425 protein-coding genes, 1 pseudogene and 1 riboswitch (1 of these 427 running past the window's edge) are annotated in these 458,709 nt (G+C 37.2%); of the genes and pseudogenes, 318 read left to right on the top strand and 108 right to left on the bottom strand.

Annotation, left to right across the window (positions count from 1 at the left end; genetic code table 11):
• Nucleotides 1-286, top strand: a 286-nt coding sequence (locus tag IEX29_RS03115; protein ID WP_188733020.1) for a GW dipeptide domain-containing protein, incomplete at its 5' end; no start/stop codon positions are given.
• A gap of 52 nt (nucleotides 287-338) precedes the next feature.
• Here IEX29_RS03115 and IEX29_RS03110 read toward each other — a convergent pair.
• On the bottom strand, nucleotides 339-1,889 hold the full coding sequence (locus IEX29_RS03110) for a glycosyltransferase (protein WP_188733019.1): 1,551 nt from the start codon (nucleotides 1,887-1,889) through the stop codon (nucleotides 339-341).
• A 110-nt stretch (nucleotides 1,890-1,999) separates the two neighbouring features.
• On the bottom strand, nucleotides 2,000-2,983 hold the full coding sequence (gene galE, locus IEX29_RS03105) for a UDP-glucose 4-epimerase GalE (RefSeq protein ID WP_188733018.1): 984 nt from the start codon (nucleotides 2,981-2,983) through the stop codon (nucleotides 2,000-2,002).
• 369 nt (nucleotides 2,984-3,352) lie between these two features.
• Here galE and galU point away from each other — a divergent pair, with 369 nt between their 5' ends.
• The 6 genes from galU (at nucleotide 3,353) to tagH (ending at nucleotide 11,987) form a co-directional block, all read left to right on the top strand.
• Nucleotides 3,353-4,252, top strand: a complete 900-nt coding sequence (gene galU / locus IEX29_RS03100) for a UTP--glucose-1-phosphate uridylyltransferase GalU (protein ID WP_188733017.1) — start codon at nucleotides 3,353-3,355, stop codon at nucleotides 4,250-4,252.
• A 268-nt stretch (nucleotides 4,253-4,520) separates the two neighbouring features.
• A complete protein-coding gene (locus tag IEX29_RS03095) occupies nucleotides 4,521-7,127 on the top strand; it encodes a CDP-glycerol glycerophosphotransferase family protein (protein WP_229720064.1) in 2,607 nt (868 codons plus the stop codon).
• Between the two features lie 5 nt (nucleotides 7,128-7,132).
• A complete protein-coding gene (locus IEX29_RS03090; RefSeq protein ID WP_229720063.1) occupies nucleotides 7,133-8,335 on the top strand; it encodes a CDP-glycerol glycerophosphotransferase family protein in 1,203 nt (400 codons plus the stop codon).
• Between the two features lie 95 nt (nucleotides 8,336-8,430).
• On the top strand, nucleotides 8,431-9,987 hold the full coding sequence (locus tag IEX29_RS03085; RefSeq protein ID WP_188733014.1) for a polysaccharide pyruvyl transferase family protein: 1,557 nt from the start codon (nucleotides 8,431-8,433) through the stop codon (nucleotides 9,985-9,987).
• A gap of 324 nt (nucleotides 9,988-10,311) precedes the next feature.
• The gene (locus IEX29_RS03080; protein ID WP_188733013.1) at nucleotides 10,312-11,133 is read left to right on the top strand and encodes an ABC transporter permease; all 822 of its coding nucleotides are present in this window, start codon (nucleotides 10,312-10,314) and stop codon (nucleotides 11,131-11,133) included.
• A gap of 17 nt (nucleotides 11,134-11,150) precedes the next feature.
• Nucleotides 11,151-11,987: a teichoic acids export ABC transporter ATP-binding subunit TagH gene (tagH, locus tag IEX29_RS03075; protein ID WP_188733012.1), complete on the top strand. Its 837-nt coding sequence runs from the start codon at nucleotides 11,151-11,153 to the stop codon at nucleotides 11,985-11,987.
• Nucleotides 11,988-12,226: 239 nt separating this feature from the next.
• Here tagH and IEX29_RS03070 read toward each other — a convergent pair whose 3' ends face one another.
• Complete coding sequence (locus IEX29_RS03070; protein ID WP_188733011.1) at nucleotides 12,227-12,946, bottom strand: glycerophosphodiester phosphodiesterase; 720 nt, start codon at nucleotides 12,944-12,946, stop codon at nucleotides 12,227-12,229.
• A 218-nt stretch (nucleotides 12,947-13,164) separates the two neighbouring features.
• On the opposite strand from IEX29_RS03070, the gene IEX29_RS03065 reads away from it, so the two are divergent.
• Nucleotides 13,165-14,232: a glycosyltransferase family 4 protein gene (locus IEX29_RS03065; RefSeq protein WP_188733010.1), complete on the top strand. Its 1,068-nt coding sequence runs from the start codon at nucleotides 13,165-13,167 to the stop codon at nucleotides 14,230-14,232.
• Between the two features lie 65 nt (nucleotides 14,233-14,297).
• Complete coding sequence (locus tag IEX29_RS03060) at nucleotides 14,298-15,044, top strand: WecB/TagA/CpsF family glycosyltransferase (protein ID WP_188733009.1); 747 nt, start codon at nucleotides 14,298-14,300, stop codon at nucleotides 15,042-15,044.
• Nucleotides 15,045-15,129: 85 nt separating this feature from the next.
• Here the strand turns inward: IEX29_RS03060 and IEX29_RS03055 are convergent, their stop codons facing one another.
• The 3 genes from IEX29_RS03055 to IEX29_RS03045 form a co-directional block, all read right to left on the bottom strand.
• Entirely contained in the window at nucleotides 15,130-15,264 is a 135-nt protein-coding gene (locus IEX29_RS03055; protein WP_188733008.1) for a YvrJ family protein, read from the bottom strand.
• A gap of 122 nt (nucleotides 15,265-15,386) precedes the next feature.
• Entirely contained in the window at nucleotides 15,387-15,620 is a 234-nt protein-coding gene (locus IEX29_RS03050; protein ID WP_188733007.1) for a DUF2922 domain-containing protein, read from the bottom strand.
• 33 nt (nucleotides 15,621-15,653) lie between these two features.
• Nucleotides 15,654-15,884: a DUF1659 domain-containing protein gene (locus IEX29_RS03045; protein ID WP_188733006.1), complete on the bottom strand. Its 231-nt coding sequence runs from the start codon at nucleotides 15,882-15,884 to the stop codon at nucleotides 15,654-15,656.
• 369 nt (nucleotides 15,885-16,253) lie between these two features.
• On the opposite strand from IEX29_RS03045, the gene IEX29_RS03040 reads away from it, so the two are divergent.
• The 3 genes from IEX29_RS03040 (at nucleotide 16,254) to wecB (ending at nucleotide 18,064) form a co-directional block, all read left to right on the top strand.
• Nucleotides 16,254-16,520: a sigma factor gene (locus tag IEX29_RS03040; protein WP_188733005.1), complete on the top strand. Its 267-nt coding sequence runs from the start codon at nucleotides 16,254-16,256 to the stop codon at nucleotides 16,518-16,520.
• 30 nt (nucleotides 16,521-16,550) lie between these two features.
• Entirely contained in the window at nucleotides 16,551-16,811 is a 261-nt protein-coding gene (locus tag IEX29_RS03035) for an RNA polymerase sigma factor (RefSeq protein ID WP_188733004.1), read from the top strand.
• 137 nt (nucleotides 16,812-16,948) lie between these two features.
• Nucleotides 16,949-18,064: a non-hydrolyzing UDP-N-acetylglucosamine 2-epimerase gene (wecB, locus tag IEX29_RS03030; RefSeq protein WP_308423615.1), complete on the top strand. Its 1,116-nt coding sequence runs from the start codon at nucleotides 16,949-16,951 to the stop codon at nucleotides 18,062-18,064.
• Between the two features lie 73 nt (nucleotides 18,065-18,137).
• Here wecB and IEX29_RS03025 read toward each other — a convergent pair whose 3' ends face one another.
• Together IEX29_RS03025 and IEX29_RS03020 are read right to left on the bottom strand one after the other, a co-directional pair.
• Nucleotides 18,138-19,400, bottom strand: coding sequence for an LCP family protein (locus tag IEX29_RS03025; protein WP_188733002.1), 1,263 nt, complete (start codon nucleotides 19,398-19,400; stop codon nucleotides 18,138-18,140).
• 762 nt (nucleotides 19,401-20,162) lie between these two features.
• On the bottom strand, nucleotides 20,163-21,272 hold the full coding sequence (locus IEX29_RS03020; RefSeq protein WP_188733001.1) for a C40 family peptidase: 1,110 nt from the start codon (nucleotides 21,270-21,272) through the stop codon (nucleotides 20,163-20,165).
• An 897-nt stretch (nucleotides 21,273-22,169) separates the two neighbouring features.
• On the opposite strand from IEX29_RS03020, the gene IEX29_RS03015 reads away from it, so the two are divergent.
• Both IEX29_RS03015 and nagA read left to right on the top strand, forming a co-directional pair.
• Nucleotides 22,170-22,787, top strand: a complete 618-nt coding sequence (locus IEX29_RS03015; protein ID WP_188733000.1) for a DUF5067 domain-containing protein — start codon at nucleotides 22,170-22,172, stop codon at nucleotides 22,785-22,787.
• Between the two features lie 363 nt (nucleotides 22,788-23,150).
• Entirely contained in the window at nucleotides 23,151-24,335 is a 1,185-nt protein-coding gene (nagA, locus tag IEX29_RS03010) for an N-acetylglucosamine-6-phosphate deacetylase (protein ID WP_188732999.1), read from the top strand.
• A gap of 363 nt (nucleotides 24,336-24,698) precedes the next feature.
• Here nagA and IEX29_RS03005 read toward each other — a convergent pair whose 3' ends face one another.
• The 3 genes from IEX29_RS03005 to IEX29_RS02995 all read right to left on the bottom strand — a co-directional run bounded on the left by IEX29_RS03005 (nucleotide 24,699) and on the right by IEX29_RS02995 (nucleotide 27,257).
• Nucleotides 24,699-25,370 carry a DUF4352 domain-containing protein gene (locus IEX29_RS03005; protein ID WP_188732998.1) on the bottom strand — a complete coding sequence of 224 codons (672 nt, stop codon included), beginning with the start codon at nucleotides 25,368-25,370 and terminating at the stop codon, nucleotides 24,699-24,701.
• Nucleotides 25,371-26,398: 1,028 nt separating this feature from the next.
• Nucleotides 26,399-26,872, bottom strand: a complete 474-nt coding sequence (locus IEX29_RS03000) for an ImmA/IrrE family metallo-endopeptidase (protein ID WP_188732997.1) — start codon at nucleotides 26,870-26,872, stop codon at nucleotides 26,399-26,401.
• 1 nt (nucleotide 26,873) lies between these two features.
• Nucleotides 26,874-27,257 carry a helix-turn-helix domain-containing protein gene (locus IEX29_RS02995; RefSeq protein WP_188732996.1) on the bottom strand — a complete coding sequence of 128 codons (384 nt, stop codon included), beginning with the start codon at nucleotides 27,255-27,257 and terminating at the stop codon, nucleotides 26,874-26,876.
• Between the two features lie 298 nt (nucleotides 27,258-27,555).
• Between IEX29_RS02995 and IEX29_RS02990 the strand changes: the two genes are divergently transcribed.
• From IEX29_RS02990 to IEX29_RS02905, 18 genes are all read left to right on the top strand, one after another.
• Complete coding sequence (locus tag IEX29_RS02990; protein ID WP_188732995.1) at nucleotides 27,556-27,774, top strand: DUF739 family protein; 219 nt, start codon at nucleotides 27,556-27,558, stop codon at nucleotides 27,772-27,774.
• A 52-nt stretch (nucleotides 27,775-27,826) separates the two neighbouring features.
• Complete coding sequence (locus tag IEX29_RS02985; protein ID WP_188732994.1) at nucleotides 27,827-28,066, top strand: hypothetical protein; 240 nt, start codon at nucleotides 27,827-27,829, stop codon at nucleotides 28,064-28,066.
• Between the two features lie 78 nt (nucleotides 28,067-28,144).
• Entirely contained in the window at nucleotides 28,145-28,669 is a 525-nt protein-coding gene (locus tag IEX29_RS02980; protein ID WP_188732993.1) for a hypothetical protein, read from the top strand.
• An 830-nt stretch (nucleotides 28,670-29,499) separates the two neighbouring features.
• Nucleotides 29,500-29,904 carry a phage tail terminator protein gene (locus IEX29_RS02975; RefSeq protein WP_188732992.1) on the top strand — a complete coding sequence of 135 codons (405 nt, stop codon included), beginning with the start codon at nucleotides 29,500-29,502 and terminating at the stop codon, nucleotides 29,902-29,904.
• Nucleotides 29,901-30,377, top strand: a complete 477-nt coding sequence (locus tag IEX29_RS02970; RefSeq protein ID WP_188732991.1) for a phage tail tube protein — start codon at nucleotides 29,901-29,903, stop codon at nucleotides 30,375-30,377. Before IEX29_RS02975 ends, IEX29_RS02970 begins: the two co-directional genes overlap by 4 nt.
• A complete protein-coding gene (locus IEX29_RS02965; protein ID WP_188733063.1) occupies nucleotides 30,313-30,480 on the top strand; it encodes a hypothetical protein in 168 nt (55 codons plus the stop codon). The genes IEX29_RS02970 and IEX29_RS02965 overlap by 65 nt, the downstream gene beginning before the upstream one ends.
• A gap of 104 nt (nucleotides 30,481-30,584) precedes the next feature.
• Nucleotides 30,585-30,986, top strand: a complete 402-nt coding sequence (locus IEX29_RS02960; protein ID WP_188732990.1) for a DUF6673 family protein — start codon at nucleotides 30,585-30,587, stop codon at nucleotides 30,984-30,986.
• Nucleotides 30,987-30,995: 9 nt separating this feature from the next.
• Nucleotides 30,996-31,565: a Gp15 family bacteriophage protein gene (locus IEX29_RS02955; RefSeq protein ID WP_188732989.1), complete on the top strand. Its 570-nt coding sequence runs from the start codon at nucleotides 30,996-30,998 to the stop codon at nucleotides 31,563-31,565.
• Nucleotides 31,565-31,705 carry a Com family DNA-binding transcriptional regulator gene (locus tag IEX29_RS02950; protein WP_188732988.1) on the top strand — a complete coding sequence of 47 codons (141 nt, stop codon included), beginning with the start codon at nucleotides 31,565-31,567 and terminating at the stop codon, nucleotides 31,703-31,705. Before IEX29_RS02955 ends, IEX29_RS02950 begins: the two co-directional genes overlap by 1 nt.
• Nucleotides 31,706-31,760: 55 nt before the next feature.
• Nucleotides 31,761-35,138: a tape measure protein gene (locus IEX29_RS02945; RefSeq protein WP_188732987.1), complete on the top strand. Its 3,378-nt coding sequence runs from the start codon at nucleotides 31,761-31,763 to the stop codon at nucleotides 35,136-35,138.
• Nucleotides 35,139-35,141: 3 nt separating this feature from the next.
• Nucleotides 35,142-35,999 (top strand): phage tail family protein, encoded by an 858-nt coding sequence (locus IEX29_RS02940; RefSeq protein ID WP_188732986.1) that lies wholly within the window; start codon nucleotides 35,142-35,144, stop codon nucleotides 35,997-35,999.
• A gap of 71 nt (nucleotides 36,000-36,070) precedes the next feature.
• On the top strand, nucleotides 36,071-37,048 hold the full coding sequence (locus IEX29_RS02935; RefSeq protein ID WP_188732985.1) for a hypothetical protein: 978 nt from the start codon (nucleotides 36,071-36,073) through the stop codon (nucleotides 37,046-37,048).
• A 12-nt stretch (nucleotides 37,049-37,060) separates the two neighbouring features.
• Nucleotides 37,061-40,582: a Gp37-like protein gene (locus tag IEX29_RS02930; protein ID WP_188732984.1), complete on the top strand. Its 3,522-nt coding sequence runs from the start codon at nucleotides 37,061-37,063 to the stop codon at nucleotides 40,580-40,582.
• Nucleotides 40,583-40,885, top strand: a complete 303-nt coding sequence (locus IEX29_RS02925; RefSeq protein ID WP_229720062.1) for a hypothetical protein — start codon at nucleotides 40,583-40,585, stop codon at nucleotides 40,883-40,885. It begins immediately after the preceding gene.
• Nucleotides 40,872-41,018 carry a CD1375 family protein gene (locus tag IEX29_RS02920; protein ID WP_188733062.1) on the top strand — a complete coding sequence of 49 codons (147 nt, stop codon included), beginning with the start codon at nucleotides 40,872-40,874 and terminating at the stop codon, nucleotides 41,016-41,018. Before IEX29_RS02925 ends, IEX29_RS02920 begins: the two co-directional genes overlap by 14 nt.
• A 328-nt stretch (nucleotides 41,019-41,346) precedes the next feature.
• Nucleotides 41,347-41,772 (top strand): phage holin family protein, encoded by a 426-nt coding sequence (locus tag IEX29_RS02915; RefSeq protein ID WP_188732982.1) that lies wholly within the window; start codon nucleotides 41,347-41,349, stop codon nucleotides 41,770-41,772.
• A gap of 50 nt (nucleotides 41,773-41,822) precedes the next feature.
• Nucleotides 41,823-42,587: an N-acetylmuramoyl-L-alanine amidase gene (locus tag IEX29_RS02910; RefSeq protein ID WP_188732981.1), complete on the top strand. Its 765-nt coding sequence runs from the start codon at nucleotides 41,823-41,825 to the stop codon at nucleotides 42,585-42,587.
• Between the two features lie 275 nt (nucleotides 42,588-42,862).
• Complete coding sequence (locus IEX29_RS02905; RefSeq protein WP_188732980.1) at nucleotides 42,863-45,052, top strand: glycoside hydrolase domain-containing protein; 2,190 nt, start codon at nucleotides 42,863-42,865, stop codon at nucleotides 45,050-45,052.
• 42 nt (nucleotides 45,053-45,094) lie between these two features.
• Here IEX29_RS02905 and IEX29_RS02900 read toward each other — a convergent pair whose 3' ends face one another.
• Together IEX29_RS02900 and IEX29_RS02895 are read right to left on the bottom strand one after the other, a co-directional pair.
• Entirely contained in the window at nucleotides 45,095-45,604 is a 510-nt protein-coding gene (locus tag IEX29_RS02900; protein WP_188732979.1) for a YcxB family protein, read from the bottom strand.
• Between the two features lie 1,244 nt (nucleotides 45,605-46,848).
• Entirely contained in the window at nucleotides 46,849-47,733 is an 885-nt protein-coding gene (locus IEX29_RS02895; protein WP_188732978.1) for a LysR family transcriptional regulator, read from the bottom strand.
• A 123-nt stretch (nucleotides 47,734-47,856) separates the two neighbouring features.
• Between IEX29_RS02895 and purB the strand changes: the two genes are divergently transcribed.
• From purB to IEX29_RS02860, 7 genes are all read left to right on the top strand, one after another.
• Nucleotides 47,857-49,221, top strand: coding sequence for an adenylosuccinate lyase (gene purB, locus IEX29_RS02890; protein ID WP_188732977.1), 1,365 nt, complete (start codon nucleotides 47,857-47,859; stop codon nucleotides 49,219-49,221).
• Nucleotides 49,214-50,614, top strand: a complete 1,401-nt coding sequence (locus IEX29_RS02885) for an MmgE/PrpD family protein (protein WP_188732976.1) — start codon at nucleotides 49,214-49,216, stop codon at nucleotides 50,612-50,614. The genes purB and IEX29_RS02885 overlap by 8 nt, the downstream gene beginning before the upstream one ends.
• Nucleotides 50,611-51,633 (top strand): D-cysteine desulfhydrase family protein, encoded by a 1,023-nt coding sequence (locus IEX29_RS02880; protein ID WP_188732975.1) that lies wholly within the window; start codon nucleotides 50,611-50,613, stop codon nucleotides 51,631-51,633. The genes IEX29_RS02885 and IEX29_RS02880 overlap by 4 nt, the downstream gene beginning before the upstream one ends.
• 17 nt (nucleotides 51,634-51,650) lie before the next feature.
• Entirely contained in the window at nucleotides 51,651-52,616 is a 966-nt protein-coding gene (locus IEX29_RS02875) for a Bug family tripartite tricarboxylate transporter substrate binding protein (protein ID WP_188732974.1), read from the top strand.
• A gap of 66 nt (nucleotides 52,617-52,682) precedes the next feature.
• A complete protein-coding gene (locus IEX29_RS02870) occupies nucleotides 52,683-53,117 on the top strand; it encodes a tripartite tricarboxylate transporter TctB family protein (RefSeq protein ID WP_188732973.1) in 435 nt (144 codons plus the stop codon).
• Between the two features lie 21 nt (nucleotides 53,118-53,138).
• A complete protein-coding gene (locus tag IEX29_RS02865) occupies nucleotides 53,139-54,641 on the top strand; it encodes a tripartite tricarboxylate transporter permease (RefSeq protein WP_188732972.1) in 1,503 nt (500 codons plus the stop codon).
• A 178-nt stretch (nucleotides 54,642-54,819) separates the two neighbouring features.
• The gene (locus IEX29_RS02860; RefSeq protein WP_188732971.1) at nucleotides 54,820-55,710 is read left to right on the top strand and encodes a dihydrodipicolinate synthase family protein; all 891 of its coding nucleotides are present in this window, start codon (nucleotides 54,820-54,822) and stop codon (nucleotides 55,708-55,710) included.
• 530 nt (nucleotides 55,711-56,240) lie between these two features.
• On the opposite strand, the gene IEX29_RS02855 is transcribed toward IEX29_RS02860, so the two are convergent.
• Nucleotides 56,241-57,011, bottom strand: a complete 771-nt coding sequence (locus IEX29_RS02855; RefSeq protein ID WP_188732970.1) for a DeoR/GlpR family DNA-binding transcription regulator — start codon at nucleotides 57,009-57,011, stop codon at nucleotides 56,241-56,243.
• Nucleotides 57,012-57,378: 367 nt separating this feature from the next.
• Here IEX29_RS02855 and IEX29_RS02850 point away from each other — a divergent pair, with 367 nt between their 5' ends.
• From IEX29_RS02850 to IEX29_RS02815, 8 genes are all read left to right on the top strand, one after another.
• A complete protein-coding gene (locus IEX29_RS02850) occupies nucleotides 57,379-57,891 on the top strand; it encodes an ureidoglycolate lyase (RefSeq protein WP_188732969.1) in 513 nt (170 codons plus the stop codon).
• An 86-nt stretch (nucleotides 57,892-57,977) separates the two neighbouring features.
• Nucleotides 57,978-58,565, top strand: coding sequence for a hypothetical protein (locus tag IEX29_RS02845; RefSeq protein WP_188732968.1), 588 nt, complete (start codon nucleotides 57,978-57,980; stop codon nucleotides 58,563-58,565).
• Between the two features lie 22 nt (nucleotides 58,566-58,587).
• A complete protein-coding gene (locus IEX29_RS02840) occupies nucleotides 58,588-59,376 on the top strand; it encodes an energy-coupling factor transporter transmembrane component T (RefSeq protein ID WP_188732967.1) in 789 nt (262 codons plus the stop codon).
• Nucleotides 59,373-60,233 carry an energy-coupling factor ABC transporter ATP-binding protein gene (locus tag IEX29_RS02835; RefSeq protein WP_188732966.1) on the top strand — a complete coding sequence of 287 codons (861 nt, stop codon included), beginning with the start codon at nucleotides 59,373-59,375 and terminating at the stop codon, nucleotides 60,231-60,233. The genes IEX29_RS02840 and IEX29_RS02835 overlap by 4 nt, the downstream gene beginning before the upstream one ends.
• Nucleotides 60,224-61,024, top strand: a complete 801-nt coding sequence (locus IEX29_RS02830) for an energy-coupling factor ABC transporter ATP-binding protein (RefSeq protein ID WP_188732965.1) — start codon at nucleotides 60,224-60,226, stop codon at nucleotides 61,022-61,024. The genes IEX29_RS02835 and IEX29_RS02830 overlap by 10 nt, the downstream gene beginning before the upstream one ends.
• Before the next feature lie 52 nt (nucleotides 61,025-61,076).
• A complete protein-coding gene (locus IEX29_RS02825; protein ID WP_229720061.1) occupies nucleotides 61,077-62,045 on the top strand; it encodes a ribokinase in 969 nt (322 codons plus the stop codon).
• Between the two features lie 129 nt (nucleotides 62,046-62,174).
• On the top strand, nucleotides 62,175-63,155 hold the full coding sequence (locus IEX29_RS02820) for an IF-2B domain-containing protein (protein ID WP_188732963.1): 981 nt from the start codon (nucleotides 62,175-62,177) through the stop codon (nucleotides 63,153-63,155).
• Between the two features lie 3 nt (nucleotides 63,156-63,158).
• Nucleotides 63,159-63,962 carry a BtpA/SgcQ family protein gene (locus tag IEX29_RS02815; protein ID WP_229720060.1) on the top strand — a complete coding sequence of 268 codons (804 nt, stop codon included), beginning with the start codon at nucleotides 63,159-63,161 and terminating at the stop codon, nucleotides 63,960-63,962.
• Between the two features lie 200 nt (nucleotides 63,963-64,162).
• Here the strand turns inward: IEX29_RS02815 and IEX29_RS02810 are convergent, their stop codons facing one another.
• Both IEX29_RS02810 and IEX29_RS02805 read right to left on the bottom strand, forming a co-directional pair.
• Nucleotides 64,163-67,498, bottom strand: coding sequence for a GH36-type glycosyl hydrolase domain-containing protein (locus tag IEX29_RS02810; protein ID WP_188732962.1), 3,336 nt, complete (start codon nucleotides 67,496-67,498; stop codon nucleotides 64,163-64,165).
• 19 nt (nucleotides 67,499-67,517) lie between these two features.
• Nucleotides 67,518-69,704, bottom strand: coding sequence for a glycoside hydrolase family 3 N-terminal domain-containing protein (locus tag IEX29_RS02805; RefSeq protein ID WP_188732961.1), 2,187 nt, complete (start codon nucleotides 69,702-69,704; stop codon nucleotides 67,518-67,520).
• A gap of 258 nt (nucleotides 69,705-69,962) precedes the next feature.
• On the opposite strand from IEX29_RS02805, the gene IEX29_RS02800 reads away from it, so the two are divergent.
• From IEX29_RS02800 to IEX29_RS02785, 4 genes are all read left to right on the top strand, one after another.
• Nucleotides 69,963-71,201: a sugar ABC transporter substrate-binding protein gene (locus IEX29_RS02800; protein ID WP_188732960.1), complete on the top strand. Its 1,239-nt coding sequence runs from the start codon at nucleotides 69,963-69,965 to the stop codon at nucleotides 71,199-71,201.
• 100 nt (nucleotides 71,202-71,301) lie between these two features.
• Entirely contained in the window at nucleotides 71,302-72,189 is an 888-nt protein-coding gene (locus tag IEX29_RS02795; RefSeq protein ID WP_188733059.1) for a carbohydrate ABC transporter permease, read from the top strand.
• A gap of 62 nt (nucleotides 72,190-72,251) precedes the next feature.
• Complete coding sequence (locus tag IEX29_RS02790; RefSeq protein WP_188733058.1) at nucleotides 72,252-73,040, top strand: carbohydrate ABC transporter permease; 789 nt, start codon at nucleotides 72,252-72,254, stop codon at nucleotides 73,038-73,040.
• Nucleotides 73,041-73,119: 79 nt separating this feature from the next.
• Nucleotides 73,120-74,100: a LacI family DNA-binding transcriptional regulator gene (locus IEX29_RS02785; protein WP_188732959.1), complete on the top strand. Its 981-nt coding sequence runs from the start codon at nucleotides 73,120-73,122 to the stop codon at nucleotides 74,098-74,100.
• A gap of 472 nt (nucleotides 74,101-74,572) precedes the next feature.
• On the opposite strand, the gene IEX29_RS02780 is transcribed toward IEX29_RS02785, so the two are convergent.
• Entirely contained in the window at nucleotides 74,573-75,286 is a 714-nt protein-coding gene (locus IEX29_RS02780; protein WP_188732958.1) for a GntR family transcriptional regulator, read from the bottom strand.
• A gap of 168 nt (nucleotides 75,287-75,454) precedes the next feature.
• Between IEX29_RS02780 and IEX29_RS02775 the strand changes: the two genes are divergently transcribed.
• From IEX29_RS02775 to IEX29_RS02760, 4 genes are all read left to right on the top strand, one after another.
• Nucleotides 75,455-76,867, top strand: a complete 1,413-nt coding sequence (locus IEX29_RS02775) for a glycoside hydrolase family 1 protein (protein ID WP_188732957.1) — start codon at nucleotides 75,455-75,457, stop codon at nucleotides 76,865-76,867.
• A gap of 28 nt (nucleotides 76,868-76,895) precedes the next feature.
• Entirely contained in the window at nucleotides 76,896-78,227 is a 1,332-nt protein-coding gene (locus IEX29_RS02770; protein WP_188732956.1) for a PTS sugar transporter subunit IIC, read from the top strand.
• A gap of 60 nt (nucleotides 78,228-78,287) precedes the next feature.
• Entirely contained in the window at nucleotides 78,288-78,596 is a 309-nt protein-coding gene (locus tag IEX29_RS02765; protein ID WP_188732955.1) for a PTS sugar transporter subunit IIB, read from the top strand.
• Nucleotides 78,597-78,686: 90 nt separating this feature from the next.
• Nucleotides 78,687-79,010: a PTS sugar transporter subunit IIA gene (locus IEX29_RS02760; RefSeq protein WP_188732954.1), complete on the top strand. Its 324-nt coding sequence runs from the start codon at nucleotides 78,687-78,689 to the stop codon at nucleotides 79,008-79,010.
• A 190-nt stretch (nucleotides 79,011-79,200) separates the two neighbouring features.
• On the opposite strand, the gene IEX29_RS02755 is transcribed toward IEX29_RS02760, so the two are convergent.
• From IEX29_RS02755 to IEX29_RS02745, 3 genes are all read right to left on the bottom strand, one after another.
• A complete protein-coding gene (locus IEX29_RS02755; RefSeq protein WP_188732953.1) occupies nucleotides 79,201-79,854 on the bottom strand; it encodes a carboxymuconolactone decarboxylase family protein in 654 nt (217 codons plus the stop codon).
• Between the two features lie 210 nt (nucleotides 79,855-80,064).
• Entirely contained in the window at nucleotides 80,065-80,310 is a 246-nt protein-coding gene (locus IEX29_RS02750; RefSeq protein ID WP_268239010.1) for a hypothetical protein, read from the bottom strand.
• Nucleotides 80,311-80,380: 70 nt separating this feature from the next.
• Nucleotides 80,381-81,187 (bottom strand): helix-turn-helix domain-containing protein, encoded by an 807-nt coding sequence (locus tag IEX29_RS02745; RefSeq protein WP_188732951.1) that lies wholly within the window; start codon nucleotides 81,185-81,187, stop codon nucleotides 80,381-80,383.
• Between the two features lie 142 nt (nucleotides 81,188-81,329).
• Between IEX29_RS02745 and IEX29_RS02740 the strand changes: the two genes are divergently transcribed.
• The 3 genes from IEX29_RS02740 (at nucleotide 81,330) to IEX29_RS02730 (ending at nucleotide 85,267) form a co-directional block, all read left to right on the top strand.
• Complete coding sequence (locus IEX29_RS02740; RefSeq protein WP_188732950.1) at nucleotides 81,330-83,462, top strand: glycoside hydrolase family 3 N-terminal domain-containing protein; 2,133 nt, start codon at nucleotides 81,330-81,332, stop codon at nucleotides 83,460-83,462.
• A 1-nt stretch (nucleotide 83,463) separates the two neighbouring features.
• Nucleotides 83,464-84,870 (top strand): PTS transporter subunit EIIC, encoded by a 1,407-nt coding sequence (locus IEX29_RS02735; RefSeq protein ID WP_188732949.1) that lies wholly within the window; start codon nucleotides 83,464-83,466, stop codon nucleotides 84,868-84,870.
• A gap of 130 nt (nucleotides 84,871-85,000) precedes the next feature.
• Entirely contained in the window at nucleotides 85,001-85,267 is a 267-nt protein-coding gene (locus tag IEX29_RS02730) for a PTS sugar transporter subunit IIA domain-containing protein (protein ID WP_229720059.1), read from the top strand.
• 717 nt (nucleotides 85,268-85,984) lie between these two features.
• Here the strand turns inward: IEX29_RS02730 and IEX29_RS02725 are convergent.
• The 4 genes from IEX29_RS02725 to IEX29_RS02710 all read right to left on the bottom strand — a co-directional run bounded on the left by IEX29_RS02725 (nucleotide 85,985) and on the right by IEX29_RS02710 (nucleotide 91,224).
• Nucleotides 85,985-86,719: a glucosamine-6-phosphate deaminase gene (locus tag IEX29_RS02725; RefSeq protein ID WP_188732947.1), complete on the bottom strand. Its 735-nt coding sequence runs from the start codon at nucleotides 86,717-86,719 to the stop codon at nucleotides 85,985-85,987.
• A gap of 51 nt (nucleotides 86,720-86,770) precedes the next feature.
• On the bottom strand, nucleotides 86,771-88,642 hold the full coding sequence (locus IEX29_RS02720) for a beta-glucoside-specific PTS transporter subunit IIABC (protein ID WP_188732946.1): 1,872 nt from the start codon (nucleotides 88,640-88,642) through the stop codon (nucleotides 86,771-86,773).
• A 181-nt stretch (nucleotides 88,643-88,823) separates the two neighbouring features.
• The gene (locus tag IEX29_RS02715) at nucleotides 88,824-89,726 is read right to left on the bottom strand and encodes a LysR family transcriptional regulator (RefSeq protein WP_188732945.1); all 903 of its coding nucleotides are present in this window, start codon (nucleotides 89,724-89,726) and stop codon (nucleotides 88,824-88,826) included.
• A gap of 43 nt (nucleotides 89,727-89,769) precedes the next feature.
• Nucleotides 89,770-91,224: a M81 family metallopeptidase gene (locus IEX29_RS02710; RefSeq protein ID WP_188732944.1), complete on the bottom strand. Its 1,455-nt coding sequence runs from the start codon at nucleotides 91,222-91,224 to the stop codon at nucleotides 89,770-89,772.
• Between the two features lie 970 nt (nucleotides 91,225-92,194).
• On the opposite strand from IEX29_RS02710, the gene IEX29_RS02705 reads away from it, so the two are divergent.
• From IEX29_RS02705 to IEX29_RS02670, 8 genes are all read left to right on the top strand, one after another.
• Nucleotides 92,195-92,656: an Lrp/AsnC family transcriptional regulator gene (locus tag IEX29_RS02705; protein WP_188732943.1), complete on the top strand. Its 462-nt coding sequence runs from the start codon at nucleotides 92,195-92,197 to the stop codon at nucleotides 92,654-92,656.
• Nucleotides 92,657-93,031: 375 nt separating this feature from the next.
• On the top strand, nucleotides 93,032-94,027 hold the full coding sequence (locus IEX29_RS02700) for an ABC transporter ATP-binding protein (RefSeq protein ID WP_188733057.1): 996 nt from the start codon (nucleotides 93,032-93,034) through the stop codon (nucleotides 94,025-94,027).
• Nucleotides 94,020-95,051 (top strand): ABC transporter ATP-binding protein, encoded by a 1,032-nt coding sequence (locus tag IEX29_RS02695; RefSeq protein WP_188732942.1) that lies wholly within the window; start codon nucleotides 94,020-94,022, stop codon nucleotides 95,049-95,051. The genes IEX29_RS02700 and IEX29_RS02695 overlap by 8 nt, the downstream gene beginning before the upstream one ends.
• A 21-nt stretch (nucleotides 95,052-95,072) precedes the next feature.
• Nucleotides 95,073-96,704, top strand: coding sequence for a peptide-binding protein (locus IEX29_RS02690; protein ID WP_188732941.1), 1,632 nt, complete (start codon nucleotides 95,073-95,075; stop codon nucleotides 96,702-96,704).
• 146 nt (nucleotides 96,705-96,850) lie between these two features.
• The gene (locus IEX29_RS02685) at nucleotides 96,851-97,801 is read left to right on the top strand and encodes an ABC transporter permease (RefSeq protein ID WP_188732940.1); all 951 of its coding nucleotides are present in this window, start codon (nucleotides 96,851-96,853) and stop codon (nucleotides 97,799-97,801) included.
• 29 nt (nucleotides 97,802-97,830) lie between these two features.
• A complete protein-coding gene (opp4C, locus tag IEX29_RS02680; RefSeq protein ID WP_188733056.1) occupies nucleotides 97,831-98,727 on the top strand; it encodes an oligopeptide ABC transporter permease in 897 nt (298 codons plus the stop codon).
• 100 nt (nucleotides 98,728-98,827) lie between these two features.
• A complete protein-coding gene (locus IEX29_RS02675; protein WP_188732939.1) occupies nucleotides 98,828-99,505 on the top strand; it encodes a metallophosphoesterase family protein in 678 nt (225 codons plus the stop codon).
• Nucleotides 99,506-99,650: 145 nt separating this feature from the next.
• Nucleotides 99,651-100,130, top strand: coding sequence for an MgtC/SapB family protein (locus IEX29_RS02670; protein WP_188732938.1), 480 nt, complete (start codon nucleotides 99,651-99,653; stop codon nucleotides 100,128-100,130).
• A 660-nt stretch (nucleotides 100,131-100,790) separates the two neighbouring features.
• Here IEX29_RS02670 and IEX29_RS02665 read toward each other — a convergent pair.
• Nucleotides 100,791-102,719 (bottom strand): BglG family transcription antiterminator, encoded by a 1,929-nt coding sequence (locus IEX29_RS02665; RefSeq protein ID WP_188732937.1) that lies wholly within the window; start codon nucleotides 102,717-102,719, stop codon nucleotides 100,791-100,793.
• A 190-nt stretch (nucleotides 102,720-102,909) separates the two neighbouring features.
• Between IEX29_RS02665 and IEX29_RS02660 the strand changes: the two genes are divergently transcribed.
• The 27 genes from IEX29_RS02660 to IEX29_RS02535 all read left to right on the top strand — a co-directional run bounded on the left by IEX29_RS02660 (nucleotide 102,910) and on the right by IEX29_RS02535 (nucleotide 135,031).
• Complete coding sequence (locus tag IEX29_RS02660; protein ID WP_188732936.1) at nucleotides 102,910-105,567, top strand: glycoside hydrolase family 38 N-terminal domain-containing protein; 2,658 nt, start codon at nucleotides 102,910-102,912, stop codon at nucleotides 105,565-105,567.
• A gap of 1 nt (nucleotide 105,568) precedes the next feature.
• A complete protein-coding gene (locus IEX29_RS02655; protein WP_188732935.1) occupies nucleotides 105,569-105,886 on the top strand; it encodes a PTS fructose transporter subunit IIB in 318 nt (105 codons plus the stop codon).
• Nucleotides 105,887-105,898: 12 nt separating this feature from the next.
• A complete protein-coding gene (locus IEX29_RS02650) occupies nucleotides 105,899-106,954 on the top strand; it encodes a PTS fructose transporter subunit IIC (protein ID WP_188732934.1) in 1,056 nt (351 codons plus the stop codon).
• Between the two features lie 5 nt (nucleotides 106,955-106,959).
• A complete protein-coding gene (locus IEX29_RS02645) occupies nucleotides 106,960-107,406 on the top strand; it encodes a PTS sugar transporter subunit IIA (RefSeq protein WP_188732933.1) in 447 nt (148 codons plus the stop codon).
• Between the two features lie 24 nt (nucleotides 107,407-107,430).
• Nucleotides 107,431-109,143, top strand: a complete 1,713-nt coding sequence (locus IEX29_RS02640) for a class I mannose-6-phosphate isomerase (RefSeq protein ID WP_188732932.1) — start codon at nucleotides 107,431-107,433, stop codon at nucleotides 109,141-109,143.
• Between the two features lie 659 nt (nucleotides 109,144-109,802).
• Nucleotides 109,803-110,987 (top strand): MFS transporter, encoded by a 1,185-nt coding sequence (locus IEX29_RS02635; RefSeq protein WP_188732931.1) that lies wholly within the window; start codon nucleotides 109,803-109,805, stop codon nucleotides 110,985-110,987.
• Between the two features lie 355 nt (nucleotides 110,988-111,342).
• The gene (locus IEX29_RS02630; RefSeq protein ID WP_188732930.1) at nucleotides 111,343-111,834 is read left to right on the top strand and encodes a PTS sugar transporter subunit IIA; all 492 of its coding nucleotides are present in this window, start codon (nucleotides 111,343-111,345) and stop codon (nucleotides 111,832-111,834) included.
• A gap of 29 nt (nucleotides 111,835-111,863) precedes the next feature.
• Nucleotides 111,864-112,682 (top strand): PRD domain-containing protein, encoded by an 819-nt coding sequence (locus tag IEX29_RS02625; protein WP_188732929.1) that lies wholly within the window; start codon nucleotides 111,864-111,866, stop codon nucleotides 112,680-112,682.
• A 134-nt stretch (nucleotides 112,683-112,816) separates the two neighbouring features.
• Nucleotides 112,817-114,217: a PTS transporter subunit EIIC gene (locus tag IEX29_RS02620; RefSeq protein ID WP_188732928.1), complete on the top strand. Its 1,401-nt coding sequence runs from the start codon at nucleotides 112,817-112,819 to the stop codon at nucleotides 114,215-114,217.
• Nucleotides 114,218-114,240: 23 nt separating this feature from the next.
• Nucleotides 114,241-115,764, top strand: coding sequence for a polysaccharide deacetylase family protein (locus IEX29_RS02615; protein ID WP_188732927.1), 1,524 nt, complete (start codon nucleotides 114,241-114,243; stop codon nucleotides 115,762-115,764).
• An 84-nt stretch (nucleotides 115,765-115,848) separates the two neighbouring features.
• Nucleotides 115,849-116,631: a BtpA/SgcQ family protein gene (locus IEX29_RS02610; protein WP_188732926.1), complete on the top strand. Its 783-nt coding sequence runs from the start codon at nucleotides 115,849-115,851 to the stop codon at nucleotides 116,629-116,631.
• Nucleotides 116,632-116,727: 96 nt separating this feature from the next.
• Nucleotides 116,728-117,774, top strand: coding sequence for an ADP-ribosylglycohydrolase family protein (locus tag IEX29_RS02605; protein ID WP_188732925.1), 1,047 nt, complete (start codon nucleotides 116,728-116,730; stop codon nucleotides 117,772-117,774).
• A 615-nt stretch (nucleotides 117,775-118,389) separates the two neighbouring features.
• Nucleotides 118,390-120,021 (top strand): peptide ABC transporter substrate-binding protein, encoded by a 1,632-nt coding sequence (locus tag IEX29_RS02600; protein WP_229720070.1) that lies wholly within the window; start codon nucleotides 118,390-118,392, stop codon nucleotides 120,019-120,021.
• An 82-nt stretch (nucleotides 120,022-120,103) separates the two neighbouring features.
• Nucleotides 120,104-121,030 (top strand): ABC transporter permease, encoded by a 927-nt coding sequence (locus tag IEX29_RS02595; RefSeq protein ID WP_188732923.1) that lies wholly within the window; start codon nucleotides 120,104-120,106, stop codon nucleotides 121,028-121,030.
• Nucleotides 121,031-121,033: 3 nt separating this feature from the next.
• The gene (locus tag IEX29_RS02590; RefSeq protein WP_188732922.1) at nucleotides 121,034-121,948 is read left to right on the top strand and encodes an ABC transporter permease; all 915 of its coding nucleotides are present in this window, start codon (nucleotides 121,034-121,036) and stop codon (nucleotides 121,946-121,948) included.
• 12 nt (nucleotides 121,949-121,960) lie between these two features.
• On the top strand, nucleotides 121,961-123,031 hold the full coding sequence (locus IEX29_RS02585; RefSeq protein WP_188732921.1) for an ABC transporter ATP-binding protein: 1,071 nt from the start codon (nucleotides 121,961-121,963) through the stop codon (nucleotides 123,029-123,031).
• Nucleotides 123,006-123,959: an ABC transporter ATP-binding protein gene (locus IEX29_RS02580; RefSeq protein WP_188732920.1), complete on the top strand. Its 954-nt coding sequence runs from the start codon at nucleotides 123,006-123,008 to the stop codon at nucleotides 123,957-123,959. Before IEX29_RS02585 ends, IEX29_RS02580 begins: the two co-directional genes overlap by 26 nt.
• Before the next feature lie 39 nt (nucleotides 123,960-123,998).
• Nucleotides 123,999-125,189, top strand: coding sequence for a M24 family metallopeptidase (locus tag IEX29_RS02575; protein WP_188732919.1), 1,191 nt, complete (start codon nucleotides 123,999-124,001; stop codon nucleotides 125,187-125,189).
• Nucleotides 125,190-125,219: 30 nt separating this feature from the next.
• Entirely contained in the window at nucleotides 125,220-126,575 is a 1,356-nt protein-coding gene (locus IEX29_RS02570; RefSeq protein ID WP_188732918.1) for a Sapep family Mn(2+)-dependent dipeptidase, read from the top strand.
• Nucleotides 126,576-126,585: 10 nt separating this feature from the next.
• Nucleotides 126,586-127,821: an aminopeptidase P family protein gene (locus IEX29_RS02565; protein WP_188732917.1), complete on the top strand. Its 1,236-nt coding sequence runs from the start codon at nucleotides 126,586-126,588 to the stop codon at nucleotides 127,819-127,821.
• Entirely contained in the window at nucleotides 127,814-129,079 is a 1,266-nt protein-coding gene (locus IEX29_RS02560; protein WP_188732916.1) for a M24 family metallopeptidase, read from the top strand. The genes IEX29_RS02565 and IEX29_RS02560 overlap by 8 nt, the downstream gene beginning before the upstream one ends.
• Nucleotides 129,080-129,103: 24 nt before the next feature.
• Nucleotides 129,104-129,649, top strand: a complete 546-nt coding sequence (locus IEX29_RS02555; RefSeq protein ID WP_188732915.1) for a helix-turn-helix domain-containing protein — start codon at nucleotides 129,104-129,106, stop codon at nucleotides 129,647-129,649.
• A gap of 88 nt (nucleotides 129,650-129,737) precedes the next feature.
• On the top strand, nucleotides 129,738-130,655 hold the full coding sequence (locus tag IEX29_RS02550; protein ID WP_188732914.1) for a dihydrodipicolinate synthase family protein: 918 nt from the start codon (nucleotides 129,738-129,740) through the stop codon (nucleotides 130,653-130,655).
• A gap of 12 nt (nucleotides 130,656-130,667) precedes the next feature.
• Nucleotides 130,668-131,849, top strand: coding sequence for an NAD(P)/FAD-dependent oxidoreductase (locus IEX29_RS02545; RefSeq protein ID WP_188732913.1), 1,182 nt, complete (start codon nucleotides 130,668-130,670; stop codon nucleotides 131,847-131,849).
• Between the two features lie 24 nt (nucleotides 131,850-131,873).
• Nucleotides 131,874-133,607 (top strand): FAD-dependent oxidoreductase, encoded by a 1,734-nt coding sequence (locus tag IEX29_RS02540; protein ID WP_188732912.1) that lies wholly within the window; start codon nucleotides 131,874-131,876, stop codon nucleotides 133,605-133,607.
• Nucleotides 133,608-133,931: 324 nt separating this feature from the next.
• Nucleotides 133,932-134,123 carry a hypothetical protein gene (locus IEX29_RS26490; RefSeq protein WP_229720058.1) on the top strand — a complete coding sequence of 64 codons (192 nt, stop codon included), beginning with the start codon at nucleotides 133,932-133,934 and terminating at the stop codon, nucleotides 134,121-134,123.
• Between the two features lie 272 nt (nucleotides 134,124-134,395).
• Nucleotides 134,396-135,031, top strand: coding sequence for a hypothetical protein (locus IEX29_RS02535; protein ID WP_188732911.1), 636 nt, complete (start codon nucleotides 134,396-134,398; stop codon nucleotides 135,029-135,031).
• 41 nt (nucleotides 135,032-135,072) lie between these two features.
• Here IEX29_RS02535 and IEX29_RS02530 read toward each other — a convergent pair whose 3' ends face one another.
• The 6 genes from IEX29_RS02530 to murQ (IEX29_RS02505) all read right to left on the bottom strand — a co-directional run bounded on the left by IEX29_RS02530 (nucleotide 135,073) and on the right by murQ (IEX29_RS02505) (nucleotide 140,056).
• On the bottom strand, nucleotides 135,073-135,924 hold the full coding sequence (locus IEX29_RS02530) for a MurR/RpiR family transcriptional regulator (RefSeq protein ID WP_188732910.1): 852 nt from the start codon (nucleotides 135,922-135,924) through the stop codon (nucleotides 135,073-135,075).
• Nucleotides 135,925-135,936: 12 nt separating this feature from the next.
• Entirely contained in the window at nucleotides 135,937-136,644 is a 708-nt protein-coding gene (locus IEX29_RS02525; protein WP_188732909.1) for an N-acetylmannosamine-6-phosphate 2-epimerase, read from the bottom strand.
• Nucleotides 136,645-136,659: 15 nt separating this feature from the next.
• Nucleotides 136,660-138,237, bottom strand: coding sequence for a PTS system mannose/fructose/sorbose family transporter subunit IID (locus IEX29_RS02520; protein WP_188732908.1), 1,578 nt, complete (start codon nucleotides 138,235-138,237; stop codon nucleotides 136,660-136,662).
• 17 nt (nucleotides 138,238-138,254) lie between these two features.
• Nucleotides 138,255-138,722 carry a PTS sugar transporter subunit IIB gene (locus IEX29_RS02515; RefSeq protein ID WP_188732907.1) on the bottom strand — a complete coding sequence of 156 codons (468 nt, stop codon included), beginning with the start codon at nucleotides 138,720-138,722 and terminating at the stop codon, nucleotides 138,255-138,257.
• Between the two features lie 66 nt (nucleotides 138,723-138,788).
• A complete protein-coding gene (locus IEX29_RS02510) occupies nucleotides 138,789-139,166 on the bottom strand; it encodes a PTS sugar transporter subunit IIA (protein ID WP_188732906.1) in 378 nt (125 codons plus the stop codon).
• A gap of 2 nt (nucleotides 139,167-139,168) precedes the next feature.
• Nucleotides 139,169-140,056, bottom strand: coding sequence for an N-acetylmuramic acid 6-phosphate etherase (gene murQ, locus IEX29_RS02505; protein WP_188732905.1), 888 nt, complete (start codon nucleotides 140,054-140,056; stop codon nucleotides 139,169-139,171).
• A gap of 185 nt (nucleotides 140,057-140,241) precedes the next feature.
• Here murQ (IEX29_RS02505) and IEX29_RS02500 point away from each other — a divergent pair, with 185 nt between their 5' ends.
• Complete coding sequence (locus IEX29_RS02500) at nucleotides 140,242-141,546, top strand: acetamidase/formamidase family protein (protein ID WP_188732904.1); 1,305 nt, start codon at nucleotides 140,242-140,244, stop codon at nucleotides 141,544-141,546.
• Between the two features lie 88 nt (nucleotides 141,547-141,634).
• On the opposite strand, the gene IEX29_RS02495 is transcribed toward IEX29_RS02500, so the two are convergent.
• The 7 genes from IEX29_RS02495 to IEX29_RS02465 all read right to left on the bottom strand — a co-directional run bounded on the left by IEX29_RS02495 (nucleotide 141,635) and on the right by IEX29_RS02465 (nucleotide 149,077).
• Nucleotides 141,635-142,816: a MalY/PatB family protein gene (locus tag IEX29_RS02495; RefSeq protein ID WP_188732903.1), complete on the bottom strand. Its 1,182-nt coding sequence runs from the start codon at nucleotides 142,814-142,816 to the stop codon at nucleotides 141,635-141,637.
• 19 nt (nucleotides 142,817-142,835) lie between these two features.
• On the bottom strand, nucleotides 142,836-143,846 hold the full coding sequence (locus IEX29_RS02490; RefSeq protein WP_188732902.1) for a PTS fructose transporter subunit IIC: 1,011 nt from the start codon (nucleotides 143,844-143,846) through the stop codon (nucleotides 142,836-142,838).
• A 21-nt stretch (nucleotides 143,847-143,867) separates the two neighbouring features.
• Nucleotides 143,868-144,173: a PTS fructose transporter subunit IIB gene (locus tag IEX29_RS02485; RefSeq protein ID WP_188732901.1), complete on the bottom strand. Its 306-nt coding sequence runs from the start codon at nucleotides 144,171-144,173 to the stop codon at nucleotides 143,868-143,870.
• Between the two features lie 2 nt (nucleotides 144,174-144,175).
• A complete protein-coding gene (locus IEX29_RS02480; RefSeq protein WP_188732900.1) occupies nucleotides 144,176-144,649 on the bottom strand; it encodes a PTS sugar transporter subunit IIA in 474 nt (157 codons plus the stop codon).
• Between the two features lie 15 nt (nucleotides 144,650-144,664).
• Nucleotides 144,665-146,635 (bottom strand): BglG family transcription antiterminator, encoded by a 1,971-nt coding sequence (locus IEX29_RS02475; RefSeq protein ID WP_188732899.1) that lies wholly within the window; start codon nucleotides 146,633-146,635, stop codon nucleotides 144,665-144,667.
• A 189-nt stretch (nucleotides 146,636-146,824) separates the two neighbouring features.
• On the bottom strand, nucleotides 146,825-147,856 hold the full coding sequence (locus tag IEX29_RS02470) for an aldose epimerase family protein (protein ID WP_229720057.1): 1,032 nt from the start codon (nucleotides 147,854-147,856) through the stop codon (nucleotides 146,825-146,827).
• Between the two features lie 24 nt (nucleotides 147,857-147,880).
• The gene (locus IEX29_RS02465) at nucleotides 147,881-149,077 is read right to left on the bottom strand and encodes an ROK family transcriptional regulator (protein WP_188732898.1); all 1,197 of its coding nucleotides are present in this window, start codon (nucleotides 149,075-149,077) and stop codon (nucleotides 147,881-147,883) included.
• A 147-nt stretch (nucleotides 149,078-149,224) separates the two neighbouring features.
• On the opposite strand from IEX29_RS02465, the gene xylA reads away from it, so the two are divergent.
• The 5 genes from xylA to IEX29_RS27170 all read left to right on the top strand — a co-directional run bounded on the left by xylA (nucleotide 149,225) and on the right by IEX29_RS27170 (nucleotide 154,895).
• Entirely contained in the window at nucleotides 149,225-150,547 is a 1,323-nt protein-coding gene (gene xylA, locus IEX29_RS02460; RefSeq protein WP_188732897.1) for a xylose isomerase, read from the top strand.
• A 34-nt stretch (nucleotides 150,548-150,581) separates the two neighbouring features.
• On the top strand, nucleotides 150,582-152,078 hold the full coding sequence (gene xylB / locus IEX29_RS02455) for a xylulokinase (RefSeq protein WP_188732896.1): 1,497 nt from the start codon (nucleotides 150,582-150,584) through the stop codon (nucleotides 152,076-152,078).
• A gap of 41 nt (nucleotides 152,079-152,119) precedes the next feature.
• Nucleotides 152,120-153,289, top strand: a complete 1,170-nt coding sequence (locus tag IEX29_RS02450; protein WP_188732895.1) for a MalY/PatB family protein — start codon at nucleotides 152,120-152,122, stop codon at nucleotides 153,287-153,289.
• On the top strand, nucleotides 153,289-154,722 hold the full coding sequence (nhaC, locus tag IEX29_RS02445; protein WP_188732894.1) for a Na+/H+ antiporter NhaC: 1,434 nt from the start codon (nucleotides 153,289-153,291) through the stop codon (nucleotides 154,720-154,722). Before IEX29_RS02450 ends, nhaC begins: the two co-directional genes overlap by 1 nt.
• 65 nt (nucleotides 154,723-154,787) lie before the next feature.
• A complete protein-coding gene (locus IEX29_RS27170; protein ID WP_188733054.1) occupies nucleotides 154,788-154,895 on the top strand; it encodes an SDR family oxidoreductase in 108 nt (35 codons plus the stop codon).
• Between the two features lie 218 nt (nucleotides 154,896-155,113).
• Here the strand turns inward: IEX29_RS27170 and IEX29_RS02435 are convergent, their stop codons facing one another.
• Entirely contained in the window at nucleotides 155,114-155,851 is a 738-nt protein-coding gene (locus IEX29_RS02435) for a sunset domain-containing protein (protein WP_188732893.1), read from the bottom strand.
• A 736-nt stretch (nucleotides 155,852-156,587) separates the two neighbouring features.
• Here IEX29_RS02435 and IEX29_RS02430 point away from each other — a divergent pair.
• The 26 genes from IEX29_RS02430 to IEX29_RS02305 all read left to right on the top strand — a co-directional run bounded on the left by IEX29_RS02430 (nucleotide 156,588) and on the right by IEX29_RS02305 (nucleotide 187,106).
• Nucleotides 156,588-158,000, top strand: coding sequence for a M24 family metallopeptidase (locus IEX29_RS02430; RefSeq protein ID WP_188732892.1), 1,413 nt, complete (start codon nucleotides 156,588-156,590; stop codon nucleotides 157,998-158,000).
• Between the two features lie 278 nt (nucleotides 158,001-158,278).
• The gene (locus tag IEX29_RS02425) at nucleotides 158,279-161,059 is read left to right on the top strand and encodes a sigma-54-dependent transcriptional regulator (protein WP_188732891.1); all 2,781 of its coding nucleotides are present in this window, start codon (nucleotides 158,279-158,281) and stop codon (nucleotides 161,057-161,059) included.
• 203 nt (nucleotides 161,060-161,262) lie between these two features.
• Entirely contained in the window at nucleotides 161,263-162,207 is a 945-nt protein-coding gene (locus IEX29_RS02420) for a class I mannose-6-phosphate isomerase (RefSeq protein ID WP_188732890.1), read from the top strand.
• A 115-nt stretch (nucleotides 162,208-162,322) separates the two neighbouring features.
• On the top strand, nucleotides 162,323-162,766 hold the full coding sequence (locus IEX29_RS02415) for a PTS sugar transporter subunit IIA (protein ID WP_188732889.1): 444 nt from the start codon (nucleotides 162,323-162,325) through the stop codon (nucleotides 162,764-162,766).
• A 29-nt stretch (nucleotides 162,767-162,795) separates the two neighbouring features.
• Nucleotides 162,796-163,293: a PTS sugar transporter subunit IIB gene (locus IEX29_RS02410; RefSeq protein ID WP_188732888.1), complete on the top strand. Its 498-nt coding sequence runs from the start codon at nucleotides 162,796-162,798 to the stop codon at nucleotides 163,291-163,293.
• Between the two features lie 121 nt (nucleotides 163,294-163,414).
• Entirely contained in the window at nucleotides 163,415-164,218 is an 804-nt protein-coding gene (locus IEX29_RS02405; protein ID WP_188732887.1) for a PTS sugar transporter subunit IIC, read from the top strand.
• The gene (locus IEX29_RS02400; RefSeq protein WP_188732886.1) at nucleotides 164,215-165,045 is read left to right on the top strand and encodes a PTS system mannose/fructose/sorbose family transporter subunit IID; all 831 of its coding nucleotides are present in this window, start codon (nucleotides 164,215-164,217) and stop codon (nucleotides 165,043-165,045) included. Before IEX29_RS02405 ends, IEX29_RS02400 begins: the two co-directional genes overlap by 4 nt.
• A 92-nt stretch (nucleotides 165,046-165,137) precedes the next feature.
• A complete protein-coding gene (locus IEX29_RS02395) occupies nucleotides 165,138-166,364 on the top strand; it encodes a mannitol dehydrogenase family protein (protein ID WP_188732885.1) in 1,227 nt (408 codons plus the stop codon).
• Between the two features lie 303 nt (nucleotides 166,365-166,667).
• A complete protein-coding gene (locus IEX29_RS02390) occupies nucleotides 166,668-167,519 on the top strand; it encodes a PRD domain-containing protein (RefSeq protein ID WP_229720056.1) in 852 nt (283 codons plus the stop codon).
• A 33-nt stretch (nucleotides 167,520-167,552) separates the two neighbouring features.
• The gene (locus tag IEX29_RS02385; RefSeq protein WP_188732883.1) at nucleotides 167,553-168,980 is read left to right on the top strand and encodes a PTS transporter subunit EIIC; all 1,428 of its coding nucleotides are present in this window, start codon (nucleotides 167,553-167,555) and stop codon (nucleotides 168,978-168,980) included.
• Nucleotides 168,981-169,035: 55 nt separating this feature from the next.
• Nucleotides 169,036-170,451: a glycoside hydrolase family 1 protein gene (locus IEX29_RS02380; RefSeq protein WP_188732882.1), complete on the top strand. Its 1,416-nt coding sequence runs from the start codon at nucleotides 169,036-169,038 to the stop codon at nucleotides 170,449-170,451.
• Nucleotides 170,452-171,130: 679 nt separating this feature from the next.
• A complete protein-coding gene (locus IEX29_RS02375) occupies nucleotides 171,131-171,757 on the top strand; it encodes a helix-turn-helix transcriptional regulator (protein WP_188732881.1) in 627 nt (208 codons plus the stop codon).
• 204 nt (nucleotides 171,758-171,961) lie between these two features.
• Nucleotides 171,962-173,338, top strand: coding sequence for a tryptophanase (locus IEX29_RS02370; protein WP_229720055.1), 1,377 nt, complete (start codon nucleotides 171,962-171,964; stop codon nucleotides 173,336-173,338).
• A 59-nt stretch (nucleotides 173,339-173,397) separates the two neighbouring features.
• The gene (locus IEX29_RS02365) at nucleotides 173,398-174,117 is read left to right on the top strand and encodes a ribulose-phosphate 3-epimerase (RefSeq protein WP_188732879.1); all 720 of its coding nucleotides are present in this window, start codon (nucleotides 173,398-173,400) and stop codon (nucleotides 174,115-174,117) included.
• Nucleotides 174,118-174,137: 20 nt separating this feature from the next.
• Entirely contained in the window at nucleotides 174,138-175,298 is a 1,161-nt protein-coding gene (locus IEX29_RS02360; protein ID WP_188732878.1) for an iron-containing alcohol dehydrogenase, read from the top strand.
• Between the two features lie 56 nt (nucleotides 175,299-175,354).
• Nucleotides 175,355-176,014 (top strand): transaldolase family protein, encoded by a 660-nt coding sequence (locus tag IEX29_RS02355; protein WP_188732877.1) that lies wholly within the window; start codon nucleotides 175,355-175,357, stop codon nucleotides 176,012-176,014.
• Nucleotides 176,007-177,413 (top strand): Sapep family Mn(2+)-dependent dipeptidase, encoded by a 1,407-nt coding sequence (locus IEX29_RS02350; protein WP_188732876.1) that lies wholly within the window; start codon nucleotides 176,007-176,009, stop codon nucleotides 177,411-177,413. Before IEX29_RS02355 ends, IEX29_RS02350 begins: the two co-directional genes overlap by 8 nt.
• 258 nt (nucleotides 177,414-177,671) lie before the next feature.
• Entirely contained in the window at nucleotides 177,672-179,300 is a 1,629-nt protein-coding gene (locus tag IEX29_RS02345; protein WP_188732875.1) for a PTS transporter subunit EIIC, read from the top strand.
• A gap of 415 nt (nucleotides 179,301-179,715) precedes the next feature.
• Nucleotides 179,716-180,690 (top strand): LacI family DNA-binding transcriptional regulator, encoded by a 975-nt coding sequence (locus tag IEX29_RS02340; protein ID WP_188732874.1) that lies wholly within the window; start codon nucleotides 179,716-179,718, stop codon nucleotides 180,688-180,690.
• Nucleotides 180,691-180,747: 57 nt separating this feature from the next.
• A complete protein-coding gene (locus IEX29_RS02335; RefSeq protein WP_188732873.1) occupies nucleotides 180,748-181,503 on the top strand; it encodes an energy-coupling factor transporter transmembrane component T in 756 nt (251 codons plus the stop codon).
• Complete coding sequence (locus tag IEX29_RS02330; protein ID WP_188732872.1) at nucleotides 181,494-182,345, top strand: energy-coupling factor ABC transporter ATP-binding protein; 852 nt, start codon at nucleotides 181,494-181,496, stop codon at nucleotides 182,343-182,345. Before IEX29_RS02335 ends, IEX29_RS02330 begins: the two co-directional genes overlap by 10 nt.
• A gap of 14 nt (nucleotides 182,346-182,359) precedes the next feature.
• Complete coding sequence (locus IEX29_RS02325) at nucleotides 182,360-183,184, top strand: energy-coupling factor ABC transporter ATP-binding protein (protein WP_188732871.1); 825 nt, start codon at nucleotides 182,360-182,362, stop codon at nucleotides 183,182-183,184.
• The gene (rbsK, locus tag IEX29_RS02320) at nucleotides 183,181-184,116 is read left to right on the top strand and encodes a ribokinase (protein WP_188732870.1); all 936 of its coding nucleotides are present in this window, start codon (nucleotides 183,181-183,183) and stop codon (nucleotides 184,114-184,116) included. The genes IEX29_RS02325 and rbsK overlap by 4 nt, the downstream gene beginning before the upstream one ends.
• A 44-nt stretch (nucleotides 184,117-184,160) precedes the next feature.
• Nucleotides 184,161-184,793 (top strand): ECF transporter S component, encoded by a 633-nt coding sequence (locus tag IEX29_RS02315; protein WP_188732869.1) that lies wholly within the window; start codon nucleotides 184,161-184,163, stop codon nucleotides 184,791-184,793.
• An 18-nt stretch (nucleotides 184,794-184,811) separates the two neighbouring features.
• Entirely contained in the window at nucleotides 184,812-185,765 is a 954-nt protein-coding gene (locus IEX29_RS02310; protein ID WP_188732868.1) for a nucleoside hydrolase, read from the top strand.
• Between the two features lie 3 nt (nucleotides 185,766-185,768).
• Entirely contained in the window at nucleotides 185,769-187,106 is a 1,338-nt protein-coding gene (locus IEX29_RS02305; RefSeq protein WP_188732867.1) for an amidohydrolase family protein, read from the top strand.
• 272 nt (nucleotides 187,107-187,378) lie between these two features.
• On the opposite strand, the gene IEX29_RS02300 is transcribed toward IEX29_RS02305, so the two are convergent.
• The 3 genes from IEX29_RS02300 to IEX29_RS02290 are packed head-to-tail and all read right to left on the bottom strand — an operon-like array spanning nucleotide 187,379 to nucleotide 190,693.
• Nucleotides 187,379-188,377 (bottom strand): Gfo/Idh/MocA family protein, encoded by a 999-nt coding sequence (locus IEX29_RS02300; protein ID WP_188732866.1) that lies wholly within the window; start codon nucleotides 188,375-188,377, stop codon nucleotides 187,379-187,381.
• A 26-nt stretch (nucleotides 188,378-188,403) separates the two neighbouring features.
• Nucleotides 188,404-189,540 carry a Gfo/Idh/MocA family protein gene (locus IEX29_RS02295; RefSeq protein WP_229720054.1) on the bottom strand — a complete coding sequence of 379 codons (1,137 nt, stop codon included), beginning with the start codon at nucleotides 189,538-189,540 and terminating at the stop codon, nucleotides 188,404-188,406.
• A gap of 49 nt (nucleotides 189,541-189,589) precedes the next feature.
• Nucleotides 189,590-190,693 (bottom strand): Gfo/Idh/MocA family protein, encoded by a 1,104-nt coding sequence (locus IEX29_RS02290; protein ID WP_188732865.1) that lies wholly within the window; start codon nucleotides 190,691-190,693, stop codon nucleotides 189,590-189,592.
• Between the two features lie 216 nt (nucleotides 190,694-190,909).
• Between IEX29_RS02290 and IEX29_RS02285 the strand changes: the two genes are divergently transcribed.
• From IEX29_RS02285 to IEX29_RS02250, 8 genes are all read left to right on the top strand, one after another.
• Nucleotides 190,910-191,950: an ABC transporter ATP-binding protein gene (locus IEX29_RS02285; protein ID WP_188732864.1), complete on the top strand. Its 1,041-nt coding sequence runs from the start codon at nucleotides 190,910-190,912 to the stop codon at nucleotides 191,948-191,950.
• The gene (locus IEX29_RS02280; protein WP_188732863.1) at nucleotides 191,928-192,854 is read left to right on the top strand and encodes an ABC transporter ATP-binding protein; all 927 of its coding nucleotides are present in this window, start codon (nucleotides 191,928-191,930) and stop codon (nucleotides 192,852-192,854) included. The genes IEX29_RS02285 and IEX29_RS02280 overlap by 23 nt, the downstream gene beginning before the upstream one ends.
• A gap of 12 nt (nucleotides 192,855-192,866) precedes the next feature.
• Nucleotides 192,867-193,832: an oligopeptide ABC transporter permease gene (opp4B, locus tag IEX29_RS02275; RefSeq protein ID WP_077601638.1), complete on the top strand. Its 966-nt coding sequence runs from the start codon at nucleotides 192,867-192,869 to the stop codon at nucleotides 193,830-193,832.
• Between the two features lie 14 nt (nucleotides 193,833-193,846).
• Nucleotides 193,847-194,746 (top strand): ABC transporter permease, encoded by a 900-nt coding sequence (locus tag IEX29_RS02270; protein ID WP_303046890.1) that lies wholly within the window; start codon nucleotides 193,847-193,849, stop codon nucleotides 194,744-194,746.
• 13 nt (nucleotides 194,747-194,759) lie between these two features.
• Nucleotides 194,760-196,532 carry an oligopeptide ABC transporter substrate-binding protein gene (gene opp4A, locus IEX29_RS02265; RefSeq protein WP_077601639.1) on the top strand — a complete coding sequence of 591 codons (1,773 nt, stop codon included), beginning with the start codon at nucleotides 194,760-194,762 and terminating at the stop codon, nucleotides 196,530-196,532.
• A gap of 565 nt (nucleotides 196,533-197,097) precedes the next feature.
• Entirely contained in the window at nucleotides 197,098-198,231 is a 1,134-nt protein-coding gene (locus IEX29_RS02260) for a GntR family transcriptional regulator (RefSeq protein ID WP_229720068.1), read from the top strand.
• Between the two features lie 299 nt (nucleotides 198,232-198,530).
• Nucleotides 198,531-198,612, top strand: a riboswitch (cyclic di-GMP riboswitch).
• 28 nt (nucleotides 198,613-198,640) lie between these two features.
• On the top strand, nucleotides 198,641-198,757 hold the full coding sequence (locus IEX29_RS02255; protein ID WP_077601641.1) for an anti-repressor SinI family protein: 117 nt from the start codon (nucleotides 198,641-198,643) through the stop codon (nucleotides 198,755-198,757).
• A gap of 289 nt (nucleotides 198,758-199,046) precedes the next feature.
• Nucleotides 199,047-199,610 (top strand): HAD family hydrolase, encoded by a 564-nt coding sequence (locus tag IEX29_RS02250; RefSeq protein WP_077601642.1) that lies wholly within the window; start codon nucleotides 199,047-199,049, stop codon nucleotides 199,608-199,610.
• A gap of 69 nt (nucleotides 199,611-199,679) precedes the next feature.
• Here IEX29_RS02250 and IEX29_RS02245 read toward each other — a convergent pair.
• Nucleotides 199,680-199,841: pseudogene (locus tag IEX29_RS02245) on the bottom strand (transposase); the annotation flags it as partial.
• A gap of 58 nt (nucleotides 199,842-199,899) precedes the next feature.
• On the opposite strand from IEX29_RS02245, the gene IEX29_RS02240 reads away from it, so the two are divergent.
• The gene (locus tag IEX29_RS02240) at nucleotides 199,900-201,255 is read left to right on the top strand and encodes an RNA-guided endonuclease TnpB family protein (RefSeq protein WP_077601643.1); all 1,356 of its coding nucleotides are present in this window, start codon (nucleotides 199,900-199,902) and stop codon (nucleotides 201,253-201,255) included.
• Nucleotides 201,256-201,502: 247 nt separating this feature from the next.
• On the opposite strand, the gene IEX29_RS02235 is transcribed toward IEX29_RS02240, so the two are convergent.
• Both IEX29_RS02235 and IEX29_RS26955 read right to left on the bottom strand, forming a co-directional pair.
• On the bottom strand, nucleotides 201,503-202,960 hold the full coding sequence (locus IEX29_RS02235; protein WP_188733052.1) for an APC family permease: 1,458 nt from the start codon (nucleotides 202,958-202,960) through the stop codon (nucleotides 201,503-201,505).
• Between the two features lie 223 nt (nucleotides 202,961-203,183).
• Nucleotides 203,184-203,318 carry a hypothetical protein gene (locus IEX29_RS26955; RefSeq protein ID WP_268239007.1) on the bottom strand — a complete coding sequence of 45 codons (135 nt, stop codon included), beginning with the start codon at nucleotides 203,316-203,318 and terminating at the stop codon, nucleotides 203,184-203,186.
• A 636-nt stretch (nucleotides 203,319-203,954) separates the two neighbouring features.
• Between IEX29_RS26955 and IEX29_RS02230 the strand changes: the two genes are divergently transcribed.
• The 8 genes from IEX29_RS02230 to IEX29_RS02195 all read left to right on the top strand — a co-directional run bounded on the left by IEX29_RS02230 (nucleotide 203,955) and on the right by IEX29_RS02195 (nucleotide 215,973).
• Nucleotides 203,955-204,665, top strand: a complete 711-nt coding sequence (locus IEX29_RS02230) for a LytR/AlgR family response regulator transcription factor (RefSeq protein ID WP_077601644.1) — start codon at nucleotides 203,955-203,957, stop codon at nucleotides 204,663-204,665.
• On the top strand, nucleotides 204,662-205,981 hold the full coding sequence (locus IEX29_RS02225; protein ID WP_077601645.1) for a sensor histidine kinase: 1,320 nt from the start codon (nucleotides 204,662-204,664) through the stop codon (nucleotides 205,979-205,981). Before IEX29_RS02230 ends, IEX29_RS02225 begins: the two co-directional genes overlap by 4 nt.
• Nucleotides 205,982-206,350: 369 nt before the next feature.
• Nucleotides 206,351-208,774: a beta-glucosidase gene (locus IEX29_RS02220; RefSeq protein WP_077601646.1), complete on the top strand. Its 2,424-nt coding sequence runs from the start codon at nucleotides 206,351-206,353 to the stop codon at nucleotides 208,772-208,774.
• Nucleotides 208,775-208,804: 30 nt separating this feature from the next.
• Nucleotides 208,805-209,449 carry a hypothetical protein gene (locus tag IEX29_RS02215; RefSeq protein ID WP_229720053.1) on the top strand — a complete coding sequence of 215 codons (645 nt, stop codon included), beginning with the start codon at nucleotides 208,805-208,807 and terminating at the stop codon, nucleotides 209,447-209,449.
• Nucleotides 209,450-209,463: 14 nt separating this feature from the next.
• Nucleotides 209,464-210,480, top strand: coding sequence for a glycosyltransferase family 2 protein (locus IEX29_RS02210; protein ID WP_077601647.1), 1,017 nt, complete (start codon nucleotides 209,464-209,466; stop codon nucleotides 210,478-210,480).
• Between the two features lie 155 nt (nucleotides 210,481-210,635).
• A complete protein-coding gene (gene glf, locus IEX29_RS02205) occupies nucleotides 210,636-211,739 on the top strand; it encodes a UDP-galactopyranose mutase (protein ID WP_188732862.1) in 1,104 nt (367 codons plus the stop codon).
• A gap of 408 nt (nucleotides 211,740-212,147) precedes the next feature.
• Nucleotides 212,148-215,084 (top strand): beta-glucosidase, encoded by a 2,937-nt coding sequence (locus IEX29_RS02200; protein WP_229720052.1) that lies wholly within the window; start codon nucleotides 212,148-212,150, stop codon nucleotides 215,082-215,084.
• Nucleotides 215,085-215,316: 232 nt separating this feature from the next.
• Nucleotides 215,317-215,973, top strand: coding sequence for a PTS sugar transporter subunit IIC (locus IEX29_RS02195; RefSeq protein WP_077601650.1), 657 nt, complete (start codon nucleotides 215,317-215,319; stop codon nucleotides 215,971-215,973).
• 44 nt (nucleotides 215,974-216,017) lie between these two features.
• On the opposite strand, the gene IEX29_RS02190 is transcribed toward IEX29_RS02195, so the two are convergent.
• From IEX29_RS02190 to IEX29_RS02180, 3 genes are all read right to left on the bottom strand, one after another.
• Complete coding sequence (locus IEX29_RS02190) at nucleotides 216,018-216,218, bottom strand: hypothetical protein (RefSeq protein WP_077601651.1); 201 nt, start codon at nucleotides 216,216-216,218, stop codon at nucleotides 216,018-216,020.
• Between the two features lie 248 nt (nucleotides 216,219-216,466).
• Nucleotides 216,467-217,828: an SGNH/GDSL hydrolase family protein gene (locus tag IEX29_RS02185; protein ID WP_077601652.1), complete on the bottom strand. Its 1,362-nt coding sequence runs from the start codon at nucleotides 217,826-217,828 to the stop codon at nucleotides 216,467-216,469.
• Between the two features lie 353 nt (nucleotides 217,829-218,181).
• On the bottom strand, nucleotides 218,182-218,928 hold the full coding sequence (locus IEX29_RS02180) for a Cof-type HAD-IIB family hydrolase (RefSeq protein ID WP_077601653.1): 747 nt from the start codon (nucleotides 218,926-218,928) through the stop codon (nucleotides 218,182-218,184).
• Between the two features lie 299 nt (nucleotides 218,929-219,227).
• On the opposite strand from IEX29_RS02180, the gene IEX29_RS02175 reads away from it, so the two are divergent.
• Nucleotides 219,228-220,778, top strand: coding sequence for a PTS transporter subunit EIIC (locus IEX29_RS02175; RefSeq protein WP_077601654.1), 1,551 nt, complete (start codon nucleotides 219,228-219,230; stop codon nucleotides 220,776-220,778).
• A 22-nt stretch (nucleotides 220,779-220,800) separates the two neighbouring features.
• On the top strand, nucleotides 220,801-222,174 hold the full coding sequence (locus tag IEX29_RS02170) for a class-II fumarase/aspartase family protein (RefSeq protein ID WP_188732861.1): 1,374 nt from the start codon (nucleotides 220,801-220,803) through the stop codon (nucleotides 222,172-222,174).
• An 87-nt stretch (nucleotides 222,175-222,261) separates the two neighbouring features.
• On the opposite strand, the gene IEX29_RS02165 is transcribed toward IEX29_RS02170, so the two are convergent.
• From IEX29_RS02165 to IEX29_RS02135, 7 genes are all read right to left on the bottom strand, one after another.
• The gene (locus IEX29_RS02165; protein WP_077601658.1) at nucleotides 222,262-222,999 is read right to left on the bottom strand and encodes a MurR/RpiR family transcriptional regulator; all 738 of its coding nucleotides are present in this window, start codon (nucleotides 222,997-222,999) and stop codon (nucleotides 222,262-222,264) included.
• 137 nt (nucleotides 223,000-223,136) lie between these two features.
• The gene (locus tag IEX29_RS02160; RefSeq protein WP_077601659.1) at nucleotides 223,137-223,928 is read right to left on the bottom strand and encodes a response regulator transcription factor; all 792 of its coding nucleotides are present in this window, start codon (nucleotides 223,926-223,928) and stop codon (nucleotides 223,137-223,139) included.
• The gene (locus tag IEX29_RS02155) at nucleotides 223,921-225,618 is read right to left on the bottom strand and encodes a sensor histidine kinase (protein WP_188732860.1); all 1,698 of its coding nucleotides are present in this window, start codon (nucleotides 225,616-225,618) and stop codon (nucleotides 223,921-223,923) included. The genes IEX29_RS02160 and IEX29_RS02155 overlap by 8 nt, the downstream gene beginning before the upstream one ends.
• 54 nt (nucleotides 225,619-225,672) lie before the next feature.
• Nucleotides 225,673-227,325 carry an ABC transporter permease gene (locus IEX29_RS02150; RefSeq protein WP_229720051.1) on the bottom strand — a complete coding sequence of 551 codons (1,653 nt, stop codon included), beginning with the start codon at nucleotides 227,323-227,325 and terminating at the stop codon, nucleotides 225,673-225,675.
• On the bottom strand, nucleotides 227,315-228,412 hold the full coding sequence (locus IEX29_RS02145; RefSeq protein ID WP_077601661.1) for an ABC transporter ATP-binding protein: 1,098 nt from the start codon (nucleotides 228,410-228,412) through the stop codon (nucleotides 227,315-227,317). The genes IEX29_RS02150 and IEX29_RS02145 overlap by 11 nt, the downstream gene beginning before the upstream one ends.
• Nucleotides 228,413-228,451: 39 nt before the next feature.
• Nucleotides 228,452-229,465, bottom strand: a complete 1,014-nt coding sequence (locus IEX29_RS02140) for an extracellular solute-binding protein (protein ID WP_077601662.1) — start codon at nucleotides 229,463-229,465, stop codon at nucleotides 228,452-228,454.
• Between the two features lie 248 nt (nucleotides 229,466-229,713).
• Nucleotides 229,714-230,004 carry a helix-turn-helix domain-containing protein gene (locus tag IEX29_RS02135; RefSeq protein WP_077601663.1) on the bottom strand — a complete coding sequence of 97 codons (291 nt, stop codon included), beginning with the start codon at nucleotides 230,002-230,004 and terminating at the stop codon, nucleotides 229,714-229,716.
• A gap of 368 nt (nucleotides 230,005-230,372) precedes the next feature.
• Here IEX29_RS02135 and IEX29_RS02130 point away from each other — a divergent pair, with 368 nt between their 5' ends.
• Together IEX29_RS02130 and IEX29_RS02125 are read left to right on the top strand one after the other, a co-directional pair.
• Nucleotides 230,373-230,621, top strand: a complete 249-nt coding sequence (locus IEX29_RS02130) for a hypothetical protein (RefSeq protein WP_077601664.1) — start codon at nucleotides 230,373-230,375, stop codon at nucleotides 230,619-230,621.
• Nucleotides 230,618-230,995, top strand: a complete 378-nt coding sequence (locus IEX29_RS02125; RefSeq protein ID WP_077601665.1) for a retropepsin-like aspartic protease — start codon at nucleotides 230,618-230,620, stop codon at nucleotides 230,993-230,995. Before IEX29_RS02130 ends, IEX29_RS02125 begins: the two co-directional genes overlap by 4 nt.
• Nucleotides 230,996-231,277: 282 nt before the next feature.
• Here the strand turns inward: IEX29_RS02125 and IEX29_RS02120 are convergent, their stop codons facing one another.
• Complete coding sequence (locus IEX29_RS02120; RefSeq protein ID WP_077601666.1) at nucleotides 231,278-231,757, bottom strand: GyrI-like domain-containing protein; 480 nt, start codon at nucleotides 231,755-231,757, stop codon at nucleotides 231,278-231,280.
• A gap of 110 nt (nucleotides 231,758-231,867) precedes the next feature.
• Here IEX29_RS02120 and IEX29_RS02115 point away from each other — a divergent pair, with 110 nt between their 5' ends.
• The 8 genes from IEX29_RS02115 (at nucleotide 231,868) to IEX29_RS02080 (ending at nucleotide 240,115) form a co-directional block, all read left to right on the top strand.
• Nucleotides 231,868-232,824 carry a helix-turn-helix transcriptional regulator gene (locus IEX29_RS02115; RefSeq protein ID WP_077601667.1) on the top strand — a complete coding sequence of 319 codons (957 nt, stop codon included), beginning with the start codon at nucleotides 231,868-231,870 and terminating at the stop codon, nucleotides 232,822-232,824.
• A 444-nt stretch (nucleotides 232,825-233,268) separates the two neighbouring features.
• The gene (locus tag IEX29_RS02110) at nucleotides 233,269-233,625 is read left to right on the top strand and encodes a DUF2620 domain-containing protein (protein ID WP_077601668.1); all 357 of its coding nucleotides are present in this window, start codon (nucleotides 233,269-233,271) and stop codon (nucleotides 233,623-233,625) included.
• A gap of 49 nt (nucleotides 233,626-233,674) precedes the next feature.
• Nucleotides 233,675-234,955 carry a YhfT family protein gene (locus IEX29_RS02105; RefSeq protein WP_077601669.1) on the top strand — a complete coding sequence of 427 codons (1,281 nt, stop codon included), beginning with the start codon at nucleotides 233,675-233,677 and terminating at the stop codon, nucleotides 234,953-234,955.
• A 217-nt stretch (nucleotides 234,956-235,172) separates the two neighbouring features.
• Nucleotides 235,173-236,099 (top strand): GntR family transcriptional regulator YhfZ, encoded by a 927-nt coding sequence (yhfZ, locus tag IEX29_RS02100; RefSeq protein WP_077601670.1) that lies wholly within the window; start codon nucleotides 235,173-235,175, stop codon nucleotides 236,097-236,099.
• A 53-nt stretch (nucleotides 236,100-236,152) separates the two neighbouring features.
• Nucleotides 236,153-236,518, top strand: a complete 366-nt coding sequence (locus IEX29_RS02095) for a PRD domain-containing protein (RefSeq protein ID WP_077601671.1) — start codon at nucleotides 236,153-236,155, stop codon at nucleotides 236,516-236,518.
• 11 nt (nucleotides 236,519-236,529) lie between these two features.
• On the top strand, nucleotides 236,530-237,726 hold the full coding sequence (locus IEX29_RS02090; RefSeq protein WP_077601672.1) for a phosphopentomutase: 1,197 nt from the start codon (nucleotides 236,530-236,532) through the stop codon (nucleotides 237,724-237,726).
• A gap of 26 nt (nucleotides 237,727-237,752) precedes the next feature.
• Complete coding sequence (locus IEX29_RS02085) at nucleotides 237,753-238,928, top strand: YhfX family PLP-dependent enzyme (RefSeq protein WP_077601673.1); 1,176 nt, start codon at nucleotides 237,753-237,755, stop codon at nucleotides 238,926-238,928.
• A gap of 68 nt (nucleotides 238,929-238,996) precedes the next feature.
• Nucleotides 238,997-240,115 carry an aminotransferase class V-fold PLP-dependent enzyme gene (locus IEX29_RS02080; RefSeq protein WP_077601674.1) on the top strand — a complete coding sequence of 373 codons (1,119 nt, stop codon included), beginning with the start codon at nucleotides 238,997-238,999 and terminating at the stop codon, nucleotides 240,113-240,115.
• A gap of 113 nt (nucleotides 240,116-240,228) precedes the next feature.
• Here IEX29_RS02080 and IEX29_RS02075 read toward each other — a convergent pair whose 3' ends face one another.
• Genes IEX29_RS02075 through IEX29_RS02045 form a run of 7 tightly spaced genes read right to left on the bottom strand, consistent with a single transcriptional unit; the run spans nucleotide 240,229 to nucleotide 245,263 of the window.
• Nucleotides 240,229-240,960, bottom strand: coding sequence for a creatininase family protein (locus tag IEX29_RS02075; protein WP_077601675.1), 732 nt, complete (start codon nucleotides 240,958-240,960; stop codon nucleotides 240,229-240,231).
• A 2-nt stretch (nucleotides 240,961-240,962) separates the two neighbouring features.
• Nucleotides 240,963-241,568: a bifunctional 4-hydroxy-2-oxoglutarate aldolase/2-dehydro-3-deoxy-phosphogluconate aldolase gene (locus tag IEX29_RS02070; RefSeq protein ID WP_077601676.1), complete on the bottom strand. Its 606-nt coding sequence runs from the start codon at nucleotides 241,566-241,568 to the stop codon at nucleotides 240,963-240,965.
• A 12-nt stretch (nucleotides 241,569-241,580) separates the two neighbouring features.
• Complete coding sequence (locus IEX29_RS02065) at nucleotides 241,581-242,498, bottom strand: phosphotriesterase family protein (RefSeq protein ID WP_077601677.1); 918 nt, start codon at nucleotides 242,496-242,498, stop codon at nucleotides 241,581-241,583.
• A gap of 19 nt (nucleotides 242,499-242,517) precedes the next feature.
• Nucleotides 242,518-243,786, bottom strand: coding sequence for a PTS ascorbate transporter subunit IIC (gene ulaA / locus IEX29_RS02060; RefSeq protein WP_077601678.1), 1,269 nt, complete (start codon nucleotides 243,784-243,786; stop codon nucleotides 242,518-242,520).
• 3 nt (nucleotides 243,787-243,789) lie between these two features.
• The gene (locus IEX29_RS02055; protein ID WP_077601679.1) at nucleotides 243,790-244,074 is read right to left on the bottom strand and encodes a PTS sugar transporter subunit IIB; all 285 of its coding nucleotides are present in this window, start codon (nucleotides 244,072-244,074) and stop codon (nucleotides 243,790-243,792) included.
• 11 nt (nucleotides 244,075-244,085) lie between these two features.
• Nucleotides 244,086-244,520: a PTS sugar transporter subunit IIA gene (locus IEX29_RS02050; RefSeq protein WP_077601680.1), complete on the bottom strand. Its 435-nt coding sequence runs from the start codon at nucleotides 244,518-244,520 to the stop codon at nucleotides 244,086-244,088.
• 11 nt (nucleotides 244,521-244,531) lie between these two features.
• Complete coding sequence (locus IEX29_RS02045; protein WP_229720050.1) at nucleotides 244,532-245,263, bottom strand: GntR family transcriptional regulator; 732 nt, start codon at nucleotides 245,261-245,263, stop codon at nucleotides 244,532-244,534.
• 525 nt (nucleotides 245,264-245,788) lie between these two features.
• On the opposite strand from IEX29_RS02045, the gene IEX29_RS02040 reads away from it, so the two are divergent.
• The 9 genes from IEX29_RS02040 to IEX29_RS02000 all read left to right on the top strand — a co-directional run bounded on the left by IEX29_RS02040 (nucleotide 245,789) and on the right by IEX29_RS02000 (nucleotide 254,611).
• Nucleotides 245,789-245,983, top strand: a complete 195-nt coding sequence (locus IEX29_RS02040; RefSeq protein ID WP_373290620.1) for a CsbD family protein — start codon at nucleotides 245,789-245,791, stop codon at nucleotides 245,981-245,983.
• A 303-nt stretch (nucleotides 245,984-246,286) separates the two neighbouring features.
• Nucleotides 246,287-248,413, top strand: a complete 2,127-nt coding sequence (locus IEX29_RS02035; protein ID WP_188732859.1) for a BglG family transcription antiterminator — start codon at nucleotides 246,287-246,289, stop codon at nucleotides 248,411-248,413.
• Nucleotides 248,414-248,434: 21 nt separating this feature from the next.
• Nucleotides 248,435-248,875: a PTS sugar transporter subunit IIA gene (locus IEX29_RS02030; RefSeq protein ID WP_077601684.1), complete on the top strand. Its 441-nt coding sequence runs from the start codon at nucleotides 248,435-248,437 to the stop codon at nucleotides 248,873-248,875.
• Nucleotides 248,876-248,881: 6 nt separating this feature from the next.
• Nucleotides 248,882-249,151 carry a PTS sugar transporter subunit IIB gene (locus IEX29_RS02025; RefSeq protein WP_077602189.1) on the top strand — a complete coding sequence of 90 codons (270 nt, stop codon included), beginning with the start codon at nucleotides 248,882-248,884 and terminating at the stop codon, nucleotides 249,149-249,151.
• A gap of 20 nt (nucleotides 249,152-249,171) precedes the next feature.
• Nucleotides 249,172-250,467 (top strand): PTS ascorbate transporter subunit IIC, encoded by a 1,296-nt coding sequence (ulaA, locus tag IEX29_RS02020; protein WP_077601685.1) that lies wholly within the window; start codon nucleotides 249,172-249,174, stop codon nucleotides 250,465-250,467.
• A gap of 48 nt (nucleotides 250,468-250,515) precedes the next feature.
• Nucleotides 250,516-251,508, top strand: coding sequence for a phosphotriesterase family protein (locus tag IEX29_RS02015; protein WP_188732858.1), 993 nt, complete (start codon nucleotides 250,516-250,518; stop codon nucleotides 251,506-251,508).
• A 57-nt stretch (nucleotides 251,509-251,565) separates the two neighbouring features.
• Nucleotides 251,566-252,312 (top strand): creatininase family protein, encoded by a 747-nt coding sequence (locus tag IEX29_RS02010; protein ID WP_188732857.1) that lies wholly within the window; start codon nucleotides 251,566-251,568, stop codon nucleotides 252,310-252,312.
• Complete coding sequence (locus IEX29_RS02005) at nucleotides 252,309-253,037, top strand: SIS domain-containing protein (RefSeq protein WP_188732856.1); 729 nt, start codon at nucleotides 252,309-252,311, stop codon at nucleotides 253,035-253,037. Before IEX29_RS02010 ends, IEX29_RS02005 begins: the two co-directional genes overlap by 4 nt.
• 179 nt (nucleotides 253,038-253,216) lie before the next feature.
• Nucleotides 253,217-254,611 (top strand): serine hydrolase domain-containing protein, encoded by a 1,395-nt coding sequence (locus tag IEX29_RS02000; protein ID WP_188732855.1) that lies wholly within the window; start codon nucleotides 253,217-253,219, stop codon nucleotides 254,609-254,611.
• Nucleotides 254,612-254,902: 291 nt separating this feature from the next.
• On the opposite strand, the gene IEX29_RS01995 is transcribed toward IEX29_RS02000, so the two are convergent.
• The 3 genes from IEX29_RS01995 to licT form a co-directional block, all read right to left on the bottom strand.
• Nucleotides 254,903-255,910 carry an ADP-ribosylglycohydrolase family protein gene (locus tag IEX29_RS01995; RefSeq protein ID WP_229720049.1) on the bottom strand — a complete coding sequence of 336 codons (1,008 nt, stop codon included), beginning with the start codon at nucleotides 255,908-255,910 and terminating at the stop codon, nucleotides 254,903-254,905.
• The gene (locus IEX29_RS01990) at nucleotides 255,907-257,859 is read right to left on the bottom strand and encodes a beta-glucoside-specific PTS transporter subunit IIABC (protein WP_188732854.1); all 1,953 of its coding nucleotides are present in this window, start codon (nucleotides 257,857-257,859) and stop codon (nucleotides 255,907-255,909) included. The genes IEX29_RS01995 and IEX29_RS01990 overlap by 4 nt, the downstream gene beginning before the upstream one ends.
• A 108-nt stretch (nucleotides 257,860-257,967) precedes the next feature.
• Complete coding sequence (gene licT, locus IEX29_RS01985; RefSeq protein WP_188732853.1) at nucleotides 257,968-258,798, bottom strand: BglG family transcription antiterminator LicT; 831 nt, start codon at nucleotides 258,796-258,798, stop codon at nucleotides 257,968-257,970.
• Nucleotides 258,799-259,129: 331 nt separating this feature from the next.
• On the opposite strand from licT, the gene IEX29_RS01980 reads away from it, so the two are divergent.
• The 19 genes from IEX29_RS01980 to IEX29_RS01890 all read left to right on the top strand — a co-directional run bounded on the left by IEX29_RS01980 (nucleotide 259,130) and on the right by IEX29_RS01890 (nucleotide 277,435).
• A complete protein-coding gene (locus tag IEX29_RS01980) occupies nucleotides 259,130-259,273 on the top strand; it encodes a lmo0937 family membrane protein (protein ID WP_139344732.1) in 144 nt (47 codons plus the stop codon).
• A 596-nt stretch (nucleotides 259,274-259,869) separates the two neighbouring features.
• Nucleotides 259,870-260,760, top strand: a complete 891-nt coding sequence (gene murQ / locus IEX29_RS01975) for an N-acetylmuramic acid 6-phosphate etherase (protein ID WP_188732852.1) — start codon at nucleotides 259,870-259,872, stop codon at nucleotides 260,758-260,760.
• A 30-nt stretch (nucleotides 260,761-260,790) separates the two neighbouring features.
• On the top strand, nucleotides 260,791-262,059 hold the full coding sequence (locus IEX29_RS01970; RefSeq protein ID WP_077602191.1) for a PTS sugar transporter subunit IIC: 1,269 nt from the start codon (nucleotides 260,791-260,793) through the stop codon (nucleotides 262,057-262,059).
• 23 nt (nucleotides 262,060-262,082) lie between these two features.
• On the top strand, nucleotides 262,083-263,036 hold the full coding sequence (locus tag IEX29_RS01965) for a GNAT family N-acetyltransferase (protein WP_188732851.1): 954 nt from the start codon (nucleotides 262,083-262,085) through the stop codon (nucleotides 263,034-263,036).
• Between the two features lie 80 nt (nucleotides 263,037-263,116).
• Nucleotides 263,117-263,812 carry a PIG-L deacetylase family protein gene (locus tag IEX29_RS01960; RefSeq protein WP_188732850.1) on the top strand — a complete coding sequence of 232 codons (696 nt, stop codon included), beginning with the start codon at nucleotides 263,117-263,119 and terminating at the stop codon, nucleotides 263,810-263,812.
• 18 nt (nucleotides 263,813-263,830) lie between these two features.
• Nucleotides 263,831-264,904: a DUF871 domain-containing protein gene (locus tag IEX29_RS01955; RefSeq protein ID WP_188732849.1), complete on the top strand. Its 1,074-nt coding sequence runs from the start codon at nucleotides 263,831-263,833 to the stop codon at nucleotides 264,902-264,904.
• Nucleotides 264,905-264,936: 32 nt separating this feature from the next.
• Nucleotides 264,937-265,245 (top strand): PTS sugar transporter subunit IIB, encoded by a 309-nt coding sequence (locus IEX29_RS01950; RefSeq protein WP_077601696.1) that lies wholly within the window; start codon nucleotides 264,937-264,939, stop codon nucleotides 265,243-265,245.
• 9 nt (nucleotides 265,246-265,254) lie between these two features.
• The gene (locus IEX29_RS01945; protein ID WP_077601697.1) at nucleotides 265,255-265,575 is read left to right on the top strand and encodes a PTS sugar transporter subunit IIA; all 321 of its coding nucleotides are present in this window, start codon (nucleotides 265,255-265,257) and stop codon (nucleotides 265,573-265,575) included.
• Nucleotides 265,576-265,758: 183 nt separating this feature from the next.
• On the top strand, nucleotides 265,759-267,378 hold the full coding sequence (gene nagZ, locus IEX29_RS01940; protein WP_229720048.1) for a beta-N-acetylhexosaminidase: 1,620 nt from the start codon (nucleotides 265,759-265,761) through the stop codon (nucleotides 267,376-267,378).
• A 198-nt stretch (nucleotides 267,379-267,576) separates the two neighbouring features.
• On the top strand, nucleotides 267,577-268,566 hold the full coding sequence (locus IEX29_RS01935) for a MurR/RpiR family transcriptional regulator (protein WP_505761314.1): 990 nt from the start codon (nucleotides 267,577-267,579) through the stop codon (nucleotides 268,564-268,566).
• Between the two features lie 445 nt (nucleotides 268,567-269,011).
• Nucleotides 269,012-269,800, top strand: coding sequence for an SDR family oxidoreductase (locus IEX29_RS01930; RefSeq protein ID WP_188732847.1), 789 nt, complete (start codon nucleotides 269,012-269,014; stop codon nucleotides 269,798-269,800).
• Nucleotides 269,801-270,024: 224 nt separating this feature from the next.
• The gene (locus IEX29_RS01925; RefSeq protein WP_077601701.1) at nucleotides 270,025-270,684 is read left to right on the top strand and encodes a helix-turn-helix transcriptional regulator; all 660 of its coding nucleotides are present in this window, start codon (nucleotides 270,025-270,027) and stop codon (nucleotides 270,682-270,684) included.
• Between the two features lie 48 nt (nucleotides 270,685-270,732).
• Nucleotides 270,733-271,101 carry a RidA family protein gene (locus tag IEX29_RS01920; protein ID WP_139344734.1) on the top strand — a complete coding sequence of 123 codons (369 nt, stop codon included), beginning with the start codon at nucleotides 270,733-270,735 and terminating at the stop codon, nucleotides 271,099-271,101.
• A gap of 21 nt (nucleotides 271,102-271,122) precedes the next feature.
• On the top strand, nucleotides 271,123-271,881 hold the full coding sequence (locus tag IEX29_RS01915; protein WP_077601703.1) for an SDR family NAD(P)-dependent oxidoreductase: 759 nt from the start codon (nucleotides 271,123-271,125) through the stop codon (nucleotides 271,879-271,881).
• A 50-nt stretch (nucleotides 271,882-271,931) separates the two neighbouring features.
• Complete coding sequence (locus tag IEX29_RS01910; RefSeq protein ID WP_175637074.1) at nucleotides 271,932-273,395, top strand: NCS1 family nucleobase:cation symporter-1; 1,464 nt, start codon at nucleotides 271,932-271,934, stop codon at nucleotides 273,393-273,395.
• 40 nt (nucleotides 273,396-273,435) lie between these two features.
• Nucleotides 273,436-274,665, top strand: a complete 1,230-nt coding sequence (locus IEX29_RS01905) for a M20 family metallo-hydrolase (RefSeq protein ID WP_188732846.1) — start codon at nucleotides 273,436-273,438, stop codon at nucleotides 274,663-274,665.
• A 16-nt stretch (nucleotides 274,666-274,681) separates the two neighbouring features.
• Nucleotides 274,682-276,052 (top strand): dihydropyrimidinase, encoded by a 1,371-nt coding sequence (hydA, locus tag IEX29_RS01900; protein ID WP_188732845.1) that lies wholly within the window; start codon nucleotides 274,682-274,684, stop codon nucleotides 276,050-276,052.
• 18 nt (nucleotides 276,053-276,070) lie between these two features.
• Entirely contained in the window at nucleotides 276,071-276,979 is a 909-nt protein-coding gene (locus IEX29_RS01895; RefSeq protein WP_188732844.1) for an NAD-dependent epimerase/dehydratase family protein, read from the top strand.
• 156 nt (nucleotides 276,980-277,135) lie between these two features.
• Nucleotides 277,136-277,435 (top strand): helix-turn-helix transcriptional regulator, encoded by a 300-nt coding sequence (locus IEX29_RS01890; protein ID WP_229720047.1) that lies wholly within the window; start codon nucleotides 277,136-277,138, stop codon nucleotides 277,433-277,435.
• 203 nt (nucleotides 277,436-277,638) lie between these two features.
• Here the strand turns inward: IEX29_RS01890 and IEX29_RS01885 are convergent, their stop codons facing one another.
• Both IEX29_RS01885 and IEX29_RS01880 read right to left on the bottom strand, forming a co-directional pair.
• On the bottom strand, nucleotides 277,639-278,385 hold the full coding sequence (locus IEX29_RS01885; RefSeq protein WP_077601708.1) for an SDR family NAD(P)-dependent oxidoreductase: 747 nt from the start codon (nucleotides 278,383-278,385) through the stop codon (nucleotides 277,639-277,641).
• Between the two features lie 183 nt (nucleotides 278,386-278,568).
• Nucleotides 278,569-278,940: a nuclear transport factor 2 family protein gene (locus tag IEX29_RS01880; RefSeq protein WP_077601709.1), complete on the bottom strand. Its 372-nt coding sequence runs from the start codon at nucleotides 278,938-278,940 to the stop codon at nucleotides 278,569-278,571.
• A 564-nt stretch (nucleotides 278,941-279,504) separates the two neighbouring features.
• Between IEX29_RS01880 and IEX29_RS01875 the strand changes: the two genes are divergently transcribed.
• From IEX29_RS01875 to IEX29_RS01845, 7 genes are all read left to right on the top strand, one after another.
• Nucleotides 279,505-279,933: a PTS sugar transporter subunit IIA gene (locus IEX29_RS01875; protein WP_077601710.1), complete on the top strand. Its 429-nt coding sequence runs from the start codon at nucleotides 279,505-279,507 to the stop codon at nucleotides 279,931-279,933.
• Nucleotides 279,920-280,387 (top strand): PTS sugar transporter subunit IIB, encoded by a 468-nt coding sequence (locus IEX29_RS01870; RefSeq protein WP_077601711.1) that lies wholly within the window; start codon nucleotides 279,920-279,922, stop codon nucleotides 280,385-280,387. The genes IEX29_RS01875 and IEX29_RS01870 overlap by 14 nt, the downstream gene beginning before the upstream one ends.
• Nucleotides 280,388-281,176 carry a PTS mannose/fructose/sorbose/N-acetylgalactosamine transporter subunit IIC gene (locus IEX29_RS01865; RefSeq protein ID WP_077601712.1) on the top strand — a complete coding sequence of 263 codons (789 nt, stop codon included), beginning with the start codon at nucleotides 280,388-280,390 and terminating at the stop codon, nucleotides 281,174-281,176.
• The gene (locus IEX29_RS01860; protein WP_077601713.1) at nucleotides 281,173-281,994 is read left to right on the top strand and encodes a PTS system mannose/fructose/sorbose family transporter subunit IID; all 822 of its coding nucleotides are present in this window, start codon (nucleotides 281,173-281,175) and stop codon (nucleotides 281,992-281,994) included. Before IEX29_RS01865 ends, IEX29_RS01860 begins: the two co-directional genes overlap by 4 nt.
• 4 nt (nucleotides 281,995-281,998) lie before the next feature.
• The gene (locus IEX29_RS01855; RefSeq protein ID WP_188732843.1) at nucleotides 281,999-283,042 is read left to right on the top strand and encodes a tyrosine-protein phosphatase; all 1,044 of its coding nucleotides are present in this window, start codon (nucleotides 281,999-282,001) and stop codon (nucleotides 283,040-283,042) included.
• 31 nt (nucleotides 283,043-283,073) lie between these two features.
• Nucleotides 283,074-285,014, top strand: a complete 1,941-nt coding sequence (locus IEX29_RS01850) for a BglG family transcription antiterminator (RefSeq protein ID WP_188732842.1) — start codon at nucleotides 283,074-283,076, stop codon at nucleotides 285,012-285,014.
• Nucleotides 285,015-285,250: 236 nt separating this feature from the next.
• Nucleotides 285,251-285,469, top strand: coding sequence for a hypothetical protein (locus tag IEX29_RS01845; RefSeq protein ID WP_077601716.1), 219 nt, complete (start codon nucleotides 285,251-285,253; stop codon nucleotides 285,467-285,469).
• Nucleotides 285,470-285,596: 127 nt separating this feature from the next.
• Here the strand turns inward: IEX29_RS01845 and IEX29_RS01840 are convergent, their stop codons facing one another.
• A complete protein-coding gene (locus tag IEX29_RS01840; RefSeq protein WP_077601717.1) occupies nucleotides 285,597-286,151 on the bottom strand; it encodes a competence protein ComK in 555 nt (184 codons plus the stop codon).
• Nucleotides 286,152-286,507: 356 nt separating this feature from the next.
• Nucleotides 286,508-286,741, bottom strand: a complete 234-nt coding sequence (locus IEX29_RS01835; RefSeq protein ID WP_188732841.1) for a hypothetical protein — start codon at nucleotides 286,739-286,741, stop codon at nucleotides 286,508-286,510.
• A 239-nt stretch (nucleotides 286,742-286,980) separates the two neighbouring features.
• On the opposite strand from IEX29_RS01835, the gene IEX29_RS01830 reads away from it, so the two are divergent.
• The 7 genes from IEX29_RS01830 to IEX29_RS01800 all read left to right on the top strand — a co-directional run bounded on the left by IEX29_RS01830 (nucleotide 286,981) and on the right by IEX29_RS01800 (nucleotide 293,929).
• The gene (locus IEX29_RS01830) at nucleotides 286,981-287,817 is read left to right on the top strand and encodes a transketolase (RefSeq protein WP_188732840.1); all 837 of its coding nucleotides are present in this window, start codon (nucleotides 286,981-286,983) and stop codon (nucleotides 287,815-287,817) included.
• Nucleotides 287,814-288,761: a transketolase family protein gene (locus tag IEX29_RS01825; RefSeq protein ID WP_188732839.1), complete on the top strand. Its 948-nt coding sequence runs from the start codon at nucleotides 287,814-287,816 to the stop codon at nucleotides 288,759-288,761. The genes IEX29_RS01830 and IEX29_RS01825 overlap by 4 nt, the downstream gene beginning before the upstream one ends.
• Before the next feature lie 222 nt (nucleotides 288,762-288,983).
• Nucleotides 288,984-289,982, top strand: coding sequence for a TRAP transporter substrate-binding protein (locus IEX29_RS01820; RefSeq protein WP_188732838.1), 999 nt, complete (start codon nucleotides 288,984-288,986; stop codon nucleotides 289,980-289,982).
• A 15-nt stretch (nucleotides 289,983-289,997) separates the two neighbouring features.
• On the top strand, nucleotides 289,998-290,537 hold the full coding sequence (locus tag IEX29_RS01815; protein WP_188732837.1) for a TRAP transporter small permease: 540 nt from the start codon (nucleotides 289,998-290,000) through the stop codon (nucleotides 290,535-290,537).
• Complete coding sequence (locus tag IEX29_RS01810; RefSeq protein ID WP_188732836.1) at nucleotides 290,534-291,802, top strand: TRAP transporter large permease; 1,269 nt, start codon at nucleotides 290,534-290,536, stop codon at nucleotides 291,800-291,802. The genes IEX29_RS01815 and IEX29_RS01810 overlap by 4 nt, the downstream gene beginning before the upstream one ends.
• 70 nt (nucleotides 291,803-291,872) lie before the next feature.
• On the top strand, nucleotides 291,873-292,631 hold the full coding sequence (locus IEX29_RS01805) for an SDR family NAD(P)-dependent oxidoreductase (protein ID WP_188732835.1): 759 nt from the start codon (nucleotides 291,873-291,875) through the stop codon (nucleotides 292,629-292,631).
• Between the two features lie 170 nt (nucleotides 292,632-292,801).
• A complete protein-coding gene (locus tag IEX29_RS01800) occupies nucleotides 292,802-293,929 on the top strand; it encodes an NAD(P)/FAD-dependent oxidoreductase (RefSeq protein ID WP_188732834.1) in 1,128 nt (375 codons plus the stop codon).
• 125 nt (nucleotides 293,930-294,054) lie between these two features.
• On the opposite strand, the gene IEX29_RS01795 is transcribed toward IEX29_RS01800, so the two are convergent.
• A complete protein-coding gene (locus IEX29_RS01795) occupies nucleotides 294,055-294,765 on the bottom strand; it encodes a DUF6612 family protein (protein ID WP_188732833.1) in 711 nt (236 codons plus the stop codon).
• A 178-nt stretch (nucleotides 294,766-294,943) separates the two neighbouring features.
• On the bottom strand, nucleotides 294,944-295,822 hold the full coding sequence (locus tag IEX29_RS01790; RefSeq protein WP_188732832.1) for a TetR/AcrR family transcriptional regulator: 879 nt from the start codon (nucleotides 295,820-295,822) through the stop codon (nucleotides 294,944-294,946).
• Between the two features lie 352 nt (nucleotides 295,823-296,174).
• On the opposite strand from IEX29_RS01790, the gene IEX29_RS01785 reads away from it, so the two are divergent.
• From IEX29_RS01785 to IEX29_RS01670, 24 genes are all read left to right on the top strand, one after another.
• Complete coding sequence (locus tag IEX29_RS01785; protein ID WP_188732831.1) at nucleotides 296,175-297,677, top strand: DHA2 family efflux MFS transporter permease subunit; 1,503 nt, start codon at nucleotides 296,175-296,177, stop codon at nucleotides 297,675-297,677.
• 128 nt (nucleotides 297,678-297,805) lie between these two features.
• Nucleotides 297,806-298,699, top strand: a complete 894-nt coding sequence (locus IEX29_RS01780; protein WP_229720046.1) for a protein phosphatase 2C domain-containing protein — start codon at nucleotides 297,806-297,808, stop codon at nucleotides 298,697-298,699.
• A 293-nt stretch (nucleotides 298,700-298,992) separates the two neighbouring features.
• Nucleotides 298,993-300,411 carry an alkaline phosphatase gene (locus tag IEX29_RS01775; protein ID WP_188732829.1) on the top strand — a complete coding sequence of 473 codons (1,419 nt, stop codon included), beginning with the start codon at nucleotides 298,993-298,995 and terminating at the stop codon, nucleotides 300,409-300,411.
• Nucleotides 300,412-300,486: 75 nt separating this feature from the next.
• A complete protein-coding gene (locus tag IEX29_RS01770) occupies nucleotides 300,487-301,134 on the top strand; it encodes a DUF4352 domain-containing protein (protein WP_188732828.1) in 648 nt (215 codons plus the stop codon).
• A gap of 283 nt (nucleotides 301,135-301,417) precedes the next feature.
• The gene (locus tag IEX29_RS01765) at nucleotides 301,418-302,476 is read left to right on the top strand and encodes an SIS domain-containing protein (protein ID WP_188732827.1); all 1,059 of its coding nucleotides are present in this window, start codon (nucleotides 301,418-301,420) and stop codon (nucleotides 302,474-302,476) included.
• A 16-nt stretch (nucleotides 302,477-302,492) separates the two neighbouring features.
• Nucleotides 302,493-302,921 (top strand): PTS sugar transporter subunit IIA, encoded by a 429-nt coding sequence (locus IEX29_RS01760; protein WP_188732826.1) that lies wholly within the window; start codon nucleotides 302,493-302,495, stop codon nucleotides 302,919-302,921.
• A 22-nt stretch (nucleotides 302,922-302,943) separates the two neighbouring features.
• A complete protein-coding gene (locus IEX29_RS01755; RefSeq protein WP_188732825.1) occupies nucleotides 302,944-303,429 on the top strand; it encodes a PTS sugar transporter subunit IIB in 486 nt (161 codons plus the stop codon).
• A 20-nt stretch (nucleotides 303,430-303,449) separates the two neighbouring features.
• Nucleotides 303,450-304,229 (top strand): PTS mannose/fructose/sorbose/N-acetylgalactosamine transporter subunit IIC, encoded by a 780-nt coding sequence (locus IEX29_RS01750; RefSeq protein ID WP_188732824.1) that lies wholly within the window; start codon nucleotides 303,450-303,452, stop codon nucleotides 304,227-304,229.
• Nucleotides 304,222-305,040, top strand: coding sequence for a PTS system mannose/fructose/sorbose family transporter subunit IID (locus tag IEX29_RS01745; RefSeq protein WP_188732823.1), 819 nt, complete (start codon nucleotides 304,222-304,224; stop codon nucleotides 305,038-305,040). The genes IEX29_RS01750 and IEX29_RS01745 overlap by 8 nt, the downstream gene beginning before the upstream one ends.
• A gap of 166 nt (nucleotides 305,041-305,206) precedes the next feature.
• Nucleotides 305,207-307,153 (top strand): BglG family transcription antiterminator, encoded by a 1,947-nt coding sequence (locus IEX29_RS01740; RefSeq protein WP_188732822.1) that lies wholly within the window; start codon nucleotides 305,207-305,209, stop codon nucleotides 307,151-307,153.
• A 1-nt stretch (nucleotide 307,154) separates the two neighbouring features.
• Nucleotides 307,155-307,997 carry a YitT family protein gene (locus IEX29_RS01735; RefSeq protein ID WP_188732821.1) on the top strand — a complete coding sequence of 281 codons (843 nt, stop codon included), beginning with the start codon at nucleotides 307,155-307,157 and terminating at the stop codon, nucleotides 307,995-307,997.
• A gap of 156 nt (nucleotides 307,998-308,153) precedes the next feature.
• Nucleotides 308,154-308,870 carry a GntR family transcriptional regulator gene (locus IEX29_RS01730; RefSeq protein ID WP_229720045.1) on the top strand — a complete coding sequence of 239 codons (717 nt, stop codon included), beginning with the start codon at nucleotides 308,154-308,156 and terminating at the stop codon, nucleotides 308,868-308,870.
• Between the two features lie 85 nt (nucleotides 308,871-308,955).
• A complete protein-coding gene (locus IEX29_RS01725; RefSeq protein ID WP_188732819.1) occupies nucleotides 308,956-310,143 on the top strand; it encodes an SIS domain-containing protein in 1,188 nt (395 codons plus the stop codon).
• A gap of 14 nt (nucleotides 310,144-310,157) precedes the next feature.
• Nucleotides 310,158-311,015, top strand: coding sequence for a tagatose-bisphosphate aldolase subunit GatY (gene gatY / locus IEX29_RS01720; RefSeq protein ID WP_188732818.1), 858 nt, complete (start codon nucleotides 310,158-310,160; stop codon nucleotides 311,013-311,015).
• A gap of 27 nt (nucleotides 311,016-311,042) precedes the next feature.
• A complete protein-coding gene (locus IEX29_RS01715; RefSeq protein WP_229720044.1) occupies nucleotides 311,043-311,981 on the top strand; it encodes a 1-phosphofructokinase family hexose kinase in 939 nt (312 codons plus the stop codon).
• A 229-nt stretch (nucleotides 311,982-312,210) separates the two neighbouring features.
• Nucleotides 312,211-313,122 (top strand): ROK family protein, encoded by a 912-nt coding sequence (locus IEX29_RS01710; protein WP_229720067.1) that lies wholly within the window; start codon nucleotides 312,211-312,213, stop codon nucleotides 313,120-313,122.
• A 115-nt stretch (nucleotides 313,123-313,237) separates the two neighbouring features.
• The gene (locus tag IEX29_RS01705; RefSeq protein ID WP_188732815.1) at nucleotides 313,238-314,851 is read left to right on the top strand and encodes an extracellular solute-binding protein; all 1,614 of its coding nucleotides are present in this window, start codon (nucleotides 313,238-313,240) and stop codon (nucleotides 314,849-314,851) included.
• Between the two features lie 188 nt (nucleotides 314,852-315,039).
• On the top strand, nucleotides 315,040-315,984 hold the full coding sequence (locus IEX29_RS01700) for an ABC transporter permease (protein WP_188732814.1): 945 nt from the start codon (nucleotides 315,040-315,042) through the stop codon (nucleotides 315,982-315,984).
• Between the two features lie 12 nt (nucleotides 315,985-315,996).
• Complete coding sequence (locus tag IEX29_RS01695; protein WP_188732813.1) at nucleotides 315,997-316,896, top strand: carbohydrate ABC transporter permease; 900 nt, start codon at nucleotides 315,997-315,999, stop codon at nucleotides 316,894-316,896.
• A 71-nt stretch (nucleotides 316,897-316,967) separates the two neighbouring features.
• On the top strand, nucleotides 316,968-317,585 hold the full coding sequence (locus IEX29_RS01690; protein WP_188732812.1) for a YesL family protein: 618 nt from the start codon (nucleotides 316,968-316,970) through the stop codon (nucleotides 317,583-317,585).
• Between the two features lie 20 nt (nucleotides 317,586-317,605).
• Nucleotides 317,606-318,877: a Gfo/Idh/MocA family protein gene (locus IEX29_RS01685; protein ID WP_188732811.1), complete on the top strand. Its 1,272-nt coding sequence runs from the start codon at nucleotides 317,606-317,608 to the stop codon at nucleotides 318,875-318,877.
• Nucleotides 318,878-319,009: 132 nt separating this feature from the next.
• Complete coding sequence (locus IEX29_RS01680) at nucleotides 319,010-319,999, top strand: LacI family DNA-binding transcriptional regulator (protein WP_188732810.1); 990 nt, start codon at nucleotides 319,010-319,012, stop codon at nucleotides 319,997-319,999.
• Nucleotides 320,000-320,082: 83 nt separating this feature from the next.
• Entirely contained in the window at nucleotides 320,083-320,916 is an 834-nt protein-coding gene (locus tag IEX29_RS01675) for a DMT family transporter (protein ID WP_188733048.1), read from the top strand.
• A gap of 19 nt (nucleotides 320,917-320,935) precedes the next feature.
• Entirely contained in the window at nucleotides 320,936-321,760 is an 825-nt protein-coding gene (locus IEX29_RS01670; RefSeq protein ID WP_188732809.1) for an MBL fold metallo-hydrolase, read from the top strand.
• A gap of 32 nt (nucleotides 321,761-321,792) precedes the next feature.
• Here the strand turns inward: IEX29_RS01670 and IEX29_RS01665 are convergent, their stop codons facing one another.
• From IEX29_RS01665 to IEX29_RS01655, 3 genes are all read right to left on the bottom strand, one after another.
• On the bottom strand, nucleotides 321,793-323,157 hold the full coding sequence (locus IEX29_RS01665; RefSeq protein WP_188732808.1) for a PTS transporter subunit EIIC: 1,365 nt from the start codon (nucleotides 323,155-323,157) through the stop codon (nucleotides 321,793-321,795).
• Nucleotides 323,158-323,462: 305 nt separating this feature from the next.
• A complete protein-coding gene (locus IEX29_RS01660) occupies nucleotides 323,463-324,665 on the bottom strand; it encodes an enolase C-terminal domain-like protein (RefSeq protein WP_188732807.1) in 1,203 nt (400 codons plus the stop codon).
• 462 nt (nucleotides 324,666-325,127) lie between these two features.
• Nucleotides 325,128-325,886 carry a MurR/RpiR family transcriptional regulator gene (locus tag IEX29_RS01655; RefSeq protein WP_188732806.1) on the bottom strand — a complete coding sequence of 253 codons (759 nt, stop codon included), beginning with the start codon at nucleotides 325,884-325,886 and terminating at the stop codon, nucleotides 325,128-325,130.
• A gap of 385 nt (nucleotides 325,887-326,271) precedes the next feature.
• On the opposite strand from IEX29_RS01655, the gene IEX29_RS01650 reads away from it, so the two are divergent.
• Nucleotides 326,272-326,844 carry a GNAT family N-acetyltransferase gene (locus IEX29_RS01650; RefSeq protein ID WP_188732805.1) on the top strand — a complete coding sequence of 191 codons (573 nt, stop codon included), beginning with the start codon at nucleotides 326,272-326,274 and terminating at the stop codon, nucleotides 326,842-326,844.
• A gap of 156 nt (nucleotides 326,845-327,000) precedes the next feature.
• On the opposite strand, the gene IEX29_RS01645 is transcribed toward IEX29_RS01650, so the two are convergent.
• From IEX29_RS01645 to IEX29_RS01615, 7 genes are all read right to left on the bottom strand, one after another.
• Nucleotides 327,001-328,044, bottom strand: a complete 1,044-nt coding sequence (locus IEX29_RS01645) for a galactitol-1-phosphate 5-dehydrogenase (protein WP_188732804.1) — start codon at nucleotides 328,042-328,044, stop codon at nucleotides 327,001-327,003.
• 14 nt (nucleotides 328,045-328,058) lie between these two features.
• Nucleotides 328,059-328,211, bottom strand: coding sequence for a hypothetical protein (locus IEX29_RS01640; RefSeq protein ID WP_188732803.1), 153 nt, complete (start codon nucleotides 328,209-328,211; stop codon nucleotides 328,059-328,061).
• Nucleotides 328,212-328,237: 26 nt separating this feature from the next.
• Entirely contained in the window at nucleotides 328,238-329,281 is a 1,044-nt protein-coding gene (locus IEX29_RS01635; RefSeq protein ID WP_188732802.1) for a zinc-binding dehydrogenase, read from the bottom strand.
• Between the two features lie 206 nt (nucleotides 329,282-329,487).
• Entirely contained in the window at nucleotides 329,488-330,714 is a 1,227-nt protein-coding gene (locus IEX29_RS01630) for a PTS galactitol transporter subunit IIC (protein WP_188732801.1), read from the bottom strand.
• Between the two features lie 74 nt (nucleotides 330,715-330,788).
• A complete protein-coding gene (locus IEX29_RS01625; protein ID WP_147210697.1) occupies nucleotides 330,789-331,067 on the bottom strand; it encodes a PTS sugar transporter subunit IIB in 279 nt (92 codons plus the stop codon).
• On the bottom strand, nucleotides 331,064-331,555 hold the full coding sequence (locus IEX29_RS01620) for a PTS sugar transporter subunit IIA (protein ID WP_188732800.1): 492 nt from the start codon (nucleotides 331,553-331,555) through the stop codon (nucleotides 331,064-331,066). The genes IEX29_RS01625 and IEX29_RS01620 overlap by 4 nt, the downstream gene beginning before the upstream one ends.
• 81 nt (nucleotides 331,556-331,636) lie before the next feature.
• The gene (locus tag IEX29_RS01615) at nucleotides 331,637-333,697 is read right to left on the bottom strand and encodes a BglG family transcription antiterminator (protein ID WP_188732799.1); all 2,061 of its coding nucleotides are present in this window, start codon (nucleotides 333,695-333,697) and stop codon (nucleotides 331,637-331,639) included.
• A 367-nt stretch (nucleotides 333,698-334,064) separates the two neighbouring features.
• On the opposite strand from IEX29_RS01615, the gene IEX29_RS01610 reads away from it, so the two are divergent.
• The 3 genes from IEX29_RS01610 (at nucleotide 334,065) to IEX29_RS01600 (ending at nucleotide 336,863) form a co-directional block, all read left to right on the top strand.
• Nucleotides 334,065-334,508 (top strand): hypothetical protein, encoded by a 444-nt coding sequence (locus IEX29_RS01610; RefSeq protein WP_188732798.1) that lies wholly within the window; start codon nucleotides 334,065-334,067, stop codon nucleotides 334,506-334,508.
• 22 nt (nucleotides 334,509-334,530) lie between these two features.
• Entirely contained in the window at nucleotides 334,531-335,886 is a 1,356-nt protein-coding gene (locus IEX29_RS01605) for a tripartite tricarboxylate transporter permease (protein WP_188732797.1), read from the top strand.
• Nucleotides 335,887-336,008: 122 nt separating this feature from the next.
• On the top strand, nucleotides 336,009-336,863 hold the full coding sequence (locus IEX29_RS01600; protein WP_229720043.1) for a Cof-type HAD-IIB family hydrolase: 855 nt from the start codon (nucleotides 336,009-336,011) through the stop codon (nucleotides 336,861-336,863).
• 125 nt (nucleotides 336,864-336,988) lie between these two features.
• On the opposite strand, the gene ytvI is transcribed toward IEX29_RS01600, so the two are convergent.
• The 3 genes from ytvI to IEX29_RS01585 all read right to left on the bottom strand — a co-directional run bounded on the left by ytvI (nucleotide 336,989) and on the right by IEX29_RS01585 (nucleotide 340,091).
• Nucleotides 336,989-338,080 (bottom strand): sporulation integral membrane protein YtvI, encoded by a 1,092-nt coding sequence (gene ytvI / locus IEX29_RS01595; protein WP_188732796.1) that lies wholly within the window; start codon nucleotides 338,078-338,080, stop codon nucleotides 336,989-336,991.
• A 181-nt stretch (nucleotides 338,081-338,261) separates the two neighbouring features.
• On the bottom strand, nucleotides 338,262-338,747 hold the full coding sequence (locus tag IEX29_RS01590) for a DUF3887 domain-containing protein (protein ID WP_188732795.1): 486 nt from the start codon (nucleotides 338,745-338,747) through the stop codon (nucleotides 338,262-338,264).
• A gap of 18 nt (nucleotides 338,748-338,765) precedes the next feature.
• Nucleotides 338,766-340,091, bottom strand: a complete 1,326-nt coding sequence (locus IEX29_RS01585; protein WP_204799012.1) for an alpha/beta hydrolase — start codon at nucleotides 340,089-340,091, stop codon at nucleotides 338,766-338,768.
• Between the two features lie 182 nt (nucleotides 340,092-340,273).
• Between IEX29_RS01585 and IEX29_RS01580 the strand changes: the two genes are divergently transcribed.
• Complete coding sequence (locus IEX29_RS01580) at nucleotides 340,274-340,681, top strand: secondary thiamine-phosphate synthase enzyme YjbQ (RefSeq protein ID WP_188732794.1); 408 nt, start codon at nucleotides 340,274-340,276, stop codon at nucleotides 340,679-340,681.
• A gap of 28 nt (nucleotides 340,682-340,709) precedes the next feature.
• Nucleotides 340,710-341,450: a tyrosine-protein phosphatase gene (locus IEX29_RS01575; RefSeq protein WP_188732793.1), complete on the top strand. Its 741-nt coding sequence runs from the start codon at nucleotides 340,710-340,712 to the stop codon at nucleotides 341,448-341,450.
• 59 nt (nucleotides 341,451-341,509) lie between these two features.
• Here the strand turns inward: IEX29_RS01575 and IEX29_RS27165 are convergent, their stop codons facing one another.
• Together IEX29_RS27165 and IEX29_RS01565 are read right to left on the bottom strand one after the other, a co-directional pair.
• A complete protein-coding gene (locus tag IEX29_RS27165; protein ID WP_373290617.1) occupies nucleotides 341,510-341,878 on the bottom strand; it encodes a hypothetical protein in 369 nt (122 codons plus the stop codon).
• An 87-nt stretch (nucleotides 341,879-341,965) separates the two neighbouring features.
• Nucleotides 341,966-342,217, bottom strand: a complete 252-nt coding sequence (locus IEX29_RS01565; protein WP_188732792.1) for a GlsB/YeaQ/YmgE family stress response membrane protein — start codon at nucleotides 342,215-342,217, stop codon at nucleotides 341,966-341,968.
• Nucleotides 342,218-343,566: 1,349 nt separating this feature from the next.
• Here IEX29_RS01565 and IEX29_RS01560 point away from each other — a divergent pair.
• The 3 genes from IEX29_RS01560 (at nucleotide 343,567) to IEX29_RS01550 (ending at nucleotide 350,318) form a co-directional block, all read left to right on the top strand.
• Nucleotides 343,567-345,537: a methyl-accepting chemotaxis protein gene (locus IEX29_RS01560; RefSeq protein ID WP_188732791.1), complete on the top strand. Its 1,971-nt coding sequence runs from the start codon at nucleotides 343,567-343,569 to the stop codon at nucleotides 345,535-345,537.
• A 421-nt stretch (nucleotides 345,538-345,958) separates the two neighbouring features.
• Complete coding sequence (locus tag IEX29_RS01555; protein ID WP_188732790.1) at nucleotides 345,959-347,929, top strand: methyl-accepting chemotaxis protein; 1,971 nt, start codon at nucleotides 345,959-345,961, stop codon at nucleotides 347,927-347,929.
• Nucleotides 347,930-348,344: 415 nt separating this feature from the next.
• The gene (locus IEX29_RS01550; protein WP_229720042.1) at nucleotides 348,345-350,318 is read left to right on the top strand and encodes a methyl-accepting chemotaxis protein; all 1,974 of its coding nucleotides are present in this window, start codon (nucleotides 348,345-348,347) and stop codon (nucleotides 350,316-350,318) included.
• A gap of 289 nt (nucleotides 350,319-350,607) precedes the next feature.
• Here IEX29_RS01550 and IEX29_RS01545 read toward each other — a convergent pair whose 3' ends face one another.
• Entirely contained in the window at nucleotides 350,608-350,766 is a 159-nt protein-coding gene (locus tag IEX29_RS01545) for an aspartyl-phosphate phosphatase Spo0E family protein (protein WP_229720041.1), read from the bottom strand.
• A 479-nt stretch (nucleotides 350,767-351,245) separates the two neighbouring features.
• Between IEX29_RS01545 and IEX29_RS01540 the strand changes: the two genes are divergently transcribed.
• Together IEX29_RS01540 and IEX29_RS01535 are read left to right on the top strand one after the other, a co-directional pair.
• Complete coding sequence (locus IEX29_RS01540) at nucleotides 351,246-352,292, top strand: flagellin N-terminal helical domain-containing protein (protein ID WP_188732788.1); 1,047 nt, start codon at nucleotides 351,246-351,248, stop codon at nucleotides 352,290-352,292.
• Between the two features lie 644 nt (nucleotides 352,293-352,936).
• On the top strand, nucleotides 352,937-353,176 hold the full coding sequence (locus IEX29_RS01535; RefSeq protein WP_188732787.1) for a hypothetical protein: 240 nt from the start codon (nucleotides 352,937-352,939) through the stop codon (nucleotides 353,174-353,176).
• A gap of 292 nt (nucleotides 353,177-353,468) precedes the next feature.
• Here IEX29_RS01535 and IEX29_RS01530 read toward each other — a convergent pair whose 3' ends face one another.
• The gene (locus IEX29_RS01530; RefSeq protein WP_188732786.1) at nucleotides 353,469-354,515 is read right to left on the bottom strand and encodes an endonuclease; all 1,047 of its coding nucleotides are present in this window, start codon (nucleotides 354,513-354,515) and stop codon (nucleotides 353,469-353,471) included.
• Nucleotides 354,516-354,938: 423 nt separating this feature from the next.
• On the opposite strand from IEX29_RS01530, the gene IEX29_RS01525 reads away from it, so the two are divergent.
• The 7 genes from IEX29_RS01525 (at nucleotide 354,939) to IEX29_RS01495 (ending at nucleotide 364,372) form a co-directional block, all read left to right on the top strand.
• Nucleotides 354,939-356,426 carry a helix-turn-helix domain-containing protein gene (locus IEX29_RS01525; protein ID WP_373290631.1) on the top strand — a complete coding sequence of 496 codons (1,488 nt, stop codon included), beginning with the start codon at nucleotides 354,939-354,941 and terminating at the stop codon, nucleotides 356,424-356,426.
• A 191-nt stretch (nucleotides 356,427-356,617) separates the two neighbouring features.
• The gene (gene hutU, locus IEX29_RS01520) at nucleotides 356,618-358,285 is read left to right on the top strand and encodes a urocanate hydratase (protein ID WP_188732784.1); all 1,668 of its coding nucleotides are present in this window, start codon (nucleotides 356,618-356,620) and stop codon (nucleotides 358,283-358,285) included.
• 113 nt (nucleotides 358,286-358,398) lie between these two features.
• Entirely contained in the window at nucleotides 358,399-359,661 is a 1,263-nt protein-coding gene (gene hutI, locus IEX29_RS01515; RefSeq protein ID WP_373290629.1) for an imidazolonepropionase, read from the top strand.
• Between the two features lie 203 nt (nucleotides 359,662-359,864).
• Nucleotides 359,865-361,145 carry a YjiH family protein gene (locus IEX29_RS01510; RefSeq protein WP_229720066.1) on the top strand — a complete coding sequence of 427 codons (1,281 nt, stop codon included), beginning with the start codon at nucleotides 359,865-359,867 and terminating at the stop codon, nucleotides 361,143-361,145.
• A 121-nt stretch (nucleotides 361,146-361,266) separates the two neighbouring features.
• Nucleotides 361,267-361,704, top strand: a complete 438-nt coding sequence (gene hutP / locus IEX29_RS01505; RefSeq protein ID WP_188732783.1) for a histidine utilization transcription antiterminator HutP — start codon at nucleotides 361,267-361,269, stop codon at nucleotides 361,702-361,704.
• 125 nt (nucleotides 361,705-361,829) lie between these two features.
• Nucleotides 361,830-363,353: a histidine ammonia-lyase gene (gene hutH / locus IEX29_RS01500; protein ID WP_188732782.1), complete on the top strand. Its 1,524-nt coding sequence runs from the start codon at nucleotides 361,830-361,832 to the stop codon at nucleotides 363,351-363,353.
• A 203-nt stretch (nucleotides 363,354-363,556) separates the two neighbouring features.
• A complete protein-coding gene (locus IEX29_RS01495; RefSeq protein ID WP_188732781.1) occupies nucleotides 363,557-364,372 on the top strand; it encodes a flagellin N-terminal helical domain-containing protein in 816 nt (271 codons plus the stop codon).
• Nucleotides 364,373-364,444: 72 nt separating this feature from the next.
• On the opposite strand, the gene IEX29_RS01490 is transcribed toward IEX29_RS01495, so the two are convergent.
• The 5 genes from IEX29_RS01490 to IEX29_RS01470 form a co-directional block, all read right to left on the bottom strand.
• Complete coding sequence (locus IEX29_RS01490; protein ID WP_373290627.1) at nucleotides 364,445-365,545, bottom strand: nitric oxide synthase oxygenase; 1,101 nt, start codon at nucleotides 365,543-365,545, stop codon at nucleotides 364,445-364,447.
• A gap of 163 nt (nucleotides 365,546-365,708) precedes the next feature.
• Nucleotides 365,709-366,593 carry a LysR family transcriptional regulator gene (locus IEX29_RS01485; RefSeq protein ID WP_188732779.1) on the bottom strand — a complete coding sequence of 295 codons (885 nt, stop codon included), beginning with the start codon at nucleotides 366,591-366,593 and terminating at the stop codon, nucleotides 365,709-365,711.
• 120 nt (nucleotides 366,594-366,713) lie between these two features.
• Nucleotides 366,714-367,904: a site-specific integrase gene (locus IEX29_RS01480; RefSeq protein ID WP_188732778.1), complete on the bottom strand. Its 1,191-nt coding sequence runs from the start codon at nucleotides 367,902-367,904 to the stop codon at nucleotides 366,714-366,716.
• 95 nt (nucleotides 367,905-367,999) lie between these two features.
• Nucleotides 368,000-368,476: an ImmA/IrrE family metallo-endopeptidase gene (locus tag IEX29_RS01475; protein WP_188732777.1), complete on the bottom strand. Its 477-nt coding sequence runs from the start codon at nucleotides 368,474-368,476 to the stop codon at nucleotides 368,000-368,002.
• Nucleotide 368,477: 1 nt separating this feature from the next.
• On the bottom strand, nucleotides 368,478-368,816 hold the full coding sequence (locus IEX29_RS01470; RefSeq protein ID WP_229720039.1) for a helix-turn-helix domain-containing protein: 339 nt from the start codon (nucleotides 368,814-368,816) through the stop codon (nucleotides 368,478-368,480).
• 120 nt (nucleotides 368,817-368,936) lie between these two features.
• Here IEX29_RS01470 and IEX29_RS01465 point away from each other — a divergent pair, with 120 nt between their 5' ends.
• The 48 genes from IEX29_RS01465 (at nucleotide 368,937) to IEX29_RS01230 (ending at nucleotide 404,374) form a co-directional block, all read left to right on the top strand.
• A complete protein-coding gene (locus IEX29_RS01465; protein WP_188732775.1) occupies nucleotides 368,937-369,170 on the top strand; it encodes a helix-turn-helix transcriptional regulator in 234 nt (77 codons plus the stop codon).
• Between the two features lie 105 nt (nucleotides 369,171-369,275).
• Nucleotides 369,276-369,548, top strand: a complete 273-nt coding sequence (locus IEX29_RS01460) for a hypothetical protein (RefSeq protein ID WP_188732774.1) — start codon at nucleotides 369,276-369,278, stop codon at nucleotides 369,546-369,548.
• A 51-nt stretch (nucleotides 369,549-369,599) separates the two neighbouring features.
• Nucleotides 369,600-369,839, top strand: coding sequence for a hypothetical protein (locus IEX29_RS01455; RefSeq protein WP_188732773.1), 240 nt, complete (start codon nucleotides 369,600-369,602; stop codon nucleotides 369,837-369,839).
• A 96-nt stretch (nucleotides 369,840-369,935) separates the two neighbouring features.
• On the top strand, nucleotides 369,936-370,202 hold the full coding sequence (locus tag IEX29_RS01450; protein WP_188732772.1) for a hypothetical protein: 267 nt from the start codon (nucleotides 369,936-369,938) through the stop codon (nucleotides 370,200-370,202).
• Nucleotides 370,203-370,204: 2 nt separating this feature from the next.
• A complete protein-coding gene (locus tag IEX29_RS01445) occupies nucleotides 370,205-370,447 on the top strand; it encodes a hypothetical protein (protein WP_188732771.1) in 243 nt (80 codons plus the stop codon).
• A gap of 120 nt (nucleotides 370,448-370,567) precedes the next feature.
• Nucleotides 370,568-370,966, top strand: coding sequence for a hypothetical protein (locus tag IEX29_RS01440; protein WP_188732770.1), 399 nt, complete (start codon nucleotides 370,568-370,570; stop codon nucleotides 370,964-370,966).
• Nucleotides 370,967-370,977: 11 nt separating this feature from the next.
• Nucleotides 370,978-372,156, top strand: a complete 1,179-nt coding sequence (locus tag IEX29_RS01435) for a DUF2800 domain-containing protein (protein WP_204799011.1) — start codon at nucleotides 370,978-370,980, stop codon at nucleotides 372,154-372,156.
• Nucleotides 372,153-372,317, top strand: coding sequence for a hypothetical protein (locus IEX29_RS01430; protein ID WP_188732769.1), 165 nt, complete (start codon nucleotides 372,153-372,155; stop codon nucleotides 372,315-372,317). Before IEX29_RS01435 ends, IEX29_RS01430 begins: the two co-directional genes overlap by 4 nt.
• A gap of 123 nt (nucleotides 372,318-372,440) precedes the next feature.
• Nucleotides 372,441-373,568, top strand: coding sequence for a DUF2815 family protein (locus tag IEX29_RS01425; protein WP_204799010.1), 1,128 nt, complete (start codon nucleotides 372,441-372,443; stop codon nucleotides 373,566-373,568).
• Nucleotides 373,568-375,550 carry a DNA polymerase gene (locus IEX29_RS01420; RefSeq protein WP_188733040.1) on the top strand — a complete coding sequence of 661 codons (1,983 nt, stop codon included), beginning with the start codon at nucleotides 373,568-373,570 and terminating at the stop codon, nucleotides 375,548-375,550. The genes IEX29_RS01425 and IEX29_RS01420 overlap by 1 nt, the downstream gene beginning before the upstream one ends.
• Before the next feature lie 9 nt (nucleotides 375,551-375,559).
• Nucleotides 375,560-375,787, top strand: coding sequence for a hypothetical protein (locus IEX29_RS01415; protein WP_188732768.1), 228 nt, complete (start codon nucleotides 375,560-375,562; stop codon nucleotides 375,785-375,787).
• Nucleotides 375,787-375,972: a hypothetical protein gene (locus tag IEX29_RS01410; protein ID WP_188732767.1), complete on the top strand. Its 186-nt coding sequence runs from the start codon at nucleotides 375,787-375,789 to the stop codon at nucleotides 375,970-375,972. Before IEX29_RS01415 ends, IEX29_RS01410 begins: the two co-directional genes overlap by 1 nt.
• Before the next feature lie 104 nt (nucleotides 375,973-376,076).
• Complete coding sequence (locus IEX29_RS01405; RefSeq protein WP_188732766.1) at nucleotides 376,077-376,796, top strand: TetR family transcriptional regulator; 720 nt, start codon at nucleotides 376,077-376,079, stop codon at nucleotides 376,794-376,796.
• 4 nt (nucleotides 376,797-376,800) lie between these two features.
• Nucleotides 376,801-377,229, top strand: a complete 429-nt coding sequence (locus IEX29_RS01400; protein WP_188732765.1) for a hypothetical protein — start codon at nucleotides 376,801-376,803, stop codon at nucleotides 377,227-377,229.
• Nucleotides 377,226-377,516 (top strand): hypothetical protein, encoded by a 291-nt coding sequence (locus IEX29_RS01395; RefSeq protein ID WP_188732764.1) that lies wholly within the window; start codon nucleotides 377,226-377,228, stop codon nucleotides 377,514-377,516. Before IEX29_RS01400 ends, IEX29_RS01395 begins: the two co-directional genes overlap by 4 nt.
• Nucleotides 377,517-377,619: 103 nt before the next feature.
• Nucleotides 377,620-377,931, top strand: coding sequence for a MazG-like family protein (locus IEX29_RS01390; protein ID WP_188732763.1), 312 nt, complete (start codon nucleotides 377,620-377,622; stop codon nucleotides 377,929-377,931).
• Nucleotides 377,928-378,533, top strand: a complete 606-nt coding sequence (locus IEX29_RS01385; protein WP_188732762.1) for a beta clamp domain-containing protein — start codon at nucleotides 377,928-377,930, stop codon at nucleotides 378,531-378,533. Before IEX29_RS01390 ends, IEX29_RS01385 begins: the two co-directional genes overlap by 4 nt.
• 3 nt (nucleotides 378,534-378,536) lie before the next feature.
• Nucleotides 378,537-378,935 carry a hypothetical protein gene (locus tag IEX29_RS01380; protein WP_188732761.1) on the top strand — a complete coding sequence of 133 codons (399 nt, stop codon included), beginning with the start codon at nucleotides 378,537-378,539 and terminating at the stop codon, nucleotides 378,933-378,935.
• Entirely contained in the window at nucleotides 378,916-379,053 is a 138-nt protein-coding gene (locus tag IEX29_RS01375; RefSeq protein ID WP_188732760.1) for a hypothetical protein, read from the top strand. The genes IEX29_RS01380 and IEX29_RS01375 overlap by 20 nt, the downstream gene beginning before the upstream one ends.
• A gap of 4 nt (nucleotides 379,054-379,057) precedes the next feature.
• Entirely contained in the window at nucleotides 379,058-381,469 is a 2,412-nt protein-coding gene (locus tag IEX29_RS01370; RefSeq protein ID WP_188732759.1) for a virulence-associated E family protein, read from the top strand.
• Nucleotides 381,470-381,792: 323 nt separating this feature from the next.
• Entirely contained in the window at nucleotides 381,793-382,080 is a 288-nt protein-coding gene (locus IEX29_RS01365) for a PDDEXK family nuclease (protein WP_188732758.1), read from the top strand.
• 14 nt (nucleotides 382,081-382,094) lie between these two features.
• A complete protein-coding gene (locus IEX29_RS01360; protein ID WP_188732757.1) occupies nucleotides 382,095-383,468 on the top strand; it encodes a DEAD/DEAH box helicase family protein in 1,374 nt (457 codons plus the stop codon).
• Between the two features lie 2 nt (nucleotides 383,469-383,470).
• Complete coding sequence (locus tag IEX29_RS01355) at nucleotides 383,471-383,995, top strand: hypothetical protein (RefSeq protein ID WP_204799009.1); 525 nt, start codon at nucleotides 383,471-383,473, stop codon at nucleotides 383,993-383,995.
• Between the two features lie 242 nt (nucleotides 383,996-384,237).
• Entirely contained in the window at nucleotides 384,238-384,594 is a 357-nt protein-coding gene (locus tag IEX29_RS01350; RefSeq protein ID WP_188732756.1) for a PH domain-containing protein, read from the top strand.
• A gap of 50 nt (nucleotides 384,595-384,644) precedes the next feature.
• Nucleotides 384,645-385,034, top strand: coding sequence for a phBC6A51 family helix-turn-helix protein (locus tag IEX29_RS01345; protein WP_188732755.1), 390 nt, complete (start codon nucleotides 384,645-384,647; stop codon nucleotides 385,032-385,034).
• A complete protein-coding gene (locus IEX29_RS01340) occupies nucleotides 385,031-386,299 on the top strand; it encodes a terminase large subunit domain-containing protein (RefSeq protein ID WP_188732754.1) in 1,269 nt (422 codons plus the stop codon). Before IEX29_RS01345 ends, IEX29_RS01340 begins: the two co-directional genes overlap by 4 nt.
• Nucleotides 386,300-387,658 carry a phage portal protein gene (locus tag IEX29_RS01335; protein ID WP_188732753.1) on the top strand — a complete coding sequence of 453 codons (1,359 nt, stop codon included), beginning with the start codon at nucleotides 386,300-386,302 and terminating at the stop codon, nucleotides 387,656-387,658.
• Nucleotides 387,645-388,559, top strand: coding sequence for a minor capsid protein (locus IEX29_RS01330; protein ID WP_188732752.1), 915 nt, complete (start codon nucleotides 387,645-387,647; stop codon nucleotides 388,557-388,559). The genes IEX29_RS01335 and IEX29_RS01330 overlap by 14 nt, the downstream gene beginning before the upstream one ends.
• 17 nt (nucleotides 388,560-388,576) lie before the next feature.
• Nucleotides 388,577-388,798: a hypothetical protein gene (locus IEX29_RS01325; RefSeq protein WP_188732751.1), complete on the top strand. Its 222-nt coding sequence runs from the start codon at nucleotides 388,577-388,579 to the stop codon at nucleotides 388,796-388,798.
• Nucleotide 388,799: 1 nt separating this feature from the next.
• Nucleotides 388,800-389,177 carry a WDGH domain-containing protein gene (locus IEX29_RS01320; protein WP_204799015.1) on the top strand — a complete coding sequence of 126 codons (378 nt, stop codon included), beginning with the start codon at nucleotides 388,800-388,802 and terminating at the stop codon, nucleotides 389,175-389,177.
• 116 nt (nucleotides 389,178-389,293) lie between these two features.
• Nucleotides 389,294-389,920 (top strand): DUF4355 domain-containing protein, encoded by a 627-nt coding sequence (locus IEX29_RS01315; RefSeq protein WP_188732750.1) that lies wholly within the window; start codon nucleotides 389,294-389,296, stop codon nucleotides 389,918-389,920.
• Between the two features lie 14 nt (nucleotides 389,921-389,934).
• Complete coding sequence (locus IEX29_RS01310; protein WP_188732749.1) at nucleotides 389,935-390,894, top strand: hypothetical protein; 960 nt, start codon at nucleotides 389,935-389,937, stop codon at nucleotides 390,892-390,894.
• A complete protein-coding gene (locus tag IEX29_RS01305) occupies nucleotides 390,894-391,523 on the top strand; it encodes a hypothetical protein (protein WP_188733061.1) in 630 nt (209 codons plus the stop codon). The genes IEX29_RS01310 and IEX29_RS01305 overlap by 1 nt, the downstream gene beginning before the upstream one ends.
• A gap of 1 nt (nucleotide 391,524) precedes the next feature.
• A complete protein-coding gene (locus tag IEX29_RS01300) occupies nucleotides 391,525-391,857 on the top strand; it encodes a phage head-tail connector protein (protein ID WP_188732748.1) in 333 nt (110 codons plus the stop codon).
• Nucleotides 391,854-392,153: a hypothetical protein gene (locus tag IEX29_RS01295; RefSeq protein ID WP_188732747.1), complete on the top strand. Its 300-nt coding sequence runs from the start codon at nucleotides 391,854-391,856 to the stop codon at nucleotides 392,151-392,153. The genes IEX29_RS01300 and IEX29_RS01295 overlap by 4 nt, the downstream gene beginning before the upstream one ends.
• A gap of 6 nt (nucleotides 392,154-392,159) precedes the next feature.
• Nucleotides 392,160-392,516 (top strand): hypothetical protein, encoded by a 357-nt coding sequence (locus tag IEX29_RS01290; RefSeq protein ID WP_204799008.1) that lies wholly within the window; start codon nucleotides 392,160-392,162, stop codon nucleotides 392,514-392,516.
• Entirely contained in the window at nucleotides 392,516-392,929 is a 414-nt protein-coding gene (locus IEX29_RS01285; RefSeq protein ID WP_188732746.1) for a DUF5072 family protein, read from the top strand. The genes IEX29_RS01290 and IEX29_RS01285 overlap by 1 nt, the downstream gene beginning before the upstream one ends.
• A 12-nt stretch (nucleotides 392,930-392,941) precedes the next feature.
• Nucleotides 392,942-393,454, top strand: a complete 513-nt coding sequence (locus IEX29_RS01280; protein WP_188732745.1) for a phage major tail protein, TP901-1 family — start codon at nucleotides 392,942-392,944, stop codon at nucleotides 393,452-393,454.
• 19 nt (nucleotides 393,455-393,473) lie between these two features.
• Nucleotides 393,474-393,776, top strand: a complete 303-nt coding sequence (locus IEX29_RS01275; protein ID WP_188732744.1) for a segregation and condensation protein B — start codon at nucleotides 393,474-393,476, stop codon at nucleotides 393,774-393,776.
• Nucleotides 393,777-393,910: 134 nt separating this feature from the next.
• The gene (locus tag IEX29_RS01270) at nucleotides 393,911-394,225 is read left to right on the top strand and encodes a phenylalanine racemase (RefSeq protein ID WP_229720065.1); all 315 of its coding nucleotides are present in this window, start codon (nucleotides 393,911-393,913) and stop codon (nucleotides 394,223-394,225) included.
• On the top strand, nucleotides 394,226-397,033 hold the full coding sequence (locus tag IEX29_RS01265) for a tape measure protein (protein WP_188732743.1): 2,808 nt from the start codon (nucleotides 394,226-394,228) through the stop codon (nucleotides 397,031-397,033). It abuts the gene before it with no gap.
• Complete coding sequence (locus IEX29_RS01260; RefSeq protein WP_188732742.1) at nucleotides 397,026-397,724, top strand: phage tail domain-containing protein; 699 nt, start codon at nucleotides 397,026-397,028, stop codon at nucleotides 397,722-397,724. The genes IEX29_RS01265 and IEX29_RS01260 overlap by 8 nt, the downstream gene beginning before the upstream one ends.
• A 44-nt stretch (nucleotides 397,725-397,768) precedes the next feature.
• A complete protein-coding gene (locus IEX29_RS01255; RefSeq protein ID WP_188732741.1) occupies nucleotides 397,769-401,719 on the top strand; it encodes a phage tail spike protein in 3,951 nt (1,316 codons plus the stop codon).
• Between the two features lie 20 nt (nucleotides 401,720-401,739).
• On the top strand, nucleotides 401,740-402,144 hold the full coding sequence (locus tag IEX29_RS01250) for a hypothetical protein (protein ID WP_188732739.1): 405 nt from the start codon (nucleotides 401,740-401,742) through the stop codon (nucleotides 402,142-402,144).
• Between the two features lie 135 nt (nucleotides 402,145-402,279).
• The gene (locus IEX29_RS01245) at nucleotides 402,280-402,444 is read left to right on the top strand and encodes a hypothetical protein (RefSeq protein ID WP_188732737.1); all 165 of its coding nucleotides are present in this window, start codon (nucleotides 402,280-402,282) and stop codon (nucleotides 402,442-402,444) included.
• Nucleotides 402,441-402,707, top strand: coding sequence for a hypothetical protein (locus IEX29_RS01240; RefSeq protein WP_188732736.1), 267 nt, complete (start codon nucleotides 402,441-402,443; stop codon nucleotides 402,705-402,707). The genes IEX29_RS01245 and IEX29_RS01240 overlap by 4 nt, the downstream gene beginning before the upstream one ends.
• Before the next feature lie 73 nt (nucleotides 402,708-402,780).
• Nucleotides 402,781-403,206 carry a phage holin family protein gene (locus IEX29_RS01235; RefSeq protein WP_188732734.1) on the top strand — a complete coding sequence of 142 codons (426 nt, stop codon included), beginning with the start codon at nucleotides 402,781-402,783 and terminating at the stop codon, nucleotides 403,204-403,206.
• Between the two features lie 40 nt (nucleotides 403,207-403,246).
• The gene (locus IEX29_RS01230; protein WP_188732733.1) at nucleotides 403,247-404,374 is read left to right on the top strand and encodes a LysM peptidoglycan-binding domain-containing protein; all 1,128 of its coding nucleotides are present in this window, start codon (nucleotides 403,247-403,249) and stop codon (nucleotides 404,372-404,374) included.
• Nucleotides 404,375-404,418: 44 nt separating this feature from the next.
• Here IEX29_RS01230 and IEX29_RS01225 read toward each other — a convergent pair whose 3' ends face one another.
• Complete coding sequence (locus tag IEX29_RS01225; RefSeq protein WP_188732731.1) at nucleotides 404,419-404,817, bottom strand: hypothetical protein; 399 nt, start codon at nucleotides 404,815-404,817, stop codon at nucleotides 404,419-404,421.
• Nucleotides 404,818-404,823: 6 nt separating this feature from the next.
• A complete protein-coding gene (locus IEX29_RS01220) occupies nucleotides 404,824-405,159 on the bottom strand; it encodes a hypothetical protein (RefSeq protein WP_188732730.1) in 336 nt (111 codons plus the stop codon).
• Between the two features lie 333 nt (nucleotides 405,160-405,492).
• On the opposite strand from IEX29_RS01220, the gene hutG reads away from it, so the two are divergent.
• From hutG to IEX29_RS01205, 3 genes are all read left to right on the top strand, one after another.
• On the top strand, nucleotides 405,493-406,437 hold the full coding sequence (hutG, locus tag IEX29_RS01215) for a formimidoylglutamase (protein ID WP_188732728.1): 945 nt from the start codon (nucleotides 405,493-405,495) through the stop codon (nucleotides 406,435-406,437).
• Nucleotides 406,438-406,475: 38 nt separating this feature from the next.
• On the top strand, nucleotides 406,476-407,675 hold the full coding sequence (gene gltS, locus IEX29_RS01210) for a sodium/glutamate symporter (RefSeq protein WP_188733035.1): 1,200 nt from the start codon (nucleotides 406,476-406,478) through the stop codon (nucleotides 407,673-407,675).
• A 1,012-nt stretch (nucleotides 407,676-408,687) separates the two neighbouring features.
• Nucleotides 408,688-410,697, top strand: coding sequence for a putative bifunctional diguanylate cyclase/phosphodiesterase (locus tag IEX29_RS01205; RefSeq protein WP_188732726.1), 2,010 nt, complete (start codon nucleotides 408,688-408,690; stop codon nucleotides 410,695-410,697).
• A 79-nt stretch (nucleotides 410,698-410,776) separates the two neighbouring features.
• On the opposite strand, the gene IEX29_RS01200 is transcribed toward IEX29_RS01205, so the two are convergent.
• The gene (locus tag IEX29_RS01200) at nucleotides 410,777-411,913 is read right to left on the bottom strand and encodes a GGDEF domain-containing protein (RefSeq protein WP_188732725.1); all 1,137 of its coding nucleotides are present in this window, start codon (nucleotides 411,911-411,913) and stop codon (nucleotides 410,777-410,779) included.
• A 533-nt stretch (nucleotides 411,914-412,446) separates the two neighbouring features.
• On the opposite strand from IEX29_RS01200, the gene IEX29_RS01195 reads away from it, so the two are divergent.
• The 3 genes from IEX29_RS01195 (at nucleotide 412,447) to IEX29_RS01185 (ending at nucleotide 417,563) form a co-directional block, all read left to right on the top strand.
• Nucleotides 412,447-412,623: a YjfB family protein gene (locus IEX29_RS01195; RefSeq protein WP_077601790.1), complete on the top strand. Its 177-nt coding sequence runs from the start codon at nucleotides 412,447-412,449 to the stop codon at nucleotides 412,621-412,623.
• 286 nt (nucleotides 412,624-412,909) lie between these two features.
• A complete protein-coding gene (locus tag IEX29_RS01190) occupies nucleotides 412,910-416,506 on the top strand; it encodes a hypothetical protein (RefSeq protein WP_188732724.1) in 3,597 nt (1,198 codons plus the stop codon).
• A gap of 163 nt (nucleotides 416,507-416,669) precedes the next feature.
• Entirely contained in the window at nucleotides 416,670-417,563 is an 894-nt protein-coding gene (locus tag IEX29_RS01185; protein WP_188732722.1) for a 3-hydroxyacyl-CoA dehydrogenase, read from the top strand.
• Nucleotides 417,564-417,611: 48 nt separating this feature from the next.
• Here the strand turns inward: IEX29_RS01185 and IEX29_RS01180 are convergent, their stop codons facing one another.
• Nucleotides 417,612-418,337, bottom strand: coding sequence for a DUF3784 domain-containing protein (locus IEX29_RS01180; RefSeq protein ID WP_188732721.1), 726 nt, complete (start codon nucleotides 418,335-418,337; stop codon nucleotides 417,612-417,614).
• A 201-nt stretch (nucleotides 418,338-418,538) separates the two neighbouring features.
• Here IEX29_RS01180 and crcB (IEX29_RS01175) point away from each other — a divergent pair, with 201 nt between their 5' ends.
• The 3 genes from crcB (IEX29_RS01175) (at nucleotide 418,539) to IEX29_RS01165 (ending at nucleotide 420,178) form a co-directional block, all read left to right on the top strand.
• Nucleotides 418,539-418,931 carry a fluoride efflux transporter CrcB gene (crcB, locus tag IEX29_RS01175; protein ID WP_188732719.1) on the top strand — a complete coding sequence of 131 codons (393 nt, stop codon included), beginning with the start codon at nucleotides 418,539-418,541 and terminating at the stop codon, nucleotides 418,929-418,931.
• Nucleotides 418,932-418,946: 15 nt separating this feature from the next.
• Nucleotides 418,947-419,309: a fluoride efflux transporter CrcB gene (crcB, locus tag IEX29_RS01170; protein ID WP_188732717.1), complete on the top strand. Its 363-nt coding sequence runs from the start codon at nucleotides 418,947-418,949 to the stop codon at nucleotides 419,307-419,309.
• Nucleotides 419,310-419,413: 104 nt separating this feature from the next.
• Nucleotides 419,414-420,178 (top strand): SDR family NAD(P)-dependent oxidoreductase, encoded by a 765-nt coding sequence (locus IEX29_RS01165; RefSeq protein WP_188732715.1) that lies wholly within the window; start codon nucleotides 419,414-419,416, stop codon nucleotides 420,176-420,178.
• Between the two features lie 73 nt (nucleotides 420,179-420,251).
• Here the strand turns inward: IEX29_RS01165 and IEX29_RS01160 are convergent, their stop codons facing one another.
• Together IEX29_RS01160 and menC are read right to left on the bottom strand one after the other, a co-directional pair.
• Nucleotides 420,252-421,646, bottom strand: coding sequence for an L-cystine transporter (locus tag IEX29_RS01160; protein ID WP_188732714.1), 1,395 nt, complete (start codon nucleotides 421,644-421,646; stop codon nucleotides 420,252-420,254).
• 1,227 nt (nucleotides 421,647-422,873) lie between these two features.
• A complete protein-coding gene (menC, locus tag IEX29_RS01155) occupies nucleotides 422,874-423,983 on the bottom strand; it encodes an o-succinylbenzoate synthase (protein WP_188732712.1) in 1,110 nt (369 codons plus the stop codon).
• Nucleotides 423,984-424,150: 167 nt separating this feature from the next.
• On the opposite strand from menC, the gene IEX29_RS01150 reads away from it, so the two are divergent.
• Nucleotides 424,151-424,954, top strand: coding sequence for a MurR/RpiR family transcriptional regulator (locus IEX29_RS01150; protein ID WP_188732711.1), 804 nt, complete (start codon nucleotides 424,151-424,153; stop codon nucleotides 424,952-424,954).
• 171 nt (nucleotides 424,955-425,125) lie between these two features.
• On the opposite strand, the gene IEX29_RS01145 is transcribed toward IEX29_RS01150, so the two are convergent.
• The gene (locus IEX29_RS01145) at nucleotides 425,126-427,213 is read right to left on the bottom strand and encodes an RNA degradosome polyphosphate kinase (RefSeq protein WP_188732709.1); all 2,088 of its coding nucleotides are present in this window, start codon (nucleotides 427,211-427,213) and stop codon (nucleotides 425,126-425,128) included.
• 155 nt (nucleotides 427,214-427,368) lie between these two features.
• A complete protein-coding gene (locus IEX29_RS01140; RefSeq protein ID WP_188732707.1) occupies nucleotides 427,369-428,895 on the bottom strand; it encodes a Ppx/GppA family phosphatase in 1,527 nt (508 codons plus the stop codon).
• 170 nt (nucleotides 428,896-429,065) lie between these two features.
• On the opposite strand from IEX29_RS01140, the gene ymaG reads away from it, so the two are divergent.
• The 6 genes from ymaG to IEX29_RS01110 all read left to right on the top strand — a co-directional run bounded on the left by ymaG (nucleotide 429,066) and on the right by IEX29_RS01110 (nucleotide 433,987).
• On the top strand, nucleotides 429,066-429,350 hold the full coding sequence (ymaG, locus tag IEX29_RS01135; protein WP_229720037.1) for an inner spore coat protein YmaG: 285 nt from the start codon (nucleotides 429,066-429,068) through the stop codon (nucleotides 429,348-429,350).
• A gap of 277 nt (nucleotides 429,351-429,627) precedes the next feature.
• On the top strand, nucleotides 429,628-429,939 hold the full coding sequence (locus tag IEX29_RS01130) for a hypothetical protein (RefSeq protein WP_188732705.1): 312 nt from the start codon (nucleotides 429,628-429,630) through the stop codon (nucleotides 429,937-429,939).
• Nucleotides 429,940-430,192: 253 nt separating this feature from the next.
• A complete protein-coding gene (locus tag IEX29_RS01125) occupies nucleotides 430,193-431,197 on the top strand; it encodes a LacI family DNA-binding transcriptional regulator (RefSeq protein WP_188732703.1) in 1,005 nt (334 codons plus the stop codon).
• 52 nt (nucleotides 431,198-431,249) lie between these two features.
• Nucleotides 431,250-431,876, top strand: coding sequence for a bifunctional 4-hydroxy-2-oxoglutarate aldolase/2-dehydro-3-deoxy-phosphogluconate aldolase (locus IEX29_RS01120; RefSeq protein ID WP_188732702.1), 627 nt, complete (start codon nucleotides 431,250-431,252; stop codon nucleotides 431,874-431,876).
• 9 nt (nucleotides 431,877-431,885) lie between these two features.
• Nucleotides 431,886-432,881 carry a sugar kinase gene (locus tag IEX29_RS01115; RefSeq protein ID WP_373290616.1) on the top strand — a complete coding sequence of 332 codons (996 nt, stop codon included), beginning with the start codon at nucleotides 431,886-431,888 and terminating at the stop codon, nucleotides 432,879-432,881.
• A gap of 143 nt (nucleotides 432,882-433,024) precedes the next feature.
• Complete coding sequence (locus IEX29_RS01110; protein ID WP_188732699.1) at nucleotides 433,025-433,987, top strand: Gfo/Idh/MocA family protein; 963 nt, start codon at nucleotides 433,025-433,027, stop codon at nucleotides 433,985-433,987.
• Between the two features lie 222 nt (nucleotides 433,988-434,209).
• Here IEX29_RS01110 and IEX29_RS01105 read toward each other — a convergent pair whose 3' ends face one another.
• Nucleotides 434,210-434,680, bottom strand: a complete 471-nt coding sequence (locus IEX29_RS01105; protein ID WP_188732698.1) for an Hsp20/alpha crystallin family protein — start codon at nucleotides 434,678-434,680, stop codon at nucleotides 434,210-434,212.
• 189 nt (nucleotides 434,681-434,869) lie between these two features.
• On the opposite strand from IEX29_RS01105, the gene IEX29_RS01100 reads away from it, so the two are divergent.
• On the top strand, nucleotides 434,870-436,390 hold the full coding sequence (locus IEX29_RS01100; RefSeq protein WP_188732697.1) for a zinc ribbon domain-containing protein: 1,521 nt from the start codon (nucleotides 434,870-434,872) through the stop codon (nucleotides 436,388-436,390).
• Nucleotides 436,391-436,642: 252 nt separating this feature from the next.
• Nucleotides 436,643-437,542: a formyltetrahydrofolate deformylase gene (purU, locus tag IEX29_RS01095; RefSeq protein ID WP_373290615.1), complete on the top strand. Its 900-nt coding sequence runs from the start codon at nucleotides 436,643-436,645 to the stop codon at nucleotides 437,540-437,542.
• 51 nt (nucleotides 437,543-437,593) lie between these two features.
• On the opposite strand, the gene IEX29_RS01090 is transcribed toward purU, so the two are convergent.
• Both IEX29_RS01090 and pdxR read right to left on the bottom strand, forming a co-directional pair.
• Entirely contained in the window at nucleotides 437,594-439,009 is a 1,416-nt protein-coding gene (locus tag IEX29_RS01090) for an alanine/glycine:cation symporter family protein (RefSeq protein WP_188732695.1), read from the bottom strand.
• A gap of 424 nt (nucleotides 439,010-439,433) precedes the next feature.
• Nucleotides 439,434-440,843 (bottom strand): MocR-like pyridoxine biosynthesis transcription factor PdxR, encoded by a 1,410-nt coding sequence (pdxR, locus tag IEX29_RS01085; protein WP_188732693.1) that lies wholly within the window; start codon nucleotides 440,841-440,843, stop codon nucleotides 439,434-439,436.
• 114 nt (nucleotides 440,844-440,957) lie between these two features.
• On the opposite strand from pdxR, the gene pdxS reads away from it, so the two are divergent.
• Both pdxS and pdxT read left to right on the top strand, forming a co-directional pair.
• Nucleotides 440,958-441,848: a pyridoxal 5'-phosphate synthase lyase subunit PdxS gene (gene pdxS, locus IEX29_RS01080; protein WP_188732691.1), complete on the top strand. Its 891-nt coding sequence runs from the start codon at nucleotides 440,958-440,960 to the stop codon at nucleotides 441,846-441,848.
• Between the two features lie 30 nt (nucleotides 441,849-441,878).
• Nucleotides 441,879-442,481: a pyridoxal 5'-phosphate synthase glutaminase subunit PdxT gene (pdxT, locus tag IEX29_RS01075; protein WP_188732689.1), complete on the top strand. Its 603-nt coding sequence runs from the start codon at nucleotides 441,879-441,881 to the stop codon at nucleotides 442,479-442,481.
• Nucleotides 442,482-442,610: 129 nt separating this feature from the next.
• Here the strand turns inward: pdxT and IEX29_RS01070 are convergent, their stop codons facing one another.
• The 3 genes from IEX29_RS01070 to coaW are packed head-to-tail and all read right to left on the bottom strand — an operon-like array spanning nucleotide 442,611 to nucleotide 444,869.
• Nucleotides 442,611-442,877, bottom strand: a complete 267-nt coding sequence (locus tag IEX29_RS01070; protein ID WP_188732688.1) for a DUF3006 domain-containing protein — start codon at nucleotides 442,875-442,877, stop codon at nucleotides 442,611-442,613.
• 15 nt (nucleotides 442,878-442,892) lie between these two features.
• The gene (locus IEX29_RS01065; RefSeq protein ID WP_229720036.1) at nucleotides 442,893-444,047 is read right to left on the bottom strand and encodes an MBL fold metallo-hydrolase; all 1,155 of its coding nucleotides are present in this window, start codon (nucleotides 444,045-444,047) and stop codon (nucleotides 442,893-442,895) included.
• Nucleotides 444,048-444,077: 30 nt separating this feature from the next.
• The gene (gene coaW / locus IEX29_RS01060) at nucleotides 444,078-444,869 is read right to left on the bottom strand and encodes a type II pantothenate kinase (RefSeq protein ID WP_188732686.1); all 792 of its coding nucleotides are present in this window, start codon (nucleotides 444,867-444,869) and stop codon (nucleotides 444,078-444,080) included.
• A gap of 962 nt (nucleotides 444,870-445,831) precedes the next feature.
• On the opposite strand from coaW, the gene IEX29_RS01055 reads away from it, so the two are divergent.
• The 12 genes from IEX29_RS01055 to IEX29_RS01000 form a co-directional block, all read left to right on the top strand.
• Nucleotides 445,832-446,455: a 5-bromo-4-chloroindolyl phosphate hydrolysis family protein gene (locus IEX29_RS01055; RefSeq protein WP_188732684.1), complete on the top strand. Its 624-nt coding sequence runs from the start codon at nucleotides 445,832-445,834 to the stop codon at nucleotides 446,453-446,455.
• Between the two features lie 13 nt (nucleotides 446,456-446,468).
• A complete protein-coding gene (locus IEX29_RS01050; RefSeq protein ID WP_188732683.1) occupies nucleotides 446,469-447,632 on the top strand; it encodes a toxic anion resistance protein in 1,164 nt (387 codons plus the stop codon).
• Between the two features lie 603 nt (nucleotides 447,633-448,235).
• Complete coding sequence (locus tag IEX29_RS01045) at nucleotides 448,236-449,054, top strand: purine-nucleoside phosphorylase (protein ID WP_188732682.1); 819 nt, start codon at nucleotides 448,236-448,238, stop codon at nucleotides 449,052-449,054.
• A gap of 302 nt (nucleotides 449,055-449,356) precedes the next feature.
• Nucleotides 449,357-450,088: a 5-oxoprolinase subunit PxpB gene (pxpB, locus tag IEX29_RS01040; RefSeq protein ID WP_188732681.1), complete on the top strand. Its 732-nt coding sequence runs from the start codon at nucleotides 449,357-449,359 to the stop codon at nucleotides 450,086-450,088.
• Entirely contained in the window at nucleotides 450,085-450,855 is a 771-nt protein-coding gene (locus IEX29_RS01035; RefSeq protein WP_188732680.1) for a LamB/YcsF family protein, read from the top strand. The genes pxpB and IEX29_RS01035 overlap by 4 nt, the downstream gene beginning before the upstream one ends.
• Nucleotides 450,852-451,811, top strand: a complete 960-nt coding sequence (locus IEX29_RS01030) for a 5-oxoprolinase subunit C family protein (protein ID WP_188732679.1) — start codon at nucleotides 450,852-450,854, stop codon at nucleotides 451,809-451,811. The genes IEX29_RS01035 and IEX29_RS01030 overlap by 4 nt, the downstream gene beginning before the upstream one ends.
• Before the next feature lie 117 nt (nucleotides 451,812-451,928).
• Nucleotides 451,929-453,347, top strand: a complete 1,419-nt coding sequence (locus IEX29_RS01025; RefSeq protein WP_188732678.1) for a hypothetical protein — start codon at nucleotides 451,929-451,931, stop codon at nucleotides 453,345-453,347.
• A gap of 430 nt (nucleotides 453,348-453,777) precedes the next feature.
• Nucleotides 453,778-454,935 carry a thiolase family protein gene (locus IEX29_RS01020; protein WP_188732676.1) on the top strand — a complete coding sequence of 386 codons (1,158 nt, stop codon included), beginning with the start codon at nucleotides 453,778-453,780 and terminating at the stop codon, nucleotides 454,933-454,935.
• 14 nt (nucleotides 454,936-454,949) lie between these two features.
• The gene (locus IEX29_RS01015) at nucleotides 454,950-456,569 is read left to right on the top strand and encodes a long-chain fatty acid--CoA ligase (protein ID WP_188732674.1); all 1,620 of its coding nucleotides are present in this window, start codon (nucleotides 454,950-454,952) and stop codon (nucleotides 456,567-456,569) included.
• Between the two features lie 138 nt (nucleotides 456,570-456,707).
• The gene (locus tag IEX29_RS01010) at nucleotides 456,708-457,664 is read left to right on the top strand and encodes an NAD(P)H-dependent flavin oxidoreductase (RefSeq protein ID WP_188732673.1); all 957 of its coding nucleotides are present in this window, start codon (nucleotides 456,708-456,710) and stop codon (nucleotides 457,662-457,664) included.
• 38 nt (nucleotides 457,665-457,702) lie between these two features.
• The gene (locus IEX29_RS01005; protein WP_229720035.1) at nucleotides 457,703-458,482 is read left to right on the top strand and encodes an enoyl-CoA hydratase/isomerase family protein; all 780 of its coding nucleotides are present in this window, start codon (nucleotides 457,703-457,705) and stop codon (nucleotides 458,480-458,482) included.
• Nucleotides 458,483-458,521: 39 nt separating this feature from the next.
• Nucleotides 458,522-458,709 carry the start of an MBL fold metallo-hydrolase gene (locus IEX29_RS01000; protein ID WP_188732672.1) on the top strand. The gene runs 751 nt beyond the window's last position, so the window shows 188 of its 939 coding nt (coding positions 1-188); it begins with the start codon at nucleotides 458,522-458,524; its stop codon lies beyond the right edge, outside the window.

The following is a 458,709-nucleotide window of genomic DNA, read 5'->3' as shown; positions in this document are numbered from 1 at the left end:
ACAAGCGAGTGCAACGAGTGGAACGATAGGATGGATAAAATCGGGTGATATAAATACTCACAAGCATACGGGGATAGATTCTCAGGAAAAAACATTAATCGTAAGCGGCCAAGGAAGCGCCTACAGCAAAGCTTGGGGAGGATCGGAAGACTTAGTTTATGGTCTGGGTGACTATGCGGGAGAAGAATTCAAAGTGAACAAAACAGAAAAAGTAGGAAGTAATATATGGTACCGAGGCACACTGGATGGTAGGCAAGTATTTATCCACGAGGCCCATGTGAAGTAAATAAAATGAAAGAGGAGCAAAATTTTATTTAGGGTTTGCTCCTCTTTCATTTTTAGAAAGATTCTCGATTGAATTTTTTTGTTGCCTCCTCAATAACTTCCAGCCACTTTTCTTTATAGCTTTCATAACTAAAGGAAACGTTCATATCTTTACACGCCTGTTTCCCCATTTGTTTAGCAACCTTTGGATTTTCAAAAAGATAAATCATCTTTTTGGCTAAAGTATTAATATCGTTAGCTTCAATAAGAAATCCGTTCTTGTTATTTTTTATCATATCTGCAGGACCATATTTTATGTCGTAGCTTATTACTGGGCAGCCGTTCGCTAAACTTTCCAAACATGAAAGTCCGAAACCTTCTCGAACAGATGTGAATGCAGAAAATAGACCTTTTTGATATATTTCATCAGGATCTGTAGTATATCCTTTAACAGCTATATTGTTTTGTAAATTCAATTTAGTTATTAAGTTTAAGTAATTCGCTTTCTCTTCACCAGTTCCCCAAATCTCTAATCTAGCTTCAGGTACCTCTCGAACTACTTCTTTAAAAGCTTTTATTGTATGATCAATACGTTTTAAACTGCTAAATCGTGTTACGACAACGGCAAGCTTTTCATCTTTTTTTATTTGTTTGGAGAAATTTAATGTTGTTTTCGTAGGATTATGATAATGTGGAATAACTTTATATTTTGTTTGTTCCCCTACGTCTTTAATTACATCTTCTTTTTGTTCTTCTGTTAGAAATAAAGCCAAATCAAAATTTTTCATATTCTCATAACCTGGGCGTACTCTATCTAGTAATTTGGATGGGTCGGTAGCAGAAAAATGACCGCTATGTAACCTCCAAATTTTAAATGTTTTTTTATGATTTAATTTAGCTAGAATAATATCAGTACTTCGATTATCTGAAATAACTATAGAAGGTTCTGTAATTAAAGAATTAATCCAATCAACTTTAATATTTAAGTTGTTATCCTCTACATACTCTTTTTTTACATCTTTACCACCAAATAGAAGAGTTCTAGTTATTTTATTATTTTTTGGATTTTGCCAAATAGTGATATATGCTTGACCATCAAAAGTATAATAAATACTTTGTCTAGCTTTATTTAGCGTGTAATCCATAAAAATAATTCGACGCAAATTTCCTTCTGCATCATAGATTTCTCTTTTTGTACGATACCTATTTTCATTAAAATAATCAATAAAATCTAATGAGTTATCAATTCGAAAGGAAACATATTTTGTGTATGAACCATTTTCGTAAATTCGATAAGCGTTATGGCCTTCTCGTTTACTATACGGGTGTTCATTTGCAATTTCGTTAATATGGAATGTTTTAATATTTTCTGGTAGTTTTGAAATAATTTCAGTATCTCCAGATAATTCTTCATGTAGATTGATAATTTTCACATTTTTATGGAGTTTTCCTGAATCTATTAATTGCTGTCGAATAAAAGGGTATTGCGGATTAAAATCTACTGTAAAAATAGATGTATCATAGCCTTCGTCTGCAAATGTTGCTGCTTGTTTAAAACAAGCTTGAGTAATCCCACCTCTTTTAACATCAATTGAATTCATTAACAGAAACACTTTGGGCTTCATATAAAGCACACCTTTCTCACTACTTTATAAATAATTATAACAAAGCTTAAGAGGAAAAAATAATCTGAGCTTCAGAAAAGCAGAAAGATATGAATAAGAAAGATTGCTTCTTATTCATATCCTTCTTCATGAGTGGAATGCCAATTCCAAGCATGCTGCACTATTGTCTCCAATGAATCATATTGTGGTTTCCAACCTAATTTATTATGTGCTTTTTCCGCTGATGCAATCAATTGTGCCGGGTCTCCACCTCTTCTTGGAGAAACTTCTGCTTTAATTTCTTTTTGAGTTACTTTTCTGCAAGTGTCAATGACTTCTTTCACAGAAAATCCTTGACCGTTTCCTAAATTAAATACATCACATCCGCCATCACTAATTAACTTTTGAACTGCGAGATAATGAGCTTGAGCCAAATCAAAGACATGAATATAATCTCGAATACACGTACCGTCTAGAGTTGGGTAATCATCGCCAAAAATTTTCACTCCATCTCTTTGCCCAAGTGCAGCTTCGAGTACGATGGGAATAAGATGAGTTTCCGGCGTATGATCTTCGCCAATTCTTCCTTCAGGATCTGCACCAGCAGCATTGAAATAACGTAAGCAAATAGAATTTAGTCCATATGCTTCATGAGACCATTTCAACATTTTTTCAATTGCCAATTTTGTTTCACCGTAAGGGTTTGTTGGTATGGTGGGATCTGTTTCAAGAATGGGTATATTTTTTGGCTCTCCGTATGTTGCTGCAGTCGAAGAGAATACAATATTATTTACATTATATTCTACTGCTTTTTTTACGAGGTGAAAGGTTCCTAAAACATTATTTTCATAATAGTCGAGGGGTTTTTCCATACTTTCTCCTACTAATGAACTCGCTGCAAAATGAATAATGGCATTTATTTTATTTTCTTGAAATACTTTATCCAATAATGCTGTATTTGTTAAGTCCCCTTCATAAAATTTCAAATTGCATAATGCACCGCGATGCCCTTTAGATAAGTTATCTAATACAATTACATCTTCATTTTGCTGTTGAAGATATAATACAGTGTGGCTGCCAATATACCCTGCTCCGCCTGATACTAGTATAGTCATAAGTTCCGCTCCTTACAAAATTAATTTTTTTAGTTGTAAATTGTAATTTATTAAAGATATAGTAGGTTATATTATTTATGAAAATTTTTCATTTGAATTTTCATAAGTTTGATGTATTACAACAACTTATATTATAATCGATAATATAAGTTGTGAAAAGCTATAAACATAATTATAAAGTTAAAGTAATATATACATTTAAGTTAATGAATTGTTTACTTGAAACAGTGTTAGAAACTGCCTTTGTATGTAATGAATTATATGTTACTATAATGTAGTACTTAGAATTATTTTGAAAGAAAAGCTCAATAAATAATTAAATCAATTTTGTAAATGTAATAATGAAATCATTTTACAGGAGGAATATCCATGAAAAAAGTAAGAAAAGCCATTATCCCGGCAGCAGGGTTAGGAACTCGTTTCTTACCTGCAACAAAAGCTATGCCGAAAGAAATGCTGCCAATTGTAGATCGCCCGACTATTGAATATATTGTCGAAGAAGCAGTTCGTTCAGGAATCGAAGATATTATTATAGTAACTGGAAAAGGAAAAAGAGCAATTGAGGATCATTTTGATTATTCTCTAGAGCTTGAAGAGAATCTCTTGCAAAAAGAAAAGTATGACTTGTTAGAAAGAATTAAAGAATCAGCTAAGGTAGAAATTCACTATATCCGCCAAAAAGAACCAAGAGGATTAGGGCATGCAGTTTGGTGTGCACGAAAATTTATTGGAGATGAACCATTTGCTGTACTGCTTGGTGACGATATTATCCGCTCGAATGAAGAGCCGGGCCTACAGCAATTAATTAATGAATATAATGAAGTACAATCGTCTGTAATTGCAGTAAAAGAAGTTCCTTCGAGTGAAACACATCGCTATGGTGTAATTGATTATACAAAAAAAGAAGGAAAAAGATACCTTGTGAAAGATTTTGTAGAAAAACCTGCGCAGGGAACTGCACCATCGAATATGGCGATTATCGGGCGTTATGTCCTTACCCCAGAAATTTTCAAATTTTTAGATGAACAAAAGATTGGAGCTGGCGGTGAAATTCAATTAACCGATGCTATCCAAGCATTAAATAAAGAACAAAGTGTTTATTCCTATGAGGTTGATGGGGATCGTTACGATGTTGGAGAGAAGCTAGGTTTTATTGAAACGACATTGGAAATGGCACTAGATCGTAAAGATTTACAGGGGCCGCTTACAAAGTATTTAATCCAATTAGCGGAGAAATTAAAAGAGCAGAATCAAAACTTAAATATTTAATGTAGTTCGCTGTTTGTTATCATCTTGTAATTTAAAATAACGATAAAAGTCACATGAATTGTTCGTGTGACTTTTTTTGCTCTATATAAAAATTTAAAATTTAGAATATTTAACGATAAATAAATACCGTCATAAATAATGAAAGTTTGTCCAATCCTATATATTATTGGAATATATCTAAATAATTTTATTAGGAGTGCTGATAGAAGTGTTGAATATCAAAAAGCTAATAAAAAAATGTAAAAGTTATTTAGTAAAAAAAGCCATCGTGGTTCAATCGAGAGCAGTAGCTGAGAAAAGTATAGAAATAGACGTAAGTTTAAAAAATTTCATATCTTATGCTGGAATTAGTGCTGTACTAACTAACGGGATGGAAACGATTGATCTACCATATCAACGTGTCAAAAAGAAATTGACGATTGCGATTCTAATCAGTCACCTATCAGATGATGTTAATAACTATATAGTGTTATCAAATGCTAAACAAAAGTTTTGGTTAAAATTAGATGAGCATATAAAAGAAAAAGTACTCTATCATGTTGTAGGAAATAAGTTATTTAGGTTATCCGTTAATAAAAAGGTATTGGTTAAAAATCTATTACCAGAGTTCAGCTTCTCAAATGAATTGAAAATAATTAAAAATCTTTATACCTCATATAGTGAACTAACTGCTGTATTGGAAAATATGGATTTGAATATAGATAGTCATGAGAAAATGTTCGCATTAAAGCATGGGGAAATGAAGCCGTTAGAAATAGCAATGAACAAGGAAACTTCCACCTTTGAGGTTTTAGATTTTAATCAACTATCTCAGGGAGATTGGCGTTTAATTATTGCAATTGGCGATACAGCTTATTTTTTAGAATCAAAAACGCAAGAAGAGATTTCGCTGCTAACATCCAATCATCAAGGAGTTTTGAAATATATTAATAAAAACTTCTATTTATCTTTGGATAATTATTATTTAGAGATAGAAGCAATGAAACTGAAGGTAAATGAGGATACTATTCAATTAGAAGTTGCTACAGATATTCAACCAGATAAGTTTCAATATACATTCCTAATACAAGATACAAAATTGAACAAAGAATTCGTGCGTCCGGTTGAACGCACGAATAATGGATTTAAAACGGAAATATTATTAGAGAATATACTGGAAGGATCTACAATTAAACGCTTTTTCCTCTTGAAGGAGGATAGTGAAGGAAAACACTTTAAATATCAATTCTTTATTGAAACTGCAAAAATTTTTAAAAGAAGAAGCTTTAAGGTTATTTATAATTCGCAGGAATATGTATTGAGAGTTTACCGTAGAAAAGATAAATCAATGGGAAGTATCATTGTTCGTAAACCCAAATTAAGACGGTTGATGAAGTCTGTAAAAGACTTTCGTCTTTCAGGATTTATAGGAAATTTACATGTCTTCAAAGATTGCACCTTTTATTTAGCAGTGGAAGATCGCAATACACTTGATATAGTGGAATATCCATTGACAGAAGAAAACTTCGAGGTTTCAATTGCAGCAGAAGATTTAATTAAGGTTAAAGGAAAAGAGAAAAGTATTCTTGATTTTTTTATAACTGTCAAAGACGCAGAAGGCAACACAATCCGTAAAGACAAAATAAAATATGAATTAGCTGATTATCGTAAAGATAATTATTATGAATCAATAAAAGAAAAAGATGAATATGGAAATAAGCATTATTTTCTGGTTACGACAACACCTTTTGACAATATGAAAATAGAAACTTTTACTATTCCAAAAGGTGTTAATATGCTAAGTAATACTGCTGGAAAAGATCCTAATGTTTGGCTAATTGGGGAACGCTATAATACTGCCCAAGATAATGGAATTGCTTTATTCCGCTGGTTAAGAAAAAATACCACTATTGATGCTTATTATGTTATTGAAGAGGATGCAGAAGATTACCGGGTACTGAAGGATATGGAGTATGTACTTTGCTTTGGCAGTAAAGAACATTTTGAAATAGCGAGCCGGGCAAAAGTTCTGCTGGGGACGCATGATTTGGAGAATCTATTGCCATATAAACCGGCTCAAGGCTTCTTTAATTATGAAGATACGATTAAAGTGTTTCTACAGCATGGGGTTTTAGGACGTAAGCCAGTAGAATATGACAAGAAGAATTATGAACTTCCTTTTGATTTATTTATTGTTAGCAGTGAACCGGAGAAGTATGATGTCGTCATGAATAAAATGGGTTATAATGAAGAAGAAGTGGCAGTTACAGGTTTAGCCAGGTTTGATAATTTACCGAAAGAAAATCATTCTAAGGATATTCTATTAATGCCGACTTGGAGAGACTGGATTCATACAGATGAACAGTTTCTTAAAAGTCAATACTATAATTACTACAATAATTTAATTAATAACGAACGTTTACAGGGAATTTTAGAAGAATACAATGTTAATTTAAACTTTTATCCACATTATAGAGCACAGAACTTCTTTGCACAGGATATTAATGAAGAGAACAGCCGGATTCACTTTATTCGCTTAGGTTCAAAAACTGTACAACAGTTATTAATTGACCATGCTTTACTTATCACGGATTTCAGCAGTGTTAGTTTTGATTTCACATTAATGAATAAGCCTGTTATTTATTATCATTTTGATGTAAATCGATTTTTCAAAAGAGGAATTCTAAGGCCAGTAGAAGAAACCTTCTTAGGGAAGATAGCTCAGAATGAAACAGATCTCGTTGATATGATTGAGGAAAGTATAGAAAACAATTTCAAGAGTTTTGATATTGAGCTTGATAACATTATTAAATATCAAGACCGTCACAATTGCCAGCGAATTTATCAAACGGTATTATCTAAGTTGAATAAGGAAAATGAAAAGAATGAAGGATGAATAAATTGAAACAATTAATTGTTAATCTAAGAAGAAGCAAGCTTGTGCAGAAAATATATCGAGCTGCTTTTTCTGTTACTTCCAAACTACCTAAAAACAATAACCTTATTATTTTCGAAAGCTTTCATGGTAAGCAGTATAGCGATAGTCCTCGAGCGATTTTTGAATACATCAAAGAAAATTATCCTGAATATCAGCTCTATTGGGCAGCAGATCGTCGTCATCTTTCTTTATTTGAAGAGAGAGGCCTGCCACATGTAAAACGGTTATCTTTAAAATGGATATTCCTAATGGCGCGCGCAAAATATTGGGTGATCAATGCCAGATTACCGCTGTGGATTAAAAAGCCTAAAAGAACAGTCTATTTACAAACATGGCACGGTACACCTTTAAAAAAGCTTGGTGTAGATATTGAAGATGTACAAATGCCAGGAACTGATACTGAAAAGTATAAGCAAAATTTCGTTTTTGAAGCGGGAAAATGGGATTATCTGGTTTCACCAAATAGATATTCCACAGATATATTTAAACGAGCTTTTCAGTTTAAAAAAGAAGTCTTGGAAACAGGCTACCCTCGAAATGATTATTTAATTAATAATAATAATCCAGAAGAAATTCATCGTTTGAAGCAGAATTTTGGAATCCCGGTGGATAAAAAAGTGATTTTATACGCTCCGACATGGCGGGATAATCAATTTTATGAGAAGGGAAATTACAAGTTTAACTTGGAATTAGATTTTCAACTTCTTAAGGAGGCTTTTGGAGATACCCATGTGATTCTGTTACGCATGCACTATTTGGTTGCAGAGAATCTCGATCTTAATGGCTATACAGATTTTGTTATGGATTTTTCAAAGCACGAGGATATTCGTGAGCTTTATCTTATTTCTGATATGCTTGTTACGGATTATTCTTCTGTGTACTTTGACTATGCCAATCTGAAGCGTCCAATTTTATTTTTTGTATATGATTTAGAAGATTATAGGGATAATTTGAGAGGTTTTTATTTAGATTTTGAAAATGAAGCCCCAGGCCCATTAGTTAGGACTACGGAAGAGATTGTAAAGGAAATTAAAATTGTCGAAGAAAGTGGATTCCAGCCGAGTCATACGTTTAATGAATTTTATGAGAAATTTTGCTATCTTGAGGATGGCAATGCTACGCGGCTTGTTGTTGACCAGGTTTTTATAAATAGTAATAATTTTTAGTAAAACGTTTTAAATAAATATAAATGAAATTTAACTTTTTAGCTATTCAGAGTTATGATACAATATGTTTGACAAAATTTATGGGAGAATTAATTATGAAGAAAATACTTGTACGTTCTGGAATGTCGCCGTTAGACGCATTTAGCGCAGAAGAAATTATTCAAAAAAATATCATAGGTAATAATGTAGGTAATTTCATGTATCCATACAGTATATTTAGAAATATGAATACTGAAAATGTACAATTAGTTTCTGATTATTATCAATTTAATCCTGCAGATGCAGACAATATAAATGAAACTTATGATGCCTATGTAATTCCGTTAGCCAATGCAATTAGACCAAGCTTTATGCCCGCTATGAGGAAATATACGGAATTAATTGAGAGGTTAAAAATACCTGTTTATGTTATTGGAATAGGAATGGCTTTTCCTTATGAACCAGACATTGGTACGAAGAAGCCATTTGATGATGATGTAAAAAGGTTTGTTAGCGCAGTGTTAGAAAAATCAAGTATGCTAGGCTTAAGAGGTCAAATTACTTCTGATTATCTATCTTATTTAGGATTTAAAGAAGGGAGAGATCATCAAGTGATTGGGTGTCCGTCAATGTATACATATGGAGAAAACATTAAGATTCGAGATTTAGTATTAAATAGTGATTCATCTATCTGTGTAAATATGACTCCAAAAGCTAATCAAGAGGTGCGAAAGTTTTTAAATGGACTAAATAAACAATATGAAAATATAGATTTTATTCCGCAAGATTTAGATGAAATGGTTTTAACTTATTCTGGGACTCCACTTTTAGGTGGTGCTGTTAATACTAAGTTAGATAACTATCCCAACAGTCTTAATTCAAGTTACTATGAAAATAATCAAGTTAAATTTTTCTTGTCTGCACCTTCATGGATCGAACACATGCGAAATATAAATTTGAGTGTAGGGACAAGAATGCATGGAAATGTTGCACCCACTCTTGCGGGGACTCCTAGTATAACAGTTCCAATTGATGCAAGAATGAGGGAATTATCCGAATACCATAATTTTCCTAGAGTTTTACCAAGAGAAATAAATGATGAAACTCGTTTAGAAGATTTGATTGAAAAATTAGATTTAAAATCGGTTGAAAAGAGCCATAAAAAAAATTATGATAACTTCATCCACTTCTTGGAAAATAATGAAATCGAACATGCTTATGACTATAATTCTCAAAACAAAAAATTGCCTTTTGAATCAGAGTTAGATAAGATCACTCTTCAGAAACCTATTACTCCAATAACATCTTGTAGTAATAAAGAAATGAAAGAAAGATTACAAAAAGGCTTTAAGATTATGGTATCTAAACAAGAAAGAATAAATAATAATTTCACGAGAAAAATTAAAGAAAAAAATACTAATTTTACAGGAAAAATTAAAGAAAGAAATAATACTATTTATGATTTAAAAGAACAAGTTGGCACAAAAGATAAGATAATTAAAGAAGATAAAGAAACTCTTTCTAAGTTAAAATCAAGTGTAGAAAAGAAAGAATTAGAGTTAAAGAAAAGGAGTAAACAAATAAAAAAATTAGAGCAGAAAATCTACAATATAGAGAATTCAAAATCTTGGAAGATAACGAGACCATTGCGTATGATTAGACAAAGAAGGTAATGAATAAGCACTATATATTTATAGTGAAGCCGTATGAATTTAAATAAATTAATTCGTACGGCTTTATAATGAAGCCATTTGTTAGGATAGTGCAATAAAAATCATTTATATGTTTTTAAGATGAAAATAAATTAATAAAATATTATTTCGAAATACAATTTAGTATAATCTTTAAGAGATATCTTTATTATGAAGCATAGGAATTTATTCCATAAGTTTAATATCAATTTTCTATGTTAATTACTTATGATTGTTTTTTATAAATAGAACTTGTATAATTTAATAGCATGAGAAAGTGTAATTTTTTTGTGAAAGGAAAAGATAATGAAATCCGCATGGAAAGTTATTAAAGAACAAATTGATCATTTTTATCTTATTAGAAGATTGTCTTTATATGAATTAAAAAATAAAAATAAAAATAATTACCTTGGGATGGCTTGGGAATTAATAAGCCCGTCTATTCAAATTATGATATATTGGTTTGTTTTCGGGTTACTATTATCTCGTGAAGACGTCACAATGGGGGGAGAACCGGTTCCATTTATTTTATGGCTGATTGGGGGATTCTTTGTATGGACATTTTTTTATCAATCAATCATACAAGGTTCTAAATCCATATATTCTCGTTTACGGATGCTCTCTAAAATGAACTTTCCTATGAGTATCATTCCTAGTTACGTTATTTTTTCACAATTTTATGTGCACTTAGCAATGATTAGTATAGCGATTATTATTTATCAGGTTATGGGGTACTATATTAACATCTATTATTTACAGTTAATCTACTGTATATTTGCAACGTTCTGTCTCTTATTTGCTATTTCTTTAATAACATCGACCATTTCAACAATTGTTCGAGATTTTCACATGCTATTAAGCTCAACATTACGGATGTTTCTTTATATTTCCGGTGTGCTGTGGCCGTTAAGTAAGTTAGAAGAATTTCCATGGCTGTTAAATATTATGCAGTTAAATCCTCTATATTATTTAATCCAAGGCTATCGAGCTGCATTTTTTGGAACAGAATGGTTTTTCATAACAAATTGGCATCTTACAATTTATTTCTGGATTGTTATTATCGTGTTACTTATAATTGGTGCAAACATGCACGTTCGATTTAGAAAGCATTTTATCGACTTTTTATAAAAAGGTATGTGTTGACAATGGAGAAAGCAATAAAAGTAAAAAATGTATCAAAAAAGTATAAATTATATAGTGGCAATAAAGAAAGATTTCTGGATTTAGTTACCCCTAAAAGTTATGGAAAAGACTTTTATGCACTCACTAATGTGAATTTTGAAGCTGAGAAAGGCGATATTGTTGGTTTTATTGGAATCAATGGATCTGGAAAATCGACATTATCCAATATTATTGCTGGCATTTTACCGGAAACGACCGGTTTTGTAAAATTAAATGGAGAAGCAGCACTCATTGCCGTTGCCTCTGGACTGAAGGGCGATTTAACGGGAAGAGATAATATTGAATTAAAGTTATTGATGCTTGGGTTTAATAAAAATGAAATTAAACAGCTTGAGCCAGAAATTATTGAATTTGCCGAGTTGGAGACTTTTATTGATCAACCGGTTAAATCTTATTCGAGCGGAATGAAATCACGTTTAGGTTTTGCTATTTCGGTAAATATTAACCCGGATATTTTAATTATTGACGAAGCTTTATCTGTAGGAGACAAAGCGTTTGCCGAAAAGAGCTTAGAAAAAATGCGCGAATTTAAAAAGCGTGGAAAAACAATGATCTTTGTCAGCCACTCCCTTGGACAGATGAAGGAGTTCTGTGAAAAAATTCTTTGGTTAGAATATGGGGTAGTCAAAGATTATGGTACAACAGATGAAGTTTTACCGAAGTATGAACAATTCTTAAAACAATGGAAAAAGATGAGTAATAAAGAGCGAAAAAAGTATCGTAACGACAAAATTACAGAGAATATGAAGCAATTTCAAAGCAGAGCTTTTATTTATGGTCAGAGGAGAAGAAAATGGTGAAAATGAACAGAAAAGATCATTTTGAGTAAAACTTGACTATTATTCAAAATGATCTTTCAATATAAAGGCTTTGCTCTAGGCATTAAAGTTATGAAATTTTTAAAAATGAAATGATTTACATTTGATTATTACTTACTTTTTTGTTTGCATTAAGAATCTATACGTCTAGAAAATAACTATTAAAGAAATTAATATCAAAATACTTAATAACATTTTTTATATTTTTTTAATAAAAGCTTTTACTTATTTTGAAATATCTCCGACCGATTGCTAAACACCCCATCAACCCCATAAGAAACAAGCTCTTCATAACGCTTCCAATCATTTACCGTATAAGGAAAAACACCATATCCCGCATGTTTACACGTTTGGACAAACGTTTGATCAACATAAACATGATTGGGATGAATGCTATAGACAGGCAGGCCGCTGTCCTTAACATATTTCCAAGTATCTAAAAGACGATAATGAAAAAGCATTCCTAATCGTAATGTTGGGTGAAGCTGATAAATGTTTTGCAGAGCTACATGATCGAATGAAGAAATGATGACGTTATCCAGTCGATTATATGCCTCCAGACAATCTAACAGCTTTTTCTCTATCCCTGGATAAATAACAGGAATATTTTTTATTTCTACATTCAAAAGAACATCAGCAGGTGTGATAGAAAGAACATCCTCCAGACGTGTCAGGTGTAACCCCTTATATTCCTTGCTAAAACTGGAACCAACATCAATCTGTTGAATTTCTTCCCAGGTAAGTTTTTTAATAAAGGTAGTGCTTTCTTTATTAAATCGGGTTAATTTTGCATCATGACAAATAACTAATACGTCGTCCTTGGTTAATTGTACATCTAATTCCATTCCTTTTGGCTGGTAAGTTAATGCTTTTTCAAAAGCAGGCAGCGTGTTTTCAGGTGCCTCTGTTAAAGAACCTCTATGCGCGAAATTTATTACCAAAGAGAATTCCTCCCCTGTCTTGAGTGAAAATATATATCTTATCTTTATGTTTTCTCTTCGTGTTTATCGTATCATAATGAACTAAAGAGACATAACAGGTCAATTAAGTTTGTTAACATTGTATTATTAAAATTTACATTTTCTTAACATGAATCGACATGAGAGAAGTATAGCTGTATAATATAAATACATAATAAGGGGAGATAGGGGTGTAGCAAATGGTGCAGATTGTTCTGTTGTCAATGGTCAGTTTAATTGCTGGATTGATTGTGACGCCAATTGTCATCAAGTATTCCAAAAAACTGCATATTACTGACAAACCAAATGCACGAAAAATTCACCAGGAACCTATCCCAACCCTTGGCGGGATAGCGATTGCAATCAGTTTTATTGTTGGATTGATTATCCTTCAGCCAACAAGTGAATTTCATTTATCCATTCTTTGTGGAGCAACAGTTATATTGCTCCTGGGAATTTTTGACGATATATATGATTTATCTGCAAAGTTTAAGTTTGTGATCCAAGTTTTGGTTGCCTGCATGGTAGTCTACTGGGGAGGACTTGAAGTAGAATTTATTAACCTGCCGTTTGGCGGTGAATTAGAGTTTGGTTTATTTAGTGAATTGTTTACAATTCTTTGGATTGTTGGAATTACAAATGCGATTAATCTGATTGATGGATTGGATGGTCTTGCAGCAGGTGTATCTGGTATTGCGTTGATTCCTATTACTGGCATGGCTATGATGATGGGAGACACATATGTTACGACGATGGCATTAATATTGTTATTTAGTGTACTCGGATTTTTAAAATATAACTTTTATCCGGCCAAGATTTTTATGGGAGATACAGGAGCTCTATTTCTCGGATTTATGATCTCTGTATTATCTTTACTTGGTTTTAAGAATGTTACCGTTGTATCTTTTATTATTCCAATCTTTATCCTGGGTGTTCCTATATCAGATACGTTAATTGCGATGATACGGAGAAAATTAAACAATCGCCCGATGTCCAGTCCGGATAGTGCCCATCTCCATCATCGATTGATGCAGTTCGGTTTTTCACATAAACAGACGGTGCTTTTTATTTACATGTTAAGTGCATTATTCAGTGTATCGGCGATTCTGTTTACAATGACAACCTTATGGGGCTCTATACTAATTTTAACTGTTATCCTGTTCGTGTTGCTGATATTGATCGATACCTTAGAAATGATTAATAGTAAATTTAAGCCGTTAAGTACTTTTTTTAAACGGACATCACATTATAAATATTGGAAAAAATGACAAGAGCATGATAGAGAAAAACTTTATAAATAAGAAATGAATCGTGGGGAAAGGACATAAAGAACATGCAGAAAGACCGTCGAAGTGTAACCGTAATGGATATTGACTTTGTTAATAGAACACAATATCAATTTTTAGTAGAGGATATTTTCCCTGCCTTACAGCATAAAGAAAAAAAGTTTATCGTGACGGCTAATCCGGAGATAGTGATGAAAGCGCAGGAAGACGATGCCTTTAAAAAAGTGATTTACGAAGCGGATTATACGGTACCAGATGGTATCGGTATTATCCTGGCTGCTAAACTTCTTGAAACGCCATTAGAGGAGAGGATTGCCGGTTTTGATTTGGCATTGGATTTATTAAATTATGCTGATGAACATGGACTAAGCTGTTATTTTTTAGGAGCGAAAGAGGAAGTTAATGAAAAAGCTGTTAAAAGAGTGCAAGCAGATTATCCTAATATTCATATCGCTGGTAGACATAATGGCTATTTTGATATTGGGGATCGCGATCTTGCGGAAGAAATTGCAGCGACAGCTCCCGATATTGTTTTAGTAGCCGCAGGATTTCCAAAGCAGGAAAAATGGATTGCTGCCTATAAGGATTTATTTGATCATGGAGTGTTTATGGGAGTTGGAGGAACATTTGATATACTTGCCGGAGAAGCTAAGCGCGCCCCTGAGATATGGGTTAAATTAAACCTGGAATGGTTTTATCGCCTGCTGCAGCAGCCAAAGGTAAGATTCAAACGTACACTGAAACTTTTTGGATTTATGCGGGATATTATAAAGAATAAAAAAAGGTACAAGTAAAGCTTCTATACAGGATAGCATGTATCTCAATAAATAACAGAAGAGAGGAATTTCCCAAATGAAATAAAATGGGAAAATCCTCTCTTTAGTTTATTTTCTTTGGAATCGAATAGATGGACTCAATTAACTGATTCAGTTTTCCTTCGATCCGGTGTAATAAGTAGAAGGTTACCGCAGCAGGGAAACCAATATCGGTTAAAAGAGAAATCCATGCTTCCATACAATCCACCGCCTTTTTTTTAGCATTATCAAGAGCAACCTTGTACACGATGCGATGAAGGTGTTCAGTTTTTCTATAAAAGACAATGCCGTGAGGAGAGCTTCCTCACGGGCAAAAGTCTTTTAAATTAAACGTAAGAAGGATTGTAATTCAATCTCTTCTACAGTACGTTCAACAATGCGGGCACTGTGTATTTCAGTCAGATCTCCGCCTGTGGAGTAAAAAGCGTTTTCACGAAGGATTGTATCCATGGCCTCCTGGATGGTTTCCGGATTAGCCGGTTCTGCCGGATGATCTATTGAATAAGTTACAACCTTTCCCTCTGCATTTAAAAACTTCAATTCGAGTTTTCTCATGTGTTTTCACCTCCTTCCCTGGAATTTTAGAGCTTAGGCTTCATCCTCGTGAATCTCAGAAACATCACGGCGGCTAACACCATAAAGCTCATGCTGCTGAACAGATACGAATGCGTTTGCTGTTTCGAAAAGCTGTTCAGCAGTAGCCTCTGGTTTTACATTATTGAATCGTTTTTGCTTCAGGATAAACTCACCGGAAATGGTATCAATCCCCTCATTCAGCGTAAGCTGCAAAACAGATTCAGTCAGTTGAGCAACTGCCATATTTATCACCTCCTTTCACCCCTATAGTCGTTTCCCATGCGAAAAAAGGGGCATATTTGTAAAAAGAATTTTATTTTTATTAAACCATTTGAAAAAATAAGGAAAAATGCCTGCAAAACAGTGATGCCAAAGGGTTCTGAATACAAAACAAATAAGAAAGTCGAAAATTGTCGATTAAAATATTGAAAAATAGTCAATTTGATGTTTTGAGACAAAAAAAGTATAAAAAAGAGGTTTTTTAAGAGCAAAAAGTCATTTTCCCCCGTGCAAAATGCCGTTTTGTACTGGAGAACAAGCTAAAAGGGTAATATGACAAAATATGTGCTTCCTGCTAGATTAAAAATATCTTAAAAGAAGGGGGAATAAACAATGACAAAGAAAAACTGTGAGCTGGAAGATTTTATTGAACAAAATCAGCGCAGAGTATACTATCAGATGGCGAGGCTGCAAATTGGTGAAAGGGAGGGAGATTACTTTCAAGAAGGGCTTGTAGCAATGTGGAAAGCTTATGAAAACTATAATCCGGATAAAGGACCTTTAGCTACATACATGAATTTCCAAATTCGTAACCGCTTAGTTGATGTGCTCCGTCAATCCATTGTGGAAAGAAAATACTTTGAACAGCTTGGTATTTAATTTAAAGGTGAAACGCAATCTGGAAACTATATGGATGGAAAGAAAATACCTTCTCAAAAGGAAGATGAATCAAATCCGCAGGCAATTATAGCTCAAACAAATGAAAAAGATTTCTCTAAATTGACAGCTATACTGACTGAGAAACAAAAGATTTGGTTCAGCTATTCCATTGTAGAAGGTCTATCCAATCAGGAAATTGCTGAGAAAGAGCAGGTAAGCTTGGAAGCAGTGAAAAGCTGGGCGAAAAGTGCAAAACGTAAACTTCGTAATATGGATTGGGACAAACAGTGAATATAAATGGATTATGGATGTGTTGTAAAGCTGGAGTTTTTATAATCAATAAAAGATTGCTATAATGATTTTAGAAATAGTAATGAGAAGGATAGCTATTCTTAAAAATTATAATGTATGTACTTGGAGTGATAGCTTTGACAAAGCGTATTAAAGTAATGACTATTTTTGGGACAAGACCTGAAGCAATTAAAATGGCACCGCTTGTGCTTGAATTAAACAAACGTACGGAAGAATTTGAATCTATTGTAACAGTGACGGCTCAACATAGAGAGATGTTAGACCAGGTGATGAAGATATTTGGAATAACTCCAGACTTCGATTTAAATATTATGAAGAAGCAGCAATCTCTTGCACAAATTACAACACGTGCATTAGAAGGACTGGATGAAGTAATGAAGAAGGTGAAGCCGGATGTTGTACTAGTTCATGGCGATACCACTACCACCTTTGCAGCTTCTGTTGCAGCTTACTATAATCAGATTGCCGTAGGTCATGTAGAAGCGGGGCTGCGTACATGGAATAAATATTCTCCATTTCCGGAAGAGATGAACCGGCAGTTGACTGGTATCATAGCAGATTTACACTTTGCTCCTACAGAAAAGGCTAAACAAAATTTGATGGATGAGAATAAACCTGCTGAACAAATATTTGTAACAGGAAATACGGCAATTGATGCATTAAAAACGACGGTTAATAAAACGTATTCCAGTAAGATTCTTGAGGAACTGGGTGATAAACGTCTTGTGTTAATGACGGCACACCGCAGAGAAAATCTGGGGAATAATATGAAGCAGATGTTCAGAGCGATTAGACGGTTAGTAGAGGAGCATAAAGATATTCAAGTTATCTATCCTGTACATTTAAATCCGGCTGTTCAGGAAACAGCAAACGCAATCCTGGGAAATAATAAACGTATTAAATTGATTTCTCCACTTGATGTGGTTGATTTTCATAATTTTGCAGCGCATGCACATTTAATACTGACTGATTCTGGCGGTGTCCAGGAAGAAGCTCCATCATTAGGTGTTCCTGTACTGGTATTGAGAGATACAACAGAGCGTCCGGAGGGAATTGAAGCAGGAACATTAAAATTAGCCGGGACAGATGAAGAGAATATATTTAATATGGCGAATGAATTATTAAGTGATCAGCATAAATATGAGCAGATGGCAAAAGCTTCGAATCCTTATGGAGATGGGGAAGCCTCACGGAGAATAGCAGATTCAATTCTGCATTATTTCAAAAATTGAATGATGAAATGACAAGTATTTATATTCCATAAAAAAATTCCTTTCCAGCTGTCTCTGGAAAGGAATTTTTTTATTAATAAGGACTTCCATCTGAATTATATTCGTCTGTATCTTCATAAGTTTCTTCTTCCTGATAGGTTTCACCCTGTTCTTGATCAGTGCCATCTTCCTGGTACGTCTCACCCTGGTCCTGATAAGAATCATCCTCTTGATAAGAACCATCCTCTTGATAGGTTCCCTCTTCCGTATTTGATTCTCCATAAGGATCCTGGTTTGTTTCACCTTCTCCTTGATAAGGATCTTCCTGTTGTCCTTCAGCTTCGTTAGATGTTTGATCTTCATCTTCAGCAACAGAACTAGAAATCTCCAAATGATCTTGAAGCATCGCTCTTGTCTCTTCCAATGCGACATCATCAAGCAGCCAATAGTAGGTAGAACCCGGCTGATAATCACTGCCTTCCAGGGTAAAGCTTTCAATGTCCAGACCGCCGGTGCCGAAAGTGATAAAGGTCATCATTTCTTTGAAGGACATATTTGTATTCATATTGCTGCCAACTGCCGCAATCAGATCATCAAAATTTAAAACAGATCCGACAGAGGTTGCTTTATCCGCTACAGCATTGACAACTTCCATTTGCCGTTTCCCACGTTCAATATCATTATCCAATTTACGGGTTCGTGCAAACGCTAATGCTTCCTCACCATCAAGCTCCTGTTCTCCGGGATAAAGATGAATAGCTCCTGCTTTATCCGAAGAATCCTGCTCTGTAAACTCAAACGGCACATCGACATCTATGCCACCAATTGCATCTACGACATCCACAAAAGCATGGAAATTAACACGTACATAGTAATCAACTGGAATATTCATTAAATTTTCAACAGTCTCTATCGTTGCTTTTGGACCGCCATAAGCATGGGCATGTGTAATTTTATCCTCACGGCCCACTTCTGGTACATATACATACGTATCACGAGGGATACTAACTAATTTAACGCTTTTCTCATCCTTGTTAAAGGTTGCTAACATAAGGGTATCCGAACGGGAGGTGTCTGCATTATTACGCTTTTCATTTTCGTCAACACCAATAATAAGAATAGAAACATTATCAATATTCGGGTCAACCTCAAATTCCCTTAAATCAGATTTATCACGTCCGTCATCTTCAAAAGAATCACTGACAGCATTATTTGCTTTAACATATAAATAACTTCCATATCCAATAACTGCAAGCAAAGCTAAGGCGACGACAACTAAAGGAATTAAAATCCCTTTTCTAAGTTTACGCTTTTTTCGCATAACTCTGCGACTCTGCACCTTTTTATGTTTTGACATTACAAATCTCCTTTTTTTACAAGAAATATGGACTCATTTCTTGATAAACCACATTTAATTTTACTATGAAATAATTGATTAGTAAATTTACAATTACGTTACATGTCTTTATTTGTCGATATATCCAGCTGTCATCTTTTAAACTTTCTGATAGTCGTGGAGAGGATACCGTCTGTTGATGTCTGTTTAGGAAGATTGGCAACCTCACAGAAAAAACGCAGTTTATCAAATTATTCTTTTTAAGCAACTCTCATAACAAACATATCTATTCAAAAATAAATGTCTCGAGTATTATAGGAATGAAAAGATTACTAATATTTAAGTATATTAAAATAATCAGTAGATAATTCTGCAGTAGGATTGTCACTCATTTTTCGGGGATTTTTAATAAATCCACATGGCCTATATATAATAAACCACGTACCATATCCACCTCCTAAAAGCCTATTAAAATAATAGTAACATAGGGAAGATTAAAAGAATAAATGAGAACGACAAAAAATATGTTTTTTAACCAATATAAAATTTCAGTCTTGCATTATATATTTATATTGTATGTATTGTGTGCAATATCTTTTTCTTAATAAAAAAGTAAGCATACAAGAGGATTAATCCGACTAGCATTACCTTTTTATATTGAGGAGGAACTGACCATAAAGCCTGCAAGTTTCACTGGCAGGACCATATTTTATGCATCAAAAAAGTCTGTATCTGCTTTTTTAAACGGCAAATACAGACTTTTTATTCTATTAATATATGAGATTAATAAAAGCGTTTATAGCTGTCGAAATGTGAACTCCAGTAAGAGTTATCCAAAGATGTTACTGTAACACCAGTAGAAGTTCCTGCATGAATGAACTGATTATTACCAACATAAAAGCCCATATGAGAAGGACCAGATTTATATGTTCCAGAGAAGAACACTAAATCCCCTACTTGAGGACTGCTGACTGTATAGGAGTTGTTGTAGTACCCCTCAACATTTGTCCGTCCCATGCTTTTACCAGCCTGATTAATAACATAATGGATAAACCCGCTGCAATCAAAGCCGCTGCTTGGAGATTGTCCACCCCATACATAAGGCTTTCCCTTTTGAGCTTGTGCAGTAGAAATAAGTTTATCTACATCATAAACAGCACTGGAAGAGGATGTGTTAGAACTACTGCTTTTTGAACCAGAGCTGCTGTTTGAGCTGGTATTAGAGCTTGAGCCGCCTGAGCCACTCACTTTTAACTTCTGACCGACAATAATTAAATCAGATGATAAATTATTGAGAGATTTCAACTTTGATACAGTAGTACCCTGCTGACTGGCAATTTTAGAAAGGCTGTCACCAGATTTTACAGTATAAGTGCTGGATGAAGAACTTGAGCTAGAGCTGGAAGAATTAGATCCAGAACTTGAATTTGAACTGGAGCTTGAGCCAGAACTGCTTGAACCTCCGCTGCTGACACTTAATTTATTTCCAGGGTAAATTAAGGTAGTAGATAAATTATTCCACTTCATTAAGTTGTTTAAAGAAATACCATGTTTATGTGCAATGCCGCTTAATGTATCACCAGATTTTACAGTGTATGTACTTCCACCAGAATTGCTTGAACCGGAATTAGAGCTTGAGCTTGATTTAGAACTTGAACCAGAGCTCGAAGATCCGGTTGTTTTTAAAACCTGATTCGGGAAAATAAGATCCGAAGAAAGGTTGTTAAGAGATTTTAATTTGGAAACGGTTGTTCCCTGGTTTTGTGCAATCTTCCATAGATTGTCGCCGCTTTTTACCTTGTAAGATGCCGCATCAGCACTGTCTGTAGCTACAAAAGCAGATGCAATTGCTGCAGACGCAGTAACAGATAAGAGTAGTTTCTTGTTTGCCATTTTGTGCAATTCCTCCTTAGATTTTTAGTATTTGGGGTGTTGTGAGATGTGTGCTGAATATGATTATTTGTATGGAAACCAAAGAGGAATGCCTTAAAGAAAATAATAATGGTTATATTACTATCCTCTCAAAGCTTTGTCCGTACGATTATAATGAAGAAGAACATCTTTAAATACATACGAAACAATCTTGGTACAGGAACAAATTGCATATTCGACATAGGACAACAAGATGTATTTTACCCACAGATGCATATCAATTGTAATTTTAGAGTGTGGTTTAATAGTTTTATAATGAGGTATTACTAGTTTATTTAATTACAAACATAATACAAAAAGCGACTTGCTTATAAAAAAATAATTCCAATAAATACATCTTTATAAAAGTATATCGTTTTATAGATAATTATGGTAGATGATATGTGAATTTGTAACATGTTTGTAATGTTATTGAATAAGGTCTAAGGAACTATTTTATTAATGGGTTTACAAAAAATAATTAGTTCGATAGGTTGAATATCCCTCGGGGATGTGATGGTAATGGTAAAATAGTAATGATCAGGAAGTTGTTTTTTAACATTGAAACGTTTTAAGTGTTCTAATAAAAAGGTATAAATTTGTTTTATTTTGTAGGAAGTGCGGATCCAGTTCCTGGCGAAAGGGAGTGTAATAAAAATTACGTTGTTATTACTATTTATGTGTTAATGTGGTAGTAAAATGAAGAATAACCTATATTCATGTATATCAACCTATTATTAATTTTTAAAATATATGATACGAAAGTACAAAACCGAGAAATGGTTTTATTTTGTTTATATTATTAATAGGCCTACTACCATTTTAATTTTAGATGTGGTAAAATATTCTTATGAAATTACATAGAATGGGGAGATTAGAGTGAAAAAGTTATTATTTTTGTTATTTGCAAGTGTTTTAGTGCTAGTAGGGTGCAGTGAGAACGAAGAAGGATCAGAATCGAATAATGAAACTGCATCTGCAGAGGAAGCAAATGATAATGAAAGCACTGAAACAGAGGAAACAGATAGTGAAGAGACAGAAAGTGAAGAAGCAGAAAGCGAAGAATCAAATGAAGGAGAGAACGACGTATACTTTGAAGACAATGTGCTCCAAACTGATAAATTTAAGATTGAGATTACTGATACTAAAGTAATTCCAGTAGGTGAAAAAGGTAATGAATATGGAGAAAATCCTGTGTTCGCTATTTGGTATAATACAACTAATTTAACTGATGAAGATTTAGACCCTTCCACAGCTTGGATGTTTACGTTTACTGCAATACAAGATAATGATCCGAACATAGAGAATGAGCTTTCAGTAGGAATGCTCCCTGATGATGCGCATCTAGACACTCAGATGGCGAATATTAAAAAAGATGGAACGGTAGAAAACTCTGTCTCCTATGAATTGACTGATACAGAAACACCAGTTACTTTGGTGGCAATCAAAGATTTGATTGGTGATGAAATAGGCAGAGCAGATTACGAGATAGAATAATTAAAATAAAGCTCAACCAAAATTTAGGCATCCTAATTAAGGATGTCTTTTTAATTATCTACCAAGCAATAACAAATTTTTTTGCTCTATGTCGAATTCCTAAGTTTTATCTTATAATAAAGAGGGAGCGAGAGCTTATTTTTTGACAAATACGTAAAGCAAAATTTAAGAAAAAAATGAAAATTTCTTTTCAGCTCATTAAAAGTTCACTATACTTACCTGTATATAAGAGTGATGTTATCTATATTTCGATAAATCATGTCATTTCCCGGGAAATAACAACAAAAAATTTATTTATTCAAGTAATAGCGTTATAATAGAACCAAAAATAAATCATAGAAAAAATAATGGAGGGAATAGGTAGTGGGAAATTCAAGATTACTTATAAAGAATGTGAAGGAAGCCTATCTATATCAAGAAGTTGTACAAAATGTATCCATAATTACAGAGAATGGAAAAATAGCACAAATTCTTAAACAAGAAGAGTTAAATGATCTTGCTTTTGATGGTGAAGTTATTGATGCTAAGAACAATTTAAAAATGCTTCCGGGCTTTATTGATGGACATATCCACGGAGGTTATGGTGTCGATATCATGGACGCTACACCAGAAACTTTACAAACTCTTGCAGATAAATTACCTTCAGAAGGAACTACAAGTTATCTTGCAACAACAATCACACAATCAGATGAAGAAATATCAGATGCTTTAAAAAATGTTTCTGCATGGATAAATGATCACCAAAAGCAAGGTGCAGATTTAGTTGGAATTCATCTGGAAGGCCCATTTGTAGAGGTATCCAAAGCAGGAGCACAACCAAAGCAATATATTGTAGAACCGGATTTAAATAAATTTTTGGCATGGCAAGAAGATGCAAGCGGACAAATTCGGACAATTACAATGGCTCCAGAGCATGATAAAACTGGCGAATTTATAAAAACATTATATAAATCAGGTATTAATGTTTCTGCTGGTCACACTGATGCTTCTTTTTGGCAGATTAAAGATGCTGTTTCATTAGGTGTTAGACAACTGACGCATTTATGTAACGCTATGAACGGCATTCATCATCGTGATATTGGAGCAGTGGGAGCAGCATTTCAATTGGAGGATTTACATGCAGAATTGATTTCAGATGGTATCCATGTTGTGCCAGAGATGCTGCAGCTGATCTTTGATAATATTGGGTCTGATCGAATCATTATGATTACAGATTCTATGCGGGCAAAAGGGCTGGAAGATGGAAATTATGAGCTTGGAGGGCAGCCAGTTCAAGTGAAGAATGGTCAAGCGACATTGGAAAATGGCTCTTTAGCAGGGAGTATTCTGAAAATGATTGATGCAGTTAAAATAATGCTTAAGTTAGACGGTGTTGAACTTGAGGATATAGTAAAGATGACTGCGGAGAACCCGGCTAAACAGGTAGGTATCTTTGATAGAAAAGGCAGCATCGAAGCTGGTAAGGATGCGGACTTTGTATTAATAAATGATGAGATGGATATTGTGTATACTATTTGTAGAGGAAAAATCGCTTATCAAGGAGGATAATTAGAGATTGTTCAAACGTTTGATTTATCTAAGAATAGCTATATTTTGAAGGAAACCTGGTTGGTGATAATAGAGGAATTCTTAATGTAAAAGGTATTTATATTTATTTTGCATATATTGGATATCTAATGTAGAAGCATCTGATTATACTTTTTAAATTTATAGTAGAAAATAGATTTAGTTAGAGGTAGTACATGTTCAATGCCATATTAAATAACAGAATGTGTGTTTTATTAATTTAGCTTAATTTCGTACTTTATTGTAATAGTTTATTTAAGAAAAGAGTAGTATCTGCTATTTATGACAGATGCTACTCTTTTTACTGGATTATATCCCAATCATTATTGAAATATAATTTAACTCCTATTTATTTAAATCAATTTCAACATCTATATCTTCACCTATAGTTTCATAATTTTCATCATTTGTACCACTGAAGATTAGGCGTACCGATTCAACATCTTCGGCTTTGGAATTCTCAAGCACATAATATGAAGATCCAGATTTATTAACATTACCGAAAAACTCACCATCAATATGGTCACTCATAAGAAAATCTGGTTCTAATTGTTCTCCTGTGGAAGTTGTTAAAATAGCTTGTGAAGCATAGAAATCTACGTTATCATCAGATGTGTTTTCCACTTCCATATCAACTTGTATATATTCCAATTGATCTGTTCCGAAAGTATCCACATAATCTTCGCTTACAGACATAGAAACTCCATTAACCTTATTTATAGTCAATTCAATCGGTCCAGATTCAAATGTACCAATTTCATCTATTTTGCTGACTAATGTCGATTCTCCACCTTCATTTGTTACAACGTCTCCAACTTGGGGTTCAGTATTTTCTTCATCTTCTTCTGTTGCTGGTTCTTCACTTTCCCCACTATCTTCCTCATTATTGCTTTCTTCGCTTGCTTCTGTTGTGCCTTCATCTTCAGTAGAAGTTTCAGCTGAAGAATCGTTGTTGTCATCCCCGCAAGCTGCTAAGAATAACATCATACCTACTAATAAAAATAATAATTTCTTCAAAAAATCGACCCCTTATAATTTATTTCTATATTAAAGCCAGACTGGTTGTTGGCTATTAAACATTTAGCCTATTATAGACTTAAAAATTGCTTTTTCTTAGCTTGGAACTTTTCTTCCGTAATTACCTCTGTATCGAACAGCTTTTTATACTGAATAATTTCGTCGTCAGTATCATTAGATTTTCTAACAGGTTGCTTTATAACAATCTTTTGATTTTAAATTTCATGATTAATTGCTTCTACTAAAGGATTTAAAGTATCTTTATCCCATATTGTTTAGGAATATTTATTTCTTAAAATCTATCTAAGATTTCTCGGTAATTCATTTTCTATACCCCTATTAATTATATTTTTTATTTAAGAAGATTACTTTCCATCTATGTAATAAAAAATATTCCTAATCGTTATTCATATAGTATCATGAACGTTTGTTCTTTATTAATTCTATATACCTAATTTATTTTCAAAAATTTTTGTGATAAATCACTTCCTCTGAACCCTGTATGTATTTCTAATTTTCCTAAAAGTCATGCAAATATTTTTACGTTTAGCAATTTATAATCCATATGCTATCTATTTTACACTATTTATCCAATTAATAAATATAATTATACCATATAGATGAAAAAATAATTTAACTCATTTAAAAATTAACTATTATCCCGTCAAACAAGGTGATGTGCGATTTGTTGCTTGTTTATTATAGATGATACTCGATAGAAAAAAGAGCGTTTTTACTAAAAAGATGTCAGGAGTGTATAATTATTTCTCTTATTCGAACGGGAAAACATTTGGTTATATTGAATTATGACCGATATTTATTCAGCAAAGAATATTTTATATCGAGTTTTTTTGTTTTGCTTTCGAAAATTTTACTGAGAGAAGAAAGGGATACCCTTTAAGATTGAGAGAGTGAAACTTTATTATTTTATTGATGAACTTAATGTGGATAAAAATAAATGAACACATCCCAAATGAATACTAAATATTTGGGGCGTGTTTGGGTTAGGCAGCTATTTAGCTTTTAATTTAATAATCCCTATAATCAAACCACTCAATAACCCCCAAAGGATCAAAACAAACAGTATAATTATCATAATAAACGGACAGCCCGTACTTCTCCTTATACCTCTGCAAAGCAGCTTCTAAAAACGCCTCAGTAACCTCCAGGTAATTAGCTAATTCATATTTATTTCTCAAATTTAACCGATGTGCTTCTATAATTTTTGATACAGGAATCGTCTTTTCATAAGCCCAGGCTCTGGCGCGCAGCTCCTGTTTACGATTAGCAATCTTAGACTGATCTATTATATCCCCGACAGTAGTATGGTAGTGGCCTAATTCTTCTGCTAAAACGGAGGCTTTGTCTGCAGAGGTTTTTAAATAATTTTTATTTATCCATATGATATTATCTGCATATAATCCTTTTACATTCTTAACCATGGACTTCTCGTAGACCTCTACATTATATTTACTGGCGTGACTTAATAATTTTTCATACATACTATTCCTCATTTCTTTTAGAACGTATATAAGCTTTAAACCGCTCAATTTCTTCTAATTCTTCTTCGGTCCAATCTTCTCCATCATGATGTGCGGCAATAGTATCGATTTGATCTTCATCTACTTCTCTTCTATCAGCAGGAATGCGTTCTTTATGTGTATCATAGCCCATCAGCCAGGCCTCGTTTACATTTAAGGCTTCGGCCAGTATATATAATTTATCCTGTCTGGGCTCTGTTTTACCATTCACATATTGACTGAGATCTGTTTTGGATATTTTGACATTATCATGAGTGTATTTTTTAGTTGAGTTAAGTATGTCTACTTGTTTTAAATTTCTTTCTTTCATGATTTGCCTTAACCGATCTCCTGTACTTAATCTCATAAATAAAATCTCCCTTATAAATTTTTCCTTTTATGGCTGCTATAGTTATCACCGTATTCTATTTAAAGTGCTCAGAGAAGCTGCATTATGAGTATGTAAAATAATATATATTTATAAGTCATACAAACTTATAGAAAGAAAAAATGATTTGGTAGAATAATTTAAGTATATACAATGTAAATACATTATTCAATAAAAGATTCAACTATTTTGAACTTTTTATGTTGACGAACAGTATTGTAAATGGTATTATTTACTAAAGTTCAATAAAATTGAACAAATGGAAGAGGATGATACGATGAATTTTAATTACTCCAGTTTATATAATAAAATTGTTGAAAAGTATGGAAGTAAACATAATTTTGCAAAAGCAGCAGGGCTGTCAGAGAAATCAATTACACTAAAATTAGATGGGAAAGATGAATGGAAACAGGATGAAATTGCGAATACTATTGAGCTTCTCGAAATTGATAGCAGCGAGATACCGCAATATTTTTTTAATTATAAAGTTCAATAAAATTGAACGATTAATTTCTATATACATATTTATGTTGAGGGGGGATTAAAAAATGCTTAAAGATCATTTTTTGGAAGAGGATTATGATGATGTCATGGAAGAAGTCAATCGTATCATCAGCATCAATGAAAAAGCTTTAAAAGTTACAGTATGTGGTCAATGGGAGCTAAAGAATACTATTTTAGAGCAGCTTAATAATGCATTTGAAAATCTCAGAATGCTCAACCAAAAGAAAATTAATCAGCAAAGAGCACCAGCTATAAATGAAGATATAAGACGGCATATGTTTTAAAAGGATAATCAGAAGTCAGGTTTTTCTATTCCTAATACTTCTATCAAATATAATTAATCAGCTAAGGGGGAAATAGATATGAATTTAACAGATGAGCAATTAAAATTTATCACTGAAGTTGTTTCCGAGCAAGCAATTAGAACATATAAAGAAGATATGGAGAAACGTGAAATCTCCAAGCAGGATTATCGATTGCATAATATTAAGCTGCTTTTAAAAAATTATAGAGCTCTGGTTCTCCACTGCGAAGAGCTGATGGACGAATTAGAAGAGTTTAACGACACGTCCATTCAAGAATTAGATATAGAAACAATTAGCCTGGAGTCTATCGAATCTATTAAACAAAGTAAAAGAAAATCAATTTCTATGGTTTACTTTATTCAGGGGAAGATGGAAGCTTACCGGCGTTCCTGTAACGAGAATGAATTAAAATATTATCAAGTGCTGGAAAAAAGATATCTATCAAAGCAGAAATATACTATCTCACAAATTGCGGAATTAGAGAATATTGATGAACGCACAGTACACCGTTATTTAAAAAAGGCGATTGAAGATTTACCGGTTATCTTTTTCGGGGTCTCAGCTATAAGCTTTGCAAACTGATACTGTCGTAAAGCTGTCTTGATAGTGTCATTATGAAGATGCTAATATGATAGTATAGAAAAATGTACAATATAATTAGATTTCATTGGGAACCACAGAAGTACTGCGAAAATAGCTGCTTCCGTGGTTTTTTAATGGAGGAGTGTGGCTTCTGATTAAAAAACTGGACCGATATTAAATTTGGATTGGTGCAGTAATTGGCCAAGGTTATTTTTGTGCAGGTTTTAAACACTAAGTTGTGTTTAGCAGCCATAAGCTCCAAAAAATAATCTTGTCGTAAAGTTGTCTTGATAGTGTCATTATAAAGGTGCTAGTATGCTAGTATAGAAAAATCTATAAACAATTAATCAGATAAGTTCAGATTTTATTGCAAAACCACAAGGATGCTGTAAGGACAGTTATTTCTGTGATTTTTTTGATTTACAGCTCAAGAAAATGAACCTGTCGTAAAGCTGTCTTGATAATGTCATTAGAAGGGTGCTAATATGCTAGTATAGAAAAGTTTATAAAAAACCAGCGTTATTATTTTGACATGAGCTGGTGAACATGAGGCATCCATTAATGGGTGTCTTTTTTTATTATCTTTTATTGTCTATAATCCAGATACTTTGAAGGAGGTGATGCCGCTTTTGATAAAATACGAAACATATTTTTGGAAAGGAGGATTGATATAGTTGCATCTATACGCAATTGAGCTGCAGGCAAGTAACTTATAAGAAGCAGCGCCTAATTATATTAAAGATTAGTATTATGCAGTAGGTGTTGAATATTACTGCATAATTGATTTACAACGGAGGCAAAGAATAAATCACTAAAAGGACGATGAGCTGATGAAAGCAGACTTTATGCAGCAATTAAACCGTCGGATCAATAGTTTGAATCTGTTTAGCCGAAGTGTTATTGGAGTAATCGATGATGAATGCTCTATAGCAATTACTTCTATACCTGGTGCCGATGAAACAGTTTATTTTGATGGTACAAGAGATAAAAATTTCAACATACAAGTTACAGCTAAAAGTAAAGATCGACAAGAGTGCTTGGAGAGCTTAACCAGTATTTATAAGGAATTGGAAGGCTTAGATGATCTGCCAAGTGAAAATGATAGTTATAAATTTCAAAGTATCCATATAAAGGATTTCCCTGCATTAGTTCTATATGATGAGCAGGGATTTTTTATTTATGAATTATCTATTACTGCAAAAATTACAATCAAAAAAGGGGTTAATATATTATGAGCGAATTACTAAAATTAAATATTCAATTTTTTGGACGTGAAAAGAACGCGAAAACGGAATACTATGTAGGTGCTATTCCAGAGGATGGTACAGAAGAAGTGGAATGGCTGCGTCTGGCAAAATGGATTTCCAGCGTAACAGATGATACGGAAGAAGAAGTAGAGGATATGGCTTTTTACGATGGTGATGGTACACCTGAGGATGATGTTATCAGTGTGAAGAAAACATATGCTTTTGAAGGTATGTATGATGATGAGATTGAAGCAATGAAGTTTATTGCCGGATTGGAATTTGAGACTGGATCAGGTCGTAAAATCATGTTTAAACAAGTCCGTACTAATGGAGATGAACTTGCCGGAGTTGCTACAGTGAAGGATCCTAAAGTAACCGGTGGGGAAGCATCAGAGTATGCGGTATTTGAATGCTCTATCAGCTGGGACCGCCGTCCTGAAAAGACCACAGCTACTCCCTGAGGATCCCCCGAATAACGGCGGGGGAGAAGAACCGAATGAGCCCGAGCCTGAAGATCCAGAAGAATCGGATGGTCCGGAAGAAGAGGAAGAGAGCGACGAATAAATCGCTCTCTTATTTTATCTTTGCAGAGAAATTAACCTATGAATCTATTAAAAGATGAACTGATTCATAGGTTATCTTATAAATTAGAAAGGTGATGAACTGTAATGGCAATTAAGATTCAAACGGAAAAACCTGTCATACCTATTGAGATTGGAGAATTAAATTTTGAATTTCCTGTGGATGATGAGGCTATTAAAAAATTTCGGGATCAAATTCCGAAGTTAAAGGAAGAATTAGAAAAACTCGCACCCGAAAATAATGAAGAGGATCAGGAATTAGTCAAGGAAGCATTAAGCAAAGGATATGACGTTATTTTAGGAGAAGGGTCCTTTGATAAAATTTATAAAGTAACACCATCGCTTGTTTACTGCATGCACTACTATTCACAGTTAGCTGAAGGCCTCGAAGATGAATTAAAAGAAAGAGGCTTCTCTGGTTCTACACAGGAAAAAGCGCAGAAATATTTACAACAAAATAAGAAACAACCAGTCAAAAAGAAAAAGTAGTGGTGGATTATGCTGAATCTGGCCTATCCCATTATTGATACAGTCGTTATTGATGATGCAAGGTATGAAATCAATCTCGCCTATGATAATGTATTACGCTTGTTTGATATGCTTAATGATAATGAATTAACAGATGTCGAACAAATTGAAATAGGAATAGAAATGCTTCTAGGCGAACCGCTTGATGTAGATTTGGGAAAACAGGAAGAAGTCTTCTATGAAATATTTAAGAGTACAATAAGCAAGGAATCTGAAGATAATGCTGCTGTTGATATTGATGGTAATCCAATGCCGGTAATAAATAAAGAGAAGGACAATAAGAGGGTTTATTCCATTAAACAGGATGCAGAATACATTTACGCATCTTTTTATCAAGATTATGGAATTGATTTATTTGAAGCTCAAGGGACACTGCATTGGTATAAATTTCAAGCCTTATTAGCGGGGCTGCGCCAAGATACGAAGTTTAAGGAAGTAATCGAAATCCGTACGATGGAATTACCATCGGGTAAAGGAGCGGCAAAACATCGTAAACAAGTGGAAGAAGCAAAAAAAGCTTATAAGTTAAACCCTGAATAATGCCTTCTAAAGGCGGTGTGGAATTGAAGCTAAAAGAAATAAGATGTAAAAAATGTAATAAATTAATTGGGAAAATAAAGGGCATTGCTGAAATAAAATGCCCGAGATGCGCAACGGTTAATACAGTAAATGACCGTTAGAGAGCCCTTGAGCCCCTGTGCTGAAAAATTTAAAGCATGGGGGTGAAGTATGTAAATGGCTGATGGTGAAGGAAAAGTAGTTATAAATATTATATTAAATGATGGGCAGGCTGTTCATGGTTTAGACAATATCAATAATAAAATGGGTGAATTAGATAAAAGCGGGGAGAAGGCAAATCTCAGCATAGGTAAAATCGCTAAATCTGTTTCTGACATTGCTAAAAAAACAGGCGTATTTGATATGCTGAAGGATTCAGTGAATACAGCTTTTGATGAAATAGCCACGATGGAGCAATTTGAACGAACGATCACAGCCATAACTGGAAGTGCTGAGAAGGCTAATACTGCATTAGATAGCACGAAAAAAATTGTTAGTGGTACAACATATGGGATTGACACTGCTACAAATGCCGTACAGGGATTTGTAATGTCAAATATGGATGTAGGTAAAGCGACAGAATCGATTGCTGCCTGGGGAGATGCAGTCAGTCACTATGGTGACGGATCCAATGAAGCATTTACTGCCGTTACTGAATCCTTGGCCCAAATGGTTGACGGTGGAAAAGTGCAGATGGAGACCATGAACCAGCTTACGGAAGCAGGGATTCCTGCTATGCGCATTTATGCAGATGCGACAGGACAATCTGTGGAAGAGGTTGCCAATCAAATGCAGCAGGGTGAAATCTCTGCAGATAGTTTTATGGATGTTATGAATAGCGCATTAAAGGATGGAACCGAAAGTTTCGGAGCGATTGATGGAGCTGCAAAAGACGCAGGATCTTCATGGACTAATTCAATTGATAACATGAAATCAGCAACTGTACGTGGTATTACTGCGATTATCGGATCTATAGATTCGATGCTGGAAAGTGCTGGGCTTCCCAAAATGCAGGAGTTGATTACCGCTTTTGGACCTTTGGCGGTAACTGTATTCCAGCAAGTAGCTGCAAGCTCATTAACCTTAGAAGGTACTTTAAATACACTTAAAAAAGGAATGGAAGGATTGGGGAATGCTGTAAAGTCTGTTTGGGGCGTTATCGCTAGTCATCCAATCATCGCAATTATCAGTGCTGTTGTTGCTTTAGCAGCGGTTATCATTTATTTATGGAAAACCAATGAGAATTTCCGTAACTTCTTTATAAATGCCTGGGAATCAATCAAAAATGCTGTAATGAACTTTGGTCCAGGTCTGAAAATGCTTGGCAGCCAAATCGTTGATGTTTCTAAAAAAATGTATGATGCATCATTAGATGCTTTTAGTACATCTGTTCAATGGCTTGGAAGTGTAGCAGAAACAACGGGAGAAACATTTTCTAATCTGGCGGGCAGGACGCAGGAATTAATAGCTGGTATGGCAGCTGGATCAATAGATGGTTTTAATGCTGCTATGGAGTGGTTAGGTAACACAGCAAGAACTGTCGGGGAGTTTTTTACAGAATTAAGAGAGCGAATCAATATTGGAGCTGTGCTTGCTGCTGTTATTGGTCCATTAACGACTATTGCAACTGCATTTTTTGGATTGGCAAGTCCAATTGGATGGGTGATTAAAGGGTTTGCGTTGTTAGCTGCACAAACATCTCTTTTTTCAGATATCCTCGCAGTTTTTAAAGGTGATATGTCAATTGGGGAAATGGTAAATAATTTTGCAGCAGATCTCTCTAATTTGATAACTAATCTGGCTGAAAACGCAGTTATCTTTATAGAAAAAGGTACTGAAATGATTGTGGGATTCATTGATGCCCTTGCCACAAATCTTCCTGAATTAATCAATACCGGTGTGGAAGTCATTACAAATTTAATAACCGGTCTAGTATCAGCATTACCTTTATTAATAGAGACCTGGCTGCAGCTTTTTACAACATTGTTAGAGGTAGTCGTCACGATAATACCGTTGATTTTGGAAATAGGTATTACAATTATAACTACATTAATAGAAGCAATCGTTGTAGCACTGCCTTTACTGATAGAAACTTGGCTGCAGCTTTTCACAACATTACTAGAGGTAGTTGTCACGGTAATACCATTGATTTTGGAAATGGGTATTACGATTATAACCACATTAATAGAAGCAATCGTTACCGCATTACCAATGTTAATAGAAACATATTTAACAATTATTATGACTTTAATCGATACGATTACAACTGTGCTGCCGCTGGTTATAGAGGTCTTTCTTCTTTTATTAATGACTATTGTAACGACTTTAATTGAAAATCTGCCACTAATTATCGAAGCCGGTATACAAATATTGACGGCCTTAATAGATGGAATAATCATCTTGATACCAGCTTTAATTGAAGCAGCAATAACCATAATCATGGCTTTAGTAGAAGCTGTTATTACGAATTTACCAGTAATTCTAGACGCAGGTATGCAGATTTTAACAGCCTTAATTAATGGCATAATCCAGGTTCTTCCGCAGTTAATAGAAGCAGGGCTAAATATTATCCTGGCATTAGTTCAGGCAATTATTGGTCTTTTACCTGAACTATTAAATGCTGGAATTCAAATTCTATTTGCTTTAATAGATGGAATAATAAGCATTGTTCCTCAGTTGATAGATGCTGGTATCCAGTTACTGTTAGAGCTGGTAAGTGCATTCATTGGCTTGCTTCCAGAGTTAATAAATGCTGGTATACAAATATTAATGGCCTTAATACAAGGAATTATCTCCATTGTTCCACAATTGTTAAGTGCCGGTATGCAATTGATACTTCAGTTAGCTGGAGCTATTATTCAATTACTCCCACAGCTGTTAAATGCAGGTGTTCAGTTAATCACAGCATTAATAGGTGGAATTACACAAATGATTAGTAATGTTGTATCCGCTGGCTGGGGACTGGTAACAGATTTAGCAGGCGGCATTATTGATAAAGGGAAGGATATTTATAATGCTGCCAAAAATATTATTGGAGAAGGAATTAATGGTGTTAAGGAAAAAGCAACTGATTTCTTTAATGCTGGAAAAAATATTGTTGGCAGTATAGCCGACGGTATTAAGGAGAATGTTGAAAAAGTAAAGAGTGCTATTGGAAATGTAGTACAAAAAATACGTGATTTCCTTCCATTCTCACCTGCAAAAGAGGGACCTTTAAAGGATATTATGTATCCTGGTATTACCAATTCGCTTGCTAAAAATATTAAGCGGGGAAGCGGTAAGCCTTTAAAAGAAATGCGTTCTTTAACAGAGGACTTGGCTGATGAAATGAATCCTGAGATTACTAACCGGTTGAGGGGAACGTCTATGTCTCTAGGAAGAGTAAGTACACAATTAAATACGACATCTGGTGCTTTAGGCAACGAAAATAATAATACTAGAACCTATTCTCCGAATATAAATAACTATTTCACACCAGCCGAGTCTACACCAAGTGAATCGGCTAGAAAGCAAAGACAGCAGCAACAAAGATTAGCCATGGAAATGGGGTTTTAAAAGATGTTTAAACTAATGTTTACTAATGCAATCGATCAAACAGTAGAATTATTCGATCGTCCTTATAGACTGATAAGAGTTGAAGGTATTGGCGATACAGAGGCAATTACACAAATGCAAAAAGTCCCCTTCCAAGATGGCGCTAGTTATATCGGTTCAATTTTAGAAGATAAACCGATTGAAATAGAACTGAAAATAACAGGAGACAGTGAACAAGACCTAAATGCGAAACGCCGTTATTTTGCTTCGGTTTTTAATCCTAAATTAGGTGTAGGCACTTTAAGGTATATTAGTGGTGGTGATGTAAAGGAAATTGACGCAGTAGCTGAATCTGTCCCAAATTTCCCAGATGGACAAACTAATAGAAAACCGTTATTTCAAAAAGCTCTTTTATATATTAGGGCACCTTATCCTTATTGGAGAGATCCGAATCAAACAAGTCAACCTTTACAAGCTTATTCTGGTAATCTTACCATGCCAAATACCTTCCCAATTGAAATGGGAAGGTCGGGATCACACACAACACTTTATAACAATGGTGATATTCTTGCTCCAGTAAGGATTGATATACAGGGGCCAGTGACTAATCCACAAATAATTAACCGTACAAACGGTGATTGGATAAGAGTTAATCGCTCTATTGCTGCAGATGAGATATTGCATATTGATACTACTAATGGCAAAAAAAGAGTAGAAGTCTATCGGAATGGCAGAGTGTTTAATGTATTTGGTTATTTAGACCATGATTCTGATTGGCTTCAATTGGACGTAGGAGAAAATTTAATTGAGCATATTGCAGATTCTGGAGATACATCGGGTATGATTGCGGTAACCTGGAATAATCAGTATGTTGGAATATAAAAATCTATGAAATTACTAAAGCATCTCTTATAGAGGTGCTTTTTTACTTTTGTAAAAGGATGTGAATTAATTTGGAACGAATGTATTTTTTCGACAGTACCACAGATGACAAACGTATCTATCAAGCAGCTGATTGGGCTAGATTTCATAATCAAATTATTGGTAATGGTGTATCAAATACTCCTAATCTGCCAGATTTAGAAGTTACAGCTAGAACAAATATGAATGTTGCTTTAGGCGCCGGTTACATGTTTGCGAATGGTTATATGTATCAAAATGACAGTACGATGACGCTGTCACATAGTATTGCTGATCCAAATAATAATCGTATAGATCGGGTTGTAATTTGTTTTGATAATAATCCTATGGAAAGGCGTATCTATGCGTATATTAAAAAAGGGGTACCTGCAAATAACCCAACACCACCTAATTTGCAACGTGATAATTATGTTTATGAAATGAGCGTTGCACAGGTTACTATTATTGCAGGTAAGTCTTATGTTGAGCAAACTGAGATTCGGGATGAGAGAGCAAATGATAATGTTTGTGGATATATTCCCTTGCATAACATTTATAGAGGTATGGACATTAATGAGTACGGTATGGTTACTATGCCTAATCAATCCTATGTGGAAATGAATGATAGTAGCGATTTAACATTAAATGGTGAGTCTTCATCTACTTACATTTCTAATAAAATACCAATTATTCCTTTGATTGATAGGCAAAATGAAATATCTTCTGGAATCTTCAATGTTAAGGCGGATGGGGATTATTTGTTTTATTTCCACTTAGCATTAAGCACCAGCAATGGGCTGCAGACTAATCAGAAGATAGAAATATATTTGGTGATTAATAATAACACTTCTATTGATGAAAGGGTTTATTTATTTAATAGACCAGGTTTTGGCTTTTCAGATTACCACTTTATTGGAAGTGGAGTTAAAAGTCTTTCAAAAGGAGACAAAGTTCAGGTAATTATTGCAACTAGAAATACTGGGGATATAAATTCGAGGTATCGTCGTATGTCCATAGCAAAAATTAGTTAGAGGTGAAATAAATTGAAAATATCTATTAGAATATATAATAGATTCCTTGACTTAAAAGGCGAATTAGACAGTTATCAATCTCTGCAATTTGGGCGTGATTATCATAGTATAGCAACATTTGAGTTGCATGTTAATCGTTATTTACATGAGGCGCAAAAGTTAAATAAAGGTGACATCATAGCTTTAAATAAGCTGTCAAATAAAGTTGCTATCGTTCTCACAAAGGAAATTGCGCTTGATGAAAATGGGAAAGAATCTGAAAATTTTAAGCTATCCGGTTATACACTAGATGGATTAATGAGCAGACGGATAACTGTACCACCTTCTGGTACTTCTCATGACCGCGTAAGTGGTTCAGCAGAAGAAGTTATGAAGCACTTTGTTAATAAAAACTTTGTTAATCCAGATGATAACAGACGTATATTGCCACACCTAGAAATTGCGCCAAACCAAAATAGAGGAACACATGTAAGTTCGGAATCTCGTTTTAAAAATGTAGCAGAGGAATTAGAAAATATCTCTATCCAATCTGGCTTAGGCTGGGGGATATTTGCAGATTTCCATACTAAAAAATTAATATTTGATGTCTTTGAGGCAGATGATTTAACTCAGGAAAATTTAGATGGAAATAATCCAGTGTTTTTTAGTCCGGAATTTGAAACAATCCAGTCGCAATCATTTGTAGATAGCGATACGGAGTTGCGTAACGTTGGCTATGTTGGTGGACAAGGTGAAGGTGTTGGGCGAAAGGTTATCCAGGTTGGAAAAGATATAGGTTGGCAGCGTATAGAAACCTTTGTTGACGTTCGTGATTTAGGAACCAAAACTGAGGAAGACTTAACAGATGCTGAAGTGGAGGAATTACTTGAGAAGCGTGGGGAAGAGAAAATGCGTGACATGGAGACACTCCAATCATTGGAAGCAACAATTCTTACGCCTACGCAAGGTACTATTTTTAAGTATGAAAAAGATTATGATCTAGGCGATAAAGTGGACGTGGTTAATAAATCTTGGGGAATTCTTATGTCTGCACCTATTATTGAGTTTTTAGAGATTTATGAGGCAGATGGATTGCGATTAGAAGCGACATTCGGGCGATCACGTCCAACTTTTCTTACTAAAATAAAACGTAAATTTAATGAATTAGAAGGCGTGGATCAACAAGAATTACCTGCATTGATTGGTATAGAGACGCGGAAATATACGGATAGAGAATTATTGAAGGAAGAGCAAGAAAGAATCCGGCAAGCATTGGAAAACTTGGAAGCTTCCAAGGAATTTACGAAAGACTATGCCGAAAAAAAGCGTGTTGAATTACCAACAGAGCCAGAGGATAAATCAGTAGTTTGGGTAGATATATCTGATCTGGATAATATCATTTGGAAAATATACAGTGAAGAAAAAGGTAAATGGATTGCAGCTGCGCGTGGTCCGCAAGGTTTACCTGGCCCTGCTGGAAAAGACGGTCAAGCGTTATATACTTGGCTGAAATATGCAGATGATGAGAAAGGAAACGGTATAGCTGATACACCTAAAGGTAAAAAGTATATGGGGCTTGCATACAACAAAGAAACTTCTGTAGAGAGCACCAATCCAGGGGACTATGAATGGTCTAAAATTGAAGGAGACAAAGGTGCACCAGGGCCAGAAGGAAAAGACGGTCAACCACGTTACACTTGGGTGAAATATGCAGACGACGACCAAGGGCGTGGAATGTCTGACAGTCCCAAAGGCAAAGAATATATTGGTCTTGCTTATAACAAATTAATTGTCAATGAATCTGATAGTCCAAATGATTACGCTTGGTCGCTTATTAAAGGAACGAAAGGAGAGAAGGGGGACAAAGGTGCAAAAGGTGATCAAGGTATTCAGGGACCAAGAGGGTCTAATGGTCAACCTACTTATACTTGGATAAGATATGCAGACAATGCTAATGGGGATGAGATGAGCAGTTCTCCTACAAATAAAGAATATATTGGTATAGCACCAAATAAAACTATTCAAACACCTTCAAATAATGCTAATGATTACGAGTGGGCAAAATTAAAAGGGGAACCGGGAGCCAAAGGGCAGCAGGGTATCCAAGGTCCAAAAGGCTCAGACGGTCAGCCTAGATATACCTGGGTACGTTATGCTGATAATGCTAATGGTGGTGGAATAAGTAACTTCCCTGATGGAAAAGAATATATAGGATTTGCTTACAATAAAACTACTGCAACAGAGAGCAAAAATGCATCTGATTATACTTGGTCAAAGATTAAGGGGAACCCAGGCAGTAAAGGTGATAAAGGCGAGCCTGGTTCACAAGGCCCCGTTGGTCCACGCGGTCCAAATATTGTTGATACAAACACAAGTTTTGGCGTTAACTGGCTTATAGCTGATTATATTAAATCTCTTAACGGTTTAAATATTAATGAACAATTTAAAGTTAGTAATAATGGTGATGTTTCTATCGGAAATGATCGTATACAGATGATTGCTGGAGGCAAGCAAGCAGGTATTAATATAAAAAATGGTGCTTTTACGTTAGAAGATGATATTTCATCGGAGAAGTATAATATCACACCAAAGGCTAATTTATTACTGGACCACTCATTTGAACTTTTGCCTGATGATGGACCGTACGACAGTAGTAATAATTGGAGAGAAATTGTGACTTCTCCTATTGTTACTGGTTCAAGGTGGCAGACTGTAAAGGACCCTAAGGTAACAGGACAATGGTATCCTGTAAGACAAGAAGCTTTAGCTATGTTTGGTAAAAAAGCAGCTGTTGTAAAAAATGCAAATTATTTTAGACAATATGTGTATGAGAATATAGGAATAGGTGTAACGTATACTGTTAGTGCTTATTTTAAACGGCATTTGGGCTCTGGTACAGGAGGGATACCTTTAATTGAAGTTTGGCATGTCAAAGAGGGGACAGGAAGGCATGCAAAAATATTCACAGATACGTTTGCCCCCGTTCCAGATGATTATAGTCAAGTACGACATGCTTCAACCTTTAGTACGCCTTCTGATTTCAAACATGGCGATGCATTAGAGATTATATTTTCAGGGGGAACTCGTAATCCCAACTGGATACAGGTTGATGGTACACAATTAGTTGAGCTTGACATGTCAACAGTTTATCAATCGGAAGATTCACTTTGGAATATGGCAGATGGAACATATAGCATTGTTAATAGTATGCAGAAATTATGGAGTGGAACTATATATCCTACAGAATCTCAATCAGCAACACCAAATAAGATGTTAAGACATTGTAGGAATGGGTGGGCGCTGGAATGGAGAGGGTATAATATAGGGGAAGGTTTTAAAAATTCTAATTATCAATACACTTATGTTCCTAAATCTGTTTTAAATAGTCCACCTAATAATAAAAGAGGTTACGGTTGTAGTTTAAGGCGATTTTCCCAAGATATGTATAAGTACATATATATCAATGGGAATGATGGAGAAAGTTTGTCGGGGTATGCAGATAATAATGTAGGTAACGCCAATCGTCTTGCTTTAAATGCAATTTATGAATGGTAGGTGTTTAAATTGGTAATATATTTTAATGTTGTCAAAGGATACCTTGATGGGTGGTCTTCTACCTCAGAGGGGTTTGAGTATAAATTAGAAGTTGAAAATACTCATGAAGTATTAATAAATCCTTTTATTTTTAAATTTGAAAACGGTGAATTAATAAAAGATGAAGAATATCAAAAACAACTTATCGGGCAAGAAGAAATAAGAAAAAGTATTCCAAATTCAGAAGAAATTAATGCTATAGCTATTTTAGAACTTGCTGAAATGGTATTTATGACGAAAAGGTCTACAAATGAAAAGAGGTGAGGATGTGTTGGCTATGTTATTTGCAACACAAATTATTGAAGGAAGATGGACATTTGAACGTGTACCAAGCATCTGGCAAGAAGATGTTCGAACACTATTAAAAGCAGAAAATAGAGATGATTTAATAAAATAAAATCCATTTAAAATTATTAATGTTGGTTTCTTCTCTTTGTTAAATTAAGTTTAGTTAAATAAAAAAGGTTAGAAATGTTAAATGTTTACGTAGAGTAGTACCCTTTAGAAGATAACAGTTATGTTATTGATTTGTTTTTATTAATTCAAAAATTTGAACTGAAAGGCATCTCAATCGAGATGTCATTTTTCATTCCTTTAAGGTTGTGATATACATTTACAAAAAACAATTAAGCTCATTTTTTACGACGTTAGCATATGGCATTCTATTTTAAACATCTAAATAGAAAATAAAAAGGAACAATGAAATATGGTAAGAAGCTGAAATTATGGGGGGTGTTAATTTGGAATATTTAGAAGCAACGCATATGTATTTATTCGGTGAAGTGAAATTTCTCCACCTGCTTTTATTATTGATGGCTTTAGATATCTTAACAGGATTATTCAAAGCATGGAAAAATGATAATTTGTGGAGCCGTAAAAGTTTATTTGGGTACGCTAGAAAAGTGCTTATATTAGTCGTTATCGTATTGGCTAATGTTGTTGACCAGATACTTGGATTGAATGGCGCTGTGGCATATGCTACGGTGCTTTTTTATATTGTCAACGAAGGTATCAGCATTACTGAAAATTTAGCTGATGTAGGCGTGCTTGTACCACCAGGGTTAGCCGAAAAATTGCATAGCATTGATAATTCAAATAATTCGATTGAAAAAGAAATTAAAGAAGAATTTACTAGCAAGAATAAAGAGTAGCTGCAGCTGCTCTTTTTCTATATAAAAATTATTCTAGGAGGAATTTTATTATGGCAAAAATTTATTTAGATCCAGGGCATGGCGGAACAGATCCAGGTGCAGCGGCAAACGGATTACAGGAGAAAAATGTAACTTTATCTCTTGCACTAAAAACACGGGATATCCTAAATCGTGATTACGAAGGTCACACCATTCGTATGAGTAGGACAAGCGACACAACCCGAAGCCTTGCACAACGTACAAATGATGCAAACAGCTGGGGTGCGGATTACTTTGTATCTATTCACATCAATGCTGGCGGCGGTACTGGTTATGAAGATTATATCTTTAATGGAAGTGTGTCGAATAACACGGTAACTTATCGTGATAAACTTCATGCAGAAATTGTGAAGCAGGTGGACTTTAACAACCGTGGGAAAAAACGGGCCAATTTTCATGTTTTACGTGAATCAAGTATGCCAGCAGTTTTAACAGAGAATGGCTTCATTGATACGGTAGCAGATGCAAACAAACTAAAATCAGATGCTTATCTAAATCGTATTGCTTTAGGACATGCGAATGGTATTGCTCAGGCTCTGGGGTTAAGCCGGAAATCTGGTGGTGGAAGCGGTCAGGGTTATGTGGAAGTTATTACACCATCCTTGTGGACTTACAACACTCCTGATTGGGATGATCGTGCTGTTATTGTGAGCCAAGGAGAAGTCTTTACAGTGGCTAGGGATAGGTTCCAGGTTGGTAATGGTTATATGTATCAGCTGAAGAGTGGATTGTATATTACTGCTAGTACGCAGTATGTGAGGTATTTTACTCGATAGTGGAAATTAAAATCTATTTTTGGCTGATAAATGGTTTGGACATGCTATCGTGAGCACATTAGAAAATAGTATGGAACTGCCAGGAGCAGTGTGTTAAGTCCAGTATTAATGGTAGTCAGGAAGTTAACTTTTCCACTTGAAATATATCTGTGTTTCAAGTGGAAAAGTAACCTAAGCGTGTATGTTCAAAAAATAGTCGGGTTAGAAAGCAAGGAAATCAAGGCAATGTGACTTTTCCAAATAGAATCAACTTATTATATCGAGGAGGCTGCAGCATGGCAGATGAAATGGTAAGAGGAGTTCAGAAGTGGTTGAATGAGGAATACAGGGGGAGAAAAGGGTATACAGTGATATCCGAAGATGGTGCCACTGGCGGCACTACGGTAGGTGCATTAATTGTTGCTTTACAGATAGAACTTGGTATCCCAAGCCCTGTACCGACATTTGGTCCGGCAACAGAAAGGGCGTTTCCTGGTTTAACGATACAAGCGGAGGACGCAGAGCCAAATAATTTAAATAAAATTTTACAGGCTGCTTTTTATTGTAAAGGTTATAACCCAGGTGGGCTATCTGGAAAATTCTATATAGCAACAGCAGCGGCTGTTAATAAGTTTGAACGTGATGTTGGGCTGGAGCCGACAACACTTGTCGATTCGAAATTAATGAAGGCAATTTTGAACACAGATGGGTTTGTAAAACATAGAGATGGTCGCTCTAATGTAAGAACAATCCAGCAAACGTTGAATGCGGAATACAGTAACTACTTCGACTATATTCCAACGAACGGAATTTACGAAAGAAAGACAAATCAAGCGATTATATATGCGCTTCAGCATGAAGAAGGGATTGGCCATATTGCTAATGGTAACTTCGGTCCATCAACGGTTGCTAATTGTCCTACGCTGCATCCAGGTAATGGGGCGACAAAATTAAATCGAATTTTGCAGTGGGCGCTTGCGTGTAATAGTGACCTCTTCGATACAAGTCCATATAATGGAAATTATAATGCTAATGTAGAAATCGCTGTGCGGGCGTACCAGAATTTTATGACACTTCCAGATAACGGTGTCGCAGATATGCCAACTATTAAGCAATTATTGACAAGTAATGGCTATGAGGGACGGTCAGCTATAGCATGCGATGCATCAACCGTTATCAACTCGATGACAGCATCGCTTCTGAAAAACCATGGTTATCAGGTAATTGGTCGCTATTTAACCGGAAATGTTGGTGGGGATGGAGGGCTTCGATCAAAAGCAATGACGCATGAAGAGCTAGCTATTCTTCAGGAAAATGGAATACGTGTTTTTCCTATCTATCAAGATGGCGGTTATTATTCTGATTATTTTGTACCGGGAAAAGGAACAGATGATGCCTGGAAAGCAGTTCGAGCAGCTTACAAGCTTGGCTTCCCAACCGGTACAACCATTTATTTTGCGGTTGATTTCGATGCGTATGATTTTGAAGTGACGAATAAAATTCTCCCTTATTTAGCAGAAGTACGTTCCGTATTAAATACGGTTAAGTCAAGCCCGTTACCAGACTACAAACTGGGCGTTTATGGGTCTCGTAATACGTGTATAAGAGCACAAGGAGCCTCTAACGTAGAAGCAGATTATAGTTTTGTTGGAAATATGTCTACTGGATTTAGTGGTAACTTAGGGTTCCCAATGCCTGGAAACTGGGCATTTAGTCAATTTGTTGAGGTGAATATCGGAGTAGGCGGGGATATAGTACTCGGTATCGATAAAAATGATTATTCAGGTCTGGATCAAGGGGTTGCTGCAGTAAATCCTCCGGATAATCCAAGAGATACCGAACTCTATGAAGCGTTACACGCTGCATTTGTACGAATGGGGCAAAATATGCCCGGTCTACAGCACTTTGCACCGGAATTATTCGTAACCAGTTTTGATATGAGTAAAAGCTATGAGCTCTTTAGAATTTCAGGTATTTTTACCGGGTCCGTAGAATTTAGCTCTTCACTTGAACTTCCAAGTGAAGGTGAAAAGGTTGCTACGATTTCCATATCCCCCGAAGGTATTAGCGGCAGCTTGGAAAGTATTCTTGGTGAAAGTTATGGAAAGCTTTCAGATAGAATTTTTGACTATGAGAATATGATTGATGACATGTCAGCGTCTATCAGTGCTGGTGCAATTCAATTCTCCATCAAAGGCTCTGGGGCAAATGCAGAACTCCGTATAACTTGCTTTAACGAAGACATTCCATTAGAAAGTGGAGGAAATGTTTCGCTGGGTGTTACCATGGTTTTTAAAACAGAAACAAACCTTAATGCTTCTTGGAATGAATTTAGCACACCGGAAGCACAATCGGCAGCTGCCTTGCTAGGTATTTTATTTATTGTTGGATTAATTGCATTGTATGGGGTCCCTGCATTCGCAGCGGCAGCCACGGTTACTGCTATAATTGCATTAATAAAAGGGGATCAAAATGATATAACCTAATACTAAGAATAACTCCACCATGTGGTGGAGTTATTCCATTTTTTATTTGTTAATATTTGCCTTGTTCTTTATAAATGCTTGATATTCTAACATTTCTTTCTCATTCATGTTGTCTGGTTTTTTTTTGATTGTAATGGCGATTAGGTCCGTTAGATATAAATAATAACGTTCACTATCTTCTTGGAACATATTTATTTCATCCCAACGAAATTTTTCAGTTAAATTTTGAGATTTTTTGACGAACTCATTATCAGATAATGTTAAGGTGAATACTCCCATACCATTTTTACGTTGTTTGATTACTCGTTTATTCCGAATTAAGAAAATATATTTATATACTTGCCACGCTATAGGAGAAATAATTAAAAGTAATATAATAGAAAATATAATCGTATCCATGGAAAACCCAGCAAATATTAATACAAAGAAATATAGTATATAGACTAAAAGCATAGTCATCACTAAAGCTCGCTTATAGTATTTTGTATTGTTTATAGCATTTTTTTGTTGAGCAATTAAGTCTTCATCAGTAATTTTAAATTCTGCAATCAAAAAGCTTCCCCCTTATTTCTTATCTTCGCTTATACTAATTTGAATATGAACGTATTGATAATCCTTCATTCATTTTATGTTATACCTATTATAAAACCTATACAACATACGTTATTTTATCATAAAAATACGGAATATAATAAAAAATTCCAATGAAATACAAAAAATAATCGGTTGAGAATAAATGTTCTTATTAATAAACCGGAACGATTCGTAACCAGTTATGATATGAGTAAAAGGTATAATCTTTTTAGAGTGTCAAGATTATTTTTGCATCTGTGGAAATTCAGCTCCTCACTTGAACTTCTAAGCGAATGTGAAAGGGTCACTGCGATTTCAAAATCACCAGATGGTGTAAGCTATGGAATGCTTACAGCCGATAGAATTTTTGGCTATAAGAAAAAATCGATAACATGACCGCATCTATCAGTCCTGGTGTAATTCAATTCTCTCTAAAAGGATCAGGGACAACTGCAGAACTTTGAGTGACTTGCTTTAACGAAGATATCCCAATGGAAATTGGGGAAGCGTTTCGCTTGCTGTCACAATAGTGTCTAAGGTAGAAGCTAATCTTAAACAAATAGAGGTATTTTTTGATAGAGAGACAGCTACACAGGCCGCCATTGTATGGGGTATGGATTAGGTATTTTATTAACTGTAGTTATTATTATAGAAGTCGGATCTTTAGTTGCAGTCGATTGAGCTGTTTAGGCTCTCATAGCATTTTTAATCGGAGAAAGAGACGTGATTGAAGTCGCAGATGAGGATAGTTAGAATGATGATGAAGCTAAAAAAACTCCAGAATTGGGTGGAGTTTTCTTCTTAATGATTTACTTTTCTTTTTATAAATTCCTGGTATTCCAATGTTTTTATTTCATTCAAGTTATCAGGGGATTTCTTAATTGTGATGGCGATTGCGTCTGTTAAGTATAAAAAAATACCGTTCACGATCTTCTTGGAACATATTTATTTCATTCCAACGAACTTTTTCATTCAAATGTGAAGATTTTTTATTAATTCGTCTTCTGATAATTTTAAAGTGAATATATCTATCCTATTTTTACGCTGCTTGAGTATTCTTTTTGTACCTCTTAAAATAGCATATCCAAAAGCTATCCAAGCTACAAGAATAATTATTATAGCTATAAATATATAATCTAACAAACCAGACTACACTTTGGCTTGAATATGGGAATTCCATGAAAACCAGTAAGGGACAAAGAGCCCCTTACTGGTTAAAAATTTTATATTTGAATAGCAGCAATATGTTTATATATAAAATTTTTAAATTCATTGACTACTTTAGGTATAAAAATATCCTTTTTCCATGCAAGATTAATATTTCTAAAACACACAGGATTCGATACGGGTATACATTGAATATCAAATTCACTTATTCCTCTGTTCTTTGGCACCAAACTAACTCCCAAACCTGCAGAGACAAAACCGTTTACGGTTCCAACTTGTTGACCCTCGAAAGTAATATTTGGTGAAAACCCAGCTTTTAAGCATAACTTATCAGCAACTGCTCTTAGCCCTATTCCTTCTTTAAAACCAATAAAAGGTTCATCTTTTATTAGATTTAAAGGAAGGCTCTTTTTTGAAGCTAGTGGATGATTTTTAGGAACAATGACAAATAATTCTTCATTTTTAACAGTTTCATAAATAATATCTTCTGAGAAATTTGCTTCCATTAAAATACCAAAATCTACTTTCCCAGACTCAATATGCTCGATGACTGCTCCAGCATCTCCCTGATATAATTGAAAATTAACATGTTTATAAATTTTTTGAAATTTTGAGATTAATTCAGGTACTAAATTATTTCCTAAAGTATGTATAAAAGAAATCCGAATAGTTCCCGTAAAAGGATCTACCAATTCTTTTAATAATGTTTTTCCTTCTTCAAGAGCGCTAATAGATTCTTCCACTTTTTCCAGGAATATTTCGCCGTAATGGTTTAGCTTCAAAATTCTCCCTTTTCTTTCAAACAAGGGCACACCAAGCTCATTTTCTAGAAATTTAATAGAACGGCTTAAAGCAGGCTGAGAAATAAATAATTGCTCTGCTGCTTTCGTAAAGCTCTCTGTTTCTGCAACTTTACGAAAATATTCTAATTGTTTATTCACTATTTAAGCACCACCTTTTTATTTAGTATAACAAAAATGCATAAGAAGTATGAAAAACAAGTATTAGTAATTATTAGAATTTTGGGATAGGATAAACTTATTAAAATATTGGAGGTTAAAAATTTGAGTGCAGCAATTTATGATTCCGTTTTATTCAAAGATTTATTTGGTACAGAAGAAATGAGAGAGATATTTTCAGATAGCTATTTAGTACAAAAATGGTTAGATGTAGAAGCAGCTCTTGCTCGAGCAGAAGCTCATTTGAATATTATTCCAGATGAAGCAGCAAAGGAAATTGACGCAAAAGCAAAAGTAGAAAATATGGATTTAAATAATTTGGGTGTTGAAATTAAAAGAACAAGTCATCCAATTGTTCCCCTGATCAGACAATTGTCTGATGTATGTGAAGATGGGTATGGACAATATGTACATTGGGGCGCAACGACGCAAGACATTATGGATTCAGCAAATGTTTTACAACTTAAAGAGGTTGTTAAAATAATAGAGCGTGAAATAAAAAATCTTCAACTTGGGCTCATTCATTTAATTGAAGAAAATAAAGAAGTTGTTTTGGCAGGAAGAACCCATGGACAGCAGGCACTCCCTATTACATTTGGATATAAAGCAGCTGTTTGGTTATCGGAAATTAATAGATCCAGTGAACGATTGGCAGAACTGAAGCCAAGACTGTTAGTCGGTCAATTTTCAGGAGCTGTAGGTACCTTAGCATCTGTTACAAGTAAAGGATTAGAATTACAAAAGGAAATTATGAAAGAGCTAGGTGTTGGAAAGCCAGATATTTCTTGGCATGCAGCACGAGATACATTTGCTGAATTTGCATCATTTCTTGGGGTTCTCAGTGGAACACTCGGAAAAATAGCGAACGAAGTAGTGCAATTACAAAAGACGGAATTTGGAGAGTTGGAGGAACCGTTCCAAAAAGGAAAAGTAGGAAGTAGTACAATGCCTCATAAAAGAAATCCGTCTAAAACTGAAAACATTGTCACATTAGCTAGAATTCTTAAATCAAATGTTCCATTATTTATTGAGTGTTTGATCAGTGAGCATGAACGTGACATGATTTCCTGGCAAGTAGAATGGGAAACATTACCTGAAGTTTGTTTACTCATTTCCAATATCCTGCGCAGTTCCAATGATGTTATAAAGGGCTTGCAAGTGAATAAAGATCGTATGGAAAAGAATTTATTAGAATTAACCAATGGTTTAATTGTATCTGAATCAATTATGATTAAAATTGGTGAAAAAATAGGCCGGCAAAAGGCACATGATATTGTGTACGATGCTTGTATGGAAGCATATGAAAATAATATTGCTTTGGAGAAGTTATTGTTAGAGAATAGCGAAATTATGGACAACCTGTCAAAAGAGGAATTGGATGAGTTATTTAATATCTCGAATTATACCGGTTATTCCAACGATTATGCTGATACGGTAGTTCAAAAAACAAAGGAAAAGTTAAATGGATAAAAAAGATAACCCAAATACTTATATGAATGCAATTGTTGATTTTATCCGGAATACAACCTATAAGGATATCCCGGATGGTGTAAGAGAAGTTGTTAAATATGCTTTTAAAGATACGATTGGTGTAACTTTAGCCGCTGTGGATACAGTAGAAACGCAAATTGTTAAAGAAATCATCATGGAAGCAAATGAACAAACGGAAGATGTCCCAGCAATCGAACTGGCTTTGGGTGGAAAAGGAATGGAAAGAGCATTACTGTTTGGAACTATGTCACATGTATTGGATTTTGACGATGTGAACTTCACATTTCAGGGACATCCTTCTGTAACATTAATTCCAATTATTTTAACGATAGCGAAGGAAAGGAATTTAACAGGCAAAGAAATGATGCGTGCATATGCAATCGGATTTGAAGTAGAAGCGCGGATAGGGGAAAGTATAGGCGGAAAGCAGTACGGCCAAGGCTACCATACTACCTCCACCGTAGGAATTTTTGGTGCAACAGCAGCTGTCAGTGCTTTAATGGACTTCGATGCGAAACAAATTAAACAAGCATTTGGATTAGCAAGTTCCTTAGCCGCAGGAAGCAGAAAAAACTTTGGAACAATGACGAAACCGCTTCATATCGGCTATTTAAACCAAAATGTCTATTTACTCTCACAATTAATTAAAAAAGGACTGACGGCAACAACTGATATTTTCTCAGATCCGATTTCGATTGATACATTAACGACGGGAGAAAAGCTGGATTTGTCTAATATCGATAAAATTGGACAGATATGGGAGCTGGAAGAATTCGGGATTATCTTAAAAAAATATCCTTGTTGTGCTTATACACACCGTTCCATTGATGGAGTATTAGAACTTGTGAATAAATATGATATTTCTGCAGATGAGGTAGAAAATATTGAAGTTATCGTACATTATCAAGTACCTAAGGTTCTCATTTATCCCAATGCTAAAACGTCGTTAGAAGGAAAATTCAGTATGCAATACTGCCTGGCAGCAGCGTTATTTGATAGAGAAATAACTCTTCAGACATTTACAGATGAAAATGTGAACAGGGAGAAAATACAAGATTTAATGAGTAAGGTTGTGATGACTGTAGATAAAGAGCAAGAAGAAGGCTCCGGGTCAAAAGAAAAAGTAGCGACAGTCAAGATTAATACCAAATCGAAAACACTTGAAAAGAAAGTAGAATATCCGATTGGCCATCCGGCTAACCCTTTTACAGAAAAAGATATGCATCAAAAATTTACAATGTGCTTAAAAAACAATTATGAAAGCGCTGTTATTGAATCGTTGTATGGTAAATTAACTTCTTTAGAACAACAACAATATAACAGTATTTTAAAAGATATGCTTTACCATAACAAACAGGAGGCTCATTTATGAATTGGAAAGATATTCCTAGATATAGATTAGCTAATTTACCCACGCAAATTGAACACTTGAAAAATCTTTCAGATAAATTAAATGGTCCAAATATTTATTTGAAAAGAGATGACGAAACAGGGCTGGCTTTTGGCGGGAATAAAGTTAGAAAACTTGAATTCATCGTTGCGGATGCTTTAGAAAAGAAAGCGGATGTAATGATTACGTCAGGCGGTATACAAACAAACCATGGAAGATTAACAGTTGCGGCCGCTGTTAAGGCAGGAATAAAACCTGTCCTTGTTATTACAAACGATGCTCCTGAAGCATATGAAGGAAATTTATTATTAGACAAGCTTTTAGGGGCAGAAATCCATTTCGCTTATCCTGATGATGAACAGTTAACACAACAGGAAAAACATAACAGAGCAAGGATACTAGGTGAAGAAAAAGTAGAAGAAATAAAAAAGAAATATGAAAATGAAGGTAAAAACGTTTATATTGTCCCAAGAGGAGGCAGAAGTATACCTGGAACATTAGGATACTGTCTAGCCAGTTTGGAAATATATCAACAAATGATTGAAAGTAAAAATCATATGGACTATATAGTAACTTCTGTTGGAAGCTCCAGCACGATAGGCGGTTTACTTATTGGTAAAAAACTATTTAATATAGACACTAAAATTATCGGTATTAGTGTTTCCAGACCAGCATCAGAGATAAAAAAATTAGTGTTGGAACAAGCGGAAAGTTTTATCAATCATTATAACTTAGACATTCACGTGTCAGAGGATGATATTACTGTATTTGACTCTTATATAGGCGAAGGATATGCGATCCCGACTGAAAAGGGAGTACAAGCTATAAAAACCTTAAGTGAAACGGAAAGTGTGTTCATGGATCATATTTATACAGGTAAAGGGATGTCCGGTTTAATTGATTTGATTGAGAAAGACTACTTTAAAGATACAGATAATGTCATGTTTATTCATACAGGCGGAAGTCCGGCATTATTTTCTTTAGATTCCATTAAAATCTAATAAAAGAGGGGATAGATATGAAATTAATAAGTAAATATTCCATTATCTTTATTGCTGTTTTTTTACTATTAACAGCTTGTAGTAATGAAAATGGAAAAGCAGAGGAATCAAACTTTCCTGAAAAGGATATAACGCTTATTGTTCCATTTGGTCCTGGTGGTGCAGTTGATACAATTAGTAGAATGATTGCACAAAATGCAGATGAGTACATGAATGGTCAAAATATTGTTGTTGAAAATAGAGAAGGTGGAGGGGCAGTAATCGGGCAAACTTTTGTTGCCAATGCTGAACCAGATGGATATACATTACTAGCTTTTACTTCCAGTGTTGTAAGTAATCCATTAACGACAGACACATCTTATACGCATGAAGATTTTGCACCAATTGCTCTATATTCTTTTGAACCAGAGCTATTAGTTGTGCCTGGTGAGTCAGAGTTAGAATCCTATGAAAAAGTAGCTGATCAAGCTGTAAATGGAAAGATTAATTTAGTTACGCCAGGGCACTCTACATCACATCACAGTGCAGGTATTTTATTAAATGAAAATCATGGTTGGAATTTAGAATTTGTTCATACAGAAAGTGCAGGAGAACAAATTCAACAGCTACTAGGGGGGCATGTAGACGCAGCTCTAGTAACCTATGCTGAAGTTGCTAGCCAAATTGAAGAAGGAACAATTAGACCGATAGCTATTATGGATGAAGAACGTTCAGAAGAATTACCTGATACGCCAACATTCCAAGAAGAAGGAATTGATTTGGTTTATGGACCATTCCGTGGTTTAGCAGCACCAGCAGATACTCCAGAAGAAACAATGGCTGAATTGGAAGAAATTTTTACAAATATTATAAATGATAAAGGTTTTATAGAGGATATGGAAAGCTATGGATTTGAAGTAGTACCGGGTGATGCAGCAGAACTAAATAGTAGAATAGAAACGGAAGAGGAATTTATCCAGCAAGTATTGCCATTCTTGGAATAAGTCTAGCAGAGTATGGATGTCGTCATTCATACTCTTCTTTCTTATATGTTTGTGAGGAGGGAACAGATGTTATTAAAAAATAGTGATTTTTATTTATCTATTTTCTTTATTGGATTAAGTATATTTATATTTATACAAAGTCTTCAGATGCCGGAGCAGGCACAGCAATTTCCAGTGATCATTTCAATTCCCTTATTTATTTTTTCCTGTGCGTTACTAGTGAAAACGGCGATAAGAAAAAAAAGTGATGTCATTTTTGATATAGCGAACATTAGGAAAGTTAGTATCCTTTTATTTTTAATGATTATTTATGTCTCTCTTTTACCAATATTGGGCTACTTTATTTCTTCTCTCTTACTTTTTATAAGCACATTTATTATTATGGGTTACAGAAAAATAATATTCGGCTCGATAACGGCAATTGTAGTAGTAACAATCATCTTTTTTCTTTTTGATACACTTCTCAACATACCATTGCCGCAAAATACGTTTATTGGATAGGACAGTTAGGAGGCAATTCTCATGGATGGATTTTTAATTGGATTACAAGAATTAGCTCAACTATCAAGTATCCTTTTCCTATTATTGGGTGTTATTATAGGATTAATAGTAGGAACATTACCAGGTATGAATGACAACATCACAATAGCTGTATTAATACCGGTTACTTTTGGTATGGATCCTCAGCAAGCGATTATGTTACTTGTAGGTATTTATTGTGCCACATGTTTTGGAGGATCATTCCCAGCAATTTTATTAAAAATTCCTGGAACGGCTTCTTCCGTTGTAACAACAATTGATGGATACCCAATGAGCAAGAAAGGACTAGCTGGTCAAGCTTTAGGAATATCAACAGTTAGTTCTACAATTGGAGGAGTTATAAGTGGTATTGTGCTAATAACGTTATCGCCATTTCTAGCTGCACAAGCTTTAAAATTTGGTCCTCCGGAGTACTTTTCATTAATTATTTTAGGATTGTGTACAGTAATTGGAATGGCTAGAGGAAATGTTATAAAAAGTATGATAGCTGTTTTAACAGGATTGTTTATAGCTACAATAGGGATGAGCCCACAAACAGGTTTCGCCCGATTTACTTTTCAACAGGCTGACTTACTAGACGGTGTTCCTCTTGTTCCTTTAATGATAGGGCTATTTGGCGTTACTGCTGTATTAGAATTATTTGAAGTGCCTAAAGTAAAAGATGTTGAAAATAAAACAGAGAAAGTAAAAGTTGGAAAAATATTGCCTGATAAAAAAATGTTTAAAAGGCTGACTCCAACGATGTTATATTCTGGAGGTTTAGGAACAATTATCGGGATACTTCCAGGCGCTGGAATGATTATGGCTGTATATATGGCCTATGATCACACCGTGCGCAGGTTGAAAAAGAAAGTAAAGAACTTTGGAGATGGCGCCCCGGAAGGAGTGGCTGCCCCTGAAGCCGCAAATAATGCTGTAGTTGCCAGTTCGATGGTTCCTTTAGTTTCTTTAGGTGTCCCGGGAAATTCAGTATCTGCATTATTTATAGGGGCGTTAATGATTCATGGTTTACAGCCAGGACCTTCTCTTTTTAATAACAACCCTGAAGTTGCTTATTTATTAATTATCGGTTTTTTAGCAGCATATATATTTATTTTCCCTTTAGGCTTATTAATGGCAAAGTTCTTAACAGCTACGATATTAAAAGTACCAAAAGAATTATTGGCAGCAAGTATTGTTATTCTTTGTTTTACGGGTGCTTTTGCGTTTAAAAACAGTCTGTTCGATTTATGGGTCATCATTGCTTTTGGAATCGTTGGCTATCTGTTTAACAAATTTAATATTCCTTTTTCTGCTTTGATTTTATCAGTAGTTTTAGGTGCTCTATTAGAAAGCAGTTATCAACAAAGCATGGTATTATCTAATGATTCATTCAATATATTCTTTACACAGCCGATAAGCTTAGGCTTGTTAATTGCAGCGGCATTATTTGTTTTTTACCCTGTGTTTTCTGCAATATTCCGAAGAAGAAAGAATGTGGAATAAAATGGCTTATGAAGGATGCAGCTATTAGCTGAAAAGTTGTGTTCTTCCCTTATTGCCTTTCCTATTCTAAGAAAAGAGATTTCTATTTTCTTAGAGTTAAATAATATATTGTAATATTAAAGTGAATGATTAAAGTAAAAATAAAAAGTATTATAAAATCAAAAGGGAGCATGATGTAATGTCACATAAAGATTTTCATGGAATTATTCCTTACTTAATAAGTCCAATAGATCAGGATACCGGGAAGGTTAAAACGGATGTTTTAACTACACTTACAAAAGATTTAATAGCTAAGGGTGTACATGGATTAAGTCCGCTTGGAAGTACTGGAGAAGTACATTATCTTTCCTGGGAGCAAAAAATAGAAGTCGTTCAGACAGTAATTGATGCAGCTCAAGGTCAAGTACCAGTTATACCAGGTGTATCCGCATACACCACAAATGATGCGATACACCAAATGAAACATTTTGAAAAGATGGGTGCAGATGGGGGCGTCCTCATCCTAAACACATATTATAAACTTTCTAAATCGGAAATTCTTGATTTCTTCAGAACGATTGCTAATGCTGCATCATGTCCAATTGTTCTATACAATAATCCTAATTTTAGTGGTGTAGATCTAACATCTGAAATTGTCATTAATCTTGCTTCAGAACCTAATATTAAATATTTTAAAGATGCTACTGGAAACACAGGCAGATTGCTTACTATTATGAATAAAGTTGAAGATAACTTAAAAATATTTAGCGCATCTGCACATATTCCTTATTCTGTCCTGGAAATGGGTGGAGTAGGCTGGATGGCTGGACCCGCATGTATCTTTCCAAAAGAATCTATCTATTTATATGACTTAATATGCTCTAAAAAATGGGAAGAAGCACTTGAGGTTCAAAGAGAGCTATGGAAAGTTAACGAGATTTTTCAAAAGTATGGTCTGGCTGCGTGTGTTAAAGCTGCATTAGAAATTCAAGGTTATGATGTAGGAGAACCGATTCTTCCATTAAAACCATTAGCGGAGGATGAGAAATCTGTTATTAGAAATGTGATAACCCAGTTGAAGATTAATTAAGTTTATATTTTTAGTGGGATTTTGAACATTCTGGATAATATAATTAAAGGATAAATTGTTCAAATTAATCTTAAATAGTTATGGTGAATTTGTTACGGATTATAAACTCTACTGAAACATCTAAACTGCTTTTAAAAAAGGTAATCTGATAACAATAAGCCAACAATTGACTGAGTTTTGTGAGGGAAATCAAAGAAATATTGACAATAAGGTTCAAAATAAACCATGTCTCAGTCTAGGCATGGTTTATTTTGAACTTATGAGTAAATATGTCAACAAGTGTTATACTTGAATTTAAACACTTTGGGTTACAAATAGAATGATTACAAGTAATGATGAAAATAGGATATCGGGAAAAATATATATCCTGAGGATAGATTTAGTATCTTTACGTGTAGAGTATCCTAATTCATTGATAAAGATACAATATTTCCAAAGCTTGTAAAGCAATAACAGTAAGCGTAAATCCATTTTAGAGGTAAATGGATATTAAAAGAGTTAAACTAAACTAGAGGTGTTCATCCCGACCTTCACACATCTGTCAATATAACCTCTACTCCCTCTTCCTCACAAGTCTGTAAAAATCCTTCATCAATACCTTTATTGGTAATAATCGTATCAATCTTACTTATATGACATAACTCTAAAAAGTCCGGTTCACCAATTTTTGAACTATCTACTAACACTATAACCTTTTTAGCTTTTTTAATGACCGCTTTTTTAGTCATTAGCTCATCAATACTGGAGGTAGTGAGTATGCCTTCTGGGGTTATTTTTGGAACGCCTATAAAAGCTATGTCAAAATTCATAGAGTTAATCATTAATTCAGCGAAATACCCTTTGCTGGAACCAGTTTCCTTTTCTAAATCACCGCCAATAAATACGACTTGCAAGTTAGGACGATTGTTTAATTCAACTGCTGTTGATAAGGTTCCGGTAACAATTAACAGTCTTTTTTCATTAGGAATGGATTGAGCAAGGCAATATCCCGTAGTACTGGAATCAATAAATATCTTATCCCCGTCATTGATAAAAGAGAGACCTGCTTCAGCGATCTTTTCCTTTTCTTCTCTGTTCATTAAAATTCTTAACTCATAAGGCCGTTCAGCTAGTAACCTATCAGAATGAATGATTGCTCCCCCATGTGATCGAACAGCTATTTGCTGAGTAGCCAGTTCATCTAAATCTCTTCGCACAGTCATTTCAGTGACATTAAATATTCTTGATAAATTACCTACTTCCACGCGTCCTTTTTCACGTAATATTCTTTCTATTTCATTTAGTCTCTCTTCTCGTAACATTAAGTTTCCTCCTAGAATGCTATCGTTAAGATCATTATAGCTATTTATATGGTTATTAACAACAATTATGTTTGTTTATGTTATATAATGTTTATTTAAAAAATAAAATATTGACATAAACGATAATGTAATATACTATATTGATTATTAAATAGATATAATTTTTTGAAAAGGAGGCTGGATTTATAGATATTCTTATCAATGGTTAAATAACCTTTAGCACGATACAACGTATTATAGGAATTCATTACAATTATGCTAGAAAGTACTGCTGGAAAAATAATCTAGCTTTGTTTTTGAAATTTAAAGAAAGCGTTTTAATTATTAGATATAAGTAAAAGAATATTATTTTTAAGGAGTGACAAACATGTCTAAGTACACAACAGTGAAAGATATTAATGCTGCTGAATTTGAAAAATTCGGCAAGGTAATTGAGATTCCCAATACACCGCCTCCGAAAGTAGGAGAGGGCTGGGATTGTTGGAATTACATTGCTATGTTAGATGTCTCAGAGCCGATAGGAATGGGATTAGTAAATACAAAACAAAGAGAGCTTATAGTAGATGCAATGGAACGTCATGTCAGCAGAGAAGAGTTGTTAATCGCTTTAGATAAAGAAATCATTCAGCCTGTAGCACTTTGTGGTGATATAGATGATCCGGATGAACAGCCGGATATCTTGACTGTGCAATGTTTTCGGATTAAACCTGGCCAGGGCATAGTAATCAATAGAGGGGTTTGGCATAGTCCTGCTTATCCGGTTAATGAAGATTCTACGTATCTTTTTGCAATTGAAAAGAAACCAGATAAATTTGGTGATGAAATGGTGAATCCTTGGGTGCCTTTTATTGATGGGGAAAAAGTTGAAATGAAATTTTAAAGAGAAGATGAAGGGACTCTCTCGTCCGTTTTTATCATGTTGAATGTTGATAGAAAAAATTTGTTATTAAAGGAGAAATAAGGGTTATGAAAAATAGAAACATGGGTCTATTAATCTTTTTAATACCTATTGGTGTTGCGGTTAATTTTGTTGGTGGTCAAATTGCTGTTTTATTGAAGTTGCCTTTATTTTTAGATACTATCGGGACATTTACTATTGGAGCAATTGCCGGTCCATTTGCAGGTATCCTTGTTGGGTTGCTTACCTGTTTAAGTATTTCGATTACAAATCCCCAATCGCTATTCTATGTCATTAATTTCATGCTGATGGGATTATTAGCGGGATACTTGGCTAAAAAAGGATTTTTTACTACTGTTCCAAAAACAATTGGAGCCGGTGCAATTATGGGGCTGATTGTCGGGATATCAGGAAGTCTGATTTCTTACTTCCTATTTAATGGATTTGGTGTTAGTGGAACAGGAGTACTGGGCGGAATATTAATGGGATCTGGAGTGCCGGTATGGGCTAGCGCATTTATATCTAATATGTCAGTAGATATTATCGATAAGGTTCCGACAGCATTGGTGGCTTACTTAATTATTAGAAATATACCGCAAAAAACATTTGTTAAGCTGCCAAATGGTAATGTCTTTTTGAACGCATATAAAAAATAAACGGATTGTTCAGGAGGGGTGCATGATGGACGAGACATTTATAAATTCTTATCGTAGTCCACAATTAAGTAAGAATTGGCTTTTAAATTTGAATCCTTTGAACAAAATTAATATCTATATAGCTTTAGGATTAATTACGTTATTCTTTCAGCATTGGCAAGTGAACGTTGTGATAACCTTGGTATTTATTTTGTTAGCGGTTGCAGCCGGCCGTTTCAAAAGTTTTATCAGTCCATTTCTGAAACTTGGTTTGGTTATTGGTCCTTTCTTTTTCATTGTACGTGCTATCTTTTGGCCGGGTGAAAATATGATATTTAATTATGGGATTATTAATATCACACAGGAAGGAATTGACTTAGGTATTCAATACGCGACGATAATGTTAGTCGTTTGTGGAATTCTTGTTCTTTGTACAGTGACGATAAAAGCAGAGGATTTAACCTATTCCTTAGAAAAAATTGGAGTGCCGCACAATATTAGTTTCATGATTTTATCATCGTTACAGTTGATTATTGATTTAAAGGATAAAACAAACGTCATTATGGATTCACAAAGGTCCAGAGGAATCGAGACAGAGGGGAATGTGTTTGTCCGAATCAAAGCATTTGTCCCTGTTCTAAGTCCACTATTCTTGGGAGCAATCTCTGGGGCGGAGGAAAAAACAATTGCCATGGATGCTAGAGCATTCTCATCTGCCAATCCTAATACGCATTTGCGTTTCCTTCGTCCTACACCAGCTTTGGAAAAAATATTGGTGATACTAGTGGACATTCTTATTTTGGGTCTGATTATTTTGGGGGTTGTATTATGAGTTATATTGAATTGAAAAATGTATCTTATAGATATCCACTGGCTGAAACAGACGCTTTGAAAAATATTAATTATGCTTTTGAAGAAGGTAAACTTTATGGCATTATCGGTGAAAATGGCGGAGGAAAGACTACCTTTTGCGATTTAATAAAAGGTCTGATTCCCAGTTTTTATGGAGGGGATTTGACTGGAGAGGTTTTTATTAAAGGAAAAGAGATCCGTGAGTGGGAAAGCAGTGCATTAGCTTCAACGATTGGATATATATTTCAGAATCCTTTCACCCAAATCAGCGGCATCAAAGAGACGGTTTTTGAAGAAATTGCATTAGGATTAGAGAACTTAGGTGTGGAAAGAGAAGAAATTATTGATAGAGTGACTAGTGTTGTTAGACAACTAAAAATAGAACATTTAATTAAAAACAATCCAAATAAACTTTCTGGCGGGCAGCGGCAACGAGTTGCTTTTGCCTCCATTATTGCGATGGAAACAGACATTCTTGTGATCGATGAACCAACTTCACAGTTAGATCCGAAGGGTACATCCGATATATTTGAGATTATTCATTTATTAAAAGAACAGGGCAAAACGATTCTCCTTGTGGAACATAAAATTGATTTAATAGCTGAATATGCGGATGAGGTTTTAGTTATTAAACAAGGAGAGTTAATTACGAATGGAAAAACCAGTGACGTATTTTCCAACGTGAATTTATTAAATGAAGGTGTGAATATACCACAAATTGCCTTGCTGAGTAATGATATGAAGGAACAAGGCAAACCTTTCGACACCTTTGCTATTACAAGATCTCAAGCAAGAGAGCAAATTCTGAAAAAAGGTAGTGAAAAGATATGTCATTAGAAGTTAAAGATGTCTCTTTTGCTTATCCGAATGGCTATGTAGCAAATGAAAACCTTCATTTTACTATTGAAAAAGGTGAACGGGTTGCGATTGTCGGGCAAAATGGCGCCGGCAAAACAACAGCGGTAAAGTTATTGAATGGATTGCATAAGCCTACCAAGGGAGATGTATTAGTAGACGGTATAAATACTAAAGATAAAACTGTTGCTCAAATTTCCCAATATGTAGGCTATGTGTTTCAGAATCCGGACGATCAAATTTTTAACAATACAGTGAAGGCTGAACTGGAGTATTCTTTTAAACATTCTAAACTGACCGATGAGGAAATTAATAGACGGGTAGAACGGGCGGCTGAACTGACAGGTATTCAGCAATATATGGATATGAAACCTTTCGATATTCCTTACTCGATTAGAAAATTTGTTACTATTGCTGTTTTTGTTGCACTGGATACTCCTTACTTGATTTTAGACGAACCAACCGCCGGACAAGATATTAATGGGATTAATCGGCTTGCCGAATTGATGGATATCTTACAGGGGGAAGGCAGGAGCGTTATCACCATTACTCATGATATGGAATTTGTTGCAGACAATTTTTCAAGAGTGATTGCAATGGCCAATAAACGTATTATTGCGGATGATTCTGCAAGAAATATATTTTGGAATAATGATATTGTAGCAGAATCAAATATTAGCAAACCGCAAATAGGAGAATTAGCAGAAGATATAGGGAGCGATAATAAGATTTTATTTAGACATGAGTTACTGGAATATCTTACTCGATTATAGCGGGTTTCTCTAATGAATGCAGAATGATAGCAAAAAACTATATTCAAAGGGAATGAAAAAAGTGGAAAATAAATATGACTTGATTGTTTTTGGCAGCTTAAATATGGATTATGTTGGTTATGTAGATAAATTGCCGGAGCCTGGTGAGACTGTTGCTTCTAATTCTTTTAATATAGGACCTGGTGGGAAAGCAGCAAATCAGGTAATTACAGCAGCTAAATTAACTGCAACAACAGCAATGGTTGGCCGCGTTGGTGATGATCATATTGGAACAGTGATGAAAAATGAATTAGCTCAGGCTGGCGTTGATGATGAGAATGTATTGATTTCACCAGGGATTCAAACCGGTATTGCGATGGTGAGTGTGGATCAATCTGGTAATAATTCAATTGTTACTTATAAAGGTGCGAATGCTATTTTAACAGAAGAGGACGTTACGCATTCGTTAGATAAAATGAAGCGGGCGGAAGGAGTAGTTCTTCAACTGGAGATGGATAAACAAGTGGGAGAATACACGATTCAAATGGCCTCTGATTTAGGTAAAAAAATCATCTTAAATTTAGCTCCAATTGTAGATATTGATTCAGAAGTTTTGAAATTAGTTGATTTATTAATTGTTAATGAACCCGAGTCCTCGTTTTTATCAGGTATGGATGTAAATTCTGTTGATTCAGCTAAAGAGGCAGTAGAAATCATTTCTAAAATAGGTATCGATAATATTGTCATCACTTTGGGCGGGGAAGGAGCAGTCTTTAAGACGGGAGATATAATTAAACATTATCCTGCCTCTAAAGTAAATGTGGTAGACACAACAGGAGCTGGAGATTGTTTTGTAGGCGCTGTATCTTTTTTCTGGATTAGAAGTGGTGATTTGGATATATCGGTAAAAAATGCAGTAAATGTTGCAGCGCTTTCCGTTACAAAACAAGGAGCTATTACATCCTTACCTTCTTTAGCAGAGTATGAGCAATTTATTGATAAAGAAGAGTTTGATTTTCATCAACTAAATATTTCTAAATAAAAAGTTGTCACTTAAAAAAAGACAGTGAAAAAGCAGTTATGATATCGGAAACAACGATAAGAGAAATAGGTACAAAATTATTGTATGATACTTTGTATTTGAACCGAAGCGAAAGGAATGGGTGTAAATATGATAGAAGTAGAAGAGGCCAGACAAACATTAGATGATGAACAAAGTATACAAGCATTTGATGATATCGTTTATCAAAGGGTGTTAGGAGCCAGCAAGCATATTAGTATGATAGGAGATATGATTGAATCTATTGCATTAATCGGAGAAAAGAATCATTCTTCCATACATAGTGTAGTAGATAAAATCAAAACCCTTTCCCAATACTTCATTGAAACAAGAGGTGCAGCCAGTCAGGCAATTAGTAATGCCATTAATATTATGATAAAAAATATTGATGAAGTAAGAAACTTAGATGTGGAAGAAGCGTCGAAAGTTATCATCCAAAAAAAGAATAATTATCTGATTCAATCAGAGAAAGCAATAAATAAAGTAGTGAAGTATGGGGTTGAAGCTGCTTCATCAATGAAAACGATCATGGTTTTTGATTACTCTAGTACGGTAAATAAATGGCTTCAAAACTTAAAAAATGAAAATAAAAATTATACTATCGTTATACCGGAAAGCAGAATAATTAATGGTGGTTATCCCTTTATAGAAGCTTGCCGAGAAGCTGGTCATCAGATTAAATTTATCCCGGATGCAGCTATTATGTACTATTTAAAGGAATGTGATGGTGCGTTTTTCGGTGCGGAAACTTTTTATCCAGATGGTACAACCTTTAATACAACGGGTTCAGATATCGTTGGATTAGTATGTAAAGAATTCAATATTCCACTATATGTGCTCACACCAATGATAAAAGTTGATATAAGGGCGATATACGGCTATAAAAAACAGTTGAAAATAAATGATTTAACAGAGGAATTAGCCTCTAATTGGGATTCAAGTGTAAAAAGCAAGATCGATTTTAATTGTCCGGAATTGCTTGGTGTTGAGTCAAAATATATAACCGCAATAATTACTGAAGAAGGAATCATTCCTGCTAATCAATTATTTAATAATAGTAAAAAATTTCATGATAGCTTGAAGGGGGAATAACTAGTGAGTAAGATAAATACAAAAGGTCTAGCGTTGTCCATGGTTCAGCCTGATCCATTACCGGGGAGCTATAGACATACTAATAAAAAAATAACGGAGATTATCGATCATTCCTTAAAAGAAACAGAAATGGTGCTGGAGAATGGTTTTGACGGAATCGTCCTCCAAAATATGAATGATATGCCAATTAAACAAATTGCTTCGCCGGAAGCTATTGCTTATATGACTCAAATAGGAGATGCGATAAAAAGAGAGTTCCCTGATCAGATATTAGGTGTGCTGATGAACTGGGATGGAGTAGCAGGCTTATCAGTAGCAGACGCAATTGGCGCAGATTTTGTAAGAGTGGAACACCTGTTTACCGGTGTAGAAGTAACAAGTGCAGGATTACTGGAAGCGCAATGTGTAGAAATAAACGAGCTTAGAAAAAGAATAAAAAGCGATGTCCCAGTATTTGCAGATGTATATGAGGTGCATGGTGTACCTTTAGGAGCAAAGCCAATTCAAGATGCAGCATGGGAATCTGTGCATGAGGCATTTGCGGATGGTTTATTTATTGCAGGAAAAAATCCAAGTGAGAGTTTAGAGTTAGTAAAAAAGGCAAGGACAAAAGTGAAAGACACACCCATATTCTTAGGCGGAGGCGCAACAGGAGAAAATGTCTATGAACTGCTGCAGCATTATGATGGTGTATGTGTTGCTACCTGGATTAAGAATGGGGATATGAAGAATCCAATAGACCCTAAGCGTGCAAAGATTTTTATGGATGAGGTAAAGCGGGCTAAAGGCGCGGTAAGTGGAGTTTAAGCAGTCTACGAATTGGTATGCGGAGTGTTATGGGGTAAATAATTAAGTATAACAATTTTATAGCATGTACCATAAGGCGGAGAAATGGTTAGGCAAACTACTAGTAAACTAAAATCATGGTATCATTCATCGATGTTTGATAAAGATACCATGATTTTTAATTTGATTTCTGGTTTTGAATCTACAAAACGGATAGCTTTTTATAAGTGAATATCAATTATATTATTCTTCTCTGTTAATTGTTCTTTCAAAATATGGTGCTTAACAATAAATCCACTATTTCGATAAGGATTAATAATTCCAGCTGAATCAACTCTATTTCCGTTAATAGAAATATGTTTTTCCTTCTGATTTAGATGATATATAAATGTTACTTTTTTGTCCATAACCATAAAGTTAAAGTGCAAGCCATCCATATCAGAAGATATAATAGGATCTATAATTAAATCTTGATTGTTTTGGCGGATTCCTAATGCATTGGATATTAATTGGTTTAAATAAATTCCAGGGCCGCTAGAATAAATACGCCAGCCTCCCTTGACTGGAACTAATCCACTTTTTAATGCGGCAAAGTTTTCTTGTGCTTCATATCGTGTTTTGAATTTACCGTCAGAACTACTAAAGTAGGTATTGCTTTGACGAATTTCTGCATTAGGGACAACATTGTTTATTTGAATAGGATTAATAACAGCTAAACTATTCCATACTTCATCAGCGTTACCCAATTTTGCCATAGCCTCGATAAAACGTATATGGGCGTGAACATATTGGAGACCAATTTCTCGACCAAAGTTAGATGCTTGTTCTGCTCGTTGGAAATTGGTACTTACCCCGCCTGTATAGGTGGCAGGTCGGTCCATTAATCGTACGCCATCTGGAAATTGTAAATGCTCTTTAATAATTTCATAATGATGCTGCGCCTGTTCTAAATCGAATAATTCAGCAATAATACTTTCTTGCATTGGCAGCAAACGATAATGGATACCGGTTTTTTTGTCTGTAGGATGTAACATGTATTCAACATGATCTGAATTTTCCATATAGACGAAACCTGGAATAACATCATCTTTTAATATATATTTGTTAAAGTCCCGGCGGATGCTGCAAGCTAATTGTTGTATTGACTCCGCTTCTTTTGGGAGAACTTTTACTAAAACCTCTGAGAATGTCTTAAAGGTTTGATAAGTTAAGGCAACTGTCCAGCTGCTTGACATATATTTCTTTAATTGATTACTTGCTGGTTGCAGTGTATCATCCCAATCCCCACCACCATAAGCAGATAAGTGTGTATCATGTAAGAAATGATCTTTTATATATGAAATTTCCTTTTGAATATGTTCTAGAATGGTCGCAGTATTTTTTGTGAATTCAAATGTCTTACGGCTGGTATAAGGTACTTTTTCCTCTAGTATTTGGTAATCTCCTGAGATATTGATATAATCTGCAATTAACTTTAGTGGCCAAACGATGATGTCACCATGGCTGTCTTCTTGTTGTATACTTTCATATTTATCAAACATAAACCATTGTGGCCAGTTTCCTGTATCCTCATATTGATGGGAATATACTGTTCTTATGATTTGCTGAACAGTTTGAAAATGCTGGGTTGCTAAAAAGTACTCGGAAGGACCTTGGCAAACATCTCTTGTCCCCCAGGCAGCTCCACTGTATTGTTCCAAACCATGTGGAACAGAGAAATGGACGAGCATGTTATGCGTATACCAATATGCTAGTGCGTTAAAGTTATCAAGTTTTTTTTCGCCTGATAATGATAAGTTAAAGCCGCGTAATAGTTTGTTATAATAATGGCGATAGCGTTTCACTTCTTCCTCGAAATGAAGGTCAGGCAACGAATCCATCTCACCTTTTAAGGATCCTTGAATTCTCATTTCAAACGTATTGGTAGCAGAAATATCCAATACAACGAGAGATGCTGAACCCGGGCTAATATTATTAGCTAATTTTTGCTCGTTACTAACCTCGAAATCTGCACCATTAACTTCAATTTGATAGGCTAAATTAGGATATGTCTTGGCACTGTCGGATTTTTCATCAGCTGTAAAACGGACAGTGCTATTTTCAGTCACATGATAATGAAAAGGAACTTCATATTCATTATTTTGCATTGTGATTTGGTTGGTAACTAAAAATTTATATGATTTTTCTTTCTTTGAGACGACACTTGTATTGATTATTGGTGAATCTACAACCGTATAATTCGTTACAATGATCACATCGTCATTTGTTTTGTAATACCAGCGTGCATAATTAAATCCTAATTCATAAATCGATGGAAGTGCCAGTAAATGATACTTCTTATCGATTTCAATATAGATGCGCTGGCCAGATGTTTTTATGACATTTAAACTATTCCTAACGTTGGTCATCATTTTATTCATATTTGTATTGCCAATAGCTACCTGAGCATTGAAAATGCCATACATATACGAAGTGGATGCAATTGTATCATCCTTTATTTGATGATTTTGTCCACTCATTACAATGTGACCATGTGGACGCTCCATAAGCTTTTCTTTTTCTTTTAAAATAATATGTTCATAGTGTTCAGTGAAAAAGGATAACAGACCATTCTCATTTGTCTCTTCTAAGATTCGTTTAGGATAAAGTTCATCTAATTCTTGTTCAGTAAAATTAAAAGCCTTAAGTGTTGAATCAAGTTTTTCAGACAAAACCACTTTATCAATAGATTGAGTCGATTTTATTTCTGTATTTTTTACTTGTTTCCATGCTTGGTGAATGTCTTCGTTAAATTCAAGTTTGTTGACTGCGCCCTGGTGATTAGCTTTGAATAATCCATAAAACACAATTTGGCTTTTCCCATTTAGTAATATCTTTTCTGATTGGAGGGCAGTATAAGCAAATTCATATTGATAAATTTCATTAGGAAGAGATTCTTCCTGTAGAGCTTTTATTTTATTGGTTGCTTTATAATCAAGCCCAAAAAATTGGAATCCATCTGTAGCATAGCCAATCGTTTTATTCAGAGACCCTTGTTGGATATAAGGATTGCCTGAGCTCTGGAGCTGATTTTGTCTCGAACAGATAATAAATCCTTTTTCTTCATCCTGAAAGACTTTGTGGTCAATGTATTGTGACATATAAGCTTCATTGGAACGAACGCCGCCTTTATCACCCAGCCCCAAATCTTGTCCGTAAATAATGTCAACCTCTTGATCGTGTCCTTCCAGTTTTACGTCCCAGAACCAAATTCCTTTTTCATTCAATGTAAAGATAACCTGATATTGGATTCCTTTAATTTCGCCAATCCATTTTATTTGAGATTCATGAACAAAAACTTTACTGCTCGAATGGATTCCGAGTAGTGGATAGTATTGTATATAATCCGGGTTATGAATGCGTAAATAAATATTATTTAATGCGCCATCAATTGGATTGGACATCCATTGATTGATTAATGTATCTCCATGTGTGATTTCATAAATATCTCCGCTTTGATGAAAGGTGAAATGGAGATCATTTGCTTTTATTGTGATTAATGTATCTTTCCATGTCATTCATGCTCACCTGCTTTTGTTATTTTGTTAATGTGAAAGAAAGCGTGTGTACTTCTTTGCTGTTTGGTCCAACGTAAACTTCAAATTTGCCATTATCACTGTCATAATTTAGGTCAGAATGGTAATAACGTAATTGCTTTTCCGTTAATTCAAAAGTGACATCCATTTCTTCTTGTGGTTTGAGATGAATTTTTTTAAACCCTTTTAATTCTTTTAATGGCCGGACAACTTCGCCAACCATATCACGAACGTATAATTGAACTGTTTCATCGCCAGCAATTTTTCCTGTGTTTTTAACAGTGATTTTTACTTGTAGCGTATCGTCAGGTGTGATACCAGGTGCGGAAAGTCTCATATTTTGATAAGAAAATGTTGTATAGCTTAAACCATATCCAAAAGGAAATAAAGGCTCGTTTGGTATATCTAAAAATTGTGATACATACCGTACTTGCGCATCTGATGCTCCCTGCGGCCGCCCGGTATTATAATGATTATAGTAAACTGGGACTTGGCCAACGGAATAAGGGAAGGACATCGATAATTTTCCAGATGGATTCACATCACCATATAAAATTTCAGTTATAGCTGTTCCGCCCTCTGTCCCAGGGAACCATGCTTCTAATACTGCATCTGTTTTATCAAATACACCATGTAAATCAAGCGGCCTGCCATTAAATAAAACAGCAACAGTTGGTTTGCCTAATTGATAAATTTCATCAACTAATTGCAGCTGAGCATCTGGTAATTTAATATTCGAACGTGAACCAGCCTCACCACTCATATCAGAATGTTCACCTAATGCTAATACGATAATATCAGATTGTTCAGCAGCTGAAATTGCATTTTGTAGCTGTTCTTTTGTAATAGATTCTATTTCAGAGCCTTTTGCCACAATGAATTGATTTTTGTTATTTAATCTTTTTTCTATTCCCTTCGTTAAGGTGACAGCTATATCCTTATTTCCTTTCCAAGACCAAGGGCCAAGAATGTCATTATTTTCAGCGAAAGGGCCAATTAATGCAACTTTTTGTGAAGTGTTAATTGGCAAGGTATTATTGTTGTTTTGTAATAATACGCATGATTTTGCCGCAAGTTCTTTTGCAACTTTACGATGTTCCTCATTTAAAATAACTTTTTCTTCATTTTCCTCGCTTAAACCACGATATGGATTTTCAAATAAACCTAATTCATTTTTTAATTGTAAGATTCGGCGCACTGCATCATTAAGAAGTTCTTCTTCGACTTCCTTGTTTTCGATAAGATTTTTCAAGTGATCAGGATAACAGGTTGTCATCATTTCAATATCTACACCCGCTTGAATTGCTTTATATGCAGCTTCACTTTCATCCTCTGCAACCCCATGGGGGATGAGTTCTTTAAGTGCGCCCCAGTCAGTAATGGTTACTCCATCAAAGCCCCATTCATCACGTAGAATATCACGCATCAGTTTTTTATTACCTGTTGCGGGAATTCCATCAACTGTATTAAAGGAGGTCATTACAAGTTTACTGCCAGCATCTAAAGCAGCTTGAAATGCTGGTAAATAAATTTCTCTTAATTGCCGTTCAGACATGTTCACTGTATTATAATCTCTTCCAGCTTCAGCAGCTCCATATGCAGCAAAATGTTTCACACATGCAGCTAAGCGATGAAGATCCTTCGTTAAATCTTCTCCTTGAAAGCCTCTAACCTGAGCTTTAGCAAATTCGCTATTTAAATAAGAATCTTCCCCTGTAGATTCCATTACACGCCCCCAGCGTGGATCTCTAACTAAATCGACCATCGGAGCAAATGTCACATGAATACCCGAAACTGCGCTTTCTTTTGCTGCAATTTCTGCACTTTTTTCTGCTAATTCTATATCCCATGATGACCCTATTCCTAGAGGGACGGGGAAAATTGTTTCGTAACCATGGATGATATCGGACATAAACAATAAAGGAATACTTAATCGATGATCCTTTAAATGTTGTTCCTGGATATTTCGAATTTCCTTTGCTCCAGAAGCACCTAGTACAGAACCAGTGTTTTTTACTAAGTCATCAGAAATATTCAGTTGTTCTAATGGACCAGTTATTTTACCGCTTTCAGTAGAACCTTTAAAAAAAGGAGTAGCGAGTTGTGATAGTTGACCGATTTTTTCATCGATCGTCATTTGTTTTAATAAGTCTTCCAAATGCTGCTTTTTCAAAAAAACACTCCTCATATTATAAATTTATTCCCTAAATAAATTATTTAGTTTAAGGCCTGAATCGAAACGTTTCAAAACAATTCAACACTCATTATAATTTCCTGAATGTATGAAGTCAAATAATAATTGGCTATATAATGTACTATATTACGTGTTTTGAAGAAAAAGTGAATTATTTTAAAAATATCTTGAAAACGAATTCATTATATAATAAAATGTGTATAGTGAAACGTTTCGATAATTAATTCACAATAAAAAATAGGAGTGAATACGATGAAAAAGTTTTTTGGAGGATTTTTAATCGTTATATTATTGATTGCCTTCCTTAGTGCTTGCGGCAATGATGATAAGGGAGAAGGCTCTGGTGGCAACAGTGATACAATTACTGTCTGGGCGATGGGGGAAGAAGGTAAATTATTAAAAGAAATGGCAAAAGGATTTGAGGAAGAAAATGAAGGATTAACTGTTGAGGTACAAGCATTACCTTGGGAAAACGCACACGATAAACTCCTCACAGCTGTTGCTTCGGGAAATGGTCCAGATGTTTTGCAGCTAGGCGCAACCTGGATCCCGGAATTTGCAGAAGCAGGTGCATTACTTGATTTACGTGATTATGTAAAAGATAACCCAGAATTTGCAAAAGAAAATTACTTTGACGGAGCTCAAACCTTAATGGAATATAATGACGAGGTTGTTGGTATTCCGTGGTATGTAGATACACGTGTTCTGTATTATCGAACAGATATATTGGCTGAAATTAGTTACGATGAAGCACCAAAAAATTGGGAAGAGCTAGAAGATGCAGCTCAAAAGCTGGCTGATCGCGGTGATGGGCAATGGGGTTTAGATATTGACCAAAAAGACCAAATTACTCCGTTTATCTTTGCATGGCAGAACGGATATCAAGCTGATATTGAAAATAATGATTTAAATTTAGATTCTCCAGAATTCTTAGGTGCAATGGAATATTATACAAGCTTTTTTGAAAACGGATATAGTCAGCAAAATGAAGGGCTTGATATTATACAAGCTTTTGCAAATGGTTCTAAAGCAATGTTCTTTAGCGGCCCGTGGATGATTAATCAATTAAATGATCAAGTACCCGATATCGAAGGAGACTGGTCGGTTGCAACGATGCCAGGTAATACGTCAAATACATCAAGCTTAGGCGGATCAGTATTTTCTGTCTTCCATACTTCAGATAATGTGGACAATGCAATGAAATTTGTTTCTTATATGAATGAAACCGAAACACAGATTGAATGGATGGAAATGTCAAATGCACTTCCTGCACGAGTTGAGGCTTGGGAAGATCCTAAATTAAGTGAGGATGAAAAGTATAGTGTGTTTGGTGAACAGTTAAATGACGCTATTCCTGGAATTCAGGTAGAAGAGTTTGAACGGATAGCACAAGAATTGTTAAATTCACTAGAAAGAGTAAATGTTGGTGGTGCTGATTTAGAAGATGAAATGGAAAAGTTTAATCAAACAGCACAACAATTATTAGAATAATAAAGTTATGCGTAGGGTAAATAAGCAGCTTCAGCGTATATTTACCCTGCCTTCTATTATGAATATACCTCATTGATAGGTGGTTAAAAAAATGAGTTTTATGAAAAAAATATTAAATAATCGGCATCCATATATGTTTATTGCGCCGTCACTTATCCTTTTAATACTATTTAGCATCATTCCAATTACAATTGCTTTTTTTATTAGTTTTACTAATCTTGATTTAAAAGGATTAGTGGATTTTTCTAGTGTAAGCTTTATAGGTTTAGAAAATTATAAAGCATTATTAACGGATGACCGATTTATCAAAGCGATATTTAATACTGTTTTCTATGTTTTAATTGGGGTACCTCTAGTTGTAATTTTATCATTAAGTATTGCACTTTTACTTAATTACGGTACTAGTAAACTTTTTACTTTTTTTAGATCAGTTTATTATATGCCATCGATTACTAATATAGTGGCAATTGCTGTAATTTGGGGCTTTTTATACAATACAGAGTACGGTTTAATTAACTATATTCTTTCTTTTCTATCTGTAGATAATATTCCATGGTTGAATGAACCTACTTTAGCAAAGATTTCTTTAATTATAGTTGCAGTTTGGAAGAGCCTTGGTTTAAATATGATTATCTTTTTAGCTGCATTACAAGGAATTCCAAAAGATTATTATGAAGCAGCAGAAATAGATGGAGCAAATGGTTTTCAAAAAATGCTGTACATTACATTGCCTCTCTTGCGATTTGCTACCTTCTTTGTGACTGTGACTACATTGATTGGCTGGATTCAGTTTTTCGAAGAACCGTTTGTTATGACGCAAGGGGGACCTTTAGATGGAACATTGTCTATAGCGTTATTTATATATCAGGAAGGTTTTCAATTCAATGAATTTGGCTATGCAGCTGCTGGGTCATTTATTCTATTTATAATAATTATTATTGCTACGTTAATTCAATTTAAACTAAGAAAATCTGATACGGAATATTAATAAGTTTGGGGTGAAATTTTGTGTTAACAACTGCTAAGCGTAAGAAAACGGAAAAAATAGTGATGACTATAATCATGATGATAGGTGGAATATTAGTTTCTATTCCGTTTCTGTGGATGATTTCAAGTGCATTTAAGCCAGAGAATGAAATATTGGCAATTCCTCCTACAATATTTCCGGAGAATCCTACATTTGATAATTTTATAAAGTTATTTACAGAAATGAATTTCTTAGTATATCTGAAAAACACACTCATTATTGTAGCAGTTTCATCTGTCGGCTTATTATTTAATGGAATGGCAGGGTACGGATTTGCTAAGTTTGAATTTAAAGGAAAAGAAAAACTCTTTTACTTAGTATTGGCGACTATGATGATTCCAGGCCAAGTGACGATGATTCCAGTGTATCTCTTATTAAATGAGATGGGATTAACTAATACAATGAGCGGTATTATATTACCAGGATTGGTAGCTGCGTTTAATATATTTTTATTTAGACAGTTCATGGCAACCATTCCAACGAGTTTAATTGAAGCAGCTCGTCTAGACGGTGCAGGGGAGTTTTATATTTTCTTTCGTTTAATTATTCCAGTTGCAAAACCAATATTTGCTGTTCAGGCTGTTTTGATGTTTATTGCAGCATGGAACAGCTTCCTATGGCCATTAATTATTGCAAATGATGAAAGTCTGTATACTTTATCTGTTGGTTTATCCTTATTAAAAGGTCAATATGCCAATAATTTTGCATTGCAAATGGCTGGTGCAGCATTTATGGTTGTTCCGATTATGATTATTTTTGGTTTTTTCCAAAAATATATTGTAGAAGGTTTTACAATGTCAGGAATAAAGTGATAATTATAATTGAATGAGCTATAATTGTTATAGCGTAGGAAACGAGATATTTTATTGATTAGATTCATGGGGGAGTATTATGGCGACAATAAAAGATGTAGCTAAATTAGCAGGTGTAGCGGTATCAACGGCTTCCTATGCTCTAAATAACAGTAACAAAGTTAGCGATCATACTCGTATTAAAGTATTAAATGCTGCAAAGGAACTAAACTACCAGAAGAATGGTATCGCAGCAGATTTGAAAATGGCAAAAACAAATACAATTGCTTTGATTTTGGGAGATTTATCAGGACCATATTATTCTGAGCTTATCCAAGGCGTCCAAAATGGCTGTTCTGCTAACAATTATGGGTTAATCGCTTGTAGTGCAATTGGCGGCTCTCAATCTACAGCGGTAAAGTTTTTAAGAGAGAAAAGGGTAGATGGAGCTATTATTCTTGCGCAAAATATTAGTGATGATGTCATTTTAGAAGCGGCTAGAGATGGGTTTCCACTTGTAGTCCTGGATAGAGAAATGAAACATACAAATATACAAAGTGTATTAGTAGACAATGTCCATGGAGGGTATCTGGCTACAGAGTATTTGATAAATCAGGGGCATAAAGAAATTATCTTTGTTAGCGGCCCTAACAACTCACTTGATAATCAGTTAAGATTTGAAGGATATTTAAAAGCTTTAAAAGAATATCAGATAAATTTTCAGCCTGTTTGGAAAGTTCCAGGTAATTTCACACGTGAAAGTGGTTATAAAGCCACCAAGACAATTCTTGCGCAAAATAATTTACCAGATTCTATTTTTTATGCAAATGATGAGATGGCGATTGGTGGTCTACAGGCTTTTAATGAAAATGGTATAAAGGTTCCGGGAGATGTTTCTATTATAGGTTATGATGATATTGAGATATCAGAATATGTGAATCCGCCTTTAACAACGATCAAACAACCTAAATATGAAACAGGTTCATTAGCCATACAATTAATCTTCCAGTTGCTTAGAGGGGAAAAGATTAATCATTTATATAAATTAAATACAGAATTAGTTGTACGAAGTTCTGTTTAGAAGTATTAGATATATAAAAGTAACCTATCAAGGCTGTTGCCAACGTTTACTGACAACCTTAAAAAATCGTTAGTTGTAGATAATAAGAAGAAATTTCTGCTACAGGATTTGCAGGTGCAGAAGAAGGTAGTTGGAATTGTTACGGGAACAATCGGGTTTTCCTTCATAAAAAAACTACATCCTATTACTTGGATTTAACAAGTAATAGGATGTAGTTTTTTTATAATAGAATGCGGTCTATTATTTCCCGCTTGCATAGAAATAATTAATTTTCCGAAGTTGATTTTATAATCCATTTAGCAAATAAATTTTTTTACTGTGCAGTAAATATGTTATTTCAAGAGGAGATATGAAATAACATACTTATTAAATTCTCTTTAACAATCCTATATCATTCTTGCAAAAATTCAACAACTTCCTCGTCTGGTAACAAAACTAATCCAATCAGATATCTTACAAAAACCATTCCAACTCAATTCTGAACAAATACAGTTTCAAAAACAAAATTTTCATAAAGATGCCTTGTGATAGAGTATTCAAAAATACTGCCGTTTTCTAAGGTAGCTAATTTTTCTACCTCCATCATAAAGCTGTCTTTATCTATATTTAATAAAGAGCAATCTTCGTCATTTGCTTTGTCACCTTTAATCCTTACGTGAGCACTGTGCATTTTTAACTTTAGATCATCACGAATATAGTTGTAAATGGAATCCTCTAAATGCTTTGGCTCCAGGCCTTTAATGATAGATAAAGGCATAAAGGTGTGTTCAATAGAATATGGTTCCTTGTTTAGATGGCGCACCCTTATAATTTTATAGATATATTCGTTTTCAATTTCTAATTTATCTGCTATTTCCTGACTTGGTTTTTCAATGGAAAAAAGGATTATTTTAGAAGTGATTTTTTGTTTTCCGATGGTTTTTACTAATCCTGCTGTTGGACCTAAAGCGATTGCTTCCCCATTTGTTGAAACTCCTTTCACGAAAGTACCAGAGCCTCTCCGCCGTACGATCATTCCTTCTTGTACCAGGATATCTAATGCTTTTTTGACAGTAAGTTTACTGCATTCATAATAAGCTGCAAGCGTCTCACCATCAGGGAGTTTTTCATTCAGTTTATATTCGCCCTTATTAATTTTATCCCTGATATCCGTATAAATGCCTTTATATTTTAATGATTCGCCCATATTATTCCTCCATCAATTTCAGCTAAAATTCCAAGCAATATTATTAAAAGTATACCATCAATACTAAATTATGTATACTATTTATTAAAGGTATATTCTTTTATATAAACATATTTACTTTTATAATTTCAGGTGTTATTATTTGGAATAAGAGGAAGGGGAATAAGAATGAATAAAATGTTAGCGTTTCCGAAAGATTTTTGGTGGGGATCTGCCTGGTCTGCAGAACAAGCAGAAGGGCGGGGCGAAACTGGAAAAGCCGAAACAAACTGGGAACATTGGTTTAAAACAGAACCAAATCGCTTTTATGAAGGCGTAGGCCCAGAAATTACAACAGATCATATTCATCGTTATAAGGAAGATATTCAGCTTCTAAAAGAAACTGGACATAATTCATTTCGTATCTCGATATCATGGGCGAGAATGTTTCCGAATGGGGGAGTAGGAGAAGTAAACGATAAAGCTATATCTTTTTATAGAGATGTCTTAACAGAATTGAATAAAAACGATATAAAACCATTTGTAAACTTATTTCATTTTGATATGCCGTATGCTTTAGAGGAAAAAGGCGGCTGGACTTCTCGTGAGGTTGTAGAGGCTTACGTGACGTTTGCGAGAACTTGTTTTCATGAATTTGGAGATTTGGTTTATCACTGGTTTACATTCAATGAACCGTTAGGACCTATCCTGGGTGGATATCTTGAAAATTTTCATTATCCAAATGTAGTTGATTTTAAAAAGGGCGCCCAAGCAGCTTTTAATACAATATTGGCTCATGCCAAAGCAATTAAAGCATTTAAAGAGCTGAATTTAACCTCAAAAATTGGCGTGATATTGAATTTGAGCCCAACGTATCCCAGAAGCCAGAATAAACAGGATCTGGAAGCTGCAAGTATAGCGGATGCATTTTATGTAAGAAGTTTCCTGGATCCAATGGTAAAAGGAACATTTCCTAAAAAGCTGGTAGATATTTTAAAGAATTATAATCAGATGCCTTCCTATGAAGAAGTTGATTTAAAAATAATTGCCGAAAACACATCACAAATTTTAGGACTGAATTATTATGAACCACGAAGAGTCCAAGCACGTTTAACAAAAATAAATGAACAAGGCCCTTTTTTGCCTGAATGGTTCTTTGAACTGCATGATATGCCCGGAAAACGCATGAATATTTATCGAGGTTGGGAAATTTATGAAAAAGGGATTTATGATTTATGCATTGATATTCGGGATAATTATGACAATATTGAAGCATTTATTTCGGAGAATGGCATGGGAGTAGCAAATGAAACACGTTTTATGAATAATGACAATCAAGTTAATGACAGTTATCGGATTGATTTTATAAAGGATCATCTTGCATATGTACACAAGGCGATTCAAGAAGGATGTCGTATCAAAGGCTACCATTTATGGACCTTTATTGACTGCTGGTCATGGATTAATGCGTATAAAAACCGATATGGGTTGGTCTCATTGGATTTAAAAAGCCAAGAAAGAACAATCAAAAAAAGTGGAGAGTTTTATAAGAAAATGAGTTTAGCTAATGGATTTGAATACGACACAGATAAATTAGTTTAAAATAAATATAAGAGAAGGTGCATAGCACATGAGCAGTTTTTCAAAAACACGAATAGTCGATCGTTTTGCAGCTGTGGCACAGAAATTAGGAGGGCAGATTCATCTGCGGACCTTACGGGATGCTTTCGCTTCTATTATGCCTTTTATCATTTTGGCAGGATTCATTACTCTCATTAATTCTGTTATTTTGGAACCAACCGGATTCATGGGGAAGATAATTAACCCGGATACATTGACAACCTGGCAGTCTATCGGTGAATCTATTACAAACGGAACACTAAATATCATGACACTTTTGATAGCGGTTGCGATCGCTTATCATATGTGTGTAAATCGAGGATATAAAAATGTGATTGCTCCAATCCTTGTGGTTCTCTCAACGATGATTGTCGTTACACCGTTAACGACAACTTTTACACCAGAAGGAGCAGCAGAAAGTTTTCTTGTTTCAGATGTTATTCCTATTAGTTACACCAGTGCTACAGGTATGTTTGTTGGTATCGTTGTTGGACTGCTGGCTACAGAGCTTTTTATAAAATTATCATCCAGCAGCAGGTTACAAATCCATATTAGTGGTAACATTCCGCCGGCAGTTATTAAATCTTTTAATGTATTAATTCCTATTATGATAAATGTAATCATTTTTGCCTTTGCTTCCTTCTTACTTAATCTGTTATTCAGCATGGATTTTAATACGTTAATTACTTCCATGATTACGAAACCGCTTAGTTATATTACTACCAGTCTCCCGGGTTTTTTAATCATTACATCTATTGCTAATTTATTTTTTGGATTTGGTATTCACCAGGCGGTTATTTCAGGACCTATATTAGATCCATTCTTATTGCAGAACATGCAGGATAATATGATTGCTTTCGCTAATCATCAAGAAATTCCGCATATTATTAATATGGCTTTTAAGGATACTTTTGCTGTAATGGGAGGATCAGGTAATACTATTTCATTACTGATTGCCATATTTATCTTTAGCAGGCGAAAGGATTATAAGGATATATCAAAAATGACGATAACACCAGCTGCCTTTAATATCAGCGAACCTATTATTTTTGGATTGCCGATTGTGTTCAATCCAATGTTAATTATTCCGTTTGTATTGGCACCAATCTTCTCTTTAACAGTTGCGTATTATGCAACAGCATTGGGTTTAATTAATCATGTCGTTGTTCAAACACCGTGGACAACTCCTCCTGTTATTTCAGGATTTCTTGCAACTGGCGGTGATTGGAGGGCAGCATTATTACAAATTATAATTATAGCTGCAACCGTATTTATTTATCTGCCTTTCCTTAAGGTCGATGAAAGAGTAAACGCAATGCAGATGGCTAAAAAATCAGAATAACACATGCTTCACTTTTTTACAGAATCAAAGAGTAACTAAATCATTTTAGGAGATGACAATATGTATAATATCTTACTTGTATGTAATCAAGGAATGTCAACCAGCTTTTTAGTAGAAAAAATGAAACAGGCTGCTCAGGAAAAAGAGAAAGATGTAACGATATGGGCTGTCTCCGATGCCGAATTAAATGAAAACTGGGAAAAAGCGGATATTGTTTTACTAGGACCACAGGTTAGTTATTTGAAATCCACTGCAGAAAAAGCTGTTGGGAATAGTATTCCTATTGAGGTTATTGACTTCTTGGATTATGGACGTGTAAATGGAGAAGCTGTTCTGGATAAAGCCTTGAAATCAATAAACAAGGACTAATGTACATGAATAAGAGAGGGTTAACAGCCTGAAAAATGGTTCCTTTTCACTCTCATCCTTTACGCATATTTACAGAGAAGGGGAAAGTCAATGAATGAAAATGAATTGATTGCTTTTGAAATAATCAGCAACGTAGGTACGGCAAAATCAAAATTTATGGAAGCTTTAGCTTATGCAAAAAACAAGGATTTTAAAACTGCCCAAGAAACTATCGAGATAGGGAATACCTTTCTTTTGGAGGGGCACAAGGTGCATAGCAAATTAATTCAACAAGAAGCCGCCGGGGAAAAAACGGATATTACCCTTTTGCTTATGCATGCAGAGGATCAGTTTATGAGTGCAGAAACTATAAAATTATTAATTATTGAAATGATTGAAATGCGGCAGGACTTTTCAAGAAAGTGTGGTAGTTAATTGTGGCAATGAAGTTATTGGAATCTATTTTAATATTTACAGGCTCGTAAGCTTTAAAATATAAACCATTTAAGTGTTTTTAGTCGCATCCAAAGCGTATAAAAAATACGCATAATAGCCCTAATGGAGTCTTTTTAGGAAAAGGTTCTTTTAGGGCTATTTGCTATGGCGTTATATTATTTCTTCCAAATCATTCAGTAAATGCATTCAGTGCATTTACTGAATGAGCAAAAGCAGAACCAGCTTTTAAAGCTGTTGCTACAAAAATACTTTCAGCTAGCTCTTCCAATGTCACTCCCAATTTTTTTGCGTTTTTTGTATGAGTTTCGATACAATATGGGCATCCTGTCACGTGAGCAACTGCTACAGCTATTAATTCTTTTTCTTTGCTGCTTAATAACCCGGATTTCATCGCTGCTTTATCAAATTCCCCAAACTTACTAAAGGCTTCGGGACTTAAGTCTTTAAATTCCTTTAGCCGTGCACGATATGAACTTTTGTAAAGCTCGTCATCTTCTATATTATCAAAAGCATTTAAAGCATTGATTCCATGAGCCATGGAAGATCCAGCCTTTAGGGCGGTTGCTAACATGATAGATTCTGAAATCTCTTCCTTGGAAGCTTCGAGTTTTTTTGCATTTCCTACATGAGATTCAATACAATATGGGCAACCGGTGACATGGGCAACTGCAACGGCAATAAGTTCCTTTAATTTTTTTGAAAGAACACCTTCTGCTAATGCAGCTTGATCAAATTGATTAAAAGCTTGGAACGTTTCTGGAGCAAGTTTTGATAGTTCTTTCAATCGTTTTAAATTAGACTTTTTGTAAAGAATGTCACTCATAATAAAAAATCCTCCTCTTGTTCATTCCTATTTTTAGAAAAAGTTGCTTTTGACAAAGTACTCTACGTTTGTGTTCGTAATTCTTTTTTGGAGTGCTTGCTACGATAACCGTATTCTGTAATTAAATGTAAGAAACGGTAATTGGTACAATGATATCTTACAATTATTGAAAAAGTCAATTAATTCAAAGCTGAATATTTTATTTATTTGTTAATATCCAACCCATCCAATAGAGGCTAAATAGTAGAGGATAATTGCTCCTACAATTGTCCATATTACAAATAAAGGCATCATAAATTTTATCCATGAGCTGAAGTTTGCTTTTGCTAATGCTATTGAACCGACTGTAACTCCTAAAGTAGGTGTTATTAAATTACCTAAACCTCCGCCAAATCCAATAGCTGTGATTAATACTTGTTGAGTCATCCCTAATACATCAGCTATAGGCTGTAGGATAGGTAAATATCAACATAGATACATCTCCTCAGTTGCCAGGAGCGTTAAAGGTCATAATCACTTTTTAATCTTACTTAATCATATTAGTATATTGACTACGAAATTTTTTGGGTGAAATGCCCGTATGCTTGGAAAAATAATTAGTAAAATAACTCGAACTTTTAAATCCACTATTAAAAGCAATATCTGTTAATGTGTCATTAGTAAAAATCAATAATTTTTTAATATGATGAACCCTTGTTTCATCAATATATTCAAGAATTGTTTTGCTAGTTTCCTGTTTGAAAAGCTTCATCAGATAAGGCTTACTTACCCCAATTCTAATTACTAAATCGTCGATGTTTACTGTACTCCAATTTGTTTGTATATAAGAAATACTCTCGGAAACGTAAAGATTACGGATATTTTGTTCTGAATAAGCTTTTTTGGAATTTGGGTGAAATGTCTGTAATAAAAGATATGTTAATTTTATTAATTGGAATTGAATAAAATATTCCGATAATAAATTTTTATTTATACTTTCATTAAAGATACCTTCAACAATTGGTATAATTTGTTTTACCGTTTTACGATTAAAGATCGGAGCAATACTTTCTTGGGTAAGTTCTTTCAACAGAGGATCGGTCGTTTGAAAACGAATAGTGTAACAAGAATATGGTAATATGCCTTGAGTACTTTGCCCAGGATATCGAAAAACGACATCTCCTTTTTCAATACTGTAATAGTTGTCATCAATAAACATTCCTCCTTTACTTTCTGTGATTAATTCTATTTCATAACAATCTACAGTTCTTCTATCTAGTTTTTCTCTATCATAGTTTTCTATTGATCTGCTAAAAAAATAAGTTGCGATTAATTTTATAGGTTCTAAACTCATATAAACTTCCTTTCGTTAGTTTGCTATTTCGAAATAAAAGTTGATGATTTTAAAAGTAACCGTTAACAAAAGCTGTTAATATAATTATATCATCTAGATGAATACGTTGCTATATTACAAAAAGTGCAGGTGTGAATATATAATGAATAAAACAAATAAATTTATTGACGGCCTACTATTAGAGATGTCAATCGACGAAAAAATTGGACAAATTAATCAAATAGGAACATCGATTTACGGAGGGAAAGAAGAGCATTATGAACAAATGGTTCGTGAATCAAAAGTAGGCTCGTTTTTGTCTATAAAGAATATTGAAAAGTGCAATCATTTACAAAATATTGCTGTAAGTGAAACAAGATTAGGAATTCCATTGATTTTTGCAGAAGATGTTGTCCATGGGTTTCAAACAGTATTTCCAATTCCATTGGCAGAATCTTGCTCATGGGATACTGCTTTAATGGAAAAGACTGCGGAACTTGCTGCAAAAGAAGCATCGGCAGCAGGTATTCATTGGACTTTTGCTCCTATGGTAGATGCTAGTCGTGATCCTCGTTGGGGAAGGATTGCTGAATCTTTTGGAGAAGATACCTTTTTAACTTCAATATTTGGAGCAGCTAAAGTCAAAGGATTCCAAGGAGATATCTCAAATAATAGAATAGAAACGGATCGAATTATTGCTTGCGCCAAACATTTTGCTGGTTATTCTGAGTCTGAGGCAGGTAGAGACTACAATACTGTAGATATTTCTTGGTACAAGTTATCAAACATTTTTTTACCTCCATTTAAACATTTACTTGATGAAGGTGTTCTTACTGTAATGAGTGCTTTTAACGCTTTAAACGGTATACCATCTACTGTGAATAAAAGTCTTTTAATTGATACGTTAAGGAAGAAAATGAATTTTTCTGGTTTACTAGTTTCTGACTGGAATGCTCTAGCAGAAACACTTGCTCATGGTTATTGCAAAGATGAACAACAGGCGGTTAGCATGGCAATGAACTGTCAATTAGATGTGGATATGTCATCACAATTATATATTACTCATCTAAAAGAAATGATTAACAAAGGTATCGTGGCAGAAGAAGCTCTTGATAGAGCAGTCTATCGCATACTATCTTTAAAACAGATGTTAGGGCTATTTGAAAATCCTTTTCGTTCAGACAAAAAAACATGGCAAACAAGTACATTCCAACATGTATTTCATAGGGATATTGCTAGGAAATCTGCTGAGGAATCAATAGTTCTATTAAAAAATGATGATGCTATGTTACCTCTTGAAGAGGACGAGCGTGTTCTTTTCCTTGGCCCTTTTGTATCTGATAAGCAAGCAATGCTCGATACTTGGTCTTGTTGTGGAAAATCAGAGGAAATAGTTACAATTAAGGATAGCATAATAAATATTGATAACTATGAATGTTTAGAAGAAGAATTTGCTTGGTTTAAACATCGTGGAACACTCACTTTAAAAGGAAAACAAAAAATACAAAACATGGATAAAATTATTCTGTTTCTTGGAGAGCAGGCGATAGAATCTGGAGAAGCAAAATCTAAAGCAGTTCTATCTATTGATGAAATACAAGTAGCATTTTTAAATTCGGTTTCTCAGCTAAATTCAAATGTAATAGTTGTCTTAATGAATGGTCGTCCAATGATTTTGAATAAACTAGTAACTAAAAGCAAAGCTGTTGTCGAAGCGTGGCATCTTGGCTCAGAATCAGGAAATGCTATTTTGAACGTTTTGATGGGGGATGTGAATCCTTCTGGCAAGCTCACTGTAACTTTTCCTAAACATGAGGGGCAAATACCTATTTATTACAATCATTTCAATACGGGTCGTCCTTATCGTGAGGATAAATTCAATACATCAAAATATATCGATATCACTAATGAGCCAGAGTTTTCATTTGGGTTTGGTTTGAGTTATACAGAGTTTCAAATAGCTCCTATTAAAATATCAAAAATTTCTATTCATCAATGGTTAGTTTCTACATCTGTAACAAATATTGGGAGTAGGGGAGGCAGTGAAGTTATTCAACTTTATATTGGTGCGCAATATGGGCAATATATACGCCCTGTCCAGGAATTAAAAGACTTTGAAAAAGTATGGATAGAACCTGGTGAAACAGTCCAAGTAGCCTTCACGATAAATAAAGAAACCCTAACCTACTTTGATGAAAATTTTAATAAATTATTTGATAATGGAGAATATTTAGTTATGGTAGGGAATAGTTCAAAAAGTTCGTGGGATAACATGGAAAGAATCGAGGTTAAATAATATGAATTACCAAGAAGAAGCTAAAGAAATTATTCAAGGTGTAGGAGGAAAAGAAAATATTGCTGCACTGACTCATTGTGTCACAAGATTACGTTTTGTTTTACATGATAATGAAAAAATTGATAAAGATGTTTTGGAAACATTACCAGATGTAAAAGGAACATTTGTAACAAATGGGCAATTTCAAGTTATCATTGGTTCGAAGGTTGAATCTGTTTATAAGGAAGTAATGAGTCAAACAGACTTAGAATCATTGACAAAAGAAGAAGTAAAAGAAGTTGCATCGGAAGTAGGCCTAAATCCTTTCCAACGTGGTGTAAAGATTTTAGGAGATGTTTTTATTCCAATTCTTCCGGCAATAGTTACTGCTGGATTGTTAATGGGATTAAATAATCTTTTAACTAATCCGGGAATTTTTCTTGAACAATCATTAGTTGATGCATATCCAAATATTGAAGATTTAGCAAGTATTATTAATATGATCGCGAATACTGCATTCCAATTTTTACCGGCATTAATTACTTGGTCAACGGTTAAATATTTTAAAGGGAATCCTTTATTGGGAATTGTTTTAGGGCTTGTCTTTGTTCATCCAGATTTAATGAATGCTTGGGATTATGGTGAAGCGGTAACATCTGGAGATATTCCTCAATGGACAATTTTTGGAATGACTATCTCTAAAATGGGCTTACAAGCTCAAGTATTGCCAGCACTTGTTTCTGGATACGTTTTAGCAAAGACCGAATTATTTTTGAAGAAAAGAATACCAGAAACTATTCAACTGCTAGTTGTTGCACCAGTGGCTATTTTATTTACTAGTTTATTAACTTTTATTGTAATTGCACCTATAACAATCGCAATTGGTAATACACTTGTGGCGGGGATTGTTTGGTTATTTACACGTATTCCATTTTTAGGCGGTATTGCTTATGGACTTGGTTTAGCACCATTAATTGTTACAGGGATGCATCATGCGTTTTTACCAATTCATATTCAGTTAATGGCAAATGGTGGAGACTATATATGGCCGATTGGTGTTATGTCGAGCATCGCTCAAGGTTCAGCAGCAATAGCTATGAATGTCTTAATCAAAGATAAAAAGCTTAAAGGCGTGGGTTTAGCAGCTGGATTGTCGGCATATATGGGGATTACAGAGCCAGCAATGTTTGGAGTAAACTTGAAATATAAATTTCCATTTGTATTTGCCATTTTCACTTCAGGTTTAGTGGGCGGTTTCATGGCTACGCAACATATAATAGCTACATCAGTTGGAATTAGCGGGTTACCGGGTTTTCTCTCCATTCCATTTGAATTTTGGCCAACATTTTTTGTTTGTATGTTCTTAAGTTTTGTACTTTCTTTCTGTGGCACATATTTTTATGGTAAGTTTAAAATCACAAATATATAAAGCCTCTTAATAGCATACTAAATATTGCATTCAATTTGAACCAGCCTTGTAATCTCTAAATCATTAGGAGCGGAAAGTTTTACTTTCTTTTGCGAAAGGCTTTACCAGTTCAACACCTCCTGTATACTTAATGGATATGACAATCAACATGACATTAGGAATACAGGGGTTTTTTGTTTCAATTTCTATACTTTTCTCATTTTTAGATGTTTTATCCGTAATAGTTGGAGTATTGCTTTTTTACGATATTGATAGTGCCAAAATGAATGCAGAGATAGAAATAGAGATGTCGAAGTCGAATGGTAAGCTGATAGATGGTTCATTGGTTGAGAGTTCTTACATTGCAGCAGTAGAAGCAGGGGTGGGAAAAATCTACAGGAAGTTTATGATGCAGTGATGAAAGTATTTTAAGAAGAGAATAATTGAAAGCTTTGGGAAGGGGATGCTTCTCAGAGCTTTTTTTATCTATTATAAAGCGATTCAACCTAAAAAAGTGGTAATTCAAAATAAAGAGATTTAATCCGGACGTTTTTGGTGTTCATTTTTAATAGGTTAAAAAGGCTGTTGTATTCTGAGTTAAATATGAAACACTCATCAAAAGCAAAATCATGAACATATAATACTTACTTAGACAATGATAATCCTAATGAAGGAATTGATATAAAAGAAATTGATGGATTAATTCATTCAATAATAATATAAAACTATTAGTATTATTTGGAACTGGTTCATATATGATGATCCCTTGATTGATTACTGGTATTTCATAAAGTAATTTGGATTGATATCTTTCTGGGAACAGTTGAAGATACATCACTTGGTACGCTAAGCTTAATTTAACCACACGATGAAATATGTCACTGACAGAGCTTATCTCCGCCCAATTGCCCGATATTCGAGAATTATCTTAGCTGGAATTTTTCTGGTCATAAAAATGGCCTCCTTTCCGCTATAAATTGAAAGTAGTTACTTTCAATTTATATATGCCAAAAAGAGGCTATGAAGTAGACTTCAAATGCGAATTTAATTTTAGGTCAAGTGGACTTGACATAAATAGTGGTGGCTCTGTTTATGCGAAATAATTAATCGATCTCTCTTAAATTAACAAAACTCATTAATAATTTTTAGTCAATAAAGATGCAGCTTCTTCGTCCATAATGAAAGTAACATTTGGGTGTTTTCTTAATATAGATGCTGGACAGTCTTCACTTACTGGTCCTTCTAGTACACCTTTTACTGCTTGAGCTTTTCTTGTTCCAGAAGAAGCAACTAAAATCTGTTCTGATTCCATAATATCAGCTAGCCCCATTGTTAACATTTGTGTCGGTGCTTCATTACGAGATAGGTTATGGTATTTCATAGTACTTTGAATTGTTGATTCATCACTATCAGCAAGAAAAAGCCGAGAATCGAAACTGGTTCCAGGTTCATTAGCAGCTAAGTGAGCGTTAGTTCCCAACCCAACAATTTGCAAGTCTCTAGGGTGTTTATTTAATACTTTATTATAACGGTCTATCTCTTGCTGAATATCATTTACACTACCATCCATAAGACCAATATACTTAGGTCTAGATTTAATTAAGTCATAAAAATTTTGATGCATATACGTATAGACTGTAAATTTTTTATTTCTTTCTGCAATATATTCATCTAAGTTAGTAAAAATAGAATGATCTATCTGTAAGTTTTCTTTATTAATTGCTTCCACTAACAATTCAAAAGTGCCATCATAACTGGCTCCGGTTGTTGTATTAATACTAGGGTTATTATAATTCATTAATGTGTTTTTTATAACTCGAAATGATTCCTTTGACAGCTCTGAATAATTTTTGGTTTTTATGATTTTCATTAAACAAACTCCTCGTTATATATATTTTAGTGTATAAGATATTTAAAACCACTAGATTTCAATTTGTAATAATATTTCTTTATTGCTGATTGATTTTTGCTTGTTAACTTCTATCTTTTTGTAGTCTGAAGTATTAGTTATAATAACTGGGGTTATTACATCATAGCCCTCTTTTTGAATGGCCTCCATGTCAAATTCAATTAATCTATCGCCTTTGTGTATTTTATCTCCATTTTCTACATATGACGTAAAGTATTTACCTTCAAGATTTACGGTGTCTATACCAATATGAATGAGTATTTCAATACCTTTATTGCTGATTAAACCAATAGCATGCCTTGATGATAAAATCGAAATGACTTCACCATCTATCGGAGAATATACTACGCCTTCACTTGGTAAAATAGCAGCACCTTTGCCTATCATTTCACTGGAGAAAGTAGGATCACTTATTTCTTTCATATCCTTTATGCTACCAGAAATAGGGCTGAATATTTCAGCAATTTTGCTATCAAATGTGTTACTGTTTTTCTTAAGATTTTTTGATCCTTTTTTAGTTTTATTATCTTCTAGTGTGGTATCTATCCCCATAAAATAAGTTAATGCAAATGTGGCAAAAAGTGCTATTGCAAATCCTATCAATCCATAAATGAATGTTTCACCTATAAGCATTGGTATACCCTGAAGTCCACTTTTTACATAAATATAAGCTTTGACATCAAACCACATCATAAATCCGCCAGCTAAACCATTACCAATTATTGCTGCAATAAATGGCTTTTTAAATCTTAAATTAACTCCATATACCGCTGGTTCAATAACTCCCAGTATTCCAGTTATTCCCGTACTCATTGCTGTAGACTTTAATACTTTATCTTTCACAAGGAAGAATACTGCTATAGCAGCAGCTCCTTGTGAAATGTTATTAGTAGCAAAAATTGGGAGCATATGATCTCCTCTTCCACTAGCAATTTCATTTAGTAAAATTGGTACTAAAGCATGTTGAGTACCGGTTATAACTAAAAAAGGCATTAACATACCGAATATTAGACCAGCTAAAGCACCACCATTTTCAAATAAGAAACTAATTCCAATAGCTATACCATCACCCAAAATAGTACCTAATGGACCTATAGCTACTAAAAAAAGTGGTACTGAAATTAACAATACTATAGTTGGCACAAGAATTATTGTTAACGATTTTGGTGTAATCTTCCTTACAACATGTTCAATATGTGATGCAATCCATATAATAAAGAATACAGGTATTATTTGGGAAGCATAGCTTGCCGGGGTTATTGGTAACCCCATAAAAGAAAGCACTGTATTCTGCTCACCTGCATCAGATAGGATACTGGTCAAATCAGGATGTAAAACTGCTGCTGCAATTGCTACACCTACAAATGGATTTAATCCAAATTTATTGGAGGCACTTACTGCAACTAAAATTGGTAAGAAGTAAAAAGAACCATCACTAATTGCTAAAAAAATCTGATACGTATCGCTTTCAGTAGACACCCATTGTAAAATTTCAAGTACAGAAAGTAATCCTTTTAGCATCCCTGCTGCAATAATTGCCGGTAATATAGGGACGAAAACATCAGATAATAGATTTACTATACGCGTTATTACGTTTTTATTTCCAATTTTATTTGATTGTTTATTATTGCTGGTTTTAGACGTTCCGGTTAGTTTAACTATTTCCTCGTAAAATGAAGGAACATCAGTGCCTATTATCACTTGAAACTGTTGGCCATCAAATCTAGTCCCCATTACTTCGTCTAGTGCTTCTATTTTTTCTCTATTTACCTTACTATTATCTTTAAGGTCAAACCGTAATCTTGTCATACAATGGCGAATGAAATCTATATTTTCTTTCCCGCCTACTAATTGCAGTATCTCTTCTGCTGCTTTTTTAGCCATTATGTAGCCCCCCTTTATAAAATATGGATTCTTATTTATTTCTAAGCTTAATAGATAATTGTAACTTCTTAAGTGAAACCTATAAGTGGAAAATAACAAGATGATTAAAAATTTAAAATATTGTTAAAAAAATTATACCAAATCCATTTGTTTTTGTATTCCGCTATTTAAATTCATACACTCAATTATATTCTCTTGTAAAAGCATCAATAAAAATTGACTTTGCTTCGGTTAAAGGTATGGATTGATTATATGCAAGTCCAAAACTGTCATATAACTGTGGAGTATCGATAGGAAGCTCTATTAATGTTCCGTCATCAAGTTGTTCTTGAACAAAGTTTTTAATTACATAACCAATTCCCATGCCCATTTTAGAAAATTCAATAAGCAAATCCATATTTGAGACTTCAAGTGTATGCTCTACATTAAAGCCTCTCTCATAGAAATTCTGATCCATAGTAAGTCTATGAGGATGTACTCTATGGAGTAACATTAACTTACCTTCAGGAAAATATTTAAAAACATTTCCAGCTTGGCGTTGCTTTAAATTTTCTATATAGGAAGGTGTAGCTACAAATGCAAATTCACATTTCATAAATGGTTCATACTCAACAGTCGTCCTTTTCATAGGAGCTGTTACTATTCCAATATCAAGTTCATATTCCTCAATCATGTCATATGTTTTATAAGATGATTGATTCACAATTGAAATATCAATGTATGGATATTTTTCAATGAATTTTTTAAAAAAAGGTCTAATAACAAAATGACCCATGATCGTACTCATCCCTATAGATAACCTTTCTCTTTTTTGTTCCTCATTTTTCCGTAATTCATATTCGCCCTTTTCTAAAATTGCAAACGCTGATTTCACATGTTTATAGAGAGCGCTTCCATTTTCGGTGAGTTTAACCCCTCTACTTTTCCGAATAAAAAGCTGTACTCCTAAATTTTTTTCTAAATTGGTGATCGCACTACTTACAGCTGGTTGACTAATATAAAGGTTTTTTGCAGCATTTGTAATATTTCCTAGTCTGGCTACCTCATTAAAAATGCGATATATTTGCAGACTATTTTCATTCATATTGTTCACATCCCTATCAATCATTTCTACTTAGAGATACTATCTATTTAAAAGCATCTTTATCAAGCGGATAAATAGGTCTGATAAGATTCTTAAACTCTAAATCTTCTATTTTTTTATATGTTATTCCGGGGGTTAACGCCATAATATCTTTGTCAGACAACTCTAATAAATCTGTATAAAGATAGCCCTGTTTTACAACAATAATGTCATAATCTTTATAGTCTAAACCTGCTTTTTCAAACTGTTGAACTTCCCTAAATGCGGTTAGATGATTAGCAACAACGATATATATATCTGTATCATCTATCTTTACAGTGACAGTATCACCAATCTTGTGAGGAAAGGCATAGAATGTATTTAAGTCGCCCATTGCAGTAATGTTGCCATTAATTATTACTTGTTGAGATTCATCGTCAATTGCTACTCCAAGGGAAAAACTAACATAGTCACCTATTTCATGATTCATTAATTTGTTGCAAGCTGCTGGATCATGAACGGAAGCAAATAACACTTTTTTGTTATTTAAATCAGATCTTTCTAGAAACATTCTTAACAGTAAAGTGTTATACCCAAATGAACCTCCAGTTGCATCATCACCTGAATCGGTTATAAAAACTGTTTTTTTAGTTGTTGTTATTGCCTCTTCTACAGCTTTATCCGGCTCTACCGTGTAGTTAGTAAAATGAAAAGCTTCTTTATTATCCATTGCAAACTTAGCAATTTCTTTTGCTTTTTGAGAAGCTAAACTTTGATAACTGTCATTTTCAGGTACAACAACAACTCCTGCTGCACAAAGAGGACTATCTGCGTGACTATAACCAATATGATACGAAGCACTCATAATCCCTTCTAGTGTTTCTGCTTTATCTAGTAAATTATTAATTGAATTCATTGGTTCATCAGCTGAAACACTTCTAGAGCCGCCTACAAGAATTGGTACACGTTCGTACTCTGGTTTAATATTTTTGGGATTCTTTAGTAATTTCACAAATAATTCTGCTACATCACGATGAGTTTGCTCTCTATCCCAGTGTGGAGATTGCCGATAACATCTTATTATATTAGCTAGTTCTGTATAGCTTTCTGTTACATTGCCATGTGGGTCCATCGTAATTGCAATCGGTATGTCCTTCCCAACGATTTCCCGAACTTTTTTTAGTATATAAAGTTCTCCCGCATCCTCATCTAAATCTAAAACATGACTAGCACCATGAAGAAACATGAGAACACCGTCAATTTCATTCTTTTTCTCAATTGCTTTATCAATAATCTTATCTGCAATAAACATAAATGAACTTTTTTCGATATATCCGTTAGCGCCTCCATTTGCATATATTGTAGGGATTGCCTCTATCCCATTTTCTTTAAAAATGTCCTCACAAAACATATTTTTTCCTACGACATCATCATAACCGATATTGAACTGTTCTAATTTATGGTTAAATGGATTCCATGAATTAGATTCAGCTGTAAAAGAACCAACTAAGACTTTCATATTTTTTCCTCCTCATCGTATTATGTTTAGCTTACATTATTAATGAATAGAATTTTAAAACTATTCACAATTAAATACTAGCAACACATTAGGTATAAAACAAATACATGTTATTTATCTAAGGCATAACCTGTAGTTATTTCTAATAAAAAAATAATCTAATTTCTCACCTAAACTTCTAGAATATTAATTATCCTTGCTTCTAGTCTTATCTATTTCTAATCGAAAAAGATGTAATCATACATAGGGAGTATAGATATTATTTATTTACATTTTATTGTAATATACAGATGAAATACAATGCAGTATGTTTTCTTTATATGTCTCTCCCATGAACAAAATCATAGTTCTTTCAAGCAACAATAATGTTAAGAAATATTATACAGCCGATTGATAGAGAGTTATAAAAGGTCAGAATATAGATTTGGAGATGAAACTACAGTTCTGTAGTTACTAAGAGAAAAACCCTGTTAGGATATAAAAAAGAGTTAAAGATAATAGCTATAAAATTCCAGTATTCATTGATATTAAATAGTCTTTTAGCATGACTGAATAGATGCAATTTTTGTTCATCAGTTTAAAGATAAAGCAATTCTTGTGTTGATAAAACAAACGACAAGTAGTGAGGAGGGGATATACAAAAGTTTATTAAAAAGAGAACGTAGCAAGTATCAATATAAAAGGGGGTATTGTGCGGGTTGAAAAATGGATTAAGTGTACTGTACTCTCAAAGAAAATATTAAGCTACATAACTTCGCTAGACTTGTTCGAATAGTTTGGTGGTATTTTGACCTGGGTCAATCAGCTTACTGATTATGTTAAATTCTTATATAGCCTTATTACAAATCATACTGCATTTACTGTTACAGTTTGTGAAGAAAAATGAATGGAAATTTAAATAAAAAAAGCAGTTGACATTCGAAATCAAAGTGATATACTTTTTATAATTTCAAAACTAAGGAGATTGCACATGAAAACAATGGATATAAAGATTATGTCTATGTTAATGTTAAATGCTCGTGCTTCATGGTCTCAGCTAGCTGCTAAAGTTGGTATGTCAGGTCCAGCTATTGCAGATCGTGTACATAGATTGGAAGAAAAAGGAGTTATTAAGGGGTATACAACACTTATAGACCCTAAAAGTGTAGGTTATGAAATGACAGCTTTTATTACGTTGTCAGTGAATAAGAATATTCACCGGGCAGAATTTTTAGCACATGTTGAAAAGTTACCAGAAATTCAAGAATGTCATCATATTGCTGGGGAAGATGATTACATGCTAAAAGTTCGATGTAAAGATACTAGAGATTTAGATAGAATGATAAGTCAGGAATTACGTGAGTTACCAGGTATTGATAAAACACGGACAATGATCGTGCTTAATTCACATAAAGATACACCAATTATTCCGATGCCTGCTGAAGAAGAGTAGAAGTAAATGGTAGTCATTTGTTATTCATATTGAAGTTTTTAAATTAAATAAAGTAGTTCCATTATATAAAAAGTGGGATACTTTATTTTATGCAAAATTAATTGAATATTTCATTTAGTCATTTAAAAATAAATATACTGAATAATCTTTTTGTTTGAAGATATATTGTTTTAACAAGAGAAGTATAAATTAAGATTTAATTAGGGTTATTAGCATTTTATAGTCTCATAAATAGCAATTTTAAATATCTGAAAATTAATACTAATAATTATATTTTAATGTTTCAGTCCTTGTTTAATATTAAGTATTTTATGAAATTAATCAATAGATGATAGGTACAGATGTACCTAAATTTAATATGTGAGGAGAAAAATGATGAGTGATTTATTAACAATTGAAAATCTTAAGACTTACTTTTTCAAGAAAAAGAAAGTGATTCCGGCGGTAGATGGTGTGGATTTAAAAATAAAAAAAGGAGAAACGATTGCACTTGTTGGCGAATCAGGATGTGGAAAAAGTTTGACCTCTTTATCTATTATGAGGCTGGTACCAAAACCAGGAGGTGAAATTGTTGAAGGAAAAGTTAATTTAGATGGTGTAGATTTAACAAAGCTAACAGAAAATGAGATGTGTAAAGTACGCGGGCGTGATGTATCAATGATTTTTCAAGAGCCCATGACTTCGCTCAACCCTGTTTTAACAATTGGTGAACAGTTAATTGAGGTAATTATTAATCATCAAAAAGTGTCAAGACCCAAAGCTAGAGAGAAATCTATTGAACTGTTAAAGATAGTCGGTTTTTCACGTGCAGAAGAAATCATGAAAGATTTTCCACATCGGCTTTCTGGAGGGATGAGACAAAGAGTTATGATTGCAATTGCGTTAAGCTGTAATCCTAAACTGCTTATTGCAGATGAACCAACTACAGCACTTGATGTAACTATTCAAGCACAAATTTTGGAACTGATGAAAGGTTTAACAAAAGAATTTGATACCTCTATTCTATTAATTACTCATGATTTAGGAGTTGTTTCAGAATTAGCTGAGAGAGTTGTTGTAATGTATGGAGGACAAGTTGTTGAGGAAGCTCCAATTGATAGTATCTTGAATAATCCGTATCATCCATATACTGACGGACTTATTCAATCAGTCCCTTCATTGACAGGAGAAATTAAAGAATTACATACCATAAAAGGAAATGTCCCGTCACCAGATCAATTTCCAAAAGGATGTAGATTTGCACCACGGTGTCATAAGGCATTTGATCGCTGTTTTAATGAACATCCAGATTTGAAAGCGATTTCAGATTCGTGTTCAGTACGTTGTTTTCTGTATGAAGATAAGCAAGAGGAGGAGGAATATAATGTCTAAAGTTTTAGAAAAAGAAATTTTAGAAAAAGAAAGTGCCGGTGAACCAAAACAAGAGATTTTAAGAGTAACAGATCTTAAAAAATATTTTCCGATAAAATCGGGGGTATTGCAGAAAACAGTAGGACATATCAAGGCAGTTGATGGTATATCTTTTAGTATTAATAAGGGAGAAACATTAGGAATTGTAGGAGAATCTGGTTGTGGTAAATCAACAGCTGGAAGGACGATTATTCGATTGGAAGAACCGACTGAAGGAAAAATACTTTTTAAAGGAAAAGATATTTCCCATATGAAAGAGAAAGAACTAAGAAAACAAGTACGTAGAGAAATTCAAATGATTTTTCAAGATCCATATGCTTCATTGAATCCTAGAAAAACATTAGGAAGCACAATTGTAGAACCTTTAAATGAATATAATCTATATGGTAATCAAAAGCAAAGATTAGAAAGAGTTGGTGAACTTTTAGAAACTGTTGGATTAGATTCCTCTTATTCCAATCGATATCCTCATGAATTTTCTGGGGGCCAGCGTCAACGGATCGGAATTGCCCGTACACTTGCGCTTGATCCAGAAGTAATTATCGCAGATGAAGCTGTATCAGCATTGGATGTATCAATTCAAGCTCAAGTTATTAATTTGATGCAAAGGCTGCAAGAAGAATTTGAATTAACATATATGTTTATTTCACATGATTTAAGTGTTGTCCGACATATTTCGGATAAAGTAGCAGTAATGTATTTAGGGAAAATAATGGAAATTGCAGACAAAAATAGTTTATATGAAGAACCAATGCATCCATACACCCAAGCTTTATTGTCAGCAGTTCCAGTTCCGAAAAAACATGGAGCCACACAAAGAGAAAGAATTACACTAAAAGGGGATATTCCAAACCCGGCAAATCCCCCAAAAGGATGTGTGTTCTGTACAAGATGTCCAGCAGCAATGGATATATGCAGGGAGGTGCAGCCTATATTAAAAACTAAAAAAGAAAACCATTCTGTTGCTTGTCATCTATTTGAATAAAATTAAAAGGGGATTAAAATAATGAAAAAAGGGAAAAAGTTTTGGTTAAACGTATTTATTTTTATACTAACATTATTTTTAGTTGCTTGTAATGATGGGAGTTTTGATTCTACTGCTTCTGATGCTAGTGCTACCGATGGTGAACCTGCTGAAGGAGGGGACTTAATTGTGGGCGGTCTTTCAGGACCAACTGTTTTCAATAGCTTATATTCAACTAGTTCGACTGATTCAACAATTCAGGATTTCATGTTTAATGGGTTAGTTGAAATGGATGAAAATGTAGAACCACAACCTGATTTAGCTGAAAATTGGGAACAATCAGAAGATGGGCTTGCATGGACTTTTAATCTAAGAGATGATGTCACATGGCATGATGGAGAATCGTTTACAGCTGATGATGTTGTTTTTACTTATAGTTTACCAATTGATGAAGATTATATCGGTCCCAGAGGATCATCTTTTGAAAAATTTGAAGAAGTGGTTAAAATTGACGACTATACAGTAGAGATACATCTAAGTGATCCGGCACCAGATATGTTGGCTGATGCCATGGGTTATCATGTTTTGCCAGAACATATACTAGGTGACCTTCCTGTAGAGGAAGTAGGAACACATGAATTCAATACAAAAGAACCTATTGGTACAGGACCGTATAAATTTGATGAATGGAAACAAGGGCAATATGTAAGAGTGGTTGCAAATGAAGATTATTTTGAAGGACGTCCTTATATAGATTCAATTACGTATAAAATCGTGCCTGATAAAAACTCGTTATTAGCACAATTTACAGCAGGTGACTTAGATCACTTGTCATTGACAACCGAAGATATCCCTTCTGGTGAAGGGTTAGTGGAAGATGGTGCAGCTATAATGGAATCAATTGAAAGCGCCAGCTATAGCTTTATGTTATATAACTTGGAGCACCCGGCTTTAAAAGAAAAAGAAGTTCGGCATGCTTTAGCACATGGACTTGATAGAAATACTGTTATTGATACTGTTTTAGATGGAAATGGAAATGTACTTGATATTCCAGCTGTACCGTTTATGCCAGCATATAATGAAGACCCTCCAGTATTTGAGTATGATCCAGAAAAAGCAAAAGAAATTTTAGATGAAGCAGGATGGGAAGTTGGCGCAGATGGAGTACGGGAGAAAAATGGAGAGAGATTATCTTTCTCAATTATTTCTAATCAAGGAAACAGTGTACGTGAAAAAATCATGTTAATTGCTAAACAACAATGGGAGGAAGAACTTGGAGCAGAGGTTTCAACGGAAATTATTGAAAGCAGTGCATTTTCAGATCAAGTACACCGTCATGAATTTGATATAGCAATGAGAGGATGGTCTATATCACTAGACCCAGGTATTTCAAGTGCCTTTGCTACAGAGCAAATAGAAAATGGTACGAACTATGGTTTTTATTCCAATCCAGAGGTTGATAGATTACGTGAAGAAAGTGACTTAGAGCCTGATCCGGAAAAACGTTATGAATTAATTGAAGAAGCACAAGCTATTATAGCTGAAGACCAACCGTATCTATTTTTATATAACTCGGACGCCTATACATTATATAATCCAAAGCTTCAAGGACATATTATGCATCCAAAAGCAGAATTCTACAGGGTCCATGAATGGTGGTTTGCACAGGATTGATGATTTATTTATAAAGGGAGAGGTGAGGTCCTCTCCCTTTGATTAAAAAAAGGGCTAATTCAACTACAGCCTTTTAATGACTGTAATTAGGTTAATAATACTTCCACCATAAGTTATTTACTTTATTTTTATAGGAGAGGTGTCGCATGATTACATACATCATAAGAAGATGTTTACTGACTATCCCTGTTTTAGTCGGTATATCAATGGTCTCTTTCGGGATAGTCCAATTAGCACCTGGAGAACCGACTGCATTATTTATAGATCCAGAAATAAGTGCGGAGGATAGGGAAGCATATTTAGAACATTATGGATTGAATGATCCTATTCCCGTTCAATATGTAAAATGGATGGGCCAAATTCTGCAGGGGAATCTAGGGTATTCATTAATTAATCAAGGTATGACTGTACAGGAAATGATTCTTGCACGGCTGCCCAACACCTTATTATTAATGATAGTTTCAGCTATTATTGCGTTTGCTATAGCAATCCCAATCGGCGTATATTCCGCAACTAAACCGTACACCCTTAAAGATTATACTTTTACTACCTTTTCATTCTTGGGTGTAGCAACACCAAATTTCTGGATTGGTCTGCTGGCCGTAACTTTTTTGTCAGTCCAATTTGGATGGTTTCCTACTGGTGGTGTAGCGACATTGAATGAGCCGTTTAGCATATTCGATAGACTTCATCATCTTATACTACCAGCTGTTGTTCTTGGAACGTCTGATATGGCTTCACTTACAAGGTACTCTCGAACGAGTATGCTCGATGTTCTTGATCAGGATTATATTCGTACAGCCAGGGCTAAAGGCTTTAAGCAAGGGAAGGTCGTATATAAACATGGTTTGCGTAATGGGTTGATTCCAGTTATTACAATGACAGGTTTAATGTTACCAAACTTTATTGGAGGCTCAGTAATTATAGAAAAGGTATTCAATTGGCCAGGTATTGGATTACTATTTATTGATGCTACCTTTCAAAGGGATTATCCATTAATTATGGGACTGGTCATGGTATCTGCCTTGCTGGTAGTAGTTGGTAATTTGCTTGCAGATATACTTTACGCAATTTTCGACCCAAGGATTGAATATTAAAGGGAGAGATTAACTTGAATGCAAAAGAAATAACCGTAAATCAACAAGACCCTGAAAAAGTAAATAACATAACCAATAAACCGGAATCATTATTAAAAATAGGTGTAGAAAAATTTTTTAAAAATAAATTATCAGTTCTGGGTGGCATTACTATTATTATTGTTGTGGGAATGGCTGTATTCGCACCATGGATTGCTCCTTTCGATCCTGCAAAGCAAGATTTACTCAACACATTAGCACCTCCTAGTATGGAGCACTTTTTAGGAACGGATGAACTGGGTAGAGATGTATTTAGTCGATTATTATATGGGGCAAGAGTTTCCCTTTTAGTAAGTTTTACGGCAGTAATTGGTATGAAAACAATTGGAGTCGTGATAGGTGCAAGTGCTGGCTATTTTGGTAAAGTAGTAGATTCTATTTTAATGAGATTTGTTGATGTTATTATCTCCTTCCCGCAGATTTTCTTATTGATTACTATGCTTGCTGTATTAGAACCGGGATTGAAGACACTTATTATAGTATTTATTCTTTTTAGTTGGACTGGCACAGCAAGATTAGTAAGAGGGGAATTTTTAAGCCTTCGAAATAGAGAGTTTGTATTGGCTGCGAGAACAATGGGCCTTAAAACAAGTAGAATTATGTTTAGGCATATTTTGCCCAATGCTATGGGCCCGATAATTGTATCTGCAACATTGAGTGTAGGAGGAGTTATTTTATCAGAGGCAGGGCTGAGTTTCTTAGGATTGGGTATTCAACCGCCAACACCGAGCTGGGGAAACATGTTACAAGCTGCACAGGATTTTAATATTATGGTGAATGCATGGTGGTATCCGATATTCCCTGGACTTATGATTTTAATTACAGTATTAGCTTTTAATTTCGTAGGGGATGGTTTAAGAGATGCGTTCGATCCAAGGGATAAATAATGCGTAATTAAAGCATTCCAATTAAGGGTATTTATAAGAACTTGTTTAAGTCCAAAGAATATTTTTGAGATTTATAGCATTAAGATATGGAGAGGGTTATATGAATAGAGTTTTAGTCATAAGTGATATTCATGGTGAGCTTGAGAAATTTGAATGCTTGCTGGAAAAAGTAAATTATAATGCAGAGAAAGACCAGCTGATTTTATTAGGTGATTATGTGGACCGTGGTCCGAATGCAAGAGGGGTTTTGGATAAAGTAATAGAATTAAAAAATCAAGGGGCTATTGTATTAAGAGGGAATCATGATGATATGATGGTTGCTGCTGCAGAAGATGAGGAAAATGCATGGAAAAGATGGGAGAAGAACGGAGCCATTTTCACTTTGAAAAGCTATGATTCAGAAATAAATGAAATGAGAATACCGGACAGTGAAGATTTTCAAAGACACGTTGCATTTATTAAAACACTTGATTACTATTACAAAACAGACCAATATATTTTTGTCCATGCGGGTGTTGATCCAGACACTCCAATTGAAAAAACAGATCCTTATATTCTAGTTTGGATCAGAGATAAATTCCACAATGGATATAAAGATAAAAAAACGGTGATATTCGGTCATACCAACACAGCAAACTTACATGGCAAGAAGGATAACCATGGTGTTTATTTTGGAGAAAATAATATCATAGGAATCGACGGCGGAGCTGTTTACGGAGGCAGTTTAAACTGTTTAGATATTACGAATAATAAGGTATATCATGTGGAAAATAGATAGCCGATAATAGAATGTTAAATTAAACTTATTCATTTCAAAAACGGGTTTCATGAGTCAATTTGAAGCTCGTTTTTAGATTATTATGTGGGCGATAAAATAAGTGTAGATATTTAGAAATGGAGAAACAAAGTTTGGAGTGAAATGAATGCAAGAAATAGTTGCAAATACTGAAATGTATTTTCGAATTATTCTCAGTGGAATTTTGGGATTTATCATAGGCTGGGATCGTTCCGCAAAGAGTAAACCTGCTGGACTGAAAACATATACTTATGTAGCAATCTCATGTGCATTAATTACCATTGTTTCCATAGAAAGTGTGGTAACGTTTAATGGCTCTCTTATTGGAATTCGGATGGATCCAATGAGATTGACCGCGCAAATTGTTTCAGGACTTGGCTTTTTAGGTGCAGGTGTAATTTTAAAAAATGGTTTACAGGTAAAGGGTCTAACCTCAGCTGCAATGATATTTTTTGTTGGTGGTGTTGGTATAGGGATAGGCGCAGGCTTTTATGGAATTGTTATCTGTGCAACTATTGTTGCTTTTATATTTTCTAGGTTAGGTAATTACTTTGAAAATAAAGAATTTATCCTTAAACCAAATGTAAGACGAAAAGAAAAAATATAGATAAGTGGGAGATGTTTTTTTACGATTTAATTTGTTTTGAATTTATTATTAATGTAATTTTAGGACCAGTGAGAAACGTAATCTAATTTCCAGTAAAGCTCTTTCCTGTTGGAGTATAAGGATTGGATAGATATTAACATGGATCTCCCCAGAAAAGCACTCATTCTTATCAAACAATAATGTTCCACTTTAGTTTAGCAGTTAATGCTAACCCATATTATAGAAAAGTATTCCAAGGAGTATGTGTTACAAAGCTAAAAAATATAATCGAATTATAAATAGAGAATAGTGAATCAATTCAACAAATTTAACGTGTTCATGCAAAAATTAAACAGTTGCGAGAGGAGTATGAATATGTCGTGTAATAGGTAAGTTAACCCAAAAACAGAATGAACTTTATCAAAAGGTTGGTGTCCATCCTCCCTCGTTATAAATTTCGAGAATCCGAGTACAAAAGTTATTAAGAATTAGTAGAGGATAAGATTAGATCCATATCTACCAAGAAGAACGTTACCAGTTAAATTAAACAGCCTGACAACAAGACATTGAATCAGGCTGTTGCATAGATTAACTTTTGATTTGCACTGTCTGCTTGAAAGAGTGTAGTTTAATATCAGCATTGCATTCAACTATTATTCTTCTAAAACTCTTTCAATACATTCACTTAACTTCCTCTAATAATTTAAAGAGATCATGATTATTTTCACAAGAATGTAATTTATTAGCTAAGCCATCAGAGGAGGCAATCCGCATAATTTGCCGGAGTAAATGAACAAATAGGTTTGAGTTATCTATTTTTGTGACAATAAAAATGATTGTTTTAACATTGTATCCTTCCCATGTTATACTCTCCGTTAAATTAACTATCATCACAATATCCTCTAAAACTTCTTCTTTTGATCCGTGTATTACTGCAATGTTTCTGGCAACGTATGTTGAACTCTTTTTCAATCGTTCAACCACTGTATCAATAAAAGACTCAGTCACGTACCCATTTTGGAAAAGGTAGTTACAATTGTTATAGATAAATTCTTGTTGAGAGCTGTATTTTTTTCTGACAGTAGTTAGATATTTAAATAAATCATCTTTTTCATATTGTTTTTTTGTTTGATTAAAGGTAATATAATGTTTTATTTTTATATAATCATCTTCAGAAAAGATGGATGATATTGACACTTCGTTAGGGGAATTCATTTTAGAGTGTGTGCTATTGATAATTAAATCATATTTTGTCAGCTCAAAATCTTTGAAACTATCTGTTCTATGAATATTTATAATTTCAATTTCTTTAAAAGAAGCTTCTATTTTATTTTTAAGATAAATCTCGATAGATAAACCTTCTTCACAAATTAACGTAGTTTTAATAGAATTTATATTTTTAGGCCTATTGATAGCAGCTATAATATGCAAACAAATATACCCGATTTCATTAGAGTCAAAATATATATTCTCGTTTTTTTCAATATCTTCAATTGTCGTTAGTACAAATAGATAGACTTCAGTATATTCATTCTTAATATGGTTAAGTAATGGATTACTAAACGGAATACCCTGCTTCATCCGATTAATCGCAGGTCTAAGGTGAGTTTGTAAGTTTTTATTTAATTCTTCATCCATTGTCAAATCAATATTTAGCCCAGTACTGATTGTTTGAATAAAGCTATCTATAACATCATTTTCATTGTTTTCGTTAATGACATTCATCTGTTTTCTTGCAGACATTAGTATCTTGGCTAAATAAATAAGTTCACTTGATGGCACTTCTATATTAAACTTATTTTCTATATGGAATTTCAACATGATGGCATATTGATATTCCATGCTGCTTTCCATATCATTAATATTATTTTCCTTGGATATATTTCCTCCTTTTAATCTCACAATGACTATCATTAAGTAAAGTAATATAAGGTTAAAATCATTTTCGCATACTCTTGATTGCATTGCTTTTTCATAATACTCAACTAAATCAAGTAAATCCTTTTTCTCTTTTTGGTTAAAGAAAGTATCAATGATTAATTCTGTTCTTTGAGAGAGCCGGCCTTTTTGATCTCCGTTAGAACTAAAGCTAATATAATTGGTTATAACGAATAAAAACAAACTGCGAATATCATTCTCTGACCCTAAAATTTTTAAGCCTTTATTTTTAAAATAGATTATTTCACAAGAAAATTTTGATGAAAAATCATTTATATCATTGACGATATTTTGGAGGCTTGAAGAAGAGATATAAAGATTTTCTTTGATGTATGATAAAGCTAAATAATGTTTCATCATAAATAAATGTATCATAATAAAGGCAAAATCATCATAATTATATTTGCTGATTGGAGCAAAAGAGACATTCTGTAATTTAGCTTGTACTTCCAGCTTTCTTTTTTTATTTAAGCTAAGTTTAACACCTAGGTTTGGCCGTCTTTCTATTTCTGCTTTTGAGATGATAGATGAAAATTCCATGGAGTTTAAATAATTATGAATCGTTCTGGGAGATACATTGACCGCTTCTGATAATTCTTCTACTGTAATATAATCATTGGTTGATAGTAACTCACTTATTAACGCATGAATTTTTTTAATTTTATTTGTCATAGCGGCTGTCCTCCTTCTATTGTAATCTTACTTTTATTATAACAATCTCGTTTTATATATCCATTACATAAAGTTGCAGCATTGAAATAGAATGTTGCAGATTTTCATATTTTTAAAGCCTTTATTGCTGAAAATGTTAAATGCTATGATGTAACCGAATAAAATAGAATCGAGGAAAGGAGTAAGAGTTTTGAAGAAACGTGCTCATTCAATTCATCACACACATTGGGATTTGATTTGGTATTTTACTGTTCAAGATGCAGATGTACAGTTTTCGTATAATATGAAGGAGATATTAGACGCATTTGATAATAAAGAAATAAATAATTTTTATATGGATGGCCAAACAGCTCCAATAGACGATTTCATAAACATGTTTCCACAGGAAGAAAAAAGGATACAAAAATACGTTAAATCAGGGAAGTTAGTTGTAGGCCCATTCAATTCTCAATTAGACAGTTTTATAACGAGTGGAGAATCAGTCATTAACAATCTAAGGTTGGGAATAAAGACGTCAAAAAGATTAGGTAAGACATCTAAAATAGCTTATTTACCTGATTCATTTGGACATTCGGTAGACTTTCCTAAAATATTTAACCAATTTGGAATTGAAGATTTTGTTATTACCCGGGGAGTAGGAGATGAATATAATCTCGACTCAGAATTTTATTTAGAATCAAATGATGGTTCTAAATTGTTAGTGTATACCATGATAGCGGGCTATGGATATGGATGTTATGGGTTTAAAGAAGGGACTTTGTTTTCTGATAAAGCTGTTGATTATAATAAAATAAATGTTCATCAGTTGATTAACCGCTTATTAGATTATTCAACGCTTGAGAATGAATTTGTTTTTCCTCTGGGATTTGATCAAAATCCAATGGTTCGTCATATTGATGAGAGAATAAAAGAATACAATGAACAACAAAAGGACATTGAATTTGTTGAAACCACCTGGGGAAAATTCCTCAACCGAGTTAGAGAAAGAGGAAAAAATCTTCAAACGCACAAGCATGAGCTGATTTCTACACAATATCACAGAGTTCATCGTTCCATTTACTCTGCAAGAGCTGATGTTAAAGCAATGCAGGATAAATGTGAAAGAGTCTTAACCTATGAATTGCAGCCAATCATGACAATTTTAGACAGCTTAGGCATTGAGTACAGTCATGGATTATTAGACAAAACCTGGGAAACTTTAGTGCTGTGTCAAACACATTCTTCTGCTAATTTAACCGAAGAAACGAATGATTATATAGAAAGAGAAACAAAAAATGCACTTAACTTAGCTTATTCTCACAAACAATATTTATTGAAACTTCTTTCTCTATCATTAGCTAAACAAAATAAAGAAGCCCCTTTAATTGTGTTCAATACAATGCCGTATAAAAGAAATAGTTTAGTTAAAGCTAAAGTTTTTACAAAATCAGAATCATTTTCAATTTGTTTAGCAAATAAAAGAGTTGATTATACAGTAATTCAATCGATTCAAAAAAACCATGGAGTTTTAAGGAATGATGCAAGCAAGATAGATTCGGATAAATTTCATTATGAAACAGATGTGATTTTTGAAGCGAAGGATTTGAAAGGGTTATCATACCAGACGTATTTTATAAAAGAAGAAAAATCGGAAAAAACTTTTGAAGTGAATAATAATCACTTTATTGAAAATGAAAAATATAAAATCTATCAAGGCAAAGGAGGTATTAGTGTTTTAGATAAAGAAACGGATACGCTTCACAACCAATCAGTGTATATTGAAGATACCGGAGATGAAGGAGACAGTTTTGATTATTCTTATCCCGATAAAGATTTGAAGATAGTGGATTACATGGGTTTTGCAAATGTTAACTATAAAGTATCTCCATTATTAAGTACGATGGAATTAGAAGGAGAAATGATGATACCTAAAGATTTAGAGGAGCGAAAAAATAAAGTTACTACCTCCAAATTAAAATATAAAATAACTCTAAAGCTTGAAAAAGGATCATCTATTATAAAAGTATCAGGACATTTTAATAATGATGCTGAACAGCATCGAGTAAGATTAATTTTTTCAGGGAAAGAAAAAAATAAATTTTCTTACCCTGGCACTCAATATAGTATCATCAAAAGAAAGACTTATAGTGATGAAGAAAAATACTGGAGAGAAAAACAGTATTTTGAAGAACCGAGTCCAATCTATCCATTATTAAACCATGTAACAGCTGTAAACAGAAAAAATGTGTTAACAATTTATACTAGAAGCAGCAAAGAATACGAGTTTGTAAGTGAAGGGTATAAAGACATTGGAGTAACTATTTTTAGATCCTACGGAGCGTTAGGTTATCCAGATTTAAACAGACGCCCCGGTCGTCCAAGTGGTCTAGATTATATGGTATTTGAAACACCAGGCTGTCAAATGAAAAAGAAAAATTATTTTGAAATCGCATTTGGTTATCAATCAGACTATAATGAAAATCAAATTTTCAAAAAATATGTCGACTACGCAACTGATTCGACAGTCTACCAATTACAAGACTACGATAAATCAATTAATCCGATAGATTATTTCCCTACTAATCCGCTGAATAAGAAGTTACCATTAAGTCATTCACTTTTGGAAGTAAAGCACTCGGAAGGTGTTTATGGAACTATTGTAAAATCAGATAGTTCAAAGGATTATGTATTAAGATTATTTAATAGCAGAAACACAGAAGTTGAAGCGGGAAAAATAAATAGCATGTTCAAAAACGATATTATCGTTTCTAATTTAGAAGAGAAAAATGAAATGAAGTGGCAAGAGAAACATAATAAACTTAAACCTGGTGAACTCAGAATGATAAAAATAAATAAAGGAGAAAAATAATATGACAAATATAATTGGAGTTTGTGCTTGTCCAGCGGGTATTGCGCACACATATATGGCAGCTGAGAGTATAGAAAATTTAGCGAAGCAAAGAGGATATGGAGTTAAAGTAGAAACAAACGGATCAGCAGGTGTCGAGAATCGATTAGAAGAGGCCGATATAGAAAAAGCTGATTATGTCATTATTGCAGCAGATACAAAGGTGGAAATGGAACGTTTTAGAGGAAAAAAAGTCATTGAAGTAGCTGTGTCAGATGCTATTCGAAAAGGCGAAGAAATATTTAAAAAAATTGATAGTAATGAACTGGAAATATACTAGGAGGTAAGAAAAATGAATGGGAAAAAAATATATCAACATTTAATGACTGGTGTTTCCCACTTTCTCCCTTTCGTAATTGGTGGAGGTATTTTAACTGCCTTGGCCTTCCTGTTGGATATGGGTAATGCTGCAGAAGCAACATTTGGAGCATCTACCCCATTAACTGCATGGTTATTGAATATTGGTGGTTTAGCGATGGATTTAATGTTACCGATACTTGCAGGGTATATCGCTTATTCTATTGCAGATCGACCAGCATTGTTACCGGGGATTGTAGGTGGATTACTGGCGCTTGAAGGAGAGTCAGGATTTTTAGGGGCTATTGCAGCAGGTTTTATTGCGGGTTATATCATCATTTTACTTAAAAAAGTGACAAAAAAATTACCTCGTACGTTAGAAGGTATTAAAACATTGTTAATTTTCCCAATTGGAGGACTTTTATTAGCTGCCCTGGCTATGCTATTAGTTAATATGGTAGTAACCCCGATTAATATAGGATTAACAAGTATGTTGACAGCTTTAAGTAACACAAGTGCAATCGTAATTGGTGCAATTATAGGGATTATGCTTGCTTCAGATATGGGCGGTCCGATAAATAAAACAGCCTATTTATTTGCTGTTGCTACTTTAACAGATGCTGCAGGAAATCCTGTTCCAAGTATTATCATGGCAGCTGCCGGCAGTAGTGCGATGGTAGTCAGTACGTCGTGTGCTGTTGCAGCGACTCTATTACCCCGGAAATTTAGTCCCAATTTGAGGGCTGCAAAAGTTGGAGCGTATATTATGGGGCTTGCTTTTTTTGTAGAAGGAGCGATACCTTATGTTATTGCAAAGCCTAAGAAAATTCTTCCAGCCTTATGTATCGGTGCAGGAGTGACAGGGGCAATAACAGCTGGGCTGGGCATCACTTTATCAGCGCCCATTGGAGGACTTGAAACATTGCCTTTAGTAAGTAATATACCATTATATTTTTTATCATTTATTATTGGAACAGCTGTTGCAGTTTTCATTATATATATATTAACGCGTAATGATGAAGAGTATACACTTGAAAAAGATGAGGCGTAGTTTATATGGAAATTATTAGAGAAGAATTTATAAAATTGGATATTAATTTAGAGAATAAAAAAGAAGTTATTGATTATATTGCGAACCTATTAATAAACTCTAACAGGGTTAGGGATAAAGGTTTGCTTTTAAAAGATGTTTATTTAAGAGAAGAAGAAGCATCCACTTCGATGGGTCTTGGGATAGCCATTCCTCATGCTAAATCTTTATCTGTAAAAGAACCGACAGTAGTTTTTTTAAGATTAAATGAAAGTATTAAATGGAATGAAGATAAAGATATTAAAATGATCTTTGGAATTTTTGTACCTGCAGAGAATGTAGATAATCAACATTTAAAAATACTGTCAAGTCTTTCTAGAAAACTAACTGATGAACAATACAGAGAAGCGTTACTGAAAGTAAAAAGCATTAAGGATAGCGAACGATTATTACAAGGATTAAATGCTAGTTAATCTATTAAGTAAAGGAGAATCATATTGTATCGTTTACGACCAGCGTTAAATGTAAAAGAAAAAATCAAAATCTATTCAGGTTTTGAAGAAGTGATTAAAGAATTAAGCTATTACCATTCTAATAATCACAATCGTTCAGTAGCAATTGAGGTTCATCCAAGTTTACCGATTCATGTATTTGCAGAACAAGTAAAAAAAGCATTTCCTCAGTCGCTTATTACAATGACTGATTCTTTATATCAATCACCTGAATTTATCCATTCGAAACTTTATCCTTTTTTAACAGATGATGAAGTGTTTGGAAGATTTTCACCGTATAATTTTGTAGATTTCCTATGTTTAGAAAAAATAACGTCTTATTATAAAAAACTTGCAAAGCATGATAATCTTCATTTCTTAATTGGTGTAGGAGCTTCAAAAATCATCGATTATGATAGCTTGATTTATGTTGATACAACGAGATGGGAAATTCAAAATATTTATAAAAGTGGTTTGTCAAATTGGCAAGGGTTTAAAGATTCGCATTTCAATGAAAAATTAAAGAGAGCTTACTATTTTGAATGGCCTGCTTCTACAGATCTGAAAAATGATATTCTTTTCGGTTTAGATTTTTATATCGATTTGTCTGATAGGGATGATCCATCAATGGTATCAGGTAATGATTTTAAATACGTTATGAAACAATTTACTATCCAACCATTTCGACTGGTACCTTTTTTTGAGCAAGGGGTTTGGGGCGGTAAATGGTTACAAGAAAAATTTAAAGTTGAAAAAGATAAAATTAATTTAGCATGGTGTTTTGATGGGGTTCCTGAAGAGAATAGTGTATTGATCACATGCAATGAAAAAGAAATTGAAATTCCTGCTCAAAACTTAGTCCTTCTTTATCCCAAGGAAATTTTAGGTGAAAAAGTTTTCGGCAGGTATGGAAAAGATTTTCCAATCAGGTTTAATTTTTTAGATACAATAGAAGGACAGAATTTAAGCTTGCAAGTCCATCCGACTCTGGATTATGCTTATCGAAGATTTGGGGCAAAATATACTCAAGACGAAAGTTATTACGTAATGGAAGCAAAAGATGATGCAAAAGTATATTTAGGATTAAAGGATGGTGTAAAGGTATCAGAATTTGTAACTGCTTGTGAAGAAGCTCAACAAACTGGGGAATTTAATGACAAAAAATTTGTCCATTCGCTAGCCGTTAAAAAACATGATCATCTTCTTATACCAGGTGGAACGATTCACTCTAGTGGAGAGGGGAATGTTGTGCTTGAAATCAGCTCTACTCCTAATCGTTTTACTTTCAAATTATGGGATTGGGGACGGGTAGATTTAGACGGGGAACCAAGACCAATATCAATTCATCATGGCAAACATGTTATCAATGACACCTTTAAAGAATCGTACGTCAATAAAGAGTTTTATAATAATATTGTTGTTTTAAAAGAGAAAGTAGGACACAAAGAGGAAATAACAGGGTTACATGAATTAGAAAGTATTGGGACAAAGCGCTTAACTTTTACCAAAGCAATAAAACAAAGCACTGAAAATAGTGTAAACATGTTAAACTTAGTTGAAGGAAAACAGATAAAAGTGAAGATAGATCATTCTGAAGTAGAAACATTTGATGTTTATTATGGTGAAACATTTATTATTCCTGAAAAGGTAAAAGACTATACATTAATACCAGTTGCAAATGAGCAAGAAGTAAAAGTTATGAAAGCTTATATTCGTTAACTAATATGCCTCTTTACAGATTACTTGATTATCTGTGAAGAGGATTTTTTTTGAAGTGATTTTAATCTCAATTGTTGATGCTAATTAATACAAGGCTTTGGAGACTTTTCTACACCACCTGTTGTACTCAAGAAAAATTTGATAACAGCAATTTGGGAAAGTCATAGAACAAAATAATGTTTATGTCTTAAATATCCATTCTTAGGGTATTATGGATTCAGGCGTAGCATTTTCCTATTACTAAAATTAAATACTCCAATATAGTTCATCAATCTGCAAAGCGATGCCCGCAAAAACTCCCCTACATCCATACTATCATCAGTCATTTCATACCAATGCTTCATACTTTTCCTAATCAGATAGGCAAATAATTATTTCACTATACGAACCCGTTGAAGTTATGATTAATTATGTAGAGAATAGATATAGAAATGCCATTACATGAGTTTAAATAAAAAATAAAAAGCAGTTCCATTTAGATTAAATCAGCATAACGGCAATGCTTCTATTCATCCAATGGAAGCGATTTCTTTAACGGAGTCTGGAAATTTGAAAGAAGCAAGAGAACACTTTGATAATAAAACGTCAGCCATGAACCAATAGACAGTACAATGGCTGACAATAAAATGGATTGGGATTTATGAGGAAAGGTGCAGTTTATGGATAAACGTATATATATTTTAATGATGGTCTCATTTGTAGTGGGATTAGTGGAGCTTATTATTGGTGGGATAATAGATTTAATTGCAGTAGATTTACACGTTAGTCTTGGAAAAGTCGGCTTTTTGATAACGATTTATTCATTGATATTGGGACTTTTAGGTCCTGTTCTGCTGGTCTTAACTGCAAAAATGGAACGGAAGAAATTGACGTTATTATTTTTAATTCTGTTTTTGGTAGGAAATATTGTGACTGCCATTTCTACCTCCTATATGATTCTTCTTGCGGGAAGAATTATATCGGCAGTCAGCGCGTCACTGCTTATTAATTTGTGTCTGGTGCTTGCGCCAAGCATTGTAGAGGTTAAATACCGTGGCAGAGCATTGGGAATTGTCTCCATGGGAATCAGCGGTTCCATCGTTTTAGGGCTGCCTATCGGACTGTTATTGGGTAATACTTTCAGCTGGAGAGCACCATTTATCCTGATTATCATTCTGACGGTACTATCGTTGGCCGGAGTATACTTTTTTATGAAGAAGGTAGAGCCAAAGCCATTTCTTCCGCTTGGAGAACAATTGAAAACATTAAAGAATAGAAAGATATTCTTTGCCCAGGCAACAACATTTCTGTTCTTGGGCGGGCATACCGTATTATATGCTTACTTTACGCCATTTTTAAAGGATGTTGCAGGATTCGGGGAATCCATGGTAAGTGTTGCTTACCTGATATTTGGAATCGCAGCTGTTGCAGGCGGAGGGTTAGGCGGAATAATGGGGGATTGGATTGGAACAAGAAAAAGCATTTTTATTGTAGCAATTGTATTTAGTTGTGCAATATTCAGCATCCCCTATACGACATTCTCCTTCATTTTATTTGCAGCTGTTATGGTGATCTGGGGAGCGATGAGTTGGGCCATGTCCCCATCTATGCAAAGTTATCTGATTGAGACAGCTCCAGAATCGTCGGATATTCAGCAGAGTATAAATAATTCTGCACTTCATTTTGGAATTGCATTTGGATCATTTGTTGGCGGGATTGTTATTGAACAATCGACTGTTAACTACAATGCAATCGTTGCGGGAATTATTGTATTGTTTTCGATTGGCACTGCTTATATTTCTATGCGTGGAGGAGCTTCCGGGAAGAGCAGGAGAGAAGAGGAGAGAGCTCAGAGGCAAGGTTGATAAAAGGTCTCCATCAAAAAATTTTGGGCACGATAGTGAGTATGGAATGCGAGCAATGAAGACCCATTTTGATTGGCGATATTGCATTTGTTAAACCCTATCGCAGCAGTACTGAACTTAGGTTAAGGGATAATATCCAAAAAAATAAAGCCCTTTCATGTTGACCGGCATCTGGAACTATGCTATTATACGAATACATTCAAATATTGATCACATGTTACTGACTAGATTAGGCATGGTGGTATTACAAAAGGGACAAATGTCCCCCGTATACCCCCATGCCTTTTTTGATGCATTTATTTCATCATGTGGGATATAAAAGGCCAAATAATAACACAGGAAAGGATGGCCCTCCATGTTAAAAAATATTTTTGGGAAAAAGCAAAGAACAATGCTCCATGCTCCCGTAAGCGGGAAAGTGGTTCCATTAGAGGAGGTTCCCGACCCCGTATTCAGTGAAAAAATGATGGGTGAAGGAATTGCAATTACACCAACAGATGGGAATATTATTGCGCCATTTGATGGGGAAATCGTCCAATTGCCGGAAACGAAACACGCAATCGGCTTGATGGACAAAGATGGCAACGAAGTCCTGATTCATATAGGGCTGGACACTGTTGAATTAAAAGGAGAAGGATTCACCGCGAAAGTCAAAGCTGGTGATGCAGTCTCCGCTGGTCAGCCGCTGATGGAGCTCGATTTGGAATATCTTCAAGAAAACGCCAAAAGCATTGTGACTCCAATCGTTATCACTAACAGCGCAAATAGCGGAAAGGAGATTCAATTAACAGAGGAAAAAGAAGCAAGTGCAGGTGTAACCGTTTTACTTACCATTACCGGTAAATAACACCAGTATTCAAAAGGTGGGGTTTGACGATGAAAGCAACGAAGATTCTTAACAATAATGCCGTCATTATCGACGATCAAGGACAGGAAAAAATAGCAATTGGCGGCGGTGTAGCCTTTAACAAAGCAAAAAACGATGTCATTAATCCAGCCAAAATAGAAAAGCTGTTCGTGCTGGAAGGCAATGAAAAACTCGAACAATTACTTATCCGAATCCCGGAGGAGCATTTTATCCTGTCGGAAGAAATCATTGCTTATGCTGAAGAACAATTGCAGACCAAGATGAATAGTCATATTCTTTTGGGCCTAACCGATCATTTATCCTTTGCAATTGAGCGGGAAGAGCAAGGAATCCATTTAAAAAATAAGCTGATTCACGAAATCAAGATTTTATACCGCGAGGAATTCAAGGTGGGTTTATGGGCAGTCGAGCACATTAAGGACAAGCTTGATCTCGAAATGCCGATAGATGAAGCAGCCTTTATTGCCGTGCATCTCCACACGATGAAAACGCAAGGAGGTGATTTGCACGAAACCATACGAGAAACAAAAATCATCCAAAATATGGTAGATGTCATCAAAACGACATTGGACATTTCCATCAAAGAAGATGACCTGGCCTATGAACGATTGATTACGCATTTGCGATTCGCTTTAAACCGATCCAAAAATTACGACGTGCATGCAATGGATAGTGAAATGCTAACCATGATTCAACGCAAATTCAAAACAGCTTATCATTGTGCAGAACTTGTGAATAAGCATTTGAGTGATGTACAAGGGTTTCAATTACCTGAGGAAGAGGTAGGTTATATTGCGCTTCATATCGAAAGGCTCCGCAATTATTAGCTAGACCTAATCATTGGTCTGGCAGCGGATTTAGATAAAATACTCTTACAGGAAGGGTGAGTATTAAATTCAGCCAGACTGCTAGAGTATTCGTGTTTACATTTTATAATACTTTCAAAAAAGAAGGTGCGTTTATGGACACAACAGAGCAATTAGCAAAGCAATTACTTTCCTTAATGGGAGGTGATGAAAATATAAGTTACGTAACACATTGTGCCACACGACTGCGAGTCACTTTAAGGGATCGTACCCTTGCCAGCAAGGAGGAGATTGAGTCCCTGGAGGATGTTCCGGGCGTTGTTGAGAGGGATGGCACATTACAAATAGTTATTGGGACCAATGTTGGAGATGTTTACGATGCTTTCATGAAAATATGGAAGAAACCAGAGAATACTGAAGATGGAGAAGGAAGTTTCTCGCAAAAAAGTGAAGAAAAACGCAATCTGTTTAATCAATTTATTGGGTTAGTTGTTAGTATTTTTTCACCACTATTGCCATTATTAGCTGGAGCCGGTCTTTTACGGGGATTTACAATCTTGGCAAATCAGCTGGGGTGGCTATCGACTGAGAGCACAACAAATTTAATTCTGGAGAATGCAGCAACAGCAGTTTTCTATTTCCTGCCGCTTCTAGTTGCTATGACTTCAGCTAAACGATTTAATACAAGCCCTTACATTGCTGTTGCCATTCTTGGTGCATTGATTATGCCGTCATTTATGGATTTGGTACAAAGTGACGAAGGTGGTAACATGATTAAATTTATGGGTATACCAATGCCAGTCTTTGATTATACCAGCCAGGTAATCCCGGCGATTATAATTGTCTGGATACAATCATTGATGGAGCATTTCATGAAAAGAAAGCTGCCGCACAGTTTGCACATGATTGTAATTCCAACTGTCTTATTGTTTATACTGGTTCCGGTTACTATCGGCATAGTAGGACCAATAGGAAACTATATAAGTATTGGAATTGCTAATGCTGTAGGCTGGTTAACAGGTATTAATCAAATTATTACTGGCGCCTTCATAGGTGGAATATGGAATATTTTAATCATGTTTGGTGTGCATTGGGCTCCAAACACAATGGTGATTATACCTGAAATTGCTGAGACGGGAACCTCTGCACTCATTGCTTATGGAGCAACCGCGAACCTTGGCATGGCGGGCGCGGCATTCGCTATATTTTTACGCACTCGTAATATGGAATTGAAAGGGTTATCAGGAACCTCGATGATCTCTGTATTCTTATCAGGAATTGTGGAACCTGCTATTTATGGTTTGGGAATCAGATTTAAAAGTCCATTAGTAGCAGGGTGCTTAGGTGCTGCTCTTGGTGGAGCATTTATGGGAGCGTTTAATGTTGTTGGGAATGCTTTCGTTTTTGGAGGACTGACAACTATACCTGCGTTTGCAGGACCAACTTTATGGGCCTATATAGTCGGTCTGGCAATAGCCTTTTTCGGAGGTATGGTATTGACATTACTGTTTGGAGTTAAGGATCCAGAAGCAGAAATGTCCAAAAAAAATAAATAAGATTATAAGCGAGGTGATTGTATATGTATGAAAAGCTAAAAAGCTTAAGCATTCAACCTGGTGGAAGAGAGATAGCTGGATGGGAACAGATATTGCTTCAAGAAAAAATACCCTATGAATTGTCTGATAACACAAATTTTAATATTAAAATTTTTCCAAAAGAAGTTAAACGCAACGATATGCTGGATTATGTTGCTAATGGCGGGATAGGGATCATAGAAAAGCCCGGGGACATTGAGGAATTAAATCTTTGGAAATCTGGAGAGGCCTTCGTTTCCACATTACATTTTCCAGAAATTAATGTTAATCATGTCGTGTCGCCAACTATAGTTGATATATATAACACAAAGGGAATCGGATATTTTAATGTACATGAACAAAGGTTAATTAAATACGAAATGGAGATCGGATACCATCCTGTCATTATAAAAATTCCGCATGGCAAAGGATTTTTATTAGTAGTCTCTTGTGAACTTTCAAAGCTATTAGGATTTTATGGAGATACCCTGCGTTCGTATTCCAGTTATACAAAGGTAACTGAACGTGTTTCTGCTATTGATAAAAGAAGTATCTCTAACGTTTTGGTGTATGTATTAAAATTGGCTCATCAATTAGCAGGAATTCCTTATATCGGCTTATGGTATTACCCCGAGAAGGAAAAGACACTATTTATGTTTCGGGTGGATGTTGATGGGGCAGAAGGATACAATACGGAGAAAATGTCTGATATAAGCAAAAATTATGGTGTGGAAGCAACGTTTTATGTAAATAAAGACTTATGCATCAATGATATAAATGCCTTACAAGCGATTGATTCTTTTCATACTATTGGGAATCACGGGGACATACACAATGTGTTTGACTCATTTCAGGACAATGAAACAAATATTCTCAGCTGTCAAGAATGGCTGCTGAACAATTTAGGGGCGGAAACAAATCTGTATGTTTCACCTAGAGGGCTTTGGAATGAAAGCTTGGCACTTGCCCTTGAAAAATTGGACTTTAAATGTTCATCTGATTTTGGTTATCACATTGATGGATTTCCTTATCACCCTGTTGTTAACGGAAAGCGATTAAATCTGCTGCAAATTCCAGTTCATCCACACAATGTAGGAAGAGCACAAGTGTATGCCAATGAAAGTGGAAATTTTGAAGAGGTGGAGCCTGAAAATATAACGGAATATTATAAGAGAATAATTGATGAAAAAGCAGAAAAAAATGAGCCGATTATGCTATTTGGCCATCCTCATGGGCTAGGATACCAAGATGAGGTATTAAACAACGTATTTTCTTATATTAAAGAACAAGGTATTCAATCAATATCCATCTCTAAATTTGCTGATTGGTGGTTAAAAAGATCAAAAACAGATATTCAAGTCAATATAGATAAAAACACAAACACCTATGCGATAGAGACCTCTGATAAAGATGTAAGTATATATTGTCAAGGAGAAGGGGACAAAGTGATTTTACCAAATAATAAGGAAATATGTATACACGGTTCTCAAATAATTGCTTCTGCCACACCGATTTCACAATTTGTTTAATAGGTATCGTGAATGCTGGGGTAAGAAAGAGCCTTTAGTAGTTGCTATTTAGAAATACGAAATAATTATAAGCAGGTGGATAATATGAATATTACCGATGTTTTTGGAAAGAAAAAATCAGTAATTGGCATGATTCATCTTAAAAAACTGCCCGTTGGAAGTAAATCTGAATTTTTGAATGAAGTTTACGAGGCAGCAAAAAATGATTTGCTGACATTAGAGAGCGGGAATGCGGATGCTGCCATTGTAGAAAATTTCTTTAATCAGCCATATTCTGATAAGGTTGAAAGAACAACGCTTATAGCATATGTTAATATATTAACAAAATTAATGGAGATATCGAATATACCATTAGGAGTGAATTTGCAGTATACAAGTGATACAGAGGAAATTGAAGTAGCAAACATTTGTAATGCATCATTTATTAGAAGTGAAACATTTGTCGAAACCAGGGGAGGCAGCTATGGTATTTTGTATCCGCAGGCGCCAAAAGTGATGAATTACAAAAATCAGAGTCAATCAGATGTTCTGGTCTTTGCGGATATAAACGTAAAGCATACTTTTCCTGTATTTGATCAGCCTGTCGAATATAGTATTAATGAAGCCATTCAGGCAGGAGCGGATGCGTTAATACTAACAGGGGTGGAGACCGGGAAAAGTCCAACGGTAGAAGATGCCAAAAGCTTTAAAGAAATTGCAGGTGATCAACCTGTTTATATAGGAAGCGGTGTGCAGGAATCAAATATAAACGACTTTCTAAAGGTCGCCGATGGTGTCATCGTTGGAAGTTCTATCAAGGAAGATGGTCAGATAGATAAACCAATTGATAAAGAGAAAGTAAAAAAGCTGGTTTCTAGTATACGGTAGTTTGAATAAAACAAGGATTTTCCTATAAAAATAAGATTCTATGGAATAAAGTTTTCATTTTATGAGTGAGAACTAAATAAAAAAGGAGCTGATTGGATGAGTTTGAATACAAAAATACAAGGAGTCTTAGGGATGGCAGCGATAGGTGATGCCATGGGAGCGGCCACTGAAAATTTGTCGTTCGATCAAATACGGACCCATTTTGGAGGTCCAGTGAGTAAATTTATAAAACCTGGGGAGACGGCATTTGCACTAGGAAACGAAGCTGGACAAGTAACGGATGATTTTTCTCAAATCTATTTTCTTAGCAAGGCAATCTTGGAAAATGAAGGTGTTTTAGACAAGGAAACGGTTAAAAAAGCAATTTTAGACTGGTCTAATGTTCCGTGGTATTTTGATCGTTTCGCTGGCCCTACAACCCGAGGAGCTATAGCGATGTATAAGAGCTCAAAAGAGCAGGAGCCTGCACCTTTACCTGGTGCTGTAACAGTGGACTATGCTTCAAAAGCAACGAATGGTTCAGCAATGAAAATTGCTCCAGCAGGGATTTTGAATCCTGGTGATTTGGAGGGAGCCATTGATGATGCCATTATAATTACACAAGTGACGCATGATAATTCTCTGGCAATTTCAGGAGCATGTGCGGTATCTGCGGCAATAAGCGCTGCTTTAGCACCTCATGCTACAGTAGACGAAGCATTGAGTGCAGGATTTTACGGAGCTATTCGTGGTGAAACAAAAGCGAAAATAGTTTCTCGGGAGGTGGCAGGACCAAGTGTTGTAGAGCGAATCAAGCTGGCCTGTGATATAGCCAATGGACAAGGTACAAAAGAAGAGAAACTACGGAAGCTGTCACAGGTGGTCGGGAGTGGTTTACACATCTCAGAGGCCGTCCCGAGCGCATTTGGAATTATTGTTTTGAACAAGGAAAATCCGCTGCAGGCAGTAATTGATGCGGTGAACATTGGATATGATACGGATACGATTGCAGCGATTGTAGGATCTATGGTTGGGGCATTCGTGGATTTGGACAATGAAGAATTTGCAGCTTTATATGAGGCTGTGCAAAAAGCAAATGATTTTGATATTGTCGAGCTGGCTAATCTATTAACTAGTGTGGTGGAGGAGTCAGAGAACAAATAAATTTAATAGTTTCCTGTAAATTTATAGGATGTAATATTATAGCATATCAGTGTTCTTTATGTGGGGCGCTGATATGTTTTTTAATGAGGTTTTTATCTGAATTTTTTTGAGACTACAATACTAATATTACAGGTTCAAAGACTATTATTATTGTCTCAGAGGAATCGGAAGAAAATAAAATAGAAGGTGCACAGTTTTAATAAATACGATTATGGGCGGTGTATCGATTTATTAACAAGTAATTATATTTTGAAGTGTCTCTTAATTATTTGGAAGAAGTATAAGCATAATTATGCTATAAGTCTAATTTAAGTATCCCCTAATGACCCTCCTTCTTTACTTCTTTTATTTAAAAATAACCAATGACTAATACTGGAAATGCCGATATAACAATGTTTTTGAATGGTTATTTTATATGAATCATTTGGAAATATAGTGAAAAATCGAACTAATAAAAACATCTTGACTATTTAAAATTTAACTGATATCATAACAGAAATCAAGTGACACTTAAATTTTGAAATGTGTTTCCGGAAACACTTGTCACTTATTTTCAAAATTTTCTTACGGGAGTTGAGGGGGATGGTTTTGTTTAGAAAGTCAAGTTGGTTGCTGATGCTATTGCTCGTTGTCAGCTTTATGCTGGCAGCTTGCACAGCGGAATCTGGTGATACGGATGATGGGAAAAAAGAAGGCATAGCCGATGACGGAGAAACAGAACAGGTATTGAGAATGGCAATGGAATCTGAACCGGAAGTGTTGGATCCACAGGTGAGTACGGATACATACTCCATCATTGTAAATAACGCAATTCTTGAAGGTTTGGTAAGGTTCCACGATGGCGAAATTATTCCAGGCATCGCGGAAGAATGGGACATCTCAGAAGATGGGCTCACTTATACTTTCCATTTGCGTGAAACAACTTGGAGTGATGGTAAAGATTTGACGGCGGAGGATTTTAAGGATTCCTTTATACGTCTTTTGGACCCTGAAACAGCATCTGCATATGCCTATATCGGATACTATGTTAAAAATGCTGCTGCATTTAACCAGGGGGAAATAACTGATCCGGATGAAGTAGGTGTTAAGGCAATCGATCCTTACACACTTGAATTTACGCTGGAAAATCCGACAAAGCAATTCCTTTCTTTGACCAGTTTTATTTCTTACCTTCCATCGGATGCAGAAAAGATAGAAGAATTCGGTCAAAGTTATTCATCAAGTCCTGAATCCATGAACTATAACGGTCCCTTTGTAATAGATTCCTGGGATCATCAAGAATCAATTGTTCTGAAAAAAAATCCAAACTATTGGAATAAGGATGAAATAAAGTTAGATGAAGTGGAAATCAACATTGTTGCCGATAATAGCACAGCAGTGGGCATGTACGAAACGGGTGACATCGATATGGTTACTTTAGGACGTGAATTTATTGAAAAATATGAACAATCTGGTGATGCTGAGTTCTACAATGCTGGAACTACTGCCTTCCTGCAATACAGCTATAATGGTGAGGTCGGGGAAATATTGAAGAACAGCAATTTTAGAAATGCTCTATCCTACGCTATTAATCGTCAGGGGCTTGTAGAAGGTGTGTTGAAGAACGGGTCGACTCCGGCAGAACGTTATATCATGCCGGATACACTTGGTAAGGAAGGTTTGTTTGCAGAGGAATATCCGTTGAGTGTTTTTCCAACAGAAAATGATAATGAAAAGGCACAGGAATATTTGGATAAAGCCTTGGACGAGCTTGGAATGACAAAGGATGAGCTTCCGGCGTTCGAACTTCTTGCAAGTGACCGTCCAGATGACCGGATTATTTCTGAAGCGTTGCAGGATATGTTCGATCAAACGCTTGGAATTAAAACGGAAATAACTATTCTGCCGCATGATCAGCGATTGCAAAGATTGATGGATGGCGAGTTTGAATTAATGTGGGCTGGCTGGGGTCCGGATTACAACGACCCAATGACCTATTTGGAGATTTTTACTGCATCGAGTACGTATAACACAACTGGATTTGAAAGCGATACGTATGACGATCTGATTAATTCAGCGAGTGTGGAAGCAGATGTGGACAAACGAGGCGACCTGTTGTTTGAAGCAGAACAATATTTAATTGAAGAAGGGCCTATGACTCCCGTTTATTTTGAAAGCGGTGCCTGGGCCAAGTCCGGCAGTTTGCAAAATGTAAACAGGAGTCCATTTGGAGCAGAAGTTGATTTTGTATTTGGTTATTTTGAATAAACGTTCGTGAAAAATAGAGAAGCTGATAACTTCTTGTTAGCTTCTCTCTATTTCTTATTCGAGGTTAAAGGAAGGTGTTTATGTGCTTAAATACTTCTTTCAGCGCTTCTTAATTGCATGTGTAACGATTCTTATCTTGATCACAGTAACCTTCTTCTTAATCCAATTACTGCCTGGTGATCCTTTCCTGGATCCAAAACTGCCTGTGGAAGTTAAAGAAAATATGATGGAATACTATGGGTTAAACGATCCTCTCTATATGCAATATTTTAATTATCTTGGCAACTTGTTTCAGGGTGATTTGGGATATTCGCTCAAATATAAAAATCTGACTGTTAATGAAGTTATCATGGATGCTTTCCCGAAATCAGTTGAACTTGGTTTGTATGCTTTGTTGATCTCCATTTTATTTGGACTGACTCTCGGAATTATTGCAGCTTTGGAGCATAATAAAAAACTCGACTTTTTAAGCATGTTTATTGCGTTGATTGGGATATCGGTACCTGCTTTTATTATAGGGGGACTGTTTCAATACTTTTTTGCTGTTAAACTGCATCTCTTTCCTGTTGCGCAATGGCAAGGTTTTTCGTACACCGTTCTTCCTTCTTTTGCTTTGGCGCTGGGAAGCGTGGCGCTCATTGCAAGACTGATGCGGGCAAGTATGCTTGAAATTGTATCAACAGATTATGTAAAGACAGCCGATGCAAAGGGTTTATCGAGAGGACAGATTATCCTGAGGCACCAGATCAGAAATGCGGTGCTTCCTGTGTTGACCATATTAGGTCCATTGCTTGCCAATCTTGTTACAGGAACTTTTGTGATAGAAAAAATATTCGCAGTTCCGGGATTGGGAAAATATTACGTGGAAAGCATGCAAACACTGGATTATACGATGATTCTTGGATTGACAATTTTCTTCGGTTCCTTTCTGGTGGTTGTCAATCTGCTTATAGATTTTTGCTACGGCATCATTGATCCCCGTATTCGCACGAAAAAGGCAGGTGGGTAAGCGTTGGATATTGCGAAAGAAAAATTCAGGCATGTCGGCAAGGATAATGAGAAAGGTGAGCTCATCACACGAAAGAGTGACAGTTTTTGGAAAGATGTATGGCGCAGGCTGTCCGGAAATAAGGCAGCAATGTTTTCTCTGGTATTTCTGGTACTGCTTTTAATTATGGCAATTGTAGGTCCAATGATGACGCCGCAATCCTATAACGTGAATGATTTAATGAATACAAATCAATCTCCTGGCAAGGAGCATTGGTTTGGTACAGACTCTTTGGGCAGAGAATTGTGGGACCGGGTTTGGATAGGAGCCCGGGTATCGATTGCAATTGGATTTATGGCAGCGATTTTCCAAACGATTATTGGACTGATTATCGGCGGAATTGCCGGATTTTATGGCGGTAGACTTGATATGTTTATTATGCGCTTTATTGACGTGATGATTTCTATCCCGTATTTAATTTTTGTTATCTTAATTATGGTCATCATGGGCTCGGGAATTGTTCCGATTGTTATTGCAATTGCACTCACTGGATGGCTTGAAATGGCAAGGCTCGTACGGGGCCAGATTATGCAGCTGAAAAATGAGGAGTTTATTATTTCTGCTGTTTCCCTTGGTGCTGGTTCATTAAGGCTGATATTTAAACATTTAATACCAAATACACTTGGTGTTGTCATCGTTTCCTTGACAGTTGCTATTCCTAACGCCATTTTTGCAGAAGCATTTCTAAGTTTTATCGGAATAGGTATCAAGCCGCCGATGACAAGCTGGGGACAATTGGCAGACATTGGGATGCAAGTTATGCAGGTATACCCATATCAATTGCTGATTCCTGCTGTTTTTATCAGTCTTACCATGCTTGCATTGCAGCTTTTCGGAGATGGACTGCGGGATGCTCTCGATCCAAAATTAAGAAAGTAAAGGGTGAGACGAGTGGAAAACGAAAACAAAAAAGTACTGGAAGTAGAAGACCTCCGCATTTCGTTTGATACATACGCGGGGGAAGTACAAGCAATTAGAGGAATATCATTTGATGTAAAAGAAGGAGAAGTCGTAGCGATTGTAGGTGAATCAGGAAGTGGTAAAAGTGTAACATCACAAGGAATCATGAAGCTGCTCCCAACGCCTCCTGCAAGGTACAAGAGTGGGGCAATTCGTCTGGAGGGCAAGGATATTACAGGTTACAACCGTAAACAAATGGAGAAATTAAAAGGCTCAAAAATGGCGATGATTTTTCAAGATCCTATGACATCACTTAATCCCACCATGAAAGTTGGCCGGCAAATTGCAGAAGGGTTGAAGAAACACACTAATCTGTCCAAGGACAAAATACATTCCCGCGTGATTGAACTGTTAACAATGGTAGGTATACCAGATCCTGACGATAGAGCCAATCGCTATCCGCATGAATTCAGTGGCGGAATGCGTCAGAGGGTTATGATTGCAATTGCGCTGGCGTGTGAACCGAAGCTGCTGATTGCTGATGAACCAACAACGGCGTTAGATGTGACCATACAGGCGCAAATTTTGAAACTGATGGATAAGTTGAATGAAGAGACAGGAACGTCGATTATTCTAATTACGCATGACCTGGGTGTTGTTGCCAAAATGGCTGATAGAATCATTGTCATGTATGCAGGAAAGCCTGTGGAAACCGGCAATAAGCATGACATATTCTACAACCCTAAACATCCGTATACATGGGGCCTTCTTGGTGCTCTGCCAAGGGTTGATACGGATAAGAAGGAACCGCTGAAGTCTATTAGCGGTACACCGCCGGATCTGATTTCTCCTCCAAAAGGTTGTGCTTTTGCAAACAGATGCGAACATGCTATGGAAGTATGTCTGGAGCATGATCCGGCGATGCAGGAATACGGTGAGGGACATACGGCGGCATGCTGGCTGCATCATCCTAATGCAAAGGAATATCTCGATCAGATTATGGAAAAGCATTCATTCGGGGTAGGAGGAGAAAAGTATGCGAACCAAAATGCTGGAGGTTGAAGGGCTTAAGAAGCATTTCCATTTGAGTGGCGGTGGTGTACTAAAGGCAGTCGATGACGTCAGTTTTTATGTGTATGAAGGTGAGACGCTCGGGATTGTCGGAGAGTCCGGATGTGGAAAATCTACTACAGGGCGGGCAGTAAAGGGAATCTATGGTATTACTGAGGGAAAAGTCACTTTTAATGGTAAGAATATAACCTCCATGAACAAGAGAGAACGAAAACAGTTCGCAAGGGATGCACAAATGATTTTTCAGGATCCTTACAGCTCTCTGAATCCACGAATGACTGTTGGAGAATTGATTGGTGAGGGGATTGATATACATGGCTTGATGCGAGGCAAAAAAAAGGTAAAGCGAATCTATGAATTACTGGATCTTGTCGGGCTGAACAAGGAACATATCAACCGTTTCCCTCATGAATTCAGCGGGGGACAGCGGCAGCGGATCGGGATTGCCCGCGCACTTGCTGTTGATCCGAAATTCATTGTTTGTGATGAACCCATTTCCGCACTTGATGTTTCCATTCAGGCACAGGTTATTAATCTATTGGAAGATCTGCAAAGGGAGTTTCAGCTGACTTATTTGTTTATTGCCCATGACTTATCAATGGTACGCCATATTTCCGATCGGGTGGGTGTGATGTATCTTGGTAAGTTGATAGAAATGGCATCTACGGAAGAATTATTTACTAATCCAATGCACCCATATACCAAGGCGCTGATATCAGCTATCCCTGTACCAGATCCGATTCAGGAAGAAAAAAGGGAGACGATTTATTTGAAAGGAGATCTTCCAAGTCCAATGAATGTTCCTTCCGGCTGTCCTTTCCGAAACCGATGCCCGATTGCTACGAAGGAATGTGCTGAAGAAGTGCCAGCGTTTGAAGAAAAGACAGATGGCCATCGGGTGGCTTGTATACATGTATAATAAATCATTTTGAACATATTTTGAGGGAGGATTGATAAGATGAATCAGTATTCCATACAAAAAGAGAAGCATTTTCAAACAAAACAATTGCTAAAAGATATGAACGTTGATTGGTGGATAACAGTAGGGAGAGAAACAAGCATGAATAACGATCCTGTTCTTCCGCTTATTTCTTCTATTGATTTTACAGCGCTGGCAGCGGTCATTATGACTTCGGAAAAGTCAACTGCATTGGTTGGCCATAATGATGCAGAGGGATTACGGCAAACAGGGGTGTTTGATGAAATTATCGGCTATGATACAAGTTTTGAACAGGAATTGACTGCATTACTTCATCGGGACATTCCAAAGACAATTGCGATTAATTATTCTCTGGATGATGTCGCAGCAGACGGTCTGTCTCATGGTTTGTATTTAAAATTGATGAATATTTTTGAAAAAGCGGAGTATCAAGGAGCTGTGCATTCATCCCAAGAAATTATTTCACGGGTGCGCGGCTGCAAATCGCATACCGAAATACAGCGAATTCAGGGCGCGATTCAATTAACGGAAATCATTTACGAGGATGCCCGGAAATTCATAAAAGAAGGTGTAACGGAAAAAGATATCTACCAATTTTTCCATGAACGAATGAAGGTAAACGGTGTTATCCCATCGTGGCAGGCATCACAATGCCCCGGGGTAATGGTTGGCCCGGAAACAGTTACAGGCCACAATGGACCAACGGATATTGTAGCGGAAAAAGGATATGTGATGGATCTTGACTTTGGTGTCGTTTTAAATGGTTATTGCTCCGATTTACAGCGAGCTTATTATGTCCTGGATGACGGTGAGGAACAGGCATGCGACGAAGTACAAACTGCTTTCGATGTTGTACAGGAAGCTATCGGAAGAGCCTTGAAGGAAATGAAGCCTGGTAAAACAGGAAATGAAATTGACAAGATTGCCCGTGATTATATTGTGTCCCAAGGCTACCCTGAATGGACGCATGGTCTGGGGCATCAGGTTGGCAGGCTTGTCCATGACGGAGGAGTTTCACTTGGTCCCAGCAAATGGGAAAGGTACACTGATAAAGAAGTAAATCAGCCGGTCGAGGAAGGCATGGTATTTACTCTTGAACCTGGTATTCGGACTTCCAGGGGATATGTCGGCCAGGAAGAAGTCGCTGTTGTAACCAAAGACGGTGGAAGATTATTAAGTAACCCGCAAAAAGGCATTTTTCTTGTCTAGAAAGTATGGACGGCCAAGGAGGCGGAAATCTTGAAATTTGACGTGAAGCAAGCCCTGTTTGAACAATGTATTACATCACTCCAGGAGCTGATCCAAATTCCCAGTATTAAAGAGGGGCCTTCAGAAGGAGCTCCTTTTGGAAAACCTATCAGACAGGCGCTTGATTTTTTTCTGAACGAGGCAGTTCGATTGAATCTGCCCGTCAAGAATCTCGATGGATATGCTGGAATTGTGGAAATAGGTGAAGGGAACGAAGAACTCGGTATACTCGTGCACTTGGATGTTGTACCTGAGGGGAACCGGGCTCAATGGACCGTAGATCCGTTTGCCGGGACTATCAAAGAGGGACGGATATGGGGACGGGGAACTCTGGATGATAAAGGGCCTGCAATGGCAGTATTGTATGCAATAAAACTGATACAGGATTTATCCATGCCATGGAAACGGCGCATTCGTATGATTATTGGAACGGACGAGGAGAGCACCTGGGAGGATATCGATTATTATAAACAAACAGAAAAGCCCCCGGCTATTGCTTTTACTCCAGATGGGTATTTTCCAGTCACCAACAGTGAGAAGGGGATATTGACCCTTTGCTATAAAAAAAGAATAGAGCAGGGTTCTATAGTTCGAAAAGTGGAGGCTGGAAAGGTATATAATGTTACTCCAGGTACAGCAAAAGCATGGATTGAGTCAGGAAACAGGCCTATAAACTCTGATGCCATAACAGTTCAGGAACTGTCATCGGATTCATGGATTGTCACAGCAACAGGAGCTGATGGCCGTACGAGCAGCCCGGCAGCAGAAAATAATGCTATTGATATTTTACTGCGTTACCTGCAAACCATTCTGCCGGAGGACGATGGTTTTTGGGAAGCTGTCGATTTTTATGATAAATATCTTGCAGATCCTAAAGGAAGCGGGCATGACTTAGTCATTAGTGATGCGGCTTCGGGAGAATTAACCCTTGCTCCGTGCATATTATCACTGGATGATCAAGAAGTTGTGTTCTATAGTAATATCAGGTATCCTTCTACATTTTCACTTCAGGAAGTGGCAAACAGGTACCAATACGTATTAGATCAATCAACATTTTTGTGGGATGTTGTGAATCATAAAGCTCCGATACATATGGATGCTGACATACCTTTTATACAATGTCTGATGAAGGTCTACAATACCTATTTCAATCGGGACGATTCACCGCTTTCGATTTCAGGAGGCACATACGCACGGGCTTTTCCAAATACAGTTGCTTTTGGCGCATTGCTTCCGGAAAAACCGCTAAACGCGCATGAAGCGAATGAAAATGTGGAACTGGATGTCATACGTGATTGGATCAACATTTACGCAACAGCCATTTATGAACTGGCCGTGAAGAAATGAGGAATGGGTAATGGAACAATCATTTTTTAAAAAGAATAGGGAGTTAATCGCAGATGACGTTAAAAATGGTATCATTTTACTCTATTCGGGGCCGGTTAAGAAAATATCATCACAAGAGAGTTATGAGTTTCGAGTCAATAAAATGTTTTATTATTTAACAGGCATTAACCAGCCTAATGTCATATTGCTGTTATACGTGAAAAATGCACTGATGGATGAGACGCTATTTATACCAAAACCGGACCCCGGTGCAAAAAACTGGGATGGAGAACAATTTGAAGAAACACATGCAGCAGAGCGATCAGGAATTTCTAACATTTACTATCTTGATAAATTGAAACCTTTGACAGATGCTATGATAGAGAATAACAAGGACGATACGATATGGGTGAATATGGTTGACCGCCAGCACAGTGATTTGCGAAAAGAATATGACTTATCATTGACTGATGGCCGTATGAAATGTATCCATAAATTATTGTCTATTCGCAGAAATCAAAAAAAGGCCCTTGAAATAGATAAAATCAAAGAGGCGGGCCGGTTTGCTGCCGCCGGTATGAGAGAGATGATGCGGTACGCAGTACCTGGTATCAGAGAATACCAGCTGGAAGCAATCCATGATTATACAATGAAATCAAAGGGACTCAAGTCCGGTCAATATAAAACAATTCTTGCATCGGGTAAAAACGCAACGATTTTACATTACTTGGACAATGATTGTAATGTGGAAGCAGGCGATCTTGTTCTGGTGGACATGGACGTTGAGGTGGATTATTATCATAGCGATATCACAAGGGTATTCCCTGCAAGCAGAACATTTACCAATCGGCAGCGGGAGGTTTATATGGAAGTGCTGTATGCTCAAAAAGAATTGATAAAGGCATTGAAGCCCGGTATGACATATGGCGAATGGAATCAACTGGCGAAAATACTGCTGACCTCGTCATGTGAGCGATTAAGTCTGCCAAAACCTCTGGGTTATTATTACTTTCACCGTGCAGGGCATCCGATTGGACTGGACACACATGATGTTGGTCAATGGAATGATAAGACAGTATTTGTGGAAGGTATGGTCATGACCGTTGAACCAGGATTGTATATTCCTGAGGAAAACATCGGTATCCGTATTGAAGATATGGTTGCTATTACCAGTGATGGGGCTATCAATCTGACAGACCATTTGGAAAAAGAAATTGATGATATTGAGCAGCTGATGACAGAAGGAGGAGATGAATTTCATGTTTAATGTGAACGAAGCAAGCCGTGAACGAGGTATTTTAGCTTTAAAGAAGCGTGAAGAAATTAGAGATGGATGGTTGGATGATCGCCTTGATACCATATTGCCTGAGGCAATGGAGAAGGCGGGGATTCCATTTTGGATTGTTGCAGCAAAAGAATACAATGAAGATCCGGTTATTCATTCACTGACCCCAAGTGGACATGACAGTTCGGGAAGGATTTCTATCTTCGTGTTTGTACTTAATGGGAGCCGTGTGGAAAAATATTTGATTGGAGCACCGCATCCGGTATTATCCAAGCATTATAAGTTTATCTGGAACCGGACGAAGGAAACGCAATGGGAATGTTTGAAAAGATTGGTCGAAGAAAAAGCACCATTACAAATAGGCATCAACCAATCAGAACATATTGCAGTTGCTGATGGACTTACACATAGTATGTATGAAAGATTATCATCCGAATTGGGGCACGAATGGTCGAGTAAATTTGTTTCTGCGGAACACCTGGTTATTCATTGGTTTTTGAAGCGGAGCAAGGATGAAATGACTGCTTATCCGATCATTGCAGATTTGACGAATAATCTGGCAAAAACAGCCATATCAAATGAAGTAATTTATCCTGGAATTACAACAACAACGGATGTAGTAGACTGGATTCGGCAAAAGGTACTGGACCTTGGATTAAAAACATCCTTTTATCCTACCATAGATGTGCAGCGGAAAGACTCCAAGATAGATAGATTGTTTGAAACAATCATTATGCCTGGAGATATTGTTCACTTGGATTTTGGCATTGAATATCTTGGGCTTTCGACAGATACCCAGCAACTGGCCTATGTATTGAAGCAAGGAGAGAATAAAGCGCCTAAAGGGTTGGAGGATGCCTTTAATCAGGCCTTGCTGATGGAAGATATCGTCATGGACGAAATGAAACCCGGTAAAACAGGTAATGAAGTTTTCAAAGCAAGTATAGCAAAGGCAAAGGAAAATAATTTGGATGCTATGCTTTATTCACATCCTGTCGGTGTACATTGCCATGAAGCAGGTCCAAGCATTGGCATGTTTGACCAGCAAAAAGAAATTCCTTTTAGGGGCGAGTTAGACATTGTTGAAGATTCTGCTTATGCATTGGAGTTTAATATAAGGGCGCATATTCCGGAATGGGATCATAAAACATTTATTTATCTGGAACAGCCTATCGCCGTGTACAAGGAGAGCGCAGACTATTTGACGCCAAGGCAGGAGTGTTTCTATTTAATTCGTTAACTGGAAAGGAGAAGTGAGGATCTAATGGAAGAGCTGGGTAAAAGATTGCGGGAATTAAGGAAGAAAAACAAGCAGACATTAAAACAGATTGCAGAGAAGACGGATTTATCGATTAGTTTCCTGTCTCAGGTGGAACATGGAAGGTCTTCAGTCACACTGGAATCACTTATGCGTATTTCTGAGTGTCTGAATGTCAACCCAAGTTACTTTTTTGCTGACCAGGACGAATTGGATGCAAAGAAACAGATTGCGGTGAATAAAAAAGAAACGATGGATGAAGACACTTTTGTGTCCAATTTTATCTACAAGGATTTATCGGGAAAATTTTCAAATCAGTCTTTTCTTCCGACTTTGGTGACACTGCAGCCAAGAAAAAATGGCGTTCGTCCACTTGCACACACTGGACAGGAATTTATTTACGTCCTGGAGGGTACGTTGTCAATTATATTTGAAAACGAAGAAATTGATTTACATGCCGGTGAGAGTATTCATATGGAATCTACCATTCCACACAATTGGCTGAACCGGACGGAGCAAACAATTAAATTGTTATATGTAAGCTCTAATTAAATGCTGAAAGGCAATTTAAAAATCCTTTTAGCATGAACAATTCATAAAAAATACATAACGCCTTGCAAGCATAATGGGAGATGATGTTTTGGATAAGTATACAGTGGATTGGAAAGGATATATTCCGGCTATTTCGATTCCGTTTTTCAAAAATGGTGAGATTGATTGGAAAGGTTGGTCTACATTACTTAACTGGCTGGTTGATGAAGGGATGCATGGTCTTCTTGTAAATGGGACTACAGGAGAGTGGTTCAGTCAATCGCTGGAGGAAATGGACGCTATTTTTCAAGCTGCTTCGAAAACTGTCAATAACCGGATTCCGTTGATCGGAGGCTGTACTGCGTATACAGCAGAGCAAGTAGTAGAACGGGCGAAGCTGGTTGAAAAAGCAAATTTTGACGGCATTCTTGTTGCCCCGCCACCGTATATAGTATTGACAGATGAAGAGTTAGTCGCTTATTACCAATATATTAGTGACCATGTTGAATTGCCTATCTGCATTTACAATTGGCCGCGCGGCACCAATGTAGACTTAGATAAGGAGCTGGTGGCGCGATTGGCTGATTTGGAAAAAATTGTGGCAATCAAAAATTCAACTGGTAATCTGCAAAATTTTGTATCTACCTTCTTTGCAATCAAGGACAAATTACGGGTTTTTGGTTTTCCAATGAACGAGCTGGGCATATCCTTGATGAAGGATTATGGCGGGGAGGGTATGATGGGAGCGGGGGCTGTTTTAGGCTCTGATCATCCTAATTTCTTTCATAGCTTGTGGGAAGGGAATATTGAAAAAGCATTATATTATGGAAAGAAGGATCAATTTTTATTTAAATCTTGGTACAATGACGATTTCTCAGCAAAATACGGATCGCCGCAGGCCATTATTAAAACAGCTTTGAATTTAAAGGGCTTGCCTGGAGGATATCCACGTCTGCCTATTATACCGCTGACAAAAGAACAAGAATTAAAAGTGAAGGAATCGCTTGAAGAGGTTGAACGTCTGTAGGAGGTTGCCTGTATGAAAAGTAAAACGGATGTCTTGATTATAGGCGGAGGGCTGGTCGGTTGTGCCACAGCATACTATTTGGCAAAAAAAGGAGTGCCCGTCACCCTTGTTGAAAAAGGTCAGCTCAACCGTCAGGCTTCAGGGCAAAATGCTGGAAGCTTACATTTTCAGCTGGAGTTTAGAATGGTGCACTTTTGGAAGGAACTTGAAAAGGAAATGAGCGAGTTGATTCCATTATCCATTGAGTCTGAAAAAGTATGGGCCACTCTGGAACAAGAGCTCCAAGCTGACATGGAAGTACTGCAGCACGGCGGTTTTATGGTGGCGGAGACAAAGGAAGAACTGGAACTCCTGAAAAAGAAACAGGATCTGGAAAATCGGTGGAAGCTAAATACGGTTCTGTTGACTGGTGATGAAGCCAGAAAGATAGCTCCATACTTATCAAAAAATATTATTGCTGCTGCTTATTGTCCAATCGAAGGTCATGCAAATCCCCGTTTGGTTGCTCCTCAATTTGCAAAACGTGCAGCAGAATATGGAGCATGTATACGAACAGATTCCGGTGTAACAGACATTTCTCGCAACAATGGAAAATGGGAAGTAACTATCAAAAATTCAGATGTTTACGAGACGGAACATATTGTTTTCGCTGCCGGAGCCTGGATAGAAGATTTGGCAAAAATGATTGGTCTGCATGTTCCGGTTTATCCAGTCCCTTTAACAATGAATGTGACAGAACCGGTTATGCCTTTTATGGAGCATATGGTTCAGCATGCAGGCAAACGGATTACAATGAAACAGGTACGCGATGGAAATGTATTGATCGGGGGTGGCTGGTCATCCCGATTTGTGAAGAAAAACGGAAAAATTGATTTTAATCAGCTGCCTATGATTTTGCCTGATGTTGTCCGGGAAAACTGCACGATCGCATCCGAACTGGTTCCAAATGTCAGTTATTTGCGTCTGCTCCGGAGCTGGCCCGGTGTAACGGGAATTACGCATGATCAGCTTCCTTTGCTGGGAGAGTTTTCGGAACGAAAGGGAATATGGGTTGCCGCTGGCGGCTCTGGGTTTACTTTTGGTCCACTGTATGGCTCCATTTTATCTGATTTGATTACGAAAGGGTCAACAGATTTTGAAATTGAGGCATTTCGGCCGGGAAAATTAGCACATTTAAATTTATTTATGTCTTAAATTTTTTAACGGAGATGGGATATAATGACGGATGAAGTGAAACAAAATAAAACGATATCCATTGAAATAGATGGAGAGGAATATCAGATTCCTAAAGGATATACACTTGCTGCCGCTGTTACTTATGCTAAGAGCCTTGCTTACCGAAAAACCAGATTTGGAGATGTACGGGGACCAGTATGCAATATGGGGGTATGTATGGAATGCTCCGTGTTTTTACAAGGAAGGGGCAGCGTGCGCGCTTGTATGATCCGGGTGAAAGATGGTATGCGCGTGTGGACGGCCCCGGATTTTACCCGTCACCTTGATGATGGAAACGCGCAAGTGGAGCCGATATCAGAAAGTAATCCTGAGAATAATGAATATGACGTTGTCGTTATAGGAGCGGGACCTGCGGGGATGGCAGCTGCAGAGGAATTGTCCGGTAATGGGCTTCATATCGCACTCATTGATGAACAGGAAAATATCGGAGGGCAGATCTACCGCCACATTCCGAATTCGATAAAAAAAGTGCTCCCTAATGACTTAGTGAAACGTTCAAGCAAGCTGGCTGATGTGCAATTTATCAGCGGGAACGCTGTTTGGTCTGTCGTGGCTACAAACAAAGAAGGAAAGGAAGATATGCTGTTGCACAAACAAGCAAAGTATGAGATTCATCTGGATCATCACCAATCCATCTTTGCCAAATACATCATCATAGCATCAGGAGCCTATGATAAAATGATTCCCTTCAAAGGATGGACAAAACCCGGAGTGATGAGTGCAGGAGGCTTGCAGGTATTTGCAAAAACACAGCATTTTATACCTGGTGAATCGATTCTGCTTGCGGGAAGTCACCCATTTTTGTTGATAGTAGCAAAGCAAATTCTGGAACAGGGCGGAAGCATCACAGGAATTGCCTTTTCACAGTCATTCCCTCGTATCCATGAACTGCTTCCAATGGGGGTAAGTGGTTTAAAGCGATGGAAGAAAAGTCTGGAACTGATTGATGCATTACAGACAGTAAGGAAGGCAGGCGTTCCAATTTGGTTCCATACAGTCCCTTTGGAAGCGAAAGGAACGGATCGTGTCCAGAGTGTTGTACTTAACGACCTCGGGAAGACCGGGAAGATGGAAAGTAATTCATGGGAGGTTGAATGTGATTTAGCCGGGATATGTTACGGGTTCCACGCTTCGAGTGAAATCCCCAGGCAGCTTTCCTGTCAGATGAAATATAATGCCCTGGCCGGCGGCTGGCTTGCAGAAGTGAACGAAAACATGCAAAGCAGCCTAAAAGGAATTTATGCTGCCGGTGAATTGACTGGAGTTGGGGGAGCCGAACTGTCGGAAATAGAAGGCCGCATTGCGGGCAATTCCATTTTAGAAAATATTTTTAATGGTGATGTAGACAGACGGAAGCTGGACCGTTTGAAAAAAGAACGGGAATCATGGATGAGCTTTGCGGAGCTATTGGGGAAAATGACAAGAATGACGTTTGATTCGATGCAATTGTTGAAAAAACATCCCGATACGTTTGTTTGCCGATGTGAAGAAGTAACTTATGAAGCGATTGATGAAATATTACAAGCTCACCCTCATCTTTCCACCATGAATGCTGTTAAATTAATGACACGATGCGGCATGGGATTATGTCAGGGACGGTACTGTGAAACCACGCTGCGTGATATGCTGAAGCAAACTGGTATAAGTGAGGAAGCTGATGCTTTTTCTGCACGTTTTCCTGTTAAACCAACGGTGATTGGCAGTATGAAGGATTGAAATAGCAGAGTTTTGTAAAGACGGTGTTTTTGATATAAGAGAAGAGAAATATCGTATATACCACCATAAAAGTAAATAAGTATGCCTGATGTATTGTTCATGGGCATGCTTATTTATTATGAGCTTGAATAGAGAGACAAAAGATATGGTCTTGTTTTTGAATTGCAGGAGGTTTAAAAATAACAATGATTGCGGGAATCTCTTAATAGTAAGTATCTTTTTTATAAGGAGAAGGCATTTGATAATATTATAAAACTAATATATGTTGCTTTTGCTCCTAAAAACCGGAGTTATTTTTTAAGTCTTCTTGCATACCTGTGGCGAATGGCGATTTGCTTTTACACTCAGCTTCTCATCACAGCGATGCTTACTGGCGGGGAAACGTTTGAAGTGCTTTCTTCACTTGCTTTCGGATTTACATTGTTTATATTTATGAGCTATCTTTTTTACGTGTGGGGGAAGGATACTTTGCGGATGAAGGTTCAGCATTTTGGGAAACAGGATGTCTATATGTAAGTTTGCTGTTTATCACTTATTGGAATTGTATTCCAGATTAAATAGAGATAACGAATTAGATTTTTAGTAGAAACATAGTTTATAAGGATTAGCGGGTAGGGTCATTAATGGATGGGTTTTACCTGCTTTTTTCGAATTCTCATTTTTGAGGGTTGTCTCATTAAAATTGGCTGTAAGACGCTCACTGAAGGAAGTTTTACTTTATGTTATTATAAAATCAAAATCACTATATCTTTCGCTTTCAAAGTGACGTGAGGCAAGGAGGTTTTATTATGGACGTGTGGTATGTGAGCTATGGATCCAACATTAGCAAAAATCGTTTTTTCTGTTATATCAAGGGTGGTATTCCTGAAGGTTCGGAAAAAGAGGAAAGAGGCTGTAAAAATACTACACTGCCAAAGAAAACAAAGAAAGCCGTACTCCCTTATCCTCTCTATTTTATGAAGGAAGAAAGTAAATGGGGCAAGGGCGGTGTTGCTTTTATCGGTCATGAACCAAATAAAGAAATAAAGACATATGCAAGAAAATACCTGATCACAGATGAGCAATTTGGAGAGGTCGTTGAACAGGAAAATAATGCTGCTGCTTTACATATCAATGTACAGGATATTATGGATAAAGGCTATGTTGACCTGAAAGAAGGCTGGTATGGAAGTATTATTTACCTGGGAAAAGAGGACGGGGCGCCAATGTTTACATTTACAAGTCCAGATGTCATGGGAACGCATGAGTTTACTACTCCGCCCAAATCCTATTTATCTATGATTTCTCGTGGTTTAAAAGAGGTTGGACTATCAGAGGAAGAAATTGTGGAATATTTTTTAACGAAACCTGGAATTGAAGGAGAGTTTACAAAGGAGTCACTTTTTCGGTATATTTTTCGTTATAAGCCGAATAACAATATATAAAAAAGGCAACCACATCGAATAACGAAATGATTGCCAGTCTATTAACGTCGAAAACGATTAACAGAATCTCTCAGTTCATAGAATCGATCAATTATCTGATCTCCCAGTTCTTCATAAAGACTCATATATAATGTATCGACAACTACAAGCTGAGAAATTCGTGTCGCCATATTGGCAACACGAAAATATTCTTCCAGCATCGGTGTATAGAGTGGAATCAGAGCTTTACGAGCTAATGTTGATTTCTGCAATGTGGTAACAGCAACAATAATTGCTCCCTTTTCTTTTGCCAGTTCAACAAGTTCAAGAATTTCCTGCGTTTCGCCAGTAGTGGAAATGGCGATAAATACATCTCCAGGCTGCATGTTTAAAACTAAAGAGAGCATATAATGGAAATCCCGATTAAAAAAAACTTTAATTCCAAGCTTAGTAAACTTATGCGTTAAATCCTCTGCAACCATCGCAGATGCACCGGCACCATAAGTAACAACTGTATGGCTCTTCAAGATGGCAGCAACTGTGGACTCGACATTCTTTAGATCCAGTGTATTAAGCAACTGCTCAACTGCCTGTCTATCTAATTCCAGCGTATTAAAGAAAATGTCACGCATAGATAACTTATCAGCATGTTCTTTTTGAACAATATTAAAACCAATTTTATTTTCTTTTAGAGTCAGCTCCTGATTAAGCTCTAACTTAAAATCACGAAACCCTTTAATTCCCAGCTGCTTACAAAAGCGGACAACACTTGCTTCACTAACTTTAGCAGCAATGGCGTATTCTTTTATAGTCATTCTGGAAATCTTGCCTAAATTATTCAGGGTATAATTTGCAATTTTCATTTCAATCTTTGTAAAATTCTCTTGAGATTTTAAGCTTTCAATCAAGGACACACTGGCTCCCTCCTATATGGTGTTCTTTTTTAATTGTTCAAGGTTATCAACAAATCTTTTTGTAATAATCTCCGGTCTGGTAATAGCAGAACCTATAACTACGGAATCGGCTCCACTTTTATATGCTGACACCAATTCCTCAGGTGTAGAAATATGACCCTCGGCTATAATTGGAACTTTCACGTGATTTTTTAACGTACTAACGAATTCATAGTTAAAACTATTTTGATCCTTTGTTTCTTCAGTATACCCCGATAGAGTTGTAGAAACAATATCTGTCCCACATTCTTCTGCATATAATGCACTCTCTAAATTATCACAATCAGACATGACTAAAACATCGTGATAATTATCATGAATACGTGCAATAATTTCTTTTAATTTCTCTCCGTTTGGTCTGCTTCGTTTTGTTCCATCCAAGGCAACTATTTCTGCGCCTGCTTCGATAACAGCAGCCGCACTTTCATACGTAGGAGTAATATAGACATCAAAGCCTTCAAACCATTGTTTGTAAATCCCGATAATAGGTAAATCCACAGCTTTTTTTATAGCAGAGATATTTTGAGGCTCCGTTGCGCGAATTCCTACAGCTCCTCCTTGTTTTGCTGCTTTAGCAAAAGCAACCATGATGTCTGTTCCGTACATTGGCCATCCTTGGCGTGCCTGGCAGGAAACTACCAGGCCGCCTCTGATAGCATTTAATAGCTCTTCTTTCTCCATAAACCAATTCCTCCATTATATAATGTTTAAAAGTCTTCCTATTAAACCAATCGCAAAGCAAATTAGCATCAGCCAATAAATTGCTTTCTTATTTTTAATTAGGGCGAAATAAAATAGTAATGTAATCACCAGTGGAAGAAGGCTCGGAAAAATTTGATCAAGCAGTTCCTGAAGCATAATTTCTTTCCCGGCACTCGTCCATTCCGCGGTTAATTCAATTTTTACAAAGTTCACAACCATGGCTCCGGTAACCATCATTCCAACGATTGTTGCTCCTTGAACAAATTTCTGAATGACATCAGAACTTTTCATTTTAGCAATGAGCTGGACACCGAATTTATATCCCCAAAAAACGCCAAAATAACGTGTTAAGACATTTAATAATACATTGGGGACAATGAAAATAATTGGACCTAGTATATTTCCGTTAAGTGCTAATCCAGCACCTATTGCTGCAAAAATTGTCATAAATGTTGCTTTAAATACGGAATCACCAATACCAGATAAGGGTCCCATTAAAGCCGTTTTCGTAGATGCAATTGTTTCGTCGGTAATAACACCCTGTTGGGCTTTCTGTTCTTCCAATGCTGCAGCAACACCTAATACAACGTTTGCAGTATACGGGTGACAATTAAAAAATTCATTATGCCTTTTTAAAGCTGACTTATATTCTCCCTCATCAGAATATAAGCGTTTGAGAGCCGGAACCATCGCATAGCCAAAGCCTAAGCTAATATATCTTTCATAATTGATACTTGCCATACTAAAAAATGATCTTACAAAAACACGCCATAGATCTTTTTTCTTCAATAGACTTTGCTCATTTTGCGAGGTTGAATCTTCAGCTGTAAAGGTTTCTGTATTTTCTTTTGATTTACTGATCACTGATATACCTGCTGCTATCCCTAAACCTAATAAAGATACAGCTAGAACATTCAGCTCTAAGTAAACAGATAATATAAAACCAATTAAAAAGAACGGCCAAAACTTTTTAAGATCCATCATTTTCAATAGCATAGCCATCCCAATTGCCGGGAGCAGACCTGCGGCAATTTCAAGGCCTCCGGAAACCCAGCCAGGCAATGCGTCATTTATACGACTAACGAAATCGCTGCCAAAGTAAATTGCAAGAAAAGAGGATACGAAAAATACACTAAAGAAAACGAGTATCCCGGACAGGTGGAGGAGTTCCATCTTCCTGGTGTTCCCATCGACAATTGCTTTATCTGATTTATGGACTAAATAAATGTTTAAATTCCAAGCTAACATGATTAAAAATTGTGCTAAGATTCCAATCGGCAGAGCAAGAGTAATACCTAGAGCGGTGGAGTCAGCTTGAATAGCATAAATTGTCCCGATAATTCCTGCAATTTGTGCATTCGGGGGAACAGATCCACCAATAGGGAGCACCCCCATAAACATTAACTCGACACTTGCACCGACGATTAAGCCAGTTTGCAAATCTCCAAGTATTAATCCAATTAATGGACCAGCAAAAATCGGGCGGCTAATCATCCAATAACCATAACCGTAATTTTCTGTAATGAGAAGGGCTACTAAAACACTCAACAATAGAGCTGCTATCAATGTCATTTAAACTTCTCCTTCCATTAAATTCTGCTTATTAAGTCAATTGACTTATCGCTGGGAGCTGTACGCACATCTAAATAAATATTCTTCGAAGCTAAATCCCGAAAAATCATTTTTTCTTCTTCATTCAGATAGACCGTTTTCGTGATTTCTATCTTATCTTCTTTAAAATACATTCCGCCTACATTAATTTCCTCAAAATGAACCCCTTGATTTACTAAATCCAAGATAGTCTGAGGCCCTTTCACTACTAAGAATGTATTTAATTTATTTTCTGATTTAAAATAATTACTTGCTTCTTCTACAGAAAGTAATTGAAACTTCTTTCCCTCTGGAACAGCCATTTCTAATAACATTCTTTGCATTTCATCATGGACCAGTACATCATCTACTACGACAATTTCATCTACTTGATACGCAACTGACCATGAATAGGCTACTTGTCCGTGGATTAATCTCTCATCTATTCTAGTTAATGCAATACTCATTTGTACTCCTCCTTAGTTCTATAGACGCTCAAGAAGTAGGGAAATAGATTTTTTGAACATCTTTTATTAAATTATTTTCTTTATCATTTTATTAGTTTCTTCTATTAAGTTGTTAGCGGTAATATGACTATCTGTGCACGCTGTAATAATCATAGCCAAATGATAACCTGAAATCACAGTAATATTTTTCTCTTTTTTCCCAATCAGAGTTGCTACGTTTCCTGGAGTGCCTCCTTTAATATCTGTTAATATCCAAAGTTCATCATTGCCATTCTTTCTACTTTTATCTATCAGTGAATGAAGCCGTTTATGATAATCTTGTGCACTTTCAGATGAGCTCAGGCTTACAGCATATAAATGAGTTTGTTCTCCTAAAATCATTTCTGTGGATTGTTTCATGCCTAAACAACCATCACCATGTCCAGCTAAAATAATCTGTCTCATATTTAATCCTCCAATGCTGCTCTAAGAAATCCATTTTTAGAAGCCAGTAACTGCTTTGCTTCTTTCATTTCCAAGTTTTTCTTAACCATAAGGATAGCCAGCTTCAACTGATAATCTGTTCTTGATAAGATTTGCTGTGCTTCTTCCAGGGAGATTTCTCCAACTGTGCTCAAAATACGTTCAGCTCTTCTTTTTAATTTTTTATTGGTTGCTTTTACATCTACCATCAAGTTTTCATATACTTTTCCAATACGAATCATTGAAATGGTAGACAGCATATTTAAAACTTTTTTCTGAGCTGTTCCTGATTTCAATCTTGTAGAACCAGAAAGTACTTCCGGCCCAACATCCAACTCAATTTTCAGTTGAGCACACTTGCCTATTTCCGAGTCTTTATTACATGCTAATGCTACAGTTTGCGCATTCTTTTCTTTCGCATAATTTAGAGCTCCTAAAACATAAGGTGTGCGTCCGCTTGCAGCAATTCCTACAACAATATCATTGCTGGATATTTTAAGCGCTTCCAAATCAGAGCTTCCTTGATTAAAGTCATCTTCAACTCCTTCTATTGCTTCAACAAATGCTTTATTTCCTCCAGCTAAAACGCCAATTACCTGATTCTTAGATACACCAAAGGTTGGGATACATTCCGCCGCGTCTAAGACGCCAAGACGGCCGCTCGTTCCAGCGCCTACATAAATTAATCTGCCTTTTTGCTCAAGGCATTTTGTAATTTCAGTAATTACAGCTTCGATATTCTTTTCTTGGTTCTCAATGGCAAGATCGACTGTTTTTTCTTCTTCATTCATTAATTGAATAATTTCAATCGTGCTGCATTGGTCGAGATTTTTGGTTCGGTTATTACGACTTTCTGTTAAAAGCTGTTCCAATTTTTCTCCTCCTTATTGGATTTTTATTAATAATAGAATAGCACTTATGAAATTTAATTTCAATATTTATTTTATTTTTTATGAAACTTTATGCAATTTGGTTTGTGATGTAATATAAAAGAGAGTTTTTTCCTTTGTGCAAGCCAATGAAAGAGCTTACAATATAATTAAGGAGGAGATCAAAAATGAAAAATGAGCCAGCAAAGCAGATTGTCTATGTGAATACTTTTACGGATGGAATCCTGGATCCAGAAAAAGCAATGCTTGGACCGGTGAAAGACGGAGGATATATTATTGCTAATACAGCACCGGGATGCTGGGGACCGATGATTACACCATCTCTTCAAGGCGGGCATGAAGTGACACAGCCGGTTTATGTTGAAGGAGCGGAGGTCGGGGACGCGGTAGCTATTCATATTTCTTCCATTCAAGTAACATCTATGGTTACTGCTTCCGGTAACGACCGTACCGTAGAAGGTCATTTTATTTCTGATCCTTTTGTAGACGCGAAATGTCCTGAATGTGGAATCGTCAATCCAGATACGGTTATAGCAGATGTCGGGTCAGAAGCAGTCCGGTGTTCAAATTGCGGAGCAGCAGTTAATCCTTTTCAGTTCACGAACGGATACACCATTGCCTTTGATGATGATAAAACAATAGGAGTTACGCTGCCAAAAGAAGCAGCCGAAGCCGTGGGAAAAGAAGGGCGTAAAAATATGTGCACACCTGAGCACTCTGTTCAAAATCCAATCGTATCTGTGGCTCCTCATGACATTGTAGGTATGGTCGCCAGAGTTCGGCCTTTTTTAGGACAAATCGGGACAACGCCTGCCAGAGCTATGCCGGATTCTCATAATGCAGGAGACTTTGGACAGTTCTTGCTGGACGCTCCCCACGATTACGGTATAACGAAAGAACAGCTGGAAGAACGTACAGATGGGCACATGGATATTAATCGGGTTCGGGAAGGAGCAATTTTAATTTGCCCTGTGAAAACAGATGGTGGCGGCATTTATCTTGGAGATATGCACGCGATGCAGGGAAATGGTGAAATTGCCGGGCATACAACGGATGTTTCTGGAATTGCTACGTTAAAGGTAAGCGTGCTAAAAGGTATTAAAATTGATGGGCCTATTTTACTCCCGGTTGAGGAGGACCTTCCATATAATGGGAAGCCGTTATCTGAACGGGAAAAGTCTGAAGCCTTAAAGGTTGCTAAAGCATATGGTTTTGAAAAAATCGAGGAGACTGCTCCTGTCTCATTTATCGGAACGGGAGCAGATTTAAATGAAGCGACGGATAATGGTTTAAATCGCGCAGCTTCTGTACTTGGAATGAGTGTGCCAGAAGTCATGAACCGCGCGACTGTTACGGGTTCTGTTGATATCGGACGTAATCCAGGGGTTGTGACAGTTACATTTTTAGCACCATTATCTGCACTGGAAGATGCCGGACTGGGGGAGATTGCGGTAAAGCATTATTGTTTATAGAATATTTAATTAGAAAAAACCGATGTAATAGAACTTCATCAAATAGTACTATTACATCGGGTACTTTTGGTCTTATAACTTTTACAACCTACTCAATCGCTTTTATCGATTTCTCCAATCTTTCCAAACCATACACCAATTTGCTGCGCGGACACCCAACGTTCATCCTCAAAAACTTTCCTTTGTTTACATGATAAACACTGCCGGACATAATTCCTACATCCCCGGTATTTACTAAAGCATGTTGAATTTCATCATCGGATGGTTGCAGGTTAGAGCAGTCAATCCATGCAAGGTATGTGGATTCCGGGATCTTAAAGGTTATCTCCGGAAGCTGGCTTTGGATAAAAGAAGATACAAGCTTCATATTTTCAGACAGGTAGTCCACTAGACTATCAACCCAATATGCAGAATGATTATATCCTTTGATAACAGAAAGCAGGCCGAATATAGATGCGCTTGATAAGCCGTCGCGCTGCTTCATGATAGTCAAAAATTGATCTCTTACTTTTTCATCCGGGATAAATGTATAGGATCCGCCTAAGCTTGGTGTATTAAATGTCTTACTGGCAGAGGTACAGATAAATACATTGTCTGGATTACCCGTTATACTAGTGATAGGTGTATAACTGTGATTTTGATAAACAATATCCATATGAATATCATCGGAAATAATTTTTACCTGATGCTTTTCACATAGCTTGATAATATGCTGCAATTCAATACGATTCCAGACTCTCCCTGTAGGGTTATGCGGATTACAGAAAAGCAGCACTTTTGCATTGGGATTGGAGAGCTGCTTTTCCAATAAATCAAAATCAATGGCATACGAGCCTTCTTTATAGAGCAGGGGATTCATGACCATTTCTCGGCCAGATGCGGATAACTGTTTAAAAAAAGCATCGTATCCCGGAGTTTGCAGGATGATTTGATCGTCTTCCTCTGTTAGAATTTCGATTAATTTGGAAATTGAATAAATAACACTTGGACTATAAACAATCCAATCAGCAGGCATATTGGCAGTAAAACGAGATTTGTACCAATAGGTGATGGCTGATTTATACGCATTGTGATTCCACCTCGTATAGCCAAATATCCCGTGTGCTGCATATTCTTCCATCGCCTGCAAAATCTCAGGCGGACTTTGAAAATCCATATCTGATATGGAAAAAGGGAGCACATCACTTTTACCGAAACGGTCTTTAGTGAAATCCCATTGTGTGCTATACGTTCCTTTTCGATTAATGACTCTATCAAATGGAATAGTCAAAAAAGCACCTCCTGGAAAATTAAAACGATAGCCCTGTATCTTCTGATTCTTCTACGTCGCTTTCCTTGCGCCAAAATCCTACTGTGAATGCGATAATGATTACGGCAGTGATAAGACCAATTAATAACATGAATGGACCGTTTACAAATGGCAGTCCCCAGATACCGATTGCCGCAGGGATTGGAGATTGCGCACCGAGCATTAATGCAATACCCCCGCCAATACCTGAACCAATCGTGATGGTTGGAATTACTTTTAAAGGTGTAGCTACTGCGTAGGGAATAGCGCCTTCCGTAATTCCTAATGTCCCCATCAATGCAGCTGGAATTGCGTTAGTCTTCTCAGATTTTGAGAATTTTTTAGGGAAGATCAGTGTCGCTAAAGACAGTCCCAGCGGTGCCCCCATAATACCGATCCAGCAAGCTGCCATAGGAGCATAAATTCCTTCAGCCAATGTAGCATAACAGAATGCCAAAGCGATTTTATTAACGGGTCCGCCCATATCAAATGCCATCATTGCTGCAATAATAAATCCTAAGATTAATAGATTGTTGCCCTCCATAGAATTTAGCCAGTTTTCCAACCCTGTCATTGCCGGGGCTAGTGGCATGGAAATTAACGACATGAAAATGGCGGAAGCACCAATACCAAGTACTGGGATGATCATAATCGGCTTAATTACTGCTATGTTGGGATGCATCGGTATTTTTTTCAACTGGTTGGTGATCCAGCCTGCGAAGAAACCGACCAAAATACCGCCGATATATCCAGTACCAAGTTCAGATGCAAACACACCGCTTGCTAAACCAACTGCAATTCCTGGCCTGTCAGCAATGGAATAAGAAATATAACCTGAAATCATTGGAACCATCAAACCTAAAGCCCATACTCCATAGTTAGATAACTGTTCGCCTAGAGCTGTATCTTCACCAATGATTACTCCTAATGAAAGTAATATACCGCCAGCGACGACAATAGGAATCATATAAGAAACCCCGGTCATCAGATGTTTTTTAGCTGCGTTCCACATAGGTCTCACTCCTGTTTTTTTTTATAGTTTTGCTATTGCATCCTCAATGACCTTCGCAGCATTCTTAACTGCGGCTGCAACAGGGACTTCGTGAATAGTTTTACCATCAAACCTGTTTGCTTTTTCGATCTTTGTATCAATTGCCCAAATGACTAAATCAGCTTTTTCCAAGTCTGTTGCTTTGATTTCATTTTCGATTCCCATAGAGCCTTGCGTTTCTACTTTTATTTTGTGTCCCATCTTTTTTGCTGCTTTTTCTAACCCTTTTTTTGCCATATACGTATGCGCTACCCCGGCTGGACATGCAGTTACTGCTAAAATATTCATGATTAAATCTCTCCTTTGTCTGTGAAAATATCAGTAATAGTTGTAAGAATTTCATGTTTCGTACTTGCTGAAAGTAATGAATGGATGAAATGTTCTTCCATCAGGTTCTCTGATAACGTTGCTAATAATTTCAAGTGAAAGTTTCCTTCATGTTCGGTCGGAACAGCTAATGCGATCAATAACTGCACCGGTTTATCATCCATTGCTTTCCAATCGACAGCATCTTTTAGTGTTATTACGCAGATAGCGGGCTTAAGCACTTCTTTCATTTTTGCATGGGGGATTGCAATTCCGCTGCCAAACCCGGTTGTTGCGTTTTTTTCTCGTTCCATCATTCCATGGTAATAAGCTTCTGCACTTTTTACGCATCCGGCTTTCAAAACAAGATCAGCAATTTTTCTCAATGCTTCTTCTTTTGATCGTGCTTCGACATTAAGCTCAACTAAACTGTCATTTATTAATTCTGATTTATTCATAGATGATTCTCCTAACTAAATAGACTCAATAATGTCTAAGAATGCGTCATAATTTTTAGACAAACATAGTTTTTTTACATTTTCAGGTGACTGAATAATTTCGTACAAAGATTCGAATATCTCCTGAAATTTTGTCTGCAGTCTTTTTTCCAAAACGATGATTATCACTAATTGGACTTCCTCTGCGTCTGACCATTTTAATGGTTTCTCCAATATAGCAGTGCAGATAAAGGATTGACTGGAGAGCATATGCAGCGGGTGGGGAATGGCAACCATGTTTCCAATGGAGGTAGGAGATATTCGTTCACGTTCCATAATAGAATCCCGGATTTCTTTTTCTATAAAACCCTGTTGAATCATCGCTTTTGTCATCGTTTCCAGCATCTCCGTTTTTGTTTCCGGTTTTAAATTCTGGAAAAACAATTCTCTGCGGAAAAATGGTTGGATGATTTTATTTTTGTTATGTATTTTCTTTAATGTATTCTGAATTGTTACGATATCCTTATCATCCAAAATAGACGGCACATGTACGACCGGTATTTCCAGATGCCTTTCAATTGGAACAGTCGTCAAAATAAAGTCGGGTTTTTGTTTTAAAAGTTCATCCAGCTGATGCAGAGCATATACGCCAATAAGGTTATAGCTGTTACCCAGTACGTGAGACAGCTTTGTTAGAAGCAGCTCTGACGTTGCCATTCCTGAAGCACATACCAATGCAATTTTCTTCTTCGATACGTATTTTATCCGTTGTCTTTCAATAGCTGCGCCCAAATGTAAAGCTAAAAATCCGATTTCATTTTGATTTACCTGAAAACCTGTAGCTTTTTCCACACAATGTGCTGCAATAACACCTGTTTCAAATGCAAGTGGATATTTAATTTTTATTTCATCAATCATCGGATTTCGGATATTCATATTGAAGGTGAGTCTTGTTACTAATTGTTTCAAGTGCAGGCCGAGACTATAAAATAATTCTTCATCCTCATCAATATGCAGGCCCTTCAAGCCGATTTTAGTTTGTTCCATAATCTCCATCGTTAATTGAAAGATGTCTTTGCCTAAATATAATTTCAGATTTGGAAAAGATATTTCTCCTTTTTTACCTAATCTGTTGCCAACTAAATGTAAAGCAACATACTCAATTTCCTGTTCAGGATTCTGGATATCATAAAGTGTTTCAATAGATTTATTAATCTTTTCAGCTATTCTGTATTCATTCTCCTTTTTGAGAAACTCGATATGGTTGATAGAGCTGATATGCTGGCCGCTTTTAATTCTGCCGATGGCAATCATGATATGAATGACGATTTTATTTAAGGTATCATCCATGACTTCCATATCATTTCTACTTAATTCATCGAGGATTATTTTTTTAATTTTATTTATATCATCCTCAAAGAAGTAATAACCAAAGCTGTTGACAAGTTTAAGAATCAAACGGCTATCAAATTCTTCACTGTGTATAAAGTAATCAGAAATGCAGAATCGTTTATTAACTTCATTTCCATCTGCTCTAATTCCCTGATGGTCTTTAACTATTTTAATGTTATAGCTATTTAGAATCTGCTTTATTCTCTTCAAGTCATTCTTAATCGTGGATTCACTTACGTACAACTCATTCATAAATGCTTCAATTTTTATGCTCTTATTAGCATATAAGAGTCTTTTAATGATGAATTGTACTCTATCTTCAGGTGTGACAGTGACGGACGGATTATCAAGCAGATAATTTTCTGCTTCCACTTTATAAAGCAATTTTTTTAGCTGGTCTTCAGATTCTGCAGTTATTTTATAGCCTTTACTCTTTTTGGATACAATTTCTGTGTTGAATTCTTTCATTTTATAATTTATTGTTTTGATATCTTCACGTATCGTTCTTGATGTCACCCCCAATTTCAATGCGAGTTTATCACTTGTGATAAATTCATTTGTTGAAGAAAGTATCTTCATTATTTCTGACATTCTTAAGGTTAAATATAAGGACATTTTATATCCCCCTAATTTTATTTTAGTTAATGAATCTAAAGGTGCACAGGGAGTCTTTTTCCGTTAGGTAGAGGAAATGGGTTACTTAAAGCGAATGGGGGAGGAGGGGATAAAGAGGGAACCCAATCTGGGTTTATCATTCGCAGAGAAATCAGTATGTTTCCTCTGCGAATGATAAAAAATGAGCGACTAGGTACTAAATGTAAATACCGTTTCCTTATGATAAATTTCATCTGGTTCCAGTAATATTTTAGGCAAACCAGCGTGATGTAACGACGCAGATGGCGCTTGGGTTTCAAAACAAACTCCCAGATATGGTTCGGACATGCTTCCTTTTAATGAGATACCATAAGGTAAGCTATTTGCCGTATACATGACCATACCCGGCTGGTCTGTTTTAACTTGCATTATCCGGCCAGAGTTTTCATCAAATACAGTCACATTGGATTGATCTGAGTGGTCAAATTGGAAGAAATGGTCGTACCCGCCGCCAACGATTTGGTTTTGGTCATGTTGAGAAAGAAGACCATCACGCAATTTGCGTCCTTTCCGGAAGTCGAAGGGGGTCCCTTTAGCGTTCCATATCTCTCCTGTCGGAATGAGCGCAGAATCTAGTGGTAACACCTTCCTGCTATCCATGGTTACGAGATGATTTTCTACAGTATGCTTTGCATTTCCAGCAAGGTTAAAATAGGTATGGTTCGTCAAGCTGAGAGGTGTCGTTTTATCGGTAGTTGCTCTATACTTGATCCGAAATTGATTATCAGCGTGTAAGGAATAGGTCACTTCCACATCAACCGTTCCTGGGTAACCGCCTTCCTCATTGACACTTCGATGTGTTAATTTTAATCCTGCTATTTCATCTTTCAGAAAAGGTTCTACGTTCCAAATTACTTGATGAAATCCAAAGCCCCCGGAATGCAGATGATGGTTACCTTCATTCTTTTCTAATCGATAGTTGTTATCATTGATAGAAAAAAGGCTGTCTTGAATTCTTCCGGCAACGCGGCCTATAATCGCGCCGAAGTAGAATGGGTCTGTTTCATAGTCTTCTAGTTTAGGATAGCCAAGAACGATGTTTTCCATTGCCCCTTCTCGGTCAGGGACAATGATATCGGTAATAACCCCTCCATAATTCAATACATTAACTATCATCCCGGAATTATTTGTTAAAGAATAAGTTTTAATGTTATTTGTCATTTGATTTTCGATGATGTTCAACGGTTGTCAGCTCCTTTTGGTGCTTTATATTTTAGTTACTTTCTGAAGATGATTTTTCAAAAAAATCTCTACAGAGAATGCAGCTACACCCAAAGCTGTAGAATGAGTAGTTAATTCAGCAAAATCGATTTGTAAGTCCTTTTGGCTAAACCATAATGAATGTTCTTCGATCCATTTCGTTAATGTTGGCTGCAGCCATGGTTGTGCCTTTGCAATTCGGTTACCAATAATGACTTGTTCTGGATTAAAAATATTAATCATATTATTTATGCCTATTCCTAAATATTTCCCTACCGATTCTATTATTTCTATAATTTGTTGGTCATCCTGTTCTGCCAAAGTGATAATATGTTCCAAAGAAAATTCAGTATGCATTAAATCTTCTCTTTCTAAACCTTCAATTCCTCTTAGTAATGCTTTCTCCGAGGCATATAGTTCCCAACATCCTACATTGCCGCAGCTGCATTTTTCACCGCTTGTTTCAATTGTCATATGGCCGAATTCTCCAGAGAACCCATTGTTGCCGACGTATAGTTCATCTTGAATAATGATACCTACACCGATACCAATACCAACACTGATATATAAAATATTATGGTAACCTTTTCCGATACCAAATCTTCTTTCCGCGTGAGCTCCGGCGTTGGCTTCATTCTCGATAGTTACTGGGACACTATATCTGTTTTCTAAAATCATTTTCAAATCAACATTTTCCCATTTCAGATTTGGAGCAAGAAGAATTTTCTTTGATTTATCTACAATACCAGGTACACCTACGCCAATTCCGATAAGCCCATAGGGACTTTCTTGGGTATGAGCTATCAGTGTGTCGATCATCTGATATAATTCTTCCAGGGTTTCTTCGTATGTAAGATGATGAATGGAGGAATGTTTTTCAAATAAGATATTTCCGTTTAGATCGGTTACCATACCTAAAATATAATTTACGCCTAAGTCCACGCCAATAGAATATCCAGCATGATGATTAAAGGATAGGATAAGTGGTTTTCTGCCACCACTCGATTCACCTGGTCCAAATTCATTAATCAATTTTTCTTCCAATAATTCGTTGACAAGGGAAGAGACAGTACCTTTGTTTAACCCTGTTCTGTTTGCGATTTCAGCTCTGGAGATAGTGGAATTAGCCCTTACCATGTCCAGGACGAGCATTTTATTTTCTTGCTTAACGACATACTGGTTCCAAGTTTTATTCGCTTTCATTCGATTCCTGCCCCTTTTTCTATTTTTCTCTATTTTAGCATACAAAAAAATAAAAATAAAACTTAGTTCAGACAATAGACAAACTAAGATTAGAATGATACACTCTTAGTGAAAGCAGTTACATTTTTACAATTGGAGGAAAATAAAATGACATATTTTAAAACGGTAAATAAAGTAAATTATGAGGGAGCAGCATCCACTAATCCATATGCATTCAAATTTTATAATCCGGAAGAGGTTGTTGGCGGTAAAACGATGGAGGAGATTCTCCGTTTTGGTGTGGCATACTGGCATACTTTCACCGAAGATCTTTCTGATCCATTTGGAACAGGTACTGCCATTCGGCCTTGGAATCAATATAAAGGTTTGGATTTAGCAAAAGCACGTGTAGAGGCGGCGTTTGAGTTCTTTGAGAAATTAAATGTACCTTATTTTTGTTTCCATGATGTCGATATTGCTCCTGAGGGAGATACATTAAAAGAAACAAATGCAAACTTGGATACGATTGTAGCCATGATCAAAAATTATATGAAAGACAGTAAGGTAAAACTATTATGGAATACAGCAAATAATTTTAGTCATCCGCGTTTTGTTCATGGTGCTGCTTCTTCCAACCATGCTGATGTATTCGCATACGCGGCTGCTAAGGTGAAGAAAGGTTTGGAAGTTGGAAAAGAACTAGGAGCAGAAAGTTATGTTTTCTGGGGTGGACGCGAGGGGTACGAAACCCTGTTAAATACAGATATGAAATTAGAGATGGATAATCTTGGCCGTTTCTTCCATATGGCAGTAGACTATTCAAAAGAGATTGGATTTGATGCCCAATTCTTAATTGAGCCAAAACCAAAAGAACCAACGACACATCAATATGACTTTGATGTGGCAAGTGGCTATGCATTCCTGCAACGCTATGGTTTACAAGATGATTTTAAGTTCAATATTGAAGCAAATCATGCGACATTGGCTGGCCATACGTTTGAACACGAGCTTCGTTACGCCAGAATTCATGGAATGTTAGGCTCCGTTGATGCGAACCAGGGACATCCACTGCTTGGGTGGGATACAGACGAATTTCCGACAGATATTTATTCGAACGTTCTTGCTATGTATGAGATTCTCAAAAACAATGGATTAGGAAACGGCGGGTTGAACTTTGATGCGAAAGTGCGCCGGGGCTCCTTTACTCCAGAAGATTTATTCCGTGCCCATATCGCAGGAATGGATGGTTTTGCTGTTGGTTTGAAAGTTGCTCAGCGATTGATTGATGATAAGGTACTTGAAAATATCGTGGATGATCGTTATGAAAGCTATCGCAGTGGTATTGGGTTAGATATTGTAGAAGGAAAGACTGATTTTCATCAGTTGGAAAAACATGCGTTAGAATTAACAGATATTACAAATAAATCTGGTAAACTCGAACAAATAAAAGCAACTATTAACCAATACTTGTTAACAACATTTGTGAAATAATAAGAATGTTTCTGGAAAAAGGAAGTGAGCAGCAGTGAAATACGTTATTGGTGTTGATTTAGGTACAAGCGCCGTCAAGCTTCTTTTGGTAAATCAGAATGGAAAAGTGGTTGAGGAAGTTTCAAAGCCCTGCCAGCTGTTTCAAGAAAAAGCGGGATATAGCGAGCAGGACCCGGAAGATTGGGTGAAACAAACTATAGCTGGCTTGACAGAGTTACTTGAGGCTTTCAACGGTGATGCCCAAGATATTGAAGGAATAAGTTTCTCTGGGCAAATGCATGGTCTGGTTCTTTTAAATAAGAAAGGTCACGTATTACGCAGAGCCATTCTCTGGAATGATACAAGAACAACCAAAGAATGTGAAGAAATAGAAACGCGTATCGGTCGAGAGCGCTTATTAGAAATTACTAAAAATCTAGCATTGGAAGGGTTTACCCTTCCGAAACTGCTTTGGGTAAAAAATCATGAACCGGATATTTTTCAACAAGCAGTCCGCTTTGTTTTACCAAAAGACTATGTCCGTTACCGGTTAACTGGCAAATTACAGATGGAATACTCTGACGCAGCAGGTACGTTACTGCTTGATATAACTAAAAAAGCCTGGAGTGAGGATATTTGTAATGCATTGGATATCGATCCGGATATTTGCCCGCCATTAATCGATTCTCATACGGAGATCGGCACGATTACCAATGAAATAGCTCAGGTTACAGGACTTCATCCCGCTACAAGTGTTTTTGCAGGTGGTGCTGATAATGCATGTGGCGCCATTGGAGCAGGCGTTTTAACAGAAGGGAAAACCCTTGCAAGTATTGGAACGTCTGGTGTTGTTCTTTCCTATGAAACGAGCGATGATTCAGATTTCGGCGGGAAAGTCCATTACTTTAACCATGCTGCACCAGATGGTTTTTATGCCATGGGAGTTACCCTTGCAGCTGGATACAGTTTATCGTGGTTTAAAGATGTGTTCGCTAAAGATATGGATTACGAAACCTTGTTGCAAGATGTAGGCAGCGTTCCGATTGGCTCGAATGGGTTATTGTTTACTCCTTATATTGTTGGTGAAAGAAGCCCGCATGTAGATGCAACTATTCGCGGAAGCTTTATTGGAATGGATGCCCTCCATGAACGGAAACATTTTACACGGTCGGTATTGGAAGGGATTACTTTTTCTCTTAATGAGTCCATTGAAATCTTCCGCAGCCAAGGGAAAAAAATTGGACAAATCGTATCTATTGGAGGCGGTGCCAAAAATGAATATTGGCTGCAGATGCAAGCTGACATTTTTAACGCTGATATAATCAAATTACAAAGTGAACAAGGACCCGGCATGGGAGCTGCTATGCTTGCAGCGTATGGTTGTGGCTGGTTTGACTCATTGCAATCATGTGCGGATACATTTTTGAAGGAAGATAAAGTGTATAAACCGATAGAAGAAAATGTGCAAAAATATAAAGAATTATTTACGTTGTATCGCAGTGTTTATCCAGCTACAAAGGATGTATGTAAAGGACTATTAAAGCTGCGATAGTTTCCTTTTGGTTAATGAAAAATGGGAAGGCGGGAATATAAATGTTTGATGAATTGATAGATAGAAGAAAAACGAATTCAGCTAAGTGGGAAGAAGCTATTCGTGATACACAATCAGAAGATGTTATTCCCCTTTCCGTAGCTGATATGGATTTTCCTACAACAAACGAAGTCATTGAGGCTATGGAGAAGGCTGCAAATCATGGAATCTATGGGTATACGAATCTCTCCGAACGATATTTCCAAGCTGTACAGGAATGGATGAATAAAAGATATGCTTGGGAGGTTAATCGGAGTTGGATTGTGTTCTGTCCAAGAATTATACAAGCGGTTTCTTTGATTATCCAGAATTTCACGAATGTTGGAGATAGGATTGTTGTGCAAACGCCATTATATCAACCATTGCAAAACGCTGTTGAATTAAATGACCGGACACTCGTAACAAATCCGCTGCGTTATAAAAACGAGAGCTATGAGATGGATTTTGAAGATTTGGAGAGGAAATTTGCTTCGGGTGCAAAGGTATTTATTCTCTGTTCCCCGCATAACCCGGTAGGCAGGGTATGGAATGAAGAAGAATTGATTCATTTGAGTAATTTATGTGTAAAATATGATGTCCTTCTTATTTCGGATGAAGTACATGCGGATTTTACATGGGACAAGCCATATATTCCTATTGGTAAAGTGAAGGGGATAGAAGACAAATTTATTGTATGTACGTCGCCAGCTAAGACATTTAATATACCAGGCTTAGAGGTTTCGAATATTATTATACCGAATCAACAGCTTCGTGAAAAATTCCAGCATGTTTTAAAACAAACTGGATTTCATAACCCTGTATATTTTTCTGCTTTGGCGCTAGAACAAGCTTATTTATATGGAGAAGATTGGATAGCTGATGTTAAAAGCTATATTTATGAGAATTATGAATTTATAAGAAATTATATAGCTGCGCATTTTCCTGAACTGCATATTGTTCATTGGGAAGGCACATACATGCTATGGATTGATTATAGTAGTACAGGCTTAAATGAAAAGGCTATTAGAAAGTGGCTGTTTAATGAATCAAAAGTTGCGGTATCTCTAGGTTCTTCATTTAGTACAGATGGTGAAGGATTTTTTAGAATAAATATTGCAACCCAAAGAGCAAGATTGCAAGAAGCTTTACACAGAATGAAAGTACATTATCCAAAAATTAGAGTGAGGGATTAATGATGAAAAAACAGCCTAGTTTATTCTTAGCTTTGATACCTGTTTTGAGTATGCTTATCTTACTAAGTGTTGGGATAGGAATGTATGATTTGCCACCAGAGCCGTTGATTATTGTTTCTGCGATTATTGCTGGTATTATTGCGATTTATCTTGGCTACAGTTATGATGAAATTCTTACATCTGTATCTGAAAAAATTGGAAAGATTATGCCAGCTATTTTAATCTTGATTACGGTTGGTTTTATGATTGGTTCCTGGATGATAGGTGGAACTATCCCTATGCTTATTTATTATGGGTTAGAGATTATTAGCCCTAAATTTTTACTTGTTACTGCCTTTCTCGTTACGGCTATTGTATCTATTTTTACGGGTACCTCATGGGGCTCCGCGGGCAGTATTGGTGTAGCTTTTATGGGCGTAGCGATTGGCATGGATACGAACTTAGCAGCAGTTGCTGGAGCGGTTGTCTCCGGAGCATATTTCGGCGATAAATTATCTCCGCTATCAGATACAACAAATTTGGCATCTCTTTCAACAGGGGTGGATCTCTATGAACATATTAAACATTTGATATGGACAACAGGACCAGGTTTTATTGTTGCTGGCGTGGTTTATTTAATAGCCGGATATATTATCTCGGGTGGTACAGGAAGTATACCAGATAATGTTTACTTGATTATGGATACATTAAGGGAAACATTCCACTGGAATCTATTGTACTTACTCCCTTTGGCTATCGTGTTAGCTGGTGCGATTATGAAAAAACCGACGATCCCTGTCATGCTTATCGCTTCATTTATAGCTTTAATAAATGCGATGGTTTTTGAAGGAGCATCCATCAGCCAAGTAGTTATAGCTACAGTAAATGGATTTGATATTTCTATGGTTGGATTAGAACCGTCTCAAGTGGTAGAAGATATCCCGAATTTGTTGGATCGTGGCGGAATGATGTCGATGATGAATACATTATTAATTGCAATCTGCGCAATCACCTTTGCTGCAACGATGATGGTCTCTGATTCCTTAAATGTTATTATCCGAAATCTATTGAAATTAGTTAAAGGAACTGGAGGTTTGATTCTAACTACTGTTATTACTGGATTAACTACAATTGGTGTAACAAGTAATGGACAAGTTTCGATTATAATACCTGGGGAATCACTGAAAGATGCCTATGTGAAAAGAGGTTTACATCCGAAGAATTTATCCAGAACAATTGAAGATTCGGTAACGGTTATTGAACCGATATTACCTTGGACAGCTGCAGGAGCGTATATGGCTGGTACGTTAGGCGTGGCAACGTTATCTTACTTGCCTTGGGCTGTATTATGTTACACAGGAGTTATCTTCGCTCTTATTTGGGGATATACCGGAATAGGTATTGCGAAATTAGATGACGAGCAAGAGGAAGGGAAAAAGGCTTCGAATGAATAGAGGTTTGAAGCAGATGGTTGACCTGTATTTTATTTTTGGTTAGTTACGTAAGCGGATAATAATAAATTGCTGCTGATGATGTAGCAAAATCCTGCGTATTCTTTTGTTCGGATTATGCAAAAAATGTTACAGGGAAGAATTTATATGTGGATGCGGGATATGTGTTGAATTGATGGTGTATTGTTACTTGTTACTGATGGGAAAAGTTTAGATGCTGATTGGTTTTAGTGTAGACTATCATTTGTCTCAGCATAATAAAAGACACCTCTGCTAATTTGGTGGTCATTCCAGACAAATCATCTGTACCAAAAAAGAGAGGTGTTTTTTACTTGATGTGAAATTTAAATCAATTACTTAGAAATTCTTATATTGAAGGTTTTCCTTATTAAATTTATCTTTTTGGTGCTCTGTATCCAGCATCTTGAGCTTCTGCTTCCGAACAAAACCAGTCAACAACATTTGTCGTTCGATCATAATAGGTGCTGCCGGGAGTATGATAGATTCCCGATGTACTTCCTTTAATGTTACAATCACTTTCAGCTGGTTGTGATGTACTGGTATCAGCAGAGTCTTCTTCAGAGGTATCTGAAGCGTCTGCAGTGGAGTTACTGGAACTGTCAGCTTCTTGGCTTGCTTCCAGCTGCTGTTGTAATTCACTATTACTTTCTTTTAATGTAGTAATTTCCTCGGACAGTGATTCATTTTCTTCCTTAATTGACTCATAATCTTCTAACTTTTCGTTTTCTTCTTTTAATGCAGTAATTTCCTCAGACAGCGATTCATTTTCTTCCTTAATTGACTCATAATCTTCTAATTTCTCATTTTCCTCTTTTAATTCATCAACCTGACTTTGTAATTCATCATATTCTTCTTGAAGGGTGGAATTAGCATTTTCTAATTCTTCGATTTCAGCAGTTAATTCTTCATTCTTTTCTATTTCTTTATCTAAGTCCGCAGTATTATCAGCACCTTCAGTTCCACACCCGCTTAAAATAGTGAGAAGCATAGCTAACGCTAATACGGGGAGATATTTTTTCTTCATTTTCCCTTTGGGTGGTAGATGCGATAAAGTATAGATGGCTAAGCCTGATAATACAAGAATCATTGATAATACGATTAGAGTATCCATTGTTATACCTCCATTAAAAGTCCAATATATTTAATATGTAATGTTATGACCAATAGCAAATGGTTTACAGAGTAGCAGTATTTGTCAATTAATTTATACTTGTAAGTGCAGCTGTGCTTATATACTAATCAAAAACAGATGTAGCTTGATATGTTATTTAGCATATAAAAAGGGGATATCGTTTCTTTCAGAGCAGCTATGGTAAAAATCAATAGCGTTTTACCAAAATAAAAGGAACAAAAAACAGCTGGCGTTAAGCGCTTTCTTTTCACTTCCTCTCTGTAAGTATGTAATTGAAAAAACTTAGCTATAAAGTGATACGCACTTTATAATATTTTCTATCAAATAGTAACCACTATAAATAATGTAACATATTAGTAATGTTTTTGTAAAATTTTCTTAATTTTATAGAACAATGGACTGCCATGGTATTAGAAAGTTAATGATTCTTAGCTGATTTGTCATTCTTCAAAGATAAACGAATCACAAAGACCATAAATACTCAGAAAAAGTAATGGCTGGAACTGTGGGGGAGGAAGAGGGTTGTTGCAGTTCGTTGTTTTGATAACACTACTTGTTTCAGGTACATGTGATGCCATCCTATATAATATTTAGGGAAAAAAGATGCTAAGATAGAAAATAATCTTCATTTTTAAAAGGTTAATAGAATAAGTGTCTATTTCTTCAATTATCAAGTAGAATAATTGGAAACACATATAAATTGGAGGTAAGGAATATGACGCAGCAATATAATTATAAAAACGCGCAATTGATAGAATTGGATGCTCCCGCTCCTGATTGCACAGAAACACCGATAATGATAGATGATAAAACCATGCAGCAGCGAAGAGAAAAGGTTTTACAAGAGATGCGGCGGGATGAATTGGATGCACTACTGATTTATGCGGATGTGGAACATGGAGGGAATTTTGAATATTTAGTTGGTTTTATTCCCAGATTTGAAGAGGCTTTATTAGTCCTTCATTCTAACGGAGATGCTTTCCTGGTTTTGGGAAATGAAAACTATAATAAAGTACAATATTCAAGAATTTCTGCGCAGGGAATTCACTGTCCGCACTTTTCACTGCCTAATCAGCCAATGGAACCTCACCATACCATTTCAAGCGTTCTTCAGGAAGCTGGAATGAAGAAGGCAATGAAAATTGGAATGGCAGGGTGGAAGCATTTTACCAGCAGCGTCGAGGATAACCAAAATCTATTTGATATTCCTTCTTTTATTGTAGATGCAGTACGGGAAATTATTGAAAAGGAAGGCTCCATCACTAATAAAACAGATATCTTCATTGCCGGGGAACGTGGCGTACGAAGAGTGAATAGTGCTAATGAAATTGCGCATTATGAATTTGGAGCATCACTGGCCTCAGATTGTGTTTTACGAACAATGGACAAACTGGAGCTTGGTATTTCTGAGATGCAATTAGGAAATGAGCTCAATGCTTACGGCCAAAGAAATAACGTAGTGACAATCGCATCAACGGGTAAAAGATTCGAAAAAGGTAATTTATACCCAACTCAAGAAAAGGTAAAGTTAGGAGATGCAATCTCTTTAACCGTAGGATACAAAGGCGGATTATCGAGCAGATCTGGATATGCTGTAATGAATCGCTCTGAACTTCTACATAGCAAAAAAGATTATGTGGAAGATTTGGCAGCACCATACTATACCGCAATTACAGCCTGGCTTGAGAATATTCAAGTCGGGATGACAGGTGGAGATATGTATAATTTAGTTAATCATGTTTTGCCACAGGAGGAATATCATTGGGGATTATGCCCAGGGCATTTAACAGCAGATGAAGAATGGTTATCATCACCAATCTATGAGAATTCAGATGAATTAATCAAAAGCGGAATGATTTTTCAGACGGATATTATCCCTCGTGTTGCTGGATATGACGGGGTTTCTGTCGAAAGTACAGTAGCTATTGCAGATGGGGATTTAAAGCAGAAGATTAGAGAAGAATATCCAGCACTTTGGGAAAGAATCATTAAAAGACAAAAATATATAAAAGATATGCTTGGAATCAATTTAAGTGAAAATGTTTTACCGTTATGCAGTACGGTTGCTTATCTGCGCCCGTATCTTTTGAATAAAAGGCTTGTATTTCATTATGACCATAGTGGGTGACTTTAAGCAATCATGATGAATAGTTTTAAAAGCTTGGATTTTCTGTAAATACATGTGTATTAAGATTAGCAGGAAAAGTTATTGACGGATGACTTTTCCTGCTATTTTTTGATTTTATTAGACTAATCAAGACTTCTTTATCTATTCATTTCTTAAATTAATAATTTCTCTAATATTGTGGAGGATATGGAAAAAGATAAACATTTCATTATCTTAAAAAAAGTCTTATAATGTATAGCAATATTGTAAGAATCCACTAACAACAAAGGGTGATATAAATGTTGAAAGATGATATACTTCATTTTCTCGAGGAGAAGACGCCTTTACTCAATATAGATAAACTATCAGACGAGTTCACAGCAAATAAAATTGCGGAGCTTTTTAATGTAAAGCGCAATACAATAAGTCATTACCTTAACCAGATGGTAGAAGAAGAAAATGTGATTAAAATTAATACACGTCCGGTTTATTTCTTGCATCGGAACGTGTTTGAAAATATTTTTTCTCCTGTTCAAGCTTGTGTTTTTGACAGTTTGGAATCACTTAAACATCAAATTGAGAGCGCAAACAATAAAGCTGATATTTTGAATCAATTGGTTGGGGCGGATGGGAGCATGAAAAAAGCAATTGACCAAATAAAGTCCTCCGTACTGTACCCGGGTGGCGGTCTGCCCCTTATTTTATGTGGACCGACCGGTGTTGGAAAAAGCTATACTGCCAACCTTATTTATCAGTTTAGTATTGAAAAAGGGGTTTTATCGAAAGGCGCCCCTTTTATCAGTTTCAATTGTGCTCAATATGCAAATAATCCTGAACTTCTTTCCAGCAACCTGTTTGGTTATGTGAAGGGGGCTTTTACTGGGGCTGATCAGGCTTCCAAAGGTATGTTGGAGGCTGCTGATGGCGGGATCCTATTTTTGGATGAGGTTCACCGGTTGAATGAAGAAGGGCAGGAGAAATTATTTACATTCCTTGATCAAGGTGTTTACCGGAGGATGGGAGAAACGGAAGGCTGGCATCAGGCGAATGTAAGAATAATTTTTGCAACAACGTTTGATTTGGAAGGCAATTTCCTTAAAACGTTTTTACGCCGAATTCCTATACGAATTACAATTCCGAGTCTTGAACAACGGGATGTTAAAGAAAAACAGGAGTTTGTGTATATGTTTATGATTGATGAAGCAAAAAAGCTTCAATTACCGATTCATATTTCGAATAGAGCTCTGGATACACTAATAAGTCATCATTATCAAGGGAACTTAGGTGATTTGAAAAATACGGTTAGATATCTAGTTGCTTCATCTTTTGCAAAGGATACGCATTCAGAATGTATATCTATTACATTACAAGATTTGCCTGATAATATTTTGCGGGAAACAGTACAATTAGCAAATCAGAAATTGAAGAAAAAAAATAATATTATTATTAATCCTGACACAACGTTGCATCAGCTTTTTGCATCAAATTTCTCAAGTACAGATGATATTAAGAAAACATACCATACCATCCTGCATTTATTTAGGGATAAATACAGGAAGGATTCGGACAATAAGCATCTGGAACTGCATATTTTTAATGAAATTCTCGCTTTATTTGATAGATTCATTTTTTTTAATACGGAAAAAAGTACTGGCGCTCTAATGGAAGTAATTACTGTAAATGTACAGGAAGTGCTCAGATACATGGAAAGTACGAATAACGTAAAATTCAATGGAAACAGTGTATTTGCCATGGCGCATTTTCTTTACTTTAGAGGAACTAACCCAATAGAATACACAGCTGAGCAAAAAAGAATCATTAAACAAATGGATGATTTTATTACGGAAAATTATCAAGCAGAACTTTTATTAGTAACACAGCTGGTAGAAATGTTAAATAATAAACTTGATGTACACATTAGCAAGATGGATGAATGGCTTCTTACTTTTTATTTGAGGAGCCAGTCGATTGAGCCGGCCAATGATCAGCGTATGAAAGCAATTATTTTGGCACATGGCTATGCAACAGCGAGCAGTATTGCTAATGTTGCAAACCGTTTGCTTAATGAAAACATATTTGAGGCTTTTGATATGCCGTTGGATACATCAATAGATGATATTGTAAAAAGCGTCCTGCATTATGTTGAACGCAGGGATGTTTCTAATGGTTTAGTCATTTTAGTAGATATGGGTTCATTAAAGGATATCTATCCCCGGTTTACAAAATATATTGATGGACCAATTGCAATTATTAATAATGTTTCTACACAAACAGCCTTATTAGTTGGAGAAATGCTGGGAAAAGGATTTTATTTAACGGATATGATTAAAAAGCTAAAGATTGCCAATGAAACGGAATACAGTATTATCTACCCGGAGAAGAAAAAAGAAAAGGTGATTATCACCTCCTGTTTTACGGGAATGGGGACAGCTTTACAGATTCAGAAATTATTAGAGAAAAGCATTCCCCAGAGTTTGGATATGAAAATCATAGCTCATGATTTTCATCGATTGGAGGAGTCGGGTTATACGGATGCTATATTTCAACTGTATGATGTTTTAGGAATAGTCGGAACGGCAGACCCAGGAATCAGTGAGATAGATTATATTTCTATTGAAGATTTAATTTCTGGACAGGGAGAAGAAAAGTTCGAAAAAATATTACAGCCTGTTATCAGTAATGACCAAATTGAAGATATAAATAATAATCTCTTACGAAACTTTTCACTTGAACGGGTAATTGCCACTGTTACCATTCTTGATACTGAAAAAATTATATCTTATGTTGAAGAGTTTTTAAATCGACTGGAAATGTTATTAAACCAGAAGATTCCAAATGATAAAAAGATAGGCCTGTATGTTCATACAAGCTGTTTAATAGAGCGCTTGATCAGGCATGAACCAATAGAAATATATCAGAACATCGATGAATTGATGAAGTGTCAAAGAAATGAAATAGAAATAATAAAAGAAGCATTTAGTGTCATTGCATCCGTATATAGTGTCGAAATAAATATTGCCGAGATTGGATATATTTACGATTATATTTCATCAGCATCTGCTTCGGAAAGCGTTTTCTAGTTTGTGTATAGCTATTATATTTAAAGCGTGCCACTAACTTGGCACGCTTTTTGCTTATGAATAAGTGAAAAGGAGAATCAAGAGAAAGGAGGGCGGGGACTGATAGAAATGAAACGATTCTTGAGATTAAGTAAGCAGGAAGAAGATGTTCAATAAAGGTAAAGATAAGTGCAATTTTTTTATAAATAACTGGAGGGATTATTTTGGAAAAGAAACTTTATTATATAGAACCCGTTTTTGAATCAAAGCTATGGGGAGGCAATACATTAAAAAAATATTTTAATTTTAATACCGATTTGGAAAACATTGCTTTAGCTTATCATGTTATTGCACTTCCTAATCACCTTGACTGTAACGTAAAAGATTTAAATATACCTTTATCAGAGTTTTATCAGCGTAATAAAAATGAATTATTTAAATGTGATAGAGAAGCGTTGCCTGTAAGAACTGATTCATCAAATGCTGTTGATAAACTTTCAATTCAGCTTCATCCTAATGATGAATATGGTCTTAAGCATGATAATATGGCCGGAAAAGTGGAAAGTACTATTGTTCTTACTCATGATGAGAACGGTAAGAAATTGATGGGCCATCATGCAAAAACGAGAGAAGAATTCAAGCAGCTGGTAGAGAAGAAAGATTGGGATACGCTTTTCAGAATTGTAGATTATAAAAAAGGGCAATTTACACACCTGCCTACGGGTACGCTTCATGGTTCATTAGAGGTTCCTGAAAATAAAGAAAGTATTCATTTTACTTTTGAAACGAATAGTGATTTAACATATAGATTATATGATTTTGACAGAAATGATCCAAACCGTCCGCTTCATGTTGAAAAAATTATTGATACTGTAAATGTACCTGATAATGAAATTAACCCTTTAGACCCTGTTATTGAATCCAGAGAGGGATACCGGCTGATAAAGTATGTGGATGAAAAGGGGATTTTCACAAGCTTCCAGTTAGAGGTCTCCAGTGGAGGTATATACAATATGGATGAATTTGTGTTTTTAACTTGTGTCAACGGTGAAGGAAGAATTAATGACTATGATATTAAACTGGGTGAAACTATTTTTGTACCCGCTAAATTCGGGGATTTAAAACTTTCAGGGAAGATGAAATTATGTGGCATTTCATATAAAGGCTAGGAAAATAGCAAATAATATTTTTTGGTTACTTGAGAAGCAGGTTTAAAAAAGTAGAGTGGCTGCTATAAATTGGCCGCTGTAAAATCGTTGAAATCATAAATAAAGAGGGATTGCTGTGGCAGTACATTATATTATTGCATCACATGGAAATATGGCAAAGGGAATTTATCATACTTACAACTATATCACGCAATGCGAGCCGGAAAACCTTTACATTATTAATGCTTACACCGAAAATGATTCTCCCGCAATACAAATCGATAGATGTTTGTCTGGAATACCAGAGGAGGATAAGATACTGGTTTTTACGGATATACGTCAGGGCAGCATTAATCAGTTATTCTATACCCGTCTTGCACAATATGATTTTTTCCTGGTGACAGGGATGAATCTATCCTTACTTTTAGAATTAATGACTATTAAGGAAGAAGAGCTTAATGAAAGAAAAATACAACAGGTAGTGGAGGAAGCAAGAAGGGAGATAGAATTTATGAATATTAGATTTAAGGCCGGACAGCTGGAAAATGATGATTCACAGGAAAATGATTTTATGATGTAGTTTAAATTTTGATTGGAGGATGAGGGAAGATGATAGTCGAGATAAGGCTTGATGAACGGCTGGTTCATGGACAAACGATGACCAATTGGATGTCTTTTTTTGGAGCAACTCATGTATTGGTAGTAAATGAAGCAACTGCTAATGACCCGTTACAAGTGACAGCTTTAAAAATGGCTGTTACCGGAAATTATAAGTTATTAGTTACGAATACAGAAAAAGCTGCTGATATTCTTAACGATGAAAGGTCCAAAAACTTTAAAATTTATGTATTGTGTAAAACACCACAGGATGTCTTAGAACTGACAAAGTTAGTTCCAGGAATAAAAGAAGTAAATCTGGCATCTTATGGTCGTATTGAGAAAGCAAACGTTCCCAATCGTAAAGAGTTGGTTAGTGGACAACTTATCGTAGACGATGAAGACTTACAAACTTTACGTGAAATAGAATCTTCTGGAATTAAGTGTGTTATGCATGTACTGCCGGCAACCCAAAGGACGAAGCTTAATATTGGCTCTTTAAAGTACTAAAATTAAATCGCAATATTTTGAAAGCGTTTCCTGTTTGCTTTTTTAAACAGTAAACAATTGGTAGATCGGTGATTTGTATCTAGTTTATCAGCTTGATTTTAAGTAAAGGGAGGGAAATACGATGTTTTGGACCGCGATGATGTCTGCCCTTGTTTATGAAGTCGCTTTTCTCATGAACAATTTGTTACCAAATACGCTAGCTTATCGTCCTATTGTAGTCGGGCCTGTTATGGGGCTGTTACTGGGAGATCTCACAACAGGGATTATTCTTGGAGCAGCACTGGAAGTCATTTTTCTGGGGATTGTTAATGTAGGGAATGCACAAGGTGCTGATTTTACGGGTGCGACTATTATAGCTGTTGCATTTGTGATTTTAAACGGAGTAACGCATGAAGAGGCGATTGCGCTGGCACTTCCAATAGCAGCAGTAATTGAGGTGTTTCGCAGTTTTGATGGGATGATTGGAGATTTACTTAACCCTCTCCCGGATAAAGCATTGAAAAAAGGGAATCAGTTTCAGTATGGTCTGGTAACCTTTATCAGCACATGTATACGTTTACTGCCTGGAGCCATCGCTACTTTTTTTGCTATTTACTTTGGTGGAGAATTTGTTAGAAGCTTTATGGATGCTATGCCGGATTTCGTGATAAGTGGAGTTCAAGCATTTGGTGCTATCATGCCTGCCCTTGGGATGGCTATGATGCTGAACCTATTATGGAATAAAAAAATGGCTATTTTCTTTGTGCTAGGATTCTTTGTGACTATTTATACAAATCTGGATGTCCTGTTTTTAACGATTATAGCAGTTACTATAGCGGTATTAGATTATTTCTGGTTTGGAGATGGTCCTAAATCTAATAATAATAATAATAATATGGATGAAACCAACGGCGGGTTTAATGAGGAGGAGAACTTTCTATCATGAGTAAACTTACAGAAGGCATACCTAAAGAAGAGCTGAAGTTATTACGCAGAATATACTGGCGGTCACAAAGCTATGCATTGCATTTCTGCTATAGCCGCTGGTGTGGGAATGCTACTCCGTGGATCATCTGGCCATATTTAAACTGGCTATACCCGAATCCTGAAGATAAACCAAAGAAAATTAAAGCTCTGAAGCGAGAACAAGGTCTGATGAATATTAATCCACAGATGGCTCCTATAATGTATTCGTTGTTTTGCAGATTGGAAAAGGAGGCCCGGGATAACTCCAATTTTGACACTAAATCAATAGATGCTATCCGGGCCGGCTTGCAGGGGCCTTTGTCAGGAGTCGGAGATGCGATATGGTGGGTAACCTGGCGATTACTTGCTACTGGATTAGCCTTACCTTTTTCTAATCAGGGAAGCCTGATTGGACCGATTATTTTCTTTTTCGGTCTCAATATTCCAAGTTATATGTTTCGTTATGTTGTGTTATATACTTCCTACAAAATGGGTTCTGAGATAATTACCAAAGCACAGGAATCCGGAATATTCGATAAACTGATCCGGGGAGCATCTATTGTCGGTCTGATCATGATTGGATACATGGTTGCAAGCTATGTTTCTGTGCCATTAGACTTATCATTCCATATTTTGGATGAGGATTATAATATATTAGAAATGATTAACGATATTGTTCCGGGAATTTTATCTCTGGGTGTATTGGCGCTGATGATGAAACTGTTAAGAAAAAATGTAAGAATCATGACCATTATTTTTGGGCTAATGGCTATATGTATCTTATTTGCCTTTATTGGTATTTTTTAATAGAGAATTATCACTTTAAACACATTGATATAAAAGAATTTAAAACATGAAAACGGCCCGACTATTGATGTCAGGCCAAGGCGGAGGTTATTATGAATAAAAAAGTAGTTATAATTGGTGCTGGCAGTTCAGGGCGCGGATATTTAGGTGAGCTTTTATATTTAGATGGATGGAATGTTGTTTATGCAGATATTGATAAAGCATTGACGGATCAATTGAAAGCAAAAAAGGAGTTCCATGTTTTTAAATACAGTGAGAGTGGAGAAGAAAGTGTCGTTACAGTAAAAAACTTCGAAGCAGTAAATACCATTGAGGATCATTCAGAGTATATCGGACATTTGGCAGATGCAGATTTGGTAATGACAGCACTGTTTCCAGATGCTTTTGAACAAGCTGCCAAAGATTTGGCTGAAGCTATTCATATAAAGAGAAAAAAGGACAAAAAGAATTGGTTTACTGTTTTGCTGGGAGCAAACTATGTCGGCCTTAAAACAGACTATGATGCATTGATGAAGCAAGAGCTGTCTGATACGGATATGTCTTATTATTCGCAACATGTTAACATGGTTGAATCCATTATCCGGCGCATTAATTCAATGCCTACAGAAGAACAATATACCATCGATCCTTTAAGTGTACAGGGAGAAGATTTATCTACTTTACAAGTAAATGACGATGTGTTGTTATCCATATCAGAGGAGTCACTTCCTTCCTTCATTATTTTGGAAAACGATACGGATAAGTGCATGAAAACAAAAATATGGCAGGGTAATACCCTTCACTGTACCCTAGCATTCATGGGGCTTGCTGCCAATAAAACATTTTTATATGAATCCGCCCGTGATGAATATATTAGAGAGTGCGCCGATAAAGCATTCAGAGAGGCCAATCTGGCTCTGACAAAGTTGTATGGTGATGAAATTCAGATAACAGAAGAAAAAATGAAGAATACCTGGAAGGAATTCACAGATGATTCTGTTAAGGACTGGCTTATACGTGTAGGGCGTAACCCGATGCGAAAGCTTGCCAAAAATGATCGTTTTATTGGCCCGGCTTTATTATGTGTACAAAATGGAATTATGCCATATTTCATATGTAAAGGTGCGGCGCATGGATTTTTATATGAAAACGCTAATGCTAATGCTACATCTGACCAAGATATAGCACGATTGGTAAAGGATATTGGCATAGAAGCTAGTATTTCTCAAATTTGTGGATTGGATATTACGAAACCTGATGAGAAAATTGTATATGACCTTATTTTAAAATCTTATCAGGATATCGTGATGGAGAACAATAGAATCCTAAGTTATTCATAGAAAATATGGAATTAAATAGCGTATCCATTAATGATTATTGGTGGATACACTAAATACCTTGTTGACATAAAATATCCAATATGATAGAGTATGATTAATTTAAAAAATGTAAGCCCTTTAAAAAAATAAGTTTGGCTTGTTACTGAATGGCTATGTATCTATTTCAGGCAAAACCGTTATCCTATCAAAAATAGGATTGGTTTTGCCTGTTTTTTATTGGTTTAATTTTGAAACGAAGATTTAGACTCTGTCTGTGAAATATATACGAAAGGGAGTGCGGTCAAATTGTTGAAAAGTTCAAGAATGAAGATTAAGCAAATCTTAAATAACAATGCTGTTTTAACGACAGATGCAAATCGAAAAGAGGCTATTGTCATTGGTAAGGGGCTTGGGTTCAAATATCATACTAACGATATTCTTAATGAAACAGATGTAACAAGAATTTATGTTCCAATGAAAAATGGTTATCGTGAGAAGATAATAGAGCTTTTAGAAGAAATTCCATTTGAGTGTATAACACTAACAGAAAAAATAATAAATCACGCTGAAAAAACATTAAATGTAGAACTCAATCAGAATCTAATATTTAATCTGGCAGATCATATCAATTTTTCACTTCGCAGATTTAAAGAAGGAATGGACCTCTCCAATATATTTACAGAGGATATAAAAAGGTTTTACACAGATGTTTATAATGTAGGAGTTCATTCGGTGGAAATGATTAATAGTTTTTATCAAGTGAATATGGATGGTGATGAAGCAGCTTCTATTGCCTTTCATATTATCGATGCAATGAGTAATCACACAACGGAAGATACATTGAATATTATTCAGGGCGTTAATAACATTGTTGATATTATTGAACGTTATTTTGATATTACCTTTGACGAGAATTCATTAGATTATTCTCGTTTTATCATTCATTTACAATTCTTTATGAAGAAAATATATATGGAAGAAAACAAAGACAAGCCTGACAATAGTAGTTTTACTTTTCTGCAGTTCAACAAACAAAAGTATGCAGATATAGATGATTGTATCAATAAAATTAATGATTATACTTCGAAACAGCATAGCTATCATTTATCGGATGATGATCGTCTATACTTGAAAATTCATATCATCAGACTTGTTAAGCACAGCTTTCTACCCTGAATTTAAAATCATAATAAAGAATGGGGGATTACGATGGCAATTGATTTTGATCAACTGGCAGCTACAATTATTGAAAAGGTTGGCGGGGAAGAAAATATTTCATCTGTCACCCACTGTGTGACCAGGCTGCGCTTTTATTTAAAAGACAAAGAAAAGGCAGATACAGAAGCTTTGGAAAAAACGCCGGGAGTACTCGGCGTAACCTATGGTATGAAACAATATCAGATCATTCTTGGAAAAAATGTGTTTACTGTTTTTAATAAAATTGTAAAGGATTACAATGTGGACGCGGACGATAACCCCAAACAAAATAATTCTGAGGCTTCAGAGGGAAGAACAGATAAAAAGGGAATAAAAAATACATTTCAAAATATCCTGGCATTCATTATAGGGTCGGTTACGCCTTTTATCACCGTTGTCTATGGTGCTGGAATGATAAGGGTTATGTTGACAATTATTTCTTCTATATGGCCTTCCGTCGAAGAAACGTCGACTTTTATGATGTTTAACTTTTTGGCACTGGCTGCATTTTATTTTATGCCGATTTTAATTGCTTATGGTGCTGCCAGGCAGCTGAAGTCAAATCCGGCATTCGCCATAACAGTCGTATCCATGCTTCTTTACCCGGACTTTATGGCCCTGGTGGAAGGACAAATAGATGTATCGATGTTTAGTATCCCTGTTGTATTGGCGGATTACTCCCAGACATTGCTTCCAGCATTATTATCGGCATATCTGGTTTCCAAATTGGAGAAGTTCTTTTACAAAGTGATTCCAGGTGTACTAAGAACAGTATTTGCACCAATGTTAATTTTAGGGGCGGCCATGCCGATTGTAGTTCTATTCCTTGCACCAATCGGATCTATAGCCGGAGAGTGGGTTGTTCAATTATTTGTATGGATTTACGGCATTACAGGAGGGCTGACGGTTGGCATCCTAGCAGCAGTATTCCCGTTTATCATTATGTCGGGAATGAATATGATGTTTGCACCTGTTATGGTACAAAGTATTGCTTCTATTGGATTTGATGCACTCTTCCGTCCAGCCCTTCTCCTGCATAATATGGCTGAAGGTGGAGCCTGTCTTGGGGTGGCAATGAGAACAAAAAACAAAGAACTAAGAACGGAGGCGATTGGTTGTGCGATTGGCTGTATTGTATCCGGTGTGACAGAGCCTGCACTTTATGGGATTAATTTAAGACTAAAAAAACCCCTGTTTGCAGTGATGATCAGCGGGGGGATTGGTGGAGCGCTGGCAGGATTTTTAGGGGCAAAAGCATTTGAAATGGGGTATTCAAGTATTCTTGCACTTCCAATATTTGAAGGGACGATCATCGCTATAACAATAGCTGTTGCTGTAACAATTATTTTATCAGCTATTATCACAGTTATCTTAGGATTTAACGACGAGCCTTCAATAAGCACGATGAATAAAATGGAAGTACAATCAGCAAATAAATAAATATGTGCTGTTACAGATAAAGGGAAAGCTTAGCCGAATAAAGGAGGAAGAAACAATGAATAAAAAACAAAACAGACTTCAATTTCCAAAGGATTTTTACTGGGGAGGTGCCATTGCAGCAAATCAAGCAGAAGGAGCTTATTTAGAAGATGGAAAGCAGCTTTCAACAGCAGATATTAAATCAAGAGGATTTTTTGGCGGGCTAAGGAGAGATGCGGATTTTTATCCGACACATAAAGCAATTGATTTTTATCATAGGTATAAAGACGATTTGAAGCTTTTTCAGGAAGCAAATTTTAACATTTTTCGAACTTCAATTAATTGGACCAGAATTTATCCGACAGGGGAAGAAGATAAGCCAAATGAAGCCGGATTAAAGTACTACGAAGATTTATTTAAAGAAGCTCGAAAAAATGGTATAACAATGATGATTACTATTTCACATTATGAAACTCCGCTGGCTCTTGTAGATAAATATGGCGGTTGGGATAATCGGAAATTTATTGATTTCTACCTTAAGTTTGTCGAAACAATTGTCAGCCGATTTAAAGGGCTTGTGAAATTCTGGCTCACATTTAATGAGATAGGCAATGCGTCGGTTGTACCAATCTGCTGGGATGCTGCCTGCATTGACCCTGAAAGCGATAATTTACAACAGAGGATGTATCAAGCGGCGCATCACCAGTTTGTGGCCAGCTCTCTTGCTACGAAAATGATTCATGAAATTGATGCTGATGCGGAAGTTGGTGCCATGATAGCTTACAAAACTGTTTATCCGTATACATGTAAAGTAGAAGATGTTAAAGCAGCTGAAGCAAGTAAACGGAAAGAATACTTTTTCTCAGATGTACAAGCAAGAGGCTGCTACCCAGGTTATATATGGAGATTTTTTGAAGAAAATAATATACATGTGAAGATAGAAACTGGTGATGAGGAAATTATTAGGCAACATACTGTAGACTTTCTAACATTTAGTTATTATCGTTCCAGAGTTGTATCTGCGGAATATGAAGAACCGGCAGAAAAGACAACAGATTCGCTTGAAGGTTTAGATAATCCATATTTGCCGAAAACAGACTGGGGATGGACCATTGATCCAGATGGATTAAGATTAGCATTGAATGAATTATATGACCGTTATCAGCTCCCGCTTTTCGTTGTGGAAAATGGTTTGGGAGCGAAGGATAAAGTAGAAGAAGATGGATCTATTAAGGATGATTATCGTATTGATTATTTGGCGAATCATATTAGAGCGATGAAGGAATCAATTGCAGATGGTGTAGACTTGAGAGGCTATACAATGTGGGGGCCGATTGACATTGTTAGCAACGGTACCGGTCAAATGTCCAAACGTTATGGTATTATTTATGTAGATTTTGATGACTATGGGAACGGTACTGGGAAACGAATGAAGAAAAAATCTTTTGGATGGTATACAAATGTTATTAAAAGCAATGGTGAAATGCTTTAAATATTTATTTTAATTCAATGATATGATAAAGCTTTAAGTTCTATTTTATACACTACAATTGATGAATAAATCCTGGTTGTGTTTGTAGACCGACCATAATAGAATTAGATTTTGATTATATTGGTGGAAAATTACATGAGTCTGTAAGTTATTATTATTCAAGTATAAAAGTTACCCGGTATTCAGATAACTATAGTTTATTTGAATGCCGGATATTTTTTGAACAACGAATTCTCATCGTAGATTTTATTAAAGCAGCTATTTTTTACTTTCTCGTTAGAACTTTGATTGGATGCTCTGCTCAATATAAATTATTAAGTTATTATCGGGAAAGACCTCTTACTTCTTAAAATCGTGAGAATATTGTGTCTGTTTCAGGTCATATGCAGTAGCTGTTCCTGATTTTTTAGTAAAATTGGCTGGTTATGCAATAGTCAGAGGAAGCTTATACTTTGATCCCAGGGCTTGAATGCCCCTTTTGGCTTTTCTATCAAGAGAATGGTACGTCCAATTAGGGTCTCTTAATCTAAAACACACCTCCAGCTTATTCTAATTCATGTAAACAACGCTTACAAAATGATATAATTAAATTCACAATTGTAATAAAATAACAAAGAGTAAATATACCGTAAAGCAAACTACATATCAATCCAATTGTATAAGCTAGGAGGGGTCTCAAATGTCCATATTAAATACATACATACCATTCATCGAATTTATGGGAAAATCGCTTGGTTCTGATGCGGAGATAATTCTATATGATGCACAAAAAAGCCAGGTGGCGTATGTTTATAATGCAAGAAATGAAAATGTCAGCGTTGGAAGTCCAATGCCAAGTATCGAAAAAAGGTTTTTAGAACAGGGAATCTACGAAAAAGAATCTGCTATTATTAATTATCGTGCTTTTTCTGCAGATCACAGTAAGCTGCGCTCATCCACCTATTTTATTAAAGGTAATGATGGAGAGCTGGCTGGTATTGTTACTATCAACTTTAAGGTTGATGAGCTTATCGAGCTTCGTTCATTGATAAACCGTTTAATTAATGGGACTGAAACAACGGAGCATGCAGAAGATTATTATGAAAGTTTTGATTTATCCTTTGAAGATTTAATGCATAAAACTATCCAGGAGGTTATGAATAAAACAGAAGTTCCTCCTGAAAGAATGTCTACCGAAGAGAAAATTGAGTTGATTCGTGCTTTGGATGAAAAAGGACTCTTTCTATTAAAAGGTTCTGTAGCAGAGCTTTCTAAAGTAATGAACGCATCGGAAACCTCCATTTACCGCTATATTAGTAAATTATAGAAACGCCATGTGATGAAGAATAATGCCGAACGTTGCCTTTCCAGTACGCTACTTACTTGTACTGGAAGGTTTTTTTATTGGTTAAAATCATAAAATTCATAAAAATAAATAAAACATATTGTAAACGCTTTAACATGATGATAAAATATTCTCAAGGTGATAAATTATTATCAATTAAAGAGAGGCAGATGTGATATGGATTTTATGACAGCAGAACCATTTCGAATCAAGATGGTAGAAAGAGTTAAAAAAACAACAAAAGCTGAAAGACAGCAATGGTTAAAAGAGGCTGGCTATAATGCATTTAAGATAAAAGCGGAAAATGTTTATATTGATTGTTTAACAGATAGCGGAACTTCTGCTATGAGCAGTGAACAATGGTCTGCTTTAATGCTTGGGGATGAGTCTTATGCAGGCTCTAAAAGCTTCTTCAAGTTAGAAAAATCCGTTCAGGATGTATTTGGTATGCCATACCTGCAGCCGACACATCAAGGCAGAGCAGCTGATTATATCATGGCAAAGCTCTATGCCGAAGAAGGAAAATATGCTATTGGAAATATGCATTTTGATACGTTTAGAGGAAATGCAGAAATTCTTGGAGCATTGGCAGTGGACTATGTAGTAGATGCGGGAAAAGATACAGCCAGTCCTGCGCAGCCTTTTAAGGGAAATATTGATTTAGGTAAAATGCAGCAGCTGATTGATGAAAACGGGGCGGAGCAGATTTCTGTCGTGATTATTACTATAACCTGTAATAACAATGGAGGCCAGCCGGTTTCTATGCAAAATATCCGTGAGGTCAGTGAACTGGCAAAACAATATGATATCCCGGTAGTGATTGATGCAGCAAGGTTAGCTGAGAACGCTTATTTTATCAAGACCCGTGAGGAGGGATACCAGGATAAATCCATTAAAGAAATTACGAGAGAAATGTTTTCTTATTGTGAAACTGCCACAATGAGCTCTAAAAAGGATGGTATGGTAAATATCGGCGGCTTATTTGTAACCAGGAATAAAGATATTTTAGAGAAAGCACAGCAGCTGGCAATTGTACATGAAGGATTTATCACCTATGGCGGATTGGCAGGACGGGATTTGGAAGCGTTAGCGGTAGGACTTCAGGAAGGCTGTGATGAGCAGTATCTGGAATACCGGATAAAACAGGCTGAATATCTGGGAGATCGTTTACTAGAAAAAGGTGTTCCGATTATTGAACCGACTGGAGGGCATGGGGTCTATGTCGACGGAAGAAGATTTTTTCCGCATATACCACAGTGTGAATTTCCATCTCAGAGACTGGTTGTCGCTCTTTATGAAGAAGCGGGTGTCCGGGCAGTAGAAATTGGAGCTTGTGCATTTGGCTCAAAGGACCCGGAAACTGGAGAAGACATATTCCCGGATATAGAGACAATGCGGATTGCTATTTCAAGGCGGGTTTATACAAACAGCCATATGGATGTGATTGCAAATGCACTTGGAGAGATATACAAAAATCGGGAACAATATAAAGGAATGAAGCTGGTATACGAAGGTTCAGTAACATCATTAAGACATTTTACAGCAGGATTTGAACTCCTATAAAAACAGCAGATTAGGCTTATTCGGATTAAAATAATTCATAACAGCAGGAGGAAAAGAAAATGAAAAAGTATATTAAAATTGCAGCGGGGCTTGCACATGTAGACTATGGACATATTGCAGATATTGTGAAGGAGGCATCTGATGCCGGAGCAGATTATATTCATTCCGATGCAGCCGATATGCATGATTTGAAAAATATGCAGCTGATGGGCGGCCATCAGATTATTGAAGGAATCCGGCCTGTGACAGATAAACCGATTGAATGTCATATATATACGCGTGAATGTGATCGCTTATTTATTGAAAAAATTGCTGCCGCTGGAGCGGAGATGCTGATTATTCCAGCTGAACATTTTATTGGTGCACCGCTTGCCTATATTATCAATTATTGCCGCGAATTTAATATGAAGATTGGTTTGACAATTGGATGTTATACACCATTATCCTTCGTAGAGGAATCGATTTATGATATTGACCGGCTGCATATCGTCACGCATGGCGTAGATGAAACTGACGGGAAGGATAACTGGGGCTGGAGAAGATCGTCAATCGATTTGGTTAAAAGAGCAAGAGCACTTATTAATGAAAAAAATCCTTCCTGTGAATTGGCAGTAGATGGCGGTTTAAGGGATGATAATTTATCAGAGATGGTAGCAGCAGAGCCGGATGTGATTATTTTATCTTCAGGTATTTTTAAATATAAAGACGGTATTACAGCAGGGGTAAAGGCTTGTCGTGAAGCGATTGATACAGCAAGTATCGAGCATTTTGGAGAATAAACCTTGAGAGGAGGGAAAGCGTGGAATTTTACTTTTACTCACCAACCAAGATTTATTTTGGTAAAGGTGTGCGAAGAAAGACGGGAAAAGCTGCAGCGTCCATAGGGAAAAAATGTCTTATCGTTCGAACTCCTTTTAAAGATAAAGGAAGAGAATATTATTTTGAAGAAATAACGGCAAGCTTAACAGAAAACAATATTCAATATGCTATTTTTGATCAGGTGAAACCGAATCCAACAACAGCTATTGTGAACAGCGGTGTGGAAATAGCCAGAAAAGAGAATGTTGATTTTATTCTTGGATACGGAGGAGGTTCTTCTCTTGATACAGCTAAGACTATTGCCTTATTCACAAAGAATACAGTGCTGGGCTGGGAAGCATGCTTTCAAAGATTCTCGGATCCTTTTGCTGCTAATGCTGAAGCTGTTGCAGCACTTCCAGTTATGGCGATTACGACGACTTCTGGTACAGGGTCGCAGGTGACGCAGGCAGCTGTTATCACAGATTCTGAATCTAAAGATAAGATGACTATTTTTCATCCGGATTTGATACCTGCAATCGGACTGATTGATCCAGAGCTAATGCTGACAGTTCCCAAAAAAGTAACGGCAATTACAGGGTTTGATGCATTAAGCCATGCGATGGAAAGCTATTTAAATCCCAGAGCATCTGTTTTAACAAAATATCTGTCACTTCAAGCAATAGAGATGGTTGTGAATGCCTTACCTGAGCTTCTTCATGATCTTCATAATATGGAGCTGCGGGAGAAGTTGGCATATGCAGATACTATAGCGGGCATTTGTTTGTCTAACGCAGGTGCCGAGGCCCCGCACCCAATAGGGGAAATGATAAATGGCTACTATCCTGAATTGGCGCATGGAGAAACCTTGGCATTTGTATACCCGGCTTATTTTGATTATGTAAGCGGGATTGTTCCGGAAAAAATGAGTGAGCTCCTTCTTATTTTTAAAAGCTATGTTCCAAAGGATTCAGATTGGTTGGGTGAAAAAGCAGTAGGTACACTGAAGAATTTTCTGAAAGCAATTGAACTGAATGTCTCTTTACGCACATTGGAGGTGCCTGAGACGGTTGCAGAAGAAATTGAGAAGAAGCTGGTTTTTAATCTGCCGCTGACAAATGCAGAGAACTTACAAAAGATATTTAATAAAAGCTTGCAATAGATTTAAAAGAATTCCCCAGCTTTGACGGGGGAGTGGCAGGAATGGGGTGAAAAAAGGTGAAATACTTCATCGATACCGGCAATCAGCAGGAAATTGACGAAGCATTGGAATGGGGGGCAGCAGGAATCACTGCGAATCCCTCCATGTACCTTAAAGAAAATGTTAACTTCTACGATTTTTTAGAACGAAACAGTAATAAGGGCAAATTGCTGACGGCAGAGGTCGTAGGGGAGCATCTGCCCGATATGATAGAAGAAACAAATAAAATTAATGTGATATCCAAAGATATTATAATTAAGCTGAATTATTCTCCCGCAGCTTTGAAAATGGTTCACCATTTACGAAAACAAAATATCCAGACCGCTATGACATTAGTTTTCGATATAAACCAGGCAATGATGGCAATAAATGCAGGTGTGGATTATTTATTCTTATTTGTTGCCAGAAATGAAGAAATTGGAGTAGATGGCATCACCTTTGTGAAGGAGACTGCTGATATTATCCGTTCTAAAAACTATCAGACTAAACTGGTTGCTGCAAGTATCCGGAATAAATTTCAGTTGAGTCGTGCTGCTCTTTACTGTGATTATATTGCCGCGCCGTATCATTTAATGAAAGAAAGCTTTCAGCATCCTTCTACCCAGTCAGGCATAGAGCAGTTTGAAGAGGAAATGAAGAAAGTACTGGTGCTGGCAGAGGGATTATCAAATGAATAATTATATTCGATTATATCAGGAGAAGCTGCAGTTTTATGAGGAACAGCTGATGGAGGATTTGGCAGATCTGGTAGCGATTCGTTCTGTAAGGGATGAGGAAACAAAGCAGCCAGGTGCACCATTTGGGAAGGATATCCGAAATATCTTTGACAGGATGGCAGCAATTTCTGAAAGAGATGATTTCAAAAGCAGTGATTTCGACGGCTATGCTATGCATGTTGAACATGGGGATGGTAAGGAAATAATTGGAATTCTGGCGCATTTGGATATTGTTCCGGAAGGGGAGAAAAAGGACTGGCTCTTTGATCCATTTACTTTAACGAGACATGGGGAGTATCTATATGGAAGAGGCGTAAATGATGATAAAGCTCCTGCACTTGCTGCATATTACGCTTTAAAAATATTACGTGATTTGGATTTTGAATTTAATAGAAAGGTCCGTATAATCCTGGGCGGTGCAGAAGAGACAACATGGGAATGTATGGACCATTATTTTAAACACAATACTCAGCCGATGATGGCATTCTCTCCCGATGGTGACTTTCCAATTGTTCATGGAGAAAAGGGTGTACTCCAAGGGACATTCTTTCAGCAAATAGATTCCGCTGCGGCAGCATATCCGCATAATCTGATAGAAATAGAGAGTGAGAAGCAGCGGGGATTTATTTGTGAAAGGTTAAGAGTGATCTTTGAGAGCACCTACCCGATGGAATTAAAAGACTTATTGGAAAGTGCAGAGGAAACAGTTATTGCAGGCAGCTATGTCATTGCTTTTTATAAAGGTGATAAAGCATTATCGAGGAATCCGCATAAAGGAGAAAATGCATTATTCAGGTTTTCGAAAGATCTGATAGCAATGGAAAATGCAAATGGAAGTCTGCTCAAGCTAAGGAAGCTTCTTATGAATTATTTTTTTAATGATATTCATGGGAAAAAATTAGGATTATTTTCGGAAGATTCGGAAATGGGAGTAACGACATTTAGCATACCCTACTTATTATTTCAAAATAATAAGCTCGAAATTGGTTTTGACTATCGCTATCCCAAAGGACAGACAATGGAAAAAGCTAAGAAAAAGCTGGATATTTTTTGTGAAAAAAATAAATTAAACTTTACGATTTATAAAGCATTTAATCCTTTGTACATTCAACAGGAATCACAATTAATTCAAACCTTGCAGCGTGCTTATAAGAATATCACTGGAAATACGCCGGAATGTATTACAAAGGGAGGAATCTCTTATTCGAGAGCATTACAAAATTGCGTCGCTTTCGGTCCAACATTTCCGGGAGACATCCCGAATACGCATAAGCCAAATGAACGAATTAAGCTGCAGACGCTTCATAAGGCTATTATGATTTATTGTGAAACAGTTCGTTTACTGGCAACAAAATCTTAAAATATAATACAAAATTGATAAAGCCTTTTCAGTAACTGAAGGGCTCTTATAATAGAATGACATTTACCAATATAAGTAAATTTATTAAGTGTTAATAATTATTTATAACATGGGTTTTCTTGAATATAACATAAGAATTATGGGTTCACGAAAAAAATATTATTACTATTTAACTAGCAGATTAATTTTTACCGAAATTCATGTCAACCATATCAGTATGGAGTTTACCTTAAGTTAAATAAGAGGGAGTGAATAAAGATGAAAGAACGAATTCAGGCATTTGCCGGTTCTATGATGATTCCCGTAATTTTATTAGTAGTTGCAGGGATTTTTATTGGAATAGGGTCCGCTTTTGCCAATATGGAAAATGTGGAAGCGCTTCATTTAGGCTGGCTGATTCAAGAAGGGAATTTTCTTCATGGTTTCTTTGTAATTATTAATGATTTAGGTTTTATGGTAATGCGTTTCCTTCCTGTATTTTTTGCAGTCGGTCTTTCGTATGGTTTGGCGAGAAAAGAAAAAGGCTGGGCAGCCTTTGCAGGACTGGTAATCTTCTTAGGCTTAAATACAGTAATTAATTCAATGCTTGCGATTCACCAGCTTACTCCTGAAACAACAACTGTAGAGGCTTTAGTAGAATCAGGATATTCTATGCTGGAAGCTCAAAATTATAATTCTTTATTTGGTACGGTTTTAGGTATCTTTACGTATGATATGAGTATTTTTTCTGGTCTGATTGCCGGTATAGTAACCAGTATGATTCATAATAGATATTGTGAGAAGCAGCTTCCGAATGCTTTGTCATTTTTCTCGGGCCCAAGATATGTTATTATCCTTGTTTCCATTGTAGCTGTTCCTGTAGGAATAGTTCTTTACTATATATGGCCATATATTGGAGCAGGACTGGCAAGTCTTAGTAACTTTATTACAACGAGCGGGCTGATAGGAACTTTTGTATTCGGTGCAGCAGACCGTGCGTTATTACCAATTGGTATCCATCATTTAATTGCTTTTCCAATTGAATATACCCGCGTGGGCGGAGAAATGCTGATTGATGGTACGGTGTTTGAAGGAGTGCGAAATATTATGCTTGCGCAGATGGGATCGCCGGATGCAAGTGAGTATATTGTCCGCAACTTTACCACTGGGCGAATTCTGTTTCACTTTGGAGGACTTCCTGGAGCAGCATTGGCAATGTATTTAGTAGCAAAAAAGGAAAACCGCAAAAAGGTAGCAAGTATTATGATTCCTGCAATTTTAACAGCGGTTTTAATTGGTGTAACGGAGCCGATTGAATATACATTTTTATTTGTTCAACCATTATTATATTTCTTGATTCATGTACCTTTATCCGGATTGTCCTATGTGTTAACTGAAATGTTAAATGTTTCGATTATTGGTACAGCGGTACGGGATATGTTTCCGAATCTGCTGCAGCCTGATAAAGTGCATGCGATGTCATTACTCATCTTAATTCCTGCATATTTCGCAGCATACTTTTTCTTATTCCGGTGGGCTATTCTTAAATTTAATATTAAAACACCAGGCCGTGAAGAAGGAGAAGGGATTATTAAATTATTCTCGAAAAAAGATTATAAAGACCAGCAGGATAATGAGGAGAGCAAAAATCCAGATAAAAAGAATGATCAAATTGATGGGATTATCGCAGCGCTGGGCGGAAAAAGTAATATTATAGATATTACAAACTGTGCAACGAGGTTGAGAGTGAAAGTAAAGGATGGCAGCGTAGTCCAAAATAATAATACATGGGTACAATCATTGGGGGCTAAGGGAGTAGTCAGAAATGATAATGCTCTCCAAATTATTTTTGGTACGCATGTTATTACATTAGCTGCACAGGTTAAAGAAAGATTGGGAATGGAATAAAAAACGTTCATTGTTTGAGCTATTTATATTAACTAAAGAATATATTTGTAGAATAGGAAATTTGTTCAATATAGCGGAGAATACGTCTTATTGGTGTGTAGAGAGAGCTTATCTAATAATGAAGAAAAAATGTACTAATAAGCCGTAAATTTTAATAAAAAGTTACAAAAAAGAACCGTCAAAACCAAAAAGTGACTTTCTCCATGTTAGAAAGTCACTTTTATAATTAAGGAACTTTAAAAGGACTACAAAGAATATATTCTGAAGCCTTTTAAAGTACTTATTTAGATTTATTATATGGTGAAAATATCATATAATTCAAATAAATATTTAATATTTGATAAAAATATATTGACTATTTCAAATTGTTCTGTTAAATTTCTTTGTAACCGGTTACAAAGAAAGGAGGACGGAAATGGCAACAATTAGAGATGTTTCTAAGTATTCTGGAGTGTCTGTTGCGACCGTTTCCAGGGTTCTAAATAATTCAAGTAAAGTTAAATCAACAACGAAAAAAAAGGTTTTACAAGCAATTAAAGAATTAAATTATAAACCTAATGCAGTTGCTAAGACGCTTTTTAAGAAACAATCATATAGTATCGGGCTAATTATCCCTGATATCAGTAACCCGTTTTTTCCTGAGGTAGCAAGAGCTGTAGAAGATACAGCCAGACATTACGGATATAGAGTTATTCTTTGTAATTCTGACGGAAATAGGGAGAAAGAAAAAGACTATATTGAAGCTTTATCCCAAAATCACGTAGACGGATTGCTAGTTACTTCTATATCAGAAAATAGTGATAATTTCAAAGGGCTTCATATGCCTGTTGTTGCATTAGATAGAAGTAAGGGTAAGGAGATACCTTGTGTTTATGTCGATAATTATGAAGGAGGGAAATTGGCGGCCCGAACTCTTTTTGAAAATGGAGGTAAGGTATTCGCTGAAATTAGTGGGCCATACAATCTTATTACTGCTAAAGAAAGATCTAGAGGATTTCATGATTTCTTAAAAAAGAAAGAAAAGACCGCTCTAACATATGAAGGCGAATTTGATTTTAAACATTCTATTGTAGTTGCTGGTAAACTTTTGGATGAAAACCCTGAGGTCGATTCTGTATTTGTTGGAAATGATCAGATTGGGATTGCTTTGATAAAAGAAGCAATGTTAAGAGGTTTGCGCATTCCAAATGACTTGCAAATAATTGGTTTTGATGGAATCGAAATTGGAGGGTTAATAACTCCTTCTTTAAGTACGATACAGCAACCAATATATGATTTAGGTAAAGAGGCCACAAAACTATTATTAGATTTAGCTAATAAGAAACATGTTGAGCAAACGTCTATATGTATGCCAATAAATTATGTGAAAAGAAGTACAACTACTGGTTAATTATTCTTATGATTCACAAAATGTAACCCGTTACAAATTGTAAAGGAGGGAACTATCTTGCCGAATAAAGGAAATTTTATTCTTAATTTATATCCATCAACAAAATTTATGCTACCCCTATTTGTAACTATTTCGATCTTTTTAGTACCCAGTTATCTATTTGCTTATATGATGTTACCTTTATGTATTGCGATTGCTTTAATAGCAGGAGTAGCGAAGCAATTTCTCAATTTAATAGTTAAGGGATTATTACTGCTCGTTTTATTTATCTTTATAATACAATCGGTTATTGCCCCAGGTGAAGAAATAATTTGGAGTTGGGGGATTATTTCAATTAAAGAGGAAGGCGTTATGCTCAGCCTTACTTTAACTTCTAGAATCGTAGCCATTGCATCTGCTTTTCTTTTATTTTTTAGAATAACTTCTATCCGGGATATCAGCCAGGCTCTTGAAAAGGTAGGGATGTCTCCTAAATTTTCATATGCTATTCTTGCTACTTTTCAATTTATACCTGAAATAAGTAAGCGGTCTAAAGTTATTATGGATGCTCAAAAGGCAAGAGGGGTAGAAACAGAAGGCTCTCTTTTAACTAGAACAAAAGCCTTTGTACCCGTCTTAGGTCCACTTGTGTTAAGTTCTATTGCTAATACAGAAGAAAGAGCAATTACCTTAGAAACTAGAGCATTTTCAACAAAAGGCAAGAAAACGAGTCTTCATAAACTTCATAAAACAAAAACAGATATGTCGATTCAAATCTTAGTAATTATATTCATCATTTTTCTAGCTGTAGGGAGGGTAATGATTTGGAATTGATACGTGCCAAAAATATTAATTACAAATATCCAATCAATGACGGTCAATCTACTCTAAAAAATGTTAATTTTTCTATTCAGAAAGGTGAACTTTATTCCATTATAGGAAAAAATGGAGCCGGAAAAACTACTTTATGTAATGTTATTCGCGGATTTATTCCTCATTTCCATAGGGGTGAACTAGGTGGAGAACTTCTAATTGAAGGAAAAGATATCCGAGAATGGGATATGAGTGATTTAGCTAGTAAAATTGGATTTATTTTTCAAAATCCATTCACGCAAATTAGTGGAGTGAAAGATACTGTCTTTGATGAAATTGCATATGGTTTAGAAAACCTTGGAGTAGAAATTGATGACATAAAAAAAAGAGTAGAACAGATTATCGATTTATTAGGAATAGGGGATCTAGCTGACAAAAATCCATATGAACTGTCAGGCGGGCAAAAGCAAAGAGTTGCCTTTGCTGCTGTTATTGTAATGGATCCGGATATTTTAGTAATTGATGAACCTACTTCCCAACTTGATCCAAAGGGAACAAAAGATATTTTTGAAATCATTAAATTTTTAAAAGAAAAAGGGAAAACTATTATTCTGGTGGAGCATAAGCTTGAATTAATTGCTGAGCATTCAGACTATGTTTTTGTTATGGATGATGGGGAGATTATGTTAGATGGAAAAGTTGATGAAGTTCTGTCGATGCCCAAAGTGCTGGACTATGATGCGGGTCTCCCACAATACGCTCTATTAGGTATAGAAATGAATAGAAAAGATCCAGATTTTAATCAGATTCCTATAAATAAATCACAGGCAGAGTTGGAGATTAATAAATGGTTACAGAGATAGGAGGCGTGTAGACGATGAGTTTTATACAAATAAAGGATGTTAGTTTTGTCTATCCCAATGAATTTACGGCTGTTCACAAAATATCTGCATCGATAGAAAAAGGAGAAAAATTGGCTATTGTCGGTCAAAATGGAGCCGGGAAAACTACTACCGTTAAGATGATGAATGGCTTATTAAAACCGACAAAAGGAGATATCGAGATAGATGGATTAAACACGAAAGATTATACGACTGCCCAGATATCTCGACATGTCGGCTATGTTTTTCAGAACCCGGATGATCAGATTTTTCATAGCGATGTATATAGTGAGATTGCTTACGGGCCTAAGACAATTGGTCTTTCTGACGATGAGATTTCAAGCAGAGTCTACAGTGTTGCGGAATTAGTTGGTATTGATGGGTTTCTCGATGAAAATCCTTATAATCTGCCATTCTCAACACGAAAATTTGTAACCATTGCCTGTGTCTTAGTGATGGATGTAGATGTTGTGATTTTGGATGAGCCAACTGCTGGGCAAGATCATGTCGGTATGGTACAGATTTCTAAATTAATTGATTACCTGCAAAAAAAGAACAAAACGGTTATTACAATTACCCATGATATGGAGTTTGTCGTTAATAATTTTGAGCGGGTTATTGTAATGGCAAACAAGCAAATTATTGCAGATAAAAATAAAAGAGAGATTTTTTGGGATAATAATGTAATAGAAGAGTCCAATATTAAACAACCTTATATTAGTGAATTAGCAAATGATATGAATATGGGAAATAGGATCTTATCCATTGATGAATTTGTTGAACATGTGTTTAGTAATAAAAAAGAAGGGGCTACTGTATGAGAAAAATTTTGATAGTAGGAAGTTTGAATATAGACTTTATTTCCAATGTTTTTGATTTTCCTAAAGTTGGCGAAACTATACGAGCAACAGATTTTCGTATATCTCCTGGAGGGAAAGGAGCGAATCAGGCTGTTGCTGCTGCCAAATTGGGTGGGCAGGTTGAGATAGTCGGCAAAGTTGGGGAGGACAAATATGGTGATGTACTTATTGAGAGTTTAACAAGAGAAGGTGTTAGAACGCAAAATATAAAAAAAGAAGGTGATACTGGCAGAACTTTTATCAATGTAGACAATAAAGGAGATAATACGATAACTTATGTACCTGGAGCAAATGAGAAAATAACAAAAAAGGATATTAATGCCTGGCTTCCTAATTTGAGAGAAAGTTCCTATCTACTATTACAGCAAGAAATTCAAGAAGAAATTGTAGAATATGTAATAGATTTAGCCTCAGATTTAAATGGATGCGAAGTCATCTTAAATGCTGCTCCGGCAAGGTTTATTAATGACAAAATAATAAAGGGAGTTCATACACTTATTGTAAATGAGGTTGAATTAGAATACCTAAGTAAAGATTACGTTCGAAAAGAACAACGTTTGATTAGCCAGGTTAATTATTTGCTTGATAAAGGAATAAAAAAGATTATTATAACGCTAGGAGATAAAGGGGCAGTTTTTGCCAATGGTTCCGAATATAAACATATACCCGCTTTAACAGTTTCTGCAACTGACACAACTGGCGCCGGGGATACATTTATTGGAGCGTACGCTGTTGCGAAATCAGAGGGTTTAAATGATATAGAAGCGATTAAATTTGCAGTAAAGGCATCTGCTATAGCAGTAACAAAACATGGTGCACAGTCAGCTATCCCTACCAGAAAAGAACTTGAGGAATTTACCAAGGAAATAGAAATAAGCAGCTTGAATAGATAACAGAAATATAATGCACAAAAAAATAAAATAGGGAGGTACAAGTTATGAAAAGAGGTTTAATGCATGATTTTACGTTATTAGCTATTTTATTAATTCCAGTAGGTGTTGCGCTTAACTTTGTAAGCAGTCAGGTAGTGCAGTTATTAAAATTACCAATTCACTTTGATGTGATTGGAACAGTCGTAGTATCAATGATTGCTGGTCCGTGGGTGGGAGCTACAACTGGTTTGGCGACAAACTTGATAACTTCGCTGACAAATCCTACAAGTCTATTTTTTGCTCCGGTATCGATTTCGGTTGGATTATTGATCGGATACTTGTCCAAATTTGGAATGTTTAAGAGATTATGGACAACCATTGTTTCTGGTATCGCGATTACGATAGCGGCCGTGGTTATTGGATCTCCTATTTCAGTAATGGTTTTCGGAGGTGCAACAGGTAAATCAATTGATACAGTTACTGGGGTTTTCTTGGCTTCGACGCAGGATATTTGGACTTCTGTTTTCTCTAGTTCTATTTTAATAAATAGTGTTGATAAAATTTTATCTGTATTGATTGCTTATTTTATCGTTAAGAAAATGTCTGATCGATATTTATCTAAAATGAACTATGGGGACAGTTTTATACAGGAAAAAAGAAATAAGTATGCAGTTAATAAAAAGCAAATTGCCAAATAAGATGCTGGGGGTGATTGGATGAAGAAAGTTATTTTAGATGTCGATACTGGAATTGATGATGCTTTAGCTATATCGTATGCTGTTGCACAACCTGATGTTGAACTTTTGGGGATTACAACTTCTTATGGTATGGCTCCAGTAGAATATACATGTAGAAATACGAAGCATATATTAAACGTCTTAAATAAAGATGTACCAGTTTATGGAGGGGCTGCTACTCCGAGAAAACGAACTAGAGTTTATAATGGAAGAATTCATGGGAAAGATGGGCTTGGAAATACATTAGGGGCTGTTAATGAAAATGATAAATGTAAATTAGATGCCGTTGATTTTATTATTGAAAGTACTAAAAAATATAATCATGACTTAACAATTATTACTACTGGCCCATTGACTAACTTGGCCAGAGCAATCAATTGTGCACCTGAAGTAATGCATTCTGTAGGAAGGATAGTTACGATGGGCGGGGCAGTTGCTACGCCCGGAAATGCCAGTAAATTTGCAGAGGCAAATATATTAATCGACCCTGAATCAGCAGATTTTGTATTTAAATCCAAGCTCCCTATTACTTTGGTTGGTTTAGATGTCACAAGGAAAACATTATTAACGCAAGATGACGTAGAAAAATGGAAACAATTCAGAACTTCTTCAGCAGATTTTTTTGTTGATTTTACGCAATTTTATTTAAACGCATATAAAAAAATTCACCCCTATCTAAAAGGATGCGCGTTACATGATCCATTAGCGGTTGGGGTAGCTATTTATCCTGAGATTGTTCACACGGTACCAATGAATTTGGAAGTTGATTTAAGCGAAGAGGCTTTAGGGAGAACAGTTGAGAATCTAAATATAGAATTAAATGAAAAGCCTAATGTAGACGTGTGCTTTCAAGTTGATTCGAAAACGTTTATGGAAGATTTCTTTACTAAAGTAGATTATCTATTATCAATTAAAAGTTCGGAAAGGGTGTAACAATTGAAAATCCATCTTTTAATAGAAAATTGCAGTTATATTAATCCAAATTTTGAGATTATCGAAAATCAATCGATAGCTATCGACAATACGGAAATTATTGAAGTGGGAGATATTTCAATATTAAAAGAGAAATATCGCCCAGAAAATATTATTAATGGAAAGAATAAACTTTGTATGCCAGGCTTAGTAGATGCCCATACCCATACCAATCAACAATTATTAAAAGGGCGTACAATGGATGAATATCCAATGATTTGGTCCCGGATTTTAGTTCCGTTTGAAGGAAACTTAAATGAAGATGATGCATATGTTAGTGCACAAATGAGTTGTTTGGAAATGATAAAATCAGGAACCACTGCTTTTGCTGACGCTGGTGGTGTTCATATGCATAAGGTCGCGCAAGCGGTTATGGAGTCAGGGATGCGCTCTGCCATTACAAAATCTTCTATAGATATTGGAGACTTTCTGCCCGATTCGATGAAGCAGCCCGCAGAGACGATACTTACAGACATTAAAAACCTTTATAAAGAATATAATGGTGCTGGTGATGATCGTATCCATATTTGGTTTGGAATTCGGCAAGTGATGTCATGTTCTCCTGAATTAATTGAGCAGGCAGCTGACTTAGCAAGAAAATATAATACGGGATTGCATGCGCATCTCGCTGAGCATAAAGATGAAGTAAGGTATTGTTTAGAGAATTATCAAATGAGACCAGTTGAATATTTGGATTCTTTAGGAGCGCTTGGCCCAAATCTATTAACAGCGCATAATGTTGTTTATTCTGAAAGAGAATTGGAACTTTTAAATGAAAGAAAGGTAAAAATTGTACATTGTCCAAGAGTAAACTTTACATCACATGGCTTTCCAAAAACGCCTAGAATGATTGAAATGGATATGCCGATTGGAATCGGCAGTGATGGTGCTTCTTCATCTAATTTGAGCTTGTTTGATGAAATTCGAGTATTTCGTGCAGGTATACATGCTTATTGGGGGATCCCAGTTTTTGACCCGGTTGTTTTACCTGCAAAAGAACTAATTAAAATGATTACTGTTGGTGGAGCAGAAGCATTACAATTTGAAAATGTAAAAGGGGAGATATCCGTTGGAAATAAAGCGGATCTGACTTTGATTGATATCAATCAACCCCATATAGCTCCTACCAATAATTTAATTGGTATGATTGTTGAATCTGTCACAAGTAGAGATGTAGAAGATGTTATCATCAATGGGGAAGTTGTTATGAAAAACCGAGAAGTCCTTACATTGGATGAAGAACGTATTATGTATGAAAGTAAACGAAGAATGAAGTCTACTATTCAAAAAGCGGGATTATAATTAATTAAAGTTCCTATTATTAATTTAGTTGATATGTTTATAGTTTGTAAGAATTTGATGTTGTATATTCAAGTGGTAGAAAGTATACTGCTGAAATTTACGTAGGATAAAATTACTGTGTTTAAATAAGGGAATTAATTATATAACCCTTTCAGCGATCTACTTTCTTTCCTGGGCTTGAGAACTTTAGGGTACCAGTATGATTCGTCAACTGAAAGGGTTATTTTTCCTGCAAAAAGAGAGTTTGTATTCAAATGCCTTCACATATCCATTTACTGTTCAATATCAATTCTCTTTCCTTGTTCATTAGAAAGATAAGCAGCTTCATTAAGCAAGGTTAACGAAATAATGTCTTCTTTAGTAATAGAAGGAGCCACATCGTTTTGGATTAAATGAACCCATTGTTCCATCGCTGTTGGTAAATTTTCCGGGAATTCTTCAGGTTCGAACCATTTATTTTTATTTAACTGTGTGCTCCTGATACGTACATTGGAATCTTCAATCAATAAACACCCTTCAGTCCCGTATAATTCTAATTGAAATGGACTTCCATAAGAAGTGAATCCTGTTTCGATGACGCCGATTGCTCCGCTTTTGTATTGTGTAACAACAACGGCATTGTCTTCTACATTGTAATCTGGCGATGGATGCAGGCTGGAATAAACGTTTGCCAAAGGTCCAGCTAAACGGTTAGTCAGATAGATTGGATGAGCGCCTAAGTCAATCAAGGCACCACCTCCGCAATCGTCTTTATCATAAAAATGACTTGGAAGCCAGCCATTAGGGTGCGCTTCTGTTGAAACAGATCCATTATGAGCCAATCTGCAGCGGATACTGGTTAGATTTCCTAACCAGCCTTTTTTTAATGCTTCTTCTGCGTAAAGGAAATAAGACTCTGTAAGTCTTGGCAGGGATACCATGAGTTTTACATTTTCTTTTTCAACCATTTTATATATTTTTCTGCAGCTTTCCACTGTGAACGCTAATACTTTTTCTGTGAAAATATGTTTTTTATGTGCTGCCGCTTTTTGAATAATTTCTGTATGCCATTTTGTTGGTGTGTTGATAATGACGGCATCAATATGAGGATCATTTAAAACGGAATCCAGATTTTCTTCGAATGGAACTTCCCATTTATCTGCCCATTCTTTCCCGCGGCGAGTGTCTTCATCCCAAATACAAGCGAGGGAAAGCTGCTTATTTTCTTGAACTTGCCGTGCATAATCCTCTGCGTGAACATGCCATTTACTAAGTAAAGCAACGTTAATCATATTTGTTTTCCTCCTTCTTAAAAAACTTAGTCAGCGTAATCCGATAGTTTGACCCATTTCTTTAAACGATGGGATTCTTCTACGGCATGCATAACAAGCTGGTTAAGATAACCATCCTTAAAATTTGGGACTTCCAGTGTTTTATTTTTAATCGAATCCATCATTGTTTTTATGAGATTGATAAAGGTGTGTTCGTACCCAAGAATATGACCTGGAGGCCAGTAATTTTCGCCATAGGGATAAGCTTCTCCAGTACAGTTGATGGTACGGAATCCTTGAAGCTCTGCGCTATCATTCTCCAGGTAAACATGTAAATGATTCATATTTTCAAGATCCCATCGAATAGATCCTTTTTCTCCGTTTATTTCAATTCTGTTTCCGTTTCGATTTCCCGTGGCGAAGCGGGATGCCTCAAAAACCCCTAAGGCACCATTTTCAAATTTCGTTGTAAAAATAGAAGCGTCGTCCACAGTAACAAGTTCCTTTTCCTCTGTGTTTTCCGCTGCACTTGGTCTTTCTTTGATGAAAGTTTCTAGTATCCCGGAAACTTCAGAAATTTCGCCAACCAGGAACCTGGCTAAATCAATAATATGGCTGCCTATGTCCCCTAAAGCTCCAGATCCAGTTGTTTCTTTTCGGAGTCTCCAGGTAACTGGGGCAGATGGGTCAATCAACCAGTCTTGCAGGTAAACTGCGCGAATGTGATAAATTTTTCCCAGCTGTCCTTCTTCTATCATCTTTTTCGCAAGTTGTATTGCTGGAGCAAATCGATAATTGTGACAGACCATGTGCATGACACCAGCCTTTTCAACTGCATCAACCATCCTTTTGGCATCCTCTAAAGTTGTAGCTAATGGTTTTTCACAGATGACATGTTTCCCGGCTTCAGCAGCTGCAATTGCTATTTCAGCGTGGGTATGATTTGGTGACACAATATCGATTAAATCAATATCTTCCCGTTGAATCAATTTTTTCCATTCTGTTTCAGAAGAAGACCAGCCCATTTCAGAAGCGGCCTGGCTGACATTTTGCAAATTTCTTCCGCAAAGTGTTTGCAGAACAGGACGTTTCGCACTTTTAAAGTAAAAAGGAAGATTGCGATAAGCGATACTATGTGCTCTTCCCATAAACTGATAACCTATCATTCCAACTCGGACACACATGTATTTCACCTCTTCTTTGAAATAATGAAAAAACGATATTATTAGATAATTATATCTTGGCAGGACGCAAATCAGGAATTGAAATGGATACTTCTTTTCCGGCTTCGGCAGATCGTAATATTCCGTCAATAATCGCTTGATTGATTAAAATTTGTTCTGCTGGAATCGGAGCGATGTTCTTTCCTTCTTGAATGGCTTTGACGAATGCCCTTACTTTTTCATAAAAGATATTTAGATTGTGTTTTTTGACAGGAATTGATGTGTCAACATGCTGTCCATTTATATCGTGAAAGAGGTCAATGGAGCCGATCCCCCCGTCCCATACACCGCTCCAAGGTCCTTGACCCGCCGGTGTCAGTTTCAATCCGGCATTGGTACCTAAGAACAGAGTTGGTCCTAATGTATCCATATGCATTGCCCAGGAAACTTTAAAATTAATGACTTTTCCACCCTCTAAACGAATGAGGGCAATTCCGAAGTCTTCCACCTCAAAATTCGCAGCATCAGGATGATAGTCCGGATTCGTACCAAACAAATTTGATGTGTAAGCGGAGACAGAGATTGGTTTTGGATAGCCTAATGTATTTAATGCTAAGTCCAGCGAATAACAGCCAATATCTGCCATCGCGCCGGCACCGGCTAATGCCTTTTTAATAAAAGTCCCTTGCGGCATTCCGCGGCGCCGGCCCCCGCCGGTTTGAACGTAGTAGACATTTCCTAACTCCCCGGAGCTTACAATTTCTTTTACCAATTGCATATTCGGGTCATATCTTGGCTGGAAACCGACTGTCAGCATTTTATCCATTTTCAATGATGTCTCAACCATATCTATCCCCTGTTCCAGTGTAATAGACAAAGGTTTTTCTACAAGCACATGTTTTCCTGCGAGCAGAGAATCAACACTTGTTTTATGGTGAGCGACATTCGGTGTGCAAACGCTTACTCCATCGAGGTCTAATTGTAATAATTCTTGATGATCTTCAAAAGGTACCGCATTTTTTAATTCAAGTTTTTGGATAAATTCCGCTGCTTTCCCCGGAACTAAATCGGCTACAGCCACTATTTCCACATCACTCATTTTTTTATAGCATTGAGCGTGTGCATTGGCAATCCCGCCGCTGCCGATTATTCCAATTTTAACAGTTTGTGTCATAACTATTCCACCTTCACAAAAAATTTAATCTATTATTAAATATACTAAATATACATACTTAGTATGTCAACATTTATATTTTTGAAAATTTAAAATATGTAATTTGGAATTACATAAAAAATAAATATTGACAATCGTTGAAATAACTCACTATAATGATGATAATTAGAATTTATTAAAAAATCTAAAAAATATAAAAGGAGATTAAAATTTGATATGTCAAATGATGATATATTATTACAAGTTGAAGATTTGACCACTTCCTTCCGGATAGATGAACAATTTTATCCGGCGAATGACCATATTAATTTGGATGTATATGAGAATGAAATAGTGGCAATTGTCGGCGAATCAGGGTGCGGAAAATCTGCTTTTGGACATTCCATTATGGGGATGCATCATCAAGAACAAACGAAAATCAGTGGAAAGATTCATTTTAAAGGGGCGGATCTATTATCTTATTCCAACACTCAATTGAATAAAGTTCGCGGCAAAGAAATTAGTATGATTTTTCAGGACCCTCTAACTGCATTAAACCCTTTAATGATCGTGGGAAAACAAATTGAAGAGGGGATGAAATATCACACGAAATTATCTAAAAACAAACGAAAACAAAAAGCGATAGAAATTCTTAATGAGGTGAAAATTCCGCAGCCGGAAAGAGTATATTCACAATATCCCCATGAATTATCCGGCGGAATGCGGCAGCGGATTGTTATTGCGATTGCAATTGCCTGTGAGCCCTCTCTGATTATTGCTGATGAGCCTACGACTGCGTTGGACGTTACTATTCAAGCTCGAATTATCGATTTATTAAAAGAATTAAAAAGGCGAATGAAGACAAGCATTATTTTGATTACACATGATTTAGGTGTTGTGTCAGAAATGGCTGATCGCATAGCTGTGATGTATGCTGGAGAATTTGTAGAAATAGGAGAGGTGAAGCGTTTCCTGAAAAATCCGCTGCATCCTTATTCCAAATCATTGTTGTACTCACTTCCTTCCAAAAACAATCAGGGTGAAAAATTACACGTTATTAAAGGCGTGGTTCCATCTTTGAACCATCTTCAAAGGCAGGGCTGCCGCTTTAAGCCTCGAATGAACGGCACAGATGATTCTATTCACGAAGAAACACCAACGTTAAGAGAAGTTGAAAAAGGTCATTGGGTCCGGTGCACATGCTATAAACATTTTCAAATTGAGAATTCTCATCAAGTGGTGGAGGAGGAGAAGGATGACGTTTTTCAAGGTCAATAATTTAAAGGTATACTATCCTATCCGTGGAGGCATTTTCCGCAGAGTCGTCAATCATGTTAAAGCAGTGGATAATATCAATTTTGAATTGAAACGGGGCGAGACATATGCGTTAGTAGGTGAATCAGGATGCGGAAAAACAACAACCGGCAGAACTGTCGTCGGGCTGACAAAAGCTACCTCCGGCGAGGTTATATTTAATAATTTGGATCTGACAAAATGTAACCGCAAACAAATTCATGAAAGCAGAAGAGAGATACAAATGGTATTTCAAGATCCTTATTCTTCTTTAAACCCGAAAAAGACAGTCTATGATATCGTCGCTGAGCCTCTGCGGAACTTTGAGAACCTGTCGAAATCAGAAGAGAGGGAGCAAGTGGAATACTTTATGCAGAAAGTAGGAATGAGCAGGGATTCCTTATTTAAATATCCTCATCAGTTTTCAGGAGGACAGCGGCAGCGGGTAGGTATTGCCAGGGCATTAACATTAAAGCCTAAAATAATCATCGCTGACGAGCCGGTCTCTGCATTGGATGCTTCCGTACAGGCACAAGTACTTAACTTTATGCAAGACATCCAGGAAGAATTTGGCCTTACTTATCTTTTTATCAGCCATGATTTAGGGATAGTCCGGCATATGTGTAATCGAATCGGCATTATGTACAAAGGAAAATTTGTAGAAGAAGGTACAAGGGAAGATATCTATGAAAACCCGCAGCATATTTATACCAGACGCTTAATTGCTTCTATACCTGAATTAGATACAGATCAGCATCAGAATAGTGAATTGCTTCGAAAAAATATTGAAGAAGAATATCAAAAGGAAAATGATAAATATTTTAATGAAGATGGAAGCGTAATGGATTTAAAGCCTGTATCAGATACCCATTTTGCTGCATTACGCTAAGGGGGCTTGAAAATGTGGAAATTTGTTGTTCGCAGGATATTAATTATGATACCCCAGTTAGTTGTTTTAAGTATCCTGGTATTTATTCTGGCAAAGGTGATGCCTGGAGATGCTTTATCCGGTTTGGTGGAAACACCGGGTGTCGATTCATCAACGATTGAAGATATGAGAACAACTCTCGGAATTAATGATCCAGTCCATGTTCAATATCTAAACTGGATCAAAGGGCTGTCTCAAGGTGATTTAGGTACGTCCTATATTCATCAGCGGCCCGTTTTGGAATTATTAGAAGCGAGGCTTTGGAACACGGTTTATTTGTCAGCCGCGATTTTATTCTTAACATATCTTATCGCTATTCCTCTTGGTATTACGGCAGGAAGGTTTCATGATTCTTTGATAGATAAGCTGATTGTCGGCTACAACTATATCACCTATGCGACTCCTTTATTTATATTTGCATTATTAATGTTATTTGTATTCGGGTTTCAATTACAATGGTTCCCTACTGGGGGCAGCGCCGATATTAATTTGGAGCCTGGAACATTCAGCTACTATATGGATAAGATTTATCATTTACTTTTACCTGCTTTATCCGGTGCTTTATTAGCGACTGTTGGAACGATTCAGTATTTACGAAACGAGATTATAGATACGAAGATGAAGGATTTTATCAAAACAGCGAAATCCAAAGGCGTTCCAGAAGCAAAGATATATTCGCATCACATTCTTCGTAATTCTTTTTTACCTATCGCGGCATTTTTAGGATATGAAATTACAGGATTAATTACTGGTTCTATTTTTTTAGAGAGTATATTCAGCTATCCGGGAATTGGACAGTTGTTTCTGCAATCTATATCGCAAAGAGACTTCAGTGTAGTAACTGCACTGGTAATGGTAACAGGGGTAGCGACGCTGATCGGTACACTGTTATCGGATATTATATTGAGTTTGGTTGATCCGAGAATCCGGGTGGAATAGAGAGGAGGGATAGAGTGAGTGTTGAAAGCAGTACAAGCGCTGAAATTCCATCAAATAAATTAACGGGCCTAAAGATTATGTTTAATGAATTTAAGAAAGATAAATTAGCCATTGCTTCCGTTATTATTCTGCTGATCATTTTTATCTCAGTATTTGCTGGAGCGTTGATTTTAGATCAGGAAGAGGTCGTGCGGGTAGATTTATTTTCGATTTATTCTCCTCCGACTTCAGAGCATTTGTTAGGAACGGATTACGGAGGAAGAGATATTCTGGGGCAGCTTATTATTGGAGCAAAGAATTCCATTATCATCGGGTTTGTTATTACCGTGATTACAGGTGTTTTTGGATTTGCAATTGGTTTGATTTCCGGCTACTTCGGCGGGATTGTAGATAATATTATCATGCGCATCATTGATTTTATAATGATTTTGCCGTTTCTTATGTTGGTTATTGTGTTTATCACATTGATTCCAAAGTTCAATATTGTCACCTTTATTATGATTATGAGTGCATTTCTATGGGTCAGCAATGCCCGTTTAATCAGAGCCAAAACACTGGCAGAAAAAGAGCTGGATTATGTAAGTGCATCTAAAATGCTGGGAGCTTCCAATATAAGAATTATGTATAGAGAAATCCTGCCTAATTTAACTTCCATTATCATTGTTAACTTGACGCTAAGCTTTGCAGGAAATATTGGAATAGAGTCGGGATTGAGTTTCTTGGGATTTGGTTTGCCGGAAAGTACGCCGAGCCTGGGGACGTTAATTGGATATTCGACTAATCCTGAAGTATTACAGGGAATGTGGTGGATTTGGTTACCTCCATCATTATTAATTTTAATAATGATGTTGAGTATAAACTTCATTGGACAAGCACTAAAAAGGTCTGGGGATGCAAGACAAAGATTAGGATAGGAGGAGAGACAGTATGAGAAGGAAAAGTGCTTTGTGGATTGTTGTGTCAGGGATATTGTTCAGTATTATTTTAGCAGGATGCAACGGTGAGGGTGAAAGCGGCAGTGAGGGGAGTGGAGCAGAGGGCCAAACAGAAGAAATCAATCTTAATGAAGAGGTTCAAAATGACGGTGAAATTATCGAGGATGGAAGTTTAACCTATGGTTTAGTGTCTGATTCTCCATTCGAAGGAATTCTTAATAGTGCATTTCTTGCTGCGGCACCAGATGGCCAAGTGGTTCAATTTTTTGATGAAGCATTGCTGGCGGTAAACAAAGATTTTGAGATTACAAATGACGGAGCAGCTACTTTTGAAATGTCAGATGACAACAAAACAATCACTATTCAGATTAAAGATAATGTGAACTGGCATGATGGGGAGCCTGTGAAAGCGGAAGATCTTCAATTTGCTTATGAAGTAATAGGAAGTCCGGATTATATAGGCTCGCATTATGGATCATTAATACAAATGGTAGAGGGAATGGATGCGTATAATAGCGGGGAAGCAGATGACATCTCCGGGATTGAAATAATTGATGAGAAAACATTGTCAATAACATATACTGAAGCATCTCCTGCCATATTGAATGGGATATGGTCTACGCCGCTGCCAAAGCATTATTTAGGTGATATCTCAGTTCCTGATATCCCTTCTTCCAAAGAGGTAAGGGAAAATCCTATTGGATTTGGACCTTTTAAAGTGGATAGAATTGTGGCTGGAGAGTCTGTACAATATAGTCGTAATGATGATTATTGGAAAGGAAAACCGAAGCTTGCTTCTATTACGTTAAAGATAGTGAATCCAAACACTGTACTGCAGTCATTGGAAAGCGGAGAAGTAGATATTGCTGAAACGTTCCCGACAGATCAATATCCGAATGCGGCAGATGGAGAAAACTATCAAATTATTGGCGGCATCAATAATTCCTATACGTATCTCTCGTTTAAATTAGGACATTATGATACAGAAAAGAAAGAGAATGTGATGGATCGTCCAAAACTTCAAAATAAGGATTTAAGAAAAGCGATGGGATATGCGTTAGATATGGAACAAATTGCGGAGAATTTCTATCACGGCTTAAGTTTTCCGGCTACGACACTAATTGTTCCTTTCTTTGAAGGGTATCATGATGAAACAATAGAAGGATTTCCATATAACGTAGAAAAAGCAGAGGAGCTGCTGGATGAAGCTGGTTATGTAGATGTAGATGGTGATGGGTATAGAGAGGATCCAGACGGAGAAGAATTTATCATTAATTTCTTGGCAAGATCCGGAAGTGATACTTCTGAACCAATGGCTAAGTATTTCATCCAATCCTGGAATGACATTGGCCTGAATGTGGAGCTGGTTGATGGGCGTCTTCATGAATTCAATTCTTTTAATAAGATGGTGGATGATGATGAGCAAAAAGTGGATGTGTTTATTTCCGGCTGGGGAGTAGGGACAGATGTCGATCCTTCAGGCATTTACGGGCGAAAGATGCCTTATAATAATTCGAGGTTTGTCAGTGAGAAAAACGATGAATTATTAGAGGCTGCATTATCCGAGGAAGCATTTGATACAGAAAGACGTAAAGAAATATATAATGAATGGCAGGCTTATATGTATGAAGAATCCCCTGTAATCCCTATTTTGTACAGCTATAAATTGTTAGGGGTAAACAACCGGGTGAAAGACTATTCTTTTGATACCACCATCTTCGGAACTTGGGAAGAAGTCGGCGTAACGGAAGAAACAGCAGAATAAAGTCCCGCAGTAAAAACAGATGCTTTGTAATCCTATATCATTTGCTGAATGATATAGGATTATCTATTTCTGGATACTTCATCACTGTAACTTATTTGTTTTATGGCTCATTAGTAAATGTTACGTTCTGGACTTGATTTTTTGATGCTAGAAAGGTATGTTTGTCGTATAATGGTCACAAGTACTATTTCTTCATTCATTTACATCATGTAAATAGAATGGGGTGTTTTTGCATACATAGAACTCTTGGTCTTTTGGAGGATGTTCAAAAAGCCCAATAAAGATGATACGGTGAACTAGAGGATCTTCTACTAAGAACGTCCACGTCCTGGGACTGCGATTACTCGTCCCACCGAAAACATTTGTGAACAACATAGAAGTCATCACATCCTGTGAAAGTCCATTCGGAAAAAGTTAGTCGCCTTTTCTTGGTCCTATTTATCGGACTTTTTGAACACGCACTTTTAGGGAGAAGGGGGTATTTATATAATATTAATGTGATGAGAAGCACAGATATGGAAAATGAAATAGTACATTGATACAATCAATGTACTGATTGATAAAGGTGATAACAGTGAATTTATACAGGAAAATATATTTGGATGTCATAGAAGAAATACGGTCTGGTAATTTGAAAATTGGTGATAAATTACCAACCGAAAAAGCAATGTCAGAAAAGTATAAAGTCAGTAGAATTACAACCAAAAAAGCACTTGATTTACTTGCTCAGGAAAAGATTATTGAAAGATTTCAAGGGAAGGGATCTTTTGTTTCTTCAGGACATATAAAAAATCAAGAATCGAAAAAAGAAGCTTCGGTAAAAGCACTGCCACATTTAAGCGGCTTGGTGGGTTTAATCATTCCTGATTTTTCAGATGTTTTCGGACTGAAGCAAGTCAAAATGATAGAGGAAAAATGCAGTGAATATAATTATCATCTGGTGATAAAACGTACGCTTGGTTATGCAGAGGAAGAAAAAAAAGCGATCAATTCTTTAGTAGATAAAGGACTGGACGGGCTAATCATTATCCCTGCTCATGGAACGCATTACAATCATGATTTATTGCGCTTAGTAGTGGACAAATATCCACTTGTTTTGTTAGATCGTTATATTAAAGGTATCCCGGCAAGCTCTGTGCATATTAATAATCAGAAAGCTACCATAATGGCTATTAAATACCTTCTTGAAAAAGGGCACAGAGAACTGGCATTCATTTCTCCCCCAAAAGAAGGTGCTTCGTCGATAGAGGAACGCGAAATTGGCTTTCATATAGCTTTCTCTGATCAAAATCTCCCTGTAAACAATAACTACTTTTTATTAGATATCCAAAGCTCCATTCCCAAAAACTTTTCCTCCGATAATGTGAAGGAAATAGCAGAGAATGACAGGAGAAAAATAGAGGAATTTCTTAAGAAAAACCCTGAAATAACGGCAATTTTTTGTACAGATTACACGATTGCCAATATGGTTTATTCCGTTCTTGAATCATTGGGAAAGAAGATTCCAGAGGAATATGCAATTGTATGCTTTGATTCAGTATCCACAACGAATGGCAACCCTCTTTTTACACATATTTCACAAAGGGAAGATAAAATGGGAGAAGAGGCCGTTCACTTATTAATGAAACAGGTCAACGGGGAATATGACCCGAAACATGTGGAAGTAGACTTTGATTTTATTATAGGAGAGACTACTTAATTTTATTTGCGGAGAGAGTATTTTGAACAGGCTGAGGTTTTTCCTGACAGTTTATCGGGGAAAACCTTTTTTTGCCGCAGAAAGGGTTTCGGTCTACCGAACAAGTTCATTTTTTAAAGAACGTATAGAATAGAACAGGAATTGTTCCTGATTTTATAGAAGCAATTTATTCTGATAAGAACTAATATCATGCAATGACTACAATTTATTTTAATAGTTGTCAGAATTTGTCGTAAAATTTAAAAAATATTATAGAGATATTTTTTAAATAATCTGTTATTATTTAATAGATATTTAAATTCAGATAAAGGCAAACCATTCGAAAGATTGGGACGCAAAGTTACAGGTCTAAGGTTATGCTATGATGGCTGTGCTGCCTAAAATAATAGAATATTTTAGGGGGTTTTGAATGAATAATCTTGCAGATAGAAAAGAATTGGATAAAGAATGGGTTGAGCTTATCAAGGAAGCATTAAAAATAGGAATTGGTATTGAAGAAGTCAGGCAGTTCTTAAAGGAGAACTAAAGTTTCTTAATGTCTGTCAATTGAGTTATATTTCCGTATTTAAGCAGTATTAAAACAGGTGGAAAGTTTTTTAGAATTGGCAATCTTTTTGTATGGAGTTAAATAGATAGACTAACAATAATCATTTATATAAAATTTTTTGAAATAATTAAAAGCATATAACTAGATAGTTTTCTATCTGGGCTATATGCTTTTGTTATATAGAAAGAAATTAGAATCAGAAAATGAGGAGGAAACCAACTTATAGAAGCTTCAAATATAAAGCATAACTGAAAGGAGAATGAATAACATGATATCTCACGTAATATGGGATCTGGGAGAAACATTAACTACTCCTCCCAATAGCAGAATGGATGTAAAACCGCTGACGGAATATCCGGAAATAGAATTAAGAGAGCATGTATTAGAGGTGCTGGAGACAATTAATAAAATGGGATTAAAGCATGCGATTCTCAGCAATACAGCAACAAGTGACAGTGATGTTGTCCGGGAGCTCCTGAAAAGGCTACATATATTAGATAAATTTGAATATATTTTTGCTACGAAGTCTGAATTAGATCCGTCTGTTCCAGAAAAGCCCGACAGTGTCGTATATCATTATGTTCTCGATGAATTAGATATCCGGCCAGATGAAGCTGTTATGATAGGTAATACATGGGATACTGACATCATTGGCGCGAATCGAATTGGCATGCACGCAATTTGGCTGCAAAATCCGGAAATTTCTGTGAGAAAGGATTATGATGAAAAGGTTGTAACCCCTCCATGGATTTTGCCGGTCTGGGATCTTGAAGCTGTTCCAAAAGCACTTGAGTTGCTTGTTGGATGCAGTCAGGGAGAGGAGAGAGGATAGTATATGTATTTTTTTTGAACAAAAAGTGAAGGCGCAGTCCCCTTCAAATTGAGAAGCAATTAGTGAGGGTCAGCCTTCACGGTCTTGGTTTTCGATATAGTTTTTGATTACTTTTAAAGAAGCTCCTCCTGTCGAAAGGATAAGATAGCTTCTAATCCAAAAATAAGGTTTCCAATAATATGGCGCTAAGAATACAGCGAATTCCGTTCGTATATATCTTGAGGATACCGTTTTAAAACGGTTTGTTTTATAATGTGATTATAACACATATATAAGGGAGGGTTGGTTGATGCAACAGACGAAAACGATTAAAAATAAAATAACCTCTCACAGTTCGAAAACCTTCGAACCTACACTTGCTATCTATCGGAAGGCACTATCTTTTCTGGTAGATGTTATCAATACGGAATGGTCTGTTTTAGAAAATTTAAGCACAAAAGAGTTGGTAAACGCTGTAGAAAAATTAACACATCACACCAAAACGAACCCCTGCCCAAAGTATGATTTTGACGCAACATTTTATAAGTTTCCTTCTTATCTTCGAAGGGCTGCCATTTCTAAAGGTTATGGAATTGTGAAAAGTTATCGTTCCAACTATCAAAACTGGTTGGATGAAAAAAGCGAATCAATTGTTAACGGTAAGCATTTTAAGAAAAAACCTCCCGTTTTAACCGTGAAGCATCAAGCATTTCCGGTGTTCTATAAAGGAAATATGTTTAAACAGGTATCTGACAATCAAGCAAAGATAAAGGTTTTCCTGGGCAATGATTGGGTTTGGGTAACGATTACTTTCCATCATAAAAACTTGAAGAATCGTGGAATTGCCGGTTGGAAAGAAAATAATCCTACCTTAGTAAAAACAGGCAAAAAGTATTTCATTCATTTTTCTTATGAGAAAAAGATTCAATTAAATAAAACAAAATTAAAAGAACAAGTCATCGTTTCTGTAGACTTAGGTATCACGAATTCTGCGGTTTGTTGTGCAATGCGTTCAGATGGAACTGTCATCGGCAGGAAATTTATTAATCAACCGGTAGAAAAAGACCGTATGTACACAAAAATCAACAAACTAAAGAAAGCTCAACGTCATTCAGGGTATGTAAATGCACCAAACTATTGGAGACGAATTAATGGTCTAAAGAAACATATTGTGCATCATACATCTTCAGAAATTATCAAATTTGCTGTCGATCATCAAGCAGATATCATCGTATTTGAGTACCTTGGTAAAATGAAACACCCAGAGGGGATGTATGGTGCAAAAAAGTTACGCCATAAAGTACATCATTGGAGCAAGCTGGGCATTCAAAGGAAAGTTGAAGAGATGGCACATTACAAAGGCGTACGTATTCGACGAGTAAGCGCTAAGTATACTTCCGCGCTTGCTTTTGACGGTTCTGGAGAAGTGAAACGGAATCATAAAAAAGACCTTGCCGCCTATCAAAATGACAAAGTCTATCACGCAGATTTAAATGCTTCTTATAATATAGGAGCACGGTATTTTATTAGAGAATTCCTTAAATCCTTTTCTGAAAAGAAAAGGTTACTACTGGAGGCAAAAGTTCCTTCCTTAGTAACTAGAACTCGGCTGACATTGGCTTCATTAATTAGCTTACATCAGGCGTTACGTACTAATGGTGCGTGATTATGCGTGCTGTTTGCTGTATTTAAGTCAATAGAAGCCCCTTTCAAATCTTAGATTTGGTGGGGGAGGTTCACTGGGCTTAAAATATATTTATAAATTATTTACAACATGAAAGCTAGCAAATTCAAAATTGCTAGCTTTCATGTTTGAACCGAACTTTTTTAGTAAATAAGGAATAAATTGAAAAAGAAAAATGGCTTCATGTATCATTAAAACTTAGGTTGGAACCCTTTTTCGATTTCAACCATTAATCCTTCTCAATCTCAACCTCTTCCTTCCCAAGAATATAATAATTCAATTCTTTATCAGGAATGTTCTTAATATCCTTACGCTTGATTAAATAAAAGATAATCCCCAAAACAACCCACGCAGCTAATGCAATTCTGGACTCAATCCCTAAAAATGCCGGTGAACCCGGGATAAGCAGTAATCCAAGGAAGATAATACTGGCCACCATACCCAGGATGGCAACAATTTTTTTCCTGGGTGCTTCAATATGCTTTTTCTCATTAAACGTATGATCCTTTTTCATTTTGAATAACGTAAAAGCGGCATAACAGGTATAAAAATAAGCAATGGTTACACCGATGGAGGACATATCTACGACCCACATCAATGCTTCTCTCCCAAACCATGGTGATAACATAGCAATGACTACTGCAAAAATGATACCCAGGCTTGGTGTGTTATATTTCGGATGAAGCTTAGAGAAGCCTTTTGGAATAAACTTAGCACGGGACATGGCGAATAAAAGGCGGCTGGATGAAATAATAAATCCATTCAGACCGGTAAAAATTCCCATGGTTAATGCGACTGCAAGGATGGCCAGGCCTAAAGGTCCGAGCAGGTTTTCAATGATATAACCAGTTCCCCAGATGTGATTTTCTTCAACAACGCCCTCCCACGGACGAACCATGGAAGTAACAATAATCATTAAACTGTATAATGTTGCTGCTGCTAAAATAGCAAATACAATTAAACGGAATGCCTTACTGGATGGGAAATCAAATTCCTCTGCGGCCTGCGGGACATTATCAAAGCCGACATAAGCCCATGGGGCAATGGCGACGATAGATATAATGGCAGCAATTGCTGTTGTCTCCGGCGGGAACATTGGTGTAATATTGGAAAATCCTGCACTTGGCTGGATACCGACAAGAAGCAGCAGAATAAATATGGCTGCAATCATAACGATACAAAAAACAAATTGCATGCTTCCTGACAAGGTTGTTCCTCTAATATTAAAAAATCCGAATACTGCAAGGACAACGGCTGCTACAAAAACTTCGGTCAAATAAACATCCCAGCCGGCAATCTGATAGAGCGGGATGTTTTCAATAACTTTCGGAAAGATAAATTTAATCATAAGGGCAAATGCAGAAGCGTTTAATGCAACAATACAGATGTATCCTAAAGTTAAAAACCATCCGGAAATAAAAGCGTGGGTTCTGCCGAGACTGACATAAGCATAAGCGAACTCACCACCGGAAACGGGGAAACTCTTAATCAGGAATCCGTAACTGACAGCAATCAGAATCATCAGCAGTGCACCAATAAAGAAACCAATAATTACTCCAAGCGGTCCTGCTGTAGACATCCAGTTGATTGGTTGTACGAAAGCTCCCCAGCCAATCGCTGAGCCTAAAGCAATCGCCCAGACCCAATGGGGCTTGAGTGTCTTCGAGAGTGTTTCTCTCTTTTTCACTTCTTTCATAAGATAATCTCCTTTGGCTATTGGATTGTATTCGTGTCGATATTAATTTGTTTCTTCTTTAATTGTCTCCGAAACCTGTTACTTTCTCTTTCTCCAGATTCCGCTATGATTCTCTTCAAATTAATGATACGCAGCATGAATGGTTACAGCCTTTGAATCCTCATATACACTGACACATTCTTTCGTTTCCATATTCACCTCATTTCAGATTTTTCTACTCACTGCGCACCAAATCGTATACAACACGCCCGGTTTGATAATCAGCGGATTTTGGATGGGAATTATTACATAAACCATAATCATAAGCTGATTCTGCCGGGCTGATACGACATCCATGTCCTTTACCCAATTTTTTCAGATGTATAACCCCCTATCTTTTCAGTAATACATATATGTTAAAAAGATGATAGGGATTATAGGGAATCACTCGTCTATTACTATCTGACTATGAATTATAAAAGATATCACGTTATTTTTGATTGAATTATCTGATTATTTACTAAGAGGCTTTATTATTACGCTAAGATTAATTGAGGGGGCATCACCATTGAAACACGTCAATAACTGTACATTACCATTGATTGCAGCATCTGTAAATTGCTTCCTCAAACAAGCTGGCAGTTCCCATCTCAGAACAATCATAAGATTTATATTTATAAACCTTATTAAGACAGCCTATGCCTGTCTGCATAGATGTAGTTATTTTATTTTTATATAATACATATAAAAAGTTCTTATATTTTAAGAATTGTACAGCTGTCTCCTTTAACGGTTTATTGAAGTTTATATTATTTTTGTTAAAATAATTGTAATAGGGTATATGTGAAATTTTACTTAGGTAGTTTATATTGTTTTTTATAAGTCACCAAGAGAAAGCGTTCCATTTCCTTTAGGACAAAAAACTTATTCCCTGAAATCATCCTATTTTTCGGAATAGGCAAGGTTAAATCATCATGTCTGAGTTCAGAAACTAAGGAGTAAAAAAATGATACAGATAGCAATCGTTGAAGATGAAGTTAATTATCAGGAACAGCTGACAGAATTTCTTCATCAATATGAAAAAGAAAGAAATGAAAATATTGCAATAAAGACTTATTCTGATGGTGATGAAATTGTTGAAAATTATCAGGCGCAATTTGATATTATTTTAATGGATGTTCAAATGGGCTTGATGGACGGAATGTCTGCAGCAGAAGAGATAAGAAAAGTGGACTCTGAAGTGGTTATTATTTTTATCACTAATATGCCGCAATATGCTATCAAAGGATATGCTGTAGATGCATTGGACTATGTCTTAAAGCCGATTTCATATTTTCAGTTTTCGCAGCGCTTAAATCGTGCGATTGATCGAATGAGAAAGAGAGAAACGAATTATATAACGATAAAAGTTAAAAACGGAGTAAAAAGAATCAAGGTCTCTGATATTTTTTATGTAGAGAATCAGGAGCATTATCTTCATTTTACTACAGAAGAAGGGGAATTTATGGTAAGCGGCGCGATGAAGGATTTAGAAAAACAATTATCCAGCTATCATTTTTTCCGTGGACATAGAGGTTATTTAATAAATCTGGAGCATGTGGAAGGAATGAAAGGTAATGATGTGATTGTGAAGGGAAAGGAACTCCCTGTGAGCCGGACGAAAAGAAAAGCTTTTATGGAAGCTTTATCTAAACACTGGGGAGAGACGTTAAAATGAGTGAACTGCTCCCGGAAATACCGAGGCTGTATACGGCGTTGGCAGAGTGGATGGCCTGTATTGTATTTATCTCTCTGCTCAGGAAGAAATTATTTGGCTGGAAACGGATTATCTTTTTAGGCGGAGGGTTGCTCGTACAGTCTGCCTTTTTAGTGCTTACAAAGGATTTACCAATCGCTTTCTGGATTCCGAGCATGATTGCTGCTGCTGTTATGATGTTTGGCTTAATCTATGTAACCTGTCAAATAACTGTCATGGAAGCGGGATACTTTAGTATAAGGGCATTTGTAGCGGCTGAACTTGTCGCATCCCTGGAAAGCCAGGTGCGTTTTTTTCTCTTGAACGGGGAGAGAATGAATATGACAATGGACATATTATTGCTCTTTGCTGTTTACGGATCCGTTTTCTTTTTAATCTGGTTACTGGAAAAACGTCACATATCAGCCAATAGCCACTTGAATATACGACAGGGCGAGCTGTTATCGACGCTTTTAATCGGAATGGCGGTTTTTGGCGTCAGTAATATGAGCTTTGTCAGTGTGCGGACTCCTTTCAGCGGACAATACACCCAGGAAATTTTGAATATTCGAACCTTGGTTGACTTAGGTGGATACGCCATATTATATGCTTATCATATCCAATTAAACGATTTGCGGATAAAGCATGAATTAAAAGCGATGCAGAATATATTTCAAAATCAATATGCGCAGTATCAGCAGTCAAAGGAAAGTATAGATATCATCAATTATAAATATCATGACTTAAAAAATCAGATTATTGCGCTCAGGGCTGAAGAAAACGTAGAAAAAAGAAATGCTTATCTGAAGCAGATGGAAAATGATATCAAATCCTATGAAGCGCAAAATAAGACAGGCAACCATGTGCTTGATACCTTACTTACAAGCAAGAATTTATATTGTATCAAGCATGGAATTACATTAACGTCTGTAGCGAATGGGGCATTGCTTAATCATATGGATATTATTGATATCACAACCATTTTTGGGAATGCCCTTGATAATGCGATAGAATACGAGAAAAAAATAGAAGATAAAGAGAAACGGTTAATTCATGTTTCTGTGTTTTCGCAAAAAGGGTTTCTTGTAATGAGGTTTGAAAACTATTTTGAAGGAAAGCTGAATCTTAAAGAGGGGATACCTAAAACGACAAAAAGAGATAAAAATTTCCACGGGTATGGTTTGAAAAGTATTCAGTATGCTGTGCAGAAATATGATGGTGTGGTGAACGTTGTCCAAAAGGATAGCTGGTTTGAATTAACTATCTTAATGCCTGTTTTAACCCCGCAGGATAAATAAATATCTTAAGACCTGATTGTACAAAATATACAGCCAGGTCTTTTTTGTGTACGCGTAGCCTGTAGAGATGCCTCTCTTTTTCATAGTATGGTACAGTTCATGAAAAAAATGAAACAGTTCATGAACCTTTTCTGCGTGAATAAAAAAATGTGATAGAGTTTAATTCATAGTAATAGAAAAAAACATCGATGTACGAGGTTAGACGGATGTGCTTTTCTAATAAAATGAAAGCGCATTACAGTTTTTCGGATTTTGGAAATTGCTTTTTCGATTTTAGAGTATATGGAAAATCTGCCTAAATTAAACGGTATTAGTACGGATAGCATTTCTTCCGGAAGGTGCTGAAAAAATTGAAAGAGGTAATGGCTTATGAAATATAAAGATTTAATTGAAAAAATGACGCTGGAAGAAAAGGCATCTTTTATGTCTGGAAAGGATTTTTGGCAAACTCAGGATATGGAGCGGTTAGGGATTAACAGCATGTTTCTTGCGGATGGACCGCATGGAATCCGAAAACAGGCGGAAGCTGCAGATCACCTTGGATTAAATGAAAGTATTCCGGCCACATGTTTCCCGACAGCTTCCACTGTAGCGAACAGCTGGGATGTAGAGCTTGGGGAGAAGGTTGGGCAATATTTAGGAGAAGAGGCAGTTGCGCAAAAGGTAAATGTGCTGCTCGGACCCGGTATCAATATGAAACGAAATCCATTATGCGGAAGAAACTTTGAGTACTTCAGTGAAGATCCTTATCATGCCGGCAAGCTTGCTGCAGGTTATATCAGAGGGATTCAATCGCGTGGTATTTCGGCCTGTGTAAAACACTTTGCTGTCAATAACCAAGAGGAAAGAAGAATGTCGATTGATACGATTGTCGACGAAAGAACATTAAGAGAAATCTACCTTACTGGTTTTGAAATTGCTGTCAAGGAAGGGAAGGCAAAGACGGTTATGTCTTCCTATAATAAGCTGGATGGCGTCTATACCAATGAAAATCAGCATTTATTAAAAGATATTCTGCGTGATGAATGGGGGTATAACGGGGTTGTCGTTACCGATTGGGGCGGAAACAATGACCGCGTAGCAGCTCTTCAGGCGGGAAATGAACTGGAGATGCCGACTACTGCGGGAGAAACCAATCAGAATATTATTCAGGCAGTTAAAAGCGGGCGAATAAAAGAAGAAGTATTAGATGAAAATCTTGACCGTTTATTTGATTTAATCTTTACAACAGAAGAGGTTTTTCAAGGAACATATAAAAAAGAATTTGATATTCAAGCGCATCATCAATTTGCTCAAAAGGTTGCGGAAGAATCCATTGTACTTCTGAAAAATGAGGATAATATTTTACCGCTGAAAAAAGGTGTGAAAATAGCAACGATTGGTGATTTTGCCAAGAAACCCCGCTATCAGGGAGCCGGTTCATCTATCGTAAATCCGACAGAGCTTGATAATACGCTGGAGCTGCTGGAGGCGTCCGATATCAACCATATTGGTTATGAACAGGGCTTTGAACGTTATGGGAAAAAGAGTCAGTCTAAAATAGACAGTGCGTGTGCTCTTGCCAAAGAAGCAGATGTCGTTCTCCTGTATATGGGTCTGGATGAAGTAACTGAGGCAGAGGGGTTAGACAGAACAAACATGAAAGTCCCTGAAAACCAGGTTGAATTATTACATGCTTTGCATAAGGTGAATCCAAATATTGTTGTAGTCCTGTCCTGCGGATCTGCCGTTAAAATGCCATGGATTGGTAAAGTAAAAGGGCTGGTACACGGATATTTAAGCGGTCAGGCCGGGGCAAAAGCTGTACTTCGAGTGCTGACAGGTGAGGTCAATCCTTCCGGAAAGCTTGCTGAAACTTACCCGTTACATTATAAAGATACTCCTTCTTACCGCTACTTTCCGGGTAAGGAAGTAAGTGTTGAATACAGAGAAAGTATGTTTATAGGCTACCGCTATTTTGATACAGCAAAGGTGGATGTACTTTTCCCGTTTGGCTATGGATTGAGCTACACCAGCTTTGATTATTCCAATATCCAGGTGAACAGCGACGGCGTGAAATTTAATATTACAAATACAGGTGACGCTGCAGGAATGGAAATTGCCCAGCTATATGTAGGCAGCCAGTCAGAGCAAATTTTCAGACCGGAAAAAGAATTGAAAGGATTTACAAAGGTTTCTTTAAATCCTGGGGAAACCAAAGCAGTAACGATTCCTTTTGATGGTAAAACGTTCCGTTACTTTAATGTAAAAACGAACCAATGGGAAGTGGAGGAAGCAGTTTATCAGATTTCCATCGGCGCATCCATTGCGGACATCCGCTTGACGGATACGATTTCCATAGAAGGAACAAACGCACCAGTCCCATACATTAAAGAAGAATTACCATCATACTATTCCGGTGAAATAAAAAATGTCGGTAAACAGGAATTTGAAGCACTTCTGGGGCGCGAAGTTCCAGCTGCAACATGGGACCGCTCCAAGCCGTTGGGTTACAACGATACGATTGCTCAATGCCAATATGCTAGAGGTTTATTTGCCAGATTTGCCTTCCAGGCTATTACGTTCTCTCATTGGTTCCTGAAAAAGATAGGAAAGCGTGATACGGCAAATCTAATCATGATGTCCGTCTATCATATGCCGTTTCGGGGTATGGCCCGAATGACCGGCGGAATTATGAATATGCCAATGCTCGACGGGGTTTTGATGATTGTAAACGGTCATTTCCTAAAAGGGTTGAAACATGTCGTAAAAGAAAGAAATAAGATGTTAAAAAGTCGAAAAGCTATCAACTGACGCTAGCATAAGTGATAGAGGAGAGGTAAAATGGAAAAAGAGAAGGAAAAAGAAATAGAGAAAAAAATAGCTTCTAATCGGCTTATGAGGTTTTGGGGGAATTATAAAGAAAAACATCCTAATATTGCACAATTTCTGGTTTTCTTCATTCTTAGTAATGGGGTTACGGTGCTCCAGCTTGTGTTAATGCCTGTTTTTAAAAGTATATTTGCTAAAACAGCATTAGTAACAACAAATTTTCAAGTGTTGCAATTCGGGCAAAACTTTGACGGCTCTGCTTATTATGTATTTGATTATGCTGCCGGCCCGTTATCTCAAGGCGGCGGCGGAGGACTTGCTTATTTTTTCGCCGTTCAAATTACCATATTGATTGCTCAGGTTATTAACTTTTTTGCTCAAAGAAGCATTACATTTAAATCAAACAGTAACATATGGACAGCAGCTTTTTGGTACTTAGTAGCTTATATTATTATTACAATTGGCGCTGCAGCGGCACAAGGATTCTATAAAGCACCAATCTATGATTTACTGATGAATACTTGGGGAATGGGCTCATTAGGAGAAACGACAGCCGATGTGATTACAATGATTATTAATAGCGCTATATCATTCTGGGTTTTCTTCCCTATATTTAAAATTATATTTAAACAGGTACCAGAAGAAGAGGCGAAGTAAAGGTAGTGTAAAAAATGAAATTATTATCAGTGGTTATTCCTTGCTATAATTCACAGGATTATATGGAATATTGTATCGAATCTCTTTTGCCTGGCGGAGAGGAAGTTGAGTTATTGATCGTGAATGATGGTTCCTCTGATAATACGGCAAAAATTGCAGATGCATATGCGATAAGATATCCTTCCATTATCCGTGTCATCCATCAGGAAAATGGAGGCCATGGTGAAGCGGTCAATGCGGGCATCAGGAACGCATCCGGATTTTATCTGAAGGTAGTAGACAGCGATGATTGGGTAGATGTAAGAGCATATCTGAAAATTTTAAAGATATTAAAAGGGTTTGTTACAGAAAAACAGACAGTCGACATGATTATTAGTAACTTCACCTATGAAAAAGAGGATAAAAAGTACAAGAAGGTGATGAAGTACGAAGATGTTCTTCCGGTAGATAAAATATTTACCTGGGAGGATATCAAGCCATTTCGCAGAGGGCAATATCTGTTGATGCACTCTCTTATTTATAGAACAGAGCTGTTAAAAAATTGTGGCCTGGTGCTTCCAAAACATACTTTTTATGTTGATAATCTATTTGTGTTTGTTCCGCTTAAACATGTGAAAACAATGTTCTATATTAATCTGGAATTTTACAGGTACTTTATAGGAAGGGAAGACCAGTCTGTTCAAGAGAATGTCATGATTAAGAGAATCGATCAGCAGATTAAAGTGAATAAACAAATGATCGATGATCTGGAATTAGAAGATATAACAAGTCCTAAGCTTAGGCAGTATCTGCTTCATCAGCTTGAAATTGTCACTGTTATTTCTTCTATTCTATTAATAAAATCAGGAACAGCTGAAAATCTGCAGAAGAAAAAAGAATTGTGGAGGTATATGAAGGAAAAAGATCAGGAATTATACCATGAAATTCGATATGGAATGATCGGGATATTATTAAATTTACCTGGAAGGCCGGGAAGAAGTATCTCGGTAGGGGGATATAAAATATCTCAAAGATTTATCGGGTTTAATTAATCATCAGCATATCTCTTAAAAAGATAGCTTTCTATATGAAACATCATAGAAAGCTATCTTTTGATTTTAATATTGGATTTAGTTGCCAGTAGATAAGAAGTAATATGGAATGAAAAATGATAAGAAAGTACATATATTGCGGGAGGAACAAAGGAATGTTTGATTATTTGGTTGTCGGCACGGGATTATTCGGAAGTACATTTGCACACGAAGCAGCTAAAAAAGGAAAAAAAGTGAAGATGATTGATAAAAGGGATCATATCGGCGGGAACATTTATACGGAGAAGGTAGAAGATATTATTGTTCATAAGTATGGAGCACATATTTTTCATACAAATAATCAGGAAATTTGGGACTATGTGAACCAGTTTGCAGATTTTAACCGTTATACAAATAGCCCGATAGCAAATTATCATGGTGAAATTTACAATATGCCGTTTAACATGAATACATTTAATAAATTATGGGGTGTTGTCACACCGGAAGAGGCAAAAGCTAAAATAGAAGAACAGAGAAAAGCAGCTAATATTGAAAAGCCGAATAACTTAGAAGAACAGGCCATTTCTTTAGTCGGAACAGATATCTATGAGCGGTTAATAAAAGGTTATACCGAAAAACAGTGGGGTCGTAAAGCGTCAGATCTGCCTGCTTTTATTATTAAACGTCTTCCTGTCCGGTTCACGTATGATAATAATTACTTTAATGACCGCTTTCAGGGGATCCCAATTGGCGGCTACACACAAATTATTGAAAACATGCTTGCCAGTGATCGGATCAGCGTAGAATTAAATACAGATTTTTTCTCTAATAGAGAAGAATATATGAAGACTTATCCAAAGATTATTTATACTGGAATGATTGATCAATTCTTTGATTATAAATATGGCGAATTGGAATACCGCAGTTTAAAATTTGAATCCGCTGTGCTGGAACAAGAGAACTACCAGGGTAATGCAGTGGTGAATTATACAGATTCGGAAACACCTTATTCACGTATTATTGAGCATAAGCATTTCGAATTTGGAAAACAGCCCAAAACAATTATCACAAAGGAATATCCTATGTCCTGGGAAAAAGGATCAGAGCCTTATTATCCGATTAATGATGATAAAAATAATGAGAAATTTAAGCAGTATCAGGACTTGGCTGAGAAGCAATCCAATGTGATTTTCGGCGGCCGTCTGGGGATGTATAAATATTATGATATGCATCAGGTGATTGCTGCGGCTTTGACAGTGGCTAAGAGAGAATTATATTAAAAATAGCATTCATTTTTTTAGAATGTTAAAAATAAGAATTCTTGTAAGCTCTTACCTTTTTATATGCAAAATAGATTCTATGTAAAACAGCTTTAAATTTAGGCCATTTAAAGAATTTAAAGCTACTGAGTTTTTGGAGAAAATTATCTTTTCTGATTTTTAAAATTTCTGATGAAATACCTGTCTCAAAATATGTGCAAGAAAATGAAATGGGAGGATTCATACCGTTTATGTGAAAAAAGCTACTGTTTATGAATTTGAAATTATCAAAAACTAAAAGATGATAAAATATATTTATCCTAGGTGGGATATTAGAGTAATAAAAATATGCTCAAGTATTCTTAATAAAATGTTCGCGCTTTCTTTTTTGCGAAATAAATATTCAACATATGGTTTGGGGGAATTGTTGTGACCAGATTTAATAGTAAAAAAAATAAGCTTTCCTTTCTTTTTTTATTTGGATTAGGAGCCTTCTTGCTTCCGACTGCTTCTATATTTGCTGCAGCAAATGGCGGGGAAATGTCTCACGGGATTAATATACAATCTATCGTTTTCGTTATTACTGTGATTGTTGTAATCGCGGCAGTTGTCCTAATCGGATTTTCTATTTATCGAATGATCCGCTTAAAAAGAACACGTAAAGTTTTGTATACGCTGTTAAGCTTAGTACTTGTTTTATTAGTCGTATTCAATATAGCTGTAAACAACTTTTCTTTGTTAATCAATACAGCTCTTTCGTCTTCTCAAATGGATGATGCAAAGGTGGAACAGACTAAAGATGAAGCAAGGGCATTAACGGAAGAACTTGAAAGTGAAGGAATTGTATTATTAGAGAACAAAAATAATTCGTTGCCAGTAGAAAAAGGTAATATCAATGTTTTTGGTTATACTTCTCGCTCTGTTGTTTACGGAGGCTCAGGTGCGGGTGGCGGAGCTGAAGAAAATAATATAGATCTGCAGCAAGGATTAAGCAATACCGGATTTAATGTAAATGAAGAATTAACGGAATTTTATGATGATCGTTTTGTTCCCAGAGAAGAAATAGATATTCACGCACTTAATGGAGGGGATTTTAATATTCACGAGCCTGCCGTTTCAGAATACAGTGATGCATTGATGGAATCCGCAAAGTCATTCAGTGATACTGCACTCGTTGTCTTTTCCAGAAACAGTGGTGAAGGAGCAGATATCACCAAAGATATGAAAGATTTAATTGGTGGAACAAAAGGAAAACATTACTTAGAACTTGCGGATAATGAAGAAGCTATGCTGGAGATGGTAAAGGAAAACTTTGATAATGTAGTCGTACTTATTAATTCTTCTTATCCGATGGAATTAGGTTTCCTGGATGATGAGGCTATTGATGCGGCGTTATGGGTTGGTGGTCCTGGATTTTCTGGTTTTAATGCTGTTGGTGATGTGCTATCAGGAGAGGTGAATCCTTCAGGACGTCTAGTAGATACCTATGCTTATGATTTAACAAGTGCCCCTTCTTACTATAATATCGGAGAGTTTCCATATGAAAACTCAGATTTTGAATATGGTGATGATACATGGCACTATAAATACATTGACTATGCTGAGGGGATCTATGTAGGATATCGTTACTATGAAACAAGGTATGTTGATAATCAAACTGGAGAAATGGACGAGGAAGCTTATAATGAGACCGTACAATATCCATTCGGTTACGGCTTATCTTATACTGATTTCCAACAAGAAATTATTGATTACAGCTTTAACGATGACCAAATAACGTTGGACGTTGAAGTAACCAATGATGGAGAAGTAAGCGGGAAAGATGTTGTCCAGGCTTATTATACTGCCCCTTATACAGTGGGGGGGATTGAAAAATCACATGTTGTCCTAGCTGGGTTCGATAAAACAAATGAACTGGCGCCTGGAGATAGCGAAATAGTCACAATCGAATTTTCAGTTGAGGATATGGCAAGCTATGATTATGAAGAACAAAAATCTTATGTCTTGGAAGAGGGAGATTATCAAATTAAACTCATGAACAATTCACATGATGTGATTGATTCTGAGACTTATGAAGTGCCATCTACAATTGTTTACAATGAGGATAATCAAAGAGATAGTGATCAAGTAGTAGCTACCAATCGTTTTGATGATGCACTTGGTGATGTGACTTATCTGTCTCGGGCAGATTGGGAAGGGACGATGCCAACTGAAATTGCACAACCTAAGGAAGCGTCACAAGAATTATTGGATGCCCTGGCAGATTTCACAGTAGAAGTTGAGGATAATGAAGAACCGATAGTCAAGGAGGATCATGGATTGTCATTATACGACATGAAGGGTCTGGATTATGAAGATCCAAAATGGGATCAATTATTAGAACAATTGTCTGTGAAAGACATGGAGAACTTGATTACTCATGGAGGATTTCAAACGCCGGCTATCAATTCTGTGAAAAAACCTGCTACAATTGATAGTGATGGACCAGCTGGAATCAATCACTTAGTTAGTCAAGCACATGGAAATCAGTACACAAGTGAAGTGGTGGTTGCCTCTACATGGAACACTGAATTAGTTGAAAAAATGGGTAAATCACTTGCAGAAGAAGCGAAAGCATCTGGCATTACCGGTTTGTACTTACCTGGTGTTAATATCCATCGGTCTCCATTTGGCGGCCGGAACTTCGAATATTACTCAGAAGATAGCTTTTTGTCTGGTAAAATTGGTGCCAGCCTTTCCAAAGGAGCAATGGATAATGGTTCTTACGTTTTCATGAAGCACTTCGCAATGTACGATATGGAAACGAAAAGATATGAGTTTCCTACAGGAGCAGCGACTTGGGCTAATGAACAATCAATGCGGGAAATATTCTTAAAACCATTTGAAATGGCTGTTAAAGAAGTAGGAATTACGGGTATTATGTCTTCTTACAACCGTATTGGACCAACATGGGTTGGGGAATCAAAAGAGTTATTAACAGATGTTCTGCGTGATGAATGGGGATTTAGAGGGACAGTTATCACTGATTACTTTAAACCTCAATACATGAATGTAGATCAAGGCTTAGCAGCGGGTAATGACCTAGTACTATATTTGTTGCCTACCGAATTGAAATCCGAAACAACGGATACAGATTGGGGACAACAAAACATGCGTAAAGCAAGCCATAATATTCTGTATACGGTTGCCAATAGCCATGCGTTTGATGTTGCTCAAACCAAGGTTCCCAATTGGATTTATCTTCTGATAGGTATTGATGCAGTTCTCTTGTTGTTATTAACTTTAGGTTACATGAAGGTAACGAATAGCAAGAAAATCATGCGGAAAAAGGAAATGATAAAATCTGAAAAAGTAAGCAGTAACTAAGTAAATGTTACAAAGTATGTTAAGAAAAGTATCTGCAGCGAGAAATTGTTGGTTCAAATGCCATTCAAACCACTGAATAAGGCAAAAAGGCGTTTTTATTGGAGTTAAAATGAAAAGTATTATTGAAATGAACGTGAAAGAGACTTAATAGAATAGTAGATTTTTAGAGAAACAGTCCATACGAGATATGGGCTTTTTTCTATCAAATAAATTAACAATTAAATTATAAAAAATTATCCCTGCTATTGCAGAGGCAGGAATTTTGAAAGGGTTATTGGTTGTTCTGGGTAACCTCGGTTGGGTTGCCGCTGATTCCAATACGTTCATGGTTCTAAATGTTATCTCGGATGCTGTGTTTTACTTTTTACCGATTTTATTGGCATTTAGTGCAGCCAATAAATTCCGCTGTAGTCCCATTATTGCAGCAGTAATTGGTGGTATCCTATTACACCCGACATTTACAGGCTTAGTTGCAGAAGGAAATACTGGAATCGATTTCTTTTCTATTCCATTTACATTAATGAACTATTCCTCTTCTGTACTACCGATTATTATTGGCGTTTGGTTGTTGTCTTATATTGAGCGATTTATTAAATCGTGGATGCCAAAAGTATTGGATATTGTTTTTACACCTGTTTTATCCTTAATTATTACCGTACCGTTAATTCTAATTGTTATTGGTCCAATCAGTATATGGATTGGTGATTTATTCTCAGTAGGTTTCAACGCTTTATACAGCAACTTAACCTTTATTGCAGGAATGATTTTAGGGGCATTATATCCATTGCTCGTGTTGACAGGCACACATTACGGTCTGCTGCCTATGTTGATAAAAGAAACATGTTTAAAGAGCCTTTCCGCGCTTATGCAGGATAGGCTCTTATTTTGAATTCTTCTATCAGCAAATAATAGAAAAATGACAGTATTTATAACTTAAAGATTCTGTTGATTCATCGTTCCTACAAGTGAAATGATAGTAAAAATGACAGTAATAATAAATAGCTTTAACCAAAATTTAGAAATTGGTTTCTTCTTTATTGCACGGTAGATAAGGCTCCAAATCCATGTGAATAATAAAGAAAGTAAAAATGCTCCGATCAGTCTGCCGAAAAGGTAAGCTATCATGTTGGTCATGGTGGCGTTCTCCTTTGTTTGTTGTTTGGTATTGATGGGATGTTGATGAGTTTTATAGAAATATATTATCAGATTTATCAGGAAGTATCTATATTACATATTTAAATGCGGTGGATGAATGTAATCTGATTTAAGGTAAGAAGATGGATAAGAGGAATTTCATAAGTTAAAAGTGGTTCTCTGAAAGTATACAAAAAACTTAGGCTCTCGGATAAAGAGATATACGATAAGCCTAAGTTTCCAGGGTGTTATTTATATGTTTTAGAATCATTCATTTCCGGCAATATAATTGTCTGGTCTGGAAATATCAAATCTGGATTTTGAATCTGATCCCGATTCGCTTGATAAATAGCTTGAACTTCTTTCATTATTTGTGCATCAGTTTGTTCTCCGCGGTAATTTTCCTTTGCAATATTCCAGAGATTATCTTCAGGTGTTACTACATAGGAAGATTCTTTTGGCTTCCCGCGATTTTCCACTAACTCGGTGGTAACCTCTAACCCACGTCCGGTGTCAATACCGCTGTCGCCAAAGGTATAGACCGTTGTATATTCGGAAGGAATAGTACCATCAGCTATTGCTTCGGCAAAATCGCTGGTATTACCATTATAGACCTGCTCGAAAGTGCCCTCGTTATCATTTGTTGTGATGTCGGAGTTTAAAAGGTACGTAGCCAAGTGTTTTTGACTCCGGCTGGATAAATGATATTCATCGTAAGTATAGAAATCATCCGGTTCCCAGCCAGATGCTTCAGGATTATAATATTCGCTGTCTGTTGAGTAAGGAGCATAGCCGCCATAGATGTCTTCTGCTTCACTGGCAGGGAAGATGTCACTGTTATCTTCAGAAGCTAAGGCGTAACCATAAGCCGGAACCCAATCGGAAACAAGATAAAAGCCCATACTCTTATATCCGAATTTTTCAAAGCCCTGCTCATCAATATTCTTACGCAGCTGCTGGTTATGTCCGTAGATAACCTCTACATCGTCAGGCGTGTTATCAAGAGCGAGATACTCTTCTATTTTTTTGACGACCTGCTGGTTTCTGATATCACCAAAGTCTGTTAAATCCGTACGCTGATCTACAAAACGATTTGGCAGCAGAATATACTTGGCACCGCCTTCTACAAGGTTTTGAACCATTTCAAGAGAATAATCACTGGCAAGCTCTGCTGCACGTTCCACTCCCAAATCTTCCACGGCATATGTATCATTTCCACCGATACTGATAATATAAAGAGCTTCGGGATCAGCTTCTCCGTTCGTATCTGCAAGGAATCTTATAGTCTGTTCTACTCCGCCCCAGCCTTTAATCCAGGAGGACCAGTTGGAATGTTCTTCTTTTGTATTTCCCATGTCACCAGAAAAAGCACCGCCGACTGCATAGTTGGTTAAATTATCATAACCGCCAGCTAATTCTTTTGCGAGATATTCAGCAAAGATACGGCCGTTGGAATAGCGTCCCTCCCAGTAATGTTCCTTATCTGCTTTTATATACATTCCGTCAGCAGGATCAAATCCTTCTGCTGATTGCGCCTTCATCGTTCTCGGGTAAATAATCATACCGAACAGAAGTGTCAACAGAAAGGTCAATAGAATCTTTTTCTTCATTATCTTTCCTCCTTGTATTTTCTAGGATGTTTGATTTTTGAAGCGTATGAAACCATCTTTATTTGATATATTCCGGCACGCTAAAGACCTATATATTAATGTATCATACATCATGATAAATCCATAAATGAGCATATTTTAGAGTAACTGATCTATTACAAGCTAATTTAAGATAAACAGATATAAACTTTATACAGTAATAATTTTATAGATTTTATGCGAAATATCGGCGATTTTAAGTGAAAAAAGCGGAATAGTTATTTTCATAGTAATAAAAAACCCTTTCTGTTAACTGATGTAACAGAAAGGGACTGCACCCTTATATTTAACCGCAAGGAAACGATAAAAGCGCCTTATATCCAAGCAGATAAAATATATTTTTCAATTGCTTTTCCAACCCCATCATGTTGATTGGTATCGGTGATATCATCAGCAGCTTGCTTTACAGCTGGTTGAGCATTTCCCATCGCCACTCCAATTCCGGCCGATTGAATCATTTTCACATCATTGAGACTGTCTCCCACTGCCATGACATTCTTCATCGTTATACCTAATTTTTCACAGACCAATTCAAGAGCGGCTGCTTTATTCACACCTGCTGGATTGACCTCAACGGTGACGGCTGTCCGATTGCTGACTTCTATGCCATCTATCGAATGAACTTTTGCTTCTATCTTATTTAAAATTTTTTCATCCTTATGGGAGCAGCTGAATTTCAGCCATCTGTAGTCATTATAGTTATCCGGTATGTCATTGTAAAAAGGTTCTTTTGAAGAAATGGTCCACGTATCCATTTTTAAGTCCCGGGCATAGCGATATAAATCAGCCAGTGCTTCTGCCTCCAGCAGATTTTCGGCAATAACTGTTGTATAATCGCTTTCGAAGATTTGTCCGCCATTACATGTAATTAAATGAGAATTCAGCTGCAGATTTTGAACGTAAGTATAGCAGTGATGAAAGGGGCGTCCGGTACATAAGACAATAATGACACCTGCCTGATGCGCTTTCATAATTTGTTTTTTTGTCCAGCTGGTAATCTCTTTTTTGTCATCTAATAACGTGCCATCCATATCCAGTGCAATCAATCTTATATCTGTCATAACGTCATCCTCCATATGTATTTACTATAGAATTTCCCTTTGTGTTTTAGTCCTGCTCCGTCTGATAATATGTTCACTATATCATTGCATAATAAATAAATCATTATCTGAAGGATCCTTTTTTATGACCTGGGTCATTTTCTATTACCTAAATAAGATAATAGGAAATGGAGGAGCTTCAACTATTTTTTCATATTGATAGAATAGAAGCAGATAATAATTCCAAGCATTCATGCCATCTTTTATTAGTTTTTAGCGGAAAATGAATTGGAATCATTGATACAAGGAGGTTTTAGAGGATGAGTAAAAGAAAAATCGGTGACTCCATACAGCAATTCGGCAGAACGCTGCTTCTTCCAATTGGGGTATTGGCTCCTATCGGGATGCTTTTGGGGATCAGCGGCGCACTTACACAAGACTACATGGTGGACAAAGTTCCTTTCCTTGGAAATGATACCGTTAACACCATTTTAGTAAGTATAAAGACCATCAGTAATGTTGTATTTGATAATATCCCGCTGCTATTCGCAATGGGTGTCGCCTACGGGATGGGGAAAAAGGATAAAGGGATTTCGGTCTTTGCCTCCGTGGCAGGGTATCTGACCCTGATTGTTGCCATGAATGTATGGCTGACGGTCACGGGGACAATGGCAGATCCGGATGTAATGACCCAGCAGGGGCAAATCGAAATACTTGGTATTCAAACGGTAAATATCAGTGCTGCCGGCGGGATTCTAACCGGTCTGATTGCAGCCTGGGCGACGGAACGATTTTATAACCTGGAGCTTCCGGCGGCGCTGGCGTTCTTTTCCGGGAAAAAATCAGTTCCAATCATCACAATCGGATTAATGGCTGCAGTTGGGATGTTACTGCCTTTCATCTGGACATATTTTGTAGGGCTGTTAACGAACCTGTCAGCTGTATTTTTAAGCGTTGCAGGCCCTTTTTTCACAGCTGCAGGAGAACGATTATTCATTCCGTTTGGACTTCATCATGTCTGGAATGCATTGTTCCGATTCACAGAAGCCGGCGGGTCGTATGTTATCGAAGGTAAGACATATGTCGGTGTTGTTCCTGCTATTACAGAAATTCTGTTTAATCAGGGACCGAACAGTGAGTATTGGTCTATGATGCCGAAGCTGTCCCGTTTCATGGCGCAGCAGCAGATGCTGGTTGTCCTGTTTTTATTCCCGGCAATTGCTTTTGCGATGTACAAGGCAGCTTATAAAGAAAATAAAACATACGTCAAATCTATGCTGGTTACCATGGTATTGACAGCTTTTCTTGGGAATGTAACAGAGCCGCTTGAATTTACTTTTGTTTTTCTAGCTCCGTTATTATATGTTGTATACGCCTGTATTGTTGGAATCGGCGCTGTGCTGCTGTCGCTGGCGGAGGTTTCGATTGGTTATATCAGGGGTACGATTTTTGACTTCACGATTTTTGGACTGCTTTATGAAAATTCACGATGGATTTTCCTTGTTTTGATCGGATTGGGATTAGCTGTCGTCACTTATTTTATTTTTTATTGGGCTATTATCCGGTTTGATATAAAAACACCGGGCAGGGAAAAGCTTCAAAATGTGGACAATACACTGCTGAAGGAAAAACGCTATGACGAGATAGCAGATAAAGTAGTGGAGGCATTGGGTGGAAAAGAAAACATTTTGAATGTAGACAATTGCATTACCAGGCTCCGAATTGATTTAAAAGAGGTCAGAGATATCAACAAAGATTTATTAAACAGTACCGGGTGTTCCGGGTTCTTTTTCCCGACGGCCAAGCATATTCATATCGTTTATGGGACACAGGTAGAATTTGTAAAAAATGCAGTAGATGAGAAAGTATAGAGATTTTTAAAGGAGTGACATCATGAAAGCGTTATATGATTCTAAAAGTAAAACAATTGATGATCAAGGTTTAAAAAGTCTGTTCACTGAAGAGGAAAAATATAAAACCTGGCTTTTGTTTGAATCGGCATTGGCTGAGGCGCAGGCTGAATATGATTTTATTCCTAAGAAAGCGGCGGAGGAAATCAAAGAGGCTGCCAAGCTGGAAAATTTAGATTTAGAGGAAATGGACCGTATTTATAAAAAAATTGGCCATGGTTTTGTTCCATTCCTGAAAGTTCTGGTGAAGGCCTGTCCGCCCGACAGTGGGAAATATGTCCATTACGGGATTACAACACAGAATATACAACAAAGCTCGCAGCTGTATATTCTGAAGAAAGCGCATACGATATTTATGCGTCTGATTGGTCAGATTTTAGAAAACTTAAGCACGCTGGCATCGGATAATAAAGACACTGTCATGACTGGAAGAACGCATGGAAGGCATGCTACTCCAATCACTTACGGGTATAAAGTATCTGTCTGGATAAGTGAATTTATCAACTGTTATCAACGCATGGCCGAAGCGGAAAAAAGAGTTTTTCAGATAATGATGGGCGGTGCAGTAGGTACTTTCAGCTCTATGCCCAATATCGGGATAAAAGTTCAAAACAGGGTGGCGGAGCTGGTTGGTATGTATCCAATGGCAGTCCCATCCAGAAATATAAGTACGCATAAACTGGAGTATATGTCGAATCTGGCTTTATTAGCGAACAGCTGCCATAAAATTGCCGAAGAGGTATACAGTACAACGTTAGAAGAAATTGCCGAAGTATCCGAAGGTTTCAGTAAAGGAACCGTCGGCAGCAGCACTATGCCGCACAAAATTAATCCGAAGCTTGCCAAAGGGATTATCGCGAATTCCCAGAAGCTTTACTCCCTTCCTGGTACAGGCATGTATTCAGCAGTACGTCCATATGAGGGAGACAGCAGTTCCTACATGCTGTTTGACGGGCTGTTGGAAGAGTCAATGGAACTGATAACGGAAATTTTGATACGCTGTGAAGAATTAACACGTACACTGACCGTCCATAAAGATAGAATGCTTCACAATGCTAAACGTAACAAAGGTCTTGATAACAGTGAATATGTAATGATGAAGCTGGCAGAAAAATTAGGGAAGGATCAGGCACACTCCCTGATGTATGAGGTTGCTATGAAGACAGCAGCGGAAGGACAGGAATTTTATGATAATTTAAGAGAAAACGAACAAATTCGTGCAAGCTTTAATGATGAAGAAATAAGGCATATGATTGAACCTGGTAACTATATCGGCCTAGCTGCAGAGTTAGCAGAAAAAGAATCTGCTAGGGCAAAAGAAGTTGCAGAGGAAATCAGTAAAAACTACAGCAGTTAATTAACGGCAAAATAGCACGCTTCTTTTATGAGAAGGGTGTTATTTTGCTGTTTTTATTGTCCTGAACAGACTCAAAATAAGTGCAGTTTAAATGTTTGCCAATTTATCAATCAACAAATCTATAGTGAGAAAAAAACCAGTTCTTGAAATGGTATCATTTTTACTGGTGTTAGCTTTATCGGTATAACAAAACAGGTTATTCGTCGTATAACTGGTCAATTCGTTTGTTCGGAATGAAGTGATACTGACCATCTCTGCTTTCTTCAAATGAATCTTTTTAGCAGTATCAATAATTTTTTTCGTATCTCCAGATATCGATATAAAGATGACAATATCATCTTCCGCAACAAAATCTGTAAACACTTCAGATAAATTATAATCCTTTATAAAGATACATTGAATTCCGATTGTCAATAGGAGATGTTCCAAATAATGACCAGCAGCTTTACTTGTTCCTCTGGCCATAATAAATACATTTTTTGCAGCTTTGATTTTAGCTGCTGTTTCAAGCAGCTGTTCTTCAGTAACGAGGGAGAATGTCTTATCAATGGATTGTTTTAAAACCTCCCGATACATCACTGTTTGGTTTTCTTGTTTAGACATTTTTTCAAGAATTGTCCGGCTGATATGATATTTCATTTCTCTAAAACCGGAAAAACCCAATTTTTGCGCCAAATTAATGATGACTGTTTTAGAAACAAAGGTTTCCTCTGCTAAATCACTAATTTTGATATGCGGAATTTGGTCCTGATTTTCCACGATATAGCTCAATACTTTTTTTTCACTTGTGGTCATCTCTTCATAATTCTTCATTACATCAAACATATTCTTCCCATCCAATTCAAGGTTCTAAAAAGCAAAACATGTTGTTAATATTATCGTACACTATATGAAGCAATTTTAACAGAGCTCTGTTTTTGTAGGGAGGGTTAAAATACTTTGCCAGGAAGCTTTATACAAAACTACTCCTTATCGCCAAAATAGGCTGTAAAGTCACTGGGAAGAAATTCTGTGTACTTTTTAAATACATCGATAAAATAACGATAATTACTAAAGCCTACGTCAATCGCGATCATGGTGATTTTATCTTCTCCCGTTTTAATGCGTTCAATTGCTTTTTGAATCCGGTAACGGTTTAAAAAATCATTGAAAGTATAACTGGTGGCTTCTTTAAATTTCTTATTCAAATAGGTTGTACCCATACCAAGCTCATCTACCAAATCATGAATACTGATTTTTTCATGATAATGGTCCTGAATATAGGCAATCATCTGGTGAACATGCTTTGATTTATCGTTCCATTTGTGCCAGATATCTACATTTAATACATTTACCTTATCAGGTGTTTGGATACTTTGCTTCATAATGTGATATTGCTTCTTGGCATCTACAGATGTTATAGCACGCTTAACTGCCTCTTTTAATTCGCATGGATCAACGGGTTTAAGCAAGTATTCATTTACGCTAAATTGCATCGCCTGCTTTGCATAATTAAAATCATCATAGCCTGATAAAATAATAGTACTGAATAAATCCCGGCTTTTACATTCCGCCAGCATATCAATCCCGTTTTTGAGAGGCATATTAACATCAAGCAGTACGATATCCGGGTTTAGTTCTGAAATCTGCTGTAAGCCTTCCACGCCATTTGCGGCTTCTCCAACCACTACGCATTGGAGCTCAGTCCAGTCAAGAAGGTACCTCAACCCTTCACGGATAATGTCCTCATCTTCTATAACTAATACTTTATACATGATGCTCTTCTCCTTTCAGGTAGGGGACGGTTATGCTTACTATTGTCCCTTGATTAAAAGTACTATCTATCTCCAGACCATATTTCTCACCAAACTGCAAACGTAAACGGCGATGGGTATTGTACAGACCAATGCCGACTTGATTATTTTCAGAAGCTTGTATCTTTTTCTGGATATCAGCGAGTTGTTGGGCTTCCATTCCACCTCCATCGTCTTCAACTGAGAAGACGATATCGCTTCCAACAACCTTTGCTTTAATCCAAATATTCAGGGTGGTCTGATGCCGGTAGCCATATTTTATAGCATTTTCAATAATTGGCTGCAATAGCAGCTTTGGAATATAAGCTTCTTTGATTTCTTCTGGAATCTCCAGAGAGTAATGCAACCGCTCATTAAACCGCATTTTATGCAATTTAAGATAGTCAATCGTATAGTTCAAATCTTTTTCTAAAATTACCTGATCAATATTCTGGTTGATGCTATATCGCAGTAAAGAAGATAATAATAAAATAATATCCTGTGCTTTATCTACATTACTTACCATGGTATATCGTACAGTTTCCAGCACATTAAACAGAAAATGAGGATTGAATTGACTTTGCAGTATTTTCATTTCATTTACTTTTCTTATCTCCGACAACTCTCTGTTCCTGTTCAGCAAATCATTTAGACTATCCAGCATGGTGTTATATTGATTTGCCAGTGTTTCAAATTCATCTCCTGTATGAATCTCCACATAGGAGGTTAAATCACCTTTCTTCAATTGGTCGACTGCTATTAATAACTTATCAATTGACTCGGCATTTCGTCTGGACATCTTTTCTGCTAATATCCGAAGCAGAATAAATAGGAACGCGCAGGTAATCCCTATAAATATAAAATATAAAATCAGCACTACTTTATCTGTTTCTGTATTGTTTAATGTATAAATACGGAAGGTATTATCAGCTGTTTCAGTTTGATTCATATAATAGGTATCATTTTCTATTTGAACTTTTGAATGAGATAGTTTTTCAGGCTGAAATTTATTCATTAAGCCTTGAACGATTTCGTTAGAAGTCACAACGATATGATTATAGGTATCTGTAATCACCGCTATATCTGTTTTTTCTCCAAAAATTAAACGCTGAAAATCCTCTTCATATAACATATAAATTACATATCCAATAATCTGATTGTCCTGTTTTACAGCCGTCCCTAAAGTAATGGTAGAGGCTTGGCCATGGGAGAAGTTTGTTTTTTCGACAAGGCTTAATAAATCATCTGGATACTTTTCCAAAAGGGGGATTATATGGTTCAGAATACCTTCGTTCACTTCATTATTGGATTTATTGGTAGATGCCACAAATACATCGTTTACGTCAACCAGGAAAAAACTGCTTTTGACATCCTGTTTATTGTTGAAATTATAAAAATCCTCATAAACTAAATTAATATCATCATGATAGTTTAGGCTTTTTGTCACCAAAGCCGACCCTGCCATTTTTTTTATTTCTCCCTGATAAACTTCATACACATCTGTCATTCTTTCCTTAATTTGTTCACCTGACTGCTTGGCATCATAAACTGCTTTTAAATGAAATATAACAATCGTAAATAACGTAAATAATATAATTAAAATCAAAATAGGGACGACTGTATATTTAAGAAAAAGACTTTTCGTAGCTTCCTTGAAACTTTTCTTTTTCAATATAGAGTCACCCCCTTGTCTGATTATTGCATATAAAGTTTGCTAGTTATTCAGCTATAAAGAAACTTCTTTCCGTCCGGTTAATTTAAAGAAAATTAACAGAGAAATAACCGTTATTGCAATAAGTATCGTTGATAACGCAGCAGCTACACCGTAGTTTCCGCGAATGACTTCGGTGTAGATACCGATTGTCATTGTCTTTGTATTGACTGTATATAATAGGATAGACGTACTTAATTCACTAATAATCGTTACCCAGCTGAGAATAGCACCCGAGATAACACCAGGCAGCATCATTGGTAATGTTATTTTGAAAAATGTTTTTAAATTGGATGCTCCGAGACTGGCGGCTGCTTCCTCAATACTTGGACTAATCTGATGAATAATCGCAGCGCTGGAACGAATCGTATACGGCAGTCTGCGGATTACAAAGGCAATAATAATAATGGTTGCTGTTCCGCTTAGAAGAAAAGGTTTGTTATTAAATCCGAGCAATAAAGCAACACCAAGTACAGACCCGGGCACAATATATGGTACCATCGATATAATGTCCAGTCCATTCGTGATTGCATTGCGTCTCCTTACAGTTACATAGGCAATCAAAATTGCTATCAGGATAACGAAGAAAAGTGCGATAAGTCCTAAAGTAAAGGTATGCACAATTGTATCACCTGAGCGGGTAAATGCTGCTTTAAAACTATCTAAAGAATAGCCTTTGACAAAAATACGTCCGGATGTTTTTAAGAATGCTGTATACACAACATAGAGCTGCGGCAGGATAGCAAGTGCCAAATAACCGTATACAAACAAATGAGCTACAACATTCTTTATACCAGATTCCTTCTTTTCTTTAATCGGGTGAAGCGCACTCATAGAAAATGATTTTTTGTTTGTAATATATTTTTGCAGCAGGAAAATAGTTAATGCAATGACCACGACAATGACACTAATGGCAGCAGCGAAACCGGCATTTCCTCCCATTTCACTCGTGAATTCATTAAAAATGAGTACAGGCAATGTTTCAAATCCCTCTCCAATTAACATCGGAGTACCGAAATCTGCCAGGGCACGCATAAATACTAACAGCGATCCAGCAAGTATAGTCGGTACCATAAGCGGCATGATAACCTTCCATACTTTTTTGAAACCGGTATATCCCATACTTTCTGCAGCTTCTATCAATGAATTGTCGATACTTTTGAACGCACCCATCATAAACATATATATTAAAGGTATTAATTGAAGGGTGAGTACAATTAAAATCCCGGAAAAACCATAAATATCCGGCATGGTAATATGAAATACATCACTTAGAAAGTTTGTTACTACTCCATTACGTCCCATTAATAATATCCAGGCATATGCTCCGATAAACGGGGGAGCCATGGAAGAAATAAGAATTAATATTTGTAAATATAATTTTCCTTTGATTTTAAAAGTGGTCATAATATAAGCGAGCGGTGTAGCGATGACCAGAGAAGCCAAAGTCACGGCAACTGTTACCTTCAGGCTGTTAAAAAGGGTACTGTAATAATATTTCTTTCCAAAAAACTCACCAAAGTGCTCGAAGGAGAGTGCTCCATCCTTGAATATACTTTCTTTTAAAAGTGTGAATAAAGGCAGTACAAGGACAAGCGCATATAATAGAAGAATTCCTAACGTAATTGCACTCCAGATGTCTTTTCTTCCTGCCATTTTATTTTGCATAGGAATCACCTTCCAGGATATTCTTTTCGCTCTCATAATGAAATAGATTGATCTTCTCCCTGTTTACGAGCAGCTTTACCTCTGTTCCCGGCTCCAGAGGTTCACCAAGTGTAGATTCTTCTGTCACCTCGACATTCTCGCCGTTTGAAAGCTTAACGGTGTAGTGAACATTGATGCCTAAGAATACGCTATGCTGTATAACACCAGCCATACCTTCTTGTGTATCACTAATTGTAAACTCTTCAGGGCGGATGGAAACTTTAATTACTTCTTCTTCAGGCAGAGTAATATTATCTATATCAATTTGGTAATGTTCGTCCATGATAAGTACTTGTCTACTATCTACTTTTTTTAAGGAGCGTTCAACAATGTTCGTTCTGCCAATAAAATTGGAGACAAATATATTAGCAGGCCTTTGATAGATTTCCCGTGGTGTTCCTACTTGTTGGATAACACCTGCATTCATAACAGCAATTCGATCAGAAACGGCCATTGCCTCTTCTTGATCGTGTGTTACATAGACAGTCGTAATTCCCACCTCATGTTGAATTAATTTGATTGCTTCACGCATATCTACCCGCAGCTTAGCATCTAAATTAGAGAGTGGTTCATCCATTAGCAATACATTTGGTTCCATAACTATAGCACGAGCCAGAGCAATCCTTTGCTGTTGGCCGCCGGATAGATTCTCCGGCATGCTGTTTTTGAATTGGCTGATCTGTACGACATCTAAAATATGGTCAACTCTTCTCTCAATTTCATCCTTTGGAATTTTTCGGTTTTTAAGTCCAAATGCAACATTATTTTTTACACTTAAATTCGGAAAGATAGCGTAATTTTGAAAAACCATTCCAATATTTCGATGCTGAGGTGTAATCCGGTTCATTACTTTGTCATCAAAAGTGATTTCGCCGCCCTCAATGCTGTTAAATCCCGCTACCATCCTTAATAGTGTTGTTTTCCCACAGCCTGAAGGGCCGAGAAGGGTGAAAAACTCACCCTTCTTAATGTCAAGAGACAATCCTGAGATAACAGGCTTATCATTATATTTTTTGATTACATTGTTAAAGCTGATGGTTACACTCACGGCCATTCTCCTTTATTTTTCAATCATATTATTTTCTGTTCATTCTTGTGCGCCTGTAAATACATCTTTATATGTGTCGACAATTTCGCTTCGATGCTCTTCCACATACTCTTCGTCTTCTTCAATAATATTTATTTCTTCAAGCGGTTTCTTATAATCAGCTATCTCCACGTCTTTTCCTAACGATCTGATCGTCAATTCCTGTGCAAACGCATTTTGTGCTTTTTCAGAGGTAATAAAATCAGCAAAAGCCTTTGCATTATCTAAATGCTTCGCATCTTTAATAATTTCGACACCTGCATCTAAGAAGACAGTTCCTTCTTCAGGATAGATAACTTCAACCGGTGCGCCGTCTCGTACATAACTTAGGGCAGGATCCTCGTAGGTCAGTCCAACAGTATACTCTCCATCTGCTACTCCCTTGTGTACATTACCAGATCCACTTGCTACCTTACCGTCTAAATTTTTAACAAGCTCTTCTACGTAATTCCAGCCTTCTTCAGAGGTATAGTCGCCACCCATAGCCAATAACATATTAGTAAGCTGGGCAAAAGCAGAGCTTGAACTTGCAGGATCTGCAGCAGCAATTTTTCCTTTTAATTCCGGATTTAATAAATCTTCATAACCGTTAATTTCAATATCTCCTATTAAATCTGTATTAACGAGTATGACACTTCCATCAGCACCATAAGGGGTTAAAAAACCGCCTACATTTTGATGGCCTTCAAGCATGTTATCATTATTTTTTGAAGTATATTCTTCAAATAAATCTCCATTTCCCAGCATTTGAGCCTTGCTGCCTCCAAACATGATATCTCCGTTTGGATTGCCGGCTTCCGTTTCAATCCGCTTTAATAATTCTCCCGTCCCTGCGGAAACCAGTTCAACTTCAATACCTGTTTCCTGTTCAAACATGGGAATAATTGTATTAATAATATCTTCGCTGTTTGGTGAATAGATGACGAGTTTATTTTCATTGTCTTCTTCACTTCCACAAGCTGCCAGTACCATTAACAGAGTAAAAGCTAATAATAAATGCGTTATTTTTTTCAAGATGATAGCCTCCTAATATTTGATTGTATTCAGTATATATAGCGTTGGTAACGTTTTCAATGCTAATATCAAACGACATTGTCTAAAATCGGACACATAAGAAAAAGGCCTTCACCAATAATCTGTGAAAACCCTTATTCTAAAAATTATATTCTTTTTACCGCAATTTTAGTTGGAATTGCACTAGATTGAAGCAGTTTATCTTATTCTATAGGAAGTGTTAAAAGTTTTGCCGTCATTTTAAAGAATTAGGTTTTTAGAAATATATCTTTTTGATCAGCTGTGCCATCAATAATAAAAGGAATATTTAGTGCTTTGGAAATCTGCAATAATGTATCAACCTTTGGACTTGTTATACCGGCTTCGATTCTGCCAATTGTTGATTTAGGCAAGTCTGCTAAATCAGCGAGCTGTTGTTGAGACAGCTTCTGCTGCTGACGGTGAGTTTTTATTTGTGCTGCGATTTTTCCTTCATACTGCAGATTCTGTACATGCTGTTCACCGCGCATTTTAGCGTAGCGTTCAAAAAAATCACTCACTGTTTTTCTCCTCCTTGGATTAATAGAGATTAGGGTCATCTTCGCAATAATTTGAATAGCTTTTTTCAGCTGGGAGGATATCTCTCCGGTTGATTAAGCCATTGTATTGTTTGTTGAAATAATGAAGCAAAACTACTCTATGGTAATTGTGAATTGTTTTAATACTTCTGTCATTTTATTTTCTAACAATTCATTGGAGTGAGAGTGTATTTTATAAGGATATGTTATCAGATTTATTTGATACTATCTATTTTTTATGTTCGGCTATTAATATATAATTATTATTGAATAGAGAAATATAATTTGTATAAGCAGGGAAGGGAAGCATCTTTTTTTTTTTAATCATTTAGGAAGGAGAATGATACAAAATGAAATGGCAAGAGGCCAGAAAGCTTTTTCCGGATCAATTTCTGTTAGTTTCTATTCTTGACTATCATGAAGAGGACAATAAAAAAATTGTGGATGAAGTAGCACCAATTCGTCCAGTTTCAAGGAAGAATGCTAATAAAGAATTTTTTCGTGCTAAAGAAGGAACAATGGTCTACCATACCTCCAATAAAGAGTTTGTTATTCATTTGCGGAGAGATCCTTTGATGAAAGTGAGAAGAGGTTTGTGAAGTTAATCTATGACGGTAATCTTTTAACCATAACACTTATTGTTTCATATCGTGGCAATTTATTAAAGATTAAAGATGTAATTGTAGATACAGGTTCTTTCCATACAGTTATTAATCCTGATGTTTTAGAAGAAATCGGAGTGACGTATGAAAATGGAGATGTCATTTACGAAGCATATGGAATTGGTGGGACAGTGCCATTCTATACAAAAACCATGAACGAGATTATTATTGATAATTTTACTATCAGGAACTTTGAAATAGACATAGGTACACTTCCAAATGGCCATCACGCTTTACTAGGATTAGACATATTGAGAAAGTACCATTTTGTAATTGATTTGAAGAACTTAGAATTGACTCTTAATATGTAATCGAATCCTTTTGAAATACTGAATTTAAGACTTATATTGCATTACCACTGTTAATAAACCCTCTTTTATTTTTCTCCTGAAATACAAATTTTTCAGTTGTTTTCCTAAGCGTCTAGACTAAGTTATTCCAGTATCATATGGGAGTAAGAAGCATTGATTATTGAACTAAATGATTTCCTCTGCCTTCAAAATATTGGATTAACTTGAAAATTAATAAGCAGCAAATAACCCGTTTGCTCTTGCATACGGATTATTTGCTATGATTTAAAAGACGATTTAATTTTACTTCCTCACAACAGGAATCCACATTTCCCCATACACCTTGCCATCACGTTTTCCCATCTCAACCGATGTATTTGGTCCGCCGACATATGCAACATCCTGTGCTTCCGGCAGAGCCTCACCAAAAGCTTTACCAGTAAGTGTCTCATGCAAGGCTTTAGCAGTTTCCGCTTCTCCTTTAACAACAACATATTCCCCTTTCGGAAATTGAATCACTCTCGTTGCATCAGGTAAGGTTTCTTTCGTCATCACACCGGCATAATGCATCATTTTGTTATTTACCGCTTCATTGACGATAAAAACGTAATCATTATCGGCAACAGATTTTAACGTTTCAAGTGTTCCATCCTCATGGACTTTATTCCAGAAATCAGCCTTTTCTTTATTGATTCCCATATAGTCTGTATAATCACTCTTCAGTTCTGTTCCAAAACCTAACACAACAAAGCTGTCTTTTTCTTCTAATGTATAATTTGCCATATTCAAAACCTGCCTTTTTTAAATTTGTACCAAATGAGTTGTCTTTTCATTTGATAAGTTTATACTAACCTTAAATCATGTCAAAAAATGATACTGTTTAGGAGGATATCATGAAAAAAGTTGAGCGGATCAATACAATCATGCGCTATATCAACAATCGATCCCGTTTTACCATATCGGAAATTATGCAGGAATTTAATATCTCCCGTTCGACTGCTATTAGAGATATACGAGAAATTGAAGCTATGGGAATGCCGCTTACTACCGAAGTAGGACGCGACGGAGGTTACTTTGTGATGAATAACTCTGTCCTGCCGACGGTCCGCTTCACGGATAATGAGATTAAAGCTCTTTTTCTTGCTTTTATGGCTACCAGAAATCAGCAGCTTCCTTATTTAAAAAGCCGACAGTCCCTGGCTGAAAAGTTGCTCGGTCTTATCTCTGAAAACCAACAGGATGACCTGGTGGTTTTAAATCAAATTCTGCTGTTTGAAGGAACCAATCCCAATAATCCTGATCTGCTTGACCTGTCTGATCTTCCTCATCCTATGCTGGAACAGCTTATTCAAAACATCCTTCTGGACAGCTATTTATGGATTACTGTGCAGGAAGGAAAAGAATGCAAATCTTATCCGATTTATCTTCTGCACCTTTATCGTGAAAAAAGTCATTGGCTGATTGAGGGTTTCCACTTGGGAGAGAAAAAGACGCAAATTATTCCTGTGGATAGCGTTACTGATGTTCAGCCTTATCCTGTTAAAAATAGAATAAGCAGGAAAAAGATTTTGGAAAAGCAGCGTCAGCAGAAGAAAGATGTAAATCTTATGCTTGACTTGGGGCCGAAGGCGATTGCTCAGTTTAAGAAGTATCATCCATTAACTGTTTCCATTTCTTATACTAATCCTTACCAGACTAGTGCGCGTTTAAACACTTTTGTTGATGTGGGGAATGAGGAGGAGGTTAGCGAGATAGTTAGCTGGCTGCTTTTTCTTGGGGAGGATGTTGTGGTTAGGGAGATTCCGGGGGAGGTTTTGAAGGGAGTGCAAAAGAGGGGAAGATTATATTAGTTCTAAGCCATAAAGGTAAGAAATGATGAGAGTTGTTTTATGTACTAACATATTTACGTGTATTTAATTGAACGCTTTACTAATACATTTAGCACTATTCCTCTACTCATTTTGAATAATTAATATATCCTAAAAATTTATCTTGCATATCTAAATGAAAACGTTTATAATAAAAATACAAAATACCGTATATTGCTTATTGTTCGTGTATAAATTAAATTGAAAGTAGATTTGAAGAGTTATTAACCAATGTTTATTTTGGAAAAGATGTTGAAGTAATTTGATTATAGTCAGGAAAGGAGGTATTAAAAGTTAAACAAAATTAAGGGAAGATGTTCTATTATAGTAATTAGTTTAATTAAAATCAGTAGAGTAGTCTTATAAATTTTAACTTGTTCACATACTTTATTCTGAATTATTAATTTTATGAGGAGGAGAATTAGAATGAAAATTGCAATTGGAGGACAATTAAGTAAAGAAGAAATAAAGAAGGAAATTTTGAAATATAATGGCGATGGTATAGATGCGGATATTTTTACCGATATGGATGCAGCTATGAAAGTTAAATCAGGCCAATATGATTATTATTTTGGGGCGTGTCAAAGTGGAGCTGGAGGAGCCTTGGGAATGGCGTATGGGGTTTTAGGCAGAGAAAAATGTTTTACAGTCGCAATGGCTGGTCGACCACCTAAAGAGGAAAAAATAGAGGATGCAGTTTCAAAAGGTGGAAAAGCTTTTGGGTTCACAAATGATCAGTTGGAAGCATCAGTAGAAATGTTAATGAAATATTTGAACAGATGAATAAATCAATTAATTTAAAAAATTAAAAGTTGGAAATAGGAGGTAAAAAATGGAATCGGAACAAATAATAAAGTTTATAATCTTTGCTATAATGGGTGGCTATTCTACTTTTCTAGTTAATAAGACTATAGCTGTTTATCATGATGGATTAAGACCGATTATGCCAGAGTTTATAAATGGTAATATGTCAAGGAAGGAACTTGCTGGAATTTCATTTGCTATTAGTATTGGCTTTATAACAGGATTTGCTATGCCCATTACCTTAGCTACAGGAATAATTGTTATTCATATTATTTTATTAACTTCTGATATTGTTGGAACATCCATAGCAAATACAAAAATTGCAACAATAACAGGTTTTGTCTGTGGTGGCTTTATCCCTTTAACACTTGACTTTGTGGTCAAAGGTTTTGAATACTTACCAGTTAATTTCTTAGATGCTCTGGCGGCAGTAGGAGATCCAATTATTTTCTCTTTTGTTGCATTTCCAGCAGTTGCAGTAGCTTATCAGTTTGGAAAAAAGAAAGGCTTAATTACGTTTATTTTATCTGTCTTAGGAAGAGTAATTGTAGAAAGGGTAAATCCTATTTATATAGCTGATAATGAAGTCTCTTTGAGTCCCGAAGGAATTGCTATGCTTATTGGTATGTTTTGTCTTATTTTTTTTGCTGCTAAAGATAAAACCAGAGGAGAAGATACTGGTGAAGGTATGTTTGAAGAAAATGTTAAAAGGATTCGAAAAAACATATACTATTTAATACCTATGGGAGCAATTATTGCAGTTGCAGCAAACTATCAATGGTTAGCAGGAGAACCAATTGCTGGTGCTTTATTAGGAAAAGGTGAAATTATGTCAGCAGCACTTGTTGCTTTTATACAGGCAATTGCATTTATGCCATTAGTAATTACTACGGCTCTAGTAAGTGGTGTTTATAATCAAAACGGGTGGAATGATTGGATATTAGGATTAGGGTATATTTCTGCTAATCCGTTTATAGCAGTACTTTTAGGTGCAGGAGCTATGGCTTTTGAAGTGCTAAGTTTACGTAAAGTTGGTGGATTTTTAAATAAATTTCCTGCTTTAAAAATGTCTGGAGATAATATTAGAACAGCTATGGTACAAATTCTTGAAATTGCCCTATTAGTGGGAGGCATTAATGCTGGTAATTTGATTTGGGAAGGTACAGGATTGTTTATGGTTGTAGCTCTTTATATACTAAATGAAATTTCTGGTAAACCAGTGATGAGACTAGCTGCTGGTCCTATTGCAGCCATAGTCGTTGGGGTTGTAGCTAACATACTGGCATTAACTGGATTATTTATACAATAAATAATCATTTGTTTAATAGAATATTAGCTGTTCTAATTGTTATTTTGCAAAAAAATTAACTGAATTAGTGTAGGTAAATAGTTTATAAAATCTTTTATTAATATATCATAAGATAAAGTAGTTTCGCTAAAATCTCTACAGGTTTTTATTGCAAATAATCTTGAAAACGCTTATAATTATTTACAAAATACGGTATATTGTTAAAAGAGGGATGTATGTGTGGGAAAGACTTTATTCAAAAAATGGATTAGCAGCCAAAAAAATTGCAGAGTTATTGAATAAAATAGAAGTTGGGGCAAAAGTGCCACGTGTTGCAGATTATAGTGAAAGATTAAATATTGGAAGAGGTACCGTTCAACAAGCTATAAGGTTATTGGAAGAAATGAAAGCTATTAAAATAGAAGCTAGAGGTCATTTAGGCACCTTCTTAGTTTGGAAAGATAATGATGTCTTATTAGAAATTGCAGGAATTGCCCCTTTAATTGGATCAATGCCATTGCCTTATTCCAGAAAGTATGAAGGATTGGCAAGCGGGATGGTTGAAGCCTTTGAATCAGCAGGAAAACGTACTAATTTAATTTATATGCGTGGGGCAACAAATAGAATTGAATCCTTAAGAACAAAAAGATGCGACTATGCTGTTGTATCCAGAATGACTGCAAATCTTACTTTATCTGACTATCCTAATTTGAAAATATTGAGAAGCTTTGGAGAGAATACATATGTCTCTTCCCATAAAGTTTTTTTATCAGATAGAGAAAAAAATGAAATTCAAGATGGTATGAAGGTTGGTGTGGATAAGGAATCATTAGATCAATACCAACTAACACAAATGGAGTTTGAAAATAAAAATGTTGAATTTGTAGATGTTAATTACATGCAATTATTTGATAAATTGTCGAATAAAGAAATAGATGCAACGATTTGGAATGCTGATGATAAGAGAATGACTAGAAACTTTAAATCCGTTTCCTTTCAATCTGTGAAGGCGCAGAAGTTGGCCAGGGATACATCAAAGGCAGTCATTATTATTGAAAGTGACCGGGAGAAGGAAATGAATGAAAAATGGTACTCAGTAACTGAAGAGAAGATACTTCAGGTGCAACGGAGTGTAGAAAAAGGGGAGATGATACCCAGGTATTAACTCCCCTTTTTTATAAACAAAATACAATATACAGTATACTGAGGTGGATTGTTATGAATAAATTGGAGATGAATAAGAAATTAACGATTTTATTAAATGGTCAAATTATTACGAAGCAAGCTTATGATGTAACAAATCAAACGTATGATTTTCTAGCAGCAAAACTCAAAAAAGAACCAATTGAAAATTCAGAGATGTTTTGGGTACATCTATGTATAGCTTTAACCCGAATTAAAAAAGGGGAAGAACTAGAAGGTCCGTCTCGAGAAGTTGTAAATGATATATACCAAACCCCATATAAAGAAGAGATAAAAGAGGTTATTGAGTATATAAAACATCAGTTTCACTATGAATTACCAAAGGAAGAACAGGATTATTTCTATCTCCATTTACATGGAGTTATCGAGAATAATAGATAGGGGAAATAAGCATGACAAAAAGAGTGATTATTTTAATACTGGACAGTTTAGGTGTTGGCAATATGGATGATGTGAAAGAATATCATCCACAGGATATTGGCGCAAATACCTTTTATCATATTCTAGATAAAACATCTTTAAATATACCAAATCTTGAAAGACTGGGAATAAATAAAATTCTACATCATCCTAAATTAAAAAATGAAGAAAATCTGGCTAGCTACGGTGTATTGAATTTAATGCATCAGGGAGCTGATAGTTTTGAAGGCCATAATGAAATTATGGGTTCGAAGCCGAAGAAAGCATACCTTGCCCCTTTTATTGAGAATATGGAAGAAGTGAAAGCAGCGTTAGAAAATGAGGGATATAAAGTAACGATACCTAATCCAAAGATGCCATATCTGCTGGTGGATGATCTCGTTATAGTGGCAGATAATATCGAGACCGATTATGGACAAATATATAATGTGAGTGCTCCTTTAGATTATATTTCTTTCGAAGAAGTTTTGAAAATAGGAAATTGTGTCCGAAAAAATGTAAAAGTAAACAGAGTGATTGCACTTGGAGGGAAAAGTGTGACTCCAAAGCATTTACAAGCATCTGTAGAACGCCGGGCCGATGGATTAGTCGGCGTAAACTCTCCAAAATCAAATGTTTATAAACAAGGTTATGAAGTTCGTCATCTGGGATATGGAATATCTCCGGAGTATCAGCTGCCGACGATTGCTGTAAAAGAAGGGCTGGATGTATCCCTGGTAGGAAAAATGCAGGACGTTATTTATTGTGAAGGTGCTAAAAAATTTCCTGGAGTTGATACAAAACAAGTGATGGAAAATATCCTTCATGAGATGGATCATATGAAGTCTGGTTTGATTGCAGCAACAGTCCAAGAAACGGATCTTGCTGGTCATGCTCAAGATCCGGATAGGTATGCAAATCGTATTAAATTAGTAGATACGTATTTGACGGAAGTATTTCATAGAATGACAAAGAACGATTTATTAATTATGAGTGCTGATCATGGTAATGATCCTACAATTGGCCATAGTCAGCATACAAGAGAAAAAACGTATTTACTTGCTTTTCATAAAGGCTGGAATCCAATAAACATCGGAGAAAGGGATACGCTGTCAGATATAGGTGCCACGGCAGCTGCTTATTTAGAACTGCATCCGACAGAAAATGGAGAGTCGTTTCTTTTTGAATAAGTATTTGTGATTGGAGAGGGAAGTTTATGTTTCTGGAAATAACAAAAAAACGCAACTATAAATTAATAGATATTTCTTTAAAGCTGCATCAGCAGGGAATTATTGATCCAAATACGTATGTACTTGATTTGGATACGATTAAAGAAAATGCATCTATGTTAAATAAAGAAGCTGAAAGATTAGGTATGGAATTATTTTTTATGACAAAACAAATTGGAAGAAACCCAGCTGTAGCCAATACTATCGTAGAAGCAGGGATCAAAAAAGCAGTAGCGGTTGACCCATGGGAAGCCATCACATTGAGTAAGGCTGGTATTCAGATTGGACATGTTGGACATCTTGTTCAAATACCTAAGAATATGATTCGGACCATCTTAAAACTCAACCCAGATTATATTACTGTATTCAGCTACGAAAATGCAAAAAATATAAGTGATATTGCAAATGAAATGGGAAAATCACAGAAAATCTTTTTGCGTATTGCTGAGGAAAACGATTATATTTATTATGGCCAGGAGGGCGGATTTACCTTATCCGGGCTGGTTGAAGATATAAAAAAATTAGAAGCGTTAAAGGCTGTAGAAATATCCGGATTAACAAGTTTCCCTTGTCTGCTTATTAAAGAAAATAAACCATCTGTTACACCTAATGTTGCATCGATGCAAAAGGCAAATGAATTTTTAAAGGAAAAAGGCTATGAGCATTTGGAATTGAATATGCCTAGTGCTACTTCGACAGAAACGATGCGTTTATTAAAAGAGCATGGAGCCACTCAAGGAGAACCTGGTCATGCACTAACGGGCACCACGCCACTGCATACAGAAGATTTTCTGAAAGAAAGACCAGCGATGACATATGTGTCTGAAGTTTCTCATGTATCTAATAAGAAGGCGTACGTGTTCGGTGGTGGATTTTACCCAAGATCACATATGAAATTCGCTTTGGTAGGATCTAGTAGTACACAGTTGAAGAAAGTACCTGTTCTTCAAAATGAACTAGGGCATATTGATTATTACGGGACCCTCGATACGGATTGTGTTCATGTTGGAGATACAGCTATTTTTGCCTTCCGTACACAAGTTTTTGTGACACATGCAAAAATTGCTGTTATTCAGGGACTCTCCAGTTCACCAAAATTAATAGGTATCTATGATTCGGTAGGGAATTTACTGAGTGATGAACAAACGATAGATAATGAATAAAAATAAACCATCCTTTTGGAACTTTTTTGAAAATATATTAATTGAAATAGGGGAAAGGGGTACTTATCATGGCCTACGATGTATCACAGCTGAAATATGCAAACTCTGTGCTTCCCTCTTTAACTGTACAGGAAGCGCAGCAATTACAGTTCAAATTAGTAGAGAAGATAAGTGAACATTTTACTGGAACCCAGTTTTTAACAATGGGTGATTTAGGTTTGGCTGCTCAATATAAAAAGCCTGAGTATACCGAAAATGCAGAGCGTGTATTAGCTGCATTTTTTGGTGCCGAAAAAGCTGCACTGGTTCGTGGTGCGGGGACAGGTGCTATTCGTATCATTTTAAGTGAATTAATGAAAGCTGGGGAAACGATGATTATTCATAAAGCACCTGTCTATACAACGACAAAGGATACCATTCGTATGTTAGGTCTTAAAACGAAAGCAGTTGATTATAATGACAGAAAATCTGTTGAAGCATTGGTGATGGAGGATAAAGAAAGTAAAGTATTCTATATTCAGCATGCCAGACAACAGCCTTCTGATACATATGAATTGCGGCAAATAATTGAGATGGTGAAGCGTTTAAGGCCGGATTTACCGATTGTTGTGGATGATAATTACTGTGTCATGAAAACGAATGGAATAGGGGTTGAATACGGAGCTGATTTTTCTACTTTTTCTGGTTTTAAAATCCTGGGACCAGAAGGAATCGGTGTCATTGTGGGTAAAGAAAAACAGATTCAGCAATTGCAAGAAAAGAATTATTCTGGTGGCGGACAGGTGCAGGGATACGAGGCGTTAGAGTTATTACGTATGATGACATTTTCTCCCGTTTTATTGGCAACTCAAAATGAACAGGTAGAAAAACTCTGTAAATTACTGAATGAAGGAGCTATTAATGGGGTAGAAAATGCATATATAGCGAATGCCCAATCAAAGAATGTAATTGTTGAATTAAAAGAACCAATAGCTGAACAAGTGTTAAAGAGGAGTAATGAATTAGGAGCGGCTCCACATCCAGTAGGTGCTGAGTCGAAATATGAAATTTTACCCTTGATTTATCGTGTATCCGGAAGTTTTATAGAAGCTGAACCTCACTTAAGGCAATATGGATTGCGTATTAACCCTATGAAATCTGGTGCAAATATGATATTGAATATATTAGATAAGGCAATAAATTTATAAGATATTATTAGTGTTGATTCAAAGACTGGTGAAGAAAAATCTTATATTAATAAAGAAATTGTGCAGCAGAAACAATATGTGTTTCTGCTGCACAATAAATATAAATGTTCCGATTAATCAGGATAAGCCTCTTTTATAAGCTCTTTCATATCATTTACAAAAACCTCAAGCATTCGTTCTCCTTTTTCTTTACTGGCAATTGTTGCATCACCGAAAACACCGCTTTTGCTTAAATCCCCTAGTGAAATAGTGGACATCCCGTATAAATCTGGTTTTTCAGGAAATTCACGTACAGCCTTCTCCATATCTACAAGCTCCGGTTTTAGTGCCAGCATTAAAGAGGTTTCAAATTCACATGCGTGAATCATGCCGTACCAGGTAGGCGAGGCACAATATTCATTTCTTATTTTCTCCATATTTGGATAGAACAAATAGATAACAGTCATATCTAATTCATCCATAAGTTCCCTGGTAGCATACTTCATACTGGAATTGTTGGCATCATGTCCGTTCACAAGTATAAGAAGTTTTGTGCCATATCTTGCTACGCTGTGAGCAACATCCTTAATAATGCTTTCTACATGATGCTGTTGAATTGAAACGGTTCCCGGGATGTTTCTCCATACCCAGGAATAACCAAAAGGCATCGTGGGAAGGAGAAGCGCGCCTGTCTGCTCAGAAAGTTTTCTGGAGATTCCTTCCGCCAAATAAACGTCAACACCTAATGGTAAATGATGTCCGTGTTGTTCTGTAGCGCCGAGGGGGAGGATAGCGACAGGATATTCTTTTACTGCAGCGGCTACTTCATCCCGGGTCATATTTAAGATTTCTTTCGCTTGTCCCATAGCTACACCTCCTCAAGAAGTTTTATATATCCTTCTGCATTTGTCTTTATTTTTTCTTTGTCTTTTTTCGTTGCTCCTCTTGGAACAAGATCACTTCCAATTGCAAAGTAGGAGCACCCAGCATTTTTTAATGCTGCAATATTGTTATGCGTAACTCCTCCTACTGCCATAAAATTCATATTAGGAAATGGCCCTTTTACATTTTTGATAAAGCTGGTCCCCAAATCAGAAACTGGGAACAGTTTCACCGTTTCGATTCCAAGGCTGGCAGCTTGCATGATCTCCCCTGGTGAGAAAACACCAGGGAAAATAGGAATCTCTTTTGATAAAATATACTTCGCCAGCTCTTTATCCCAGCCAGGAGTAATTAAAAATGTTGCGCCGGCTTCTAATGCTTTATCTGCCTGCTGTTCAGAAATTACTGTCCCTGCTCCCAGGTTCAATTGGTTTCCATAGGCAGTTTTAATAGTACGAATACATTCCAGGCCTTGCTGTTCATTGCTTAATGAAACCTCGAGCGTATCGACCCCAGCTTCAAGCAGCCCTTCAGTAATTTCAAGTATATTCTCAGCTTCTACGCCACGTATAATCGCAATTAGTTGTGTCATTTTTACCGCTCCTTAAAAGTGTGCAAGCCAATTTGCTGGATTTTCGATAAATATCGTATCAATATCAGACTGGCTGATTCCTTCATCTAATAATCGGGGGATGAATTTTTTTAGAATATACTCAAATCCAGGTCCGCCGCCATATGCATGAAGATAGCATTGGCGTCCCATATCAGCAGAAATCAGTAATTTATGAGCGAAACCATTGTTAATCATATTTTTGATTAATTCCACACGAGTGCTGTCCGGATAGTATTTAATTTTACTTGTGCCGTCAAATTGTACATAAGCTCCTCGTTCTGCAAGCTTTAAATGGTAGTAAGGATCAGCGTTTCTATCGCTGTGCCCGACGCCTACCAAGTTTAAATCAACGCCTTCTTCTTCTAAAATATCTAATAATTCTAATCCCATCGTCCCTGCTTCAGTATGGAGCCAAACAGGTGCACCTGTTTCAAGCTGTGCACGTGCAACTGCTCTGGTCACTTTTTCTTCTAACGGATGAATAAGCTGATTCCAGGCGCCTGACTTTAAAAAGCCGGCTTTTGCTTCTGTACCATCCATCCCAATGGTTACATCTCTTATTAACTTCTGTTTAATTTCATCGATGGTCAACGCATCTACCCATTTTGGAAAGTAAATATGTTTATTGAACCCTGAAGTGGCAACGACATTTACCCCTGTTTCTTTAGACATTTGTACGAGTTTAGAAGCATCTCTGCCATAATCAAGTGTCGTAGCATCAACTAGTGCATTCCCGCCTGCTTTTTGAAATCTCCAAAGTTCACTTACGCTTGCTTCATAGTCTGTGAGTTCTAAATCACGGTCTTTTTGAGAAGCAGGGGGATTCGTCCATAAATGCTCGTGACTATATGTGAATCCCAAATCTTCTTTATTAATATCTCCTAAAACAGTCCTTATTTTTTTACTCATTACATTCACTCCTCTTTTCTTAGAATCCAATTCCAAATAATAAGCCAACCAGCTTAATTAAAATAACGACAATAATAGCATCTGGAGAGGCAAACCATAAGCCGCCGATACCATATTCACTTAACCCTATCAGCGGGTATGCCAAAGCTACCAATAGGGAAAAAGTGAATCCCAGGAAAAAGCCGCTAATAACAGCTCCGCGTAATCCGCCCCGGGCATTTCCGAATACTCCGGCAGCTCCACCCATGAAGAACAGCCCTATAACTGACGGGAGGACTGCCACTGGTAAAAAGCTGGACATAAAAGTTACAATTAAACCGCCGGCTAATGCTGTAAGGAATCCTATAGTAACTGCTACAGGGGCATAAGAATAAAAGATAGGGACGTCCAATGCAGGTTTTGCACCAGGAACGATTTTTTCACCAATTCCTTTAAATGCAGGGACAATTTCTCCAAGAAACATGCGAACACCCATTAACAGGATAAGAATCCCTACTACAAAGCCTAATGCCTCAAAAATAACAAACTGATACCGATTGACGCCTCCAGAAATTTCGTTCATAACCTGACTATCTACGAAACTGGCTGTAATCACATAGACCAGAACCATTATAATCCCCATTAAAATACTCATATCTTTTAAGAAGTCGAGGGATTTTGGTACCTTGACGTCTTCAGTAGATTGTTCTTTGTTTCCAAAGATTCCTCCAATCCAGCCGGATAAAGAAATCCAGGAGCTCCCCCAAAAACCAAAAGCAACATTATCGTTACCGATAACTTTCCGGACGGAAGATTGAGAGATAGCCGGGAAGAATACCATGGAAATACCCTGAACAATAGACCCCCAGATAATAGTCATCGTCGTAGACAGTCCCATTTGGCTGAATACAATAGCCATGGTTGCCGCAAAAGAAAACATCATATGACCAGTAAGGAATATATATTTGAACTTTGTGAAACGGGCAATCGCTACATTAATTAAGAAAGAAAAGATCAGTATGAATGCGGTTTCTTTTCCTAATACAGTTTGAACTGCTGCAGCAATTGCATTGTCTTCAGCAACAATACCTGTTAATCCAAAAGCTTCTGTAAACATTGTACTGAAGGGAACCAATGAACCGACAATTATGTTCGCTCCTTGTTGAAGTATCAGGAACCCAAATAATGTTTTCATTGTTCCCTTAATAACATCGGAGGCTGATTTTCGCAATGCAACCAAGCCTAGACCGGCAATGATAGCAATAATGATAGACGGGTTACTTAAAATGGAAACAAATACATCTAACATGATTTATCCCTCCTTGGATAGCCTCTCAATCAATGGAAGTACTTTTTCTTTTATTTCATCTTTATCAAGTAAGTTGTCTATAGCAACAACGGGAACTTCTTCACCTGTCAGACTGGCAGCGATTTCACTTGAAGCGACAATCAAGTCGCAACTTTTTCCTTTTGCACTGCCGAGGTCGGTTGCTTCTCCCTCAACTGTATAGCCATGATCCTTTGCCATTGACTGAATATCCATTAATAACATCAAGCTTGTCCCAAATCCCATACCGCACACACTTAAAATATACATATTGTTCACTCCTAAATTGTTATTATTTTTGATAATTCATCATAATCTTTCGCATGCATAATCTTATTAAATTTATCTTTATCTCCGAGAACCATCGCAATTTTTTGAAGCATTTCGATATGGCCATTATCGCCAATCCCTGAAATAGCACAGACCAGCTTGACCGGATCATTTTTCTCATGACCGAAAGAGATGGGTTGTTTTAAACGGATAAGTGAAAAACCGGATTGAAGTGCTCCGTTATCAGGCCGGGAATGAGGAATAGCGATACCTGGTGCGATAACAATATAGGGCCCGACTCTCTCATATCCTTCTATCATTGCCTCTGTATATTCCTGGGTGGCACATCCTGTTTCAACCAGTAATTCACCACTTAAGCGGATAGCGTCGACAGCATTCTCCAACTCCACATCCAATTCCACGGCTTTTTCTTTTAATAATGTCATCCAAACCATTCCTATCTGATTGTTTTATTTTTATTTCTTCCAGATACGTTTATATGATACTCGTACTTATCTGATCGGCTGACCATCTCAACCATTTCAAATGGAGCTCCATTAGGTAAAAAAGTAGTCCTGGTTATATGCATAACAGCATCTTCAGGTGATATACCAAGTCTGGATGCTTCTAAATCTGTTGCTAACCGGGCTTTAATTTGTTCTGTTGCATCCTCCAAAACAATATCGTAATTTTTTTCAAGCTCTTCGTATAATGATTCTCTTGTAAACCCATTTTCTAAAAAACCCGGGATATACTTTTCACGTAAATAGTTAAACATGAGTGCGAGCGGTTCCCCATCAGCCAAACGGATTCTTTCTACGCATATGATTTTTTCATTCGGCTGTAAATTAAGCTTTCTTTTCATTTTTAAAGAAGGGCTTACCTCATAAATGTGTTGCTTGACAGTATCCGGTTTTTTTCCTTTTAAGTGCATTTCCTCTGTCCAGCTTGTGATACTGCCGGCATCCTGTACAATCTTTGTAGACTTAACGAATGTTCCTTTTCCTTGAATTTTTTCGACATACCCTTCAGTCACCAGGCTATCGATTGCTTTGCGGATTGTTATTCTGCTGACGTCATGCTTTTTTTCCAATTCTCCTTCTGTTGGCAGTAGATCACCTTCTTTCATATGATGATTAATCTCTTTTAAAATAGTTTGTTTTACTTGTTTATATAAAGGTGTTGGCATATCTGCTCTCCTTTCTAAATTCATTATAATCTTTAGGGTGTTTTATATTATTGATTATGATGAATATAACATGAGGATGACCTTTTGTAAACGTTTTATATAAAATAAATATTTAAGATAGTAATTTTATTCAATTGAACAATTATTGGAAGATCAGATAAATCTTCTTGCTACGCTCAGTTCCATTTCATCAGCTAGTGAAGAAAGGAGATACAGCCTGGAAGTGTTTACTCTATATAATATAATCAAGAAAAATTAGTAGAGGTAATATTGTAATATTATGTTCGAAGAGATAGAAAACGCATCATACAAATTTTTGGCAGATACGAATCAATTAATGACAATGGAATATATTTCCTTGCTTTTACATGTGTTTTATAGGGCGAATAATGATAGATAGTTATTATTCTCATTCAGACGGGAGTTTCGGGTTGGAGCTTAGGATTTATGTTTACATCAATAATTTCGTGGTAAACAATTAGTATAAAGAAATTTCTTTTTAAAGCTATTAGGAGGTTGATGAACATGAGTGATGGATTTAAAGATAAAGTAAAAGGCGCAGGAGACAAAGTAAAAGGAGAAGCCAAAGAGGCATTTGGAAAAGTAACAGATAATAAGAAAAAACAGGCAGAAGGTAAAGCCGATAAAGCCAAAGGTGCAGCGAAAGATAAAAAAGGTGATGTCAAGGATGCGCTAAATGACTCTGATGAACAACGATAAATAAAAATAAGCTCTCACTTCGGGTTTGATACGCTCTCTTTATAGTGGGACAGGGAATCATAAAAAATTCTCTGTCTATTATAAAGGGAGCGTTTATTATGTCTAAAAGAACAACTAAGAGTATGCTGAAGAAGCAATATGGAAAAGGCGTGTCCTATTGCTTCTGAAAAATGCCTTAGAACTTCCGCCCATTTTTACAAAATTCCCTGTGGTTCATTTGGTCTTACTGTAATAATAAGTTCTTACTATAATAAAGATAACGGCACATACTAATTTTAAAAGGCAGATTGGAGGTGTCGAATAATGGATCAGCGCAGTATGGCGGTTTTAAATCAGTTATTGAAACAGAATGGATACATTACTATTCAGAAACTTGCAGCAATGTTAAATGTATCACGACGTACCATTTATAGTGATCTCGATAAGATCAATGATTGGTTGAGCGAAAATCATCTTGGTGCAGTGAAACAAGTGAGAGGGCAAGGCCTATATATAGAAAAAGAAGCGAAAAAGGAAATTCTGGCCAATTTTACTGCACCTGAAGTAATGTATTATGAATTCTCTGCTGAAGAAAGACAGGCATGGATTTATCTTCATCTGACTGGAGGAGATAAGGCATATTTTCTGGAGGATATTCGGGAGCTTTTTCAAGTGAGCAGAAATACCGCATTAGAGGATATAAGAAAATTAAAGGACAAACTAGTAACGTACCAACTGCACTTATATCCGCAACGCAAAGCCGGTTACACTTTAGAAGGAAATGAAAACGATATCAGGAGAGTGCTGATTCACTGTTTATCTATAGTTATACCAAAAGAAGGATGGTATAACTATCTAACCAATTTATTTAATACACCAATAAACACTGGAAATCAGGCGTATAAACCTTACTCTATATTCAATCTTTCGTGGATGCAGTTGTTAAATCAATTGTTAAATGAGTATGAAAAGCAATTTATGGTTGAACTTACGGATGAAGTGTTAACGAATATTGTTGTCTGGTTCCATTTCTTTTTGAAACGGATTGCAAAAGAAGAATCTGTTGAAGTGGATGTTGTTGAAAAAGAAGTTATCCAAGCAACGGATGAATATAGAGGAATAAGTGCGTTATGTCATAATTTATCAGCAGCCTTAAAGATAGAGATACCTTTAGATGAACGATTTTATTTTTCGAAATACCTCCTTGGTGCCAAAGTGAATTACAACTTTAGTCCACAGTTTAAAAGTGGGGAAATGAACACATTGCTTCAAGTAGTAAAAAAGATGATTCGTGATTTTCAATTGTATGCTGCGATTGAGTTTCGTGATTCTGAACAAATGATTCAAAATTTACTTCTGCATGTGAAGCCGGCTTTCTATCGCATGAAATATGGAATTGAGATTGAAAATACTTTGTGTGATTCGGTTAAACGAAATTATCCGGAAGTTTTCCATTTGACAAAAAAAGTTGTGCACCATTTCGAAAATGTAATTGGTCAGCCAATCAATGAAAATGAAATAGCTTTTCTTGCCATGCATTTTGGCGGCTGGCTTCGTAAGGAAGGAGTTCAGCTGGAGAAAACCCGGACAAGGATGCTTATCGTCTGTACGAATGGACTGGGAACATCGAGACTGCTGGAGAGTCAGCTTGAAGGATTGTTCTCTGATGTGGAGATGATTGGTGTTACCTCATTAAGAGAATATGAAAAAATGAATTTAGAAGCAGATTTTATCGTTTCAACTATTCCTCTTCCCAATCGTGGTATTCCAGTATTTGTCGTTGATCCGGTTTTGGACAACAAGGAAAAGGAGCAGCTATTAAAAAGAGTAAATAGTTTGTTCAATTGTTCACAGGGCAATCAGATTTATTCTGTTGAGACACTTATGGACATTGTAAGAAAATATGCGGTTATTGAGCATAATGAATTACTTTCTGAAGAGATTCGAAGTTATCTTTATTCGCCTTTTCATACCGGAAGTAAAACAGAAAAGCCCGATTTAATGGAACTGTTGCCTCCTGACAGAATGGTATTGAAAAAACAGGCTCAAGGATGGGAGGATGCGATTAAAATCGCTTCTGAGCCATTGCTGAAGCAAGGATATATTAAAGAAAACTATCTATATAAGATGATTGAAAATGTGCATCAATCAGGTCCTTATATTGTAATATCTGATCAATTTGCACTTCCTCATGCCAATCCGGATGACGGTGTGATTACAACAGGGATGAGTATGCTTCATCTGGAAGAACCAGTAGATATGTTAGGGAAACCGGCAGCAATTATCGTCATATTGGCTTCCAAAGATAACGAACAGCATTTAAAAGCCTTATCACAGTTAACAAAGCTGTTTTCCAATAAAGAGATAAAGAAAGAAATTATAGCAACCAGAGATAAACAGGCTATCGTGGATTGGATACAGCGCTATTCAACGGAAGCCAATCAGCAGTAAAGGGCAGGTGGTTAATAGATTATGAAGTTTTTAGAAGAAAGTATCGTAAAGTTTGGTGTGGAGGTTTCTAATGCTTATGAAGCGATTGAAGCTGCTGGTGACCTCTTAGCAGAGGATGAGCTTATAGAGGGATCATATATTGAAGCAATGAAAAATGCGTATAAAGAAAACGGACCATATTTTGTTTTGGCACCCCACATTGCTATTCCGCATGCAAGGCCGGAGGATGGGGTAAAGGAAGCATCTGTCTCCCTGGTGCAATTAAAGAATCCTATAGAATTTGGACATTCATCCAATGATCCGGTCCGTCTTGTATTTGGTTTAGGCGCATCATCCAGTGACGAGCATTTAACACTGCTCCGGAAGCTTACAATGCTTCTTAACGATCCTGTAAATATAGAAAAATTAACACATGCAACAACGTATGAAGAAATAAAAAATATAGTGGAAATGGAGCGATGAATGATGATAAAGGTATTAGCAGTTTGTGGATTAGGCCAGGGAACAAGTCTGATTTTAAAAATGAATGTAGAGCAGGCATTAGCAGATAGGGGAATCAGTGCTGACGTGGAACATACGGATGTTTCCTCCGCATCCAATATGGGAGCGGATTATATCATTACCGGCAATGAATTGGCAGAGAGTTTGACAGATCATCAGGCAAAAATTCTTATTGTTAATAACTATTTTGACATGGATGAAATCAATAAAGTAATAGATGAAAATCTGGTGAATTAAACAAATAGGAGGGGATTACAATGGACGTAATTTTCTGGATTGCCACAAATATTTTTGGACAGGCAGCAATGTTGCTGGGCTTTATCGTTCTTTTAGGATTACTTTTACAGAAAAAAAGCACCAGTCAGGTAATTAGCGGCACATTTAAAGCTATCATTGGATTTTTGATTATCTCCGCTGGAGCAGGCGTCATTACCGGTGCTTTGACAGTGTTTGAACCGCTGTGGAAGGAAGTATTTAATTTATCAGAAGAGCCGCTTGGAAGTTTTATGGGGCAGGAAGTGTTTAACGCAAGGTATGGAAGTGCGGTTACTTTGGCAATGACACTAGGCTTTGTAATAAATGTTCTCTTAGCCAGATTTACGAAGCTGAAATACATTTATTTGACTGGACATATGATGTTTTGGACGACGACCATTTTCGCAGGAATTGTGATTCAAACAGTTGGAGATGTTTCCTTTATTAAGCTGGTCATCTTCCTGGCGATTATTATGGGATTATACTGGACCATTCAGCCTGCATTAACACAGCCATTCATGCGGAAAATTATGGGCAACGATAATATTGCCCTCGGTCATACGTCTGCTTCTGTTTCTTTATTAAGTGCTTTAGCAGGTAAGTATCTTGGTAACAAAGAAAATGACTCTGAAAAAATTAAACTGCCAAAAGGACTGGAGTTTTTAAGAGATTCAAATGTTATTACAGCGTTGACAATGGGACTGTTATTTTTAGTCGGAGCAATTATTATTTCGTTTAAAGATACACCGGGAGCACAAGAGCTGGTGGCAGCTGCTGGAGAACAGAACTTTATTGTATATGCAATTATTCAATCCTTCACATTTGCAGCAGGTATTGCGGTTGTTCTTTTAGGGGTACGTATGTTTATCGGGGAAATGGTCCCTGCTTTTAAAGGGATCGCAACTAAAATTGTGCCGGGAGCAAAGCCTGCATTGGATAGTCCGGTTGTGTTTCCCTTTGCACCGAATGCCGTTATTTTAGGGTTCCTTGGAGCGTTTGTCGGAGCTTTAATCTGGTTAGTTGTTTTAGGGAATACCGTTAGTTATGTATTCGTACCGACAATGATTGTGTTGTTCTTTCACTCTGCAACTGCCGGCGTATTCGGAAATGCAACAGGTGGTGTCAGAGGAGCTGTCATGGGCGGATTTATTACCGCTACAGTCGTTGCATGGGGACAATTTATCATGGTGAAAATGCTTTTGCCAGGTACTGTTCCAGATACGGCCATGTGGGCAGCTGATTCAGATATGTTTATATTGGGGCCGATCATTCGGCTTTTAGCACAGCTACTCTTCTAAAATAAAGGGAAATATTTTAACAAAAAATGATTAACTGGAGTGATTCCAATGAGTTTTATCAGAACAATTCACGGTGATATAAAGCCATCAACATTAGGATTTACCTATTCGCATGAACATATCGTCTGCCGGCCGCCATACTGGGTCGAGCAGAAAAAGGATGATTTGCTTCTGGATGATAAAGAGAAGTCAAAACTGGATGTCCTGGATTTTCAAAAGCTTGGCGGACAGGCAATTGTGGATGCGACTGCTGTAGATTATGGACGTGATATTCAAGCAGTGAAGGAAATTGCGGAAGAGACAGGGATTACGATTATTGGTACAGCTGGATTTAATAAAAGCTTTCTCTGGGATGCGTCAATACCAGAGCATGTTAAAAAAGTGACCGGGGATTATGCGACGTATTATCAATGGATTGATGCAAAATCGGTTAATGAGCTGGCTGATTTTGTCATTCGTGAAATAGAAGAAGGGTTAGAAGGTACTGGAATAAGAGGCGGACAGGTGAAATTTGGTACCGGTTATAACCGAATAACACCTTTAGAAGAAAAAACATTGCGCGCAGTAGCGATTGCGCACCATGAAACAAAAGCCCCGATGCATTCCCATACAGAAGCCGGGACGATGGGACTCGAACAAATAGAACTGCTGCAAAAGGAAAACGTTAATCTGGAATATATGAGCTTTGGACATATGGATCGTAATCCGGACCCTTACTATCATGAGCAAATTGCACAAACAGGTGCATATCTTTCCTTTGATGGTATTTCAAAAATTAAATATGCTCCGGAAAGTACACGTATTCAATGTATATTGGATCTGGTTAAAAAAGGGTATGAAGATCAGATTCTCGTCAGTGGGGATACAGCAAGAAAGTCCTATTACAAGTATTATGACTATGGATTAGGACTGGAATATATCATTGGGAAATGGGTGCCGCGCTTTATTGATGAGGCATATAAAAACGGATTTGATGGTGAGAAATTAATCGATAAGTTCTTTATTCAAAATCCGGCCCGCTGCTTTACATTTAAAAAATAGAGTGTTGTAAACCATTTAAACTTTAAAGTGATAGATGAAAATTCAGGAGATGAAAAAATGGAATTCCAATATGAAAATTCATTTGAGGTAAAGGAGAAAATTAATCAATCTAAAATTGCTATTTTACCAATTGGTGCAGTAGAGGCACACGGACCACACTTACCGCTTGGAACAGATAATATTCTTGCAGAACGTTTGTCACAAAAAATAGCGGAACGTGTGAACGGACTGGTACTGCCTACTTTACCTTATGGTCAGGTGTGGAGTCTGCGTGATTTTCCGGGGAGTATTAATATAAGTAATCGCTCCCTTATCGCATTTCTGGTTGATATCGGAGAAAGTCTGTATAAACAAGGATTTAAAACATTTGCCATGGTGAATGGGCACTTGGGAAATCAGACTGCTTTAAAAGAGGCAGCCCGTGAATTATATGAATCTTGTCCGGAGTTACGTGTATTCTATTTCTTTTATCCAGGCATGAATAAGGCTGCAGCTGAAATTCGTGATAAAAATGCTTCTCACAATACTTATTTCCATGCCGATGAGATAGAAACATCTTACATGCTTTATCTGGCGCCCGAATTCGTAAATATGGATAAAGCTCCTGCCGATACACCTGATATACCGATGTATGCTGATGCTACGCCTACACCATGGGAGGCTTTCACAGAGTCAGCGGTGTTAGGAGACGCCAGTCTAGCAACGGAGGAAAAGGGAAAATATATTATCGATATAGCTTTAGAAAATATAATCAGCATGATGGAAAGTTTAGGAGAGATAAAGCAGAGAGGAGGATTATCATGATCCATCAGTATTTTAATCAAATTACAGATTTACTGAAAACAGTAGAAAAAGAAGAAAAGAAGGCAATGGCAGACGCAGCCCAAAAAGTTGCAGAGGCTATTCAAAATGGTGGAATTATTCATTTGTTCGGCTGCGGGCATTCGCATATTTTAACGGAGGAAGTCTATTATCGTGCGGGCGGACTGGTTCCAATCCATCCTATTTTTCATGAGCCGCTGATGCTTCATGAAGGTGCTGTCCGCTCATCAGACTTGGAAAGAAAAAATGATTACGCCAAGGTTTTTATGGAGGAGCAGGATATCCGTCCAGAGGATATTGTCATTGTTCTTTCCACTTCTGGAAGAAACCCTGTACCGGTTGACGCAGCAAAAATGGCTAAAGATAAAGGTGCTTTTGTAATCGGTATTACTTCCATTGCATATTCATCCAGTCAGCCATCACGTCATGACAGCGGGGAGTATCTGTATGATGCAGTGGACTTAGTTATTGATAATCATGCACCAATCGGAGATGCACTTCTGTCACATGAAAAAGTAAAAATAAAATTCTCACCTAGCTCTACTGTAATTGGTGCGGCTATATTAAATGCTGTTTTTGCAGCGTCTATCAAGCAGATGGCAGAAAACAATTATGAACCTCCTATTTTCTTAAGTGGAAACCTGGAAGGATCAGACGCACACAACCAAATTCTGATTGACAGATATAGAGAACGGGTAAACCTTTAAAAATCATATTTCCTTTATATTGGATTCAGCTAGAGATTCCGGCTGTTCAATATAAAGGATTTTTTAATATCAAAAAGCTTTGGAAATCGAAAATTAGTATTGTTTCATATTATTAGATAAAATAAATACAACACTAACGGCTTATTTTATATTAAACAATACATAAGGAGACTTTAATCATGATATCTGAATCTATCAAAGACAAGTTGAACGATGAGTTGAACGAAACCTGTAAAGGATTAAAAATCCCCGGTATGGCACTTTCCGTATACCGAAATGGCAAAAGTGTATATGAAAATTATTATGGATATAGAAATGTAGACGAAAAGCTACCTGTTACAAAGGATACTGTGTTTGGCCTGGCTTCTATTACCAAATCTTTGACATGTTTTACGATTATGATGCTGGAGGAGGAGGGTAAATTAAATAGCACAGATAAGGTGATAAAATGGCTGCCCAATTTGAAATGGCCAAGGGAAGATTACGCGAAACAGCTGGAAATCAGACACCTTATGTCCCATACCAGCGGATTGCCGGGATTACCTTCCATTCACAATGCCCGTATCAGAAGTATAAGAAATGATCCGGATGGTGAATTTTTATTTGGTAAATGGAATCCGGATGAGCAGACTATCATACAAACAGCGGATGAATTGATTGAACAAATAAGCAATATGGAGTTCGAATTGCTTGGCCCCCCTGGAAAAGTATTTAATTATTCCAATGAAGGGTTCGGGATGCTGCAAAAAATAATTGAATTGGCTAGCGGAACACCTTTTATCAAATATGTAGAAGAAAAATTATTTTTCCCGCTCGATATGCAAGATTCCTTTTTCCTTACTGAGTCGATTGCGAATAAAGAAAATGTAACGGAATTATATGCCTATAAAGAAAAGCAATCAGGTGTTTTTCACTCGCCGGCCTGGTGGGATGTAGGTGATATTTATACGAATGGATCATGGAAAACATCTGCCGAAGATTTAATGAAATTTGTAGAGCTGCTGCGTTTAAATGGCAATTTCTATGGCAAAAAGATTATAGCAGAGAATATGATCAAAAAAATGACTTCAACTGCTTTTCGTTTGCTTAATGGCGGGGATTATGGCTATGGGATTGAAATAAATTCTATCGGAGAATACACCCGGTTTGGGCATGGAGGCAGTGTAAAGGGCGTCTCTTCTAATTTTCAAGTTATCGGAGAAAAAGGAATATCAGCTTCCATTTTGGTTAATATGGCTGATGTCCCGGCAGAGAAAATATTAGTCTCTGTATTAAATACTATTTTAGAAATACCGGCAGCAGAGCTATTCAACAAAAGTCAGGTGCTGTCTGATAAATCATTGGATTTAAGTATCTTTTCTGGATTATATAAATCAGGAGAAGGAAATAAGGCTTCGGTATCCATACAAAATAATTTGCTTTACTTAAATCGAAATGAGCTCGCTACTTGCTTTTACCCGATATCTGAAAATGATTTTATAGCTGAAACAGGAGAGAGGATTTATTTTTCAAGGAACGGAGATCATGTGACTTCTGTTCTTATTGGGAAGAGAGTACTGGAAAAAGTGGATTGAAATACGCTATCAAGAAGCCAAATACAGTAACTAAAAACACATGGTTACCTTGTATTAATTTATTTTCTCCTGATGCTAATGTTGTGATAATAAAATAAAGGTGGTACCTTCACCAACTTATGATGGAGGTACCATGCCTATTGTTCACTTACTTGAGTGGTTCAAAAAGACGGCTTAGTTAGTTCTATTCAATAGCAGTATTCAACCCTAAAATGAATTACCGCTTTTTAACCATTATTCCTGTTAGTATATGATTAATTCACTTATTCATCGGAAAATCAAAATATCTATCTAGGTATAATATGGTGAGAATGGAAGTATTTTCTCCGCAAGTTTAGAAAAATCTAAGGAATTGATTTCTTCAATTGTCGATACATCACCTTCATCAAAAAACGGAGTTATCCCTCCACAAATACTTGCTGAAATAGCACCGATAGTGTCAGTATCAGCTCCTAAACTTGCACTGATTTTTGCAGCTTTCATTGGATCTCCCTTAGCAAGCTGTACAACTGCCAAAACTGCAGGAATAGATTCAATCGTTTCAACACCAGTCCCCAACTCGTTAACAATTCGTGTAATAGCGTCTTCCTCAATACAATTATGAACAATCTTATGCACATATTGAATTCGGAAGGATAGAGATGGACTTGGAAATTCAGCTCCATACCCTTTAGATTCTTCAGCTACTCTAACAGCAATTTCCCAAATTTCATCAATGTCTTTTCCACCAGCAGCAACATAGCTAATACAGGCTGCTACAACGCATGCTCCTGATACTGCTATTTCTGTATTATGCGTTGGTAAACATATCTCAAAAACATTTTCCATCAGCTTATCTAAATGCTTATAATCAGATACAAGACCGATTGGTGAAATTTTCATTGCTGCACCATTGGTTGTATTACCATACCCTGTATTGTTAACAGGAACTCCTTTTTTTATTGCTTGTACAGCTTTAAGTGTTGAGGGGCCAGAAACTAATTTGGAATCTTTTGCGTTAGAAATCCACTCTATCAAATGGTTAATATAATCCATTGCATTTAATTTCCCTTGGTTTTTGACAATGGATTCTAAAATCATGACTGTATTAATTGTGTCATCAGTAATAGAACCAGCTGGCAAATTCCTTGGAATTAATTGATTTTCTAAAGATGGCAATAAAGTTTTTATTCCATTCGGAAAACTTCTTCTTATTTGATTATAGGTCCAAAATTCTGTTGGCATACCGTAAGCATCACCAACAGCTCCCCCCATTAAAATACCTTTTATTCTTCTTAATAATTCACTATTGTTTGTCAAGCCATATTCCCTCCATCCTTCGCTAAATCACCTATACGACTTCTATTTTCATACTCTTTTAATTGGATTGACATTATTTCTCCTGAATAATCAATGAAATCGGAGTTTACAATTAAAATATTTTCATATTGATCTGCATTCGTAATGACTGCCGGTGTTTCAGCACTAAAACCTGCATTCTTAATCGCATCTAATTCAAATTCGATAATAGCCTCACCTTTCCTTACAAAATCGCCTTGTTCTTTTAATTTTTTGAAGTATTTTCCTTGTAAATTTACAGTATCTTTTCCAACATGAATAAGCATTTCTATTCCATCCGTACTTGTAATCCCTACAGCATGCTTTGTTGGGAAAATTGTTGTAACTTCTCCATCAAAAGGGGCTATAATTTGGTTTCCTTCTGGATAAAATAAAATCCCCTTTCCTAATAATCCATTTGCAAAGGCAGAGTCTGTTGCGTTTTCTAACTCTGTAACATTGCCTTTTAAAGGAGAGTGAATAACAATTTCTCCTAATCCAGACACTTCATGTTTCATTTTTTTTTCTTCCTCTGGCCCCGCTTCTTCGTTAAAAGTAAAATAAGTCAATAAGAATGAAATAATCATTGAAATGAGTACGCCAATAATTGAAATAATTAAACCTGAGTACTCACCACTAGGATTTAAAAATGAGACAAAACCAAATATGCCAACAACACCTGCATAAAAATCAGCTCCCAGTATTGAAATAAAAGTTCCACCAATAGCTCCGCCAATCATAGAAAATACAAAACGTTTTTTTACTGGAAGTGTAACACCATAGATTGCAGGTTCAATGATACAGAATAAAGCAGAAATTAATGCTGGAATAGCAATTTCTTTTTGGGCTCTTGACTTTGTTTTAAAATATACAGCTGCTACAACAGCGGTTTGGGCAAAAGAAGCAGTAAATAGCATCGGTAAAATATAATCAGAACCATGACTGCCCAGATTTTGAATACCTAATGTAATTAACGGCCAATGTAATCCAAGAATGACCAATGGTTGATATATAAGTGCTACAAGAAATGATGTTAAAATGGTTGATACTCCGTAAAGTGCGGAAAAACCATTTGAAATAAGCTCACTTAACATATTTGTAATAGGTCCAATAATTAATAAAGAAATAGGAAGTGTAATCAAAATTGTTAAAAAAGGAACCAGCGTGAAAGCCATCACAGAGGGAATCTTTCTTTTTAAAAACTGATTGATTTTCGATGCAAAATACACAATAAAAATAATCGGAATGACTGTTGATGCATATCCATTAGCCGGAAACATAATAGGGACACCAAAGAATGTTTGGTAAACAGGTGTAGATATGAATGATCCTTCAAAAAGTGTCTTTAGTACGTCACCACTTGCTAAGCTCTCCGTCATACCTGGAAAAACGAGAATTGTTCCGATAATAATCCCTATTGCTGGATCTAATTTAAACGCCTTTGCACTGGTGTAACCAAGAATCACAGGGAAAAAATAAAAAATGGACTGTCCCATTGCGTTTAGAATAATATAAGCTCCGTCGGTTTCTTGTAATAAGCCGGAGAATGTTAGTATCATGAGAACACCTTGGACTAATCCACATGCGAGTAATACTCCCAAAACTGGAGTTATAACTTTTGTAATTATTTCTATAATGGAGTTAATAGTTCCCTTCTTTTCCCCATTTTCAATTGTTTTTTGGGTTCCTATTTTTTCTAAAATAGAATTATAGACATCTCCTACATGAGTGCCAATAACAACTTGATATTGTCCTCCTGCTTTCTGAGCTGTTGCAATCGCTTTGTTTTCCTTTAACTTTGCTTCATTGACAAGCGTGTAATCATTTAAACTAAAACGTAACCTTGTCATACAATGTGTTAATCCAATAATATTATCTTCTCCACCAACATTTTCGATAATAAAATGGGATAGATCATCAAATTTCCCCATAAATAAACCTCCTCCAAATTTTTTATATAAAAAAGGCAATACTTAATAAAAGTGAAGAATCACTTTTATTAAGTATTGCCTGATTTAACAGTTACAATTTTCATTTATTTAATTAAGTATTCGATTAATATGAAGAATCAAGTAGAATCTCTCTTCATTATGGATTTTTATTTCTAATCGTTTTTCTAAATATATTATGATTTTATCAACACAAGCAGATAGCTTTGGATATTTTATATCAATATCCTCAAGCAAGTTGAAATTTTTTGAAGAGGGAAACTCACCCGCAAAAACTCTTCTCAAAAAAAATCTTAAATGTAATACAAAACGAGAAAAATAGGAGGAATCCTCGTTGAGCTCCATTTTAAAATGAAAGCGTATCATAGTTATAATGTCATGAATAATTTCTGTACTCCATACTGTCTGTTGCATTTCTTGACCATTTTGTTGGGCATTTACAAAATGAAGTGTAATAAAAGCTGCTTCATCTTCAGATAACATCATATTTTCATAGTAATGTATGATTTTCAATGATTCTAAAGCTGCTTCATATTCTTTTTTGTAAAATTGTTTTATCTCCCATAGCAACTCATTTTTAATTTTCGTATGATTTTTATTTCTTTCTAATGCATAAGTAATATGGTCTGCTAAGCCTATATAGACACTCTCATCAAATTTTACACCTAATTTTTTTTCAGCAGCTTCTACCATTCTATTTGTCAACTCTAAGTGATTAATAGGAATTTCATCTAATAGTTTAAAAAAACTATTCATCGTTTGAGCAGATTGCAAAACAAATAATTTTTCAATCATAGAATCTTCTATTTGATCTCCAATCTTCTTATTAAAAGCAATTCCTCTGCCGATAATAATATGCTCCAGATTTCGGGAGTTTTCAGCGAGCACAACATTATTATTATAAACTTTCTTAAGTTTCAAAATGAATTCACCTCCCCATCAATAAACTATAAAAATGAAAAAACAAGACCAACTAATATAGGCACAGTTAAATAAAGTGCCATACATTAATTTGATCTTGCCTGTGAGATACAGTTACAATTCAAAGATTAATTTAGATTATTTAATTATAGTTAAATCTTAAACATAAAACGCTTACTTGTCAATATTAAAAAAGTTGAAATTATGTTCGTTGCTTGTCAGAAATGGAGATATGCACCATTTCTGACAAGCAACGTAATTATAAACTTTTTGTTTACAAAAAATAAGAACGGGGAATTGTAATTGAAAGAAGAAGTGAGGAGGTCAGACGATGCTTTGGACGATTATCGTTATCATTTTAGTTTTATGGCTGCTGGGCTTCATTGGAGGAGTAGCCGGAAATCTTGTTCATATATTACTGGTTGTGGCTTTAATCATACTGATTGTCAAGCTTTTAACTGGGCGGGCGCCTTAGATAGGAGTTTTTAAAACGAAGAGGTGAAACTGCGGGGGGATTAATTATCTTTATTATCCCCCCATATATAAGTTAGTAGATTATACATAAGATAATTAGGCGGATAGAAATTGTTAATCGTTCTCAAAAAAAGACAGAAAAGAAAAATAGTAAACCTTATGAGTCTAAAAATGTGTTAAATGGTATTCGAGATTAGGAGGTATTATTCGCCCGGTATCTTGAGTACCAGTGAAAAATATTACCCCTTATCAAAGTATCCAAGAATGCTTAACATGGAGTTTAAAAGGTTAAAGCTTGTCTGAAAAGACGAGCTTTTTTTAATGCATTGCAACTGAGATACCAGCTTTAAGAATAGAGGGAGCTCTAAAATTATAAATGAAGGCTGATCAGTCAGTAATGTCCAGTTTATCTGGGCTTAAATGATACATACAAGTCGCAACATCTGCACTTAATTTATATTTTGCTTTTGTAGTGGGAAAAACCAAATATGAAATAAAAATTCAAAAGTTTTATATAATATATTGAATTTTTATTTCAAGTGGTATAAAATAAATTGTAATCAATTTAATAAAGCGCTTACAAAAAGGAGGGAAGAAATGCTTGGCGATTTAACTACAGAAAAGCGAAATGAGAAAACTATGAATCTTGATGAGATGTCAACAGAAGCATTCTTGAAAATCATGAATGGTGAAGATGCTAAAGTAGCTTACATTATAAAAGAAAATATCCTATATATAACAGAAGCTGTAAATAATATTATTACTTCATTAAAATCTGGTGGCAGACTGATTTACTTAGGCGCAGGGACCAGTGGAAGACTTGGCTTACTTGATGCTGTTGAGTGTCCTCCAACGTTTGGAACAGATCCCAAAGAGGTTATTGGCTTAATTGCTGGAGGTAACGAGGCTTTTATTCAAGCAGTAGAAGGAGCGGAAGATAATGAAGAATTAGGCAGGAATGATTTACAATCTATTCATTTAACGGATTCAGATATTGTAGTTGGCATTGCAGCAAGTGGACGAACACCATATGTCATAGGCGGTCTTCAATACGCTAATGATATTGGTGCAGCCACTGTTGCTGTCAGTAATAATAGGAACTCTACAATTGGAAGAGTTGCTAAAACAAAAATTGAGGTTGATTGTGGGCCGGAGGTTTTAAGCGGTTCAACAAGATTGAAAGCGGGGACGGCGCAAAAAATGATTTTAAATATGCTGTCAACAGCGTCAATGGTTGGTGTTGGAAAAACATATCAAAATTTACTGGTAGATTTGCAGCCAACTAATGAAAAACTTAAAGAAAGAGCAAAAAAAATTATTATGGAAGCAACCCAATGCGATTTTTCAACAGCCGAAGCATATTTCAAAATGGCAAACTATGAAACAAAGACAGCCATTATTATGCTATTGACTGATTTATCCTATGATGAGGCAGTTGAGTGTTTGAAGAAAACAGAAGGTTCTATCCATAAGACAATAGAAAAATAAAAAGAAAGGTGTGAAATCACTGTGGCAGTGATGGAGAAATTAACGTATGTTATTGAGGAAAAAGTTGCTCCACCTTTAATACGGATATCTAGAAATAGATACCTTGACTCAATCCAAAAAGCTTTTATAACGTTGATGCCATTTATTATTCTTGGATCGTTTTTTGTACTTTTAGGTTCTTTTCCGGTCCAAGCCTGGCAAAATTTGATTGAACCAATTTCTGGACATTTGTCCAGTGCAAATAACGCAACGATGGGGCTGCTGTCTATTGGTCTTGCAACAGGAATAGGGTATTTTTTGTCAAGTTTTTATAGTCAGCACGGTGAAAAGGTAGATCCATTTTCAGGTGCTATGATTAGTTTGTTTAGTTTTTTAATTCTATTCCCTGTTGGTGTAAGCGAGGAGATAGGTACCTATTTACCAGCAGATAATCTTGGGAGTACTGGTATGTTTACAGCTATTATTGTTGCAATTATCAGTACAGAAATTCATCGTTACTTAATTAAAAAAGACATTGTTATAAAAATGCCTGAGGGTGTACCGCCGATGGTTACAAATGCTTTTACTGCTTTAATACCAGTATTCGCTACCATGGTGCTTTGGTGGGTTCTGCGTTATATACTTCAAGTTGATGTTGCTGCTGTGATTATGGCTGGATTTGAACCAATCATTGCAGGAGGGACAAGCGCTGTCGCCCAATTTGGTGCTTTTTTTGTTGATCGTATCCTATGGTTTGTTGGAATTCACGGAAGTAATGTAGTTGGTTCAGTAATGACACCTGTTTGGATAGACATGCTAGGAGCAAATACTGCAGCTGCAGACGCAGGGGAAACGGTCCCTTACATTGCCAGTGCACAATTTATGGCTGAATTTGTCAGAGTAAGTCCGTTGCCGTTAGTTGTTCTCATGTTGATGTCAGCGGTTAAAAGATATAAAACTTTAGGAAAGTTAGCACTTGCTCCATCCATCTTTAATATTGCAGAACCGATTATGTTTGGGCTGCCAATAGTTTTAAATCCTATTCTATTTGTTCCATGGGTATTCGGTCACTTATTCCTGTTTATATTCAGCTACTTCATAATTTCTATTGGACTTGTGCCAGCACCTTTTGCTGCAATTCCATTTACAGTTCCAGGGCCTATTGCTGGCTATCTTGGAACAGGGGGAAGCTGGGCAGGCGCTTTGCTTGCGACTGTTAACCTTGTCATTATGTTCTTTATTTGGCTTCCATTTTATAAGGTTTTAGAAAAACAGACATTAAAAGAGCAGTATGAAAATGAAAAGCAAAGTACGGATTAATTTTAAGATGAGGTGATGAAGAAATGGACTCTGTGAAGATTAGAAATTATAGAGATGATGATGAAGAGCAAGTTATTAAAGTGTGGAATCAATGTCTAACGAAAGATCCGGTTAGTTCAAATATCTTCCATAAAAAAATATTATTAGATCCAAATTTTGATCCGGAATTATGCTTGGTTGCAGAGAATGAAAATGGCTCAGTGATTGGTTACTGCCTAGGAATGGTTCGCAAATATCCCTATGAGGACCGGGGGATGGAGCCAGAACGAGCATGGATTCCAGTGATGTTTGTCCATCCGGACTATCAACGGAAAAAAATTGGATCTAAGTTAGTGAAAATTATCGAGGAAAAGTTTGAAAACCTGGGAAAAACAAATATAACACTTGGTGCCTATAGTCCGAATTATTTCTTCCCTGGCCCTGACAAGGATGCTTACAGCGGTTCAATTCCATTTTTCGAATCATTTGGATATGAAACGTTAGGAGAAGCGGTGGGGATGGACATGGTTTTATACAATTTTACCATTCCCGAGGAAATCAAAGGGATAAGGGATGGCTTGAAGAAAGAACATGATATTCAGGTTATTCCTTTTTCTAAGAAATACACACTTTCCCTCATAGAGTTTCTAAAAGAGAATTTCTCAGGTGGATGGGTAAGAAATGTCCGTGAAACTTTAGAGAAATTTAAAGGTGAAGAACGCATCCTCTTAGCGATAGACCATCATTCAAACATTGTGGGTTATTGTCAGCGTGCTATTGACGATTTGGAAGGGCATTTTGGCCCCTTTGGGGTGTCAGAAAAAATGCGTGGGAAAAAAATAGGAAGTGTTTTGTTTTATGAAATGCTGTGGGACATGTACAGCAGAGGAATTTATCATGTCTGGCTTGCCTGGACAAATGGAGGTGCCCAACGTTTTTACGATCGGGCTGGCATGAAAGTCATGAAACGTCATGCAATAATAAAAAAGATTAAATAAAAGTTAACTACCTTATCACGCGGTTTTTAGCAGGTTTCATTTGAATATTTTAAAAATAATATTGACTAGGAGGATTTAAATTGAAGAAACAACATCATATTATGTCAATCGGAGCACATGCCTTGGACGCCGAATTAATGGCGGGCCCAGTCTCCATTAAGTATACGAAAGAAGGTCATCAGGCTTCGTTCGTGCATATTACAAGGGGGGAAAGAGGAAATAAGAATAAAACACCAGAGGAATATGGAAGACAGTTGGAAGAGGAGATGCCTAAAGTTGCTGAAGCGATGGGAGCAAAATCAATTTGGACTGGCTACGTAGCCGGCCAATTACCTCCCCAAGAAGAGATGGAAATGGACCTTTGTAAATTGTTTAGAGAAGAAAAACCAGATATTATCGTTACTCATTGGAGAGGGAGCCTTCACCCGCGTCATGTCCTGACACATGATATGGTCCTGACAGCTGTGAAAATGGCGGGAAATCCAAATGTCAAAACAGAGCAAGAACCTCACCATGTGGAGCATGTATACTTTGGAGAGAACTGTGAAGATTTAAACGGATTTCTTCCACAAATTTATGTAGATATTAAAGACACATTTAATCAATGGTTTGAAGCAGTTTCACATTATGAATTATTTAGAGCAAATGAAGCGAACGTTCCATATCAAGATTATTACCGAACCATGGCAACAATGAGAGCAATAGAAGTTGGTAATAGAAATCTTTCTTCTAAAGCGTTTATGCTCGCGACAAGGAAACAAGACTATTTACATTAATAAGGTGGGAGGATTACAATGATTGGCATTTCTGTTTATCTGTCAAAGGAAGACGAAGAATTTAATCAAAAGTGGATTGAAAAAGCAGCCCGAAATGGGTTTTCCTCCATTTTTACATCACTTCATATTCCAGAAGATGATACAAAGTCTTATAAAGAATTACTTTTTCATCTGGGCAGTGAAGCAAAAAAACACCAAATGGATTTATTTGCTGACATCTCCCCAAAATCATTTAAATATCTGGACATGGATATAAATAATGTGGATCAATTACTGGAATGGGGGATTACAGGCCTCCGGGTTGATTATGGTTTAAGTTTGGAAGAGATTGTTCAACTATCTAAAAAAATGAGAATCTCTTTAAATGCAAGTACATTAACAGATGAGATCCTGGAAAAATTAATTAATAAAGGATTAAACGTAGATAATACGGAGGCAGCACACAACTTTTATCCTCGGCCGGAAACAGGATTATCAAGAGAATATTTTATCGAAAAGAATATATTATTGAAAAAATATCAAATAGGAATATCTGCCTTTGTTGCAGGTGACGGAGTAAAAAGAAAACCATTATATCAAGGATTGCCAACATTAGAAGAACATCGGGACATGTCACCGGTTCATGCCTGTTTGGATTTAAAGAAAAATGGTCTTGTCGATGAAGTTTATATTGGAGATCCATCCTTAGCGGATGAAACACTAGAAAAATTTTCTTTCCTTACAGATGGTATTATCCCAATTAGATATAGGGGGGAAATCAGGCCGGAATTTGCCGTTTTTCATACGTATTTAGAAAATGTTCAGATTAATCGTCGAGATCCAGCGAGGGACCTGGTCCGTTTTGGGAAATCTCGTATTGATCTCCACGATAATGAAAATTTAAACCCGGCTCATACAACAGACCGTAAGAAGGGATCTATTACAATTGATAATAATAAGTATGGCCGATACGCAGGGGAAATCCAAATTACATTAACAGATCTGAAACAAGACGACAAAGTGAATGTAATCGGTGAAGTTATTCCGCAAGATATTCCACTGCTTGATTTTATCGATGGAGGCAGTCAAATTTTACTACAAAAAGTAATGTAGTAAGAATAAAAAAAGGGAGAGTGAAGGTTAACGTGAATATTTTATTAGTTTGTAGTGCAGGTATGTCAACGAGTTTATTAGTCACTAAAATGGAAAAAGCAGCTGAGGAACAGGGGAAAGATTATAAAATATGGGCTGTTCCTGAAGCAGAAGCAGCAAAACATATTTCAAATGCTGATGTAGTTTTAATTGGACCACAAATGAGATTTTGGAGAAAAGACGCTGAAAAGATTGCTCAACCACAAAATATTCCTGTAGATGTTATTGACACGGTAGCCTACGGGATGAACGATGGAACGGCAGTAATAGAATTTGCGGAAAAGCTTGTCAATAAGAAATGAGGCAAAAGAATGGAAGAAATGGAATTATTATATATGCAAATCATTAGTAATGCAGGAACTGCAAGATCACTCATTATTGAAGGATTACAGAAAGCAAGAGAAGGGAACTTTGCAGAAGGTGAGTCAAAAATGGATGAAGCAAATCATTTTTTTATTGAAGCGCATAAAATTCATGGACAACTCATTCAAAAAGAAGCCCAAGGAGAAGAAGTTCCGTTTTCTTTATTATTCATGCATGCTGAAGACCAATTGATGAGTACGGAAACGATTAGGCATTTGTCAAAGGAAATGTTTTTCATGTATACAAAGATGCATGCAAATAATAAATAAGGGCAGTCATGTTAAAGTAAAGATTTGAAAAACCAAAATATTCTATTTTCAAATCTTACCTCAAATCATGTGCTTTAGACCTTTTGTATTAGTGAAAGGACTTTGAATTAATAAGAAAAGTTGTGTTCCTTCTCTAAGGCTCACAGCTTTTCTTATTATGAAACGATAATAATTTTACATTTATTGAAACATGATTATAAAATCCGTGATGAAAGAGGTGTTTCCGGCTTGAATAAAGCAGCTGGTCAATTATTAATAGTTGGATTTGAAGGAAAGCAGATTACTCCTGAAGTGAAAGAATTAATTAATACCTATTATGTAGGAGGTATTATTTTATTCACCCGTAATATTGGTACCTCTGCTGAAGTATTAAATTTGACAACGAACTTGCAAAAAGAAGCTAAAAAAGCTGGTTATAAATACCCGCTATTGATATGCGTGGACCAGGAAAATGGGATTGTGCGCCGTTTGGGTGAAGGGACGACAATATTTCCTGGGGCAATGGCTCTGGGCGCTACGGATAACATTAGTAATGCATATGAAATTGGCTTTGCGACAGGGAAAGAATTACTTGGATTAGGGATAAATTGGAATCTGGCTCCTGTTTTAGATATAAACAATAATCCTGAAAATCCAGTGATAGGTGTCCGCTCATTTGGCGAGTCAGCTGAAAAGGTGGCACAATTTGGAAGAGAGACAATAAGAGGAATGCAAGAGGCTGGTCTAATAACTACCTTGAAACATTTTCCGGGACATGGTGATACAGATGTTGATTCCCATCTAGATTTACCTGTAATATCACATGATCTACAAAGATTGGAAAAAGTAGAATTGAAGCCGTTTAAAGAGTGTATTGCAGCAGGTGCTGATACAATTATGACAGCACATATCTATTTCCCTGCAATCGAATCAAAAGCAGGTTTGCCTGCAACGTTATCTAGAAAAGTTGTTACAGGATTACTAAGGGAAAAACTCCGTTATAACGGAGTAATAACAACTGATTGTATGGAGATGGACGCTATCTCTCAAACAATTGGAACTGAAAAAGGGGCCGTTGCTGCTGTGAAGGCAGGAGTTGATTTCGTCATGATCTCACATACTTTTGAACGTCAAAAAGGTGCAGTAAAGGAGATTATAAACGCAATAGATTCTGGCGAGATTGATATGAATTATATAACAGATGCCAATAAAAGAATCCAAAGCTTAAAAGAAAAGTATCTTGATTGGGATAACGTGCAGCTTGATGACGCAAAAGTTCCCCCCATAGTAGGTGGTAATGAACATAAGGAGCTTGCCGCAGAAGTTTACCGGAATAGTACAACCATTGTTAAGAATGATGGTTTACTCCCATTAGATATAAACGATAAGGTTCTAGTTCTTTATCCCGAAAACGATGAAATGGTGCGGGTAGAGGATCAAAGAAATATGGAATTTAATTTAGGAGAAGCAGTTCTCCGGTTTCATCCATTTGCTGATGTAGAACAATTGAATAACACGATATCAATTGATGAAATCAATGAGTTGGTTAAGAAAGTAAAAAAATATGATTCTATTATTATAGGCACTTTATCCGTGGCAGCAGAAAGTAGTCAATTAATGCTTATAAAAGAACTAATAGAAATTGGCGCCTATGTAGTGGTTGTGGCGATGAAAAATCCTTATGTTTTAAGGTATTTCCCAAAGGTGCCTGCTTATCTGAATACGTATGAATTTACTCCTTGTGCGTTGGAGACAGCTGCAAGTGCGATCTTTGGAAAGAAAGAAGTGAATGGGAAACTACCAATTACAATTCAGAATCAGTAATCGCAGTTATTAAGAATAGTTTAAAGTTTAGAAGAAATATATTAAGAGAGATTTAATTGATATCAGAAAAAATTTAACTATTGACCTGTATACGTTTCGTAATAGCTAAAAAGGTTTCTTGATTTGACCAAAGGCTGTTGTTAAGCTCTCCCGGAATTGCTGGATTGCAGAATATGAATTATTCTTTTGATATGGTGGGTGATTTTATATTATGGACCTGAAAATAAAAATCAAAAATATACAGCATTTGAAAATTGGAGACTATATAAGAAAAGAGTTGATAGTATGGCTTATATGACTGGTGGTTTAATGAGAATTAAAGAAATGCTTTCCGGGCTATCACCATCTGGAAAGAAAATAGCAATATATATCTTAGAGAACCCGCAAGAAATCATTTCACTAACTGCGAACGATCTTGGAAAAAGAAGCGCAACAAGTGGAGCAGCTGTCATTCGATTATGCAAATCATTAAATTTAAAAGGGTTTCATGAGTTAAAAATAAGAGTGGCAGGCGACCTGCAAAAAACAACTCAAGCAGGAATCCAAGATATTAAACCGAATGAGGGCACTATGTCTATTATCGAGAAAATGACAAATAATAGTATTCAAACGATTCGGGAAACAGCGGAATTACTAAGTATTGATGAACTTGATCGGGCGGTCCATCTTTTAAAAAAAGCACGCAGAATACACTTTATTGGGGTAGGTGCATCAAGTATTATTGCACATGATGCTGAACAGAAGTTTTTAAGGATTAATAAAAATGCATATGCTTTTGAAGATATGCACATGGCCGCAACTCTTGTTGCAAATGCAGAAAAAAACGATGTAGTTGTTGGTATATCATTTTCCGGCGAAACAGAAGAAGTTGCGAATATCCTAGAGATTGCCCGTGAAAATGGCGCAGGTACAATTAGTTTAACAAGATATGGAAAATGGCCTGTTACAGAGCAGGCGAGTATTAATTTATACACGTCTGCGACTGGAGAACCAACATTTAGAAGTGGTGCTATGTCATCAAGAATGTCCCAACTCCAGGTGATTGATATTTTATTTATGTGCGTAGCATCGCTGGAGTATGAGACATCAGTTAAACATTTGGCGGTAACAAAGGATGCAATTGAGACTTTGAAGTTAAACATGAATAAAACCGGTTTAAGTAAAAAGAAAGGGGAGTCTGATTCATAACATAGAAGACTCGTCCGATATTGTAAAAAATAAGCGGAGGACCTATAGTTTTGGGTATTGATGGAGTGGATCAGAAGACGAGGGGTCCTTCATTTAAATAAAAAGAGAAGAATGATTCTGGAAGAAATGCCTGATGTATTCAAAATAAACATGGGAGATTTGCTTATTTAGGAAAGTAATCTTCTGCGGTGGAGGAAGAGGAAAAGATATCTTCACCGTACTTTTATAAGAGTTTTGGAGCCAACCCTAAATTAACGAGTGAAGAATCGTTGATATGCTCATGAAAGTTATGTCTTCTGCAGCGTCTTTAAAAGAGTGCTGTTTTTTATTTAGAAAAAGATTTTCAGCTCTACAGTCATCAGTTCTTCTCGATAAAAACTGCGCATCCTTCTCCATACCAATTCCACTATGATATATTAAATAAAAAAGAGAGGAGCGATAAACAATGGATTTGAAATTAAAAAACAAAAAGGTGTTAGTTTTAGCTTCAAGCAAAGGAATCGGCAGAGAAATTGCGAATAAGTATTCAGAAGAAGGAGCATCTGTCATTATTATCGGCAGAAATGAAGAGACCCTGAAGAAAACAGCAGATGAAATTTCAACTCAGACAGGTCGTGAAGTAATTCCATTCGTTACAGATGTTTCGAAAAAGGAAGATATCAACCGTTTATTTGCATTTGTGAAAGAACACTTTGGCGTACTTGATGTACTGGTAAGTAATGCAGGAGGACCGCCGGTTATTAATTTTGAAACCAGTGATGAGACAGCTTGGTATGATGCATTTGAACTGACTTTAATGAGCTCTGTACGGGCAATAAAAGAAGCAATTCCTTTAATGAAGGAAAATGGGCAAGGAAGAATTATATACATTGCATCGAGTTCTATTAAAGAACCGATCAGCGAGCTGCTGCTTTCCAATATATTTAGAAGCGGTGTACAGGTCCTTTGCAAATCACTGGCAGAAGATTATGCAAAGGACCAGATATTAATTAATATCGTCGGGCCGGGCAAAATCGATACAGATAGATTGCGGAGTCTTGATAAGAAAAATGCAGAGAAGAACCAGGTTGAACTGAAGGAATGGCAAAATAAAGTCCAGGCTTCTATTCCAATCGGCCGATATGGCACACCGGAGGAATTCGCAGAGGCCGCTGTCTTTTTAGGATCTTATCGAAATACGTATATTACTGGACAGACACTGTTGATTGATGGCGGGTTTGTTAAGTCTTATTAGATTGGATAAGCTCTAAAAATAAACACTGGTGTTTTTAATACAGAATAAGTTGAATAAGAAATAGAAAACGGTGTTAAGAAAGAGTGATAGATTCTTTATGGGAATCTGTTACTCTTCTTTTTATATTCTAATCCCTCAAAAACCAAACTAAAAAAAATGTTGACAAACTAAAAAAAATTAATTAGTATAACATTGTGAATATTCATAGATAGGAGCTCTTTAAAATGGAACATATTAATGAGGAAATTGATTTTTTGACGTCGACCGTAAAAGGTATTGCTAAACAGTTTGGCAGTGATTGTGAAGTTGTGCTTCTTGATTTAACGCAGCACGAGAAATATGGAAGCGGTTTAATTGTCCGGATTGAAAATGGCCATGTTACAGGCAGGAAAGTGGGAGATACAGGAACGAATTTAGGATTGGAAGTTTTGAGAGGAACGGATCAGGAAGGTGATAAACATAACTACCTGACAAAGACAAAAGACGGAAGAATGTTAAGATCAACTACAATGTATATCCGAAATAGTGAAGGAAAACCTATTGGATGTATATGTATTAATTTTGATATCACAAGTTTGATGATGGCTGAAACATCTATTAAGGAGTTTACAGACCTAAATAAAATTAATACAGATGTAAAGGAAGTATTTGTGAATAACGTGAATGATGTATTAGCCCTTTTAATTCAAGAAGCTCAAAATCATGTAGGAAAGCCAGTCGCACATATGAGCAAAGAGGATAAGATAAAGGGGATAAAATATCTGGATGAAAAAGGTGCTTTTCTCATTCAAAAGTCAGGAGATAAAATCTGTGAGTACTATGGAATCTCCAAATACACACTCTACAACTATTTAGATACAGTGCGCAGCACGCAAGGAATATAAAAAGAAGTAACATGATTTGTTTCAAAATATAGTAAAGGGGAGATTATCATGAAGGAAATTATTAATACAAGTATGGCTCCAAAGCCGGGTGGACATTTTTCTCAAGCTACTAAAAAAAATAACACGGTGTATGTTGCAGGACAGGCACCGGTTGATATAAAAACTGGTAAGGTTCCAGAGACTATCGAAGAACAGACTAGAGTAGCGCTTACTAATGTTAAGAATGTATTAGAAGCAGCAGGCGGCAGTTTGGAAGATGTGGTTAAAGTAAACACATATTTAACTAACTTAGATGATTTTGAAATCTATGACAAAGTCTATCAAGAGTTTTTCACAGATAACTTACCAGCCAGAACTACAATTGGCTGTGATTTAAAAGGAATACCTTTAGAAATCGATGCTATTGCTGAATTGTAATAGCTTTAAGGAGTGGTAGAATTGAAACTGAAAAATAAGGTAGCTATTATAACTGGTGCTGGCCCTGGAGGAGGCATCGGTTATACAATAGCAACATCATTTCTGCAAGAAGGCGCGAAAGTATCGATAAATTATTTGGCTAGAAATATCGAGGAAAAAGAAGCATTTAAAAAAGAAATGAATCAGTATGGAGACCGGGTAATAATAACGGAAGGAGATATTTCTAAAGAGGATACAGCACAGACGCTAATTTCTAATACAATAGAAAACTACGGAAAAATTGATGTTTTAGTTAATAGCGCAGGGATATCAACACCCACACTTATTCATAAAATGGATACGCTAACATGGAACCGTATGATAGAAGTGAACTTAACTAGCATCTTTCTGACAACAAGATTAACTGTTCCATATATGATAAAAAATAAATTTGGCAGGATTATTAATATATCTTCACAGGTTGCTCAAAAAGGAAGTGTCGAACATAGCCATTATGCTGCTGCTAAAGCAGGAGTTATCGGTTTTACGAAGTCTGTAGCGTTGGAACTCGGGAAATATGGAATTACAGCAAACTGCATAGCCCCAGGTCCGATTGAAACACAGCTGATGAAGGAAGTAAGTGATGAATGGAAGGGGAACAAGCAAAAAGAATTAGTGATTCCTCGATTTGGAAAAGTGGAAGAAGTAGCTCCTACTGCTGTTTTTCTGGCTTCGGAACCAGATGGGAATATTTATACAGGCCAAACTCTTGGCCCGAATTGTGGAGACGTAATGCTCTAAGGTTAAGGATATAATTCAGAATGTTCAATTTATACAATGGAGGGATTGTCATGGAAGAAGAAAGAGTTTTAGTTGAAGGAAAAGAACCTAATAAAAATTTGTATAACTCTGATCTTGCTCCATTAACAGGTGAAAAGAAGAATTGGACCTGGTGGGCTTACGCTACAATTTGGATGGGGATTGTCCACAATATTGTTGCATGGGAAGTAGCTGCTCATTTAATGGTGGCAGGGATGAGTTTTTGGCAAGCCTTTGCTTGTGTTGCCAGCGCTTATTTAGTTGCTTTCATTGCCATTGCATTTAACAGTTATTCAGGTTCAAAGTATGGGGTTCCATTCCCGGTATTAATCCGTGCCAGCTTTGGAACGAAAGGTGCTCAAATACCAGTATTTATTCGGGCTTGTCTGGGGATATTCTGGTTTGGAGTGCATATGTACATTGGCAGTATTGCTGTTAATGTAATTCTTGCATCTTCTTTTCCAGCGTGGGATAGCCTGGGAAATATCAATGTTTTAGGACTCGGATTAAATGAATTTATTGCATTTGTTATCACGTTTTCATTACATGCTCTTGTTATTACACATGGAATGGAACGTGTTAGAAAATTTGAAGCATGGGCAGGACCCGTAATCATGGTTATTGCAGTAGGATTAGTATTTTGGGCTGTAAATGTATCCGGTGGATTAGGTAACCTGGTTTCCATACCTTCAACTATTTCCAGTGAGGATTTCTGGCCAACGTTCTTTCTTGGGATGACAGCTTTACTAGGTACTGTAGCAACCCTAATCTTGAATATTTCTGATCTAACCAGATTTTCCAAATCACAAAAGGATCATATTATAGGGCAAGGAATGGGCATGCCTACTATGTTTATTTTGTTTTCGCTAATGGCATTATTGACTACAGCAGGAACGATGTATGCCTTTGATGAGCCTGTAACAAATCCAATTTACGTTTTAGCTGGATTTGAAAACCCTTTCATCGTTATTGTTGGCGCACTTTCAATTTTAGTATCCACTTTATCGGTTAATGTTGCGACAAATGGGGTAGCAGTTGGATATGATTTAACTAATCTGGCTCCATCAAAATTAAATTTTCGCAAATCAGGTGCAATAGCTTTAACGATTGGCGCCATTTCTGCACCATGGCTTTGGTATGAAGAAGGCGGAGCATTAGATGTAGTTTTGGGAGCAATCGGAGCAACAATGGCTCCCGTATTGGGGATTATGTTAATAGATTTCTTTATTATTCGTAAAATGAACTATAACCTTGCAAGCCTATTCCGTCATGACGGGATATATGGAGGGTGGAATAGAAATGGTTTAATAGCTTTTATAGTAGGTGCTTTAGCGGCATATAGCGGATTAATCGTTCCATCTATTAGTTATTTATATAATTATAACTGGTTTATTGGTGTAGGAGTAGCTGCTGTTACTTATCTCGCTTTAATGTGGTCAAAACGGACAGCGATAACAGATTCTCAAAAGAAAGATACAAACAGTAATGTAATTTAATCAATGTATATATAAAATGCAGTATATGGAGGTTTGTACTTTGATAAGCAAAGAGAGATTAGAACAAAGAATAGAATTACTAGCCCAAATCGGAAAAACCGAAGAAGGCGGAGTCACCAGAATAGCCTTAACGAAAGAATATAGAGAAGGTCTGGAGTTAATTAGCGAATGGATGGAAGAAGCAGGATTAAATGTGAGACTGGACCAGGCTGGAAATTTAATTGGCAGAAAAGAAGGAGATGTCCCTGGATTAAAGGCTGTTGCATTAGGCTCACATGTTGATTCTGTTGGAAACGGAGGGAAGTATGACGGTACTGTGGGTGTCATTGCTGGCATAGAAGTAGCACAGCATTTAAAAGAAGAAGGCATCTCTAATATGCGTCCACTGGAAGTGATAGCTTTCTGCGAAGAGGAAGGTTCAAGATTTCAATCCGGTGGAGTGTTTGGAAGCAGAGCGATGGCAGGCAAGTTAACAAAAGAAGACCTTAAAGTTACGGATAGTAATGGTGAATCCAGATATGAAGTATTAAAAAATTTTGGCTTAGATGCGGATAATATAGATAAGGCAGTAAGAAAGAATACAGATTTTGAATTATATCTGGAAATGCATGTCGAACAAGGGCCAATTTTGATCCGCGAGAATGCTCCGGTTGGTATTGTCACAGCTATTACGGGCTTGTCATTAACAGAGGTAGTTTTTGAAGGAGAACCTAATCATGTTGGTGCTACGCCAATGGATTTACGCTATGATGCTTTATTAGGGGCTAGTGAAACTGCTTTAGCGGTAGAAGAAATTGTGAATAAATCTGGAGGGAATGCTGTGGGGACAGCTGCTACAATGGATGTTCAGCCAAGTCAGGTAAATATTATCCCCGGTAGAGTTTCTACTGTGATTGACATTCGCGACACTGATTTAGAAAGCAGAGAAGCTATTCTTGATACAGTCGAAAAAAGAATTAAAGAAATCTGTGAACGCAGGGATTTACGATATACAATAACCAGTAAATTAAAAGCAAACCCTGCTAAATCAGCACCACATATTTTAGAAACGATGCGGAAGGAAAGTCGGGAGCTTGATATGGAGACGTTTGAAATGCCAAGCGGTGGAGGCCATGATGCACAATTAATGGCAGAAATTACAGATATGGGTATGATTTTTATCAGATCTGAAAATGGAAGTCATAACCCTAAAGAATTTGCAAAAGCAGAGGATATTACGCTGGGAACAAATCTATTAGCAAAAACTGCGATACATTATATAAATAAATAAAATGAGGAGGAAAAAGATGGCTACAATTATACAGAACGGGACAATAGTGACAGCATCCGAAACCTTTCAAGCAGACATAAAAATAGATAATGGAAAAATTAACATGATATCCAATCAGATTACTGGCGGCAATGAAGACACTATTCTGGATGCAACAAATAAATATGTCCTGCCAGGTTTAATAGACCCGCATACGCATCTTGGAATTAAAGGAACTCTGGATGCCTTTGAAACAGGAACAAGTGCGGCTGCAGCTGGGGGAGTAACTACGATAATAAATTATACAGATCCAGATAATTCTCAAACATTTTTAGAAGATTTAACGGAGTGGAAGGAGAAGGCTCAAAACGCTTTAATAGACTATAGCTTTCACTCTATAATAAATAAGTGTGATAAAGATGTACTTGAACAGATTTCCAAATTGCCAGATGAAGGTGTTACATCAATCAAATTATTTATGGCATACAAAGAAAATATGGTGAACGATGAAGAATTATATTTATTAATGAAAGCAGCCAAAAAAGCTGGAGTTGTAACCAATATCCATGCTGAAAATGGCAGTGTAATAGATTGTCTTGTAGAAGAGGCATTAAACAGCAATAATACTAAACCGATTTATCATGCCTATACAAGGCCTCCTGCCACAGAAGCAGAAGCAACAGCGAGAGCTTTACGAATCGCTGAAATAACGGGAGCACCGGCATATATTGTCCATATAACTTGTGAGGAAGCCTTGAAAGAATTTGTCAGAGCTAAAGAAAAAGGTGTTAACGCTTTTGGAGAAACCTGTCCTCAATATTTAGTTTTGAATGAAGAGTATTTAAAACAAGAAGAGAAAGAAGCAGTTAAGTACATCTGTTCTCCCCCATTAAGAACGAATAAGGATCAGGAAGCTTTGTGGCATAATATTAAATCCGGTTCTATTTCAACAATCGGCTCTGACCATGCATCACATCCATATGTAAATGGAAAAGAGAACGGTATAAATAACTTTACAAAAGCACCAAACGGTTTGCCAGGCATAGAAAGTACCCTGTTATTACTTTATAAATATGGCGTTTGTGAAGGGAAAATTTCCATGTCAAAGCTTGTTGAAATAACAAGTCAGAATCCAGCTAAGATTTTTGGGTTATATCCTCAGAAAGGCAGTCTTAATGTTGGCAGTGATGGGGATGTAGTGATTCTCGATCCCAATAAATCCAGTGTTATTACAAAAGCATCTCAGAAACAGAGTACAGAATATAATGTCTATGAAGGTATGGAAGTGCAGGGGAGTATTGACTATGTTTTATCGAGAGGTAAAGTAATTGTTGAAGATAATAAGGTAGTTGGAGAACCTGGTTCCGGGAAATTTTTATACCGAAATAGATTCAGGGAACACTCTTAAGAAGGGAGACTATAAAGGTTGAATATTTTAGTAACAGGCAGTAATGGGTTAATCGGCCGTTATTTAGTAAATCTCTTATTACAGCAGAACCTTCATGTTGTCGGCTTTGACATAAATATGGCAGAAAAAAAGAATCTCGATTCTCCATGTTTTACTTTTGAACAGGGAAATGTGGATGATTTCTCGCGCTTAGCGTCTGTATTAGAAAAATATAAAATAGATATTATTGTTCATGGCGGCGGAGTATCACACCCAAAAGGATTTGAAAATTCACCAAATAAGATAATTAATACAAATATACTTGGAACTTCAAATGTGTTTGAAGCAGGAAGACTTTTTCAAGTGAAGAAAATGATATATTTAAGCTCAGCAGCAATCTATGGAGATAGTAAAGCAGCAAAACTTCATGAAGAAACTATGCCAGCACCAGCTTCTATCTATGGCGTAACCAAAGTAACAGGTGAATACCTTGCGAAGGTTTATTATGAAAAATACGGGATGAATATCACATCTCTAAGGATACCGTTTGTTTTTGGAGCTGGAAGAGTGACACATGATCCAATAAAATATATTCTTGAAAAAGCTTTAAAAGGTGAAAATATAATAGAAGATAAGGGAATGGATCAAAAGATAGAGTATATTTATGTGAAGGATGTAGTAAACGCCATTTGGTTAACCATTAATAATAAAGATGCAAATGGTTTAACGATCAACATTGGAACAGGAGATTTAACAAGTACAGAAGAAATAGTTTCTATAATGAAAAAACTATTTCCCGGGACAGTATTTCAAATAGGTCCCGGTGACTTTGGCTATGATGAAATTCCTCCGCTTGATTGTTCAAAAGCAAAAGAAGTGCTGGATTTCAAACCTTCGTATTCAATTAGTGATGCTATAAAAGAGTATTATAATCTTTTGAAGAGCTGAATCGAATTTAAAATATTAACTAAATAAGTTAAAGAAAAGATTTTCCATATCGTTGCAGCGATTGGAAGATCTTTTTCTTTTTGAATAGGGTAATTTTGCTTTCGCTGTTATTTGATGATTGTTTCTTCCTTAAGCGTTTATCCAGGTACTATAATAATGAAGAACTTTGAGAATGTCCGAAAAGATTTAGCAAAGGAAGATCCGGAATTATTTATTTCGCTGGAAATTGTAGGAAAACTAATCGCTGCCCGGGATAGAAAGGAATTATCTCAACGGGAATTATCGAGGTTATCTAATGTACCACAAAAAACAATTAGCCGGATGGAAAGCGGGAAAGATATACCAAAGCTGGTTACTTTACTAAAATTAGCACATGTTCTTGGTCTTGAATTATCACTTATTGATAAACATGGCGAAGATGAACAGGCAGCATCCATATCAACTTTTTCGCATTAAACAAGAAAATTTATAAACCAATGTCTTATTTTTTTGTTTTGAGTTAAGTAACATATTGTATAAAAGATACCCTCTTTCTACGAATCACGTAAAAAGAGGGTATCATTTTCATATTTATAAATGTATGGTCTATCCCAATAGAAACAAGCTATATTAAAATAAATTGCATATATTAGCTTGCTACATTGCTCTATCATTACCTCTTAAAGCGCAGTCCAGCCACCATCAATCACAAGCTCAGATCCGGTCATAAAACGGGATTCGTCTGATGCAAGGAATAGCACACCATATGCAACATCTTCAGGGTTTCCGAAGTAAGGAAGCTGTGTGAATGTTTTATAATAAGCTTCAGCATCTTTAAAGGTGTCCGCAGTCATTGGTGTTTCAATAATACCCGGATGAACGGAATTTACGCGGATTTTATCTTTTCCATATTCAACAGCTGCTGATTTTGATAAAGAACGTAATGCCCCTTTGGCAGCAGTATATGGACTTGATCCGGCCATACCGACTAGCCCGCCGATAGACGAAATATTAATCAGGGAACCGCCGCCGGCTTTTTGCATTTCTGGAATTACATACTTCATCCCGATAACACAGCCATTTAAATCAATATCCATGATTTTATTCCATTCGTCCATTTCCATTTGAGCCATTGTTTTTGGACTGGAAACACCAGCATTATTTACAAGTACATCCACTTTACCGTAGTGATCTACAGTTTCTTGAATAACATGTTTCCATTCTTCCTCCGATGTCACGTTATGTTTCAAGCCGATTGCCTCTCCGCCATCCGCTTTAATTTCGTTAATTACCTCATGTAATAGATTATCATTAATATCTGTTGCGACTACCTTTGCTCCTTCTTTTGCAAAAAGCTTTGCTTCCGAAGCTCCCATGCCGTTAGCTGCGCCAGTGATGATAGCTACTTTACCTGTTAAACGTCCCATAATAATCATCCTTTCAAATAAGCCTAAACTCTGGTTTTGTCTTTTAAATATCTTTTACAAAAGCTGTTCATATATACTACGGAAATTTTAAAATGTATCCAATATTATCTTTAAGGAACATTTATTTTGGCGTACGTAAGATTTGTGAAAAATTATAAATCGTGACCTCAAACACGTCGATAACTATAGCTGCTGCATATCCTCTGGACCCCAATAGGCATGCATGGTAGCAATCTTGCCGTCGGAATCAAAAGTCATTACATCTGTGACATCGATACGGATAGAATGCCCTTCTTTCTCCGTGTGAACCGCAAACGTAATGGACGCTGCATTGCTGTAAGAACCGCGTGGTGATGCTAATAATTCCAGTTTGGCACCAGTCATACTTTCTTTGTAAAATGCTTCAATTTCTTTACGGCCTTTTTTGGGTGGTGAACCAACAGGATCTTCTACACTTGCTTCATCAGAAAATAAAGAGATCAAACGTTCAATATCGTTCGCATTGAAGGCATCTACATACTCCTGCAACGCTTTTTTCATTGTTGAATTATCCATAAATAATACGCTCCTTTATCTTATTTGTTGGAAAGTAATCGTTTTCAATATATATGAGAAATAATATTTAAAAGCAGTAACTATGTTAAATGTATTCTGATTTACTTATACTGTCAATTATCGTGATTTTTTAGTTGATCAAGGGAAAACAAATTAATAATCGTGTTAGGTTACTTAAAATATATTATTATAAATAGGGATGCTAGCACATTAAAATATTTTTATTCTCTAATTCACAGAACTAATTTCTTTTTAATTCAGGCATGCCTTGTTTTATAATAATTTTGTTTGTTTATAACCCTGAATATATCAGAGAACCCTTTGATGGCTCATCATTACTTTGCTGCTGTTCACTTTATCTAAAATAATGATAAAGTGTTTTTTTATAACTTCATAACCAGCATTAATATAAACTATTTCCTTTAGATTAGTGAAATTTCATTATCAATAGTGAAAATAATGAAATTGAAAACGATACCATATGTTATAAAATAAAAGCGTAGTAAAAACAGTCAATGTCACTTAAGTATACGCAAAAATAAAATATAGAAAGGGGAGAATAACATGGCAGACGGATTTGGTATTTTGGTCATGACACACGGAGATTTTGGAAAGGCGGCAATAGAGAGCGCGCAATTAATCGTAGGAGAGCAGGAAAACTATGAAACAATTAGCGTTTTTGTTGTAGACAACCTCGATGACCTTAAACAAGAAATGGAGGATAAAGTAGCAAGCCTGGATACCTCAAAGGGCTTGTTGATTCTTACGGATATTGTTGGAGGTACACCGATTAATTTAGCCAGCAATCTTCTGACAAGAGAAAATACGATGATTGCATCAGGAGTAAACCTTCCATTATTACTGGAGGTATTAATGAACCGCGGGAAAGAAATCAGTGCACTGGAAGAAGTTATTCAGGCAGCTTACGCACAAGGTTTATCCATTAGAACAAATAAAGATTTAGAAGGAGACGATGACGATGATTTGCTTTAGTAGAATTGATGATAGATTAATCCATGGACAGGTAGTAACCACTTGGGTGAATATGCACAAGATTGAACAAATTGTTGTATTAAATGACAAAATTGGAAATGATGCTACACAAAAAAATATTTTAACCATGGCAGCTCCATCAGGAATTAAAGTAAGAGCGTTTCCTGTGAAGAAATTTGCTGAGATTATCAAAAAGCAAAAAATTACACGCCGTACAATGCTTCTGTTTACAACAAGCGAAGATGTTTTAGAGGCTGTGGAAAATGGTGTGCCGGTTGAGGATTTAAATGTTGGCGGAATGCGCTACCGTGAAGGAAGAGAAAAAGTATCGAAAGCGTTGTCTGTAACACCGGAAGAAAGAGAAGCATTCAAGGAATTACTTGATAAAGGCTTAAATATTACTGTACAAATGGTTCCAAATGATGAAAAAGTAGATTTGAGGGAGGTCATCTAAATGGTTACCTCTTTACTCGTATCACTTTGGGCCGGTATCTGTGCAATTGATGATATCGGTACACAAATGATCAGACGGCCATTGTTGATTTCAACGGTTGTCGGATTAATTATGGGAGATCTTCAGACTGGTTTGTTAATCGGTGCAACATTAGAAGTTATGTGGATGGGTGTAGGGAACGTTGGCGCTTATTCTGCACCGGATATTATTACAGGTTCCGCAATTGGAACAGCTCTTGGTATTCTTTCCGGCGGAACGGCTACTGCTGTTGCGTTGGCAGTCCCTACTTCTTTACTGGCACAGCAGTTATTAATTTTATATCGTTCCGGGATTGTCTACTTGAACCCGATTGCCAATCGGATTGCAGAGACGGGGAATTTTAAAAAGGTATTTCGTATTCAATATGTTCCTATGATTTTAGCATTCTTAGTCCGTGCAGTTCCGACTTTCTTAGCTATTTATTTCGGTGCCGGTGCGATTGATACAGCTGTAGAAGCACTGCCTGATTCCATCATGGATGGATTATCCATAGCTGGTTCCATTATTCCTGCTGTTGGTATTGGTCTGTTGATGCTGATGATGATTAAGAAAGGTGAACTATGGGTTTTCCTTATTGCCGGTTTTGCACTTGCCGTTTATCTTGATTTATCTGTATTGCCAATTACCTTAATTGCCCTGCCGTTAGCTTATCTTTACGATTTGGCTACACGGGAGAAGGAAACGAAGCCTGAATCAAAATCGAAGGACTCAGATGATTTTGACGATGATGAGGAGGATTATGATCTATGACGGAGCATACTGAACAAAATAAGATTACTAAAAAAGATCTCAATCGAATCTTCTGGCGTATGCAATTAATGAACGTGACAAATAACTATCAATCGATGCAGGCAATTGGTTTTCTATCCAGTTTTACTCCTGTTTTAGAGCGGTTATATGCTGATAAACCAGATGAATTGAAAACACAGGCGATGAAACGCCATTTAGAATTCTATAATAGTCATGTAAATGCGAATGCCTTAATTATGGGTGTCTCTGCGGCGGTAGAAGAAACAACCACCGAAGAGGAAAAAGAAACAGTGACAGCTATTAAGACAGGATTAATGGGACCGTTAGCAGGGATAGGGGACAGCCTTCTGAAATTCACATGGCTTCCTATTTGTGGAAGTATTGGTGCTTCCCTTGCTTTAAATGGCAGTGTTATCGGACCGATTCTGATGTTCCTTTTATATAATACTGTCAACGTCGGTACGAAATATTATGGAATTCATATTGGTTATAAGCAGGGTGTGCAAATGATTGAAGGCGCAGGCGGGAACTTCCTGCAAAGACTGGCCAGTATGGCAAACGTAGTAGGACTGATGGTTATCGGGGCCTTGATAGCCAGTATTATCAAGATTAATATTGATGCCCAGATTACAGCTGGTGATAACGTTATCGAAATTCAAGAAATGATTGATCAGGTTATGCCGGGAATTCTTAGCTTGCTGGTTACATTTGCTGTTTATAAGATTTTTAAACGGACAAACGGAAAGTATGCCCCTCAGCTTATTGTAGGAATTATGATTTTAGCTATTCTGTTAACGATGGCAGGTGTATTAGGATAATACTATGAGAAAAAAATATGAAGTTACTCAAATTGAAACCAATAAATTTTTATTCAAGAAGGATGACACTGGGGAAGAAGAAGTAGCAGTCTATTTAAAGAAAAGCCCTGCAGACATGCAGCCGGAGTTTTTACTAAAAACATCTGAGACAAGCTTTTCCGTTAATATAGGCTTTGTCGACTACAGACCATATTTTCTTTTGAAATCTGCCGATAAAGCTTATACTATAGGTGAGAGAACGCTTCCAGTGGAAGGAATGAATAATTTCCGGGATATGGGAGGATATGAAGCAGAGAATGGGAAAACAGTTAAATGGGGAATGTTATACCGTTCTGATCATATCTATAATGCGACAGATGCTGGTGTTGCCTATTTGAAGAAGCTGGATATCCATACAATCATTGATTATCGAAGTGACGATGAGATCAGTAAATATCCAAATAAAATAGTTGACGATTCTATAAAGACTTATCAGCTGGATCCGGTAGCACATGCAGCAGAGCTGTCAGCTCAGTTTACCTCTTCGAAGGATAAAGAAGATATTAATTTAATTAATAAAATTATAGAGCAAAAAGAAAAAGGTACTTTGGTCAACCAGGCGGATGTAGTACTTGAGCAGTATCGCACGTTTGCCAATAAAGAAAACTCGAAGGAAGCTTTTGGAGAGATGCTGCGCATTACAGCCAATCCAGATGCACTTGCTGTTCTTCAGCATTGCCGCGGCGGGAAAGATCGTACAGGATTTGGGGCTATGCTTGTACTTGGTATTCTTGGTGTAAAAAAAGAAGATCTGGTAAAAGACTACATGCTTACCGAAGAAAATCGCAAGGAACGTAACCGTGTGAAAATGGAAGGGTATAAAAAATTGACGGATGACAAAGAGGTTCTGGAGCATTTATATTCTTTTATTGACACACGTTCCGAATTTATTGCGACGTCCATTGATACCATCATCCAAAAGTATGGATCTATTGAAAAATATGTGGTGGAAGAGCTGGGAATAACCCATAGTATGATTGATACGATGAAGGATATGTATCTAGAATAATTTCATACCGCAACTGGAAGGAGGGATTACCATGGATTTAGACTTGTCAAATAAATTTAAGTTTTTAGATGGCAAAGCTAGGTTTAAGTCGTTATTTCTCCTTCTTTTGCGTTCAGAAACCTATATGACAAGTGATCGGCTGGCAGCAGAGCTCGGTGTGACATCCCGGACGATTAAGAATGATATTCGTACTTTAAAAGAAGAGCTGGTGAAAGCAGATTTGCTGATTACATCCAAGCAGTCGCAAGGATATAAATTAGAAATTGCGGATAAGGAATATGAAAATCGGATTAAAGAGTATTTCCAAATTTATCAGCCGAAAACGATTGATACAGAATTTGATAACCGCGTTCAGTATATTTTACGAAGGCTGTTAACCTCACATCAGCCCGTAAAGGTAGAGTTTCTTCAATATGAACTGAATGTCAGCTATCCATTAAGCAAGGAATTGCAGAGAGTAAAGGAAATTATGTCTGATTATAATCTGACTCTTGTGGTAAGACCGCATTATGGGATGCTTGTTCAGGGTGCTCAATTTAAAAAAATTATGCTGACGATACGCGTTTATAAATATTTTGATAAAAATCCGACAAGTGATTTTGGAATAGCAGAATATAATAAGCTATTTATATGTGACCGGTCGGATATGGAGATAATCAGAAAGATTTTTTATGAGACAATCACGAAATCAAGAATTGTATTTTCAGATATCAATGCCGAGCGCTTTATTATTTATTTAGTTTATTTTCGAAATCAAAATAGGAATAAAAAAGAGATAGACCTTGAGCTGCCAAGCATTGTATTTGATTACCATACTACGGAAGAATATGAACTGGTAGAAAAGCTGATAAAAAACTTACAGAAAGAATTTGAAGGGTTTACTTTTACGAAAGATATTATTCAATTTTTAACTTATATGGCAGTTATCAGCACAGATTTGTATCGATTTAAAGATTGTACCGTGGAAAATTATGATACTCTGATAACGTTAGCTGAGGAAACTCGGAATTTCCTGCTGAAAGAGTTATCAGGATACTTACAGATTGATACATTTGATAGCGAGGGATGGTTAAAAGACCTTCTTAAAATCATGATACCCATCAGTATGAAAATAAAGCTTGATGTATCCGACCGCGTTGATTTAGGCTATAGGAATATTAGAGATAGTAATGAACAGGATCCTTTTCTGCTGCATGTCATGAAAAAAATCTGCCAGCAGTTTCAGCAGCAATATGCTTATACATTCTCTGAAAATGAGGAGCATATGATTTTCAGTACATTCTTGCTGATGTTGAACCGGATTGAACTGGCTCACCGTAAACTGAGATTAGCAATTATTGCTATAGATGGCAGACTGAGTACGCAGCAGTTAAAATTCAATTTACAGTATCATTTTTCCGATTATATTGAGCGTATTGAAACAAAGGTTTTATATGAACTGGATTCGATGGCATATCGTAACTATGATTATTATTTATGCTCAAACTATGGTAAAAATATGAATATCCATTATTCTCCGATTTATTTTGCAGAAGAGGGCATGACGGAACTCGAGTATGTGGATTCATTGAAGCATATATTTTTAGATGCCTTCGATTACAATAAGAAAATGCCTGTCATTATGTATGAAGAAATAGAGCCGAAGTATAAATTCAATCATTTTCCCATTGAAGCTCATTTTCAAAATGGCTGCAATTATGAACATGTAGAAGTTCCAGGAGATATACACATTCATATTTATCTCCATCTTTCCTCAGAGAAAGAGACATTTAAAATCTTTTCGTTTCCTCAAAACGGCTCTGAACAAATTGGGGGAGATGAATATTATTTACTGATTAATTTAAATGTGAATGGGGATAAGCAAAAACTCCGGATGCTTTTAGATATCTTAAACCGGACAGTGACGGATAAACATAAACTGGTTCATCTCTGTAAAGAAAAAGAAAAAGATTACAGTCAGTTTTTTATTTAGAAGCAGGAGGATACAAAGGAAAAGTCGGTTTGTACTTATTATGTAACAGGAAATAGACGATATTGCTAAGAGAATCCATCTTAGGTCAGGTGAAGGATAGAAACTGACTTAAGGTGGATTTTTTAATAACTGTTTTAGTTACCTTTTAATATAAAATAAGGGTAATTTCCTTCCGCATAAAAAGCACTATTTCTAAATAAAATAGGAACTAACATTTTATTTAGAGGTGATATTAAATGATCGGTTTCTTAACAAATGCAATGGAGCAAAAGAATAAAATTATGATTTATTATCTTGGTAAAGATAATAACGTAACACAGCGTATTATTCGTGTAGTGCAAATAGAAGAAACGAAAATTTTGGCTTATTGTTATTATCGGAAGCAGGTGCGGAGTTTTATTATTGATAATATACTGTCTTTTGGAAGAGTGAACGAGGAAAATAAGTATGGTTAAAAAACAGCAAAAAACACACAGAACAAGAGCAATCATACTTAGGTAGTCGAATAATTTAAAATGCTTTTCTCAGCAAGTGATTGTCTTGTTATGAGATTTGTTCACGGCGATATGGTTTAGCGAACATTTACTTTTTAGAACTGATGACAGGATTTTTTCCGATGCGGATAGTCATGGATTCCTCCTGAAGATCAAGTAAATTAGCAGAAAGGGGTGATTCACTTTCTTCACTGCTTTCAATCATATGTCCTAAGTTGTGACAACGAACAAGTTGACCGAAAAGAGTATTTTTAGAAACCGGCTGAAATAATTCTGTTCCATTTTTAAAAATAACGGCACTTCCACCCTCCCGTTTTACGATTTTAGCAACATGGTTATAAAAAATCCACGCACAATCTATTCGGGAGGGGCCTTGAGTTGGAAAAGCTATAATTCCTTTGGTAGAGCTGATAGGAATCGGTGTTTTCATTTTATAATTAGGTTCGTGGTAAAGCACAGCAGCTCTTCTGCCATTATAAGAGGAAAAATATCTCAGGCAGTTCTTTTCGATAATTGATAAGGGCATTTCTTTGAAAGTAAGCGTTTTTTTCTGATCCGATTCAAAGACTTTTGATGTGTTTTTGGGTGATCCAACTGGTAATATTGCCATGGTTTTGTCGGTTATTTTATAACATGGACTCATTAAAACCCTCCTGTGGTATGTATTATTAACATATTATGTATGATATGAAAATATTTTATCACATTAAAATTAATAAATAAAGTAGAATTATTATTATTATTTGAAAAATTTAATAATTGTTAAATAGTTGATAAAGTGGAGGTATATACAGTTTATAAAGCAGATTATAAAAGGAGATAGCTGTATTGGACTTTTTTGCAGTTAAGAATAAAAACGCGAAGGTATAGATTATGTTCTTTTTGTAGTAAATATAACCTATACAACAAAAAGGAAGGCTGTAAGCACCATTTTGATGGTTACAGCCTTCCTTTTTGTTGTTATCACTGAAGACCAAGCTTATTAATTATTATCTGGCATCATTTACCTGTTGGAATATCCTTGATAGACTCTTCAGTGCAGTTTATCATTACAATTGGAAATTCTTCTACTGTGTACTTGTGCAGATATTGAATGTCTCCAAGAGCTAGCAATAATAGGATACTATCAGCTAAATTAAACGAAAGAAGGTTAATCGTTTTTTCTTTATATTCCTTCCTTTCTTTGTTTTTTTCAAATAACAAATTATAATCCACTCCTTTCAATTCATTCATAATGACAATTGCTTCTTTTTCATAACTTTTCCTCCGTGTCCTTTCATAACCGAATTCATGCTGTTTTATAGGAGAGCCGTATTAAAGTAGTGACAAAAATTTATCATTGACATGATTCCGCTTACAATATATAATGCAAGAAAAGGTTAAACGATTAACCTTAAAGGAAAATATTTTTTCTGTGAATTAGCGAGGGATAAAGAATTAGATTTTTAAATAAATATTTTGAGGTGATTATAGTGAGTAATATCACAGTAGAAGAGCTTAAAGAACAAGCTATTCAATTAAGACAGACGGCTGTAACAATGGTCTACCATGCACAGTCCGGACATCCTGGTGGATCTCTGTCAGCGGCTGATTTCGTAACCGCTTTATATTTCCGGGAGATGAATGTAAATCCGGAAGATCCTGAGTGGGCGGACCGTGATCGCTTTGTATTGTCGAAAGGGCATGTTGCTCCTATCCAATATGCAGCATTGGCACATCGAGGCTTCGTGCCAATGGAAACGGTTAAAACATTAAGAGAATATAAATCTCCATTTCAAGGGCACCCAGATTCTAAGAAATGTCCTGGAATTGATATCTCTACAGGCTCTCTTGGGCAGGGACTATCCTGTGCAGTAGGCATGGCATTAGCAGGGAAGTTAGATGAAAAAGATTATCGTGTTTTTGCTGTTATCGGTGATGGTGAAGCACAAGAAGGGCAGATTTGGGAAGCAACGCAATCAGCAGTGAAGTATAAATTGGATAATTTAATCGTTTTTCTGGATGATAATGGATTACAAATTGACGGACCAACAAATGAAATTATGCCAAATCTTGATTTAGAAAAGAAATTTGAGGCTTTTGGATTTACGACAAAGCGTATTGATGGCCATTCGATGGAGGAAATCCTGGAGACCTTGGATGAAGTGAAGAATGTAAAAGATGGTAAACCAAAGATCATTGTATGTAATACCATCAAAGGAAAAGGGGTTTCCTTTATGGAAAATGTTGTCGGCTGGCACGGTAAAGCTCCAAATGAAGAAGAGTATGACAAAGCAATGGAAGAATTAGCAAGGGGGTTAAATGCATGATTGTTTTAAATAAAGCACCTTACGAGCAAAAAGCAACAAGAGAAGCCTTTGGTGATGAAATTGCAGAACTGGGAAAAGAAAATAAAGATATTATGGTTGTCGATGCGGATATCGGCGGTTCCTGCAAAACAACGAAATTTATGAATACGGTTCCTAAGCAGCATGTCAATGTTGGAATTGCAGAGCAAAATGCAGCTGGAATGGCTGCCGGCTTATCAACAACAGGTAAAATTCCTTTTGTCAGTACGTATGCTGTATTTGGTTCTTTGCGCATGGCCGAGCAGGTTCGTCAGGAAGTATGCTATCCGAATCTCAATGTGAAAATTGCTTGTTCTCACGGTGGATTAACACCGGCAAATGATGGGGGAAGTCACCAGGCAATTGAAGATATGGGCGTGTATCGGACGATCCCAAATATGAGAGTCATTATGGGAGCTGACTATCATGCAACGAGAAAGCTGGTCAGGCAGGCCGCTGAAACCTACGGCCCGGTTTATCTTCGTTTTACAAGAGATAAGGTTCCAGTAATCTATAATGAAAACGAAGAGTTTGAGATTGGTAAAGCAAAGCAAATAAAAAATGGAAATGATGTAGCGATTATTGCGAATGGGGATACAGTTTGCCTTGCCCTAGAGGCAGCAGAAATTCTTGAAAGCAAGGGTGTTTCTGTGAAGCTTTTAGATATGCACACGATTAAACCGATAGATCGTGAAGCTATTATAGAATGTACGAAAATCGGTAAGATTGTGACGGTAGAGGACCATAATATTCTTAATGGATTAGGAAGTGCTGTCAGTGATGTTGTAGCTGAAGAAGGTAACACTAAAGTGAGAAGAATTGGTGTGCAGGACAGATTTGGGGAATCTGCACCGTATGAAAAATTACTGGAGATAAACGGAATTACCGTTGAAAATATTGTGGATACAGCAGAGGGAATGATTTAATCTTCCTACAGTAAAGAGAATAGAGAATAAATAGAATGTGCTTATTTGCGGAGTTAAAATAATAATCTATGTTCATCGCAAAAAATGACAAAATGGGTTGCTGGTATCTGTTCGGAAGAAGCCTAATTGTGGTGAGGATAGATGAGGGGATAAGCACATTTTATTTTGTGATGAAAGTAATAAAAACTTTAAATTACTTGTACAGGAGATGGGGGTAAAGAAGTGAAAATAGTTCGAAATATAACGGTTTTTGCCATTGCTGCTTTAGCTGTAGGAATTGTTGTTTCATTTTTTACAACGAGTAATGCCTTGACAGATGATACCATTACAATTCGTTTTGGACATGATGCAGCCGAGACAAATGAAAGGCATACTGCAGTAATGCATTTTAAAGAATTAGTAGAAGAAAGATCTGGAGGACATATGGAAGTGCTTGTCTATCCGAATAACCAGCTGGGATCAGAATCTGAGATGGTCGAAAGCGTTTCATTAAATGATTTACAGATGGTAGCAGCGAGTGCATACAGCCAGTATAATCCGCAAATTAGTGTGCTTGAGCTTCCATATCTATTTGAAACACATCAACAGGCTTGGGACGCAATGGATGGAGAGGTGGGGAGATTAGCAGCTGAACCACTGTTAGAGGATAATTTGAGAATCATTGCTTATTTTGAAAACGGTTTCCGTCATATTACAGCAAAAAAACCGATTGAGGAACCTGCTGATTTAAGAGGGGTAAAAATTAGAACCCCAGAATTTCCGATATCTTTAAGAACATTTACAGCTTTTGGAGGAAATCCGACACCGATGTCTTTCGGGGAGGTTTATATGGGCTTGCAGCAAGGAACGATTGATGCACAGGAAAATCCTATTGCCAACACCTATGCCAATAAATTGAATGAGGTTCAGGATTATCTCATCCTTACAGGACATCAATATTCACCTCTTCCTGTTGCAATTGGAGAAGAGTTTTGGCAGTCATTAACGCCGGAGGAACAGCAGATTATTGAAGAAAGTGCATCAGAGACTGCTCAATTCCACCGTGATTTATTACAGGAAAATGAAGCAAAAATGATTGAAGATTTAAAAGAACAAGGTATGACAGTAATCGAGGATCCAGATATAGAAGCATTTAAGGAAGCAGGCGAACCGGTTTATGAACAGTTTAGAAATAGCTACGGAAGCGAACTCTTAGATCAAATTTTAGAGGCGACAGAGTAGGGTGAGGGGGAAATCATGAAAATACTAAATTGGTTGGATGAGCATTTTGAAGAATATATTCTTGTCTTTTTAAGCGCTTTTACAGTAGTTGTTATTTTTATGCAGGTAGTCATGCGGTATGTTTTTGGAAACTCGCTGGCCTGGTCTGAAGAAATCTCCAGATATGCATTTATTTGGCTGATTTATATCGGTGTAAGCTATGGGGTGAAAAGAAATAAGCATTTAGGGGTAGATGCTTTATCAATGCTTTTTCAGCGAAAAGGAAGATTAATCATTGCTATGATTGCTAATATTTCTTTTTTAATCTTCGCATTAGTAATGACTTATTATGGGGTCGATATTGTTGCCAGAGTAACAAGAACATCGGCTGCATTACAAATCCCGCTATTCTGGGTGTATCTGGCTCCGGTTGCTGGTATGATACTAACTTCCATTCGTTTGCTGCAAAATATGGCATACGACTTAAAAGATTATCGATCTGTTAAGAAGGACGAGGACTTTAAGAATTTAGACAGAAAAGAGTCCTTAGCGAGTCAGGAGGAGAAAACAGTATGACACCGTTCATTTTATTTGGCACCTTCTTTTTATTTATGGCGCTTACTGTACCTATCGGGATTGCATTGGGAATTGCTGGTCTTGTTACAGCAATGTATTCAGCAAATATATCTATTACTTTTCTATCGCAGGGTTTAATTACATCCACAGATAACTTTGCTTTAATGGCCATTCCGTTCTTTATACTTGCCGGAGAAATAATGGGGAAAGGCGGAATATCCAATCGTTTATTTGATTTAGCGAATGTTTTTGTCGGCCGATTTACTGGTGGATTTGCAATGGCGGCTGTTATAACTTCCATGTTCTTTGCGGCTATTTCTGGTTCTGGTCCGGCTACTGTAGCAGCTATTGGAGGTATTATGATTCCGGCAATGGTGGCAGAAGGATATGATAAAAAGTTTGCTACTGCATTAATTGCTGCTGCTGGTTCACTGGGAATTATTATCCCGCCAAGTATACCGATGGTTCTCTTTGGTATATCAGCCAATGAATCGATTGGAGATCTATTTCTTGGCGGAATTATTCCGGGGTTAGTGATAGGTGCACTAATTTTGGTATGGGCATATATTTATTCGAAAAAGAAAGGTTATGTTGGTACTGGAGAATCATTCAGTTTTAAAAAATTATTCCAGGCTCTTAATAAAGCTAAATGGTCTTTACTTGTACCAATAATTATCTTAGGTGGTATTTATGGAGGTATTTTTACACCGACAGAAGCGGCAGTAATCGCTGTAGTTTATGCTTTGTTTGTAAGTATGTTTCTGCATAAATCCATTCAGTTTAAGGATTTACATGCTATTTTCAGAAATGCAGCATTAAGCTCAGTGGCAATATTGATTATTATCGGAACAGCAAATGCGTTTGGAACGATTCTATCGATGGAAAGAATCCCGCAGGCATTTGCGGAAGGGTTCTTAGCTGTTTCTGAAAATAGTATTGTAATCATCATTATGATTATTATCATGCTGTTAATTGTTGGCTGTTTTATCGATACATCTGCGGCGGTTATTATCTTCACACCGATATTATATCCAGTGGCTCTGGAAATTGGCATGAACCCAATTCACTTTGGGGTCGTCATGATTGTTACACTGGCAATCGGATTTATCACACCGCCATTAGGAGTAAATTTATTTGTGGGGTCAGGATTATCGGGCTTAAGTATGCCGGTTTTGGCAAGAGCAGTGGTACCATTCTTCTTTGTTATTTTGGTCGGTCTCGCTCTAATTGCTGTGATTCCACAGCTGACATTACTGTTCTTATAATCTATTAGGCTTTATCAATAAAAAATAAAATTTAGCAACGTATGAAGAATTGAAATCAGGAGGAAAAAACATGTTTGAACTAAATAATAAAGTAGCAATTGTAACAGGAAGTGGATCATTAAAAGGAATCGGGAGAGATATCGCATTGAAATTGGCAGAGCAGGGTGCATCAATTGTAGTTGCTGATTTAAATGTGGAAGGTATTCAGGATACAGTAAAAGCTGTGGAAGAAACTGGAGCAAAGGCATTGGGCGTAGAGCTTAATGTAGCAAGCAAGGAATCTGTGGATGCGATGATTGAAAAAGTATTATCGGAATTTGGCCGTATCGATATTTTAGTAAATAATGCGGGTATCTCACAAAAAGTAACGGTAGAGGATATGACTTTAGAGGACATGCAGCGAATTTTCAGTGTGAACATGTTTGGGCTGTTCCTTTGCTCACAAGCAGTATTAAAGCCAATGAAAGAACAGCATTTTGGCCGCATCATCAATCTTTCTTCTGTATCTGCAAAAAGAGGCGGCGGCGTATTTGGAGGGGCACATTATTCAGCTTCCAAGGCAGCCGTGCTTGGGTTCGCTAAAAACCTTGCAAGAGAAGTTGCGACAGATGGTATTACAGTGAACTCTGTAGCGCCAGGTCTGGTTAATACAGAAATTTGGAAGTCGCTTCCTGAAGCAGATGCAGCAAAAGTAATTGATGGAATTCCTCTTGGACGTCCGGGAGAAACGAGTGAAATTGCAACTACCATTGCTTTTCTTGCATCTGATGAAGCATCTTATATTACAGGTGAGGATATTGATATTAATGGCGGATCACATATGGATTAAGTAGTAAATGGAAAAAATACGATATCTTCTTAAGTTAGAATAAGAGATATCGTATTTTTTATGAGGTGGGAGTTTTACGGACACTTGCATCGTGATAAAATGATATACTTAAATAAGCAGAAAATAATGGGAATTATGTTAGCTACATACGGTTTGAGGAGGAAAAGTCAATGAAAACAATTGTTATTGGTGCAGGAATTGCCGGTGCAAGTGCAGCGTATTATTTAGTGAGACAAGGTGTTGAAGTTATTATGGTAGACCGCCCAGAAGAAGGAAAAGCAACTTCTGCAGGAGCAGGGATTATTTGTCCTTGGATTTCTCATGTGGAAGATCCGGATTGGTACGCAGTTGCAAAGGGAGGGGCGCTATATTACCCTGAATTGATAGAACAATTGAAAAAAGATGGGGAGACAGATACAGGCTATAAGAAGGTTGGCGCGATAAGTGTCAGTAATAATTCGTCTGAGTTAGATGAAATTGAACGTCAGGTGCGTGAAAAGCAGCAAGAAGCTCCAGAGCTTGGAGAGATTGAAAGATTAGATCATCAAGAAGCGAAAAAAAGATTTCCGGCATTATCGGATGATTTAGAAGGAGTATATGTATCTGGAGCTGCCCGAATGGACGGCAGATTACTGCGTGAATCAATGAAACGGGCTGCTATAAAAAATGGCGCAAAGTTTATAGAAGGTGAGGCTGTACTTATAGTCGAAAATCAAAAGATATCCGGTATACATGTAAATGGAGAAGATATTATGGCGGATAATGTACTATCAGCTACAGGCGCATGGGCACCGGAGCAGCTGAAGCCTTTAGGAATCGATTTAGCTATTGAACCACAGCGGGGACAAATCGCACATATTTCCCTCCCAGGTCAGAATACGGCTGATTGGCCAGTTATACTACCGCAGACAAGCCATTATATGCTGGCATTTGATGATTCGAGAATTGTTGCAGGGGCAACAAGAGAGGATGGTTCGGGATTTGATTACCGTTTGACTGCCGGCGGTGTCAATCATGTCTTGGAAGCTGCTCTGGATGTGGCTTCTGGATTAGAGGATGGGACACTGAAAGAGGTGCGAATTGGATTTCGGCCGATGAGTCAGGATGGATTGCCTTTAATCGGACCGATCAATGAGGTCGAAAATCTTTATATAGTGAATGGGCTCGGCCGTTCTGGTTTAACGATGGGGCCATATGTTGGCAAGCTGGCAGCAAAGCAGATTTTAAATGAAGACATTGAATTGGATATGGCTCCTTATAAGCCTGGCCGGGCTATTTCTAAATCTGTGACGAATTGAATCATCAAAAGAACCTCTTCGCAATCTCACTTCAAAAAGATTGCGAAGAGGTTCTTTTATTCTTAATATATTTTTATAAAACCTGATCATATTTTAATCGTCGTATTTTATATGGAAAATTATAATTAAGACGTTTCTTCAATCACTTCGTCAGGTACCTCTATTTCATCAATATCATTTATATTATCGTAATTAACCTGAATATTTATATTTACAGTGCCAGTCTCATTTTCAACAGTGAGGTTATATTCTAAATTCTCAATATAGTAATCAGACTTATTTACTTCAAAAGTAAAATCCAAAGACATATCCTCATCGGCGATATCACCGCCGCCCAATAGTATGTTGAATGGCCCTTCGAATGCTTCATAAATTTCACGTTCAAAGCCCTCATAACTAAAGGTGTAGGTTCCTCCTTCAGAATCAAATTCAGCATAGTCAATCACGTTCTCCAAAACAGAAACGACATCTCTATAGGAAGGGGTAAATAGCGGTTCATCTTCTTCTGCTTCTCTTTTTACCCAAGGATTGTCCTCCTCTTGCGTGTATATTTCATCATTTACGCGATAAGTATCAACAGTTGATTCCTCTCCATCTGCTTCAACAGTTAAAATCTGTTGCAGTGCAGCAGGGTCTTCTGTTAAGCTCACTTCTATATTATGACTGATCGTTCTTGCAACATCAGAGGTATCAATATAAAAATTCGCTGCGTATTGGTTGACGTCACGGTGCGAATTCAGGACATTTTCAACAACCTCTTCTTCACTTGCCTCTTGAGAACAGGCAACTAAAAAGAAAAACAGAGAAACAGCAAGTAAAGCGCATATTTTCTTCACATTTTCACCACCTTTCCTAAGTTTTGGGTAAATTATCATGCACTCTATCTAATAGTCTATAACAATCATGAAGGTTTTGTAAATTAGGTACAGCAAAGAAAAATATGCAATTATTTACTTGTTTTTGGAAAATTATTCTTTTATTTCTCAAAAAAAGAAAAGTGAGCTGCTGTCCGGCTCACTTTTCTTCCTCTAATAATTGCATAAAAAGTATTTGAATATATCTTCCTTTATCCTCTATGTCTGTATCCTGTACAGCATTCTGATAGGAAGAAATAACACTCTCCATCAGAAAAAGATCTGGATTATCGGAGTTAAGCTGTTCTAATAAAAACTGCTGGTAGTATGTTAATTTTTTGTTTTGCAGCTTTTTCACATTTGCGTCTAGATCAGTCAGCGCTTGCTGCAATTGCTTTTTGATATTTCTATCCTCTGTATTCTTTTTTTGCTGATAAGGCAGGAAATAATCCTCTTTTAAAAATGGCTGTTGTCCGCCGGTTTGTTCGATTTTCCGGAGTGAGAAATAAATCGTCTCTTCAATTAGGACTTCTGTTTTGCCGAGGTCCATTAAAACTTTTGAGGTTAAATGGATCGTACCAAAGCAGGTGACTGCATCATCGTAGGATTGTTTGCGCCGTTCTTCACCAAACACTTCGCAAATTCGTTCTGCCATCCAGCAGACTTCCTTCAGATATTGCTGGTTTAAAAATTCTTTTAATTCCTGATGTGCTGTATCTGTGCTGGTCAGAGAAGCAAATAATGCCATTAGATTATGTTTTTTATCAATATGAAAACGAGCAGCAACCTGCTTTACAAAAACATGTTTATCTGAAGCTGGTTTTCCAAGAGACAGCTGCTGCCTATTGTAAATTACTTCATCTTTAATAAATGACAGGATAGCCATTAAGCATTCTGTTTTGGATGAAAAATAATTATAGAATGTTCCTTTGGATATATTGGCAGCATCCAATATGTCCTGGATCGAAGTTACAGAGAATCCCTTTTTAATAAAAAGTATTTGTGCAGCTCCGATAATTTGTTGCTTTTTTTTATTCATATAACCGTCCCTTTATATAATTTTAAGAAAAATAGAACTGAAGTACAATATTTATATTAGTCCATATCTATTGATATATCAACATTTGAAAATTAATGAAATGTTTTTGTTGCATTTATTGGACTACAGGTATAAAATAGTTAAGTCTTTAAGAGAAAGTTGCTTTGAATTTGAATAAGGAAGTTTTTAAAACCTCTATAAGATGATATTTTCTGTACTTCAGGAAAGTATATAAGGAAGACAGGAAGCATTTTGATGCAGCAAAAAATTTAAAATACCAAGTAGAAAAATAATCATTTCTCTGAAAGGCGGGGAAATGTAATTTTTTTCTAAGAGAAAGTGAGGGTCTATAATGACAGATATTCAAGAAATGCATAAACAACCTCCTTATGGCATGATAGCTATTTTATTCATTGGGGCGTTTGTAGCAATTTTAAATGAAACTTTATTAAATGTAGCACTACCTTCTATCATGACAGAATTTGAAGTGAAACCAACCTCTGTTCAGTGGCTGACAAATGGTTACATGCTTGTAAACGGGATTCTTATTCCGGCAAGTGCATTCCTGATACAACGTTTTACAAATAGAAAGCTGTTTTTAACAGCAATGACATTATTTACAGCTGGTACATTATTAGCTGCTATTTCACCGACCTTTTCTATTCTTTTAGTTGCAAGGTTAATTCAGGCAGCGGGCTCAGCAGTAATGATGCCGCTCTTGATGAATGTCATGTTAACTGCGTTTCCGATTGAAAAACGCGGGACGGCAATGGGAACTTTCGGCCTTGTAATGATTGTTGCGCCAGCCATTGGCCCGACATTATCAGGATGGATCGTGGAACATTATGATTGGAGAACATTATTCTATATTGTCTTCCCGATTTCTATTATTTCATTACTAATTGGGGTATTCAAATTGAAAAATATTACTCCACAGCGTGCAATCAAGCTTGATGTACTTTCTATTATTCTATCCAGCTTTGGTTTCGGCGGTCTATTATACGGATTTAGTTCAGCTGGAGATAAAGGTTGGGATCATCCATCTGTATATATTACGTTAATTGTCGGCGTAGTTGGAGTGGTGACACTTATTCTTCGTCAATTACGTATGAAAGACCCAATGCTTGAATTCCGGATTTTCCGCTATCCGATGTTTGCCTTGTCTTCTGCAATTTCTGTAGTTTTAGCAATGGCATTATTCTCAGGCATGATTTTAATTCCATTATATGTACAGACAATCCGGGGATTCACACCATTTGAAGCAGGATTATTAATGCTCCCGGGTGCTCTTGTAATGGGGGTTATGTCGCCAATTACCGGACGATTATTTGATAAATTTGGTGCCCGCACATTAACTATAATCGGACTGACTATTACTGGGGTAACGACATTCTTCTTTACCCGGTTAGATATGGAAATTACGATAACATCTCTTATGGTCATCTTTGCAATTCGTTCATTAGGAATGTCTATGGTAATGATGCCTGTTATGACAAATGGTTTGAATCAATTGCCGATGCACCAGAACCCGCATGGTACAGCAATGAATAACACATTGCAGCAGGTATCCGGGGCGATTGGTTCGGCATTATTGATTACATTGATGAACAGCCGCACTAATAAAGAAGCAGAAGCACTGGCTGAGGAAGCAATGAAAAATATGGATCCATCGCAAATGCCGACTGGTGCTGCAGCAGATCAGATGCAGGCTGAAATCATGAATGAGGCTATGCTTCATGGAATTAACTTTTCATTCTTTATATCCTTGTTAATTATTGTTTTAGCATTTATTCTGGCTCTGTTTATTAAGCGGGTTGGTACGGATGGTAAAATAATTACAAAGCCAGCAAAATAAGAATAAAGAAGAAACTATCATCTGATAAGCAGGTGATAGTTTTTTCGTATGTAAAAAAGTATATATTCTTTCAAGCCCTGTGAACATGTTAAACTGATTAAAAGCTTACATTTACATATCTAACCACAGTGAAACAGGAGAACTATAGAGAAGAAAGCGGGGATGTTATGATTCATTTTTCAAAAGTATATAAGCAGGGCAGTAACCCGGCAAATGAAGATGCTTATGTAGAAAATCAGGAAAAAGGGCTGTTTGCAGTAATTGATGGAGCGACAGGCCTGGGAGGACTGCCTGGGAAAATGGCAGCAGAAACCATTCAAAACGGTTTTTATACAGGGAATTTTGAAGACAGCTTAATCGAAAGAATTAGCAAAGGGAATACGGATTTAGCAAAAAAGACAAAACAGGAATTGGGACAGGAAATCGAAGTAATCGCAAAAGAAAAGCGGAGTGCATGTGGAATTGCGGCAATACAAATGCATGAAAATTATATGGAGTATGCTCAATCTGGAGATTGTATGATTTTTGTGGCTTATCAGGATGGAGGAGTCCAACCACTTTCCTATGATCATGTGATGAGATTAGACCAGAAAGCTATTTCTAAATTGTATGATGCAATCGCCAAGCGGATGGAACAACAGATTAGTGGAGAAACTTTTCAGAAAATCTATCAAGAGGAAAAAGAGCATATTATACCTGAACTTAAAGCTAACAGGAAGAAACTAAATACATTGGGAGGCTACAGCATTATTGATGGCTCCCCCGAGGCCGTGGAATATTTAACCTATGGAAGAATTCCGCTTCATCAGGTGGAAAAAATCTTACTGATTACAGACGGAATGCAGCTGCATGGCGTTAATGGGGATGTTTGGAAAGAGACTGCGAATTTTGTTTTTCAATATGGTATCGACAGCTTGCTGGACTTTGTTGTTGAACAAGAGGAAGCAGATATTTTCCTGCAGAAGTATCCACGTTTAAAGCATGCGGATGATAAAACGGGAATTCTTGTGGAACGGAGTTAATAGAGAAAATAAGTGCAGGCGAGATAATTTTGAAATTTTTTAACCTCAGGTACCAAATGATTTGAGTGGAAAAGTAAACAGAGAAGACCTGGCATAATTTATATCAAGACATCGTACACCCCATTGTATTGGGAGTGTACGATGTTTTCTTTTTCATTAATTCATGACAAAGTTGATTTTTCCTCCTTCAAACTACGAAACTTTACAGTTACCTTACAATCCCTCAATATCCAGTTAATATCCATTGCTTACCATGAGTAATAGATTGATAAGTTTAAGGAGGAAATCAAAAAATGGTATTAAGTAAAAAACTAGTATCACTGGCAGCAGCTACAGGATTAACATTGGCCAGCTTAACAACCGGCGCACCAAATGCTCTGGCAAGTGAAGCAGCACCTCCAGAATCAGAGGACACAGAGGTGAAAAATATTATCTTTTTAATTGGAGATGGGATGGGAGTGTCCTATACTTCTGCATACCGATATTTTAAAGATAATGGAGAAGAAAAATTTGTGAATCAGACAGTATTTGATAAATACCTTGCAGGGCAGCAGGCAACATACCCGGAGGACCCGGAAGAGAATGTAACAGACTCAGCTTCTGCAGCAACTGCGATGTCTGCGGGGATTAAAACATATAATAATGCGATTGCGGTAGATAATGATTTAACAGAAGTAGAAACTGTATTAGAGCGCGCGAAACAATTAGGAAAATCAACAGGGCTAGTTGCGACATCAGAAATTACACATGCAACTCCGGCTGCATTTGGAGCACATGATGAAACAAGAAAAAACATGAATGGTATTGCGGATGATTATTATGATGAACGAATTGGCGACAAGCATAAAATTGATGTATTGCTCGGTGGAGGAACAACTTTATTTGATAGAGAAGACCGCAATTTAACAGAGGAATTCCAAGCTGATGATTTTAGCTATGTTACGAATAAAGAGGAACTTTTAAATGATACGAATGAACAGGTGCTTGGTTTATTTGCAGAAGAAGGCTTACCTAAAATGATTGACCGTAAAGAAGAGGTTCCTTCTTTAGCGGATATGACAAATTCGGCATTAGATCGTCTCAGTCAAAATGAGGATGGCTTCTTCCTGATGGTAGAGGGAAGTCAAATTGATTGGGCAGGTCATGATAATGATATTGTTGGAGCAATGAGTGAAATGGAAGATTTTGAAGGAGCATTCGAAGCAGCGATTAACTTTGCAGAGCAAGATGGAGAGACATTAGTAGTGGCTACAGCAGATCACTCAACTGGAGGATTTTCTATTGCAGCTGACGATGATTATAACTGGAACCCGGAGCCGCTTCGTGCAACAACGCGGACACCAGACTTTATGGCGGAAGAAATTGTGAATGGTGCTGATGTAGAAGAAACATTGGGGAAATACATTGATCTAGGATTAACAGAAGAAGAAATTAATACTGTGAAGGAAGCGGCAAAATCAGAAGATATGCTGGAAATTGATGATGCCATTGAAGCTATCTTTAATGCACGTTCAAATACGGGATGGACAACGGGCGGCCATACGGGAGAGGATGTAAATGTGTATGCTTTTGGTCCGCAATCGGAGTTATTTGCAGGTCAGGTTGATAATACAGACCAGGCTAAATTAGTCTTCGGGATTCTGGATGGAAGCAATACAAAGACGGAAGTAAAAGATGCGGATATGGAAGATAAAGCAGAAGAAGAGAAGTAAATAATAAACAGGCGCCGTTTATGAATCCATTAGTGAAGCATATGCGGCGCTTTTAATCGAAAAGGAGTATGTCATTTGAAAAGATTAATTGGTTTTCTAATTATAATATTTGTCTTAGCAGGCTGTGCAAAAGATAAGCCGGCAGAAGCAAAGAATGGTATTGGCATGGAAAAACAGACGCAAACAGCTTCTTATTTAGAAGGATATATAGAAAATCCACAATTGCCGGATGATAGCGGATTATTGGAAGTGGACCAGGCCATTGAAGACTCAAAAGGGAAATCTACGCTAATAAAAATGAAGCAACTCGATGAAAGCTATCAAATTGGTGATATGGAAATAACGCTGCGGGATGCAAAATGGATTCATCTGCGTCCTTCCTATCGAATGATAGATTATTTTCATGGATTAACAGGTAACGAATCTAAATTTAATTATGTAAAAGTATTTGTAGAAATAACAAATGCCTCAGAAGAAACATTACAATTTAGTCCAGTTGCTCTGGTAGAAACAAATGATGGTGAAAAAATTTCCTGGGAAAATGAGCTATACCTTGAAAGCTTAAATGAGCCGATAGAATCTGGAGAATCAAGAAAAGGAAATGTAGGATTTATTGTAGATGAAACGAAAGATTTATCAGAGTTAACGATTTTGACAAGTGATATTTTTGATGAAGCAGATAATAAGCTGACTGATGCAGAAGAGATAACTGTTGAATTTTAAGAAGAATAAGAGAGCAATACATGGTTTGTAAATGGAGAAATCCAATAGCATGTATTGCTCTTTTTTTATACATAGAAACCAAAAAATAAAAGCAATGAAAAGTTGATTTTATATATTAGTAAAAATTAACAATTGATTTTTATGTTTTCTTCAACTACTCTATTAAACAATCAATTAAATCAAATATATACAATATTGCATGATTAGTCGTGCAATATTGTATATGGATATAACCTATAAAGAAGAATATCATGGAGTTATCAAGATGTTTAGGAGGAAATTCATGAGTATGATTGAGGTTATCAACCGTATACCGACCCAGCTTCAAAAAATAGGTCAAAACAGAGAGAACTTGAAATTAAAAATAAAGGAGTTTTTGAAAGCGGATTCTGAAATAAGGAGAATTGTAATAATTGCTTCAGGGACTTCCTACAACGCTGCTTTTACAACAAAGCATTTTGCTGAAAATATTAACCAGGTTCCAGTGGATATCATCTACCCGAATATGTTTGTCCATTATTATAACCACTCCTTATTAGACGAAAAGGATTTATATATATTTATTTCACAAGGGGGAAAAACAAAGCTTGTCTATGAAGCGCTGCAAATAGTAAAAAAGAAAAAATACAGAACGATTTCACTTACGGAAACATTGAACTCACCAATTGCTGATTTAGCTGATGTTGCATTGGAAATCGGCTCAGAAAATGAAGAATATTTATATCGCACGCTTGGTTATTCAGCCACCTGTGCTACATTATCATGGATTTATATCTCTTTATTAGATATCTGCGGGAAAATAAATGATGAAGAAATTGATATGTATAAACAAGATTACCAAAATATGATTAATAACCTGTCAAAAATTAAAGAAAATACAATGGAATGGTATAAAAAACATAAATTTGAGTTAATGCAGAAGCATAACTTTTTATTCGCTGGAACAAATGATTTATGGGCTGTTGCTCAGGAAGCAGATATAAAGTTCATGGAAATGCTGCCGGTGTTTACAAATAGTTTTGAATTGGAAGAGTTAATCCACGGCCCGCAGAATTCTTTTAATCATAATATAGGATATTTTATTTTAAGCAGAAGCAATGAGGATCATGAAAAAGCAAGAAGTATCACAACCTTCATTGAAAAAGAAATTTCTTCGTGTTATCTAGTAGGCGACTATGATGAAGCAAGCTTTAATGTGAGCCCCGAAAGTAAATATTTCAGTAATCTGGAATATATAACGTATTTCCAGGTTCTTGCATATATGCTATCGACGGACAGGGGCAGAGATTTGACTAAAGGTATTTACCCGCGGGTAGTAAATTATATCAATAAATCAATGTGAAAAAAGGAGGGATCAGATGAAAAAAATATTAGTTGCAACGCATGGAAATTTTGCGGAAGGGATCATTTCTTCTATTAAATTGATTCTAGGTGAACAGGAGAACCTGCATTATATGAATGCTTATCTAGATGAGGTACCTTTAAAAGAAAAAATAAAAATATATTTTGAGCAGAATACTGCCACAGAAGATGTTGTTATCGTTTTTACAGATCTATTTGGCGGCAGTGTAAATCAGGCTTTCCTCGAATATATAGATAGAGAAAATACGCACTTCATTACTGGAGTGAATCTTCCGTTACTTTTGGAAACAGTAATGCTGAATGAGGAAAATGTAACAGAAGAAAAATTAAAAGAGATTGTAACAAGATCAAAAGAACAAATTATTTATACAGATCATCCAAAGCATCAAACCACTGAAGCGGCAGATGAAATATTTGATATATAAAAATGTAGAGAGGAAGAAATAAATGATTATTCAAATGAGAATAGATGATAGATTATTGCATGGACAAGTGGCATATAGCTGGAAATCAGCATTATCTTATGAAGCTATCGTTATAGCAGACGATAACGCAGCAAATGATGATGTTAGAAAACAGGCACTGAAGCTGAGTAATCCTGATGGAGTAAGACTGGCTGTTCGACCAGTTCAGGAAGCAGCCAAGCTTGTTCAACATCCGAAGCTTAAAGCAATGAGGGTATTTGTTATATGTTCCAATCCTGAGTCTGCCTATCAATTTATAAAGGAAATAGATGAAAAGCCTGTTCTGAATTTAGGTAATATGCAAAAAGAAGACGATAAGAAGGCCTTATCATCGACGGTTTATGTATCTGAGGATGATATGCACTATTTGGATAAAATCATTGATTTAGGTTATGAAATAGAAGCTCGGCAGGTTCCTGATGAAAGCGCTAAAAAGTATGAGGATTTAAAGAATAAAATGAAAAATTAATCAGCTTAAGGGGGATTGTCATGCAAACAGCATTAATTGTAGGTATAATTCTAGCTTTACTATGGTTTATTGAAAAGATGCTGGGAACAGCGATGGTAATCAGGCCAATTGTCGTTTCGACAATTATTGGTGCAGCACTTGGTGATGTACAGACTGGTTTGCTGGTTGGAGCAACATTAGAGCTGGTTTTTATGGGCTTTATTCAAGTGGGCGGAGCTGTTCCGCCAGATGTTCTGGTTGGAGCTGGACTTGGAACAGCGTATGCAATTATTGGTAATAGTGGCGCAGAGGTTGCCCTGGCTTTAGCATTACCAATTGCTTTATTAGCACAATCTATCAAAGTTCTGGTTTTTATTATTCGAAGCTGGTTTATGAACTATGCAATGAAACTGGCGAAAGCGGCTAATATAAAAGGGATGATAAATCTGAATGTTGGAGGCTTACTGCTCCACTGTGCGATGTACTTTATTGTCGGATTTGTAGCTATACTGTTTGGATCAAACGCTGTGGAAGCATTTGTTAATAATATTCCTGATGCAATTATGAATGGTTTAGAAGTGGCGGGAGGACTATTACCGGCAGTTGGTTTTGCTTTGTTATTACTTCCAATGATGACAAAAACAAATGTCCTATACTTCTTGTTAGGGTTTTCATTATTAGCTTATATGAACATTCCTATTTTGGGAATTACTTTATTTGGCGTCGTACTTGCTTTCATCATTGTTTATGAATTTAATGGTAAAAATGGAGATTCTGATACAACTGATAAAGAGGATGAGGAGGAGCTGTTTGATGTCTGATAAGAGGAAACTGACCAAAGATGAGAAAAAATTAATGCGTGAAATATTTTGGAGTTCTTTTATGCTGGAAGGTTCTTATAATTACGAAAGACAGCAGGCACTTGGGTTCTCCATTGGAATGTGGCCGGCTATTAAAAGATATTATAAGAATGAGAAGGATCGGGCAGAAGCATTAGAAAGACATATGAACATTTTTAATACAACTCCTCATGTTGTAACAACGATTACCGGTGTTGCTACTGCTTTAGAAAAAGAAGCCAGCGAAAATCCATCTTTTGATAAAAAGATTATTAATAATGTTAAAATTGGTTTGATGGGTCCTTTTGCAGGTATAGGGGATTCGTTGTTCTGGGGAACCTTGCGAATTATCGCAGTAGGTATCGGTTTGTCCTTAGCCCAGCAGGGAAGTATACTCGGACCTATTCTTTTCCTGCTCTTATTTAATGTACCTCATATGCTCGTCAGATACTATGGCGGTGTATTTGGTTATAAATTTGGAACTAAGATTATGGATCAGGCCAATAACTCGGGGATTATGCAAAAAATATCTAAAGGTGCCACAATTGTCGGCTTGATGGTTATTGGCGCAATGACAGCCTCCATGGTAACGTTGGAGTCTTCTCTTGTATTTACTATTGGAGATGAAAAAATTCCAATGCAAGATTATCTGGATCAAATTTTTCCGCTGTTATTACCATTACTGTATACTATTTTTATGTTTTACCTGTTGAAAAGAGGAATGAAGCCGACCACTATATTATTAGTAACAATCGCTATTGGTATTATCGGTTCATTAATAGGGATAATCTAAAGGGATGTTACCTGTAGGGAATACTGATGTAGTGCCTTATGCGATGGAGTAAATTGTCCGTTGTGAAATAAATCTCTTACACCCCTGTCTAAAATTTATATAGATTTTAGATAGGGGTTCTTTACAATAGATAATTAGATACCTTTGTTTAAAGAGAGGTGATAATTTGTATTTTAACAGACGGGAATTATTAATATTAAATGAATTATTATCGTTAAAATATAAAACAGCTGCACAATTGGCTTTAACTGCAGATGCTTCTGTCCGTACAATAAAAAGTGATATAAAAAATTTAAGGAATAAGTTGGATAAAGAAGGAATTAAGATTGATTCTACTGAGAATAAAGGATATAAATTATATTTTGAAACAGCAGAGGTAAAGACAAATCTATATAAATATCTATCTCATATCAATATAAATAGACTGCATTTAAATAAAAGGAATAATTATGAACGTATTTTTTATATTATCCGGAGACTCCTGGTAAATGTCGGTTATATTAAATTAGATGATTTAGCAGAAGAAATGTTTGTAAGCAGATCAACATTAAATGTAGACATGCCGGAAGTGAAGAGAATTTTAAATTCTTATCAATTGTCTCTTATATCAAAAGCAAATTATGGAATAACGATTAAGGGATATGAGTTAAATAAGCGGACATGTATAGAAGAGTATTTTTTTCAAAATAACTTCAGCGCAGAGAATCATAATGACCCGGATATTCGTTTTGAAAATTATAATCGTGCATTTATTCCGGAGATAGAGAGTGTGTTAAAAGAAGTATGCGATAGCTTTAACGTTATCCTATCAGACTTTTCCTTACAGAACATAGCTGTTTACGTATTAATATCTATTATACGTAATAAGCAAAATCATCCTATTGATTTACATGCTGACAATACGAAGGAATTAAACCAGGATAATTCCCATGTAGGCAAGGCAAGTCAACAGTTTTTGGAAATACTGAACTCAAAATTTAATGCAGAACTAAGTGATAATGAAATGCTGTATATCAGCATGCATATAGAGACAAAGCAAATTTTGCAAAGTAAAAATATGATAAAAGAAGCGAATTGGCCAAAAATTGATCAGGCATTAGAGGCAGTTTATTTTGAGATAAAGAATAATTTTGATATCGATCTTTCCAATGATTTTATTCTAAAAAAATATTTAGCTTTGCATGTTTATCAGATGCTGAGAAGAGTAAGAAGCGGTATGGTTTTACGAAATCCCATTGTACATGAAAATTTACAAAAATATATTTTTGCTGCAAAGGTTACGATATCTGCAGTCAAAGTAATGGAGGATTATTTTAATATAAAAATAAACCTTAATGAATTTGGTTATTTAATGCTTTATTTTAATGTTGCTCTTCGTAATTTAAACAAAAAAAGTAAAATTTCAATCTGTATGGTCAGCGGAAGAGGCCGGGCAGAAACAATAATGTATTTAGAGGAGCTGCGGGATAAGTTCCCACAGGATAAGTATGTGATCACAAATTGTGATTCTGTAGAAGATATTATAGGGCGGCTAGGGGATTATGATATTTTTATATCTTCCTATGAAATGGATATACCTGAAGCAATTCCTCAGGTTGCAATAGAAAAAGGAGATTATATCAAACAGATCCAGCAAATTGCTAATAATATTGATTTTTACAGAGGAGACTTCAGCGATTATTTTAACAGATATTTTCAAGAGGCTTTTTCAAATTTTCATTTAGAAGGAAGCGACAAAGAAAGTATCCTTCAAAATATTCTGCAGGATTTAAAAGAACAGGATATTGTTGAATCACATTCTGAGTTAGAGGCTCCTTTTGTCGCACATGAGATAGGGAATAATATCGTTCATTTACAAGACTTGCATAAAGTTTGCAGGAAGCCTGTCTGTTATATTGCTGTCCTTAATGATCCAATTGTCTGGGACAATGATGTTGTTAGAGTTTTATTTTTAATAAAAACGAAAAGAGACGGAGACCATCACCTAAATATCTTGTGTGAGATGTTTTCGAAATGGGCTCAGAATAAAGAGAATATACAAAGATTAGTAAAAAGAAAGAATTACAAGGTATTTTTAGACGATATATTAACCATGGAAAGTAGCGGATATTAAAATGAAGCAGGTTTTTAAGGAGTTATCAGGAATCTTTATTGGTAGCCTTCTCTTTGTTATTGGTGTTAATTTTTACATTATGCCTAATATGCTTTCTGAAGGCGGAGTAATAGGAATCAGTGTTATTACACATTATCTGTTTAATTGGCCGTTAGGTATTACAAATCTGATATTTAATCTGATTCTGATTTTGGCAGGATTTAAATTATTTAAGAAAAAAACAATGTATTATACCTTGTTTTCTGTATTTTCATCATCGTTACTTTTATATTTGACAGAGAATACAAGACCGTTAACGGAGGATGTTTTGCTTTCCGCTGTATTTGCAGGATTATTTGTAGGGGGCGGATTAGGACTGATATTTCGATTTGGAGGAACAAATGGCGGAACTACCGTATTAGCAAGAGGATTGAATCAGTATTTGGGATTATCTGTCGGAAATGCAATGCTGCTGATAGATATTATTATTGTACTCAGCTCTGTATTTATTATTGGAGTTGATAAAGGAATGTATACAGTTATTTCCGTATATATTGGTGCTAAGTTAATTGATTACTTTGTAGATAGAATGGATGAAAGAGCAGCGATATTTATCATGTCCAATCATGCTGATGAAATAGCAAATGATGTATTATACAAGATGGCTCATGGAATCACAATTTTAGATGGGCATGGCGGATATTCCAAAAATGAAAAGAAAATACTATATTTGGTATGCAGAAAAAAAGATATTTTGAAGACGAAAGAATTAATCAAAAAAATTGATGTGAATGCTTATGTAACTGTTCATCAGGTTCAGGAGGTTATAAGGAAAGGGTATAAAGCATCTATGACTGTACAATAATACAGCTGCTGAAAATAGTAATTGTATGTTATGTCTCAGCAGATTTCTGCATTTAAATTTACTATTCACAATAAAAAGGTATTTACTTTCTTTCAAAAAAACAGTATAGTATAGACAACTGGTAATAACCAGTTGTAAGAAAGGATGCTGGAATACGTGGATAAGTCAAATAAAATCCCTTTATACCTGCAATTAATTGAAGAAATAAAGGAGAAAATTGAAAACCAAACCTATCGTGAGCACGAAAAGCTCCCTTCTGAGCGGGAATTATGTGACCGTTATGAGCTGAGCAGAATTACTGTGAGGCAGGCTCTCCAGGCATTGGAGCAGGAAGGTTATATTTATAAGCTCCATGGCAAAGGAACCTTCGTATCACAAATGGCCTTCAAACAAGATTTGAAACAGCTTTACAGTTTTACCGATGAAATGAGAAAAAAGAATAAAAACCCAAAATCGAATGTTTTAGAGTTCCAGCAGAAATCAGCTGATGAGAAATTGATGACAGCGATGAGGCTGGAAGAAGGAGAAGCGGTATATGAGGTTATCCGTCTGCGATTGGCAGATGAAGAACCACTTATCTATGAGACATCCTATATCCCGCAAAAATTTTTTCCCGGTTTAACGAAGCAGTGCTTAATTGAAAAACCGATGTATGAAGTGTTTGAAGAGGATTATCAGCGAAAAGTTACACGTGTGGAGGAAGACTTTTCAGCGACTTCTGCCGGAGAGCTGGAGGCGGGCTATTTGGAACTCGCAGAAAATCAGCCGGTAATGCTGATTAGACGTTTTGCTTATCACAAGGAACAGCTGATTGAATATACAATTAGCGTTGCCAGAGGAGATAAGTTTAATTACAGGGTTGAATTAACGTAGATAAAACGCGGATAAAATTGTTCGCGTTTTTTATAAAAAATATCTGGTTATGACAACATAACCAGGTAAGGAGGAGGAATTAGATATGTTTCATTTAACAGAACAGGAATTAAAGGATGGGTATGGAGGATATACAGCGAAGGAGATCAACCAGCAGCCCAAGGTGTGGTTAGAGGCTTTTACAAACTTTGAGGAGAATCGCACGCAGTATCAAGGTTTTATCCAATCCATTTTAAAAAAGCATACGCAGGTTAAAGTACTTTTAGCAGGGGCGGGAACCTCGGCTTTTGCAGGAGATGTTATGGCACATGTACTGCAGCGCCAATATCAAGGTACTGCTCAATTTGAAGCAGCAGCAACGACGGATATTGTATCGAACCCCGAAAACTATTTGTTTAAAGAAGTTCCGACAATACTTGTGTCTTTTGCACGATCAGGAAACAGTCCGGAAAGTGTAGCTGCTGTTGAACTGGGCGGACAAATTGTGAAAGATTTTTATCAGGTTGTTATTACATGTAATAAAGACGGTGAACTGGCGAAGCGGACAGAGAATGATGCAAATAGCCTAAGTATCTTAACTCCTGATGATGCACATGATCAAGGGTTTGCAATGACCAGCAGCTATACGAGTATGATGCTTTTATGCTATGAGCTGTTTTCGCTTACTCCAGTATCAAAGCAGCAGCTTGAGCTGTTAGCAAAGTGTGCAGAAAACATTTTGGGTACAGTCACTCCGGCTGTCGAAGAAATTTTAGAAATTCCTATGGACCGGATTGTTTATTTAGGTTCCGGGCTGCTTCAGCATGTGGCGCATGAAGCTTCTCTGAAAATGCTGGAGCTTACCGGCGGACAGGTAGCTGCCGTCTATGAATCTTCCCTTGGATTCCGTCATGGACCAAAATCTATCTTAAATGATCAATCTGCAGCTGTCGTATTTCTTTCCGAGAATCCATACACAAGAGAGTATGATTTGGATATTGTGAAAGAACTTGCGGCAGAGGATTCACAGCTGAAGCTGATTGTTATTGGAGAACGTTATGATAAGACAGTAGAAGAGCTGGCGGACTGGTCATTATTTGTTAACCATACCGAATCGGTTATTCAAAATGATTTTTATAATAGTCTGCTATATATTATTTTTCCGCAAGTGCTGGCTTTAAAGAAATCTGCTCAATTAGGGATTACGCCAGATAATCCAAGTCCAAGTGGAAGTGTCAATCGGGTAGTTCAAGGGGTTACGATTTATGATTATTCCGGAGAGGAAGAAAAATAAGAGGAGGTGCTGTAATGGGAGAGATTCAGAATACAAAAGAGATGCTCATCAAAGCAAGAGAAGAAGACTATGCCGTTCCAGCGTTTAATATTCATAATTTAGAAACAGTCCAAACAGTGGTTCAGACTGCAGCGGAGGAACAGTCTCCTGTTATTTTGGCAGCAACACCAGGAACAATGAATTATGCCGGACGTGCTTATATTCAGGCAATTGCAGAAGTTGCAGCTAAAGAAAACGATATTCCGATAGCACTTCACTTAGATCATCATGAAACATTTGATTCTATTCAAGTATCTTTAGAGCTTGGGACCAAATCTGTGATGATTGACGGCTCGCATCATTCTTTTGAGGAAAACATTGCTATTTCCAAGAAAGTAGCGGAGGCAGCTCATGCTTATGGAGCAACGGTAGAAGCAGAGCTTGGAAAGCTTGTCGGTCAGGAGGATGATTTGGTTGTGGAGGCAAGTGAAGCAGCTTATACTGATCCGGCGACAGTTGTTGAGTTTGTAGAAAGGACTGGCGTAGATTCACTTGCTGTTGCTATTGGAACAGGTCATGGTTTATATGAAACAGAGCCCAATTTAGATTTTGAGCGGCTGAGAAAGATTAAAAAATTAATTGATATTCCTATTGTACTGCATGGAGCTTCTGGTATTTCAAAAGAGGACGTACAAAAATGTATTGCTTTAGGATGTGCAAAGGTTAATATTTCTACAGAATTAAAAATCCCCTTTTCTCATGGATTGAGGGAGCATTTAATAAAATATCCAAATGAAACGGATCCAAGAAAGTATCTGGAGCCTGCTAAAAAAGCAATGAAAGCTGCTGTCCAGGAAAAAATCGCTATTTGCATGAGTGCGGGTAAAGCTTAAGATGAGATTGTGCACGAAAGGGGAAGAATGACAGTGATTCTTACAGTTACACTAAATCCTTCTGTTGATATACAGTATCGGGTAAATCGTTTTCAGGAAAATCATGTTCATCGTGCAGCAGCTGTATCCAAGACAGCTGGGGGCAAAGGCCTGAACGTTACAAGGATTCTTCATCAATTGGGGGAAGAAGTGACTGCTTGCGGATTTACAGGAGGACATCTTGGCAGCTTTATTGAAGAGGAATTAAATTCTCATGGAATTATGCATAACTTTACACCAATTGCAGGAGAAACTCGAAATTGTATTGCTATTATTCATGATGGGAAACAGACAGAAATTCTGGAAAGTGGTCCAATAATTGCCGAAAAGGAAATAAAAACATTTCTGACCACTTTTCAAGAAATGGCAGAGAAAGTAGAAGTAGTCACTATTTCCGGCAGTTTACCCGAAGGTGTCCCGGAACATTTTTATCAGCTGCTGATCGATATTGCAATAAAAGCAAATAAACGTGTATTGCTGGATACAAAAAGCTCTCTTATCCAGAATACGTTGGAAAATCAACATATTCCATTTTTGATTAAACCAAATCAGGAAGAATTTGAAGAGCTTGCGGGAGTAAAATGTTCGCAAAAGGAAGATGTCTTAGAATCATTAAGAAAGCCGATATTTAATGTGTTATCCTGGGTTATTATTACACTTGGGAAAAATGGAGCCATCGCAAAGCATGGTGATAAAATTTATCAAGTTATATGTCCGTCAGTAGAAGCAGTAAATCCAGTCGGGTCTGGGGATGCAGTGATCGCGGGCTTGGCCGCAGGCTGCCGGCGGGGATTGGAAGGGGAAGATTTTATCCGGTTTGGAATTGTGATGGGCGTTTTGAACGCATTAGAAGAACAGACAGGAAGAATTAGCTTAAATCAGCTGGAGTATTATTTAAAACAGATTGAAGTTAAGAAAATTTCATGATTGATAGTAAAAGGCGTATCCCAGGATACGTCTTTTTTACTTGAATAGACTGAGGATAACTCCTTATTCTTAGTAAACTGATGGTATAAGGGGTTTTATTTATCAATTTTAAATTTTAAAAATATTATAGACGAATAAAAAACAGTATGTTAATATAAGAAAAACATTAGTAAATAATTTATTAAAAAATAAGTAAATATTTACTTAAGGTGGTGATAAATTGGAATATGTGGTTGGTGTAGATATTGGAGGAACAAAAATTGCATCAATTGTTGCAGATTCTGTTGGAAATATTGTTCATCGTTATGAACTTCCGAGTATAAAGGAAAATCCGGAGGAAATGTTTCAACAAGTAGTCAGATGCATTCATCAATTAATTCTTTCAGCAGATATTTCTATGCAGGAAGTAACTTCAATGGGGGTCGGTGTTCCAGGGAAAGTAGATCGCGAGAAGGGATTAGCTGTTTTCCAAAACAATTTACCGTGGAGGAATTTCCCTATTGTCGAGAGATTGAAAGAGCAATTTACGTCAATAAAAAATATTACGATAGATAATGATGTGTATATGGCTGCTTATGCAGAATGGAAGGCAGCGGACTTACCAGAGAATGCTACATTTGTATATGTGACAGTGAGTACTGGTATTTCCTGTTCGATTATACATAATGGGAAATTTCTTAGGGGAAATGGGTTTGCAGGGGAGCTTGGTCTTCTTCCAATGCCGGGAATTGACCAGTCTCAAACAAGTACAACGTTAGAAAATATCGCTTCAGGTCCCGGGGTTTTACAGCTAGCAAGAGACATCTATAACGATCCAGATTTGGAAATAGAAACATTGTTTTTTAAGTATCAAAAAAATGAAAAACAAGCAGTAAAGATAATTAACCAGATGCTTGAATCGTTGGCTGGAGGACTTTACACTATTGCTTGCCTGATTAACCCGCATCAAATAGTTTGTGGGGGCGGTGTCATTAATCATCAGCTATATCTAGTTAATTTACTAAATAAATTAGTTGATAATTTTATGATTTTAGAACAAGGAAAAGCAAATAGTCTAATTAAAGTCAGTAAATTAGGAGAAAATGCCGGAGTGATAGGGGCGAGTAGAAATGCTTTCGAAAATGTAAGCGTTTTAAAATGAGGTAATTAAAAATTATATAAGGGGGGTGAAAGAAGTTATATTGCAGTCTTGAGCATTTCGGTTATCGCTTTTATTAAACTATTTACTTCTATTTAACTTAAGGGGAGGGTTTTCATTGAAACTAAAAAAGTTATTTATTGTGATGACGCTGTTAGTTCTTATATTAGCTGCTTGTAGTAATAAGAATTCAAGCAGTGATGCAGCCGAAGAGGAAGACTTAGATAATCTTACTGATTCTGGTTTGCCGATTGTAAAAGAACCGATTGAGTTAGATATTTTTGCAGGGAAGGCACCAGCAACCGCAGATGATTGGAATGATGTTCTAATTTGGAATGAGTATGAAGAAATGACGAATATTAACGTGAATTGGGACATGGTACCGCATGAGGGACTGAGTGAGAAACGAAATCTTGCTTTAGCGAGCGGAGATTTGCCTGATGCTTTCCATAGTGCATTAATTCCTGTTCCTGATATTTTCAAGTATGGACAGCAGGGGACTTTTATTCCTTTAAATGATCTTATTGAAGAGCATGCACCAAACTTTAAGAGCATATTAGAAGAGTACCCGGAAGTAGAAAAGGCGATTACGTTCCCGGACGGTAATATTTATTCTTTCCCATTAATTTCTGACCCGGAATTTTCTGCATTGCGTATTAGTGAGGGACCATGGATCCGTGAAGACTGGCTGGAGGCTTTAGACATGGATGTGCCGGAAACAACAGATGAATTTTATGAGTATTTAAAAGCAGTGAAGGAAGGCAATCCGAGCGGAGATGAAAGTATTGAGGAAATTCCATTCGGTGCACAAACCATCAGTGGTCTAGTAACCTATTTGAAGGGTTCCTTTGGAATTGGAAATAAAGGAAAAGATCATCGTTTTATTGATTTGGATTCCGATGGAGAATCAGTACGATTCTATCCAGCATCAGATAATTATAAAGAAATGCTTGAATATATTCATAAACTTTATGATGAAGGCTTAATTGAAGAGAATATTTTTTCTATCAGCCCGGAACAATTCTATGCAAATGCAGGTGAAGGAGTCTATGGAAGTACGTATAATCATAGTCCGGCAGAGCTATTTCCTGGAGAGCATAGGGATAGCTATACAGGTGGACTGACGTTGGAAGGTCCTCATGGAGATAAAGCATTTACTGGTATCGATTTCCCTTCCGGTACGACTGGGCTTGTCATTACCAGTCAAAATGAAAACCCGGCAGCAACTGCGCGCTGGATGGATTATTTCTACAGTGATGAAGGTGCCGAACTATTCTTTATGGGGATTGAAGGAGAGACTTTTGAAAAAACAGAAGACGGCGAGTATGAGTATGTAGAAGAAATACGTGATAATCCAGATGGATTAACATTAGACCAGGCAGTAGCGCAATACCTGACTTGGCCGGGTGGTCAATATCCTGGAGTTTTAAAGGAGGATTACTTTAAAGGTGCTGAAGGTACAGAATCATCCAAAGAGGCCGCTGAAAAACTGGAGCCTGATTTTATTGAAGAAGTATGGCCATCCTTCACGTATACAGAAGAGGAGAATAATACGATGACATCAGTGGGAGCAGATATTGAGAAGTATGTAACAGAAATGACAGATCAGTTTATTTCTGGTCAGACACCGCTCTCAGAATGGGATACCTATGTTAAGACTCTTGAAAACATGGGATTAGAACAATATATGGAAATTCAACAGGATGCTTATGAACGTTACTTGAGCAACTAAGAGATATCCTATTTGCTGCAGCAGACTAATTAAGAAGAAGAACTTTTTAGAGAGGGGATGCAAAATCATTCCCTCTTGTATTCTTACCATCAATAAACTTTAGAGTTTATTTGTTTGAAAGGGACTCGTTTCTCAATAAAAGTTTTACTTTGTTAATACGTAGTTATGGCTGTAAAAGGAGGGCTAGTATGGCAAAGAATCCTGCACGCGCAATAAGTTTAAATAGCAGATTAGATAAATTTAAGAAAAATGTTCTTTTGAACTGGCGATTATATGTTTTTCTTTTGCCAGCAATTCTTTATTTCACTATTTTTCATTATATTCCAATGTATGGAGTACAAATTGCATTTAAAGACTTTTATGCAACAGAAGGAATAACAGGCAGCCCCTGGGCTGGATTTGAACATTTCTCCCGTTTTTTCGATTCCTACTATTTTTGGAGGTTAATTAAAAATACCATTATTTTAAGCCTTTATCAGCTTATTTTATTTCCATTACCGATTATATTCGCGCTCATGTTAAATGAGCTGAAAAATGGTCCTTTTAAAAAATGGTCACAGACACTTACATATGCGCCGCATTTTATGTCTGTTGTTGTTATTGTAGGAATGCTTGTTGCTTTTTTAGACCCGATCACCGGGATTATAAACCATGTGATTACTTCTTTTGGAGGATCATCCATTTCATTCCTTACAAGCCCGGAATGGTTCCGCCATATTTTTGTATGGTCAGGTCAATGGCAAACGCTGGGGTGGGGGACTATCATTTATCTGGCAGCACTATCCGGTGTTAATCCAGAGCTCCATGAAGCTGCTAAAATAGATGGGGCCACAAGGATACAGCGAATTCTTCATATTAATATCCCGGCGATATTGCCGACTATTGTGGTTCTATTTATCTTAAATATCGGAAGCTTTATGGCAATTGGATTTGAGAAAGTACTCTTAATGCAAAATAACCTAAATGCGGAAACGTCAGATATTATTCAAACATTTGTATATCAAACCGGTTTGTTAGAAGGACAATATAGTTTTGCTGCAGCAATTGGTCTGTTCGATTCCGTAATTAATTTAACATTACTGGTGATCGTCAATCAAGTTGCACGGAAAACCAGTGAGAACAGTCTGTGGTAAGGAGGAATTGATATGCGAAAGTTTCAGTTGTCCGATAAGGGCTTTGATGTTCTCAATACGATATTCGTTACAATTATTGTATTGCTGATTGTATACCCGCTAATCTTTGTATTAAGTGCTTCCATTAGCAGTCCATCTGCTGTTAATACAGGGAAAATGTGGCTATGGCCGGTAGATATTTCATTCAGTGGATTTAAAACGGTTTTTCAAAATGAAGCGATCTGGTCAGGTTATCGAAATACGATTATCTACACAGTCGTCGGAACCATTCTTCATTTAGTAATATTACTGCCTTGTGCCTATGCTTTATCCAGGAAGGAAATTGTAGGGAAGCAGTTTATTATGTGGTTTATTTTGTTCACTATGTTATTTAACGGCGGGTTGATACCTACTTATTTAGTCATCCAATCATTAGGCATGATTGATACGATATGGGCAATCGTCGTTCCCAATGTTGTTGGTGCCTGGTCCATTCTCGTTGCCCGTGCTTTTTTTCAGCAGAGTATACCGGATCAGCTCGTGGAAGCATCGAAAATTGACGGGGCGACGGATTTTCAGATTTTCTTTAAAATTGTTTTGCCGCTGTCTCTGCCAATTATTGCTGTTATGGCATTATTCCATGCAGTTGGTTTATGGAATCAGTACTTTAACGCATTAATCTATTTATCAGATGAAACAAAATATCCTTTGCAGCTGATTTTAAGAGAAATATTAATTCTAAATGAAGGAATGATGTCTGGCGGGGCAGGTAGTGAAGGGGGATCAGTGAACTCATTTGCGGAACAAATTGAGACAGCCTCTCTCATTAAATATGCAGTTATTATTGTATCTTCTTTACCGTTGCTAATCGTGTATCCATTTGTTCAGCGGTTCTTTGTCAAAGGTGTATTGATTGGATCTGTAAAAGAATAAGAAACTACGTTTTCAGCTTTAAACATATTCCATATATGAAATTTAAGATTTTTACAACAGGAGGGGAGAAAATGACAGGATTTATTGCTGGGTATTATAATTTTTGCCTGTGGATTACAAGATTTCTATATGTTCACTTTCTATGGATTGGTTTTACAATCCTTGGTCTGGGTGTGCTGGGAGTAATGCCTGCAACAGCTGCCATGTTTGCTGTTGTCAGGAAATGGGTTCAAGGCGATGCTGATAGACCGATATTTCCTTTGTTTTGGAAAACATATAAGCAGGAATTTCTAAGAAGTAATATACTTGGAGGTATACTCTTTTTCATCGGTTATGCTTTGTTTATCCAGTATCAAATATTGCGTTCACAGGAAGAAGCAGTGTATTATGTGGCAAGTTTTGCTATCCTTGCTTTAGCTGTCTTGTTTATTGTGATTCTCCTGTATTTCTTTCCTGTCTTCTCACATTTTAAGCTATCAAATATACAGTATCTTTTATGGCCGTTTATGATTGGATTTTTACATCCTGTCCTGACGATCGTTTTGTTTACAGCTGTTGCAGGAATCTATTATCTTGTTTTTATCAGTATGCCTGGATTGCTATTTTTAATGGGAGGAAGTGTGGCCGCCTTTATCTTAACGTGGGGAGGACAAATAACATTTGCAAGATTTGAGCGCAGAGAAGAATAAATTTTCGAGGAGGAATAAATATGCAACCTAAAAAAGCTGTATTAATTGGTGCGGGAGATCGTGGAGCCAGAGCGTATGCTCCTTATGCTTTAAATTATCCTAATGAACTTCAAATTGTGGCAGTAGCAGATCCGAATGATGAACGGAGAAATCGGGTGAAGATAGAGTACGAGCTGGAGGAAAATGCGTGCTACACCTCTTGGGAAGACCTTTTGAAGGGGGATAAAAAAGCAGATATTGCAATAATTTGTACCTTAGACCGTTATCATTATGAGCCGACTATAAAAGCATTGGAAACAGGATACCACGTTCTTTTGGAAAAACCGATGTCGCCTGATCCAAAGGAATGTATCGAGATGGAGGCGACAGCAGCTAAGTATAATCGCCAGCTGACCATCTGCCATGTACTGCGTTATACAGAATTCTGGTCAACTATTAAGCAGGTTATTGCGCGGGGGGATATAGGGCAGGTTGCCTCTATCCAATTGAATGAAAATGTGGAAATTATGCATATGTCGCATAGCTTTGTCCGGGGGAATTGGAGTAATAAAGAGAAGTCGAGCCCGATGATATTACAGAAATCCTGTCATGATATGGATATTATTAATTTTGTTATGGGGAAAAAATGTGAAAGAATCAGCTCTTATGGCTCGTTAATGCATTTTCGTAAAGAAAATAAACCAGAGGGAGCTCCTAAGCGCTGTTTAGAAGGATGTCCAGTTGAATTGGAATGCCCTTTTCATGCAGGACGCTATTATTTAGGCGAGGGAAGAGGCTGGGCCAAAAAGTTCACAGAGGATCATACCAACGAAGGGATTATTAAAGCGCTGAATGAAACAGATTATGGAAAGTGTGTTTATCAATCGGATAATAATGTGGTAGATCATCAGGTTGTGAATATGGAATTTGAAGACGGAGCTACAGCAACCTTCAGTATGTCAGGATTCACTAGAGAGCAGACACGTATGGTGCAGATTATGGGTACAAAAGGTGAGATTCGGGGTAATATGGCTGAAAACAGTATTTCTGTTTACGATTTTTCAAGCAAACAGGAATCTATTATTAATTTTAGCAGGCCAGTTGGCGGTCATGGCGGCGGAGATAATAATATTGTCCGTACGTTCCTGCATGATATTGATCATTATGGAGAACAGGAAAGCATCTCTTCTGCTGCTACTTCATTAAGAAGTCATCTCATGGCATTTGCTGCTGAGGAATCAAGACTTAATCGCGGACAGTCTATTCATATTGATGATTTTTATTCTGCGTATGCGACTGGAGCAATAAAGTAAATCATAAAAAATATTGGTTCTACATTAAGAGATTGCCGTTAACCCTTTCGAAAACCCATAATTATCATGATTTTTAGATATAAAAGTGGTACGATTAATACGAATGACAGAGGGGATAAAGAAGGTGTTTACATGGCAACGATTAAAGATATTGCGAAATTGGCTGGTGTTTCAGCCGCAACAGTTTCACGTGTATTAAATTATGACGCATCCTTATCCGTGACAGATCAGACAAAAAAACGGATATTTGAAGCGGCGGAAGAGCTCTCTTACCAGAAGAAATCAGCTCATAAATTTGGCGGTCATAAGATAGCAATTGTGCATTGGTATACCGAACAGGAAGAACTAAACGATTTATATTATTTATCAATCCGTCTGGGAATTGAACAGCGCTGTAAAGAATTAAATATGAATGCGGATGTGTATTTCTTTGATAATATCAATGAAATATCTTCTAAAGATGTTGATGGAATAATTGCTGTTGGGAAATTTAGTTATTCTCAAGTGAAGGAGCTTGCTAAGGTTAATCAGCATGTTGTCTTTGTTGATTACAGTCCGGATCAGGATCATTTCGATGCGGTGATTGTTGATTTTGAGAGGGCAACCTATAAAGTTATCGATTACTTTCTGGAAACAGGTCATCAGGAAATCGGCTTTATTGGCGGCAGAGAAATTGCTAAAGGAGAAAAAGAGGTTATTCCTGATTTGAGAGAGCGGACATTCTGCTCTTATATGAAAGAGTTAGGCTTGTTTCGGTCGGATTATGTGTATGTGGATATTTTCTCTGTTGACAATGGTTATAAGCTTATGAAAAAAGCTATTGAGGAGCTGGGGGAACGGCTGCCGTCAGCCTTCTTTATCAGCAGTGATGTTATGGCGATTGGAAGTTTAAGGGCTTTACATGAAGCAAATATTTCAGTACCGGAAAGAGTAAGCATTATTGGAATCAACGATATGTCTATTTCAAAGTATGTTTACCCTTCGCTATCTACAGTGAAGGTATTCACAGAAGAAATGGGAGAAGCAGCAGTAGATACATTGTTAGAGCGCTTAGATGGAAGAACTATCGCAAAAAAAATATTATTGGCTACAGAGTTAATTTTGAGGGATAGTGTGAGATAAGAAAGTCTCTACAATGGAAAGTTTAAGAATAAGTCAGATATAAGGGAAGTGAAAGTTTGTCAATATGGGCGTTATCTCTTGTTATGACTGCAGCAATCCTGCATGCAATATGGAATTTTCTCGCTAAAAAGTCATTAGGAGGTACTTCGTTTGTATGGCTATATACATTCACAAGTACAGTAATTTATAGTCCGATTGTTTTAGGGGTTATTTTGTGGACGGATGTAAGCATTGGATGGGTAGAGGTCGGATTAATAGTAGCAAGTGCTTTACTGCATTTGCTATATGCTGTAACGCTGCAAAAAGGATACCGGATTGGTGATTTCTCGCTTATTTATCCTATCGCTAGGGGGATCGGGCCAATGCTGATTGCCTTCGCAGCATTTCTCTTACTGAAGGAAGAGTTGAGTGCATTAGGTAAATCAGGGATTTTTCTGATTATCTGCAGTGTATTTATTTTTACGGGCGGTTTTCGGATTTTAAGAGAAAGAACGGTGCTTCCTTCCGTTCTTTACGGCCTATTAATAGGTTGTATGATTGCCAGCTATTCACTCTTAGATAAGTATATTGTCAGTGTTTCGATAATTCACCCGATTTTGCTTAACTATGGAACCAATCTGGGAGTAAGCCTTATGTTATTTCCGTTTGCAAAGAAGCATTGGCAGGATGTCCGTCTGGATTGGAGCAGCCGAAAATTGGAAACAATCGGGATTGGTCTATTTAATCCGCTGGCGTATATCCTCGTCTTGATTGCAATGGTTCATGCTCCTGTAAGTTATGTAGCACCTGTAAGAGAACTGAGTATTTTAATCGGAGCAATCTTAGGAGTTGTCTTTTTGAAGGAGAGCTTTGGAAGACAACGGATTATTGCTGCTCTTGTTATGGTTATTGGTGTCATTATGGTAGCTGTATCTTAACTTTGAGGAGGTATAAAGGATGAAGGTGCATTTTTTAGGAACGGCGGCCGCAGAAGGTTTTCCAAATGTATTTTGCCGATGTCAGGCTTGTCAGGATTCCAGGAAAGCAAAGGGAAGAAATATCCGTACCCGGAGCTCGGTGATTATTGATGATGCATGGAGAGTGGATTATCCGCCGGATGCTTATTATCAGGCACTTAGGGATGAGATTGACATGTCTAAAGTGAACCATCTTTTGCTGACGCATACACATTATGATCATCTTTGTGCAGGGGACCTGCTATCTCGCATTGAAGGCTTTGCTCATGGTGTAGAAGAACCTCTAAATATTTACGGGAATGACTTAGCCCTGCATCAATGTAAAGTTGGCTTGTCAGAGGAAAACAGTATTCAAAAGCAATTTATTATGAAAAGATTAATTCCTTTTGAAGCTTTTTGGATTGGACAGGCAAAAGTTACTCCGCTTTTGGCAGACCATGATCCGCGGGAAACCTGCTTATTATTTTTTATAGAAAAAGATGGTAAGCATTTACTCTATGGAAATGATTCCGGCTGGTTTCCTGAAAAAACATGGGATTGGCTGAAGGGTAAGAGAATTGATATGGCGATATTAGATTGTACAGTTGGTCAGAACGGCAATGCTAAAAGCCGTAATCATATGAGTGTGGAAACTGTTATAGAGGTGCAGAAGAAGTTTCATGCATGGAATAAAGACAATGCAAAGACACAGATTATCGCAACGCATTTTTCTCATAACTGCGGTTTACTGTATACGGATTTAATAGAGATATTTGATCCTTATGGGATTGAGGTTGCTTATGATGGGTTGATTAAGTACATATAATTAAATCCGCCGGTTCTGCCGGCGGATACTTGTTATTCTTCAGCCTTAAAAAAGAAATAGGTCAGACCGGAACTGACTGCAATTGCAACGAGGTGAATAATAAAATAGTCGACAATTGCTGAACTGCTATACATATAAGTCACAATACCCGGTAAAGCTGCAACCCCCATGCCTGTTCCTGCTGCATGAAGCATGCCGGCAACGAGTCCAGAAGCAGCACCTCCGCAAAGAGCAAACAGGAAGGGTGTTCCAAATTTAAGATTTACGCCAAAGATTGCTGGCTCCGTGATTCCCAGGAACGCTGGAAGCGAAGAAGACATGTATAAACCACGTTTCTTTTTATTTTTAGTTTTGATACCTACTGTTAAAGCAGCTGCTGCCTGGGCCATTATCCCTCCAGTTATCATGGCGTTGAATGGGTTAAAGCCTGTAGTAGCTAACAGATTTGTTTCTAATGCCAAGAAGATATGATGGACACCTGTTACCACGATTGCTTGTTGAGTACCGCCTATGATAAGGCCGCCAATTCCGAAAGGCAACTCAAGAAATATTTTGGCTGCATTAAGGACACCAGATTCTACAAAGTGAAGTAAAGGCCCTACAACAAATAATCCGAGTAATCCGGAAATAAGCAACGTGACAAATGGAGTAACAATTAAGTCTAATACATCTGATACTTTTGCCCTTAAAAACTTTTCTACTTTTGCGGCGATGATAGCGATGACAAGTGCTGGCAGGACAGAGCCCTGATAGCCGACAATGTTTAAATCAAATCCAAAAATTTCAAAAACAATCGGAGCTGCATCTCCATTAATGACATCATTTGGATTTGGAAGCTGAGGAGCAACAAGCATTAATCCAAGTACAATCCCAATGACAGGGGAGCCGCCAAAATTTTTAATTGCAGACCAGGCAATTAAAACTGGAAGAAAATTAAAAGCTGTTTTCATCAATATAGTTGCAATGGCCAGCATGTTTTCATCCATTGGCACTTCAAAAGCTTTTAAAAGATTAATAAGTCCACTGAATAAACCTGTGGCAACTAAAACGGGAATTACCGGTATAAATACATCACCAAGGATTCTCGAAAGTTTTTTTGGGAGTGACATATTTGCATATAAATCATCTCCTGAATTGTTATCGGAATCATTTATCGTATCTCCAGTTACAATATTATAAATCCGGTTTACAAAACCAGTACCTAAGATTATTTGATACTGTTGCCCGCTGAAAAATTGGCCTTTTACTCCGTCGATATTTTCTATAGCATCTTCATTTATTTTTGAATTATCTTCTAATGTAAGGCGAAGCCGGGTAGAACAGTGATTTACTGCTCTAATGTTTTCTTTTCCGCCAATGTTTTCTATTATCTGTTTTGCAACCGCTTTATCATTCATTTGTTTAACCTCCTGTTAACTATAAAATTTTCATTACGGTCAAGAGAGCCTGAATCCGTAACGATTCTTATCTGTAGACTTGGCGAAAATCATTGCTCTCAGTGCGGAATTTGACATTCGTGTTTCGTGAATGAAAAATAACGGCTTAAACTATGGTGAAATAAAGTTTTACATAGGTGGATAGACTTGCCGTTATATAATTTTCCAAGATTAAATAATAACGGCAGCCATCTATACCTGTTCATTTTAATTAATCACAAATTATTTCTTTTTCCATGGTTTAAAAATACATGATTCAACTTATATTATGGGCGAGCAGCGCTGCCATCTGGTAATCTGGCGAGTGTCCATTGCGGTAAATCATTGTGACAAGGATATTTTGCTGCTGCCTCTTCATCAATTTCGACACCGATTCCAGGCTTATCATTGAGATAGATATACCCGTTCTTAACAATTGGAGTCCCAGGGAATACTTCATACGTATTTTCTTTGATACTGCAGCTCCATTCCTGAATTCCTAAATTAGGAGATGAAATACCCAGATGAGCGTTAACAGCATGTCCTATTGGAGATAAGTCTCCAGGTCCGTGCCAAGCAGTTCTGACTCCGAATGTATCACAAAAAGCAATAATTTTTAGAACAGGCGTAATCCCTCCAGCCTGGCTGATGTGCAGTCTTAAATAATCAATATATCTTTTGGAAACAATGTCTATCCATTCATTTGGATTATTAAATAGTTCTCCCTGTGCCAATGGTGTTACGGTGTGTGAACGAATATGATCAAACCAATTTACCTGTTCTGGAGGAAGTACATCTTCTAAGAAAAATAAATGAAATGATTCCATTTCTTTTGCGAATTGCATGGCTTGATTTGGGGTGAGGCGTTCGTGAACATCATGACTAAAATCAAGTTCATCGCCAAACTTCACTCGTAATTTTTCAAAAGCTGTTAACATGGTTTTCATGTAGCTTTTAGGATCATAGTAAACTCCTGGGGTAGAAGAAACAGGTTTATGCATTATTGGATTTTCGCCGCCATATCCGCCAATTTGAACCCGGATGTTGTTCCATCCTGCTTCTTTTCTTTCCTCAACTAAATCTAACGCGTGATCGATGGATTTAGCATCTGCATGAATATATGCCGGCACCGCATCTCTGCATTTTCCTCCGAGTAATTGATATAAAGGCATATCTGCCAGTTTTCCTTTGATATCCCACAATGCCATATCAACACCTGAGATGGCATTATTTAATACAGGACCATTTCTCCAATAGCTGCTGACCATCGATGTTTGCCAAACATCCTCAATTCTTTGTGGGTCTTTACCGATTAAAAAGGGTTTTAAATATTTTTCAATTGCTGTAACAACTACTTGATGCCTCTGTGTAAAAGTTGCGCAACCTAAACCATAAAGCTCTGGCTCTGACGTTTCAACTTTTACAATAACCTGATTAATTCCTTCTGGAGCAGTTGTTATCGTTTTTATATTAGTTATAGTAAGTGACAACGATTTTCTCTCCTTTTATTTGCAAGCTGAATAAATCTTGCCTAAGTTTTGCTGACAGACTAAATTATAAATCTTTCAGTTTAAAAGTGAATATGTATGAAGGATTTAGGAAGGATTAACGCAGATAGACATTTTTCACAATTTATGAGATTTTTCACACAAGCTGAATCAACAGATAATGCTTGGAAGAATCAATGTTTTTAAGCAGGAGAGAGAATGGACTTACTGTACGGAACTGAGGGCCTCTGAATTTGATGCTGAATAACTGGAGCAGGTATTCAGCAAAATGAATTTTATACTAAAAGTTTTTAACTTTCTCATGTGCTCAAAAGAAGAGACAAAAAAAGCCTTTTCCGTCTTTACAGGCAGTCAAATCAATGACCCTAAGCTTAAAATAAGACGGAGAAGGCACTAATATAGTTAACAACGGCTGATCCTTTGAAAAGAATGAACTTAGCTTAATCAGTCCTTTTTAATCGATTCTTTGTAAAGGATATAATTTAGAAATAGAATATCCACAAGTATGAAATAGACATCTAAAATTTGATAATTTATTTCTGGTTTATGCTGCACTTCAGGGATATGAATATAAATACTTTCTGTACTGAGACGGGACAGTTCATTCTCTTCCAGACTGGTGATTGTAACGAAAGGAATTCCTTGCAGGACGAGTTGTCTGCTGAATGCTTTGGCATTATCAGATTCTCCCTTTAAGGAAATGATAAAAACCAGGTCTTCAGGTGTTAATGTATTAATAAACGGGGCAATTTCATCTACCCCTTCAATAACATAAAAGTGTTCGTTCCCAGTAAGAAAGATTCTTCTCATTTCTTGAGCTACAGATCTTTGGACTGCTCCTGTTCCGTATAGGAATACTTTCTTACTTTGGTAAATGAGTTTGCATACAGAAGTAAAATCATGTTTTTTGTATTCCTTAATGTCCTGGATCAAAGAATTACAAAAATTATCTATAATATCCTGTTTGATTGGGTTTTCTTTCAATTCCCATTTCAGGTAAATTTTCAATTCACTGTAGCCTTTTAAAGATATCCTTTGTGCAAACCTTAGAACAGTGGTCCTTGAAACGTTGCATTTAGCCGCTAACTCATCAATAGTCAAGTCACAACATTCTTTTTTATGATTGGATATATAATTCCATATGTGCAGATCGTTTGGTTTTAACTGATCGTAATTTTTATTTACAAGTTCAACTAATTTCATGACTTATTTTCGCCCCACATAATGAAAAAATACTGTGTGTAAAAAGTATTTTTTCAATAATTGTTAATTAAACATGATTAGTATAGCATAGACAATAGCGATTAAAAAGAACGAACAGTTGAGAGCATTTACTTTCCTATTAAATACAGCTTGTTCTACTTGTATTTATATAGAAATAATTAGATTTTTTCAGTTTGAAGTAACTTATGATAGACTGTTTATGTATACAAGTATATGATTTTTAAAGCTTTTAGATTGTGAAAGGATTTGGGGATAGAGACATTATTTCTATCAGCCTTTTGAAAAATAAAATAGATTCGTATATAAGTTAATACGCTATTACTCAATAAATATTTGATGCAGTGTGGCTGGAAGGAGTTTTTCCATGCAGAAGAAATACTATTTAAAAAAGATGAATCCGACCAATATAAACGTAAAGGTTCTCTATAATTATTTAAAACAGGACTTTGAACGGCAGGAGTTATTTCCTCAATTTGTGCTGAAGCGCAATTTCAAAAAGGAGAGGATGGAAGCTGTTTATCTGACGGATGGACAAGAGAAATATGGTTATGCCATTTATCAGGAATTGTCAGCATTCAAGGGGATTTTTATTTCGTATCTGGCTATTCTTCCTAAATATAGATCGAATGGACTCGGAGGGGAATTAATCAGTCAGCTGAATGATTTGTCTCCCAATGGCATGTTACTGGAAGTAGAGGACCCGGAAGCTGCGAAGGGGAAGAAGGATTATACTACAAGACTTCGCCGGATCAGCTTCTATGAACGGAATGGACTGCATATGAATTCAAATATGAAGGTGAATTCATTTTTTGTTCCATTAAGAATGATGGATAATTTGGATAAAACAGATGCTTATGATATTTCCTTTTATCAGAGACTGTATAATCGTATTTTGGGGCTTCCGCTAGGGCGTATTTTTATCAAGGAGAACAATTAATATTCAATAGATACTTTTCAATACGATCTCCAGCTTAGATTGACGATAAGCTAGACGAGATGTCAAGTAAAAGAGAATAATGATTCGCGTGTAGTTCTATCGTAGCTTAAAAAAGAAGTCGGAAGTGGTTCCCGGCTTCTTTTTTACTTCCATAACTTAAGGATGAAATAGCACTTTCACAGCATCAATTTCTTTATGCGTAAGCTGGTGAAAAATCTCAGGCCCTTTTTCTAACGAAAGATGATGAGAAATCATCGGCTTCACATCAAGCTGTCCTGTCTTCATAAAATGAAGCCCGGTCTCCCACTCTTTTCCTGGAAAAGGTGCGGATAATGCGTTCCAAGAGCCGAGAATGCGCAGTTCATTCCGGACGATTTTTTCAAAATAATAGCGTTGGAGAGTAATATCGCCGTAAGGAATGCCTAAGTATAAAACCTCACCGCCTTTTTTAGGAAGCGCAAGAACCTGCTCACTTGTAATCGGGGAGCCTGCTGATTCGATTGCCAGGTCAACCCCTAAAGAAGTATGCTTTTTAATAACTTTTTCTGTATCTTCTTTGAGCGGGTTAATAAGAATATCAGCCCCCAGCTGTTTAGCAATTTTCAGCTTGTTTTCATCAATATCGATGGCGAAAACAATTGCTGCTCCAAAAATTTTAGCCCACTGAATGGAAAGAAGGCCGATACTGCCGACACCCATAACAGCTACTGTGGCTCCCGGCTGAATCGATGTGCGGTAAAAACCATGCACAACGACAGAAGAAGGTTCCAGCATGGCAGCAGTGTCAAAGTCAATTTCATCAGGCAGCTGCAATACATGGGATGCAGGAAGGATAACGTATTCCGCATAAGAGCCGGAGTGTTTTGCGCCAATAACCGTCAGCTCTTCGCAGCGTGTTGGAGCACCCTGTCTGCAGTAGTTACAGTTACCACAGGAAAAGGTCGGGCAGGCGGATACACGATCACCTTCTTTAAATTGAGTTACCGCACTGCCGACAGCAGCTACAATACCTGAAAATTCATGACCAAAGGTTGTTCCTGAAACATAGGGTCCAAGCTTTTTATAGCGGGATAAGTCCGAACCGCATATTCCGGCAGATTTAACCTGGATTAGAACATCCTCATTACCAGTTAGTTGAGGAAGGGGTGTATTTTCTACATAACGTAAATCCTCTATATCGTATAAATTTAGAGCCTTCACATCAGAACTCCTTTCTAATGCGTCTCGTTTGATTTTTTTCTCTTTTTTACTAAGAAATAGCCGGCGATACCGACGATAATCGAGTTAAAGATAAGCTGATATTCAAAATAAAATTGACTTATTCCACGCATGGGACCGAGCATAAAATCTAAAAACATATCAACCATATTAAAACCTCATTTCGATATAAATTTCATATGCTTTCATCATCCAAAGGGGTCAGTAACACTTTAATAGCTTCTCCGCTTTTAATTGCCTGGTAAGCTTCATCCCATTGATCGATAGTGTATTCATGCGTTACCAGGCTTCTTGCGTTCACTTTGCCTTCCTTCATTAATTGGATGGAAGGCTCCCAATCAGCGGGCTTTTGACTTCTGCTTCCAACTACCTGTATTTCCTTTTGAATGACTTTTTCCATGTCGAAGGAAACCTGAGCTTCCGGGAAGATACCGATTTGCGCATAATGTCCTTTTTTCCTTAATAAATCTAATCCTTGATTGGCTGCGTGAATGGAACCGGAGCATTCTAAAAGAACATCTGCACCGTAGCCATCGGTCAGCTCATTTACTTTGTCCTTTAAGCTTTCTTCTTGAAGATTGATGACATAATCCATGCCAATTTCCTTTGCTTTATCGAGACGGATCTGATCATTTGTCAGGCCGGCAACTAAAACAGTCGCTCCATAGCTTTTTGCCACCTGGGCAGCAAATAAGCCGATTGGGCCCGGACCGAGGACAATAACCAGATCTCCCTCGCGGATTACTGTTTTTTGAATGGCATGATAAGTACATGCCAAGGGCTCTGTCATTGCTGCAGAACGATCATCTACCTCCTGAGGCAAATGATGAAGACTTTCTTCACGTGCAATCAGATATTTGGCAAAACCGCCATTTACCTGACTTCCAAGCCCTTTACGGTGGTTACATAAATTATAGTCTCCTGATTGACAATAGTGGCATTCCCCACAGGTATAAAAGGTAGTTTCTGATGTAACGCGATCACCGACTTTAAAATTTGTTACACCTTCTCCGATTTCTACGATTTCTCCTGAAAATTCATGTCCTAATGTAACTGGGACTGCGACTTTATAATGACCTTCATAGGTATGGATATCGGAGCCGCAGATTCCTGCATAAGCAACTTTGATTTTTACTTGATGGCTGGAAACAGTAGGTTCTTCTACATCCTGGAGGCATAAATTTCCATGTCCCAGTTCGGTCTTAACGAGAGCTTTCATCGTTTTTTCTCCTTTTCAATAATTTCTGTTCTTTTCCAATGGGAAAGGGTTAGCAGAAATAATGATGAGTTATTCTTACGCATTAAAGAAAATCATAAGTAATTATTCATAACATCATTATTTTCTGCTATTTACATATTAAAAGTAACGTTTGATTCAAATAAAACGTCTCATTAGTTAAAAAGATCAAAGAATCTCCAAATTACCTAGTTCACGATATTTCCACCTTGGTCAATACTGGATACCTGTGCGGAGCCTTCGGGAAGATTAATATCTGCACGCATCGCCATATCTGTAAATAATGGGGCGATGTCCGTTGCTACATAGAGTGAAACAGCAATCATAATCGAGCCGACAATAACAGAGTGAATAATATTCCCTTTAGAAGCTCCAACAACAAAGGCGATAACAAATGGAATGGTTGCCAGGTCTCCAAAAGGAAGCACAGCATTTCCTGGTAAAATAACAGCAATCAGAACAGTGACCGGTGTTAAAATTAGTGCAGTAGCAATAACAGATGGATGACCTAAAAGAACAGCTGCATCCAGACCAATGTTAATTTCACGATCACCGAAGTGCTTATTCAGCCATGTACGGGCAGATTCAGATACTGGCATTAATCCTTCCATCAGGATTTTTACCATTCTTGGCATCAGTACCATAACAGCAGCCATAGAGATACCAATATTAATAATGTCGCCGACACCATAGCCGGCTAAAGCGCCGATTGCAGCACCAAGAATTAAACCGATAACCATGGAATCTCCAAACACACCAAAACGCTTTTGAATCGAGTCTGGATCTGCATGCAGTTTATTGATACCCGGGATTTTCTGAAGTCCTTTGACAACAAAAATAAATGGAGCATAAGAGATCGTACTTCCTGTTGCCACAGAAACTCCAGGCATTTCATAAAAATCACGAACCATTGGCTGGGTCCAGTCTGCTATTTTTAAACAGATAATCTGGAATAATGTTGCTGCAATTAACCCTTGCACGATACTCCCGGAGACGGTATAGACAATTGCCCCCATAAAGGTGTAATGCCAAAAGTTCCAAATATCGACGTTCATTGTTTTCGTTGTTTTTGTCACCAGCATGATAACGTTTACAACTAAACCTAATGGAATAATAAAGGCAGCAATTGTTGATGCCCAGGCAATGGATGAGGTTGCCGGCCAGCCAATATCAATTGTATTTAAGCTGACACCGAGTCTGTCGACCATTCCTTGTGCTGCCGGGCCGAGATTTAAAGTTAATAAGTCTATAACAAGGAAAATACCTACAAATGCAACACCAATTGTCAGACCGGAGCGAAAAGCTTTTCCAGGCTTTTGGCCAAATAAAAGTCCAAGTAAAAAGATGACAACAGGTAAAATGACGGTAGCTCCTAAACCTAGAAATGCTTGTATAAAATCAACAAATCCTTGCATAAGATGTCCCTCCTATGGATTAGGATGCTGCTCTATTTAAGGGGAAGTTTTTAAAAGAATAGAGCAGCAAAATATTATTTTAATAACTCTTCTAAAATCTGTTTCTTTGTATCCTCTACACCAATTCCTGTCAGGAACGTACGTGCATTAATAACCGGGAAAGAATATTCCTTCTTTGTCATTGCAGTAGTAACTAATAAGTCTGCTGTATCCTCATAGGTACTTACTTCTGCAATTCTGATTTGTTTTAAATCTACCTTTATTCCATTTTCTTTTGCTAATTCTTCAATCGCATTATTCACGACAGTCGATGTAGCAATTCCTGCTCCGCAAGCTACAAGTACTTGTTTCATAGCCTCTCACCTCCTTTAAAGTCACTCAAATTAAGTTTTTCAGTTACTTGTTTCTTCAACTCCAGTACACTATCTGTCTGGAGTAATTGATCGAGAAAAGTACCTTCTTGAAAAATCTTCATTAAATCCTGCAGAAGCTCCAGTTGTGAATGAGGCTCATCCATTGCCAGCATAAATACGATTTGAACAGGAGTGGTTTCGCTTACTTCTCCCATAATGACAAAGTCTACCGGATTTTTTAATGTAGCTATGCTGATGGTTTTCTGGTTTACATGAACAGCATCTGTATGCGGGATAGCCACAGATACGCCTGCTGTTGGTAATCCGGTTGCAAATTCTTGCTCTCTTTCGATAATTGCCGGAATAAAGCTGTCTTTGACATAATGATGTTTTACTAGATTTTCTCCCATCTGCTGAAGTACTTCTGTGTAGTCAGCAGCCTCTAAATTCATTAAAATAACTTCCTCATTAAAACGAAATTCACTCATGAAATACCACTCCTGCCTTAACTATTAGTGCGTGTTCAAAAGTCCTCTGTTTATTGGATTTTTTGAACATCCTTCTATGAATCAATTAATAATATAATCTCGAATCAACTTGTATATATATTCCTTCGAACTGGCCTGAATCAGTTTCGGTAACAGACTGGACGAGGAAGCGACCTTCATCAGCTGCATCAGGGCATGAATATGCTGTTTTTTATCGACTGCAGCAATCATAATCATCACATGAATCTGATGATTTTCTTCCCCGTAAGCGACACCGTTACGAATTTTTAACAGGCTCATACCAACTTTTTGGACACCTTCCTCTGGTGTAGCGTGAGGAATGGCAACATGCTCGCCGATAGCAATATAAGAATCTTCTTTCGAATGCTGAATGGTTGCATCGATATAATTTGGTGTAATGTATCCAAGTTTAAGTAATGGTGCACCGCATAGCCGGATAGCTTCATCAAAAGAGGAGACAGATTCTCTCAGCGTAATATGATTCACAGTCAGAAAATCATGTAAGTCTTTCTCTTCGTCAGTAGGGGCTTGCTTTGTAATAGCCGCATTCTTATCCCGATGAATATAAGCATAGAGCTCCTTACGCAAACTCTTTTCATCTGAAATATTGGAATGCTGCTGGATCTTATCAATTAAATCGTCCACATTGATTTCATTTGGAATATAATCGTATATTTCCAGCATGACTTGTTTTCGAATGCGCTGCTTATCTTCTGTACGCAGAACCGGCTTGCAGATAAACAGTTTTTTTTCCGTCTCTAACGTAATTGGCGAGAAAACGATATCGTAATCCAGCTCGTAATGTAAAAACTCTCTGACAGACAGCCAATCCAAAAATACGAATTCAGGGAATAGCTCACGCAGCTGCTGAAACATTAGCCGGGAAACGGAAATTCCCCGCGGGCAGACAACCAGTGCTTTTATTTTCTGAGCTATACTTTCTCCCTGTTTGTGCATCCAGCCGCTGATCAACATGACAATATAAGTAATCTCATTTTCAGGAATTCTGCTTTCCATTACTTCTTCGAGCGGACTAATTGCCAAATGAACCAGATGCCGGATTTGTTCAAATTCTTCATTCTCGTTATCCTCGAAAAGGATAGAATCTGTCAGCTGATATCTAATCCGGTAGTACGCTGGTGTTAAATGCTGCAGAAGCTTATCAATCAACTGCTTACGGTCATGAAAGTTAATGCAGGCATTTTTTTCAAAGAGCCGGACCATTTTATCAATCGCCGGAATTAAGTCAGGAATGTAATCCTCTGTCACCCAGGAATTCCGGTGCACACTGCCCGTTAACAGATTCAATGTAATAAAGATACGCTCAGGCGTTGGAAGGCTTTTATCGTATAAAATTTCCTCTGTCGCCTGGTATTCCTTTGTATTAGATAGTTCATCATAACGGATAAAGAAAGGTTGAATCGGATATCCTTTTTGGATTCTCCGCAGAATTAATACAAATATTGCCGGGAGCGACATCATAATTTCATCTGTGAATTGGATGGTAAGCTTTTGTTCCACCCGCTCCAGCCGGCGCTCGAACTGATCAAGCAATTCATCCTCGAGCATCAGTATTTCCTGCAGCTTTCTTTTATTGTCATCGTGCAGGATTAATTCATTCGCAAGTCCTATCATCATTTTGCGTGCCTGAAATTCATTTCCTAAAATTTGATAACCGTCTTTTCTTGTATGCTGAATTTCTAATTGATAAGAATCCAGCAGCTTCTGAGCATGCTTCATATCATTTAAAATGGTGTTCTTGCTGACATCCAGCTGTCTGGTTAACCCGTTTAACGAAATAGTATCTTTTCCGCCTAATATGGCCATAATCAGAAATTTTACCCGATTCTGTTCAGACATGATTCCGTCCCGGGACTTTGAATCTCCAGCGGAACCTCGCTTCACAGTTGCAGTTAAAATAGATTGATCAATAATAAATTGACCTTTCCTGGTTCGTTCGATTTCTGGCAAATGACTGTCTTTTAACCAAGTATTTATTTTTTTAAAGGTATAGCCTAATTGTCGGCGAGAAAGATTATATTTATCTGCAAGCTCTGAACTTGAAATGCTTGTATCGTTGATTAGTGCGTTAAAAATAATCTCTTCTCTTTCTCCTAACACAACGCCTGCCTCCTTTGATTAGAATCATAACAATTGCTGAATAATTAATGAATGCGTTTACATCACAAAGTTGAGAATCATCTTTGTACAACATTGTGATAATGCATCTTGTTTTATCCTACATAAAATTTTGAAATAATAGTAGTAACAGGAAAGTAAAATGCGTGTTTATTTTAACAGAAAATAGAATTTACAATCTGTGTTGCAGAATAAAAGTAAAGCGGGGGTGATTTTTTTATTCTTAAAATATGTAATTAGTATCTGCTAATAGGTTCTAGTATAATTGGCTTGTATGTAGTATAATCAGATTATTTCATTCTGCAGATAAATGATTCAGACTTTTATTTAGAGAAGGGGCCCTGAAAAGATGGCAGAACAAGAACAAAAGAATTCCTGGACATATGTTGAAATTATCGGTGACACTGTTTATGGGAAGCATTTAATTTTTACAATTATCATCAGTATAGTGTTCAGTTTTATTGGCTTTTTTGCAGGCAGAGAGCTTATTTTTCCTCGAATTGCTCCAGAGGAGATGATCCAGTCCTATTCACTGCTGCTGGGGATAGCCGGAAGTGTAACGGGCCTGCTGGTAAATACATTTTTATTTAAACCAAAAAGAACCCTGAATGAAACAGCTTCAACGAACAATGAACTATCGGAAATATATGAGAAGCTGCAGCTGGATATGGAAGAAGAGCGGGAATCTATTTTAAATGATCCGGTAACAGCGCAGGAAATGAAGGAACAGGGATTTTATGACATGTTTATACCTGATGAGAATGAACAGCGTCATCCGGAAGAGAAGAAATAGTGAAAGAGGAGAATGAACCCAAATGGATGTATTACTTATATCAATTTTGTTGGCGGTTGTAGCGGGGATAATATTCACTGCAATCGGTTTAATTTCCGGCTCAGATGAAACCGCTGTGCTTGTTCCGGCAACATTAATTGTCGTATTGTTAGGGGCACCGCCAGAGGCCGTTTTTGCATTTTTTATGTCGGCGGTACTTTCAAAGCATCTTACCCATGCGATACCAACTGCATTAATGGGTGTACCTGGAGATACAACAGCTGCTCCGATGCTCGATCATGCCAACTTTATGCGGCGAATCGGCCTGCCGCATATTGCTTTGCGAAAAATGATTTCTGGCGGAGTTATTGGTGCATTTATTGCGCTTCCTGTGTCATTGGCGTTTGCTGTATTCTTGAGTCAGTTTGGCGAATTTTTTCAAGAAAATGCCGGGATTATTTTTACGTTGGCAGCAGTTTTAATCGGTTATTTTTCCAAAGGACGCTGGGCAAGTATTATTTTAATTATTCCGCTTGCTCTTGTGATTCAAGGATTAAATCTGGTCAGTACAACCATTTTAGGGACAGGATTATCCATAAGCTTTTTCCTGGGGATTGCAATTGGACCAATGTTTACGGATATTCTATTGGCTTCCTCTGCAAGTGGACGGTTAATGATTCAGCGTCAACAGCCGAATGAATATAAATTAGCTCCCGAGAAGAAATCCTGGTCTGGATATTTTCCCAATCCATTTAAAGTTTTAACGAAAAAGCAAGCAGCATCGGTTGGCGGAACATCCTTTCTGTCTTCTCTGACCTTTGCTCTCAGTCCTGTCGGGATGACAGCGTTAATGGGGGAAATAATAGGATCCCGTGTGAAGGGGCAATACAAAAAATCAACGACCAGTCTTTCTACGATGAATGGTGTAACAGAATCTACTTATATTGCGGAAACGATTATTCCGCTTGTTGCATTCGGAATTCCGCTCAGTCCTGTGGCAATTGGTCCGGCACAGGCATTATTTAATGCGCCGCCGGTATTTACAACAGAGCCGCTCCATAATTTACATACGTTAATGGAGCCAATGGATTTTCTTCTTTATGGGCTGATTGGAATTATTGTTGCAGCAGTTATCGCCTATCCGTTCTCAATGAACTTTGCCAGAAAGGCGACAGTACTTGTCCTAAAACATATTAATCAGGAAGCCATTATAGCAATGTTTATTGGTGTAGTTACGCTGCTTGCGTTTTATGAAGGCGGTTTGGTGAGTGTTACCGTTACTTTTGCAATGGCCATGGTCGGCGGATTATTGAATCGTTTCCTCGGTGTAGGCATCGGGGTTCAATTTATGATATTCTATGGCTCCAACTGGATAGTAACTACTTTATTGGGGATGTAAGGATTTAACAGATAGCGGGGCAGATGAATTCTGCCCCGCTATCTGTATAGGAAAGAAAAGAATAGAAATATTTCAGGGAATAAACCTGTATTAAAATATGGTAAGATATCAGGTGGAAGGATGTGAAGCGAGTGAAGTTAATAGCAATTGATCTGGATGGTACCCTGCTGGGGGAAGATGGAAAAATCAGCGAAGTAAATCAGGAAGCTATTCGCAAAAGACAAGCGAACGGAGATATCGTCGCTTTTTGCTCCGGAAGATCACTGCATGATATGAAGGAGATTGCGGCAGCTGCTAATTTGGATGTTCCATTGATCTGTGCGAATGGTTCGTTAACAAGTGTAAATGATGAAATTATCCGCAGTCAGATTCTTACTTCAGATAAGTTAATAGAAATAATGGAAAAAGTATCTGAGGCAGAATTATATTTTGAAGTTTATACGAATAAAGGTGTATATGTCCAAAAAGATAAACAGCCGATTCTGGAAGAGGAAAAGGAAACGCTTTTTGATACACCGGAGGAAAAAGAAAGTGCAGAACAAATTATTGAAATACAAAATATGCAGTATGGTATGGTCGAGGTAGATGACTACTTAGAAGCAGGAGTTACAGAATTGGAGCCTTATAAAGTGTTTGTCCTGACATTCCGCCGTCAGGAGTTAGAGAACCTTGCGGGCGCTTTAGAGGATAGAGAGGATATTTCTGTAACAACTTCAGGTTACCAAAAGTTAGATATTGCTCATCCGGATGCAAGTAAAGGGGACGCTCTGAAAGGTCTGGCAGAATACTATCAAATTCCGAGGGAGAATACGGTCTGTATTGGAGATAACTATAATGATATTTCTATGTTCCAATATGCAGGAACTGCTGTGGCCATGCAAAATGCAGAGCCGGAAGTAAAGGAATATGCAGATCATATGACCAGAAGCAATGAGGAAAATGGTGTCGGCTACGCTTTAAATGAAATAATCGAATAAAGAAGGATATATTCAAAAACGGCAATTATTCTTCTTTAGAGGAAGCACTATTATAAGAAATCCGAATCTGATGTACATTTTTAGATAAGAAAATGTGTATTCAGATTCGGATTTTTTATGCAATATTATTGCTGTTCTTCTGTATTTTCAATTGTCTTCTTCTTTACGAATTGGAATAATCCCACTTCATGTGCAGCCTGAAATGCACTGACAACGAAGGGTCCAAAAATCAGCCCGAGTACCCCGAAAAAGACAAACCCAAAATACATAGATAAGACTGTCGGCAATGCTGCGAGCCCCATTTGATCGCCAAGTACTTTTGGTTCTGTAATCCGTCTGATAATCAGCAGGAATAATGCTAATAACATCAGCTGCAGACCAGTTGGGACATCCCCAATCATCATCATTAATCCTCCCCAGGGAACAAGGATTAATGCAGGACCAACGTAAAGCGGAATAATATCTACAATCCAGATAATAAAAGTCATCAACAGCGCAAATCGCGGTGAAATAAATAATAAGCTCAGGTAAGTAATGACAAAAATCATAACACTAAGCAGGAACTGGGCTTTCCAGTATCCCCAGAACACTACTTTTAAACGGCCGAAGAAGTTATTTAATTTGATAGCTGTTTTCTCTGGGAAAAGAGCGAAAAATGTTTGAAACAGCTTGGGTAAATCAAGGCTGAATAAAAAGAAAGTGATAAGATAGACAAGGGATATAAAGAGCAGGTTGGGGATAGATTGCACCCATGATCCGAGCATGCCAATCATACTTTCCACTAAGTCGTATCCTGTGTTTAATAACCGCTCTGATTGGCGCTCCAGTTCACTGATGATTGCATCGCGCTGAGGTAAATCAGAAATCAAATCATTAAATTTATAGATAATTTCATTAATAATAGATTGAATTTCACTTCCATACCTCGGAACATTATAGCTCCATTCTACAATCCGGCTGATTGTGCTTGTAAGCATGACATAAAGCAATGCGCATGCTGCCACTACAAATGTTGTAAAAATAATGGTTACCGGCCAAATTCGTTTCTCCGTTTTTAACGCTTTTTTTAACAGCTTCACCAGCGGTTCAAAAATAACTGCTGTCAATAATGCCAGTAAGACGGGCACAAATACTGAAAAGTAAAAATACAAGAACACACCAAGTGCTACAAGTAAAATACCGATAATAATTTTCTTAATTAATGCTTGGTTTAACAAAAGCTTTCCTCCTGCCAGTAAAACAATAATTTCTTATAGAGGATGTTCAAAAAGCCGCCGTCTTGAACTTCTTGATATCGGACTTTTTGAACACACACTTATAGTATTATTTTATAACCCGACTCTCAACTTGTAAACTAGAACGAGGGCGTTTTGTAATAAGAGACGGTTTTACACATGCTTACTGAATAAAAAATCCGCCAACTTCATTATTACCATTAACAGATACATTTAAAACTACAGGCTGATTATTAAACGCTCCCTCATAAAGAATGGAGTAATATCCATCAACTTCCTGCTCATCCACATAGTCGTATCCTGCAAATTCTCCAAAATCTGTTGTAAGCTGATCCCAAATCTCTTCTAAATCAGCTGCAGTTACTTCAGATGCCATCGTATCATCAAAAAGTGCAGTGGCCCCTTCAAAATCTTCATCAGCTACCAGTGTTAAAAATGCTTCAGCAGTCTCAGAGGCTTCCTCTGATGTTATCGAAGCAGTATCCTCGTTGTCTGTTGTTTCTTCCTCTTCTGGCTTTTCTTGGTTTGTCTGGGTATCTTCCTGGTTATTATCAGTTTCTTCAGAGGGGGAATCTGAATTTCCACATGCTGCAAGTAGAGTAATCAATAAAATAGACGTTAATAGAACAGCTAATTGTTTTAATTTCATTTTTATGCTCCTTTTTGTTTAATTGTTATGCTCAATAATCCAGTTGCTTATATCTGTAATCACTTCTTCATCCACATGGCCGGGAATTTGGTATTCTTGAACACTTCCTTTGTTTTCTCCCTGAGACAAAGTAAAGATATGATTAAGATCTGGATATGATTTTAACGTTACCTGCGGGTCATTCTCAAAAATGCTCTGCCATGCAGTGAAATCCTTTTCCGGTGTTACCTGAAAATCTGCTTCTCCCTGAAGGACAAGTATCGGTTTGTCGGAATCAAGGGCAATCTGACCGACATCATACTGATCCATTTCCTGAAGATAATATCCGCTCATTCCCCCAAGATCATATTCCATTGCTTCTTCTGACGGCATATCCTGAAAGCTTTCTGCAAGCTCTTTAAATGCTTCAGCCTGCTCCTTGACCTGCTCTTTTGCTTCATCACTCAAATTATCAGGAACCAGATCTAATTGCTGATCGTACAAAATTTCCCATAGAGAACGGGGGGAACCGGCTAAAAGAATCATTCCGGCTGTATCTGCTTCCTCATCAATCCGTGGTGCAAGCATTCCACCGAGTGAGTGTCCGCCAATATATACTTGATCTGGCAGAATTCGGTCGTCAGCTTGCAGCAGACGTGCTGCTTCTACTGCATCATCAATGGTTTCTTCTTTAACTGACAGTGCTGAACCTAAATCCTCCACCATTTTCGCACCATGCGTAAATGTACGCTTATCATAACGGAGAACAGCAATTCCATTCTCTGCTAAACCATAAGCAATATCTTGAAAAGGCTTATAACTATAGATAGCTTCATCCATATCACTCGGTCCAGAGCCTTGTACGAGCACGACAGCAGGAAAAGGTCCTTCTCCATCATCCGGCAGGGTCAGCTTTCCGCTTAAAGGATAGCCTTCCTCTGCTTCGATTGTAATTTCTTCCTCTATAGCTGAATCAGGCAGTGCTGATTCCTCATACGGACGCTCAATTTTTAAGCTCTCCAGTTTTTCTTCTTCATTCCATTTCGTTTTAACCTTCACCGTTGCGTCATCAAAAATAACTTCACCAGAAACAGTTGTTTTATCCTCCTTAGCAGCAGCTTCCATGTTGTTTATTTCATTCAATGCAGTTCCCCGATTAGCTTCCCAGGATAACTGTAATTCAGCAGCAGGATATTTTTCCTGCAATGCTTCTGAAAAGTATTCTTGTTCAATCTGCTGGTACTCCTCATCCTGTAATTGCTGAATCACTTTTTCAGTATTTTCTTCTGCAGTACTCTCCTGGCTTGAACAGGCAGAGAGGACGGCAAGGCTAAGACCAATAAGAAATATGTATTTTTTTCGCAAGCTCTTCACTCCCTTTTATCATTATGCTAAGTATGGATTTGATTATTTTAAGGTTATATACATACATACGATTGAAACAAGATTATGTTTCAAAACAGCTTAATTATTTGTTGATCAGTAAATCTTTGGTTAAGATGGAGATATACTTTTGACACAATTTTTCAAGAAAGAGGTGGGAAAGTTTGCCTGCAAATACAGAATTATTTCAAATAAAAACAACTAAGAAACAGGAGTTTGTTTTTTTGGATAGCCAGTTGAAAGAAACTTTAGCAAACAGCGGTGTGCAGGAAGGGATTATGATTGTATATTGTCCGCATACAACCGGTGCAATTACGATTAATGAAAATGCTGATCCGGATGTCCGGCGGGATCTATCACTCGGTATGAACGAAACCTTTCCAAATAAAGAAGCATATGTTCACATGGAGGGAAACTCTGATGGCCATATGAAATCATCTGTTGTAGGAGCCAGTGAAACGTTAATTATTTCAAATGGACAGCTGATTCTGGGAACATGGCAGAGCGTATATTTCTGTGAGTTTGACGGTCCTAGAACGCGGAAGGTATATGTCAAAATTATGGAAGGATAAGGCCTGTAAATAAAGGGAGAGATAAAGTATGACTGCAGAAGCATTATTATTTAATCCGCAAAGACATATTGAATTAGAGGGAACACAAAATATTCGTGATTTAGGAGGCTATCCGGCAAAGGATGGCAGGCAGACAAAATGGGGGAAATATTACCGGGCTGATTCCTTACATAAAGTATCCCAGGAGGGACATGCTTTTTTACAAAAGGAAAAAGGCATCCATACCATTATTGATTTGCGTCTCAGCATGGAAGGGAAATATAGAAAAGCAGATAAAGCCCTTTATGATTTTCATAATATTCCATTGCTGGACCCGGCTACATTTACAACAAAAATGCCGAAAAGTCTTGTAGATATGTATATCTTAATGTTAGAGACCAGTAAACCGAAATTTAAAGAAATCATGGATATATTTCTAAAAAAGCAAGGAAAGCCTGTTCTTTTTCATTGCCGTGTCGGAAAGGACCGTACAGGTGTCCTCGCTGCTATTTTATTAGATTTAGCAGGTGTATCAAGAGATATTATTGTGAAGGATTATGCTTTAACAGGAGCGTATAAGAAAATAACAGATGAAGAGCTCAATAACCGTCCGCCGTTGATGTCACGCAATCAATTTAAAATAATGCTGGAGTGTGAGCCTTCTTATATGGAAGCTTTCTTGGATTACTTGTATGAAAAATATGGGAATGCTGCCGGCTTTTTAAAAGTGATTGGCCTGACGGATGAAGAGATTGTAGCATTACGTGATGATTTTGTAGAAGAAGCATAAGAAAAAGGGAGTTTAACAGACCTATGCCGTTATTCTCCCTTTTTCTATTTTCCCGATACCTAATAATATGGCGGGTACGGGTATCCATTATAGTATCCTGGAGGTCCGGGCGGTCCAGGGGGGCCTGGTGGACCCGGCGGGCCGTAATACCCCATCGGTCCCGGTGGTCCTGGAGGTCCGGGCGGCCCGGGAGGACCATAGAAGCCTGGTCCGGGACCGGAACCAAAGGCACTTCCTAATAAGCCGCCAGCTAACCCGCCGATAAATGGAAAAAAGAACGCACGCTGCTCTGCTCCGTGTTGATGATAGGCTTGAGCAGGGTATGGGCTATATTGTGAAACAGGCATATCAAACTGCTCAGGATGCTGATAATCCATCACTTGATATTCATCTGCATGTGAATAAGCATGATTTTGGTCAGGTTGCATATACATTCCTCTTTTCTGTATGAGCTATATACCTAACCTATGCAGCTGCTTCGATTTTGTTCATCCGTTCTCGCGTATCGGTTGCACTTAACGGCGGAATAAACGCAGAACGAAACTGACAACGACAATAAGGATAATAGCACCAATCAGAGCAGGTATAATATAGAATCCTCCTATTTCAGGTCCTAACTCTCCAAAGATAGCAGAACCGAGCCAGGCACCGATGAAACCTGCCAGAATATTTCCGATAATTCCACCTGGTAAATCCTTACTTACTATTAATCCGGCTATCCAGCCAATAATTCCACCAACAATTAGACTCCAAATAAAACTAAACATAAAAATCATTCCTTTCTATGCTTATCTATTTCCAAATATAAGTATTTTAAACTTAAAATTCACCATTTTTTTGTATCTATATAGTATTATTTAGAAAATCTTTTATTTTATTATTTAAGTACTCAACTTTCGCACTTTAAAAAGTAACTTCCTATCTACAGGAACAGGGGTTGATCATTTCTTCCATATATCTGTTGACAAAGATAGAAGGTAAAGTGTAAAGTGACCGCTACGGCGGACCGTTTTGCTTTCCTAGGGGCACGCTCTTCAGCTAACTTTTGCCAAGAAGAGCACTTGGCAAAAGTGGATCTTCAGATGGTGCTAATCCCTCAGGAGTCAAAACGGTCCGCCTCCGCTAGCAGGATATTCTATACTGAAATAACTGAACAAATAAAAGGTAGATCTGACAGAACAAACTTTCGTGTTGCATGGTAAACATGCTCAGTAGTCCTTATTTTTGGTACATGAAAGCTATTCTCGATATGAATTATTCATGCTGTTAGGATTTGAACTGCTAAAAAACGATGAGTTCATCTAACTTCATAAGGATATTATTTCTTCCATGCGCTGTAGAATCCTATTAGAGCGCAGGCCAACCACGTAGACTCCTAAGTGGTTCGCAGGCTAAACCCGTGACTCCTGGGGCCTAAGATTACTCACCCCATCGAAAAGCGTTGTCACAACGCCTGCACTTGCACATCCTGGGACTGGGACTGCGATTACTCGTCCCACCGAAGAGCTTTTGCGATTACTCGCCCCATCGAAAACATTTGTGCATCGCAGGGCGAGCTGAAGCCGTCCCCATGGCAGACTAAGATCGCAACGTCCTGTTGCAACGTCTGCACTAGTACGTCCTGTACGTCGGAAAGCGGAGTGGTTGGGCGGAGCAGAAGCTATACACAATAATCTGTTCAAAAAATAAAACGATGAGTTAACTAAAAGCAATCATAATAATAGAGACTATGTACATCCTGGAACAAAAAGATTTATATGTTTATTCTTAGGTGCGAAAGTTGAGTTAAGTATAAAGGCCTGATTGATTTTAGGTTATTTTATAGTTGATAAGTAATGGTTGTGATATTACATCTTATGATTATTTCAGAAGAATATAATCTTAAATATGCGCAACTTTAGTTTGGTTAAAGACTTATATGAGTTAATTATTTTGATGAAAAAGACTTATTTTTATTTATAAATAGAAACTATTATTATGTATTATTTCCTTTATATTACTTAAATTACCTTTTAAAGGAAATTTTAAAAAGTTTTTATAAAATTTCTGATTTTTAGATACATTTTCTCTCATTTCTTCCGATAAATAAATATAGACAATTAGGAGAGATGGAAAAATGAAAAAAATATTCAAAGCCAAAGGAATACGATTTAAGTTAGTCTTATCTTTTATCTTAATTTTATTAGTACCGGGAATTACCATTGGAGTAATGTCGTATTTCAGTTCCATGAATACGATAGAACAGCAAAAGCAGGATCAGGTACAGGAGTTAACCGCGGTGATGAATCAGACAATTAATAATACATTCGAGTTGAAACAGAATGATATGGAAGTCTTATCAAGCATAATTACAGCAGATGTAATAGAGGATACAGATGAATTAAATAGAATAATGTCTGATTATATCGGCTTACATACTGAAGCTCCTGAATTTTATCTTGGGACAGCAGAGGGAGATTACCATATGCAGCCGGATTTAGAGATGGAGGAAGGTTATGATCCGAGAGAGCGTGACTGGTATCAGGAAGCAATGGCAAATCCGGACGAAGTGATTATTTCTGATCCTTATCTGACAGCAAGCGGCGAAGGACAGATAGCAGTCAGTATTTCTAAAGCGCTGGAAGATGGATCGGGAGCAATTGGCATTGACGTATCTATGGACTTTATTCAGCAGCTTGTATCCGAAATGAGCATCGGTAAAAATGGATACGCTATTCTGCTGGATACAAATCAAAACTTTATTTATCATCCGGATTCGGAAGCCGGTGAAGAAGCAGAAGAATCTTTCTATCAGAAAATGTATGATAATGATTCGGGGACATTTAACTATGATTATAATCATTTATCCAAAATTATGGTCTATGATACAAACAGTTTGACAGGCTGGAAACTGGGAGGAACAATTGACGAAAGTGAGGTAGAGGCAACTGCTATGTCCATTTCTACCTCGGTTACCATCACTCAGGGTATAACCTTGATTATTGGAACCGTTGTTATTTTACTTCTCATCCGTTCCATTATCCGTCCAATTAAGGTTTTAAAAGAAAAAGCAGAAATCATCAGTACGGGAGACTTAACGCAATCGGTTGAAGTCAAAACAAATGATGAAATTGGCCAGTTGGGTATCGCTTTTAATAAAATGGGAGAGAGCTTACGGGAATTGATTAGAGAGGTTGAGTATAATACGCAGCAGGTTGCCGCATCTGCCGAAGAATTAAATGCAAATGCAGACCAGATGACAAGTTCTTCGGAGCAGGTATCTCTGGCAATCCAGGAAGTTTCCTCCAGTGCGGATCATCAGTTAAGCGGTACAGAAGATGGGGTGAATTCCCTGGAAGAAGTGTCAACAGGCGTGAACAGAGTAGTAGAAAGCTCTGCGCAAGTAACGGAACTGGTTCAAAAAATGAATACACAGGCAGAGGTCGGAGGACAGGCTGTGAGTGATACATTGAATCAGATGACCTCTATTCAGTCATCTGTGGAGAATACCAATGAAAATATTTCATCTTTATTAGAACGTTCGAAACAGGTTAACACGATTTTAAATGCAATAACAGATATCTCTGAACAAACAAACCTTTTAGCATTAAATGCGGCAATTGAAGCTGCACGAGCCGGAGAGCATGGAAAAGGATTTGCCGTCGTAGCAGATGAAGTCCGGAAGCTTGCCGAACAGTCCAAGCTTTCAGCTACACAAATTAGAGATATAATTGTGGGGATTCAGACAGACGTTGAAAATGCAGTTGATAAAATGGGACAGGTAACATCTAATGTAAACAGCGGACTGGATGTTTCCTACGATGCGATTGATAAATTTGGAGAAATTATGCGCTCCAGTGCGAGCATTAAACCACAAATGGAGGAAGTTACATCCATCTCTGAACAAATGGCTGCAGCTGTAGGACAATTAATGGAGACAGTGAGTAATTTAGCTTCTATTGCCCGTAATAATGCAGCATCTTCAGAGGAAGTCGCAGCCTCCTCTGAAGAACAGCTTGCATCGATGGAAGAAATCTCCGCATCTGCGAAATCTCTATCGACAATGGCAGAAGATTTATCAGAGAAAGCCTCAAAATATAAATATTAATACAAGATCGAGGATCTTATGAAAGAAGTACAGCAGTAAGCATAATTACTGCTGTATTTGTTTTGTTACAAATAATATTCGTAAACTTCCTGTTGAAGGATTTTTTATTTTCCTCTGGATAGAAGCTAGTAAAAAATAATAGATTGACATCAAAATAAATTGAAAAACCTTTAGAAATTTGAGAATGGTCCGATATAAATAGTAGTGAGAAATTGTACTTATTAATTGGTGAAGGGATGTCTTTATACTCGTTATAAAGTAGTGCATATGAATTATTTATTGCGGATATAAATATATAACATTTTATTGGGGCAGATAAGCTTAAGATAACCCTGAATCTTGTCAGATTAGATTTAACAGCTTCTCTCTACGTTACAAACATAAGATTAGTAAAAATTGATCTATTTAGGAGAGATTGATAATGAAAAAAATATTTAAAGCGAAAGGCATACGGTTTAAATTAGTTTTATCTTTTTTCTTAATTTTATTACTACCAGGGATTATTATTGGAGTTATCACGTATTTCAGTTCCATAAACACTGTAGAAAATCAACAAATGAACCAGGTAGAAGAATTAAACACCATGATGGACCAAACAATTGATAACCAGTTTGAATTAAAAAAGAATGATGCAGATGTCATGTCCGAAATGATTACAGCAGAACAAATTAATGATCCAGATGAATTAAACCGGGTATTTTCTCAATATATCCGGCTGCATAATGAGGTTACTGAAATTTATGTTGGAACACCGGACGGAGAGTTCTTTAATCAGCCAGAACTTGAAGTGGCAGATGATTATGATCCAAGAGAACGTGATTGGTACAAAGAAGCAATGGCCAATCCCGGTGAAGTCATTGTTTCCAACCCTTATGTTTCAGCAAGCGGTGATGGAGCAATTGGAGTCAGTGTATCAAAAACCCTGGAAGATGGCTCAGGGGTTGTAGGAATTGATGTATCTACCGATTTTATTCAGAGTCTTGCATCAGAGGTGAGCATAGGAGATGATGGATATACTATTTTGTTGGATACAAATCAAAATGTTATCTATCATCCGGAAATGGAAGTTGGGGAAGAAGCCGGGCAGGCTTTTTATCAAAAAATGTATGGTAAGGATGCCGGCAGTTTTGAATATAAGTATAATAATACATCTAAATTAATGGTTTATACTACGAACAACATGACTGGCTGGAAGATTGCCGGGACGATTGATTATAGTGAAGTGCAATCAACAGCGAAGTCTATTACGTCAACACTTATTGTAGTTCTGTCTCTTACTTTAATTCTGGGGATTGGCGTCATTTTGCTGCTGATCCGTTCTGTTATCCGGCCAATTAAAGAAATAAGAGAAAAAGCAGAAATCATCAGTACGGGAGACTTAACACAATCGGTAGAAGTCAAAACAAATGATGAGATTGGGCAGTTAGGTACAGCTTTTAATAAAATGGGAGAAAGCTTGCGGGAACTAGTCAGGGATGTGGAATTAAATGCACAACAGGTTGCCGCGTCTGCTGAAGAATTAAATGCAAATGCAGACCAGATGACAAGTTCTTCGGAGCAGGTATCTCTGGCAATCCAGGAAGTATCCTCCAGTGCGGAGCATCAGTTAAGCGGAACAGAGGACGGTGTTCATTCGCTGGAAGAGGTATCAACAGGCGTCGGCAGAGTAGTGGAAAGCTCCACCCAAGTAACGGAACTGGTTGAAAAAATGAATACCCAGGCAGAAGTGGGCGGACAGGCAGTAAGTAATACACTGAATCAGATGACCTCGATTCAGTCATCTGTTGAGAATACCAATGAAAATATTTCATCCCTATTGGAGCGCTCGAAACAGGTCAGCACAATTTTAAATGCAATTACAGATATATCTGAGCAGACCAACCTCTTAGCATTAAATGCGGCGATTGAAGCAGCACGCGCCGGAGAGCATGGAAAAGGGTTTGCGGTTGTGGCAGATGAAGTCCGGAAGCTTGCGGAACAGTCCAAGCTTTCAGCTACACAGATCAGAGATATTATCGTCGGCATTCAAACGGATGTAGAGAATGCGGTCGATAAAATGGGACAGGTAACATCTAATGTAAACAGTGGCCTCGATGTTTCCTATGATGCGATTGATAAATTTGGGGAAATCATGCGTTCCAGTGAGAGTATAAAACCGCAAATGGAAGAAGTCACATCCATCTCTGAACAAATGGCTGCAGCTGTAGGACAATTAACAGAAACAGTAAGCGATTTAGCATCCATTGCCCGTAATAATGCAGCATCTTCACAGGAAGTAGCAGCCTCCTCTGAAGAACAGCTTGCATCTATGGAAGAGATCTCTGCATCTGCGAAATCTTTGTCATCCATGGCTGAAGATCTGTCAGAGAAAATATCAAAATATAAATATTGAACCAGGATGAATGTATAAAAAATGCAGCAGTGAAAATACTCATTGCTGTATTTTTTATGGAAAAAGGATTCATTTTAGATAAATGAAAGAGCTTCGTTATCAGCAGTTTTTCTATATATAGGTATTTAATCACGGGTTAATAGTTTTAAATAGAATGAAAGTTTTAAAATAAACTGAATGTATTTATATTATGAAAAATCATCCGATAAATATAAAGTATGAATTTTTAAGGGTGAGTACTGTATTTAGCGGAAAAAGGAGTGAATCATTAACGGCTACTGCATGCTTATTTAGTGGGTATATTGACCTATTTTAAATAAACTGTTAAAGAGAAAGCAAATATATCGATATTAATAATTTTTCTCTTACCATTTTAATCGTAAAAATCAAATATAGCAGCAAGGGAGATTCAGTTGTGAAAAAAATAATGAGACCAAAAGGAATTCGATTTAAATTAGTATTATCCTTCTTTTTAATGTTATTAGTTCCAAGCTTAATAATTGGAGCAATTACATATTTCAGCTCTATCGATACTTTGGAGGATCAAAAAACAGAGCAGGTAGAAGATATAACTGCTTTGCTGAACCAGACAGTTGACAACGCATTGGAATTAAAAATAAATGATTTGAATACATTTGCAGCACAATTTAACAGTGGGCAAATAGATGATGATGAAGAGACATTAGAACAAGTATTGGGTCAATATAAGGAAATGAACGAGGGAGTTTCCGAGGTATATATGGCTTCCAATGACGGTGATCTATTCTATAGGCAGCCTGTTTCTGAATTACCGGAAGGATTTGATGCAACCGAACGCGGCTGGTTTATCAATGCTGTGGATAATCCGGGAGAGGTACAGATTTCAGAACCATTTGAAAGTGCAAGTGGAACAGGAACTGTAGTAAGTATTACGAAAACACTGGACGACGGATCTGGGGTTATGGGAGTCAGCCTGTACGTCGATTTTATCCAGCAGATGGCATCAGAAGTTTCAGTCGGTAAAAATGGCTATGCGATTATTCTGGATAAGCAGCAGAAATATGTCTACCATCCAACCTTTGAAACTGGAGAAGAAGCGGATAGCAGTACACTGGGAACAATGTTCGATAATGGGACAGGCAGCTATGAGTACAGCTATGATGACTCATCGAAAATAATGGTTTATGACACAAATGATTTATCCGGATGGAAGCTGGCAGGAACAATTGATTACAGTGAAATTCAGGATGAAGCAGCATCCACTTTAACGATAATGATAACGGTTATTGTTGGAACACTATTGGTTGGAACTTTAATTATCCTGTTCTTAATCCGTTCCATCACTCGCCCGATCCGTAAATTAAAGGAAAATGCAAAAGTTATCAGCACCGGTGACTTAACCCATTCTATTGAGATCAATACAAAGGATGAAATCGGCGAGCTGGGTCAGGCCTTTAACGAAATGCAAGAGGGCTTAAAGAATCTTGTCCGGGATGTCGAATTTAATGCGCAGCAGGTTGCAGCATCGGCAGAGGAATTAAATGCGAATGCCGACCAAATGACGAGCTCATCGGAACAAGTATCCTTAGCTATTCAAGAGGTATCCGCCAGCTCAGAAAAACAGCTGAGCGGGACAGAAGAAAGTGCCAATTCCTTAGAAGAGGTATCGACAGGGGTCGGCCGAATTGTTGACAGCTCCACAAATGTAGCTGAATTGGTGACGCAAATGAGCACACAGGCAGAAGTCGGAGGAAAAGCAGTCAGCGATACGTTAAACCAAATGACATCTATCCAGTCTTCTGTTGATAATACAAACTTGAATATCGCATCCTTATTGGAACGCTCGAAGCAGGTAAGCACGATTTTAAAAGCTATTACAGATATTTCTGAACAGACAAATCTTCTGGCCTTAAACGCAGCGATTGAAGCGGCTCGTGCCGGGGAGCATGGAAAAGGATTTGCAGTTGTAGCCGATGAGGTTCGTAAATTAGCGGAGGAATCCAAAAACTCAGCCGGTGAAATCAGCTCGATTGTCCATGGTATCCAGGACGATGTTCAAAAAGCCGTGGAGAAAATGTCTGAAGTGACAGCCAATGTAAATGATGGATTAGATGTATCTTATGATGCTATTGATAAATTTGGAGAAATCCTGCGTTCAAGCAGCGATATTAAACCACAGATGGAAGAGGTAATGGCAATCTCCGAGCAGATGTCTGCAGCAGTCCAGCAGGTAACAGCAACAGCAAATGACCTGGCTTCTATCGCCAGAGATAATGCTTCATCTTCGGAAGAGGTCGCAGCATCCACGGAAGAGCAGCTCGCGTCCATGGAGGAAATCTCAGCATCTGCAAAATCCCTCTCCAGTATGGCAGAGGAATTAACATCAAAAATTGCAGAATATAAATATTAAACAAAATAAGGCATGAAAGAAAAAAGAAGAATCTTCACTAGTTGGAAGATTCTTCTTTTTTCTATATAAGTACTCCATCTTTTTTATTCAAACGATAACTGAATTTTTATTCATTTTCATGTCATAATAAACCAATTTTATTTGTCTGCTTAAAAAATATTGGGTACAGCCTTACTCTTTCTATACATATCATCCATTTGCATCTTTACTTATATGGCTTAGCAATCGTCTTGTTTTTACAAGATGCGCAGCAATGGAACGATTACCATGCAGATTTGTAATCAAGCTATCAGATCTTCCGTTGAATGGGAGTTTTATTTGAAATCCGATCTAATTGATTTAGCAAGTTATCCAGCGACTGTGATATTATCAATAAATTTGGGTCATTTGGATCTTTTTCATAAACTGCATACATTTCTTTTCTTTTCGCTTCAATCTGCTTGTTCAATTTATTAATTTCCGACATACTCTCACGCCCTCTCCAATTATCAAACAGAAGTTGGATATGGCATAAAAAGATATGATAAGGCTCTTAGCATGATTTTAACAGGAAAGGGGAGAAAAATAAAATAAATCAACTGTTGTAATTTATGGGAAGGGAGTATTTAATAGTAAGTTAAATATTTAAATTAAGTTTGGGAGATTTGTGTTTTTAGGCAGGTGTTTATTAGGAAGACTACATATTTTTAATAGAGATATAGAAGATTTTTTCGCAATAAAAAATGAAGAAAAATAAATTAGAAAAAAATTAGAAAAAAAGCTTAAACAATTTGTCCCAGTTGCCGATATAAGAAATAGATCATCAAAGGATGATTCGTTAGGGCCTTAACGATAAATATTTATTTTGATATTGACCTAAATGGTTAATATAGATGAGATCACATGGATGTGGCTCAAAAATTTTAAATTACATGGAGGTAAGAAATTATGATTATCAATCACAACATTTCCGCAATTAACGCACATCGTCAGCTTGGTGTGAACCAAAACGGTGTACAGGGATCATTGGAAAAGCTTTCTTCAGGAATGCAAATTAACCGTGCTGGGGATGACGCTGCCGGGTTAGCAATCTCTGAAAAAATGCGTGGGCAAATTCGTGGGCTGGAGCAAGCTTCTGTAAACGCACAGGATGGTATCTCTTTAATCCAAACAACTGAAGGTGCTTTAAACGAAACGCATGATATTTTACAACGTATGCGTGAATTAGCTGTTAAATCTTCCAACGATACAAATACAGATGAAGATCGTGCAGAAATTCAAAAAGAAGTAGATCAATTAGCTGAAGAGATTTCTCGTATCTCCAATGACACTCAATTTAACACACAAGATTTACTTAAAGGAGATTTCAGTGCCACTTTCCAAATTGGAGCAAACACTGGCCAAAATATTAGTATTTCTGTAAATGACATGTCTGCTTCAGCATTAAAAGTTGGAGATAAATTCGAAACAACTGGTGAAGACACTAGCTCTGAGATTACCATTGGTGAAGGTAGCAATGCTGTTACAGGTACTTGGAGAGATGCTCAAGACGCTGTAGAGGAAGAAACAGATGAAGATGGAAATGTTACAACTCCTGGTTCGCCAGCAACTCAAGCCGGATACTATGATGATGACAATAATTTAGTTCTTGCATCTAGCAAGGCGCTTGCAGACGGATCTACTGGAGTAAAAGGTATTGATGTTTCAAGCCGTACTCAAGCTGATTCAGCAATCACTACTCTCGATGCTGCGATTAATACAGTATCTGCTGAACGTTCTAAACTAGGTGCAGTACAAAATCGTTTAGAGCATACTATCAATAACCTAGGTACATCTGCAGAAAACTTAACAGCTGCAGAATCCCGTATAAGGGACACTGATATGGCGAAGGAAATGATGGAATTCACGAAGAATAACATCCTTTCACAAGCGGCACAATCTATGTTAGCTCAATCCCAACAAATTTCTCAAGGAGTATTACAACTCTTACAGTAATGTTGATGGGGAGGGCGTCTAATCTGGTAACAGATTAGAGAATAACTGGGTGAATTGCTGGAACTTCCTAAAGTGTTTTGTACCACAACGGAGCTGGAAACGGCAGACGGAATGGTTTGAAAAACAAAGCAATGAAACAATGGATAATCAGCAGCCAAGCACCTGTGACGAAAGTCTGGTGAAGGTTCAACGACTAGAATGTACTGCCTAAAGTAGTAAATACAAAGGCAATGAGATTCGTAGGGTGGAATTAATTCCATTCGAAGTGCCCAGCCCCTTTGATAATAAAGGGTGAAGATATAGTCTATTCTATGATCGAAAGACATAGCGGCAAAGCAAGCCAACCAAGTACCACAAGGTGTTTTACAATTATTACAATAATAATTAAAAAAGGAACTCTGGATTTTCTAGGGTTCCTTTTTTAAACCTGTTATTCAGTAATTTTGTGTATTACCTGAAAGCATGTCTATAACATTTCTTTGCAGTAATACATGTTTTCCCAACAGTTCAAAGGTATTGTTTGACCAATATATAAATTTGAAAAGAAATCGTGGGTTATCTTAATTAGCTTAATGACTCGTTCCCTTCCAAATTTATTTGCCGTAAAATATAGTATATAAGTCTATTCACATAAGGGGATACCAATGACAAACAAACAACAAGTGTATAAAAGTTACCTTGAAGAACAGCTCCAATGGTTTAGGGAACGGGATTCTATTTTAGAAAAAATGGAAATAAAACTATATGAAATGAAAAAGATAGCTGAATATGCTTGTGAAGAAGAACTTACTTCGGATGAAATTGGAAGGCTAAATTTTCAATTGAATAAACTGAAAAATGACATTCAATCATTAGAAAAGCAGTTGAATGGCTTTGTGCATTAAAGGAAATCAATATATGTTTTCTTGATACTTGATAGAAACGGTTTCTACTACATAATTGAATTTTACTACCGGGTATAAAAGCATAATTTGAATCGTACAAGCTAGTAAGTATATATTACAATCCCGAATTAACTATATAGGTATAATTCTCGCTATGGAATTAGGACTTATTTTATTCGGGAAGAAATAGAAAAGTGCATAATCGAAGGAGCAGTTACTGCCAAATTATTAGAAAATATTAAGCTGATCAGTATTATAGTAGGAATAAACAAATTCTATGTCTTAGAGTTTGTTACAACAGGCGATTCTTTCTCAGTTCCCTAATTTTATAAACCACCGACCAATAACTTCTCCCCAAATTATCTGCAATATTTTGATCTGTGCTGCCTGTTCGTTTCAAATGAATGATGGTTTCTATTTCTTTATTTGAATAAAGTTTTTTCCTGTTTGAAGAGCTTAATTTAATTATGACATCATTGCCATACCTCTCATATATTTCTTCTGTTTTCTCATTTAGTTTGTTTTCCATATTTGTTTTATAAAGCATTGAAGGTATTTCTTTAGAATACGGTTCTATAACTCTGAGGAATTTCCGAACTTCTTTCTCCTTATTCATTTTTAACAGACTACCTTTTCCATCTGGGTGCCCAGATACAACAAAGTTGATGTTAAATGTTTGATTTAAGTGAGATGCAAGAAGATGATTTTCTTCTTTGTTAAAGTTGAGTGTATATAATATGATGCTGGGATGGCAATAAACGATATGCTTGGATTTATTATAATTATAAGATAGAACTAAACTTCCATCATCAAGGTATAGGGAGGCTAAAAAAGCCGGATGTAAACATTTACTAAGAAATTCTCTTTTCAATATTTTTTCACTGCCATTATAAAGAAGTTGATGTAATTTGGTAAAGAAAGGATGGCTGGGTGAACGCAGGTAATTTCCATTAATTTCAAAACCCAAGCTTTCTAGTTGGGACAATTTCCAAAAACGATATTCACGTTGATTTTCTCCAAAATGTTCTTGATAGTAGAAATTTTTACTTCGTTGAGCTCCTTTGCTTATATAACCATCACCAAGCAAACTTCCAAAAATAATTTGCTCTTGAATCTTATTCGGTTTAAAAAGAGGGATATTCGCTTCATACCATTTTCGACGGTGTTCAACAAATTGTAATTTCAGTTTGGCAAGGTGTGTTTCAGATTTTTTTAAGCTGTATTTTTTAGCAATAGATCGAATTACATGTGGGGTTACATTTAGATATTCAGCAACCTCCTTTGTGGTCTTTATCGGGAAATTTTTAATAATATAGGATTCAAATTTATCATTATCCATCCTTTGTACCCCCCTTCTTTAATCGAACGCTTGTTCTGTTGTTTATTTTAACATATCAGTTAATAAATAAGTATACTTATTTGAAAATTCCATTAAATTTTTATATATTTTTAGAGTAATATTCAAGAGGATATCTTAGTAACAAACTATAAATAAGCCCCCTTATGGTAACTAAGGATGATTATGAAAAGAGATTATTATTTGCTTTTAAATGAGTTCATTTCATAATTCCTAACCCTTGTGTCCTAAGGAGTTCAGAACACAAAAAAGAAGCACCTCCCAAAATCTTGTATAATGGTAGTTGACTACACAACCATAAAAAGACTGGAGGAGTACTTTTTATGGTCATTATACGATAACCAAGAGTGTTTGGCCTTCAAGAATTTTACGGCTTGAAAGCAAGTATGAGATTGATATAAAGAGATTATTAAACACCCTCAAAAGGAGGTCCTACCCATCTACAAACTACTAATAGCAGATCGAGACAAAGAAGAGCTTAAAGGCATCCACTGGCTGCTTTCAAAATATTCATTTCCAATAACAGAAACCAGATTATCTGATCAACTGACAGACGTTCTGACAACGCTCGAAAATGAACTGCCCGATATATTATGTATCGAATTAGATATGATACCTGAAGACAGCTGGGAGATGGTTAAATCATTTATTCACCGATACTCAGGACAGGTTATCGCTATCACTGCCGAGGCTACATTTGAGCGGGCCATGCAGGCGATGTCTATTAAAGCAGTTGATTTGTGGGTGAAGCCGCTCTCTCCATCAAATATGAAGCACGCCTTGCAGCAGGCTATCGGAAATCTATCAGCTGTCAGTAAGAAAAATACGGTTACAGAACTGGGACATGCTGTGCGGTATGAAGCTTTATTTATAGATGACCACGTTTCCTTCCCTTTCCCGGTATATTTACTGGGAGCTGAACAGCGAAAAACACTAAATGATCTAAGGGATTTTATTGATCAATTTGATTTTGATTATAAGCCATCCGTATTTTCCACTCATGATAATATTGTGCTCGTGTTCCAGCATGATTTTCCGGCACCTGTAAAACAGGCACAGCGATTCTTAAGAGAATGGGAGCATTCGGAAGGAAATCCTATTGCAATTGTTGTACATACAGGAAACGGGGATTCTCTTCATCCAATTTATATGAAACTATTACGGATGATGGAAACGACCTTTTTTATCGGCTATAAACAGGTGTTGCAGGCAGAAGATATCCAGGAGTGGGTAGATATTGATCCTTTTTTAACTGTGGAGGAGCAGAGAAATTGGGTTTTTATGCTGGATGAAGGGCAGGGAGACAAGCTGAAAAGCTGGCTGTATGAGGAATTCTTTAATATGAAATCTCCATATCCGGAACCCGGCCTGCTTCGGACACGTTTAACCAGTATTCTTGCACAAATACGGCGGTTTATGTTCCGAAAGGGGCTGAAGACGAAGGATAGTGAAGCTTACTATAAAAAAGTATTTGAAAGTATATTATACAGCCCGGTTTTATATCGTATTGTCCAAGAGCTTATTCTGTTTATTAATTATCTGTTTCAAACGGTTAAAGAGCAGGATATGTTTGCGAAGGCAGATGTTATCGAAGCAGCAATCGGCTATATGGAAAATCACTATAATGATGCAATGCTTTCATTAACAGAAACAGCTGCACAAGTTCAACGCAGCCCATCTTATTTGAGTCATATTCTGACGAAAAGATATCAGCAATCCTTCCGGGAGATGCTGATCTATATTCGATTGCAAAAGGCGAAGGAGCTGCTTGGTGCCACAGATGATTCTGTTCAAAATATCGCTGCCGCTGTCGGTTTCCGCAATCCGAATTACTTTAGCCGTGTGTTTAAATCACATACCGGTTTGACTCCTCGTGAATGGAGATTGCAGTAAATGAAACAGTTATATTATATTTTTATAATAATCTAATATTATTATCATAAAATGAAAGCGTTTTATGTGTAAGTTTATCTTTACCTATGATTTTTATATTATTTCGAATCGGAGTTATCTATATTAGACTCTCCCTGGTTGATAAAATAAGAATTATCAGAATACAGTATTGATGGGAGAGTGAATAAGCCATGTCAAAGACAAAGTCAAGAGAAGTAAAACAATATAGAGGCACGGAATTAAATACAAAAGGCTGGATTCAGGAAGCGGCATTACGCATGTTAAATAATAATCTCCATCCAGATGTAGCGGAAAATCCGGATGAGTTAGTGGTGTATGGCGGGATTGGAAAAGCAGCAAGAAATTGGGACTGCTATGATGCCATTGTTAAGTCTTTAACTGAATTGGAAGAGGATGAGACGCTATTAATTCAATCTGGTAAGCCGGTGGCTGTTTTTCCTTCTCATAAGGATGCTCCTAAAGTGTTAATTGCTAATTCAAACCTTGTACCTGCCTGGGCGAATTGGGATCATTTTCATGAGCTGGACCGGAAAGGATTAATGATGTATGGCCAAATGACTGCTGGAAGCTGGATTTATATTGGGAGTCAGGGAATTTTGCAGGGAACCTATGAAACCTTTGCAGAATGTGCAAAGCAACACTTTAAAGGCAACCTGGCCGGAACGATTACATTAACTGCAGGACTTGGCGGTATGGGAGGGGCTCAGCCATTAGCTGTAACCTTGAATGGCGGTGTCTGCATTGCAGTTGAAGTAGATCAGCATCGGATTGATCGTCGGATTGAAACGAAATATTTAGATATGTATACAGATGATGTGGACGAAGCTATTCGTCTGGCTGATGAAGCCCGCAGTGAAAAGAAGGCGTTATCTATTGGGCTGTTAGGGAATGCTGCTGAAGTTTTACCTGAGATGATTGAGAAAGGGTTTATTCCAGATATATTAACGGATCAAACCTCTGCACATGATCCATTAAATGGTTATATTCCAGAAGGATTCAGCCTGGAAAAAGCTGCAGCTTTACGAAAAAAGGATGAGAAAGAATATACAGGTCTTTCTAAAGCAAGTATTGCTAAGCATGTAGAAGCGATGCTGGAAATGCAAAAACAGGGAGCTGTAACCTTTGATTATGGAAATAACATCCGGCAGGTGGCAAAGGACGAAGGAGTGGAAAATGCCTTCGATTTCCCAGGCTTTGTTCCTGCCTATATCCGTCCGCAATTTTGCGAAGGGAAAGGGCCGTTCCGCTGGGTGGCGTTGTCTGGGGATCCAGAGGACATTTATAAAACAGATGAAGTGATTCTACGTGAATTTAGTGATAATAAGCATTTATGTAATTGGATTCGGATGGCCCGGGAAAAGGTGAGCTTTCAAGGTCTGCCTTCCCGTATTTGCTGGCTTGGTTATGGAGAACGCGCAAGATTTGGCAAAATCATAAATGACATGGTTGCCAGCGGTGAATTAAGTGCTCCTATTGTCATTGGCCGTGATCATCTTGATTCCGGTTCTGTCGCTTCCCCTAACAGAGAAACAGAATCAATGAAAGATGGCAGTGATGCTGTTGCGGACTGGCCGATCTTAAATGCACTAATCAATAGTGTCGGCGGGGCAAGCTGGGTCAGTGTGCATCACGGCGGCGGTGTAGGAATGGGGTATTCTCTTCATGCCGGTATGGTCATTGTTGCGGACGGCACAAAGGATGCTGAAAAACGTCTGGAGCGTGTCCTGACTACGGATCCCGGCATGGGAATTGCCCGTCATGTGGACGCAGGCTATGAACTGGCACAGGAAACAGCACGTAAAAAGAACGTGAACATTCCCATGTTAAAAAAAGAATAACGTAAAGCACTGCTCCCTTTAGAGAAAACAAACGCTTTTCTGCGTGATCGCAGCAGCATTTTACAAATTGATAAAACATGAATATGGGAGGGGAAGTAACATTGGTACAAAGGATGTTTATTTCAAATGCGAATCAAGTAATTACCATGGCAGGACACTCTGATAAGCCTGCTAAAAAAGAGGAAATGTCCAAAATTTCAATAATGGAGCATGGGAGTATCTGGATTGAAGATGGAAGAATCGTTGAAACAGGTCCTGATGATGAACTCCGTGAAAAATACAAATCACAATTAGAAGATGCTCAACAAATTGATGCATCCGGGAAAATTGTAACTCCCGGTCTGATTGACCCGCATACACATCTTGTCCACGCCGGTACACGTGAAAATGAGTATGCAATGCGTTTGAAAGGAAAAACGTATATGGAGATTATGGGGGCAGGCGGGGGAATTCATGCAACCACCCGTGCCACACAAAAGGCCAGCCATGAAGAGTTATATGAAGAGTCGAAAAAGCGTTTAGATAAATTTTTATTGCATGGCGTGACTACGGTTGAAGCAAAAAGCGGATATGGATTAACACTGGAACATGAGTTGAAACAGCTGGAAGTGGCAAAGCAGCTGCAAAAGGATCATTCCATTGATATTATTTCTACTTTTATGGGAGCACATGCTGTACCTATGGATGAAAAAGATAATCCGGAAAAGTTTGTTACCCGTTTGATAGAAGAAATGATTCCTGAAGTAGCAGAGCGGAAATTGGCTGTATTTAACGATGTATTTTGCGAGCGCGGTGTATTTACACCTAAGCAGTCAAAGCGAATACTGGAGGCCGGAAAAAAACATGGACTTATTCCCAAAATTCATGCGGATGAGATTGAACCGTATGCTGGTGCAGAATTAGCAGCAGAGGTCGGGGCAATTTCTGCAGATCATCTTCTGAAAGCATCCGATGAAGGAATAAAAGCGATGGCTGAGAGGGGAGTCACTGGTGTTTTATTACCTGGCACAGCCTTCTTCCTAATGGCAGAATTTGCTCCTGCCAGAAAGATAATTGAGGCAGGGGTCGCGATAGCTCTATCCACGGATCAGAACCCGGGCTCTTCGCCGACGATTTCTCTTCCGTTTATGATGAATTTAGGCTGTTTGAAGATGGAGATGACACCGGAAGAAGTATTAACCGCAACGACTATCAACGCAGCACATGCCATTGGCTGTGCAGATGAGGCAGGAAGCCTGGAAGCGGGTAAGAAAGCTGATATAACTATTTTTGATGTTCCTAATTATTTAACTTTATCGTATCAGTATGGCATGAATCATGTAGATACTGTTATAAAAGCAGGGAAACAGGTTGTAGCAGGAGGACGGCTGCAATGAATAATAATCTCTGCTCCTTAAATCATGAAGTAAAATAACGGGTTGACAATACTGCTATTTTTAAAGGGAATTATCAAATAGAGAATAAGGGGATTGTCATATTTAGCAGTAGTATCGAAACTTAAATAAAAAGGGTGAATATAGTGAACCAAGTTGAAAAAGACGTAACTGTTAAAGAACCGAAACATGCACAATCCCTTAACATCAATAATTTATTGAAGTTTCTCCTGTTTAGCTTGATTGGAATTTTTACTTTTTTTATCCCAATTACAATAAATGGAGTATCATCGATTCCACTTGATCATATTGTGACCTATGTTCAAACAGTTTTTTCCGGTGCAGTTCCTTACTATGCTTTGATTATGATTATCTTTGGAGCAATATATCCATTCATAAACCGTACTTGGAATAAAGATATAGTTAATATTGTTTTATCTGTATTTAAGATTTTTGGTGCAGCTGTAACGGTTATGTTAGTTTTTCAATTTGGACCAGGCTGGCTGCTTGATCCGAATATAGGTCCGTATCTTTTTGAGAAATTGGTGATTCCGGTTGGGGTTCTTGTACCTATTGGAGCGGTCTTTCTTGCCTTACTTGTAGGCTATGGATTATTAGAGTTTTTTGGAGTTCTGCTTCAATCTGTTATGCGGCCAATTTGGAAAGTACCAGGCAGATCTGCCGTTGATGCAGTGGCGTCTTTTATTGGTAGCTACTCTATAGGCTTATTAATTACGAATCGGGTTTTCAAAGAAGGAAAGTACACAATAAAAGAAGCAACGATTATTGCAACAGGATTTTCAACCGTTTCCGTAACATTCATGATTGTCATAGCAAATACACTTGATTTGATGGGAATCTGGAATATGTATTTTTGGGTCACATTATTTGTTACTTTCCTGGTAACTGCAATTACAGTAAGAATGTGGCCTCTAAATAAACTCAGTGAGGAATATTATGACGGGCAAGGACAGCCTGAAGAAATTATTAAAAAGAATCGAATAAAAGTTGCATGGTCACAAGCTATGGAGGTAGCGGATCATGCACCGGCAATTTCAAAAAATATTTGGATGAATTTCAAAGATGGTCTAATTATGACAATGGCAATTCTTCCATCTATTATGTCAATCGGTCTGCTGGGTCTGATTTTAGCAGAGTATACTTCTGTATTTGATATACTTGGTTATATCTTTTATCCATTCACATGGATTATGCAGGTTCCAGAGCCGCTGTTAGCTGCTAAGGCAGCAGCAACAGAGATTGCTGAAATGTTTTTACCGGCATTGCTTGTTACGGATGCTTCGTTAATAACGAAATTTGTAATTGCAACCTTGTCTGTATCAGCAATTCTTTTCTTTTCGGCTTTAATTCCATGTATCTTGTCTACAGAGATACCAATCAGTGTTCCTAAGCTGATCGTGATTTGGATTGAGCGCACGATATTAACAATCATTATTGTAACACCAATTGCATATTTATTACTTTAGCATGGGTAAAGAGATCAGATATTATTACTATAAGTAATGGACTATTTTTATTATTCGGATTATAATTATAGATAGCCAATAGTAAATAGTGTTATTTTTGAGAGTAAAAGGGAGCGTTTACATGTCTCAGGAAATTAGAATTGGAAAAATAGCAACACTGCTTGCCATGTTAGATGAGAGTGAATACAGCTCCTTTGAAGCTATGTTTAACGAAGTAGATACATGCCTTGGAAAAGTAGGCTCGATGAACATGCAGAAGGTTATATCATCCGTTGAAACGGCAGTGAAACGAAGCGGGTTAATTGAAGAGGGAGTCTATAGAGAAACGCATGCTTTATATCACACGATTGTCGAGGCTCTTGAAGGAGTAACAAGAGGGCAGCTGGCGATTGGAGAGACCATGCGGACAGTAGGTCTTCGCTTTGCTGTTGTACGCGGCAGACCATATACAGAAGAAAAAGAAGGCGAATGGATAGCTGTCGCTTTTTACGGAACCATTGGAGCACCTATAAAAGGATTGGAGCATGAAGCGCTCGGTCTGGGTATTAATCATATTTAACAATCAAATACGAAATCATGACCTATAGTAACAAGTTGTTAGGAGGTGATGATGGCTTACTTCAGTATGCCGTTATCATCTCCTTTTTATGTTTGTATAGTAATTTGAAAAGGGAGGGAGCAGCAATGATTGAATTAACAGGTCATTCTTTAACCATCAATCAGCTGAAAAGAATTCTTATTGATAAAGAAAAAGTGTCAATTTCAGAAAAAAGTATGCAAAAAGTCCGTGAAAGCAGATATGCGGTAGAAAATATCGTAGCAAATAAAGAAACGGTATATGGAATCAATACGGGTTTTGGTAAATTTAGTGATGTCATCATTGATCAGGAAAATGTAGAAAAGCTGCAGTTAAATTTAATACGTTCACATGCTTGCGGTATTGGCGAACCGTTTCCTGAAATTGTTTCACGAGCAATGATTGTGCTGCGCTTAAATGCTCTTTTAAAAGGATTTTCAGGTGTGCGTGTTGTTCTGGTTGAACTGTTGGCTGAGCTTATTAATAAAAATGTCCATCCGGTCATCCCGCAGCAAGGATCACTGGGAGCATCTGGAGATTTAGCTCCGCTGGCCCATCTGGCACTTGTTTTAATCGGAGAAGGGAAAGTCTATGATGGTTCGGGGAAACCAGTAAATGCAGCACGGGTTTTAACTGATAAAGATATCCAGCCAATTGTTCTGCAGGCGAAGGAAGGTCTTGCACTTATCAATGGAACACAGGCCATGGTTGCAATGGGAGTTGTAAACTATATAGAAGCAGAACAGCTCGCCCTGGATAGTGAATGGATTGCGGGTATGACAATAGAAGGTCTGGAAGGAATAATCGATACCTTTCATCCGGCCGTTCACGAAGCAAGAGGCTACCCGCAGCAGATAGCTGTTGCGGAAAGAATGCGTGAATGGTTAGAGGGGAGCAGCCTTGTTACAAAGCAAGGTGAAAAACGCGTACAGGATGCGTATTCATTGCGCTGTATTCCGCAGGTGCATGGTGCATCATGGCAGACGCTGGATTATGTGAAAGAAAAGCTGGAGATAGAGATGAACGCTGCTACGGATAATCCGCTTATTTTTGAAGAAGGGGAGCTGGTTATTTCAGGCGGGAATTTTCATGGTCAACCCATTGCATTTGCGATGGATTTTATGAAAATTGCTGTAGCAGAATTAGCTAATATATCAGAACGCCGTATCGAGCGGCTGGTCAATCCACAGTTAAATGATTTACCGCCATTTTTAAGTCCGGAGCCGGGCTTGCAATCTGGTGCAATGATTATGCAATACGCAGCAGCTTCACTTGTATCAGAAAATAAAACATTGGCACATCCTGCAAGTGTGGATTCGATCCCTTCCTCTGCAAATCAGGAGGACCATGTAAGTATGGGAACAATCGCAGCAAGACATGCGGGGATGATTATACAAAACACGAGACGGGTATTAGCGGTTGAATGTATATGTGCCCTGCAGGCTATAGAATATCGGGGAGTGGAAAAAGCAGCCCCGAAATTAAAAGAAAAATGGAATCAGATGCGCAAGGAAGTTCCAAGCATTACAGAAGACAGGGTTTTTTCAAAAGACATAGAGAAGGTGAACCAAGCTTTAAATCCACTGATTAACTCCAGCAGTTTTATAAAAAAAGGGAGTTATATTTCGTAAGCAAGGATAACGAAGAGACAACATTCTTCATCTTTATTTAAAGAGGGTTGTCTCTTTAGTTTGTAAAATATGTCAACGTTCTTTTTCAAAGCTATCATCAAATAATAAAAGCTCTTCTAATCTCTTCACATCTCCACCAAATCAGCCGATATACCTATAAACAAGTATAATCAAAAAATAGTATGATTGGAGGCTGATAATCAATGCGCATCAACAATAATGTAATGGCTTTCACGATCTATCATCATATGAATAATCATTTTGCCATGGCTCAGAAATCCATGCTCCGTATAGCGACCGGACAGCGTATTAACAGCGCTACGGATGACCCGGCGGGGTTAGCAATCTCAGAAAAAATGCGTGCGCAAATTCGCGGTTTGAATATGGCGATACGAAATACGCAGGATGGAATCTTGCTCCTGCAAACTGCAGAAGGTGCGGTAAATGAAACGCATGCCATATTGCAGCGGATGCGGGAGCTGAGTGTAAAGGCTGCGAATGGAACATATTCAGACCCTGACCGGGAGATACTGCAGGATGAAATCAATCAACTTCGTGAGGAACTGACTCGAATAGGCAAGGATACAGAGTTTAATAAGCAATCTTTACTAGACGGCTCGTTTACAAATAAGCGAATTCAAGTTGGAGCCAATTCGGGTCAGTATATTGAGATTTCCATTGGTGATGTGCGGACAGCGGCTCTCGGTGTAGATGAAATTGATATTTCTACACAGGAAGGAGCGGATGAGGCGATTGGTATATTAGATGAAGCGATTAAGCGGGCATCGTCCCAGCGCTCTAGTCTGGGAGCCATTCAAAATCGTCTGGAGCATACAATCAATAACCTTTCCAATACCGTTATGAATTTGACGCAGGCAGAGTCGCGGATTCGTGATGCGGATATTGCAAAAGAAATGATGTTGTACACCAAGCATAGTCTTTTGGCTCAGGTTGCGATGGCGATGTTGGCGCAGGGGAATCAGCAGCCGCAGATGATATTACAGCTTTTGCAAAATTGATATTTTCAGTGGGGAGTATAAATTTTAAAAAAGAACTAAAAGTGTTCTCCTAAAAAAAGAACACCCTTAGCTCTATCTATGAAACGGACAGCCCTTCACTTCCTGATAAGCCTTATTCTGATAAAAGAAATTCGGCTTTTTCAGTTCATTTCTATAGGGCTGGTGCCAGACGTGGGTAGTTGCCGGGGAAACAGGCGGTATAAGCCATGTCCATTTTCCAGTTACTTCACGGTCTGCTTTTGCTTCCTGCTTTTCGAAAATATGGAACTGTGTTGCAGCTGTATGATGATCTACAATGGATACGCCTTGTTTTTTAAAGGAATGGAGTACCATTTCATTCAGCTCAATCAACGCACGGTCTTGCCATAAGCTGCTGGCATGCTTTGTCTCTAAGCCCATTATCTCCGCCATTTTTGGAAGCAGATTATAGCGGTGCTCATCTGCAAAGTTTCTTGCACCAATCTCCGTTCCCATATACCAGCCGTTAAAGGGGGCAGATACATAATGCAGTCCGCCGATTTCAAGGCGCATATCTGCAATAATTGGAATAGCATACCATTTTAAATGTAAGTCTGCCACAGCCTTATATTCTGGATGCTCCATTGGGATTTCCGGAATCAATGCTTCAGGGATACTTCTCCAGACAGGCGGCTGATCGCCAATTTGAATAACCAGAGGCAGAATATCAAAATGTGTTCCCTGTCCCTGCCAGCCTAGTTTCTCGCAAATTTTTGTGAACTCCAGAGAGTCTGAATCGCCAATAATACCTTCATCAGACTCATAGCCTGCATAGCGCAGCAGCTGATGGTTCCAGATTTTTACGGTGTCTTCTTTGGCTGAGCTGGCAGGGAAGATAGTGATATATGGCTTAATTCTTCCTTGGTTAAAGGCATTTTTTAAATGACTGAACAGAAATTCGAATACTTCTTCTTCTGTGGTTGCCTGCCTGGCATCAGCTACGTCGATACGTTCCCAAAAAAGTCTGCCGATACAGCGGTTTGAATTCCGCCATGCCAGCTTTGCTCCATAAACAATTTCCTCGTAGGTTTGTGTATATGTGTTGTGTGCTTTTATTTCTGAAATTACTTCTTTGACTCGTTCTTCAAGTTGTTCTGCAGGAGCTTTCGTTTCTGTATAGTAAGTTTTTAAAAATTGTTCGGCTTCCTGCTGCATTTCATAATTATTCAATGGAATATACCTCCAGCTGCTGACTATCCTTTATATTATTTATTTTAGCGAATAGAAGGAAGAATTTCCATTTTATCTGACTCATATGGCAAGGAGTGTCAATATCTGTTCATATTGCTGTCACATACGATCCTTTAGTAAAATGAAATTATGATTGATGAAACATACAGATGGTTTTAATGGATTTATGAATGATCGGTGAAAGGTACCTGGTTCGATCTTTCACGAGATAAACATTTCTTTTTAACACCTGATCCTTCATTTTTTTGACATGTACTGTTGGATGGTATGATTTGTTGACATAGTTTTCGGGAACAATGGTAATTCCAAGACCGCTTTCTACAAGATGATAGGCTGTTTCAAACCTTTCAATTTCAAATTGAATATTAGGGCTGACGCTTGCGTATTGAAAAGCTTTTAATATATCATTCCTTGTCTGGTATCCTTCCTTACATAATATAAAAGGCGGTTGCTTTAAATCTTCCATGGTAATAAATGCTTTGGATTGAAGAGGGTGGCCGGCTGGAATTAATGCAACAAGATTTTCTTCATATAAAAAGATGGACTCAAGCTCTTTTGTATCAATATAATAATTCGTTATGGCATAGTGGATTTCATAATTTAACAAAGCATTTTGCAGCTCAGATAAGCTGAGTAATTCAGAAATTTGAATGTGAATGTCCTGTGAATCTGATTTAATTTTTTTGATGACCTCGCTGAACCAATTTTTGGCTGTTTCGATCATGCTGATGGAAAGCTCTAATGGGCCTTCTAACCGCAGACGTTTCATCTCTTCTTCCATATCATTCATCTGATTAACTATTTTTTTTGCTTGATAATAAAAAATTTCCCCTTCTCTGGTGAGCTGTATATACGGTTTTTTTCGATGAACAAGTGAAATGCCTAAATGATTCTCTAATTTTTTTATGGATATACTTAAAGAAGGCTGCGAAATATGCAGACGTTCTGCAGCTCTTGTAAAGCTTTTCTCTTCAACCACCTTGATAAAATAATGTAATTGAGTCAAGTCCACAGGCTAATCTCCTTCAATTATAGTTTTAAACTATAAAATAATAAATTATATATATTAGTGATTATACTACACATAAAGGAGAATCCCGCCTGCCACAAGGGGCTTGGGGGGCTAATTAATTCAATTAGCCCCAGAAACAGCCCCAAGTTCCAGGCTCTTACTAAACAGCCGTACAGATTTGTCTTCCGATTCACTCAATACGTGGCCATATATCTTGTCTATCATTCGCGGAGTATTGCCTAGTCTTTCAGCTATAACTTGTGATGGTAAACCAAGATTGACAAGTATCGTGGCATGAGTGTGTCGCAACCCATGTACGTTAATAGATTTTAGATTCCAATCTTCTATAAGTTTTTTTAGGTTATTGTTTAGCATAGCACTTGCAACAGGATTGCCATGAGTTGAGATAAAGACAAAATCATCATCTTTTAAATGTTTCCCTTTGCTTAGCAATCTCTCTTTACACCAAATTTTATACTTTTTGAGTTGCGCCATTACCATAACATCGACTGGAATGGTTCTGTAACTATTTTTTGTTTTAGGTGGTCTAATGCCACTATGGCAGTCTCTTGTCCTCTCCACCGTTATAGTATTGGCCTCAAAATCTATATTTCGCCATTGTATTCCTAATGCTTCACCTTTTCTTAAGCCCGTATAGGCTAAAAAATACATTAGGCTGTAATTGGTTATATTTAAATATTCTTTAGCAAGATCCAGCAATCGATTCAATTGGAATACGTTTAGATAGTTATTTCTGACTGCTTTGAGGCTATCTTCTCCTAGGCCTGGAATCGTAATTTTATTGAATCGATTACGGGATAGGATTTCATCATCTACGGCGGCATTAATGGCAATCTTAAATATAGTGTGGTACGTCGAAACAGTGCTAGGACTATATATTTCAGTGAGTTCATTTATATATTTTAGTTTGTAAGTCGATTTATCTAATGCGGCAAGATTTTCATTGCCCAGAAGCGGTTTGATACGCAATCTGATCAAACGCTCTCTTTGAGTTTGTGTGGATGTTTTCCACTCATTTTTATGCGTCTCATACCACATATCCATCCATTGAGATACAGTAAGATTGTCTTTCTCTACTTGTTTTACGTTGCCATTTAGTAAGTCAGACTTGACCTTCAGAAGAGCCTTTAAGGCTGCATCCTCTGATGTAAAACTACTTTTTTTCTTTTCTTTCCGTTTCCCCATCGTGTCCTTGTACTTATGCCGATACATCCACAATTTTTCACCTTTTTTATTGGTGTACCAGTATAGATCTTTATCTTTTTTCGATTTGTTTAATTTAGTAGTCATGGCTTGTCTATCCCTTCATCGCGGACAGGCGTTTCTGGGGCATAGAGTTAACCACGTGTGCGTATCACCTCCTTAAATGTGAACGTATGTTCTTTTTAAGAATAAAAATTTTTTTGATCGGAAATTTCAACAACTTCCAGCGGATCGAAAAATATTGTGTAGCCGTCAATATCTACAAAAAGTCCGAATTTATCCTGGTACCGTTTTAAAGATGCTTCTACAAATTCCTCTGTTACATTTAAATAATCAGCTAATTCATACTTATTTCTAAGGTTTAATTTATGAGCTTCTATTATTTTTGATAATGGAAACACTCTCTTATGAGCCCAGGATCTTGCTTTAAGTTCCTGTTTACGATTGTCTATTTTTGTTTGATTAAGTATGTCTCCAGCTGATGTATGATAATGGCCGAGTTCTTCTGCTAAAATGCTAACCTTTTCAACAGTGGTGCTCAGACTGTTACTCAGCCAAATAATGTTATCTCCATACAATCCCTTATTTTTCATTCTTCTTATGTATACTTCTATATTATTTGTGAAACATTCCTCCATTAAATCCTCAAATAAATCCATTCTAATTCCCCTTGTTTTTCCTGGCTTCTCGTCTCATTGCAATAAACTGCTTAAACTCTTCAATTTCTTGTAGTTCTTCCTCTGTCCAATTTTCCCCATCATGGTGAGCTGCAATGGTTTCTGGTTCTATTCTACCCAAGAGATAATCGGTAGATGTTTCGAACGTTTTAGCCATTTCTAGCAGCACATTCCCGGGTGGTACTACTCTTCCGGCTTCATAATTAGCAATGTTAGTCCGTCTCATACCTAATAAATCAGCAAGTTTCTCCTGCGATATACCAAGATTATTCCTGCACAATCTAATCCTTTCACCCATTCGTTTCTTATCATTTTCATTCAATTTTAAGTCCTCCCGAAAAAAAAAGTTCATTTAAAATGACGTTTTGGGGTTGACGTTTATTAGATTGACGTGATATATTTTAAGTGTCAATTAAAAGCACAAAGAAAAGAGGTGAATAAAATGTGCGATTCACGTCGTAGAGATACATTTTCGAGATTTCGCAGATCTCTTGGTGTAACTCAACGTCAACTCTCAATAGATTTAGATGTGTCTGAAAGCCACATACGCAATATAGAAACAGGCAGGGGCAATCCAGACGCAAAACTCTTATTTAAGCTCGCTAAATATTTTGAGACAACACCCGAAAAATTATTTCCAGATTTAGCAGATGTTGAAGTAAAACGTTCTGTGTAATTTAGCTTTGTCATTATTATAAACCGTCATTTAAAATAACGCAATAGAAAATTACACTTTTATCTTTATTTTTCAGATATTTTAAATGGCAAGGAAGGTGATTCTGTGTTTCCAAGTGGAGAGATTAAGATTTCACTCGATGAAACAGCTCTTCGAAAACATATTGACGATGAACTCAGCAAGCAAATTCATCAGCAGCTTGTACTGGTAGATATTAGCAAGCTGGCCGAGTTGACATGTATGTCAGTTAAGTACTTGGAAGATGAATTACTGCATGATCCAAGGATAAGGGTTCACGAGGTCAGAAAAAAACGTAAGCGCTGGTGGATAGCTCAACCTACTTTTAAAGCGATAGTGGACATTGTGTCAGATTGGTGATTAATAAAAAAAATAATATCGGACAGGCGGTATATGGGGAGAGGACAAACCATGTTAAGTGATCATTATAAAACAGCTGATCTTCCTCTGGTTATGAAAGAGGTTGATCGGATATTTCAAGCAAGTCAGAAGGCTTTTTCGTTAGTGGAAACAGCACAGTTTGAACGTAAAGAGGATTTGATTTTTGAATTACAAGGTGCCTTTGAAAATCTTGTAACGCTTAATCAGAAAAAATTAAACGCTGAGGCAATCAAAGCAATCAACGAAGATACCAGGCGGAACATGTTCTGATGGATAAAACAGATTTCATTCTTAACTTGTTGTTCGCTGGAGCAATTGGATTTCTCTATTTAATGCTTAGTTATTCTTGAGAGGAGGTGAAAGGTGATGAGTAAAGAGGAAAAATATGCTTTTGAAGTGTACGAATTGATTGTGAAATTATTCGATAAAGAAGATGAAAATTATCAATTTGAGCTTACAGAAATTGATCTGACGGCATTTTTCACAGGAATGTTAATTGCTAATAATATGTTTTTCTTAAAAGTAACTGGGAATGATGGAGATTTGTTCGACTTTATTTCAACTCAAATGAGATTAGCGCATCAATATGCAACAAAACCTGCTGAAGAGGAAGAAATTATAGGAGGTGAATAGCATTGACGCATTGTCCTTTTTGCAAACGTAAGCCGGAAGAAACTGAGATCATTGTAGAATCAGCAAAATTTGATGGTGAAGAACCCGCGGAGTGGGTGCGAGAGTTAGATTCCACTTATCACTCTCAAACAGATATGTTTTGTTGCGATGATTGCTATATAGAGCAAGGTTTTCCATTAATGATTGACCTTGTACGAGCCTATAACGAATTCGCAAAAGAAAAACCCACTGACGGCAATCAGTAGGTCAAATAAAAATTTTATCACTTTAACTATATAACCGAAAGGGGAAATTTGCAAATGGAAATCACAGTAAACATTCAAGCACCAGGATTAGAAAAGGCAATTCAATCTTTAGCAAACGCTATGGGGGGTACTGCTCCAGCTATTGAACAGGCCACACAGCAAGCGCCAGCCCAGCAGGATACACAGCAACATGTTACGGAGCAAAATGCTCAGGTTCAACAACAATACCAGCAGGCACCTCAGCAGTACCAGCAACAAGCGCCGCAAAGTGTTCCGACACAGCAAGCACCAGTTCAACAGCAGCAGGCGCCGCAGCAACAGCAGACGGTACCGACAACGCCGACAAGCTACACACAGGATCAGTTAGCTGTAGCTGCACAGCATTTAATGGACCAGGGCAAGCAAAATGACCTGTTTGGATTGCTTAATCAATTCGGTGTACAAGCTTTAACTCAGTTGCCACAAGATCAGTACGGTAACTTTGCAACTAAACTACGTGAGCTGGGCGCTAACTTATAGGGGGTGCTTCTGTGGCTAAAACAAAAGAAATTAATCACAAGGAACGGTCCCATGCTCTTTTATCGGCAAGTGCTGCTAACAGGTGGCTTGCTTGCACACCCAGTGCAAGGTTAGAGGATGAAAAGCCTGACAGCACAAGTGTATTCGCCGAGGAAGGGACACTGGCCCATGAAATTGCTGAGTTAAAACTGACAAAGTATTTTCATCCGATGGCCAAGTCTACATTTACTCGCCGGTTGAATAAGTTCAAAAAACGTGAACTTTACCAAGATGAAATGCTGAAACACACTGAGACTTATCTTGATTATATCAAGGAGCTAACAATCAATCTGGAACAGCAACCTTATGCCGCCATTGAAAAACAGGTAGATTTCAGTCATATCGCACCGGAAGGATTTGGTACTGCAGACTGTATCATCGTTGCTGACCAAACGCTGTACGTGAATGACTTCAAATATGGCAAAGGCATACCGGTATCGGCTGAGGACAATCCTCAAATGAAACTGTATGCCCTTGGAGCCTACACAGCTTACAGCTTACTGTTTGATATTCAAAAAGTGCACATGTCCATTGTACAGCCAAGACTGGATAATATTTCAGAATTTGAAATGACGGTGTCAGATCTGCTGGCATGGGGTGATGAAATTAAGCCCATTGCTGAAAAAGCATTTAAAGGTGAAGGCGAATTTGTTCCTGGAGAGCATTGCAAGTTTTGCAAGCTAAAAGCTACTTGCCGTGCTCGTGCTGACCAATTTACAGCTTTAGATGATTTCGGCGGCAAAAAACCTCCTGAATTATCCAATGCAGAAGTTGGCCAAGTCTTAGAGAAGGCAAAAAGTATTGAATCTTGGGTTAAAGCATTGAAGGATTATGCACTTAAGGAGAGTTTGAAAGGTAAAGAGATCCCTGGATGGAAGGCAGTAGCCGGCAGAGGCTCAAGAGGCTATGTGGATGTAGATAAAGCCTTTAAACAATTGAAAGAGGCTGGCATCGATGAAGCACTACTGTATGAACGTACTCCGTTAACTGTTCCTAAGCTTGAAAAAGAGTTAGGGGCAAAACAGTACCGAGAATTGCTTGAGGAACCTGGTCATGTTCAGAAATCGCCGGGTAAGCCGACTCTTGCCCCTGCCAAGGATAAACGTATGGCGGTCACCAATGAAGTCAGTGCAGAGGAGGATTTCAAATGAACGGTATTCAAGATTGTATTGAAATCGAAAAAGACAGTAGCGGCTTCACGCTACACATAGACGGAATAGGGAGCGTCACTTGCCCCTCTATTACAGATTTGCGAACAGAGATATTGAAAGCTTTTGATAATGCAATAGAGCAAGAAATAAAGGAGTGGTAAATCATGAGCGATACAGTAGATCTTATGCTGGAAGGGAACATCTGCCAATGCTGTGGCGATTTAATAGACGGCGATGATCCAGGCTATCCAAGAGACTGCGACAGCTGCGGAGATAACAGGTAGATGGCCGAGAATTACGGCTATGGCATTTATAGCACAGTCTCAAAAAGATATATCTTCGGAATCTATGAATCAAGTAAGAATAAAGCTCGGAAGAAACTGCAAGCCAAGATTGGAAAGGATGCTTTTAGATGGCGTTTTGAAGCAAGGCGGATTAAAGCACATCCAAATGAAATTAATGCACAACTTGAGAATAAATACAAGCAAAAATTAAAGCGGAAGAAAAAGGAGAAATCTATGGGCGAAATAGCAGATCACTATGTAGATCAATTCACCTCTGGAAACTGGGGTACTTCGCACAATAATTATCAAAGGAGAGATTCATTTATGTCAGATCAATTTAATCAAACTCGAATCGTAACAGAGGAAGTACGTTTTAGCTTTGTAAACCTATTAACACCAAGAGCAATTCAAGATGGAGCGGAACCTAAATACAGTGTTACTATCCTGCTTCCTAAATCAGACTTGACAACAAAAGCAAAAATCGATGCTGCAATTGAAGCGGCAAAGCAAATCGGTAAAAGTAAGCACTGGAATAATGTTATTCCGCCTATGGTTAACATCCCAATCCATGACGGTGACGGAGTGAAGCCATCAGACGGTATGCCTTTTGGTGATGAATGCAAGGGGCATTGGGTATTTTCAGCGAGCACCAAAGCAGATCAGCCTCCTAAGGTAGTAGATGCTAACCTTAATCCGATTATGGATGCTACGGAGGTTTACAGCGGTATGTACGGCAAGATTGCTTTGAACTTTGCACCGTATAAATTTTCCGGAAAGTCCGGTGTTGGCGTTTATATTAGTACGAATGTGCAAAAAACAAGAGACGGAGAGCCATTAGGTGCAAGTGCTCCAGATGTAAGCTCCGATTTTGGACCAAGTCCAGCACCTCAACAAGGATTTAACCAGGCGCCTCCGGCTCAGCAATATGGACAGGCTCCGCAGCAGCAGCAACAGTATCAGCAAGCACCAAATCCTAACGCACAACCAGGGTTTAATTTACAGCATTTTACTCAACCAGGCCAACAACCACCACAGCAACAACAGGGATATGGCCAGGCACCGCAGCAGCCTCAGATTGATCCAGTGACAGGTCAGCCCATCAATAATGGCGGAGTGTATGGGTTGTGATTGAAAAGCTTAACATTGACATTGAAACGTATTCCAGTGTCAACCTATTAAAATCGGGATTGTACAAATATGTGCAGTCCCCTGATTTTAAAATTTTATTGTTTGCTTATTCTGTAAACGGTGGGGAAACACGTGTTATTGATCTTGAAAACGGAGATAAAATTCCGAGGGATATTGAGAAAGCTCTGTTATGGGATTCAACTGTAACTAACCACGCTTATAACGCTGCTTTTGAGTGGTATTGCTTAAGCAAGCACTATGAAATTAATCCCTTTGATTGGCTTTATCGATGGAGAGATACTATGCTTCTTGGCATGTATTGCGGTTATACAGCTGGCCTTGCAGCAACAGCGAATGCTTTAGGTCTACCGCAGGATAAACGGAAAATGACAGCTGGTAAAGCACTGATAAAGCTATTCTGTACGCCAACGAAACCAACAAAGAAAAATGCAGGTCGCACCAGGACTCTGCCACATCATGAGCCGGAGAAATGGGAAGTTTTCAAAGAGTATTGCAGGCAGGACGTAGAAGTTGAAAAGGCAATTGATGCTAAGCTAGCGAATTTCCCTGTTCCTGATGAAGAACAGAAATTGTGGGAATTAGATCAGATTATCAATGTTACTGGTGTTCAAGTAGATAGGGAACTCGTTGATGGAGCTATCCATGTGAACGACTTCATCATAAAAAAGTTGAGAGAAGAAGCGGTGGAGATTACTGGATTAAGTAACCCTAATAGTGCTGCTCAGCTTAAGGATTGGTTGGAAGAGAAGGGGTTTCCTGTTGAAGATTTACAGAAGGATACTGTTTCCAAATTAATAGATTTAGCCGACGGAGACGTTAAACGAGTTTTAGAGATCCGTCAGGAGATGTCTAAAACATCTGTTAAGAAGTTCCAGGCAATGATAGATACCGTTGGTGATGATGGCAGATCAAGAGGCTTGCTTCAATTCTACGGAGCGAATCGAACAGGCCGATGGGCTGGGCGTTTAGTTCAAGTGCAAAACCTGCCACGGAATTATATTGATTCTCTTGAGTCGGCCAGAGAATTAGTAAAAGCAAAAAATATTAATATGTTGAAATTCACTTATAGCAATGTGCCAGATATTCTATCGCAATTAATCCGTACCGGGTTCGTGCCTTCAAAAGGTCATAAATTCGCTATCTCCGATTTCAGCGCAATTGAGGCTAGGGTAATTGCTTGGTTAGCGGGGGAAGATTGGCGGATGCAAGTGTTTAAAACGCATGGCCGAATCTACGAGGCATCAGCCAGTCAAATGTTTGGAGTGCCTATTGATTTAATTGTTAAAGGCAATCCGGAATATGAACTGCGGGCAAAAGGAAAAGTTGCAGAGCTTGCTCTTGGGTACCAAGGTGCAAAAGGTGCTCTTATTCAAATGGGCGCCCTGGATATGGGCTTAGCTGAGGAAGAGTTACCGGACATCGTGCAGCTGTGGAGATCATCAAATAGGCGGATTGTAGATTTATGGTACTCCATTGAAAATGCTGCGCTTGCTGTAATGCGAACCGGACAGCCTCAAGCTGTAAAAGGAATCGTTTTAGCTCGTGAGAGTGACATCATGAATGGATTAGATTTCTTAACAGTTACTCTGCCAAGCGGGAGAAAATTGTATTATGTCAAACCTTTTCTCGCTAATAACGATTTCGATAAGGAATCGATTCACTACTACGGAATGAATCAAACGACGAAAAAATTTGAAAAGATAAACACCTATGGCGGGAAAATGGTGGAGAACATTGTCCAGGCCATTGCAAGGGACTGCTTAGCTGTAACGCTGCAACGCTTATATGAAGCCGGATATCACACGGTTATGCATATTCATGACGAGGTTGTTCTCGATGTTCCATCAGATCAGCTGGACCTGGATAAAGTAACAGAAATCATGGGGCTTCCGATTGAATGGGCTCCTGGATTGCCACTTGAAGCAGACGGGTTTGTGGCTGATTTTTATCAGAAGGATTAGGGGGATTGTATGCGAAAGAAACTACTGGATATTGGTTTTTATACTGTAATTATGATAGCTGTATTATCTGCCATTTATATGATGGTCACCATCTATGATTTAAGAGGGCAAAACCATCAGCTGCGGATAGAAAAAGAAGATCTCCGGCTTGATTATGTGGAAATGCAAATTCAGCGGGATAATCTACTTGATGGCGCTTGGCACAAAAATAACAGCCAAATGAAGGAGGATAAGTGATGGATATTAAGAGAATTTACATCTTTAATACTTGGCTTGCTGTTGGTGGGAATACACCGTGGAATATTGAAGGATATATAGAAAAAATCCAAGTTCATGCAGATAACATCTATCTTGATTTTGATTCCGGACACGAACTAAAAATTAAAACGAATGATTATATGATTTTGAAAGGAGAATCTTAATGGAAATTATTTACTCCCATCCTTGGTGGACCACGTTATGGATGTTAATTGTTGCAATCGTCATTTTAGCGATTATACCGAACAATAAAGGAGGCAAGAAGTAAATGGTCCGTACTGAAACATTGTACGAATTGAGGCAAAGGGTATCAGATCGAGAAGCAAAGACAGCTACCAAGGCCAAAAAGCTTCTTGCTAAAGGGAAGAAATTGACTTTTTCAGAGATTCAATGGCTTTTAAATAAAGAAGTGCCAAGGTCTGATATTAAAAAGGCTTTGAAGATGAACGGTAAAGATTTTGCAGATTATTTAGTACAGCATGGCATCCCTAGAATACGGACAGATAAGGAGGATATCGCTGCAATGAAAAAACCATCTGGAGACATTGAGCTGGCTAAAAAACTGCTCAGAGAGACGGATCTTTCTGTTCAAGAAATTGTAAAAAGGGCAGGAGTGACAGCCGGCTCTGTCTACTACCATAAAAAAAAAAAAACAGAAAAGAAAGCTTCCAGGCCTTCTGCTTCTGAAAAAGGAAGTGACTCCATGCCAATAAAGGAACATTTCAACAAACAGATAGAAGAGCTGGAAAGTGAGCTTAATCAGTATAGGTATGATGTTAAGGCATTGGAAGAGACTAACGCTGCTCTAAACCGCAGCCTTGATCAAGAACGGTCAAAAGTCACTGAAAGAGAAAAAATGCTTGAGCAGATGAATAAGGATCTGCATAGACTTTTCCGGGAACGAGAAGAGCTTTTACAAAAGAATAATCAAGAAAATTTGCAGAAGCAGCATGATTTGCTTTTAGAATATATCAATTTGGGAGGTTGATAAAATGGATAATTTTGTAACACTAACATTATTAGACAATAAAAGAATTTCATTTCCAGTTGATTCAATTCAGTTGGTGAAGGTTCAAGATACAGAAGAACAAGGATTGTACGGTACTAAAATTGAGTACCGTGAAAAGGAGTATGGTTTCTTTTTTGGCATTTCTAAAGAAACGTGGTCTGATGTTCAAGTGTTGTCTGTAAGGCAGAGCATGGAAACTGTTTTCGAACGTTTTGCTGCAGCAATAAAATCAAGTGCTGAGCCTGCAGAAATTGAAAACGATAATGCGGAGGAGATTTACCAACTTAAAAATGCTCTAAAAGAAATCTGGAGTAATGCGGTGGATTTAGCGCAAGTAGATCACGAGAAGGGTCAGGAATATATTTCTCTTGAAAATTTACGTGAACTTATTCAGGAGGTAGAACCGGAATGAACGATGACGCTATTAGACTATATAAAGTTGTAGAAACAGCAGATTTGAGTGCAGAAGAGCTTCAAGAAATTTTGAATAATGCAACAGATGATATGAGAGAAATGCAGATTGATCATGTTGTCGGCACAAAAATTATTCTTGGCCATGACTCACTATTAAATGCAAAAGGGAGAGAAGAAGCGAGAGTTAAACGGGCGGCAAGTAAGTTAAGCGCCGAAGCCAGTATGATTGCTAATGCTATCGCTACTGAAAACTCATTGAAACGCAGGGGGCTATCAGATGTCTAAATGCATAGAATGCGGAGAAGATTCCAGGAATGATCGGAGCTTGCTTTGTGTGGCTTGTTTCGAGAAAGCTCTAGGTAAAAAGGCATAGGGGAGGAGAATCAGAATGAATTTAGATGATTTAACAGGATTAATTAAAGTTTGGGCAATTGATAGAAATTTAGATACTGCTGATCCGTTTAAGCAGATGGCAAAGCTTGCTGAGGAACACGGGGAATTGGCTGCTTCTTTAGCGAAAGGCCGCAAGAAAGCAAAAGTAAAAGACGCAGTAGGTGACATGTACGTGGTATTGACAATTCTTTGCATGCAATTAGGCATTGATATTGAGGACTGCATAGAGGCTGCTTATGAAGAGATTGCCGATAGAAAAGGCAAGATGATTAACGGCGTTTTCGTGAAAGAAAGTGATCTGCAATGACTATTGAGGAGCTACTAGCCAAACACGCTAAAAATTTCATTGCTGAAAAAGATGCTCCAAATTACAAGCCCGGATTAGACGGTATTCAGTATAACAAAAACGGATGTATCTACGTCGTTAATGGTCATGTGCTTCTTAGAATAGTAGGTATTATGGGCAGAGAAAAGACTGAGATAAGGCACTATAAAACTGGGAAAGTATTAGACGTGAAACCATGGGCTTTTGAAAAATTCTTTGGGGATGAATTCACCGGGTCTTTTACTATAAATCCCATTGAATTAAAAAAATATATCCCTTCAATACGTGCAGCTTACGCAATTGAAAAATTTGGAATTCTGAGATTAAAAAGTGATGGTGTTTCTATTCAAGCGGCAAACATCGACAATGAGTCATTTTTTCTTAACCTATCGGATAAGTTTGAATCGGATCCCTATACGATTCGATCTATTACCTTGGATCTGAATTATTTGGCAGACATTCTGGAGTTTTTCTCTGATGCCGAGGTTGATGAAGTGTGGATTTCTATTCCAAACGGATTCAAGCCGATACTTTTTAAGGCATTAAATTATGAAGTTCTATTGATGCCCTGCAGGAGGGTTTAGCTTATGAGTTTAAAAGACATAATCGCTCAAAAGAGGAAAGAGAAAAGTGACTTAACCAAGCAACTACGAAAAATGAGAAAAGAGAAAGCTTCTCCTGAGGATTTGATACGACTGGAGAATCGGGTTAAAAAGCTTACTGATTTAATCAATCGTTTTAAACCAAGCAACACGGAGCCAAGATACGTTGACGGACTTCTTATAAATTACAAGCTTTATCAGCGTTATATTAAAAAATTAAAAGGCTTTAGTATACGCCATGAGATCCTGCCGGATAAACTGCTTATCTATTATCACGATGGAAGCACTAGAGGAAAATTGGAACTTTTTGATTTATCTGGCCCGCTTGAGGGCTTGTCCGATTTTCCAAAAGGAGAGCTCTCAAATGGCGAAACGAAAGCCTAAATGGGTGCTGCTCCATCGGATAGAGGACGGCAGAAACGTTTACCTTTATGAGCCTTTACGGAAATATGAAATCCAGTCTCGAATCCGTAAAGGCTGGAAGGTGATAGAAAGCAGGTGAAACAATGACATGGCAACACGATAGACAGATTAAAATAGCGCAGGGATCCAATAGAAAAGCTACCAGGTGGCCGACACAAGTCCTGTATTGGTCTGAGTTAGTGGACAGGCTTAAAACAGCTGTCAGAGGCACGGAGACACTGGAACAGTATCTTAAGATGCCAAAACGAGACCAGGACGAATTAAAAGACGTTGGGGGCTTCGTTGGTGGAGAGCTGCACAATGAACGCCGGAAGGCTTCCAATGTTGTCGGTAGAGACATTATTACGCTTGACCTGGACAACATTCCAGCCGGCGACACGGATCCCGTGCTGCAGCGATTAGAAGGATTAGGCTGTGCTTTTGCAACTTACAGCACCAGGAAACATGAGCCTGGCCGTCCACGTTTACGAGTACTCGCTCCACTTAATCGGACGGCTACAGCGGATGAATATGAGCCGCTGGCACGTAAATTAGCTTCCATTATTGGTATGAGCCTTGCTGATCCTACAACGTTTGAAGCAAGCAGACTGATGTACTGGCCAAGTTGTTCAAGTGACAGTCAATATGTATTTGATTACCGGGACAGACCACTATTAGACGTGGATGGCTTGCTTGCTACTTATGCCGATTGGAGAGACATCCAGGAGTGGCCAGAGGTACCAGGTGCGCAGCAATCACATGTCAGACTTGCAGCTAAACAAGGCAACCCATTAGAAAAGAACGGCATTATTGGAGCATTCTGCCGGCAATATAACATTTTTGAAGCAATTGAAACCTTTTTACCCGGAATCTATGAATCTACCGATGTGCCGGACCGATTAACCTTTGTCGATGGGTCCACAGTAGGCGGTGCGATTGTTTATGAGGATGGACTTTATCTTTATTCCCATCATGCAACGGATCCCTGTGGAGGTCGATTAGTAAACGCATTTGACTTGGTACGGCTGCATAAGTTCAGCGATTTGGACGATGATGCAAAAGCAGATACGCCTGTCAATAAGCTTCCATCTTTTACGAGCATGAGCAGTTTTGCTTTAAATGATGCGGGAGTTGCTTCAACGCTTAATAAAGAGCGGTATCGGGATGCTGTAGAAGATTTCGGAGAGGCTGCACCTGCTGACACGGATAATTATGATTGGATTCAAAAGTTAAAGCTGCATCCAAGCTCCGGGCAACCGCAAAAGACTATAGAGAATTTGCTTGTTGCATTAGAAGGCGAGAGCTCTTTAAAAGGAAGAATTCGGCTGGATGAATTTGCAGATGGGGTTGTAGGTGTTGCTCCGTTACCGTGGAGTCCAAGAGACGAGGAAGAGGGTACATTTTTATGGTCTGAAAAGGATGAATCGGGGCTTGCTTTATACCTGGAGAAAATTCTTGGTTTCCAGTCTGCGGAAAAAATAAAGCATGCGCTAAACCAGGTGTCGGCCAAGAACCGTTTTAACCCAGTGATGGACTATTTAAACGGCCTACAGTGGGATGGCGTTAAGCGATTGGACAGGCTTTTCATTGATTACCTGGGAGCTGCAGACACGGCATATACGAAAACTGTTACACGGAAGTCATTTACTGCAGCAGTGGCACGGGCTATGTCTCCGGGGGTTAAATATGACACAATGCCGGTTCTAACCGGAGCACAGGGGCTGGGTAAGACTACTCTTATTCAAAAGATGGGTCTGGCTTGGTTCAGCAACTCGTTGGAGTCATTTGAGGGAAAAGAAGCAGCTGAACTTTTACAAGGTGTATGGATCGTAGAAGTCGGTGAAATGAGTGCTTATAATAAGTCAGACTTGAACACCATTAAAGGCTTTTTAAGTCGAACAGAGGACCAATATCGGGCAGCTTATGCCCGGAAAACGGAAAGGCATCCACGCCGATGTGTTTTCTTCGGTACATCTAATAGAAGTGATTATTTAAAAGATTCAACTGGTGGCCGTCGTTTTTGGCCAATCGATTGTGGCCTGCAGCTGCCTGTTAAAAGTGTATTTCAGGATTTAGATGGTGAAATTAATCAGCTGTGGGCGGAAGCCGTTATGCACTGGCGAATAGGCGAGGCTCTGATTTTAAACGGCGACATGGCAGCTGAGGCAAAGAGGCAGCAGGAGAGTCACGCGGAACAGGATCCGTGGGACAGTGTGATAAGGGAATTCATCGATAGAAAAGTGCCAGCAGATTGGCAAAGGAAAGATATTGGTACCAGAAAATTGTATTGGTCCAGTGAATTCGGCAGCAATAATATAGAAGAAACAGAACGTGATCGGGTTTGTGCAGCAGAGGTATGGACTGAATGCTTCAATGAAAAAGTTAACCGTATGAGGCGAACAGATACGATGCGGATTAATGATATTCTAAGTAACATCGAGGGCTGGGAAAAGAAAGCCAAACCGTTCCGATACGGCCCATATGGACTCGTTAAAGGCGGGTATGTGAAGGTATAGAATCAGAACGAATGTTTGTATACTTTAAGGGGTCAAAACTGTATACTTTCTACCGTTTTGTATACTTTCCTAAAAAATGGAAGTGTATACCTTGTATACTTTGAAAATGATAGAAAGTATACAGGAAGGTATACAGCTAAACCCTTGATATATAAGTATTTATATTAATATGTATACTTTGTATACCTTATATATAAAAGAATATAAAAATAGGTAATATAGGTAGATTAGGCGTATTACCTATATGCCTAAATAGCCTAATTAGGTGCTTATACGTGTGCGTGGGGCAGAAAGTAAACAATTAATATTTGAGGTGAGTTTTAATGAGAGAAAAAGATATAGAGGAGTATCTCCGGAAAGAAGTTAAAAAAGCAGGTGGCAAGGCTTATAAATTTGAATCACCGGGGAATGATGGCGTGCCAGATCGGATTGTCATTTTCCCAGGCAATAAAATATTTTTCGTCGAGTTGAAGGCACCTGGTAAAAAGCCAAGACCACTGCAATTAAAACAGATGCGGGATTTAAGGAGTCTCAGCTGTGAAGTTCTTGTCATAGATTCTAAGCACCTAGTAGATGAGTTCATCGCTAGAAACTGCGGGCAATACTATTAAGTGGGTGAGAGAGCATGAAATTCGTACCGCATAATTATCAGCTTTACAATATCAATCGGATTATCCAGGATCCATATCTAGCCCTTTGGCTTGATATGGGGCTGGGAAAAACAGTTATCACCCTTACGGCCATTAATGATTTAAAGTTCAACCGATTTGAAGTCAATAAGATATTAGTGGTTGCACCAAAAAAAGTTGCCCAGGGAACGTGGACCAATGAAGCAAAGAAGTGGGAGCATTTAAATCTTATGCGGTTTTCCATTGTTCTGGGATCTCAAGCAAAGCGAATAAGAGCTTTAAATACACCTGCAGATGTTTATGTTATAAATCGGGATAACGTTGTATGGTTGGTCGATTACTATCGCAACAAATGGCCTTTTGACATGGTTGTCCTTGACGAGTCATCCAGCTTCAAGAATCCACAGTCAAAACGATTTAAAGCCTTGAAGAACGTGAGAAATCATATTAAGAGACAGGTCCAGTTAACCGGAACACCATCGCCAAATGGATTAATTGACGTGTGGTCACAGATATATTTATTGGACGGTGGGCAACGATTAGGAAAGACCATAACCGGGTTCCGTGAACGGTATTTTGAACCAGACCAACGAAATAGGGATAGGGTTTTCTCATACGCACCAAAAGATGGCGCTGATAACCGGATACATGAACTACTAAATGATGTTGTTGTCAGTATGAAAGCATCTGATTATATCGAGCTTCCACCGGTTACTTACAATACGGTTCCAGTAGTTTTGGATCCTAAGGCGAAAAATTCATATGAGAAATTGGAAAAGGAAATGCTTTTGGAAGTCGATGAGGCAGAAATCACGGCAGCATCAGCAGCAGTATTAGGTAATAAGCTTTTGCAGCTGTGCAACGGGGCTGTTTACGATGAAGATAGAAATATAGTACAAATCCATGATAATAAGTTAGAGGCTTTTCTTGAATTGATTGATGCCCTAAACGGATCTCCAGCACTAGTTTTTTATAATTTCCAACATGATAAATCTCGAATCACAGAAGCGTTGAAAAAGTCAAAATTGCGGGTGAGGGAGTTAAAGACAGCCCAGGATGAAGCTGATTGGAACAACAAAGAAATTGATATTCTTTTGGCACACCCAGCCTCAGCAGGCTACGGCTTAAACTTGCAGCAGGGAGGAAACCATATAATTTGGTTTGGACTTAATTGGAATCTAGAACTCTATCAACAAGCAAATGCAAGACTTGCAAGGCAAGGGCAAAAGGAAAAGGTGTTTATCCATCAGCTTTCTGTACTTGGAGGCATGGATCAAAATGTAGAGGAAGCACTTGCAGGTAAAGCAGATATACAGAATAGTCTTTTAGCAGCATTAAAAGCCCGTATTGAAAAAGTGAAGGGGGAATAGCCATGCACCTAACAGAAAAACAGATAAAATTAATTACAGAAATAGCTTCAAAGGAAGCCGTGAAGGCTTTTAAATTGGATTTAGAAAAACAAGAGTCGGCTAAACATGATAGACGGCTGCATAATATTAAATTGCTATTAAAGCATTACCGATCACTAGTACTGCATTGTAAAGATATAGAGGTTGACATGGAGACGTTTCAGAATATGTCCATTCAGGATTTAGATATAGATGAAATCAATCTTGAGACGATACAGTCTATCAAACAGAGTAAAAAGAAATCTCTTGCCATGATGTATTTTATCAAAGGGAAGATTGAATCCTATAAACAGACGTGCAGTTCTAGGGAACTTAGATATTATCGAGTATTAGAAAAGAAATATATCAGTGATAGGAAATATACGATTGATGAAATTGCTGCGACTGAGCATATCGACCGAGCAACAGTACACAGGCATCTTCAAAAGGCACTTGAAGAGCTGCCGGTTATCTTTTTTGGAGTAGATGCCATTCCGTTGGATAGGTAATTGCAATAAAAACGCACGGCACTGCGACTCTTTATGTGTTAATGTGGTAGTGTGGAAAAATACCACAAATACACATCCTATATGCGTAATTATTTGTAAAATGAATTGCTATGTAGATGCAGAGCCCTGGAAACGTTCTGCATCGCCCCACATCCCTTTTTGAGGTTAGATTTATTTCTAGCCTCTACCTTTTTTATCGAGCGTATGGTAAAATTTACTTAAAAACTACGGGAGATGGGCGCATGGCAGAAGAAACATTATTGGATTTTGAAATGGATATGTTTGGAATCAAGAGTGATAGAATCCCAAGGGAATACTACACGTTGACCAATGAAAGGCTTAAAACACGTAAACAGGGCATCATGACGAAAACACTAAGCGATATTGAGCTTTATAAGATTAAGGATCTTACGGTTACACAGAAAATGTCCGAGAAATTGAGGAACATTGGAGACATTGAGGTTTTGAGTTCTGATGAATCGGATCCAAAATTCGTACTTAAAAAAGTTAAAGACCCACATAACATAAGAGAGAAAATCCGTTCTGCAGCTAAGGAAGCAAGAAAAGCAGAAGGAGTATCATATAGGCAAGACGTTTAAAGCATCCAATTCGGGTGCTTTTTTATTTTGCAGAAAAGGAGGTGATTGGCATGACAAAAGGTGACAAATATAAACCGACTGCAGCTGAAAAAAAGTTACTAGAAGTATTGATAAATCCTGAATTTGTAGGCTTAAGTGTTAAAAACATATGTAATCTTGCCGGAGTAAGCAGGAATAAATACTATGATGCTATGAAAAAGCCAGCTTTTCAGGAGTTAGTCAAGAATACTACTCTTGAATTGGTTAAAGGTAAAATAGGAAATGTGTTAAATGCAACCTATGCCTATGCGCTTGGGGAGAAAGGACACCAGGACCGAAAAATATTATTGACTATGGCCGGATTATATGTAGATAAACAAGATGTCAATCACTCTGGATCTGTAGATATTTCAAGTCGAGCAAAAGAGATTGACGATTATTTAAATGGTGATACTTCATGACACCTAAGCAAGTGCAGTATTTAAATTTAATAAAAAAAGAACCTGTAAAATTTGGTCACTGGACAGGATTTAAGGATCTAGTCGGCATTCACAACGAATGGATTAGGTCTTTTTTGTTTGGGAATGAGGACCAGACGCTCTTAGCTCACAGGGGGAGTTATAAAACAACCTGTTTAGCCATAGCAATTGCATTATTAATTGTACTGCAGCCAAATAAGAATATCATCTTTTTTCGAAAGACTGATACTGACGTTATTGAGATTGTGATCCAGGTAAAGAAGATATTACTGAGTGATTATTTTCAAAAACTCACCTGGGTAATGTTTGGCGTGGATCTTGTCTTGCTTAAGGAAAACAGTTATGAGATTGATACAAATTTAAAAACGTCAGCACGAGGAACTTCTCAGCTTCTTGGAATGGGTATTAAAGCATCTATTACTGGTAAGCATGCTGACATTGTTATTACCGATGATATTGTCAATGTGAAGGACCGAGTCAGTAAGGCAGAGAGAGAATATATCAAGCTGCAGTACCAGGAATTACAGAACGTAAAAAATAGAGGCGGCCGATTCATTAACACTGGAACGCCTTGGCATAAAGAGGATGCTATTAACTCTATGCCCAATGTTACTAAGTATGACTGCTATCAGACCGGGCTCATAAATAAGGAGCAGCTGCAGAAATTAAGAGATAGCATGTCACCTTCACTTTTTGCAGCAAACTATGAATTGAAACACATAGCGGATGCTGATGCAATGTTCAGTACTCCGAAGTATACAAGTGAGACAGAGCTTATATATGACGGATTGGCTCATACTGACGCTTCATATGGAGGTTCAGATGCAACTGCTTTTACCATTCTCAAAAAACAAGGAGATAGAATCATAGGATTCGGTAAGCGTTGGGAAAAGCATGTTGACGACTGTTTAAGTGAAATAGCCGCTTATCATAAAGAGTATCGAGCTGGAACTGTTCATGTTGAGAATAATGCGGATAAAGGTTACCTGGCTAAGGAATTTGAAAGCATAAATGTTCCAACAAATCGCTATCATGAATCCCAAAATAAATTTATAAAAATCACAACGTATCTACGTAAGTACTGGTCACAGATTGAGTGGCTAGAGGACACAGATCCTGAATATATTAGTGAGATATTAGATTATACCGAAAATGCAGAGCATGATGATTCACCGGATAGTGCAGCAAGTTTATTACGAGCACTAGAAAATAAAACAACAGTGAAATTATTTAAAGGAGGGTTGTAAGTGGAGATATTTACAATGGATCGTGAAGAAGAATTGTCGGTCGAAAAGCTGCAGGAGTTTTTAGACGGTCATGCTAAAAGGCAGCCCCGATATAAACGCATGAAAGATATGTACGAAAATGACCATGAAATATTGCACCAGGAAGATAAAGAAATGGGTAAGCCGGATAACCGTTTAGTAGTCAACTTTGCAAAATACATAGTGGACACTTTAAACGGTTATTTTATTGGTATTCCGGTTAAAACGGTCCATGATAACAAAGATATAGCTGACAAGCTAAAAACCATTGCTAAGCGAAATAGCCAGAATGATAACAATGCTGAATTGTCTAAGCTTTGCTCTATTTACGGCCATGCTTATGAATTCCTTTACCAGGATGAAGAAGCCCGTACCAGGGTGACATACATTAAGCCACAAGAGGCCTTTCTTATTTACGATGATACGATTGCTCAAGAGCCGTTGTACGGCGTGAGAGTTATAAAAGATAAAGAAGGCAGGTCCAAGGGCTCTATCTACTCTAAGGAAGACGAACGTCATTTTTATACAGGTGAAGATGGATTGATAATTGAGCAAGAATCCATTGATCACTTTTTCCAAGACGTTCCCCTAATCGAGTATGTGGAAAACGAGGAGCGGCAATCAGCTTTTGAAAGCGTGGAGTCATTAATCAATGCCAATGACAAAGGACTATCAGAGAAAGCAAATGACGTGGATTATTTTGCAGATGCTTATCTTGCTGTTTTGGGTGCTGAGTTGGACGAGGACACCTTGAAAGAGATAAAAGATAGCAGAGTTATCAATTTAAAAGGCGGCGATACGGACAAAATCATCCTTGAATTTTTAGATAAGCCAAATGCAGATGAAACGCAGGAAAACCTGCTTAATCGAGTAGAACGATTAATATTTCAGATTTCTATGGTCGCGAATATAAGTGATGAAAAGTTCGGAACATCGACAGGGATTGCATTAAAATTTAAGCTGCAACCGATGGAGAATATCTCATTAATGAAAGAACGCAAGTTTAACAAGGGCATGAATCGCCGATTTAAAATGATGTTTTCCATCCCTACCAATTTTGGAGTGGATCCGGAGGAGTATTTAAATATTGATTATATCTTTAAGCGCAACATCCCAAACAACGTATTAGAAGAGGCGGAAGCTTCAAGTAAGCTATCCGGAATTGCTTCAAAACGCACTCAGCTTGGCATGCTTTCTGTTGTAGATAATGTCCAGGATGAACTGGACCAAATTGAAAAGGAAAAAGATGAAAAAGGGATTAACTCCTTTAATCGTGATATGAATACATCCCTTATCCAGCAACAGAAGCAGCAGGAAGTGATAGAAGATGGCCAAGAGTAGGAGTTACTGGGAAAAACGCCATGGACAGTGGATATCTAATCAAGACAAAATGGATGCAGCTGCAAGCGCTAAGCTAGCAAAAGATTATGCCAGGACATCCAGGGAGCTTGAAAAGGAGATCTCTTCTTACTTCCAGAGGTATGGAAAAGATAATGTCATAGAGTTTCGTGTCATGCTGCAGGACATGGACGAGGAGGACAGGAATCTACTTTTCCAGGATATGGAGGCTTTTGCGGAAAAATATCCGGAACATGCAGGCCTCTTACCAGTGAGAGAAAGTATATATAAGCTTAATAGACTGGAAGGGCTGCACTATTCCACTCAGATAAAGCTGCTGGAGCTTGGAGCCCTGGAGCATGCAGAATTTGAGAAGCACTTACGGAAGACATACGGGAAACGTTATGAACAAATGCTGAAAGAGCTTGGCATTGGTAACTCATTTCTCAGTATTAATGATGAGGTTGTCAGAGACACCATCTATACAAAATGGGTCAATGACGAAAATTTCTCAGATCGAATATGGAAGAATAAGGAGAAGCTTGTTAATCATCTGCAGACTAGAGTCAGAGACGGACTTATTCGGGGCGACAATTACGCTAAGATGTCAAAAGAGGTCCAGGACAGGTTCAACGTTGGGGCAAATGATGCAAGGCGTTTGATTTGGACTGAATCATCCTTCGTATATAACCAGTCACATGTTCACGCTTATGTGTCAGCTGGATCAGAGAGATACAGGTTGTCCGCTCTTATTGATAGCCGAACAAGTGATATATGCAGAGAGTTCGATAAGAGGGCTCAAAAAGGAGAAACATTCCGATTTGATGAAATCATTGTCGGCGTGAATTTCCCACCTTTTCATACCTGGTGCAGGACTACTTTTATTGGAGAGCTTGACGATTAATTTTAGGAGGTAAACTATTGGACTTTCAGCAAGCAAAAAGAAGAAAAGAGCGAGGCCAGACCAATGAGGAATTCCTAAATATGGTTTTTGAGAATATAAAAGACTTCGATGAAATCACTATCACTGTTAGACAGCCTGATGGAGAGATTGAAACATGGTACAGCCAAGATAGCGACCTATCTATTTTGGGAATGCTTGAGGTGGCGAAAGGTCAAAAACTAAGAGAAATGGAGGTGTAGCATGAAATTAGAGACCAATTCCGGTATGACAAGAACGGAATTCATTAATAATTACATTGCGTGTAACAAATCTCAAGTAAATACGGATAAAGTTTCAGATACCTATCACACTTTTGAAGAACTTTATTATCATCGCATGGTGCTGTTCAGCATAATTTGCAAACAGAGTAACGAGCGAGCTTGGAAATCTTGGCAGCATGATGACGGAACGATGTTCGATGGATACTTTATAGTTGGGGTAGAAACCGTAGAAGGTCATTACACTTACCACTATCATGAGAAATACTGGGAAATGTTCGATGTTCAAGAGCTGGAGAGGGCTCCAGAGTACGACGGACACAAGCCAGAGGACATATCCAGATTATTAACATTAAAGTAGCCAGCACCTTGCAATAATTACGCAGGTGCTATTTTTATGCCCAAAACATGCTTAAGGCTTTAAACTGCGCAAGGACAAAACAGACAACAAAGTCTATAAAAAAGGAGATTAATAACATGCCATTTATGAATGAGGAACTTTTTAAATTGAACCTTCAATTTTTCGCCGAACCGGGAGAGGAAACTCCAGCTGAGGAAGAGCAGGAAGATAAGTCAGGCGGCAATGAGCCACCAGAGGATGATCCTAACAAAAATAAGGAGCCTACTTTTACTCAAAAGCAAGTCGATAAAATGATTAAGGACCGCCTTGCCCGAGAGAAAAAGGATAAGGAGGATGCTGTAGCAGAAGCTGAGAAACTTGCCAAAATGAATGCCGAACAAAAAAGGGAGTATGAATTTGAAAAGCTCCAACGTGAAAACGAAGAATTAAAGGCAGCTCAAAATAAATATGAGCTTGGCAAGGAAGCAACAAAGATGCTTGCCGAATCTAGCATCACTGCTACGGATGAAATTCTGGACTTTGTGGTCCGTGAGGATGCTGAAAAAACAGGTGAAGCCGTAAAAGCCTTTAGCGAATTGGTGGATAAGATTGCTGATGAGCGAATGACAGAAAAGTTGAAAGGTAAGCCGCCGAAGAAGCAAACCGGTCAGGTCGGAACCATGTCGAAGGAAGAAATTATGAAGGTGCAAGACACTTCTAAGCGCCACAAGTTAATACAGGAAAACATGCACCTGTTTAAATAAGAGGAGGAAAACACATGACAAAAAATAAATCATTACCATTAAATTTACAATTTTTTGCAGAAGAAGATCTAACCACAGCCGGATATTTAGGGGAAGTACGGTCCATTGATTTCGTTACTCGTTTCAGTTCTTCCATTGAGGAGCTGCTGCAAGTATTAGGCGTTACTCGCCGATTAACTTTATCCCAGGATGGAAAAATCCAAACGTATAAATGGGAGAGAGAATTAAATACAGATCAAGTTGGAGAGGGAGAGGACATCCCGTTATCTCGCGCTCGTAAAGTGAAAGACAAAGCGTACACTGTGCCTTTTAACAAATACCGTAAAGTGGCATCTGCTGAGGCTATCCATCGCCATGGATACGAATATGCAGTTAACCAAACGGATGATGAGATCCTTGGCGAAATTCAGGGGAATATTAAAGATTCATTCTTCACTTATTTGGATACTGCGCCAACTACTCAAGATGCAGCCGGATTTCAAAAGGCGCTTGCATTAGGATGGGCTAAGGCCAAATCATTATTTCCAGGTAATCCATCCATTGTATCTTTTGTATCTGCTATGGATGTTGCTAAATATTTAGGTGATGCGCCTATCTCAAGTGGGGCATCTACTGCATATGGTTTCACACTTTTAACCGGATTCTTGAATCAGAACGTTCTTGTGTTTGATGATATTCCAGAAGGCAAAGTCTACACTACTGCCGTTGAAAATATCGTATTTGCTAACCAAGGCGTATCCGGGAATGATTTGGCCCGTGCATTTAATCTCACTACAGATCAAACTGGTTTGATCGGTGTCACTCATGGTCCAGTACTACGTAATGCGACCATTGAAACAGTGGCATTTGAAGGATCTACCCTTTTTGCTGAGATCCCAGAGGGCGTAGTGGAAACTGCTATTACTGATCCATCTAACGACAATGGAAACGATGGTAGTGGCGGCGGAGACGATAATGGAGGTGTTGAAGGATAATGAGTACTTTTAAAGCATTGGTAACAGAGGACGTCAAAGCGAACCGGCTACTGTCCTTATCAGGCGGAAATGGCATCCCACAGATCTCTATCACTGAGGCAGGAGGTATTCCGGATTTTCGATCAAGTGGAGAGCTTGAGGCGGATACAGAGGTTACTGTCACGCTTAAAAATAGCCCGGTCTGGGACGTTGAAGCTGGAGAGGACTTATCAGCAGGGGAATATGTAGAAGTTGGAGAGGGCGGCGTCCTTGTCGCATCAGAGGAGGCTGGCATCGGTTATATTACGGAAGCTGTGGAAGCAGGGGAAGTAGCTCAGTTGGTACGTCAATCAGGTGGGGGCGTACAAGGTCCTCCTGGACCAAAAGGCGATCCCTTTACCTATGATGATTTCACGACAGAGCAGCTGGAATCCTTAAAAGGTGATCCAGGAGAAGATGCCGAGCCTCAGTTTACGCAAGCACAGGTTGATGCTCTACTTGCCTTAATCGATGATGGGGAAGAGGTAGAGTCTCAATCTCTCAGCACCTTATCAAATTCCCAACTAAAAAAGAAGTTGGATGATAAAGGCGTCAACTACGCTGCGAAAGCAACGAAGAAGGAATTAATTGATCTTTTAGGCGGTGAATAACATGCTTGACCGTTTGAAAATAAGGAAGCCTGATCTTGATGAAAAGTTAGCAAATGAGTTTATCAAAACTGCTAAAGATCGGATCCTGTTACGGGTAGGGAGTGCGAAATCAATCTTTCCTGCTGAATTAGAGTCTATTTGTGTGGAAGTTGTTTCCGCCATGTATAACCAGCACGAATCCAATCATGAAGGCGTTGAATCTGAATCAGTTGACGTCTTTTCCATTAAATTTGTGAATAATCTTCTTGACCAATATACACTTGAATTGCAGGAATATAAACGGCTGCTGGAGAAAGAAGAGGACGAAAATCGCTATAAGGTGAGGTTCCTATGAGAATGAAGCCTATGAAGCTATTTGCTGTACAGGAAGTTGGCAGAGACGAATTAAACAATCCTATTACTGAGCCCGTTTTAATCGGGTTATACAAAGGGGCAATTTCACCGTGGAAAACGGAGGAGATTGCTCTTTTAGATAGGCAAGTAATCCAAACCAAGCGGAAGCTTTTAACCGATGCCCCTAAAAGAGTAATAGAGCAGGCTGAACAGGTGGAGGTTGACGGAGACACTTATGGCATGGATGAAGTCACAACTGATACAGGACGGTGGCGATTGTGCCACGTTAGGTTGTGATGTCAGATGATTAGATTTGAATTAATGGGTACCGAAACTCTAGCCGCAGCTTTAAAAGCAAAGAGCTTCACCGACTTCAAACGGGTTGAAAGTAAAAATATTCTACAGATGCGTAACCGGGCGGTTTCGTCCCGTAATCCATCATCCGGCGGTACACCGGTTGATTCCAGGGAGCTGCAGCTGTCAGCCCATGCTTCTGGTGATGTGTTTGGATATACAAAGGATTATGCGCCACACGTTGAATACGGACACCGGAAAGTCGGCGGCGGATATGTTCCTGGTCAGTATTATTTACGGACCAACGTTAATATGCAGCGGGAAATCTTCCGGGAGGATCTCGTAAAGGAAATGAGGAAAAAATAATGCTTAAAAAGTTATCTTTGCTTGATTTGCATGCACCGATTCAAAAACGGATTCAAGATGGTACAGACTTAAAATGTCTGGATGATATTCCAAATGGAGAACCATCACCATTCGCTTATCTTGAGTTCGTGGGCTCTACTCCAAGGAATACTAAGACAATGTATGTGCATGAATACATTGTGCATGTGCATATCATTTCGGCGGCAGCTAACAGCAGTGTGCCGCATTATAAAAATATTAATCAAGTAGACGAGGCGCTCACTGAATACATTCAACTGCCAGATGGGTATGACCTATGGGGGCAGGTGGAAAGTGGACTCGTATCCAATTATAAAGAGCCAGAGACTGATGAACGGCACGCTGTTTTAGCATTCCTGTTCAAAGTCTCATATGGCTTCAAAATGAAGATTTAAGGAGGAATTTAAATGTCTTATGAAGATAATTTATACTGTGATTTTTCTGGATCCGCAACAAAAGCGGTAGCCGGTAAAGATATCCTGTTATCAGTTTTTAACATGACAGGAGATAAGCTCCTGGCAGTAGCAGGCCAGCAAGGATTGACGATTAACCGTTCCAAGGATTCCATTGAGGTCACTTCGAAAGACACCAAAGGTGGTTGGAAGGCTAAAATAGGTGGCATGAAGGAGTGGTCCATCGATAATGACGGCCTTTATATAGGTGATGATGAATCGCACAAGGCATTAACGAAAGCATTTAATGATGATGAATTTGTCTGCATAAAAGTAGTGAACCAAAAAACGAAAGAGTCTATGTTTGGAGGCATTGCCATTGTCACAGACTATCCGATTGAAGCACCGTTTGATGATGCCGTGACATATTCCATTTCTCTTGAAGGTAACGGGGAATTGGTAGATTTATCGGATAAAGATGCTGACCAGATGCCTGGAGAAGGCAGCAATGGCGGCGTAGAAGGATAATTTTGAGAGGAGAATGTAAATGTTTGAAGTAGATGGAGATACATTAGATTTACGATTTAATATGCAAAAAATCAAGACGTTAGAGGTAATGCACAAGATATCATTAATGTCTGAATTAAGTAATAGCAGAGGAATGCTTTCTTTTTATCTGATGGAAGGGCTCTTCACTGTTGGCCTTTTCAATGCCACACAAGAAAAAACAGTTGCTGGAAAAAAGGCGCAGGAAATATTTAATAAGCTCCTGGATGAAGAAGGGTACAATAATCTAAATGCCATTATTGTGGGCAAGCTACAAGAGGATCTGGGTTTTTTGTTCCGATAGAACTCATTCAATTTGATTTCTTTGATTCGGGGCCATCAGAGGAACCTCGCACCAGGAAACAAAAAGAAATAGCAGAAGCAGCAAGATCTTATTCAAATGAACAGGATCTTGCTTTTTTTGTGGCTAATTTTGGCATGTCTAAAAGAGATTATGGAGAGCTGACAGAACTTGAAAAAGCCTTTATCCGGAAAGCCTATGAATCGAAAATAGTCAGTGAAATGTCTCATTTGCGAAACGCTGTCCTAAATGCGGTTAATAATGCCATGCGTAAAAAGGGCAAAAAGTTTCAGGAACTCTTTAAGAAAAAACAAGCAAAAGCAGACAAGGATTACAACGAAAATGCAATTGCCATCATCCATGAAATTGAGGCTAAAGAGGGTAAGTCATGGGTGGATAAAGTTTATCAAGGTGCAGGCCTCAGAAAGACAAAACAGAAAGAGGGTGAGTAAATGGCAGATTATACGGTGTCGGCCAGGCTTACTTCTGATGCAAAAGGCTTTCAAAAAGGATTCCAAGCTGCGCAAGAATCACTTGCTAATTTGCAGGGAAAGGCAGCTGGATTCGGTAAAAAGTTTCAAAATATCGGTAAGGAAATCAGCAAAACGGGCGATGCGCTCACCAATCGAATAACAAAACCCGCAGTAGCTGCGACAACGGCTTTGACTGGTATCACGCTTGTTAAAGGTTTTCAACGTTTGACCGGAATTGATACAGCTCAAGCTAAGTTAATGGGTCTTGGCCATGATGCTGAAACCGTTGAAGTTATCATGAATTCTGCCCTAGAATCCGTTAAAGGTACAAGTTACGGCATGGATGCAGCCGCAACGACTGCAGCAAGTGCAGTAGCCGCAGGCATTGAACCGGGTAAAGAGCTAACCAGATATTTGACACTTACAGGAGATGCTGCTGCAATTGCCGGCGATTCCCTGGACGGAATGGGGTCTATATTTAATAAAGTCCAAACCGCAAATAGAGCCTATAACGGCGAGTTACAGATGTTATCTGACCGAGGTTTACCAATCTATCAATGGTTAGCTGCCGAGGCAGATACTACTGCTGATGCAGTCAGAGATATGGCAGCAGATGGCGAGATATCAGCCCAGATGTTCCTTTCAGCAATTGAAAATAACATCGGCGGTGCTGCTAAGATTATGGGTGAAAACTCATTTACTGCAGCAGTATCAAATATCGGTGCTTCTATCTCTCGAATAGGCGCAAACTTTTTAGATGCCGGCGGAGAAGCAGGCGGATTCTTTTCAACTGTAAAACCATTATTAACAAGTTTCAATGAATCACTTGGAGTAGTAGAGGATAAGGCAGCCGATTTGGGTGTCAAATTCGGAGAGGCTTTTAATAGTTTCCTAGACAAAGCGATGGAGCTTAAAGCTCGATTCGATGAGCTTTCCCAGCCAGTGCAAAATTTAATTTTACAAGGCGCTGCCATAGGAGCAGCATTTTTAATTGGTATTGGTCCAGCTTTAAAAATCGTCGGCACGTTGGCCAGTGGTTTCGGTGGGTTAGTTAGTATGGTGTCAGTACTAATCAGTCCAGTGGGATTAGTCGCGGCTGCGATAGTCGGTTTAGGCGTAGCTTTTGGTATTGCTATGGCAAAGAGTGAAGCTTTTCGAGAAGTGGTATTCGGCGCCTTTGATTGGATTAAAAATACCATAACGGAGATAGCGTCTACTCTTGGCCCGATTTTAGCAACGATGTTCGATGGTGCAAAAGATGGAGTGATGACTTTTGCTGATTCAATAGGGGATAAGCTTCTTGGAGCATTTGATGTTATTTCCACCGTCGTTATGACAGCAGTCGAATTAATAAGCACATTCATTTCTGGATTGGTGGAAGGGTTCCAGTCTGCAGGCGGGGAAGTATCTAATTTGTCTTCCCTATTTTTTGGATTCAATCCGATTTTATCTATGGCCATGGTTATTCTTCAGGAATTCGGTCCGCAGATTGCAGAAGCATTTATGCAGATTGGTGAACTGGTTTTGCCTCTACTATCTATGCTTGGTGAGACATTAGGCCAATTGGCAGCTGCGGTTATTCCGCTTGTGATGACTGCTATCAACACGCTCATTCCTATCATAATGGAATTAGGCATGATTTTTATGGATATTGTAACTACTGTATTGCCTATTGTGGTCGATTTATTTATGCAACTTGTACCTATAGTGATGCAGTTTGTAGAAGCGGTCATAGGCATAGTACAGCAAATTATGCCACTAGTGTCCGTTTTGATCGGCTCATTAGTGCCGGTTTTGACAACCCTTATTGGAATAGTCATGAACATTGTTCAAGCTGCAGCTCCTGCCTTAATTGCTATCCTTGGTGCAGTTGTGTCAGCTTTTGAAGCCATAGCACCAGTAGCAATGGCGGTAGTAACGGCAGCAGTTAACATGATAGCCGGAATTATCGCAGCAGTGAATCCAATTATTGCTTTTGTAGGCGGTATTATATCGAGCATCATCAGCATAATAGCGCCGATAATATCTTTTGTCGCCGGTGTGATTTCGTCCATTTTTAGCGTGATATCACCGATAACGGCGTTTGTATCTGGAATCTTTTCCACAGTGTCTACGATTATAACGACAACTTTTCAAACAGCGATGAGCTTCATATCGTCTGCAATATCAAGCATATCCGGTATTATATCCAATTTGAGCGGGGTTGTATCCGGCGTTTTTAACGGGATTTCGAGTACGATATCGAGCATCATGTCTGGCGTATCGTCAACTATAACCGGCGTGTTTACTGCGATTCAATCAGCCTGGACCGGGTTGCAGTCCTTTGTAGATGGCGTTTTTTCAGGAATCGGCAGCAGCGTAGAAACTTTAGTTGGCCAGGTGAAGGGCTTTGTCAACGGCGTAATTGGCGGAATTAATTCAGCCATAGGATTAATTAACAAGATACCAGGAGTAAGCATTGGTAAAATACCACAGTTATATCGCGGTACCGATGATTGGGACGGTGGATTCGCACGCATGAATGAAGGTGGTCGCGGAGAGCTTGTTATGCTTCCAGGAGGTTCACAGGTCATCCCTCATGATGTCAGCATGAAATATGCAAGAGAAGCAGGAAAACATGCGGGTACATCAGTGCAGGGTACTACAGGATCGATAGTGAACAACGAAAATAATGTTACTATCCATGCTGTAATTCGAAATGATAAAGACATTGATAGACTTGCCCGATCTCTGGATGAGAGATTGGGTAATTTAAATGCTAGAAAGGGGGCGGCATTTGGTGGATAGAAATTTACTAATTAACGATACGGAAGTATCTGAGTACGATTTATACTATGCTTCGATTCCGCCGGTCCCCTCACCGGAACAAGACGTAGAACACGTTGAAATAAAGGGCAGACACGGATCCTTAACCAAGAAATACGGGTTTAAGGATATTTCTTATCCTATCACCTTTTATTTCTACGAGAATGCAGTGTTTAAGAAAGCGTTCAGGAAAGCTAAGCCGATTTTATTTGCTGCTAAAACATTAAGATTTAATGATGATCCAGACGTACATTATCGAGTGAAGTCCATTAACATCGATACAGCGGAAAACGACATCATTAAATTTGGGAGGTTCACAGTTGAATTTATTCTCATGCCTTTTCAGTATGAAACTAACCCAACACAATCCATCACCACCAGGACAGTGTTTAATAACCCAGCATTTGAATCAGAACCATACATTAAGGCTACTTGCAGCGGTAACGGAAAGATCATTGTCAACGGTAATGAGATACAGATTACAGGCATCAATGGAACGATCGAGCTTGACAGTGAATTAATGAACGCTTATAGAAAGACAACCGGAAATATCACTAATCTAAATAATCATATGGTTGGTGACTTTCCTGTCTTTCAAAATGGAAATAACGTAGTTGAATTTAGCGGGGATATTAGCAAGCTAGAAATTAATCCGAGATGGAGGTGGGTGTGATGTACACCTGCCTTACTTTATGTCTGTTCGAAAGGAGGTAACCGATGTATCCAATTCTATATAACAGCAATGAAACTAACTTTGCTCATAATGGTTTAGGAATCCTTCGTGATGCTGTATCAGCAATAGCAGTTGAAGAGCTCAACGGCTTGTTTGAGCTAGAAATAGAATATGACAGCGAAGGTTTTTTAGTCGATGTGATTAAGGAAGAAATGATCATTAAGGCTAAAGCAAATGACAAACAACAAGCCCAGCTGTTCAGAATCTATTCCATTACGAAAAATCACGAGAACGACAATTTAATCATTGACGCGCAGCATATTACGTATGATTTAGCGAGGAATTTTGTTGAAAAGCTAGTAGTTAGTGGCCTTACAAAACGGCAAGTAATGGAGCTTATAGGCTCAAGTACTGTTTATTCTCACCCGTTTAATGTCACGAGTACAAATAACTCTACTCGATCCAGTACCTCTTTATATCGGACCAATCCTCTACAAATGATTGGCGGCATGGATGGATCTGTTTTGCAGATATGGGGAGGACAGATTGAGCGTGATAATTATAATCTGATTATGCACGACAGACGCGGCTCTGATGACGGAGTCTCTGTCCTATATAAAAAGAATCTTACAGGATTAACTGCTAAATTCGATATTTCCAAGGTTGTTACTCGTATTTATCCTTTTAAAATCATGGATGCAACTGACGATGAACCAGAAAGGCTTATAACCGTTCCAGGTAAATACATTGACAGCCCCCATATCAATTATTACGAGATACCTTTTATTCTTCCGATAGATTTCAGCAATGAAGAGGATATAGAATCCAGTCAAGACCTATTAAATCTTGCAACCGGGTGGTTTGCAGAAACTGGCCGTGACAAACCAAGAGTAGAAATGGAAGTTAAATTTGAACACTTGTGGGAAACAGAGGAATATAAAGACGTAGCTGCGCTAGAGTGGGTTGGATTAGGTGATACTGTATCAGTAGATCACAGCAAATTACATGTCGCAGCAAAAGCGACTGTTAACCGCATTGAATATGATGTAATTGCTCAAAAAAATAATGCTGTAGAAGTTGGCAATATTAAGGCTTCTTTTACTGACAGTGTTAATCAAAATGCCAATGACCTGGATGCTATTGGCGAAAGAATGGATCAGGCGGAGAGAAAATCAAATGAGGCTATCCGTGCAGCTAATGGGAAAAATACCATATATTATGGTCCCAAAGAGCCGACTGGCGACCATCTTATCGAAGGTGATATATGGTTTCGTATCGTTGACGGGGAATATACCAGGACGTATATCTTTGATGGTGTTCAGTGGCAGCTGTCCATCGACATGGAATCGAAGGAAGCGAAAGAGGCTGCTTCTGAAGCTCGTAATCAAGCACAGAATGCAGTAGACAAGGCAGACCTTGCTACTAGCAATGCAGTTGAAGCTATCGAGGAAGCGCAAGGAGCTTTTGACAAGGCTCAAGATTCTATGTCGAGAGCAGACAGCGCATTTAATAAAGCTGATGCCCTTAGTACAGTAGTTGATAAAAATACCGGAGATATATCATCCGTCACTCAAATTGCCAAGGGCTTGCAAACAAAGGTATCAGATGCCGAGGGTAATATTAGTATCTTACAGCAAACCGCCAATAGTTTTGGAACACGTATCGGAAACGCTGAGAGCAATATTAGTACTCTTACACAAACTGCACAAGGTTTGCAGACTACTGTTAAAAGTGTTCAAGACGACTTAGATGGACTTGAGATTGGTGGTCGAAATCTATTAGGTAATTTCAACCTTAAAGAATGGGCGCAAGCCAGTAACAAGATCATGCAATCCTCAGTTGGCTTAGGATACATTATTAAGTTAGAGAGTAATGAAGATTATATTTTGCACAGACAAAATTTAAGCAACAACAACAGGTTTCGTTTATTATTTTTTGATTTGGATACAAACGATGAAAATGAATTGTTAGGAAAATCTCCTGATAAAAATATATCCCATGATAACTCATTAGAGGTCAAATTTAATAGCGAAAATTATAAGTGGGTCTTTATCTATGTTACTAATCAAAGAAGCATTGATGATATAGATAAAGCTTTTATTCAGTTAGAACGAGGCACTAAAGCGACCGACTATAGTCCGGCTCCAGAAGACATGGCTACCCAATCTCAAATTACTCAACTATCGGATGTTATAAGTTCAAAAATAACTAAGGGTCAAGCTGATGGTTGGTACGCCAGTCAATCACAACTCACACAGACGGCAAGTAGCTTGCAGAGTACTATTAAGGGTGTACGGGATGATTTAGAGGACATGGAATTCGGTGGAGCAAACCTTGCTGGTTTAGATGATTTTTACGCATGGACAGCCTCTTCTTACTCAAGAAATGAGTATGTAGTTACTATTGATACAGGAAATGCAGACCGCGGAGGAGTGCGTATAAGAAGCCGAATTTTTGAGAAAGGTAAAAACTACGTTCTTTCATTCAAAATTAAAAAGTTGACGGGTGATGTTGAGAGAATAGCTGGACATTGTGAGGGGTTTTCTTCTAAAGTGGTTTATTTAGATGGAAAGCAAATAGGTACAAGTTGGATGTCCTCAAACCCTTTTCCTAATGACGGTGAAACTCACCAAATTGAAGTGCATCTTGAATATAACGGAGATACTACTAACAACGATTTATATATTCAACCTAACCGAAGTGGGTATGAGCTGCCTTTCTCTTGTGAAATATGGGATATACAAGTTGAACAAGGTACAAAAGCCACTGCTTGGTATCCGTCTTACAAAGACATGGCGACTCAGTCACAGTTCAGCCAACTGTCTGATAATATCAATTTAAGAGTACAAAAAAATGATATTATCAATCAGATTAATGTCTCTACTGAGTCTATTCTAATCAGTGGTAAAAAGCTTATTTTGGATGGAGATACAACTGTCAACGGTACATTTAAAGTGAAAAATGCTAATATCACTGACGTTAATGCTGGAAAAATCACTGCAGGTACTTTTGATGCTGGCAAAGCAAATATCATTAATATAAATGCCAGTAATATCAATACTGGAAGTTTAACTGGAATTGATGTATCGAGTTTTGATAGCATCCGAAAAGTAGAGTTGGCAAAGGGGCGAGTATCATTAGAATTCGAAGGTGTCTCAGTAGGGCATATAAGACCATCTCAATTAATAGAAGATACAAATGTAAAAGGTTTTGATATAGTATCCGATCGGGACTTTTTAAGCTTAGGGTTTAAGGTAGATGATAACGAGTCTTCAGCTGTAGCACTATGGCGATCCGATACCAGAATAGGGTATATAAACGGATCAGATAAAACAACAGACAATGGTAGATTATATTTGAAATCCACTTCGAGGGGTGGAACAGCCGAGGGACGAGTATCGTCAGTACGATTGACTAATTATACTGATTCCTCTGGGACTCCGTGGAGTGGAATATTGAATTATATTGGTCGAGATAATCGCAATCCTAGAAACGCTAATTTTCGATCTGGATTTGAGGTATGGCAATACAAAGGAGATAAAACAGGAAAGGCGGATCAATTATTCAGAATAGATAGCAGCTCTGATGGTTCGTATACTACATTTCTTACTGATAAAACATATCTTGGGAAACAAACTTCTGTAAAAGCTAAAAACGGCAGTAACTACGCGGTTTTAGGAGCATCCGTTACTCAGAGACTACAGAATATACACGGAAAATTAGACGCAAATCCAGTAGCTTACGTAGACGTCTGGGATAATTTCACCGTAGGGAGTAATGGCACCGGTAGCGGTACATTTTCTTTTAACAGTGCAGAAAATATATTTGCCGTTTTCCCGCAAGTAGAAGGAGATTATTCTAGTAATATTATTTCAGGAGTTCAAAATGTCACTTCGACTGGTTTCCGAGTCTATCTTCTTAATGCAGGCGGAAGAGCTAACGCAAACAATAGAAGTTATCGGGTTAAAATTCTAGTAATATATGAACCATCTTAAAAAAGGAGGCAAGAGCTTCTATGATAGAAAAAAAAGAAGTGACTAATAGACGATATTTAAAAAACGTAACATTTTCTATAAATAACAACACTGTATATATATCAGATGGTTATTTAGTGGATGGCAGAGAGATTCCACTAGAAGGTATAACATTTGGTATTGAAACATACGAGCAAACCGATAGTATGTATGATATTTATATCACTTACTCAAATGGCATGTACGCTTATGAAGTAGAAAAAACTTATTTAAGTTATGGAGCGCTGCCCTGTTACACTGGTGAAAACAAGCTATTCCATACATTCGCATCTATCGAGGTGAAAACGGATGGCTCCCTAGACGGTCATTACACTTTAATTGCGAATCAAGGAGCGAGTACTGATGAAGAAAATCATACCCAAGATAAACAACCAGAAGACGCCTGATTTTAAGGATAAGTCTTTAGAAGAGAGGATATTGGCTTTAGAAGAAGAAATGAAAGTTTATCGTGAAGTCAATGAAAAATTAGTACTGAAAGTCGCTGATTTAGAGCACAAATTAAATTAAATGGAGGAATCTTAATGAACCTAGAACATAATTTAAACGACGTGGTAACGTCCCTTGCAAAAAAGCTCGCTGAGGCCGAACGTATGTCATCTTCCTTCGAAGCTGTGGCCGCTGCGAAGGAAGAAAAAATAAAAGAATTGGAAGATAAAATTAAGGAATTACAGGAGGTAAAAGAATGAGAATAACAATCACGAATATTAATTTTAATTACGATAATGGCTATGAGAAAGACTATACTGGCGTAACTATTAACTATATTGCTAATGGCTTTAAGTTTAATCCAAATGAATCTGCGACCCTCACCCGTAATCAATATGAGGAGCTTAAAGATGATAAGGACGGCTTACGGAAAGTCATTGTAGAAAATATCATCGAGAGTGTTGCAAGCTATGTAGAGGAATTAAACGAATATAAAGATTCATTAACAGAAAACGCTGAATAAGCGTTATTTTTTTTAGCTGAAAAACAGAGAAATTAGAAGGGGGACAATTAAATATGTCTAAGGAGCTGGTGAAATGGGAGATGTTAATTTGAATTATTTAGAGGCAACGCATATGTATTTATTTGGAGGAGTCAAGTTTCTCCACTTTTTATTGTTGTTAATGGCATTAGATATCATCACAGGTCTTTTCAAAGCCTGGAAGAATGGTAACTTATGGAGTCGTAAAAGCCTGTTCGGATACGCTCGTAAAGTTTTGGTATTAGTCGTTATAGTGTTGGCTAATGTTGTAGATCAAATACTTGGTTTAGGTGGAGCGGTGGCTTATGCTACGGTTCTTTTTTATATTGCCAATGAGGGCATTAGCATCATTGAAAACCTTGCTGACATGGACGTAATCGTACCGAAAGCATTAGCAGAGAAGTTGCACAGCATCGATAACTCCGACAAATCGATAGGTAAGGAAATCAAAGAAGAATTTACAAGCAAGGACAAAGAGTAGCTGCGGCTGCTCTTTTTAATTTTAGAGGAGGTTTTTTATTATGTCACAAGGTTTTGATTGTGCTACGAAACTGACGGAATCAAGTGCTAAAAGGCTGAAAAACGCAGGATATAATTTTGCTTTAAGATACCTAGGTAACAGTTGGAAATCATTTAATAAAGCAGAATCGGTTGCCATTCAGAAAGTTGGATTAGATTTAGTTTCCATCTATCAAGGAACAGCCAACAAAGCATCTTATTTTAATAAAGCACAGGGGCAAAAGGACGGAAAACGAGCCACTACATGGGCCAATAATGTCGGACAACCAAAAGGCAGTGCTATTTATTTTGCAGTCGATTATGCAGCAGCGGGAGCGTCTCAATTAAATAATATTAAGGATTATTTTGCTGGTGTTAAATCTACTATCAGCAAAGATTTTAAAGTTGGTGTGTACGGATCATTTACTGTTATTGAAGCTATGTCGGGTTTGGTCGATTACTACTGGCAGACTTATGCATGGTCAAGCGGGAAAATTTCTAAACATGCCCATTTAAGACAGTATCATAACAATGTCACTGTTCAAGGGCTGAATATTGATAAAAATGAGGCGTACAAGAACGACATTGGTCAATGGGGCAGTAAAGGGCTATCAACTAGCGAAAAGCCTTCTGCTAGCAAAAAAGAATCATCAACTACAAACAAAAAATTAACTGGCAGCACTTATAAAGTAAAGTCCGGAGATACGTTATCAGCTATTGCAAGTCGGGCAGGTACCACTGTAAAAACGCTGCAAAATCTAAATGACATCAGTAATCCAGATGTTATTAAGGTTGGCCAAACAATAAAATTAAAGGGTTCTGCTAAAAAATCCGCATCTACTAACACTAAAACCTACACAATTAAATCAGGAGACACATTGAGCGGGATTGCATCTAAACATGGTACTTCAACCAAAAAGCTCCAGGATTTAAATAATATCAGCAATCCAAACAAAATTTATGCAGGTCAAAAGATTAAAGTTACCGGCAGCGCTAATTCGTCCGGGAATAAATATCACACTGTAAAAAGTGGTGATACGGTTTCCGGTTTGGCCAAAAAGTATGGGAGTTCCCAGGCAAATATCAAAAAATGGAATAGCCTTAAAAATGTTAATTTGATTCAAATTGGTCAAAAGTTACGTGTTAAATAAGTATAAAAAAATAAGCCCTTCACTTATTGGTGAGGGGCTTTTCATCAGTTTCTTTTATCATACCATTCTAATGGATCCATAAATTCTACATTCCTAATCTCTTCTAATGTGCAGCTGGTTGTTCTGCCGTCTTTTAAGCGTAGGTGAATCTTATTGTTCCCGTATCCAGCCACCTTGCATATCACGTCTCTATAAAAGCTTCCGTTACGTATTATGTTAGCTTGTATGGCAACAGGATAATCAGATAAATACGCCCTATGCAGCACTTGTGATATCTCTACCTCAGACATTTCTTCCTTTCCCTCAATCTCCGCGATTTCATTTTCTAACTCTTTCAGTGCATCTGTCTGGTCAGCCAGGATCATACCTTGCCACTTTAAAATGCCCCTATCCCTATAGCCATACATTTCAGGAGTGAATCGAGTAATGGCGTAATCTGGCATTGTTATTCATCCTTTCTTTATTCTGGCTATTTCATACAGCACCTCATTTAAGATGCTCTCAAATGTTTTCGTTATTACTAATTTTGTCGGCACCATCACCGGATAACAGCCGTTTTCACTCACCACTAAGATGTCAACGCCTGGCAAAGGGGTTTGTCGTTCTACCGTGAGATTTTCGCTGTTCATTTTTCGGATAATCTCAATAACCTTCTTCTCTTTATATCGTTCTGCGACTTCATCTTTTGTTTTCCCGTATAATCTTATTATTTTTCTTTTCCTGTCTGAATCGGCAGAGGCTCTTTCTTCTGCGACCCATTTGTTTGCTTTTTGATACATTATCATTTTATCAGACTCCCTTAAATACGAATGTATGTTTGTGTTAATTATACGAATAAGTGTTCTTATAGTCAAATGGATAATAATGTCACGAGGTTAAACTGTTATATCTTTTCCGCCTGTCCACGCATTATTTTTTCAGCCCCAAAATAGCCCCAAATTGATATATTATTATATGCTTTCTTATGTTTTAACTTAATGTGGACTCATCATAGATTACCCGTGCATCCAGGTATCATATGAGTTTCTATGGTATTATACTTTTGTATAGGATTAGTGATTATACTACACAAAATTTATAATGGAGAGAAATTAACTATTTGTAATGGAGGGGATCATATGTATCAGGCACCTGCTAAAGAATACTGGAAAGGAAGAGAAGACAGCAGCACCGATAGAGATAGTTTTCGTTTCCACCAAACAGTACGCTTAGAGACAATACAAACGTTGTGTAACGCAGAGAAGATGATTGCACTTGTCGGGTTTGAATGTGAAGAAGGTGTCCGGCGGAACAAGGGCAGACTTGGAGCTAAAGAGGCTCCTAATAAAATCCGTTCCTTTTTATCCAATATGCCCAGCTCTGTTTTGAGAGACTATTCCCTTACAGATACTGGTAACGTATCCTGTGAAGGTAAAAATATGGAGAAAGCACAAATGGAACTCGGTGTACATGTGGAAAATCTGCTTGCTAAAAAAACTGTTCCAATTATTATTGGCGGCGGTCATGAAACCTTTTTCGGTCATTATTTAGGAGCAAGATCTTATTTGAAAAAGGAAGCACGTCTGGGGATTATTAATATAGATGCGCATTTTGATATGCGAAAAGATGAACAGCCATCCTCTGGAACCATGTTCAGGCAAATTCTTGAAACAGATGAGAATGCAGATTATTTGTGCATTGGAATTCAGCCGTTCTCCAATACAAAAGCATTATTTCAAACAGCTGAGGAGCTGGGATGCAGATACTTCCTGGAAAATGAAGTGAAGGAAGACATCCAACGTATCTTTCAGGCAATTGATCAATTTAGCGCGGATCACGATGCACTTATTTTTACATTATGTACTGATTCTATTTCAGCAAGTGAAGCTCCGGGAGTCAGTGCACCTGCAGCGTTTGGACTGGCAGTATCTGATGTCCGGAAGTTATTGAAGCATATTGCTTCCAAGGGCAATACGATCAGTTTTGATATATCTGAAGTAAACCCGGCTGTTGACGAAAATGACCGTACTGCACGGCTCGGTGCAGCACTGATTACGGAGGTTATTCATACATTTTCTAAGTAAATACTAAATTCAAAATGGGGAAGACAGGGAGGACAGACATCATGATAGAATTTGATCAGGTTACAACGATTTTCTTTGCATTGGCTGTTTACATGCTGGGAACATTTTTGAATAATAAGATCCCATTCCTAAATAAGTTCTGCATTCCGGCACCGGTTGTCGGAGGCTTGTTATTTGCTTTAATAATTACATTTTTACGCGGTTTTGATATTTTAATTATTAACTTGGATACTTCACTACAAGATTTATTTATGCTTACCTTTTTTACAACAGTCGGTCTGGGAGCCAGCTTCAAATTGCTTAAAATAGGTGGTAAGCTGTTAATTATTTATTGGCTTGCTTGCGGGTTTTTAGCTCTTGCTCAAAATGTTATTGGTGTGTCGATTGCAAAGTTGTTACATCTTGATCCATTAATTGGTGTGATGGTTGGAGCAGTATCCATGGAGGGCGGACATGGTGCTGCGACGGCATTTGGTACTACTATCGAAGACCTGGGAGTGGATGGTGCTCTCTCAATTGGACTGGCTGCAGCTACAGTTGGTTTAGTTGCCGGGGGATTAATAGGCGGACCAATTGTTAAATATTTAATGAATAAGTATCAATTAAAACCGACAGAAACAGAAGAAATCTCTGATGCAGCTATGGGTAATGTAAATCAGCAGGCTACGAAAATAAATTCAAAATCATTTATGATGCAGGTTTTTATTATTGTATTTTGTATGGCTTTAGGAACATATCTGGGAGATTCGTTTACTGCATTGACCGGATTTGTCCTGCCTGGATATGTGGGGGCAATGTTTGTTGCTGTTATCATAAGAAATATTATTGACCGTATTTCCGGTAATGTAATTCAAATGAAAAGTATTGGTATAATTGGTGATATAACATTGGGAATCTTCTTATCCATGGCATTGATGAGTATTCAATTATGGGAAATCGTTGATTTGGCTTTACCACTTTTACTTATCATACTGGTTCAGGTTATTTTCATTGCCTTGTTCAGCATATTTATCTTGTTCAAAATGCTTGGGAAAAATTATGATGCAGCTGTCATGATAGGCGGGTTTACAGGACATGGATTAGGAGCGACACCTAATGCAATTGCCAATATGGATGCAGTCGTATCTCAATTTGGTCCATCCAGAAAAGCATTTTTAGTTGTACCTTTAGTTGGTGCATTCTTAATTGATGTTTTCGCAGTACCAATTATAATTACGACAATTAATTTATTCAGTTAATAAAAGCAGTATCTCATAATGAAAGCCGGATAAAGTATACATTTTCGATACTTTGTCTGGCTTTTTTGTTGCAGGAAATGATAGATTTATTATTTCCTATTCCAGATGAACATGTTCTTCATTATCCTGCTAGCATTTTGTTAAATCATCTTTTTATTGATTGAAAGGAAGATTGTATATAGCGCCTGCAACCAACCACTACGCTTTCCGACGTACAAATGTTTCCGATGGAGCTAGTATTCTTAGTCCCCAGGAGTCACGGGTTAAGCCTGCGAACCGCTTAGGAGTCTTCGTGTTTGGTCTGTGCTCAGTTAGGCTTCTACAGCGAATGAAAGAAACCATAGCCTGATGGAGTTGGATAAAATAATCGCTTTTGCTTGATGAAAAGATCATTTTGGTTTTTTTAATGGTTGATTTATCTATTTAAATTAAAAGATATAGTATTGGATAGAAAATATTAAGAATAGCTTTTATGAACAGAAAGTAATCGTGAGAGGATATTTTTATATGCACCACGAAAAAGAGGTTCTTTGCTGGTCTTATTTCTATTGGCTCCGTTGTATTAAACAGTATAGAATCCTTTTCTAGCGGAGGCGGACCGTTTTGACTCCTGAGGGATTAGCATCATCTGAAGATCTACTTTTACCAAGCGCTCTTCTTGGTAAAAGTTAGCTGAAGAGCATGCCCCTAGGAAAGCAAAACGGTCCGCCGCAGCGGTGTTCTACATGTTACTTTATTTCTACTTTGTCAAGAGATAGATGGAGAGAATGACTCTATGATAAGAAAGTTATTTTTTATGGTGCGAAAGTTGAGTTATTAAAAATGCAGCTGATTTTTTTGTGTTCTATTTTCAAATTTTATAGAAATATATTTAAAAATTGAATAAGATAAAATAAATGAATTTTAAAGAAAATGTTTTATTAAGTCGAAATAAGTGTGTTGCTAACTATGTTTACATGATATATTTATACTATATAAATTTCTGCAGGGTCGGTGCGGGGAGGAATTAGGTTTGGCTCAGGTTGTGTTTAAGATTAAAAATAGAAAAATATATTTTTCGGAACAGATATCTTGTGATGTAATAAATAAGTCGAAAGATACCTTTTCTGGAGAAGATTATGAAAATGTGCTCTCTTCTAATATCGGTCCTCACGTAGCTGAAAATTTCTCAAAACTTGTTAATGGTGAAAAAAATCAAATTCATTTTAATGCCTCATTTAATACGGAAAATGGGGGAATACTACTTTTTAACATTTTTGGTTATCGTTTTATGTCGGAGAATGGCCCGGAAATTTTTGGCGTGATTACGGATGAGAGAGAAGCAAATCAGCAGTTAATGAAAGCGTTAAAGGAATTATCAGATATTAAGTATGCTATGGATCAATCTGTGATTTTAGCAATTACGGACAAGCAGGGTAAAATCACACATGCAAATGATCGTTTCTGTGAAATATCCGGTTATTCCAGAAATGAGTTAATGGGAAATACACACCATCTGGTTAATTCGGGCTATCATTCTAAAGAATTTTTTAAAAATATGTGGCGGACGATTGAATCAGGAGGGGTCTGGAAGGGTGAAATTAAGAACCGCGGAAAAGACGGCTCTTTTTATTGGATGGATACAACTATTGTTCCGGTGAACGATGGGAAGGGAAAGCCGATTCAATACATAGCGATGCGTTTTGATATAACGGATAAAAAAGAAAACCAGGAAAAGATTCGCATGATGGCTTTCTATGATTATTTAACCGGGCTTGTGAACCGCCGTAAATTCGATGATGATTTAATAAAAAAGATTGCATATAACAAGAAACATAATGGCAGGTTTGGAATTATGTTTCTTGATCTGGATGGCTTTAAATATGTAAATGATACACTGGGGTATACGATAGGAGACCAATTGCTTATCGCTGTTGCCCGCCGTTTTGAAAATCTTATTGGTCAAAAAGGTATGGCTGCAAGGCTCAGTGGAGACGAATTTGCGATTATTATTCATTCCATCACTGCTCCTGTGGACATGCAATATTTTGCAGAATCTATTATTGAAAGTTTCAAAGAACCTTTTTCTATTCAAGGATATCAATTGAATATGACTGCCAGTATTGGTGTTGCAACCTATCCAGAGGCTGGTCCCGACGCGTCTGCCATCATGAAGCATGCAGACTTGGCGATGTATCGTGTGAAAGGCATGTTTAAAAATGATTACAGGTTCTTTGATAGAGAGATGAAGTTTTCTAATCAAAGAGCATTCCAGATAAAAAATGATTTAAGAATGGGGTTAGAACAAAATCAGTTTTATCTTGAATATCAGCCTAAAGTATCTCCGAATGAGGAAATGGTTACAAGCTGTGAAGCGCTCATTCGCTGGCAGCATCCGGAATTTGAAGAGATATCGCCTGCTGAGTTTATTCCCTTAGCTGAAGAGGTGGGCATGATTAATGAAATTGGCGATTGGGTCATAGAAAATGTCTGTAAACAGCTGCAGCTATGGAAATCAAAAGGATATGATCCGATTCCGGTATCGGTTAATATATCGCCCAGCCAGTTTTTACAGGCGGACTTTGTTGAAAAATTCTGGTCTTATCTTGATTCATCTCAAATCGATCCACGTTGGATACAAATTGAAATTACAGAGAATCTCTTTATTGATAATGAAAAATATGTCCAGCAGATTTTAAAAATAATGAGGAGGAAAGGTATCAGGGTTGCCCTGGATGATTTTGGGACAGGTTACTCATCCTTGGCTTATCTGCAAAAGCTTGATTTAGATATTTTAAAAATTGACCGGTCGCTTATCAGCGGGATTTCTGATTTTCCGATAAAAAAAGAAATCGCAACGACCATTGTGAGGCTGGGGAAGTGCCTCGGTATGAAAGTAGTTGCTGAAGGAGTAGAAACGAAAGAAGAACTCGATATTTTATGCGATCATAATATTGATGAAATTCAAGGCTATTATTACAGTAAACCACTTGATGTAACAGCAATGTCTAAAATTTTTAAGACAAAGAAGCTGAGTGAATAACGTGATGCAGCTGTTTGTTCTGTGAGATAGAGAGCCTGTTTATCATACGATTATAAAGATACGTCAGTCCGGAAAGCTCTTAAACTCCTTCCCGGGCTGATATTTGAGAAGGATATATTCTGTTTTTCCCCGATTGCTTTGCTTTATATAGAGCCTCATCTGCCGTTTGGATGATTTGATGATGATTGGTGCAAGTGTCCGGATAAGTTGCTGCTCCAATCGAGACGGTCACACAAATATTTTGCTTCTTAGAGATTTGAAATGAATGTGCTTCCACTTCTTTTTGAATTCTTTTCGCTACTTCTAATGCGTTTTCAATATTGCAATCAGGCAGGATAATTGAAAATTCATCTCCTCCATTGCGGAAGGCTGTATCAAATGATCGGATATTTTTTAATAAAATAGCACTGAATTCCGTTAAAATCTGATTTCCTGCCGGGTGTCCATATGTATCATTTATTTGCTTAAAATAATCGATATCCAGCGTTAAAAGCGTTAGTTTTTCATTTTCTGAGATGGATTTATCAATAAATTGATTCCAGGTTGTTTCGAATGCCCGCATATTTTGTAATCCTGTCAAGAAATCTTTGGATGCTTCCTCTTCATATTTCGACAAAAGCATGGCTGTTCTGTCCAGATGCTTTGAGAAAACAACAGCAATCAATCCACAAATAATTGATACCATACAGTAAACAGGTACAAAACGCAGTAATTGAAGATAATCATCAAAATAAAACGTCATAATGCCGAAAAACACACAATTGGAAAATAGAATCATAATCAGTGCCTTACTGTAAGTTACTTTATTAGGCTGGTATAGCTTATGGATCAACTGGAATCCAATAATTAATATAATCATCAGACATATAGTTGTCACGGAAAGAGTTGTCATTCCGCTTATAATAAACCTGCCAATAACTATGACAATACCTGCAATGACAGCAGGGAACAGTCCTGTAAACAGAATTAGCAGCATAATAGGTATAAATCGTAAGTCTATTAAAGCATTTTCTGCCACCTCGATAGAAAATATAATTAATAAAACACCGGATAACCCGGAAACAGCGCCATCAATAAATCCTTGTTGCCAATGAGAAAGAGTGTCTATTTTCAATTTTGACCGGAGTGGTATATAAAAAACGGTTAAAGTAATTATTATACAAAGATTTATAAAAAAATCATCAAAAAGATAGAACATAATATTTCCGTTTGCCAAACGGTTTCCTCTCCTTTTTTCATCACCATACTAACTTCGGCAACACTACATTTATTAGATGTCTACAGAAGATGTCTTTTCTTTGATGGATGACAGGTTGTTTTTGATAGTTTATCAGTAATGACTCCGTATATTTGGGTGCTTTCTTTTAAAAAAAACTGCTAATTATCGTCCAGTAATAAATAAGCAGCTTTTTCTGCTTTGCAGGCCAATTTGTAACGTGTTTTGCAATAACTTTTATACAAAGATAAATAAGTCTTTGGTTCTTAATGTCTGATTCTTTAGGTATAGTTCAATATTCTAACATGAAAATTTTATCATGAATCTTTTAGCAGCAACAAGATTTTAGATAAATTTTCTTAATGTAATAATTTCCTTTAATGAAAAATTTTTATTAGGTTCGTTAATATAACAATAGATCTCCTCTATATCCCTTTTTATCTGAAAATATTCATTATTTATGAGATTGGGCATATAAGTTATGTTAAAATAAAGATAGTTATAAAATTTTCTAAAGCGAGGTGAATGTATAAGTGGATGTCGGAAAAATGTCAATGATAATGAGTCAGGCTAACCTGCAGACACAGGTGTCCTTCAGCTTAATGGGAAAAGTTATGGATCATGCGGAAGCACAAAATGCAGAGCTTATTAAAATGCTGGATCAGCCGCAGCATCCAAACTTAGGACATTCCATTGATGTAAAAGCTTAACATGTTTCATTTGTGGGGAACTGACAGGGAGAAAGAAGAAATAAGCTGCCTCCGCTTCAATACATAAGAAGTGGAGGCTTTTATTATCCTTTATTTATCACAATGTAACTGAATGGAAGTCCTCACTTTAAAAAATAAGAAAACTTGTCATTTCTAAGAGAGGATAGAGCGGTGAAGAACAGATTGGTTCAAGGATCTTTAGAGAGGCTGCTGGTCATTTGCAGATTTATGGAACATCCTCTATAACAGCAAATGAAAAAAATATCCTTCAACTTAGTAAAGGAGGGTGAGCATTATTTCAAATTCTAAAACACGGGCTCAAATTCTGCAGGAAGAATTAATAGAATTATTAAAAAGAGATTTAATCAGTATGGAGGATTATAAAAAGATACTGACAGCTCATCAGGAGTATGCAAAGCAAATTGATAAAAGCATGGATACTATGCAGCGCAATGAATCTCAAATGGAAGATGAAAAAGAAATTCCATCTGAAGAAATGCGCCCTGCTGCAGAGCAGAATCAGCCTGAGGGGATAGAAAAAACTGTTCCGAAGCCGGATAATACGTCTGGTAAAAGTATTCTGACAAGCTTTTTGCAGGGGAATATGGATAAGAAGGAATGGCTGTCAGCTCCGGAGCAGCAGGAAAAATCAGTACAGAAAAAAGATAAACCTGTGCGTGAACCGAAAACTGCGGAACAGATTAGAGAAAGAAATATTACATGGCTGCTTATTCTTGGTGTTTCTTTTCTTTTAATCAGTGGTCTTGTCGTAGCAACAAGTACCTGGGATCAAATGGGGGCCTTATTAAAGGTTATTACGTTGCTTGGCGTCTCTGTTTTCTTTTTAGCGTTAAGCGGTTTGTCATCCCGGTTCCTTAAAATTGAAAAGACTGCTTTTGCATTTTTAACGTTAGGAAGTTTATTACTGCCGATTGCGATTATCGGAATTGGATATTTTGGATTATTTGGAGATTATTTGACTTTAACCGGAGAAGGACGTTATTGGCTCGGTATTCTTTGTACCCTTGTTCCGCTCCCGTTATACGCTTGGAATGCTTATAAGACAGAGGCTAAATTATTCGTATGGATTTCTTATTTATTTTTATCCTTTTTCATAGGCTTTTTACTTGCTGCTCTTCAGGTACCGGTGGATATGTTCTTTTTCCTGATGATGCTTTATAATGCTGTCTTATTATTTGCTTATCACCATTTTCAGAAAGAGAAAAAGCAGATTTTACGTGTCTTTTTAGATGAGCTGCCGGCCTATGCGCAGCTGAACCTTATTGTCTCCACTTTATTGATGCTGTTTGTTTATAATCAGGCTGTATTTTACAGCTTTAATGTTCTCCTGACAGCTTTTATCTATATGGCAATGGTTTTCGTCTATCAGACAAAAGGGTATCAATTTGTATTTGCAGCATTATTTGCTTATGGAATTTATCAGCTGACAGAGAATTCGATTTTAAATACAGCAGATTCGTTTATCTATGCCTTGATGGGTGCTGCTTATTTGGGATTCGCCTATATAATGCGGAAGGATAACTTTGCAAGCAAGGCTTTTTATTATCTAAGCGGAATTATTTCGGCTTTCGCATTTCTGTATGTCACATTCCAGGGGTTAATTATCCGGGCTGACGGGGATTCCTGGTTTATACTTCTTGCGTATGCAGTGATCGCTGGGACCTATATCTATCTTGCAGAAGTAACAAAGCGGGGCGTTTTTCGCTGGCTTGCTCCGGTGTTTTTAATTTCTGCAGGTACACAATTTTGGTCATTAGTTATTCAGCCGCTTTTCCCGGAAAGTATACTTAACTTTATGTTTTTCTATATGATAGCTTTATTTCTTTTCATCGGCTTCAAAAATCGTATTCCTTATATGCAGGCTGTACAGAAAAGCATGTTTTTCTGGTCGATGCCAGTGATTGCTATCATTGTATTGCTTAAGCTATTATTTCTTGAATTTATTGAGGCTGCGGGCATGTTTACAATCATAGGAGCTGTTGCTTTTTATGTGACCTCTGCCTCGGAAAAGCCGCAGGAGAAGCATATTGCTGCTTGGGCTGTTCCGATAAATTGGCTGTTGGCAATGTATATTCTTTACTTTGAGTTTGCAGAAAAATCATATGCTTACCGCACGCAGCTGGATCTTCCTTTTCAATTGGCGGCTGCAGGTATTGTTCTGCTTGGTATCAGTCTTATTTGGAAACAAAGAAAGCAAAAGGAATTAACGCGGACAACGTTTTATACTGGTCAGGGGAGCTATTTATTAGCGATGTTACTGCTCTACCCTGATTTTACTGGAGATGAAATGATTGTAAGACCGCTGATATTATTGATAGGAATCGGTGTGATGTATTGGCTTGTCCGTTTTACAAAGCAGCATATATTCTGGAGTCTGGTTGCGGCTGCAAGCTTAGGCTTCTATGTTTCCTTGTTAAGTACATTTTCTATTCATACATTAGATGGATTTGTCTGGTTTATGCTTGGTTTGCCAATTTTATTCTTAGCTGTGGAACGGTATTTAGGTAAATTAGATGCCAGCTTAAAGCCTTATTTCTTTTATTTTGCACACGCAGTGCTCCTGTTCCTAGTGTTCACTATTGCAGGGGATGGTGTGGCACAATTTATCCTATATCCGGCAGTCTGGTTTGTTCCATTGTCGATGTATGTTTATACCGCTCTGACAAAGCAAAAAGAATGGGAAATAAAAGCTGCTTTATATGCCGGTTCAATGATGCTTATAGGAGCAGTGGTATCTTTCATTTCTTATTATGATTGGATGGCGGACTTTTCGTTTGTCTATACCTGGCTGGTCGCAGGAATAGTGCTGATTGCTGTCTGGTCAGCAGTACCAGAAGTATGGAAACGGCGTATAGATTGGTTTTTAATACCGTATTTGAATCTGGTTTTAGCGATGGGAGTATTTTTAGCAGCTGCAGAGGAGCTTTGGCAGCTCATCAGTCTTGCAGGGCTGGTTATATTGAATTTATATTTTCTGCATAGACGAAAATGGACCTTATTCCTTGCTGTGCCTTTATTCTTCTCTGTTTATCTATGGCAGCTGCAGGGAGTATTTAAGGGAGAAATTGATCTATGGCTGATTTTCTGCCTTGGCTTTGGAATTTTAGCAGCAGCCGGAAGGTATTTATTTACAAGCCTGTACATCTCTTACAAGGGGAGCGTGCAGACTGTAGACTGGTATTCTTTGATGGCACTTGCCTATCTTGCCTTTGCATTAAGCCGGGTAAGTGAGCTGGATAATATTTGGCTGACCGTTATTCCTTATGTATTGTTTGCTTCCTGGTTTTTCTTACAGGTGGATCGTTTGGGAAGCCAGATGCTGCAGAAAATATTTATAACAGTTGGCGGAGTTGCCTGTCTACCTCCGTATTATCTGGTGTTGGATCATTATATCTATATCATTCCAGAAGTGATTTATGCTGAGCTTCAGGCGTTGCCGGTGCTTGCTTTAGCTATTATTTTGTCCAAGAAAACATGGCATAATTATGAATCGCTTATGCGGCATATACAAACAGTGCTGTTGATTATTGTTACGGTTTATTTGATTGCCGATGCCATTCAAAGTGCAACCATTTTAGATGCTTTAATTATTGGCATCTTATCCATTGTTTCCTTACTCGCAGGGATGCGTTATCAATTGAAGTCATATTTCTTTGTCGGAATTGGAACGCTGTTGTTTAATGTTATTTATCAGACAAGGCCATATTGGGGCAATCTTCCCTGGTGGGCGTATCTGCTGATTGCCGGAATATTGTTTATCAGTATCGCCAGCTATAATGAATGGAAAAAACAGCGTGAAGGAGAAGGAAAGCTGGAGAAAAAGCTCAACCAAATACTTGCCAGGTTTAAAGAATGGAATTGAATAGAGCAGTTTGGAGATGCTAACGAATAAAGCAGCTCCAAACTGTTCTATTTATAAGAAAATCAAGCAAAATTTAAAATAGTTGCTTTTGAGCAAAATTGTTTATACTTGTCATAATTAGGAGTATACTTAAACTGTAAACAATAGAAAGAAGGATTTTTTCATGGAAGTTAAAAATGTCACAGTAGCAGGCAGCGGTGTATTAGGAAGCCAAATTGCCTATCAGGTTTCTTACAAAGGATTCAATGTAACGGTATATGATATTAATGCCGAAGCTGTAGATGCAGCAAAAACACGTATGGGGAAATGGCAGCAGCGCTATAAAGAGGATTTAAATGCTACGGATGCAGACGTGAAAGAAGCATTTGAGAGTATCAGCTTTTCTATTGATTTAAAAGAAGCTGTTAAAGATGCTGATTTAATCATTGAAGCAGTACCTGAGAAAGAAGAAATTAAATTAGATTTCTATAAGAAATTAGCCGAAGTTGCTCCAGAAAAGACAGTTTTTGCGTCTAACTCATCTACCATGCTTCCCAGCCAATTTGCTGAAGCGACTGGGCGCCCAAGCCAATTTTTAATGCTTCACTTTGCAAATGAGATTTGGAAAAACAATACAGCTGAAATTATGAAGCATGAAGGAACAGACATGAAAGTATTTGAGGATGTTGTAGCATTTGCTAAACAAATCGGCATGGTTGCATTGCCTATTTATAAAGAACAGCCAGGCTACATCTTAAATTCCCTGCTTGTTCCATTCTTGGACGCAGCAGAAGAATTATTAGTAAATGATGTTGCCGATGCAGAAACCATTGATAAAACATGGATGGTAGCTACCGGAGCTCCTAAGGGCCCATTTGCTACGTTAGATGTTATTGGTATCCGCACACCTTATAACCTGTCTGCTGCGAAAGCAGAAGCCGGGGATAAAAAAGCTGAAAAAGTTGCGAAATTTTTAAAAGAAGAATACTTGGATAAAGGAAAATTTGGTATTGAATCCGGTGAAGGTTTTTATAAATATCCTGATCCGGCATTTGAAGATCCGGATTTCTTGAAGTAAGTTAAATAATCAGCAAAAAGCTGTCCGAAGTTTATCGGGCAGCTTTTGTTAATTATTGGTACCTTGTTGAATGGCCTGCTCCAGCTGATGATAGGATTCCACTGTCTTATCAGACTGACTTGCATTCATAATGACAAAGCTATCTGTCGTCCGGACGACAATAAAAGGAGCTTCATTTGAACGAAGGAATAATTTACCAGACCCTAAGCCTTCCAAACGATACTTCCCAAGATGCTTTCCAAATAAAGAAATGCCATTTGTACGAATCATAACTTCAGGAAGCTCATCATACAGGGAAATATCTTCAATATCTGAAAACGTCCATTCTTCGCCATACAAGCCTGATATTTCAAAGGAGTCACCATTTATTTCCAATTTATTCGGCATAAAAGGGATAGCAAAAACGATGATGACTAAAATGAGAGATACCATTAAAACCGTTTTGTTTATCTTTTGAGATTTTCTTTTCACCTTTTTCATCATCAAAAAAGTTTCGATAAATAAAACAACAAGCATAACAACATAAGAACTCTCAATTGCATAAGGAACGTGCAGGAGCTGAAGCAGGAAACCAATTGTTAGTACAATAGCAACATGCAGCATCATCTTACCGGCAGCACGTGGATAGCCTGCCTGGATCATCTTTTGCTGCTCTGCAGCCGTACTTGATTTGAATCCGCTGATTAAATAGTAGTTTTTACGTATTAAAATGAGGTAACTGAAAAAGAAAAACATAAGAATTAAAAAAATTTGAATTCCGTATAAATATTCCATCGGATGAGTCCCTCCATTTTTGCTTTGCACTCTAATTACGAGGGAAAGGCTGGAAAAGTTTCATTGATATGACGATAAATAGACTTTTCTTATGAAAACGAAAGCTGTGTCTTCAAAAACACTTGCTTTCTCCGCCGGTTAGGATTAAATTGTAGATACTCTTCATTGTATTAAATAATGTACGGATAAAGAGGTGATTAGGTGAAATACCTATTTGTGATGGTTGGTGCTTTTTTTGGAGCGATGGCACGCTATGAAATCAGTCTGTTATTTAGTGAGCAGCCATTTCCTATAGCTACGGCTGCGGTTAATATAATAGGCTGCTTCTTTCTGGGATTTCTGCTCACGCTTGTTACGCTTTCCAGACAGGATCGGCAGGTATGGGCATTGACGTTTGGTACAGGCTTTCTGGGGGCATTTACGACATTTTCTACCTTTGCATTGGATGTACTGATCCTTAACCTGCCAATGGCTCTTCTTTATATTGGGATTAGCCTGATTGTGGGAATTGTTTTTGCAGGGGCAGGTGTCTGGACAGCAAGAGCTGTTTATTCCAGGTTAAGGAAAACCCGAAATGTTAAGGAAGAAATATAAAGGAGGGTTATCCCTGTGTTTTTGGTAGGTCTCGGCGGCGCAGCCGGTGCGTTATTACGATACATAATCAGTGAATATATGAATGTGGTAAGAGTAGAAAAAGGAATCATTTTTCCTGTCGCTACCTGGATCATTAATATGACAGGATCTTTTCTGCTGGGTATTTTATATGGACTTGATTTACCCTCACAGCTTTGGCTTCTTTTAGGAGTAGGCTTTTGCGGCGGATACACGACATTTTCTACTTTCGGAAAAGAAGTTATTGATCTGCTGATGGATAAGCAGTGGCGGGTAGCTTTCCTGTATATTCTGGCGTCTGCTTTATTAAGTATTATAGCGGCTTGGGTTGGGATAGCAATGGTGCACTTGTTGGTTTAGCTGATTACTTAATACCTGTAATCGGGGAAACCAATTATTTGTATATTTGAAAGCGTTATCATAAAATAGGATTTGAAACGTATAAAAAACGAGGAGAGGTGCCAATGCAGGATAAGATTGTGCTGATAACTGGCGGAGCAGGAGGAATTGGTCAAGCAACGGCAAAATTATTTTTGGATCAGGGTGCAAAAGTTGTTCTAGTTGATATTAACGAATCATCCTTGGAAAAAGCAAAGCAATCCCTCACAACAAATCCAGAAAATATTGCTATTATCCAGGCAGATGTAACGAATGAAGCTGATGTAAAAAATTATGTCCAGGAAACGGTAAATCATTTTGGCAGAATTGACGTTTTCTTTAATAATGCAGGAATAAACGGTCCAGTTGCGGAAATTACAGATTTAGAGAAGGAAGCTTTCGAACAGATTATGGCTATTAATGTAACAGGTGTATTTTTAGGGCTGAAGCATGTTCTTACGCAAATGAAAAAACAGGGTCATGGACGGATTATTAATACAGCATCAAACGCAGCATACATTGGTTCTGCAGGGATGGTCGGGTATATCGCCTCCAAACATGCTGTTGCAGGAATAACCAAAACTGCAGCACTGGAAGCAGCTCCAGCAGGGATTCGCGTAAATGCAGTGGCACCTGCAGCAATTGATACACAGATGCTGGCTGATATTCAAAATAATTTAACGCCTGGTGAGCCGGAAAAATCAGGGGAAGCCATTAAGCAGGGTATTCCAGTTGGAAGGTTCGGTGCCCCTGAGGAGGTTGCGCAAATCGTTCGTTTTCTGGCATCGGATGAAGCTTCGTTTGTGCATGGAGCATTATATAATGTGGACGGTGGAATGCAGGCAGATTAGCATAATCATATAATAAAAAAATAGCAGCTATCTTCAGAAAATATTGAGATAGCTGCTATTTATATTGGAAAAATTAAATGCCGGTATTTTCAACAACCGCTTTTTTATCATTAAATTTCGTTTCATTCAGGTTGCCGAGCACTTTAGAAGTTACAGTACCTGAAACCATGCTGCCATTAACATTGACAGCTGTACGGCCCATATCAATGAGCGGCTCAACAGTAATCAGCAAGCCGGCTAAAGCAATTGGCAGTCCCATGGAGGACAGAACGATAATCGCTGCGAATGTTGCTCCGCCGCCGACACCGGCAACACCGAATGAACTGATAGCTGTAATTAATACAAGCTGTACAATAAAGTCAAGAGACATTGGATCAATACCGACCGTTGGTGCAATCATCACAGCAAGCATTGCAGGATAAATACCTGCGCAGGCATTTTGCCCCATCGTTGCTCCAAATGAAGCTGACATATTGGCAGCCCCATCATCTACACCAAGAGTCTCTTTCTGTGCTGTTACATTCAACGGAATCGCACCGGCGCTAGAACGGGAAGTAAAAGCAAATCCCAGTACCGGAAAAGTTTTTTTCATAAAAGTAACAGGATTTAATCTGAATCCGCTGATAATTAACATGTGAATGAGAACCATCACAATCATCGCCACGTAGGATGCAATCACAAATTTACCGAGCTGTACAATTCCCGCAAAATTTGTTGTAGCAACCATGTTCGTCATGAGTGCTAATACACCAAACGGAGTTAAGCGTAAAATGAGTGTTACCAGCCGCATTACAATTGCAAACACAGCATTAACCATTTTCGTGAATCTTTCAGCCTGTTCCGGCTGTTTCCTGCTTACGCCAAGGGTGGCTATCCCGACAAGGACAGAGAAAATAACGACTGCAATAACAGATGTGGAACGTTCTCCAGTCATATCTAAGAAGATATTATTTGGAATAAAGTTAACAATCCGTTGTGGTGTAGTTTCTTCTGACATAGATTCAAAACTTTCTTCCAGTGAAGCTCCCCGTTCTGTTTCTTCATGACCTGCTTCAATTTGTTCTGCATTCAGGTCAAAAATGAGAGATGTTGCCACACCGAGTGTTGCTGCGATAAGCGTTGTTGAAATAAGTACGCCAATCACCCAGCCGGCCATTTTTCCAAGCTGCTTTGTTTCGTTCAGATTGATAATAGCACGAATAATTGAAACCATAACGAGCGGAACAACAATCAGCATTAAGAAACGGATATATCCGCTGCCGACAATACTGTACCAGTCAAGGGTTCCTGTAAGAATATCCGAGTCTGCTCCATAAATAACTTGAAAAAGAGCACCCAATACAATTCCGATACCCATACCTGTAAATACACGCTTAGCAAAAGAAACATGTTTTTTCTGCATATAGATTAATAAACCAATTAATGCAAGTAAAACAATAATATTTAATACTATAAACCAATTATCCATTTGGTGTTATCCTCCTTATAAAATGTTCCTCATAAATCCAATGAAAATAATACGGATTAAACTATACAATGATTCTGCTGTGATTTCAAGATTGTTGCTTGAAATATTTTACTTAGTTTTTAAATCATATGCAAATAGTGGGATATTGGCTATTACTATTAACGATTTACAGAAGTCAGTTAGTTTCGTTTAATAAATTATCTTATATATTTAACTCCACTTTCGCACCTGAGAATAAGTATCTATACCTTCCTATTCCAGGATGAATATGTTCTTCATTATTCTGCTTGCATGTTGTTACCTTGTTATTGAAAGAAGATTGTGTATAGCGCCGCTCCGACCAACCACTACGCTTTCCATGGGGACGGCTTCAGCTAACTTGAAAGGAAAAACGCTTTTCAAGTGGATCTTCAGCTCGCCCTGTTCCCATAGGAGTCTACGTGGTTGGCCTGCGCTCTAATAGGATTCTACAGCGCATGGAAGAAATAATATCCTGATGAAGTTAGATGAAATCATCGTTTTTAGCCTAAATAAGCAATCATGCTGATGTTTCAAATGATTTTTAGCAGTTCAAATCATGACAGCATGAATAATCCATATCAAGAATAGCTTTCATGCACCAAAAATAAGGATTGCCGAGCATGTTTACCTTTACCATGCAACACGAAAATTCGTTCTGTCAGATCTGCCTTTTATTTGTTCAATTATTTCAGTATAGAATACCCTGCTAGCGGAGGCGGACCGTTTTGACTCCTGAAAGGAAAGCGGAAAGCGTCGATTAAAAACGTAACAACTGGACCGAAGCAACTGAGATAAAGGAATCACCGTGAGTTTACGAACGGATGATGACTTATCGTAGGGCGCTGTCGGGAAGTTGTCTAGTTTTTGACGTTTGTAGCTGGACAGGGATTAGCACCATCTGAAGATCCACTTTTGCCAAGTGATCTTCTTGGCAAAAGTTAGCTGAAGAGCGTGCCCCTAGGAAAGCAAAACGGTCCGCCGTAGCGGTCGCTTTACCTTCTATCTTTGTCAACAGATATATAGAAGAAATGATCAACTCCTATTCCTATGGATAGGAAGTTACTTTTTAATGTGCGAAAGTTGAGTATTTAATATGTACTATTTTTGAAATAACATTTAAATGAAGGCAAAAAAAGAAGAGCTGTAGGATGGTTTTCCCTTTTCAAAAGGATTAAACATTTTTTACAGCTCTTCTTTTATTTGTTTTTATTGCGTAAAGACTTTTTTCTCAACAGTATATTTTGCTAATTTTTCACGGTTAACTTCATATCCGATTCCAGGAGAAGCAGGAACCTGTACGATTCCATCTTTGACGTATACTTCTGGATCAATAATATCTTCCTCCCAATAGCGTGAAGAAGCGGCAGTATCTCCCGGCAATGTAAATGTAGAAAGGGAGGTAACCGCAATATTATGAGCACGCCCTACACCGGATTCAAGCATGCCTCCACACCACATTGGGATATTTGCTTCTTTACATAGCTCATGAATTCTTTTCAAGGTTGTAATTCCGCCGACACGACCGACCTTCATATTAATAATCTTCCCGCTACCGAGCTGAATTGCCTGTCGTGCATCATCATAGGAATGAATACTCTCATCCAGACAAATCGGTGTTTTAATATGCTTTTGCAACTCGGCATGATCAATTAAATCACCGGCTGTTAAAGGCTGCTCAATCATCATAAGGTTAAATGGATCCAGTTTTTTCAGTGTTTCCATATCATCAAGTGTGTAGGCAGAATTAGCATCAACCATCAGCGGAATATCAGGAAATTGCCTGCGGATTTGTTCAACAACCTCGACATCTTTTCCAGGCTTAATTTTGACTTTAATCCGTTTATAGCCTTCCTCTGTTTTCTCTTTAATATTGTTAAGAAGCTTTTCAATATCATCTTCAATTCCAAGACTGACTCCAACCTCGATATCAGTTCTGCATCCGCCGATTGCCTGTGCCAGGGAAATACCTTGCTGTTTGGCATAAATATCCCAGGCAGCTGCATCGATAGCTGCTTTTGCCAAATTATTGCGTTTGAAGGGTTCGAATAAATCCGTAAGCTCATCCGGATGGTTAAATTCACGCCCCAGTGTAAGCGGAATTAAGTATTCCTCCAGCATCACCCAGGCAGCTTTTGTAAATTCTTCAATATAAAGAGGGGACTCGGATGTGACACACTCGCCCCAGCCAACTGTACCATCTTCATCTTTTGCTTCCAAAATAATAAATTCACGATCCTGTTCGGTTCCAAAGCTTGTTGTAAATGGATTTTTCATTCGCATATTCATACGGTGCATTGTAATTTCTGTAATTTTCATAAGAAGAACTCCTTTTGTGGTAACTGCTAGTAAATTACCCCTTAAATAATGTAATAGCTGATTCTTATTTCATCATCGTATATATTCATACGTTGCATTCTATTATAATGAAGTCTATACTTTATAGCAATATTAAATAATTGTTTAGACTTCAAAAGAGGGATGGAATGGAAACAACATATCAAGAGCGTATAAAAGCACATTGGCCAAATTTAACAAAGGGACTGCAAAAGGTTGCAGATTATTTATTAAATGAACCAATTGCCTTTGCAACACATCCGGCAAAAAAGGTTGGAGAAATGATTGGTGTCAGTGAAACAATGGTGCTCCGATTCTGTAACGCTATCGGCTGCAAAGGCTATGCTGAATTACAGAAGGAAGTAAGAAATGAGCTCTTAAATCTATCACAAGTCACAGCAGAAATGACGGAAAGTACTTTTCATGATTCTGTGGAGGCAGATATAGAGAACCTCCGTTGGCTGCATAAACAGATAGATGCGGGACAATTAGAAAAAGTGGCCGATACGATTTTACAGAGTGAGCGGATTGTCATCGCTGGGTACTATCATTCCTATAGCTATGCACATTGGTTGTACTTTAACTTAAATTACATTATTGGAAACGTCAATCTGTTTCGTCCGGAAAGTGATGCAGGAGTACTGGATTTTTTACCTGAAAAATCATCATTAATTGTTTTTTCTTTCTACCGGTATGCTGTAGACACGATTCAATTAGCAAAAGATGCGCAGCGAAAAGGAATTAAAGTGATTGTCATTACAGATTCATTAGCTGCTCCAACGGTACCATTTGCAGATATAACACTCCCTGTCCACACCGCACATTCTGGAGACTCTCTCTTACAGAAAGGGCCAGTCAGTCTATCTCTTATTAATGCGATAATAGATAAAATCATTCGTAGAGTAGCGGATAAAGGGAAAAAGACACCGACATTTAATTATTTTATTAAATGAAATTTATTTTGCAGTATAATCTTTATCGACGTGAGATAAAGTTTAATGAAGAGACGTTGCTGAATTAGACTGGAAAAATAATTTAGAGCTGTTAAGAATATGTTTGAATTGAATAAAGATAAAAATCAAAGGCATGTTTTAAACTGCCTTTGATTTTTTATCCGGTCGTTGCTATCCCTGCATAAAAGCATCCATCGCCTGCTCAAATAACTTTAATTGGCTGTTTAACGTACTATTATCATTAGAGATAACATAGGAATACGTCCCGTCATCAGCCTGCTCCCTTGCTTTTACAGAATCATGCAGCATCAAATCCAGAATAGAAGAAACACGTTCCTTAATACGCCTTTCGAAAATTGGGAACATGAGCTCCACACGCTTGACCATATTACGTGTCATTAAATCTGCAGAGGACAAGAATATATTCACTTCACCATTATGGTGGAAATAATAAACCCGGCTATGCTCCAAAAAGCGGCCGACGATACTGATTACACGAATGTCCCCACTTATATCCGGAATACCGGGGCGCAGACAGCAAATCCCCCGGACAATTAAATCAACCTGAACGCCGGCTTGTGAGGCTTCATAAAACTTTTTAATTAAGGATTTATCAGTTAGAGAATTCATTTTAGCAATGATACGACCATTATTAAACTGCTTGTGAAACTTTATCTCCCGCTCGATATACTCCAATAAATCATTACGGATATCAAAAGGCGCCATCGAAAAATGGTGGAAAGCAGGCTTCTCTGTATAACCGCTCAAATAATTAAAGAAATTTGTCGCATCAACACCAAATTTTCTTTTTGCGGTTAAATAAGACATGTCGGTATAAAATTTGGCGGTTTGATCATTATAATTTCCAGTCCCGAGGTGGACGATACGTTCAATCCGGTTATCCTGTTTACGGACAATTAATGTAATTTTACTATGTGTTTTTAAAGAAATCATTCCATAAATAACATGACAGCCGGCTATTTCCAACTGTTTGGCCCACTCTACATTATTTGCCTCATCAAACCGTGCTTTTAATTCCACCAGAACCGTTACTTGTTTTCCATTTTCAGCAGCACGCTTTAAGCTGGCAATAATCGGAGAATCTCCGCTGACACGATAGAGTGTCTGCTTAATTGCCAGTACTTCCGGATCATCAGCAGCTTCCCGCATAAGATCAACAATCGGCTCAAACGATTCGTACGGATGGTGGAGAAAGAGATCTCTTTTTCTGACTGCTTCGAACACAGTCTCGTCCTCATGAATATCTTGCGCAGGCTGTGGGATGAAGGTTTCATAAATCAGCTGCTCATGATCATGCTTCACTTGATTATAAAAATCATTTAAACACGTTAAATCAAGCGGTCCATCAACAATGTACAGATCCTTTTCATGAATTTCCAGCTCATGAAGAAGAAATGGGGTGATATTCGCATCCTGTTCCATACTATTTATTTCAAGACGGACAGCTGCTCCGAATTTGCGCTTTTTCAACTCTTTTTCAATTTCCTTCAATAAGTCATGCGCGCTGTCTTCATGAATATTCATATCTGCATTTCTGGTAATACGGAATATGCTTGTTGAAATGACGCGGTATCCTTTAAAAAGCTTATGAATAAAATAGCGTATGACATCTTCTAATAAAACATAATGGTGATGCACATCATCAATTCGAATAAACCGGTCTAATAAAGCAGGAACCTGAACAATAGCTGTTTTTTTATAGATCTGTTCTTGTTCATACGCATCTTCTAATTGAACGGTAAGGTTTAAGGATTTATTTAACAGCATAGGAAAAGCACGGTAGGCATCGATCGCCATCGGGGTAAGAATTGGATAAACCTGCTCATCAAAATATAGCTCAAGAGAATATATTGCTTCTGCTGATAAATCAGCCATTTGAAAAAATTGAATCTGCACTTCTTCTAATTGATTCTGTAATTGTTTATACAGTCGATATTGCTGTTCTACTAAATCATGATTAAAGGATGCGATGGCAGAAAGCTGCTGCTTTGGGGTGAGATTTGATTTATTATCGGGGCGGTTAAATCCTGCCTTTACCTGATCCTTTAAGCCGGCTACACGAACCATAAAGAACTCATCCAGGTTTGAGGAAAAGATAGATAAAAATCGCAGCCTTTCAAGTAATGGATTGCCTGAATCAGCTGCTTCTTCTAATACACGTTTATTAAATGAGAGCCAGCTCAGCTCCCTGTTATTGTAAGAGGCAGGTGAGCTGGCGTATTTTGTATGTTGACCCATAGAACACCATCCCTTTTATAGTCCTATATACATCATAAGCTTTCTCTATATAAAGTATGTTAAAGTGGTGTAAAATTTGTGTAAACATTCCAGGGTAACTTAACAGGAACGATTTGAGCAAACAGCTCCTCATTAAATAATTACATGACATTTCACTATAAAGTAATAAATTCTAATTCCACATCCTTACCAATTGCTTTTTCCAGATGTTTCTTCTGCTTTTCAGTCTGATATTCCTCCGGCAGTGCATTTGCTTTTGTGTATACTTGAATAAGGACAATCTTTTTCTTTAATTTAAATTCAATCCGTTCTACAACTTGCCTTCTTGTAGCATCCAGACAATAGGTGAACTTTAATAAAGAACCAAGCTCCAACAGCTTTGTCCGATCATCTTTTAAAAACCATGACTTGTATGGCTGAATGAATTGATTAAACACAGTTTTGTTCTTAAAAGAAGCAACAAGTGCAAGCTTTACGCGTTCGCGATGCTCCAATCCGTCAATGGTACGGTTGGCAAGGAGATAGAAAGTATGCTGGGGACTTGATTCAGAATCAATATATTCACCGAGATTAAATAAAAAACTTGCCATTTTAAGCAGCCTCCGGTCCTGCTTATCTAATTGAATAAGTCCATTCTCTTTGCAAAAATCGAATACCTGCTCTGTTAAGCTTTGGACATGCTTAATATGTTTACGATTCAAATCAAAATCATTTACAAGCTCCTGGATGCTTTCTTCCAGAACATTTGGAAAGAGAGAGGAGTCAGATTCTTTTGCAAAATGTTCATATAAAATGCCATCCCGCAATCCTTTACGGCTTAGAACCAAGCTTTCCGCCCGGACAGTCTGATAGAGACAGTGAAAAACTTCAATTGCAGGGATGATGATATCTGCTCTATCTTTAGAAAGTCCTTCTACTTTTGCTAATTTAGCCGGCTTTAATGAGGTCAAATAATTACTTACTTCCATAATATCCTTTTGAAACATCTGATACTCATGGAGACCTGCCAAAGGATAAGACTCCAAATTTTGATGAATTTGTGCCAGGTTTCGGGCGCTTCCGCCGATAGCAATTAATTTCACTTCTCTGTTCTGAAGCCAGGGAAGTGTTGCAAATTGTTCTCTTAAGTATTGGCGCAGCTTTGTGATTTCCTCTGTAGCCGGGATGGATTTTTTAAAGCAATCCTTTAAAGTAAGCGCACCAAAAGGAAAACTGTGCGATTCCTTTAATTCACGGTTCTCGAAATAGGTAACCTCCGTACTGCCGCCGCCGATATCTACCGTAATTCCTTCTTGGAGTGACGTAGAATTGATAACAGCCAAGTAACCATAGTAAGCCTCTTCTTCTTCAGTTAGAATACGGATATTCAATCCTGTTTTTTGCACGATTTGTGTTTCAATTTCCTTTTTATTCACGGCTTGCCGGATAGCAGCAGTAGCTGCACAAATTGTGTCCTGCAGTGTATAGGTTGCCAGCACTTCCTGAAAACTTTTCAGTGTATCTATTAAACGGTCAATTCCGGCTTGGTTTAATGTATTATCTTCTTCTAAAAAAGTCCGCAGTCTGGATGAGGCTTTGACGTTCTCAATTTCTCTCAGACGGTTGCTCTTTGTTGTTTCGTAAATAACTAAACGCATTGTGTTTGAGCCGATATCAATAATGGCGTAGTTTAGTTTCTTCATTTTTTAGCCTCCCGTTTTTTCATCACTTTTTTTCAGTTTACCATATTTTTTAGCGGAAGAAGTCATAAAGATAGCTATATTATCAGAAAAAGGGGAATAATTTGATTATCGTTTTCTGGGTGAATGCATATCATGGTAGGAAGCAATCGGGAGAGGAGTGTATTAATAGAATGAATGAAATAAATTTACATTCAGGAAATCAACAGGCAATGTATCTAAATGAATTTTATAACGATGCTGGATTTAATAATCATTTATATAACTATGATACGAGGCGTCCATTTTATCATCATGGTCCAAGGCCGTTTTTTGGCAATCCTGCCTTCGGATTTGGGGTTCCGTTTCTGGGAGGGCTGGCAACAGGATTAGTACTTGACGGTATAGGCGGACCACCGCCATTTTACCCGTATCCTCCTTATTATCCGTATCCGCCGTATGGTTACTATCCGTATTGATAGTAGATTTATATATAGGATGATTTGAATGACGGGAGAAAAATTATCTTTTTAAAGCTGCCCTTTGGCAGTTTTTATTTTACATAAATTTAGAGGATTTTTTTCTGCTCATTATATAACTTATCTAATTGTTAGAGATATTTTTTCAAATTTTTAGCCAGGATAAAACGTGATAATCGACTTTATGCTTTGTATGATACAACCAAGCCCATTCATTTTCTGGGTGAACGCATACACTAAAAGAGGATTGGATAAAAAAGAGAGGAGTGAGCATGAAATGGATAAGGCACATATGCTTCCCGCAGATCAGACGGATTATCAAAGTAATATGGATCCCCGACTCTTTTTTGGAGGGCCTGGATGGGGTCCGGGATTTTTTGGTCCAGGATTTTATGGACCAGGTTTTTTTGGCCCCGGTCCTATTGGTCCAGGATTTGGAGGTCCGTATTATGGAAACCCGGTCTTTCAATATGGTATACCATTTCTAGGTGGAGTAATCACAGGTATGGCTATCGATAATTTTCCGCGTTATACCCCGGAGTCATATGGATATTCAGCTCCATATTGGGAAGGAAATCGATCTATTTAAATTCAACAGGCTACTAAGCTGTTTGGCTGTCAGGTGAGTCAGCTCTGAAGAAAAGTAAATTTTTATTGATAATGAGAATCAAATCTATGTGTGAACGGAAAATACATAGATTTGATTTTTTTCAGTGTGCATATAACAAAATAAACGATTTAATGCTTGTAAAGCGTTTTCTATTCCTTTATACTGTATCTAAATCGGTTTACTAAACCGGTTTATTAAAATGTATTTTAAAATAATTTAATAGGTGAAGCAAATGAAAAGAATAACAATGACAGATGTTGCCAAGCATGCCGGGGTGTCTAAAAGTACCGTTTCGCAGTATTTGAACGGAAGATTTGAATATATGAGTAAAGAAACCCGAACCAAGCTGGAACAGGCTGTAGAGGAATTGAACTATCAGCCGAATATGGTAGCCAGAAGCTTAAAGCAAAAGTCATCAACAACGATTGGTGTCATTGTGGCAAATATACTTCATGTATATTCAACCCAGGTTATTCGGGCGATTGAGGACTTATGCCATGAAAAGGATTTTCACCTTATTGTGTGCAATGCAGATGATCAGCCGGAGAAAGAAAAGAAGTATATTGAAATGCTGAAAGCAAAGCAGGTAGACGGAATAATTGCGTTTCCGACCGGTGGCAATGTAGCACTGTATCAGCAGCTGACAGAGGAAGGATATCCAATGGTATTTATGGATCGAACGGTCGAGGGGCTGAAGGTCGATACAATTCTATTAGATAATAAAAAAGCTGCCGCTCTTGCAGCAGATGAGTTAATGAACAAGGACTACAGACATTTAACGATGGTTAGTCCTCCTTTGACGCATCAGATTACTCCGAGAGTTGAGAGGGCACAGGAATTTATCAAAAAAGTGCAGGAAGAAGATAATCATACACGGAAGCTTTCTACAATCAGTGGAGAAATCAGAGAAATGAAGGGTCAGCTGCAGGAACTTTTTCAGCAAAAAGAAAGACCGGATGCTATTTTTGCAATGAATGACTTGACCCTGCATGAAGTGCTCTCTTTTTTGAAAAAGGAAAAGCTGCAGATACCTTCAGATGTTGCTGTAATCAGTGTGGATGAGGTATCATTTGCTGCGTTTTATACCCCGCCGTTAACAACTATCTCACAACCGGCGTTTGAAATGGGGAAAAAAGCAGCAGAGATTTTATTTTCTTTCATTCTAGAGCCTGAAAAACAGCATCGTTCTAAAATAATCCGGTTTGAACCAACGCTGAACCGGAGAGAGTCCTGCTAAGAAGATTATCAGCAATAGAAAAATGGACAAGCTTAAAAAGGAGGAATTTTTGATGAATATTATAGAAGGAATTAAACGGGAAAAGGTGGTTGCTGTTATCCGGAAATCGAATAAGGATAATATTGTGCCTATTCTGGAGGCTTTGGCAAAAGGCGGTATTCACCATGTAGAAATTACGGCAGAAACACCAAATGTCAATGATATTATCGCAGAGGCAGCTGCCAACACCGACGATTCAATTAGAGTGGGAGCCGGCACCGTGTTAGATCCGGAAACAGCAAGAGCGGTGATCTTAGCAGGAGCTGCTTTTGTTGTTGCGCCAACATTAAATAAAGAAACACTACAGTTATGTCAAAGGTATGGGGTGGAGCATATTCCAGGCGTTTTTACACCGACAGAAATTTTGACAGCATATGAAAACGGTGCACGTATGGTAAAAGTATTTCCTGCAGATGCAGTCGGACCCCGGTATATCAAAAATATTCTTGGTCCGCTGCCGCATGTAACAGCTATGGTTACAGGAGGGATTACCAGAGATAATCTAAAAGAGTACCTCCAAAACGGCAGTGCAGCAGTCGGTCTCGGCAGCAACTTAGTAGATGCTGCTAAATTAAAAACGGAAGAAGATTATCGTGCTTTAACAGAACGGGCACAGGAATTTATTGAATTAGCAAAATAATGGTTTTTAATGAATAGAAAAGTACTTATAGAGGTTTTATGGGGAGGAAAAGAAATGCGTGATGTAGTTAGTATGGGAGAGGCAATGGTTGTATTTAATCCAGATACAAAAGGACCGATGAAATTTGTTAATGGTTTTCAGAAAAATATTGGCGGTGCAGAATTAAACCTGGCGATTGGCTGTTCCCGATTAGGGTTAAGTACGGGTTTTGTCAGCAGGCTGGGGAATGATGAATTTGGAAAGTCTATCCGCACATTTGCCAGAGGAGAGCAGGTTGATACATCTGAGCTTAAGCTTGTAAAAGGTTATCCTACTTCTGTGTATTTTAAAGAAATTATGGAGGACGGCAATGTACAGACATTTTATTACCGGGACAAGTCACCAACGCTGACGATGAAGCCGGAGGAATTAAATGAATCGTATATTAAAAATGCACGTGTGCTCCATATCACAGGAATTTTCCCTGCCATCGGGGGGGATAATTTAAATGTCATGATGGAAGCAATCCGGCTGGCCAAAAAACATGGCGTGAAAATATCCTTTGACCCAAATATCCGCTTGAAAATGTGGACAAAAGAAGAAGCGCGGAAAGTTTTATTGGATATTCTTCCACATGTGGATATTTTACTTGCCGGGGATGAAGAAATGGATATTATTATTGGAGAGAGTGACCCCGAAAAGATTATTGAAAAAACAAAAGAAATCGGCATTCCAACCATTATTGTAAAACGCGGAGAGCATGGATCTGCCGGATATCATCAGGGACAGCTCATATATGCAGACCCTGTGAAGGCGACAAAGGTTGTGGATACAGTTGGTGCAGGTGATGGATTTAACGCCGGATTTTTATATGGTTATTTGCATGATTGGGATTTAGATCGCTCCCTCCATTTCGCAAATACAATTGGTTCCATGGTTGTAAGTATTACCGGGGACAATGAGGGATTGCCATATTACGAGGATGTGCAGGAAAGGCTTGGAGAAATTGAGAGAGTAGAAAGGTAACATGTCTCCAGGTAAGATTAGGGATTGCAGCAGGAAGTAATTTTTACGATTTTTCTGAAGATGACTTGCATTCTATGTTATGATAGGGATAAGCATTTTTTGCATAAATTGTATAAAAGGATAAACAAGAAAGGTTGATTAGTATGAAACTGGGCACAATTGGATCGGGTAAAATTGTTCAGGAAATGTTGCGGGCAATTGAACCGATTGAAGAAGTAACTTGTGTTGCTGCATATTCCAGAAAACAAGAAACAGCTGATGAATTAGCTGGAGATTATCAAATTCCTAAAACGTATACATCCCTGGAAGATTTTTTTGCTGATGAGGAGATGGATACAGTATATATCGCTTCACCCAATAAGCTGCATACAGAGCAAGCGCTCCAAGCTGTGAAGAATCACAAGCATGTGATTTGTGAAAAACCGTTTACACCGAATGCAGAGGATGCAAAAAAATTAAAGGAAGCAGCGGAACAAAATAATGTGTTTGTTTTTGAGGCAATTCCGACGCTGTTTTTACCTAACTTTTTAGAGCTGTCCAAACATATTGAACGTTTAGGGAAAATCCGGTTAATTCAATGTAATTATAGCCAGTATTCCAGCCGTTACGATCAATTAAAAGCCGGTGAGGTAACTAATATGTTTAATCCTGAGTTTGCAGGCGGTGCTTTATCTGATATTAATATTTATAATCTTCATTTCGTATTGCGTTTATTTGGCAAACCATCTGAAGTTACCTACAAGGCAAATTTATTTGAAAATGGTATAGATACTTCAGGTATTGCTTTACTCTCTTATCCTGGATTTCAAGCAAGCTGTGTTGGATCAAAGGATACAACCGGGGAAAATTTTGTCTCTATTCAGGGGGAAGACGGGTATATGTATATTAAGCCCGGTGCAAATGGCGTGAACAATGTAAAAATCACCATTGATGGAAAAACAAAGGACATTTCTGTAAAACAGGATCGTGCACGCCTTACCTATGAGTTTATTTATTTTAATAAAATTATCAAAAAGAATAATAAAAAAACATTTGAAGAATTAATAAATCACACTATTGCAGTTGCTGAGGTTTTAGAGGATGCACGTGCTCAGGCCGGGTTATAATCCCAGTCGGAGTAAACAGGCAGCAAAGTGAATGTTTCATCCTGTCTAATCAGCAAAATTTCTGCTATCTTCAATCCGGACAACCTTCCATAGAAGTTTTCCATCTTCTCGCACGGGAAGTTGTCCGTTATAAAATATAAACTAAATCGCCGTAGAGATTTATATACGGCGATTTTTTTCATCATTTATGGAGGACTTTTCGCATATAATCCAGAATGTGCATTATTCTTCAATATCTATAATATGGGATGATATGGATTGTTTCGGAATATTAATGATTAAAATTCCATTTTCAAGGGTTGCTGATGTGCTATTTTTTGGTATATTAAAAGGGAGTGTGATAATTCGTTCTTTTTGCTGGATGGATGTTTTATCAATGTTCTTCGTATCTGTGTTTAATGATAGGCTTTCTTTCTTTTCCAATTTTATTATAATACGGTTACCTATCATTTCAATTTGAATATCCTGACGGCGGTATCCGGGAACCTCTGCTTTCACATAAATGTTGTTCTCTTCTTCAATTATTTCTGCGGGGAAATCATTAAGTATCTGGCCCTGGAAGGATTTAAAAGAACGTGAAAATAAATTATCCATTCGATCCATAAATTGTTGAAAGGGGGCGAAATCAATATTCCAATTCTCAGGGAATACTTTTCTTTTATCAGAATGAGAATCGTGCTTATCAGAATTCATCAAAAAACCTCCTTACTCTAACTTTTGATTTCTGTGCTAAAACTATTCTATGCAGGCAGGGCAAAAGCTGTGTGTAAAAGTAGGGCTGTACCTTAAATTTGAAATCATTAGAAATTATATTATTTTATTCTGAAACAGAAATACATAAGCCGGATAAGGAGAAATATAAAAATAAAGGAGAGAAAAAAATTGAGCGATTTTTGTAAAGAATGTGGGCATCCCATTTCAGAAGGAGCTATGTTTTGTAAGAATTGTGGAGCAAAGGTAAATAAAATACTTTCAGAAAGTGAATCTCAAAAAGAACAGGCGGCAACAAATAATCAAACAGAGGCACAAATACCAGCATCGCAGAATAAATCAGAAAATTCAACACAGCACGGGCAAGAACCGCCAAAAGAAAGGAAGCCGCTATCAAAAAAGCAAAAACTAATTTTTAGTATTGTAGGTGTCTTAGCGATTGCTGGAATTGGATTTTATATTTGGGGTAATTCGTATTATGCAGAAGAAAAAGTTGTTGAAAGGTTTGTAGAAGCTTTAGTAGAACAGGATGAGGAAGAATTACATAGTCTTGTGCGTATGAACGGAAATGAAATTTCTGAAGAAGAGACAAAAGCATTGGCACAGCTTGTAGGAGAAAATCACAGAAATGTGAATATCAATGAGAACCGTCCGGAACGGGTAATATCTGATGGCACTCTTTTTTCTGTAGAAGAAGCAGATGAAAAAGGGATGCTCATCTTTACACAGTATATTATCGAGCTGGAGCCGCAATATGTATCTATCAGCTCTGATTTAGAAGGTGTTCAAACAACCTTTAATGGGAAAGAGTTTGATATCAGTGAACAAACAAGCTATTCAATAGAATACGGCCCAATCGCACCAGGAGCCTATGAGGCAATAAGTACGATAAGCACAGATTTTGGAGATTTAGAAAAGGATCAGACAGTGGTTTTAGCTGATTACTATAATTCATCTTCTTTGGAATTTGATGTATCAGAGGTCACTATTTATCCGAATCTGGAGACAAATCTACCATATGATGAAATCACATTTACAATAGACGGCCAGCCGGTAGAAATTGATCTGACAGAATACTCTGTTGATATCGGCCCTATATTGACAGACGGCTCATTAACATTGGAAACAAATGTTGAAACGCCGTGGGGAGCAATGGAAATGGACCCTATTGCTATTGATGACCGGTACGTTGATGTAAATATTGATTTCTTTAATGATACAATTAAAGAAGATATGGCTGATTCTATTGTCCAGTTTTCTGAGGAATATATTGCAGCTATTGCGAATCATGATACTTCTAATATGGAATACGCATCAGACTATGTAAAAGATGAGATGGAATTTGATTTTGAATATTCATCAGATGAGCTTTACTTTGAAGGGAGCTTAGATGAAATTGGTATCAGCTTTGCAGATTTAGAAGAAACGTACACGTTTAGTGATGACGGTCCTAATTTCGAAGTACCGGTGGAACTGTATGTGACAGGCGCATTGGAAGAGGGAGCTGACCAGGAAGAAGGCGCTCTGCCATTCCTGCTTGAAATCAGATACCAGGATGATAAGTGGATAGCTGAAGGATTATATGATTCCAGCTATACTACAGCAACAGAGTTCGAAATATATGATGGAGCCGGAGAAGTGTATGAAGCTTCAGGCTCAAGCAGTGATGACGATGAAGAAGATGACGAATAAGTTATAGATCATAATAGCTGGGGGATATCTGAATAGGTGTTCTCCAGCTTCTTTTTTATTTGATAAAATAACAGCTAAAAATAGATAGTACAGGATATGGAATTATGATTTTCTGATTTTTAGATAAAAGGACAGCTTATTTAGCCGGAGTAAATTTTTAACTGAATATTTGTATAAAAAAGGCTTGACCTGACAGCCACTTATCCGCTAATCTATACTATACGAATAATATAGAAGCGAGGAAGTCAGACAGTGAATATGTACACAGATAAACGGGCAGATTTTTATAAAGACCGTTATGAAAATAGAGCAAGATTAATCATTAAATGTCCTGACCAGCCGGGCATTGTCTCTGCAATTTCTACTTTTTTATGGAATGAGCAGGCAAATATTGTTTCATCGAATCAGTTTACCGTAAATCCAAAAGGCGGCGAATTCTTTATGCGTCTGGACTTTGAATATCAGCCTGGGACAGATGTTGAAAAGCTGAAGAAGGAATTCCGGGAGGTTGCAGAACGCTTTCAAATGGAGTGGCGCTTGAGCCTTGTTCATGAGTTGAAAAATATCGCTATCTTTGTCTCCAAAGAACCGCATTGCTTATTAGAGCTGTTATGGGAATGGCAAAGCGGGGACTTAATGGCGAATATTCCAGTGGTTATCAGCAATCATGAAAATTCACGGGAAATGGTTGAAGCATTAGGAATTGATTTTTATCATTTGCCGATTACAAAAGAAACAAAACAAGAGGTAGAGGCGAAGCAAAAAGAAATTTTAGATGACTATGATATTGATCTAATCGTTCTGGCAAGATATATGCAAATCCTTTCTCCAACATTTGTTGAAGATTTTAAAAATAGAATTATTAATATCCATCATTCTTTCCTGCCTGCATTTATCGGAGCTAAACCGTATGAACGTGCTTTTGAAAGAGGCGTAAAAATGATTGGTGCCACTTCTCATTATGTAACGAATGATTTAGATGAGGGACCAATTATTGAGCAGGGAACAGAGCCAGTCAGCCATGAGCATAATGTCGATGATTTGAAAAAGATTGGCCAGTCCATTGAACGCCGGGTGCTGGCACGGGCTGTTAAATGGCACTTGGAAGACCGTATTATCGTATATGGAAATAAATCTATTGTATTTGAATAAAAAAACACAGAGGAGGAACCCAATCGGTTCCTCCTCTGTGTTTTAAAATAATTAATTCTTTTCTGTTTCCCGTTCCCAGCATTCAATACCGGATTGGTCGTCTAAGGTATCTTTATAGAATACAGGGTCTTTTCCTTCTTTTCGTTGTTTCATGTAATCCTTTAATAAAACGTTGGCTTTTTTAAACAGGACTGTAATGGCAAGGAGGTTGAGTAAAGCAAGCAATGCCATAAAAATATCCGCTAACAGCCAGACAAGATCGAAGGATGCGAACGTACCGAAGATGACCATCAGTAATGCAGCGATTCGATATAGAAAAATCAATACCTTGGAATTTTTAATATAGGCCAGATTATTTTCCCCGTAATAGTAATTTCCAAGGATGGATGTAAAAGCAAATAAGAAAACAGAGATAGCAATAAATATACCAGCCCAGCTCCCTAACATTTGTGTGAAGGCCGTCTGTGTTAAAGCAATTCCATCCGCATCACTGCCGGCAAATCCTCCTGCAGACAGAATAACTAAACCAGTGGCAGTACATACAAGCAGTGTATCAAAGAAAACACCTAACGCTTGTACTAATCCTTGTTTAACGGGATGACTCACATCTGCAGTTGCTGCAGCGTTTGGTGCTGCCCCCATTCCTGCTTCATTAGAGAAAAGTCCGCGGCGGATACCCAGCATAATCGCAGCCCCGAAGCCTCCGCCGGCAACTTCACGGATACCAAAAGCATTTTCAAAGATTAATACAAACATATCTGGGATTGCAGTGATATTTAATATAACAATAACCAATGCAAGTCCAACGTAAATAATTGCCATAAATGGAACAATAATTTGTGATACGTTGGCAATACTTTTTAAACCGCCAAAGATAACTGCTGCTGTAAGAATCGTCAGGATAATGGCAATCCAGCCCGGACTGACGTTAAATTGTGAATCGAATGCGATACTTATCGTATTAGACTGTACAGAGCTGAATACAAATCCATAGGTGAATGTAATCATAATCGCAAAAATGATTCCCAGCCAGCGCCTATTCATTCCTTTTTCCATATAATAAGCGGGGCCGCCACGATATTGATGATTATCTTTTTCTTTATATAATTGTGCAAGTGTACTTTCTACAAATCCGGATGCTGCGCCGATAATGGCGATAAGCCACATCCAGAATAAAGCACCCGGTCCGCCTAAAGCTATTGCCGTTGCAACTCCTGCCATATTTCCTGTACCTACCCGGGAAGCTGCACTGATTGCAAATGCCTGGAAAGAGCTTGTTCCCTTCGTTCCAGATGCATCATAAGAACGTTTGTCGAATACAGTACGAAACATTTCCGGGAGTAAACGAAATTGGACAAATCCAGTTCTGAGAGTGAAATAAAGTCCCACTCCTATCAATACGACAATCAGGATATAAGTCCAGATGAAATCATTAAAATGATTTAAAATTGTATAAATAAAATCCATTAATCTCTTCCTTTCTAGTTGAAAATTGCTTCTTTGCTGTTTGAATCTGCAGGAATATTAGCAAGGTAAGAAGTAATGTTGCATGAGGGTACCTTGCTCTGTATGGAAATTTTTGAGCTGAGAAAATGGTAAGGAATGTAATACTGTGTACTGATAGTGTTAGATAAAGACAATATATTATAGCATAGATTTATAATAGTTCCATTAATTTTAAAAGAGGGGAATTATTGTAAAAATTCATAGAAGTAAGGCTGTTTATTTAAAAAAGAAAAAACTTCTCATCCATAAAGGTAATTTATAGATGAAGAAGTTTTCTTTTACACTATACAAATGCTAAAAATTATTGCAGATTTTAGGATAGAAAACAAACATAGTATCAGCCTCATTAGAAGGGGGCCAAACCAATGTTTTTTTATCTGTCTTACTAAGGATACCTTTGTGGCTGAAAGATAGTAATGAGATGTTGTACTGCTTTCTCTATTTCCTGTTCTTTCATTCCCGCAAAACCAATCACAAATTGTGGATGTGAGACAACAGCATTTTTAGAGGCATAATAGGAGATTGGATAAAGCTTGATCTTTTGTTGTTCAGCTCTCTTCATTATCTCCTCTTCTGTCAGCCCATTCCGAACTTCACAGACGACATGGAGACCGGATTGCTCGCCCAAAAGCTGAATAGAAGGCTTATAAGCCTCGAAAAGCTGCTGTACAAACTCAAATTTCCTTCTATATATTTTTCTCATCCGGTTTAAATGTTTTTCAAAATACCCTTCCTGGATAAAGCGTGCCAGTACATGCTGGTCAATTCGTGAAACCGTAGAATGATGAAAGGAAAGTCTGTTCCGATATTGTTCCAGTAATTTTTTCGGCAGAATCATATAACTGATCCGCAGAGAAGGAATTAATGATTTAGAAAAGGAGCCTAAATAAATAACCCGGTCATTAAAATCCATTTTTTTCATAGGAGGAATTGTTTTTCCTACATATCGAAATTCACTATCATAGTCATCCTCAATGATAAAACGGTTCTCTGCTTCATTAACCCATTGCAATAGCTGATTACGCCGGCTGATAGAGGTAACTGTTCCGTATGGGAAATGATTGGAAGGAGTTACATAGATGTAATCAGGCTCCAAAAGGCGGACTGCTTCAATAGAAACCCCTTCTTCACTCATACCCAAGGCTCGTCCTAAAAAACCAAAATGCGTAATTAATTTCACCATCAATTGATAGCCGGGATCTTCAATTCCAAATACGGTGGAGCCTGGCAGTAAAGAAAGGAGCTGCTGCATTAAAACCTCAATTCCAGCTCCGACAACAATCGTATCCGGATCACAGTCAATCCCGCGTGCGTGATACACATAGTGTGCAATAGCTTCACGCAGCTCTTTATCTCCTTTGGGATCACCAAGTAAGAGTAAATCATGATTTGCTTCATCAATTACTTGTCTGTTCAGACGTCTCCACTGGGAAAAAGGAAATGCTTCGGTATCAATTTTATTTGGAGATAAATCAAATAAAATGGCTGGTTCTTTCTCAAATTTAGGACCTTCTTTTTTTATTGAATGCTCCACAAATTCTAAATCTCCATGAGCCAGTACATAAAAACCTTTTCTGGGCCGGGATGTAATATATCCTTCTGCCACGAGCTGTTCAAAAGCTGTTTCTACGGTGTTTTGACTAACTTCTAAATGATTGGCGAGCTTACGCTTAGAAGGCAGCTTTTGCCCGTAAGGAAGCCGCTCCTCTACAATTTCCTGTTTTATAAACTCATACAGCTGTTCATACAAAGGTGTACTTATTGTTTCATCTAAATGGACAGATAATAAATCCATTTTCTCCCTCCTTTAAAACTGACCTCATTAAAATATATAAAATTGGCACTTTCATTCATGTCATATTATTTTTATAATAATAAAAAAACAATAAAGAATCTAGGGGGAAATAATATGACAGATCGAGTTACTGGAACAGAACGTGTAAAAAGAGGTATGGCGCAAATGCAAAAAGGCGGCGTCATTATGGATGTTGTCAACAAGGAACAGGCAAAAATCGCAGAAGAAGCGGGTGCTGTTGCAGTAATGGCATTGGAGAAGGTTCCATCTGATATCCGTGCTGCCGGCGGCGTGGCGAGAATGGCGGATGTAAGCATTGTCGAGGAAGTAATGGAAGCTGTATCTATTCCGGTTATGGCAAAGGTGCGTATTGGTCATATTGTGGAAGCGCGCATTTTAGAGTCACTTGGTGTGGATTATATCGACGAAAGTGAAGTGCTTACGCCGGCGGATGACTTATTCCATCTGGATAAAAAGCCATTCACTGTTCCATTTGTATGCGGATGCCGTGATTTAGGAGAAGCAGCCCGCCGGATTGGCGAAGGTGCATCTATGCTGCGTACTAAAGGTGAGCCGGGAACAGGAAATATTGTGGAAGCAGTACGTCATTTACGTGAAGTACAATCACAGGTGAGAAGAATTGTACATATGAACGAGGATGAACTGATGACAGAAGCTAAAAATCTTGGCGCTCCATTCGAAATTTTAATGCAGATTAAAGAAGCTGGCAGACTGCCGGTAGTAAACTTTGCAGCAGGTGGTGTAGCAACTCCGGCTGATGCTGCACTTATGATGGAACTTGGAGCAGACGGCGTCTTTGTCGGGTCAGGTATTTTTAAATCAAAAAATCCTGAGAAATTTGCCCGTTCTATCGTAGAAGCGACAACGTATTATCAGGACTATCAAAAAATTGGCGAGCTTTCTAAGGACTTAGGAGAAGCGATGAAAGGGATTGATATGAAAACACTACGTCCTGAAGACAGAATGCAGGATCGCAGTTTTTAAGTGATGTTGAAGGAGAAAGAGGTGAACAGCATGAATAGAAACAAGTATAGAATCGGGATTCTAAGCATGCAGGGAGCAACAGAAGAACACGCCAGCCAACTGTGTGCTTTAGGACAAGAGCCGGTTCTTATTAAAAATAAAGAAATGCTGGAGAATGTAGATGGATTAATTATTCCAGGTGGAGAAAGTACAACTATCTGGCGTTTGATGAAGAAAAATAGTCTTATTGAAGCTGTTCAGCAATTCGCTCAATTAAAAAAGCCGATCTTTGGAACCTGTGCAGGTCTTGTGCTTCTTGGTAAAAGTCAGGTGGAAACAGAAGAACCAGTAAGCTTGAAGCTGATGGATATCCAGGTGAAAAGAAATGGATTTGGCAGACAAAAGGACAGCTTCGAAGCAAATTTAGATGTAAAAGGGATGAAGGAAGGTTATCCGGCAGTATTTATCCGTGCACCATATATTGCATCGGTTGGAGAAAATGTAGAGGTTTTAGCTGCGTATGATAATAAAATTGTGGCTGCAAGACAAGATAATTTACTTGTAGCGGCTTTTCATCCGGAACTGACTGATGATAACCGGTTCTTGGAATTATTTCTTTCGATGGTTGGAGAGAAGTCGGCGTTAATAATTTAATGAAAAGGAATTCCAATGGTTTTAAACCATAAAAGATTAAAAAGAAAACCTGAAAAAATGGAGATTTCAGCTGCATTTTTTCAGGTTTTTATTAATTTGCTACTTATATGAAAGGAAAGGCCATTACAACTATTTTCGTCTTCTCAGCTTACTGCTTTTTTTTCGTTTCAATAAAGCCTTGCGAAGATCACCCGATTGCTGTTTATTCTCCTGATCTGCCTCCGTATCGAGTGTGATTCTTGGGTGAGTATGTTCCTCTGACTCCTCAATCCGCACAACTGATTTCACTGTACACTCTTCAGGAAGTTCACTGCTTGAAATTAGAATTTCCCGGCTCTCTGCTTCCACTAAAATAACTGCTGTTTCTCCTTCGAAACGATCAATGATCCCTTTCATTATTACTCAACTCCTTTAAAAGTCACAAATCAGATCCTCGGATTCTATATCTGCAATCCGGCTTGGGCCTAATCCATCAATTTCCTCAAGCTCATCCAAAGCAGTGAATGGACGTTGATCCATTATTTGATCTGCACGTTCGTTGCCAATATGAATAATTTCAGTTAATTCTTCTTTGGAAGCATTATTTAAGTCGATACAGCTGGACTCCTTTTTTTCATCACTTGAGATGTCTTCAGAAGCATCTTCATTTTCCTCGTCAGCAGAAATTTCGTTATTTTTCGCTACATCCGGTTCTGAAACAGTAATATCTGTGCTCATTTCTGTTTCAATGGAATAGGCTTTTCCGTCTGTAGTTACAACAATGGTTCCATCTTGATCAGTGCCATACCAGCTGATATTTTCTCCATCTAATAATTCAATAACCTCCGGACTTGGATGACCGTAGGAATTATCTTTGCCGGCACTATAAATAGCAATCTGCGGCTGAACTGCATTTAAAAATTCCGGGTCTGTAGATGTTTTAGAACCATGATGACCTAAATGTAAAAAGGTGCTGCTGAGCTGAGAAGAGTCCATCATCTCTTTTTCTTCCTTCACTCCTGCATCTCCGGTCAGTACAAAAGAAATCTGATCATAAACCAAACGAATACTGACCGATTCTTCATTTAATTTTCCAGAGATATCCTCCGGGTACAATACTTCTAATTCAATTGGACCTAATTCATACGCTTCCCCGGTCCGCGGCTCATGATAATCGATATCCTGAGATAATATTTTTTCCATTGCTGTTTGATATGTATTGGATGTACTTTCATTGCCGGACATCCAAACCTCATCTACAGCAAATCGATCAAGAACCTTGGAAAGCTGGCCAATATGATCTGCATCCGGATGACTGATAATGACCAAATCAATTTCTGTGATTCCCTGTTCCTCTAAATAAGGTACTACTTCATTTCCCTGCCAATCTCCTGTGTCAAAGAGGATAACAGCTTTTTCGTCTTCTTCCTCCAGAGTGAACAAAGTGGAGTCACCTTGTCCAACGTCAATAAAATGCGCCCCTAAAGCACCATCCACTGTATTGGATTGTGCTGCTGAATCTGTTTTTGCCTGACAGCCTGCCAATACAAACATCATGATGAAGCTAAAATAAATAAATTTTTTCAAATACCATTCTCCTCGTACTTATAATTCTGTTTATTCATCGTGATATAGTGCACCAATTGCACCAGCGTGATTTCCTTTTTCCAAAAAAGTTAAGTTATAATCAAACATGCTTTCAAAAGAGGAAATCACCTGTTTTAAGAGCGGGTTTCCAGTTAATGTGCCGCCAATCATTACGATTTCTTTTGTTTCTAATGAATTTGCCGTTAAACTGGACAGTAATACAATCGTCTCCCCAATCAATTGAGTTAGTGCCGCCAGCTGATCTTCAACAGAAACCGATTTATCCAGCTGATCCTTTCCAAAATTGGCAGCAGTCAAGGAAGCTTCGATAGGAGAACTGCTAAATTGGTAAATATCCGAAACCATCAGATCACTTTTGGTTCGGTCTCCCTTAGAGGCAAGCTCGACCAGAGAGTGATAATCAGATGTACCTGCAATAATTGCTCCAATGCCAGTAAACAAACCGCCTCCGACCCCTGTTCCTGATAAGCGATTTCTGTTGTGAAAGAAAGAGGTCCCTGTACCAATATTCACTAAAAGATATTCTGTTTCGGGAAGCTTATTTTCTTCCAATAGCAAATATTTTGTTCCCTCGATTACACACTCAAATTCCTTAAATATAGAAATGGATTTATTGGAAGCTCTCACTGCCTCGGCTCTGCCGCCTGTCACATGCAGATCCGCTTCCGGTGCAATCATTTCCAGCCATTGAATCACTTCATCAACCTGTTTGGCAGAATAAGTCTTTAATCGAAGCCTGCCTTCTTCTTCATACGCAATTTTTATTAAAGATCCGCCTGCATCAATACCAATTCGTTTCATTAAAAACACCCTCCTCGAATAAAAAGCAGTTATTTACTCAACTTTCGCACTTTAAAAAGTAACTTTCTATCCATAGGAACAGGGGTTGATCATTTCTTCTATATATCTGTTGACAAAGATAGAAGGTAAAGCGACCGCTGCGGCGGACCGTTTTGCTTTCCTAGGGGCACGCTCTTCAGCTAACTTTTGCCAAGAAGAGCACTTGGCAAAAGTGGAACTTCAGATGGTGCTGATCCCTCAGGAGTCAAAACGGTCCGCCTTCGCTAGTAAGATATTCTATACTGAAATAACTGAACTAATAAAAGATAGATCTGGCAGAACAAATTTTTTGTGTTGTATGGTAAACATGCTCAGCAATCCTTATTTTTGATGCATGAAAGCTATTCTCGATAGGGATTATTCATGCTGTCATGATTTGAACTGCTAAAAACGATGATTTCATCTAACTTCATCAGGATGTTATTTCTTCCATGCGCTGTAGAATCCTATTAGAGCGCAGGCCAACCACGGAGACTCCTATGGGAACAGGGCGGGCTGAAGATCCACTTGAAAAGCGGGTTTCTTTTCAAGTTAGCTGAAGCCGTCCCCATGGAAAGCGGAGTGGTTGGCCGGAGCGGAAGCTATACACAATAACCTGTTCAAAAAATAAAAAGATGAGTTAACTAAAAGCAAGCATGATAATAGAGACCATGTACATCCTGGAACAGCAAGGTTAGTATGTTTACTCATAGGTGCGAAAGTTGAGTTATTTAGTAAACCTGGAGAATTAAAATAATTGTACCATTCCTAAACATAAGAACGTTCATTCTTATATTATCATAATTTTTAGCGCTTAGATAAATCAAGCTTTAAATAAAAAGAAATTGAAACTTTTAAAACAGTCATTCGTAATAGTATAATAAGAGAAAGAGTATAGACGAATATACTTAGGAAAGAATGATTAATCACTTAGGAGTGAGCGTATGCGGGCAATAATGCAATTTTTAATGCAGAGCTTTGTAGGTGCTGTCAGCCTGACAGCTATATGGCTGGTAAGCTTTTTTATATATGGACAGACCGTACTGTTAACAAGTCTTTTTGCTGCAACCGGTGGTGTATTGACTTATGCGGCTGCAAAACAAATCATGGATTATCGATTTGTCAGAAGTCAGGGGTTAACCAAAAAAGAATATAAATTTATTGATACGAATTTAAAAGAAGCAAGAGGCAAGATAACACGCATGCAAAAAGCCTTATTCAAAGTACGGTCTTTCCAGCATGCACGGGAAAACTTAGCTATTGTAAGAACGGCACAAAAAATATATAACAACGCAAGAAAAGAACCGGTACGATTCTATCAGGCAGAGGGTTTTTTCTATAATCATTTAGACTCGCTTGTGGAATTGTCAGAGCGTTATGCTTATCTTTCCAGCCAGCCTTCCCCGTCTATTGAGATGCAAAAATCGTTAAAGGAGACCAGGCAGACACTTACTGCCTTCAGCCGGACGATAAAAAAGGATTTACAGGTGATGCTCAGAGATGATTTAGAAACGCTGGATTTTGAGCTGGATGTAGCAAAGCAGACGCTGCGCCGATCTAAAAAATAAGGAGGATATCTACATGACTGAAAAAGGCCAATCTAATGATTCTATAAATGATTTATTAAATGATCCGTTTGGGGAAAGAACAGAAGTTTCTGCGGGCACTTCTGATCAAGGTTTAGAAAGTGCTAAAGCACCAAGGCTTGTTGACAAGCTTCCGGCTGAACATCGTAAAAAAGCAGAACAATTAGCACTGCAAATTGATACAACAAATCAACAGTCCCTAGTAAAATATGGTGTGGAAGCACAAGCGAAATTACATCAATTTTCTCATGAAATGTTAGAACATGTTCAAAAACAGGATGTCAGTCAAATTGGTTCCATTTTAACGGAGCTGATGAAAAAGCTGGAGGATATCGATCCATCTGAATTACAGGAAGAAAAGAACGGGTTTTTATCACGTTTATTTGGTAAATTGTCAAAATCAGTTAATGAGGTTCTGTCACGTTATCAAAAAACAAGCTCCCAGATTGACCGTATCAGTGTGCGTCTGGATCGGAATAAGGATTTACTTTTGTCTGATAATGTTATGCTTGATAAATTATTTTCAACAAACCGTGATTACTACGATGCTTTAAACATTTATATTGCGGCCGGGGAGTTAAAGGTAGAAGAAATTAATAACGATATCATCCCGCAGCTTCGTCAAAAAGCAGAAACAAGCGGGAGCCAGATGGACGTCCAGGAAGTTAATGATATGCTTCAATTTGTGGATAGGCTTGAAAAAAGGACGCATGACCTTAAACTGAGCCGTCAAATTACCATGCAAAGCGCACCGCAGATCCGCCTTATTCAAAATACGAATCAGGCACTTGTGGAAAAAATCCAATCGTCTGTTTTAACAGCTATTCCACTATGGAAAAACCAGGTAGCGATTGCTTTGACTCTGTTGAGGCAGCGACATGCGATGGAAGCACAAAAGCAGGTATCTCAAACAACGAATGATTTATTGTTAAAAAATGCAGATATGCTGAAAGAAAATACAATTGAAACCGCAAAAGAAAATGAACGGGGTCTTGTAGATATTGATACATTGAAGCAGACACAGGAAAAATTAATGTCTACCATCGAAGAAACCATGCAGATCCAATCAGACGGACGCAAGAAGCGTAATGAAGCTGAAAAAGAATTGATCAGCATGGAAGAAGAATTGAAGAATAAAATGCTGGAGTTTAAAGAATAAAGGCGGATAGAACACCAGGTGTGGAGCCTGGTGTTTTATTTTAATCGGGGATGTATAAATGTTAGTGTTTCAACTTTCGCACCTGAAATAATAATTTGCTTATCATAGAGACAGATGTTGATCGTTCCTTTCATCTAGCTCTTGACAAAGCATAAACTCCAGCTGGAAAGAAGGTAATGTGTGAGGCTGCTTTCGACGTCCTGGGACTGGGACTGCGATTACTCGTCCCACCGAAGAGCTTTTGCGATTACTTGCCCCATCGGAAACATTTGTACGTCGGAAAGCGTAGTGGTTGGTTGAAGGTGCTATACACAATCTTCATTTCAATAAAAAGATAATTTAACAACATATAAGCAGGATAATGTAGAACATGTTCGAAGGTATAGATAGATGCTTATTCTCAGGTATGAAAGTTGAGTTAGTATTTGAACTTCGATTGACACCTTATATTCAATCACTTAACATAGGTTATTGTGCAGACAAATTGGTTTCGCTTTGGACTGTAAGATGATATATAGTATAAGAGGACAGGTTTCTTTCTGAGAAAGCAGGAACGAATCAGAAAAGTATTCACAATAAATCCGTTTAAGGAGGAAATAAAAAATGCATCAGACACATCAAATAAAAGAAGCAAGTGAATTTATTCAAAGTAAAACGGATCTGGCTCCAGAAATTGGTATGATCCTCGGTTCGGGATTAGGCGGTTTAGCGGATGAATTGGAAGACGCTGTGGTAATTCCATATGAAGAAATTCCATATTTCTCAAAATCAGCTGCTGTTGGACATGCGAACCAGCTTGTAATTGGCACCTTGCATGGAAAGCGTATTGTCGCTATGAAAGGACGTTATCATTATTATGAAGGATATTCACTGGATGAAGTGACCTTCCCGGTCCGTGTTATCCAGGCACTTGGAGCAGATAAACTCATTATTACTAATGCTTGCGGAGCAGTAAATAAGGAGTTCAATCCCGGCGATTTAATGTTGATTACTGATCATATTAACTTAGTTGCAACAAATCCGTTAATTGGTCCAAATAATGATGATTTAGGAACGCGTTTTCCGGATTCTTCTGAAGTATACAATCGAGAGCTTCGTAATTTAGCTAAAAACATTGCTACAGAAAATAATATTGACCTGCAAGAAGGTGTGTATACCTGGTGGAGCGGACCAGCTTATGAAACACCGGCAGAAATCCGTATGATTCGGGTACTTGGGGGAGATGCAGTCGGTATGTCTACAGTTCCTGAAGCGCTTATTGCAGTGCATGGGGGATTAAAAGTACTTGGAATCTCTTGTTTAACAAATATGGCGAGTGGTATTTTAGATCAGCCATTAAGTCATGACGAAGTGATTGAGGTTGCTGCACAATCACGCAGTAAATTTGTTCAGCTTATTAAAGAAGTTATTCATCAAATGTAAGTAAACCCTGCTATCAGTCAGCTTTTTCTTACCTATATTGGCAGAAAGAATGCAGAAGCAATCCATTATTGTAAGTTCCATTGAAATTTGTGCAATACTTAATTATCAGGTTGGAAGCAAACACCTTGTTCTTGAAAATAAAAAATAAAAAGAGATACCCTGTTAAGATTTTTGAATGTCTTAATGGGGTTTTTAACTATTAAAATCAATATCTCTTCCGCTCAATTTATTCGTTTCTGTAAAAAATAGGTGTACAATAGAAATACAGAAAGTTCGGAATAAATAAGGACAGGTGATGAATTATGTATTCCATTCAATTGTACGGAGACCGTGGTGTACGTATCCAGTTTGGCAATAAAATTGAGAGGCAGGTAAATGTAAACGTTCATCGCTTTACCAGTCTGTTAGAAAAATATCCAATGAAGGGAATCACTGAGTGGATTCCTGCGTATACCAGCGTAACGATTTATTATAATCCGGGTGAGATCACATATATGGAGCTTGAAAAAAAGCTGAATCAATTACAAAAAATAATGAGTGAAGAAGCTCCTCCAGCTGCCAGAAAGATTACAATCCCAGTATGCTATGAAAAAGAATTTGCTGTGGACATGGACGATGTTGCTGAATATCATAAGCTTTCCTCTCAAGAGATAATCCGTCTGCACACGGAGCCGCTTTATTATGTCTATATGATGGGGTTCATGCCCGGCTTTCCCTACTTAGGCGGTTTATCTGAGAAGCTTTTTACACCAAGGCTGGATAGCCCAAGAAAAAGAGTGGACCGGGGATCCGTGGGAATCGCTGATCAGCAGACAGGGATTTATCCGCTGGATTCGCCGGGAGGCTGGAGAATTATCGGGAAAACACCGGCGCGTCTTTATGATGCGGAGAAGGAGAACAAAATTCTTATCCGATCCGGAGATATGCTCCAGTTTGAAGCGATTGATTCAGAAGCCTATTATAAAATAGAAGATGCAGTACAAAACGGAGAATATCAGCCAGAAATAAGTGAGGAGAAGGGTGATCCATCATGAAATTGTCTGTAGATTTGAATTGTGATTTAGGAGAAAGCTTTGGCGCATACCGAATCGGACAGGATGATGAGGTAATGGAATGGATTACCTCTGCCAATATTGCCTGTGGTTATCATGCTGGAGATCATAATGTGATGCGGAAAACGGTAGAAAAAGCAGTGAAAAATAACGTCGCAATTGGTGCGCATCCCGGGTTATTAGATTTACAAGGATTCGGCCGGCGAAAGATGCAGGTGACACCGGAAGAGGTTTTCAATTTGATGGTTTATCAGATTGGTGCTATGAGAGGATTTGCAGAAATTTATGGAACTGGGATCAGTCACGTTAAACCTCACGGTGCTCTCTATTCGATGGCTGCAGCAGATAAAGTATTAGCTGCTGCAATTTCGGATGCAGTCTATCGTGTTGATAAACGTATGATTTTATTTGGTTTAGCCAATTCAGAGCTTGTCAGGGAAGGGAGAAAGAGAGGGCTGCAAGTAGCAGAAGAAGTATTTGCCGACAGAACCTATCAGCCAGATGGTACCTTGACACCCAGATTAGCACCAAATGCATTGATTCATGATGTAGATTTAAGTCTAAGCCGTGTTATCCGGATGGTAAAGGAAAAGAAAGTTGAAGCAGTGGATGGGACAGATGTGGCTATTCAGGCTGATACAATTTGTGTACATGGCGATGGGGCACAGGCAGCTGTTTTTGTGAGAAAGCTGGCAGAGGTATTATCTGGTCAGCATATACAGATACATGCGGCAGGTGATCCAAGTTGAAAAAAATCTTTGAAGTAATCAAACCTGGTTTATCCACGAGTATTCAAGATTTAGGCAGGATGGGCTATCAAAAATATGGTATTCCAACTTCTGGTGCAATGGATGTCTTTGCACACCGTGTTGCTAATCTGCTCGTAGGTAATCAAGAGGAAGAAGCGACACTTGAAATTATGTTGATGGGCCCTCAGTTGAAAGTTTTACAGGATACTGTTGTTGCAATCGGTGGAGCAGATTTGTCGGCAACAATTGATGACGAACCTTTGAATTCATGGAAATCTTTCCGCGTTTATGCAGGGCAGATATTAACATTTGGAAAACCAGTTAATGGAACATATGCTTATCTTGCAGTCAGCGGCGGATTTTTTGCTGAGGAAGTAATGGGGAGCAAGTCAACTTATGCACAAGCAAATATCGGCGGGTTAGAAGGTAGGGTCCTTCAAAAGGGAGATTATTTATTATCAGCAGATGCGGATTGGAAATCTATCCGGGCAGGAAGATATTTAAAAAATACAGATTTACCAAATTATGAACATCACCGGCCGATCAGAGTGATTACAGGACCAGATATATTTGCTTTTTCCGATAAAACATATCAGCAATTTTATCAGGAAAGCTACCGCATTACGGAACAATCGAATCGAATGGGATATCGGCTGGATGGAAAAGCATTGTCTCATACTGACAGAGCAGATATTATTTCAGATGCTGTGCTTCCGGGTACGATACAGGTTCCTGCGAACGGGCAGCCGATTGTATTATTATCTGATCGGCAGACAACTGGAGGTTACGCGCGAATCGCTACTGTTATTACAACAGATATTCCGCTTCTTGTGCAAAAGAAAATCGGTTCGGAGATTCAATTTTTATCTGTATCCTTAGAAAGAGCGCAGGCGGATTATCTGCAGCAGCAGCGCTATTTACGAATGCTGCGGACAGCTTTGCAGCAGCATATTTAAATGAAGAAGGTAATTCTGCTGACTTCACCCGGCACCATTTGGTTAAAGGCAGACTTTAATACAGGGGGTTTCCATGGTAAAGTAAAGATAACAAAATAATCTAGGAGTCTGTCAATAATGAGTAAACAATTTATCAGCCGGGCGTTAACCACCTGCATCATTGGTTTTACTATCATTCATTTCATCACTTATTTTTTTCATATTGATATCCTTATAACGCTGCTGGTATTTCTTGGATTTGGAATTATTTTATTTGGGGCAGTTTACTATGGACCATTGCATTTAAAGATGCCGTTAGGATTGTTTTTAACTGGAGTAATTATCTTCCTCTCTGTTGATGCTTCTTTTATAGCTGGAATGCGGGAAGGATTATTGCAAATGCGCAATATGGTTGGGCTATTAGTTGTCATACCTATGGTCAGCTGGGTCCTGCGGGAGGAAGCCTTTTTAGAATCTGCTATCAGCTATGCACATGATTTCGTAAATACGAGTAAGAAATTTTATTTTGGTATGATATCTTTCACACAAATTATTGCCTATTTCCTTCTGTTTGGTGCGATTCCCATGCTGTATCAATTTGTTACCATGATTTTAAAGGATGAAAAAGGAGAGGCATGGGAGAGATATAAAGGGACAGCAATACTGCGCGGTTTTGCTTTATCTGTTTTGTGGGTAGTCAGTATCCCGAGCTTTGCCTATGTGGTAGAAGCAATGGATGCTTCTTTATGGAAATCGATCGTACAGGGATTAGGAGTGTCTGCAGCAGGAAGTATACTGGCTATTCTGTTCTTTCCGATAGAGAATAAAAAATATAACGTGAATTTTACAAGCGGTCTCCGGCACGAGATTGATGGGATTATGCAGCATACAAGAAATAAACGGGAAACGAAGCGGGTTATCCGTGAATTTATGATACTATTTATCTCTCTTTTCGGTTCCATCTTTATTCTGAGTGCATTGATTCATATGGAACTTCTTGTTCTGATACCTTTAATCATCTTAGTATGGATACTTAGCTATTATATTGTGAAAAAGCGTCTATATAAATTAACGCATATTGCAACACTTTATGTGAAGGAAGAGATGGCGGGTAAATCCTATCAGCTTTGTGTAATGATTGGTGCAGGTATGCTGATTGCAGGGCTGACCAAAACCGGATTTGCGGGCTGGGTCGTGGACAGCCTCTACGCATTGGAAGCCGTTGCGCCATTTATCAATTTATTATACCTGCTCCCTTTTATGGTGATTATTTTAGGCTTTGCCGGTCTTGGGCCATTGACAGTGATGGTATTGGTTGCCGGTATTCTCCAGTCCATCCATCTGCCATATCCTCCTGAGCTGATTGTGCTTGCGGTAACATTGGGGAGCTCGATATCGATTCTGTTATCACCAGTAATAATGCCAATTATTGTCTTAAGCGGCTCTAATGGCCTAAGCGGCTTTAAAAACGGCTTTCAGTTCAACGGCATTTTTGCGGTTGTTCTATATATTATCGTGATGGCGTATATTCAAGTAATGACATATGTAGCAGGTTAATTTTATAAGAAAACTTCGAATCCGAACATTCTTAACCAATGTTAGAGTGTGTGGATCTGATTATTACATAGAACCGTAGCAGATATGACAGAAAAAGCTGCATAGGAAGAGGTATCGCTGTGTATGAAGTGTCTCTGCATGGTATGCTTCTTGCAATTAGAACAACATTGGATCTATCCATGAGAGTTGTCCATAAACTCTCATGGAATAAAGCTTAGTCCGGTGTTTTCTGGTTGAACTATTATTTCGTGCTTGACATTCATTTTTTAACAACATAAAATTATCTTTGAAAGCGTTTACTTTAAATAAAAGTATTTAAAATGCTGCAGATGAGAAATATATGAAATAAAATTATGGAGACTTTTCGGAACAGACTTGTTTTTAATAACAACGGTTTATATCCTTTCAAAATAAAAAAGGAGGACAATTGATGCGGGATGCTGTCATTGTTGAAGCGGTACGGACACCTATTGGGAAGCGGAATGGTTTTTTTAGTGAGATAAGAGCCGAGGAATTAGCTGCAGCACCTTTGAAGGAATTAGTACGGAGGACCAATCTGGATGCAGCATTAATTAATGATGTTATTATGGGCTGTGTAACACAAACAGGAGAACAGGCGGTTGATATTGCAAGGCAGGCAGCACTTATTGCAGGGTATCCTGCCAGTGTACCCGGAACGACGATTGACCGTCAATGCGGCTCCAGTCAGCAGGCCATTCATTTTGCTGCACAAGCAATCATTAGCGGTGATATGGATATCGTTGTTGCAGCCGGAGTAGAGAGCATGTCCCGTGTGCCGATGGGAAGCAATCACCAGGGAGTGAAATGGAATAATGTTTTACGAGATCATTATGATATGATCCATCAAGGAATAGCAGCGGCTAACATTGCAGAAAAGTGGGGTATTTCACGTCATAAAATGAATGAATACTCATTCAAAAGTCATAATCGTGCGGTGGAAGCACAAGAAAAAGGCTATTTTCGCCAGCAAATGATGTCGATTTCCATTAAAAGAGCTGATGGAACAACAGCTCAATTTTATCAAGATGAAGGACCAAGAAAGAATACCTCCATGGAAAAGCTGGAGGCATTGCCTGATTTATTTACAGAGAACAGTGGAATTACGGCTGGAAACGCCAGCCAAATGAGTGACGGGGCAGCAGCACTTTTGATTATGTCTGATGATAAAGCCAGAGAGCTTGGTTTTGTTCCACATTTTCGTATTTTGGCACGCAACGTGATTGGCTCTGATCCAACAGAGATGTTAACAGGGCCAATTGAAGCGACCAGGCAAATCCTTAAAAAAGCTGATTTATCCCTGGAGGATATTGATGTTTTTGAAGTTAATGAGGCATTTGCATCGATTCCACTGATGTGGATGAAGGAATTAGGGGCAGATGAAGAAAAAGTAAATATTGATGGGGGTGCTATTGCCTTGGGGCACCCTTTAGGAGCGAGCGGAGCAAGGCTGATGGTGACGATGCTGCATACGATGGAACGGCTCGATGCCCGTTTTGGTCTGCAGACGATGTGTGAAGGATTGGGAATGGCTAATGGAACGATTATTGAACGATTAACAAGGGACTAGGGAGGAATTTTAAAATGATGCAAACACAGTTGAATTTAACAACTATGGTCAGACATGCAGAGAAGTATTTTCCTGATAAAACAGTTATTTCACGTACACTGGGCGGAGTACAAACCATTCCGTACAGAAAAATAACCGAACGAATTCACCGGTTGGCAGGAGTCTTAAAGGACTTGGGTGTGGAAAAAGGAGATAAAGTCGGAACGATAGCCTGGAATCATCATCGCCATCTGGAGGCTTATTTTGCAATTCCCACGATGGGAGCAGTGCTGCACACGATTAATATCCGCGTTTCACCAGATGATCTTGCCTATATTATCAATCATGCAGAGGATAAAATATTGCTGGTCGACGAGGACTTATTCCCGTTAATTGAGCGTGTGAAAGATCAAATTGCTGATGTAGAAAAAATTATTGTTATGACGGATAAGGATGTATTGCCTGAAACGAGTTTAACGAATGTTGCCTCCTATGAAGCACTACTTGAAGATGCAGATTCTGGTACAGAGCTTTGTGAAGATATTGATGAAAATGATATGGCCGGTTTATGTTATACATCAGGAACTACTGGCAGACCAAAGGGGGTTGCTTATTCACATCGGGGGATTTATTTACATAGTTTAGCCCTGGGATTAAAGGATACAGTAGGGCTGTCAGAGGAAGATATTGCAATGCCTGTAGTGCCGATGTTTCATGTTAATGCCTGGGGGATGCCGTTTGCTGCGTTATGGTTTGGAACAACACAAGTGTTGCCGGGTCCAATGCCGACTCCGCAAATTTTAGCTGAATTAATGGAAGAGCATAAGGTTACAATGGCAGCCGGAGTGCCGACAATTTGGCTTGGTTTTCTGCAGGCATTGGAAAATGGAAATTATGATACAAGCAGCCTGCGCTGTATACTTTGCGGTGGCTCAGCTGCACCAAAAGGGATGATTCGTGCATTTGAATCAAAATATAAGATTCCATTTGTTCACGCATATGGAATGACAGAAACTTCGCCAATTGTGACATTAGCCCGTTTAAAAAGCTATCAGCAGGAGCTTGATGAAGAAGAACGTCTCGAACTACGCTCCCGCCAGGGCATGGTCGTACCTGGAATTGAGATTAAAGGCATTAATGAAAATGGAGAAATTCCATATGACGGTGAAACAATAGGTGAGCTGCTTGTTAAAGGACCCTGGATTGCAGATTCCTATTATAAAAATGATCGCAGTGAAGACTCTTTCCGTGATGGCTGGCTGCACACAGGGGATGTGATCAATATTGATGAAGAAGGCTCCGTTAAAATAGTTGACCGTACAAAGGATATGATTAAAAGCGGCGGTGAATGGATTTCCTCTGTAGATATAGAAAATGCTTTAATGGCGCATGAAGCTGTTTATGAAGCATCTGTTATTGCTGTTCCTGATCCAAAGTGGCAGGAGCGTCCGGTGGCATGTGTGGTATTAAAGGAAAAGGAAACATTGACAGAAGAAGATGTGAAACAATTTTTAGAGCCACAATTTGCGAAATTCTGGATCCCGGATCGGGTTTTATTCATGGAAGAGATTCCTAAAACCTCTGTCGGGAAATTCTTAAAACGTGCACTGCGTGATCAGGTGAAAGAAATGCTTTCCTTATCTGATCCATCCTGATGAAATAAATATTTACACAGGCAAGAAGCGTTCATTCATTCTTCACTATGAAAAATAAGAATGATATGGACGCTGCAGTGTTTTTTTACTAATGGGAAGATATATTGTTCGTTTTCTAATATAAAAGGAGATGTTCAGATGCAACTGACGGATATAAAGAAAAGGATGGAGCTGCCGGTTATTATGGCTCCGATGTTTTTAATTTCTAACCCTGATATGGTTGTCGGGGCTTGTGAAGCCGGGATTGTTGGAACATTCCCGGCTCTGAATGCACGTACAAAAGATGTTTTGGATAGCTGGATGGCTGAAATTAATGAGAGATTACAGGAAAGTAAAGAAGCAGATTCAACTGATAAAATTGCTCCCTGGGGAATAAATTTTATCAGTCATTCCTCTAATAAACGATTCCATGAGGATTTGCAGTTAATCGAAAAGCATCAGCCTCCAATTGTTATTACATCCTTGGGAGATCCCTCTCCAGTTGTCGAGGCAGTTCATAACTATGGCGGACTTGTTTTATCCGACGTTACGGATATAAAGTTTGCCAAGAAAGCATTGGAAAAGGGCAGTGACGGATTAATTTTAGTAGCTGCCGGAGCAGGAGGACATGCAGGAGTATTAAATCCATTTGCATTTATGGATGAGGTACGGAGCTTTTTTGATGGGCCGGTTGCTTTGGCAGGAACAATTACAAAGGGGGAGCAGGTATTGGCGGCAGAACTGCTCGGAGCTGATTTTGCTTATGTTGGTACGCATTTTATTGCAACGAAAGAGAGCGGAGCAAGTGCTGCTTATCAGGAATCCATTATTCAATCTGCTGCTGCGGATATTATTTATACACCTGCTTTCAGCGGTATACCTGCCAATTACCTGATACCGAGCATTGTTAAAGCTGGACTTGATCCAGAAAATTTACCTGAAAAAGCCGGACTTGATTTTAAAAAGCTTTCCAATTCATCTGCGAAAGCATGGAAGGATATCTGGGGTGCCGGTCAAGGTGTCGGCGGAACCAGAAAAACACAGACTGTACAGGAAGCTGTTACTGAATTAAAAACGGCATATAATCAAGCGAAAAATATCCATCAGCTTACTTGATAAAAATGATATGATCTCAATTGATGAGGGAGTGATAGATGATGACAGAAGCAGTGAAATATGAAAAGAAAGATTCGATTGCTTTTATATCTATGAACCGTCCGGAAAAACGTAATGCGCTTTCGATTGAAATGGCGAACGGTTTTGTAGAGGCCTTGAAGGATGCAGAGAGTGATCCTGTCGTCAAGGCAGTTATTATCAGTGGGGAGGGAAAGATATTTTCAGCAGGTGGTGATTTAGAAGTATTGCACACACTGGATAACAGTGTGAAAATAATGGAATATATGAAGCAGGCAATGGAAATTATCAAAGTAATCCGGGAGCTTGATAAATACGTAATCAGTGCAGTGCATGGTTTTGCAGCAGGAGCAGGGTTCAGCATTGCTGTTGCAGCAGATTTTGTAGTAGCAAAAAAGGATGCAGCCTTTGTATGCAGCTTTACCAATGTTGGAATTATTCCAGATCTGGGCTTAGTAAAGAAATTAACAGATAATCTGCCAAGTGCGGTAGCAAAGGAATGGATTTCTTCTGGAAGGCAGGTACCCGCGGAAGAAGCGTACCATCGCGGCATTGTAAACCAGCTGACAGAGGGAGATGTGCTGGAAGCTGCTGAAGAGTATGCCGGTTTCATTGTAAATGGGCCGCCGCTTGCCAACAAATTTGTGAAGCATATGGTAAACCATGCAGATGAATGGAGCAGCGGCACAAATGATTTGCAGGAAACAGCAATCCAGACCCTATTACTGCAATCAGAGGATAATAAAGAGGGCATTCGGGCATTTTTTGAAAAAAGGAAACCGGCATTTAAAGGGGAATAATGGATAAAAAAGCGCATTTCTAAGAAGGAAGTGATCTCCATGATAGATGAATTAGGAATCAAACAGATCAGATTGGCATTACCTTTTCGGCTGAATCATGTGAACTGTTTTTTAGCAGAGGGAGAGAACGGTTATAAAGTTCTGGATACTGGCCTGAATAATAAAAAAACAGAGAAAATATGGGATAAAGAATTAGCAGGAAAACAAATAACCGATATTATTATTTC

It is taken from the genome of Oceanobacillus neutriphilus (genome assembly GCF_014645515.1).
Classification (GTDB): domain Bacteria; phylum Bacillota; class Bacilli; order Bacillales; family Amphibacillaceae; genus Oceanobacillus; species Oceanobacillus neutriphilus.
Note: the sequence above shows the minus strand (reverse complement) of the source record. Positions and strands in the feature narration are given on the sequence as shown.

Excerpts from the sequence above, each read along its gene's own strand:
- IEX29_RS03110 (WP_188733019.1), bottom strand. The coding sequence starts at position 1,889 with ATGAAGCCCAAAGTGTTTCTGTTAATGAATTCAATTGATGTTAAAAGA.
- galE (WP_188733018.1), bottom strand. The coding sequence starts at position 2,983 with ATGACTATACTAGTATCAGGCGGAGCAGGGTATATTGGCAGCCACACT.
- galU (WP_188733017.1), top strand. The coding sequence starts at position 3,353 with ATGAAAAAAGTAAGAAAAGCCATTATCCCGGCAGCAGGGTTAGGAACT.
- IEX29_RS03085 (WP_188733014.1), top strand. The coding sequence starts at position 8,431 with ATGAAGAAAATACTTGTACGTTCTGGAATGTCGCCGTTAGACGCATTT.
- IEX29_RS03080 (WP_188733013.1), top strand. The coding sequence starts at position 10,312 with ATGAAATCCGCATGGAAAGTTATTAAAGAACAAATTGATCATTTTTAT.
- tagH (WP_188733012.1), top strand. The coding sequence starts at position 11,151 with ATGGAGAAAGCAATAAAAGTAAAAAATGTATCAAAAAAGTATAAATTA.
- IEX29_RS03065 (WP_188733010.1), top strand. The coding sequence starts at position 13,165 with ATGGTGCAGATTGTTCTGTTGTCAATGGTCAGTTTAATTGCTGGATTG.
- IEX29_RS03060 (WP_188733009.1), top strand. The coding sequence starts at position 14,298 with ATGCAGAAAGACCGTCGAAGTGTAACCGTAATGGATATTGACTTTGTT.
- IEX29_RS03055 (WP_188733008.1), bottom strand. The coding sequence starts at position 15,264 with ATGGAAGCATGGATTTCTCTTTTAACCGATATTGGTTTCCCTGCTGCG.
- IEX29_RS03050 (WP_188733007.1), bottom strand. The coding sequence starts at position 15,620 with ATGAGAAAACTCGAATTGAAGTTTTTAAATGCAGAGGGAAAGGTTGTA.
- IEX29_RS03045 (WP_188733006.1), bottom strand. The coding sequence starts at position 15,884 with ATGGCAGTTGCTCAACTGACTGAATCTGTTTTGCAGCTTACGCTGAAT.
- IEX29_RS03040 (WP_188733005.1), top strand. The coding sequence starts at position 16,254 with ATGACAAAGAAAAACTGTGAGCTGGAAGATTTTATTGAACAAAATCAG.
- IEX29_RS03035 (WP_188733004.1), top strand. The coding sequence starts at position 16,551 with ATGGATGGAAAGAAAATACCTTCTCAAAAGGAAGATGAATCAAATCCG.
- IEX29_RS03025 (WP_188733002.1), bottom strand. The coding sequence starts at position 19,400 with ATGTCAAAACATAAAAAGGTGCAGAGTCGCAGAGTTATGCGAAAAAAG.
- IEX29_RS03020 (WP_188733001.1), bottom strand. The coding sequence starts at position 21,272 with ATGGCAAACAAGAAACTACTCTTATCTGTTACTGCGTCTGCAGCAATT.
- IEX29_RS03000 (WP_188732997.1), bottom strand. The coding sequence starts at position 26,872 with ATGTATGAAAAATTATTAAGTCACGCCAGTAAATATAATGTAGAGGTC.
- IEX29_RS02995 (WP_188732996.1), bottom strand. The coding sequence starts at position 27,257 with ATGAGATTAAGTACAGGAGATCGGTTAAGGCAAATCATGAAAGAAAGA.
- IEX29_RS02990 (WP_188732995.1), top strand. The coding sequence starts at position 27,556 with ATGAATTTTAATTACTCCAGTTTATATAATAAAATTGTTGAAAAGTAT.
- IEX29_RS02985 (WP_188732994.1), top strand. The coding sequence starts at position 27,827 with ATGCTTAAAGATCATTTTTTGGAAGAGGATTATGATGATGTCATGGAA.
- IEX29_RS02980 (WP_188732993.1), top strand. The coding sequence starts at position 28,145 with ATGAATTTAACAGATGAGCAATTAAAATTTATCACTGAAGTTGTTTCC.
- IEX29_RS02975 (WP_188732992.1), top strand. The coding sequence starts at position 29,500 with ATGAAAGCAGACTTTATGCAGCAATTAAACCGTCGGATCAATAGTTTG.
- IEX29_RS02970 (WP_188732991.1), top strand. The coding sequence starts at position 29,901 with ATGAGCGAATTACTAAAATTAAATATTCAATTTTTTGGACGTGAAAAG.
- IEX29_RS02965 (WP_188733063.1), top strand. The coding sequence starts at position 30,313 with ATGCGGTATTTGAATGCTCTATCAGCTGGGACCGCCGTCCTGAAAAGA.
- IEX29_RS02960 (WP_188732990.1), top strand. The coding sequence starts at position 30,585 with ATGGCAATTAAGATTCAAACGGAAAAACCTGTCATACCTATTGAGATT.
- IEX29_RS02955 (WP_188732989.1), top strand. The coding sequence starts at position 30,996 with ATGCTGAATCTGGCCTATCCCATTATTGATACAGTCGTTATTGATGAT.
- IEX29_RS02950 (WP_188732988.1), top strand. The coding sequence starts at position 31,565 with ATGCCTTCTAAAGGCGGTGTGGAATTGAAGCTAAAAGAAATAAGATGT.
- IEX29_RS02945 (WP_188732987.1), top strand. The coding sequence starts at position 31,761 with ATGGCTGATGGTGAAGGAAAAGTAGTTATAAATATTATATTAAATGAT.
- IEX29_RS02940 (WP_188732986.1), top strand. The coding sequence starts at position 35,142 with ATGTTTAAACTAATGTTTACTAATGCAATCGATCAAACAGTAGAATTA.
- IEX29_RS02920 (WP_188733062.1), top strand. The coding sequence starts at position 40,872 with ATGAAAAGAGGTGAGGATGTGTTGGCTATGTTATTTGCAACACAAATT.
- IEX29_RS02915 (WP_188732982.1), top strand. The coding sequence starts at position 41,347 with ATGGGGGGTGTTAATTTGGAATATTTAGAAGCAACGCATATGTATTTA.
- IEX29_RS02910 (WP_188732981.1), top strand. The coding sequence starts at position 41,823 with ATGGCAAAAATTTATTTAGATCCAGGGCATGGCGGAACAGATCCAGGT.
- IEX29_RS02905 (WP_188732980.1), top strand. The coding sequence starts at position 42,863 with ATGGCAGATGAAATGGTAAGAGGAGTTCAGAAGTGGTTGAATGAGGAA.
- IEX29_RS02885 (WP_188732976.1), top strand. The coding sequence starts at position 49,214 with ATGGATAAAAAAGATAACCCAAATACTTATATGAATGCAATTGTTGAT.
- IEX29_RS02880 (WP_188732975.1), top strand. The coding sequence starts at position 50,611 with ATGAATTGGAAAGATATTCCTAGATATAGATTAGCTAATTTACCCACG.
- IEX29_RS02875 (WP_188732974.1), top strand. The coding sequence starts at position 51,651 with ATGAAATTAATAAGTAAATATTCCATTATCTTTATTGCTGTTTTTTTA.
- IEX29_RS02870 (WP_188732973.1), top strand. The coding sequence starts at position 52,683 with ATGTTATTAAAAAATAGTGATTTTTATTTATCTATTTTCTTTATTGGA.
- IEX29_RS02865 (WP_188732972.1), top strand. The coding sequence starts at position 53,139 with ATGGATGGATTTTTAATTGGATTACAAGAATTAGCTCAACTATCAAGT.
- IEX29_RS02860 (WP_188732971.1), top strand. The coding sequence starts at position 54,820 with ATGTCACATAAAGATTTTCATGGAATTATTCCTTACTTAATAAGTCCA.
- IEX29_RS02855 (WP_188732970.1), bottom strand. The coding sequence starts at position 57,011 with ATGTTACGAGAAGAGAGACTAAATGAAATAGAAAGAATATTACGTGAA.
- IEX29_RS02850 (WP_188732969.1), top strand. The coding sequence starts at position 57,379 with ATGTCTAAGTACACAACAGTGAAAGATATTAATGCTGCTGAATTTGAA.
- IEX29_RS02845 (WP_188732968.1), top strand. The coding sequence starts at position 57,978 with ATGAAAAATAGAAACATGGGTCTATTAATCTTTTTAATACCTATTGGT.
- IEX29_RS02840 (WP_188732967.1), top strand. The coding sequence starts at position 58,588 with ATGATGGACGAGACATTTATAAATTCTTATCGTAGTCCACAATTAAGT.
- IEX29_RS02835 (WP_188732966.1), top strand. The coding sequence starts at position 59,373 with ATGAGTTATATTGAATTGAAAAATGTATCTTATAGATATCCACTGGCT.
- IEX29_RS02830 (WP_188732965.1), top strand. The coding sequence starts at position 60,224 with ATGTCATTAGAAGTTAAAGATGTCTCTTTTGCTTATCCGAATGGCTAT.
- IEX29_RS02825 (WP_229720061.1), top strand. The coding sequence starts at position 61,077 with ATGAAAAAAGTGGAAAATAAATATGACTTGATTGTTTTTGGCAGCTTA.
- IEX29_RS02820 (WP_188732963.1), top strand. The coding sequence starts at position 62,175 with ATGATAGAAGTAGAAGAGGCCAGACAAACATTAGATGATGAACAAAGT.
- IEX29_RS02810 (WP_188732962.1), bottom strand. The coding sequence starts at position 67,498 with ATGACATGGAAAGATACATTAATCACAATAAAAGCAAATGATCTCCAT.
- IEX29_RS02805 (WP_188732961.1), bottom strand. The coding sequence starts at position 69,704 with ATGAGGAGTGTTTTTTTGAAAAAGCAGCATTTGGAAGACTTATTAAAA.
- IEX29_RS02800 (WP_188732960.1), top strand. The coding sequence starts at position 69,963 with ATGAAAAAGTTTTTTGGAGGATTTTTAATCGTTATATTATTGATTGCC.
- IEX29_RS02795 (WP_188733059.1), top strand. The coding sequence starts at position 71,302 with ATGAAAAAAATATTAAATAATCGGCATCCATATATGTTTATTGCGCCG.
- IEX29_RS02790 (WP_188733058.1), top strand. The coding sequence starts at position 72,252 with ATGACTATAATCATGATGATAGGTGGAATATTAGTTTCTATTCCGTTT.
- IEX29_RS02785 (WP_188732959.1), top strand. The coding sequence starts at position 73,120 with ATGGCGACAATAAAAGATGTAGCTAAATTAGCAGGTGTAGCGGTATCA.
- IEX29_RS02780 (WP_188732958.1), bottom strand. The coding sequence starts at position 75,286 with ATGGGCGAATCATTAAAATATAAAGGCATTTATACGGATATCAGGGAT.
- IEX29_RS02775 (WP_188732957.1), top strand. The coding sequence starts at position 75,455 with ATGAATAAAATGTTAGCGTTTCCGAAAGATTTTTGGTGGGGATCTGCC.
- IEX29_RS02770 (WP_188732956.1), top strand. The coding sequence starts at position 76,896 with ATGAGCAGTTTTTCAAAAACACGAATAGTCGATCGTTTTGCAGCTGTG.
- IEX29_RS02765 (WP_188732955.1), top strand. The coding sequence starts at position 78,288 with ATGTATAATATCTTACTTGTATGTAATCAAGGAATGTCAACCAGCTTT.
- IEX29_RS02760 (WP_188732954.1), top strand. The coding sequence starts at position 78,687 with ATGAATGAAAATGAATTGATTGCTTTTGAAATAATCAGCAACGTAGGT.
- IEX29_RS02755 (WP_188732953.1), bottom strand. The coding sequence starts at position 79,854 with ATGAGTGACATTCTTTACAAAAAGTCTAATTTAAAACGATTGAAAGAA.
- IEX29_RS02745 (WP_188732951.1), bottom strand. The coding sequence starts at position 81,187 with ATGAGTTTAGAACCTATAAAATTAATCGCAACTTATTTTTTTAGCAGA.
- IEX29_RS02740 (WP_188732950.1), top strand. The coding sequence starts at position 81,330 with ATGAATAAAACAAATAAATTTATTGACGGCCTACTATTAGAGATGTCA.
- IEX29_RS02735 (WP_188732949.1), top strand. The coding sequence starts at position 83,464 with ATGAATTACCAAGAAGAAGCTAAAGAAATTATTCAAGGTGTAGGAGGA.
- IEX29_RS02730 (WP_229720059.1), top strand. The coding sequence starts at position 85,001 with ATGGATATGACAATCAACATGACATTAGGAATACAGGGGTTTTTTGTT.
- IEX29_RS02725 (WP_188732947.1), bottom strand. The coding sequence starts at position 86,719 with ATGAAAATCATAAAAACCAAAAATTATTCAGAGCTGTCAAAGGAATCA.
- IEX29_RS02720 (WP_188732946.1), bottom strand. The coding sequence starts at position 88,642 with ATGGCTAAAAAAGCAGCAGAAGAGATACTGCAATTAGTAGGCGGGAAA.
- IEX29_RS02715 (WP_188732945.1), bottom strand. The coding sequence starts at position 89,726 with ATGAATGAAAATAGTCTGCAAATATATCGCATTTTTAATGAGGTAGCC.
- IEX29_RS02710 (WP_188732944.1), bottom strand. The coding sequence starts at position 91,224 with ATGAAAGTCTTAGTTGGTTCTTTTACAGCTGAATCTAATTCATGGAAT.
- IEX29_RS02705 (WP_188732943.1), top strand. The coding sequence starts at position 92,195 with ATGAAAACAATGGATATAAAGATTATGTCTATGTTAATGTTAAATGCT.
- IEX29_RS02700 (WP_188733057.1), top strand. The coding sequence starts at position 93,032 with ATGAGTGATTTATTAACAATTGAAAATCTTAAGACTTACTTTTTCAAG.
- IEX29_RS02695 (WP_188732942.1), top strand. The coding sequence starts at position 94,020 with ATGTCTAAAGTTTTAGAAAAAGAAATTTTAGAAAAAGAAAGTGCCGGT.
- IEX29_RS02690 (WP_188732941.1), top strand. The coding sequence starts at position 95,073 with ATGAAAAAAGGGAAAAAGTTTTGGTTAAACGTATTTATTTTTATACTA.
- IEX29_RS02685 (WP_188732940.1), top strand. The coding sequence starts at position 96,851 with ATGATTACATACATCATAAGAAGATGTTTACTGACTATCCCTGTTTTA.
- IEX29_RS02675 (WP_188732939.1), top strand. The coding sequence starts at position 98,828 with ATGAATAGAGTTTTAGTCATAAGTGATATTCATGGTGAGCTTGAGAAA.
- IEX29_RS02670 (WP_188732938.1), top strand. The coding sequence starts at position 99,651 with ATGCAAGAAATAGTTGCAAATACTGAAATGTATTTTCGAATTATTCTC.
- IEX29_RS02665 (WP_188732937.1), bottom strand. The coding sequence starts at position 102,719 with ATGACAAATAAAATTAAAAAAATTCATGCGTTAATAAGTGAGTTACTA.
- IEX29_RS02655 (WP_188732935.1), top strand. The coding sequence starts at position 105,569 with ATGACAAATATAATTGGAGTTTGTGCTTGTCCAGCGGGTATTGCGCAC.
- IEX29_RS02650 (WP_188732934.1), top strand. The coding sequence starts at position 105,899 with ATGAATGGGAAAAAAATATATCAACATTTAATGACTGGTGTTTCCCAC.
- IEX29_RS02645 (WP_188732933.1), top strand. The coding sequence starts at position 106,960 with ATGGAAATTATTAGAGAAGAATTTATAAAATTGGATATTAATTTAGAG.
- IEX29_RS02635 (WP_188732931.1), top strand. The coding sequence starts at position 109,803 with ATGGATAAACGTATATATATTTTAATGATGGTCTCATTTGTAGTGGGA.
- IEX29_RS02630 (WP_188732930.1), top strand. The coding sequence starts at position 111,343 with ATGTTAAAAAATATTTTTGGGAAAAAGCAAAGAACAATGCTCCATGCT.
- IEX29_RS02625 (WP_188732929.1), top strand. The coding sequence starts at position 111,864 with ATGAAAGCAACGAAGATTCTTAACAATAATGCCGTCATTATCGACGAT.
- IEX29_RS02620 (WP_188732928.1), top strand. The coding sequence starts at position 112,817 with ATGGACACAACAGAGCAATTAGCAAAGCAATTACTTTCCTTAATGGGA.
- IEX29_RS02615 (WP_188732927.1), top strand. The coding sequence starts at position 114,241 with ATGTATGAAAAGCTAAAAAGCTTAAGCATTCAACCTGGTGGAAGAGAG.
- IEX29_RS02610 (WP_188732926.1), top strand. The coding sequence starts at position 115,849 with ATGAATATTACCGATGTTTTTGGAAAGAAAAAATCAGTAATTGGCATG.
- IEX29_RS02605 (WP_188732925.1), top strand. The coding sequence starts at position 116,728 with ATGAGTTTGAATACAAAAATACAAGGAGTCTTAGGGATGGCAGCGATA.
- IEX29_RS02600 (WP_229720070.1), top strand. The coding sequence starts at position 118,390 with ATGCTATTGCTCGTTGTCAGCTTTATGCTGGCAGCTTGCACAGCGGAA.
- IEX29_RS02580 (WP_188732920.1), top strand. The coding sequence starts at position 123,006 with ATGCGAACCAAAATGCTGGAGGTTGAAGGGCTTAAGAAGCATTTCCAT.
- IEX29_RS02575 (WP_188732919.1), top strand. The coding sequence starts at position 123,999 with ATGAATCAGTATTCCATACAAAAAGAGAAGCATTTTCAAACAAAACAA.
- IEX29_RS02565 (WP_188732917.1), top strand. The coding sequence starts at position 126,586 with ATGGAACAATCATTTTTTAAAAAGAATAGGGAGTTAATCGCAGATGAC.
- IEX29_RS02560 (WP_188732916.1), top strand. The coding sequence starts at position 127,814 with ATGTTTAATGTGAACGAAGCAAGCCGTGAACGAGGTATTTTAGCTTTA.
- IEX29_RS02555 (WP_188732915.1), top strand. The coding sequence starts at position 129,104 with ATGGAAGAGCTGGGTAAAAGATTGCGGGAATTAAGGAAGAAAAACAAG.
- IEX29_RS02545 (WP_188732913.1), top strand. The coding sequence starts at position 130,668 with ATGAAAAGTAAAACGGATGTCTTGATTATAGGCGGAGGGCTGGTCGGT.
- IEX29_RS02540 (WP_188732912.1), top strand. The coding sequence starts at position 131,874 with ATGACGGATGAAGTGAAACAAAATAAAACGATATCCATTGAAATAGAT.
- IEX29_RS26490 (WP_229720058.1), top strand. The coding sequence starts at position 133,932 with ATGGCGATTTGCTTTTACACTCAGCTTCTCATCACAGCGATGCTTACT.
- IEX29_RS02535 (WP_188732911.1), top strand. The coding sequence starts at position 134,396 with ATGGACGTGTGGTATGTGAGCTATGGATCCAACATTAGCAAAAATCGT.
- IEX29_RS02525 (WP_188732909.1), bottom strand. The coding sequence starts at position 136,644 with ATGGAGAAAGAAGAGCTATTAAATGCTATCAGAGGCGGCCTGGTAGTT.
- IEX29_RS02520 (WP_188732908.1), bottom strand. The coding sequence starts at position 138,237 with ATGACATTGATAGCAGCTCTATTGTTGAGTGTTTTAGTAGCCCTTCTC.
- IEX29_RS02515 (WP_188732907.1), bottom strand. The coding sequence starts at position 138,722 with ATGAGTATTGCATTAACTAGAATAGATGAGAGATTAATCCACGGACAA.
- IEX29_RS02510 (WP_188732906.1), bottom strand. The coding sequence starts at position 139,166 with ATGAGACAGATTATTTTAGCTGGACATGGTGATGGTTGTTTAGGCATG.
- IEX29_RS02500 (WP_188732904.1), top strand. The coding sequence starts at position 140,242 with ATGAAAAATGAGCCAGCAAAGCAGATTGTCTATGTGAATACTTTTACG.
- IEX29_RS02490 (WP_188732902.1), bottom strand. The coding sequence starts at position 143,846 with ATGTGGAACGCAGCTAAAAAACATCTGATGACCGGGGTTTCTTATATG.
- IEX29_RS02485 (WP_188732901.1), bottom strand. The coding sequence starts at position 144,173 with ATGAATATTTTAGCAGTAACTGCATGTCCAGCCGGGGTAGCGCATACG.
- IEX29_RS02480 (WP_188732900.1), bottom strand. The coding sequence starts at position 144,649 with ATGAATAAATCAGAATTAATAAATGACAGTTTAGTTGAGCTTAATGTC.
- IEX29_RS02475 (WP_188732899.1), bottom strand. The coding sequence starts at position 146,635 with ATGTCCTTATATTTAACCTTAAGAATGTCAGAAATAATGAAGATACTT.
- IEX29_RS02465 (WP_188732898.1), bottom strand. The coding sequence starts at position 149,077 with ATGAAAGCGAATAAAACTTGGAACCAGTATGTCGTTAAGCAAGAAAAT.
- xylA (WP_188732897.1), top strand. The coding sequence starts at position 149,225 with ATGACATATTTTAAAACGGTAAATAAAGTAAATTATGAGGGAGCAGCA.
- IEX29_RS02450 (WP_188732895.1), top strand. The coding sequence starts at position 152,120 with ATGTTTGATGAATTGATAGATAGAAGAAAAACGAATTCAGCTAAGTGG.
- nhaC (WP_188732894.1), top strand. The coding sequence starts at position 153,289 with ATGATGAAAAAACAGCCTAGTTTATTCTTAGCTTTGATACCTGTTTTG.
- IEX29_RS02435 (WP_188732893.1), bottom strand. The coding sequence starts at position 155,851 with ATGGATACTCTAATCGTATTATCAATGATTCTTGTATTATCAGGCTTA.
- IEX29_RS02430 (WP_188732892.1), top strand. The coding sequence starts at position 156,588 with ATGACGCAGCAATATAATTATAAAAACGCGCAATTGATAGAATTGGAT.
- IEX29_RS02425 (WP_188732891.1), top strand. The coding sequence starts at position 158,279 with ATGTTGAAAGATGATATACTTCATTTTCTCGAGGAGAAGACGCCTTTA.
- IEX29_RS02410 (WP_188732888.1), top strand. The coding sequence starts at position 162,796 with ATGATAGTCGAGATAAGGCTTGATGAACGGCTGGTTCATGGACAAACG.
- IEX29_RS02405 (WP_188732887.1), top strand. The coding sequence starts at position 163,415 with ATGTTTTGGACCGCGATGATGTCTGCCCTTGTTTATGAAGTCGCTTTT.
- IEX29_RS02400 (WP_188732886.1), top strand. The coding sequence starts at position 164,215 with ATGAGTAAACTTACAGAAGGCATACCTAAAGAAGAGCTGAAGTTATTA.
- IEX29_RS02395 (WP_188732885.1), top strand. The coding sequence starts at position 165,138 with ATGAATAAAAAAGTAGTTATAATTGGTGCTGGCAGTTCAGGGCGCGGA.
- IEX29_RS02390 (WP_229720056.1), top strand. The coding sequence starts at position 166,668 with ATGAAGATTAAGCAAATCTTAAATAACAATGCTGTTTTAACGACAGAT.
- IEX29_RS02385 (WP_188732883.1), top strand. The coding sequence starts at position 167,553 with ATGGCAATTGATTTTGATCAACTGGCAGCTACAATTATTGAAAAGGTT.
- IEX29_RS02380 (WP_188732882.1), top strand. The coding sequence starts at position 169,036 with ATGAATAAAAAACAAAACAGACTTCAATTTCCAAAGGATTTTTACTGG.
- IEX29_RS02375 (WP_188732881.1), top strand. The coding sequence starts at position 171,131 with ATGTCCATATTAAATACATACATACCATTCATCGAATTTATGGGAAAA.
- IEX29_RS02370 (WP_229720055.1), top strand. The coding sequence starts at position 171,962 with ATGACAGCAGAACCATTTCGAATCAAGATGGTAGAAAGAGTTAAAAAA.
- IEX29_RS02365 (WP_188732879.1), top strand. The coding sequence starts at position 173,398 with ATGAAAAAGTATATTAAAATTGCAGCGGGGCTTGCACATGTAGACTAT.
- IEX29_RS02350 (WP_188732876.1), top strand. The coding sequence starts at position 176,007 with ATGAATAATTATATTCGATTATATCAGGAGAAGCTGCAGTTTTATGAG.
- IEX29_RS02345 (WP_188732875.1), top strand. The coding sequence starts at position 177,672 with ATGAAAGAACGAATTCAGGCATTTGCCGGTTCTATGATGATTCCCGTA.
- IEX29_RS02340 (WP_188732874.1), top strand. The coding sequence starts at position 179,716 with ATGGCAACAATTAGAGATGTTTCTAAGTATTCTGGAGTGTCTGTTGCG.
- IEX29_RS02325 (WP_188732871.1), top strand. The coding sequence starts at position 182,360 with ATGAGTTTTATACAAATAAAGGATGTTAGTTTTGTCTATCCCAATGAA.
- rbsK (WP_188732870.1), top strand. The coding sequence starts at position 183,181 with ATGAGAAAAATTTTGATAGTAGGAAGTTTGAATATAGACTTTATTTCC.
- IEX29_RS02315 (WP_188732869.1), top strand. The coding sequence starts at position 184,161 with ATGAAAAGAGGTTTAATGCATGATTTTACGTTATTAGCTATTTTATTA.
- IEX29_RS02310 (WP_188732868.1), top strand. The coding sequence starts at position 184,812 with ATGAAGAAAGTTATTTTAGATGTCGATACTGGAATTGATGATGCTTTA.
- IEX29_RS02300 (WP_188732866.1), bottom strand. The coding sequence starts at position 188,377 with ATGATTAACGTTGCTTTACTTAGTAAATGGCATGTTCACGCAGAGGAT.
- IEX29_RS02295 (WP_229720054.1), bottom strand. The coding sequence starts at position 189,540 with ATGTGTGTCCGAGTTGGAATGATAGGTTATCAGTTTATGGGAAGAGCA.
- IEX29_RS02290 (WP_188732865.1), bottom strand. The coding sequence starts at position 190,693 with ATGACACAAACTGTTAAAATTGGAATAATCGGCAGCGGCGGGATTGCC.
- IEX29_RS02285 (WP_188732864.1), top strand. The coding sequence starts at position 190,910 with ATGTCAAATGATGATATATTATTACAAGTTGAAGATTTGACCACTTCC.
- IEX29_RS02280 (WP_188732863.1), top strand. The coding sequence starts at position 191,928 with ATGACGTTTTTCAAGGTCAATAATTTAAAGGTATACTATCCTATCCGT.
- opp4B (WP_077601638.1), top strand. The coding sequence starts at position 192,867 with ATGTGGAAATTTGTTGTTCGCAGGATATTAATTATGATACCCCAGTTA.
- opp4A (WP_077601639.1), top strand. The coding sequence starts at position 194,760 with ATGAGAAGGAAAAGTGCTTTGTGGATTGTTGTGTCAGGGATATTGTTC.
- IEX29_RS02255 (WP_077601641.1), top strand. The coding sequence starts at position 198,641 with ATGAATAATCTTGCAGATAGAAAAGAATTGGATAAAGAATGGGTTGAG.
- IEX29_RS02250 (WP_077601642.1), top strand. The coding sequence starts at position 199,047 with ATGATATCTCACGTAATATGGGATCTGGGAGAAACATTAACTACTCCT.
- IEX29_RS02240 (WP_077601643.1), top strand. The coding sequence starts at position 199,900 with ATGCAACAGACGAAAACGATTAAAAATAAAATAACCTCTCACAGTTCG.
- IEX29_RS02230 (WP_077601644.1), top strand. The coding sequence starts at position 203,955 with ATGATACAGATAGCAATCGTTGAAGATGAAGTTAATTATCAGGAACAG.
- IEX29_RS02225 (WP_077601645.1), top strand. The coding sequence starts at position 204,662 with ATGAGTGAACTGCTCCCGGAAATACCGAGGCTGTATACGGCGTTGGCA.
- IEX29_RS02220 (WP_077601646.1), top strand. The coding sequence starts at position 206,351 with ATGAAATATAAAGATTTAATTGAAAAAATGACGCTGGAAGAAAAGGCA.
- IEX29_RS02215 (WP_229720053.1), top strand. The coding sequence starts at position 208,805 with ATGGAAAAAGAGAAGGAAAAAGAAATAGAGAAAAAAATAGCTTCTAAT.
- IEX29_RS02210 (WP_077601647.1), top strand. The coding sequence starts at position 209,464 with ATGAAATTATTATCAGTGGTTATTCCTTGCTATAATTCACAGGATTAT.
- glf (WP_188732862.1), top strand. The coding sequence starts at position 210,636 with ATGTTTGATTATTTGGTTGTCGGCACGGGATTATTCGGAAGTACATTT.
- IEX29_RS02190 (WP_077601651.1), bottom strand. The coding sequence starts at position 216,218 with ATGACCAACATGATAGCTTACCTTTTCGGCAGACTGATCGGAGCATTT.
- IEX29_RS02185 (WP_077601652.1), bottom strand. The coding sequence starts at position 217,828 with ATGAAGAAAAAGATTCTATTGACCTTTCTGTTGACACTTCTGTTCGGT.
- IEX29_RS02180 (WP_077601653.1), bottom strand. The coding sequence starts at position 218,928 with ATGACAGATATAAGATTGATTGCACTGGATATGGATGGCACGTTATTA.
- IEX29_RS02175 (WP_077601654.1), top strand. The coding sequence starts at position 219,228 with ATGAGTAAAAGAAAAATCGGTGACTCCATACAGCAATTCGGCAGAACG.
- IEX29_RS02170 (WP_188732861.1), top strand. The coding sequence starts at position 220,801 with ATGAAAGCGTTATATGATTCTAAAAGTAAAACAATTGATGATCAAGGT.
- IEX29_RS02165 (WP_077601658.1), bottom strand. The coding sequence starts at position 222,999 with ATGTTTGATGTAATGAAGAATTATGAAGAGATGACCACAAGTGAAAAA.
- IEX29_RS02160 (WP_077601659.1), bottom strand. The coding sequence starts at position 223,928 with ATGTATAAAGTATTAGTTATAGAAGATGAGGACATTATCCGTGAAGGG.
- IEX29_RS02150 (WP_229720051.1), bottom strand. The coding sequence starts at position 227,325 with ATGCAAAATAAAATGGCAGGAAGAAAAGACATCTGGAGTGCAATTACG.
- IEX29_RS02130 (WP_077601664.1), top strand. The coding sequence starts at position 230,373 with ATGAAATGGCAAGAGGCCAGAAAGCTTTTTCCGGATCAATTTCTGTTA.
- IEX29_RS02120 (WP_077601666.1), bottom strand. The coding sequence starts at position 231,757 with ATGGCAAATTATACATTAGAAGAAAAAGACAGCTTTGTTGTGTTAGGT.
- IEX29_RS02115 (WP_077601667.1), top strand. The coding sequence starts at position 231,868 with ATGAAAAAAGTTGAGCGGATCAATACAATCATGCGCTATATCAACAAT.
- IEX29_RS02110 (WP_077601668.1), top strand. The coding sequence starts at position 233,269 with ATGAAAATTGCAATTGGAGGACAATTAAGTAAAGAAGAAATAAAGAAG.
- IEX29_RS02105 (WP_077601669.1), top strand. The coding sequence starts at position 233,675 with ATGGAATCGGAACAAATAATAAAGTTTATAATCTTTGCTATAATGGGT.
- IEX29_RS02095 (WP_077601671.1), top strand. The coding sequence starts at position 236,153 with ATGAATAAATTGGAGATGAATAAGAAATTAACGATTTTATTAAATGGT.
- IEX29_RS02090 (WP_077601672.1), top strand. The coding sequence starts at position 236,530 with ATGACAAAAAGAGTGATTATTTTAATACTGGACAGTTTAGGTGTTGGC.
- IEX29_RS02085 (WP_077601673.1), top strand. The coding sequence starts at position 237,753 with ATGTTTCTGGAAATAACAAAAAAACGCAACTATAAATTAATAGATATT.
- IEX29_RS02080 (WP_077601674.1), top strand. The coding sequence starts at position 238,997 with ATGGCCTACGATGTATCACAGCTGAAATATGCAAACTCTGTGCTTCCC.
- IEX29_RS02075 (WP_077601675.1), bottom strand. The coding sequence starts at position 240,960 with ATGGGACAAGCGAAAGAAATCTTAAATATGACCCGGGATGAAGTAGCC.
- IEX29_RS02070 (WP_077601676.1), bottom strand. The coding sequence starts at position 241,568 with ATGACACAACTAATTGCGATTATACGTGGCGTAGAAGCTGAGAATATA.
- IEX29_RS02065 (WP_077601677.1), bottom strand. The coding sequence starts at position 242,498 with ATGAGTAAAAAAATAAGGACTGTTTTAGGAGATATTAATAAAGAAGAT.
- ulaA (WP_077601678.1), bottom strand. The coding sequence starts at position 243,786 with ATGTTAGATGTATTTGTTTCCATTTTAAGTAACCCGTCTATCATTATT.
- IEX29_RS02055 (WP_077601679.1), bottom strand. The coding sequence starts at position 244,074 with ATGTATATTTTAAGTGTGTGCGGTATGGGATTTGGGACAAGCTTGATG.
- IEX29_RS02050 (WP_077601680.1), bottom strand. The coding sequence starts at position 244,520 with ATGACATTATTAAAAGAAAAAGCCGTGGAATTGGATGTGGAGTTGGAG.
- IEX29_RS02045 (WP_229720050.1), bottom strand. The coding sequence starts at position 245,263 with ATGCCAACACCTTTATATAAACAAGTAAAACAAACTATTTTAAAAGAG.
- IEX29_RS02040 (WP_373290620.1), top strand. The coding sequence starts at position 245,789 with ATGAGTGATGGATTTAAAGATAAAGTAAAAGGCGCAGGAGACAAAGTA.
- IEX29_RS02035 (WP_188732859.1), top strand. The coding sequence starts at position 246,287 with ATGGATCAGCGCAGTATGGCGGTTTTAAATCAGTTATTGAAACAGAAT.
- IEX29_RS02030 (WP_077601684.1), top strand. The coding sequence starts at position 248,435 with ATGAAGTTTTTAGAAGAAAGTATCGTAAAGTTTGGTGTGGAGGTTTCT.
- ulaA (WP_077601685.1), top strand. The coding sequence starts at position 249,172 with ATGGACGTAATTTTCTGGATTGCCACAAATATTTTTGGACAGGCAGCA.
- IEX29_RS02015 (WP_188732858.1), top strand. The coding sequence starts at position 250,516 with ATGAGTTTTATCAGAACAATTCACGGTGATATAAAGCCATCAACATTA.
- IEX29_RS02010 (WP_188732857.1), top strand. The coding sequence starts at position 251,566 with ATGGAATTCCAATATGAAAATTCATTTGAGGTAAAGGAGAAAATTAAT.
- IEX29_RS02005 (WP_188732856.1), top strand. The coding sequence starts at position 252,309 with ATGATCCATCAGTATTTTAATCAAATTACAGATTTACTGAAAACAGTA.
- IEX29_RS02000 (WP_188732855.1), top strand. The coding sequence starts at position 253,217 with ATGATATCTGAATCTATCAAAGACAAGTTGAACGATGAGTTGAACGAA.
- IEX29_RS01990 (WP_188732854.1), bottom strand. The coding sequence starts at position 257,859 with ATGGGGAAATTTGATGATCTATCCCATTTTATTATCGAAAATGTTGGT.
- IEX29_RS01980 (WP_139344732.1), top strand. The coding sequence starts at position 259,130 with ATGCTTTGGACGATTATCGTTATCATTTTAGTTTTATGGCTGCTGGGC.
- murQ (WP_188732852.1), top strand. The coding sequence starts at position 259,870 with ATGCTTGGCGATTTAACTACAGAAAAGCGAAATGAGAAAACTATGAAT.
- IEX29_RS01970 (WP_077602191.1), top strand. The coding sequence starts at position 260,791 with ATGGAGAAATTAACGTATGTTATTGAGGAAAAAGTTGCTCCACCTTTA.
- IEX29_RS01965 (WP_188732851.1), top strand. The coding sequence starts at position 262,083 with ATGGACTCTGTGAAGATTAGAAATTATAGAGATGATGATGAAGAGCAA.
- IEX29_RS01955 (WP_188732849.1), top strand. The coding sequence starts at position 263,831 with ATGATTGGCATTTCTGTTTATCTGTCAAAGGAAGACGAAGAATTTAAT.
- IEX29_RS01945 (WP_077601697.1), top strand. The coding sequence starts at position 265,255 with ATGGAAGAAATGGAATTATTATATATGCAAATCATTAGTAATGCAGGA.
- IEX29_RS01930 (WP_188732847.1), top strand. The coding sequence starts at position 269,012 with ATGGATTTGAAATTAAAAAACAAAAAGGTGTTAGTTTTAGCTTCAAGC.
- IEX29_RS01925 (WP_077601701.1), top strand. The coding sequence starts at position 270,025 with ATGGAACATATTAATGAGGAAATTGATTTTTTGACGTCGACCGTAAAA.
- IEX29_RS01920 (WP_139344734.1), top strand. The coding sequence starts at position 270,733 with ATGAAGGAAATTATTAATACAAGTATGGCTCCAAAGCCGGGTGGACAT.
- IEX29_RS01910 (WP_175637074.1), top strand. The coding sequence starts at position 271,932 with ATGGAAGAAGAAAGAGTTTTAGTTGAAGGAAAAGAACCTAATAAAAAT.
- hydA (WP_188732845.1), top strand. The coding sequence starts at position 274,682 with ATGGCTACAATTATACAGAACGGGACAATAGTGACAGCATCCGAAACC.
- IEX29_RS01890 (WP_229720047.1), top strand. The coding sequence starts at position 277,136 with ATGAAGAACTTTGAGAATGTCCGAAAAGATTTAGCAAAGGAAGATCCG.
- IEX29_RS01885 (WP_077601708.1), bottom strand. The coding sequence starts at position 278,385 with ATGGGACGTTTAACAGGTAAAGTAGCTATCATCACTGGCGCAGCTAAC.
- IEX29_RS01880 (WP_077601709.1), bottom strand. The coding sequence starts at position 278,940 with ATGGATAATTCAACAATGAAAAAAGCGTTGCAGGAGTATGTAGATGCC.
- IEX29_RS01875 (WP_077601710.1), top strand. The coding sequence starts at position 279,505 with ATGGCAGACGGATTTGGTATTTTGGTCATGACACACGGAGATTTTGGA.
- IEX29_RS01870 (WP_077601711.1), top strand. The coding sequence starts at position 279,920 with ATGATTTGCTTTAGTAGAATTGATGATAGATTAATCCATGGACAGGTA.
- IEX29_RS01865 (WP_077601712.1), top strand. The coding sequence starts at position 280,388 with ATGGTTACCTCTTTACTCGTATCACTTTGGGCCGGTATCTGTGCAATT.
- IEX29_RS01860 (WP_077601713.1), top strand. The coding sequence starts at position 281,173 with ATGACGGAGCATACTGAACAAAATAAGATTACTAAAAAAGATCTCAAT.
- IEX29_RS01855 (WP_188732843.1), top strand. The coding sequence starts at position 281,999 with ATGAGAAAAAAATATGAAGTTACTCAAATTGAAACCAATAAATTTTTA.
- IEX29_RS01850 (WP_188732842.1), top strand. The coding sequence starts at position 283,074 with ATGGATTTAGACTTGTCAAATAAATTTAAGTTTTTAGATGGCAAAGCT.
- IEX29_RS01845 (WP_077601716.1), top strand. The coding sequence starts at position 285,251 with ATGATCGGTTTCTTAACAAATGCAATGGAGCAAAAGAATAAAATTATG.
- IEX29_RS01840 (WP_077601717.1), bottom strand. The coding sequence starts at position 286,151 with ATGAGTCCATGTTATAAAATAACCGACAAAACCATGGCAATATTACCA.
- IEX29_RS01835 (WP_188732841.1), bottom strand. The coding sequence starts at position 286,741 with ATGAATGAATTGAAAGGAGTGGATTATAATTTGTTATTTGAAAAAAAC.
- IEX29_RS01825 (WP_188732839.1), top strand. The coding sequence starts at position 287,814 with ATGATTGTTTTAAATAAAGCACCTTACGAGCAAAAAGCAACAAGAGAA.
- IEX29_RS01815 (WP_188732837.1), top strand. The coding sequence starts at position 289,998 with ATGAAAATACTAAATTGGTTGGATGAGCATTTTGAAGAATATATTCTT.
- IEX29_RS01810 (WP_188732836.1), top strand. The coding sequence starts at position 290,534 with ATGACACCGTTCATTTTATTTGGCACCTTCTTTTTATTTATGGCGCTT.
- IEX29_RS01805 (WP_188732835.1), top strand. The coding sequence starts at position 291,873 with ATGTTTGAACTAAATAATAAAGTAGCAATTGTAACAGGAAGTGGATCA.
- IEX29_RS01800 (WP_188732834.1), top strand. The coding sequence starts at position 292,802 with ATGAAAACAATTGTTATTGGTGCAGGAATTGCCGGTGCAAGTGCAGCG.
- IEX29_RS01790 (WP_188732832.1), bottom strand. The coding sequence starts at position 295,822 with ATGAATAAAAAAAAGCAACAAATTATCGGAGCTGCACAAATACTTTTT.
- IEX29_RS01785 (WP_188732831.1), top strand. The coding sequence starts at position 296,175 with ATGACAGATATTCAAGAAATGCATAAACAACCTCCTTATGGCATGATA.
- IEX29_RS01775 (WP_188732829.1), top strand. The coding sequence starts at position 298,993 with ATGGTATTAAGTAAAAAACTAGTATCACTGGCAGCAGCTACAGGATTA.
- IEX29_RS01765 (WP_188732827.1), top strand. The coding sequence starts at position 301,418 with ATGAGTATGATTGAGGTTATCAACCGTATACCGACCCAGCTTCAAAAA.
- IEX29_RS01760 (WP_188732826.1), top strand. The coding sequence starts at position 302,493 with ATGAAAAAAATATTAGTTGCAACGCATGGAAATTTTGCGGAAGGGATC.
- IEX29_RS01755 (WP_188732825.1), top strand. The coding sequence starts at position 302,944 with ATGATTATTCAAATGAGAATAGATGATAGATTATTGCATGGACAAGTG.
- IEX29_RS01750 (WP_188732824.1), top strand. The coding sequence starts at position 303,450 with ATGCAAACAGCATTAATTGTAGGTATAATTCTAGCTTTACTATGGTTT.
- IEX29_RS01745 (WP_188732823.1), top strand. The coding sequence starts at position 304,222 with ATGTCTGATAAGAGGAAACTGACCAAAGATGAGAAAAAATTAATGCGT.
- IEX29_RS01735 (WP_188732821.1), top strand. The coding sequence starts at position 307,155 with ATGAAGCAGGTTTTTAAGGAGTTATCAGGAATCTTTATTGGTAGCCTT.
- IEX29_RS01725 (WP_188732819.1), top strand. The coding sequence starts at position 308,956 with ATGTTTCATTTAACAGAACAGGAATTAAAGGATGGGTATGGAGGATAT.
- gatY (WP_188732818.1), top strand. The coding sequence starts at position 310,158 with ATGGGAGAGATTCAGAATACAAAAGAGATGCTCATCAAAGCAAGAGAA.
- IEX29_RS01715 (WP_229720044.1), top strand. The coding sequence starts at position 311,043 with ATGACAGTGATTCTTACAGTTACACTAAATCCTTCTGTTGATATACAG.
- IEX29_RS01700 (WP_188732814.1), top strand. The coding sequence starts at position 315,040 with ATGGCAAAGAATCCTGCACGCGCAATAAGTTTAAATAGCAGATTAGAT.
- IEX29_RS01695 (WP_188732813.1), top strand. The coding sequence starts at position 315,997 with ATGCGAAAGTTTCAGTTGTCCGATAAGGGCTTTGATGTTCTCAATACG.
- IEX29_RS01690 (WP_188732812.1), top strand. The coding sequence starts at position 316,968 with ATGACAGGATTTATTGCTGGGTATTATAATTTTTGCCTGTGGATTACA.
- IEX29_RS01685 (WP_188732811.1), top strand. The coding sequence starts at position 317,606 with ATGCAACCTAAAAAAGCTGTATTAATTGGTGCGGGAGATCGTGGAGCC.
- IEX29_RS01680 (WP_188732810.1), top strand. The coding sequence starts at position 319,010 with ATGGCAACGATTAAAGATATTGCGAAATTGGCTGGTGTTTCAGCCGCA.
- IEX29_RS01675 (WP_188733048.1), top strand. The coding sequence starts at position 320,083 with ATGACTGCAGCAATCCTGCATGCAATATGGAATTTTCTCGCTAAAAAG.
- IEX29_RS01670 (WP_188732809.1), top strand. The coding sequence starts at position 320,936 with ATGAAGGTGCATTTTTTAGGAACGGCGGCCGCAGAAGGTTTTCCAAAT.
- IEX29_RS01665 (WP_188732808.1), bottom strand. The coding sequence starts at position 323,157 with ATGAATGATAAAGCGGTTGCAAAACAGATAATAGAAAACATTGGCGGA.
- IEX29_RS01655 (WP_188732806.1), bottom strand. The coding sequence starts at position 325,886 with ATGAAATTAGTTGAACTTGTAAATAAAAATTACGATCAGTTAAAACCA.
- IEX29_RS01650 (WP_188732805.1), top strand. The coding sequence starts at position 326,272 with ATGCAGAAGAAATACTATTTAAAAAAGATGAATCCGACCAATATAAAC.
- IEX29_RS01640 (WP_188732803.1), bottom strand. The coding sequence starts at position 328,211 with ATGGTTGATATGTTTTTAGATTTTATGCTCGGTCCCATGCGTGGAATA.
- IEX29_RS01635 (WP_188732802.1), bottom strand. The coding sequence starts at position 329,281 with ATGAAAGCTCTCGTTAAGACCGAACTGGGACATGGAAATTTATGCCTC.
- IEX29_RS01630 (WP_188732801.1), bottom strand. The coding sequence starts at position 330,714 with ATGCAAGGATTTGTTGATTTTATACAAGCATTTCTAGGTTTAGGAGCT.
- IEX29_RS01625 (WP_147210697.1), bottom strand. The coding sequence starts at position 331,067 with ATGAAACAAGTACTTGTAGCTTGCGGAGCAGGAATTGCTACATCGACT.
- IEX29_RS01620 (WP_188732800.1), bottom strand. The coding sequence starts at position 331,555 with ATGAGTGAATTTCGTTTTAATGAGGAAGTTATTTTAATGAATTTAGAG.
- IEX29_RS01610 (WP_188732798.1), top strand. The coding sequence starts at position 334,065 with ATGGCAGAACAAGAACAAAAGAATTCCTGGACATATGTTGAAATTATC.
- IEX29_RS01605 (WP_188732797.1), top strand. The coding sequence starts at position 334,531 with ATGGATGTATTACTTATATCAATTTTGTTGGCGGTTGTAGCGGGGATA.
- IEX29_RS01590 (WP_188732795.1), bottom strand. The coding sequence starts at position 338,747 with ATGAAATTAAAACAATTAGCTGTTCTATTAACGTCTATTTTATTGATT.
- IEX29_RS01575 (WP_188732793.1), top strand. The coding sequence starts at position 340,710 with ATGACTGCAGAAGCATTATTATTTAATCCGCAAAGACATATTGAATTA.
- IEX29_RS27165 (WP_373290617.1), bottom strand. The coding sequence starts at position 341,878 with ATGCAACCTGACCAAAATCATGCTTATTCACATGCAGATGAATATCAA.
- IEX29_RS01565 (WP_188732792.1), bottom strand. The coding sequence starts at position 342,217 with ATGTTTAGTTTTATTTGGAGTCTAATTGTTGGTGGAATTATTGGCTGG.
- IEX29_RS01560 (WP_188732791.1), top strand. The coding sequence starts at position 343,567 with ATGAAAAAAATATTCAAAGCCAAAGGAATACGATTTAAGTTAGTCTTA.
- IEX29_RS01555 (WP_188732790.1), top strand. The coding sequence starts at position 345,959 with ATGAAAAAAATATTTAAAGCGAAAGGCATACGGTTTAAATTAGTTTTA.
- IEX29_RS01540 (WP_188732788.1), top strand. The coding sequence starts at position 351,246 with ATGATTATCAATCACAACATTTCCGCAATTAACGCACATCGTCAGCTT.
- IEX29_RS01535 (WP_188732787.1), top strand. The coding sequence starts at position 352,937 with ATGACAAACAAACAACAAGTGTATAAAAGTTACCTTGAAGAACAGCTC.
- IEX29_RS01530 (WP_188732786.1), bottom strand. The coding sequence starts at position 354,515 with ATGGATAATGATAAATTTGAATCCTATATTATTAAAAATTTCCCGATA.
- hutU (WP_188732784.1), top strand. The coding sequence starts at position 356,618 with ATGTCAAAGACAAAGTCAAGAGAAGTAAAACAATATAGAGGCACGGAA.
- hutI (WP_373290629.1), top strand. The coding sequence starts at position 358,399 with ATGTTTATTTCAAATGCGAATCAAGTAATTACCATGGCAGGACACTCT.
- hutP (WP_188732783.1), top strand. The coding sequence starts at position 361,267 with ATGTCTCAGGAAATTAGAATTGGAAAAATAGCAACACTGCTTGCCATG.
- hutH (WP_188732782.1), top strand. The coding sequence starts at position 361,830 with ATGATTGAATTAACAGGTCATTCTTTAACCATCAATCAGCTGAAAAGA.
- IEX29_RS01495 (WP_188732781.1), top strand. The coding sequence starts at position 363,557 with ATGCGCATCAACAATAATGTAATGGCTTTCACGATCTATCATCATATG.
- IEX29_RS01490 (WP_373290627.1), bottom strand. The coding sequence starts at position 365,545 with ATGCAGCAGGAAGCCGAACAATTTTTAAAAACTTACTATACAGAAACG.
- IEX29_RS01480 (WP_188732778.1), bottom strand. The coding sequence starts at position 367,904 with ATGACTACTAAATTAAACAAATCGAAAAAAGATAAAGATCTATACTGG.
- IEX29_RS01475 (WP_188732777.1), bottom strand. The coding sequence starts at position 368,476 with ATGGATTTATTTGAGGATTTAATGGAGGAATGTTTCACAAATAATATA.
- IEX29_RS01465 (WP_188732775.1), top strand. The coding sequence starts at position 368,937 with ATGTGCGATTCACGTCGTAGAGATACATTTTCGAGATTTCGCAGATCT.
- IEX29_RS01455 (WP_188732773.1), top strand. The coding sequence starts at position 369,600 with ATGTTAAGTGATCATTATAAAACAGCTGATCTTCCTCTGGTTATGAAA.
- IEX29_RS01450 (WP_188732772.1), top strand. The coding sequence starts at position 369,936 with ATGAGTAAAGAGGAAAAATATGCTTTTGAAGTGTACGAATTGATTGTG.
- IEX29_RS01440 (WP_188732770.1), top strand. The coding sequence starts at position 370,568 with ATGGGGGGTACTGCTCCAGCTATTGAACAGGCCACACAGCAAGCGCCA.
- IEX29_RS01430 (WP_188732769.1), top strand. The coding sequence starts at position 372,153 with ATGAACGGTATTCAAGATTGTATTGAAATCGAAAAAGACAGTAGCGGC.
- IEX29_RS01425 (WP_204799010.1), top strand. The coding sequence starts at position 372,441 with ATGGCCGAGAATTACGGCTATGGCATTTATAGCACAGTCTCAAAAAGA.
- IEX29_RS01415 (WP_188732768.1), top strand. The coding sequence starts at position 375,560 with ATGCGAAAGAAACTACTGGATATTGGTTTTTATACTGTAATTATGATA.
- IEX29_RS01410 (WP_188732767.1), top strand. The coding sequence starts at position 375,787 with ATGGATATTAAGAGAATTTACATCTTTAATACTTGGCTTGCTGTTGGT.
- IEX29_RS01405 (WP_188732766.1), top strand. The coding sequence starts at position 376,077 with ATGGTCCGTACTGAAACATTGTACGAATTGAGGCAAAGGGTATCAGAT.
- IEX29_RS01400 (WP_188732765.1), top strand. The coding sequence starts at position 376,801 with ATGGATAATTTTGTAACACTAACATTATTAGACAATAAAAGAATTTCA.
- IEX29_RS01395 (WP_188732764.1), top strand. The coding sequence starts at position 377,226 with ATGAACGATGACGCTATTAGACTATATAAAGTTGTAGAAACAGCAGAT.
- IEX29_RS01390 (WP_188732763.1), top strand. The coding sequence starts at position 377,620 with ATGAATTTAGATGATTTAACAGGATTAATTAAAGTTTGGGCAATTGAT.
- IEX29_RS01385 (WP_188732762.1), top strand. The coding sequence starts at position 377,928 with ATGACTATTGAGGAGCTACTAGCCAAACACGCTAAAAATTTCATTGCT.
- IEX29_RS01380 (WP_188732761.1), top strand. The coding sequence starts at position 378,537 with ATGAGTTTAAAAGACATAATCGCTCAAAAGAGGAAAGAGAAAAGTGAC.
- IEX29_RS01375 (WP_188732760.1), top strand. The coding sequence starts at position 378,916 with ATGGCGAAACGAAAGCCTAAATGGGTGCTGCTCCATCGGATAGAGGAC.
- IEX29_RS01370 (WP_188732759.1), top strand. The coding sequence starts at position 379,058 with ATGACATGGCAACACGATAGACAGATTAAAATAGCGCAGGGATCCAAT.
- IEX29_RS01365 (WP_188732758.1), top strand. The coding sequence starts at position 381,793 with ATGAGAGAAAAAGATATAGAGGAGTATCTCCGGAAAGAAGTTAAAAAA.
- IEX29_RS01360 (WP_188732757.1), top strand. The coding sequence starts at position 382,095 with ATGAAATTCGTACCGCATAATTATCAGCTTTACAATATCAATCGGATT.
- IEX29_RS01355 (WP_204799009.1), top strand. The coding sequence starts at position 383,471 with ATGCACCTAACAGAAAAACAGATAAAATTAATTACAGAAATAGCTTCA.
- IEX29_RS01350 (WP_188732756.1), top strand. The coding sequence starts at position 384,238 with ATGGCAGAAGAAACATTATTGGATTTTGAAATGGATATGTTTGGAATC.
- IEX29_RS01345 (WP_188732755.1), top strand. The coding sequence starts at position 384,645 with ATGACAAAAGGTGACAAATATAAACCGACTGCAGCTGAAAAAAAGTTA.
- IEX29_RS01340 (WP_188732754.1), top strand. The coding sequence starts at position 385,031 with ATGACACCTAAGCAAGTGCAGTATTTAAATTTAATAAAAAAAGAACCT.
- IEX29_RS01330 (WP_188732752.1), top strand. The coding sequence starts at position 387,645 with ATGGCCAAGAGTAGGAGTTACTGGGAAAAACGCCATGGACAGTGGATA.
- IEX29_RS01320 (WP_204799015.1), top strand. The coding sequence starts at position 388,800 with ATGAAATTAGAGACCAATTCCGGTATGACAAGAACGGAATTCATTAAT.
- IEX29_RS01315 (WP_188732750.1), top strand. The coding sequence starts at position 389,294 with ATGCCATTTATGAATGAGGAACTTTTTAAATTGAACCTTCAATTTTTC.
- IEX29_RS01310 (WP_188732749.1), top strand. The coding sequence starts at position 389,935 with ATGACAAAAAATAAATCATTACCATTAAATTTACAATTTTTTGCAGAA.
- IEX29_RS01305 (WP_188733061.1), top strand. The coding sequence starts at position 390,894 with ATGAGTACTTTTAAAGCATTGGTAACAGAGGACGTCAAAGCGAACCGG.
- IEX29_RS01300 (WP_188732748.1), top strand. The coding sequence starts at position 391,525 with ATGCTTGACCGTTTGAAAATAAGGAAGCCTGATCTTGATGAAAAGTTA.
- IEX29_RS01295 (WP_188732747.1), top strand. The coding sequence starts at position 391,854 with ATGAGAATGAAGCCTATGAAGCTATTTGCTGTACAGGAAGTTGGCAGA.
- IEX29_RS01290 (WP_204799008.1), top strand. The coding sequence starts at position 392,160 with ATGATTAGATTTGAATTAATGGGTACCGAAACTCTAGCCGCAGCTTTA.
- IEX29_RS01285 (WP_188732746.1), top strand. The coding sequence starts at position 392,516 with ATGCTTAAAAAGTTATCTTTGCTTGATTTGCATGCACCGATTCAAAAA.
- IEX29_RS01280 (WP_188732745.1), top strand. The coding sequence starts at position 392,942 with ATGTCTTATGAAGATAATTTATACTGTGATTTTTCTGGATCCGCAACA.
- IEX29_RS01275 (WP_188732744.1), top strand. The coding sequence starts at position 393,474 with ATGTTTGAAGTAGATGGAGATACATTAGATTTACGATTTAATATGCAA.
- IEX29_RS01270 (WP_229720065.1), top strand. The coding sequence starts at position 393,911 with ATGTCTAAAAGAGATTATGGAGAGCTGACAGAACTTGAAAAAGCCTTT.
- IEX29_RS01265 (WP_188732743.1), top strand. The coding sequence starts at position 394,226 with ATGGCAGATTATACGGTGTCGGCCAGGCTTACTTCTGATGCAAAAGGC.
- IEX29_RS01255 (WP_188732741.1), top strand. The coding sequence starts at position 397,769 with ATGTATCCAATTCTATATAACAGCAATGAAACTAACTTTGCTCATAAT.
- IEX29_RS01250 (WP_188732739.1), top strand. The coding sequence starts at position 401,740 with ATGATAGAAAAAAAAGAAGTGACTAATAGACGATATTTAAAAAACGTA.
- IEX29_RS01245 (WP_188732737.1), top strand. The coding sequence starts at position 402,280 with ATGAACCTAGAACATAATTTAAACGACGTGGTAACGTCCCTTGCAAAA.
- IEX29_RS01240 (WP_188732736.1), top strand. The coding sequence starts at position 402,441 with ATGAGAATAACAATCACGAATATTAATTTTAATTACGATAATGGCTAT.
- IEX29_RS01235 (WP_188732734.1), top strand. The coding sequence starts at position 402,781 with ATGGGAGATGTTAATTTGAATTATTTAGAGGCAACGCATATGTATTTA.
- IEX29_RS01230 (WP_188732733.1), top strand. The coding sequence starts at position 403,247 with ATGTCACAAGGTTTTGATTGTGCTACGAAACTGACGGAATCAAGTGCT.
- IEX29_RS01225 (WP_188732731.1), bottom strand. The coding sequence starts at position 404,817 with ATGCCAGATTACGCCATTACTCGATTCACTCCTGAAATGTATGGCTAT.
- IEX29_RS01220 (WP_188732730.1), bottom strand. The coding sequence starts at position 405,159 with ATGATAATGTATCAAAAAGCAAACAAATGGGTCGCAGAAGAAAGAGCC.
- hutG (WP_188732728.1), top strand. The coding sequence starts at position 405,493 with ATGTATCAGGCACCTGCTAAAGAATACTGGAAAGGAAGAGAAGACAGC.
- IEX29_RS01185 (WP_188732722.1), top strand. The coding sequence starts at position 416,670 with ATGGAAGTTAAAAATGTCACAGTAGCAGGCAGCGGTGTATTAGGAAGC.
- IEX29_RS01180 (WP_188732721.1), bottom strand. The coding sequence starts at position 418,337 with ATGGAATATTTATACGGAATTCAAATTTTTTTAATTCTTATGTTTTTC.
- IEX29_RS01165 (WP_188732715.1), top strand. The coding sequence starts at position 419,414 with ATGCAGGATAAGATTGTGCTGATAACTGGCGGAGCAGGAGGAATTGGT.
- IEX29_RS01160 (WP_188732714.1), bottom strand. The coding sequence starts at position 421,646 with ATGGATAATTGGTTTATAGTATTAAATATTATTGTTTTACTTGCATTA.
- menC (WP_188732712.1), bottom strand. The coding sequence starts at position 423,983 with ATGAAAATTACAGAAATTACAATGCACCGTATGAATATGCGAATGAAA.
- IEX29_RS01150 (WP_188732711.1), top strand. The coding sequence starts at position 424,151 with ATGGAAACAACATATCAAGAGCGTATAAAAGCACATTGGCCAAATTTA.
- IEX29_RS01145 (WP_188732709.1), bottom strand. The coding sequence starts at position 427,213 with ATGGGTCAACATACAAAATACGCCAGCTCACCTGCCTCTTACAATAAC.
- IEX29_RS01140 (WP_188732707.1), bottom strand. The coding sequence starts at position 428,895 with ATGAAGAAACTAAACTACGCCATTATTGATATCGGCTCAAACACAATG.
- ymaG (WP_229720037.1), top strand. The coding sequence starts at position 429,066 with ATGAATGAAATAAATTTACATTCAGGAAATCAACAGGCAATGTATCTA.
- IEX29_RS01130 (WP_188732705.1), top strand. The coding sequence starts at position 429,628 with ATGGATAAGGCACATATGCTTCCCGCAGATCAGACGGATTATCAAAGT.
- IEX29_RS01125 (WP_188732703.1), top strand. The coding sequence starts at position 430,193 with ATGAAAAGAATAACAATGACAGATGTTGCCAAGCATGCCGGGGTGTCT.
- IEX29_RS01120 (WP_188732702.1), top strand. The coding sequence starts at position 431,250 with ATGAATATTATAGAAGGAATTAAACGGGAAAAGGTGGTTGCTGTTATC.
- IEX29_RS01115 (WP_373290616.1), top strand. The coding sequence starts at position 431,886 with ATGAATAGAAAAGTACTTATAGAGGTTTTATGGGGAGGAAAAGAAATG.
- IEX29_RS01110 (WP_188732699.1), top strand. The coding sequence starts at position 433,025 with ATGAAACTGGGCACAATTGGATCGGGTAAAATTGTTCAGGAAATGTTG.
- IEX29_RS01105 (WP_188732698.1), bottom strand. The coding sequence starts at position 434,680 with ATGAATTCTGATAAGCACGATTCTCATTCTGATAAAAGAAAAGTATTC.
- IEX29_RS01090 (WP_188732695.1), bottom strand. The coding sequence starts at position 439,009 with ATGGATTTTATTTATACAATTTTAAATCATTTTAATGATTTCATCTGG.
- pdxR (WP_188732693.1), bottom strand. The coding sequence starts at position 440,843 with ATGGATTTATTATCTGTCCATTTAGATGAAACAATAAGTACACCTTTG.
- pdxS (WP_188732691.1), top strand. The coding sequence starts at position 440,958 with ATGACAGATCGAGTTACTGGAACAGAACGTGTAAAAAGAGGTATGGCG.
- pdxT (WP_188732689.1), top strand. The coding sequence starts at position 441,879 with ATGAATAGAAACAAGTATAGAATCGGGATTCTAAGCATGCAGGGAGCA.
- IEX29_RS01070 (WP_188732688.1), bottom strand. The coding sequence starts at position 442,877 with ATGAAAGGGATCATTGATCGTTTCGAAGGAGAAACAGCAGTTATTTTA.
- coaW (WP_188732686.1), bottom strand. The coding sequence starts at position 444,869 with ATGAAACGAATTGGTATTGATGCAGGCGGATCTTTAATAAAAATTGCG.
- IEX29_RS01055 (WP_188732684.1), top strand. The coding sequence starts at position 445,832 with ATGCGGGCAATAATGCAATTTTTAATGCAGAGCTTTGTAGGTGCTGTC.
- IEX29_RS01050 (WP_188732683.1), top strand. The coding sequence starts at position 446,469 with ATGACTGAAAAAGGCCAATCTAATGATTCTATAAATGATTTATTAAAT.
- IEX29_RS01045 (WP_188732682.1), top strand. The coding sequence starts at position 448,236 with ATGCATCAGACACATCAAATAAAAGAAGCAAGTGAATTTATTCAAAGT.
- pxpB (WP_188732681.1), top strand. The coding sequence starts at position 449,357 with ATGTATTCCATTCAATTGTACGGAGACCGTGGTGTACGTATCCAGTTT.
- IEX29_RS01035 (WP_188732680.1), top strand. The coding sequence starts at position 450,085 with ATGAAATTGTCTGTAGATTTGAATTGTGATTTAGGAGAAAGCTTTGGC.
- IEX29_RS01025 (WP_188732678.1), top strand. The coding sequence starts at position 451,929 with ATGAGTAAACAATTTATCAGCCGGGCGTTAACCACCTGCATCATTGGT.
- IEX29_RS01020 (WP_188732676.1), top strand. The coding sequence starts at position 453,778 with ATGCGGGATGCTGTCATTGTTGAAGCGGTACGGACACCTATTGGGAAG.
- IEX29_RS01015 (WP_188732674.1), top strand. The coding sequence starts at position 454,950 with ATGATGCAAACACAGTTGAATTTAACAACTATGGTCAGACATGCAGAG.
- IEX29_RS01010 (WP_188732673.1), top strand. The coding sequence starts at position 456,708 with ATGCAACTGACGGATATAAAGAAAAGGATGGAGCTGCCGGTTATTATG.
- IEX29_RS01005 (WP_229720035.1), top strand. The coding sequence starts at position 457,703 with ATGATGACAGAAGCAGTGAAATATGAAAAGAAAGATTCGATTGCTTTT.